This window comes from Paenarthrobacter sp. C1 (assembly GCF_049315185.1).
GTDB classification, from domain to species: domain Bacteria; phylum Actinomycetota; class Actinomycetes; order Actinomycetales; family Micrococcaceae; genus Arthrobacter; species Arthrobacter nicotinovorans.
In genome coordinates this window covers 4114543-4562487 of record NZ_CP186052.1, presented here as the reverse complement: position 1 = coordinate 4562487, position 447945 = coordinate 4114543, and the positions used below count along the sequence as shown (strand labels likewise).

Sequence of the window (447945 nt, the reverse complement as noted above, 5' to 3'; positions counted from 1 at the left end):
GTGCTCCAGTGGTCCTTGCCCGACAGCAGCCGGACCTTGGCTTCCAGGTCCAGGCGCGCAAGACGGGCCATGAGTTCCTGCTCGAGCAAGCGGGAAGGGGGAACGGGAATTGCACGCATGGGCGGCACCTTTCGCAATATGCTGCCGGCCGCTGCACGAGGGATACCAGGGGTGCGCGGCGGCATCAGGCCCGGTGGGGTTCGCGATGCATTGACCGCTGCGAGCAGGCCCACCGGATGGATTGCGTCTGCCTACGTTCGCCCTCAATTTACAACAGCTGCGGGCCGGGGCGCCAGATCGCGGCTACCGCCTGCGTGACACGCGCTTCGTCATGAACGCCAGGAACGCCGACACCAGAAGGACCACGGAACTTGCCAGGAAGGTACTTTCAAAGCCCAGCGAGTCGAACAGCACTCCGCCAACTGTGGAGCCCAAGGCAATGCATGTCTGAACCACGGCCACCATGAGCCCACCGCCCTGTTCGGCGTTGCGCGGCATCGCTTGCGCCACCCAACTCCACCAGCCCACCGGAGCGGACGTTCCCAACAGCCCCCAGAAACCCAACAGAACAACGACGACGGCGAACACGCCACCGAACGGGATCAAGGCAACTGCGACGAGGGCCATGACGACAGGGATCACCATGAGTGTCCGGTACAGGCCAGCACCCAGGAACCGGCCGATGAGCATGGTCCCGACGAATCCGGATACGCCCATGACCAGCAACACGAGGGACACCACTGGACCGTCAATGTGGGTCACGGTTTCCAGGAAGGGCCGCACGTAGGTGAAGAGGATGAACTGGCCCATGAAGAAGCTCCCGCAGGCGGCCATGCCCCATGCGACAGTCCGGTCCTTGAAAGCCGTGAAGATGGTAAGGATGTCGCGGGCCTTGTTCCCGCTGGGCGGCGCTGCGAGGGACGGCAAGGAAATCCAGAGCCACACCACACAAACCGCCGAGACCGGCACCAGGCAGAGAAATGCTCCCCGCCAACCAATGAACGAACCCAGGTAACTGCCAAGCGGCGCAGCCAGAACTGTGGCCAGGGCATTGCCGCCGTTGACGATCGCCAGCGCACGCGGCACCTGCGCCGGGGCGACCAGCCGCATGGCGGTGGCAGCGGACATGGACCAGAAACCGCCGATGACAACACCGATGGATGCCCGGCCCACCATGAATGGCAGGTACCCCGGGGCCAAGGCGATCAGGGCGCCGGAGGCACCCATCAACGCGGCCAGCCCGATCAGCAAGGTGCGCCGGTTCATCCTGCCGGTTACCACGGACACGGAAAGGCTGGTGAGGACGGCGAACAGCCCGGAGATCGCAATGCCCTGGCCCACCAACCCTTCGGAGACCTGAAGATCATTGGCCATGGGAGTCAGGAGACTCACGGGCATGAATTCGGAGGCCACCACGGCGAACGCTCCAAAGGACATTGCGAAGACACCGCCCCAACGGCTCACGGGGTTCGGGCCTTCTTTGTGTGCGCCGGGCGTGGCGGTACGGGTATCTGCTGACATGGATTGGCCTCTCAGGTGAACTGGGATCCATCGGACCATGGCTTGGCGGACAGGTGGGAGGGACCGTTTATACGGGTTCCAACAGAACCTCTCACCGCGGGCAACGGGGGTCGTAACGTGGAGGGCATGGACAATCGGTCGGAAGTGCGGGAGTTCCTGATGTCCCGCCGCGCGCGCATCACCCCGGAGCAGGCAGGCATCGAAGCTTTCGGCATTCGACGGCGGGTCACCGGCCTGCGGCGCGATGAAGTGGCGCGGCTTGCCGGTGTCAGTATCGACTACTACATCCGCTTGGAGCGGGGAAACCTCTCCGGCGTATCGGACAGCGTCCTGGACGCCATCGCCGGAGCGCTGCAACTGGACCGCGCAGAACTCGAGCACCTCTACGACCTCGCCCGGACAGCCAACCGGGGCGGGCGCACAAAGGTCAAGAAGGCGGCCCGCACGATCGATCCCGCGCTCCAGTTTTTCCTGGATTCCATTACGGGAGCACCGGCTCTGATCTCCAACAACCGCATGGACGTGGTGGCTGCTAATGCTCTGGGTTACGCCATGTACTTCGACCTCTTCCGGAGCACGGCCGGCCCCGCGAACCACTCCCGGTTCATCTTCCTGGATCCCCGCGGACGGGATTTTTATCCCGATTGGAACCGTGCCGCGAACACCAACGTGGAGATCCTGCGCCGCCACGCGGGTCGCTTCCCCCATGACAAGGCAATCGCCGAACTCGTGGGCGAGTTGTCCATGCGGAGCGAGGAATTCCGCACCCTTTGGGCCGCGCACAATGTCCGGCGGCACCGCTCGGGAATGAAGACCTTCCAGCACCCGGTGGTCGGATCGCTGGAACTGACCTACCAGCAGCTCGAACTCGACGAGGATACCGGCCTCCACGTCACCGTCTACCCGGCCGTGCCAGGAAGTGCCAGCGAGGAAGGCTTGAAACTCCTGGCGTCCTGGGCGGCTACCGAAAACGTCGTCGAAAAGGCCACGGCAGGCACGCGCTGATTCTTGAGGAGCGAAACATGAAGTACATGAAAAGCGGCAACCCGACAGCAGCCGGCCCGAAGGAATGGTTCACGGGAACCGTGCAGATCGACGGTATCCGGAACCCGGATGGGCAATCAGCCATCGGCTGCGCACACGTCCGGTTCGCTCCCGGTGCACGGACTGCCTGGCACCACCACCCCAAGGGACAAACCCTGTATGTCACCGACGGAATAGGTCTGGTGGCTACGCGGGACGGCGGGATACAGGAGATCCGCCCCGGCGACGTTGTCTACATCGAACCCGGCGAGGAACACTGGCACGGCGCCACCCCGGACCGGTTCATGGCACATATCGCGACGCAGGAGGCCGACGGGAACGGCCAGGTCGTGACCTGGCTGGAACACGTCACGGACGAGGACTACGGGGCCTGAGCAGCTCTTTCGGGGCATAGCCCGCCCTGCAGCTGCGGTCCTTCGCCGCGTCGTGTCCCGCCCATTCTCCTGCCGGCCCTTATGCTGGCCGGTGAATGGGGGATTCGATGTTGGATTTGTTGAGCATGAAACTTGCTCTTGCTGTTGTGACGTTAACACTGTGGGTTCTTTTCCTGGGTTCTTACCGGAGGACCCGATCGCTCTACAGCGCCTATTGGTGTGCTGCCTTGGGGTGCTGGCTTGCGGGCAACGTGGCGTACTGGCTGAAGGAAGCGGACTGGGGCTGGGTAGCCAGCCCCCTGGGCAACGCTCTTACGGTCGCCGGAGCCTTCGGTGTCTGGGCGGGGTTCCGTTCCTTGCGGAACCTTGGCACGCCGTTATGGCTGCTATTTGCTGCTCCGGCAGTAACGGCTTCGGCGACAGTCATTGAAACCGACCCCGACGGCGCGTGGCAGGGCGGGTTGGTGTACTTCGCTTTGATGGCGACCGGGATGGCGCTCGCCGCCCGGGAACTGGCCTTGCTGAAGTCGCGGGCCTCGCAAGCTCATCGGCCGCTGTTGGTTGTCGCTGCTGTCCTGGTGGCCTACTTCGGTTGCCGCATAGTGGTTTATGCCGTGGCAGGGCCGGACAGCGAGGTCCTGCAGTCCTATTTCAGCCCGGCGGTGACGTGCTTGCTGCTGATCATGCTGCTGGTCCTGGTTTCCTTCAGCATGACCGCGCTCAATAGCCACCAGCTCATCACGAGGCTCAATGAGCGGGCATCGCGCGACGGAATGACGGGCTTGTTCAATCGCCAGGCTTTCATGGAATTGGCTGAGCGGGAGCTCGCTGCCCTGCAAACGGCGGGCAGGTCGGCGGCCGTTGTCCTGGCCGACCTTGATCATTTCAAGTCCGTGAACGATACCCACGGGCATGCCGCCGGGGACGCTGCCATCCGGGCGTTTGCCGTGGCGTGCAAGGGTTCGTTGCGCAGGACCGACTTGGTGGGCCGGTACGGCGGGGAGGAATTTGTCATCTTCCTGCCGGGTGCCGACGAGGTCGCGGCGGAAGCCATCACCACCGAGATCAGCCGGCGCCTGGCCGCTGCACCGGCACCTGACGGGCTGGAGTTTCCCACCGTCAGCTACGGGATTTCATCCACTGCAATTTCAGGCTCAACGCTGGCCCAGCTGATCCACACCGCCGATGGGGCCCTTTACCAAGCCAAAGCAGCGGGCAGGAACCGCGCGTTCAAGGCCGATGGTCCTTTGGACGCGGCCTCCTCCACCTGACATCGCAAAACACCGTTCCGGCCGGCGCCGGAGAGGCCGAACCCTAACTCTTACTAGTGAGTTCCCCATTTCCGCACCACCGCCGGGCTCCCTCGCTGCCGCAGGTTTAGTTATCAGGGCGGAACGGATTCGATATGTCGGCACAAGCCTAAGCATCTAAAACGGATTATGTGTGGCCTGCTCGGCATGTCCGTGTACGACGATGCGGATCCAAGACAAATCTCCGTCGAGTATCCGCTCCCGTCCGAACCGCGGATACTCAAAAAAGTCAGACAGGGGTGCCATACTAAGGACACGGGAGAAATGAAGGGACTATCGATGACGGCGCTCGCTGTGGAATTCAAAACCCACCAGGAACTGATGCAGGAGCGGGACTCGCTGTTGCAGAAGTCGGGTTTGACCCTCGCGGAACTGACTGAGCGAGCCGAGGATTACACGCTGAGTGTCAAGCAGTACGCCATATTCGAGGCTATCGCTGATATCAACTACTTGTTGAGTGAGTAGCCCAGCTCAACGCAAGCGGGAACACCGCGCCAACATTGAACAGAAGGCCGGAGAGTTTGCTGCCCGCGTCAACCACACAGTAAAAGCGTTTCTCGGGTGCTACGCGGACGTAATCCACGTTGACGCATCCGGCAGCAGAGTTGTGGTCAAGACGGTCCAGGCCGAAGGTCTGACGCTCACGGTGGGGGGCAGGCCCTTATTCCGCTTGGGTGCCAAATACTACTGTGAAATGAACGAAGCGAATACGTACTTGGCGGTGGAGCAGAGCACTTTTACTGTATTCCATTATGACCGAACCGAGCCTATTCTTCGTTACGATTTCATTCGGAAGCCCAATAGTGATGTGCCGTCCGCACACATCAACATGCACACAGAGTCTGTAGCGTTGATTGCAGCCATGGAGGACGCCGGTAACAACAGGCGTACTCAGCGACGTCGAGCCGCCGGTTCTTCGCCCAGGGCCGCGCAGCTGCATCTGCCGCTCGGGGGACCACGTTTCCGGCCAGCGCTGGAAGATGTACTGGAGATGCTTGTTGTTGAGTTGGCGATTGACTGCGCACCTGGTTGGCGGGATTCTCTCAGGGAAGGGCGCTCCTTGTGGCGGGACACGCAACTTCGCGCTGCCGTCGCGGATAACGCGGGTGCCGCAGTCGAAGCTCTCGAAGAACTTGGGTTCACCGTCAGCTGGCAGAACCAATCAAAGTTGAGGCCAGATCTACGCAAGGACAAGATCGAGCAGTTCTGAATGCCGTTCAGTGTAGATGACCAATGTTGTGCCCTCTGCGATTCTCCACATGGCTCCAAAAACCCATTGCCCTCCCCACCCCACGATGGTTCGATGGGACTCATGGCTACCGCAGAAAGTTATGTCCTGGCGATCGGAACCAAGAAAGGCCTGTGGCTGGCAACCAGCCCGGACCGAAAAGAATGGTCCCTCTCCGGTCCGCACTTCCTGATGAGCGAGATACCCAGCATCGGGATAGACACGCGGGACGGCAAAACACGAATCATGGTGGGGGTAAGGTCTGAGCACTGGGGACCCACTGTGGCCCATTCAGACGACCTCGGCGCCACATGGACCGAGCCCGAGCAAGGTGCCATCAAATTCCCGGACGGCACCGACGCCGCCCTGGAACGGGTTTGGCAGATCTACCCCGACGCCGACTCCCGCCCAGGCGTCGTGTGGGCCGGTTGCGAGCCGATTTCGGTGTGGAAGTCCACCGACGGCGGCGAACACTTCGAGCTGAACCGCGGACTATGGGACCACCCCCACCGCAGTGAATGGGGTGCGGGCTACGGCGGCGCGGCGGCACACTCGATTGTGGTGGATCCATCCGGCGAGAAGGTCCACATCGCCATGAGCACTGGCGGCGTCTACAGATCCCTCGACGGCGGGACCTCCTGGGAGCCCCGCAACAAGGGCATTTCGGCGTACTTCATGCCGGACCCCAATCCCGAGTTCGGCCAGTGCGTCCACAAGATCGCAGCCGATGCCTCCGTGGAAGGCCGTCTGTACGCGCAGAACCACCACGGTGTGTACCGGACGGATGACAACGGCGAGAATTGGGATTCCATCGCCGAAGGGCTGCCGGCCGATTTCGGTTTCGTCATGCTCACCCATCCGCGCCGGGAAGGGACGGCCTGGGTCATCCCGCTCAAGGCTGACGGTGAACGCATCCCGCCTGGCAGCAAGCTCAGCGTCCACCGAACCGACGATGCCGGTAACACATGGAAGGAACTGCACACGGGCCTGCCGGATCACGAATACAACGCGGTGCTCCGCGATGCCGCATCCGTGGATACCGCCGAACCCGTGGGTGTGTACTTCGGAACCCGCGGTGGTTCCGTGTACGCCAGCGCCGACGAGGGCGAGACCTTCAATGAAGTGGTCTCGCACCTGCCGGATGTGCTCTGCGTTCGTGCGGCCGTCGTTGTTGGCAGCGACGCCGGAGCCACCGCCGTCGAGCAATCAGCAGCCAGCGCCCCGGTACCTGGTTAGGTCCGTTGTGGCTGACTTTACGGTCCTGTTGCCTGGTGTCCTGCAGCCGCTCGTCGGCGGACAGTCCTGTCTGACTGCGTCCGCCGACGGTGCTGTGACCGTTGGACAGCTCTTGGACTCGGTGACCGGAGATTATCCGGTCCTGGCCAGGCGTTTGCGTGATGAAACCGGGGCACTGCGCCGTTTCGTGAATATTTACGTTAACGGTGACGAGGTCCGGCGGTTGAATGGTCTTGAAACGGAAGTTGCGGCGGGCCAGGAGGTCTTGATTGTCCAGTCCGTGGCCGGCGGCTGAGGGTGAAGGGCGTCCAGCCTGGTCTCCAGCAGAGACTGTTCAGGCGACGCGCCAAACACTGCATTCGTCGGTATTGATGGCTTTCCTCATCCCGGAGGCGTAATCCATGATCCAGACGACACCGATCCCCGGCGCCGTTTCCTGGACCCGTCCGCGGCGTATGACCACGTCGTCGTAAGCGGGCCCAACTGACAGGCGGGCCTCGATCTCGTCTCCGCGGTGGAGCTGGCTGATCGCGCGTATTCGTGTTGTGTGAGTGGTTACTTCCTTCAGCATGGTGTCCTCCTGGCTGGAGCTGGTGCCTGCACTTGCCGGCTATTCCAGTGTGGAGGGGCAATGTTGCCACGGTATTTCGGCGTGGTTAGGGTCCGGTTAGCATTCCGGGATGGTTGCGTTTCCGCCCGTGCGCGGGCGCCGCCCCGACGGGCGGCGACAAGACGCGCCCGTCTGAAGTCCGGCGCCTCCGCAGGCCAGTGCCGACGCGGTTGTAGCCTGATCTCGGTTACTGAGACTTACAGCAACCACAGGCTCCGTCCTCCCGGGAGAACCAATGGGTGTTTTACGGCGATCGCTCGCGCTGTCCACAGGCTTGGTGGTTTTTGCCGCCGGCCTGTTTTTCGTCCAGGCCCCTGCCACGGCTGTACCACTTCCCGGGCCCGATAATCCGAACGTCCAATTCGTTGAGGGCACACCGCACTCGGAGCATGTTTTCGAGACGCCCCTCCCGCAAACCACCCAACCCACCAAGGGTCAGGCCGACGTCGACTCGCTGCTCCGTGACGGAGCTGCGGCAGCCGGTCCGGGCGGCACCATCAACGTCCGGCTGGTCACCGCGAAACTGGCGGACAACACCAACCCGGTTTCCATGACGGACGCTGAAAAGGCTGTGGTGTCCACCAGCAACTACTGGAAAGCAATGACGGCCAACAAGCTGTCCATGACGGTGGCCAGCAAAGTCGCCGGCCACCAATCCAAGGCCCGCTCCACGGACAGTTACAGCACCATCATCTCCACCATCACGGGGGAGTTGAACTGGTCGGCCAGTCCTTACACAGCGCTGGTCATCTTCATTCCGACGTCCACGTTGTCCGGCAACGCCTTGGGCGCCGGGTACAGCAGCGGCAGTTACAGCGGCCGGGTGCTCCTGCCCCAGATCAGCAGCTTCACCAACAACGTGATGAGCCACGAGTTCGGCCACGTCATAGGCCTGATGCACGCAGATGCCCTGCAGTGCGGCAGCGGAGTGTCCGACGTCGGGGTCAACAGCAACGGCCAGTTCACCGATCCGTCCTGCTACATCCGCGAGTACGGCGACACCACCGACATCATGGGAGCTGCCCAGTACGCGACGCCGGTTGTGAGTTCCACGTTCTGGGACTATGCGGGCCTGGGCCGTGGGGATGAGATCCGGGACGTGGGCATCGCAACGGGTTCCAAGAGCTACACGCTCAAGCCGTGGGGAGGCACCGAAGCCCAGCGGGCGATTAAATTCACCGATCCCGTCAGCAAAGAGGTCTATTACCTGGAGCTGCGGGAACCTGCCGGCTATGACAATTACCTGGGAACAGCCGGCAAACCCGGAAACATGGGCGTGAAGATCGTCCAGCGCGGCGGCGCCACTATCGCTTCTTCCCTGATTCTGATGCCCTCCACCAAGCCTTTCTCCGACCCGTGGTACGCCAGCAACCACGCCTGGCAGGCAGGGAGCACCTTCACCACGTACACCGGTACGCAGGTGACCATGAATTCGGTGTCGTCGACGTCGGCCACCATCACCATCACTGCCGACCCGCGGCTCACCGCCAAGGTCCGCTTTTCTACGGGGGATTTCGACGGCGATGGACTCGCCGATGTCTTCTCCCGCGAGCCCGACGGCTCCCTGATGCTCTATGCCGGGTTGCCCGGCAACAGGCTGGACAACCCTCGCCAGGTGGGCTCCGGGTGGAACATTTTCGATGCCATCACCGGCTTTTCGGATTTCGATGGAGACGGACGAAGCGACATCCTGGCGCGCACCAGCGACGGTGTCCTCTGGCTATACCCGGGCGACGGAAACGGCGGTTTCCTCGCCAAGCGGCAAATCGGATCCGGCTGGCAGGGCTTCACGAACATCATTGGCGTGGGCGATTTCGACGGCGATGCCCGCCTCGACGTCATGGCGACCAAGCCGGATGGCACTCTCTGGCTTTACCCAGGAGATGGCCAGGGCGGCTTCCGTGCCTGGTCGCAGATCGGTTCGGGTTGGAACGGCTTCACCAGCATCACTTCCGATGGCTCCTTCGGGCTTCTGGCGCGGGCAAGCGACGGGACGCTCTACCTGTACCCCGGCAACGGCTGGGGTGGTTTCGTGCCGCGCGTCGCAATCGGCAGCGGTTGGAACGCGGTGGGCGACATCGTGAGCGGACAGGACTTCACGGGTGATAAGAAGTCCGATGTCCTGACGGTGACCTCCGGGGGGTCCATGCGGCTCTACCCGGGCAGCGGTTCGGGCTTTGCCGAACGCTTGGTCATCGGTGCCGGTTGGAACCAGTTCAGCCAGGTCTGGGAGGCGGGAGATTTCGACGGAGATGCCGTCGCCGACATCCTGGCCCGCGGTACTGACGGCGCGTTGTGGCTCTATCCGGGGAACGGTTCCGGCGGCTTCCTGCCCCGCGTCCAGGTGGGGTCGGGGTGGAATGCTTTCAATACTGTCCTGAGTGCCGGAGATTTCGACGGCGATGGCCACCCGGACCTGGTCGCACGGACAGCCGGCGGAGCGCTGTGGTTGTACCCGACAGACGGCCATGGTCAGTTCCTCCCGCGAAAGCAGATCGGTGTGGGCTGGCAGGGCTTCAACGAGCTGCTGGCTCCGGGTGACTTCAACGGTGACGGAAAAGCTGACCTTGTGGCCCGGGCAGCCAACGGCACTTTGTGGCTTTACCCGGGTAACGGTTCGGGCGGCTTCCTCCCGTGGAAGCAGATCGGCACGGGGTGGGACATTTTTGACTCGGTAGTGCAGGGTGGGGACTTCAACGGCGATGGCCGGGAGGACATCATGGCCCGGGGCACTGACGGGGCGTTGTGGCTGTATCCGGGCAATGGCAGCGGCGGATTCCTGGCCCGCGTTGCCCTGGGTTCCGGCTGGAACACTTTCAGCTCGTTCGCGGCCTTGGGGACAGGCTTCACGGGAACGGGAAATCCGTCAGTTGTGGGTGTTGGCGGAAACGGGGAGCTCTTCCTGTACACAGGAACCGGTCAGGGGAGCTTTCAGTCCGTGCTGCTGGATCCACGGTAGGCCTGGGATGTTCCTTGCCGCTTGCCTTGCCTGAACACCAGACCGGGCAGCGGAAAGCCCGGCATGTCAGGAGACATGCCGGGCTTTCCCCGTTCCGAAGCTCCGGCAACAGGGCTGGAGCGTCGGAGAGGTGACGTTCTAGCGCAGGCCGAGTTCCGCCGTCGGGACCTTTGCCGATTCGCGCGCCGTGGAGGCCGAGACGATGGCGATGAGGCAGACGATGGCCGTGAAGATGGACACGGGAACCCATCCACCGGGCTTGGTGCCACCGATGGCGGTCACGATGGTCGGGGCGAAACCTGCGGCGAGGAAGCCGAGCTGCGTGCCGATGGCCAGCCCGGAGAAGCGGACCTTGGTGCTGAACATTTCACCGTAGAACGACGGCCAGACGGCGTTGGCGGCAGCGTAGCCAAGGGAGAAGTACACGACGGCGGCCAGGAACATCAGCGGCGTGGAACCGGACTCGAAGCTCATGAAGAAGACCGGCGTCATGATGGCGCTGGCCACTGCTCCATAGATGAACACGGGCTTGCGGCCGATGCGGTCTGCCAGCGTGCCGAAGAGCGGCTGGGTTCCCAGAGCCACGAGGTTGGCCACAACCACCAGCCATAGGGTGATGGTGCTGTTCACATGCGCAACGTCCTGGGCGTACTTGATGGCCAGGGTGCCGAAGACCGTGCTGACTGCGGCAATGAACGCGCAGCAGATCACGCGGAGGACGTCCTGCCAGTGGTGCTTGAGGAGGTCGGCGATAGGGAGCTTGGCAATCTGGTTGTTCTTCTGTGCCTCAGCGAATGCGGGTGGCTCGTGCAGGGTGCGGCGGATGAAGAAGGCAACCAGCACCACTACTGCGCTGAGCCAGAACGGAATACGCCAGCCGATGCCGTACTTGATGTCATCCGGCAGTGCCACCACGGGAATGAACACGAGCGCTGCCAGGATCTGTCCGCCCTGCGTTCCCGTCAAGGTCCATGAGGTGAAGAAGGAGCGGCGGTTGTCCGGGGCGTGCTCCAAGGTCATGGATGACGCGCCGGCCTGCTCGCCCGCTGCCGACAAACCCTGGCAGAGCCGGGCAAGTACCAGGAGGATCGGGGCACCCCAGCCGATGGTTTTGAAGTCGGGTAGGCAGCCGATCACGAAGGTCGAGGCGCCCATGAGCACCAGGGTGAACATGAGGACCTTCTGCCGGCCGATCCGGTCGCCGAAGTGACCCAGGAACGCAGCGCCGATGGGCCGTGCAAGGTAGGCGAAGCCGAACGTGGCAAAGGACATGACGGCCGCATTGGTGTCTGCGTCCGGGAAGAAGACGTGCGGGAAAATCAAGGCCGCGGCAGATCCGAAGATGAAGAAGTCGTAGTACTCCACGGCGCTGCCCAGGAAGCTGGCGAGGGCAGCCTTCTTGGGAGTCCCGGTGGTTTCGGTGATGCCTGGCGTCGCTGACGGCATTGTTTGGCTCATTGGGTGTTCCTTCTGTGACGACGATGTCGCGAATAGAGCTTCAGCGGGAGACCCAAGCGAGGTGCGGCCGGTCAATCCCTTAGCTAGTAACCACATGGTGAGAGCTACTTGCGTAATACAGCAATGATCCCTGTGAGTATGGTCACTTGTCAAGAGGTGTAATCACCATCTAGAAATAGCTCTCACTATGTGAGAGCATCGGGTTATGAGTGTGAAAGAGGACACAAAGACCGACATGGTCGGCAAAGCCCTGGGCCTGCTGGTCCTGCTGGGAAACGAGCCGAAGGGTGCAAGTGCGGCGGATCTGGCCAGAAGCGCCGGACTGCCTTTCAGTACCACCTACCGGCTGCTGGGCTCGTTGACCCGCGACGGATTCGTTGACTACGAACCCGATGGCCGCCGCTACCACCTGGGCCTGCGCGTCTTCCAGCTCGGACAACGCGTCTCCAACCACCACGGCTTCGCTGCCACAGCGCTGCCGGTCCTGCAGCGGGTCACCGACAGTACGCATGAGGCCACCATCCTCTCGGTCCGCGACGGCGACCATCACCTCACGGTCAACAAGGTGGACGGGCCCAAGACGTTCCGCGTCACCAGTGACCCCGGACATCTGGGAGCGTTGCACACGACGTCGGTGGGCAAGGCCCTGGTCGCGTTCGAGGATGAGCCCGAGCGAAAACGCCTGATCGAGGAACTTCCCCTGGACCCGCTCACTGAGCATTCCATTACTGATCGGGATGCCTTTAGGGCGGAAATTGAACAGGTGCGCCGGCAGGGCTACGCCGTGATGGACGAGGAAAACGAGATCGGCATGCGCGCCGTCGCTGTCCCGGTCCTCAACTCCCAGGGTCACGCGTTCGCTTCGCTGGCCACTGCCGTTCCGGTTTTCCGACTCAGCATGGAGGAACTCATCGCCCATGTGCCCACCCTGCAGGAGGCTGCGGCTGAACTCGCGGCCCGCCTGCCGCAGCGCTGAGCTTCGTTGCGGGGCCCGTTCTGCGCGCTAAACGCGACTCTTGGCGCGCAAAGCAGGCCCCGCAACGCCAAAATCAGCCCGACACAACGCATCTGGCACGTCATTTGTTCGCGATAAGAACAAGCGTGCGGAATATGAACACTTGTAGTAATCTGGATAACACCCGGCCGTCGACGCCCCAGAAAACGTCAATGGCCGCGGTGCTGAAGTCAAAGGAGCTTTAGGATGAGCAACCGAGCCGAGTCCGTTCTGGTGGGCCTCGTTGGCGAAGGGGTCATGCCCTCGCTCACGCCGCCCATGCATGAACGCGAAGCCGATGTGCAGGGCCTTCGCTTGCTGTACCGCCCCATCGACCTGCTGGAGCTGGCCTTGCCGGCCGCCGCCGTCGGGGACCTCCTCACCGCAGCCGCCCGCATGGGCTTCAACGGCCTCAACATCACGCACCCGTGCAAGCAGTTGGTGCTTGGGCACCTTGATGAAATTTCCGACGACGCCGCGCGCCTGGGTGCCGTCAATACGGTCCTGATCCAGGACGGCCGGTTCATCGGACACAACACGGACTTCTCCGGCTTTGGTTCGGCCTTGAGGGATGGACTTCCGGACGCCACCTTGGGCCGCGTCGTTCAGCTTGGCGCCGGCGGGGCCGGTTCTGCCGTCGCCTACGCGCTCCTCAAGGCCGGTGTCACCACCCTGGACCTGGTGGACGTGGATCCCGCCCGGGCCGCGGAACGTGCCGATGAACTCAGCGGACTCTTCCCCGCGGCCACCGTCACCCCGCGCAGCACGGACGAACTCCCGCAGATCATGCCCCTCGCCGACGGCCTGGTGCACTGCACCCCGATCGGCATGGCCGCCCACCCCGGACTGCCGCTGGACCTGGGACTCGTGGAGCCGAGGCACTGGGTGGCGGACATCGTCTACCGCCCCATCGAAACGCAACTGGTCCGCGAAGCACGGGCCAAGGGCTGCAAAGTCCTCGACGGCGGCCGCATGGCAGTCGGTCAGGCGGCCGACGCCTTCAAACTCTTCACCGGACGGGACGCCGACCGCAACCGCATGCGGGAGCACTTCCTGGAGCTGATCGCCCTGGAAGACGCCGCAACCGCGCTCTCCGCCGGCACCCTCGCAAAGGCGGCCCACTGATGCGCACCGGAATCGCCACAGTCTGCCTGTCGGGCACCTTGAAGGAAAAGATGCAGGCCTGCGCCATCGCGGGCTTCGACGGCATCGAGATCTTCGAGCAGGACCTCGTCACGTCCCCGCTGAGTCCCGAGGACATCCGGAAGATGGCCGCCGACCTCGGCCTGGGCCTGGATCTCTACCAGCCGTTCCGGGATTTCGACGGCGTCACTCCGGACCTGCTGAAGGCCAACCTCAAGCGGGCCGAGGCCAAGTTCAAGCTCATGTCGCGTCTGGGCATGGACACCATCCTGGTCTGCTCCAACGTGGCCACGGCCACCATCGATGACGACCAGCTGCGGGCCGAACAGCTGGCAGCGCTCGCCGGACTGGCAGGAGACCACGGGGTCAAGGTTGCCTACGAGGCCTTGGCCTGGGGCAAGTACGTCAACGACTACGAGCACGCCTACCGCCTGGTGGAAATGGTGGACCATCCGAACCTCGGCACCTGCCTGGACTCCTTCCACATCCTTTCCCGCGACTGGGACACCGCCCCGATCGAGGACATTAACGCGGAGAAGATCTTCTTCGTGCAGGTTGCCGACGCCCCCAAGCTCTCCATGGACGTGCTCTCCTGGAGCCGCCACTACCGGGTCTTCCCCGGGGAGGGACAGTTCGAGCTCGCCAAGTTCATGGGCCACGTCGTCCGTGCGGGCTACACCGGGCCGGTATCGCTTGAGGTCTTCAATGACGTCTTCCGCCAGTCGGACGTGGAACGGACCGCAGTGGATGCCATGCGCTCACTCATCTGGCTGGAAGAACAGAGCGCAAAGTGGCTGGCCGGCACCTCCGCGGAAGCCGGAACGGAAGCAGCAGCCTCGTCCCGCCGTCGTTATCCCATGGAACTTGCCACGCTGCCCAAGGTCAACGAACCAGCCGGCTTCAACTTCGCCGAGGTCAAAGCCGACGACACCGCGCAGCTCGAGAAGCTCCTGGGGCAGCTCGGCTTCGGATTCGAGGGACGCCACCGCACCAAGGACGTCCAGCTCTGGACCATGGGCCAGGCGCGCGTCATCATCAACGAGCAGGCGGCCTCGCACTCGGAACCGGCCATCGCGGCCCTGGGGTTCGACGTCGACTCTCCAGTGATTGCCTCCGCTCGCGCCCAGCAACTCAAGGCGCCCGTAGTGGCGCGCAAGGTCCAGGCCGACGAGGAAGTCTTCCAAGGCATCTCCGCCCCGGACTCCACCGAGATCTTCCTGTGCCAAGGCAGCCCTGACGGAACCGCAGCCTGGACGCACGAGTTCGGCGAAGGCCTGGAACACGTTCCCAGCGGGCAGAACGCGGTCATTGACCACGTGAACCTCGCCCAGCCGTGGCAGCACTTTGACGAAGCCGTCCTCTTCTACACCAGCGCATTGGCCCTGGAACCGCTGCCGTTCGCAGAGGTCCCGAGCCCCAGCGGCCTGGTGCGCTCGCAGGTCATGGAAACCAGCACCGGCGCGGTGCGGCTGGTGCTGAACCTGGCGCCGGCCCAGCAAGCGCAGAACGCCCGCAAAACGTACCAGGAACACATCGCCTTCGCCGTGGACGACCTCGTGGCCACGGCGCGGTCCGCCCGGGACCGCGGCCTTGAGTTCCTGCAGATTCCGGCCAACTATTACGAGGACCTGGACGCACGGTTCGATCTTGAACCGGGCTTCCTGGCCACCCTCCAGGAGCTCAACCTCCTGTATGACCGGGACGCCAACGGCGAATTCCTCCACTTCTACACGGCCACAGTAGGCAGTGTGTTTTTTGAAATGGTGGAGCGCCGTGGCAGCTACAACGGCTACGGAGCCCCGAATGCCCCAGTCCGCCATGCCGTCCAATACGACTCACTTCACCGGGCATAGCTGCCCGAACCTCTCAAAGAATCCATAGAAAGGAGCCGGTTGTGCCGCAAGACAACACTGCACAAGCTCTAGAATCCGAGGAACTCGTGCCGCCAGCAGAGCCGCATGCCGCGCACGATGCCAAGAAGGTTGAGACGCAGGCGGACCTCAGTGCTGAGATCAAGGCCATCGGGGATCGTTACGCCCAAGCACTGAAGGACGGCAAAGGACCCGAAACCATGCCGCGGCTGGACTATGCGCCCTACCGCAGCAGCATCCTGCGCCACCCCACCAAGAGCCTGCACCACGCGGACCCGGAGACCATCGAGCTCTACTCGCCGGCCTTCGGACACCAGGACGTGCACGCACTGGAATCGGACCTGACCATCCAGCACAACGGCGAGCCGCAGGGTGAGCGCATCATCGTCGCCGGCCGCGTGCTGGACGGCGACGGCCGCCCGGTGGCCGGCCAGCTCGTGGAGATCTGGCAGGCCAACGCATCGGGCCGCTACATCCACAAGCGCGACCAGCACCCCGCACCGCTCGACCCGAGCTTCACCGGCGTCGGACGCTGCATTACCGGCGCCGACGGCTCGTACTCCTTCACCACCATCAAACCCGGCGCCTACCCGTGGAAGAACCACCTGAATGCCTGGCGTCCGGCGCACATCCATTTCTCCATGTTCGGCTCGGAGTTCACGCAGCGCATCGTCACCCAGATGTACTTCCCGGGTGACCAGTTGTTCCCGTTGGACCCCATCTACCAATCGATCGTGGACCAGGACGCCCGCGACCGCCTGGTGGCACAGTACGACCACGAGCTGACCAGCCCCGAGTGGGCCCTCGGCTACAAGTGGGACATCATCCTGACCGGTTCCAAGCGGACCTGGACGGAAAACGAAGCATACGGCGACGCCGGGGACGAGGAGTAAGCACATGAGCAAGCTGACACCCACACCGGGCCAGACCGTGGGCCCCTTCTACGGCTACGCCCTCCCCTTCACCAAGGACAACGAGCTCCTGGCACCGGGCAGCCCCGGCAGCATCCGCCTTCAAGGCACGGTGTACGACGGCGCGGGCAACCCCATCCCGGACGCCATCCTTGAGATCTGGCAGCCGGATACCGAAGGCAACATCGTCCAGCGCACCGGCTCCCTGGTCCGTGACGGCTACACGTTCACCGGCTGGGGCCGGGGCTCCGTGGGCAACTCCGGCGTGTACACGTTCACCACGGTCAACCCGGGTCCCACCAAGCCCGGAGCGGCAGCGTTCATCTCGGTGGCCGTTTTCGCCCGCGGCCTCATGAACCGCCTCTTCACCCGCGTGTACCTGCCGGAAAACGAGGAAGCACTGGCCAATGATCCTTTGTTGAGCTCCCTTGACCCGGAGCGCCGCAAGACGCTCATCGCCCGTCGCGACCCCGACGGTGGCCTCACCTGGGACATCCGCCTGCAGGGTGGCGACGAGACCGTGTTCCTGGACTTCCAGCAAGACGGTTCGCTCGACAACAGCGTCGGCAACAGCGGGGACTCGCCGGCAAGGGAAAACCTGGCATGATCGACGGCGACTTCGGCCTCCTCAGCCCCGTCTCGGCGTCGCCCTCCGTGGCCGCGCTGACGGGCGACCGTGCCGTGATCGCGGCAATCCTCGACGTCGAAGCTGCCTGGGCGGCTGTCCTTGAGGAAGCCGGGCTTGCCCCGGTGGGATCCGCCGCTGTGGTGGCCGAAGCCGCCAACCCCGCGTCCTACGACGTCGCGGATATCGCTGAACGGGCCCAAGGCGGAGGCAACCCGGTGATTCCGTTGCTCGGCGACCTCCGCGCCCGGGTCCGCGGGCTGGACACCGCCGGCATCGGTGCGGGCAAGGCGGTCCACGCCTCGCTCACCAGCCAGGACGTCCTCGACTCCGCCCTCATGCTGCTCGCCCGCAGGACCATCGCGGCGCTCCTGGCCGAAGTCAAGGGCACGACGACGGCGCTCGCTACCTTGGCGGAACAGCATGCGGAAACGCTGTGCGTGGGCAGGAGCCTGACGCAGCATGCGCTTCCGTACTCGTTCGGGCTCAGGGCTGCGCAGTGGTTCCAGGGCGTGGCCGATGCGGGTGCGCGACTGGAGTCGTTGGAGTTGCCCGTGCAGTTCGGCGGGGCCGGTGGAACCTTGGCCTCCGGGACCAGGCTGGCCGCGGGCTCCGGTTCAACGCCCTTTACACTGGCGGATTCGTGGGCGGCTGCGCTGGGGTTGGCCCCGGCGACGGCTCCCTGGCACACCAACCGCATGGTGGTGACGGCCCTCGGTGACGGGCTTGCGGCACTGGTCGATTCCTTCGGGAAGATCGCAGCGGACCTGTTGTTCCTGAGCCGTCCGGAGGTTGCCGAACTTGGTGAGCCGTTGGCTGCCGGCCGCGGTGTCTCTTCGGCCATGCCGCAGAAGCAGAATCCGGTGCTCTCCGTGCTGATCCGCAGCGCAGCGTTGCAGGCTCCCGGCCTCGCATCTCAGCTGCACCTGGCCGCGGCCACTTTCAATGACGAACGCCCCGACGGCGCCTGGCACAGCGAATGGCCGGCGCTGCGTCGCCTGCTGGGCCTGGCGATGGGTGCTGCCTACCACCTCCGCGAACTCACCGAGGGTCTCCGCGTCTTCCCGGAAGCGATGCGCAGGAACCTGCAGTTGTCGGGCCCGCTGCTCCTCAGCGAAGGTGTGTCGGCCGCCGTCGCCCCTCTGCTGGGCGAGGACGGAAAGCAGAAGCTGCAGGCTGTCGTCGACCGGACCCTTGCGGCTCCGGCAACCGAACAGGGGGACACGTACCGCAAGCTCCTCCGTGAAACCGTTCCATCCAACAAGCTCTCCGACGCCGGGCTTGAGGCACTGCTGGATCCGGCAAGCTACCTGGGCGAGGCACAGGAAATCAGCCGTCGGATCCTCGCCGCCTACCCCGGCTTCACCGGATCCCCTGCGAAAGGAGCCCCTCGTGGCTAAGCCAACCATCAAGGCCGTGTTGCTGTCCCCGAAACGTGAACTCGGCGCGAAACCGCTCCTGGTGGTCGGCCCGTCGCTGGGTACCTCCACCGTTCTGTGGTCCGAAACCGCCGCGCTCCTGGGCGACGAATACGACGTCATCGGCTGGGACCTGCCCGGCCACGGCATCTCGCCGGCCGCCGCCGAAGGTTTCGACGTCGCGGACCTGGCGGACGCCGTCGTCGACCTTGTGGACTCTGTCACCGGAAACACGGCGGCGACGTTCCACTATGCGGGTGTCTCCCTGGGCGGGGCCACCGGCCTGCAGCTCGGCATCAAGCACGGCGACCGCCTCCGCAGCTTGTCCGTCCAGTGCTCCGGGCCGAAGCTCGGCACTCCGGAGGGCTGGCTGGACCGTGCAGAAACCGTGCGCTCGCTGGGTACTCCGGTGATGATCCAGGGTTCCGCTGAGCGCTGGTTCGGCCACGGATTCATGGAGCGCCAGCCGGAGATCAGCAGCCGCCTGCTGCACGCACTCCGCGACGCCGACAGGTTCAGCTATTCGTTCTGCTGCGAAGCCCTGGCCCGTTTGGACGTCCGCGATCAGCTCGGCAGCATCACCGTCCCCACGCAGGTGATTGCCGGTGAAGAGGACCAGGTCGCACCGCCGTCGATGGCTGAAGAGCTCGTCAACAGCATCGTCGCCGGTGGCGGCACTGCTGAGGCCGTGACGCTCGACGGCGTCGGGCACCTCGCGCCCGCAGAGGCACCGAAAGTCGTGGCATCGCTGATGCACACCTTCATGAAGGAGAACGGACGATGAGCCCTACGGCTTCCGAAAGCAACGACGCGGCACGCAATGGTGCCGTACAGGCGGACGCCACCGCGCAGGATATCTACGACGCCGGCATGGTGGTCCGCCGCGAAGTGCTCGGGGACGCGCACGTGGACCGGGCGAATGCCGGCAAGGATTCCTTCACCGAGGACTACCAGGACATGATCACCAGGATTGCCTGGGGTGGCATCTGGACGCGGCCTGGCCTGAGCCGGCAAATGCGTTCCGCCGTAACCCTCACGGCGCTGGTGGCGCACGGTCACTGGGAAGAGCTGGCCATGCACGTCCGGGCAGCCCTCAACAACGGCCTGAGCAGGGACGAAATCAAGGAAATCCTGCTGCAGACCGCCATTTATTGCAGTGTGCCGTCGGCCAACTCGGCCTTCAAGACGGCCCAAAAAGTATTCGCCGAAATCGACGCCACCGAACCCAACTGACCCCAGGTCCCCTGGTTGGTCAGGCAGAAACGAAGGAAACACCATGAACCAGGCTTTTGTGTACGACGCCGTGCGCACGCCCTTTGGCAAGTTCGGCTCCGGCCTTGCCGCTGTCCGTCCCGATGACCTTGCCGCGCACGTGGTCCGCGAGTCCGTGAAGCGGGCACCCGGGCTGGATGTTGAGCGGATCGACGAGGTCGTGTTCGGCAACGCCAACGGCGCCGGCGAGGAAAACCGTAATGTGGCCCGCATGGCCACCCTGTTGGCCGGCCTGCCCGTGTCCATTCCGGGCACCACGGTCAACCGTTTGTGTGGCTCGTCCCTGGACGCGGCCATCATTGCTTCGCGCCAGATCAATGCCGGCGACGCCGACCTCATGCTGGTGGGCGGCGCCGAGTCCATGTCCCGTGCGCCGTGGGTGCTGCCCAAGACGTCCAAGCCCTACCCGGCCGGTGACATGACCCTGGCATCCACCACGCTTGGTTGGCGTTTGGTGAACCCGGCCATGAACAAGGACTGGACCATCTCCCTGGGCGAAGCCACCGAACGACTGCGCGAGAAGTACGGGATCACCCGGGAACGGCAGGACGCTTTTGCGGCGGACTCGCACAACCTGGCCGACGCCGCGTGGAACGAAGGCTTCTACGATTCTTTGGTCACGGCGGTTCCGGGCACTGATCTCGTCCGGGACGAGGGCATCCGTGCCGGTTCTTCCGCTGAGAAGCTTGCGGGTTTGAAGACCGTGTTCCGCCCTGAGTCTGACGGGCCCGACGGCGGTACGGTCACCGCCGGGAATGCCTCGCCTTTGTCCGATGGTGCTTCGGCTGCGTGGATCGGTTCGGAAGCCGCTGCGGGGATTCTTGGTTTGGATCCCTTAGCCCGTATTGCCGGCCGTGGCGCGCATGGCAACGATCCCCAGTTCTTCGGTTTCGCCCCGGTGGAGGCCGCGAACAAGGCCCTGGCGAAGGCGGGCATCGGCTGGGACCAGGTGGGCGCCGTCGAACTTAACGAAGCGTTCGCCGCGCAATCGCTGGCGTGCGTTGACGCGTGGGGGATCGACCCCGGAATCGTGAACCGCCACGGCGGTGCGATCGCGATGGGCCACCCGCTCGGCGCCTCCGGTACCCGCATCCTGGGCACGCTCGCACGGTCCCTGCAGGCTTCCGGTCAGCGCTGGGGCGTCGCGGCGATCTGCATCGGCGTCGGTCAAGGCCTGGCCGTGGTGCTGGAAAACGTAACTGCCGGAGTTTCAGAAGGAGTCTAGGGCGATGTTGAATTTCATTGACACTGTTGGCGAGGCTGTCGCCGGCATCAAGGACGGGTCCACGGTGATGATCGGCGGGTTCGGCAATGCCGGGCAGCCGTTCGAACTCATTGATGCCCTGATGGACTGCGGGGCGAAGGACCTGACCGTGGTGAACAACAACGCCGGCCAGGGCGATCAGGGCCTGGCGTTGCTGATCAAGGAAGGCCGGGTCCGCAAGATGATCTGTTCCTTCCCGCGGCAGTCCGACTCCTGGCACTTCGACGCCAAGTTCCATGCCGGTGAGATCGAGCTGGAGCTCGTGCCGCAGGGCAACCTGGCTGAGCGTATCCGAGCCGCCGGCGCCGGGATTGGCGGGTTCTTCACCCCCACCGGCTACGGCACCACCTTGGCTGAAGGCAAGGAAACCCGGTTGCTGGACGGGAAGTGGCAGGTGTTTGAGACCCCGATCCACGCCGACGTGGCGCTGATCAAGGCACTCAAGGCCGACGGCAAGGGCAACCTCGTCTACCGCAAGACCGCCCGGAACTTCGGCCCGATCATGGCCGCCGCAGCCAAGCACACCATTGTGCAGGTCTCGGAGATCGTCCCCACCGGTTCGCTGGATCCGGAGAACGTGGTGACACCCGGTATTTACGTCAACAGCGTGGTCCGCGTCGGCGGTTCCCGAGCAGAGCAGGTGGCCTGATCATGAGCACCCAGACAAGCATCCAAACCTCCGAAAAGCCGCTGGGCCGCGACGAACTCGCCCAGCTGGTGGCCCGCGACATCGCTCCCGGTTCGTTCGTGAACCTGGGCATTGGCCAGCCGACGCTCGTGTCTAACTACCTCACCGAGGAACAGAACATCACGCTCCACACGGAGAACGGGATGCTCGGCATGGGCCCGGCAGCTGTTGGCGAGGAGATTGACGGCGATTTGATCAATGCCGGCAAAATCCCCGTTACCGAACTTCCCGGTGCTTCGTACTTCCACCACGCCGACTCGTTCGCGATCATGCGCGGCGGTCACCTGGACATCTGCGTCCTCGGGGCCTTCCAAGTCTCCGCCACCGGCGACCTCGCCAACTGGCACACCGGGGCCCCGGACGCTATTCCCGCCGTGGGTGGCGCGATGGACCTCGCCACCGGCGCCAAGGATGTCTTCGTGATGATGACCCTGCTGACCCGCGAGGGCGTGTCCAAGCTCGTGGAGAAGTGCACGTACCCGCTGACCGGCGTCGGCTGCGTGACCCGCGTCTACACGGACAAGGCAGTGTTCCTCACAGGACCCGACGGCGTCACCGTCCGCGAGACCTTCGGCTGCACCTTCGACGAGATCCAGGAACTCGTGCCCCTTCCGCTGAAAAAGGCAGAGTAGGCCCCGCAAATCTGGGCTCCCCCGCGTTGTGAGGCCCGCTCTACGTGCTATCGCCTTGGCATGGCGCGCAGAGTAGGCCCCGCAAGTTTGGGCTCTCCGTTGTGGGGCCCGCTCTGCATCCCCACCGCCTCCCTAACCTCGCAAGCTCGGTCAGGGAACCCGGGCGGCGTGGGCCCTGTCTTGGCATGGCGCGCAGAGTAGGCCCCGCAAGTTTGGGCTCCCCGTTGCGGGGCCCGCTTTGCATGTTATTTTTCCCGCTTAGGGCGCAAAGCGGACCCCGCAACGCCACCTAGGATTGGTAACCATGACCGACTCCGCAGTTACCCCGCAGGCCAGCGACCAGTACGTCCAGTCGCTGGCCCGGGGCCTCGCCGTGATCCGGGCGTTCGACGCAAACAACCCCGTCATGACGTTGAGCGAAGTCGCAGCCCGCACGGACCTGACCCGCGCCACGGCTCGCCGGTTCCTGCATACCCTGGTTGAGCTCGGCTACGTCCGCACCGACGGAAAGACCTTTGCGCTCACGGCCAAAGTGCTGCAGCTCGGCTACTCGTACCTCTCCGCCCTGTCCCTGCCGCAACTCGCCCAGCCTCACTTGGAGCAGCTCAGCCTGAAACTTGGGGAATCCACATCGGCCGCAGTCCTCGACGGGCAGGACATTTTCTACGTGGCGCGGGTCGCCACCAAGCGCATCATGAACGTCGGAATCACGGTCGGCACGCGGTTCCCCGCCTACGCGACATCCATGGGCCGGGTGCTGCTTGCCGGACTTCCGCAGGCCAAGCTCGAGGCATACCTGACGACGGCGGAACTCACCCCGCTCACGCCGCGAACCGTCGCCAGCGTGCCCGACTTGAGGGCCGCCGTCGAGCGTGTCCGTCAGCAGGGCTGGTGCCTGCTTGACCAGGAGCTGGAACTCGGGCTGATGTCCATCGCTGCCCCGGTCTGGAACCACAACAACGGAGACAACGTGGCCGCGATCAACGTGTCCCTGCAGGCCCAGGCCGTTGCGGCGCAGCCGGATCCGGACCAGTACCTGGAGGAAGTGCGGCAGCAGGTGGTGGCGACCGCCGACGCCATTTCCCAGGACGTCTCGGCCAAGCACTGAGTTTTTGTACAGCTAATGCCCGCAAGCTGGCCTCAGAAGGGCATTAGCTGTGCAAAAACTACTTCCGGATCGCCGCGAGCCGCGTTTCCAGAATCCGCCGCACCATGGAGTCGGGCACAGGGTTGTCCGCGGAGAACCTCAATGTTCCCGGCGACCACGAGTACCCGCCAAGCTCCTCTGACATTTCGGGGAGGATCTGGCCGCTGAACGGGTACAGCGCCAAGTGCTTCTTCGTTTCGAGCACGCTCACGAAGCCCCTGCCATCCACCAGCAACGCGGGCATCCCATAACTGGTGCCTTCCTCGGCGTCAGGGGCAAGCTCCCGCGCGATCCCGACGATCCGTTCCAACGGACCCCGGTTGCCCGCGCTGACAGTGTCCAGGTATTCGGTGACAGTTCCCATAGGGACATGCTTCACCACGGGAACCCGCCAGGCCAGAGGCTTAGCGCTCCGGGATGACCGCGATGCCCTGGATCTCGATCAACGCTTCCTTCTGCCACAGGCGCGTGACGCCGATGCCGGCCATGGCCGGGTACTGCGAGCCCGCCATTTCACGCCACAGCCGTCCAATTTCCCGGCCGTTGGCCATGTAGTCGTCAACGTCGGTGAGGTAGATGGTCACGTTGACCAGGTCCTCAGGTTCGCCGCCGGCCTCGCGCAGGGTGGTGAGCACGTTGGTGAACGCCTGTTTGAACTGCTCCACAATCCCGCCGGGAACGATGTTCATGTTCTTGTCCAACGCTGTCTGCCCGCCCAGGAAGACCGTGTTGCCGGCCAGGATTCCGTGCGCGTAGCCGGATGGTTTGGCCAGTGACTCCGGGTTGATTGTTGTGTGGCTCATGCTGTTCCTCCTCGGTTGTGGCAACTGCAAAAACTTTTGAAAAGCCCCTGTGCAGATCATTTCCGCCGTGCTACGTTGAGCATATGTGACGATCGTAAAAAAGTCGACACATCCAGAATCTCGAAGGGAAAAGCAATGAAACTCGCCACTTTGCGCACGGCCAACGGAGGAACGACGGCGGCCATCGCCACCGGCGACGACGCCTGGCTCGCGCTTCCGGCCAGCGACGTCGGCGCCCTCCTGGGCCGGTCGGACTGGCGGGCTCTCGTGGAGGAAACGCAGGCATCCGGAGCTCCGGTCATCACCGGCGCCGACCCTGCCCCGTTGCTTCCCCGCGCCGGCAAAGTCATCTGCTGCGGCCTGAACTACGGCGACCACATCCAGGAAATGGGCAGGGAGCTTCCCGAATATCCCACCTTGTTCGCCAAGTACGCGGACACCCTGGTCGGCGCCAACGACGCCGTGGAAGTCCACGGCAGTGGCCGCGTCGACTGGGAAGCCGAGCTCGCCGTCGTCGTGGGTTCCGAGCTGTACCGGGCGGACGAGGACCAGGCCCGCGAAGCCATCGCCGGGTACACCGTTGCCAACGACGTCTCCATGCGCGACTGGCAGAACCGGACCCTGCAGTGGTTCCAAGGCAAGGCCTGGGACCGCACTACCCCGGTGGGGCCGGTCATGCTGACCGCGGACGAGGCCGGGGAGAGTTTTGACGTCCGCGGCTACGTCAACGGCGAGCTCGTGCAGCAGGGAAACACCAGCACCCTGGTGTTCGGACCGGCACAACTGCTGTCCTACATCTCCCGGTTTACTGTCCTGCGCCCCGGCGACCTGGTACTCACCGGAACGCCCGGGGGAGTGGGCATGGGCATGACTCCGCCCCGCTTCCTGAAGGACGGGGATGTCCTCACCACCGAAATCGACGGGATCGGCCGGCTGGAAAACCTGTTCCGGATCCAGGCCGACGTCGCAGTCCCCGCGTCATAACAAACGTCCCGAAACCCACACAAAGGAGAAACCCCATGAGCCAGACAACCACTGAATACGTCCTCGACGGCGACAACTCCATCTACGCCCAGCCTGACGGCAAGGTTGTCCCGGTTGTTACCCGCGCCGGTGCAGAAGACACCAACACCGCACAGTCCGGCGATTGCATCCGCGTGTCAGGCGTCAGCATCCAGCACACCCCGGCGACCAAGATCTGGTTCGGCCAGGTATCCAACACCCCCGGGTACCGTTCACTGCCGCACCACCACGGTGAGGCCGAAACCGGCGGCTATGTGCTCCGGGGCCACGGCCGGATCTACTTTGGCGAGAACTACTCGGAGTTCCTGGACATGAAGGCCGGCGACTGGGTCTTCGTGCCCCCGTTCATGCCCCACGTCGAGGCCAACATGTCCGTCACGGAAGACCTCGTGTGGCTGACCGCCCGCACCCCGGAAAACCTCGTGGTCAACCTTGAGGACGTTCCGGACGAGACCCTCGCCGACTACCGCAGGGCGTAGGCCATGATCACTGGAACCCTGACCTCGGAGACCTTCCTCCGCGCCGTCCAGCTGACCCCGGCAACGCCGGAGGTTTTCGACGAAGCGTATGAAGCAACCACGCAGTACGTACCGTGGCCAAAAGCCTATGGTGGAGACATGGTGGCCCAAGCCGCAGCAGCCATGATGCGCTCGGTGGACGCTGACAGGACATTGCACTCGATGCACAGCTACTTCATGCGTCCGGTGGATATAGGTTCCAGTGTCCGCTACGAAGTCGAGCGCCTTCGGGACGGCCGCGGATACTCCACGCGGACAGTCCGCGGCTTCCAGAACGGCAAGCCGGTGTACGCCGCGATGGGTTCCTTCCAGGTTCCCGAGAACGGTCCGGACTTCCAGCCTGAGGCGCCTGCCGCCGTCGAGCCTGAATCCCTGCGGTCAGCGGCGGAAGCGCTTGAAGCGGCCGACGGCGCGGCGGCGGAGTACTGGTCGACGGGACGCAGCTTCGACATGCGCCATATTCCCGGCCCGGTATATATCGAACTGGAGGGCGGCATGGTCCCCCAGCAGGCCATCTGGGTCAAAGCCTTCGATGCCTTGCCGGACGACGCCGACCTCCACCGCACAGCCCTTGCCTACGTCTGCGACTACACGATCCTGGAGCCGCTCCTCCGGGTCAACGGGTTGAACTGGTCCAGCCCCGGCCTCGCAACGGCGAGCTTGGACCACTCCATGTGGTTCCACCGCGACGGCCGCGCCGACGAATGGGTGCTGTATGCCCAGGAAGCCGTATCCGGCCAGAGCAACAGGGGCCTGGCCATGGGCCGGTTCTTCGACCGGCAAGGCAGGCTCCTGGCAACAGTCGCCCAGGAAGGCATGATCCGCGCGGGTTCCTGACCGGCCCGCAACCCGCACGCCCCAAAACGCCCATCCCCAGCTTCAACGACGCACCACTGAAAGGAACGGCCATGAGCATGTTGCCATCGGCCCACGTGGACACGTTCACCCGCGACCACCTGCCGCCCGCCGATACCTGGCCGGCGCTCGAATTCACCCTCCCCGAACTCCAATACCCGGACCGGCTCAACGCTGCCGCCGTGCTGATCGACGACGCTGTCGAGCAGTACGGTGCCGACCGTCCCGCCCTCCGCACTCCCGACGGCGTTGTCTGGAGCTACGGCGAGCTGCAAACCCGTTCCAACCAGGTAGCCCAGGTCCTCACCGAAGACCTCGGCGTGGTTCCCGGCAACCGCGTGCTGCTGCGCGGCCCCAACAACCCGTGGATCGTCGCGGCCTGGCTCGGCGTCCTGAAGGCCGGCGCCGTGGTGGTCACCACCATGCCCATGCTGCGCTCCACCGAGGTCGCCACCCTGATCGGACTTACGAAGCCGGTGGTTGCGATTTCCGACCACCGCTTCGTGGACGAGCTGGCGATCGCGGCAGGGGACGATGTCACTGTCCTGGCGTACGGATCGACCACCGGTAACGCGGACGACGACGGCGACCTCACCTCCCGTTGCGGGCGCAAGAGCGGGGAGTTCGCCGCTGTGGACACGGCCGCGGACGACGTTGCCCTGCTGGGACCGACCTCGGGTACAACCGGTGTGCCCAAGGTGACCATGCATTTCCACCGCGACATCCTGGCCAACGCCGACACGTTTGCCCGGTACATCCTGCAACCCACGGCTGACGATGTCTTTGCGGGCTCACCTCCGCTTGCGTTCACGTTCGGACTCGGGGGCTTGGTGGTCTTCCCGCTCCGCTTCGGCGCGTCATCCCTCCTCACCGAGAAAGCCGGACCCGTGGAACTGGCAGAGCACGCAGCCGCAGCCGGCGCCACCATCCTGTTCACCGCACCGACGGCGTACCGGGCCATCCTGAAGGAGAAGCGCGGAGATCTCCTGCGCAGCCTGCGGATTGCCGTCTCTGCCGGAGAGCACCTTTCCAAGGAGACCTGGGAAGCCGTCCGTGAAGCCACAGGCCTGCGCCTGGTCAATGGAATCGGCGCCACGGAGATGCTGCACGTGTTCATCTCCGCTGCCGGGGACGATATCCGCCCAGGAACCACGGGGCGTGCTGTGCCGGGGTTCAGGGCCACCATCCTGGACAACGACGGCAACGAACTCGGCGCGGGCAACATCGGCCGCCTCGCAGTCATCGGGCCCACCGGGTGCCGCTACCTGGATGATCCCCGGCAGGCGAACTACGTGGTGCGAGGCTGGAACGTCACCGGGGATACCTTTGCCATGGATGCCGACGGGTACTTCACCTACCAGGCCCGCTCGGACAACATGATCGTCTCCTCCGGGTACAACATCGGCGGGCCGGAGGTTGAATCGGCCATAGACCAGCACCCGGATGTCGTGGAAAACGCAGTCATCGGCATCCCGGACGAGGAACGCGGCAGCATCGTCTGCGCTTTCGTTGTCCTGCGCGACGGAGTCACCGGCGACGCCGCCAAGCGCAAGGAAATCCAGGACTTCGTGAAGCAGACCATCGCGCCCTACAAGTACCCCCGGGACGTCCGCTTCGTCACCGGACTCCCGCGCAATCCCAGCGGCAAACTCCAGCACTTCAAACTCCGCGAAGGAGTCCTTGCACAGGACGCCGGGAGCACGAGCCAAACCCCGCAACTTACCCCTGCCGGCCAGAGCCAGGCCTGAAAAGGAGCATCACCATGAAGATCGCAATCGTTGGAGGCGGCCCGGGTGGCCTGTACTTCGCAGCACTGATGAAGCAGCTGGACCCGTCCCACAACATCACCCTCTGGGAACGCAACGCTGCCAGCGACACCTTTGGATTCGGCGTCGTGTTTTCCGATGAGACCCTCGGCGGCATCGGCAACGCCGACCCCGTGGTGGCCGAATACATGAGCCGTCGGTTCGCCCGCTGGTCCGACATCGACATCCACTTCCGGGGCGAAATGAAAACGGTGGGTGGGCAGGGGTTTGCGGCTATGAGCCGCAAGGAACTCCTTGAGTTGCTCCAGCGCCGCTGCATCGAACTGAACGTGGATGTCCGGTTCAGCACCCTGGCGCCGCCGGTGGAGGAACTCGAGGCCAATTACGATCTTGTCCTGGCCGCCGACGGAATCAACTCCCAGATCCGCGCCCGGTATGCGGAGTCCTTCAAACCGAACCTGGATCCGCGGACCAACAAGTTCATGTGGCTGGGCACCAACCAGGTCTTTGAAGCCTTCAAGTTCTTCGTGAAGGAAACCGAGTGGGGCGTCATGCAGATCCACGGCTACCCCTACTCGGATGAGGGCTCCACGTTCATTGTGGAAATGCACCAGGACGTGTGGCACGCAGCGGGCTTCGACGAGACCGCCAACGAGGTTTTCCCGCCGGGTGTCTCGGACGAAAAGGCCATTGCCAAAATCCGCGACATCTTCGCCGAGGAACTGGACGGCTACGAGGTCCTGAGCAACAACTCCAAGTGGATCAACTTCACCACGGTCCGCAACGAGAGCTGGCGCCACAACAACGTGGTCCTGCTGGGCGACGCTGCCCACACGGCCCACTTCTCCATCGGCTCCGGCACCAAGCTGGCCATGGAGGACTCCCTGGCCCTGGCTGCGTGCCTGCACGAGCACCCCACGGTGGAGCAAGCACTGGAAGCCTACGAGGCCGAACGCCGGCCCGTGGTTGCGTCGACCCAGCGTGCAGCCCAGGCTTCCCTTGAATGGTTCGAGCGCATCGGCCAGTACAAGGACCAGGATCCCACCCAGTTCGCGTTCAACCTGCTCACCCGCAGCCGCCGCATCACTCAGGAGAACCTGCGCTTGCGGGATCCCGGATTCGCCGAGGCCGTGGAGCGTAACTTCGCTGATTCCCAGGGCCTTGGCGACGTTGCCCCGGCCATGTTCCAGCCGTTCCGCCTCGGAGGGCTGGAGCTCAAGAACCGCATCATCGTCTCCCCGATGGACATGTACTCCGCTATTGACGGGGTCCCGGGCGACTTCCACAAGGTCCACCTGGGGTCCAAGGCGCTGGGCGGCGCGGGGCTGGTCATGACCGAGATGGTGTGCGTTTCCGAAACGGGCCGCATCACCCCCGGCTGCACCGGCCTGTACACCGATGGCCAGCGTGACAGCTGGAAGGAGATCGTGGACTTCGTTCACAGCCGCTCCACCGCCAAGATCGGCGCGCAGCTGGGCCACTCCGGCCGCAAGGGCTCCACCAAGCTCATGTGGGAAGGCATCGACCAGCCGCTTGAGTCGGGAAACTGGACCGCCGTCGGGCCTTCCGCCCTGCCGTACAGCGCCGAAAACCAGACCCCGGTGGAATTGGACCGTGCCGGCATGGATGCCATCAAGGCGGAGTTCGTTGCCTCCACCGTCCGTGCCGAGGAGGCAGGTTTCGACCTTCTGGAGATCCACGCGGCCCACGGCTACCTGCTCTCCTCCTTCCTTTCGCCGGTTTCCAACAAGCGGACCGACGAATACGGCGGCAGCTTGGAGAACCGGCTGCGGTTCCCGTTGGAAGTGTTCGACGCCGTTCGCGCGGCCTGGCCTGCCGGCAAGCCTTTGACGGTACGCATCTCAGCGACCGACTGGATCGAGGGTGGCAACACGTCTGACGATTCCGTGGAGATCGCCCGGGCTTTTGTCGCCCACGGCGCTGCCGGCCTGGACGTCTCCACGGGCCAAGTGGCCAAGGAAGAGAAGCCTGCCTTCGGCCGCAGCTACCAGACGCCGTTCGCTGACCGTATCCGCCAGGAAGTGGCCGCTCCGGCAGGTGTGGCGGTGATCGCCGTCGGCGCTATCTCAAGCTACGACGACGTCAACTCGATCCTCCTTGCCGGCCGGGCGGACCTCATCGCCCTGGGCCGCACGCACCTGTACGATCCGCAGTGGACCCTGCATGCCGCCGCTGAGCAGGAGTACCAGGGGCCCGGCGCCCAGTGGATCCCGCAATTCCGGGCGGGACGCCGCAAGCCACCGAGCTCGCGCACTGACGCCGTCCGTCCCCGCCTTTCGTTGCTGAAGGAAGCGGACATCGACGAGGCCACCACGCACCTCCGGTGGACCCCGGCGTCGGCTGCTGCATCGGTTTTGGTGAAGTAGCCGTGGCTACCGCACCAGTCAACGACTGGAACGTGCCTAAGAAGACCACCGGCTTGGTGTTGTTCTGCTGCTGGCTCGCGATCCTCGCCGAAGGCTATGACGTCGGCGTCCTCGGCGCTGTCCTTCCCGCGCTTGCGGAGTACAAGGAATGGAACCTGTCGCCGCTTGCCCTGGGCGGCCTGGGGTCATATGCCTTGATCGGCATGCTTATTGGCGCCCTGTTCATCGGCACGCTCAGCGACCTCGTAGGCCGCAAGAAGATGCTCCTGGCATCCATGGTGATCTTCACGATCACCCAAGCCGGCGCGGCCTGGGCGCCTACCCCTGAACTGTTCGGGCTGTTCAGGCTTATCGGCGGTCTCGGCATGGGTGGTGTCATCCCGGTGGCGGCTGCACTGACCATCGAGTACTCAGCCCCGAACAAGCGGTCATTCAACTATGGCCTCATGTACTCCGGCTATTCCCTGGGCATTGTCGCAGCTGCCCTGGCTGCATTGTTTGTCCTGCCCCTGGGTGGCTGGCGTGCCGTGATTGCCATTGGAGCGGCACCGATTGTCCTGCTCCCGGTCATCTGGAAATTCCTGCCCGAATCGCTGGAATACCTGGAGACAAAGGGCCGCCGCTCCGAGGCGAAGGCCTTGGCCGCTACTCTTCAGATCGCCGACTACCGGCCTGTTGTCCCGGCGGCCCCGGTTGCCAACGGCGGGCCCGCGGATCCTTGGTGGAAGACCATCACCACCATGTTCTCCAGGAAGTACCTGCGCTCCACGGTGTTCTTCTGGATCTCGCTGTTCTGCGGCCTGGTGCTGGTGTACGGGCTGAATACCTGGTTGCCGAGCATCATGAAGAAGGCCGGCTACGACCTCGGCTCGTCCCTGACGTTCCTGTTGGTCTTCAGCCTCGCCTCTGCCATCGGTGGCCTGCTCCTTGGCCGCGCGGCTGACAAGTACGGCAAGAAGCTCATCCTGATGGTGTTCTACATCCTGGGCAGCCTGGGCATCATGCTGCTGGTCTTCCCCAACACCATGGTGGTGAATCTGCTGTTCGTGGCGTTCGCCGGCGTCGGTTCGATCTCGACGTCGCTGGTCCTCACCGGCTACATTGCCGACTACTACCCTGCCAAGGTCCGTGGAACAGCCACGGGCTGGGCGCTGAGCTTTGCCCGGCTGGGTGCCATTTCCGGGCCCCTGATCGGCGGCTGGATTGCAGGCTCCAAGTTGCCCTTCGAGGCGAATTTCGCGATCTTTGCCGGCATCGCGGTCTTGGCGGCCGGGGCGGTGGCGATGATTCCCAAGCCGCAGCCTGAGGTGCCGGTCGCCGCCGTCGACGTCGATCCCGACGACGTCACCGTCAGCACCGTATAGGAAGCAGCCCCGCGAGGTGGCAGTTAATGACAATTGGGAACCGGCGTCTTCAGGTGGCTAGTGCAACACCCCTGTAGTTGGAGGGGTGTCATGGTCAAGAAGTTGCCGTGGTCGGTTCGTGCGTGTGCGTATGAGCACTTGCTGGCGGGTGAGGACACGGGACGAAGTGCTGCCGCGGCTGGGGTGTCCCGGCAAGCGGTGTCGCATTGGGCGAAACTAGCGGGCATGGAACTTATCTCCGGCCCTGGTGGTGGCGTGCGTCTTCCGATGGCTTCGGAGGTGCTTTCGCGGGATAAGGAGCGAAGGTACCGGCGGCTGACTTTGGAGGACCGGGCTTATATCAAGGCCTGTCTGGGCTTGCCGGAGCCGCGTTCCATGCGACAGATCGCCAAGGAGTTGGGCGTGCATCCATCAACGGTGTCCCGGGAGATCCGCCGACACAGTATCGAGCATTGGGCCCGGCGCTATTACGACGCCGGGGTTGCCCAACACCGGGCACTGGTCCGCCGTAGACGGAACCGGCCCGTGAAGCTCTCTGCGGGAACGGCGGTGTGGAAGGAGGTCGTGGCACGCTTGAACCAGCGTTTCTCACCTCAACAGAGCGCTGCGGACCTGAAGAAGACGTTCCCCGAGCAGCCGGAGATGCACGTGTCCCACGAGTCAATTTACCAAGCCCTTTACGTGCAGGGCCGGGGTGCCTTGCGGCATGAACTTGCCGTGGAGAAGGCCCTACGTTCGGGCCGGACCGGTCGTAAGCCCCAATCAAAGCTGCCTGCCAGGAACGTAAGGCCCTGGCTTGAAGGGGCCCGGCTGAGCGACCGGCCCGCCGAAGTCCAGGACCGGGCCGTGCCCGGCCATTGGGAAGGTGATTTGGTCGTGGGTCCCGGTAACTCCGGGATCGTCACCTTGGTCGAGCGCTCCTCACGGTTCACTTTGCTGGGCCGGCTGCCGGGAGCCAGGGACAGCGCGACGGTCATCGAGGTCATGCAGAAAATGATCCACACCCTGCCCCAGGCGATCCTTAAAACGATCACCTGGGACCAAGGCACGGAAATGGCTCAACACGCCAAGTTCACAGTAGCGACCGGCTGCCAGCTGTTCTTCTGTGACCCGCACTCACCCTGGCAACGCGGCACGAACGAGAACACCAACGGACTGGTCCGCGATATCCACCCCAAAGGCACGAACTTCAACCAGGTCAGCGACGAAGAACTCGCCCACACCCAGCACCTGCTCAACATCCGACCGCGTCAAACACTCCAATGGGACACCCCAACTGAAAGACTGACCAAACTAATCGATGGTGTTGCACTAGCAAGCTGAAACCGCCACCCCGGGACTGTCATTAACTGCCATCCCGACGTGGTTAGCGCAGGCCCTTCAGGATGTTCTTGGGGCGCTGCATCTCTCCGTGCTTGGCACCGAGAATGATGACCCAGGCAGCGAAGGCGGGAATGGCCCACTGGAGGGCCTTGAGCTGGGTCTGTGCCGACTTCAGCTCATCGGAGGCACCTGCGCGCGGTTCCGTGGCTCCTTCGGCGCCTTCGCCGGAGAGCTCGTCTACCTTCTTGCCCACGATGCCGGCGTAAAGTGTCACCGCAGCTCCGGCCAGGGTCACCACGGTCTTGTAGACGGTGTTGGCGGCCACGTTGTCCTGCTTGGCGATGCGCCCCTTGTTCTCCCAGGCGATGGCGAGGTCGGAGGCGAGGTGGCCCGCGAAGGCCGCGGTCTGGATCGGAGCCCATTTGCCCCAGCCCTTGCTGGACAAGCGGGTGCGCTCGGTGGGGTCCTTGGCTTCTGCGGCGGCTCCGTTGAGCCCGATGGCCCCCATCAATGAGCCGCCGAACCATGCCGCAGCGGTGAGGTCGTGGATGGAACGGGCTACAAGATTTCCTGCCATGATGTGCTTCCTATCGTTGATGCGGAAAGTACCTGATGTGGCTGCTTGATCCTGTTGCGGAGTTCAAGTGTTCCTCCATAGTAAGCATCCTTACTATGGGCTTGCCAGTTCGTGGCCTTTCGTTGAGCAGGCGGCGGCGCTCCCACACCTATGATGAAGTGGACTGGCGCCTGAACATTTGGCGCGGAAATGAGGATGTTTTCGATGTTCGCCGTCCCGGCACCCCCGGTGCGCCACCAGCAACTCCTCGTCACGATCTTTGGCCTCTACGGCCGGAACGCGGGCGACGCCTTGCCGGTCTCAGCACTGATTTCCATGCTGGGTTCCCTGGGATATGACGCTCCGGGAGTGCGTTCTTCCGTGTCCAGGCTCAAGGCCAAGGGCGTGCTCAAGAGCGTGCGTGAAGGTGGCATCGCCAAGTACAAGATTTCCGAGTCCGTCAGCGATGTGTTCCGTGAGGGCGACCGGAGGATCTTCGCCCCTGAGCAGGCCGCCCCCGTGGACAAATGGGTACTGGCCGTGTTTTCAGTGCCGGAGTCCATGCGCAACCGCCGGCACCAGCTGCGCTCCGCACTGCTGGGGCTTGGCTTTGGATCCGTAGCCAACGGTGTGTGGATCGCACCGGCGGGCAAGCTTGAGCAGGCCAGGGAGCGGCTGACAAGCAGTGGCTTGATCGAATTCGTGGACCTTTTCCGCAGCGACTACGTGTTTGACGGCCCCATGCGTCCGAAGATCGCCGAATGGTGGGACCTGAACGAACTCGACCAGCAATTCACCGAGTTCCTGGAACTCTATGAGGGGGCCGAAGAGCAGTGGACGCGGCGGGTTGGAGATGATCCCGAGGCCGCGTTGGCCGGTTCCACCGAGGAGTTGCGGCGCGAAGCCTTCCGTTACTACATCCCCATGCTCACCTTGTGGCGTAAGTTTCCGTACAAGGACCCGAACCTGCCCGCGGACTACCTGCCGCCGGAGTGGCATGGGCCCGCTGTCCGCAGGACCTTCCAAGCCGTCCACCGATTGGCGGCTCCACTTGCCGCGGCGCACGCACACGAGGTGATCTCGGAGGCGTTGGATCCCGCCGCGGCCTGATCGTGCAGCCGGACCGCTTAGTTGTTCGTCCGGGGCGCGTCGATGATGCCGAAGGTCTCACCTTGCGGGGCCCGCACGATGGCCGTGCGTCCCAAAGGGCTTTCCGCGGCCGGTCGGAGGAGCGTGGCGCCGAGCTCCACCGCCTTCAGCGCGGTGGCTTGGACGTGGTCGCTGGCGAACCACGTCATCCAACGGTCGGGCAAAGAGGCCTCGGCATCGTGGAACACTCCGCCGACTTCCCTGCCGTCCAGGGGCCTGCAGATGGTGGAGTACACGTAGCCGTCGTCGTGGATGTCCTGGAAACTGACGTCGAAGACGTCCGTGTAGAAGGACCGCGCCGCCTCCTTGTCGCGGGTGTGGAGTTCGTTCCAGCACAGCGCACCGTGTTCATTGACGCGTTCAGCCCCGATGTGGTTCCCGGCCTGCCAGATCCCAAACACCGAACCGAGACTGTCTGAAGCCAGGGCCATCCGGCCGGAGTCCATCACATTGAAAGGCGGCGCGATCAGTTGACCGCCGCTGCCCACGATTCTGCCGGCCGTCTGGTCAACGTCATCTGACGCCAGGTACGTAGTCCACGAGGACGGCGCGTCCTTGTCCTGTTGAGGGCCGATTCCAGCCACCGCGCGGCCCCGGAGTTCCGCCAGGACGTAACCCTCGGACTCCGGGCCGCCGGAAGCGAAGGTCCACCCAAACAGATCCGCGTAGAAGGCCTTGGCCGCGTCCAGGTCATCCACTCCCAAATCCACCCACATGGGCGTCGCGGCGGGCCAAGCGGAGATTTTGGTGGACATGGGGCTCCTTGGTGTAGGGCTGCGCTGAGTGGTGCAGCTGCCTCCCCGGAAGCCCTATGCGCCGAGCATCCGAAGAGGCAGCCACCCATAAAGTGCAGTCACGGCCCGGTTCATGACACGGTTTCGTCCTGCAAATCCTCCAGGACCGCCATGGCGGCGTTGTGCCCGCCCAGTCCACTGACTCCGCCCCCGCGGCGGGCACCTGCCCCGCAAAGGAAGATGTTCGGGTACCCCGTTGCGACGCCCCACCGTTCAGCCGGGGAAGCCCGGGGCTCGTCGTCCTCCAGGAAGGGCCACTGCAGCTTGCCGTGGAAGATATTGCCCCCCGACATGTTCAGGGCATGTTCAAGGTCAAGGGTGGTCTTGGCCTCGACGCACGGGTTTCCGTCGGCGTCCGTGAGCAGGAGGTCCTCGATGGGTTCGGCCAGGACCGAGTTGAGCGATTCGAGGACGGCGGCCTGGAGCTTGGCACGCATCACGTGGTTGTTTTCTTCCGTCACCAGCCGGTCGGGGGTGTGCAGCCCGAACACCGTCAATGTTTGCGCTCCGGCGGCTGCAAGCTCCCCGGAAAGGATGCTCGGATCAGTCAAGGAGTGGCAGTAGATCTCACAGGGGAGTGGGCTGGGTATCTGCCCGTCGGTGGCCGCACGGTGCGCGTCGGCAAGCTGTTGGTACCGCTCGTTGATGTGGAAGGTCCCGCCGAAGGCGGCTTCGGGAGTGACCGTGGCATCCCGGAGCTTCGGAAGGCGCTTCAGGAGCAGGTTCACCTTGATCTGCGCCCCTTCGGGCCGGGCGACCTCCTGCGGTGACGGTGCTCCCAGAAGGTCCTGCAGGACCCATGGCGAAACGTTGGCGAGGATACGCCTGCCCTGGACCACGTGTTCGCTGCCGTCGCGCCGGAACCGGACTTCGCCGTCGTCGGAAATGGCTGTTACCTCCGCCGACGGCAGCAGCGCCGCCCCGGCCTCCCGGGCCGCCCGCTCGAGTTCGCGGGAAACGGACCCCATGCCGCCCAAGGGAATGTCCCACAAGCCGGTCCCGTTGCCGATCACGTGATAGAGGAAGCATCGGTTGGCATCCATGGAGGGGTCGTCGAGCGAAGTGAAGGTGCCGATCAGGGCGTCGGTGGAAACCATGCCCCGGACCAGATCGTGGGTGAGGCGCTCTGTGATGACCTGGTCCAGCGGATTCTCGATGAAGGAGTTCCACAGCTTGTCGTCAGCCACGAGGGCCCGGGCTTCCGATCGGCTGGGCAGTGGTTCGCAAACGGTGGGGAACAAGGCTTGCGCGAGCTTGCCGGTGTCGGCGTAGAAGCCTTCCAGCGCGTCAAAGTCAGCTCCCGCACCCACATTTTCGAAGGATTCCCGGCTGGCGTGGGAGTCGCCGCCATCGATGAGGAGGCCTTTTTCGGGGTTTTCCGGGTCCGGTGTGTAGGAGGAGTACCTGCGGCGGGCCAGCGCTATGTCCAAGTTCAGCTCCTGGATAATCCGCTGGGGAAGCAGGCTGACCAGATAGGAGTAGCGCGAGAGGCGGGCATCGACGCCCTTGAAGGCGGCCGCTGAAACAGCCGCGCCGCCGAAGTGGTCGTCCCGCTCCAGGACGGCTACGCTCTTGCCCGCCCGAGCCAGGTACGCGGCCGCTGTGAGTCCGTTGTGGCCGCCGCCAACAATGACTGTGTCGTAAAGGGTCTTTTCCATAGGGCGAGACTAGACGGCGGGGGCTGTTGCTTACGGATACTGCTTCGAATGGTAAGAGGAACTTGGCCTTAGCTTGGATGCTGCCGTGATGAGCACCACCTCCGCGCGGTGATGCCCGACTGTTCCACGACGTGCGACGGCGGACAGGCGTAAGCCGCCCGTCCGCCGTCGTGCGCTGTGGTTCAGTTGGTGCGGTGCGCCTTGGCGAGGTTCTCCCGAAGTTCATCCGCGTTCTGCCGGATGACATAGGCGGGACGGTCGCGCTCGACCCGCCAGCTGTCTGCAAGGGGCCCGATGTTGACGGTGTCGAAACCGAATTCGTCGTAAAGCCTGGTGACGAGCTCCGCTGCTTCCGGGAAGTCGCTGGCGGTTGCCAGGGCACGACGGTTCGGCGTCCCCGCGGGAGTGCCGTCCGTCGTGATGTCCTTGGCGAAGATGTGGTTGAAGCCCTTTGCCACCTTCGAGGTGGGGAGGTGCTTCTGGAGCAGGCCGGACGTGGTTGCTTCACCGTTGTCCAGCTCCGGAATGCGTCCGTCGCGCTCCCAGTAGTAGTTGTTCGTGTCGATAACCACCTTGCCTTCTAGCGGCTGGGCGGGAACGTCCCGGTAGTTCTTCAGGGGAACGGTCGCGACGGCGAAATCGCCTGCCGCTGCTGCTTCGGCCGCCGTCGCGGCCCGGGCGCGCGGCCCCAGCTCCGCGACGAGGTCGCCGAGCGTCTCGGGTCCGCGTGAGTTGCTGATCACGACGTCGTAGCCGAGTTCGACCGCCTTGCGTGCGACCTGGCTGCCAATGTGTCCTGCACCGATAATTCCGATTGTTGTCATATCCACGCCAACAAGAAGTTGCAGGCGCCTATTTCCAGCGTTACGGATTATTTCCAAGGGCTTATACTAAGTAGTCTTACTAAGCTGTTTTTCATCGAAAACGAGGAGGTAGCGATGGCCGGCCGTTTGGAACTGGTGGAAACGCCCGATGGGGGATATCGGATTTTGATGGTGGATGGCGGGGATTGCCTGATGGGTTTGTCCAAGCGGTTCTCCACGGTGGATGACGCCGTTGAAGGGGTGGCTGCGATCCGGGAAGTGGCCGGCACCGGCCTGCTGCAAACCGGCTCTGCGGAGCGGTACGCCGTATTGATGTTGGAAGAACCCGTGATTGATTCCGCGCTCGCCGCCCAGGGGACGCGGACACAAGCGAAGGTGGTCAACTGTGGCAACTGAGGCGACTTCAAAGAAGCGCGGTGTCCTGTTCGACGTGGACGGCACCCTGATTGATTCGAGCTACTTCCACGCCATGGCGTGGTGGCAGGCGTTCCGGCGGGAAGGGTTGGACGTCGAAATGTCGGCCATCCACCGGCGAGTCGGCATGGGAGGCGACCGGCTCATTCAGAGCTTGGTGCCGGAGCCCTCGGAGGACTTGCAGGAAAACCTCAAGTCCTCGCACAGCGCGGTCTTTTCCACCTTCTGGCCCGCGCTGCGGACCTTCGAATCGGCCCGGGATCTCCTGGCAGCCTGTTCGGAAGCCGGGCTGGCGGTCGGATTGGCGTCCTCGGCGCAGGATCGCGACCTTGAGGTCAGCCGCAGGCTCCTCGACGCGGGATCCTCCATTGATGCGTGGACGAGTTCCAATGACGCGAAGGAGAGCAAGCCCGCGCCCGACATCCTGGAGGCGTGCTTGGAGAAGCTCCACCTGGAACCACAGGACGTGGTTTTCGTGGGCGACGCTGTCTGGGACGTAAAGGCCGGCTCTGCCATTGGCGTTCCGGTGATCGCGCTGACCTGCGGCGGAATCAGCGAGGCCGAATTGCGCGACGCAGGTGCCGCGGAAGTCTATGACAATCCGCGGCACCTGCTCGAAAACCTCGAAGGCAGCCTTATCGGGAAGCTGGCCTAGCTTTCCCGGCTGATTCCCTTGTCCCGGCGGCGCCGGTTCCGCAGGGTCCAAATGATTAGCGCGATGATGATGACGGCGGCAACGCCCGCCAGTACCCATGGCACGGCGTTGGTTCGTGTCTGCTCCTGGGGTTCGGATTCTCCCGTGCCGGGGTTGGCTGGTCCGCTTCCTGCGGGGTTAGGTGTGCTGGGCGCACCCGAGGATGGCCCGGGGTTGGTGGGTGTCTGCGTTGACGGGCCCGAGGGGTTGCTTGCATCCGGCGAAGGCGTTGCCGTGGTGGCGGCTACGCTGCCCTGCGCGTGGACGGTGGTTGCGGCTGCCGCCGGGGCTGCGGCGTTTGCTGCGGCGGTGGTGGATGCCATCGACCCGGCAAAAAGGGCCAAGGCGGCTGTAGTTATGGCTAACTTACGAAGCATTGGTATCTCCTGAGTAGGGGGCGTGTCCTCAAATCCTCATACTCGTAAGCATACTGACTAAATCCTTGCGGGTGGATAGTCCTGCGGGTGCCGATTCGGGAGTTCGCCCGCGAGATCCTCAACGTCGATAGCTTCGTCGATCTTGGGAACAGTTTTGAGGAAACCGGCACTGATTACCTCGACCAAGCGCTCAGAGCCCCAATGTGGCAGCGCCTTGATCACGCTGGGTGAACTATATTCCGGTCGACACCTGAGGCGGACACTGTGGTGTCTCGAAAACCTAATGCTTCCTGAGGCAGTGCTGGTCGGCGCTCTCTTCAGGAGCGGAAGCCGTCGAAAATCCTAAAGGCTGGGGATTCACCGATGACGGAGTCTTGTTTAGTCGCCTCTCCGGGAAGTGTCTCAGCAAAAGCGGAGCACGCAAAGCCAAGGACTCCATTCCCGACGGCATCAGCGACTGGGGTGGGGCTGCGTTTGGCTCCATGAGGCAGGCGGCCGGGCGCATTTCACGGGCCGGTCTATCTCCTAAACAGGTTGTTGCGAAACACAAAAAGAACGGCCACGACGTTACGAGGCTCTCCGACTTGCGTCACCTCGACCTTGAGCAAATCGACGTTGTCCGCGGGAGAGGTATGAGCTGGGGCTACCCTCTTGCTGCAGCTCTTTCGGGGGCCGGTGCAGGACTGGTGATCTCCGGAGGGGAACTCGCTGTCCCCGTCACCGGCGGAGCCGCGGCTGCGCCTTCAGGGGCAGCAATCGCCGGGGCATTCGTTGGTGACGCTGCATTAGTTCTAGGTCTCGCGTCCCGCTCCGTCGGTCACATATCTCTGCTGTACGGCTACGACCCCGAAGAACCAGCGGAGAAACTTTTCGTTATGTCTGTCGTCAACGCTGGCACGGCAATGTCAGCCAGCGCGAAGACTGCCGCGATGGCTGACATTTCACGGCTGACCCAGGCACTCGTGCGTGGCAACAACTGGGCGGTGCTCTTGGATATGTCGCTCGTAGCCCAGGTCTCCAAGAAGTTTGCGGAAAAGTTCGCTTTTCGGCTTACCAAGCAAGGGCTCGGCAAAGTCGTCCCGGCAGCCGGGATCGTCTTGGGTGGCGCTTTCAATTGGGCCACTCTGGAATCGATTGTCGACGTCGCAAATATTGAGTACCGGAAGCGCTTTCTTCTTGAGAAATACCCGCACCTCGCTAATGACGAGGCGGCCGACTCGTTTTCCGATGTCGATCAAGACGCCACCCAATACGGGGACGACGAGGGAATCAGCGTGCTAGGCGAACTCGCCGAGACAGGTGGGCCAGACCTCCGCTAACGGGCTTGGCGAGGACACAATCATCCACCTCGTCAGAAAAGTGGACGTTCCTGAGTGGCACATCGGAGCAGGGCAGCTGGCCGTTGACGCTACTTTGCGAATTCAAAGACGATTTCGGCGTCGGTATCGACGCCTGTGATGATTCCGGAGTAGAACGTCTTGGTCTGCTCCTGAAGCGCGGCCTCGTTTTGGGCTATATATTTCTGCTTGTTCTCGTCGCTGAGAATGTTGTTGATCATGCGGGTTTGAACGGCGGGCGGCGTCAGCCAGCTAAGCGCTTCGCTGCTCTCCATTGGGTCTTCGAACACCGGATCGTCGAAGCCGATGCCGACGAACTGAGGAATGGTCACCCGGAACGATGATGGGCTGTTCTTTTCGATCTTGACCTGTGACCCATCGATGCCTAGTTTTGCGTTGAACTTGTACTGGATCAGTGTCGTTTTCTCGCTGGCAGGTACGGCGACGCCGAGAATTTCCCCTGTGCTTTCATGCCTCGCGACACCCTCGATGTGAAGACTTACCAAGGCAACCTCCTGCACGCGCGTGACCGCCTGGACTACTTGCGTATCTCGTTCGTTGGAGCTGCTGCCGAGCATCGAACTGAGAGCCAGGGCATTAAGTCCGCCAGTTGCAAAGGCCGCGCCCAGTCCCGCAATACCCACACCCATGATCAGCAGGACGGGCCAGAGCCGAACCTGTACCCTAAAAAATTTCATGACGATTCAATCCCCAAGTCGTTCGATGCCGAAATGCCCTTCCGCGCTTGTGGAGTGATCCAAATGGATCACCCGGTCAAGTCTTTCCGAACCTTATACGCAAGCGGAAGCCGTCCGATAATCGCACACCCCAACGACCATTCTTAGGTTCAGGACCTCATTGAGGCCGGCGGTCGGCGTTAATGCGGAAACGCAAACCACCGGGCCGTCGAACGTCCGCGCGGACATCGACCTTTCCTCGTGGTCCCGGGGTGCCGCCCCAGGAAGAGCGGCACCCGCCCCTCGCCAATACAGCTAACGCGTGAGCTTGGCCGAATCCGGTTCCGGGTCGCCGATGTGTCCCGGCGCGTTGGCTGCCAGGACGCGTTGTACGAACGCGCTGTACTCCTCCATATAGTGGCGCAACAGCGCGGCGGTCCCTTCGTCCTTAACGGAACCGTCGTCGTCGTACGCGTCTGCCACGAAGCGGATGTACGCCTCGGGCGCATTCAGCTGCGGCGCGTCCAGGAAGCTCAGAACGCTCCGCATGGATGACTGCATCACTGCAGTGCCGATGCCACCGGGCGAAGCGCCGATGATTCCGGTGGGTTTCCGTGCGAACGAGTTGGTGCCCCAGGGGCGCGAGCCCCAGTCGATGGCGTTCTTCAAGGCGCCAGGGATGGAACGGTTGTATTCGGGGGAGATGAACAGGATCCCGTCCGACGCCGCGATGGCATCCTTCAACTCCCGGCCCGCGGGCGGGAAGTCGGCATCGTAGTCAGAGCTGTAGAGGGGAAGGTCCTTGATCGCGATTTCATGGAATTCGAGTTCCGGGGGTGCGACGCTGATCAGCGCTTTGGAGAGGACCCTGTTGATGGAATTGCTGGCCAGGCTTCCAACGAAATAGCCGATTTTGAAGGTGTCCATAGCGGCGTTCCTTTCCGACGGCGCGGCCGGAACCGGCTCGTCGACGGTGTGGTGGCGGGTTGACCCGACTCAACCGACACTAGTGGACTTGTTCACATAGCGCAGCCCCCTACTCCCGCCCGGACCCTCGCGGTCATAGACTCATGCCAACTGGTTTCTGGAGCGTTCCGGAAGAGGGGTGGCGGGTGAAAGCAGGCATAGCACGCGAAGCGCTCGACGGCGAGCGGCGGGTGGCAGCCACGCCGGAAACAATCAAGCAACTAGTGGGCCTCGGCCTGGCGGTGGACGTTGAATCCGGCGCGGGGCTCGCCTCCGGCCACAGTGACGACGACTACCGCAGCGCAGGAGCGTCCGTGGTGGGGTCGTTGGACCTCGGATCGCTGGACGTCTACTGCCACGTGCGTCCCATGGAACCGTCGACGGCGGGAGCCCTCCGCCGGGGTTGCGTCACCGTGGGCCTGGGGTCGCCGTCGTCGGAGTTGCCTACCGTCAGGGCGCTCGCGGCCGGCGGAATCACCGCTTTTGCCCTGGAACTCGTACCGCGCATTTCACGTGCCCAGTCCATGGACGCACTGACCTCCCAGGCGCTTGTGGCGGGCTACCGCTGTGTGCTGGAGGCCGCTATGCGGCTGCCTCGGTTCTTCCCGCTGTACATGACGGCGGCCGGAACCATCCCTCCGGCCCGCGTTCTGGTGCTGGGGGCAGGGGTGGCCGGGCTGCAGGCCATCGGCACAGCCAAAAGGCTAGGCGCCCGGGTCTCGGCCAACGACATCCGGCCGGCGTCAGCCGACGAGGTTGCCTCCATGGGCGGAACGTTCATCAAGCTGGACCTTGAGACCGCAGAGGCCTCCGGGGGATACGCGCGGGAGCTCAGCGAGGACAGGGGAGCGCTTCAACGGGCGCTTCTGACACCGCATGTGGCACAGGCCGATGTGCTGATTACTACCGCTGCAGTTCCGGGCAGGCGGGCGCCCCTGCTGGTCAGCCGCGACATGGTGCAGGGCATGAGGCCGGGATCCGTGGTGGTGGACCTCGCCGCGGAATCGGGCGGGAACGTGGAGGGAAGCATTCCCGGGCAGGACATTTCCATCCCCACCGGAGACGGCCAAGGCACAGTAACCCTGGTGGGAATGAAGGATGTGGCCTCGGCGATGCCCGCAGATGCCTCCCGCTTGTATGCCAAGAACGTGGCCAACCTGCTGGCGTTGATGACCCGGGATGGGTTGGTTTCCCCGGACTTCGAGGACGAAGTGGTGGCCGGGACCTGCCTCACCCACGAAGGCACGGTCCGGCACGCACCCACGGCGGAAGCACTCACCGCGCTCGCGGGCGGGGAAGCACCCTTTGGAAGTATCCACCCTAGGACTGAAGGAGGGCGCTAATGGACGGCATGAGCCTGTTGACAATCACTGTGCTGGCCGTGTTCGTGGGCTTTGAGGTTGTTTCCAAAGTCTCCAGCACCCTGCACACGCCCCTGATGTCGGGGGCGAACGCGATTCACGGCATCATCCTGGTGGGGGCCATCATCGTGGCAGGCCAAGCGGGCGATCCCTGGGTGTTGGCGGTCGCCCTGCTCGCTGTCGTCCTGGCCACGGCCAACCTCGTAGGCGGTTTCGTGGTGACCGACCGCATGCTGGAGATGTTCCGGGGAAGGCAGCGGCCGCCGTCGAAAGCTGACGCCGCAGCAGGTGCGGCTGAGGAGCGCCGCCCGTGACACTGTTGAATCCCACCTGGACGGCACTCCTGTATCTTGCGGCAGCAGCTTGTTTCATCCTTGCCCTCAAAGGCCTGAACTCGCCGCGCACGGCCCGGCGGGGAAACCTGATCGGGGCAGTCGGAGCCCTCCTGGCCGTGGTGACCGTGTTTGTTTCGGTGAAGCTGGATAACGTGCCCTGGATACTGGGAGCTGTTGCCGTTGGTGCCGGAGTGGCCGCTCCGGTTGCCCGCAAGGTGCAAATGACGCAGATGCCGCAGTTGGTGGCTCTTTTCAACGGCGTGGGCGGTGGCGCTGCGGCCTTGGTTGCCTTGCTGGAGCTTTCCCACACTGGCGACTCCTGGGTCCGCCTGGCGATTGTGTTCACCTTGCTGGTGGGGGCAGTCTCGTTCGCCGGCTCGGGGGTGACCTTTGCGAAACTCCAAGGCCTCATGACCACCCGGCCTGTGACCTTCCCCGGGCTTCCTGCGCTCATGGCCCTGGTGCTGCTGGCGGCAGTGGGTGCTGGCGTTGCAGTGATCCTGAACGGTTCGCTGCTGTTGGCGTTGATCCTCCTGGTTCTTGGCCTCGTTGCCGGCGTCCTTCTGGTGCTCCCGGTAGGTGGGGCCGATGTCCCGATCGTCATCTCCCTGCTGAACGCGTTTACGGGGTTGGCCGTAGCTGCGTCCGGACTGGTGCTGGGGAACGTGCTGCTTTTGGTGGCCGGGACCTTGGTTGGGGCGTCGGGCACCATCCTCACGCGGGCCATGGCGGCGGCGATGGGACGCAGTGTTGCCGGCATTATGTTCGGCGCCTTCAAAGGCGGGTCCACGGCCGGATCCACCGCTGTGAGTGAGCGGCCGGTGCGTTCGTCCAGTGCCGAGGACGTAGCGGTCCTGCTCGGGTACGCGCAAAGGGTGATCATCGTCCCCGGCTACGGCCTCGCGGTGGCTCAGGGGCAGCACACGGCGGCTGAATTGGCCCTGGCCCTGGAATCGCGCGGAATCGAAGTGGACTTCGCCATCCACCCCGTCGCCGGGCGCATGCCCGGACACATGAATGTCCTGCTGGCGGAGGCCAATGTTCCTTATGAGTCCCTCAAGGAAATGAGCGAGATCAACTCCGAATTCAAGACCGCGGACGTCGCCTTGGTAGTAGGCGCCAACGACGTCGTGAACCCCGCCGCGAAGACCACCGCCGGTTCACCGATTTACGGGATGCCCATCCTGGAGGTTGCTGACGCACGGCAGGTGGTGTTCCTCAAACGCTCCATGCGCCCCGGGTTCGCAGGGATTGAGAACGAACTTCTCTACGAACCCCAGACCACGCTGTTGTTTGGTGATGCCAAGGACTCGTTGACCAAGGTACTCGGCGCCGTAAAGGCACTGTAGCGTCATTAAGTTGTGGGCATGGATTAATTTGGCCGGGAATCGCGTCATGGACTGAGCCGTGGCAGCACACCTCCTGTACAGGGTTTGTAGAGGACGCGAGGAGTCGTCGGTTGAAACAGGGTGCGAAAGATTCGCTGTTCGGGGTCAGCTTTGATCGATCAGGGGGCAGACGGGTGTCCGACTGGAGGTCACTCGTGGGTCAAACTGTCCAGGTCCTGAGCGGCAAGGAAGTGGTGGACGAGGGAGTCGTGGATGCGGTGACGTTCGATGGCAGCGTCCTGTGGCTCCGCCAGAAAGGCCCCATTGGCCGGCGGTTGGTGATGAAGGAACGCGGTGTGGCCGTCAAGGTCCGCATTCTCAAATAGGGGTTCGCTTCCTTCCCCAAGGTCCGGGCCCCGGCTTGCTGGCGGCAGGGGGTCTTTTCGACTCGGGGTCCGCGTCCTAAGGTGAACGATAGGAAGTAACCTGTCCTTTCCGATCGCACCATGAACGAGGGTGAGCCATGACCGTGAAACTCAACAAGAAGGCATTCGAGAACGCGAAGCACTTGATCCGCGATGGCAAGGCCGTGAAAGACACCAGGGACGACTGGAGCGAGCATGCCCCTTCCACCGGGGATGAAAACTCGTTCCTGGACAAACACGGACATGCCGAATACTCAAAGTGGTTTCTCGGCGTGGACGACGAGCATCCGGATGACCAAAAGGGACATTACAAGTTCCCGATCGGTGACTTCAAGAAGGTCCACCGCTGTGCAGTGATCTCGGCGGAGAGCAGGGCGGGCCAATACGACTACGACGACATCCGTGATGCTCTGGGCAAATTGCTGGAGAAGATCGACGGCGACTAACCCACCGCGGGGGCCGACCCCGCGTTCCTCCCCGGTTGCTCCATGCCAGACCCAAGGGACACCGCGTGTCGAATGAAAAACGCGGTGACGCCGGAGAAGCAACGGGGAAGGAACGCAGCGGAATCAGCCGCCGCCCGTCCTAGGAGGCCTTGGTTGCGGTAAACATCTGGCGCAGGGTGAAGAAGCATCCAAGGGCACCGAAGAGCAGCGCGAGCAGGAAGTCCTTCATGTATCCGCTGATGAACTCCGGGTTGTATGCGAGGTTGTTGGCCATCAGGGCCCAAGGTTCGGAATTCATGACCATGGCCAGGGGCTCGCGGCCGAGGAACTGGACAACGTCGAGCCACACGCCGCCGACGAATGACGACAGTGCCGTCACCACAGTTACGCCGACGACGATCCACACGCCTTTTCGGCTCAGGGCTCCCGCGCCAGCTACGTAGAATTTGGCGGCCATGACGGCGGCGGCAAATGTCACCAGGGAGGACATCCACCCGAGGCTCCATATGGCCATCCACAAGATAACGCCGATGGGCAGGGCAGCCAGTGCAAACAGGGCTCCGCGTCCCACGTCTTCGCGGGGAGTAACAGAGATGGGTTGGCCGTAGATTGCTTGGATGTGTTGGGCTTCCGGGTGCCATGCCGGAACGTCCGGGCCGGTCCCTTCGGGAAGCCGTACGCCGTACTGCGGTTCGGGTGTGTTGGTGTTGTTCCCGGCAGTTTCGGGCGTGCCGGAGTGAGTGTTTTCAGACAAAGGTCCCCCATGGGAAAGATGCGAATGGTGGACAAATATTCGCACGTTGGAAGTCCAGGAGTGCCTCACGACACGAATCCTGCAGGCGACCGGGATACCGTCAGTCCCTCGCCGGGGTGGGGGCAGGGCCGTAAGCCAGGATTTCGGCCAGTTCAGCCAAGCGATGGGCCCTCGCGGATTCGGCCGGAGTGAACGGCTCGCCCGGGCGGGAGAACACGAGTGGACCATGCCAAGCGGTGGGAACCTTCAGCACATCCGTGGAACCCACGACGGCGGTCGCGGCCCCGGGTGGCCGACGTTCCGGACTGTTGGGCACTACTTTTGCGGACAGCAGCTCAGCCACGGCGTGTGGGAGCTCGGCAGGATTTCCGGCCACCCGGGCGGCCAGGCTCAGGGCCCTGGTTTGTCCGTCGGCCATGGCCAGCGCCGTGGTCGGCCAGACCTGGGACCCACGCCCGCCGCCGTCGTCCAAGGCCTTCAGCAGTTCAACCTCGGTGACCTCGCCCGGGGCCGAGAGGACGAACTCGTCCATGACGCTGCCGTCCGGCCCGGCGCCTCCCATCGGATGAACATGGATGCTCAGGATGTTGGTCTCCAAGCGGGCGAGTGACTGGGTGATCCTCTGTAGGGATCCGGGTTGGTCCAGCACGAGGGTCCGCGCCCGCCACAGGGCAGGCGCCATGTTCAGCTTGTGCCGGTGGCGGAGTGCCGGGGCGTGCAACCAGCGCCTGAGGACCTTCGCGGCGGAGGGCTCGGCAACCCAGATCACCAGGACGGTCGCGGTCACGGTGAGCAGCAGGACCTTGGCCAGGTAGGGAAGATGGGTTTCCACCACCGCTGCATGGACCAGAAGTTCAATGGGAAGCATGACCGCGATGTTGGCCAGGGTCAGCCTGGCCTTGGGCGGTTCGGGCAGTTGGCCGCAGACATCGCACAGCAGGTCCGCGGTAACGGGGGTCCTCGGGTTGCGCTTCATGGTTTCATGCTGCCCCGCGCCTGTTTCGAACCCGTTGCTGGTGCGTCACGTTCCGGCTACTTCCGGGTAGCCGGCTGTTCCTGCCCGGTGAGTGGCCCATGTATCGGGGCGGACAAAAGTAAAGCCCGGCACTCCCTCAGGGGTAGTGCCGGGCTCTACTTGGCCAAACGGGAAAGGCCGCAACAACAGGGATGTGCGGCGGGCTTTCCTAGCGGATGGAGTCGTCGTCCAAGTCCCGGGCATTTCCGCGGGCGGCGGCTGCATCCTTCAAGAGGTCGCGGATCTCGGCAAGCAGCGCGGTGTCGGCCGGAAGCGGCTCTTCCTCGGGCTCCTCGGTGGAGAGGCGGTCCTTGACCAGTGAGTTGATCTTGTTCATGGGTGCCACGAAGATGAAGTAGACCACGGCCGCGGTGATCACGAAGGTCACGAGTGCGGTCAGCACGGCGCCGAAATCGACAAAGGTAGCGGGGTTGTTTTCCCAGATCTTGAAGCCCAGGCCTTCGGCGTTCATGCCGCCGGCGGCGGCGATCACCGGGTTGATGATGTGGTTGGTGAAAGCTCCGACGAGTGCGGTGAATGCACTGCCGATAACGACAGCGATAGCCAGTTCGATCACGTTTCCGCGAAGTATGAAGTCCTTGAAACCCTTAAACATGGATGGTCCTCCGGTTGGGTGCGTTGTCTGCCTCAGCAGGAATCAAACTACCATTCCGGTGTTTCCAGTGGGGGTCAAGTGACCAGGGAGGAAACTTGACCCCCACTCAGTGCGGGACGGCGCCCCTGAGGATCAGGCTGTAGCTTCTTCGAGTTCGAAGCCTGACACGCTGGCGCCCTTTCCCCGGTTGACCATCAGGGCCAAGAGGTCAAACACCACAGTTGCTGCGGCAACACTGGTGATGTCGGCATGGTCATACGCCGGTGCCACTTCTACGACGTCGGCGCCCACGATGTTGATGCCGTTGAGTCCGCGGAGCAGTGCCAGGAGCTCCCGGGAATGCAGACCACCCATCTCCGGGGTGCCGGTGCCGGGTGCGTAGGACGGGTCCAGGACGTCGATGTCGATGGAAACGTAGACGGGGGTGTCGCCCAACCGCTGCCTGACCTGGTCGATCGCCGCCGGGACGCCTATGACATCCAGGTCCGAGCAGCGAATGATCTGGAAACCGAACTCGTGGTCGCGCAGGAAGTCGTTGCGGTCATACACAGGACCACGGATACCCACATGCATCGACTTGTCTTCCAACAGCAAGCCCTCCTCGAACGCCCTCCGGAAGATTGTTCCGTGCGTGACCGGCTGGTCGAAGTACGTGTCCCAGGTGTCCAGGTGGGCATCGAAATGGAGTAGCGCCACTGGTCCGTGCACTTTGTTGAGCGCCTGCAACATGGGGAGCGCGATGGTGTGGTCGCCGCCGATGGAGATGAGTTTCCTGTCCTGGCTGATCAGCGGACGGGCTTGCTCCTCGATCTCGCGGATGGCACGGGCGATGTCATAAGGAGTGCAGGCGATATCCCCTGCATCCACGACCTGGACTTCGTTGACTGGCTCCACATCGAGCTCCGGGTGGTAACCAGGGCGCAGGAGGCGGGAGGCTTCGCGGACTGCGGCCGGACCAAACCGGGCCCCTGGGCGGTAGGAGGTACCGCCGTCGAACGGTACGCCGACAATGGCAATGTCGTAGTCGAGGACGCGGTCAATCTGCGGCAGACGGGCAAAGGTACCCAATCCTGCGAAGCGGGGAACCTTGGTGGCATCGACTGGTCCGACGGGCTGGTGAGTGGTCATGACAGGGATCCTTCGGTTACTTTATTCGGCTCCGGGGTGCCCGGATTCTTACGGGAGGTGAGTTCTGAAAGGGATTTGTTGGCCGTTTCCGGCGCGAGCAGGAAGGTCGCCACCAAACCGACCAGGGAGATCACGGCGCCGATGAGCAGGGAACCGGCGGCGCCGAAGCTCACTATTGCGATGGGCATCAGGTAAGTGCTGGCGGCAGATCCGATGCGGCTGATGGCGGTACCAAAACCCACTGCCGTTGCCCGCACTTCGGTGGGAAAGAGTTCGTTGGGGTAGACGACTTCGAGGAAGCTGGAGGCGCCGGAAGCCAAAGCGAATACGGCCAAGGCAATGAACAACGGCGCGGCCTGGACGTCGGGAATGAAAGCCGGGATGGCCAAGGCCACCACGATGACCCCGAAGCTCCAGAGAAGCAGCCGGCGCCGGCCGATTCTTTCCACCAGCCACAGTCCGGGGATGCCACCGACAACAAACAACATGGAAATCAAGAACGATCCTCCGTAGAGGTTGGCGTCTCCGTGCATTCCGAAGGATGCCAGAAGGTCAGGGGCGAAGGTGTACACAGCAAAGAGCGGGATCACCTGGGCTGTCCAGAAAATGGAAACAAACAACGTCCGCTTCCAGAACTGGCCCCGGAAAATGTCCAGGAACCTGCCCTGCTTCGCCGGTCCCTCGCTGTCGGAAGCGATATCAGCCAGCCCATACTGCTGTCCGTAGACCTTCTTGATGACTGCATCAGCCTCCTCACGGCGACCACGTGACAGCAGCCAGCGTGGCGACTCAGGTGTCCCGAGCCGGCACAGCAGGGTGATGATGGCGAAGATCGCCGGGCTGGCGACCATCCAGCGCCAAGCGTCCGGTCCCATGTCGCGGAGCAGGAATCCGACGGCGTAGGCGACCGCTGCGCCAACAGCCCAGACCACAAAGGTGGCCCCAAGCAGGCGGCCGCGGTGCTTCTTGGGCAGGAACTCTGCCAGGAGCGACGTGGCGATGGGGTAGTCGGCGCCAATGGCCATCCCCAGGAAGAACCTGCACAGGACTACTTGCCAGACCTCAGTGGCAAAGCCGTTCAGCAGCGAGAAGACGGCCAGTGCTATGAGGTCGGCAATATACATTTTGTGGCGGCCGATCTTGTCCGTGAGCCACCCGAAGACGGCGCCGCCGAAGAAGATGCCTACCAGGCTGGCGGCACCGATCAGTCCAATTTCCCCGGTGCTCAGCTGCAGTCCGGGGGTCATTGTGATCAGGGCGATGCCGATGATCGACAACGCGTAGCCATCGATGAACGGACCGCCGGAGGCGAAGAACGTCAGCTTTTTGTGGAACGCGGTCAGTGGGGCATCGTCAATGAGGTTGCTTGTTGCGCTCATTGCAACCCTCTCTCGTGAGTGCTCTTGGGGAGCTGGGAAGTAGTCATTCAATTCTTGGGTGACCGGCGTCACTCCGACTATCCGTAGATCGACTACAAATGATTAAGTTGCATATACATTTGTCTAAACGGTGCCGGCGACCATCCGGCACATCCCGGGAGGCCAAGGCGTGGCAATCACCGTCGCTGAACTCGTTGCTGAGCCACAGCTCGGCCTGGCGCTCCTCGCAGGCGCCGCAGGCCTCGACAACCGCATCACCTGGGCCCACACGTCCGACCTCCCGCGACTCTGGGAGTGGGTCACGGGCGGCGAACTCATGATGACCAACGGCCTCTCCATCCCGGCGGACGCTGAGGGCCAGGTGGCGCTCGCGAAGGCGCTGATGGACAGCGGTGCCAGCGCCCTGGCCATCGGAGAGAAGATGCACGCGCCGGAGCTGTTGCCGGAGTTCCTGGAGGCCTGCGACCACCTGCCGTTGCCGCTCATCAACATCCCCTACCCGCTGCCGTTCATCGCCATCGCCCGCTCCGTCGCCGAGGCGTCCTTGCTGGAAGAGTCGCGCCGCCTGCGCCAAACGGCCAGGGTCTACGACCTTCTCCGGACCGCTGGAGCTTCCGAGGACCACTGGCAGAGCCTCGTACAGCGGCTTGCGACGGAGCTTGACTCCGAGCTCTTCGTGGTGGATCGCCGCTGCCTCCATCCCTGGCACCCCGAAGGCGAGCCGCTTCCGGTCTTCCTCGCCGACGAGTGGGCTCCACTCTCCGGGCAGGTGTCGTTGGCGGGGAAGAACTTCCAGTGGCACCGCGTTCGGGGCAGGCACGTCCTGACCATGGATATCCCCACCCACGCGAATGCGCTCTTGGTGGTGTTGCCCAACGGCGAACCGCACCCGGACGCCGTCGTGCTCCTGCATGCGGCCACCGTGCTGGGACTGCAGCTTTCGCGCATCGTCCTGTCGCTGGAAGGCAGGCACCGCCTAGCGGGTGAGTTCTTGCTCCAGGCCATGGACGGGCGCTTGGGCGCGGCCGAGATAGAGAGCCGGCTCGCAGCTTTTGACGTTCCGCCACAGCGCTTCCTGCTCGCCTCCATGGCTGCGGACGGGTCCTCAGCGGACGACGGCGACAGGCTGGCAAACGTGCACATCGAACTGTGGCGGCACGGGGTTGCGTCGGCGTCGTTGAAGCGGAACAACAGGTTCCATGTGGTGGTCCCGGCGGACACGGCAGAAGAAGTTCTGGTCCATTGCGCCGGTGTGGATGCCGCGATCGGGATAAGTGCGCCGGCAGCCGTTGCGAATATCCAACGCGCGTTGCAGGAATCCCTCTGGGCGCTCGGTTCGGCCCGGGCCAACAAGCTGGGTTTGGCCCGTTATGCCCAGGGCCCGTCCTGGTTGGGCCTGACCGGGGTTGAGGAGGGAACGGCTCTGGTCCGGCGGTTGTTGGGTCCGGTTTTCGACTACGAGCAGAGCCAGGAAGGCGATCTCATTGTCACGTTGCGGACGTATTTGGACTCGCAGCGGTCCTGGCAAAAGACGGCGGCAACCCTGTTCACGCACCGGCAAACCATCATCTACCGGATCCGGAAAATCGGTGAGCTGACGGGCCTGGACATGGGTGAAACCTCCACGGTGGCCCAGCTCTGGTTCGCCCTTCAGATCCACGAGGCCATGCACGGGTAGGGGCCGCTTGCTTGCACTTTTGCGAAACCCCACGCTATGGTGTGAAGCGTGTCACTCGCGTGACGCAACGCTTTTGATCTGCGGCGGGAGAGTCCTGCCGGTACATCCAGTCAGGCGCCGTAGGAGCAAATCCTCCCCAGGAATCTCTCAGGCCCATGTACCGCCGCGGTTAGGCAACTCTGGAAAGCAGTTCGGGCAACCGGGCTCACCGACGGTGCAAGCAGGCAACCATTCCTGCGGAATCTCTCAGGTCCAATACAGAGCGGGGAGGAACCCACATCATCGTGGCGCTCAGTGGGCGCCTGAATCATGGAGTTCCTCTTGACTGTTCAATCAACCCCCACCGCTTTCGCGGACCGGCACATCGGCGCCCGGCGCCAGGCCGACGTTGACACCATGCTCAAGGCCATCGGCTACGACTCTGTCGACGGCCTGGTGGACGTAGCCGTCCCCGATTCCATCCGCCAGGACACGGCCCTGAAACTGCAGGATGCCCTCACCGAGGTGCAGGTCCTCGCCGAACTGCGGAAGCTCGCATCCAAGAACAAGACCGCGGTCCAGATGATCGGCCAGGGCTACTACGACACCGTCACGCCCCCGGTCATCCGCCGCAACATCCTGGAAGCTCCCGCGTGGTACACGGCCTACACGCCGTACCAGCCGGAAATTTCCCAGGGCCGCCTCGAAGCGCTCCTCAACTTCCAGACCATGGTGCAGGATCTCACCGGCCTTCCCGTGGCGAACGCTTCCCTGCTGGATGAAGCCACCGCCGTGGCCGAGGCCGTGCTGCTGATGCGCCGGGCCAACAAGAACAAGACGGCCAAGGATGGCAAGACTGTTTTGGACGCCGACCTCCTTCCGCAGACCATCGCCATCGTGAAGGGCCGTGCTGAGGCGCTGGGCTTCGAGGTGGAGGTCGCGGACCTCTCCGCCGGTCTGCCCGACGGCGACATCAACGGCGTCGTGCTCCAGCAGCCTGGTGCTTCAGGCCGGGTTTTCGACCACTCCGCCGTCATTTCCGATGCGAAGGAACGTGGCGCACTGGTCACCGTGGCCGCGGATTTGCTGGCGCTCACCCTCATCACGCCCCCGGGCGAACAAGGTGCCGACGTCGCCGTCGGAACTGCTCAGCGCTTCGGTGTTCCGCTGTTCTTCGGCGGCCCGCACGCGGCCTACATGGCCGTGCGTGAAGGCATGGAGCGGACGCTCCCGGGCCGTATCGTCGGCGTCTCCAAGGACAACGCCGGCGTCCCCGCCTACCGCTTGGCGTTGCAGACCCGCGAGCAGCACATCCGCCGCGAAAAGGCCACGTCCAACATCTGCACGGCACAGGCCTTGCTCGCCATCGTGGCCTCCATGTACGCGGTCTACCACGGCCCTGAAGGCCTGAAGGCTATCGCCGAAACCGTCCACGGCCACGCCCGCACCCTCGCCACCACACTTGTGAAGGCTGGCCGCGAGCTCGTCTCAGATTCCTTCTTCGACACCCTCACCGTCCGCGTCCCCGGCAAGGCAGACAAGGTCATCGCCGCCGCCGAAGCCCGCGGCATCAACCTGCGGATCATCGACGCCGACACCGTTGGGGTTTCGGTTGATGAAACCACGACGCCGGAAGTCCTCTCCGCGGTAGCCGTCGCCTTTGGTGCCGGTCCGGTGGGGGACGCCTCCGGGTTCGAACTGCCCGAATCCGTAGTCCGCACCTCTGATTTCCTACAGCACCCGGTGTTCAACACGCATCGTTCAGAGACGCAGCTGTTGCGCTATATCCGCAAGCTGTCCGATCGGGACCTCGCGCTGGACCGCACCATGATCCCGCTGGGCTCGTGCACCATGAAGCTCAACGCCACTGCCGAAATGGAAGCCATTTCCTGGCCGGAGTTCGCCTCGATCCACCCGTTCGCTCCGGACCACCAGACGGCCGGTTGGCGCGAACTGATCGAAGACCTGGAAGCCGACCTCACCGAGATCACCGGCTACGACCAGGTCTCCATCCAGCCGAACGCCGGCTCCCAGGGTGAGCTTGCCGGGCTCCTGGCGATCCGCGGCTACCACCTGTCCCGCGGCGATGAGCAGCGCAACGTGTGCCTCATCCCGGCCTCGGCCCACGGCACGAACGCTGCCTCCGCGGTGCTGGCCGGAATGAAGGTTGTCGTCGTGGCGGCGGCATCCGATGGCACGATCGACCACGACGACCTGAAGGCCAAGATCGAGGCCAACAAGGACGCGCTCTCCTGCATCATGATCACGTACCCGTCCACGCACGGTGTGTACGACGCCGACGTCCGCGAAGTCTGCGATGCGGTCCACGCAGCCGGTGGCCAGGTGTACGTTGACGGCGCCAACCTCAACGCGCTGGTTGGCTTGGCCCAGCCGGGCAAGTTCGGTGGCGATGTCTCGCACCTGAACCTGCACAAGACCTTCTGCATCCCGCACGGCGGTGGTGGTCCGGGCGTTGGCCCGGTCGCAGCCAAGGCGCACCTGGCGCCGTTCATGCCCGGTGACGCGAACAGTGATTCTGCCGAAGGCGGCGTCGCGATCTCGGCCTCCCGTTATGGTTCCGCCGGGGTTCTTCCGATCTCCTGGGCGTACGTGAAGCTCATGGGCGGCCAGGGTCTGACCGAGGCCACCAAGTCCGCGCTGCTGGCTGCGAACTATGTTGCCTCCAGGTTGGATGAGCACTTCCCGGTGCTCTACACAGGTGAAGGCGGACTTGTGGCCCACGAGTGCATCCTGGACCTGCGTGAACTGACCGCGAAGACCGGCGTCACGGCCGAGGATGTGGCCAAGCGCCTCATCGACTTCGGCTTCCACGCCCCCACCCTGGCCTTCCCGGTTGCGGGCACACTGATGGTGGAGCCCACCGAGTCCGAGGACCTGGCCGAGATCGACCGCTTCATCGAAGCCATGATCACCATCCGTGCCGAAATCGAGCAGGTGGCCACCGGTGATTTCACTGTTGAGAAGTCGCCGCTGCGCAACGCGCCGCACACGGCCGCCGCCGTCGTCAGTTCCGATTGGGCCCGCGACTACCCGCGTGAGCAGGCCGCGTTCCCGGTCCACCACCTCAAGCAGGACAAGTACTTCCCGCCGGTTGGCCGCATTGACGGTGCCGCGGGCGACCGCAACCTGGTGTGCTCCTGCCCGCCCCTTACGGACTTCGAAAACTAAGGACTCCTGAGATGACTGAGAACTACACAGCCCTGTATGAGCAGCACAAAAAAGCCGGCGCTTCCTTCACGGATTTCGGCGGCTGGCAGATGCCCCTCAAGTACGAGTCCGAACTCGCCGAGCACCACGCGGTCCGCAACGCCGCCGGCCTGTTCGACCTCTCCCATATGGGCGAAGTCTGGGTCACCGGCCCCGACGCCGCAGCGTTCCTGGACTACGCCCTGGCGGGCAAGCTGTCCGCGATTGCGGTGGGCAAGGCCAAGTACTCGCTGATTTGCAACGCCGACGGCGGCATCATCGACGACCTCATCACGTACCGTCGCGCTGACGATAACTTCCTGGTGGTCCCCAATGCGGGCAACGCCAAGGTGGTTGCGGCGGCACTGAAGGAGCGGTCAGCCGGCTTCGACGTGCTGGTTGACGACGCCTCCGCCGAGACGTCCCTGATTGCCGTGCAGGGCCCAAACGCCGAGGCGATCCTGCTGAAACTGGTACCCGCCGAGCAGCGCTCCTTGGTGACGGAACTGAAGTACTACGCGGCGGTGGAGGTTTCCATCACGTTCGACGGCGGCACCCAGGACCTGCTGTTGGCCCGCACGGGTTACACCGGGGAAGATGGCTTCGAGATCTACATCCCGAACGTTGATGCCCCCGGTCTGTGGGAAGCGCTCCTGGAAGCAGGCGAAGGCCACGGACTCATCCCCGCCGGCCTTGCCGCCCGCGACTCCTTGCGCCTCGAAGCCGGAATGCCCCTCTACGGCAACGAACTCTCCCGCCACGTGAACGCCTACGCCGCAGGTCTTGGCCCGGTAGTTTCCCTGGCCAAGGAAAGCGACTTTGTTGGCAAGGAAGCACTCGCCGCGATCAAGGCTGCCGGTGTGGGATCCACCATCGGCCAGAAGCTCGTGGGCCTCAAGGGCACCGGCCGTCGTGCCGCCCGTGCGCACTACTCCGTTCTCAAGGACGGTTCCCTGATCGGTGAGGTGACCTCGGGCCAGCCAAGCCCGACGCTCGGTTACCCGGTGGCGTTGGCCTATGTCGACGTCGAACATTCAGCGGTTGGCACCATCGTGGACGTTGACCTGCGCGGCAAAGCGGAGCCTTTCGAAGTGGTGCCGCTGCCGTTCTACAAGCGCCAAAAATAAGAGCTTTTGTACACATAACGCCCCTATGAGGCCCTTTTGAGGGCATCAACTGTACAAAAACTCGAAGAGAGAGAAGGAATTGGAATGAGCAAGGTAGTAACTGAACTGAAGTACTCGGCCGAGCACGAGTGGGTTGCCGCTGACGGCGACGGGCCGGTGGGGATCGGGATCTCCGCCGTCGCCGCTGACGCCCTGGGCGACATCGTGTACGTGGACCTTCCCGAGGTTGGTTCCACAGTGACCGCGGGGGAGACCTGCGGCGAGGTGGAGTCCACCAAGTCGGTATCGGATCTGTACTCGCCTGTGACGGGTGAGGTGACCGAGATCAACGACGCCGTTGTCGGAGATCCCGCGCTGATCAACAACGACCCCTACGGCCAGGGCTGGCTGTTCAAGGTCGCCGCCACCGAAGAAGGTCCGCTCATGTCGGCCGAAGAGTACGCAGCAGCCAACGGAGGCGAACTGTGAACCCGGCAGCCGTGACCGAATTCGAGCAGGTTGTGTCGGCGTCGTTGGACGCGCAGCTCTCCGAGCTGGACCCCGAGATCGCCGCGAAGATCGACGACGAACTGGGCCGCCAGCGCGACGGCCTGGAAATGATCGCATCCGAGAACCACACTGCCGTGGCTGTCATGCAGGCGCAGGGCTCAGTGCTGACCAACAAGTACGCCGAGGGCTACCCGGGCAAGCGCTACTACGGCGGCTGCGAACACGTTGACGTCATTGAGCAGCTGGCCATTGACCGCATCAAGGCATTGTTCGGAGCCGAGTACGCGAACGTGCAGCCGCACTCCGGCGCACAGGCGAACGCTTCCGTGATGCACGCGCTGATCAAGCCGGGCGACACCATCATGGGCCTGAATCTCGCCCACGGTGGCCACCTGACGCACGGCATGCGGATCAACTTCTCTGGCAAGCTCTACAACGTGGTCCCGTACGGGGTTCGCGAGGACACCCACACTGTGGACATGGCTGAGGTGGAGCGCCTGGCCCAGGAGCACAAACCGGCACTGATCGTGGCCGGCTGGTCCGCGTATGCGCGGCAGCTGGACTTCGCTGAGTTCCGCCGGATCGCTGACTCCGTGGGCGCCTACCTGATGGTGGACATGGCCCACTTCGCCGGCCTGGTGGCTGCCGGCCTGCACCCTTCGCCGGTCCCGCACGCCCACGTCACCACCTCCACCACGCACAAGACCCTCGCCGGTCCGCGCGGCGGAATCATCCTGTCCAACGACGCCGACATCGCCAAGAAGATCAACTCGGCCGTGTTCCCGGGCCAGCAGGGCGGACCGCTGGAGCACGTGATCGCGGGCAAGGCTGTCGCGTTCAAGATTGCCGCTTCGGAGGAGTTCCGTGAGCGCCAGGAACGCGTCCTGGCCGGTTCCCGCATCCTGGCCGAACGCCTGGTCCAGCCCGACGTCGCTGCCAAGGGAATCTCCGTGGTTTCCGGTGGAACAGACGTGCACCTGGTCCTCGTGGATCTGCGCAACTGCGAACTCGACGGGCAGCAGGCCGAGGACCGTCTCGCCGCGATCGACATCACCGTCAACCGCAACGCAGTCCCGTTCGACCCGCGCCCGCCCATGGTCACCTCAGGCCTGCGGATCGGCACCCCTGCGCTGGCAACGCGCGGCTTCGGGGAAGCGGCCTTCCGTGAGGTCGCTGACATCATCGCCGAGGCACTGATTGCCGACGCCGATGCGGACCTTACCGGGTTGCGTCACCGCGTTGAGGCACTCGCTGCCGCGCACCCGCTGTACCCGGGAGTTGCGAACCTCGGGTAGCCACTCGGTTGTGCCGTCCGATTCGTAGGCTCGCTGCGGAATGTGCCGTGCGAACGGCATGTTTCGCAGCGAACCCCCGTTTCCGACGAGGCGCTCCACGGCGTAGGCACATTGATCTCCCGGGTGGGCGGTCGCTTGGGAACGGGCGCCCACATAAAGACCGGGTTGGAGGTCCGCACTGGGACCTCCGGGGGCCGGGCCGCCTTGGCTCGGGATTGGCCCGGCCCCCACATTCTTTATCTTGTTTCACTCTTCCCTGAAAGGGATCCCGGCTATGGCTGTTGGTGTATTCGATCTGTTCTCTGTGGGCATTGGTCCGTCGAGTTCCCACACGGTGGGGCCGATGCGGGCCGGGGCGGTGTTTGCCCGTGAGCTGCGTGAGTCCGGTTTGCTTCCTGCCGTGGCCGGGCTCCGTGTTGATCTTTATGGCTCCTTGGCTGCCACGGGCAAGGGGCATGGCACCTTCACGGCTACCTTGCTGGGCCTGGAAGGTTACGAGCCCGAGGAGATCCTGCCGGACGAGGTGGAGGAGCGGCTGGCCTCGATCGCTGAGACAGGCAAGCTCAACCTCGCCGGTGAAGTCCCCTTGCCGTATGCGGTGGAGGATATGGTGTTGCATCCGTTGACGGTGTTGCCGCGGCATACGAACGGGATGAAGTTCGCCGTGGCTGATGCTGAGGGAAACACTGTGCATGAGGCGACGTTCTTTTCGGTTGGTGGTGGGTTCATTGTCCGTGAGGGTGAGGAGGACGCTGCGCGGCAGGAGTTGGAGGAGTCGAAGAAGGAGTTGCCGTTGCCGTTCAGGACGGCGGCGGAGTTGTTGGGCAGGTGTGCGTCCAAGGGGTTGGGGATTTCGGACATCATGTTCATCAATGAGCGGGCGTCGCGGTCTGAGGAGGAGATCCGGGAGGGTCTTTTGCATATCTGGTCGGTGATGGAGGCCTGTGTTGAAACCAGTTTGAAGCGTGAGGGTGTGTTGCCTGGGGGGTTGCGGGTCCGGCGTCGTGCTCCTGATTGGTTGGAGCGGTTGTTGAAGGAGGACAAGGACCGGAATGATCCGAAGTATTGGCAGGAGTGGGTGAACCTGGTTGCTTTGGCGGTCAATGAGGAGAACGCTTCTGGTGGTCGGGTGGTGACGGCGCCGACCAATGGGGCTGCGGGGATTATTCCGGCGGTGTTGTATTACGCGTTGAATTACGCTCCGGGCATGGATCAGGCCAGTCAGCAGGACAGGGATGATGTGGTGGTGAAGTTCTTGCTCGCTGCTGGTGCGGTGGGTGTGTTGTATAAGGAGCAGGCGTCGATTTCGGGTGCTGAGGTGGGGTGTCAGGGGGAGGTTGGTTCGGCGTCGTCGATGGCTGCTGCGGGGTTGGCTGAGGTGATGGGTGGTTCTCCGGGTCAGGTGGAGAACGCTGCGGAGATCGCGATGGAGCATAATCTGGGGTTGACGTGTGATCCGATCGGGGGGTTGGTTCAGATTCCGTGTATTGAGCGGAACGCGATCGCGGCGGCGAAGGCGATCAACGCGGCGAAGATGGCGTTGTGGGGGGACGGGACGCACCGGGTTTCCCTGGACGAGGTGATCGTGACGATGCGTGAGACGGGCAAGGACATGTCCGATAAGTACAAGGAAACCGCGATGGGCGGCCTCGCCGTCAACGTCGTCGAATGCTGAAGATCAACGTAAAGGAACCCCATGACACTCGCACCTGAAGGCCGTAAGTTGCTGCGCGTTGAGCAGCGTAATTCTGCGGTTCCGGTTGAACGTAAGCCTGAGTGGATCAAGGCCAAGGTCCAGATGGGGCCTGAGTTTGTCCAGCTCAAGAACCTGGTGAAGAAGGAAGGCCTGCACACGGTCTGTGAAGAGGCCGGCTGCCCGAACATTTTCGAGTGTTGGGAAGACAAGGAAGCGACGTTCCTGATCGGCGGGTCCGAGTGCACCCGGCGCTGTGATTTCTGCCAGATCGACACCGGCAAGCCCTCCCCGGTGGACATGTTCGAACCCACCAAGGTGGCCCGGAGTGTCCAGGCGATGCAGTTGCGCTACGCCACCGTGACCGGGGTGGCCCGTGATGACCTGGCCGATGAGGGTGTCTGGTTGTACGCCGAAACAGTCCGGAAGATCCATGAACTGAACCCGGGCACCGGGGTGGAGTTGCTGATCCCGGACTTCTCCGGCAAGCCCGAGCACATCGCGGCGATCTGTGATTCCAAGCCCGAGGTGTTCGCCCACAACGTCGAGACCGTGCCGAGGATTTTCAAGCGGATCCGCCCGGCGTTCCGGTACGAGAGGTCCCTCGATGTCATCACCCAGGGCCGGGATCTGGGCATGGTGACCAAGTCGAACCTGATCCTGGGCATGGGCGAGACCCGGGAGGAAATCTCCGAAGCCCTGCGCGACCTGCACCAGGCCGGTTGCGACCTGATCACCATCACCCAGTACCTTCGCCCGTCCGAACGGCACTTGCCGGTGGACCGGTGGGTCAAGCCGCAGGAATTCGTGGACCTCCAGCACGAAGCCGAAGAAATCGGCTTCCTCGGTGTCATGTCCGGGCCGTTGGTGCGGTCCTCATACCGGGCCGGCCGCTTGTGGGCCACCGCGATGCGGAAGAAGGGCTGGGAAATCCCCGAAGCCCTGGCACACATCGAGTCCTCCGGCACCACCCGCCAGGAAGCCTCCACCATCCTCGCCGCCCACGGCTAGCCCCAAAACAGACGCACGACGGCGGTCGGGCCACCTTCTGAAGGTGACCTGGCCGCCGTCGGGGGTTAAAGGGGCACTTCGGAAGCTTCGAACACCAGCGCATTTTTTGCTCAAGATGGGCACAAGATTGCCGCATCAACGTCGTAGCGCCGTCTTCGGCCGCCGCCAGGGAAGTGTCCATTCCTTGGACAGTGTGGGAGAAGGCGAGTACTTCGGGCCCTGACAGGGCTGGAATGACGACCCGCCCGCCAAGTAGTCCGGGCGGAGAACGCGAGTACTTGCGTCACGCATGCGGGTATTTCCCAGCCTTTGTTCGAAGAAAAAATGGGGTAGCCGGAATCCTAGCCACACGACTGGCCGCGGATGAAGCATTGGCTGCATCGCTTCATCCGCCAGCAAAGGCCGGATGCTGGGGGTTGCGCTGCGGCTCCCCGGACCAGATCAACCAAGGAGTCACATCATGCGCAAGCTTTCCAAGAAGAGCCGGATCACCGCCGCTGTTGCGGGCGTCGCACTGGTAGCAGTCGGCGGCGGTGCCGCCTACGCCTACTGGACCACCACTGGTTCCGGCAGTGGCAATGCCACCAACTCTTCAGGTGGCGGAACCGTCACCCTCCACGCCACCTTCGCCGGTGGCCTTGCTCCGGGCAATTCCGTCCCGGTGAGCTACACGGCCGACAACTCCACCACGTCCGGCACGGTGGTCGGAGCGTTGAGCGCGAACGTGACCACCAATGTGGCCGGCTGCCTGCCGGCTTGGTTCGAAGTCACCGCAGTCACCTCGAACAGCCCGGTGGCAGCCAACAGCACCGGCACGTCCGTTGGCTCCGGAACGCTGAAGTTCAACGACAGCACCACCGTCAACCAGGATGCCTGCAAGGCGGCCATCGTGACGGTCAACGTCGGCAGCCTGTAAGACCTCGACGCCGGGGCCCGCCAGTTAGGCGGGCTCCGGCTCAGCCGTTTCGGCCCCTCCACCACCGCACCCAAGCCGACGTCCGAAAAGAGCTTCCATGGACCACCGCCCAGAGCGCATCGCACCGTTCCTCAGGAGTGGGGTCCTGCCTGCGATTCTGCTGGCCGTATTGGTGGCCATCCTGCCAACCGCGGTCCTTGCTGCGAGCAACGGGCAAGGGAACGCTGCGAAGGCGCCGGTGGGAATCACGGTGGTGTTGTCCCCGTCGAGCCGCACGGTTGACCAGGGCCAGTCCACCACCTTCACCGTGTCGGCGACGTCGACCGGGGGCTTTGCGGGACAGTTGACCTTCACGACCAGCGGGCTGCCGGCTGGCGCAAGTGCCAGCTTCACGCCGTCGTCGGTTAACCTCACTGCCGGCGGCACCGTCCAGACGACCTTGACGGTTGGAACCGCCACCACAACAGCGGCGGCGAAGACCGATTTCTCGGTCAAGGCGGGCAGCGGGACCATCGTGTCGAACGCGGCTCCGGGCCAGTTGCAGGTCCTCGAAGTCAAGCGGTCGTTCGGCGTATCCGGTTCCGTGAATGGCTTGCTCGCACCGGGTGTCTCACGGTCGTTGGAACTGCAGATCTCCAATCCCGGCAACAAGAGCATCTCCGTGACCAACCTTTCCGTATCCATCACCCAGGTGGTCCGGACTCCGGCGGCCATTGCGAAGAACCTCCCCTGCACCGCCGCTGACTACAAACTCACCCAATACTCCGGCGCGTATCCGTTGACCGTGGAGCCCGGCGTCCGGGCATTGTCGGCGCTGGGCGTCCCGGAGTCGGCCTGGCCCCGGATCACGATGCACGACACGGCCCAACTCCAGGACGGCTGCAAAGGCGCCACCCTCCAGCTCACGTACTCCGGCACGGGACAAGGCAACTGACATGAAGACCACAGCCCGGACACCCCGCACCCCCGTCCCAGGCCGGCTGGCAAGAACCGCGGCAGCCACTGTCGCCCTGTGTGTGCTCGGCGGAGCGGGATCGGCCTACGCGTACTGGAGCGCCACAGGCCTCGGGAACGGATCATCGGTAAACGGAACCATGCAGAACGTCACGGTGGACGCACTCGTCCCGGGCGACACCCTGCAAAGCAGCCTGGTTCCCGGGGGAACGGCCGACGTCCTCCTCCGGGCCACGAACCCCAACCCTCACCCCGTCACCATTTACGGAATCGCCGCCAACGGACCCATTTCCGCGGACACTTCCCATAACGGGTGCACAACCACCGGAGTGACTTTCACACCTCCCGCCGCACCACTCAACCCGCCGATCACCATCGCCGCGAACACCTCCATCCTGGTGACGCTGCAAGGGGCAGCCAGCATGGGAGCCACCTCAGTCTCCGCCTGCCAGGGCGCCCAATTCGCCATCCCCGTGACGCTGGAGGTACGGAAGTGAGCCAGGACCGTCAGGTATCGAGCATTAGCATGGGGCGATGGAACCGCATCATGGTTATTGCGTTGGGCATTCTCCTTCTTTCCTGCGCAGGGCCCGCTGCCAGCGCGTTCTGGGGTTCCGTCAGCAGCGGTTTCGGAGCCGCGAAGGCCGATTCCGTAGCCCAGGGCGCCAAGCCGGGCACCAGCGTGTCCGGTACCACCGTTACGGTCAACTGGGCAGCCAGTACGACGGCGGGGGGCCGGCCCGTGACCGGCTACAGCATCGCCCGCTACAGCTCGGCCGCCGGCGGCACGCGCGTGGCCGCAACCGGCACCTGCCAAGGCCCGGTTGCGGGCCTTTCGTGTGCCGAGGCCAACGTCCCGGCAGGAACCTGGTACTACACCGTGACGCCCTTGTTGTCCCTTTGGCAGGGCACCGAAAGCATCCGCAGCAGCGGTACCACTCCGGTCACGGATACCACAGCGCCCAACGCGCCGGTTGTGAACGCACCGGCAGTGGTCAACGCAGCCCTCGCAGACAAGGTGCCGGTCAGCGGCACGGCGGAAGCCAACTCATCGCTCGTCCTCACTGTGACAGGTGCGGGTGCGCAACCGGTAACCCAGTCGATGGTTGTCGACAGCGCCGGGAATTGGACAGCCTTGCCCGTTGATGTCCGGAACTTCACGGACGGCACCATCAGCTACTCCGCCAAGGCTACGGATGCGGCCGGGAACACCAGTGCCGCAGGAACAGCGACCTCATCCAAGGATGCAACGGCTCCGACGGTGACGAATGTACAGCTTGGCAACGGTGGTGTCGCTGGCAAGATCGACAAGGGCGATACCGTCATCGTCACTTTCTCGGAGTCACTGAAGGCCAGCACCATCTGCAACACGTGGACAAGCAACACTGCCACACAGACCCTCGGCGGCAACGGAGTGGTGACGGTCAATGTGAGCGCCGGGAACGTCCTGACGGTCACCAGTTCCGCCTGCACCGTGAATCTCGGCAGCCTGGCGATGACCGGTACCTACGCGGGGTCGGCCATGAGCTTCGGAGGCAACGGCAGCAACGCGTCGTCCCTGACCTGGAACCCGGGCACCGGGGCCAAGACGCTTACCATCACCCTGGGCGGGGCATCGGGCACAGCCAACACATCAGTAGCAGCGGCCGCCGCAACTCTCACCGCCTCGCCGACCCTCACGGACATTGCAGGTAACCCCCTCAACCCGGTGACATTTACGAATGCAGCCCCGGGCGGTTTCTAGACCCGGGCCGTCCCGAACACACTCCCCCTTCCAAGTCGCCAACTTCGTGATGACCACCACTATCCGGTCCAGATCCCGCAGTAGCCCAGCAACCGGAGCGTAACCTTGAGAGCGGACGCCAGTGCCGCCGTCGTACGTTTGATCCTGCGACGAAAGGCGAGCCGCCCCTTGAAGGCTGTAGCGGAAATGTTCACGATGGGTCCTGGCAACAAGGACCACCATCCCGCCCTCCGCTGCGCAGTTGGTGTGTTCGTTCCGCTGATCACGTTGACGTTGATAGGCCGGCTGGATCTGGCGGTGTTTGCTTCGTTTGGAGCCTTCACGGGGATCTACGGACGCAACGAACCCCATAGCGTCCGTTTCAGGAGCCAGTTGCGCGCCGGCGGCTTCATGCTTTTCATCATTCTCCTGGCCACATTGCTAGCCCGTTTCGCCCATGCCTTAGGCATTGAGGGTGCTGAATATTCCTGGCTTTTGACCGCTGCCACTACGGTCGTGGCCGGCGTTTGCTCGGTGGTGGTTGCTGCGTGGCGGCTGCGGCCCGGCGGCTCCTTGTTTCATATTTTTGCTTTTGCTGCCATTGCGTCGATCGCAGCCCAACCGCCCCTGTGGGAAGCCCTCCTGGTGGCTGTCGGGACCACGGTTTTCTGCCTCTTGATCGGCATGTCGGCTCGTGTGCTCAAAAGCCACAGAACGCCGTGGAAACGCCCTCCGCGCATCCGGCACACCCCGGCTGAGCGCCGGGCGATCTGGCTGGAGGGTGGCGGCTACCTGGTCGCTGCCGGCCTGGCGGGAACCATCGCCACGTTGGTGGGGGAGCGGCTTGGCTTCGGGCACACCTACTGGGCGATGGTGGCGGCGGTTGTTCCCCTCGTCGGGCATTCAACGCGCCACAGGGTCAGTCGAGGCATCCAAAGAATCGCCGGAACAGTGCTGGGCCTGGTGCTGCTGGCGGGCATTCTGTGGCTCAACCCCGCACCGTGGGCGATGGTCCTGGTGATCGCTGCGTGCCAGTTCGGTGCTGAGATGTTTATCGCCCGGCAGTACCTGGTGGCGCAGGTTTTCGTGACGCCGCTCGCGTTGATCGCAACGCTTCTTGCAGCGCCTGTCGATCCTGGTTTGCTGCTTCGGGACCGCATCGTCGAGACGGTCATTGGTGCCGCCGTCGGCGTTGCCGTCGTGGTGGCTCCAGCTCTCTGGCGGCGCGTGCGGACGCTTCGGCGGGCAGCCTGAACGTGCCGTCCTGACCGCCTGGTCAGCAAAGGAGCGGCAAATCGCCTAGTATCGATTGGTTAGACAAGCGAGATACATGTCTACCAAAGGACTGGTGATGAGCGACAAAAGTGAACGTCAGGGCTATTGGTACGGGCTGGAGAGCCGCAAGCAGATGGGCGCCGTGGATGTCCTGAATGCACTCAGGGACTACCGTGCCGCCGAAGCGGATATGCGCCGACGTACCCGCGCTTCCATGGGGATGGGCGAAACCGATCTTCTTGCCTTGCGGTACTTGCTTGAAGCCGAACGCGCAGGCCGTGAGGTCGGGCCCAAGGAGTTGGCTGTCCGCCTGGGCGTGACGTCGGCTTCCATGACGTCCCTGGTCGATCGGCTCGTGAGGTCCGGCTATGTCACGAGGGAGCCGCATCCGACTGACCGGCGTGCGCTCATCCTGCGCCCCACCCCCGGCTCGGATCAGGAGGTGCGCAGCACCCTGGGTGATATGCACGCCCGGATGATGGAGGCGGCCGAAACCCTGAGCAGCGAGGACTCCGCTGTGGTGGTCGAGTTCCTTCGGCGCATGCGAAAGGCGATCGACGGGATCGCGGCCTCCTAAAGCCCTGAGTGACCGCATCCTGACTGGACATAATTCATAAGTACACATATAACTAGATAGCCAAGCTACTTACTAGGGAATGTGTGGGAGAGAACGATGACAGTCGCGCTGCGTGAACCAAGCTCCACACCAGTGGCTGAAAATACCGTGGAAGTTCTCACGGAACAGGTAATTCCCATGGGTCCCGTGCACTGCGGGTCACACATGGCCATCTCCGCCGGCCCGGCCTACGACGCCATGAAGTGGGTCTCCGTGGAGCCCATCTGGCCCGAGTGGGCCTGCGGATGCGGATTCCGGATGGACATCGACGCCCTCGATCCCGTGAGCTCCGTCTGGATCGCTGCCCTTCGTAGGCAGAGTCTCCAGCACGAACTGGCGATCTCGCAGAACACCCTGGCGCTCGCCTTCAAAAAAGCTGTTGACGCCGGAGTCAACCCCCATGCCCTCGCCGAAGTGGCCGGAGTGCCTGCGGCCGAGATCGAAACCCTCCTCGGGTGACCACGCTCGACGTTGCGGCTGTCCGCGCTGATCGCGGAGCCGCAAGTGCATGCGGCGTGCCCCGGGACCTTACGTCCCAGGACAGCCTGCGCCAGGACAGCGTGGCCCAAGACAGTGTTCACCGGGACCGGGTTATCGCCGGCCGGTACCGCCTCGCAGGACCCTTGGGCGGCGGCTCGGAAGCCAACGTCCAAAAGGCATTCGACCTCCACAGTGGCGACGCTGTGGCAGTCAAGATTTTCAGGTGTTCCGACGCCGCCAACGACGCCCCCTTCCGCCGGGAAGTGGACATCCACGGCCGGTTGCGGCACAAGAACATCGTCCGGGTCCTCGGTTCCGGAACTACCGGGCATGAGGAAAGCGGAGAAAACCGGAATTTCCTGGTGATGGAGCTGGTGGAGGGAATGGATCTGCGGACCCTCCTTCATCATCAGCCGGCTTCGCCCCGCGAGACGGCCGAGTGGGTGAGTGGAATTGCGCGTGCCTTGACGTACATCCACCGCAGGGGCATCGTCCACAACGACATCAAGCCCGGCAACATCCTGGTCAACCTCGCAGCAGACCCGGGTGGCCCCGGGCTAGCACAATTGACCGACTTTGGAATTGCCCTCACCGGCGGGACCGCCACACCGGGCTCGTCCTCGGGCACTCCGCATTACCTCAGTCCTGAAGAGGTGCGTGGCGAAAATTCCACAGCCGCCAGCGATGTCTACTCGCTCGGTCTCGTTGCTCTTGAGTGCTTGACCGGAACGAAGGCATTTCCTGGCCCTCCCCTCGAGTCCATGGTTGCCAGGACTCTGGGAGAACCCCGAATTCCCGGCACGGTCCGGCGGCGCTGGTCCATGGTGCTTCATGCCATGACAGACCCCGACCCTGCCGGCAGGCCGTCTGCCAGCCAAGTCGTCGGAATGTTCCGACGACTCAGCCGGTAGCCAACAATCAGGTCAATAGCGGCATACGTTCCTATGCCGGACTAGGACCTCTTCACGAAAGAGAGAATGAAAAATGGGATTCATCGGTTGGATTGTTTTGGGTTTGATCGCCGGCGCCATTGCCAAGGCCATTAAGCCCGGCCACCAGGGCGGCGGCTGGATCGCCACCCTGCTGCTCGGCATCGTCGGTGCCGTCCTCGGCGGTTGGATCGGCAGCGCGCTGTTCAACGTCGGTATCAACGAGTTCTGGTCGATTTCCACCTGGCTCCTCGCCATTGGCGGTGCTCTGCTGGTCCTGATCATCTGGGGTCTGCTGACCCGCAAGAAGGCCTAGCGTTTCACGAAGGCCCTGTCCCCGCGGTTAATGCCGGGAGGACAGGGCCTTTTCGCGTCTGTGGGCGGCTTTTTCGGTCACAATTTCCCCGTACGACAGCGACTGCGGGCGGCATCATCAGTTCCGCTACGCTGCTCGGAGCCACCACACTCCGTACGCCAAGGTCACCAATGACGCACTCTTCAGCTGCCACGTCCACCACCACGGCGCCGCCCCAGCCGGCGCTGGGGTCCAGTGCCGCCGGTACGGCATTGGGCGCATTCGGCATGGCGGCTGCGGTAGGGCTGTTGTCCCTCCTCCTGCACGTCGCGGGAGAGGTTTCGCCCAGGGTTGGCCCGTCGTTCGAAGGATGGGCCGGTGATGCCAACGACTCCCCGGTTTCCGGCCTGCGGTGGTTCCTCGGCGACATGACCGAGCCCCTTTTCTACAAAGCGGATCTGGCGGCGCTGGGATTGCTGGCGGGTGCATTCCTGGCCTGGCACGTTGCCCGTGGCGGCAGGGCCTGGGCCGGCTCGCTTGCCTACGGTAGCGGGCTTTGGCCGTGGGTGCTGGCGTCGGCGTCGTTGAGCCTGCTGTTGTCCAACCTGGCGTTCGGATGGATGCTCGACGACGGGTGGCAGCCAACGTTCGTGCCTTTCGTCTGCGCCGCGCCCGCCATGGTTCTGCTCTACGGTGCAGGATGGCGGACATGCGTCACCGGAGCCGTCCTCGGAGCAGCTACCGTGACGCCCTTGGCTCTGCTCTTCATCCCGACAGTTGCTGCCCCCTTGGGCTTGCCGCCCGTCGTCGGAAGCGTCCTGGCGATGGCGGTCGGTTCCGCCCTCACATTCTCTATTGCACGCCGCCTGCCGTGGCTTGTCCTGCGGAAGCCGAACCCGTCCACGCCAAGCCACCACCCGGCGTCGGGGGTTGGGCAGAGCTTCCGACAGGATGCTAACCGGGCCGCACGCCGGGTGCTCAAGGACTTCAGTGAAACGCACTTTTTCGCCAACGAAGCCGCCAGCCTGGGGATGATCCTGGGGGTCTCCGTGGCCTTCGTGATGAACCCCGGCTTGCCGTCATATGGTTCGGCCCTGCTGCCCAAGATCCTGTTCGCCCAGGCCCTGACTTCAGCTGTCGGCGTGGTTCTGTGGCGGCGCTGGTACCGGGAGGAAGGGTGGGCGGCGACGTATGCATCCGTGGTGTCTGTTGCACCCGCCGCCGTCCTGGCCTCCGGAGGTTCCTGGATGGGGATCGTCGGCGGGGCGGTACTCGGCGCCGTTCTGGCACCGCCCCTCGCCCGCGCCATCTCCGGTTGGCTGCCGTCCGGTTTCCATCCGGTGATCGGCAACACTGCCGCCATGGCACTTTCGACGGCGGTTGCCTTGCCTGTGCTGGGACTGCTGGGCCCCTAGCCTCCCACGTGATGGATGGTGAAGGCGCTGAGGAAGCCGACGGCGGCCGTCAGGCCCGTGAGGTTGTGGTGCTCTTCGAAGGCCTCGGGAATCATGGTGTCGGCCAGCATGGCCAGGATCCCTCCGGCGGCAATGGCCGTGATGAAGGCGATGACCGAGTCGGGTGCGTTTTCCAAGGCCGTGAAGCCAACAAGGGCCGCAATTCCGCTGAACACGGCGATGCCCACCCACGTGCCAAAGACGTAGGCAGGGCTGCGTCCTGATTTCTTCATTCCGGCCGTGCTGGAGAGTCCCTCCGGAACGTTCGAGATGAAAACGGCGGCGAGCATGGCCGGGCTGATGGCTCCGCCTGCCAAGAGTCCTACCCCGAGGACCACCGATTCGGGGATGCCGTCGATGAGGGCGCCTATGGCAATGGCCGTGCCGCTTCCGGGAGAGTCCTTTTCCGAGGGCTGGGCGCCGCCGGAGCGCTTGCGGTGTTTTGCCCCGGCCCGTGACAGGAGGACATTGGAGCCCACGAAGATCAGTGCCCCCAGCAGGAAGCCCAGTACGGTGGGCAGCAGTCCGCCGCCTTGCACGGCTTCGTCTACCAGTTCGAACGCCAGTGCCGAGATCAAGACACCGGCGCCAAAGGCCATCACTGTGGAGACGACCTTGGCGGGCACCTTCCACATCCACGCGATCCCCGCGCCGAGAACCAAAGCGCCTCCGGCCAGCGTTCCCCAGAGCAAGGCCTGCAACCACATCGGCATACGTTTTGCCCTTTCATCGGCTGATCAGGTGCACCCAAGAGTGTTTCACATGGTGCTTGGGGTGCTGCGGTTTTCTTGAGGGTTTCCTGAGGAAGTGTTGTGGGTTTGCAGGATTGGTTCTTGATCCAGGCCCGGCAAAGTATTTCTTGTCAGCCACACAGGCTGAAGAAACGGCCGGCCGGTCTCACGGTGGCCACACGAAAGGACACTGATCCCCATGGCCATCAGCCTCAAGACCACCTCCGGCAAAATCCTCGCCTCCGTCGCACTGGTCGGCACCGCAGCCGCCGTCGCCGGCATGGGAACCTACGGCGCGTTCACCTCCTCCACCTCCGCCTCCCAAGCCGTCACCGCAGGCACCGTCACCATCGCCCTGGGCGCCCCCGGACCAGCCAACACCCTCAACGTCCCCATCGCGGGCCTGCTGCCCGGCGACAAAGTCGAAAAACTCGTCACCCTGGCCAACACCGGCAACTCCGACCTGAACAACGTCACCCTCACCACCTCCGCCGGCGCCACCGCCTCCCTCCTCACCACCGACACCACCAACGGGCTGCAACTGACCATCGAAAACTGCTCCACCCCCTGGACCGGCACCGCCGCCCCCTACACCTGCGCCGGCACCAAAACCACCGTCCTGGCCAACGGCCCCGTCATCGCAGCGAACAAAACCCTGAACAGCCTCACCTCCCTGACCTCGGCCAAGACCGACAACCTCAAAGTCACCACCGCGTTCCCCACCACCGCGGACAACACCTTCCAAGGCGCCACCTCCACCATCGCCTTCGCCTTCACCGGCACCCAACGCACCGAAACCACCAAATAGACCACCCCAAACCCCGCCGGGCCTGGTCGGGCGCCCCCCTGCCCGATCAGGTCCGCCGGTGCAGCACCAACTGAACGATCTACCGCACTGAATGATTTGCCCACTGAACGAAAGGAACGTCAGGACATGAGCACCATCGAGACCCTCAACGGACCAGCACTCCATGGCCGGCGTTCCGCTGCGAACATCCCGGCTTCCAGGGCCGCTGCCTCGCAGCCGGCCGCCGTCGCCGTCGTCGAAACTGCCGTCGTCGAAACTGCTGCCGTAGAAACTGTCGTCGAGACCCGGGCTGAAGCCCCTGCCCCCAAAAGTGCCATCCGCCGCGTTGCCGGCACCGTGGCCAAGGTGATTGCCGTGGCCTTGCTGGTTCTTGGCGCGCTGGTGTTCCTGTTCCTCGCGATCGGGCCACGCGTTCTTGGCTACCAGACCTCCACCATGCTGACCGGTTCCATGGCTCCCCTGATCAACCCCGGTGACGTGGTGGTGACCGTGCCGACGCCCATCGAGGACGTCAAAGTGGGCGACATCATCACCTACCACATTCCGGTGGAAGACCAGCGGGTGGAAACCCACCGCATCACCGAAATCACCACCACGGCGGACGGCGGGGTAGCTGTCCAGACGAAGGGCGACGCCAACAACGGCATCGATCCCTGGATCGCCACTCTTCAAGGCAAAACCGTGGACAAGCAGGTCGCCACCATCCCCTATGTCGGCAACGCGATCAGGGCCATCCGGGAACCGATGGTCCTTAACACCCTGATGTACGGCGCACCAGCCATCCTGGTCATCGGGATGCTGGCCTCCATCTGGACGAAAGACCCCAGCAAGTCGGCGCCGGAAGGCGTCGCACAGCCCCAGGCAGCAAGCGGTGAGTGACCGGGCGGCACCCCACCCGGGGTCGAGTCCGCTGGAACCTCGCAAGCTGCAAGCGCTGGCCGAGGAGTTGGGCGACTCCCGGCTGGCGCTGCGTTTCCTCTCCACGTACCTCACCATGCTGCCCGAAAGGATCCTCAGGCTTTCCAATGGACTGTGCGGGCACGACCTCGACGCCAGCATGGACGCGGTCCTTAGCCTCAAGATCTCCTCGGCCATGGTGGGCGCGGTGGAAACTGAAAGCCAGTGCCGGGCCATCGAGATGATGATTCGTGAGGATCATTTCGACTCGGCGGTAGCGGCGCTCCCGGAGCTGAGGAAGTCCAGCGACCGCTGCTTCGACGCCGTGCCCCAGTTGCTGGGTACCACGGAGTCCCTCCACCGGAGTCCTTGGAATCCAGGGATCGCTTAGTGGTCGGCCGTGACGGTTTCCTCGCTGTTTTTGACCTCATGCGGGACCAAGACCAGCGCCACGACAGCTAGCACGCCGGCGGCGGCAAACACGTAGAAGCCCGCTGGGTACGCGATGTTGGCCGCAACCAGGGTTCCTGTCACGGCTGGGCCGACAATGGCACCAAGCCGGCCCACTCCGGCAGCGAAGCCGAGGGCCGTTCCGCGGAGCCGTGGCGGGAACAACTGGCTCACCCAGGCGTAGACCAGCACCTGTGAACTGAACACGAAGATGCCCGTAACGAACACGGCGGCGTTGAGCAGGAATTCGTTCTGGATTTTGACGCTCAGGATGGCCAGGAAGACAGCTGACAGCCCAAACCAGAGCAGCACGATTTTCTTGGTCCCGTGCTTGTCGGCCAGGACCCCGGCCAGGAACAGCCCGGCAACAGCCCCGAGGTTCAGGACGAGCAGCAGCGTCAGGCCCGTGCTGACCGGATATCCGGCGGCAGCCATGAGCTGGGGCAGCCAGGTGTTGAGGCCGTAAACCAGCAGCAATCCCATGAATGACGCCACGCCAATTCCCAGGGCGACTACCGGATACGGCTTTTGGAGCAGGTCCCGGAAACCGTTCTTGGCTGCGGGATTTGCGGAACGCGCGACGCCGGCTGCGGGCTTGGGCGCCCCACCCGCCCGGGCCGGGGCTGCTTCAGGCAGCGACTCGGGAAGCTTCGCCCACAGGAAGGGCAGGAGCACCAGCCCGGCGACTCCACCAATGATGAACATGAGACGCCAGTTCGGAACGATGATGATGGCCAGCAGCGCGGTGGCCACGGCGCCCACGTGGTATCCGGTCATGGTCCTGGTGGTGGATTTTCCTGCCGTACCGGAAGGGGCGTAGTCGTTCATGTACGCCAGGGCTGCAGGCAGGCACGCACCAAGGCCGAGGCCTGCAAGGAGACGCATCGCCGAGAAAACCGCCACATTGGGGGCGAACGCCACGGCGATGGTGAAAACCGAGAAGCCCGCCACGCAGGCGATCAGCAGCCTGCGGCGACCGAACTTGTCCGAGAGCGGTGCAATGAAGAGTGCTCCCAAGCCAACGCCGACCAGGGAGATGGTGGCTGCGAACGTGGCTCCCACGGCGTCAAAACCTAGTTCCCCGGTCTTGATCAGTGTTGGAATAACGGTCCCGAGGACCACAAGGTCGAAACCGTCCAGGACCATGGCCAGCCAGCAAAGCCACACGGGCCATTGGGAGCGGCGGGCAGATGACATCGTTGGCATAGCGTCCTCGTTGCTAGGGTTCCGGTCGCCTGAACGTCCGGTTAGTTACGAGAGTTGTATCACCACTCTTTGTAACGCGGCACACGTCCTACCATTGAATGGAATCGATAATTCCGCTGGGTGGCGTCAGCTTAGTGCCATCGCGCAGTTTCGTGCGTCGTCCCTTACGCGCTTTCAGAAAGGTGGTGAACGGTGGCCAACTCATCATCCGGCGACTCCGTGGTCGAACGCGTCGTGCGGTTGATCGCGGCGTTTCCCGAGGGCGTGACATCGCTGCAGCTGACCGAACTCGCTGAACGGGCGGGCCTTCCGTTGTCCTCCGCCCACCGCCTGGTCCGCCAGCTTTCCCAGCAGGGGCTGCTGGATCTTGGCGCGGGCGGGACGGTGCGCCTCGGGCTGCGCTTATGGGAACTGGTCAACCGCAATTCGCCCACGCTGGCCCTGCGTCAGGCTGCCATGCCGTTCATGGAGGACATTCAGCAGGTCCTCAACCAGAACGTCAACCTGGCCATCCTCGAAGGCTGGGAAGCGCTGTTCGTGGAGCGCCTTTCCCGGCGCGGGTCCGTGGCCAACAGGGCGCGGGTCGCCGGGCGGATGCCCGTCCATATTTCGTCTGCCGGCCTGGCCCTCATGGCCAACCAACCACGGGAGCTGCAGGCGGAGTACCTCAAGCACTTCCGCGACCCGGCGGGAAAGGTTACCGCCGACGTCGTGCGTCATCTCCTGGCCGAAGCCGCGCAGCAAGGCTATGCCCAGCTGGCGGGCGTTGTTGATCCGGATACTTGGGGAATCGCTGTGCCCATACTGGACAGCAAGCGCCGGACGGTGGCGGCCCTCGGGGTGGTGGTTCCCTTGGCCGAGATGCGGCTCCAAGCGCTGGTGCCGGCGTTGCAGACCGCGGCGCGTGGCATCGGACGCCAGCTGGGCGATAACAATCACAACTTCCGTTCAATGGAAGTGGTGTAACGCCAGTCACTCCGTTCGGGCCACACTGATTCCAAGCTCATCCCAGCCATTCGAAGCGCGGGGATCCGCAACGAAGCGAGGAATCATGACACGCACACCCATCAGCACCCAGGTAGCCATCATGGGCGGAGGCCCTGCCGGGCTCATGCTTTCCCATCTGCTGGCCAGGCAGGGAATCGACTCCGTGGTGGTTGAAATCCGCAGCCGCAAGGACATCCAGGAAACAGTTCGCGCCGGAATCCTGGAGCACGGCACGGTGAACCTGCTGGTCGACTCAGGGGTGTCGGACAGAGTGCTCCGCGAGGGCGACCGGCACGACGGCATCGAGCTGCGCTTCAACGGTGAAAGCCACCGCATTAATTTCAAGGAACTCGTTGGCGAGTCCGTGTGGCTGTACCCGCAGACAGACGTTTTCATGGATCTCGCCGCCCGTCGGGAGGCTGACGGCGGCGACGTCAGGTACAGCGTCTCGGATACCACCGTGCATGACCTCGAAGGCAAACCGAAGGTCTGGTTCACTGACTCGGAAGGGCAGGAGTTCGAGATCCAGGCTGACTTCCTCGTCGGTGCCGACGGATCCCGCAGCCACTGCCGCTTCCAGATCCCCGAAGCTGATCGCAAGTGGTATTTCCACGAGTACCCGTTTGCGTGGTTCGGCATCTTGGCAGAAGCCCCCCGCAGCGCCGACGAGCTGATCTACGCCAATTCCAAAGACGGCTTCGCCTTGATCAGCCAGCGCACCGAGACGGTGCAGCGCATGTACTTCCAATGTGATCCCAAGGAAAACGTGGCCGACTGGGACGACGAACGAATCTGGACCGAGTTCCGCAAGCGCGTCAATGGCAACGGGTTCGAGCTCAAGGAAGGCCCGGTCCTGGAGAAGATGGTCCTGCCGTTCCGCAGCTTCGTGCACACGCCCATGCGCCACGGCAACCTCTTCCTCGCAGGCGACGCCGCCCACACGGTCCCGCCGACGGGGGCCAAAGGCCTGAACCTGGCCATCCATGATGTCAAAGTGCTCTTCGAAGGGCTCGACTCCTTCTACGCCAACGGCTCCACGGCCCTCCTGGACTCCTACAGTGATCGCGCCCTGGACCGGGTTTGGAAGGCGCAGCACTTCTCCTATTGGATGACGTCCATGCTGCACACCGTCCCGGGAGCCGACGATTTCGACCGCGCCCGCCAGCTCGGTGAGCTGCACTCGGTGGTTACGTCCGAGCATGCCAAGGCGTACCTGGCGGAGTCGTACACGGGCTGGCCCACCTCGCATTGATTCCGGCTGGACTTGGTCCCGTGGCCTGAGGTGTGAGGCCCGGGTCCTGGAGCTAGCCAGTGGAGGTAGCCCGCCGTCATCCTTCGCCCTGAACGCGACCACCATCGCCGTGACCTTGCACGGCAACCCTGGTTGAGTCCGCTTCAGGGTGCTTGGCGTCGCGTTTCCCACGGGCGCCCCTCATCTGACTTTTGCGGAGCGGTTTGATCAGGCTTATCGCCCGGTGTCATGTTTTGGGTGGTGTGTGGTGGTGGTTGCGTCGGGGTGTTTGGTGGGGGTCGATGTGGGGTGGGGGGATGAACCAGGGGACGCCGTTTTGGATGGTGATGCGCCAGTGTTCTTTGTGGATGAGGTGGTGGTGGTGGGAGCAGAGCAGGGTGGCGTTGTTTGTTCCTGTGGTGCCGCCTTGTGACCAGTAGGTGATGTGGTGGGCTTCGCACCAGGGTGCGGGGAGGGTGCAGTCGGGGAACGCGCAGCCGCCGTCGCGGGCGGTGATGGCTTTGCGGATGTGGGGTGGGAAGATCCGGGTGGTGCGGCCGATGTCGAGTATTTGGGAGTCGGTGCCGAGCAGGACGGGGAGGATGTCGGCGTCGCAGGCGATTTTGCGGATGGTGTTGGGGTGGATCGGGCCGGTGAAGGTCGCGGTGCCGGTACTGACAGTGTTCCGGAGGCCCGGCTGCTTCGGGGTGTTGGTTTCTTTTGTGGCGCTCGTGGTGGTGTGGGTGAGTTGTTGGAAGAGGTCGTGGTGGTCGATGGTGACGGTGAGTTGGGGTCGGAGTCCGCCGTTGCTGGGCAGTTTCCCGGTGGTCATGGCTACGGCGCAGGCTCCGATGAGGCCGTCGAGGAGTTTCTGGGCGCGGGAGCGCCGGTCCAGTCCGGGGCCCGCACGGTTCGAATCACCTGCAGCCGGTGCCGACGCGGTAGCCGTGCCGTGGTCAGCGCCTAGGGCGGTGCCCTGAACCGTGCTTTGAACCGCGCCTTGGTCAGGGCCGGTGGTGTTGGTGAGTCGTGGGTTGGTGGTGGCGTTCATGGCGGTGGTGAGGGTTTCGTATTGTTCGGTGGTGGCGAAGATTTCCAGGTGGTGGAGTCCGTGGCGGCGTTGGCGTCGGAGGAACGCGCCTTGGACGTGGCGGAGGGCTTCTTCGGTGGGTTCGGGGCCGTTGTGGTCGATGTGGTCGATCCAGCGGTTGGCCATTTTGGTGACGAAGTCGGGGTCGGATTGTGTGGCGGTGGTGGTGAGGGCGTGTTCCATGCCGGTGAGGGTGTCCGGGTCGGTGAAGTGTTGGGCTTTGTCCAGGGCGGTGCTGATGATCGTCGCGGACCGGGATGGGACCTGTCCGGTGTGGAGGGCGTCGGCGAGTCTTTGTCGACGGGCCGGGATTTCCTGGCCGGTTATTCCGGCCCCGGGCAGGACCTCGTTCGCGAGGGCGAGCCTGCGCCGTGCTTCGCCGATCCCGATCCTCAACCGGGCCCGCAGGAACTCCGCTGCGTTCCGGTACCCATCATCCAAAACACTGCCACCACCACCATCACCACCACCAGCACCATCAGCAGCAGCAGCCGGGACGGATCCACCGCCACCGCCGCCTTCTGACTCACCGGCGGGCTCGGTCCAGCCCGTCCGCCATTCCTGGGCGCCGGACGCCGGGGACTGTCCGGGCTGCTGTGCCGGCACCGCACGCTGCGCCTCGGTCCGGGTCCGCTCCACAGCCTGCGCCGCGACGACCTGCACGTACTCAAGCTGCCGAGACAGATCCTCTACCCGGCCCGCAAAATCAGCAGCCTCCCCAAAGCCAAACAACCGGGCATCGGCAGCGACCGAACTACCCAGCTCGACCAACGCCTCGGAAGCATCGTCAAGATAAGAACCGAGCGCCGTCTGTGCCAGGAGAAGGGCATCTCTACCGTCGTTCAGGGATGGCCGGGGCAAGTCGCCGGAAGGGCATTGGGCAACGGACGTTGGCACCCTTCCACGAAGCAGGCCTGATGAGGGAGTTCCTTCATGGTCTGAACGCGCTCCATCATGACCGGGAGACGCTGTCCCAGGTCCCACGAGCTGCCCAATCCCATCCATGGATCAAGCCTGTCAGACCCTCAAGAACGCCAGAAGCCCTCAACCACCGTATGTGGACAGCCCCACCGTATGTGGACAAACTTCCAGCACACCGCACGGCAGGCTGCCGCCCCCGGCCTTCCGGGATCGTATTCTGGGGGAATGCTGCTGCTTGTTGACCTCGACAATACCCTCGTGGACAGGGCAGCAGCATTCAACACCTGGGCCTCTTCCTTTGTTGGTGCGCTCGGGGGATCCGCACAGGACACGGCGTGGCTCATTGAATTGGACAGGGACGGCTACGAACCCCGTGATTCCCTGGTGCGTGCCATTGGGGAGCGCTTCGATGCCTCGCCGGAACCGACGTCTCTCATGAAGATGTTGCTCTTTGACCACGTGCCCTTGATGACACTGGATGAGACTGTCGTGGTCGCCCTTCGGAACGCCCGTGAAGCGCGTTGGAAGGTGTGCATCGTTACCAACGGCCCGACGACGCAGCAGGCGCTCAAAGTCCGCAGCCTCGGCCTCGAACCGCACGTTGACGACGTAGTTATTTCCGAGGCCGCAGGAGTAAAGAAGCCGGACCCTGGGATTTTCCGCCTCGCTGCCGACCGCATAGGGGAGTCATTGAGCGGCGGCGTGATGATCGGCGACCACCCGACGGCGGACATCCTGGGCGGCAGCGGAGCAGGCCTGAAAACCGCTTGGGTATCCCGAGGCAAGACCTGGCCTGAGGGGCTTCCCGCACCGGACCTCGCTGCTCCGACGGCTGCAGAAGCCATCAACGCCATCGTTGGCGGGTGCCCTGCCTGACCAGGCACAGGTGACCAGCCCCACGACGGCGGCAGCTCGCCGTCGTCGTCTGCTCGCCAAAAGTGCGGACTAAGGCAGCCGAGGTCACCGTGCCTGCGACGCTGCCGCGGCCGGTTCGAGGTCGGCGAGGCTAAGCGGGTAGGTCGGGGCATCGGGGAAGGCGATAGTGGATGTCACCGTCAGGTCCGGTCCGACGTGAACCAGCTCGCCCGACGCCATGGGTCGCCAGCCGGGGTTTTGATCCATTGGCTCGGTGGCGAGGAGGACGTGCGGGGACCGGGAGAGTTCGGAGCTGTGGGAGCGGATCCGTGCGCTTTGGACGTCGAGGGGGCTGGGTTTGGCAGCCGGGCGGCGTTCAAGCATGTAGAGATCGTGCGTCGCCGGGTACCTGAGTGCCCACATATCCGTGGCCGTTGTCAGGATGAAATTGAGGCTGAATACGGGCAGTTCCTTGGCTACCCAGGCAACGGCGGCCACTATGCCCGCCTGGATGTCCCCGTCGGCGGCCCTGGTCTCGGCGGTAATGAGCGCGAAAAGACGCTCGCTGTCCGACTGGCCCAGCACCAGGTCCATGGCCTCGAGCTCAACAAGGCGACGATCAAGTTTTTCCAGGCCCCGCAGCACCCCGTTATGGGCGAAGAGCCGGCCGTCCTGCTCGAATGGGTGCGTGTTGACCATGGTGAGGGCGCCGGTGCTGGCGTACCGCACGTGAGCCAGGAACGTGGTGCTTTTCAGGTCACGGGCTTCACGGGCGAAGGCGTGGTCCTCCCACGCTGCCATCGGCTGTTTGAAAACGTGTGCCTTGCCGGCCGCGTCGAAGGTTCCGATTCCTGCGCCATCGGGTTCCCGCCGGCTTTGGGCCGAGAGGCTGTCCGGTGCATTCAAGAGCCAAAACGTTGCCCGCACTGCTTGGGCGCCTGCATGCAGCCCGAAAAGACGGCACATGGGAATCCTCTCCTTCGCATGTTTAGTGGTGGAAGCCCTCAGGCTGTTTGTCCATGGGCATGGGTGACGTGAGGCTGTCGAGGTACTCCACTGCCTTGGTGAGGTCGGCCAGAAAACTGGAAGCGAGATCACGGGTGAATCCGTTCCGCACCACGATTCTCTGGACTGTTACCTCACTCAGGCCATCAGGCAAGGGATAGGCGGGCACCAGCCAGCCGTTCATGCGGAGGCGTTCGGACAAGTGCTTGAGGTTCCATTTGTCCGTGTAGCCCTCCGTGAGCTGCCAGGCGAAAACGGGGATATCCGAGCCGTCGCTCCAGAGGGTGAATGCGTCCATGGCTCCAATCTCGCTGGAGAGGTACAGGGCTACATCCCGGGAAGTGGCCTGGACGGACTTGTACCCTGCAAAACCGAGCCGGAGGAACAGGTAGTACTGCAGGAGGACCTGGGCCCCGGGCCGGGAGAAGTTCAGCGCGAACGTGGGCATGTCGCCGCCCAGGTAACTGACGTGGAAGATCAGGTCTTCGGGGAGCGCATCCGCGTCCCGCCACACCACCCAACCCAGGCCCGGGTAGACCAGTCCGTATTTGTGTCCGGAGGTGTTGATCGAGGCGACCCGGGGGAGCCTGAAATCCCACACAGTTTCGGGCTGGAGGAAAGGTGCCACCATCGCACCGGACGCGCCGTCAACGTGGATTGGGATGTCCAGGCCGCGGCTTGCCTGGATCGCATCCAGCGCATCGGAGATCAGCTGGACGGGTTCGTAACGGCCTGTGTAGGTGACACCGAGGATGGCGACGACCCCAATGGTGTTTTCGTCCACGTATTGGTCCAGGTCGTGGCCGTCCAGCATGGGATGTTCGGCAGAGACCGGCACAAAGCGGGGTTCAACTTCCCAGTAGTTGCAGAACTTTTCCCAGCACACCTGGACTGCTGAACTCAGGACGAGGTTGGGTTTGTCGGTTGGCTTGCCGGCCTTGCGGCGTGCGTGTTGCCAGCGCCGTTTCAAGGCCAGTCCGCCCAGCATGCAGGCTTCGGAGGATCCGATGGTGGACGTGCCAATGCTTTTCCCTGGATCCGGTGAGTTCCACAGATCGGCGAGCATCCGCCAGCACCGGGTTTCGATGAGTGCGGTTTGGGGGTACTCGTCCTTGTCGATCATGTTCTTGTCGAACGTCTCGGCGTACAGGGTGGACGCTTCGGTCTCCATCCACGTCCCTACGAACGTTGCGAGGTTCAAACGGGAATTGCCGTCCAGCATCGCCTCGTCGTGGACAACCTGGTATGCGGTGGCGGGGAGGGATTCACCGTCCGGAAGGGTGAACCGGGGAAAGATGGTGGATTCTCCGGGCCTGCTGAACAGGGGATTGAGTTCGACGGCGGTGTCCGGTTCGTGGTGGGACGTGTGGTGGGATCTGCTCACGGGGCAACTCCTTGGATTCGTTCGCTCGCGGTGGGGCAACTCGTCTGCGGCTCACGCTACCCGTGGCCGGCCACGCACCCAAGTATTGGACATGCTCGACGGCGGGAGGTCGCCGTCGGACGTCAGGACCGTTCCGGTCTGGAAACTGCCGCTATCGCAAAAGCCGCGACGATGGGACGATCTTCCTATGGGCGAACAAGAGAAATACCAGCCCGCCGAGCCGGCCGGCATTGCGTCAGAGGATGCGGGAGCTCCAACAACCCAACAGATGCGGACCGTCGGGCAACGCAGGCGCGAAGCCGAGCGCAAGCTTGACCTGCATCTGGAAGAGGCGCGCCACAAGGGTGAGGCTACTGAAGACGGGGATCATTCCGAAGGGTAGAGCCACTGGAACTCCCGGCGCCGCCAAACGGGGTGTCGCTCTTGCGGGCCTCCCCGTGGTGCAGTTGCAATGCACTGTGAATCAGCGGGAAGTGGCTGAACGCCTGGGGAGTGTTGCCCAGTTGCCGTTTGGTGCGGGGATCCCACTCTTCGCTCAGCAGGCCGACGTCGTTGCGCAGGCTGAGCAGCCGCTCGAAGAGTTCTGTGGCTTCGTCTGTGCGCCCGATGCCAAGCAACGCGTCCACCAGCCAGAACGAACAGGCCAGGAAGACCCCTTCGTCGCCAGGTAATCCGTCGTGTCCGGACTGGGTCCGGTACCGAAGAACCAGTCCGTCCTCCGTAAGGCCCTTCCGGACGGCGTCCACGGTCCCGGCCACGCGCGGATGCCGGTGCGGCAGGAAACCCACGCGGGGGACCAGCAGCAGGCTCGCATCCAGTTCCTTGCTCCCGTAGGACTGTACGAAGCTGTTGAGGTCCTCGTCGAAGCCCTTGGTCATGACGTCATTGTGGATTTCGCTGCGTAGCGCCGCCCAGCGGTCATGCGGGCCGGGCAGTCCGGAGGTCCGCACGGCTTTGACCATGCGGTCGGCCGCTACCCACGCCATGACTTTTGAATGGGTGAAGTCCCGGCGGGGTCCGCGCATTTCCCACAGCCCGTTGTCCGGCTGGTTCCAGGCCCCTTCGAGGTATTCCATCAACGCCACCTGGATGTCCCAGGAATTGTCGACGGTGTCCTTGAAAGCGGCCCGGGTCAGTGAAAGTCCGTCCAGGACTTCGCCCCACACATCCAGTTGAAGCTGCGGAGCTGCCGCGTTCCCGGTTCGGACAGGCGCCGAACCTCCATACCCGGACAGCCACGGAATATCGGCCTCCGGAAGCCTGCGCGCGCCGTCGAGTCCGTACACGATCTGAAGTTGCGAGGGGTCGCCGGCGATGGCCCGCAGCAGCCAGTCCCGCCAGGCGGAGGCCTCTTCCGTGTAGCCCGCGGCGAGCAGAGATTGCAGCGTCAGGGTGGCGTCGCGCAGCCAGCAGTACCGGTAGTCCCAGTTCCGCGGGCCGCCTATCTGTTCGGGCAGGGACGTCGTGGCGGCGGCCACGATGCCACCGGTGGGGGCGTAGGTGAGCGCTTTGAGGGTGATGAGGGACCTCTCGACCGGCTCCTTGTACCTCCCAGCTATCTGGCTGCGGCCGATCCACTCGAGCCAGTACGATTCCGTGGCGTCAAGCGCCCGCAGGGGGTCGATGCGCCGGGGTTCACGCTCATGGCTGGGTGCCCACCGCAGAACGAACGGGACCCGGTCACCGGCACGGACGGTGAAGTCGCTGTAGGTCCGGTTTTCCCGACCCATGAGCGGGGCGTGGGTGGTGAGGTAGGCGGAATCCGGCCCGGCAACGGCGCTGATGCCGTGCTTGCTGCGACGCACCCAGGGCACGACGCTGCCGTAGTCGAAGCGGAGGACCAGTTCCATATGCATGTCCACCTCGCCTGACAAGCCTTCGACGATCCGCACGAGGTCCACGGCGTCGTCGCGGACGGGCATGAAGTCGATGACCTTCACCGAACCGCCGTCGACTTCCCAGACAGTCTCCAGGATGAGGGTGTCTTCCCGGTACGCGCGGCGGGTGCTGTTGCCGCCGTCGGGAGTGCCGGCAGGTGCCAGGAGCCAGCGCCCGGCTTCGGGCGTGTGCAGAAGCGCCGCAAAGCAGGCGGGCGAGTCGAACCTCGGCAGGCACATCCAGTCAATGGACCCGTTCCGCCCCACCAGGGCGGCAGTGTTCAGGTCCCCGATGATTGCGTAGTCCTCGATCCTGGCCATGGAACCGATCCTAGTCTGCGTCGCCGGCCTCCTTGGTTGAGGCTCGACGGCGGCAGTCGTCGCCGGGGTTTGGGTCTGGTCTCGCTTTCGAGTGCGTGCTACCACTGTCGTAGGAACAAAACCCTGAGGAGAAGTTGTGGCCGAAGACCTGCCTGTCCTTGTTGTTGGCGCCACGGGTTTCCTGGGCGGCCAAGTGGTTGATGAGCTGTTGCGCCGCGGCAGGAAAGTCCGTGCGCTGGTTCGCCCGGGCTCCAAAGCCGCCAAGCTGGAGGCCAAAGGGGTTGAGGTCGTCCGCGGCGACATGCTGGATACCGCCTCGCTGATCGCGGCCATGACGGGCGTTTCCGCAGCAATTTCGACGGCGGCCGGCTATACCCGGAATGACAGGAATGCCAAGGTGATCGACAGCTACGGCAACAGCAACCTGGCCGTCGCTGCCAAGTACGCCTCCGTGCCGCGCTTCGTGTTGATCAGCATTCTCACCTGCGACGAAACACCCCAGATCCCGCATTTCTGGAACAAGAAACTGGCGGAGGACAAGTTCGAGGAACTCGGCGTACCGTTTGTCGCGCTGCGTCCCGGCGCGTTCTTCGACCAGGCTGTGGGAATGGGCGGGGATCCTTTCGCGAAGGGGCGTTTCGTGTGGCTCGGTTCCAAGGACGCGCGGCTGACGTTCGTTTTGGCAAGCGATCTCGCCGCTTACCTGGCAGCTGCCGTTGACGCTGACATTGTGGACGGCGAGCGCATCGATATCGGGTGGACGCGGCCGCTTAGCATGCAGGAGGCGGCCGGAATCGCAGGTCGTCGGGCGGGGAGGGAGATCAGGGTGCGGTCTGTTCCGGCCGGGGCCATCAACGGGCTCGGCAAGGTCACCGCCAAGGTCCTTCCCCTGGTGGCGGACATGGCCAGCATGGTGGCGTGGTTCGAGACCGGGAAGTATGTTGCGGACACTACCCGCCAGGAGCAGGTCTTCGGTCCTGTGCCGACCCCTGAGGACGCCATCGGCCGGGTGGCTGCGCGGTACGGCCACTAGCAGCCGTGTCTTCTGATGGCTGGCGGGCACGGTAAATCATAAGTATCCTGATGACACGGATCCGGCCACGCCCTGTACATGCGCCGGACATACATGAGGAGCACGTTATGAGAATCGGTTCTTCCATTGCCCTGATTGCCATCGGAGCTATTCTGGCTTTCGCGCTCGCCCCCGGAATCATCCCTTTCCTGGACCAGGTCCTGGTCGGTTACATCCTGATAGTGGTGGGAGTCATCGGCCTCATCATTTCGATCGCCATGTCCAACAGGACCCGCCGCACGGTCGTTGAGCGCCGCGGCGATCCCCACACCGTCGTCGAACGGCGCCCCGAGATCTAGCAGCCACAGCCAACGAAAGAAGCGCACGACGGCGGCCTCCGCCGTCGTGCGCTTTCTGCGTCCGGTGCGGGGCTGGTCCGGCCCTGCCGCCCAGCGGCGTAGGCTGCTGCCATGGAGCAGACATTCGACATCGAATTGGTGAATCAGAACGAGTACCTGGTGCGTTGGGCTTCGGAAGGGCAATCCGGGGAATCCCTGATCCACACCAATCCCGCGTTCCTGGCCGAGGTGGGGCTCGAAGGCATTGATGAGCAGCGGATCGTGGAAGAAACCACCAGCTACCTCGCCGAACGCCAGCCGGTCATCGACTTCCCGCAAACGGTGGACCTGGAAGAAATTGCGGCGGCGTACACGGACTACACCGAACAATTGAAGTCGCGGCTTCAGGCCAAATAGGACTTCCGCGTCACGATCCTGCCTTTTCCGCTACTTAACCTGCGTCCGGTCAGTCGGCGTCCAAGGGAGTAGCGGCCATCAATACCTTCACGCCCGAATCGATCGCTGCATGGGCATCATCCCTCAATTCCAGGACCACGCTTTGCTTCGACATCGCCGGGATTCATCGGGGCAAGGTGACGTTTTATGCGGGGCCAGGGTCAGCCGGGAACCAGGCAATCGCAGTCTTCGATCTTCCCGGAGCCGGAACGTTCCTTGCCCGCCACCTTGGTGGGGCAATGGAAGACTGGGTAGCCGGCCTGCTTGAGGAAGCCAGGAGACTTGCTCCGGAAAGGCCTGTTCAGGCCTGAACGTCTGCCGCGATGCGCTCGCCGTTGAAGTACTCAAGCTGCCAGCCGTCAACAGGGTGATGGTGGGCGAGGTTCAACACAGCGTTCTGGACACTGTCCAGGGTGCGGCCAATCGCGCGGCTCAACGTCAGCCGGATCAGCGTGCCGTGGGCAACCACCAGAACGCGCTTGCCTGCGAACTCCTGGGCCAGGGACTCCAGCGCAGCAATGCCGCGCGCGGCAGCGTCGTCGTCACTTTCGCCACCGCGGAAACCGCCGGGGATGCGCAAGGCCTCCAGTTCCGGTCCGGCCTGCAAACCTTCCGCCGGCCCAAAGCTGCGCTCAGTGAGGTCCGGCACCAGCCGGGCCACGGAGAGTCCCAGTCCGTCGGCGATGATTTCCGCCGTTTCTGCCGCCCGGCTCAGCGGCGAGGACACTACCGTGTCCCATTGCTGGCCGGACAGGAAGGCGACGGCGTCGCGCGCCTGGCCGCGCCCGACGTCGTTCAAGGGGATGTCAGTGGCTCCCTGCAACCGGCGCTCCGCGTTCCAGTCGGTCTGGCCATGGCGGACGAGGGCGAAAGTTGTGAGGGTCATGCTTCCCATTGTGCCCTGCCGGCCAAAGGGGCGCAGTTCCCTGCGTCACGTACGGAAACGCCCGACGGCGGACGGGCGTATCGCCCTGATGAGGCCCTTCGTGAAGCGCCCCATTGTCCTTACCGTGATTTAATCAGTATCCTGATGACTTATCTGGTGAAACCGGATGATGCTGTTTGAGCTGAGTTGCTCAGGCCGCGAGGGCTGAAGCAACCGGCCAAGCGGCTACGTGAAATGTGATTGACGGCATTACTTGGTACCGGCGGGCAGAGATTGGGTCCGTGCCGCGCCAGGTGGTCCCAAAGGACGTGACAACCGTGGGCTACAACGAAATAACCGTGGGCGCTGGCGCCCCCGATTCCGTGAACGGCACGGAAACAAGCGGCGCACTCGGCGGCCGTTACCAACTTGGACCCCTTCTGGGCCGCGGCGCCATGTCCACTGTCCATCAGGCGACTGACCTGGTCCTCGGCCGTGAGGTTGCTGTAAAGATCTTCCTTCCCGGCTCCGGCGACGAATCGTTCCGCACCCGCCAGGAAACCGAAATGCGCCTCCTCGCTGCCTTCGACCATCCCGGACTGGTGGCAGCCTTTGACGCGGGCGTCGATACGCGCAACGACGAAGAACGTGCCTACCTGGTCATGGAACTCGCCCAAGGGCGGGACCTGCGTGCCCTCCTGGCCGACGGGCCGCTCACTGTTCCCGAAACCGCGCGGATCGGGATCCGGATCGCCGGAGCCTTGTCCCAGGTCCACGAACACGGCGTCATCCACCGTGACATCAAGCCGGCCAACATCCTGGTGTCCGACGACGACGGGCTGGCTCAGTCGGTGAAGCTGGCGGACTTTGGGGTCGCCCTGGTGATGAACGATAACCGCCTCACCGCGACCGGATTCACTGTTGGCACGGCGCAGTATCTCAGCCCGGAGCAGGCGCAGGGCCTGCACCTGACGCCAAAAAGCGACATCTACTCGCTGGGCCTGGTGCTCCTGGAATGCCTGACAGGTCATGCGGAGTATCCGGGTACGCCGGTGGAGACAGCCTCGGCGCGCCTTCATAGAGCCCCGCAGATTCCGCTGGAACTGCCTGCTCCGCTGCGCTCCCTCCTGGAGGCGATGACGGACATGGACCCGGAAAAACGACCCGCGGCCCAGGACGTGGAGCAAGCGCTGTCGGAGGAGGGTGTCCAATCAGGGCGCAGGACTGCGATCCTTCCGCCTGTCCCGCAGCGGACTCCGCTTCAGGCGCCGACGGCGTTGACGCCCAATGCGGGTGGCCTTGCCACCCGACCGGCGGCTATCCGGCCGCGGAACAGGAAACCGGCGACGGTTGCTGGAATCCGTGACTTCAGTAAACGGCGGCCCAAGACCGCCCGGGGTGTGGCAGCTGCAGCAGTGGCCATTCCCCTCGCCCTGCTGGTGCTTTCCCAGGGGCTCTCCTCGGCCGGCAATACAGCCGACCCGTCCCAGCCTTCCGATAACGGTGTGTCGCAGGCCGATCCGCAACCTTCCTCGCCGATCCTTCCGGTGCCGGCAGCTCCTTCGCCCTCCGCGGTTGTGCCGGCGGAAGTAGTCAACGTGCCAGTGACATCGGTGCCGGAGCAAGCCCCGGAACCGGTGGTGCAGGGCATCCCCGTTCAGGACCTCCCCGTCCAGGCCCCCTCAGGCCAGTCTCCGGCAGATATGAACGGCGCGGACATTGCCAAGACCAAGAGCGATGGCAAGAGCGACAAGAAGCCTGGGAAAGACAAGGCCGCAAAGTAGCCCGGCTTCTACGTCCCGGCCGGAAAGCTCACCGCAATAGTGGTGCCGCCGCCAGGCGTTTCGGCGATGCTGAGGTCGCCGCCGTGGGCCTTCGCGATGCTGCTGCAGGTTGCCAGGCCCAGCCCGGAGCCCGGACCGTCGCCTTCCCGGCGCAGCCGCACCAAGGGTTCCAGAGCTTTGTCGCGGTCCTCGGGTTTGATGCCCTTGCCGTTGTCCGCGACGTAGACGGTTGCGCCATGGTAATTGGAAACACCGCTGATGCTGACCCTGGGATCCCGCTCGGGGCTGCGGTAGTTCATGGCGTTGGACAGCAGGTTCTGCAGGAGTGTCCGCAGCTGCCCACGGTCCGCGTGCACAGTGATGTCCTGGACGTCGACGATTCCGTCGTTCTCTATTCCAAGATCCCTCACCACCTCTTGGGTGACCTCGAGCAGCGAGACGCGGGCAGGCTGGATGCCGCCACCGACGCGTGAGTAGCTGAGGACGTCTTCCAGCATCCCCAGCATCCGCCGCCCGCTGGCGCCAATGCGGTCCAGGTACCGTGCAGCGGGGCTGTTGGGCTCAATGTCGGGGTCGTCCTCCACCAGTTCGACGTATCCGAGGATGGTGGTCAGGGGGATGCGCAGGTCATGGCTTACCCGTCCGGCGAATCCTGCGAGCTTGGCGTTGCTTGCCCTGAGCTCGGAATAGGTGCGGTCCAGCTGGGCGGTACGGTGCTGAAGTTCCAGGAGCTCAACCACCTGCTTGGCCAGGACCTCCAACATCCCGAGCTGTTCCTGGCTCAGTTCCTTGGTCTCGTCCGAGAAAACACACAAGGTTCCCGGCACGAAGCCCGATTCGGTTTGCAGCGGCACCGACGCGTAGAAGCGGACGTTGCCTATTTCTCCCGTGACAAAAGGGTTGTCGGCAAAGCGTGGATCCCGGGAAGCGTCTGCCACCACCGTCCGCTCCCGGGAGAGGAAGACCTTGGCGCACATCGAGTCCTCCCGGGAACAGACACCGGGCTCCACGCCCCAGGCCCCGATTTGGTGCTGGTATTTGGCGCTGATGATATTGACTACCCCAAACGGGGCACCGCAAAGCTCAGTGGCGAGCCGTACAAGGTTTTGCAGGGCGCTCATGACTGCGGCGTTGGGAAGGAGGACGGAATCCACTGCCGGATCAAGGCCGTATTCCTGGAGTTCCATGTCCCGGCCGAAGTCCGTAGTGAAAGCCAGCCGTCCCTGAATTTCCGTCATTGAAACAACCCCCAGCAGTCTTTTGAATTCCCTGCCGATACTACCGGGAGGTTGGCCCCGGTGGTTTACTGGGACGCATGACCGAGCAGGAACCGGCCGCCGCCGGGTCTACTGGCAATGTCAATCCTCCGGAACGCACGCCCGCGGAGAGAACACGGACCTTCACGGGGATCCTGGTCAACACTGCCCTGGCCAACATCACCACCAGCTACCTGTGGTTTGCGCTGACGTTCTGGGTGTACCTGGAGACCCGCAATGTGATTGCCACGGGGGTGATCGGCGGGGCCTACATGCTGCTCATTGCGCTGTCCAGCATTAGCTTCGGCACCTTCGTGGACCGCTACAGGAAGCTCGCGGTGATGCGCTTCGCCGCCGGATTTACGCTGGTGATGTTCGTGCTGTCCGGGGTGATGTTCCTGCTGACGCCGGAACAGGCGCTGTTGGACCTGTCCCAACCGTGGTTTTGGATCTTCACCTTGATTATCCTTGTCGGCGCGGTGGTGGAGAACATGCGCAACATCGCCCTGTCCACCACGGTCACCATCCTGATCGAACCGGACAAGCGCGCCAACGCCAACGGACTCGTGGGCATGGTCCAGGGACTGATGTTCATCGTCACCTCGGTCCTTTCAGGACTGTCAGTGGGACTCCTGGGAATGGGCTGGACCGTGGTGGTGGCCTTGGTGCTCACAGCCCTGGCCTTCGCGCATCTGCTGACGTTGCGCCTGCCGGAGGAGGTCCGGGCAGCAGCATCCGACGCCCACGGCGGGTTCGATCTTCGCGGCTCCTGGGCAGCCGTCATGGCCATCTCCGGGTTGTTCGCCCTGATTGTTTTCTCCACCTTCAACAATTTCATCGGCGGGGTCTACATGGCATTGATGGACCCTTACGGCCTGGAGATGTTCCCCGTGGAGATCTGGGGCACGGTGTTCGCGGTCGGCGCCACCGGCTTCATCCTGGGCGGGGCGCTGATCGGAAAGTTCGGGCTCGGCTCCAACCCTTTGCGGACCCTCCTCATCGCAGTGGCGGTGATGGGGCTCGTCGGAGCTGTCTTCACCATCCGCGAATGGGCTTGGCTCTACATTGCCGGGATTTGGCTCTACATGGCACTGGTTCCGGTGGTGGAAGCAGCTGAGCAGACGGTCATTCAGAAAGTTGTGCCCCTGTCACGGCAAGGAAGGGTCTTTGGTTTCGCCATGGCCTTCGAATCCGCAGCGGCCCCCATCACTGCGTTCCTGATCGCACCGATTGCCCAGTTCTGGATCATCCCCTACGCCCGCTCCGCGGAAGGTGCCGCGCAGTTGGCGCCGCTTCTGGGGGAAGGAACCTCCCGGGGCATTGCCTTGGTGTTCCTGGTGGCGGGCCTGATCATGATCGTCGTTGCCCTGCTTGCTTTCCTGGCCCCGGTCTACCGCAGGGTCACGGCCTCCTACGCGCAGGCAGCCGAGGAGGAACAGAGCGAGGACGCGGACAGCCCGTCCTCCCGTTGAGCCGCGGTCAGGCGTCGATTTTGGCCACCAAAACCTCGACGACGGCGGGCACGTTGCCCAGGTGCCTGCGGATCGCCGCGGCTACTTCGCGCGCCACCTGCGGAGCCGGCAGGAGGTTTCCGACGCCGATCCGGGCTTTGACGGCCACTACGCCGTCTTCCCCGGTCAGGCTTATCAACGGCAACTGTTCGCCGGTTACTGCCGCCACGGCCGCCCCGGCAATCGACTGCCACAACGGCTGGGCCGGGTATACCGCCGAAACTCCGTCTACTGCCTGGACGATGCCAAGCAGTTCATCGGCCAAGGCGGGGGACTTGGCTTCCACGTGCTCAGTCATGGCTGGTCCTCCGTGTTCGGGGTCATGGCTGGCGCGGGGAGCTCCAGCACATCGGTGACAGTGATGTTGATGGCTTGGATGTTCAGTTCGGTCTGGACCTCCAGTACCTTCGCGAGTTCGTTGCGCAGTGCAGCCGCGCGCTCTTCCATGGCGTGTCCGTAGACCACTGCGATCTCCACCTCCACAGTGATGCCGGCTCCCGGCACGGTAATGTCGCCGAGCAACCTGCATTTACCCGCGGCCGTTCCCGGGAAGGAATCGGCCACCGAACGGATCAGGGCAGACACCGAGCCCTCGGTTTCCCAAAGGGTGTCCTGCGGGTCCGCCGCGCGCAGCGGGATGCTCCGTCCGGGCCGCAGCTCCAGGCGCAGGTTGTCCAGGATGGTCTGCATCCAGTCGTCACTGCCCGAACCGGCGTCGGCTACGTCAGCTGTCAGCAATTCGTTTCCGAGTTCCGAGAGCCGGCGCAGGGAGGCCAGTCCGGCCTGGCACTCAGGGCATGAGTCCAAGTGCGCCGGATCCGCAATCTCGCCCGTGTCCAAATAGGCACTCAGTTCCGCGAGACTGTGTCCGCATTCCAAGGCATCGCCGGGGGTTTTCATCGCCACTCCTCCATTGTGCGTGCAAGGGCAATCCGTGCCCGGGCCAGACGGCCGCGGACGCTGGCGGGGCTGATATTCAAGGTCAGCGCAATCTCCTCATAGCTCAGGTCATTGAATTCCTTGAGTACCCAACAGCGCCGCTGCTCCTCGGGAAGCCGGGCGAGCGCCGACTTCAACGCATCCACCCGGGAGGCATTGACGGCGGTGCTTTCCGGGTCCGGGGTCCGTTGGCCGGACGGGGCATCGACGTGATTTTCGAGATCGTCCAGGGCCAGGTGGTTGCGCCGTTTTCGCAGGTGGTCGATGCTGCGCGTGCCCACAATGCGGAGCAGCCAGCTCTTCACAGCTGCAGGATCACGGAGTTGGTCCAGCTGTTTCCAGGCCTGCATCAGGCTTTCCTGGACGACGTCGTCCGCGTCAGCCAAAGTGCCCGTGAGTCGTCGTGCAGTGGCCCGCATCAATGGACCATGGCGGCGGGCGAGTGCTTCGAAAGCGGCAGTATCACCATCTGCTGCCCTGCCTGCGAGCAACGCGTCCGGCACGAGGTCCAGCTGCTGCTGTGCGGTGGGCGAAACCGCAGGTGAACCAGTCACGTTTCTGCCTTTCAAGTGGTGTGAGTCCGGCTGATCCTCGGATGGGCAGGGACGGTCCCGCCATGAAGCGGAACCGTCCCTGCTCCCGTCCTACTTGTCGGTGAAGCCTTCCTTGAGCTTCCGGGCAGCGTCCTTGATGTTCCCGGTGATGTCGGCAGCAGCGTCCTTGACCTTCTCGCCGGCTTGCTGGAGCTTGGCCTGGGCCTGATCCTGCTGGCCTTCCCGCTTGAGGGTGGAATCGCCGGTGAGCTTACCGGCGCCCTCCTTGGCGGCGCCAAGGTGCTCGGTGGCGGCATTGTTGATCTTGTCGTTGATTCCCATGGTGTTCCCTTTTCTTTTCGGTGCGCGGCCCTGAGTTGCCGTGCAGTTTGTTTAGGCGGAGTACTTTGGGCTGACTGTCACCGGGCGCGCCGTGATGAGGACACTTGTGTCCGGGTGCCGCTGGTGATTCGCACCAGGACGGGCATTGGATGTCCCAGCCAGGCATCAATTTCCTGGAGCAGTTGTTCCACCGTGTCGCCAATATCCCGGGGGGATGCTCCTTTGCGGGCTTCGAGCCGCAGCCGCAGAGCCGTTCCGCGGCGTGATTCCCACGCTGAGACGGAGGTCGCCAGCACGTCGGGGTTTCCGTTGAGGGCTTCTTTGATGGCTGCGGAAACCAGCCCCGCGTCCACGACCGTCCGGCCTGCGTTGCCCTCTGAGCGTTCGGCCAGGCGGGGTGTCTTTCCGCCACCCTGCGACGCCAGCCACGCTGCGCCAAGGACCGCACCGGCCAGCAGCACGGCAATTCCCAGCGCCAGCCACCAGCTCCGAACCGGGTCCGGCAAGGGGGCGGTGCCCGCCAGGTTGCGCACGTGCTCCCGAACAGAGGGGAGGTTTGTTTCCCAGAAACCTGCGGCCCCGGGAAGGGTGCCGGCCGCGATGAGTGCGGCGCCGGCGCCCAGCAGGATGATCCCCAGGATGGTGAGCAGGATCCGGTTAAGGGCCCGGTTCGTGTTTCTCATTGCCCTACCGCTCCTTCGTTCAGAATGTGGACGCTGGACCTGACGGGGCGGTCCAACGCATAGGCGGCCAGTTCGCCGTCGACCGCTGCCTGGATGTCTTCCACCGCGAGTGGTTCGCCCGACGTCGGACGCACCTGGACGCGTACGGAACGTCCGCCGACGGTGGTGGTCACCTGGCCCGGGGCCAGGCCTGCGGCACGTCGGGCCGCCTTGGAAACCGCCGCCGCGATGACTTCGTGGTCCACTACGACGGCGGCGCGTGCGCTGCCGAGGGCCCGGCGTTGCCTGCGGCCGCTGCCGAGGGCAAGTCCAAGGAGCAGCAGTGCCACGATTCCCAGTCCGGCTCCGGCCGCCACCATGCCTGCCTGTGTGGTGTTGGCCGGAAGCTCAATCAGCCACCGGAGCATCTGGGCCGGGCTGGCGAGCACCGGCTGGTCCTTGAGCAGCCACAACACTGATTCCAGTGCCAGCCAGAGGAAGACGGCTATCAGGAGGGACGCGGCCACGATTGACGGGACCGCCCTCGAGGAGTGGGTTTCGCGTCTGATCAGACGGCGGCTTGCCGTGTCCTTGCTGATTCCACTGCTCATTCCACTCTCCTTTCCCTGGGCTGTTCGGCCTTCCCGCCGGTGAGGCGGATGTCTACCCGGCCTATGTCCAGGCCAGTGATTTCCCGCCCCCGCGCCACGATCTGCTCCCGGGCGGATTGGGCCTGTTCGAATACCGTGTCCCCACCGTTCCGTGGCTTCAGGAGCTGGGGGAGGGCCAGCTTGACGGACACACTGACGCCGAGCTTCCCGGCGTCGTCGTCCAGCGTTGCTGACACGTTGCCCGTGGCCACTCGGAACGCGTTGGCGGTAACCGATTCCACGGTCTTGCGGATGGCGGTGTGGGTGAGGCGGTTGTGCCCGGCCCGGTCCCCGGCGTCCATGCCAGGCCGAGGGCCGGTTGGCGCCCGGTTCATGAGGAGGAGCGCTTGCCCCGCAGGGCATCAAGCACCCCGCGAAGGTCAAGCTTTCCCTCGGCGGAACGGCCCAGCACCGCGCCGACCCCCATGAACAGTGCCGTGAGCAGGAGACCCCAGAATCCGAAGGCCAGGCCTGCCAGAGCGAGCACTGCTCCTATTGCCAGGCCGGCGATGGTGGGACTCATGCGACCCTCGGCTCACGCTCGATGTCGTCAGCGTCCGCGTCTTCCGACGGAACGTGGATGTCCGTGATGGTGACGTTGACCTCGGTGACTTCCATGCCCACGAGGTCCTCGATCGCGGTGTAGACGGCATTGCGGGCGTTGTCCGCAACTTCCTGGAGCGGGTGGGGGTATTCGACTACCAGCGTCACGTCGACGGCTACCTGGGTTTGGCCCACTTCCACGTTGACGCCCTGGGTGAGGTCCTTCTGGCCGACCTTCTCCCGCAGGTTGCCGATGGCGCGGGCTGCGCCGCCGCCCAGGGCGTGTACGCCAGGGATTTCCTGGATGGCGATGCCGGCAATCTTGGCGACTACGCCGTCCGCGACCGTGGTTGCGCCTCGGCCGTCCTTGCCCTTGTCCCTTTCCGGAGAGTCCACAGTCGATACAGAGCTGTTTTTGGTGTTCTTGGCCGGAACGTCAGCGGGGGTGTGCGTTTGGATCGTCATGGCGATGGCTCCTTGTCTGTTGTGCGGCGCTTGTTGTGCGCCGTCATGAATAAGACGTGCGTGCCAGGGAATTCCTCACGCTCGAAATCGTGTGATCTGGGTCACTGCCCATGCGAGGCGCTGGCGCATGTAGTTAGTTTGCCATATAACTAGTTTATCGAGACACATTTTCACGGGAGGGGTACCAAATGACTGCAGTGGTTATGACCGGGACGAAGGACGCGACTCTTCCGGAAATCTTGAAGGAAGCCCCTGTTTCCACGCCGTCGAAAAGAACCGGGCTTCTTGACCTGGTGTGGACGGCGGCCGCCCGAGTGGAGGGTCTCCAGTGGGAAATGGATGAGGCCGAGGAGTCCTTGGCCCAGGCCATGCGAAGCGCAGTGACGGCAGGAGCAGGCCTGCCGGACCTGGCGATCGCATCCGGGATGAGCTTCGCGGACATCGAGCAGTTAATGGCACAGCAGGTGGCCGGTCCCAAACCTTGAGCAAATCTTGAGATGACCCGGCGTCGTTCTTGAGGACACTGCCCGATGGTTGAACCATCAGCTATTGGAGCTGATGGGAACTTCCAGGAAGGCGACCGAAATGACTGCTCAAATCACCGCCCCGACCAATGGTGCCGGCGAGGCCAACACCGCCCCGGACGTACGTCCCTTTACTGCGGAGGCCAACCATCAGCCGGCGGATTCCCCGGTCCAGGGCCGAGCAGTCGTGACAGTCCGCGAGCAGTTCAACCCTCTTGGTGCGGGGCTGCGGAGTATCTGGCCCCAGTCGGTCGTCGGGTTCTAGGATCTTTTTGGTTTTTCTACGGGCAGGCACCCAGGTGCCTGCCCGTCGTCGTTAATGCCGTGGCATTCACGGGGTACGGGTGGGACGATGGTGTCCATCGGAAACTAAGGAGGCTTGTCATTAAAGAGGAGATGAGGAAGGCTGCCGATGCGGCCGAAGAGGCCTCAAACTCGCGGACCTTCGAGATCGTTGCGCGTGCCGGCTACGCCGTCAGCGGGCTGCTGCACGTCCTCATCGGAGTCATCGCCCTCCAGCTGGCGTTCGGGCGGGGTGGCGAAGCCGATGTGTCAGGAGCGGTGGCCTCGCTGGCCAGCCAACCTGTGGGTCCGGTGCTCCTCTGGGCCTGCTTCGGTGCCTGCGCGGCGCTGGCGTTGTGGCAACTGGGTAACGCCATCCTTGGGGAGCGGACCTCCAGCAAGAAACTCACCAAAAGACTGTCCGCCGCAGGCCAGGCGCTCGTGTTCGCGGCCTTGGCGGCGACGATCGTCTCGTTCATCATGGGCCAGGGCAAAAACAGCCGCGAGTCAAGCAGCGATTTCACCCTCACCCTCCTGAGTGCTCCCTTCGGGGTGTTCCTGCTGGTCGCGATCGGTGCAGGCATCGCCATCACGGGCATCGTGTTCGCCGTGCGCGGCTTCCGGCAAACGTTCAAACGGGACATCTCGTTGTCCTCGGAGGAGGCCGTCCGCAAGTTCCAGGTCGGCGTGGGCGTGGTGGGCTACATAGCGAAAGGCATTGCCCTGTTCCTGGTCGGCCTGCTGGTGGTCATCGCCGCAATACGTGCCCAACCGGAGCAATCAACCGGCCTGGATGGAAGCCTGAAGGCGCTGCGGGAGCAGCCATATGGGCCGTACTTGCTGGCCGCCGTCGCCGTCGGGCTGATTGCCTACGGGCTCTTCCTGATGGTCAAGGCCAAGTCCCTCCGGACCTAGCGATTTCCGGTGGGTCCTGCCAAGGGAGCCGAGCACGGTTTTAGGGGCCCGGGTGGTGGGTACAGGTCCAACAAACCGTGCGATGAGCCAAACCGTGCGATGGAACACCGTGCGATGGAACACCGGTTCGGTGAATCCTGCGAGCAGGCTACCTGAGAGGGGCAGAATCATGACTCACGACGATCCACACCGGAATAACGACCCGGAAGCAGGCGGTCATCGCCTCGCCTCCGCGCCCTCGGATCCCCGGAGCGGCTATTACGGGGATGAATTTCCCCGCCAGGAGCAGCAACAGCCAGGCCTGACCAAGCCCCTTGACCCGCAGCCCGACCACGGCGAAAAAAGCTACGTTGGGCACGGCCGGCTGCAGGGCAAAACGGCGCTCATAACCGGTGGGGACTCCGGTATCGGTGCCGCAGTGGCCATCGCCTACGCCCGGGAAGGTGCCGATGTAGCCATCAGCTACCTCCCGGAAGAGGAAGAAGACGCGCAATCGACGGCGGAATGGATCCGCGAGTGCGGTGCCCGGGTCCTCCTGCTGCCCGGCGACGCGCGGGACGAAGGCTTTGCCGCCGACATCGTGGAACGCACTGTTCAGGAGCTCGGCGGCCTCAACGTCGTAGTGCTGAACGCGGCCTACCAAAAGAACAGGGAGGGCCTGGAAACGATCCCCACTGAGGAGTTCGACCGCGTCTTCAAGACCAACCTGTACTCCCTCATCTGGACGGCACAAGCGGCCATTCCCCACCTCCGCCCCGGAGCGTCGATCATCGTGACCGCATCCATCCAAGCTTTCAATCCCTCGGCGCAACTGGTGGATTACGCCATGACCAAGGCTGCCCAGGTGGCCTTTACCAAGGCCATGGCCGAGGAACTCGGACCCAAGGGAATCCGCGTCAACGCTGTGGCGCCCGGTCCCATTTGGACTCCGTTGATCCCCGCCACCGAGTGGCCGGACAAGTTGCCCTCATTTGGTCAGGACACGCCCTTGGGCCGTGCCGGACAACCCGCGGAGCTGGCTCCTGCATACGTCCTGCTTGCCTCCGACGAGGGATCCTACATTTCCGGTGCAGTACTGCCCGTGACGGGAGGCAAGGGGCTCTAGGCCGGGGCAGAACCTGCGGTATCCCTTTCCACGGGAATCCACAGTTGGCCACGGCCGTGTGTTCCGCCTGCCTCCACCTGGACACTGAGCATTTCGGGTCCCGGCGCCCATCGGTACGGGTTGGCCGGGAACCACTCAGTGGCGGCGTCCGCCCACATGCTCTGAAGAACCTCGGGGAACTTTCCTTCGGTTTCGAAGACTACCCACTGTCCGGCGGGGACCCTCAAGGAATCAAGGCCTTCCGGAGCTGCCTTGGTGGAGGCCACAGCATGCCAGTAGTCCAGCTCGCTTCCTTCGGTCCGCTGCTCATGGATGTTGTCGGTGACAGACAGTGGACCTGAGGGGTCCGTGTCAGCCAACTCAAGCAACCTGGCCGTCAGCGCAGGGTCCAGGCTTCGCTGGAAGTCGATGATCGCCTGGTTGGGCCCCGAGTGTACGAGCGGTACGCGGGCCTTCAAGCCAATCAAGTGGAAAGCTCCCTTATCCACTATGCGGTGTTTCATATCGGTATTCCCTTCAACGCGGAGATGGAACCTCAGTTGAGGTTGGGAATGGAGTACCGCTCCGGGACGCCGGGCCTCTGAGGGTGTCAGCCCATGCATTGCCTTGAAGGCCCGCGTGAACGCCTCGGCCGACCCGTATCCGTAGCGGACGGCAACTTCCAGCACGGTTGCGCCTTCCAGGATTTCCGCCGTCGCTGCGGTGAGGCGGCGTCGTCGGATGTACTCGGAGATGGGTATCCCTGCCAGTGAGGAGAACATCCTCCTGAAGTGGTATTCGGAGGTCAGTGCGGCCTTGGCCAGCTCGCTGACCTCCGCGGTCGCGGCCAGATCCTGCTCGATGATGGCCATGGCCCGGTTCCACTCCTGCACAGTTGCCTCCATTCCTTGGGAACGACGCTACGCGGCCCTGTCCGCACATGCCCCGACAATCCATGCCTGAAAATATCAGCGCCTTTCGCCAACGCAAGAACCCGGAGGCTGCAATGCAGTCCTCCGGGTTCTTGCGTTGATTCAGTTATTCACGAGGCGGGAGCCACTACGGCCGGCCTGAGCCTGCTTCTTCATCCGGTTCGGACGAGAACGGCCGGTCAGCCGGGGTGTCTTCCGTGTTCTTGGCGTCGAGTTCGGCATCTGCTGAAGGCACAGTCGACTCGGCGTAGTCACCCTCGGTGTAGTCTCCGCCGGCATCTTCCTTCAGGGTTTCCGGCGACGCTCCTGCGTCTCCGTAATCCCCCTCGGTGTACTGCCCGTCGAGTTCTTCACCGTTGGCATCGCGGTTCTGGTTATTAGCCATGGGTAGCCCTGCGGTTGGTAACGAGGCCGTAGATCAGCAGCACGATGATCGAGCCGCCGATGGCCAGGAGCCAGGTTGTCAGGGAGAAGAATTCCTGCAGGCCCGTGTTGAAGATCAGGCCACCGATCCAACCACCCAGGAGGGCGCCGACGACGCCAAGGATGAGGGTGATGAACCAGCCACCACCCTGGCGGCCGGGGAGAATAAGTTTAGCGATAGCGCCGGCCAAAAGGCCGAGCAGAAGAAAACCAAAGAAACCCATTTTTGTTCCTACTTTCATGTCGATGGAAATTCCACGGACGCGATTAAGCGAGTAAGTTCACCGGGGGCCGATGCTGCGGTGCGGGCATCGCAATGGGGCCCCGGAGGCCCTATGGAATGTAAGGAGAGGAATTGCTCATTCGACTCCGATGTATTTGTTATATCCAGCCAATAAAGCACTCCTGCCAATGGGTCGGACTTGGTACTACATATGCAACGCTAGCCGCTCGCGGCACAAGTAGCAAGTAACCTGACTATCTACTTGTCATGGCCGGGAAGCCGGAAGTGCTGCGAATGGTGCTTTGACCAGCCATGCGGGGCAGTCCCGGTGGGGTTCCCGGCGTGGTTGCGTTCTCCGGCTGTGGAAGGTGCGCAATCCAGCTCTTCGCCACCCGGTAAAGTCCTGCTTTTCCCGGTGCTTGCCGGCAATGCCCTTGCGTCACTCCCGGAATATCGAGGCGCCCCTCGATCCCTTTGTTCCAGTAAATGACAATTCGCATGGACCAATCTTTGCTTTTCACCAAGGCGATGGAACCAGCTGAGTGCAGGCCATTACATGGCCCGGTCATTGGGGGGCGGACTATTGGCAGGTGACAGGGCGCGTGGAGCGGGACTAGGGTCGAATAAGAACACCTCTGAAGGAGTGAGTGCCGTGAAAGGTAAAGCATTGTTCGCCGTCGGCGTGGCTGTTGGCTACGTGTGGGGGTCAAAGTCCTGGCCGGAAGTGTACCGGCGGGTCCGCGGAGGCACCGAGAAAGTCCTGAAGAACCCAGAGGTCCAGGAGAACGTCCATCAGGCTGCAGAGACAGTCCAGGAGACCGTTCCGGACATTCTGGAAAATCTGTATGAAGCCGGCAAGAAGCTAATGGAGAAGGCGGAAACCATGTTCCCTGGACACAACTCATCCACGTCCGGTGATCGGGCGGACTCCACTGGCGGCGAGGAGACCAAGGCGGCCACAGTTCCCGTGGCGGCTCCTGCTCCTGCCGTAGCCTCGGACGTCGTGTCCGATCCCGCCCTCGACGACACCACGGGTACGGACTGGACCGATGAGGGCGGCGCGGCGCCGGAAGGCCCGGCAACCAACACGCCACCCCGCCACTAGTAGCTGCAGTCCGTTAACCGCTGTGGTTGACGGCCGTCAGGATGGCCTGGCCCAGTTCGCCGGGTTTGGTGAACTGGGGCCAGTGCCCCGTGGGCAGATCCACGTAGTCAACGTCCCGGATCCGGGCTAGTTCGGCCGTGAACGGATGCCCGGCGTCCATCCACTCCTTGAGCAGTGACGATGGAAACTCGCACGCGATGATCGTTGCGGGGACGTCGTAGCGGGCAGTGTTCGTGAGGTGTTGCTGGTCGAAGGCGACGCCCTTGGGTTCGGGAATCGCCCGGGCGCGGAAGACTGCTTTCAGCTCGTCGGTGAGGTCCACGAGATCCTCATCTTCAAATGCTTCCCACGGCGGGAGGGGTATCCCGTCGCCGTCGTCCGGTAGTTCATCATTGATGACCCCGCCCTCACCCAGCGGCCCGCTGTCCACATAGATGGCCCGGGCTATGCGGTCCGGACGGGCGTCAGCCACGCCATGAATAATGGCGCCCCCGCCCGAGTGACCCACCAGGACCACTTTCCCGTCCAGCGAATCCACCTTGTCCACGACGGCATCGATGTGTGTTCGAAGGCCGATGCCCGCCCGGGGTGCGTCCGCCGATTCCAAGCCTGGCAAAGTGAGCGGATGGACCCGATGCCCTGCTTCCACCAGGGCCGGCGTCACCCCATCCCACGACGATGCGTCCAACCAAAAACCCGGTACGAGGATGATGTCCATGCGGGTACCCTACGGGAGGCCGACGACACTTTGTAGTGTTCATCAGTTCTCACGCCAGGGCTTCGCCGCATCCTTCTCCCCGCAGTGTTCCCCCTCCCGCGGGACTCAGCCTCATGGAGGGGGTTGACGGGCATCACATTAACGCGTCATAGTTTTCGTATACGATTTCGTACTCGATAACTGGGGCGATCAGATAATTATCAGGAGGAGGCGCCGTGACACTGGAGTTCCGGACCGAGGAAGTCAGCCAGGACATGCTGGCCCGGACGCGCAAGGTCATTGCGGTCCACATCAATTACCCCAGCCGTGCCGCGCAGCGTGGACGTACCCCGCAGCAGCCGTCGTACTTCCTGAAGCCTTCCTCGTCCTTGGCGCTCGGTTCGGCTGAGGCCCCCGGCATTGTTGAACGTCCGGCAGGTTGTGAATTGCTGGGCTACGAGGGCGAGATCGCGCTTATCATCGGCAAGTCCGCCCGTCGTGTCGGCCTTGAGGATGCATGGAGCCACGTCGAGTGGGTGACCGCGTCCAACGACCTCGGCGTTTACGACCTCCGCTACGCGGACAAGGGCTCCAATGTCCGGTCCAAGGGCGGCGACGGATTTACCCCCGTTGGCCCGGCGCTGATCCCTGCCGACGCCGTTGATCCCGCTGCCCTAACCATCCGCACCTGGCACAACGGCGAGTTGGTCCAGGACGACACCACCGAGGACCTGCTCTTCCCGTTCGGGCAGCTCGTCGCGGACCTTTCCCAGCTGCTCACGCTCGAAGAGGGCGACATCATCCTCACCGGCACCCCCGCCGGCGCCTCCGTTGCCAAGCCCGGTGACGTCGTCGAAATTGAGGTCACCGGCGGTGGGTTCAGCAGCGGCCGCCTGACCACCAGAGTCACGGAAGGTACGACGCCGTTGGCGGACTTTGGTGCCCGGCCCAAGGCTGATGACATGCAGCGGGAAGAGGCGTACGGATCGCGCGAAGCCGCCGGACTTCAGGCTTCGGAACCGGCGGCTGCCGCGAGTGTGCTGACACCGGAACTGAAATCAAAACTCGAGTCTGTTGCCACCGCCACCCTTTCGTCCCAGCTGCGCAAGCGCGGACTCAACAACGTGAGCATTGACGGACTGCAGGCCACCCGACCCGACCGCAAAGTGGTGGGCCTGGCCCGGACCCTGCGCTACGTGCCCAACCGCGAGGACCTCTTCAAGACCCACGGCGGCGGCTTCAACGCCCAGAAGCGCGCGATCGACTCCGTGAACGAAGGCGAAATCCTGGTGATGGAAGCCCGCGGCGAGAAAGGCACCGGCACAGTCGGGGACATCCTGGCGCTGCGTGCCCAGGTCCGCGGGGCCGCTGCAATCATTACCGACGGCGGCGTCCGCGACTACTCGGCAGTCGCTGACCTGAAGATGCCCACGTACTTCGCCAATCCGCACCCGGCAGTCCTCGGACGCCGGCACATCCCGTGGGACACAGATATCACCATCGCCTGCGGGGGAGCCACCGTCCAGCCCGGTGACATCATCGTGGCCGACTCGGACGGAATCCTGGTGATCCCGCCGGCCATCGCCGAGGAACTCGTGGACGACTGCATCCAGCAGGAAAAGGAAGAGACGTTCATCTTCCAGATGGTCCAGGAAGGCAACAGCGTTGATGGGCTGTATCCGATGAACGCCGAATGGCAGGCCCGCTACCAGGAATGGTCAGCCCACCGGCATGCCGCGGAAGGAGCCCACAGTGACTGAAACCGCCGTCGAAAGTGCTGCCCAAAGCAAGTCCCAGCAGGCCTATACCGCCGTCAAAGCGCGGATCGTCGAGGGGACCTACACGCCGGGTTACCGGCTGGTGCTCGCAAAGATCGCCGAAGACCTGGGCTTCAGCGTGGTCCCGGTCCGGGAGGCGATCCGCCGGTTGGAGGCCGAAGGATTGGTGAAGTTCGAACGGAACGTGGGAGCCACGGTCTCCGGGATCGATCCCACCGAATACCTCTACACGATGCAGACCTTGAGCATCGTGGAAGGTGCCGCCACGGCATTGTCGGCTCCGCTGATCGATTCGGTTGCGATTGCCCGGGCACGTGCTGTGAACGAAGAGATGCGTGAGTGCCTGGAACACTTCGATCCCGTCCGCTTCACGGCTTTGAACCAGGACTTCCACAGTGTCCTCTTTGAACACTGCCCGAACCCGCACATCCTCGACCTGGTCCACCGGGGCTGGAACCGGTTGGCCTCGTTGAGGTCCTCCACGTTCCGGTTCGTCCCCGGCCGCGCCCAGGAATCAGTCCGCGAACACGAAGCACTGCTGCAGCTCATCGAGTCCGGAGCAGACGCGGACACCATCGAAAAAGCAGCCCGCCAGCACCGCGCCGCCACCCTCGACGCATACCTCTCCACCACCACCTAAAAGCAACCCGGGGTCACTTATGGCCCATAAACCCACCTCGAATGGGCCATAAGTGACCCCGCGTTGGAAGAAAAGGAAGACAACGATGACGACCTCGGTAGAAACCAACAAGCATTACATTCCCGAAAACCTGCCCACCCATATCCAGCACTTCATCAACGGCGAGTTCGTTGACTCCGTGTCCGGTAAGACCTTCGACGTCCTGGATCCGGTCTCCAACGGCAATTACGCCACCGCTGCTGCCGGCCAGAAGGAAGACATCGACCTCGCTGTGGCCGCCGCCCGCGAAGCCTTCAAGAACGGCCCGTGGCCGAAGATGAAGCCGCGCGAACGTGCCCGTGTCCTGAACAAGATCGCCGACGCCGTTGAAGCGCAGGAAGCACGCCTCGCCGAGCTGGAGACGTTCGATACCGGCCTGCCGATCACACAGGCAAAGGGCCAAGCGCTCCGGGCTGCCGAGAACTTCCGCTTCTTCGCGGACCTGATCGTGGCCCAGTTCGACGACGCCATGAAGGTTCCGGGCTCGCAGATCAACTACGTGAACCGCAAGCCGATCGGCGTCGCAGGCCTCATCACGCCGTGGAACACGCCCTTCATGCTGGAGTCCTGGAAGCTCGCCCCGGCTTTGGCAACGGGCAACACCGTGGTCCTCAAGCCTGCCGAGTTCACGCCGCTCTCTGCGTCGCTGTGGGCGCAGATTTTCAAGGACGCCGGCCTGCCTGATGGTGTGTTCAACCTGGTCAACGGCCTGGGTGAAGAAGCCGGCGATGCACTGGTGAAGCACCCGGACGTGCCGCTGATCTCCTTCACCGGCGAGACCACCACGGGCCAGACGATCTTCCGCAACGCTGCAGCCAACCTCAAAGGCCTGTCCATGGAACTCGGCGGCAAGTCCCCGTGCGTCGTGTTCGCCGACGCCGACCTGGACGCTGCGATCGACTCGGCACTGTTCGGGGTGTTCTCCCTCAACGGCGAACGCTGCACCGCAGGCTCCCGCATCCTGGTTGAGCGCGCCATCTACGACGAATTCTGCGAAAAGTACGCAGCCCGGGCCAAGAACATCGTGGTGGGCGATCCCCACGACCCCAAGACCCAGGTCGGCGCACTCGTCCACCCGGAGCACTACGACAAGGTGGCATCGTACGTGGAGATCGGCAAGTCCGAAGGCCGGCTCCTGGCCGGTGGCGGCAGGCCCGACCACCTGCCTGAAGGCAACTACATCGCACCCACGGTGTTTGCCGACGTCGCGCCTGACGCGCGGATCTTCCAGGAGGAAATCTTCGGTCCCGTCGTGGCCATCACGCCCTTCGAGAACGACGACGAAGCCCTCGCCTTGGCGAATAACACCAAGTACGGCCTGGCGGCCTACATCTGGACCCAGAACCTGACCCGGGCCCACAACTTCTCCCAGAACGTCGAAGCCGGGATGGTCTGGCTCAACAGCCACAACGTCCGCGACCTCCGCACCCCGTTCGGCGGCGTCAAAGCTTCCGGCCTAGGCCACGAGGGCGGCTACCGTTCCATCGACTTCTACACCGACCAGCAGGCCGTGCACATCACACTCGGCGCTGTTCACACACCCAAGTTCGGCGCCTAAACTCGGAGTTTTTGTACAGATAACGCCCCTAAAACCCGTTCTAAAGGGCCGTACCTGTACAAAAAATCCATCCAAATGACCCCTTTCAACGAAGAGAGAATCCCATGAGCAACCCATTCACCGGCCCCATCCCCACTCCCACAGTCCCGGCTCCGGATATCGTCCGCTGCGCGTACCTGGAACTCGTAGTCACGGACCTGGAGAAGTCCCGCGCGTTCTACGTGGACCTGCTGGGCCTGCACGTCACCGAAGAGGACGAGAACACCATCTACCTGCGCTCCTTCGAGGAGTTCATCCACCACAACCTGGTCCTCCGCAAGGGCCCGGTCGCCGCAGCTGCTGCCTTCGCCTACCGTGTGAAGTCCCCGGCCGAGGTCGACGCCGCCGAGGCCTACTACCGCGAGCTGGGTTGCCGCGTTGAGCGCCGCAAGGAGGGCTTCACAAAAGGCGTGGGCGACTCCGTCCGCGTCGAGGATCCGCTGGGCTTCCCGTACGAGTTCTTCTACGACGTCGAGCACGTCGAACGCCTCACCCAGCGCTACGACCTCTACTCCGCCGGGGAACTGGTCCGCCTGGACCACTTCAACCAGGTAACCCCGGACGTTCCCCGCGGCCGCAAGTACCTGGAGGACCTCGGCTTCCGCGTTTCCGAGGACATCAAGGATTCCGACGGCGTCACTTACGCCGCGTGGATGCACCGCAAGCAGACCGTGCACGATACCGCCCTGACCGGCGGCAACGGACCCCGCCTGCACCACATCGCGTTCTCCACGCACGAGAAGCACAACATCATCCAGATCTGCGACAAGATGGGCGCCCTGCGCATCTCGGACCGGATCGAACGCGGTCCCGGACGCCACGGTGTGTCCAACGCGTTCTACCTCTACATCCTTGACCCGGACGGCCACCGCGTGGAGATCTACACGCAGGACTACTACACCGGCGATCCCGACAACCCCACCGTCACCTGGGACGTCCACGACAACCAGCGCCGCGACTGGTGGGGCAACCCCGTGGTCCCGTCCTGGTACACCGAGGCCTCCCTGGTCCTGGACCTCGACGGCAACCCGCAGCCCATCATCGAGCGCGAAGACAAGTCCGAAATGGCCGTCACAGTCGGCGCCGACGGGTTCTCCTACACCCGTCCCGAGGGCGCTTCAGATACGGCGGAGGGCTTCAAGCTGGGAGCCCAGGTCTAGGGCATGTTGGACGCGAAGACGATCGAAGCCATTGCCGACGAGCTCCTCGAAGCCGGCCGGAACCGTAAACCGGTCCCGCGCCTGACCGCGCGTTACCCCGACATGACGGTGGAGGACTCCTACGCCGTGCAGCAGCTATGGATGCGGCGGAACGAGGAAGCCGGACGCACGTTGGTGGGGCGCAAGATCGGCCTCACGTCCAAAGCCATGCAAGCTGCCACCGGCATCACCGAGCCCGACTACGGCGCCATTTTCGATGACATGGTCCTGGAGACCGGCTGTTCCGTGGAGTGGGACAAGTACACCCATCCACGGGTGGAGGTGGAGCTGGCCTTCGTGCTGAAGTCCGGCCTCAAGGGGCCCGGCTGCACTATTTTCGACGTGCTCAACGCGACTGACTACGTGGTTCCGGCCCTCGAAATCCTGGACTCCAGGATCGAAATGGAGGGCCGGACCATCGTGGACACCATCTCGGACAACGCCGCGATGGGGGCCATGGTGGTGGGCGGACGACCGGTGCGGCCTGACGCCGTCGACCTCCGCTGGGTGTCCGCGATCCTGTACAAGAACCAGACCGTCGAGGAGACCGGAGTCGCGGCCGGCGTGCTCGACCACCCGGCGAATGGAGTGCACTGGCTGGCCAACAAGATCGCCGCGCACGGGGATTCGATGAAGGCCGGAGATATCATCCTGGCGGGCTCGTTTACCCGCCCCCTGTGGGTGTACAAAGGTGATACCGTGCACGCGGATTACGGACCGTTGGGAGTCGTGACATGTCACTTCAGCTGAGCCCCACCTTCTATTCGGCCCTCTCCGAGGTTGGGCGTCCATTGGCCGGGATGTGGGTCTGCTCCGGTAGCCCGCTGGTGGCGGAAATCTGCGCCGGTTCAGGTCTGGACTGGGTGTTGATCGACGCGGAGCACAGTCCCAACGGCCTCGAATCGATCCTTGCCCAGCTCCACGCCGTCAGCGGTTACCCCGTGCAGGCCATGGTCCGGCCCCCGGTCAATGACACCGTGGTCATCAAGCAGTACCTGGACCTCGGCGTGCAGAACCTGCTGATCCCCATGGTGAACTCTGCGTTTGAGGCAGCCTCTGCGGTTGCTGCTGTACGGTACCCGCCGCATGGTGTTCGCGGGGTTGGCTCGGCACTGGCCCGGGCTTCACGGTGGAACCGTGTCCCGGACTACCTGGCTGCTGCTTCCGAGTCCATCAGCCTCACGGTCCAGATCGAATCCGAGGCTGCGGCGTCGGCCGTGCAGGAGATCCTGGCCGTCGACGGCGTGGACGGCATCTTCCTCGGCCCCTCGGACCTCGCCGCGTCCATGGGCCTGCTGGGACAGCAGGAGAATCCCTTGGTGAGGGCCGTCGTCGAGCATTGCCTGGAAGCCGCTAAAGCGGCCGGCAAGCCTGCCGGTGTGAACGCCTTCAACCCTGATACCGCCCGTGCCTATCTCGACGCCGGTGCCTCCTTTGTGCTTGTCGGTGCCGATGTGGCGGTGCTGGCCCGCGAGTCGGAGAGGTTTGCCAAGACGTTCATCCCCGTGCCCGAAGCGGCGGAGCGCGACAGTTACTGACAGCTACTGGACCAGAGGGGGTGGGCTAGGCTGGACGGCACGGGAGCCTGAGGGGGCAGAGCCATGAAACGCCGTGTCGGCGCTGTAGTTGCCGTTGTTGCCGCGTTGGGGCTGGCCGGTTGTTCGTCGCCAACAGGTCCGGACGTCCTGGCCAGGGAAGCGACGGCGGAGGACCAGCTTCCGGAGCCCGTGAGCCTCACCGGAGTGGATCTTGAGGTCGAGCCGGGGTCGGCCCGTTTGTTGGCTACCCATGATGACGTGAAGTACTACGGGGCCAAGAGCAAGACAGGCGGATCCGCTTGCCTGTATGCGGTGCCGGTCGGACTCCCGGAGCGATGGAGGGCAGGCTGCGCGGCGGTTGCCACAGGTGAGGAGATCCTCACCCTCACTGTGTTTGACGGTTCGCAGGCGAAGCTCATCAACGATGACGTCGACGCCGGCCAAGCGAAGTACCAGGGCTGGAGCCAGATCCAAGAGAATGTGCTGATCCGCCCCGCTGACCGATCCTGAGCTACTTGCGCGCCATGTACCACTCGGTGAATTCACGGGCGCGGCCGTCGTCGGCGAAACGGATCACCCAAAGGTTGTCATAGGTGGGCTCACCGTTGAGGTATGTGGTCACGCCTTGGACGAAAGCGGTATCGCCGTCCTGCCCCAGGAGTGTCCATTCGAAGGTCCAGTCCTCGGGCTTGTCGCCGGCCTCGGACCACGCCTTGACGATCTCTTCGTGGCCACTCCACGGTTTCTCCGTGTTGGGCTTGTCGAAGTAGGTGGCGTCCTCGGTGAAGAGGGCCCGGATGTCGTCAGGCTCGTTCGAGGTCCATGCGCGTTCGTAGTTGTCCATCCAGGAGTTCACGTCGTTGGTCATGTACCCGTTCTACCCTCCGCTGGGGTTGGGTTCAACGGGTGCCCAGCCGGGGACGGCAGGCGGGGAGGGCCAGCGGGGAGGGCAGGTGGGGACGGCAGGCGGGGAGGGCCAGGCCCGGGCGTACTAGGCCGGGCGTGCGATTCCTCGGGTTGCCCGGCGGATATGGTCCGGGGTGAGCCCTGTCAGTGACGCGAGTTCCAGATCATCACAAACGTGGTTTCGGAGTGCCATCACAATCAGGGCTTCCCGCCGCTCCGTGATCTGTTCGCGGTGCCTCTCGGCCGCACGAAGCTCACGGCTTTTGGTCTTCAACGCAGCCAACTGGGCTTGCCGGGGAAGTCCGCTCGGATGGAGATCGTCATAAGCCAAAGCGATGGTTCGGACGGTGCGGAGATTCTCGCCAGTCGCTGCGGAAATGGTCGCGAACCCCAACCCGTCTTCTACGGCTTGCGCAATCAGCTCGTTCCTGCCGGCGGTGAGGTTACGGATAGCGCTGGAAGCATGGCTCAGGAGTTGCCGGTGCAGGGCCAGTGCATGCACGAGTTTGGCGCGTTCCACGTGAGTCGGAGCCTCGGTTCGTGGTGCACGGGCGCGGTATGAGTACCGGGCTGTGGTTGACCGGGTATGGGTTGGCATGGGCTACCTTTCGGTCACGGAACGGGCGCTGCGCGGACACTTCCAACCCTTCGAATCTAGGCGGAGTCCAGCAAGCCGCGGAAATACCAAAACCGCGTGAACCCATAAGCAAAGTGCATGGGTGTGGTGCCGCCTTCGGTCATAAGACTCCCTTATAGATCCACGCACATTAGGTCTTATCCAGAGCCCCCTTTCAGTCCTTAGTCTCGAAAAAGGGATCCGCGAATCCGCGCGTCCCGGGTTCCACATTCCTGGAGGAGACATGTCCGAGTTCCTGCCGGCGTCGAGGGTCAGCCGCATCAAGGCCTCAGCCAGCGTCGCCGCTGCCGCCCGCGTCCGCGAACTGAAAGCCGAAGGCGTCCAAATCATCGACCTCACGGTCGGCGAGCCGGATTTCGACACCCCTGACCACATCAAGGCCGCCGCCATCAAGGCAATCAACGCCGGCGAGACGAAGTACACGTCGGTCACTGGCACCCCTGAGCTGCAGGCCGCCATCCTGAACAAGATCGAGCGGGACGCCGGACATCGCTATGACGCCAAGCAGCTCACCATCGGTGGCGGAGCGAAGCAGGTCCTTTACGTGGCACTGATGGCATCGCTCAACCAGGGCGACGAAGTGATCGTCCCCGCGCCGTACTGGGTTTCCTACCCGGACATGGTCCTGGCCAATGACGGCACTCCGGTGATTGTCCCGTGCGGCGAGGATACGGGCTTCAAGCTCACACCGGCCGCACTGGAGGCGGCCATCACACCCAAAACCAAGTGGCTCATCCTCAACGCTCCGTCCAACCCGACCGGGGCCGTCTACACGCGTGAGGAACTGCAGGAGCTCGGGGAGGTCCTCGGGAAGAATCCGCACGTCTTCATCCTCACCGACGAGATCTACGACGAAGTCCACTTCGGCGACGGCCGCGTGACCAGCCTGGTCACAGCCGTCCCGGCGCTCAAGGACCGCGTCCTGTTGGTCAACGGAGTTTCCAAGGCCTATGCCATGACCGGTTGGCGGCTCGGCTACGGAGTGGGTCCAGTACCCCTGATTGCGGCCATGAACAAACTGCAGTCGCAGACGTCGTCGTGCCCGTCGTCCATCAGCCAGGCCGCAGCAGTCGCGGCGCTGAACGGTGACCAGTCCTTCGTCCGTGACTCGGTGGAGGTCTACCGCAAACGCCGGGACGCCGCCGTCGAGGGCCTCAACGCCATCAACGGCCTGTCCGTTGCGCCGGCCGAAGGCGCCTTCTACGCGTACGTGAATTGCTCAGGCGTAATCGGCAAAACCGCGCCCGACGGCCAGGTCATCGGGAACGACCAGGACTTTACGCTCTACCTGTTGGACGCCGCCCGCGTGGCCGTCATCCAGGGCTCGGCCTACGGTTTGGGTCCCTACTTCCGGATCTCCTTCGCTACCTCGCTGGAGACCATCAACGCCGGTGTGGACTCGATCCGCGATGCCGTCAACGCCCTCAACTAGAAAGATCCAGACAATGATCCACGTCAAGACCAAGTTCGAGCGCCCCGACGCCGATGTCGTCAGCCGCCTCGCCAAGTTTTCCTCTGCCACCATCCACGAAGCACAGGGCCGCCGCGGCGCGCTGAGCTCCAGGATCAAGCCGATCGACCGTTCCATGTCCTTCTGCGGCCCGGCCGTCACTGTCGCCTGCGCACCACAGGACAACCTCATGCTCCAGGTCGCCATCCACTATGCCCAGGCCGGCGATGTGGTCCTGGTCGGCGCGCAGGAAATGGCCGAGGCCGGCACGTTCGGCGATGTCCTGGGCAACGCGATGAAAGCCAAGGGAATCGCTGCCATGGTCACCGATTCCGGCGTGCGGGACACCCAAGACTTGATTGAACTCGGCCTTCCCGTGTTCTCCGGCAGCGTCAGTATCAAGGGCACCGTCAAGGAGACCCTCGGCCCGATCAACCACCCCATCGTCTTCGGCGACGAAATCATCTACCCGGGCGACATCCTCCGCGGCGACGCTGACGGCGTTGTGGTGGTCCGCCGCGAAGAGGCCGAGGAAGTCATTGCGCTGTCCCAAGCACGCGATGACCACGAGCGCGAACTCATCAAGCTCTACCATGACGGCGGCAACACCATTGAGCTCTGCGGACTGACGGAGAAGCTCAAGGAGAAGGGCCTCCTGGTAGAGGACTGATCTTCGGCGAAGGGGCCGGTCGCGCGTCTGTGGCGTTGCGGCCGGCCCTTTGGTGTGCCTGTTTACGGCACGAGCGGTTGCGGCAAGTCTGGTTTGTGGCACGATCGGCCGCGGGCATGAAAAAGGCGCCCTTGCCGGGGGCAGGGCGCCTTGGTGCGGTCGAGTTAAGCGGTCCGGTGCAGCGGCGGTGGAAGTACGACGGCGGGTGGCCGGGTCCGGCGGCTGCCCCTGCGGCCGCCGCTCAGTCGAGACTGGAGTGGCCGGGGCGGGTATCCACCAGATGCCACTCGATGCTGTTTCCGGAGTGTGCGGGCATCAGGCTGCCTTCGAAGACAAACAGTGGTTCACCAATGCCACCGATGGGACGCCAAAAACCATTCCGCGGGCAGTGGAATCCGGTTCGTGCGCTGATCGTTCCACGGGTTGGATTCGAAACCCATCCGGTCGTGCTGATCTTTTTCACCGTTTTTTCCTTTGAACGTGCCCGCGGTGTCCGTGAGCTGTTTTCGAATTCCTTGCTGATTCGATATTAGGAAATTAAAACGGTCTTGAATAAGACCAAAGCCGTCTGTCCGGATAAGGCTTTGTTATGGATGGGCCGGCAGTTGCACGGGGTCGGTTCCGTACTTCCTGATCAGTTGCTGGTGCAGCATTTCCTTGACCACCATGAGCACGGCTGAGGCTGCCTCGGACAGCGGCTCGTGGTCGGGAGTGCAGAGGGCGATCTTGCTCTGCAGCCCGGGTTCGACGATCCGCAACACCTTGAAGTCCTGGTCCGGGAAGAGGGCATCCGCGGCCGACTTGGGCAACACAGTGCCACCCAGGTTGGCCCGGATCAGGCGGGTCAGTGACGGTACCGACTCGACTTCGCCCACCAATTTGAGGGGCAGGTCCTGTTCGGCGAGACCCTTCTCGATGATCTGGCGGAGGGTGTGGTTCTTCTCCGGAAGGAAGAGTCCCACCTTGCTGGCTTCCGCAAGCGTGACCGTATCCTCGCCGTGGTTCACGTCCAGGTCCGGATGGACCACCAAGTGCAGGTCTTCCACGATCATGGTGGTGAATTGCACTCCGCGGATCTTTCCGGGCTCGTAGATGAGTGCCATGTCCAGGCGGCCGTTCTTGATGGCTTCGCTCAACACCCCGCCGAAAATCTCGGTCAAGTGCACCACGATATCCGGATAGCGCCGGCTGACTTCGCTGATGATCTGCGGCGTCAGGCTGGAGGCCATGCTGTAGGGCGCAATCGCGATGGAAACCCGGCCGGAGGGTGCTGCGCCGGAGGTGGCGACGTCTTGCCGCGCCTGCTCCACCAGCCGGAGGATCGACTGCGCGTGCCGGTAGAGGGTGTGTCCCGCAGCGGTAGGCTCAACGCCCTGTTTGCTGCGGATCAGGAGGCGCTGCTTGAGGTCGTTTTCCAGTGCCGATACCTGTTGGCTCAGGGCGGGCTGTGCGACGTGGAGCGCCGCAGCAGCCTTGGTAATGCTGCCGGAGTCAACGATCTGCACGAAGTATGAGAGCTTGCGCGTATCCATTGGTCTGCCTTCCTCGAGGGCCACGTCCCCGGGTGGCTTGCGTTAGGGAAATTCTATCCGGGGCCGGTGGGACCCAAGCCACAGTACAGGGTGGTGCAGGTCATAACGGAGAGCTATTACGGGATAACTATTAGGTCTTTGTGCCGCGTGGTTGCCCGGTGCGAGACTTTTGGAAAGAACATCCGGCAACGGAGGGGAATCCTGAAATCACCCGCCGTTTCCTTGGAATTCAATTCCACGGCAAAACCACGAAAAGAGAACCACGTGAACCCGATAATTGATCTTGTAGCGGATCTCGGAGAGGGATTTGGCGCCTACACCATTGGCGACGATTCCGAACTCCTTGAGATCGTCTCAAGCGCCAATATCGCATGCGGGTTCCATGCCGGCGATCCGGACATTATGGCCGCTACTGTTGGCGAATGCGTGCGACGTGGAGTTGGAATCGGGGCCCATCCGGGTTTCCCGGACCTGCGGGGTTTCGGTCGGCGCGACATGGGCCTTTCGGCCGGTGAAGTTCAGAACGACGTCGTGTACCAAGTGGGCGCGCTGAATGGCTTCGCCGCATTCCACGGCACCAAGGTCACGCACTTGGCACCCCACGGCCGGCTCGGCAACCTCGTTGCCGTCCGGGCCGATTACGCCCAGGCCGTGGCCGAGGCAGCGGCCCGCGTGGACAACGAACTCGTGGTGGTGGCCCAGGAAGGCGAACTGGCTGTGGCTGCACGCGCCGCCGGGCTGGACGTGGCAATTGTCGGCATCGTTGACCGCGCCTACCAGGAAGACGGGACACTGGTTCCCCGGAGCCAACCCGGTGCTGTGCTGCATGATCCCGCCGACATCGTGGAGCGGACGCTCCGCATGGTGGTTGACGGCAAGATCCGCTGCGCCAACGGCGCTGACATGGATATCGACGTCGACACAGTCCTCCTCCACGGGGACAACCTCGGCGCTGTCGGACTGGCCCGCCTGATCCGTTCCGAGCTCATCTCCGCCGGTGTTCGCATCGCCCCGCTGGCCGAGGTCATGGACGCCAGGAAGAAGGCGGCCTGACATGACCGTCCTCACAGTGGCCCCCACCGAGATTTACGAGTCAGGTGACTCCGCACTTCGTGTCGTGGCCATCTCGCAAGCAAACGAAGACAACTGGCTCACAGTTCACCGCTTGGCCGACTGGCTGGAAAGCTGCGGCGCCGAAGGTCTCTACGGTGCCGTTCCCACCTACGACTCCGTCCTGGTGGAATTCGATCCCATCCTGGTTTCGGCCCGCCAAGTGCGCGCCTTCGTCAAGCTGGGGCTGCTGGAGCTCGGCCATGCAGCCGAGGGAGCGCAGGCGCCCCGTGAATTCGATGTCCCCGTGGTCTACGGTGGCGAATTCGGTCCGGACCTGGAACTCGTTGCGGAGCATCAAGGCATTTCAACCGGAGAAGTCATTCGGCTCCACACTGAAAAGACCTACACCGTACGATGCCTGGGCGCTCCCGCAGGTTCTCCCATGATGGACGGTCCCGCGTTCCCCAGGCCTGTACCCCGTTTGAAGGATCCCCGGCTCAGCGTCCCGGCAGGTGCGGTGTCCGTTGCCGGACGCCAGGCAGTCATCGCTCCGGCCGCTGCTCCGGGTGGCTGGTGCGTGATTGGCCAGACACCGCTTTCCGTGCTGAACATCCGCAAGGAACCGTTGGTCCCGTACAAGCCCGGCGACATTTTGCGGTTCCGGCAGATCCGCAGCGAAGACTTCAACGACTTCGTTGGCCGGGAATTGGAACCGCTGGAATTGGAACGCCTGCCATGAGCAGCCGGATCCTGATCCAGCAGCCGGGAAACTCCGTGGTGACGGACCTCGGCAGGACCCGGGGCCCCCGCTTCGGACTTCCCGTGAACGGCGCCCTCGACCAGTATTCAGCGCGCGCCGCCAATATCCTGGCCGGAAATCCTGACAACGATCCCCTGGTGGAGATCACGGCCCTCGACTTTCGGATGACCGCGAACACAGATGTCCTGATCGCTGTAACCGGCGCACCCCTTACCCTGACCGTCGGCGGACGAGCATGCAGCCAGTGGGAACCCGTTTCGGTGCGTGCGGGCGAATCCGTGTCCATCCGCGGGATCCACCGCGGACTCCGTGCCTACCTGGCCGTCCACGGCTCCATTGAGGCCGAGACATTGCTTGGTAGCGCCGCCCCGGACACCGTCGTGGGCTTCGGACGCCAGCTCAAGGAAGGAACCGCGCTCGTCACCCGTCGGAGCGTGACACCTGTACGCCAGCCGTACTTCGACCTTCCCCTTTTCCGGCTCGGCCTCGAAAGGCCGGGCATGGATTCAGACTTGTTGGTCGACGTGACCGACGGGCCGGACGTCGCCGAGTTCGGCGAATCCGGTGAACTGCTCTTCACCTCCGAGTACGCCGTCAGCGGCCGCAGCAACCACATAGGCTTGCGGCTTGGCGGAGAACTTCCGGAAAGAACCTCAAGCGGTGAGGTCCTTTCCCGCGGCGTGCCAGTGGGCGCCGTCGAGGTTCCCTCAAGGGAAGAGCTGCTGGTACTGCACCGGGGACGCGGCGTCACCGCCGGATATCCCGTCCTTGCAGTGGTTACCAGCACCGGACTGGATGTCCTGGCCCAAGCGAGGCCAGGGGACAAAGTCCGTTTTCGGAAAACCACAGTGGCAGAAGCAACTGCCGCCCACAGGCGCTCGCGGGCTCAGCTTGAGACCCTCCGCGAATCCGTCCACACCGTCTTCGGACTCCTCGGCATTGGATGCCGTCCCCAGTGGCAGGACCTACCAGTTGCGGCATGCAGCTAAAACCCTGTCGTCAACCAGTAGGCGTTGCTACGCTCATCCCAGTAAGGAAAAGTCATGACCGCAAGCACCAATGCTGCTCCAGTGCAGCATGAGCGGCTCACGGGCCGCCAAACCCGCAAGGTTGTCACCGCAGGGTGCGTTGGCATCTTCGTGGAACTGTACGACAACGGCATTTTCGCCTTCATGGCAGGGACTCTGGCCCTGGTCTTCCTGGCGCCCGGCAACCCGGACAACGCCCTGCTCTTCGTTTTCGCCGGGTACGCGGTCTCCTTCTTTGTCCGTCCCCTCGGCGCAGTGGTCTGCGGCTACCTTGGCGACCGGATCGGCAGGCAGAAACTACTGGTCTTTGTCATCCTCCTGATCAGCGTCGCCACCGCCGGTATCGGCCTGCTTCCCCCTTACGCAGCAATCGGTGTTGCAGCTCCCATCCTGCTGGTTCTCCTGCGGCTCCTGCAGGGCTTCTCCGTTGGTGGCGAAGCTGCCGGCGCCATGACGTTCCTCGCTGAACACGCCCCTGAAGGCAAGCGCGGCGTCATCACTTCCTACGCGCAGATTGCCTCTTTCGCAGCGCTGCTCACCGGTACTTTGGTGGCCTACTCCATGTCGCCGTGGCTCACCCAGGCAGCGATCGACGGCGGCGGCTTCGGTGCGTTCGCCTGGCGCATCCCGTTCCTGGTCGCCATCCCAATGGGCATCATCGGTTGGTACATCCGCAAGGCCATCAGCGACACCCCGAACTTCGAGAAGCTCAAGGAAGAGGGCGGCCTCTCCAAGAACCCCCTCAAGGAAGCCCTCCAGTCCAAAGAACACCGCCGTGCCATGCTCCTGGCCCTCTTCATCCCGCTGATGAACGGCTCCGGCTACTACGTTCTCTTCTCCTACATGCCGACGTTCCTCAAGGGCAAGCAGCTGAACTTCACCATCGGTGAGGCACTCCTCGTCACCGCCTGCAGCCTGGTGGTCATCTGCATCGCCATCCCGTTCATGGGCGCCTTGTCCGACCGCATTGGCCGCAAGAAAGTCATCGCTGGTTCCGCGATCGCCATGGCTGTCCTCGGCATTCCGTCCTACGCCCTCATCGCCACCGGCGAAATGGGCCTGGCCATCCTCGGCGCCTGCATCATGGCCATCGTCTTCGCCGGGCACACCGCAGTCATCCATATCCTGATCGTCGAGCTGTTCCCCACCCGCGTCCGCTACTCGGCTTACGGTCTCGGCTACAACATCTCCTCGGCATTGTTCGGCGGCACCGCCCCGCTGCTCATGACCTGGCTGATCGGCAGCACCGGCAACATCTACATGCCTGCTTTCTACGCAGTCATCACCGCCCTCGGCACGCTCATCGCGGTCAGCACGGTCAAGGACCGAGCCCACGAACCGCTCCGCGACGCCTAGCCACCACCTAGCGGCTGTGCGCCGGGCCTTACCGGTCCGGCGCACAGCGGCCCACCGATTCCCCACCTTCTGGAGGACACCATGTCTTTTTCCGACTACACCACCGCCCTCGTCACCGGAGCGTCAACCGGGATGGGTGCCGCCATCGCGGAGCGCCTCGCCAAGCGCGGCCTGACAGTCCACGCCGTCGCCCGCAACGAGGAACGCCTCGCCGAACTGGCCGACCGCACCGGAGCCATCCCGCACGTAGTCGACCTGACCGACACGGCCGCGCTGGCCGCCGTCGTCGGTGACCTCAAGGTGGATGTCCTGGTGAACTGCGCCGGTGTTTCCCGACCGGGCAACATCCTGGATTCCTCCGAGGAAGACATTGACGAGCTTGTGGACGTGAACCTTCGCGGCCTGCTGCAGCTCACCCGGCTGGTGCTGCCGGGCATGGTGGAGCGCGATCTTGGCCATGTCATCAACATCAGCTCGATCGCTGGTCTGTACAACTTCTACGGGCACACGGTCTATCACGCCACCAAGGCTGCCGTGCACCAGATTTCCCGCCAGCTCCGGAACGACACCGTGGGCAAGCGCATCCGCGTCACCGAAATCTGCCCCGGCCGCGTGGAGACCGAGATCTTCGGCCGCAACCTCGGCGGCACGCCCGAGGCCATGGAAGAAGCCTGGCAGACCTACTACGAGGGCTACGAGTCGCTGACCACGGACGACATCGTCAATGCGCTGGACTACGCCATCGAAACGCCCCGCCACGTCAACGTAGGCATGCTCGAACTCATGCCGACGTTCCAGGTGCCCGGCGGGCTGACGTTCGACCGGCGCTAAAGCGCCCCACAGGTTCCGGCGGCACTCACTCCCGTCGCCGGAAATACAAGCTGGCGGCCGCGTATTCGCGGTCGCCAGCACCCGTTTAACTGCAGTTTGAAGGCTGCACGACGGCGGGTGGTTCAGTCTTCGTCGAGCGTCTCGGTCAGGTGGTGGGTGGGGATCCGGTCGCGGTCGTACGTGATTTCCGTGTAACCGTGGGGCTGGGGACGCCCGTCAGCTCCGAGGTTGACGAACACGATCTCCTCGATGGTCAGGATGGCCTGCCGCGTGATCATGTTCCGGACCTCGGCCCGCATGGTCAAGGACGTGCGGCCGAAGTGCTTGGCCGTCAGCCCCATCTCGATGAGGTCGCCCTGGACTGCGGAGCTCACGAAGTTGATCTCCGAGATGTACTTGGTGACGGCCCTGCCGTTGCCGAGTTGAAGGATGGCGTAGATCGCGGCCTCTTCATCGATCCACTTCAGCAGGCTACCGCCGAAGAGCGTGCCGTTGGCGTTAAGGTCCTCGGGCCGAACCCATTTACGGGTCCGAAAGGTGATGTCTGCTTTTTCCATAATCCGAGATTATCGAACCGGCGCAACTCCATGCTGGATGTTGCGCCGGAGTCCGTCCCGCTTAGGCCATTGCTGTGTGTGAAGCACTGTGGGAGTCCAGGCGCTTGGAATAGCAATATGACTCGTTGACGCCCACATAGGGACCAAAATTGGGCACGGCCGCAAAGCCCGCGCTTTCGTAGAAGCTGCGGCCGTCCGACTGGGCTGAACCTGCCTCGGCTGCGATCACCGTGAATCCGTGTGAATGTGCCTGGGCTTCGAGTGCGGCAAGGATTGAGCTCGCCACTCCCGAGCCACGGGCATAGGGAACCACGTAGAGCCTCTTTACCTCTGCCGTGTTCTCGTCCAGCATCCTCAGGCCTCCACAGCCGAGCGGTTGGCCGGAACACTTTTCGTAAGCCACCACAAAGACTGCGGTATCGGCTTCCGATGGGGGAGGCCCGGGTTCGTGGTCAGTGCTTCCGAAACGTGAATCCAGTTCCGCCTGCTGCGCGGCTCGAAGGTCGGCACCTACGGGGTTGGCCCACGTGACCTGCCGGATGTTGAGCCGTGGGTTGGTCTGCACTTATGCCTCAATTCGCCGGGTTTCGGGGAGGTGTCTATGCGACTTAAGCCTAGGTAGCCGGGGTTACCGTGGTGTTTCCTGCGCGTAAGCGTCGGGAGAAATACTGCCCGTCTCCAGCCTTACAGTGCCTCGCCTGTGGGATCCTCGGAGGTTTGGTCCGTCAGTGCCATACCGCCAACGGGGATCTGGTCCCAGTGCAGGACTCGCCAACCGCTTGCCGGGTCACCTTCGAGGGCCACAATTCCGGTGTTGGGCAACTGGTGCGTTCGGGCGAACACTGCGTCGATGTCTGAAGCCCTGCGGCCGGCCCAGCAACGGATTGCTGCTCCGTGGCTGACAATCACCGCGGTCTGATGCCCGGCGGCCGCCACTTGCTCCACCGAGGCGTCGAAGCGGGCGAAGAAGTCGTGCCCCGCGAACGCCCCGGGCATGCGTACGTCCAAGTCGCCGTCGGTCCAGGCGAATACCGTGCTCATGTAGCGCATGTGCGACTCGTGATCGGTCTTCTTCTCCAGGCTGCCGGCTTCGATCTCGTGGACGCCGTCCAGGATGGTTGGCTGCAGCCCGGTGGCCTTGACCAGCGGCAAAACAGTGCGTTGGGTGCGTAGCAAAGTAGAAGTGTAGAGGGCGTCGATGGCTTCGTCTGCCAGTGCTTCAGGAAGGGCGGCCGCTTGGCGCTCTCCGAGTGCCGTCAGGCCCGGGCCGGGGAAGGCTGTATCCAACTGGCCCGCAACATTGCCCGGGGTTTGTCCGTGCCTGATCAACAGGAGCTTCATGGTGCCCCGCTCCTTACATCGTTTCGTCTGGCCGGCGTTCCATCCGGGCTTTGCGTCCTGCGTACTGTGCCACAGCCCGGTTGGTTCCAGCCAATCAGTCGCGAAGGCCCGGAAAGGACCCGACACGCCGTGTCGACGCCCCAACGGTCAACGGCAGGTTAAACCACGACGGCGGGCCAAGGCTCCCAGCCCCGCCCGCCGCCGTCGAACGCTGTGCGTTGCTTTGGCTACTTCAGGTGGTCCACGAGCTTGTCAGCGATGCCCGTGTACTTGCCCGGCGTCAGGGCGAGCAGACGTGCTTCAGCCTCAGCGGAGAGGCCCAGGCCCTGAACGAACTCCTGCATGCGGGCACCGTCCACCCGCTGGCCGCGCGTGAGGTCCTTGAGCCGTTCGTAGGGGTTTTCCATGCCTTCGACTCCGGCGATGGCTTCGGCGCGCATGACCATCTGGATGGCTTCGCCCAGGACTTCCCAGTTGGTGTCGAGGTCGCCGGCCAGGACTTCCTCGGCTACATCGAGGGCCTTGAGACCCTTGGCGACGTTGGAAATCGCAAGCAGCGAGTGGCCGAACGCGACGCCGATGTTGCGCTGCGAAGAGGAATCCGTGAGGTCACGCTGCCAGCGGGACGTGACCAGCGTTGCGCCCAGGGTGTCCAGGAGACCGTTGGAGATTTCCAGGTTGGCTTCGGCGTTCTCGAAGCGGATCGGGTTTACCTTGTGCGGCATGGTGGATGAACCAGTGGCTCCGGCCACCGGGATCTGGCGGAAGTAGCCGATGGAGATGTAGCTCCAGATGTCCGTGCACACGTTGTGCAGGATGCGGTTGAAGCGTGCGATATCGGCGTACAGCTCGGCCTGCCAGTCGTGGCTTTCGATCTGCGTGGTGAGCGGGTTCCACGTGAGGCCCAGCCCTTCCACGAAAGACTTGGCGACAGCTTCCCAGTCAGCGCCCGGCACAGATGCGACATGGGCGGCGTAAGTGCCGGTGGCGCCGTTGATCTTGCCCAGGAATTCGGTCTTGGCGATGCGTGCGAGCTGGCGGTTGAGGCGATGTGCAATGACCGCCAGTTCCTTGCCGAGAGTGGTGGGCGTGGCCGGTTGGCCGTGCGTGCGGGAGAGCATGGGCACGGAGCGGTTTTCCTCGGCCATGGCCTCGATCTGCTTTACCAAGGCCGTGGCATTGGGAAGCCAGACATCTTCAACAGCACCCTTGATTCCCACAGCGTAGGAGAGGTTGTTGATGTCCTCGGAGGTGCAGCCGAAGTGAACCATGGCGGTCAGGTTTTCGATGCCGATGGCGGGCAGCCGGCGGCCGATATAGTACTCGACAGCCTTCACGTCGTGGACGGTAACGGCTTCGATCTCTGCGAGCTCGGCGACGGACGACGCGTCGAATTCGGTGACGATGGCCCGCAGCTGGGCAATCTGGGAGTCGGAGAGCGGACCGGCGCCCGGAAGAACAGACTGGCTGGTCAGGTGGATGAGCCACTCGACTTCGACGTGCACGCGATCGCGGTTCAGCGCGGCCTCGGACAGGTAGTCCACGAGGGGTGCGACGGCGGCACGGTAGCGGCCGTCAAGGGCGCCAAGAGCCAGAGGTTCGGAAGCGAGGGACACACGAGGGGATTCAGCCATGGTGCCTATTCTTTCATGCCCGGCGCGGAGGCCGACGTCGATGACGGGGCTATGTGGACGACCCGTCAGGTTATCCACATACGCGACGTCGATACTTCCGTCGGCCTCTGCCCGTCCGTAGCGTTTTGGCTACCGATCAGCAGAACGACCACTGGAGTACAACCCACATGAGCCTCGGCGTGATGCCTGCAGCCAATCCACCCGCTTTCGACCCTTCGGAATGTGCTTCCCGGAGCCACGAAGTCCAACGGCTTGCATGGCGAATGAAGACCTGCGTCGACCAGGCAGATACCGTCCTTGCCTCCCTGCGGAAGATTCAGCTGGAGGAATGGCAGTCCCCGGCGGGCCGTGAGTACCGGACCACGATCGCCATCCATGCTTCTGCCCTTATGCGGGCGCGGGAGAACTTGGACGGCGCCGCCGCGGTAGTGCTGAGGCACTCACAGAACGTCTCCCTCCAGAGCGGGAGGGGATACTGATGGCCGATGCGGCTCCGGTGGGTGCCGGCGCGGCGCCCACGCCTTCTCCGCCGAAACCCGACGGAATCCTTGGCATCCGCGGAGGAGTTGGCGGGATCTCTTTCCAACTGGAAGAACTTGTGAGGGGGGCCGACCGGCTCGATGACATTGTTGGGCAGCTAATGAGCATCGAGGAAGAGGCCCGTCGCGTTCAGGATGCACTCACGCCGTATCTCTCCGACTCCTATGACTCGGGCTGTCTTGCCATCGATGCCGTGGCCGAAAGCAGGAAAGACATAGGACGCCTGCGTCAGGACCTGTGCGACGTCAGCGCAAGTGTGCGGGCCAGTCACCGGGACTACGCAACGACAGAGGCAATGAACACCCGGCTCCATCTCCTTGGGCCAGGGGCAATGATGTTCCCGGACCCGGGCCACTTCCTCAGACCGGGACGTGACCTTACTGAGGACATCCTCAACCTGGTGATCACCCCGGGTCTCGAAGCAGAGCCGGTGGTGGGGCTGGTGCTCGGTTCACCGTTGCTGGCAGCGTTCCAACCCCGTCCCGTCAGCGTGGCGAAGGTCAGCGAAAGCGTGGAAGATGTGCAGCCTTCCATGGCCGAAAGTCTCCGGCGTCTCGAGAAGGTCTATGCCAGGAACGACGGCGAGATTGAGGTGATCGAGTTTGATAACGACGGTTCGTCCTCATGGATGGTCCTGATACCCGGCACACAGCCCCATACGCCCTCAACCAACCCTCTGGACATCCAGGGAATCGGCGAAGCAGTCGGCTATGGCTCCGAGGAGGTCATCCCCGCAGTCGCGCAGGCCCTGCACGAAGCAGGGGCTGGGGCCGGGGATCAGGTGGTGGCAGTCGGGCATAGCCAGGGCGGTGTGCACGCCATGAACCTTGGCCGGGACAAGGCGTTCCTCAGTGAGTTCGACCTCAAATTCGTGCTTACTGCCGGCGCTCCTGTTGGAGGCATAGTTCCCGAGCCCGGCATCAACTCCCTGCATCTGGAACACGTGCAGGATTGGGTTCCCGGCACGGACGGGCACATGAACCCTGACACGAAGGAACGCGTGACAGTGACGCTGACGGACCACGTCCAGACTCCCGAAGGGGAAGATCCGGGCCTGGGCCCCGGGCACGATCAGGAGAATTATGCGAAAGGAGCCGAGCTGGTCAGCGCGAGCGGAGATCCTTCGTTGCTTGCATCCACTGCTGCGTTCGCAGGAGTCGTGGGCGTTGGCGGCGCGGCGAAGATTACCCGGTTCAAGCTGACCCGGGATCCGCGGACAGATCGTAGGGGCAGTCTGACGGTACCTGCCCTTCCCGAATCACGGTCCACGGCCGGAGCGCGATGATTCCTACCGCTTACGGGTACCAGGGATGAGCCCGGCCACCATGGAGATGATGCTGATGATGATCGACGCCAGGATGGCTGTCCAGAAGAAGGAATCCAAAGTCAGGTGTACGGGGGTGAAAGTGCTGAGCCACGCAGTGAGGTACAGCATCGCCGCGTTGATGACGATGGTGAACAGGCCCAGGGTCAGGATGGTCACGGGAAGCGAAAGAAGCCTCACCAAGGGACGCACGAAGGCGTTGACCACTCCAAAAATGAGCCCAATGAACAAATACGCCAAAATAATGCCCACCGTGTCAGCGCCCTGCGTTAGTCCCGCATTGGCGGCCGCTGACTCCGTGGCGCTGGTTGTGATGTCCATGCCTTGCAACAGCCAGGTTGCAACCCACAGGGCGAGCCCGTTGATGAGGACGCGGATGATGAATGAACCCATGGCCCCATGCTTTCACACTCACCTGTGCCGTGGCTGGGCGGTTTCTCCATCACTCCGGCCGTGCGAGGGGTGCAAGTAGGCTTGAAGCCATGACTACTACTGACAACGCACCGGAGGGCGTACTCCCTCGACCGGTCGTGGACAGGCTTCCCAAATATGCTGCCGGTAAACCACCAGCAGCAATTGAAGGCCTCACCAGCTATAAATTGTCGTCCAACGAGAATCCGCTGCCTCCGATTCCTGCAGTGTTGCAGGCGATTGCGGACCAGACTGACATCAACCGCTACCCCGATCCGCTGGCAACGAAGCTTCGGACCGCCCTTGCAGGCTTTCTGGACGTCCCGGCTGACGATGTCGTCACAGGTGCCGGCAGCCTCGGAGCGCTGAACCAAATCCTTGCGACGTTCGCCGGGCAAAACGACGACGGCAAGGCAGACGAGGTGATCTACGCGTGGCGTTCCTTCGAGGCGTACCCCATCTGCGTAGGCCTGGCGGGCGCTGTCAGTGTTCAGATTCCTCTTCTGGCGGACGGCCGGCATGATCTCGACATCATGGCTGCGGCAGTTACCGTACGTACCAAGGTGATTCTGTTGTGCACGCCCAACAACCCCACCGGGCCGATTCTGACCGCCGAGGAAACTGAGCGCTTTATTCAGTCAGTACCCCCGAATGTGGTGGTGGTTATCGACGAGGCCTACCAGGAATTCGTCCGCGACCCCCAGGCCGTTGACGGCATCAAGCTCTACCGCAAGTACCCCAATGTGGTGGTTTTGCGAACCTTCTCAAAGGCACATGGGCTCGCTGGCTTGCGTGTTGGATACAGCGTGTCCGGCCCGGCGCTTACCCAACACCTCCGGGTCACCGCAACGCCGTTTGCGGTTTCACAAATTGCGGAAAGGGCAGCCGTAACCTCGATTGAGAATTTCGACCAGGTTGTGGAAAGGGTACAAAGCCTCGTCGATGAACGGGACCGCGTGACGGCCGGACTTCGGGAGTTGGGCTGGTTCATTCCAGAGGCCCAAGGCAACTTCATATGGTTGAATCTGGGCGAGAACAGCGCCGAATTTGCGGCCCTGGCGGCAGAGCAGGCACTGTCCGTTCGCGCCTTCGCCAATGAGGGCGTCCGTGTCAGCATCGGAGAGGTGGAGGCCAACACGCGTTTCCTGAATCTCTGTGCAGGTTATACAAAGGCGCCGCAAGGTTCCTAGCGGTTAACAAATGCGCCAACCGAACTTACTGCCGATAAAGTAAGGGACGAAAGCCAAAAATATGCCCGTTCCGGAATGCATTCCGGAACGGGCATATATCCCAGCGACAGAATTGCCCGGCAACCTGCCACGGCAAAGCAAGGAGACGGAATGGGCTCGACACAACTGCCCCCCGGGACGGAAGAATCTCTCGCGGCGACAACCGCGTTAGCAGCCGCACCAGGCGAACCTACGGAAATGGTGCAGTTGCTCGGACCCGACGGGGCGCTGGGTTCGGACCCGATCTTCTCGGACTACGCCAAGCGGATCGACCCCGAGAAACTCCGGGTGTTCTACACCGACATGGCCAGGATCCGTCGCTTTGACCAGGAAGCCACCGCGCTCCAGCGCCAGGGCGAACTCGCATTGTGGGTTCCTTTGACGGGCCAGGAAGCCGCCCAGATCGGTTCCGGGCACGCAAGCCAGCCGCAGGACTACATCTTCCCCACGTACCGGGAGCACGGAGTTGCGTTGGTCCGGAACGTGGACCTCGCAGAGCTGCTGAAGCAGTTCCGTGGAGTATCGAACGGCGGATGGGATCCCCGCGAGAACAACTTCCACCTGTACACGCTGGTACTCGCTGCCCAGACACTCCACGCTGTCGGCTACGCCATGGGCATCCAGCGGGACCAGAAGGCTGCTGCTGCCACGGAATCGTCTGACCCCAAAGCCGCAGTCATCGCCTACTTCGGAGATGGCGCCAGCTCAGAGGGCGACGTTCACGAGTCCATGGTTTTCGCGGCGTCTTACAATGCGCCCGTGGTGTTCTTCTGCCAGAACAACCACTGGGCCATCTCAGTGCCGACCGAAGTCCAGACCAAGGTTCCGCTGGCCAACCGTGCCAAGGGTTACGGGTTCCCGGGTATCCGTGTGGACGGCAACGACGTCATCGCGGTCCACGCCGTCACGGAGTGGGCCCTGGAACATGCCCGCGAGGGCCGCGGGCCGGTCCTCATCGAGGCTTACACCTACCGGGTTGGTGCCCACACCACGGCTGATGATCCCACCAAGTACAGGGAGTCGGCCGAAGAGGCTGCCTGGCGCGAGAAGGATCCGCTGGACCGCCTGGAAAAGTACCTTCGGGCCGAAGGACTCGCCGACGAGGCGTTCTTCGAGCAGGTCAAGGCCGACGGCGACGAACTTGCCAAGTACGTACGCAGCACCACCCACGGGCTGGAAGTCCCCGACATCCGCGACGCGTTCGCCAGCGTCTACGCCGAGCAACATCCGCTGATTGCAGAGGAATTGGCCTGGTTCGAGGAGTACTCTGCCGGCTTTGAAAGTGACCAGGAGGCAGCCAACTGATGGCAACAATGACCATTGCCAAGGCCATCAACGAAGGTCTCCGTGCAACTCTGACGGGAAACCCCAAATCACTCTTGATGGGTGAAGACATCGGACACCTCGGTGGTGTCTACCGGGTCACTGACGGCCTCATCAAGGAATTCGGTGACGACCGCGTCCTGGATACGCCGCTGGCCGAGTCCGGGATCGTGGGCACTGCGATCGGCTTGGCCCTTCGCGGATATTCGCCCGTTTGCGAGATCCAGTTCGACGGCTTCGTGTACCCGGCCTTCAACCAGATCACCACGCAGCTGGCAAAGATCCATGCCCGGAGCCTGGGCAAGCTCACGGTTCCCGTTGTCATCCGCATTCCCTACGGCGGAGGTATCGGTTCCATTGAGCACCACTCCGAGTCGCCGGAGGCTTTGTTCGCACACACCGCGGGCCTGCGCATCATCACCCCTTCCAACGCCCACGACGCCTACTGGATGATCCAGAAAGCCGTCGAGTGCCAGGATCCCGTGATCTTCTTCGAGCCCAAGCGCCGTTACTGGCTCAAGGGTGAGGTCGATGTCCAGAACCCGGGTCTTTCCGCGGACCCGTTCAAGGCGCACGTTGTCCGGGAGGGCTCCGACGCCACCATCGTCGCGTACGGACCGCTGGTACCGGTGGCGTTGGCAGCTGCAAACGCTGCCGTCGAGGACGGACGGAGTATCGAGGTCATCGATCTGCGTTCCATCTCACCCTTGGACTTTGACACTGTGGAAGCTTCCGTCAAAAAGACCGGCAGGCTGATCGTTGCGCACGAGGCCCCGACCTTTGGCGGCATCGGTGGTGAGATCGCGGCCCGCATCAGCGAGCGGGCGTTCCTGCACCTCGAAGCCCCGGTCATCCGTGTGGGCGGTTTCCACATGCCCTACCCGGTTGCAAAGGTGGAAGAGGATTACCTGCCGGACATCGACAAGATCCTCGAAGCCCTAGACCGCTCCCTGGCCTACTAACCCGTCTGATCCTGCCCGGCTTCGCGGCCTGGTAACCGGAAAATCGAGGACCACTGTGACTGTAAAGAAATTCAACCTGCCGGACGTCGGAGAAGGCCTGACCGAGGCCGAGGTCGTTGCCTGGAAGGTCAAACCGGGCGACACCGTTGCGATCAACGACGTTCTCTGTGAGATCGAGACCGCCAAGTCCCTCGTTGAACTGCCGTCGCCCTTTGCCGGCACGGTCACGGAGTTGTTGGTGGAAGAAGGCATAACCGTGGAGGTGGGAACGGCGATCATCGCTGTCTCGGAAGGTCAGGACGGCGACGCCCAAGCCGCCCCCGACGCCCCGGCCCCTGCGGCGGTCGCCGAGGAAACCTTCACTCCCCTGTACGGCAAGCTCACCGCCGAGGCCGGCGAACAGCCCGCCGGCGGCCCCCTGGTCGGTTCGGGCCCCAAGGCCGACGCCGTCAAGCGCCGTGCCCGCAAACGCCCCGCCGGCGCTGTGGTTGAGGCTGCCGGAGTCGCCGAAAACGCTGAAGGAACCGTGCAGGACAACCAAGCGGTCCTGGCAGCGAAAGCAGCCGAAGCGCCGGTTTCGCAGCGCCCGACGCCGGCCCGCGCCGTCGTCGAACCCCTGCAGCAGGCGCCGGCAGCCCCGTCGGCGCAACCTTCTGCGCAGCAGCCCGCGGCCACCCGAGGCGCGGCTTTCGGCGGCACCATCAGCGGTTTGGTCAACAAAGTTCTGGCCAAGCCGCCGGTACGCAAGTTTGCCCGTGACCTTGGTATCGACCTCGCCGATGTCGTGGCCACGGGGCAACGCGGTGAAGTGACCCGTGAGGACCTGGTGAGTTACCAGGCCCAGCGCGACGCCGAGCTCGATCAGGCAGACACGTTCTGGGGCGCCTCGAGGAAGCCGCAGGAGCAGCGGGTCGAACGCGTGCCGGTCAAGGGCGTACGCAAAGCCACAGCCAAGGCCATGGTGGAATCCGCTTTCTCGGCGCCCCACGTCAGCATCTTTGTGGATGTCGACGCCAGCCGGACCATGGAGTTCGTCAAGCGGCTCAAGGTTTCGCGTGATTTTGAAGGCATTAAGGTCTCTCCGCTGCTCATCCTGGCCAAGGCCGTCATTTGGGCAGCAGCCCGAAACCCCAGCGTCAACGCCACCTGGGTTGAGGACGCTGACGGCAAGGGCGGGGCCGAGATCCAGATCAAGCACTTCATGAATCTGGGAATCGCCGCAGCTACCCCGCGCGGCCTCATGGTCCCGAACATCAAGGACGCCCAGGACCTTTCCCTCAAGGAACTTGCCCTGGCGCTCAATGAGCTGGCCACCAAGGCCCGCGCGGGAAAGACGCAGCCTGCCGAGATGCAGGGCGGTACTTTGACCATCACGAACATCGGTGCACTGGGAATCGATACCGGCACACCGATCATCAACCCGGGCGAAGTGGCGATCATTGCTTTCGGCACCATCAAGCAGAAGCCGTGGGTTCTGGATGGCGAAGTGATTCCGCGGTGGATTACCACCCTTGGCGGTTCCTTCGACCACCGGGTGGTCGACGGCGACTTGTCGGCGCGCTTCATGGCAGATGTTGCTGCCATTCTTGAGGAACCGGCGCTGCTGCTTGACTGAACAGAAGACAGAAGCGGGCCACACGCCGCCCCAGCTGGTGACAGGTCCGTGGCGGACCTTGGCCCGCGTCCTGACGGAGGTTTTCCAGCCACCGGCCGTTGTCCTGGTCCTGCTGCTGATCAGTCCTGCGATCGAGCCTGGATTCCCGGGAACCATGTGGTTCGGGCTGCTGGGAGCGTTTTTTGTTTGCGTGCTGCCACTGGCCTATGTCCTGGTGATGGTCAAGCTGGGCCGGATCACCGACCACCATGTCAGCGACCGGCGGCAGAGGCCGGCGTTGCTTCTGATGGCACTCATATCCGTGGTGCTTGGACTGTTCGTACTGCAGTTGCTGGGTGGGCCGGTCAGTGTGTCCGTGATGATCATCGCCCTGATCGGGGGCATCGCGGTTCTGGCTGTGGTCAGTGCTTTTTGGAAGATGAGCGGGCACGCTTCCGCACTGGCGGCGGCCGTGGTCATCGCTATCCTCATGTTCGGTCCCGCGTGGCTTCCGCTGCTGGTGCTCGTACCTGCCGTGGGCTGGTCGCGGCTCGTCCTTCGCGCCCATACCCTGGGGCAGGTCATAGCGGGATCATTGTTCGGCGGCATTGTGATTGCAGGCCTGTGGTGGCTGCTGCGGGAGCTCATGCTCTAGCAGCGCAGCCGCAGCCGTGGAGGCCGGTCCGCCACGAGCTCTGCGCCGTCGAATGTGGCAGTCCGGAAGCATCTGGCCAACTCCCCACTTGCTCGGCGCTGCCTGGCTGGCCGTGGGGCTAACGGTCTTCCTGGTCCGCCGCAGGCGGCCTGGTGCCCGGGAAGCCCCTGAATTCGGCTAGAACGCCGGGTAGTTCACCAGCAGTGCCTGGAGCTCGGTCGTCGACATGTGGTTGGCCAGCTCAACGCTGATACCCATGGCAACCGCCGCTACGGTGACCATCGCAACGCAGGCCAGGGAGAGGAAGCGCCAATCTTTGCGGAACACGCTGCCGATGGTCTCGGGCATCTCGAGGCCCGGAGTGATCATGTTCGGAGCGCTGTCCCAGGAGCCGTCATCGAGCATTGCGATGACCTGGTTGTTGGCGCGGTCGTAGCGCATGGTGCTGATGGTATTGCCGTGGCGGGCAAGCAGGATGTCGTGGCCCACGCGCTGGCGCGGCTGCAAGGTAAGCAAGAAAGTTCCCCTGAAATCGAGAAGTGGATGGCGGCTCACGCCATTGGGGGCATCTCGATTTTATAACGGTTCGGTTTGCTGACCGGCCTAAAATACGCCAAGCGCCGGGTGAGTCTCCCCACCCGGCGCAGTGATTCAGCTCGCTTTAGGGCTGGTCGGTCTTGGCGATGTACACATCGCAGGGGGCCGTGTGGGCTACCGTGTTGGCCACGCTGCCGAGGACGCGGCCCAGGCCCTGCATGCGTCGGTTGCCCACGACGATCAGGCGGGCGTCCTGCATCTCGGCCTCCTTGACCAAGGCCTCGCCCGGCTTGCCGCGGGCTGCGGAGTAGGTCACTTCGAGGCCTTCGTGAGCGAGGCGCTCGGCTACGGTGCGGGCTACGGTTTCGGCTTCGGCGGCGTCGGACACGATCCACTTGTCGGTGCCGATTTCAACCACCTCGGTCCGGTTGCTGTCGAAGGCGCTGACAACGCGCAGGCTGGCTCCCAGTCCGAGCGCCAGCTGCTGTGCTGCCTGCGCCGCCCTCATCGCCGTCTCGCTGCCGTCGACTCCTACAATCACAACTCCGGTCATTGTGCTGCTCCTTCAGTGGTGGCTTTGATGGCTTCTGCCAGGACAGGTGCCAGGCGTCGCACGCCTTCGGCAATGGTATCCGGCGGCACCGCGCTGAAGGCGAGGCGCAGTTTGTTGGAGGGGCCGTCGGCGGGCGAGAAGGCTGCGCCGGGGATGAAGACGACGCCGGCGTCGATCGCCTTTCCGAGGAGCGGATAGGTGTCCACGCCCTCGGGCAGGGTGACCCACACGAAGAAGCCGCCGGCCGGCCGGGTCCACGAAAGGCCCGCGGGCATGTACTCGTCCAGGGCGGACAGCAGGGCCTCGCAACGCTCGGAGTAGAGCGTCCGGTAGGTGTCGATCTGTCCCTGCCAGTCGTAATCGCGCAGGTAGGCCGAGACGATCATCTGGTTCAGCGGTGGCGGGCAGAGCGTTACGGCCTCGGAAGCTAGGTAGAAGCGCCGCTGCAGATGGGCGGGAACCAGCGCCCAGCCGATCCGCAGTCCGGGGGCGAAAATCTTGGAGAAGGACCCGAGGTAGATGACGTCGTCCGGGTTTGCTGCACGCATGGGGGCGATGGGGTGACCGTCAAAACGCAGGAGTCCGTAGGGGTTGTCCTCGAGGACGATAATATTTGCTTCGCGGCATATGTCGACGATGCGCTGCCGGCGTTCCTGGGCCAGTGTGATTCCGGAGGGGTTGTTGAAGTTGGGAATCGTGTAGAGGAACTTGATGTTCTTGCCCTCTGCCTGGAGCGCCGCGATCCTGGCCTCGAGAAGCTCCGGTACCAGGCCGTCGTCGTCCATTTCGATGGGTTCCACTTGGACCTGGTACGCCTCGAATGTGTTCAGGGCGCCCACGTAGGTGGGGTTTTCAACCAGGACCACATCTCCGGGGTTGCAGAAGACCTTGGTGGCGACATCCTGCGCGGACTGCGATCCGGCCGTGATGACGACGTTTTCGGGCCGGGCGTCGGTGATGCCTTCAGCGGCCATGATGTCGCAGATCTGCGCGCGCAGTTCTTCCGTGCCTTGGCCGCCGCCGTATTGCAGGGCGGTCATTCCTTCTTCGGCGATGATCCGCGCGGCAGTCTGGCCGAGCTTCTCCAAGGGCAGCGACTGCAGGTACGGGTTGCCTCCGGCGAGGGAGACAAGGCCCGGCTGCATGGAGATGTCGAAGACATCGCGGACAGCGGATTGCTTGATGTTGGCGGCCCGCGCGGAGAACAGTTCCTCGTGCGGGTGAGCAGCCGTGGCGGCCCGCTCGATGGCGTCGATGGCTTCAGCGGGCAGCGTTGCGCCGGCATCCAATGTTTCGTGGGTCACAGTCTCAGGATACTCCCCGATGTTGCTAATTAGGCAACACTTGTTTTCGAATCCGACATGCATTTTGAGGCCGAGCTTTACGCCACGGATGTGAGCGGTTGGAATGTAGCTATGACAGCGCACCGGGGATCCGTGACCAAGGCCGAACAGTTCCACAAACTCCACGACGCCGGGCCCACGCCGCTGGTGCTCGTGAATGTGTGGGACGCGGCCTCCGCCCGCGTCGTCCAGGAAGCCGGTGCGACGGCGATCGCCACCTCAAGCTCCGCCGTCTCCTGGAGCCTGGGCTTCCGGGATGGGGACCATGTGCCGTGGGGTTTGGCGATGGCCGCACTGGGCCGGGTGGTGGGCGCGACCACGCTGCCGGTCACGGCGGACATCGAAACGGGCTACGGACGTACCGATGACGAGCTCCGGGCCACGGTCCACGCCGTCCTGGACGCCGGGGCCGTAGGGATCAACATCGAAGACTCGGCTGCTGAGCCGCTCACCGATATCGATGAGCAATCGCGCCGGATCGCATTGATCCGCCTGGTCGCTGACGAGCGCGGGATCCCGTTGTTCATCAATGCCCGCACGGACACCTACCTTTCAGGCCGCTTCGCGGACACCGCCTACGAGGAAACCCTTCGCCGTGCCGAGTCGTACCTCACCGCAGGGGCCAGCGGCATCTTCGTGCCCGGCGTCGTTGATTTGCACGTCCTGCACCAACTTTCCAGCCAAATCCCGGCGCCGCTCAATGCGCTGGCTGGAGTTGGGGCGCCGTCGCCCCTTGAGCTGCATGACGCCGGTGTCCGTCGCGTCAGCATCGGCGGCAACACGGCCAAGGCGGCTTACGCCAAGGTGGCGCGAGTGGCCAAGGAGATTCTGGGGGACGGAAATTGGGCAGGTCTCGCCGGCACCCGCAGCCACGACGAAATGGATGCGTTATTCGAACAGGGTCCCAAATACAGCCTGTGAACCGGCATTAAGCGCACGACGACGGTGCCCGGCTTTAATGTCGGACCCCGCCGATAGCTTGGGAACAGAAAGAAGGCATCGCGGCGAAGGGAGGGGCGCATGGCACGGCGCAGTGTGCAGTTCTGGCGGATCGAGCAACTGAACGGCGCCGATCTCGTCCGTCCGTTCCCAGCGCGCCGCGTGGCCGAAGTCCTGATGAAGGCCCGGGAAGCCGGGACGGACAGACATTTCACCAGTGCGGACGGGACAGTGATGCTTGCCCAGGCGGTAGCAACATCGCCCTATCCGGTGCTGCTTCTCGACCGCGTCCGGGATACCAATCTGCCCAGTGTTGGCGATGCGCTGGGCAGGCGGAAGCCGTTGCCCCTGGGGCCCGGGGATCATTTGCTGGAAACCACCTACTTCGCCTTCCTCAAGCGCAACGTGATGGCTGTGCTCACTACTGGAAACGGACCCAGGGCGTCCAGGATGGGGGAGTACCTGGAGGGGATGCTGGGATTGGAACCCGTTCTGGTTCCCGTGGTGAGGGAAGACATCGAGGAAATCCTTGACCGGCTGGAGGTGAGCCGTTTCGAGTTTGCCCTGCCCGCCGAGCGTCTGTCGGGAAAGCTGATGGAAGGCGAATGGGCTGACGTTCTGGACAGTGCCTCGCGCCTGATGAACCAAGGAACCTTCCGGATCTCCCTGAGCGTCGGCAGGTCAGGAAGTGCCAATGACAAGCGGCGGATACGGGAGCGCATTCAACGGTTGATCGATCTTTTCCGCCAGGCAGGTTCCGTGGAGCATTTCGACTACGTGGTGGCGGAGGGAAAGGACTCCCTGACCGGTGACCGCGAGGTGGTGGACCTGCTGAAGGAGCGGTTCATCTCGCACATCGAAGTGGACCCGGATGTCTTCAACGACCCGCAGAAGTCCACCGCGGAGGCCATTGCGATCCTCAACAAGCAGGCCAGGGACAACGAGCCGTTCTTCGCCAGGACGTTGCCGGACGTCAAGGGAACTGCTGACTCCAGTCTGGTTCCGGACCTGGTCGCAGGCGGGATGGCCACCGTGCGTGCAGCTCTCGCCGCGGCAGTAGTGATAGCCGAAGGAGCCGGGGAGCCCCAGGACGGGTCGGGTCATGAGCTTGTACGAGGTTGATGTTGACCGCCCTGGCCGCCGCAGGCCGTTGTGGCGTTGGTTCCTGCTGCATCCAACAGCCGACTACCTGTGGGCTGCCTTGGCCCTCACCCTCTGGGTGGGCATCGCTGCCATGGCCGGACAACCTCTCTTGCTGGAACGTGTGGACCCCGGTGCGCGGCGGTCCTTGTTTCAAACCCTGGCCACCCTGGCCGGAGCCACGGCCGGGCTCACCCTCACGAGTGTCTCCATGCTGATCAATGTGCTGGGGAAAAAGTCTGCGCCGGGCCAGCGCGAGCTCCCGCTGGAGAGGCTGTCAGCTACCCACCGCCGCCAGATCGGCGAAGTGTTCCTGTTCGCCATTCCCGGGCTGGGACTTCTGGTGGTTGCATCGTTGATCACGGTTGTCCTTGAAGGGGACGCGCCGACGGGCCTGTGGATTCCCGAGGCTGTGGCCCTGCTGTTGACCTTCGCCTCAGTACTGGCTTTGTTGCGCGTTGCCTGGGCCCTCAGGCGGGTTCTGGCGATCGCGACGGCCTAACCGCGCCGCCAGACGCCACGTACGCAACGCAACCCTCAGCGCACGCTCAGTGCCTCCGTGAGGGTGCGTCCGTTGACGTAGATCTCGGCCCGCGACGCCCCCGTGGCCGATACAACGGTGTGGGTCAGCTGGGCCTGGATCCGGGGAATGTCGCAGACTCCGGCGGGTCGGAGTGATCCGCTGAGGTTCACCACAACCGTGGATCCACTCATGTAGCCGGAAAGAAATTTCAGCGAAGAGTCCGCGAGCGAGTCGTAGAGAGCAGCGTCGCTGTCCACGGGCATGCCGGCTTCCAGCAAGCGCCCCAGGGCCACGGACAAAGGATCGCCCGGAACTTCCACTCCACGTACCGGAACCAGGCTGTCGTTGCAGCCGAACCGCACGCCGCGCGCCCCGCCGTCGTCGATAGCGACGTAGTACACCGCCGGGCCGGAACCGCCGGAACCCACCGGGACTACCGTGGCCGTCGCTGATGGTTCGGGGGCGCTGGTGCCGGGTTCAGGCGAAGGCTCGACGGCGGGAAGCGGCGGGTTCGTAGCCGGTGGGCCGCTGGACGGAGCCGAAGAAGGGGCACGAGCAGCAGTCGCAGTGGCGTCAGGGGATGGTGCTGCAGGAGGCGGTGCCGCTGGGACGGCAACCGAGGGAATCCCCGCAGCCGAGGCAACGGCAGCAGGCGGGTCAGTGGACGGGGCAGGAGTCGCGGACAGGCTGGGTGCGGCAGGTGATGGCAGGGTGACCGTGGGGAGGGAGGTGCGCGTGGGTGACGTGACAGCTTCCGGGGCCGGGGTGCAGCCGGCCAACCAGAGCGCCAAACCGAGGCACGCAGCCGTGATCGCCGTCGTACTCCTGGTTCCCCGTCCGGCATGCATGACAGCCCCGCGCTCCTGTCCGTCCACCTGTACCTCCAACGTTAGGACGGGATCCCGGAGCGCGTAATGCCGCTATGGTGACGGTTCGGACAAGAGTTGATCACGCACCCCGGCGTCGACGGCCGGAAAGACGGACGGCCGGAAAGACGAATGCCCCCACCCCGCAAGAAGCGGAGCGGGGGCAGGGCAACCGGAAAACTAGGCTGCTGCTTCTTCGTCTTCTTGGGCGGCGGTCAGCGGCTCGAAGATGCCCTTGATCTGCTCTACGACCTCGGCGTCGTCCTTGGGGTGCAGTTCAGCGAAGCGGATCATGGACCCCGGGACGGCCAGCTTCACGTCTTCGAGGACCTTCGCGCCGGCAATGCCGACAGCCTTGCGGGCTTCGTCCTGTGCCCAGACTCCGCCGTACTGGCCGAAGGCGGTTCCGACGACGGCGGTCGGCTTGCCGGAGAGGGCGCCGGCGCCGAAGGGGCGGGACAGCCAGTCGATTGCATTCTTCAGCGAAGCGGGGACAGTGCCGTTGTGCTCGGGGGTGACCAGCAGGATGGTGTCGGCGTCGTTTGCTGCGGCGCGGAGGGCTGCGGCTTCGGCGGGAACCTGGCCTTCGACGTCGATGTCCTCGTTGTAGAACGGGATGTTGCCCAGGGAGTCGTGGATCTGGACGTCAACGTTCTCGGGCGCGTTCAGCTGGATGGCTTCGGCGAGCTTCTTGTTGTGGGAATCGGCGCGGAGGCTGCCGACGAGGGTCAGAACAGTGCTCTTGGACATGCTGTCTCCTTGTGTTTGGTCGGGTCTGTGGGAACCCGGCCTGCGGTTTCTGGGGCTTGGAGCCTTCACCGATACTAAACGGACTACGGTCCGGTTTCTATTCCCGGGTCTAGAATGTTTCTCGTGAGCTTCATCCCCCTCCAGCCTGACGCGCCCTTGGGGACGCCAGGACTGCCGCACGAACGCAGCGACGCCGCGCGGAACCGCGAGCGCTTGCTGTGCGCTGCCCGTGAGCTGGTGGACGAGTTCGGCGCCGACGCGCTGACCATGGACGCCCTCGCGTGCAAAGCGAAGGTGGGCAAGGGCACCGTCTTCCGGCGGTTTGGCAGCCGGGCCGGGCTCATGATGACCCTGCTCAGTGACGCCGAGTCCGAATTCCAGCGCGGCTTCATGTTCGGGCCTCCGCCGTTGGGCCCGGGCGCGTCGCCTGAAGACCGCTTGGTGGCTTTCGGTGAAGGGCGGATCTATTTCGTCCTGGAAAACGGTGAGCTTCTGAAGGCTGCCGGCGCGGCAACCCGCAACAGATTCGATGTCCCCGCGACGAAGCTTTCGCACCGGCACATGGAGGTCCTGCTGCGGGAGGCGGGCATCGCGGATCCCTGGGTTATGGCCATGTCCCTGACCTACGCCCTGGACCCTGAGCGGATCGTCGACGACGTGCGCGTTCGGGGCATTTCGCCGCGGCGCCTCACGGACTCCTGGCGTGAACTCATCACCCGGCTCCTGAAGACTACCTAGCCCGAAGTTCCCGCTGGGGTCCCGGCTTATGGCTTCCCAAGTGGCGTCTTCGCCGTTTTCGTGACGCAGCCTGCACATAACAATCTGGCTGCAGGCGCGAAACTGGCCGCCCGGAAGCAAAACGTGAAGCAGTTATTGTGGTAGTTTCCTCTTGAATGTGACGCATGCCATACAGGGCTGGTGATCACTGAAGGGGTGTGGGGGACACCAAGAACCCGCTGCATCAATTCGTAGCTGACGCCGGCCACAGCCGGGAACCGCGGAAGGACGAGCTTTGAGTTTTGCCACGATTCGGGGCAGCCACCCGACATGCTGAAATATCTGCTGAAGCGCTCAGGCATCTACCTGATCATGATCTTCCTGACCACCAGCGCCGGGTATTTCCTGGCCGTCTCATCGCTTAAACCGGCCGTCCTGGAACAAGAGAAGATCCCCCGGCCAACCCCTGAGCAGGTAGCTGCGTCTTTCCGTGGACTGGGCTTGGACCCGGACTTGAACCCTTGGGAACGCTACATCCAGTGGCTCGGTGGCATCGTCACCCGCTGGGACTGGGGCCGCAGCCCGAACGGCGCGTACGTCAACGCAGAGTTCGCGGACCGCGTCATGGTCTCCACCCGGTTGTTCATCGCCTCGATCATCCTGACGTTGATCATCGGAGTGGCGCTGGGCGTTTACTCCGCAGCACGGCAATACAAGTTCCAGGACCGCGCCATCACGTCCTACAGCTACTTGGTCCACATCCTTCCCGCGCCCATTGCCTACTTCCTGGTGCAGCTGGGTGCCATCAGCATCAATGAGGCTGTCGGCGAGCGCATCTTCTTCGTGACGGGAATTTCGACGCCGGGAATAGACCCGGGTTGGCCCGCTTTCGTTGACCTTGTGGCCCACTACGCCGTGCCCACCTTCGCGATGACCGTCTTCGGCTGGGCCGGTTACCAGATCGCCCAGCGGCAATACCTCCTGGACAACGTAAACGCAGACTTCGTCCGCACTGCCCGGGCCAAGGGGCTCACCCGCAACCAGGCCATCCGAAAGCATGCGTTGCGTGTCTCGTTCATCCCGGTGGCCCAGAGCATCGCATTCACCATTCCCGCCATCTTCACGGGCGGCTTCTTCGCCGAGGCCATCTTCGCCTGGCCGGGCATCGGCCTGTGGAGCATCCAGTCCATCGGCCTGCAGGACGTCAACGTTGCCACTGCCACGCTGGCCTATGGCTCAGTCATCTTCGCAATCGGCGCCATCCTGGCCGACTTCGCCACCACGCTGGTCGATCCACGAGTGAGGGTCCAGTAATGACAAACATCATTGACCCGATCGCCGAAATCGACGAGTCCCGTGTAGCCGACCAGGACGTGGTCATCGGCAAGTCCCGGATCATCTTCCGTCGCTTCATGCGGAACCGGACCGCCGTCGCCGGTTTGTTCATCTTCCTGGCGCTGTTCCTGTTCTCCCTGTTCGGCGGATTCCTGACTCCATGGGACAAGGACACCATCGATCCTTTGAACATCGGCATGGGTCCGTCGCCGGATCATCTCCTGGGCACCACGCAGGCCGGCATCGACCTCATGGCGCTCATAGTCGAGGGCACCAGGATCTCGATCTTCATCGGCCTGATCGTGGGCGGCGTGTCCGTCGTGATCTCGGCGGTCTACGGCTGCACCATGGCCTTCTTTGGCGGCAAGGTGGACGCCACCATGCTGTTCATCCTGGAGGCGCTCATCATGATGCCCGCCATCCTGGTAGTGGCGGTGGCCACCAGCGGCAGCGGCGGGCTCAAGAACCTTCCCAGCTGGCTGCTGCTGATCGTCGTCCTGCTGTTCTTCAGCTGGATGGGTACCGCCCGTCTGGTGCGCTCGTTGTCGATGTCGCTCATGCAGCGCGACTACGTCAAAGCCGCCAAGTACATGGGGGTCCCCTCCCGCCGCATCGTGTGGCGCCACCTGGTCCCGAACATCGGCTCCTTGCTGGTCCTCGACTTCACCCGAGGCATCACCGGTGCCGTGCTGGCCGAAGTGGCGTTCTCCTTCATCGGCATCGGCATCAAACTCCCTGACGTCAGCCTCGGTGTCCTGATCGGCCAGGCTACGGGCCAGGTGTCCTCCTTCCCGTGGATGTTCTGGGTCCCACTCACCGTCATGTTCCTGCTGACCGGTTCGCTGGCCATGATGAACGACGGACTCCGTGACGCCTTCGACCCCAGCTCCAGCTCCATCGGCCGGGCGAAGCGGACCAAGCCCCAGACTGCGAAGGTGGCCAACTGATGAGCACCAACACCACTCCCGCCGAGCGCCTCCGCGACGCCGGACTCTACGCCCCCGGCGACGCCGTCCTCAGCGTCCGCGACCTGAACGTCCGCTTCAACTCCGAGAACGGCGTGGTCCACGCTGTCCGAGGCGTCGACTTCGACCTCATGCCGGGCAAGACCCTGGGCATCGTGGGCGAATCCGGCTCCGGCAAGTCCGTGACGTCCATGGCCATCATGGGTCTCCTCCCCGAAACTGCTGACATCACAGGCTCCGTCCGCTACAAGGGCAAGGAACTCCTTGGCCTGAGCGACAAAGCAATGTGCAAGCACCGCGGCAGCGACATCGCCATGGTGTTCCAGGATCCGCTGTCCTCGCTGACGCCCGTCTACACAGTGGGCAACCAGATCATCGAGGCGCTGACGGTCCACAACCCGACCATGAGCAAGCAGGCCAAAGAAGCCCGCGCCGTCGACCTCTTGCGCATGGTGGGGATCCCGAGCCCCAAGGACAGGCTGAAGGCCTTCCCGCACGAGTTCTCCGGTGGTATGCGCCAGCGCGTCATGATCGCCATCGCGATCGCCAACGATCCGCGGGTACTCATCGCTGATGAACCCACGACGGCGCTCGACGTCACCATCCAGGCGCAGGTGCTCGAAGTCCTGCACACCGCGCAGGAGGAGACCGGCGCCGCCGTCGTCATGATCACGCACGACCTCGGCGTGGTCGCCGGCATGGCTGACGACATCGTGGTCATGTACGCGGGCAAGCCCGTGGAGACCGGCACTGTGGAGGACATCTACTACAACCCCCGGATGCCGTACACGCTGGGCCTGCTGGGTGCTGTCCCGCGCGTGGATACAGCCACCAAGCAGTCGCTGGTTCCCATCGAGGGGACCCCACCCAACCTCGCGTTGCCGGTGACGGGGTGCTCCTTCGCAGCCCGTTGCCCCATGGTCAGCGACGCCTGCCTGCACGGCGAGCCGGAGCTCATTTCAGTACCCGGATCCGAGACCGGGACGTTGGACCACAGGGCAGCCTGCATCAAGTCCGGCGAGCTTTCCGGCAATGCGGACGCGCACCGGATTTTCCATGCGCCGCCCAAACCGGTTTCCAAGTTCGACGGCGTTGCCCGCACCGAACGCGACAAGGTCCTGGAACTCAAGGACGTCAAGAAGCACTTCCCCCTGCTGAAGGGTGCTCTCATCAAACGGCGGATCGGCACGGTCAAGGCCGTGGACGGGCTCAGCTTCGACATCCGCGAGGGCGAGTGCGTCTCCATTGTGGGCGAGTCAGGCTGCGGCAAGACCACCACGCTGTTGGAAATCATGGAATTCCATCCGGACCAGGTGGGCGAAGTGGTCATCGGCGGTGTCAGCAACAAGGTAGCCACCGACCACAAGACCAAAATGGCCATGCGCAAGGAAATGCAGATGGTCTTCCAGGACCCCACGGGTGCCCTGGACCCACGCTTCACCGTGTACGAGGTCCTGGCCGAGCCCCTGGAGAACCTGGGAATGCCCAAGGCCGCCATCAGGAAACGCATCATGGAACTCATGAAGCTTGTGGGCCTGCAGCCTGACCACGTCAACCGCTTCCCCAACCAGTTCTCCGGCGGCCAGCGGCAACGCATCGGCATAGCCCGGGCGCTCGCAGTCAACCCCAAGCTGGTTGTCCTGGACGAGCCCGTGTCCGCGCTGGATGTGTCCGTCCAGGCCGGGGTCATCAACTTGCTGGACAAGCTCCGCGCCGAACTTGGCCTCAGCTACCTCATGGTCGCCCACGACCTCTCGGTCGTCCGCCATATCTCGGACCGGGTGGCCGTGATGTACCTGGGCAAGATCGTGGAAACCGGGAACGTGGACGACGTCTTCGACAACCCGCGGCACCCCTACACCCGGGCCCTGCTGTCCGCGATACCGGTTCCGGACCCGAACCTGGAACGTACCCGCGAACGCATCATCCTGCAGGGTGACCTGCCCAGCCCGCTTGATGCGCCCAAGGGTTGTAACTTCGCTACACGTTGCCCGGTGTTTGCCGCGCTACCTGCCGCAAAGCAGGAGAAGTGCCTTACTCTGGAGCCGCCACTGACTTCCGAGGCGGAGGGCGCGCAGGACTTTGCCTGCTTCTTCCCGGACGGAGAGCTGGATGCCGAGATGCTGGTGGTGCATGCCTGACGACATATGACGCATTGAATAAATCCCTGGTCTCAACTCGCAAAGATATTTCAGTCGTAAACATGAAGGGCAAACCATGAAGAAGTACACGACGATCGGCGGCGTAGCACTCGCAGCAACGCTCATGCTGACCGCTTGCGGCGGGGGAACGCCGTCGGGTCCTGCCTCCCAGAAGGCAGAAGAGAGTGGCGGCGACATCAGCAAACTGATTAGCGTCAACGCCAAAGAAACAAAGGATCTGGAACAGGGCGGCACGGTCACTTTGGCCGTCGGAAGCATTGGCCCGGACTTCAACGGCTTCTCCAACGTGGGCAACAGCGCTGATACTTCGGCCGTGATGACTCCGGTCAACACCGCTGCGATCAGCAGCGGCGGCATCGGCGGCTGCTGGAAGTTGGACTTCAACGGCAAGGCAGAGCCGAACAAGGACTTCTGCGAATCGGTGACCAGCGAAGTCAAGGACGGCAAGCAGACCATCACCATCAAGGTCAACGACAAGGCGACCTGGAACGATGGCACTCCCATTGATGTGAAGACCTTCGAGAACACGTGGAAGATGCTCCGCGGCGAAGACAAGTCCATCGACATCGTCACCGCTGGTGCCTACGCCTTCGTGGATTCGGTCAAGGCCGGTGCCAACGACAAAGAAGTCATCGTCACCACAACCCAGCCCGTCTTCCCCCTTGAAGGTCTCTTCTTCGGCCTGATCCACCCCGCCATCAATACACCCGAGATTTTCAACAAGGGCTTCGCGGGAGAAATGCACCCTGAATGGATGGCAGGTCCGTTCAAGGTGGAGAACTACGACACCACTGCCAAGACCGTCACGATGGTCCCGAACGACAAATGGTGGGGCCAGAAGCCGGTTCTCGAGAAGGTCATCTGGCGCCAAATGGAGCCGAGCGCGACCATCGCAGCGTTCAAGAATGGTGAGATCGACGCGACGAGCGGCCGTACTCTTGGCCGTTACAAGCAGCTCGAGGGCACCAAGGACGCTGACGTTCGCCGCGGCCAGCGCCTCTTCGCTGGTGGCTTGAACCTGAACGCCAAGCGCCCGGCCTTGACGGACGTTGCCGTTCGTAAGGCAATCTTCACCGCCGTCGACCGCAAGGCCATCCGCGACGTCCGCTTCAACGGCCTGAACTGGTCCGAAGAGAGCTCGGGCTCCATGATGCTCATGCCGTTCTCCGAGTACTACCAGGACAACTACCCCGTGAAGGATACGGGCGCTGAGGCTGCCAAGAAGGTCCTGACTGACGCCGGCTACACGGCCAACGACAAGGGCATCATGGCCAAGGACGGCGTCCCTGTCTCCTTCAAGATCACCAACTTCGGTGACGATCCCACCACGGCTGCAACCTCTCAGACCCTGCAGAAGCAGCTCCAGGCAGCCGGCATGGATGTTGGCATTGACCAGCGCGGTGACGCCGACTTCGGCAAGGTGGTTGGATCCCGCGAGTTCGATGTGACCATCTCCGGTTACACCGTGGGTGCGGACGCAACGGACGCCGTGAAGCAGTACTACGACTCCACCACCAACGAGAACGGCCTGGGCGATGCTGAGCTCGACGCCGAAATCAAGCGCCTTGCCACCATCGCCGACGATACGGAGCGCAACAAAGCGGCCATGGACGTCGAAAAGAAGCACATGGAGAAGTACTTCTCCATGGGAACCGTGCTGAACGGCCCGGAGATCCAGTTCGTGCACAAGGGCCTGGCCAACTATGGCCCGTCCCTGTTCAAGAGCCTCTCCAACGTTCCGGACTGGACCACCCTCGGCTGGGAAAAGGGCGCCAAGAAGTAGCCCCGCAGCCGTAGTTTCCTGAAGGCCGGGAATCTCCCTGAACCTGATCATCGGTTCGCGGAGGTTCCCGGCCTTCGCCGTCCCCATCGCTTGCTCACGTTCCGCGTGCTTGAGCCAATCGCTTGCTCACCCGGTGATGGAGGGTTGCCGGAAAGGGGCTATTACGTGAGCGAGGATCGGTAGCCTAGGGTCATGACTTCCCAGCCGATCCGTACCGCAGTCGCAGGCTTTGGACTTTCAGGCAGTGTCTTCCACTCGCCCTACATCTCCGCCAACCCTGCCTATGAGCTCGCCGTCATCGCCACCTCGGACGCGGAACGGCAGGCCAAGGCCAAGGAACGCTATCCCCGGGCGAAGATCGTCAACACCCCTGCCGACGCCCTGGCCCTCGCCGATGAACTGGACCTCATCGTCCTCGGCACACCGCCCGCAACCCACTACCCGCTTGCTAAAGCCGCGCTGGAAGCCGGGCTCGACGTCGTCGTCGATAAGCCGTTCGTCACCTACAGTGCGCAAGGCGAGGAACTGATCCAGCTGGCAGCCAGGCTGGGCAGGGTCCTCACGGTGTATCAGAACCGGCGCTGGGACGGCGATGCGCTCACCGTGCGGAAACTGCTCGACGCCGGGACGCTGGGTACCGTCACCCGGTTCGAGGTAGGCATGGAGCGGTGGGCGCCGGAAATTGCAAAAGCCTGGAAAGCCGGGGCCACGGTGGAGGACGGCGGCGGAGTCCTGTTCGACCTCGGGACCCACGTCCTGGACCTCGCCCTCCGGTTCTTTGGCCCGGCTACGGTCACCTACTCCGAAATTGCTGCCCGCCGCCCCCAGGAGAACGCCGACGACGACGTCTTCCTTGTCCTCCGGCACGACTCCGGTGTAATCACCCACGTCACCATCAACCTCAATAGCCACCTGCACGGCCCGCGGTTCCGGATCCTGGGCACGCAGGGTGCTTTCGCGAAGTTCGGCACGGACCCCCAGGAGCCGTTTGTCCTGGGTGGCGGGTTGCCCACGGACCCGCAGTACGGCGTCGAGCCTGAAGAGGACTACGGCATCCTGGAGGTGGACGGCCAGCGCTCCACCATCCCCACCGAGCGCGGCGCCTACCCGGAGTTCTATCGCTTCCTCGCGGAAAAGCTCGACGACGGCGGAACCGCCTCCGCGCATCCGGCACCTGTGGATCCGGCGGACTCAGTGGAGGTCCTGAAACTCATTGAGCAGGCCCGGGATCTGGCCCGAAAAAAATAAATCTGCACGAGGCGTAACCTCACCAACGCCCCCAGCGATGTAAAGGGAGTGCGGGCCACGTCCGCACGCTGATCATCCGGCAGCCACCCAACAGCTGCCGGGGCAATCCCAAAATCGTTTGTCGGAGGGTTTCATGTCCTTGTTCACTGTCCTTGCCACCAGCAAAGTCGCCGCAGGCGTCCTGGCTGCCGGAGCTGTTGCTGTCGGCGGAACCGGCGTCGCTGCCTTCAATGGCGCTCTTCCCACCGAAATCCAGCAGACCGCCCACGACGTCGTAGGTGCACCTGCCCCCCTCGCTGCCGGAACTGCCGGTGAAGCAGCCGACGCAGCGGAAACTGCCCAGGCCAAGGCGGCAGACGCCGTCGAGACCGCCAAGGCAACAGCGAGTGACGCCGCAGAAGCCGGCAAGGCAACCGCGAAGGATGCCAAGGGCGAAGTCAGCGGCGCTGCCGGTGACGCAATCAACGACGCCAAGGCAGCCCTCGAAGATGCCACGTCGCCTGAAGCATTCGGACTGTGCACTTCCTTCCTCAACGGCGGCTTGAAGGCCGACACCAAGGTTGCCGGCTTCAAGTCACTGACCATTGCTGCCGGTGGCGAGGCCAACGTCGAGGCGCACTGCGAAGCCGTGGTGGAAGCCGGCAAGGCTGCCGGACTCAAGGCTGACGGCAACGCCAAGGCCGACGCCGACGCCGATGCCGATGCCTCCGTTACGTCCGGACTTCCGGCCACGCCTGCGGTCCCGGCTGTTCCGGCCGCTCCCGCAGTGCCCGCCGTGCCTGCAGTCCCGGCCGTACCGTCGCTGCCTACCCAGGTCCCCACTGAGCTGCCGGCTGTTCACGGAGCACCCGTCGATTCTGTCCGCTAAGCGGAGAACGGCTACGGTTTAAAGGCAGGGCTCCTTGGCTTGATGACAAGGAGCCCTGCCTCATAACGCGGGATGGGAGGCGTCCACGGGTGCTTGAACCCTTGGCTGATGAATATGTGCAGGCGGATCACGACGATCCCGCGCTGCTCTTCACTGCTGCCTACAACGCCTTCTCCGGACCGGTCTTTGGCTATCTCAAAGCACGCGGCGTGGACGATCCCGAGGCCGTAACGCAGGACGTCTTCCTTGCCCTCTACCCCAAACTGGAGACCCTCCACGGCGGGTTGCAGGGAGCCAAGACATTGCTGTTCACCATTGCGCACGCCCGGCTGGTGGATCACTACCGGAAGCGCGAACGAACCCCCGATTCCACGCCGTACGAGGCTGACTTCGACACCCGGCGCTCACCGTCGGCCGAAGAGCAGGCATTCGGAAGGGCGTCCGGTCTGGGGGTTACGGAACTTTTGGAGGACCTGACCGAGGATTATCGGGAGGTCCTGGCACTGCGGGTCGTTGCTGACCTGTCGGTGGAAGAAACTGCGGACATCATGGGCAAATCCCAAGGGTCCGTGAAACAGCTGCAGCGCAGGGCATTGGGCGCATTGAAGAAACGTGCGCTACTAAGGAACGGCACATCATGAGCGAATACACCGCACCCGGTCGCGGCAATGACCAGCAGGCCATCGATTCCCTGCTGGCCGACGCCGGGCTTGAGGACAGCACGGACCTCCGCAGCGAACTTCTCGAGCTGCGCTCCCTGGCCGACACTGCTCCAATTCCGTCCGAGGCCGTCCGTGCTCTGATGGCGGGTGGGGCGATGGTTACCAGACCCGCTGCCGTAACGCCGCAAGTCCCGGCACCCGAGCAAACCCCGGCAACAGATGAGTTGGCTGCGCGGCGGTGGAAGAAGAGGCGCGCAGCCATTGCGGGCCTCGCCGTGGCGGTGTCGCTGGCCGGTGGCGCCACAGCGGCTGCCGCCTCCGAGGGCGGGATTCCCGGAGCTTTCCAGCATCTTGGCGCGGCCATCGGTTCGGTGGTTTCACAACTGGCTCCCGGCGCGGGCAATGCGCCGCAACCCGCCGCCCCTGCGGGATCGACCTCGGAACCCGGCCCTGCACATCAGGACAGCCAACCGGCAGTGGTTCCGGGACAGGCCAACCCCAGCCCGGCGGATCCCGGGAACCCCGACGGGACACCTCACGCTGAACCGCACCCGGCGACGCCCGGAAACCCATCCCAGGATCCCAAGAGCCCGTCGCACCCCGACCCTGGCAAGCGTGTGCTCCCCACGGCTCCCTCGTTGCCGGTCACGCCTCCGGAGATCGACCCCTCAAAGCTTGATCCCTCGAAGCTCGGGCCATCGGACATCCCCGTCCCGGTCCCGTCCCAGCTGATTCCCCCGGTCCCGGAAGCCCCGAAAATCCCAGCGAAGTGACAGTTAATGCCAAATGTTCCTTGGGAACATTGGCATTAACTGAGAACCCGGCAGGCGTTAAACCACGACGGCGGGGTGCGGCTTCACGTGGAAGCTGCACCCCGCCGTCGTGGTTGGCTGCTTAGGCGGAGACCAAGCTGTGCCAGTCGTTGACGAGGGGCAGGTTGTGCGCCTCGGAAACGGAGTGGTGTGCCACGTGGCCTGCGGCGATGTTGAGGCCGGCGGCCAGGGCGGGGTCGCGGTCGAAGGCGGCCTTGACGCCCAGGTTGGCCAGTGCCACGGCGTAGCGCAGGGTGACGTTGGTCAGTGCGTACGTGGAGGTGTTCGGAACGGCGCCAGGCATGTTGGCAACGCAGTAGAAGATCGAGTTGTGGACCTTGTACGTCGGTTCCTGGTGGGTGGTGGGGTGCGTGTCCTCGAAGCAGCCGCCCTGGTCCACAGCGATGTCCACCAGGACCGAGCCCGGCTTCATGCGGGAGACGAGTTCGTTGGTGACCAGCTTGGGAGCCTTGGCGCCCGGGATCAGGACGGAGCCGATCACGAGATCTGCGTCGATGACTGACTTCTCGATCTCGTAGGCGTTGGAGGCAACGGTCTTCAGGCGGCCCTGGTAGAGGGCGTCCAGTTCGCGCAGCCGGTTGATGTTGATGTCCATGATGGTGACATCAGCACCGAGGCCCAGCGCCATGGCAGCGGCGTTGGTTCCCGCAACGCCGGCGCCGAGGACAACAACCTTGGCCGGGCGGACGCCCGGTACGCCGCCCAGGAGGACACCCTTGCCGCCGGCCGGAGCCATCAGCGAGGAAGCGCCGACCACGACGGACAGGCGGCCTGCGACCTCGGACATGGGGGCGAGCAGCGGAAGTGTGCGGCCTTCCTGCACGGTTTCGTAGGCGATGGCCGTGACGCCGGAGTTGATGAGCTCGGCGGTGAGCTCGGGTTCTGCGGCGAGGTGCAGGTAGGTGAAGAGGATCAGGCCCTTGCGGAAGCGGTGGTACTCCGCGGCGATGGGTTCCTTGACCTTCATGACCATGTCCGCGCGGCCCCACACGTCATCGGCTTCGTTGACGATTTCGGCGCCGGCGATCGAGTATTCCTCGTCGGTGATGCCCGAGCCGAGGCCTGCGCCGCGCTCAACCAGAACGGTGTGTCCGTGGGTGCGGAATTCGTGGACGCCGGCGGCCGTGATGGCTACGCGGAACTCGTTGTTCTTGATTTCTTTGGGGACGCCGATGATCATTTGCTGGCTCCATCGTTAGCGGCCTGTTCGGCCGAATATTTGCTGCGGGCTGTGATTCCAGAATAAATCCGGCTGTGAGGCAGGCGACATGGATTCCCGACCGGCCCGGGAGCAAACCCCCGGAAATTCAAGGAACTCCTGCCGTCAAGCTCGACATTTGTCGAGCACCAAGGCGTCAGGTGTCGCCTGCTGTTGGTACGCTTTCCGGATGCAGCAAGACGTGGAACAGATCGTTGAACGCGTAGCACTGAAGCTCGGCCGCGGACTGTCCTTGGAGGACCTCGACGGCGTTCTTCTCGCCTACAGTTCCAACCAATCCCACGCAGACCGCGTCCGGGTGAACTTCCTGCTCAGCAAGCGCGTCCCCAGCGACGTCAGCGCCTGGCAGCTCTCGCACGGCATCTCCACCGCCGTGCGCCCCGTTGTGGTGCCCGCCAACGACGAACTCGGGATGCTCGGCCGCGTCTGTGTCCCCTTGTTGGTCCGCGGTTTCCGTGTGGGGTACTTGTGGGTGCAACAGGACCTTGAGGAGCAAAGCGCGACGGCGATCCTCGCCCAGTTGCCCGGCGTCCGGGACGAACTGGACCTGTTGGCGGGCTTGCTCCTGGACTCGAACACGGCCGAGTCCGAGTTCCGGCGCCGGCGTGAGCAGGAGTTCCTCTCGGCCTGTGGCGGCGAATCGAACGCCGTGGCGGCCGTTGCGGGGTGGAAGGAGATCCAAGGCCGCGGCCCGTGGCAACTGGTGACGATCCTTGACGCCGAAGGTGCCCGGTCCGACGTCGATCCCATCGCGGCAACCCTCACGCACCGCTCAGCCGCGCTGCAGTCCACTATCGGCGTGAACGCGGCTTTGTTCAGCGCGGGCACGGAAACCCACTCGGTGGTCCTGTTCCGGGAATCCGGAGGACGGGCAGACCACGCGCAGGTCCTGGTCCATTACCAGCTTGAGCTCGCCAAGCGTGCCGGCCGGACCGTGGACCGCGTCATCCTGGGGATCAGCGAACCCTTCCAGGTGATCAGGCAGCTCGCGGTGGCGTACCGGCAGTCCAAGGTTGCTGCGCAGGCGGCGGCCGTGGATGCGCAGCTCGGGGAACTGGTGGACAGCCGTTCCGTGGGCGTGTACCAGCTCTTTGACCGCCTGCTGGCACCGGGCGGCTGGGACGATACCGGCTCGGTGCATTTCCGCACGCTTGAGGACCAGGACAAAAACGGCGAGCTCCTGCCGGTCCTGGAGCTTCTCTACGACAACGACAGTGCCGTGCAGGATGTCGCCGAGAAACTTCACCTCCACAGGAGCAGCATCTACAACAGGCTCGGACGCATCCGCCAGCTCATCGGTGCTGATCCCTTGAACGGTGCCATCCGGCTTGAACTGCATGCTGCCTTAAAGGCGCGGCGCTGGGCCGGCAGGCCGCGGATCTGAGCCCGGACCGCGGATTTGAGCCGGACCCGCGGATCTAAGCACCGGCAAGACTCAGCGTAAGAAACAGATAAGGCAGGTACCCGCGCGGGTACCTGCCTTATCTGATGCCAATGCGCTGGCCTGGCCGTTCACGGGGGAACGCGTCAGGAGCGCCTCAGCCGCTGGCAACTCCAGCGGCCCAAACGGCGCCTGAACGTTGCCGTGCGGCTGCTGCTGCAGTACCGCCCGTGCCAGCCGGTGTGCACGTTGGTGCGGGGCAACCGCGTGCTCACTGCAGTGCCTTCTGTGCGGCGTCAAGGAGCGATTCCAAGGTGGACGCCTGCGGCTGAGGCGACGTGCCTGCGGTGGGCTTGCCGGTGGGCCGGGGCTTTGCCGTTTGCGTTCCCGTCGGTGTTGGCGTCGGGGTCGGCGTGGGAGTGGTGGTCGGCGTCGGCGTCGTGGTGGGCGTCGGTGTTGCCGGCGGTGTCGTGATCGTGTCCGAGGGCACGTCGCCGGGCGCCGGCGCAGGTTGGGTCGGAGCCGGAGTGCCGGCTACGGGGGACGGCGCTGCGACTGCCGGGGCGGACGCCGACGGGACCCAGACAGGGGCTGCCAGGGAGACGTGCGGTGAAGGAACCGACGACGGCGAAACCGCCACAGGCGATTCCGGTACCGTCGCCTCCGGTACCGTGGCCGGTTGGCCTGCTTCGGATGACGATTGACCCGACGACGACGGGGAGGACGCTGTGGTGTAGGAAGCCCGGGGCGCAGGGGCTGCCGAGCCCGGTTGGCGGTCCTCGCCACTCTGGCCGCCGTTGGCTTCCTGGGCCGGACTTTCCTGACCGAAGAACGGAAGCTCCAGTGCCTGCCCGACGGTTCCCGCAGTCAGTACCAGGCCCAGCGCTCCGGCAACCACTGCCATGCGCTGGCTCATGTGCTTCACCGACGCGGCTTTCCGCAGAACAGCTTGGGGTTCGCGGCCAAATGAGGAGGTGGTGCCGAGGGTTGATGCCGTTACCGGCGGAGGTGTCTTGCGGGATGCCGCCGGGGCCGGGGCAGCCGCTTCGGCTCCGGCTTCCCCGCGGGTGGCTGCCTTGCGGGCAGCAACCACGGGAATGGCTGACGTGGGAGGCCCTGGTGTGGTGGATGCCGGAGCTGCGGCCCGCGCGGCTTCGACTACCGGAATCGCTGCGGTTGCCGGCTCCGGGCCTGCGGTTGCCGGCTCCGGAAGCGCAGGGGCCGCCTTCGGCTCGGCAGGGGCGATCACAGCCCTTGCCGCACGCTCACGCTCAGCGGCCCGGGCCGCAGCCCGCGTGGTGGGCGCAGCCTTAGCGGGTGATGCCGGAGTGGGTGCCGTTACGGTGGGGATCGCCGTCGTGGCTGGTTCCGGGGATCCGCTGGGTTGGGCCCGACGGCGTCCGGTTGGCTTGGTGCGCTCGCGCTCGAGTTGCGCGCGGCGTGGGTTATCCATGGTTGGGGACATGGTTGTGCCTCTCAACGCCTGCGAGGTTAGCTGTCGGGTTCGGACGAGGCCGTCCGGCCGCGCGTGGCGGCTTCACCCCAAGGGCTTGCGGAGAAAACAAGCCCGGGAAACTGTGGGTCCCCCGTCTCTGCCGCGGGTCTGGCGGATCCTGGATTGCGGCAGAGCCCGGCGTCAATCCAGAAGCGGCCCAGCGGAGATCGGGTCGCCCTATGACCGTACAGGAGGCGGAAAGTAAAGTCACATTAATGTAACGGGCGGTAGTTCTGCCCCCGCGGGAGGGTGCTACCGCTTAGGCTTCGGGGCCGGCGCGGGGGCGGGGAGTTCGTGTTCGATTTTCCGGACCTGGTGGGCCTGATGTGTGGCAGGGCGGAAGACTTCGTCTGCGATCCCCAGCATGCCGCCTGCTGCGGCCCGCCGGACGCCGCGCTTGTTCTCCCGCGCAATCCAGTACCAAAGCGCGCCCGTGAGCGCGGGAACTCCGAGCACTGCTGCCAACACGGCCAAGATGTCCATCCGCCAACACTAGCCTTGGGCACGTACTGGCCGGTAGACATGAGCTATGGACCTACCAGTGATGCCGCCCGTTTCGCCCATGCTCGCCAAGTCCGTCCCGAACATCCCCGACGTTGGGCATTACGAGCCCAAATGGGACGGATTCCGGACCATCGTCTTCAAGGACGGGGACGACATCGTCCTGGGCAGCCGCAACGAGAAGCCCATGACCCGCTACTTCCCGGAGCTGGTGGAAGCGCTGAAGAAGAACCTTCCGGACAAGTGCGTTGTAGACGGCGAGATCATCCTGATCCAGGGCAACAGGCTTGAGTTCGAGGTGCTGCAGCAGCGAATCCATCCCGCGGACAGCCGGGTTCGGATGCTTGCGGAGAAGACGCCGGCGTCCCTGGTGGCGTTCGACCTGCTTGCCCTCGGCGATGAGGATCTGACCGGCCGGCCCTTCGCCGAGCGGCGCGCGGCCTTGGAGAAAGCCCTCGCCGACGCCCGGCCTCCTGTGTACGTAACGCCTGCGGTGACGGACCTGGGGCGCGCCAAGGAATGGTTCGTGCAGCTTGAGGGAGCAGGCCTCGACGGCGTGCTGTCGAAACCGCTCGACGGCACCTACCAGCCGAACAAGCGGGTGATGTTCAAGACGAAGCATGAGCGGACAGCCGATTGCGTGGTGGCCGGGTTCCGTTGGCACAAGACCGCGAAAGTTGTGAGGTCGATGCTCCTGGGGCTCTACGACGACTCAGGCCGGCTTCATCACGTCGGCGTCGTGGCGTCATTCCCCATGGCAAAGCGGGAGGCGTTGGTGGCGGAGCTTGAGCCCTATCAAGTGGAACTCGGCGACCATCCGTGGGGCGAGTGGGCCAAGCAGGACGATTCGCCCGGGGGGTCACGGATGCCCGGGGCGCAGAGCAGGTGGAGCGCTGGAAAGGACTTCTCCTTTGTGCCGCTGCGCCCCGAACTGGTGATCGAGGTGGCCTACGACTACATGGAGGGTGACCGGTTCCGCCACACGACGCAGTTCCGTCGGTGGCGGCCGGACCGGACTCCTGAAAGTTGCACGTACTCGCAGCTGGAAGAGCCTGCGGAGTACGACCTTGGGGAGATCCTGAGCCTGCCGTAGTGGCCCGGCGGGGAACTACTCCTCGTGCCCCTGGTCGCTGCTCATGCTGCCTTCGGCGGGCGCGGTTTCTCCCGGGGGCACGCCGCCGCCTGGCTCGAGGCCTGTGACGTTTCCATCCAGGGGGTCGGGATTGGCCGAGGAAGCGGGGTCGTCGTCCTCGTCCTGGCGCATGTCGGGATCTTCGTGGATGCTGTCCGCGTCGGCGGTAGTGTCGATGGGTCCACTGGCGCCGCTCACGCCGAAGGTACGGGGATCGTCTTCCGGGTCATAGCTGGTCATGGTGAGCCCTTTCGTAAGTAAGCTTACTAATTAGCTTGCTCCGCCAGCCTATCCGGGACGGGCCGCGCCAACAAGGCCGTCCGCAGAGGTGCCCGTGCCAATGCGGCTCCCTGCGCCTCGGCGTCCTGCTTGCTCAGCGGTGCCGGGTGGTGGCGTTGACGAAGCTGCGGATGGCGTCCGCCACGGCTTTGGGGCGCATGTGCTGGGCAACGTGGCCGACGCCGGGAATTTCCACCAGGCGCCCTTGGGCCACCGCCCGCGAAAGCCTCAAGGACCAATCCGGTCCGGCAACATGGTCGCGGCTTCCCCGGAGAACCAGGACCGGGACATCGATGCCGGACAGCCGATCCAGGGTCGGGTACTTCATCATCACGGGCAGTTCGGTGACGTACCAGCGCGGTCCGCACCGGAAGTAGTCCCCCATGACGATCCAGTTGGACGAAGGACTCTCGCGGAGGATGCCATCCAGCGTCAGGGCAATCGACTGCTGCATCACGTTCTTGTGCCGCGAATCGACAACCGGCCCCATGAGCACAAGCTGCCGTGCACTTTCCGGCCGGTGCAGTGCAGCCTCAATGGCGAACTGCACCCCCATGGAGTGGCCTACCAAAATGTAGGAGTCGATGCCGCGGGATGCCAGGGCCCCGGCAATGAAGGCACCGTAGTCCTCGACCTGGAGTTGCCTGCCGGGTCGGGGAGTGCCGCCGAAGCCCGGCAGGTCGAAGGAGTACGTGGGCGCATGCGCCGCCAGCACGGCGTGCAGTCGTGCCAGGTACCGGTGGGAAACCCCGATGCCGTGGATCAGGATGTAGGCAGGCTTCTCTGCCGACCCGGCCCCGGCCCCGGCCGCGGACCCGGGTTCGGGAGACCCCTCGGTCCAGAAGATGCGTCCGGTGAGGCCATGGGCCTCTATGTCGGAGGACAGTAGCGCGCTCATGCGGGACAAATGACGGAAAAGTACCTTGAAGCCATACAGCTATTGAACAGCATGCTGTCGGTTTCGGAGGGCTCGCCGGTGCGAGCTAGTCCCGCGCGGCGTCGTCCGATTCATTGGAGTCGGCCGGCCGCGCATCAGCTGCCTTCGCAGCGTCAGCCGCCTCCCGGCGTCGTGCGATTTTCGATTCGGTCCACATGGTGACCGCCACGAACACCGTGCACGCGAACATGAAGGTGGCCACAAAGTTCAATCCCATGGCTGAGCCCAAGGGTATGGCAAGGGCAAGCGCAGCCAAACCGGCCACGATATGCCACCCTTTGAAATTGCCCACCGATCAAGCGTAACCCCGGGCTTTACAGGTCCCCGCCTGTTGGCTGGGATCGTTGCTTGATCCTTATCACTCGGACGCTTTCAGTCGCTTTCCGCAGCCTCCGCGGCGGCGGTTTCGTCCTGCTTGCGCTTCTGGGTTTCCAGCCACGCAATGATCGCCGCCTGCCGGATCCGACGATGCGTTCCCCGGTACTCCACCGGAATCTCGCCACGGTCGGTCATGTTCCGCAGATAGGTGTGCGAGATCCCGGCAAGCTCCGCAGCCTGCGAAGTCGTCAGCATTTCCTCCACGCTGCTGACGGTCACCGTTTCGCCCCGCCCGAGCCTCGCAAGGAGGTCGACGACGGCGTCCCGCGCCTGATCGGGCAGGCGGTGGACCGTGCCGTCCACGAACACGGTGATGTCGTCGCTGTCGTTGAGGGAGCGCGCCAGGTTCCGGGCGTCGTCGGCGGGGAGGCCCGCTGTGACGCGGGGAGCTATCAATGCCATGGCAGAAGCCTAGCCTGCGGCGTGGAGGAAGAACTTACTCCGCGTCCAGATCCGTTTCCAGGAGTTTCACCAGTGCGTCCAGCGCGGCATCGGCACCGTCCCCCTCGGCCCGAAGCACCACCACGTCACCCTTTGCAGCGCCGAGGGTCATAAGCGAGAGGATGCTGGCCGCGTCCATCGCTTCGTCCTCGGGCTGGCCCTGCATGGCGATGGTGACATCCACCGGCTGCTCGCCGGCTGCCTCAGCGAACAGGGCAGCGGGCCGGGCGTGCAGTCCGGAGCGGCTGGCTACGGTTGCTGTGCGTTCTGGCATGGTTTCTCCTTGCGTTGGTGCGGGAAGGGTTAGAGGCCGAGCTCTTCGAGCACGGGGAGCTTGGCGCGGACCCAGTCGCGTGCCTCGGTGGCGCTGGGGGCGGAAAGAGCCAGGCGTGCAAGTTCCTGCGCCTGCTCCAGCGTGACGGTCTTCAGCACGGTCCCGACCGCGGCCAACGAGCGCGCGGTCATGGACAGTGTGGTGACGCCCAGTCCGGTGAGGACGACGGCAAGGGCGGGGTCCGCGGCGGCCTCGCCACAGACGCCAACGGGCTTGTTGTTGCCCTCCTGTGCCGAGCCTTCCACGGTGAGCTGCACCAGCCGCAGCACCGCGGGCTGCCACGGAGTGTTCAGGTCCGCGAGGGGGCCCAGCTGGCGGTCGGCGGCCATGGCGTACTGGGTGAGGTCGTTCGTGCCCAGGGACGCGAATCCCACTTCACGCAGCACGGTTGCGGCCGTCAGCGCAGCGGAGGGGACCTCCACCATTACGCCTGGCGTCCGGATTCCCGCTGCTGCGCAGAGCGAGGCAAAGCGTCCTGCCTCGGCAGCTGTGGAGATCATGGGAGCCATGACCCACACATCGGCCTCGGATTCCGACGCGGCGCGGGCGATCGCCTCGAGCTGGCGTTCCAGGACGCCCGGGGTGGTGAAGTCGGTGCGGTAGCCGCGAACGCCCAGTGCAGGGTTGGGCTCGGTGGCATCCGTGAGGAAGGGGAGGGGCTTGTCGGCGCCGGCGTCCAGGGTGCGGAGGACCACCTTTTTGCCCGGGAACGCGTCAAACACGGCTTTGTAGGCGGCGGCCTGCTCATCCACGGAGGGCTCGGTGTCGCGCTCCAGGAAGCAGAATTCGGTGCGGAACAGGCCAACGCCCTGGGCGCCCAGCTTCGCAGCTGCCACGGCATCCTTGGCTCCGCCCACGTTGGCGAGGAGCGGGACCAGGTGGCCGTCCGCCGTCGTGCCGTTTCCGTCGAAGGCTGCCAGCGTCGCGGAGGTTTCCGCCCAGGCGGTGGCAAGTGCACGTTGTTCCTCGGTCGGTTCGACGGCGACGAAGCCGGCAGCGCCGTCCACATAAACCTCTGAGCCGTCCGCGATCCCGTCCACGCCGTGGGCCGCAACGACGGCGGGCAGGCCAAGGGAGCGCGCGATGATCGCCGTGTGGGACTGCGGCCCGCCGCCTGAGGTCACCAGCGCCAGGACAACTGCGGGATTCAAGGTCGCAGTGTCGGCGGGAGCGAGATCCTCGGCTACCAGGATGAAGGGTGTTTCGGAGGACGGGATGCCCGGTGCGGGGACACCCCGGAGTTCAGCGACAATGCGTGCGCGGACATCCAGGACGTCGGTGGCGCGCTCGGCCATGTAGCCGCCCAGGTTGTGCAGCATTTCGGAGACCGATGCGCCGGCTTCCCAGATGGCCCGTTCTGCGGAGGTTCCGGCGTTGACGAGTTTGCCCGCCGATTTCAGCAGCATGGTGTCTTTGGCCATGAGGGCCGTGGCCTCAAGGACCGCCTTGCCGTCGCCTGAGGCCGTGTCCGCGCGCGCCTTGAGTTCATCATGGACGGCTTGCGCCGCTGCCTTCAAACGCGCGACGGCGTCTTCCGGAGCGACGTCCGCGGCCAGGCGTTCCCCCGACGGCGGTTCACTCACCGGCTTGGGCATCTGGCGGACGGAACCCGTGATGCGGCCAGGGCTTACCCCAACTCCTTGGAAATTCTGCACTGAATCCTCTGTTCCTGCTTGTTGTTTCAGACCCGTCGGCGACGGCACCGGGAGCCTCTGTAACCAGCCTACAAAATTCCTTTGTGAGCCACTTCATATAGCAACGCTATAGGTGCTAGGGTAGCGGTTATGAGTTTCGATGACCAGCTTCCGCCTAAAATTCGGTTGCTTCGCGCAGCTGCCGAATTGCTGGCGAATTCGGAGGGGTCCGCGGTCTCAACGCGCCAGATCACCAAGCTTGCCGGTGTCACGGCGCCTACGCTCTACCACCACTTTGGTGACAAAGAAGGACTGTTCGACGCCGTCGTATCAGCAGGCTTCGAAGAGTACGTGGCGGGGGAGCGGGACTTTGCGCCGTCCGGGGAGCCCTTGGAAGACGTCCGGCGGATGTGGGACAACCACGTCCAGTTCGGACTGACCCAACCCCATCTGTACTTGGTCATGTTCGGCAACATCAGGCCGGGGAGCCGCCCAGCGATCGTGGCCGATGCTGAAGCGCTCCTGGAAGAGATGTTGAACAAGGCCGCCATCGCAGGTCAGATCAATGTGCCGCCCCGCGAAGCGGCACGGAGCATTCTCGCGGCCAACGTGGGCGTCACGCTCATGCTGATCGCTGAACCGGTGGAAGAACGGAACCTCGAGCTCTCAACGATGACCCGGGATTCCATGATTTTTGCCGTCTCCACGGAAACCGCCCGTGGCGCCGCAGCGGACGACTCCGGTAAGTCGTCGGTAGTTGTTGCGGCAATCGCCCTGAATGCGGCACTGCAGGCCTCGCATTCGGACCAACTTTCCAGCTCTGAACTGAAGCTTTTCCTGGAATGGCTTCACCGCATTTCCAGCAGCTCCTAGCTGCTCTCTCTCGATCTCTATATCGACTGACCCCGCGCCGCCGCGGGAAACACGTTAGGAATTCACATGGCAACAGAGACAGTTGCGAAGCCCCGCACCAGCGCCCGCGTTGGAGTCCAGAAGTTCGGAACATTCCTGTCCGGCATGATCATGCCCAACATCGGCGCCTTCATCGCCTGGGGCCTCATCACGGCCCTGTTCATCGAGAAGGGCTGGATTCCCGTCCCGGAACTCGGGGGCTATGGGACCAACGCCGAGGGTGTTGCCAACGTGGGCCTTGTGGGCCCAATGGTCAACTACCTGCTTCCGCTTCTGATTGCCTACACCGGTGGCCGGATGGTCTATGACGTCCGCGGCGGTGTGGTGGGTGCCATCGCCACCATGGGTGTCATTGTGGGCACGGGTATTCCTATGTTCATCGGGGCCATGATCATGGGGCCGCTGGGCGGCTGGACCATGAAAAAGATCGACAGCATCTGGGACGGCAAGATCCGTCCGGGCTTCGAAATGCTGGTCAACAACTTCTCCGCCGGTATCTGGGGCGGAATTCTGACCCTGCTCGGGTTCTACGGCCTGACCCCCGTAGTCAAGGCCTTCACAGCCGGTGCCGGCTCAGTGGTTCAGTTCCTGGTGGACAACGGCCTGCTGCCCCTCACCAGCATCTTCATCGAGCCTGCCAAGGTCCTCTTCCTGAACAACGCCATCAACCACGGCGTACTGACACCGCTGGGCATCCAGCAGTCGCTGGACCAGGGCAAATCCATCCTGTTCCTGCTCGAAGCCAACCCCGGCCCCGGCCTGGGCATTCTGCTGGCCTACATGTTCTTCGGCCGTGGTGCCGCACGGGCATCTGCTCCCGGTGCTGCGATCATCCACTTCCTGGGCGGAATCCACGAGATCTATTTCCCGTACGTCCTGATGAAGCCCATCCTCATCCTCGCTGCCATCGGCGGCGGCATGACGGGCATCGCTACCCTGGCCATCACCAACTCCGGTCTCGTGGCTCCGGCAGCTCCGGGTTCCATCATTGCCGTCATAGCCCAAACCTCACGTGACAGCTACGTGGGCGTGGTCCTCGCTGTCGTGCTTGCCACCACTGTGTCCTTCCTGATCGCCTCCCTGATCCTGCGCACGTCCAAGAACAAGGGCGACGACGATCTCAGTGAAGCCACGTCCCGCATGGAAGCCATGAAGGGCAAGAAGAGCTCCGTCTCCTCCGCCCTCGTGGGAGACCGGCAAGCAGCTCAGGGTGAAGGCACCGTCCTGACCCGTCCGGTCCGGAACATCGTGTTTGCCTGCGACGCCGGCATGGGCTCGAGCGCCATGGGTGCCTCCGTCCTCCGCAACAAGATCAAGGCGGCCGGCTTCCCGGACGTCAAGGTCACCAACTCGGCCATCGCCAACCTCAGCGACACCTACGACGTCGTGGTCACCCACCAGGACCTCACCGAACGTGCACAACCGCGCACGTCCAGCGCCGTGCACTACTCGGTAGACAACTTCATGAACAGCCCCAGGTACGACGAAATCGTTGACTTGGTACGTTCTAGCAACAGCGAAGGCGCTCCAGCAGCGGCTGCTCCTTCGGGGGCCGTCGAAGAAGCCCCCGCCCATGGTGCCCATGCCGCCGAGCCGGCTGCCGCCGTCGAAGGCAAAGGCGTCCTGCTTCGCGAAAGCGTGATCCTGAACGGCACCTCCCGCGACCGCGACAGTGCGATCGACGAGGCCGGAAAGCTGCTGCTGGACCGTGGCGCCGTGGATGTCAGCTACGTCCATGCCATGCACGAGCGTGAGGAATCCGTGTCCACCTACATGGGCAGCTTCCTGGCGATCCCTCACGGCACCAACGATGCCAAGGAACACATCAACCACTCGGCCGTGTCCATCATCCGGTACCCCGAGGGCATCGACTGGGGCGGCAAGCAAGTGAAGTTCGTAGTCGGCGTGGCCGGCATCAACAACGAACACCTCCACATCCTCTCTTCCATCGCCAAGATCTTCACCAACAAGGCGCAGGTTGCCCAGTTGGAGCAGGCAACCACGGTGGATGAAGTCCTGGAGCTGTTCGGAAAGGTCAACGCATAGTGAAGGCAGTCCATTTTGGGGCAGGCAACATCGGGCGGGGTTTCGTGGGGCTGCTGCTGCACGAATCCGGGTATGAGGTGGTGTTCGCCGACGTCGCGGATGCACTCATCAGCCAGCTCGCGGAGGCCAGCAGCTACGACGTCCATGAGGTAGGCGAAAACCCGGCGGTCAAGACCGTGGAAGGCTTCCGCGCCTTGAACTCGGCTGCACAGGAAGCGGCTGTTGTGGAGGAAATCGCGACGGCGGATGTGGTCACCACCGCGGTGGGGCCCCACATCCTGAAGTTCGTGGCGCCGGTGATCGTCCGCGGGCTGGCCGCCCGGCCCGCGGACCTCCCTCCGCTGCAGGTCATGGCCTGCGAGAACGCCATCAATGCCACGGATCTCCTCCACGTGGAGATCCGGGCTGCCTGGGACGATTCTGCCGGTGACCTGGACGCCGTCGCGGTTTTTGCCAACACCGCAGTGGACCGGATCGTGCCCAACCAGGCACCAGGCCAAGGCCTGGACGTCACGGTGGAAACGTTCTACGAGTGGGTCATCGACCGTACGCCGTTCCGCGGCAATGCGCCGAGCATCCCCGGCGCGACGTTCGTGGACGAGCTGGGACCGTACATCGAGCGCAAGCTGTTCACGGTTAACACCGGCCATGCGTCGGCTGCGTACTTCGGCTACGGTGCAGGGCTTGAGAAGATCTCGGACGCCATGGCCGATCCTTCCGTGGCCGCGAAGGTCCGGGCCGTGCTGGAGGAAACCAAGGAACTCCTGGTTGCCAAGCACGGTTTCGTGGAGGCCGAGCAGGAAGCGTACGTCCAGAAAATCCTGCAACGCTTCAGCAACCCGCACCTGCCGGATACCGTGAACCGCGTTGGCCGTGCGCCGCTGCGGAAGCTTGGCCGGCACGAGCGGTTCGTTGGTCCGGCGGCCGAGCTGGCAGAGCGGGGCGTCACCCCGGTGGCCCTGCTCGAGGCAATGTCGGCAGCACTCCGTTTTGACGACGGTGCCGATGACGAAGCCGTGGAGCTTGCCAGGATGCTTTCCGAACTGAACGCGGCCGCCGTCGTCGAACGCGTTACGGAACTGCCGCCGACGCACCCGCTGTTCCCCGCCGTGCAAAAGCTGGTGGAGGACCGGCAGGCGGAAGCCTGATCCTTTCCAGGATGGCCGGCACCGACGTCCGTTAGGGCCCGTCGCCAAGCGAAAGAGCGTATATGGGGCTGCCGTGCAATTCGCACCGCAGCCCCATATACGCTCTTGGCGCGTCCGGGCTACTTCGTCGCTGCGGAGGTTTCCGCTTCCGACATCGCCTTCCACTCAGCCACGCGGGCCTGGTGGAGCGGAGACTTGCGGACTACTGCGTACGCGACGCCGAGGATTGCGAACCAGATGGGTGTCACCAGCATTGCCGTGAGGGTGTCGGGCTGCGTAGTGAGCGCCCAGACAAGGAATGCGAAGAAGGCGAACACTACCCACACCATCGGAACGCCGCCGGGCATCTTGAACGGCGAAGCCGCGTGCAGCTCGGGGCGGCGCTTGCGGTACACCAGGTAGCTGGCCAGGATGATGGACCACACGAACATGAAGCAGACTGCGGACACGGTGGTCACCATGTCGAACGCCACGCCAACGTCCTTGCCCGCGTAGAGAAGCGCGACGCCGGCCAGCAACAGGACGCAGGAGAGGAACAGTGCGTTCTGGGGTACTTTGCGGCTGGAGAGCCGGCCGAAGAGTTTGGGTGCGTCGCCGTCATTTGCCAGGCCGTAGACCATGCGGGACGTCGAGTAGATGCCCGAATTGGCCGAGGACATGGCAGAGGTGAGCACCACCAGGTTCACCACAGTCGCTGCCATGCCCAGGCCCGCCAGGGAGAACATAGCGATGAACGGGCTCTGGCCTGCCTTGAATTCGGTCCACGGGGTGACCGACATGAGGATGATCAGGGCGCCTACGTAGAAGAGCATGACGCGCAGGGGAATGGCGTTGATGGCGCGGGGCAGGTTGTGCTCCGGGTTCTTGGTTTCTGCAGCGGCAGTGCCCACCAGTTCGATGCCCACGAACGCGAACACGGCGATCTGGAAGCCGGCCACGAAGCCCATGAATTCCTTGGGGAAGAAGCCGCCGTGGCTCCAAAGGTTGGTGAAGCTGGCGGTGCCTGCGTTGGACTGGAAGCCGGTGAAGATCATGACCAAGCCCACGACGATCAGCGCGACGATGGCCACGATCTTGATGAGCGCGAACCAGAACTCGGTCTCGCCGAAGGCTTTGACGGTGGGCAGGTTCAGGAGGAGCAGGATGATGATGGTGGCCAGGCCCGGGATCCACAGCTGGATTCCCGGCCAGAGCTCATTGGCGTAGCCCGCAATGGCGATCACGTCCGCAACGCCGGTGACTACCCAGCAGAACCAGTACGTCCAACCGGTAAAGAAGCCGGCCCACGGGCCCAGGAGGTCGCCCGCGAAATCGCTGAAGGATTTGTAGTTCAGGTTGGACAGCAGGAGCTGGCCCATGGCGCGCATCACGAAGAAGAGCATGAAGCCGATGATCATATAGACGAAGATCACCGAGGGCCCGGCGACCGAGATGGTCTTGCCGGAGCCCATGAAGAGGCCCGTTCCGATGGCGCCGCCGATGGCCAGGAGCTGGATGTGGCGGTTGCTGAGCGAGCGTGAGAGGTGGGGCTCGCTGTCCCTGCTGGAGGCGCGGAGCTGCCCCTGTGTTGTCTGGTCGGACATTAGTTCAAGAACCCTTCGGAGGAACCGTCAGAATAGTGACGGCCGTTACAAATCTGTCCGATAAAGCTATAGCTAATGTCTGACCAATGGCCAATCGGTCTGCATGGCGAAAGCTCCCTTGTGGAAAAGGGAGCTTTGGCCGTTGGTTCGGGCTGGGTTTCAGAACACGGGCCGCTAGGCGTTCCGGCGCTTGTAGGCCGCCGTGGCAAAGGCGTAGGAGACGACGAGGATTCCAAGGCACCAGGCCAGTGCTACCCAAATATCCGTTCCGGCCGGTCGCTGGGCGAACAGGTCCTGGATGGTGTTCACGATGGACGTCACCGGTTGGTTCTCGGCGAACCAGCGGACCGGACCGGGCATGGTTTCCGTCGGAACGAACGCCGAGCTGATGAACGGCAAGAAGATCAGCGGGTAGGAGAAGCCGCCGGCGCCGTCCACGGACTTCGCCGAAAGGCCCGCGATGATGGCGATCCACGTCAGGGCCAGGGTGAACAGTGCCAGGATTCCAGCTACGGCCAGCCAGTCCAGCACGTTCGCCGAAGTCCTGAAGCCCATGAGCAGTGCAACTCCGACGATGATCACCAGGGAAAGTCCGTTGGCCACCAACGATGTCAGGACGTGTGCCCACAGGACCGAGGAGCGCGCGATCGGCATGGATTGGAACCGCTCGAAGATGCCGCCCTGCAGGTCCGTGAAGAGGCGGACCGCCGTGTACGCGATGCCCGAAGCGATGGCTATCAGCATGATGCCCGGGAGCAGGTAGTTGACGTAGTTTTCAGTGTCGGTCCGGATGGCGCCGCCGAAAACATAGACGAACAGCAGCATCAGGGCGATCGGGGTGATCGCGGTGGTGATGATGGTGTCCACGCTGCGGAAGATGTGCCGCATGGAACGGCCCAGCAGGACCGAGGTGTCTGTGAAGAAGTGGGTGTTCATGACCTGTCCTTTGCTGGCTCGCTTGTTCCGGTGCTTCCCACGAGGGCCAGGAAGATGTCCTCCAGGCTTGGTTGCTTTTCCACGTACTCCACCTTGGCGGGCGGCAGCAGCTGCTTCAGCTCCTGGAGCGTGCCGTTGGCGATGATGCGTCCCTCATGAAGGATGGCGATTCGGTCTGCCAACTGTTCGGCCTCGTCAAGGTACTGGGTGGTGAGCAGGACCGTGGTGCCTTTGTTGGCAAGGTTCTTGACGATCTGCCACACCTCCAGGCGGGCTTCCGGGTCGAGTCCGGTGGTGGGCTCGTCCAGGAAGATCACCTTCGGATCGCCGATCAGGCTCATGGCGATGTCCAACCGGCGACGCATGCCGCCGGAGTAGGTTGCCACTTTGCGGGAGCCGGCATCGGTGAGGCTGAACCGGCCCAGCAACTCGTCGGCGATCCCGCCGGGATTCTTCAAGTGCCGCAGCTTCGCCACGAGTACCAGGTTCTCCCTGCCGGTCAACACCTCGTCCACTGCGGCGAACTGACCGGTGAGGCTGATGGACTGCCGCACCTGGAGCGACTCGGTTGCGACGTCGAAACCCTCGACGGCGGCCTGCCCGCCGTCCGCTGTGAGAAGCGTGGACAGGATCTTCACCATGGTGGTCTTGCCGGCCCCGTTGGAGCCGAGAAGGGCGAAGATGCTGCCTGACGTTACCTCGAAATCCACCCCGCGGAGGACGTGGAGATCTTTGTACGACTTCTCTATGCCCTGCACCCGGATTGCCGTGGAAGTCATGATTCCGCTTCTTTCGCTTTGTCGATTGCCTTGTTGAGGCGCTCGCGCTCCTTGTCGATCCAGCGCTTTCCGCCGTACGCCTGGGCAAAGGTCTCTGCGAATTCGATGGGATCGTCGCCGACGATCCCGCTCACGGGCGTACCGTCGACGGCTGCGCGTTCCCAGAGGTCCGCCAGGTCCGTGAACATCTGGACCATGGTGTCGCCTTCGGTCACGCCGCCGTAGTACATCAAGTACCGGTTGAAGGCGGTGGCTACGGTGAGGTACGGCTCGGGCAGGGCATCCAACCGTGCCTTGGCTTGCTTGTACTGCTTCTTCTGTTCGAGCGATCCGGTGACGAGCTCGATCCATTTTGCTGCCATGTTATTTTCCTTCCTTGCGGAGCTGTTCAAGCCGTTCGGACAAGAAGCTCCAGGTGTTCCAGAATTCGTTCAGTTCTTTTTCGCCCTGGGGGTTGAGCGTGTACACCTTGCGGGGTGGCCCCTTTTCGGACGGCCGCTTCTCGACGTCCACCAGCCCCTTTTGTTCGATCCTGACCAGCAGCGCGTAAACGGTGCCCTCAGCGATCTCGGTGAAGCCCTGCTCCCGGAGCAGCGTGGTGATTTCATACCCGTACGCTGCCTTTCCGGTCAGGAGGGCCAAGACGATGCCCTCCAATGTGCCTTTGAGCATCTCTGTCATTTGCTTGCCCATCGGACACCTCCCTCGCTACTCAGTATTACTATCTACCACTACATAGTAGAACTAAGTACCAGTACTTAGCAACACTAGGTTCCGAGAAAGTGGCATGCTGGGGTCGTGACTACGGAACCTGCCGCCGCGCCCGCTTTGATGACTGCCGCCGTCGAGGGTGGAACGTTCTCCCTGCGGCGCGCCCGCAGGGGCGATTTGCCGCGGATTCTCGCGCTGCTCGCCGACGACCAGCTGGGTGCCGTCCGCGAAAGTGCCGACGATCCGGCGCCGTACGAGCGGGCCTTTGACGCGATCGACGCCGACCCGGCCCACCTTTTGGTGGTGGGGGAACTCAATGGCGAAGTGGTGGCCACCTTCCAGGTCAGCTACATTCCAGGCTTGTCCCGCAGGGGCTCCTGGCGCTCGCAGATCGAGGCCGTGCGCGTGTCCGGGGAGCTGCGTGGGCAGGGTGTCGGTGCGCTCATGATCCATTGGGCCATCGACCAGGCCCGGGAGCGCGGCTGCTCGCTGGTCCAGCTCACGACGGACAAATCCCGGGTTGCGGCGCACCGCTTCTACGAGCGGCTGGGGTTTGTTGCGAGTCATGAGGGTATGAAGCTCAAGCTCTAGGTGCAGCTGCCCTCCCACGCGTGGGCAGCTGCACCTTGACTATTAGGGTCCCTAACTATTAGGCTACCTAAATATGAACGGTTCTCCTGATCCCCGCCTCACGGACCTCGCACAGGACTTTCGCGAAGCACTGCGCCTGGGCGTCTACATGTTCCGACGCCTGGACCCGGAGGGCGAGTTGACGGCTGCCCAGCTGAGCCTGCTCTCCATGATCTCCGACGGCGGCCTCCGCGTGGGTGACATCGCCAAGAACCTGGGGATCAAAGTCCCGAGCGCCACAGAGCAGATCATCAAGCTTGAGCGTGCCGGCCTGGTCACCCGTCGACCCGACCCCGACGATTCCCGCGCCGTCCAGGTGGCCATCACCGACGCCGGGACTGCCGCCGTCGAATCGGCCAACCAACGGCGGAATGCCATGGTGGCCGAGCTGCTGCAGGGCCTCAGCGCACAGGAAATCGAGCAGCTGGCCGCGGCACTTCCCGTCATCAGCAAAATCAACAGCTCATTCCAGAACTAACACGAATTAACGCACCGACAAGGAGCAATTGAATGTCACGCCAGTTGGCTGACGCTTCAGCAAGCGCCGAAACAACCATCGAAACCACCCTCGAAGCTGAGAAGGCTTCCCTGCTCAAACAGCCGAAAGCGGTGTGGGCCACGGCCCTCGCGGCTGTTTTCGCCTTCATGGGCATCGGGCTCGTGGACCCCATCCTCCCTGCGATCGCCAAGAACCTGCAGGCCTCCACCAGTGAAGTGTCATTGCTGTTCACCAGCTACTTCCTGGTGACTGCGGTGGCGATGTTGATCAGTGGTTTCGTGTCGTCCCGGATCGGCGGCAAGAAGACGCTTCTCATCGGCCTGGCGATCATCGTGGTGTTTGCGTCGTTGTCCGGCCTGTCCGGCAGTGTTGAGCAGCTGGTTGGCTTCCGCGCGGGGTGGGGACTCGGCAACGCGCTGTTTGTCGCAACTGCCCTGGCCGTGATCGTCGGTGTGGCCAGCGGTGGTACCGGCACAGCGATCATCCTGTACGAGGCCGCCCTGGGCCTGGGCATCTCGCTCGGCCCGCTGCTCGGTGCCCTGCTTGGCGGATGGCAGTGGCGCGCCCCGTTCTTCGGCACAGCGGTCCTGATGGCCGCAGCATTTATCGCACTGTTGGCATTGCTCCCCAAGACACCTTCCCCGGCGAAGAAGTCCCGCCTCCGGGACCCGCTCCTCGCACTTGGCCACAGAGGCCTTCGCACCACCGCAGCCAGCGCGCTGTTCTACAACTACGGCTTCTTCACCATCCTCGCCTTCACTCCCTTCATCCTGGGAATGGATGCCTACGGCATCGGGGGAGTGTTCTTCGGTTGGGGCGTTGCCGTAGCCGTGTTCTCGGTATTCGTGGCTCCCGTCCTGCAAAAGCGCTTCGGTGCCGTCAAGGTCCTGACCGGAACGCTGGCTGTCCTGATGCTCGACCTCGTCGGGCTGGGACTGGCCGCCGGGCACTCGGTGACTGCCGTCGTCGTGCTTGTCATCGTGGCCGGTGCCCTGCTGGGCATCAACAACACGGTCTACACGGAACTGGCCATGGGCGTCTCCGATTCGCCGCGTCCCGTCGCGTCGGCGGGCTACAACTTTGTCCGCTGGATGGGCGGCGCGCTGGCTCCCTTTGCCGCCGCGCAGCTCGGCGAGCACTTCGGGCCGCAGGTGCCGTTCTTCGCTGGCGCAGTTGCCATGGTGATTGCCATCCTGATCGCGTTCAGCGGCCGCAGCTTCCTGTCGTCCCACGAACCGCACCTGGTGTAACAAGCCACCACAGCAAAGAAGCCCGGCGGATATGATCCGCCGGGCTTCTTCGTCTGCTATTTGCCTTCGTCCGAGGTGACCGGCAGCGGCGCTACCGGCGCCCCCTTCGGGACGAACAGGGTTTCCGCCTGTTCCAAGGACATGCCATTGGTCTCGGGCACCTTGAACATCACAAAGAAGAACGACGCCGCGGCGAACGCTGCGTACATGGCGTATGTCAGGGGCAGCGAACCTGCCGCCATGATGGGGAAGCTGAGCGTGATGGCAAAGTTGGCGATCCATTGCGCGGCGGCCGCCAGGCCCAAAGCGCGTGCGCGGATCCGGGAGGGGAAGATCTCGCCCAACAGCACCCACACGAGCGGTCCCCACGAGGCGCCGAAGCTGATGACGAAGATGTTCGCCGCTACCAGGGCGATGGGTCCCCAAGCACCCGGAAGGGTGATCTCGGAGCCAGTGCCGACCGCGGAGGAGAAGGCCAGCGCCATGACCCCCAGCGATACTGCCATGCCGATGGAGCCGGTCAGCAGGATGGGCCGGCGGCCAATCCGGTCCACCAGTGCGATGGCCACGAGCGTCACCAGGATGTTGGTGATGGAGGTGGCCACGGAAATGGTCAGGGAGTCCTTTTCCTGGAATCCAACGGCCTTCCACAGAGTGGTGGAGTAATAGAAGATCACGTTGATGCCGACGAACTGCTGCAGCATGGACAGGATGATGCCGATCCACACCACGGGCAGCAGGCCGAAGCGGTTGCCGCGCAGAGAGCCCTTCTTGGTGGAGAGCTTTTCCTGCTGGATGGATTCGCGGATCTCGCGGATGTGCCGGTCGATGTCGTCGCCCGGAATGAGCTTGTTGAAGATGGTGCGGGCCTGGTCTTCCTTGCCGTTGAGTACCAGGAAGTGCGGCGACTCGGGCAGGCGGAAGGCGATCCAGCCGTAGATGGCGGCAGGCACGGCGCAGGCGATGAACATCCAGCGCCAGGCTTCGATCCCGAACCACAGCGTTCCGTCCGCGCCGCCGGCAGAGTTGGCCAGGACCGCGTCGGAGAGCAGCGCCGCAAAGATACCCGTGGTGATGGCCAGTTGCTGGAGCGAGGCCAAACGGCCGCGGACGTGCCGCGGGGAGATTTCCGAAATGTAGGCGGGGGCAATCACGGATGCGAGCCCGATGCCGAGGCCACCTACCAGCCGCCAGAAGATGAGGTCCCACACGCTGAAGGCGAGGCCGGTTCCGATGGCGCTGACCAGGAAGAGGAGTGCGCCGATCTTCATTGCGGGGATGCGGCCGTACCGGTCGGCAACTTTACCGGCCAGGTAGGCGCCCACGGCACAGCCGAGCAAGGCCACGGCGACAGCGAAGCCGGTGAGAGCCTCGCTCATGGCGAACTCGCCCGCCATGGCATCCACCGCACCGTTGACTACGGACGAATCAAAGCCGAACAGGAAGCCGCCAACTGCGCCGGCGACAGCCAGGCCGATCACCTTCCGGGAAACGTGGGGGGCGCCTGCTTCGGTGCTGGGACTGGACATGGGTCTCCCTTGGGAAAGATGTGTGGGAATGCGGTGCGTGACGTCGTCGGCTGTTCCGACGGGGACGCCGGTGCACTCGCGCTACACAGTGTGGCACGTCATATCCGCCAAGTTCCAGTCAAGTGATGGACGTGACATGCATTCACTTTCTTAACCCATTCAGCCCTGATCACGGGCTGTGTGTTCACTGGTAGTCCGTGAACGGTGCTCGTCCGGACCTCCAGCCCGCCTTTTGAGTCCACAAATTGAACACAAAGCACGACGACGGCCCTTAGGGATGGTGCCATCCTCAAGGGCCGTCGTCGGACGGTATGCTGCTTGGTTTCGCGGGGAACTAGTGGGCCGGAACTGAATCCTTTGCGGCAGCCTTGGGATCCGTGAGCTTCTTGTTCGGCAGCGCGAAGCTGATCAGGAAAGCGATGATCATCAGGCCCGCAGCGGTCAACATGACCACGTCAATTGCCTGCGCAAAGCCCTCCGTGATCGGCCGGGTCAGCGTGCTGTTGGCCGAGTGCAACCAGCTGGTGTCGTTCAACGAATCGTTGTTGGCACCGTTCTTGAAGAAGTCGAACAGCTTGGCGTTCGCAGGATCCGAGGCCACGGCAGGGTCCCGCATGACAGCTTGGTAGTCGGGGCTGGATGCTGCTGTTTTCATGCCGTCTGCGATCTTGTCCGCGGCCGTGCTGAACAGCATGGAGATGAACACTGCCGTGCCGACGGCGCCGCCCATGGAACGGAAGAACGCGGCCGTGGAGGTGCCAACGCCCATGTCCTTGGGCGGGACGGATACCTGCATGGCAAGGGTCAGCGGTTGCATGCAGAAGCCGAGTCCGACACCGAAGAACACTGCGATCAGTCCGGGAACCCACAAGCCGGTGTCGACGCCCAGGACTAGCCCCATGACCGTTGCTGCGCCTGCAAGCACTGCCGTTCCCATGATCGGGAAGATCCGGTATACACCGGAGTTGGAGATCGTGCGGCCGGCGGAGATGGAGCCGAAGAGGATGCCCACGGTGAAGGTGATCATCATCAGGCCTGCCTCAGTGGGAGTAAGGCCCTTCACCAGCTGCAAATACATGGGCAGCATGGCGATGGCACCGAACATGCCGATACCGATGATGAAGTTCAACAGCGAGGACAAGCCGAACGTGGTGTTCTTGAAGAGACGCAACGGAATCAGCGCGTAGTCGCCGGCACGCTTCTCGGCGAGGAGGAACGCCACGATGCCGATGACGCCCAGGCCGTAGCAAAGCCATGATCCCGCAGAGGACCAGCCCCAGGTGCGGCCTTGCTCAGCTACCAGGAGCAGCGGAACAATCGCCAAGGTGATGGCGGCTGCGCCCCAGTAGTCGATCTTCTGCTTCACGTGCCTGACCGGCAGGTGCAGGTACATGAAGACCACCACCAGCGCGGCAAGGCCGATGGGGAGGTTGATGAAGAAGACCCAGCGCCAGCCGTCGAAGCCCAGGATGTTGGCTGAACCGGCAAAGGCACCGCCAATGACAGGGCCAAGGACAGACGAGATGCCGAAAACGGACATGAAGTAGCCCTGGTACTTGGCCCGGTCCTTCAGGGCAACGATGTCGCCGATGATGGTCAGGGCCAGCGCGAGGAGACCGCCGGCGCCCAGGCCCTGGATGCCGCGGGCGATGGCAAGCTCTGTCATGGAGTGGACGGATCCTGCGTACAGGGAGCCGGCGAGGAAGATCAGGATGGCCGTGAGGTACAACGGGCGGCGGCCAAAGATGTCGCTGAGCTTGCCGTACAGCGGGGTGCTCACCGTGGAGGTGATGAGGTACGCCGTAGTGGCCCACGCCTGCAGGGACAAACCGTCGAGGTCGTTGGCGATGGTGTAGATGGACGTGGACACGATGGTCTGGTCCAGCGAGGACAGGAACATGCCGAGCATGAGTCCCACCATGACGGTGAGTGTCTGACGATGGGTCAGGACCTCACCAGCAGCCCGAACGGGCGTGGAATTGGACATATCTTCTCCAGAGATGGCAGAAAAGTGGGATTAAGCAGGATAGTTGCTTTCAGTAACTATCCTAACGCCCCGATCATTCCCAGCGGGAGAATATTTCTTGGCCGACCCTCTTCAAGTCTCCTCCGCTCACCTCAGCGTTCCAGGAGGATTCCGTCCGGATCGCTGAAGATCATCACCCCGGGACGGATGCGGACATCGTCGATCACGAGTTCCACATCGACCTCGCCGGCCCCCGTCTTGGCACTCTTCCGGGGGTTACTTCCGAGGGCTTTGACGCCCAGGGAGAGCCGGGCGATGGCCTCACGGTCGCGGATGGCTCCGTAGATGATCACTCCGGCCCAACCGTTTTCCACGGCGCTTTCAGCGATCATGTCGCCCATGAGGGCAGTCCGCAATGAACCTCGGCCATCGACGACCAGGACTGCTCCGCCGCCGGGCGTGGCCAGGACTGATTTCACCAGCGCGTTGTCCTCATGGCACCGGATAGTACGGACGGGGCCGCTGAAATGCGTGTGGCGTCCAAGGTTCTGGAACTGGACAGCAAGGGACTCGAGTTCCTCACCGCGTTCGTCGTAGAGATCTGCCGTATTTACATGCTGGCTCATGGTGCTTCTCCTCCGTGGGTTTGAGGCCACACTAACGCGCCACACGGGCTGCTTGGGTGCGTATTTCGGGCTATGTGAATAAACGACGCGACGGCGGTTCAGCGTCACTCCGCCACGCTAGGCTGAATTCACACATTCAAATGAGGGGAACCTGCCATGAGCTTGTCCGACCTTCCGGGGCCGGTACCGGATCCCGCTGTCGTCCGTGGCGGCACCACGGCGCTGGCTGAACCGGTTAAACCAGTCCGCCCTGTTTGGGTCACCGGCGTGGTACTGGTCAACCTGGGCATCAACGCAGCGTTCTTCGGTCCCCTTCAGGTTCTCCTGGGCCAGCAGGCTGCCCACTTTGACGAGGGCCAGAAGGAGGCCATCCTGGCCTTGGTCACCGGCTGCGGTGCTGCAGTTTCCATGGTGGCGAATCCCCTGTTCGGCGCCTTCAGCGACCGGACCACATCCAGGTTTGGGCGGCGGGTTCCCTGGGTTCTGATGGGAGCAATCCTCGGCGCCGTTGCCCTTGTTGCCCTGGCGGGCGCGCCCAACGTAGCTGTGATGACTTTGCTGTGGTGCCTGGTGCAGGCGGGAGCCAACGCCATGTATTCGGCCATTACCGCCGCCGTCCCGGACAGGGTTCCCGTGCCGCAGCGCGGAACTGTTGGCGGCTTGGCCGCCATGGGCCAGACGGTAGGTATCCTCGTGGGCGCCGTGATCGCCGCCGTCGTCGCCGGAGACTTCGCCGCAGGTTACTGGGTGTGCGCCGCAGCGCTGTTGGCCGGCGTCGTGCTTTATCTCTTCAAGAGCGATGACCAGCCCCTTCCGCCCCAGGAGCGGCCGCCGTTCAGCCTGTGGCCGTTCCTCAAGGGTTTCTGGGTTTCGCCGAAACGTTACCCCGACTTTGCGTGGGCCTGGCTCACCCGGCTGCTGGTCAGCACGGGCAACCACATGATCACCCTGTATTTGCTTTTCTTCCTCAGCGACATTGTCCGTCTCAAGGAAACGCAAGGGATCGAGCCCGAGTTCGGCGTGCTGGTTTTGACAGGGCTGTACGCCGTCATGGTCATCATCACCAGTGTCCTGGGTGGACGCCTAAGTGATCGGATGGGAAAGCGGAAGCCCTTGGTCATAGCGTCGTCGGTCATCATTGCCGCGGCGTCGTTGATTCTTGCCTTCGCTCCGACGTGGATCGGCGGACTTGCCGGCGCGGCCGTGCTCGGAATCGGCTTTGGGGCCTACCTTGCGGTGGACTTCGCGCTGATCACCCAGGTCCTGCCCACGGCTCTGGATCGCGGGCGGGACCTGGGTGTCATCAACATCGCGAATTCGTTGCCGCAGGTGATCGCACCAGCGATCGCCTTCGTATTTGTTCAATACTGGGGCGGCTACGTCTCGCTGTACGTAGCCGCCGCAGTCATTGGGCTCCTGGGTGCCGTGTTCGTGGTCAAGATCAAGAGCGTCGCGTAGGCCTAGAAGACGTAGTTCATGACGTTCCAGCCGCTGCCGACTACAGGTTGGCCTTTCCACTTGAAACCGTAGATGCCCCAGCTGCTGAAGCCGGAGGGATCAGCGAGGTACATCGTCAGTAGGCCGTTCGGGCTGATGCCGTAAACATCGTTGTAGCCATCGCCGTTGAAGTCTCCGGCAATCCCGAAACGAGTGAGCGCCTCCCAGCCCCTGCCAATGGTGCCGTCATAGGCGGCGGGGCTTCCGTAATCATAGAAGAAACCGTTGCGCGTGGAAGAGCGTGCCTGCAGGTCGCCCCACCAGGTGCGGCTAAGGACCACTGCCTCGGGTGTGCCGTAGAAATGCCCTGCGCCGGCAGCATCAAGTCCCTGCCAGCCTGTAGTGACTTTGCTTGGTGCTAGCCAGCCGCCGCGACCGTTTCCCGGGTAGAGGAATACGTTGCCTGCTGCGTCCTGGGCAAGGATGTCATTGGTGCCATCGCCGTTGAAATCGCCGGGTGCGATGAGGTTGACGAAACCCTGCCAGCCCTGACCGATCTGGAAGGCCTGCTTCCAGGCTCCGGCACCATTGCCTTGGTAGAGGAAGAGCCGTCCGTAGCCGTCGCGGCCCATGACGTCCACAGTTCCGTCGCCGTCGAAGTCACCCGGTGACACGAGCAGGTTGTAGATGTGCCAGCCATTGCCGATGACACGCGGAGCCTGCCAATTGCCTCGGCCGTCGGTGGGGTAGAGCAGGAGCCGGCCAGCGGCGTCGCGGGCGAACAGATCGAAGGTGCCGTCGCCGTCGAAGCCCTTGGAGCGGGGTGCCGCTTCGATCGGCATGGCATCCGCCGTTTCGAGGCCGGAGGTTGTTTGAACGGCGGCGGTTTCGGAGGTCGCTGTTGCTGCGGATGCAGGCAGCGCCGAGGCAAGCAGCCCAGCGGCAACCAGTGGAACAGTGAGAAGCGTGAGCAGTCGTCGAGGACTGCGGCGCGCAGGCGCGCGCAGGGCAGGTTTGAAGCCCAAGGATTCCCCCAAGAAAATAAGGCGGCACGGAGACGGCCGAAAGAGATCAATTGGGATGACACTACCGCCTGCAGCGGCGCCGGGATAGAGGGCCCCGTTTATGACGAAGGCCCCGTCCGGATATCTCCGAACGGGGCCCTCAACGAAGTGAAACTAGAACAGGTCGGTGAACCCGCCCCAACCCCAGCCGACCACAGCGCTTCCGGTCCATCCGGCGGCGCCGTTGCCGTAGTAGGCACGCAATTGACCGGAACTGTCGACGGCGAAGACGTCCAGCTTTCCGTCGGCGTTGATATCGCCTGCGCTTCCGATCTTGCTCATGCCGCCCCAACCCCAGCCGACCACTGCCGTGCCGCTCCAGCCACCCGCGCCGTTCCCGCTGTAGAGCCTGAGGTTCCCGGCGGAGTCGCGGCCCAGGACGTCCACGTTGGTGTCGCCGTCGAAGTCGCCAGGAGTGATGAGTGCATCCAACGCGTTCCAACCCTGGCCGATCACGGTTCGTGGCAGCCAGCCGCCGTGTCCGTCGCCGGGGTAGAGGTAGAGGACGCCGTTGGCATCGCGGGCCATGATGTCGTTGTTGCCATCGCTGTTGAAATCGCCTGGAGCTACGAGGGAGGTGAAGATATTCCACCCCGTCCCTACTTTGCGGGGACCGTTCCAGCCGCCTGAACCATTGCCGCTGTAGAGGTAGAGGCCACCTGACGAGTCCCGGCCCAGGACGTCGTTGTTGCCATCGCCATCGAAGTCACCCGGAGACAACACGGTGGGGAAGATGTTCCATCCCATGCCTACGGTTCGTGCGGGTTCCCAGGTGTTGTTGGTCCGCGGGTACATGAGAAGGGCGCCGTCGGAGCGTCGGGCGAGCAGCTCGAAGGCACCGCGGCTGGTGAAGCCGTTGGGTCGGTTGGAGGCCGAGATCGGTGCGGTCTCCTCGCTCGCTACTTCCATGTCCTCGCACGGGTAGGCGGCCACGAGGTGCGCGGCGATGGTTTTACCGCGGTCCTCTTCGCCCAGTACGTAGTTGGGCCAGGTGGGATGGTCCGTGGCGACCTCGCCGTCCCTGGTCCAGTAGAGCCGGGTGTCGGGGCCGGCTCCGGCACCGCACCCCTTGTAGGCGTAGGGATCCCATGTGACGGTGAGCGTGGAACCGACATAGGGCGCACCGGTGATGACCGGCGGTTCGGGATCCATGGTGGCCATGGCGGGCGCGGGCCCCACAACCATGGCCGCGACGATCGCAGCCACTGTTGCGGCAACCGCTCGACGCACGCCAGACCCCAGGCGTGATGGAGCGTACATTGTGTCCTCCCCAGACTTTATGAAGTTAATGGTACAGCGTCCGGGTTTTTAGAAGATTGCTGTGAACCATCCAAAGCCTGCCCCCACGGCCTCGGAGCCCTTCCAGCCCGCACGACCGTCGCTGTAGTACGTCAGCAGGCGGCCCTGCTGATCCACGCCGTAGACGTCGGGGTACCCGTCGCCGTTGAAGTCGCCGGCAGCGCCAACGTACTTGAGTGCGTTCCAGCCAACGCCGATCATCCATGAGCGCGACCATCCGCCTGCGCCATTGCCCGTGTAGACGAACAGGTATCCGTTGCCGTCGCGCGCCAGCAGATCCACATTGCCGTCGCCGTTGAAGTCTCCCGGCGTCACCAAAGCGTTCATCACGTTCCAGCCGGTTCCGACGGCGGTGCGCGGCAGCCAGCCTCCCGCGCCATTGCCGGGGTACAGATAGAGGGCGCCGCCAGGCTCCCTGGCTAGGACGTCGTTGTTGCCGTCACCGTTGAAATCACCCGGGCCGATGATGGAGTCGAAAATGTTCCAGCCGTTGCCGATGGCACGTGCCGGTTTCCAGCCGCCGGCCCCGTCACCGCTGAAGAGGTAGAGGCCGCCCACGGAATCACGGACGATCATGTCGCTCTTGCCGTCGCCGTCGAAGTCCCCAGGGGAGAAAGCCAGGTTGAAGATGTTGAAGCCGTAGCCCACGGTCCGCGCAGCATCCCACCCTGCGCCGTTGCGGCCATACAGAAGCAGCGATCCGTCAGAGGCCCTGGCAAGCAGCTCGAAGCTCCTGCCGGTGAACCCTGCCGCACGGTTCACGGCGCCGACAGGCCTGGTCTCGGCGCTGTGCAGGGATTCTCCACCGCAAGCGGTCTTGCTGGCAGTAACGTGGACGGCCATCCTGGAGCCGGTGTCGTCCGCCTCCAGGTTGTAGCTCGACGTCGTCTCCCCGGCCACCAGGAATCCGTCCCGGGTCCAGTAGATCGAGTAGTCGGGGCCTTTGCCGCCACCGCAGCCGTAGAAGGTGTAAGGGCCGATATCTGCGGTCAGCTGTTTGCCCACGAAGGCTTGACCGTTGAGCAGGGGATCGGGTCCGTTGCTGGGCGCTGCCGACGCCGATAGGGAACCAAGTGCCATGGCCGCCACTGTGGCGGCCAGCAGCGCCGCTGCCATCCGGCGTCGTATTGTCCCCATGCGTTTCCTCCTGCGGGTTTCAAGTCTGCATGAAAGTGTATGCGGGCGGCCCGCTATTTCCGGGAGCGGCGGCCGCCGGGACTCCGGGGGACTCTCAGGGAACGGTCAAGAAGCTCCCGTATCATTGATGCGATCGGCCAGCCGGTGGTCTTCGCGCCGGCCGGCCGCCTCCTTGTCAGCCTGCCAAGAGATCGCCGGAAATGCCCGTAACCAACTCACTGGAACCGTACTCCCTTGACCTGACCACGGGGCTTCCCCGTATGGCTGCCGCGCCCACCACCCCGCGGCAGCAGTTGCGCTATGCCCGCATCCTGAAAACGGCCGCAGGGTTCGCCCAGCGTCAGTTCGATACCTTGAGCCTCTCCGACGTTGCTGCCCGCGCCGATGTCCCGCTTGGAACCCTTTACCGCTACTTCCCCTCCACCTCCCACCTCATGCTCGCCGTCTACAGGCAGCAGCTCAGGGAGCTAATGGAGGGCGTCCACCAGCGCGGCGCCAAGGGTCACGCACTCGCGGGTTTGATGATGGAAATCTTCCATCTCCGGGTGATGCAACCTGGTGTGGAGCACTGCCTGATCCGCCCGGCGGGCAAGGATGACGACACTGCGCAGTTGTTGCGGGAGATCGATGCCCTCTCGGAAGAGGTGGTGGGTTCGCTCAGCAAGGATGCGGGCAAGGACACTGTGAAGGCCAGGATTCTCCTGCACCTGGTCAGCGGCCTGGTCCAGGCCGTACGTTGCCGGAGGTTGTCCCTGTTTGAGGCGGAGAAGGACCTTAAGCGCGCCTGCTCACTCATGACCGGCGAATAGCCACGGCCGAAAAGGTCAAGCAAAGTCGGCGGCCGAATGACAACAGCCTCCGGTGGTCTAGACCGGGCGGCGGTCAGAATGCGCTTTTTTGTATGTAGTGGGTCACATTTTGGCTAGGTTGAACGTTTTACTCTCGAATCGTCTCTCTTGGTATTGAATCTTGTACCCTCAACGCTTACCTAGGCTGGAACTACCGAAGCGGCTAGCAGCCCCCTATCTGCAGAAGCAACGCCGGACCAGCCACCCTTGGTCCGCCACAGCAGTTCTGTTCCTGCCCGAATCATGCCGTGGGTCCACGGCTAGCCTGAGGAGACAAAGACGTGTCCATCGAGACAATTGCAACTGACAACGACGCCCTGGTACTGACCGAAGAAGAGATCTTCGCAGCCCACGAAGGCGGCAAGCTGACGATTTCCAGCACCGTTCCGCTGAACAACAAGCGTGACCTCTCCATCGCTTACACCCCCGGCGTGGCCCAGGTGAGCCGCGCAATCCACGAGGACCCCAAGCTTGCCCGCACCCACACCTGGGCCGAGCGCCTGGTTGTCGTGGTCAGCGACGGCACCGCAGTGCTGGGCCTTGGCAACATCGGCCCCAGCGCCTCGCTTCCGGTGATGGAGGGCAAGTCCGCCCTCTTCAAGTCCTTCGGCGACCTCGACTCCATCCCTTTGGTACTCAACACCACCAATGTCGACGAAATCATTGAGACCTTGGTCCGTCTCCGCCCCAGCTTCGGCGCCGTGAACCTCGAGGACATTTCCGCTCCGCGCTGCTTCGAACTCGAAGAGCGACTCATCGAAGCCCTCGACTGCCCCGTCATGCACGATGACCAGCACGGCACCGCCGTCGTGGTCCTCGCAGCCCTGACCAACGCAGCCAAGGTGACCCAGCGCGAGCTCAAGGGCCTGAAGGTTGTTGTCTCCGGTGCAGGTGCCGCAGGCATCGCCATCGCCGAGATCCTCCTTGCTGTCGGCATCGAGGACGTGATCCTGCTCGACTCCAAGGGTGTAGTCAACGCCGACCGTGCCGACCTCGTGGCCGATCCCGGCAGCGTCAAGGCCCGCATGGCCCAGCGCACCAACCCCCGCGGTATCAGCGGCGGTCCCGGCGAGGGACTGACGGGCGCCGATGTGTTCGTGGGCGTTTCCTCCTCCAAGCTGGACGAAGAGCACCTGAAGCTGATGAACGACCAGTCGATCGTCTTCGCACTGTCCAACCCGGATCCGGAAGTCCTGCCCGAGGTTGCCCGGAAGTACGCGGCCGTTGTTGCCACGGGCCGCAGCGACTTCCCGAACCAGATCAACAACGTCCTGGCATTCCCCGGCATCTTCCGCGGCGCACTTGATGCCAAGGCCCGCCGGATCACGCCCGCCATGAAGATCGCCGCTGCGAACGCCATCGCTGAGTTGGCAGCCGAGGACCTCTCCGCGGATTACATCGTGCCGAGCCCGCTGGACGCACGCGTGGCACCCGCGGTCACCGCGGCAGTTGCCGCAGCCGTCACCGAATAGCGGCTACTGCGCAAGACCGACGACGGCGACGCCTCCCGCGCCAGGGAGCGTCGCCGTCGTTGTCGTTAAAGGCGCAGGGATCAGCGGCCCATAGACTTGGGCCATGAACGCCGAACTCATCGTGACCATCCTGTGCGGCCTGGCCATTGCAGTCGGCGTGGCCGGCACCATCATTCCTGTTCTGCCCGGCAGCATCCTTATCGGCGCGAGCCTGCTGGCGTGGGCTATCTGGGGAGGTGCGGGTCCGGTTGGCTGGGTGATTTTCGCCGTCGGGATGGTCTTTGTGGTTGCCGGGATGGCAGCCAGTGCCGTGCTCACGGGGCGCAAACTGAAACAACACGGCATTCCGAGCAGGTCGGTACTGATCGGGGTTGTCCTGGGTGTCGTGGGCATGTTCGTCATTCCCGTGGTGGGGCTCTTTGTGGGCTTCGCCGTCGGCCTTCTCCTGAGCGAAGTTCAGCGGACGCGTGATTTCCGGACGGCCGTCCGTTCAAGTGGTGCCGCGCTCAAGGCCACGGGTATCGGCATCCTGGTGGAGTTCGGTCTCGCATGCGCAGCCGCGAGCACGTGGATCATCGGAGTGTGGATCAACGCCGTCAACGGTTAAAACCCCCGCCGAGTTGGCATTAGGTGACAGTTCCAAGCTGGCGTCTTCAGGTGGCTAGTGCAACACCCCTGTAGTTGGAGGGGTGTCATGGTCAAGAAGTTGCCGTGGTCGGTTCGTGCGTGTGCGTATGAGCACTTGCTGGCGGGTGAGGACACGGGACGAAGTGCTGCCGCGGCTGGGGTGTCCCGGCAAGCGGTGTCGCATTGGGCGAAACTAGCGGGCATGGAACTTATCTCCGGCCCTGGTGGTGGCGTGCGTCTTCCGATGGCTTCGGAGGTGCTTTCGCGGGATAAGGAGCGAAGGTACCGGCGGCTGACTTTGGAGGACCGGGCTTATATCAAGGCCTGTCTGGGCTTGCCGGAGCCGCGTTCCATGCGACAGATCGCCAAGGAGTTGGGCGTGCATCCATCAACGGTGTCCCGGGAGATCCGCCGACACAGTATCGAGCATTGGGCCCGGCGCTATTACGACGCCGGGGTTGCCCAACACCGGGCACTGGTCCGCCGTAGACGGAACCGGCCCGTGAAGCTCTCTGCGGGAACGGCGGTGTGGAAGGAGGTCGTGGCACGCTTGAACCAGCGTTTCTCACCTCAACAGAGCGCTGCGGACCTGAAGAAGACGTTCCCCGAGCAGCCGGAGATGCACGTGTCCCACGAGTCAATTTACCAAGCCCTTTACGTGCAGGGCCGGGGTGCCTTGCGGCATGAACTTGCCGTGGAGAAGGCCCTACGTTCGGGCCGGACCGGTCGTAAGCCCCAATCAAAGCTGCCTGCCAGGAACGTAAGGCCCTGGCTTGAAGGGGCCCGGCTGAGCGACCGGCCCGCCGAAGTCCAGGACCGGGCCGTGCCCGGCCATTGGGAAGGTGATTTGGTCGTGGGTCCCGGTAACTCCGGGATCGTCACCTTGGTCGAGCGCTCCTCACGGTTCACTTTGCTGGGCCGGCTGCCGGGAGCCAGGGACAGCGCGACGGTCATCGAGGTCATGCAGAAAATGATCCACACCCTGCCCCAGGCGATCCTTAAAACGATCACCTGGGACCAAGGCACGGAAATGGCTCAACACGCCAAGTTCACAGTAGCGACCGGCTGCCAGCTGTTCTTCTGTGACCCGCACTCACCCTGGCAACGCGGCACGAACGAGAACACCAACGGACTGGTCCGCGATATCCACCCCAAAGGCACGAACTTCAACCAGGTCAGCGACGAAGAACTCGCCCACACCCAGCACCTGCTCAACATCCGACCGCGTCAAACACTCCAATGGGACACCCCAACTGAAAGACTGACCAAACTAATCGATGGTGTTGCACTAGCAAGCTGAAACCGCCGCTTCAACATCGTCATCTTTTGCCAACTCGGCGATGTTTTTAGCGGAGGGCGGGCGCTCCGGTGGGCGCCCCGGTGGGCGCTCCGGTGGGCACTCCGGTGGGCACCTTGATTTCCGCCGGACGGAACGTTGCTCCCGCGCCCGGGAACAGTGGGATATCGATCCGGGCGTGCGAGTGGACTTCCCGGATTGTGTCCTTGGTGTGCCGGGCAATCTCGGCCAAGGTGGTGACCCACATGCCGTCCAGGCCCTTGACCCGTTCGATCAGCCGTTCCAAGGCCACGGCGCGGGATGGCCGGCCGGAGATGAACGGGTGATTGGTGAGGACGAAGCAGCTGCCCTGGGAGTGGTGGGCCTCGGCCTCCAAGGTCCACATCTCAAGTGCCTTGGCCGGGCTCTCAATGACGCCACTGCCTGTGACTCCAGGGTAGAAACCGTATTGCTCCCAGTCGTCCAGTGCCCAATCCACGGGGATTTCCACGATGTCCCGCGGGTCGTCCTCGGCGACGGCCATCCGGTAGGGGGCGTCGCCGTCGAGCAGGCTTGAATCGTAGAGGAAGCCACGGTCCGCGAGCAGGGCCGGTGATTGCCAGTTCAACTCCCACCAAGGTGCCCGGTAGCCCACCGGACGGATGCCGGCCACGTTGGCGAGTGCCTCGAGGCCGCGATCCAGGTAGCTGGCTTCGGTGGCGGCATCAATGCCCTGCATTGGTTCGTGCAGATAGCCGTGATGGGCGATTTCGTGCCCGGCATCAGCGATCCTGCGCACCACGTCAGGGTAGCTCTCTGCCGTGAACCCCGGGATGAAGAACGTACCTTGGATGTCCTGTCGATCCAGGATCTGCAGCAATCGGGGAACAGCTATCTTTGGCCCATAAGACTGGTGGCTCATGAGGGACATGCGCCGCGTGCTGGAGGGGTCATGGGCGATGGTGCAGGACTCGGCATCGACGTCGAAGGTGAAGGACGCCGCGGCCTGGAAGCCCTCGGGCCACATGATCGGGTGGAGCGCATCAGCGAAGGCGGTCTGGTTCATGCTGTGGTCCTTTCGGGAACTGAAGGTGCGGCTGGCTGTGTCACTGATACGTGGTTCGAGTCCGCGAGGAGGTACTTTTTGTGTGCGCGGGGGCCCAGGATCGCGTAGGCAGCGGCGCTGGTGAGCCCGCCGGCCAGCCACGAAAGGTCCCAACCGCCCAAGGCGACGGCGATGGGGCCCTGCATGGCGGGAACCAGGCCGTACATGAACAGCCACGTGGAGAAGATGCCCACCAGGAGGGATACGATTCCGGCCCAGTTGATGACGGGAAGCCGGTGGGTGCCGACGCCGTCGAAGAGCCGATCCACCTTCGCCGGCCAGCGCTTCTCAAGCCAGAAGTAGTGCACCAGCATGACTCCGCCCCAAGCGGCAACCCAGGCGACCAGGCCGATCAGCCAGGCGTCGAGCACTGCTGCGAAGTCCTCCTGGAAGATGAAGAACACGACGGCGATGAGCGAGAAGACGCCCACGAACAAGTTCAGCTTGCGGCGGCTGATGTTGATGTCCAAGGCCTGGGTGGCAACGGAGAAGGTGTAGATGTTCAGGATGTTGGTAGCGATGGGGCCGTGCAGCACCATGAGCAGTACGGGGAGGGCAAGGACTCCGAAGTTTTGGACAATCAGCTTGCCGGGATCGATCTCGCCGCTGTTGGTGGCCAAGCTTGCGCCGAGGATGCCCAGCCAGACGACGGGGATGAACTGGCCGAGGACCGAGGCCAGGTAGAGCTTGCGCTTGGGAACCGAGGTGCTGACGAAGCGGGAGTAGTCGGCGGCGTAGGTGAACCAGGTGATGCCCCAGCCGATACCGATGGCGGTCATGACTGCGCTCATGGCGGCGATCCGCTCTGAGCCTTCGAGGATGTTGCCGGCCGGTCCTGCGTAGCCCCAGTCGATCTTCATGCCGAACCAGGCCACGGCGGACATCACGGCCAGGATGATGATGGTGGGCGGAACCGTCCACTTCTCAAAGGCCGCGATGGCTTTGTAGCCGAACCAGGCGATGGCGACCTGCGCGGCCATGATGGCCGTGGCGACGCCGATCTTCCAAGCGTAGTTCTGTGCGTTGGGATCCACCCAGCCGAGGGTTCCGAAGAGCGCCATGACCAGGTCCAGGATGATCCAGGTGTTGACGGCGCACCACCCGATGACCAGAAGTGCCTGGATCGCTGCCGGCAGGTAGTTGCCACGGCGGCCAAAAGCCGCCCGGGCCAGAACCATTCCTGTGGCGCCGGTCTTTTGTCCAAGGAGGACGAAGCATCCGAATAAGAGCATGCCGATCAGGTTTCCCAGGACCAGGACTATCACGGTGTCTGCGAAGCCGAGGCCCAGATGGATGCCCAGTGCACCCAGCACCCAGTTGATAGGGGCAAGGTTGGCGCCGGCCCAGATCCAGAACTGTCCGGAAACCTTGCGGGTGCGGTCTGATTCGGGGATGGGTTGGAGCCAGGCTTCGCTGTCATGGGCCGGCGCCGTTGCTGGCCCAGACTGCGCTGAAGGTGAAGGCGAAGGGGAGAGGTTGTCTTGCATAGGGAGAGCCTCCGTGTGTGAAAGGGACCCTTTCAGCGTATGTGCGCCATATCACGGCAACAAGATACGATGTGTCTAAACAAATCACCCCAAACCGTACGGAGTGTCATGCCGATTCTGCTGGGCGCGGCTCTGGAGTACCAAAGCCTCAGATCTGCCGAACCGAATCTGCTCAATGACGTGCCGGAGGCGCTGTCCCGGCCTGTCCGATGGGTGCACTCCAGCGAGGTCCTGGACATCGCTCCGCTCCTCAGCGGCGGCGAACTGCTCCTCAGCGGTGGGCAGGCGCTCGCCGGCGTGACGGCAGAACGGCAGGCTGACTATGTCCGCGACCTCGCGGCCCGGGGAGTCGCTGCACTGGCCCTCGAGACGGGTCCGGCCCTGCCCGAAGTGCCTGCGGCCATGTTGGAGGTCGCCGAGGCTGCCGGATTGCCAGTCATCGAGCTCCGTCAGGTAGTCCCGTTCGTCGGCGTGATGCAGGAAATAAATTCGCTGCTGGTGAGTGAATCCGTAGAGCACCTCCAGCGCGGTGACCAGGCAAGCCATGCCATGGCCGCCGAACTTGCCCACGGCGGCGGACTCGATCAACTCCTCGCTGTGTTGGCCGAAAGGACAGGCGCCAGCGCCAGGCTGGTCTCGCCGTCGGGCCTCACGCTCGGGGCGGCCGGCGGCACCTTTTCGTCCGACGACGACGGCAGCGTCACCGTGGTGGACGTGCCGGTGCGGGGCGTCCTTGCCGCTCGGCTCGAGGTGAAAATGCCCGACGGCGGCGATGCCGGCCTCGCGCGCGTGGCCGGCGAACGGTCCGTGGACATCCTTGGCCTGGCGCTGCTGCAGCGCATGCCTCCGGGATTGAAGGAACTGGCAGGCATCGAGCTCATGCGGGCCATCAATTCCGGAAGCCAGGAGTGGCAGCTGCAACAGCTTGGACCGGCGTCAGGCTTCCCCGTGGATGGTGCAGTGGCCGCCGTCGTGATTCGATCCACCAGCGCGGGACATCTGCGTCCGGCCGTTGACGCGCTGCTCCGCGGCTGCGTCCCGCACAGTGCGAGCTACGCCAATAACGCGGAGCTGATCGCGCTCGCCTCCCTGGGCGGGAGTGCCACCCGGCAGGTGTTGCTGGAAGCGCTGCGGGCACTCGACGTGCCATCAGGGTCCGTGGTGGCTGTGGGCCCGACGGGCAGGGGTATTTCCGAAGCGCCGTGGTCATTGGCTGAAGCACGGAGAGCCTTCGACCTCGATACGACTGGACGCGGAGTGGTGGATGCAGACACCCTCGCCGTTGAACTCCTGGCTGGCGAATCCCTGGACCCGGCCACCCGCGAGGGGTTTGTGCAGCGGCAGTTGGGTGCCGTCGTCGAGCATGACCGCCTGAAGAAGTCCGAACTGATGCGGACCTTGGCTGTCTGGTTGGATACGGGCTGCAACACGGCCCAGGCCGCCCGGGAATTGCACCTGGAGCGGCAGTCCTTGCACCACCGTCTTCAGCGGATCTTTGAGCTGTGCGGAGGAGATCCCCGGGGATCGGGGCGGCTTGCAGCGTTGCATTTGGCTACCCGGTTGGAGCGGCTGTAGCTCCTTAAACACCAATTCGCGGGTCCACTGACCACTTCGCCGTTGCGGAACGGCGAACGTGCAGCGGACCCGCGATCTCGGCGCAGCAAGGCTTACTTCAACACAATCGTCCTGTTCCCATTGAGGATGATCCGCCCTTCGCAGTGCCAACGAACGGCGTTGCTGAGGGCCTTGCATTCGGTGTCCCGACCGGCGGCTACGAGATCGTCCGGCCCGAACGTGTGGTCCACCTCCACTACCTGCTGGGCGATGATGGGTCCTTCATCCAGCTCGCCGTTCACGTAATGGGCGGTGGCACCAACAGTTTTCACGCCGCGCGCGTATGCCTGGTGGTAGGGCTTGGCGCCCTTGAAGCTCGGCAGGAACGAGTGGTGGATGTTGATCGCCCGGCCGTCGAGCTTCCGGGCGAGGTCGTCGCTGAGGACCTGCATGTAGCGGGCCAGCACAATGAGTTCCACGTCGAGTTCGTCAATGATTTCCAGCAGGCGCCCCTCGGCAGCGGGCTTGGTGGCAGCGGTGACGGGTACGTGGAAGAACGGGATCCCGTGCCACTCGGCCAGACCCTGGTGGTCGGTGTGGTTTGAAACAACGCCCACCACGTCGATGGGCAGCTCACCGATCCGCGCCCTGAACAGGAGGTCGTTCAGGCAGTGCCCGAATTTGGAGACCATGATCAAAACCCGGCGCTTGGAACCCTGGCGCTCAAGCTGCCAGTTCATGGAGTATTTTTCTCCCACCGGGCAGAAAGCGGTACGCAGGGTGTCCAGCGTGGACTCGTCTCCGGAGGATGCGAAGTGCACCCGCATGAAGAAGTGGCCCTCGGCGCGATCACCGAACTGCTTGTTGTCGATGATGTCGCAGCCATTTTCCAGCAGGAAGCTTGATACCGCGTGGACGATCCCGGGTCCTTCGGGGCAGTCCAAGGTGAGGACGTGTTCAACGGTGGTCTCGGAAGAAACAGCGGCGGTTTCGGTTTGGATGGCAGTCATGGTCAGCACTCCACTACGTTGACGGCGAGGCCTCCACGGGAGGTCTCTTTGTACTTGGATTTCATGTCCGCGCCTGTCTCGCGCATGGTCTTAATGGCCTTGTCCAGCGATACCTTGTGGCTGCCGTCGCCATGCAGGGCAAGGCGGGCGGCGTTGATTGCCTTGACGCTGGCAATCGCGTTGCGTTCGATGCAGGGGATCTGCACCAGTCCGCCCACGGGGTCGCAGGTGAGGCCCAGGTTGTGCTCAATGCCCACTTCAGCGGCGTTTTCAACCTGCTCAGGCGTTCCGCCGAGGACTTCGCAGAGCCCGGCAGCAGCCATGGAGCAGGCAGAACCCACCTCGCCTTGGCAGCCCACTTCGGCGCCGGAAATGGATGCGTTTATTTTGAACAGGATCCCGACGGCGGCCGCCGCGAGCAGGAAGCGCACGACACCGTCGTCGTTCGCTCCCGGAACAAACTTTGTGTAATAGTGCAGCACCGCAGGCACAATACCGGCCGCACCGTTGGTGGGGGCGGTGACAATCCTGCCGCCCGCGGCGTTCTCCTCATTCACGGCCAGAGCGAACAGGTTCACCCATTCCATGGCGAGGAGGGGGTCCGAGGGATTGGATGCAGCCCCGTCGGCCTTGTTTGCGGCGTCGGTGGCCGCGAGCGTCTTGAACAACGACGGCGCCCGTCGCCTGACCTTCAAGCCTCCAGGCAGGATGCCCTCGGCGGAGCAGCCGTTGTCCACGCATTCCTGCATGACGGCCCAGATTCCCAGCAGCTTTTCGCGGAGTTCTTCCTCTGAGCGCCACACGAGCTCGTTGGCCAGCATGATGTCGGAGATGGACTTGCCTTCGCGCACGCAAATGGCCAGCAGTTCATCAGCGGTGGTGAAGGGGTACGGAAGCACGGTGTCGTCCGCTACGACTTTGTCGGCCCCGGAGGCGTCCCCGTCCACCACGAAGCCGCCGCCGATGGAGTAGTAGCTGCGCTCCCGCAACACTGCCCCGGTGTGGTCCAGTGCGCGGAACGTCATGCCGTTGGGGTGGGCCGGAAGCGACTTACGGCGGTGCAGGACCACGTCCTCGTCCCAGTTGAAATCCACCCGGTGGTTCCCGCCCAGGCGCAGTTCGGCGTCGAGCGCGGCGGCGGCAACCTGGTCGTCAGCCGTGGCAGTGTCCACAGTTTCGGGGGAGTGGCCTTGCAGTCCAAGCACCACGGCCTTGTCGGAACCGTGGCCCCGGCCGGTGGCGCCCAGGGAGCCGAAAAGCTCAGCTTGGACGCGCACCGTGGCCGGGAGCTGGCCGGATGATTCAAGACCATCCGTGAACTGCTTCGCCGCACGCATCGGGCCCACCGTGTGTGACGATGACGGCCCGATGCCCACAGAAAACAGATCAAGCACACTCAGTGCCATTACGGGACCTCAGGAGAGGCGTATTCACGCATGGCGTCCAGGAGCCAACGTCCCAGGAAATCGGCAAAGGACGCCCGGGGAAAGATCCGGTAGCTCTCATCCGAGGTCTTCCAGAGCATCACCGGGATGTGGGCAAGTTCGGTGGAGACAGCCGTGCCGGCCTTGAACACCCGGGGGTGCAGGTCCAGCGAGCACGTCTTCTCCAGCACTGCGCGGGCATGGCTGCCGGTGAGCTCAAACGTGGTGCGGTTGGCGGACAGATCCACTACCTGGCCGGCGTCGCTTCCCAGGGCCGTGGTCAGGTCGCTGACCAGGGAACCGCCGAGGGAGTCGTGGGTTTCTTCCGGTGCGACCACCAGGAACTCGGTGGGCCCGAGCCACAAGGTGTTGACGGAGCCCTTGTCCGCAACAGCAGCGCCCGTCACCTCACCGCAAGCGGCAGGCAAGCCGCCGGTCACGGACGCAACGCGGGCACCGGCGTCGGACGTCCGGTCAACCCGGATCCCCACCATGGCCTGGTACGGGATTTCGGTGAGCGTCACCGTGCCCGGCACGGAGCCGGAGGTGAAGGCGTCAGCCAAGTGCTCGGCGGGGCTGCGGCGGGCGCCCCGTACGCGGTTGACGGTTTCTGATGGTGTTGCTGTTTCAGCCATCTTTGCGGGTCCCTTCAGCATCGAAAAGTACGGTTTCGCCAACAACCACGTCCACCAATTGGTCTCCCAGCGAGGCCACGAGGGTCTCGCCGATGCGGTTGCGGCCGTTCTGGATGAGCGCCAGGGCGAAGGAGCGGCCCAGGGCGGCGCTGTGGTAGCTGGAAGTTACGAAGCCCTCCATGGGGACAGGTCCGTTTGCCGGGTTGACCGGGATGCCCTTCTCCACCAGCTGCGTGCCTTCGGGCAACCGCAGCGCGTGGTCCACAGGGAGGACGCTCACCAGGTGCTTGCGGTCCTCGCGGCTGGCGTCTTCCCGGAGGTAGGAACGCTTGCCGATGAAGTCCTTGGCTTTGGAAACGATCCAGTCCATGCCGGCGTCCTGCGGGGTGACCGTGCCGTCGGTGTCCTGCCCGACGATCGGGTAGCCCTTCTCGGCGCGGAGCACGTGCATGGTTTCGGTGCCGTACGGGGTGATGTTGAACTCTGCACCTGCGGCAGCGACTGCTTCCCAGGTGTTGAGTCCGTACCAGGAGGGCACGTTGATTTCGTAGGCCAGTTCGCCGGAGAAGGAGATGCGGCAAACGCGTGCCTGCACTCCCGAGGCCAGCGTGGTCTCGCGGAAGGTCATGAACGGGAAGGCCTCAGCATCGAGGCCGCCATCCGCGGCCAGCTGCGGTGCAACCTTGGCGAGCACGGCGCGGGACTTCGGGCCGACGACGGCGATGGTGCTCCACTGCTCCGTGACGGAGGTGAAAACAACGTCAAGGTCCGGCCATTCAGTCTGGTGCCATTCCTCCAGCCAGTCGAGGACCTTCGCTGCGCCGCCCGTGGTGGTGGTCATGAAGTAGCGGTCATCGTCCAGGCGGAGGGTCACGCCGTCATCGAAGATCATGCCGTCGAGGGTGCACATGACGCCGTAGCGGGCCGAACCCGGGGCCAGCTTCTTGAACGCGTTGGTGTAGACGCGGTTCAGGAATTCGCCCGCGTCCTTGCCGCGGATCTCGATCTTGCCCAGCGTGGTGGCGTCCATGAAACCCACGGAATCGCGGACCGCCGCGCATTCGCGCAGGACTGCCGTATTCATGTCTTCACTGCCCTGCGGGTAGTACCAGGGGCGTTTCCACTGTCCAACGTCTTCGAACAGGGCACCCTGGGCAACGTGCCAGGGGTGGATGGACGTGACCCGGGCGGGGTCGAAGAGCTCGCCGCGCTGGCGTCCGGCCAGGGCTGCGAAAGCCACGGGCGTGAAGGGCGCACGGTAGGCGGTGGTGCCGATTTCGCCGACTCCCGGAACGCTCTCCGCGCCGCCGAACTTCAACGCGGCGGCGATGACGCCGATTGCGTTGACGCCGGAGGTCTTGCCCTGATCGTTGGCGGTGCTGATGGACGTGTACCGCTTCACGTGCTCCACGGACCGCATGCCGGCACCGGTGGAGCGGAGGACGTCCGCCACGGACTGGTCGCGCTGGAAATCGACGAAGTGGTGGTGCCATTCGCCGGGCTCACCGGACTGGCCGGGAACCAGCCACAGCTGGCGGCTCGGTGCGCTTGCCACAGGGGCCTGCAGTTCCACCGGGGTGGTTGCGGATTCGAAACCGGCGGCAATGGATGCTGCTGCTCCGGCCGAGATTCCTTCAGCCAGGCAATCCTGCAATTCGTAGCTGCCACGTCCTGCGCCGACAACCTGCTGGTCACGGACCGGGGCTGCGGGGATGAAGGCGGCAAGTTCGTCGTCCCAGCGCAGCTTGCCCTGGCGCTGGCTGTGGAGGTGGACCACCGGGCTCCAGCCACCGGAAACGGCGAGCAGATCGGCAGCCAGCTGTTCGACGCCCGAGGTGAGTTCGCCGTCGTCGTTGATGCTCCGGACGGTGACGCCGTTCAGGCGGCCGTTCTCATCCGCGGACGTGTCGGCCACGGCACTGCCGATGAGGACCCGGATACCGGACTCGACGGCGGCGGCTGCTTTCGCGCTGATCTGCGGACGGGCGTCGACGACGGCGGCAACCGCCACGCCTGCTGCCTTCAGGTCCGCGGCGAGTGCGTAAGCGGAGTCGTTGGTGGTGCTGATGACGGCGCGCGAACCGGCGGTCACTGCGTAGCGGTTCAGGTAGGTGCGGGCAGCAGAGGCGAGCATGATGCCGGGACGGTCGTTGTTCTCGAAGACCAACGGACGCTCGTGGGCACCGGGGGCCAGGACAACCTGCTTGGCACGGATGTGCCAAATACGCTGGCGGGAGACGCCTGATGCGGCCGGGACGCTCAGGTGGTCCGTGCGGTTCTGGGCCGCGATGAAGTAGTTGGAGTCGTAGGAGCCGAAGGCGGTGGTGCGGTTCAGCACCGTGCACTCTGCTGCCGAAACCAGTTCAGCTTCAACATCGGCAACCCATTCGAGGGCCGGCTTGCCTTCGATCTGCTCGGCAAGCTCTGGCGTGGTGGAACCGGAGAGCAGCGAGCCGCCGAGTTCGGGCTGGTCGTCGATCAGGATGACGCGGGCGCCGGTGCGGACAGCCTCGCGGGCTGCTGCCAATCCGGCGATACCGCCGCCGACCACCAGGACATCCGTGTGGACGTACTTCTTGTCGTACTCGGCCTTGTCCTCGTTGGGGTCAAGTTTGCCCAGGCCGGAAAGGAGTTCGATGCTCATGCCGTCCACCAGCGAAACCGCGGTGGCAGGGAGCATGGATTCGGCAACGTGGCCGGGGAAGCGCGGAGCGATCTTCACCAGGGCGTTGGACTCTTCCACGCCGGCGGCCATGATGCCGCGGGGGCGGTCCTCGTAAAGGGAGTTGCCTGCATTGATGTGGCCGTTGGCCAGCAGCGCGGAGGCGATGGTGTCACCCGGGTGGCCGGTGAATTCCCGGCCGTCCACGGTGAAGCGCCAAGCGATGCTGCGATCGATGCGTCCGCCGGTGGCGAGGCGTGCGTTCTTGCTGGTCACTTTCAGACTCCTTCCGAGGTGGTGGGGGCGGTGGTTGTGCCGGGGGCGAGGCCTGGTTCGCCGGCCTGGCCGTAAGCGCCGCTCTGGGTGAATTCGCCTGGCTTCTCCGGTGCGGCCTTGGGGCTCGACGCGGTGATGTCGGGTCGGGGTTGGCCCATTGCGTAGATGGAGTGGATTTCGTAGCTCACGGTGTCGCGGAGCATGTTGAACCACTGCCGGCAGCCCGTGCTGTGCACCCAGCGTTCAGCGAAAGTGCCCTTGGTGTTCTCGCGGTAGAACAGGTACTCGGCCCATTCGCGGTCGCTGAGGTCGTTCGGGTTTTCGGGGTAGGCGATGTGCGCCTGGCCGCCGTAATGGAATTCGGTTTCATCGCGTGGCCCGCAGTTGGGGCATGAAATGAGGAGCATGTCTTTCCTGTCCTGTCCTGGCTAGTGGGCCACGGCTGCTGCGCCGTGTTCGTCGATGAGTGCACCGGTCTCGAAGCGTTCCAGCGCGAAAGGCTTGTTCAGCTGGTGCGGAGCACCCGTGGCGATGGTGTGGGCGAAAGTCAGGCCGGCAGCAGGGGTTCCCTTGAAGCCACCGGTTCCCCAGCCACAGTTGACGAACATGTTCTCTACCGGGGTGAGCCCGACGATCGGCGAAGCATCCAGTGTGGTGTCCACAATTCCGCCCCAGGTGCGGAGCACATGGGCCCGGGCGAAGATCGGGAAGAGCTCAACAGCTGCTGCCATCTGCTCCTCGATCACGTGGAACGAGCCGCGCTGGCCGTAGCCGTTGTAGGAGTCGACGCCGGCGCCCATCACCAGTTCGCCCTTGTGGGCCTGGGAGACGTAGACGTGGACGTGGTTGGACATGACCACCGTGGGGTGGACAGGCTCGTGCAGTTCCGATACCAGAGCCTGCAACGGGTGCGACTGGATCGGCAGGCGGAAACCGGCCATTTCGGCCAGCACGGAGCTGTGGCCGGCAGCGCAGAGGCCCACCTTTTCGGTGTTGATGGTGCCGCGCGTGGTCTGGACACCGGTGACCTTGTTGCCGTCCTTGATGAAGCCGGTGACCTCGCAGTTCTGGATGATGTCCACACCGAGTTCATCGCACTTCCGGGCGAAGGCCCAGGCGACGTGGTCGTGCTTCGCGATGCCTGCACGCGGCTGGTACGTGGCGCCCATGACCGGGTAGCGGATGTTGTCGCTGGTGTTAAGGATGGGGCAGAGTTCCTTGACCTGGTCCGGTTCAAGCCACTCGGCGTCCACGCCGTTGAGCCGGTTGGCACCCACGCGGCGCATGCTCTCGCGGACATCGCCCAAAGTGTGGGCGAGGTTCATGACGCCGCGCTGGCTGAACAGGAAGTCGTACTCCAGCTCTTCGGGCAGGATTTCCCAGAGCTTGAGGGCGTGCTCGTAGATGGCAGCGCTCTCGTCCCAGAGGTAGTTGGAACGGATGATCGTGGTGTTGCGGGCCATGTTGCCACCGGCCAGCCAGCCCTTTTCCAGGATGGCGATGTTGGTCATGCCGTGGTTCTTGGCCAGGAAGTACGCGGTGGCCAAGCCGTGTCCACCGCCGCCTACGATCACGGCGTCGTAGCTCTTCTTCGGATCCGGGTTGCGCCAGAGGAAGTCCGGGTGCTCGGGGAGGTGGTCTGCACTCACTGGGCTGCTCCAATCAGTTCTGCTTCGGTTCCGGCGCCGTTTCCGGCCGTGGAAAGGTTGGGGTAGAGGGGCAGCTTGTCTGCCAGTGCGGTCACGCGGTTGCGCAGTTCGACGGCGGTCGCGTCGTCCAAAGTGCCTGCGGCCGCTGCGGCGATCAACGCCGTCGCAATAATGTCCGAGACCTCCGTGAATTCTTCGGCTCCGAAGCCGCGGGCCGCGAGTGCCGGGGTGCCGATGCGGAGTCCGGAGGAGACCATCGGCGGGCGGGGGTCGAACGGGACGGCGTTGCGGTTGACCGTGATGCCGATCCGGTGGAGGGTGTCCTCGGCCTGCTGTCCGTTGAGTTCGGAGTTGCGGAGGTCGGCGAGGACCAGGTGAACATCGGTTCCGCCGCTGACGACGGAGATACCGGCCGCGGCGACGTCGTCCTGGAGGAGGCGCTGGGCCAGGATCTTGGAGCCTTCCAGCACGCGGGCCTGGCGCTCCTGGAATTCCGGTTCCGCAGCCATCTTGAAGGCCACAGCCTTGGCGGCGATGACGTGTTCCAGCGGGCCGCCCTGCTGGCCCGGGAAGACAGCCGAGTTGACCTTCTTGGCGATGTCGGCGTCGTTGGTCAGGATCACGCCGCCGCGCGGGCCGCCGAGGGTCTTGTGCGTAGTGCTGGTGACGATGTGCGCGTGCGGCACGGGGCTCGGGTGGAGCCCGGCTGCCACCAGGCCGGCGAAGTGGGCCATGTCCACCATGAGGTACGCGCCCACCAGGTCCGCTATGCGGCGGAACTCGGCGAAGTCTACGTGGCGGGAGTAGGCGGACCAGCCGGCGACGATGAGCTGGGGCTTGTTCTCAAGCGCGAGGCGCTCAACCTCTGCCATGTCGATGGTGTGGGTGTCCTCGCGGACGCCGTACGGGACCACGTTGTAGAGCTTGCCGGAGAAGTTGATGCGCATGCCGTGGGTCAGGTGGCCGCCGTGGGCGAGGTTCAGGCCCATGATGGTGTCGCCTGCGTTGATCAGGGCGTGCATTGCCGAAGCGTTGGCCTGCGCGCCGGAGTGCGGCTGGACATTGGCGAATCCGGCGCCAAAGAGGGACTTCAGGCGGTCGATGGCAAGCTGTTCGATCACATCAACGTGTTCGCAGCCGCCGTAGTAGCGCTTGCCCGGGTAGCCTTCGGCGTACTTGTTGGTCAGCACTGAGCCCTGGGCTTCCATGACAGCCGTAGGGGCGAAGTTTTCAGAGGCGATCATTTCCAGCGTGGACTGCTGGCGGATGAGTTCCTGGGCGATCGCCTGATCAACCTCCGGGTCCGCCTGTGCGAGCGGGCGGATCAGGGGTTCAACCATGGTGTTCTCCTTTGACGATTGTCTAGTGGCCGACTGTTGGGCAACTGATATATTAGAACTGTTGCCATAGTATGTTGAAGATCACATGGTCGTCAACAGGTCTGCGGCAACTCGTCCGACAGACTGGGATTGCGACAACGGGAGAGAGCCATGACCACAGCTTTGGAAGCACTGGAATCAGCTCCGCAGGGTACGTCCCTCGCGGAGAACGCCTACCTGCTGCTGCGTGACAGGCTCATCATGCTGGACATCAAGCCTGGCGATCCCATCAATGACGGCCAGATCGCGGCCGAACTCGGCATCGGCCGCACCCCCGTCCGTGAGGCCATCAAGCGCCTGGAGAGCGACCACCTTGTGGTTTCCTACCCTCGGCGCGGAACGTTCGCCACCGGAGTGGACATCACCCAACTCGCTGAAGTCTCCGAAATACGCGAACTCCTGGAGCCCCTGGCATCCCGCAAGGCCGCACGCATGGCAAGCCCCGCAATGCGCGATGAACTCCGCGCCGTAGCTGCCGCCATCCGGGACCTCGAGGGGCAGGATGCTTCCTCGACCGAACTCATGCGCTACGACATTCAGGTCCACCGGCTCATCTACAAAGCCTCGGCCAATGCGCACCTCGAGGACGTCCTCATCAGGTACGACAACCTCGCAACCCGCATCTGGTGCCACATGCTCGAGAAGATGCCCTCCGTCTCCGGCCACATCTCCGAGCACGCCGACCTCCTCACCGCCATCGCCGACGGCGACGAAAATCTCGCCGCCGAGCTGGCCCTGAATCACGTGGTCAGCTTCGAAGAGACCATCCGCAAGGTCCTCTGACCCTCACCCACATCCCGCGTGCTTGGCGCGGACGCTTGCTCACGTTCCGCGTGCTTGGCGCGGACGCTTGCTCACGTTCCGCGTGATTGAGCTGGTCGCTTCCCCACATCCCACGTGCTTGAGCTGGACGCTTGCTCACGTTCCGCGTGTTTGGTGCGGACGCTTGCTCGCGTTCCGCGTGTTTGGTGCGGACGCTTGCTCGCGTTCCGCGTGTTTGGTGTGGACGCTTCCTTACGTTCCGCGTGCTTCCTTTCCGACGCTTGCTCACGTTCCGCGTGTTTGAGCTGGGTGTGATCTGGGTTTGACCCAAATCGCCGGGAGTCTGATGCTGCCCGCTTGTCCGTGAGTCGCGAGGCCCGACGTCGGCACCCAGGCTGGGTGCCGACGTCGGGCTTTCCCTCTTGTGCGGCTGAGGGAGGGTTTGGTTGAAGGGCGCGGGGTGTGATGAAGCGTTGGGGTGAAGGGCGCGGGGTGTGATGAAGCGTTGGGGTGAAGGGCGCGGGGTGTGATGAAGCGTTGGGGTGAAGGGCGTGGGGTGTGATGAAGCGTTGGGTTGAAGGGCGCGGGATGTGAGGGAGGGTTGGGCGAGCTTCAACGCTCAGTGCAACTTAAAATCACTCAGTGCAACAAGTAGCAAATTCGACCTGGCGTTCACTCTCCGCAGCACTTCGCCAGGGAAGCCGCTCGAAATTTTGCAAATCACCCCTTGACCGTGATCCACAGCACACATACTCTGGTGCAACAGCGTTGCGTTGAATGCAACCCCAATGATTTTGGTGGACACATGAGCAATGAATCCTCTGTGGCATCCGAGCAAGGCACCTCACCCGCCTCCGGCCACAACCACACACCCAGCCCCAAGAACACAGCCAGCAAGAACACAGTCAGCAAAGACACCCGACGGCGGGTTGTCACCGCCAGCTTCATCGGCAACTTTGTCGAATGGTTCGATTACGCCGTCTACGGTTATCTGGCCGGCATCATCTCCTCGGTCTTCTTCCCTGAGTCCGACCGGCAAACCGCCCTGCTCGCGACCTTCGGAGTCTTCGCCATCAGCTTCTTCGTGAGGCCGCTCGGCGGTTTCATTTGGGGCCACATCGGAGACAGGCTCGGCCGCAAGCAAGCACTCAGCCTCTCGATCGTCCTCATGTCGGTGGCGACTTTCTGCATCGCCCTGATCCCGGGATACGCCACGATCGGCGTCATGGCGCCCATCCTTCTCCTCCTGGTCCGGGTAGTCCAAGGCTTCTCGGCCGCCGGCGAGTATGCAGGCGCGTCCGCCTTCCTGGTGGAGTACGCACCGGCCAATCGCCGCGGACTCTATGCCGCCGTCGTGCCTGCAAGTACGGCAGCGGGACTGCTGCTGGGATCCCTGCTGGCCGCCCTGCTGAGTTCGATCCTCACCACAGAGCAGCTGAACGAATGGGGCTGGCGCCTGCCCTTCCTGCTTGCGGCACCCATGGGCCTGATTGGTCGTTACATCCGGACCAAGCTGGAGGACACGCCGGCATTCCGTGAACTGGCCGAGAAGGACACCGCAGTCAAAGCACCTGCCTTCGCCATGTTCAGGACCTACCGGAAGCAGCTCATCATCGCCACCGGTGCGGTGCTGCTCAACGCCGTCGGCTTCTACGTGATCCTCAGCTACATGCCCACCTACCTGTCGGAAGAGCTGGGCTTCGGAGCCACGGAATCGTTCCTGGCCACCACCATTGCCCTGGCCAGCTACATCGGCTTCATCTTCCTGACCGGTATTGCCTCCGACAAATTCGGCCGCAAGCGCATGCTCATGACGGCGTCAGTCCTCTTCATCCTGCTGACCGTCCCGGCCTTCATGCTCCTGGACACCCGCAACTTCCTGGTGATCGTGCTGGTGCAGATCCTGCTGGGCGGGATGCTCACCCTCAACGACGGTACCCTGCCCAGTTTCCTCGCCGAACTCTTCCCCACGAAGGTCCGCTACACCGGCTTTGCTGTCAGCTTCAACCTCTCCAACGCCCTGTTCGGCGGCACCGCACCGTTCATGGCAACACTCCTGATCGGCATGACCCACAGCAAGCTGGCCCCCGGCTGGTACCTCGTGGCCGCCGCCCTCGTTTCCCTCATCGCAGTCCTTTTCGCAGCCGAAACGTCAAAGAAGCCGCTGCAGCAGGACTAGACAAACCAACCCATTGAAAGGAACCACCATGACCATCACCGAAAACGAGTCCGTCAACGATGTCGCAAAACTCGAGCGCACCAAGGTCCTTCACAACGGCGGAAAGGTTTCGCTGACCTTCTCCGACGCTGAGTTCGAACGCCGCCTCGCCGGCCTTCGCAGGATTATGGCCGAGAAGGACCTCGACGCCGTCGTCCTCACCAGCTACCACTCCATCAAGTACTACTCCGATTTCCTCTTCACCTACTTCGGCCGGTCCTACGGCATGGTGGTCACCAAGGATGACACGGTCACCATTACGGCCAATATCGACGCCGGTATGCCTTGGCGCCGCAGCTACGGCGACAACCTCGTGTACACGGACTGGCGCCGCGACAACTACATTCATGCCATCCAGGAAGTCCTGCGGACCCGCGGCATCAACCCGCGCCGCATCGGCGTCGAGGATGACTCGCTGCCCTTGGACAACCGGAACAAGATCCAGGCCGCGTTCTCCGGCGCGACGCTGGTGGACGTTGCGCAGGCGGCCATGCGCCAGCGCATGATCAAGTCCGACGAAGAGATCGCTGTCATCAAACACGGCGCGCGCATCGGTGACCTGGGCGGTGAAGCCATCCGCAACGCGATCACGGCAGGCATCACGGAGTACGAGGTAGCCCTGATCGGCACCGAGGCCATGGTCCACGAGATTGCCCGGACCTTCCCGGACTCGGAAATCCGCGATACCTGGGTGTGGTTCCAGTCGGGCATCAACACCGACGGCGCCCACAACTGGGCCACCACCCGCAAGATCCAGGAACACGACATCCTGTCCCTGAACTGCTTCCCGATGACCAGCGGCTACTACACCGCCCTGGAGCGCACCCTGTTCTACGGCGAACCGGATGCCCGCTCACTGGAACTGTGGAACATCAACGTTGAGGTCCACAAGCGCGGACTGGAACTCATCAAGCCGGGCGCTGTCTGCAAGGACATCGCTGCGGAGCTCAACGAGATCTACATCAGCCACGGCCTCCTGGCGAACCGGACCTTCGGCTACGGCCACTCGTTCGGTGTGCTCAGCCACTACTACGGACGTGAAGCCGGTCTTGAACTGCGCGAGGACATCGACACGGTCCTCGAGCCCGGCATGGTGGTTTCGATGGAGCCCATGATCACTGTGCTGGACGGCCAGCCGGGCGCCGGCGGATACCGGGAACACGACATCCTGGTGGTCGGCGAGGACGGTGCGGAGAACATCACCAAGTTCCCGTTCGGCCCCGAGTACAACATCATCGGAGCCTAGGGTGGAACGGCCGGCGGGCGCAGTGCACGGCGTCCGCCGGCCCCGGTCCGGAACTTCCGGACCGCCGCGGCGAAATATAGTGAACCCATGACTCCCACGGAAACCAGCGAAACTCCTGACGGCAACAACGGTAACGGCGACAGCAAGAGCACGTCCGTCATCGTCAACGCCATCGCGGTGCTGAGGAGCTTTACTGCAGACGAGCCGCTCCTGGGGGTCACCGAAATCGCGGGCCGGATCGGCCTGCACAAGAGTACGGTGTCTCGCATCCTGGCCACGCTTGAGCAGGAAAACCTGGTAGAGCGCGACGTCGATTCGCGCAGGTTCCGCTTGGGATTGGGGATGATCGCGATGGCGGGCCCCCTCCTGGCGGAACTCGAAGAGCGACGCGTGGCCTACCCCGTACTGCGGGAGTTGACCGAACGCACGGGCGAGACGAGCGCCCTCATGGTGTGGAACGGCGTCGAGTCCATGTGCGTGGAGCAGATCCCCAGCCGCCACCAGGTGAAACACCTGGCCCCGCTCGGAGCCCGCTACAACGAGGCATTGAGTTCATCGGTGCAGGTGTTCCTTGCCAACGAAGACAAGGACAGGGTGCGGAACCTGCTGCGCAGTGGTTCCATCACCCTGCCGGGCCTGGACGAAGCTTCTGTCGAAAGTTACCTGGCTCGGCTTGAAGAAGCCGCTAAACGGGGCTGGGCCGCCAACTTCGGCGAAACCTCCATCGAAGAGGTCGGGGTTGCTTCGCCGGTCTACGACCACAGGGGCGACATCGTGGCCTCCGTCTTGATTCCTGCCCCCAAATTCCGGGTCTCACAGGACACCCTGGGCAGCCTCGGCGAAGCCTGCGCCGCAGCGGCGGCCAAGGTCACCTCACGCCTGGGTGGCCGCTCCCCGCGGTAGGAGCCCATCCGCCGTCGAGGTGACATTTGATGACAATCCGCCGCGGGCAAAGTCATAGGGTCGTTGCAACGCTCTGATTGATGGAGCGTTTTATGGTCAAGTTGTTCCCCAAGGCTGCGCGTACTGAGTTTCTTGATTTGGTGTGTGCGGGGATGCCTGTTCGTACTGCTGCCCGGCGTGTCGGGGCGGTGCACGCTACCGGGCACAATTGGTGGGTTCAGTCTGGCCTAATGATGACCGTGAACCGGGGTGCTACCGGAGGTCTTGCCGATCCTGCTCCTTCAGTCGGGGGCCCTGGCCGTGCGTTGGGTCTGGAAGAGCGAGGCATGATCCAGATGGGTGTGCGGATGGGCCTCAGTTACGCGAAGATCGGCGCATTGATCGGGCGGGATAAGTCCGTAGTTTGGCGGGAGGTCAAACGCCACACGAGCGCGGACGGGAAGTACTACGCCTCGGTCGCTCACGCCAAAGCGCATCAGGACAGGCGCCGTCCCAAACCCTTCAGGCTGGCCAAGGACGAGGGTTTGTGCCGGCTGATCGGCGTCTGGATGGATGACGGGTGGAGTCCGAAGCTGATCTCCTCGATGTTGGCGTATTACTTCGGTGACGATCAGACTATGCAGGTGAGCCACGAGACGATCTACCAGGCCCTTTACGTCCAAACCCGCGGGAACCTGCGGGCGGACCTGGCCGAAAAGCTCAGCCTGAAACGCAAACAACGCATCCCCCACGGCACTGACCGGCGCGCCAACAGCCCCTATAAAGAGGCCTTCAAGATCAGCCAACGTCCCGCCGAGGTCCAGGACCGGGCAGTGCCCGGGCATTGGGAAGGTGACCTCATCATCGGCGCCAACGGGACAGCGATCGGAACCTTGGTGGAACGCTCAACCCGGTTCACGATCCTGCTGCACCTGCCAGGGGACCACACCGCGGAAACCGTTGCCGCCGCGATGATCCGGGAGATGGCCTCCCTCCCGGATCACCTGCGCCGGTCGATCACCTGGGACCGCGGCACCGAACTGGCCGACTACGCAAAAATCCAGACCGCTCTCGATACGACGATGTACTTCTGCGACCCGCACTCGCCCTGGCAGCGCGGCACCAACGAAAACACCAACCGGCTCCTGCGGTTCTGGTTCGAGAAAGGCACTGACCTTTCAGTGCACACCCCCGAGGACATCCGCCTGGTCGCAGCGAAACTCAACCGCCGCCCCAGACCAACACTGAACCTCGAGACCCCAGCCAACCGGCTAAACCAGCTGCTACAAGCGGCCTAACCCCCAGCGTTGCTCCCACCAATTGACTTTGCCGCGCGAACATTGTCATCAAATGGCATCTCGGCGCGCAACCAAGTGCTTGACCCCGCCCCCAAACCTTCCTAGGGTGTTCTGAGAAAACGTTTTCTTACTGTTTCCCAAACATTCCCGGAGAGCCCTTAGCCTCCAAGTACTGGGGCACGCCGTTGTGCCCCGGGAAGGATCATCCATGCGATCGACCCGAAGAAAACCGGAAATACGCCAAAGCCTGGGAGGCCTCGCGCTGGCAGCAGTGATGGGGTTGGGCTGTGTTGTGGCCGCAGGCCCGCCGGCCTCTGCGGCTCCAGCCGGCAAAACGGACAGCCCGGCATGTTCCACCTCCAGCATCCACCTTGATTCAGGCAACGGCAGGGCACCACAAAACCTCTGTGTCCCTGCGCAGGCTACCGGTAGTGACAAGACGCTGCTGGTGTGGAACAAGCCGGACCTTTACGACGACGTCGTGGACTACCGCGTCTACTTGAACGGCAGTGCGTTGGGAACCGCGGAGGAGAACGCGCGGATCTTTTCGCCCGCCCAGAAATACGTGGACGCGTTCCGGGCCGCCGACAAGGATGGATTCCACGTCCGGACTGTGGCCCACAACTTCACGGTGACCGGCTTGTCGCCGCGCACCAGCTACCAGTTCAGCGTGGCCGCTGTGAGGAAAGACGGAACCGAGTCTCCGGCGAGTGGGCCAATCACCGTCACCACCACGCCCGAACGGCACCAAGTCACCATCACCAATCCCGCGTACAAGGCTGTGGGCGATGGAAAGACCCTCAACACCAAGGCAATCCAGAAGGCCATCGATACCTGTCGAACACCGGGCTGCACTGTGGTGGTTCCTGCGGGAACCTTCAAAACGGGGGCGCTCTTCCTGCACTCGGACATGACCCTGGAACTCCAGGAGGGCGCACGCCTGCTCGGCTCCGACCAAGCGGAGGACTACCCCTTGGAGAAGGGCTATTACCTCTACCCGGTACCTGAGCCCCTCCCCGCCGAGGCCGAATACCGGAACTACCGCCGGCCGCCGTCGCTCCTTAATGTCCTTCCGGACGACAACGGCCGCTCGACGGCGGGACGCGAACCTGGCGCTGCGGCCAGCAATGTCCGCATCGTCGGTAAAGGCGTGGTGGACGGAAACGGGTGGAAGCGCACTGCCGAGGGGTCGATAGTGGATGAGGCGGGGAACGAACTTCCGCAATACGCGGCAAGCTCCGCCGGCAAGGTCCTGGACGATGGCTTGTTGGCGGCGGACCAGTTCCGCAGGGCCAAGGAGCGCCCGGAATCCCTCACCGGGGTGATCAACAGGCCGGAAACCCTGGACGATTCCGTACTGTACGGCCAATACCGCTCCAGCCTGATGACCTTCATGGGAGTGAAGAACCTGTACATCGAGGGCGTCACAGCGGACAACCCCGCGTTCCACGGTGTGATGATCCTGGACACGGAAAACAGCACGGTGAACGGAATGCGGCACACCACGTTCAACGCCAACAACGGTGACGGTCTGGAGTTCGGCGGTGCAAACAACGGCATTGTCGTGAACAACTTCTTCGACACCGGAGACGACCAAGTCAACTTTGCGGCCGGGCAGGGCAAATACGGGGCGCTGGGCAGGCCGAGCGAGAACGTCTGGATCTTCAACAATTACATGCGCATGGGCCACGGGGGAGTCGCTGTCGGTTCCAACACGGCAGCCTGGGTGCAGCGGGTCCTCGCTGAGGACAACGTCATGTACAAAGTTGAAACCGGCGGCCTCCGGATGAAGAGTACCTCGGACATGGCCGGAGGCGGCCGGGACTTCCTCTTCCGCGACACCGCGATGGCCTGCATGGGCAGCAGTGCTTTCATCATGTCGCTCAGCTATAACCAGTCACCGTCCGGATATGTCGCCGCTGAATCGGCCACGTTCAAGGACGTGGTGATACGGAACATTTCCGTGGACGGCAACAACTCGCCCACCTGCGGCATGGCTGTATCCGACAGCAAACCGGTGATCGATATCCAGGCAGGGCCGTCCCTCGGCGAAGGAACGGCCACCCTCAGCGCCTTCACTTTCCAGGACGTGGTGTTCCGGAACGTCAACCCCGCCAACATCAAAGGCCTGCGGGACTCCGCGTTTGACGGCGTGACGTTCCAGAGCGTGCGGAACAACGCCAATCCCTGGCGCCTGGACCAGTACTCCACGGGAAACACGTTCACGGATGTCCATCCCATGCCGGCGGCCCGGTAGCGCCCGCCGCTGCAGGCGCCCATCCGCCGTCGGGTTGGCAGTTGATGACAATCCGGGCGCGCAAACATTGTCATTAAGTGGCATCTCGGCGGAGGCGGGTGGAGGGGTGCAAAAAGCGGCGGCCGTCCCCGGGAAGGGGGCGGCCGCCGTCGTTGTTCTGCCAAGCGGCGTCGAAGGTTACATCTTCCTTCGCGTAGCGCTGGTTTCGTCCATGACGTCCCTGCCGAGCCATGCACCAAGGCCGATCATGGCAACGCCAAGGATCAGGTGGAGCCAGTTATCGGCCGTGTTGAACGGGACAAAGTTGGCGCCCGTTTCCTGGTTGATGACCAGGCCGTAGATCCAAAGAACGATGTACACAGCGCCGCCGCCCAGGAGGAACAGGCGGGCCATGCGGTCGTTCCTTGCCATGGCCAGTCCGGCCGCGCCGAACAGCAGGTGAACGATGTTGTGGAGTATGGACACTTGGAAGACTCCAAGCAGCATGGCGCCGGATTCATGTCCCGCAAAGGTCATGGCGCCGTAATTGGTGGTGATTCCCGGGATAAAGCCCAGGACGCCTACCAGCAGAAATACAATGCCAACGCCCATGGCGGTGTTGCGAAGTGTCAACCCCATCATGTGGTGGTGTTCGGCGGGGTGCGAAGCGGTGGTCATCAGTCCTCCCTTTCACGCGGTTATCCGGCTCTTCTCCTGGAGAGCCGACCTGCGGCAAGGGGTGTCGCCAAACCTTGCCGACGCCGCCATAATACTCCTGAAATGCTCTGGATAGCAGGGGGATGAGCGCAGTTCAGGCGGCGGTTAGCATGGATTCATGAGCCAAGTGCCGAATGGTCGGGTGCACACGATTTTTCATGATGTCCGGGACCTGACGCCCTTCCGGGAAGGGTACGTACGGACGCCGGTGCGCGGACTCGCCGACGGCGTAAATGGAGTCCTTTCCGGTGTCCTCAGCGGCCGAGACCACGCGCGCTTGTCCCTCGTGGGCAGTGTTCCCAGGCTGAAGATGCTGTCCTCCAAGCCCGCGAAGGCCATGCATGAGGCTGTGTTCTCCTCCACCGATCCGGACCGTCTCCTTGCGTTCGCCCGGATGAACCCGGGCTGGGCGGGCTTGTGCCACATCATGGCAGGCCTGCTTGTCTATAAGCACGGCGGGTTCTTGCGGGCGTCGGAACTGCTGCAGCGAGGGTTGACAACCAGGATCGACGACGACGCCAGCCAGTTCTCGGCCATGTACCTTGGTCAGGTGGTCACCCGGGTTGAGGTCGCCGAACGCATCGAGGTGCCGGTGCTGTTCAGCGAAGAGTCCGTGTTCCTGGCACTGGCCCACTGTCTGCGGGAAATGGGGATGACCGAAGCCGCTCTCGAAGCTGTGGCAGCTTTGCCGCCGTCGTTGCCTTCGGCCTTGGCGCGGTGCACGGCTGCGTTCTCCTTGGAACGCCACCGCGATGTGGTGGTCTGGACGGAGGGACTGCTGAACACGGATGACCTCTCGGCCGCGTTGTTGCTGATCAGGGCGCGTTCCCAGCGGGCGCGGGGCGACTTTGAGTCTGCCCAGGCGGCGTTGAGGGAAGTCCTTCGCCGCAGGAAAACCAACTTGGCATTGAAGAATGATGCCCTCACTGACAGGGCCCTCTTGGCGTTGGACCAGGGACGCCGGACGCTGACGCCGTGGTCCCGACGGGCTGCCCCGCCGGCGGAGCTTGAATCGGTGGAGGTTATCCGCAAGGACGCCGAGATGCGGCGCTTGTGGGAGAACGACTTCAGGCAGCTGGGCGGGGAGTAAAAAACCGTTGCACACGAAGGGGTGCAGGCGTATTCTCTTAATCAACCAATTGATTGATCAAGCGATTGGTTGATTATGGAAGGTTTGCTGGTAAATGACACAGGATGCTCCAGGCCAAGACGCCCTGGACAAGGCCTTTATGGCGCTGGCGGATCCGGTCCGGCGGGCCATCGTTGCCCGGCTTTCCCGGGGAGATGCCACTGTCAACGAGCTCGCGGAACCGTTCGCCATTTCCAAGCAGGCGGTTTCCAAGCACATCCAGGTCCTGGAACATGCAGGACTGGTGACCCGCTCCCGGGATGCCCAGCGCAGGCCCGTCCACCTGGACGCCGCAGCACTGGAACGCCTGACGGCGTGGATTGATCAGTACCGCCTGATCGCCGAGTCCCGCTTCCGGCGGCTCGACCAGCTGCTCGCCACCCACACCTCCCCACAGGAACAAGCAAAGAAAGAGGAACTGCAATGAGCAACGAAACCACCATCACCGCAGACGACGGCGTCCCCTTCGTCGATACCGTTCGGGAATTCGACGCCCCCGTCAGTGCGGTTTTCAAAGCCCACGTTGATCCGGACCTCCTGGCCAAGTGGCTGGGGCCTCGGGATGCCAAGCTGAACGTCACCAAGTACGACGCGACCACCGGCGGTAGTTGGCACTACGAAAGCGGACATGGCGACGAGATGTTTGGCTTCCACGGCATCTTCCACACAGTGGACGCGGATGAGCTGATCATCATGACGTTCGAATTCGATGGAGCCCCCAACCAGGTCGGCATTAGCAGCACCACCTTCGAGGAAATCGACGGCCGCACCCGGATCGTGGCGCACGAGGTCTACCCAACGGTTGAAGCGCGCGACATGGCCTTGGCGACCGGAATGAACTACGGAGTGGTGGAAGGGTACGAGCGCCTGGACGAACTGCTCGCCACCTAGAACGCCTGGAAGCGCAGCACGAGTGGAAGAACCTGCTCCGACAACAGCACCGTCCCCAGCCCGATCATGACGATCCCGCTGGTCAGGGTGACGGCCCGTGCGGCGCCGGGCCGGGAGGCCAGCAGCTTCCTGGAGGTCAGGGCCACGGCGGTGTAGACCATTCCTGCAAGGATCACGAAGGTTAACCCCAGTAAGCCCGACTGCACCGGGACGGGCAGCGCCGCATCCGGGCTGACGAACTGCGGCACCAGGGCCACGAAGAACAGGAGCCCCTTGGGGTTGATGCCGCTGGTGCCCATGCCCTGGAAGAACGTGCGGAGCTGGTTTCCGGAATTCACGACGCCGTCTTCCGCACTGAAGCTTGCGCCTCGCCACGAGCGGATGGTGCCGATGCCAAGCCACAGCAGGTAGGCCGCACCGGCGATGGTCAGCCACCCGAGGAGCCCAGGAACGCCGGCCAGGAGGGCAGCGAGTCCGGCAGCCATCAGGAGCGTGTGGATCACGTAACCGCTGCAGAGGCCGGCGACGGCGGGAACGAAGCTGCGCTGACGCAGGCCCGCCGAAATCGAGTACGCCCAGTCGACTCCCGGTGTGCAGGCCAAGGTGACTGCCACGAGGACGAAGGCGAGGAAAAGCTGCGGGTTCACGATCTCTCCAGAGTTAGTTGGTACGAAAACTCTAGGTAAAAAGCGCCCATAAGTGTTCCCGTTTTTAGCTCTGAAGAGCTGATTCTCGGTAAGATATTTGCGTGATTGACGGTATCGATAGAAGTATTTTGCGCCACCTCAAAGAGGATGGGCGGATGACGGCCACAGCGCTGGCTTCCAAAGTCGGTTTAACCGTCGCTCCTTGCCATCGAAGGCTCCGCGACCTGGAAGCGACAGGGGTCATCCGCGGATACCGCGCGGACATCGACCCCGCCGCCGTGGGGCTTGGTTTCGAAGCGATCGTCTTCGTGACTTTGCGCCAAGTGGACCGGGGAACGATGGCCGCCTTCGAGGCCAGGGTCACCGCCAGCCCCAACATCGTGGAGGCCCAGCGCCTGTTTGGTTCGCCCGATTACCTGTTGAAGGTCATTGCCGCGGACCTGCCCGCTTATCAGCGTTTCTACGACGACGAGCTTGCGGCCCTTCCAGCGGTGGAGCGGCTGACGTCAACGTTGGTCATGAAGAACCTGAAGACCAACATCGGGCCGCCGGTTTAGCCTGCCGGCAGGCCGTTCAGCTGGCCGTTCAGCTGGCCGGGCTCACGTGCACGATGATGACTTGGGTGTCTTTGGAGCCGTCGAAGCGGAGGTCGTAATTGACCTCCAGCCCGGTGCTGGTCCCCGACGTCAATGAGTAGTCGCTCTTGGCGGAAGGGTCCTTGCTGGTGGAGGAAATCCAGCGTTCGGCGTCGTCGGCGTCGATGCCGTACTTGTCCACTCCCTCGCGGATCAGGGCGTTGAATTCCTCTGCGGAAGCTGCAGTGAGGAAGTACGTGACCTCGGTGAAATCAGGGCGTGAATCGGTGGTCTTGAACCGGATCCGGTCCGTTTGTGCGGTGATCTCTCCGCTGGGGCCGACAATGGCCAGGTTGATCTTCCCGGAGTCCTGGGTGTTGATTTCCGGGCCGTAGCTGTCCTCGGATACACGCACAGCCGATTTCTGCAGGCTGCCGCTGCTCATGTCCAGGCGCGCTTGCTTGTCGGTCCTGATCCGGTCGACACCTGCGGCATCAAGCGTGGAGAATTCCGAGGTAATCACTGTGCTCCCTTGGGAAGTTGATGGAGAAGCGGGGACGGATAACTGGCATGCGGTGGTGGTGAGGATTCCCAAGCCAGCCGCCACGGCGATTGCCAGCCGCGAAAGCCACTTGGTCCGGGTCATTGGTGAACCTCGGCATCGAAGCCGTCCAGGAAGCGGTCCATGATTCCCGGAATGTTGTTGGTGGGCCTGTACTGTTCAACGCGGTCGTTGAAATCCGAACCGATGATGTCCCGGGCCTGTTGGGGATTGTTGGCCAGCAGGTCCTGGTAAGCGGGGAGGGTGTCCTGCTTGATGAGGGCCCAGCGTTGCTCGGCGTCGGCGATGTTGCCGTCCGGGAAGCCGGTGGTGAAGTCCGTCCGGAACTGCGTCGGGTTGTCCCAGTTGGTGAAGGGCAGGTTCTCCGGGCCGGGGCTTTCCACGCTGAACTTGTAGGGGAAGACTTCCGGGTAGCTTTTCGCGCCGGGAATCGAAGGCTCGCCGGCGAGGGTGACCATGTACGTCACGGCTTCCCCTCCCGGATGGTTGCGCATGTCAGTGTAATCGTCGGCGATGATCTCGTTCTGCTCCCGGTACAACAGGGCCGTGTTGCCTTCCTTGATCTGTGCGGGATCGCCGGAATCAATCTGGGCCCATGCTTTCGCAGTTTCCGGGTCGATCGCACCGGAGTCCCTGAGGCGGTTGATTTCGTCGATTCCACCGTTCATGTAGGCCTCGTGCTGCCGGGCCTGGTCCAGGAAGATCTCTTTGTTCATGTCCAGCATGGACGTTTCGTAGAACTTGATCTCGGCGTCGGTCATGCCGGCAAGCTGCTCGATCTGGTCGAGAACCGGGATGGGGATGTCCGACGCCGGATTGTCGGCGATCTGCTGTGCCAGATCGCGGAGCATGGCCATGTCCTTGAACCCGCCGGCGAAGGAAGGGCCGATCATATTCGCCATGCCGGCCCACTGAAGGTCCGGGTTGGACAGGAAAGCCTGCCCGTAGAAGTCGTAGACCTTTTTGATGGTTTCCCAGTTGTACTCGGTACCCTTGCTGGTGTCCCACGTGGACGGGTCGATCCCCATCTCCCGCATGGCTTGTTGGTTCCAGTAATCGCTGAGGAACTGGGAGTACTCGGGCGATTTCTTCTCGATCAGGCCCGAGTCGGCTGCGGCATCCATGGCGGCCTTGGCGTCCTGCGGATGTTCGAGCGCCCACTTCTTGAATTCGTCGCTTCGAAGGTACTGTGCCCGCTCTTCGGGCGTCATTCCGTTCAGCAGATCCGTGAGCTCCTGGCCGTTTCCGCCGGAGCCGCCGGTTCCGCCAGCGCCGCCGGAGCCGGAGCCGCCGGCCCCGCCATTGCTCGCGGCGGCCTGTTCGTCGGCGTTCTTCAACAGGCTCCGGGAAGCGGCCTTGATGCCGGAAGCCGCGCTCTGGAGGGCCCGCAAGTGCGAGCTGTTCCATTCGTGACGGAACCGGTCGCCGTCGTTCCCCCGCCAGGGACTGTTGGTGATGGACCCCGACAACTGTTGTCCCAAGGTGGTGAGGCTGTCCGCATTGCGGGACAGTTCCTTGGCCAGCTGACGCAGCTGTGCGACGTCTGAGCCATAGAAGTTACCCGCCACGTCGCCCCCATTGTTGTGTGCTGATGATCTGGCCCCATCCTAGGCCGCCTGCGGAGCATGGCACATGGGGACAACTTCCCTATGTGCAGAACTACTCCAGAAGCAGGCCCGTTGTCCGGTACGGAATCACCTCACGGAGGAACATGCTGGTGGAGGTCCTGACGATGCCGGGGCACAGCCGGATTTCCTCCGACACCCGGTAGAGGTCGTCGGGGCTCTTGGCCACCACCCTGATGATGAGGTCGGTATCGCCGGCGGGTGCGTGGCATTCCAGGACTTCCGGGATTTCGCGCAAGGCCGCGATGGCCTCGTTCAGGTGGCTTTGGTCGAGCTCTGCGCTGACCGCCGCAGCCACGCCACGCCCCAGGGCGGATGGCAGGACGCGGCTGCTGTTGGCACGCAGGGCGCCAGAGGTTGTCATGCGTTCCAGGCGGGATTGGACCGTCCCCCGCGCGAGGTGCAGCTTCTGGGCCAGGACCATGATGGGAACGCGGGGATCGTCGTCGAGCGCAGCGAGGATTCTGCGGTCGGTCGCGTCGAGTTCCTGCAAAATGACCACTTCCTGTCGGATTTTTGTTTCTGGAGTAGTCAGATCGATCAAGAAAATGACTTCCTGTTGCACCTACTGTATGCCCCCTGGTGAAATGATGGCAACGAAGCAGGACGAGGCTACCGCCGAAGCCCGCCGGCAACAGGCACCCGGAACACCACCCGGAGCCCTGTACAGGTTTCCCGCAAGGAAGCAGCCGCTGATTGACTCTTGTTCACAGCATTGTCATTCTGCACTCGTCCGCTGATGCGGACAGCACAGCAAGAGCCCCTGAGCCACCGGATCGTTGCGGTAGCTGAGGGGCTCTTGTGTTGCCCGGCTGTGTTGCCCGGTTGTGCAGGGATGGCACATAGGCTTGGTGCATGACTTCCGCAGGGCGATTTGCCCCCAGCCCGTCCGGCGAGCTGCACGTTGGCAACCTCCGCACGGCCATCCTGGCATGGCTGTTCGCGAAGTCCACTGGCCGTGATTTCCTGCTGCGCGTGGAAGATCTTGACCGTGCCAGGTCCGGCGCGGAAACCGGGCAGCTCCGTGATCTGCGGGCCATCGGCATCACGTGGGATGCGGATGTGGTGCGCCAGACTGAGCGCGCGGCACTTTACGACGCTGCGATCCAGCGCCTGACGTCGGAGGGGCGCACCTACGAGTGTTTCTGCACCCGACGTGAGATCCAGGAAGCGCCTTCCGCCCCGCATGCTCCGCAGGGGGCCTACCCCGGGACGTGCCGGCGGTTGTCCCACGCCGAGCGGGAGATCAGGCGCGCCTCACGCCCGGCGTCGATCCGTCTGCGGTCCGGGGTTGGCGGGTGGCCTGTTGAGGACCAGTTGCACGGCACGTTTGAGGGCGTGGTGGACGACTTTGTGCTGCGTCGCAATGACGGCGTCACTGCCTACAACCTGGCCGTGGTGGTGGACGACGCCGCCCAGGGAATCGACCAGGTGGTTCGCGGGGACGACCTCCTTCCCTCCACCCCGCGGCAGGCGTACTTGGCGACGCTGTTGGGCTTGCCGGTTCCCGTATATGCGCATGTTCCGTTGGTGGTGAACCACGACGGCGTCAGGCTGGCAAAGCGCGACGGTGCCGTAACGCTGGACGACCTCGCCGCCGTCGGGATTCCCGCCGCGCGAGTCCGCGGCCTGATGCTGGAATCGCTCGGCCTGCCCGGTGGATCACTGCAGGACGCCCTGGCGGATTTCGATCCGTCGAGGCTGCCCAAAGAGCCCTGGGTGTGGATAACTCCCCAGGCCTGAAGAGGGCACCACGTAGGCTGGCTGGATGCATTCACAGATGGTCGCCCCCGGTTTCGAATCCGTCGCCGAACTCTTCGGCCGTTTCCTGGCCCAGGATCCGGAGTATTCCGCCCAGGTGGCCGCGTATCATCGCGGCGTCAAAGTCCTGGACCTGAGTGGGGGACCGCATATCCGCCCCGACTCCGTTACGGGAGTGTTCTCCTGTTCCAAGGGTATGGCGGGCCTGGTCATGGCCTTGCTGGTGCAGGACGGCCAGCTGGACCTTGACGCCGAGGTGGTCAAGTACTGGCCCGAATTCGGCATCGAAGGCAAAGCCTCGATCACGGTTGCGCAGCTCCTGTCCCATCAGGCCGGACTGTTGGGGCCCGAGGGAGGCCTGACCCTGGACGAGGTCAACAACTCTGCGCTGGCTGCGGCGAGGCTCGCCGCGTTGCCCCCGCTGTGGAAGCCCGGTGCAGCGTTCGGCTACCACGCGCTCAGCATCGGAATCTTCATGGAGGAGTTGTGTCGTCGGATCACAGGCTCGACGCTCCAGGAGATTTTCGAGCGCCGCATCCGGGCCGTAACCGGTGCGCACTTTTACCTTGGGCTCCCTGAATCCGAGGAGTCCCGCTTTGCGCCCTTCCGATGGGCCGCTGATCCTTCCTGGCCATGGGTGGACCCGGCAAGCCATTTCGGTCTTGCCGCCAATGCCGCCGTTGGCGACATCCTGGACCTGCCCAATATCCGCGAAGTCCGTGCCGCGGGACTGAGCTCGGCGGCAGGCGTGTCCAGTGCCGATGGCATGGCCAGGATTTATGCGGCGGCTTCAACGGGCCTGGCCGGCGAACCCGGGCAGGCCCTGGGCGGGCAGGCCCTGGCCGGGCAGGCCCTGGCCGGCGGGCAAACCGCCGTCGCGCCCTTGCTGGCTGAAGAGACCATCCGCGCCGTGACCGCTGAGCAAGTCTTCGGCATTGACCGGGTTTTCGGCGAGACCGGCTGCTTCGGGACCGTTTTCATGAAGTCGCACAGCCGGATGCCGTTTGGCAGTTACCGGGCGTTCGGGCACGACGGCGCCAGCGCCTCTTTGGGGTTTGCGGACCCTGTGTATGAGCTCGGCTTTGGCTACGTGCCGCAGCAGGCCGAGCCAGGGGGAGTGGGCTGCCGTAACTTCCAGCTAAGCTCCGCGGTGCGGGAAGCCATTGCCGGCCTGACGCCGTAGATCCAGCGCAGGGCTGTTGCGCTGGGCTAGTTGCGCTGCCCTGCGTGGCTTGCCTGCGTGATTTTGGCTGCGGGCACACCCGCAGCCATGCCTGCCCAGAGGGTGTCGGTGGTGGCGGAGACCATGGCATCCACCGTTGTTCCCTCCAGGTGCTTGCCGGCCGCGAGCAGCGCCGCGCCGTGAAGGCTGACGAAGCACACCATGGCCAACGTTTCGGGGTCGCCGGGGGCCAGTTCGCCGGCATCCTGGGCTTCGATGATCATTGCCTGGGCTATTTCGATTCCCTGCCCACCGGTGTTTCGAAGCTCGGCGCTGGAATCCGGGTGATGCTTGGTGGAGTACATGACGGTCAGCAGGGCGGGCCGGGAAACCGCGAATCCGACGTAGGCTTTCGCGACGCTGACAAAGCGCTCCTGGAGGGTGCCGCCGGACTCCGCGGCTGTGCGGATGCGGTGGTTCATCGATTCAAAGCCTGCCATCGCCAAGGCGTCGATCAACGCCTGCTTGTCACGGAAGTGCTTGGCTGGGGCCCCGTGGCTGACGTTTACGTCCCGGGCGAGTTGGCGGAGGGAAAGACCCTCGACGCCGGCCTCCTCGATTGTTTCCATGGCGCGCTCCAAGAGGGCTTCCCGTAGTTTGCCGTGGTGGTATGGCTGTTCGATCATGGGTCAAGTCTAAGCCAATGTAGGCATTGACAACAATGTAGCCACTGCCTACCATGTAGACAGCGACTACATCAGTCCCCGCCCCAGCATTTCCCGCCCCGACGATTGGACCCCTTCATGACCATGACCTACTCCGACACCACCGCGCTCATCACGGGAGCCAGTTCCGGGCTCGGCGCCGAATTCGCGCAGCGCTTCGCCGCCCGGGGTTCCAACCTCGTCCTGGTTGCCCGTCGTGTTGACCGCCTGGAAGATTTGGCGCAGCAACTGCGCAGCGAGCACGGCATCACCGTGACAGTGCTACCCATGGATCTGGGCCGGGCGGGCGTAGGCGCAGAGCTCTTCAAGGAACTGGCCGGACGCGGCATCACCGTGGACACCTTGATCAACAATGCCGGCTTCGGCACCCATGGCCTGTTGGTGGAGGAAGACCCGGCCGTTATTGCCTCCGAGATCTCGCTCAATGTAGCTGCCCTCGTGGATATCACGCGGGCCTTCCTGCCCGGAATGCTTGAGTCGGGCAAGGGCGCGCTGGTGAATGTGGCCAGCACGGCTGCTTTCCAGCCGATTCCCGGCATGGCGGTCTACGGCGCAACCAAGGCCTTCGTGCTGAGCTTCACGGAAGCCGTCGCCCATGAAACCAAGGATTCGGGGCTCAATGTCCTGGCCCTCTGCCCGGGGGCCACACGCACGGAGTTCTTCGATGTCCTGGGCAGCCAGTCCGCGGCGGTGGGCAGGATGCAGACCTCCGCCCAGGTGGTGGAGACGGCCATCAAGGCGCTGGACCGCAAGGTCACTCCCGGCAGCGTTGTCTCCGGGTGGATGAACCGGGTAGGCGCTGCCTTCGCCCAGCGGTTGCCCAGGGCTGTGACCGTTGCGATCGCCGCGCGGGCCGTCCAGGACTCCTAGGCCGGTACTTCCGGCGCGGCAACAGCGGATAGCCTGAGTAAAAGGACCTGTCCCCGCAGGTCCGTTGCCAAGCCGGAGGCCAGCATGACCGAACCACGCTTCACCGTAGAGACAGCCAAGGTCCTGGCGGAGGTGGCCCACAACCGCCAGAAGGACAAACTGAAGCGCCCGTACCGGGAGCATGTCCTGGCTGTCGGCGATGCCCTTGCCGATTTTGACGAGGATATCCGGATTGCGGGGTACCTTCACGACATCGCCGAGGACACGCCCATCACCCGGCAAGCGCTGCTGGAGATGGGCGTGTCAGAGCGGGCACTGGCCATTATCGAGCGCGTCACCCGCCGCTTCCACGACGATCCCGATGATTACGACGCCGGCATCCGTTACGTTGCGGAGGACCACGACGCCACGTTGGTAAAGATCGCGGACAACGCCCATAACTCCTTGCCGGAACGGGTCCGGGCCCTCGCGGAGAAGTGGCCGGACAAACCCCCGGTAACCCGCTACGCCGATGCCCGCCCGGTGCTGTATTCGGCAGTTCCGCGCGAGGAAGTCCAGCAGATCCTTGAGCGGATCAACCCGCACCTGCTTGCGGAACTGGACGAGATCGTTCCTGAGTAGCTGAGTAGCTGCGTGGCGGGGCGGGCCGGGGGCGCACCCGTGCCCGCCCTAAGCCCCCCCGGGTAGCTTGCCCTAGCCGGCCGCAGCTTCCAGCCGGCGAAGTGCCGCGGCACGGCCCTTGTGCCCACGCCGTTCGTCGTATGCGATGGACAGGCCCAGCACCAGCATCATTTCCAGCATGCACAGAGGCACGGATGCGCCCGCTGCGGCCATGGCGATACTTCCCGCCAGGCCAAGAACCACCACAGCTGTGCTCCAGAGCAGCTCCCGATCCGGATTGAGCATGATGCCGTAGAGCGTGGTCAGGGAAACCTTGAACAAAATAATAGGAATGGCTATCGAGGCCACGGCCGCTGCCCCGCTGATGTTGGCCTCGTGGTCGATGAAGTAGGCAGCGATGTGCAGCCCGGCACCCGTGGCGGCAATCGCAGCGAAAATGAACATGTGCCCGTAGCCGAACACCCAGGAGCGGTGCCTTTGGAAATGGAGCGCGGGGCCTGACGGCAGGATGAAGTAGATCCACCACATGGCGAACGCCAGCCCAGTGCCGCTGAAGCCGACCAGCGCGGCATCCAGCGTCCAGCCGTGCAGGGCAACGATGGCCCGGAGCGTCTCAATGGCGCCCACCAGGCATTCGCCCAGGGCGATGATCGCGAGCAGGCCATACCTTTCGGCAATGTGGTGCGCGTGCCAAGGCGTGCGGGCTTTGCGTTCGGCAAGCCCAGGGACGGACATCTCCAGGACGAACAAGGGTGCGGCCAAAAGGAACGTGGTGAGCACATCGGTTTCGATCACCAACGCTACGACCCAACCCACCTGCACCAGCGCCAGGTACTTGGCGTAGCGGAGGCAGGTCTCACGGCGTTCGGGGTCCTGGCGGGCCGCACGCAGCCATTGGAAGATCAGGGCAACGCGCATGATGATGTAGCCGATGAGGATGGCCACGTTATTGACGTGGTCACCCTCCACCAGTGAATGGAACATCGGTTCGATGCCCATGGCGAGGATGAGGACCCCCACCATCTGGACCATCGTGACCACCCTGAAGACCCAGTCGTCGGTGTCATAGGCGCTGGCAAACCACGTGAAGTTCACCCATGCCCAGATCACCGCGAACATGGCGTAGCAGAATCCGAGCAAACCCGGCCCAACATGGGCTTCAGCCACGGCATGCGCGAACTGGTTACCGGCGACGCCGAAAGCGATGACAAACGTCAGGTCGAAGAACAGCTCAAGCGGTGTGGCAGTTCGGTGCTTCTCGTGGGGATCACGGCCGCCCATCCGGGAGAGGGCATGGCGAAGGGGATTCGTGGACATGGCTCAAAGATTACCGGCGGATCGCCGGATTGCGTCCAGATCGCCGGTTCGCGTCCAGATCGCTGGACGGCTCCGGCGTTCCCGCACGGCTCCGGCGTTCCTGCGGCCAAAGCCTACACGCGGCCCAGGACGTCGATGTCTTCCAGGAAGTCCTGGTGCACTTCGGCGCTCACGGTCGTCCGGGTATCGGCGATCGCGTCGAGGTAGTCCTGCGTGACCGGACCCTTCCGTCCGTTGGGGGCGGCAGCACCGTCGTCGTACACGGCTTTCTCCAGGGCACGCTGGGAGGCGCTGCGCGCCGCGAACTCAATGTCCGCCGGCGAGAAGCCTTCCGTCCGCTCCACCAACTGGGGGATGTCCACGGCATCCACCACCGACGCCGGAATGAAGCGCTGCCACATGGCCTCACGGGCGTGGACGTCCGGCAGCCCGATGGGAATGACGTAGTCGAAGCGCCCGTGGCGAAGGAACGCGGTATCGAGTGCGCGGATGAAGTTGGTGGCGCAGACCAGCAAACGGCCGGGCTGTTCGCGGAAGGCGGGGATGATCTTGAGGAGTTCATTGGTGACGCCCTGCAGCGGCGACGGCGGATCTCCGGCACGCTGGGAGGCGATCTCCTCCACCTCGTCGATGAACACCACAGCGTGCTCCAATTCGGCGATTTCCAGGAAGGTCTCCCGCAGTGCACCGGCCAGGCCCTTGGGATCCGAGGCCAGCCGGGATGGGAACACTTCCACGAACGGCCATTCCAAACGCGATGCGATGGCCTTGGCAAAGGTGGTCTTGCCCGTGCCCGGAGGACCGAACAGCACCACTGCCCGCGGAGGAACCACGCCGTATTCGTCCGCGAGGTCGGCCTCGGCCAATGGGAGGACCAAGCGGCGCTCCAGCAGTTCCTTCTCGCGGCGCATGCCCGCCACGTTCTCCCACAAATCACGCGCCAGGATCCGCCCGCCGAGCAGTCCCAGCGCGCCGAGCTCTTGGCGCTGCACGGGAATGGTCCGCTCGAAGTAGCGCAGGTTCTTCTTCACCACGAAGCCGCGGCCCAGGAACGCTTCCACGCGCGTTTCGGTTTCCGGCATCAGTGCGGACAGCTTGTTCAGGCCGTGCGGGGCCATGCGGTTCTCGACGGCGGACAGCAGTGAGGTGCCGATGCCCCGCCCGCGGAACTCGGTGAGGGTGGCGAGGAAAACGATCCAGCCTTGGTCGTGCGCGGCACGTCCGACGGCGGCGCCCACCACCTGCTCGCCCTGCACCGCCACCACCGCGTGGTCCTTCTCGCAGGATGCGAGGACTTCCGATAACGCATAGACGGGCTCCACGCCGTCGGCCTTGAGCGACTCCCAGAGGTGCAGGATCCCGTCTAGATCGGACGAGTGAAAGTCCCGGATGCGCCAATTGGTCATGAGTTCTTCTCCTGGGCAGTAAGTGAGTCGCCGTTGATTCCTTGGAGTTGAGCATAGGCGAAGCAGTGCTGCCGAACGTTGCGGCCCCGTTGCGTTACGGCGTCGGAGGGCGAACCTAAGATGGGCGCAGGAAACTGTCAGCATGTTCAAGGGAGCAACGTGGGTTCTGCATTGGGCGTCATAACCTCGCCGCAGCGGGCAGTAGCCGCAGCGGCCGCAATCCTGGCCGCGATCCTGGCCTCCACCGTCCCGGTTCCGGCTGCGAATGCCGTGGAACCGGACGATTTCAGCATCAGTGGCCCCGCCTATGTCGGGAGCGGCTTGTCAGTCAGTGGCGCCTACGAGTACTTCTCCTCCTGTGACCCGGACCCGCAGCACGGCTACTCCATCCAGTGGCTTCGCGACGGAGAGCCGGTGACGCCGGAGCCGGCATACTCGCAGTTCTATGACCTGGACATCGAGGACGTCGGAACCCGGATCTCTGCCGTGGTCACGGGCTCGCAGGTGTGCCACCCGGCGGAGGTGGTGGTGAAGGAATCCGAAGTGGTCAAAAGCCAGCCCATGCGCGCGGAAGGATTCACGGACAGGGGAGTCTTCGATCTTCTGGGACGTCGGCAAGATGGCGCGCTCATGCTCTATGCGGGCCAGGACACAACGCAAGGATGGAAACCGCCCCAGCTGATAGGCCCCGGCTGGGGCGCCTACACGAGGATCATTGGCGCCGGCGACCTCACCAGCGACGGCAAAACCGAGCTCCTCGCTACTGACGCAGTGGGGAGGCTCTGGATGTTCTGGGGCAGGGGAGACGGAACTTTCCCGGCGAACGCCTATCCGTCGGAGATCGGCTGGGGCTGGAACGCCATGGACAAGGTTGTGGGCCCCGGGGACTTCGACGGCGACGGGTACAACGACCTCCTGGCCGCTGAACCCAATGGCAATCTCTACCTCTATCCCAAAGCCGCCCGTGGTTGGACACCCCGGGTCCATGTTGGCCAGGGCTGGGGCGTCATGGACCTGCTCATTACGCCAGGCGATTTCAATGGCGACGGCACGGTAGACGTCCTCGCCAAGGACAAGGCGGGACGTCTGTTCCTCTACGGCGGTAACGGGAGCGGCGGATGGTTGGCGCCACGGCAAGTAGGCCAAGGGTGGAACGTGCTGGGCAAGATCGGCAGTGCCGGGGACTTCAACCGTGACGGCTTCGCTGATATCCACGGGGTCAACAGCGCCGGCGAACTGCTGATGTACTACGGCGATGGGCGCGGCGGTTGGAAGGGCGTGGAGACTGTTGGCTGGGGGTGGAACATCTTCAACGGGCTCTACTGAAACAACCCCGGCCCGTTACTGAACCGGACGCAGCCGCAGACCCTGCATGCCGCCGTCGACCGCCAGCGAGGTGCCCGACGTCGAACCTGACAGCGGGCTCGCCAGATACGCGACGGCGCCGGCCACTTCAGCGGGGTCCACCATCCGGCCGTGCGGCTGGCGGGCATTGAGTGCGGCGCGCTCGCCGGCGGGGTCAGCGGCCGAATCCAACAGGCGGCCCACCCAGGGGGTATCAACGGTGCCCGGGTTGACGCAGTTCACGCGGATTCCTTCCCGGACGTGGTCCGCGGCCATGGCGAGGGTCAGCGACAGGACCGCGCCCTTTGACGCCGAGTACAGTGCACGTTGCGGCAGGCCGGCGGTCGCTGCGATGGAGCACGTGTTCACGATCGCCGCGGCCGGTGATTGGCGCAGGTGCGGCAAGGCCGCGCGGCTGACGCGGGCAATGCCCACGACGTTGACATTGAGGACACGCAGCCATTCCTCGTCGTCGTTCGCGGCGATGTCACCCTGCGCACCGATCCCGGCGTTGTTGATCACGATATCCAGGCGACCGAACTGTTGGGCGACACTCTCGACGGCGGTGCGCACCGAGGCGTCGTCGGCCACGTTGCAGTGCACGCCGAAGTGCGGGCTGGTTTCCGGAGCGAGGTCCAGGACCGCCACTTGGGCGCCGCCTGCGGCGAGGCGGTCCGCAATGGCCGCCCCGATACCGGAGGCACCGCCTGTGACGAGGGCTGCGAGGCCGTCGAATTCCTTGCCGGTCATGGCGCGGCCCTCAGGCGTTGGTGCCGGCGAAGGAAACAGGGCGGGCCGATCCTGCTTGTGCCCGGTAGAACTCCTGGCGCTGCCGGCCCAAGCCTTCAATCTCGAGTTCCACAACGTCACCCGGCTGGATGAAGGGGAAACGGCCGGACAGGGCGACGCCTTCGGGAGTGCCGGTGATGATCACATCGCCCGGTTCAAGGATCATGTACTGGCTGAGGTGGTGGACGATCGTGGCGGGGTCGAAGATCATGTCCGAGGTGGTTGAGTCCTGGCGGTCTTCGCCGTTGACCAGGGTGCGGAGCCGGAGGTTGGCGGCGTCGATGTCCGCAGCGGGTACCAGCCAGGGTCCCAGGGGAGTGGAGCCGGGGAGGGTCTTGCCCTTGGTCCACTGTCCGGCAGCGCCGGGAATCTGGTATTCGCGCTCCGAGAGGTCGTTGGCCACGGCGTAGCCGGCGATGCACATCTCCGCCTCTTCAACGGAGGAAAGGTATGACGCTTCCCGGCCGATCACGATGGCTAGCTCCACTTCCCAGTCGTATTTTTCGGACGACGGCGGGATGGGGGCGGCGTCGAACGGTCCCGCGATGGTGTTGCTCGGCTTCAGGAACACCACGGGAACTTCGGGCGGCGTGGCACCGGATTCGGCAGCGTGCGCGGTGTAGTTCAGGCCGATGGCAACCACCGCGCCGGGGCGGGCGACGGGTGCGCCGATGCGCAGCCCCTCGGTCGAAATTTCCGCGAGTTCACCGTTTTCCAGGGCTGCACGGGTGCGTTCGATGCCGTCGGAGGCGAGGAACTTGCCGTCGATGTCCTGGGTGAGGGTGGTGAGGCTGAAGTATTTTTCGAGGCCGTGGGCGTCCTGGGCGATGACGGCCGGTTGTTCGTTTCCGGCCGTACCCAGCCTGGCGAATTTCAAGGTCATGGCTTCCTCCGTGCGTTCGGGGCTAACATCCGAACTCTAGTGTGATGTTTTCCCCCATAATACGGAAATGTGACCCATTGACAAGGCATACATCCGATGTTTAGCTGTCATCGAAGAATACGACGTAGCCAGGAGCCCAATGAGCATCATCACCGAGATCGAAACATTCGATATTCGCTTCCCGACGTCCCGGGACCTGGATGGTTCCGATGCCATGAACCCGGATCCGGATTACTCAGCCGCCTACCTGGTCATCCGGACCGATGCCACCGACGGGCATGAGGGCCACGGTTTCGTCTTCACCATCGGGCGCGGCAATGAGGTGGAAACGGCGGCCATCAACGCCCTGCGCGGACACATCCTCGGCGCCGATGTTGAAACCTTGCTGGAGGACATGGGTGCGACGTGGAAGCTCCTGGCCCACGACTCCCAACTCCGCTGGCTTGGACCCGAAAAAGGCGTCATGCACATGGCCATCGGCGCGGTGGTCAATGCCCTTTGGGACCTGAAAGCCAAACGTGCGGGACTTCCCCTGTGGGAACTGCTTGCCGACATGGCCCCGGAAGAAATCGTGGCACTGGTCGACTTCAGATACCTCACGGACGCGCTCACCCCGGACGAAGCCCTGGCCATCCTCCACGCCGCCGAACCGGGAAAGGAACAGCGGAAGGCCGCCCTTCGCGCTGAAGGCTACCCCGCGTACACCACGACGCCGGGATGGCTGGGTTACAGCGACGCGAAACTGACCCGGCTGGCCAAGGAAGCCGTGGCGGACGGATTCACACAGATCAAGCTGAAGGTGGGGGCGTCCTTGGACGACGACATCCGCCGCGTCCGGACAGCCCGCGCCGCCGTCGGCCCGGACATCAGGATCGCTGTTGATGCCAACCAGCGCTGGGATGTCCAGGACGCCATCGACTGGATGGCCCACCTTGCCCCGTACGACATCGCCTGGATCGAAGAACCCACCAGCCCGGACGACATCCTCGGGCACGCCGCCATCGCCCGCGCAGTGGCACCCATTCCGGTGGCAACGGGGGAGCACGTCCAGAACCGGGTGGTGTTCAAACAGATGCTCCAGGCGGGCTCGCTGCAGGTCCTGCAGATCGACGCCGCCCGCGTAGCCGGGGTCAACGAGAACATCGCCATCCTGCTGCTGGCCGCGAAGTTCGGGGTCCCGGTATGCCCGCACGCAGGCGGAGTGGGGCTCTGTGAAGCCGTGCAGCATTTGTCCATGTTCGATTTCGTGGCGGTCACCGGGACCAAAGAGGGCAGGACCATAGAGTTCGTGGACCACCTCCACGAACACTTCGTCACACCCGTGGACGTCCACAGCGGCGCGTACTGGCCGCCGTCGTCCCCTGGTGCCGGCAACGAAATGCTCCGTGAAACACTGGCCGCATACAGCTTTCCGGACGGCCCGGTATGGAAGGAAACCCATTGATCCAGCACGCCCCCTGGTTCGAAGAAGCAAGGTTCGGCATGTTCGTGCACTGGGGCATCTACGCCCTGCCCGCACGACACGAATGGGTGATGAACCGGGAAGAGATCACGGTGGAGGAGTACTCAAAGTACTTCCGCCGCTTCGACCCGGACCTCTACGATCCCCGCGAGTGGGCCCGGGCCGCCCGGGAGGCAGGGATGAAGTACGTGGTCCTCACGACCAAACACCACGACGGTTTCTGCCTTTGGGACTCGGCCCTGACCGATTACAAGGCCACCAACACGCCCGCCGGCAGGGACCTGATCACGCCCTACGTCGAAGCACTCCGCGCCGAGGGGCTGAAGGTGGGCTTCTATCACTCGCTCGTTGACTGGCACCACCCCGACTTCACCATTGACGGGGTACATCCCCAACGCAACGCCGCCGACGTCGAAAGCCTCAACGCCGGTCGCGACATGGCCCGCTACCGTGACTACCTCCATGGCCAGGTGCGCGAGCTCCTGAGCAACTACGGCACCATCGACTATCTGTTCTTCGACTTCTCCTACGCCGGCCTCGGCCACGCAGAGTTCTGGGGCGGCAAGGGTCGTAACGACTGGGGCTCGGAGGCACTGCTCGCCATGGTCCGTGAACTGCAGCCCGGGATCGTGGTCAACGACCGCCTGGACATCCCGGGAGACTTTGTCACGCCGGAGCAGTACCAGCCCGCCGGCCCCATGATGCTCGACGGCGAACCCGTCACCTGGGAGGCCTGCCAAACCCTGAACGGCAGCTGGGGGTACGACCGGGACAACCAGAACTACAAGTCCGTGGACCTGCTGATCCGGATGCTGGTGGATGGCGTCTCCAAAGGTGGCAACCTGCTGCTCAACGTTGGCCCCACCGGCAGGGGGTCCCTTGATCCGCGGGCGCTGGAGTCGTTGGAGGGAATCGGGAAGTGGATGCAGCTGCACTCCCGTTCCATCTACGGGGCGGGGACTTCGCCGTTCACCGCGCCCTCCGACGTCCGCTACACGCAGCGCGGGGACAGGCTGTACGTTCACCTGTTCAGCTGGCCCTTCGAATACGTGCACCTGCCGGACCTGGCAGGCAAAGTGGAGTACGCCCAGCTGCTCAACGATGCCTCGGAGGTGTTCCTGCAGGAAGTGGACCCCGGGCAGCAACCAGCCAACATGACCCCCGGAGGCCAGCCGCCGGGCACGCTGACCATCAAGCTGCCGGTGCAGCGACCCGATGCCGCTGTTCCCGTGCTGGAACTGTTCCTCAAGCCCGGTTCCACAGGGGCAGGCTCCACAGAGCCCGGCTCCGCAGAGCCCGGCTCCACAGGGGCCGGTGAACGCGATGACTGAGAGCATCGCCCTGCACACCCGCCTCAAGCCCGGTGCCGAGGAGGAATACTCTGACGCCCATGCGAACATCCCTCCGGAACTCGTGGCGGCATTGAAGGAAGCGGGGGTGCGGAACTGGCGTATCTGGCGCAGCGGGCTCGACCTCTTCCACGTGGTGGACGTGGACGACTACCAGGCAATGCGGCATGCGCTCGCCGATCACCCCGCCAACGTCCCGTGGCAAGCCCGCATGGCTGAACTTTTGGAGGTCCAGGACGATTACTCCGGGGCTGATAGGGGTATCGGTAGAGTATGGGAACTGCCATGAATGCACCTGATCTGGGCAAGCTCGGTTTCGGCGGAGCGGGCATAGGGAATCTCTACCGGGCCCTTCCTGATGGGGAAGCCCTCGCCACGGCACTTGCGGCGTGGGACGCCGGGATCCGCTACTTCGATACCGCGCCGCATTACGGACTGGGCCTGTCCGAACAAAGGCTCGGTGCTGTCCTGAGGGACAAACCGCGGGAGGAATTCGTCATCTCCACCAAGGTGGGGCGCCTGCTGGAACCCAACGGGCCCGGAGGCCGGGATTCCGAAGGCTTCGACGTTCCTGCCACCAGCCGTCGTGTTTGGGACTTCTCCGAGGCAGGCATCCGTCGCAGTATCGTGGAGTCCTTGGAGCGGCTCGGCCTTAGCCATGTGGACATCGCGTACCTGCACGACCCCGACGTCCACGACCTGCAGGCCGGAATCGAACAAGGCTTGCCGGCCCTGGAAAAGCTGCGTTCCGAAGGCCTGGTCACGGCGATTGGCGTGGGCACCAACTCCGCCGAAGCCGCGCTGGAATGCGTCGAAGCCGCCGACCTGGACCTCCTGATGCTTGCCGGCCGCTACACCCTGCTGGAGCAGCCAGACGTTCAGCTGCTTGACCGCTGTGTGGAGCGCCGCACCGGCGTCGTGAATGTGGGCGTTTTCAACTCGGGCCTCCTGGCCCGCCCGGACGTCCCCGACGACGCCCACTACAACTACGATCAAGCGCCGCCGGAAATGCTGGAGCGGGCCCGGGCGCTAGCGTACGTCTGCCGCGACTTCGGCGTCGAACTCCCGACGGCGGCACTCCAGTTCCCGCTGCGGCATCCGGCCGTGGTGAACGTGACAGCAGGAGCGACTTCTCCTGAACAGGTCACCACCAACGCCGCCCGCATGGACGAGCCACTCCCCGAAGAGCTGTGGGAGGCTTTGGAGGGCTTGCGGAAAGGCGCCGGGCAGTGATTGATTCACACCTGCACCTGTGGACGCTGGACACTTTCGTCACCGGCGGTGAACGTCCCTACCCGTGGCTCGGTCCGCAGCACGGTGCGCTCTTCCGCAGCTTTGGCGAAGAAGAGGCGGGGGAGACCCTGGAGGCCGCGGGTGTCCGGGCTGCGGTGCTGGTCCAGGCCGACGACACCATAGCCGATACGGACAGCATGCTGGCCGTCGCAGCGCGGAATCCGTGGGTGCTGGGCGTGGTGGGCTGGGTGCGGTTGGACTCGCCGGCTGAGTGCGCTTCCCAGCTGGACAGCTTCAGTGCACAGCCTGTCTTCAAGGGCGTGCGCCACTTGGTGCACGACGATCCCCGGGCGGACTTCCTGGAGTTCCCTACCGTGCGCGAGTCCCTCGCTTTGGTGGCGCTACGTGGCCTGGTCTTTGATATTCCGGACGCATTCCCCCGTCATTTGGGCGCGGCCGTCCGGCTTGCCCGGGACCTCCCGGAGCTGACCGTGGTCCTTGACCATTTGGGGAAGCCGCCGCGGTCCGATGCCTCGCTCATGGACTCGTGGCGCACTGATTTCCTTGCCTTGGGCCGCGAGCCTAACACCGTAGCCAAGCTATCCGGGCTCCACGCTCCGGGGCTGCCGTACACCAGCGCGGCACTGCGGCCGCTGTTCGAAACCGCGCTGGAAGCTTTCGGCGCCGGCCGCCTGATGATCGGTGGCGACTGGCCGGTCAGCATCCTCGGGGCGCCTTACGGCCGGACCCTCGACGTCCTGCTGGAACTGGTGTCCTCCCTGAGCCCCGCGGAGCAGGATTCCATCCTGGAGGGGACTGCGATCCGTACCTATGGGCTGGCGGCCAACCCGTTGGTGGATGCCTAGAGGGCCTGGCGCAGCCAGTTCTCCACGCCACTGATGTGCACCGTCACCAGCGCCCGCACCAGCTCCGCATCACCGCGCTCCAGCGCATCCGCGATGGCACGATGCTCCGCCAAAGTGTGGGACACGGCCTTTTCCTGCGTCAATCCACGCCAGATCCGGGCCCGCACCGTGCTGCTGGAAAGGGCCTCCAAGAGGCTGCCGAGGTAGTCGTTTCCCGCGGCTGCGGTGATGATGCTGTGGAACTCGAGGTCATGGGCCACGAGTTCTTCGACGTCGGTGTTTTCGTCGATCCCGTCCATGGTGGCCCGCAGGGACTGGAGCTCGTCCGCGGTAATCTTGCCCGCTGCCAGCTGGGCCGTGGCGGGTTCCAGGATTCGTCGGACCTCGAAGAGTTCAAGGATGGAACGGTCCTGGTGCAGGTCCACCACGAACGCCACGGCCTCGTTGAGCAGTTTCGCATCGAGGCTGGTCACGTACGTGCCGTCGCCGCGGCGCACGTCCAGCACCCGGATCAGCTCCAGGGCCTTCACTGCTTCACGCAGCGAACTCCTGGAAAGGCCAAGACGTTCGCTCAGTTCCTTTTCAGGGGGAAGCCGATCGCCCGCCTTGAGTTCGCCGCGGATCAGCATGTCCTTGATCTTGCTGATCGCTTCGTCTGTGACAGCCATGGACCAATAGTAGCCACGAATGATCGGATGTCTGCCCGCGCCGCGACCTCACCCAATTGGGGGGCGTTAACCAACGACGGCGGCACCCGGGTTCCGCTGTTACGGAACCCGGGCGCCGCCGTCGGGCGCTAACGGGTGCTGCTGTTACTTATCGCCGCCAGGCAGCGGGCGGTTGGCGATCACCGGGGCGCTGCCCGTGTAACCGTCACGCGTGGCGGCGAGCTCGTGGATCTGCTTGCGGCACAGGAACCAGCCCCAGACCATCAGCCCGCAAGCGATCGCGGTGACCAGCATGGTGAGCGGGGACTCGATGAACACCATCACCAGGACGCCGGCAAGGAAGACCAAGGACAACCAGCCTGTGTAGGGTGCGCCGAACAAACGGAAGGATGGACGCTTCACCCAGCCCTTGTCGGACCAGCGCTTGAGCTGCATCTGGCACAGCACAATGGTTGCCCAGGTGACGATGATGCCCACGGAAGCCACGTTCAAAACGATCTCGAAGGCATCGGACGGGACGAGGTAGTTCAGCGGAACACCGAGCAGGGAAACACCTGCGGTGATCGCGATGCCGCCGTAAGGGACGCCGGCCTTGTTCATGCGCTGCGCGAACTTCGGAGCGGAACCCGCCACGGACATGGAACGGAGGATACGGCCCGTGGAGTAGAGCCCGGCGTTCAGCGAGGACAGCGCTGCCGTGAGGACCACGAGGTTCATGATCACGTCAACGCCCTGGACACCGATGGATCCGAAGAACGTCACGAACGGGCTGACACCCTTTTCGTAAGAGGTGTAGGGGAGCAGCAGGGCGAGCAGGATAACCGAGCCGACGTAGAAGACCGCGATGCGGAAGACCACGGAGTTGATGGCCTTGGGCATGATCTTCTCGGGGTTCGGAGTTTCGCCGGCCGCCGTGCCCACGAGTTCGATCGAGGCGTAGGCGAACAGCACACCCTGCATGAGGATGATCATGGGCAGGATGCCGTTCGGGAACACGCCGCCGTTGTCCGAGATCAGGCTGAAGCCGACTTCCTGGCCATCAACCGGGGTGCCGAAGATGACGAAGTACGTGCCAACCAGGAGGAAGGCCACCAGGGCAGCAACCTTGATCAGGGCGAACCAGAATTCCATCTCGCCAAAGACCTTCACGGAGACGAGGTTCAGGCTCAGCACCACCACCAGGGCGATGAGGGCCCACGCCCACTGCGGAACGGCGCCCATCCAGGGGATGTACTTGCCGAAGAAGTTCATGTAGAGGGCAGCCGCCGTGATGTCCACGATGGTGGTGGTGGCCCAGTTGATCCAGTAGAACCAGCCGGAGACGAACGCCGCCTTCTCGCCGTAGAACTCACGGGCGTAGGAGACGAACGAACCCGAGGACGGGCGGTGCAGCACCAGTTCACCCAGTGCGCGGAGGATCAGGAAGGCAAAAAAGCCGCAGACGGCGTACGCGATCACCAGGGACGGGCCGGCGGCGTTAAGACGGCCACCTGCACCCAGGAACAGGCCGGTGCCGATTGCGCCACCGATCGCGATCATCTGGATCTGGCGGGGCTTGAGGTCCTTGTGGTAGCCGGAGTCCTCTTTGTGCAGGGCCTTCTCACTGGCGTGCGCTTGGGCCGGAACCGTGTGGTCAGTGATGGGATTGGTCATTGGAATCCTTAGGAGTGTCCTGTTGGGGTTGTCCTGGGTGGATCCGGTCGGGGATCCGGGCACACAGGACAGCGCCTCGTTGGGGGTATGCCTCATCGGGCGGGACGGCTGACTACAGCCGCTGGGATTTCTCTGGCCTGATCTGGCCTATTTGCTCAGGTTGGCCAGACGTTCCGGGCTGAGCAATTCCTCGAGCTGGGCAGCGGTCAGGAGACCGTGCTCCAACACGAGTTCTGCCACACCCTTGCCCGTCGCCAGCGCCTCCTGGGCGATAGCGGTGGCGGAGGCGTAACCGATGTGGGGGTTCAATGCCGTGACGAGACCGATCGACTGCTCCACGGTAAGCCGTAGCCGCTCGGTGTTTGCGGTGATGCCCCGGACGCAGCGTGCCGTAAGGGTGCGGCACGCTGCTTCCAGGTGGGAGATGCTCTTGTGCAGGCTGTGCACAATGATCGGTTCGAAGGCATTCAGCTGGAGCTGGCCTGCCTCCGCGGCCATGGTGACGGTGACATCGTTGCCGATGACTTCGTACGCCACCTGGCTGACCACTTCCGGGATCACCGGATTGATCTTGCCGGGCATGATCGACGAACCGGACTGCACAGCCGGAAGGTTGATCTCGCCCAATCCCGCACGCGGCCCGGAGGACAGCAGGCGGAGGTCGTTGCAAATCTTGGAGAGCTTCACTGCCACGCGCTTCAGCACACCGGACAGGTGGACAAACGCTCCCACATCCTGGGTGGCCTCAATGAGGTCCGCGGCGGTCAGCAGGGGAAGGCCGGTGATTTCGGCCAGGTGGCGGCAGGCTGCGTCCGCGTAGCCAACCGGGGCATTCAGGCCCGTACCGATGGCCGTGGCACCCAGGTTGATCTCATGGATGAGCATGTGGGACTCATCCAGGCGGGCTCGGTCCTCGCCGATGGTCACGGCGTAACCGCCGAATTCCTGGCCCAGCGTCATGGGGACAGCGTCCTGGAGCTGGGTGCGGCCCATCTTCACGACGGTCCGGAACTCAAGACCCTTTTCGGCGAACGCCTGTTCAAGCTCTTCGAGGGCCAGGAGGAGTTCCTTGACCGAGAAGATCGTCGCCAGGTTCACGGCCGTCGGGTAGACGTCGTTGGTGGACTGGCTCAGGTTCACGTGGTCATTCGGGTGCAGCTTTGCGTAGTCACCCTTGGGGTGCCCCAGGATTTCCAAGGCACGGTTGGCGATGACCTCGTTGGCGTTCATGTTGGAACTGGTTCCTGCGCCGCCCTGGATCACGTCCACCATGAACTGTTCCTGCAGCTTCCCGTCCAGGATGTCCTGGCAGGCCTGGTCGATGGCGTTCGCATGTTCAGCGTCCAGGAGGCCCAGCTCGTGGTTGGTGCGGGCGGCGGCCTGCTTGACCGCAGCCAGTCCACGGACCAGGTGCTTGTTGGTGGACAGCGGCTGCCCGGTGATGGGGAAGTTCTCGATAGCGCGGAGGGTGTGGACGCCCCAGTAGGCGTCCGCGGGTACATCGCGATCGCCCAGGAGGTCGTGTTCGGAACGGAGGGGGATCGCCTGATCGACGGTGGTCATAGCTGTCCTTGGTTTAGTTGCTGAGAATTCGGGCTGCACGGAGCTCGCCGACCGGAAGGCCGCCGCCCAGCACAGGTGGGCTTTGAAGCGTGTCCAGGCTGCCGCCGTCGACGCCCAAGCGGCGAAGCACCTCAACGGTGACGGGCATGCGGGCGCGATCGCCGCCGTCGGAAATCTTCACCGCCAGGCCGGTGCCGTCCGGAAGACCAACCAACTGGAGGCCTTCGAAGCCGTCCTTGGCGAGCAAGCCCGGGATCGCACGCATGAGGGCGGTGACGTCGCGGCCTTCGCCGGCCACCATCTCCGGGAAGCGGCGCATGGCGTGCGCAACTCTGCCTTCGAGAGTGTCCTGGTCTGCGGTGGCCAGGCGGCCATAGGCGCGGGCCATGCCATGCAGCGAGTGGGCGAACAGCGGAGTCCCGCAACCATCTGTGCTGACTGCGGCCGCTTCCTCGCCGGTCAGTTCGGTGATGGTGTCGCGGACCAGGACCTGCAGCGGGTGCTCCGGGTGCAGGTATCCCTCTACAGGCCAGCCGTTGATGACGCAGACGGCGGTCATGGACGCGTGCTTGCCGGAGCAGTTCTGCGCGATCCGGGTGGGGCCGTTTCCGGCGCGGAGCCAGTCCTCGCGTTCGGCGACGCCGTACGGAAGGTCCGTGCTGTTGGCCAGGGCTTGGTCGTTGAGGCCGTGCAGCCTCAGGATCTCAGTGGCGCCGTCGCGGTGCATCTTTGCGCCGGAGTGGCTGGCAGCCGTGAGCGCCAGGAGGTTTTCGGGGATGTCCAGGCCGGCCTTCAGGAGCGCGACAGCCTGCAGTGGCTTCAGGCTCGAACGCGGGTACATGGGGGCGTCCGGCTGGCCGGCCTCGATGAGGCTGCTGTCCTCTGCCGAGAGTGCGATCAGCGAGCCGTAGTGGATGCTCTCCACCAGTCCGTCGCGGGTCACTTCGACAAGCGGGACGTGGTTTGGCGCCTTGGTGTTCTGCGCCGCGGCCTGATGGGCCGGTGCTGTGGGGACGGGCATGGTGTCCTTTGGGTGGGTCATTTGTTGAGGATTGTGTCCAGCGCAACGCTGACGGCCTGGAGGTGGTCGGCCATCGCCCTGCTTGCGGCTTCGGAATCGCCGGCTTCAATCGCGTTCAGCACTGCGACGTGTTCCTCGTCCGAGCGGTGTTGCCTGTCAGCAACGAGGTTGAGGGTTTCCGACTGGTGGGCCAAGGCCTCGCGGATGTCAGAGACAACGCTGGCGAACACGCGGTTTCCGCTGGCCCGGGCCACGGCAGAGTGGAACGTGGCGTCCAGGTTCACCCATGATTCGGGGTCGGTCTCGTTGAGCATCTCCTGGACGATGTCCTTGAGGTGTTCGAGCTCTTCCTCTGTCCTTCTTTGCGCCGCGAGTCCCGCTGCCGGGATCTCGATGTGCGGACGTGCCTCGTTGAGATCGCGTGCACTGTACTGACCCAAGGTAAGGTCATTAGCAACCTTGTTGGCCACAATGAATGTGCCCTTGCCGGTTTTGGTGACAGTGAGGCCCAAGGTGTTGCACGACCGCAGCGCTTCCCGGATGACTGAGCGGCTGACACCGTACTGGGCAGCCAGCGTCGCTTCGGAACTCAGCTTGGTGCCGATATCGAACTGGCCACCCTCGATGGCCCGCCGGAGCGCAGCAAAGACGGCCTCAGCTGCGGAAATGCGCGAAATAGGCATATGCGCTGATTGGCCGCTCACGGGCTCTTGCTGTCCGGCTGTCCGGCTGTCTGACAGGTTCACGCTTCGAATATGGCACGGGTCACAAGAGGCTGTCAACGCTGAAAGGCTTGCTTCACGGTTTGGGGACTGGTCAAACTTGGCTTAATTTCTGTTCAGGCCGAATTTTCGGGTCATGAGTGCCGCCTTGTAGTGGGACTCGGCTGTGTTCACTTCGGACGAGGGCGTGCTGGGGCCGAACACGCGGAGGAGGCTGAAAACGAAGTGCCGCGCGTGGTCTGTTTTGATGCTCGTTGTTTCGCCCACACTGTCATACGCCAGCTCACGGAGCGCCACGTTACCGCCATGGCCGTCGCGGGCGTAGCACGTCCATCGGCCTAGGATCCGCTCTGAGCCGTCGGCCTTGCCGACATATTGCTTCCCGTTGCTGGAGTCAGTAATCAGGTAAATCCCCTGGACCTCGGAAAGTGCTGCGCGCCAGTCCCCGTAGCGTGGGTCATCCACCAAGTCCTGCAGTTGGGGGTAGCTAAGCAGCACACCGTCGAAGCCAGGAAAAGGAACCTTGTCCCGGTCAGCGATCTCGACTACCTGCATCCGCGCTGCGCTGGCGGAGCTGGCGCCACGGTGCCAGCTGCGGGGATTGTCCCAGTCAATTACGAGCCGATCCTTGAGGGGTGCAAGGAAATCCGTTGAATGGAGGTCGAAATACCGGCACGATCCACTGCGTTCAGTCGCCAATTCTCCACGATTTTCGAAGGTTCCCCAGAGGCGAGAGCGGTTCTTGCCGTCGGCTATGAGTATCACCCAAAAGCGAGGAGGGGCTGCCGGGAAGCGACGAGGCGAAATGTCCTGCTCCCGGGTGTACGCCAAGACTCGTTCCTCGGTCAGGTCTTCAGGTCCACGGAGCGCGGCAACGTCATTCGGCCTGAATGAGTGGCGTATTACGTGGATATCGTCCAGGGAAACCGGCGGGACCTGCTCAGCCCCCACGCCGGCCAGGACATGGGCGAGGGTGAGGGACATCAGCCAACCTTCGCGTGGTTCTCAATGGAGCGGAGGATGCTGATCAGCTGCCCGATTTTTTCATCGCCGAACAGCACATCCGGCCCGGACGGGGCCAGCTCGTTGTACGGGGAATTGAACAACGCCTTCGGGCTGACCTTTCCGTTTTCCATCAGGTGATTGGTCAGAACGTTGAGGAAGTTGAGCTGCTGGGCTGTGAGCGTAGTACCAGCCACAAACTCTGACAACGCTTCCTCGACGGCCTCGCGGTCCAAACCAACCAGGGAACGGACAAAGAGGCCGAGGCCATCGTTGGCGGCACGATTCAAGTCTTCAAGCGAACCCAAACCGCTTTCAAGAAGAATGCGTTCAAGCTCGGCAAGGTCCAACGCCGTCAGTTGCTTGTTACGCCGGAGCCGTTGAATGGTTGCATGCTCCTCGTATTGCGCCAGGTACGAACGCATTTTTTCTTTGTACCGAGGGAGGTCGACGAAGCCATTGGTTGTCCCCACCAGTTCGACTTCCTCAAGCACGCCGAGCTCGTCCTGGAAGTTTGTGTAGACCACTTTGCGCTTCCGCTTCTCGATCAGATGGACCAACCCGCGGAGCCGCTTGCGGATGTCCTCAAGCCATTCCAACGAAACGGATTCCCATTCGTCGTCGTGGAGAATGGTTTCCAGCAGGGGCAACTGAGCGGCGATGGCCGGGATGCTCTGCTGGTCCTGCAAGGCCGAGGCGATGGCTTGGATCTTTATCCGGAACGGCCCAACCGCCGATCCCTGCAGCGACGCCAACTCTGCCTGAAGCATCAGGTAGTCGAACCGCCTGGCCTCTTCCGTGTCCGCAGGCGCGCCGATGGTAGCGAGCCTGGCGATCTGGGTTTGCAAAGCTTGGAAGTCCTCGGCTGCCAACGATTTCCAGGCTGCTTCTTCGGCGAACCTGTCCACCCATTTGCGTGCCGGTTTAACGAGGAAGTTGTCCAGCGGAAGCCGGTCAACTGCGTGTTTCAGGGTTTGCCGGAGGTCGGCAACAACGGGCGCTTGGGGGTCCCATTGAAGGTCAGTGAAAGTTTGCAGGAGCTGGACGCGCGCAGCGAACGTAGTCTCCGCGAGTGACTTACCCACAGAGCCTTCATTGCTGGGCATTCCCGCATTGAAGAACTCGGCATTGCGGCAGAGGTCGAAGATAAAGAAGTCCTTCTTGTCCTCGCCCGGCCCATACAGTTCCGGCCGGAGTCGCGTTCCGCGGCCCACCATCTGCCAGAATTTGGTCTTGGACCTGACCATCTTGAAGAAGACGAGGTTGACGACGTCCGGCACGTCAACGCCGGTGTCCAGCATGTCTACCGAAATAGCGATGCGGGGATCACTCTCGGTGGTCGAGAATTGGTCGATGAGAATCTGGGCGTAGTTCACCTGATAGGTGATGACGCGAGCAAACTGACCCTTGTAAGCCGGGTAGTTCTTGTCAAAGCGTTCAGCAATGTACTCCGCGTGTCTGTTGTTCTTCGCGAAGATGATGGTCTTGCCCAGGCGATCCCCGCCGGCGACTTTGTGGCCGCGGGTCATAAGGACTTCCAGTGCCTTATCCACTGTGTCGGCGTTAAACAGCCAGGTATTGATAACGCTTGAATCGACCGAGTCCGGGATCTCGCCGTCTTCGTCCCATTCGAGCTCGTCCCACTGCTCTTTTTCAGCCGCTGGGAGGTCCTCGTACGAGATGCCTTGGTCAGGAAACTTCAGCGGAACCGGAACGACCCGCGGTGGCACAAGATATCCGGCCTCGATGGCCTCGCTGAGCTCATAGGCAAACGTTGGAACGTTGTCCTCGATGCCGAAAAGGCTGTAGGTGTTGCGGTCCACCTCTGACTGTGGCGTGGCTGTCAGCCCGATGAGGAGTGAATCGAAGTACTGGAAAATCGCCCTGTACTTTTGGTAGACCGACCGGTGGGCTTCATCGACGATGATGAGGTCATAGTGGCCAATGCCAAAGGTCCGCTGGCCAAGCTTTCCCTCGGTCCGGTTGATGAGGTTCATCATCGTCGGATATGTAGCCACATGGATGCGGCTGTCTGCTTCATCGTCCGAGCCCAGAATGACAGGGCCGGAACCGGGAAGGTGGGCCTTGAACGCGTTGGCCGCTTGCTTGACCAACGCAACCCGATCCGCGAGGAACAGAACGCGTTTGGCCCAGTTGGCTTCCTGCAGGAGCTTGGCGAGTGCGACGACGGTGCGCGTCTTGCCCGTGCCTGTCGCCATGACTACAAGCGCCTTGCGCTCGAAGTCCTTTTCGTAGGCCTCCGTGACGGCCCGGATGGCGTTGTGCTGGTAGGGGCGTTCGACGATGGAGTTGTCGATTGCCTGTTCAGCCAGAGGCTTTCGGCTCTGACGGCGGTTGATCAGCAGTTGAAGTTGATCTCTGGTGTGGAAGCCCTGCAACGAGCGCTCCGGGTACATGGTGTCGTCCCAGATCCATGTCTCGTAACCGGAGGTGTAGTAGATGATCGGTCGTCGACCATAGCGACGTTCCAGGCAGTCGGCGTACAGCTTGGCTTGTTGCTTCCCTACATGGGGATCCTTTGTTGTCCTTTTCGCCTCGACCACTGCGAGGGGCAGCCCGTCAGCGCCCCACAGCACGTAGTCCACGTAGCCCACTCCGCTGAGCGTGCCGCTCGCCGTGGGCATGGTGTCTACCTTGAACTCGCGGTCTTCTGTATTGGTGAGCGGCCAGCCTGCCTCGTTCAGCTCAAGATCGATGAGGTGCCTGCGGGTCAGGGCTTCGTCATAGTCGTGGTGGTCAGGGACGGTCTGGTTCTGTTTTTTGGCCTCCGCGACTTCAGCCTGCAGAATCTCCAGCTGGGCCTTAAGGTCCGCCGAATCCGCTGCTGCTTGTGCAAGGGCCTCGTTTTGGGCTTTGAGTTGGCTCTCGAGTGCCTGGAGTTCTTCGGGCGACTGCTGCTGTGCCGGCGTCTTCGGCTTTGGGGCCAGGATACTGGCGTCGAAGACCAACGACGGCGGCAGCTGGCTACCGGTTTTGGCGTAGTTCCTCGCGAGCCAATAGCAAACGTGGTGCAGCTCGCGGAGCACGAGCTCAGCGCCTTGGATGGTGGGGCCAACGGAATTGTGGACCGCATTATTGCCGGCTTTGCGAATGATCGTGAGCTTGTTGGCAATAGGACCGCCCACAAGATTCTTAAAGGTGGGCTCGTTCAGTAACGCGTTGAGGTCATCTTTGTAGGGGGTCACCAACCCGGGCTCCACTTGGTAAAGCCACTCAACAATACGTTCGATGGTGTAACGGGCGTAGAACACGGAAGCGCGTGGATCGACCCGGGCGAATTGTTCGGCCCGGCGTGCTTGCTGGGCCAACTCGGGCCACTCGCCCAGCATGAACCCAAAGTTGCTGGTAACTGCCCCCATGCAGCCGTCTCCGATCCGTTGCTCCGATGTCCTGAAGGTAGTCAATCACGGGACTGCGACCGTTTATGCCTTATTTCAGACCCGTGGCCTCGACGAGTGGCAGCAGTCGTACCTTCGCAATAGTGTCATCGGTGATTTTCGGCAGGGGTCCCAGCTGGGATTTCAGCTCTTCCCTGGCAGCTTCGAATGCTTCCACAATTCCGCCAGAATAGTGTTCGACCATTTCCCGGGCTGCTTCAGCATCAACGCCAAACTGAGTGCTTGTCGAGACCAGCATTTGCTTGCTGATCTTCTGAAGCCTGTATTCGGCTTTCACACTCATGGCCAAGTCGATACCTGAGTCCGCGTCCCAATACGGGGCATAGGTGGCGAGGTCGTAGAGGGGCGATAGCTGCGCTCTACTGCCATGGAGGAGGAGGGAGTAGTTTTTGGCGTGCGCGTCGGTGCAACCGGCCACGGTGTTGAAAACAAGGGCCCGGTACAGCCCTGCTCCTGCCGCCCGGCGGTCCGCTTCAAAAGGAAGCGATCGGATAAGGGCGGCCATATCGCTCGCGCCCGGCCCGCCGTCACGGTGCTGGTATTTCTTGGCTGGAGAAACGCTCAATGCCTGGCAAAAGTCTTCTTGATGGATGCGGCGCCAGGTTCCACCCACTTCCTGGCGGTCATAGCGACGTGTCACAAAGACGTCCCAGTTGCCGATGCGGCGGAGTTCGGACTTGGCCACCTCGAGCCCCAGAAAAGATGCTGCCCTCATGGTCAGCTGTTCCACAATATCCAAGCGACTGAATGTGCCGGCTGCCGGTTTTAGGATGTGCGTCGTGGGGGTAGCGTCTTCCGGTACCGCCCAGTCGCCGTTGGGAAGTTGGTGCAGGGCGATCTTTGGCTGAGCCCCGGCGAGGCTGAAGCGTCCTGCGGAGTCGTCGTAGGGCGTGCCGTCTTTGTACTCAGTCACGACGTGGTCCAGCATCTCGGCCACATCCCTGTCCGAAACTGGCTTCACCGCCGTTCTTGCGAGGGTGCCATCCGAAGATCCGGTGCCCGGCCGCATGAACTGGAGCGCACCCGCGACATCGGCACCGATATGTTCAAGGATGGCGAAGGGGTTGGACGGGGACACCCGGAACCGTCGGGCAATCGTCTGGAGGGCCCCTTCACTGTCGGGCAAGAGGCCCTGGAGAAAGGGCAGGACGTTGCGCTTCTTGTGGAGGGTGGCGGCCAAGGGCATGGACAGTGACAGCGGGGTCGCGTTGGGGGCTGCCTGGTATTCGGGGTAATAGCGGAACGTCAGATTCCCCGACGACGACTGTTCAACCCGGCCGCAAAGTGTCCCGTCCATGAACACTTCAAGAGCGCGCGCACTCACCACCGAACTGCGCCCGTCTCGCTGTCGCGTATGGCGATCTCGAAACCAAGGGCTTGAAAGACATCCATGAACTTGGACGTTTCCACCGATGCTTTACCGGATTCAAGATCGATGACAAAGGTGCGTGAGACGCTGGCGCGCCGGGCCAACTCTGCCTGTGACCAGGCTCGCTCTTCCCTGAGTTCCCGGACCAAGGGCCCTGCCTCTCGGACCGTACGCAATAGCTGCTCCTGTCGCCGTACGGCAACTTTGATGAATGTCGCCGTACGCCGACTTTAGCATTTGTTGCCGTACGGCGACAGTGGTCGAGTTATTCGAAGAAGTCCTCGTCCAGTTCTACGACGTCGTAGCTCTGCTTCACCTGCACTCCGACCCGGTATTTAATCATGAGGCTCACTAGACGAGCGCCGTCAATCAGGATTGTGCGGGTGCCGACACTGCCTGCATAATCTCTCGCACCTTGTGAAAACCTACTGGTGGTGATGAAAACGCCCTTGGAGGCAGAGAAGCCATGCAGCGCTCCTACGAATGCTTGGATGGCTTCGCGGCCAACGGCGTTGTCCGGGCTGTAACGTTTTGCCTGGATGTAGACCCGATCCAACCCAAGCGCGTCTTGGTCTATAACCCCGTCAACGCCACCGTCACCGGTGCCACCGATACGTCGCCCCCGTTGCTCAGCACCTCCGTAGCCCATCTTCAGCAGCAGCTTCACCACAGCGTCTTCGAAAAAGTCCGGATGTCCTTCGTGAAGCCGTTTAAGGAGCGATGCTCCTACTTCGCCTTGGATGCGGTTTATCGCGTCCTCGATCTGCTCCACTGGCTCCAGTTCTTCTGTAGCTGAGAGGCCGGTCTCTCGCGCAGCCTGAGTGGGTGCGGCTTGACCGTCGGCTTTCGGCCAGTACTGCGCAAAGATTGTGTGTGCCTGGCTGTAGTTGATCCCCTGAGGATTGTCCAGAAGCCACTGCCTGCCGGTATCGGTGATGCAGTAGTACCCCTTTACGGGACGGTCGATCCAGCCCGCCCGTGTCAGGTGGCTTAGGACCCAGCCCATGCGCTGCTCGTAACGCAGTCCGCCCGAGTTCAGGGTCTCCTCGCGAGCGCCGGCCGACAGTCCGGCTTGATCCGCCGCTTGATGGAAGAGCTCCTTCCGGTGGAGCGTCTGTCCATCAGACAGAGCTTGGAGAACCGGCACGATGAGGGCTGGCCAAATCGGTACCTCGGTCGAAGGTGCCTGAGCCGCTGATTCGGTCACTAGAGTTCTCCTTTGAACGCGCGGTTTTGGAGAGACGCGAAGAGCGCGTCCAGTTCCGCCAAGTGCTTGCGGTGGGTTTCCTTCAAGCGCTCGACGGCGGCAACTCGGTTTGCGAAGGTCTGCTGCATTTCGAGTGAGGGAACGGCTATGTCAAGATTCCCAACTATTTTCGTGTTCAAGTTCAGCATAGTTGCGCCCTGCGCAAGCTCCTCAAGTCTGCGACGCGTCGACGTGCTGGAGAGGACTGCGCTTAAATACGTAGGCGAAACATTTTGACGGGAGGGACGAATTATCAGCGACCCTGTTCCGCAAAGTAATGGTCCATCAGCATCGACTACTTCGGCGCATCTTCCTAGTTCGCCTCGTCTGCCTAGGACGATGTCGCCAGGAAGAAGCTGGTAATTTTTGAGTTCATCGAACTTGCTTTCGGTAACTGAGAATGAGGTGTCGGTCGCCACTTTCCCATCTCGAATGTGCATGGGGTTTACAAGTGGGATCCCACCGACGATGTAGTCTTCCTTGTGCAAAAGAGAACCAAAGGGGCCGGTCTGAATTTGAGAGCAGACGTTAGAAAGCTTGGTTTTTGACGAATTGCTTGCCAGTGACTCCGCGTTATGGAAGATCGACTGAGTCAGGGTGTCCAGGTGGGCGATGGCTTGGCGGCGCTTGGCGCGGAGCTCATCGGCCTTGTCCAAGATCGCCGCAATCCGCCGCTGCTCTTCGAGGGAGGGAAGGGGAACCTCCCACGCGCGAAGCATGGCCATATTGATGTTGTTTTGAGCGATCCCACGGCCTGTTGCTTCCATCGCCTGTGCGGAAGCATCCAGGAAGTGTTTGAGATAGTTGAGCTCGGCCTGTTCCGTATCTACCTGCAGACCGGCTATCGCCTGATTGCTAGCCGCGGGTACCCCCAGCACTGCAGTTCGACCTATGGTTGCGAATATGGACACAAGCAACGTTCCTACTGGCCACAGTTTCGCAGCGCTGTTTTTCAAACCCTGTGCGCTGATATTTTCGCCAGTTTGAGTAACAGTTCCTTGGAGCATGTCGCCGATCTTTACCCACGGAATATCGCCACCGAAGTTTTCAGCGGACTTCCTACTCGGGGTCCCGCCGGACTCGACTTTACAAATCGCGCCGAGCTTTACGAGCTTCACTTCAGCAACCCCCGCAGCTCAGCCATCCCCTGAGCAATCTCGGCTTCGAGCCCGTCGAGCGCAGCCAGGATTTCCTCAGGGGCAGCATGCTCGACTTCTTCGTACTCGATCTCCTTGTACCGGTTCAGCGACAGGTCGTAGTCGTTCGCCACGATCTCTGAAAGCGGAACACAGAAGGACTGTTCCGTGCGCGCCCGCTCAAGTTCCGCCGTCGTGCGCTGATTCCAACGTGAGAGGACGTCCTCAAGGTCGGAAGAGGCAAGCGGCGTGCGCTTGTCGTCGAGGCTGAACCCGTCCGACTTTACGTCGTAGAACCAGACGTTATCCGTGCCGCCGGAGTTGGTTTTCGTGAAGAAGAGGATGGCGGTGGAGACACCGGCGTAGGGCTTGAAGACGCCGGACGGGAGTTTTACGACGGCGTCGAGCTTGTGGCCTTCGACCAGTGTCTTGCGGAGGGACTTGTGTGCGCCGGTGGAGCCGAAGAGGACGCCGTCGGGAACGATAACCGCAGCGCGTCCGCCTGGCTTAAGCAGCTTGATGAAAAGTGCCAGGAAGAGGAGTTCGGTCTTCTTCGTCTTGACGACGTTCAGCAACTCTTTCGACACATTCTCGTAGTCCAAGCTGCCAGCGAACGGCGGGTTGGCGAGGATGACGTTGTACTTTTCTTCCTCGACGGAGTGCAGGTCGGCAAGTGAATCGCGGTAGGAAACATCCGGGTTCTCGACCCCGTGGAGCAGCATGTTCATTGAACCGATGCGGAGCATGGTGGAGTCGAAGTCGAAGCCATGGAACTGCTCGTGATGGAAGAACTTACTGGTCTCGTCATTGGTGAGGAGATTGCTGTTGTTCTTTCGGAGGTATTCGCCGGCCTGAACCAGGAAGCCGCAGGTGCCAGCGGCCGGATCGCAGATGGCTTCGAGTGGCTGGGGTGCTGTCATCGCGACCATGAGGTCGATGATGTGCCGTGGGGTTCGGAACTGTCCGTTGGTACCCGCCGATGCCAGCTTCGACAACATGTACTCGTAGAGATCGCCCTTGGTGTCGCGGCCCTCCATGTTGATGGAGTCGATGACATCCACCACCTGCTTCAAGACACCCGCGTTCGGGATCTTGAACTGCGCATCCTTCATGTGGTGGCTATAAGTGGAGTCTTCGCCGTTGGACTGCTTGGTCAGCTCAGTTCGGAGGAACGGGAAGATGTTCTGCTGGAAGACCGTGAACATCTCAATCTGACCAAAGTCCTTGAAGTTCGACCAGCGGAGGTCCGAATAGGGGCGGCCCTGGGGGTCAACACCCTCGGGAAACACCGCGTTCTCGATCGGCTCGCCCAAGATGTTGGCCTGCTTCTCCGCCCGAGTCTGGTTCTCGTCCAGGCGCTTGAGGAACAGAAGGTACGTGATCTGCTCGATGACTTCCAGCGGGTTCGAGATACCGCCGCTCCAGAACGTATTCCAGACTTTGTCTACTTGGGACTTGATTTCACCTGTGATCACTCATGCGAGTTTAGTGCGTTCTCATGTGAGCCACGCCCATCGGTGAGAAGGCCTGGCGTCCCTAAGGGACACCAGGCCTTCAGCCAAGCCGGTTGTCAGCAGGGACGCCAGGACTTGCCGCCGGGAGCGTAACAGCGGGGGCCCGTGTACCCCGGGTAGGGATTCGATTGGGCCGGTGGCGCCGGCGGTACGTAATTCTGAGCTGGCGGAACATACGGCTGGACTGGCGGAACATAGGGAGCTGGTACGGGTAAGTTGCGTATCCGTTCAGCCTCGGCAGCCGCTGCTGCTGCCCGAGCCTGTTCTGCCGCGGCGGCCTCATCGGCAGCCTTCTTTGCTGCCGCCTCTGCTTCCGCAGCAGCCTTTCGTTCTGCCTCCGCTCGCGCCACAGCGGCTACTCGTTCTTCCTCTGCCTTCTTCTCGGCCGCGGCAAGTGTCTTCTCTTGTTCCTTGAGCTGATTGTGTGCAGACTCAGCCCGGGTTATTACTGCGGTCAGGGCGGTCAACTTGGCGGTTGATTCGCTGGCAGAGTATGCCGCCCAAAGGATGGAGTTCTCTGTTTCTCTCGCTGCGGACAGGAGGTCTTTCGCTGCCTTGGCAGCAACGATGGCTGTCGCCAGCCCAGTAGCCGATGCTCCCGCTCCGGCCGACGTCGTTGCCGGCGCCGCACTCTGTGCCGCTGTCAGTGCTTCGTTGGCAGCTGCCAGTTGCGCAGGGAGGGTGCATTCGATGCCCTCTGCGAAGAGCCCGGACTTGGCAGTACGCGCTTCCTCAAAGGCGGCTTCGACAGGAGGCAGGAACTTTCGGTTTTCTCCGACGACCATTGGAACCCCCAGTCCCCGGCGTGCGATCTCTGCGTTGACCAGCTGGTTGCTGGCATTGAAGACCCCCGCCAAGGTTCTGCCGTATTTGTCATGGCGTTCGACGTCGAACTCCAACCTGACCTTGCTGCCCACCGGCAGTACTCCCTCAAGATGATCTGTCGCCTCCGGCCCAAGGCATTCGGTGGGCTTGTTCGGATCCTTAGTTTCCGGAGTATTGATGTTCAGCAGGCGAACTGTCTGATCGATGTTGTTGATGGATACAACTACCGTGTCGCCGTCGACCACCCTGACGACGGTCCCGCTGTCGGCGTTTGCGGCAGCCGCCGCTACCAGGGAGCCAGTCACGATCGCGACTGCTGCCGTAGCTCCAATGATTAGCTTCCGCATGATGTATGGCCTCCCACAACTGGGGCTTGAAGTGGAGGGTGGCTGTGGGACAGCCGGTTCTGGGTGCGCAAATAGTCCCCCTATTTATGCGAATGGAGTGATGAGTCGGCTGCTCAGCAGCCGTGAACACTTTAAGCTACAAGTGGTCATGAGGAGGCTTCGGGCCGGTGGCAGCGGGATGTGTGACGGGTGCTTGACACAATGGATCATGCTCTTCACCAAAAAGACCCTCACCGAGGACGGATTCACCGGATTCCGACCACTCGACGAACTCGATCCCATGCGGATCCCACAAGGACCCGGGATATTCGTGGTCCTTCGCCCGGCCGGATTTGAACCGGTCTTTCTGAACAAGAGCACCGCCGGGACCTTCAAGAAGAAGGACCCATCATTGAAGCGCGAAGCACTCGCGTCCGAGTGGCTTACAGACGCCTCAGTGCTCTACATCGGCAAAGCCAGCGCGGGCAGTCAAGGCAACCGGGGGCTACGCAAGCAAATCCAGGAGTTCATGGATTACGGCCGCGGGCGACCAACCGTCGTGTGGGATGCGCGCCTCATTTGGCAGCTGCGCGACGCCCTGGACCTGGTCATCGCTTGGAAGGAACTGCCGCCGGAGGGGCTGAGTGCAGCCGAAGCCGATTATCACGCCGCGTTCGTTGCCGCTCACGGACGCCTCCCGTTCGCCAATCTGGTCCAGGCGCGCGCCAGGAAATAGCCCAAGGAGGCCGACGGCGGCAGGTGCCTTTCGCCGTCGGCCTCCCGCTGCGTGGGTGATCGGCGGATAATGGCGTCCATGACGGCCGGCAGCCCCACTGGAAGCACCGCGGGTCAACCCCGCATCACGGTAGAGGTTCCTGTCCTTCGGATCGGTGGCGGGCAGGCCGATTACGAGGGCCTCAAGCGATTCGTTGATTCGCTGCGCAAGCCGCAAGGGCTGCACATGACGCTGCTGCACGTGGGGATCCTCCACGAACTCGCAGATGATATTGCCGCGTGGACCAAAGGAAGGGCGACGCCGGAGAGGGTTCTGCCCGAGATTACGAGCTGGTTGACGGAACTGCCGGTGCTGCAGGGGTTTCTGGGTAAGTCGGACAAAGTGGTCCCGCTGGGTGGCGGTCGGCTGATGGGGCTTGAGGTGGACGTTCCCCAGGAAGTTCACGACTACCAAGCGCTTCTGGTGCAGGGCTTGCACGTGCTTCTTGATGATCTTGGCCTCGACAACATTGACGACTTCATTCTTAGCTCACCCGCTTTGGGCTACAGGTCTCCGCGCTGGTTGCCGCACATTGCCGTGGGACGTGCCCGGTCGCGACACGAACCGCCCGTGGAGATCGCTCCGGTGGCCATTGAATTCGGCGACTCGCGCATCCGGAACAGGCTGGCGCTCCCTGGGCAGGGGTGATTCAGACGGAGCCCGGCCGCCACGGTAAATTGGACGTGACTCCAGATCTCAACCAGAGGACTTCCATGCAGCCCCGTGCCCTGTTCCGTACCGTCGCTTTTGCCGAGGCCGTGACATGGACGCTGCTGCTGATCGGGCTGTTCCTTAAATACGTCACGAAGACCACTGACCTCGGCGTGAGTATCGCCGGAGGCATCCACGGCTTCGTGTTCCTTTGCTACGCAGCGACGGCCGCCTTCACCTGGATCAACCAGAAGTGGACGACGCGGACCGGACTGCTCGCCATCGGCTCCGCTGTGATTCCCTATGCCACCATCCCGATGGAGAGGTCGCTGGATCGCCGGGGTCTCCTGGCCGGTGGTTGGCGTTTGGCCGCTGGTGGAGATACGCCGCGTGGGGGCTTTGAAAAGGCTCAAGCCTGGGTCCTTCGAAACCCGATCCTCGCTGTTGTGGTGACCCTGGTGGCTGTGGGTGCAGTGTTCAGCTTCCTTCTGTTCATGGGCCCTCCGGGTACCTGGTTCTCCTAGGATCCAGCCGACGGGAAGCATCGGTTCTTCGGGACCGGTGCTTTTCTTGCTTTAACACCTGGTTCTCGCCCTTTGCGTGTGCCGCCCCGACCTACTTTGGATCTGTGTTGGGTCTGACACGCCGTCTGTGGGGTGTGTAGCCCGGGGTTTGGCGGTCAAAGTGGGTGGTGGCGGCACGGGTCTTTCCCAAAACTTCGACGTCGGCACCTGGGTGGTGTGGCTTTGTGACCTTGTTTGAGGCCGTTGAGCGCGCTTTTCCCGCGGTTTCGAGCTGTTTCGGGTTCAAAACGGGTCAGGAAGCTACTGTTCCGAGGCCTTAGTGCGTTGGTTCGGTGGTGGGGCAGCCCCAGGAGTTGGGGTTTTGTTGGCAGGTGTCGGCGACGAGTGCTCTTTGTGTTTTCCAGACCTGGATGGTTGTGGCTGGTGTGGTCAGGTCCAGGGTTCCGTTGATGGGTAGTGGTGGGCCGTTGTTGACGGAGTAGGTGCCGGTGAAGCTGGTGGTGATGGTGGCGGGGTAGTTGCCGGTTTGGGTGTAGCTGTGGCTGGTGCGGGTTTCGGTGGTGAGCCATTCGGCTTCGGGGATGGGGTAGCCGGCGGCGGGGGTGGGGCCCAGGGTGGTGCCGTCTCCGAAGGTGTAGGTGTGGTTGGCGGGGGTGGCGGTGAGGTGGATGGCTTGGCCGAGGATGGTGACGTCGAAGGTTTGTTCGGTGGCGGTGGTGTAGAAGTTGGTGGGTCCGCCTTTGAGGGTGTGGGGGAAGGGTTGGGCTTGGAGGTTTCCTGGGTTGATGGGGAGTTGGCGGAAGTCGTTGAGGATGCGGGCGGCGATGTCGGCCAGGACGTTTTGCGGCTCTGCGTCATAGAGGCAGGTGGGTCCGGTGATGGGGATCCAGTTGGTCCAGCCGGGGTTGGTGATGGCTTTGGGGGCTTCTTTCCAGATGACGGGGGTGCTTTCTGGGCCGCCGGGTGTGGTGGCGGGGCAGTCGAGGGCGTCGCAGCCGGGGTCTTTGGTGTCGGGTCCGTCGGCACGGCAGTGGGTATCGGCCATGTACTGGTTGGGGTCCTCGTCGGTGGAGGAACTGGCGGGGCCACTGAGGCTAGGGCTTGATGTTCCGGTGGAAGGATCGAACACCCAGCGAGACCCGACTTCCATAGTTCCCGCTGCCCTATTGGTCGATGCCCAGTCGTCAGCTGCTTGAGCTACTTGAACTGGCATCGCGAAGATGAACGCGGCTGCGGTTAGGCCAGCGGTCAGAATATGGCGACGGGCCTTGTTAACGAACGACACCAGTGTCCACAACTTTCCACGTCGAATCGAAACGAGCGACGATTACAAACGCGTCATTTGTCGCCGCGTCTGCAGGGCGCCCTTCCGTGCCGTCTGCGTTGTAGTAAGTGATCGCCTGTTGAATAACCTGAACTTTGGCTTGATGAGTGGTCCCCGCGGAGTTCCAGGCAACCTCAATCCTCGGGGTGCTAATCTTGCCGCCCACAATCCACCGGCCATCTTTGGAGCTGTCCAAGGCGGCTTTCTGAAATTGAGCGCAGGCCTTGCATTCAGGGGTGCTGAGAGCGATGGTGCCGGAAATGTCGCCGGTCTCGTCGGCATAATTCCCGATCGCGTACCAGTACCGAATAAACGCTTCCAGTCCCGCCTTGGAGTTTTCCTTCGCCAGCTCGGGCATCACAGGCACCGGTACGTTCTGGGCTTTCCCCTTCGCATCCGCGGGTTTGTAGGCCCCGGAAGAAGACGGAGTAGCCGAAGCAGCGGGTGACGAAGCGCTTGAGGTGGGCGACGCCGTCGTCGTGTGTGTTTCCGAAGAGCCCGTACCTGGCGACCCGTCCTGGCAACCGCTCAGAAGCACCGCCGCCAGGGTGGACGACAACATGGCAGACGAAAGGCGTGACATGACAAGCTCCCCAACAGCTGTTCGACGGTGTGGCGGCCAGTCTAAGCAGCGTGCGCGGGGGGATTCACGTCAGAAAAATGGTGCTGTGGATAAGTGCCAGGTAATTTCTGCTGGATGATCGGGACGTCGATTTCGCAAAAGGCTTGGAAATCCACGGTTTCTGGCCGGTGCCCAGCCCGATGATCCAGCAAAATTTGCGTGATGCACCGCAAGGTCAGCCCCGTAGCTTCTCCATGTCCCTGCGGTCCTTCTTGGTGGGCCGGCCGGCTCCGCGGTCGCGCTGGGGGAGTCCAAGCTTCGGAGCGACGGGCCTCGGCGGAGTGTGGTCGGTGAAACAATGCGACGCGGCCTCGGCTCCTACGCGTTTGGCGATGAGTCGTCGCACTTCAAGGATCCGTTCCCAACCCGATTCCCGCACACGGATGGTGTCGCCGATGATCACGCTTTGCGATGCCTTGACCGGGTTCCCGTTGATCCGGATGTGCCCGGCACGGCAGGCGGCTGTGGCGGCGGAGCGGGTTTTGTAGGCTCGGATCGCCCACAACCAGGCATCAACGCGGACGTTTGCTGGGGATGACGACGGAATACTCATGATCTGAACGAGTCTAACCGGGCGTCACGTGCACGACGAGAACGCTGGAAGAAGTCCGGAACGCGGGAAAGGTACCGGGTTCGCTGGAACGCTCCAGCGAACTCGCACCGTCGCGGCGTTCTCGGGGGCGCCAGGGAACCGAAAGCAACTACCGCACCGTCACCTCAACCCGCTGCGCCATGTTGTTCCCGATGCCCTGATAGTTCCACACCTGCTCGGTAGGCTGCAGCGCGCCTGAGGTATCCATGGCCCGGCACCGCAGTACATGCTCGCCCGGACTGGCCACCCACACCATGGACCACGACCGCCACGCGAAGTCCCCCAGCGCCGGATCCAAGTGCGCAGGCATCCATTCGCCGTCGATCCCCACTTCCACCCGCTCCACTTCACCGTGTCCGGACCATGCACGGCCGTGCAGCATTACCGGGCCGGCGTTTACGATCCGTCGCCGGGTGAAGAATTCCGGGATCCCCGGCGGCACCATCAGGGAGCGCACGCGGATATGGGTAACAGGAATGCCGGGCCCATCCGGACCCTGCAGATAGTGATAGGCCACGGACTGCTGCCATCCCATGAACCGCGACGTCACTGCTTCGATCGACGTCAACCACTTCACACTCGCCATCCCGTACCAACCAGGGACCAGGAGCCTCAACGGGAATCCATGCTGCAGCGGCAAAGGCTGGCCATTCATGGCATAGACCAGCATCACTTCGGGGTGCATGGCCTCGGCGACGGAAAGACTGCGGGCATACGGCTCTTCGACGCCGCCTTGGACACCGTTGTCGGCACCGGTAAAAACAAGTTCGACGACGTCACCCGCCAACCCTGCCTCCTCCAGCAGGGGCGCCAAGGGAGTTCCGGTCCACTCGGCTGTGCCCACCGCGCCAAGCACCCAGGGCTGGCTCAAGGGGCGGGGTTCCAGAAGCGAGCGGCCGTTTCCCGCGCATTCGAGAGTGACGGGCATGGTGACAGCCGGCCGCGCTTTGATGTCCTCGAGGCTGAGTTCAAGCGTGTGGTCGACAGCCCCGCCCAGTCGCAACCGCCACGTCTCAGGTGACAGATGCGGGATGTCGAAGTGGATCAGCAGGTAGTGCAGGCCGGCCGGAGTGATGTCGTCGTGCAGGGCCTCCAGCGGCATCGAATGGTTCCGCCCGGAAAGCTGCAACTCTTCGTGGGTCAGGGGTCCATCGGTGGGCTGCCCGGTGACGACGGCTTTCGTGGCCCGTTGTTTGAGGTGATCGTTGGACATGGGACGGCGGCGTTCTACTGGAAGCTAAACGCTGCGGAGTGCCGCAGCAGCTAGGACAAGGATCACGCCGGGGCGAACCTGCGTCAATACCTCGTTGCGAGGCCCGCTCTGCGCGCTAAAACAGGCGCAAAGAACGCAGAGCAGGCCCCACAACGGAAGGTGGCTACCGGCGTCGTAGTTCCGGGTACTCAAGGTGCGGGGCCACGGTGCCGGCGTCGCGTTCGAGGAAGTTGACCGCGGGCGCCACGATGTCGTCGATTTCATCCAGAACGGACTCGCTCAGCACCACGTCCGCGGCTTTCAGGTAATCGGTCAGGTGCTCCTCGGTTCGTGGGCCGATGATCACGCTGGTCACTGCCGGGTGGTTCAGGGCAAAGGCGACTGCCAACTGGATGAGCGTCAATCCGTGGCGTGCCGCGAGTTGGGCCAGGGCGTCGGCTGCATGCAGTTTGCCTTGGTTGAACGGCGCGTTCACATCGAAGCGGCCGGGAAGTGCGGAAAAACGCGAACTCTCGGGCTGCCCGGCCCCGACCCGGTAACCGCCTGCCAGCCACCCGCCGTCGAGCGGTCCGTAGCTCAAGACCCCGACGCCGTACTGCTGGGTGATGGGGAAGACGTCGCGTTCGTTGGCACGCACCAGAAGCGAATAGGGCACTTGGTCCACGACCGGCGGGGTCAAGTGGTTGGTGTTGGCGATCCACTGGGCCTCAACGAGTTGGGCCGGGCTGAACACGGACGTGCCGTAGTAGAGGATCTTGCCCTGGCGGATGAGGTCGTTGAGGGCAGTGATGGTTTCCAGGAGGTCGGTGTTGTAGTCCGGGCGGTGTGCCTGATAGAGGTCGATCCTGTCCGTGTTCAGACGCCGCAAGCTGTCCTCGACAGCCCGGACAATCCAGCGGCGGGAGTTGCCGGCGTGCGCGGGATTGGATCCCATTTGCCCGTGGAACTTGGTGGCGAGGAAGACGTCGTCGCGCCGGCTGTGGATCGCCTGGCCCACCACGGTTTCGGATTCCCCTTGGGAGTAGATGTCTGCAGTGTCGATGCTGGTGATACCGGCGTCGAGCGCGGCCTTGATGATCCGGATGCTCTCTGCGGGACCTGTGGGCGCGGCGCCGGTGCCGAAGTTCAGGGTGCCCAGGGTGAGCGGGCTGATCAGGGCGCCAGTGCGTCCAAGCGTTCGTAGCTCGTTGAGGCTCATGTCGGCTTCCTGTGGATGGATAGTGCTGGGTCGACGCCCGGGTCAGCGGCGTGGACGGGATGTTCAATCGAGGCTACACACGGCCGCCGGAGGCATAAACGCAAATGGTAGAAGTTCTTCGTTTTTCGTCTTGCGGGGTAATGGAAGAGGCCTTACTTCGCGACATTTCTTGACACACGGCAACACAAATGTCTTGCGGATCAACAAATATTGCCGTTCTTCCAAGCGGGTGAATTATGGGAAAGGAACTTAGGAAACGCACGAAAGGGACAGCGGGATGACACAGACCACAGTGGAAGAAACGGCGGCCATCAAGGCGGCTTTTGCGCAGTTCCCCTCCGGAGTTGCCGCCTTCAGCGCGATGGTGGATTTCACGCCGGAAGCGCTGGTGGCGTCGTCCTTCACCGTGGGCGTTTCACTGGAGCCGCCGCTGGTCATGTTCGCAGTGCAGAACTCGTCCACAACGTGGCCCAAACTGCGCCAGGCCCAGCGGCTTGGCGTCTCGGTCCTGGCTGAGGGGCAGGAAGCTGCCTGCCTCCAGCTCTCGTCCAAAACGAGGGACCGCTTCGCCGGGCTGGACACGAGTGTCAGCGACTCGGGCGCGGTGCTGATCGATGGGGCCGTGTTGGGTTTCGAATGCGAAATAGTTTCAGAAACGCCCGCCGGGGATCACGCGATCGTGGTTCTTGAGGTCAAGGCAACCACCGTCAACCTCGAGTCCAAGCCGCTGATCTACCATGGCGCAGCGTTCCGTCAGTTGGCCGCTTAGCCCGGCACGCCGAGCTAGGAGTTTCGGGCAGCGCCGCTGAGGGATCCCTTTTTGGTGGGGCCTTGGGATTTCCCCTTCGGGGGCGTCCCGGGGCCCTGCTTCTTTGGCGGGTTGACCGGTGCCGGGCTCTTTGACGACGGCGTGGGCTCGTCGAGGTCGCGGACCGTCACTTTGATGGGCGGTGGCTGCTGGGCCTTGGCCCGTTCGGCCTCGCGTCGGTCGGCTTCAGCAACCGCATCCGCCCAGTCCTTCGACAGGACCGGCGGTTCCTTGGCAGCGGCCACGACGATCGGGTGGTGCGCAGTTTGGTGCTCGACGGCGGACTTGACCTCGGCCGGTTTGGGCAGCTTCCGGGGGTCCACTTTTGATTTCCATGCGCCGTCCTTGACGGCGGCCGACGCACCTGAGATCCGGCGTCGGGTCACTCCGAGCAAGTCCCGCTTGGGCGCGGCAGGCGATGGCGCGGCAGGCGCCGCGGCAACCGGCGTCGCGATCGGCGCCGCAACAGGGGCCGATTCCTCAGCTGCGCCGTCAACAGCGTCCGCGCCGACGACCGGGTCCGGCACGTATCCGGGCCGAGCGGGAAGGTGCACGATGGGAGTGGTGTCCTTCTTGGGGAAGACGCCAATCAACGCCAGGAGGATGACAGACACCAGCCGTCCCACTCCGGCAACCACCAGAGTGATGATGACAATCAACCCGAGGCCGAGGAACATCAGCAGAGCCAGGCCCAGCGTCCCCAAATACGTCAGGTTGATGGCGAGTGTTGTCGGATCCTCCACGTAGCCTCCCCTGGCTGTCGTTTTGTGATGCGCGCATTGCCCACCCAGCTTGCTTATCTAGCGTAAGGTCCCGCACCGACGGAATCACGCGCCGCAGCCCACTCTGGCAGGGTTGTTTCGAACCTGTTATCTCGCATGCGAAAATATGTTGCCCAGCTCTCATTTACAGCCCAGATTGGCGCGTCGTGACCCCTGACCACACCCGGCTCCGCAACGGTGCCTGCCCCTGCCTTTCCTGCGAGCAGTACGACGAATGCTGCGGCCGGTTCCATCGCGGGGAGGCCGAGGCGCCCACCGCAGAGCAACTTATGCGATCCCGGTATTCGGCCTTCGTGGTCCTTGAGCCCGGGTATCTGTTGCGGACGTGGCATTCCTCCACCCGCCCGGATTCCATGGACCTGGACCCGGACCTGCAGTGGCGCAGGTTGGACATCCTTTCCACGAGCAACGGCGGCCCGCTCGACTCGGCGGGCACCGTTGAGTTCGCGGCGCACTACAGGTCCGACGGCGAACGCGGCGTCCAGCGCGAACTCTCCCGGTTCGTGCGGGAAGGCAAGCGTTGGTACTACGTGGACGGGGACGTGCTCCAATAGCTCACCGGTACTTGCGGTGGAGGGTTTCCTTGGTCGAGGGGCCGGGGGAGGCGTCGCCGATCCAGGGGCCTGTTCCTTCGGATTGGTCCAGGATTCCGGCCTCCAGCCAGGCGTAGTCGCCGTCGAGGACTTTCCGCGAGAGGTCGTGGTCGCCGTCGTCGGTGTTGCGCCATAGCTGGTCGAAGTACTCATCCACCCGAACACGGGCCTGTTCGCAGAATGCTTCAGCCAGCTCGAAGGCAGCCGCGCCTTGTTCCGGGCGGGTCCGCAACAGCGACTCGGCGCGTGAACAGCACGCGGCCATGGCGAACAGCTCGGCCCCGATGTCCACGATCCTGCCCAGGAACGCCTGCTTGTGCTCAAGCTTGGCCTGCCAGCGTCCCATCCCGTAGAAGGTCTGCCGGGCGAGGCGGCGCGAGGAGCGTTCAACAAAGCGCAACTGCTTGGCGAGCCGCCCGAATTCGGCGTACGACCGAGGGTCCATCCCGGCGCCCGCAACCAGTTTGGGCAACCAGCGGGCGTAGAAGCCGGAGGCCCCGACGGCGGCCTTCGCCTTGTCCTGCAGGCTTGCGTCCGCCGATGCGAGGTCGCCGGCGGCGGCGAGGTGTGCGTCCACTGCCTCGCGCGCTATCAGGAGTTTCATGATTTCGCTGGAACCCTCGAAGATCCTGTTGATGCGAAGATCCCGGAGGAGTTGTTCGGCCGGCACTGCCCGTTCCCCGCGGGCTTCCAAGGAATCGGCGGTTTCGAAGCCGCGGCCGCCACGGATCTGCACCAGTTCATCGGCGATCCTGCAGCTCAGTTCGGTGGACCACAGTTTGGCCAGCGCGGCCTCGATGCGGACGTCTTTCTGGCCGGCGTCGGCCATCTCGGCGGAGAGCTCAAACACGGCCTCCAGCGCAAAAGTGGTGGCTGCGATGAAGGCGATCTTCTTGCCCACGGCCTCGTGCTTGCCCACTGGGCGGCCCCACTGCGTCCGGGCGTTGGACCACTCCCGGGAAATCTTCAGGCTCCACTTTCCAGCAGCGACGCAGAGGCCGGGGATGGAAAGCCGCCCCGTGTTGAGGGTGGTGAGGGCGATCTTGAGCCCCTGCCCCTCCCGCCCGAGCCGGTTTGCGGCAGGCACCCGCACCTGGTGGAAGCGCGTCACGCCATTCTCGATGCCACGCAGGCCCATGAAGGCATTCCGGTTCTCCACCGTGATGCCGGGCGAGTCCATCTCCACCACAAAAGCGGAAATGCCGCCCTTGTGCTCGGTTCCATCAGGATCGGTGTGGGCCGGGACCCTGGCCATGACCACAACGAGTTCAGCGATCACGCCGTTGGTGGTCCAGAGTTTCACGCCGTCCAGAAGGTAAGAACCGCCGTCGTCGGAAAGTACGGCAGTGGCGCCCATGCGGGCGGGGTCGCTGCCGACGTCGGGTTCTGTCAGGAGGAACGCCGTGATGGCGCCGGCGGCGCAGCGCGGCAGGTATTCCTTCTTCTGCTCCGGCGTGCCGAACTCCTTGACGGGCTCGGGGACGCCGATTGATTGGTGGGCGGAAATCAGCGCACCCAGGCTCGGATGGACTGAACCCAGGAGGGCGAGGGCCCGGCCGTAGTACACCAGGGAAAGGCCCAGTCCGCCGTATTCGCGTGGGATCTTCATGCCGAACACGCCAAGCTCAGCGAGCCCGGCCAGATACTCGTCCGGAATCCTGGCGTCGCGTTCGATCTGCCGGCCGGACATTGTTTTGGCAAACGCCAGCAGCCGGGCCATGAACTCCTCGCCCCGTTCCACGTCGTCCGCTTTGGCTTGTGGCCAGGGGTGGATCAGGCTGAGGTCGAAGCTGCCCAGATACAGGCCTTTGGCGAAGCTTGGCCGGTTCCATTCAGTTTCGCGGGCAGCCTCGGCGACGGCGCGGGCTTCCTCTGCTGTGGCATTGACGCTTGCGGCGGTGAGACTGCTGTCTGTAGCGGACGTCATGGGAAAACTCCTCTAGCCGGTTGTGCCGGATGGAGCCAGGGTCCGCCGTGGGTGGGAACCCTTCAGCTGTCCCTCAATGCTACCCGCGGGTAGCTACCCGTGCCAGAGGAAACCTGGGGCTGGAATTCCGCCGGAATTTCCACCTGTCCGGCGTGGTGGACCAGGCTGTCCCAGGCAAAATTAATGCCGTGGACAAGGCCACCAAGGACGGCTTTGACGATGTACCAGGCCGTCCCCATGGCTCCGATCAGGACGATCGTTGCCATTGCTGCGGCCGCAATGAATGCGGCCAGGATTACAGCGAAGAACAGCGTTCCAATAACTACGTATGTGCCTGTTTCCAGCGCAGTGAAATCGAAATCCATGGTTCCCCCCGGAGCGACATTGCGTGAGTCGACGCGGCGTGGCGGCGTCGATGATCTGACATTAGGGGCGGGGGTGCTTTCCGGCCAGTGCTGACGCGCGTCATTGCGGCGTTGATATGCGATCGAAACCGTACCGGCGCGTAAGTCACGGAATGATTGCGGCCGGCCTGCGTTGAAGCCCCCGACGGCGGTACTTCCGGCCCGCTCGACGCCTCCGCGACGCTCTGCGTTAACCTTGTACGGGGCAGTTTCCGCTGCCAGCCAGGTTTCGCAGCAGCTGAAGGAGAGTAGTTGTCCCGTTCAGCCATGTCCTCCGCCGACGCAATCGGCGCGAGGCTCCGCGACCTCGAACAGCTGACCAAGGGTCCCGCGTGGGCCCTGACGCGCTCGGCGCCGTGGGTCATCGCTGTCCTCCAGGCCTCCTTTACCCGCACCAGGCCGCAGCTTCCGCTAGAAGAGTTCCACGCCGACGTCGACGCTTTCCTTGAGCAGCTCCGGCGCCAGGATCCTGCGCTTGGCGGCCAGCAGAACGGCAAGTTGTTCGGTGACGAATGGACGCGCAAGCAGTTCCTGACGCGACGCAACCAGTCGGGCCGGATCGTGTACGAGGTCACCGAGCCCGCAGCGCGTGTGCTCGCTTTCCTCGACAGCCTCTCCAGCGAACGTTCCACACTGAACGGTTCGAGGCTCGGCACGCTGCTCGGCGATGTGGAGAAGCTGGCCAACGAAACAAACCCGGACCAGAGCGCGCGCCTGGAGGCCCTGGAAGAGGAAATCCACGAGCGCCAGCAGCTGGTGGAGGACATCAGTTCCGGCGAATTCGACGGCCTCCTTGACGACGAAGAAGCCGTTGAAGCTGCCGGTAACATCCTTGACCTCGCCGCAAGCCTGCCCGCGGACTACAAGAAAATGCGTGACCGTATCGAGGAACTGGTGGGGGAGCTCCGCAACCAGATCATCGAAGAGTCGTTGAGCAAGGGCGCAACCATGGCCCAGGTTCTGGAGGCCGACAAACGGCTTCGGCAAAGCCCCGAAGGACGTACTTTCCGCTCCTTCACCGCCTTCCTTGAGGATCCGCAACAGCAGCTGCGTTTCCGCTCGGCCATCGGCGAGGTGCTGAGCAGGCAGTTTGCGGACGATCTCTCCCACGAGGACCGCGAAACGCTGAAAAACCTCGTCGCGGAACTGCGGTACCAGCACAGCCAGATCCAGCGGATTTACGGAAAGCTCTCGGAAAGCCTCAACACCTATATCCAGAGCGACGACGTCCGGCAGTCGGTTAGTCTCCGCAAAGTGCTGGCCGAAGCCGAACAGGCCATCCGTTCCCTGCCTTACGAACGCGACCGGCCCGGCCTGGTGCCTGGACCTGTGCTCTTCAACGCCGGTTTCGAGTCCTTGGCCATGGTCAAGCTGTTCGACCCGGACGAGTTCGCCACGCCCCCGCGCCTGGCCGACCCCATAGCGTTCAGCGACTCGGACAGGGTCCGTTCGGCCCGCACCGGCAAAGCGCGCCCCGATGTTGTGCGGGCGGCCATGGCGGGCTCGGCCACGTTGGGTGAGGCCTGGGAAAACCTGCCCGCGGAGGAACGGCACATCAACAGCGTCCGGACCCTCCTGTCCATGGCATTGCAGACCGGCGCGGCTTTCGACCGCGCCGCTTGGGAACACATCGACTTCGAACAAATCGACGGCAGCATCCGCACCGCGTACCTGCCTGTCGTCACGCTGAATGAGGATTCCAATGACTGAGGACATCACGACGACGGACATCACCGAAGCGGAGGACGTCACCGAAACGGAGCGGGACACCGAAACGGAGCGGGACACCGAAGCTGAGCAGGACACCGTTGCGGTGCCCGATGAGACCGCCCAGCACCCGGACCCGTTCCGGATCACGCCGCGGGACACTTTCGTGGACGGCGCCGCGCTCTTCCCCGGCGACACCGGCGTGCTCCCGATGAAAGTCCGCCATGCCCTGGTGAAGCTCCTTAAAGGTCCCTACGTTGACGGTGCCCGCGACGAGAAGCTGTGGACGACCCTCCTGGACAACCAGCTGATTCTCCGAAGCCGCCTCTCGGAACTCTTCCTGACGCTCCAGTTGGACCACGACCGCAAGATCGCTGTCCTGCGACCCGTTGATCCGGAAATCATCGGGGCGAGCTCCCGCTCCAGCATCCTCCGCCAGCAGCGTGCTTTGAGCCGCGTCGAAACCATCGTGCTGCTCCGGCTGCGCCTCCTCCTGGACCGCCACGTCACAGCCCAGACCGACCCCACGATCACCCGCGAAGAGATCTCCGACCTCGTAGCGAACTACACCCCCGCCGGCCAACAGGATGCCCTGCGCGACTCCGACGTGGTCACCCGCACCATCACCAAACTCCTCGCCCGGCAACTTCTCCTCCCCACCCCGCTGGATGACACGTACACCATCAGCAATGCCCTCCCATTGGCCCTCCCCTTCGAAAACATCGGCGACATCCCGGCCCACATAGAGGCCCTCGTGGCAGTAGCAGCGGACGAATCCGGCACGGAGCCTTTGCTGGATATGGAAGCTGACTCCAGCCCCACTTCCGAAGACGGGGACGACGACGCCGGTACCGCCGCGGACAGTGACCCAGCAGCAGAGGAGGCAGCCAAGTGACCATCGCAAGCATGCTCCCGCTCGGCGAGCTCACGAATCCGGGCCAGATGCGTTTGGCCCTCGTCCAGGTGGTCAACTGGGGCACCTTCCATGGCGCCCATACCATGCACGTGGACCGCAAGGGCACACTGCTGACCGGCAATTCCGGTGTCGGCAAGTCCACGCTCTTTGATGCCATGCTCCGCGTTTTCGATGCCCGCCCGCGGTCGAACGAGGCTGCTGCCCAGCGGTCCGGCGGGGCTGTGGAGGACAAGAGGACCACGTTCACCTACATGCGCGGCAAGGTCGGTGACAAGGCGGTCGGGGATAGTTCGGCCAGTGCCTTCCAGCGCCCCGGTGCCACCTGGTCCGCCGTCGCGCTGACGTTTGATAACGCAGCCGGCACCAAAGTGACGGTGTCGGCGCTGTTCGACCTGCCGAAAAACGGCACGGAGTCGAGCGTTGGGCGTTTCTATGTGATCGACAGCAAGCCCCTGGACCTCGAAGCGATCGAGGGGATCGCACAGAAGCGGTTTACCAGGAGTGCCTTGGAATCGATCTTCCCGGACGGTCAGGTGTTCGACGTCCACAAGGCGTTCGCCGAGCGGTTCCGGCGGCTCCTGGGTATCAACTCGGACCAGGCGCTTCCGCTGCTGCGCGTTATCCAGGCCGGCAAGGGCTTGGGCGGCAGCGTCAACACGTTCTTCCGGGACCAGGTGCTGGATGCCCCGGCCACGCTGGCTGCGGCGGACGACGTCGTGGAGGAATTCAGCAACCTGATGTCGATCCGGCAGCGGCTGGAGGATGTCCGGCTGCAGCGCGACCAATTGGCTCCGGTGCCGGGCCTGAACAAGGAATACGCCCAGGCCTTGCTGGACGCCAACCGCCTCCGTGAGTTGGCCGGCGAAGAGTTTGAAGCTTACAAGCAGCAGCTCGCTGTCACGGTGCACGCCAAGACGTTGGCCCGTTTCAAGGAGTTGGCGCAGTCCAAGGCGCAGGAACTCGCCGCCGAGCGTGTGGTCCGCGATGCCCTGGCCAAGGAGTTGCGGGACCTTGAGCTGGACTACAACAACCGCGGTGGCAACGCCATTTCGGCCATTGAGCAGTCGTTGGAGAACGCCAAGGTTGGCCTGAAGCTGCGCCAGCAGGTTGAGGACTCGGCCAGGAAGGCGCTGGCCGACGCCGGGCTGAACCTGGAATGGTCCGCCGAGGGCTGGGACCAGGCGCACGAGCAGGCCGCCGCCCGTTCGATCGAGTTGAAAGACGATTCGGAGGCCTTGAAGGAACTCCGTTTCGAGGCGTTCGATGGCCACGCGACCAAGAAGCGTGAGCTGGCTGCGGCCCAGCAGGAACTGTTGTCGCTGCGGTCGCGCAAGTCCCTGCTGCCGCCGTCGAGCATTGAAAACCGGGCCGCCATCGCGGCCGCGACGGGCGTTCCGGAAGAACGGATGCCTTTTGGCGGCGAGCTGATCGACCTCGCGGAGGGGCAGGACCAGTGGCGGCCCGCGGCGGAGCGGGCCCTGCGCAACCTGGCCACCACCTTGCTGGTTCCGGGGGAGCACTTTGCTGCCGTCACGCGATACCTGAACGACAACACTGTTCGGGGCGCGCTGCGCGCGGTGGACGTCTCCAAGCCGCTTGCCGGTGGGGCGCTGGCTGTGGAGGACGTGTCCGACGGCGACCTCTTGACGAAGTTGAGCATCCTCACCTCGGGCGCAAACGCCGACGCCGGGGAATGGATCCGTGAGCGGATCGCCTTGGACTTTGCGTATCCGTGTGTCGAGGACCCGGACGAGCTTGCCTCGATGGACAAGGGCCTGAGCCTGGGCGGCGTGGTGAAGCGGAACCGGCACACCGTTGAGAAGGACGACCGGTTCACCAGCCGGCAGGATTACGTCCTCGGCTTCGATAACGCTTCCAAGCTTGAACTCGTCGCTGCCCGCGTGGGCGAGCTGGAGAATGAGCTGGCCAAGGCTGCCGAACTGGCCCAAAGCCGTGAGGATTCGCACCAAGGCATGGCCCGCCAACTGGAAGCCCTGCGGCGTGTGGCTGAAGACGAGCGGCCGTGGGAGCAGGTTTCGGCTGCCGTTGCCGCGGACGAGCTGGCACGGATAGAGCAACGGCTGGTGGATGCTTTGGCCGCCCAGGCGGACCTCGAGCCGTTGCGTGCCAACATCGAAGCCGTCAGGGAAAAGCACCAGTCCTCCACAGGGGTGGCGGCTGTGCTGCAGAGCGAATACAAAGCGCTCGACCACAAGATGACCACGGCTGACGGGCTGCTGGATGCGGCGAGGCTCAAGCTTGAGCAGTCACCGCCGTCGGCCTCTACCGTCACCGCGCTGGAACCGTACTTCGACGGCGTCGCGGACGTCTCCGAACTGTATGAGCTGGACAACCTGGCCAACAGCGTCCGGAACAAACTCCTGGACGAGTTGCACGCGGCCGAATCCCGGAGCCAGGCGACTGCCGAACGCCTGACGCGCATGTTCGAAGCGTTCGTCCGCGACTGGGGGAGCGCCATCAGCGCCGACCACGGCACCTCAATTGGAGCCGCAGGCGACTTCGAAGCCCGCTACCACGCGATCGTGAGCGACGGCCTGCCCGCACAGGAAGCCGAGTTCAGGCTGTTCTTCAACCAACGCACGCACGAGTCGTTCAGTACGCTCCTGCACCTTCTCGATGAGGAACGGCGCAGCATCACCAGCCGCATCCTCCCTCTCAACGGCATCTTGTCCGAGGTCAATTTCCACGAGGGAAGCTTCCTGGAACTGGATATCAAGCAGACGCTGCCGGCAACGGCCAAGGTCTTCAAGGACGCCATCCAGAACGCTTTGAAAACCAAACACACACGGCCCTCGCGCGGCGCTTCGGCCGCTGGTTCCGCCGAAACGGACGACGACGCCGAGCTCACCGCCCGGTATAAATCGCTGGAGACGCTGGTGAAGCGGCTCGGATCGCAAACGCCGGAGGATCGACGTTGGCGTGCCGAAGTGCTGGACGTCCGCGGACACGTCTTCATCCAGTGCAAGGAACACCGCGAGGTGGCAAAGCAAGGGAAGGCCGGCGCCTCCAAAACCGGCAAGAAGAAAACCGAAGTCTTCATGCACGCCGACACCGGCTCCATGTCAGGCGGTGAGCGCCAACGGTTCACGGCCTTCATCATGGCTGCTGCATTGAGCTACCAGTTGGGCATCGCCGAGCAGGGCTTCACCACCTACGGCACCGTGATGATGGACGAAGCGTTCGTGCTGGCCTCGGAGGAGTTCGCGGGTGCGGGCATCAAGGCACTCCACGAATTCGGCTTCCAGCTGTTGCTGGCCGCGCCCGAAAACGTCATTGACCTGTCACGGCACCTCGGCTCCGTCACGGAGATCCTGCGGGACAAGCGGACCAACCGCTCGGGCGTCCTCACGGCTCCTGTTATCGCAGGGCCGGGCGAACCCGGCGCATGGCGATCCGAAGCCAACCCGGTGGACATCGTCCTGCGCTAGAAAGCAACGCGGGGTCACTTATGGCCCTTTGGGAGGCCCTTTATGGGCCAAAAGTGACCCCGCGTTGCTCCAGGGCGCTACTTTGACACGTCGCGGACCCGGTCCAGGAATTGTTCCGTCCTGGACTCCAGGCCTGCGATTTGCCGAACCACGACGACGGCCGGGTCCGGGTTGATCTCATTGACCGGTGGTTCCTTGCGCACGTTGGCGCTGCAACCGAACTCGGCGCAGATCAGGGTGCCCACGGTGTTCCCGTCCTTGCCGGACTGTCCGGCCTTCTTGGCAACCCAGAGGTAGACGTCGTCCTTGGAGAAGACGTCCCGGCACAGTTCGCACAGCACCACCCGCTTCTTGCCGGAGCCTCCCTCCGGGGCGCGGAGCATGACCCCCGTGAGTTTGCCCCGGTGGGGGACCACCAGGTACCCGCGCTGGGGCATCTTCTCGTCGCGCCATCCCAGGAATTCAAGGTTGTCCCAGTCGATGGTGTCGAAATCGCGGGGAAGATTGGCCTTCGCTGCCTCGGAGCGGCTGGCGTTGATGAAGGATGAACGGATCTGTTGGGCAGTGATTTTCTGCATGGCAAAGCTTCTTTCGAAAAGTGGTCGACGTCCGCGTGCCTGGGCGTGCCTCTGCCGGCACGGCCACGGGCAGTGTTGCGGGATGGCAGGAGTCGTCGGTCACCAAACGAGGAAATGGCAAGGCAAGGAAAGTGCCCTGCGGCCGGGTTTTTGCTGTGCCCGGAAACCTAGAGAGATGCCGACGTGCAGGGGAGTGACAAGCAGGCCAAAACGGCCACCTCGCCAACCATGGCTGCAGCAACTGAAACAGTGCGCACGCTCATCCCCTCGTCGTTTCCAGGAAGCGGTGTTCCGCCATCGACCATCCTAAACCCAACCAACAGCAACCCGGGGTCAGTTGTGGCCCGTAAAAGCCCCCGAAAACGGGCAATTCCGTCCCGCATTGCCCAGGCCTGGAGATTAGGTGACGCAAACGTTTCGTAATTATCGGGAGGGTAGGCTAGCCTTACTTAGGTTCGCATCACTTACCTAAGGAGTACCGTGGCATCCCTTCTCCCACGCCGCGCCCTGCTGAAAACCGCAGGTACCGCGACGGCCGTCCTGGCCGCCGTCGCCCTTTCCCTCACTGGCTGCTCCACAGGACCGGCCACGTCGACGCCGGCAACCGAGCAGGCCGAGTCCGCCGCGTTCCCCGTGACCATCAAGAACGTCTTCGGTGAGACCACCATCAAGGAACAGCCCAAGCGCGTAGTCACCGTCTCGTGGGTCAACGACGACGTCGCACTCGCCCTGGGTGTTGTTCCGGTTGGCGTTCCCAAGAACGAGTGGGGCAACAACGACAAGGGCTCCACCCCGTGGAAGGACGCAGCGCTGGAGAAGCTCGGCGCCGGCTTCGGCACCGACAAGGCTCCCGTGCAGTACTCCGAGGCAGACGGCATCAACTTCACCGAGATCGCCAAGCTCAACCCGGACGTCATCCTGGCTGCCTACTCGGGCCTGGAAGAGGCTGACTACAAGAAGCTCAGCGAAATCGCCCCCGTCGTGGCGCAGCCGGAACTGGCCTACGGTACGCCGTGGCAGGAAAGCACCACCATCATCGGCAAGGCGCTGGGCAAGGAAGCCGAAGCCAAGAAGCTGGTCGAAGACACCGAAGCCACCATCAAGGACAAGGTTTCCAAGTACCCGCAGATCAAGGACAAGACCTTCATTTACGGCAACCTCGAGCCCGCCAAGGGTGACGGCGCCAACGTCTACACCGCCATCGACAACCGCCCCCGGTTCCTCTCCGAAATCGGCATGAAGCTGGCCCCCGTCGTTACGGAAAACACCAAGTCGAACACGGAATTCTTCATCCCGTGGTCCGCGGAAAAGGCCAACGAGCTTGATTCCGACATCTTCGTGACCTGGGTTCCCGAGGCTGCAACGGCCGACGCCATCAAGGCCGACCCGCTGCTGGGCCAGATCCCGGCCATCAAGAAGGGCGCACTGGTTGCCGATTCGGACCAGACCCTGACGCTCTCCATCTCCGCTTCCTCGCCGCTGAGCCTGCCGTGGGCACTGGATACGTTCCTGCCGCAGCTGGGTAAGGCCGCAGAAGCCGCAGGCAAGTAACTGCAATGAAACTGAGTACGACGACGGCCGTCCAGGGGCGGGGCAGCGGCAGCATGGTGCCGGCTGGCCCGGGAGGCATCTCCCCTGACGCTTCGGCATCCGGTAGGGGAACCGGGGCCCGGAGCGCAGCAGGCAAGCGCACCGCCTGGCTGCTGCTGGCCGTCGTCGTACTCGCCGCAGTAAGTGCCGCATCGTTGGCGATCGGCGCGCGCGGCCTTCCCCTCACCACGGTGTGGGAGGCCCTCACCAACTTCAATCCGGCTGACGGCAACCACGCTGTGGTGATCGCCCGGATTCCCCGCACCGTCCTGGGCCTCCTGGCTGGCGCTGCACTTGGCCTCGCCGGGGCTGCCATGCAGGGCGTCGCCCGCAACCCGCTGGCCGACCCGGGGATCCTTGGTCTCAACGCCGGCGCGGCCTTGTCCGTGGTTGTTGGCATCTACGTCTTCGGCATCGGCTCACTGACCGGCTACATCTGGTTCGCTTTCATCGGAGCCGCGGCAGCCGCCGTCGTCGTTTATGCCATAGCGTCCCGGGGGCGCGACGGTGCGACGCCGGTCAAGCTCGCCTTGGCGGGGGCGGCGTTGAGCGCGGGTCTGTTCTCCCTGATGAACGTCATTCTTGTCTCCAGCCAGGACACCCTGGACCGTTTCCGTTTCTGGCAGGTGGGCAGCATCGGCGGGCGGGACTGGTCCGTCCTGCTGCCTGCGCTGCCATTCCTGGCTGTTGGCGCGGTCATCGTCCTGGGCGGCGGGCGCGTCCTGAACAGCCTGGCCCTGGGCGATGACATTGCCCGCGGCCTGGGCCAGAACGTCGGACTGGCACGCGGGATCACGGCACTGGGCATCGTGCTGTTGTGTGGTTCGGCGACTGCGTTGGCCGGCCCCATCGGCTTCCTTGGCCTGGTGATCCCCCACGCCGTCCGGTTGCTGACCGGCCCGGATTACCGGTGGATCCTGCCGTTTTCCCTGGTCTCGGCTCCCATCCTGCTCATCACCGCCGACATCATCGGCCGCGTGATCCTCCTCCCGGGCGAAGTTCCGGCAGGCATCATGACCGCGATCGTTGGAGCGCCGGTGTTCGTTTGGCTGATTCGCCGTGGGAAGGGGGCCGGACTGTGACGGTCCTTAAATCCGCGCCCGAGACGGCACTTAATGCCAATAATTCCCCCAAACACCCTCATCATCTGCCACTTCGGCGCGTGCTGAGCCCCACCTTCTTCCTGGGCCTCGCGCTGCTGGTGATGTTCGCCGTGTACGTGCTCCTGGGCAGCTACACCGTGACCATCCCCGACTTCTTCACCATCGTCATCAACCATCTGACCGGCGGCGAGAAGATCCCGGGCGCCAGCTTCATCGTGATGGAACACAAGCTGCCCCGCGCTGTGGTGGGAACGATGATCGGCCTCGCTTTCGGGCTCGCCGGCGCGCTTTTCCAGACCATGCTGCGCAACCCGCTGGCCAGCCCGGACATCATCGGCATCAGCTACGGTGCCAGCGCCGCGGCAGTGACCGCCATCGTGATCTTCGGCGCATCCGGGGCTGTCGTTTCCGGGGCGGCCCTCGGCGGCGCACTGGGTGTCGCGGCCATCATCTACGCGATCTCCCGCGGCACCGGCTCCGGCGCGGGCGGGGGCAGCCGGGGCAACGCTGCAGGCAACCGCCTCATCCTGGCCGGCGTGGGCATCGCCGCAGCACTCCACGCGGTGGTCAACTTCCTCATGACCCGTGCGGATATCCGGACTGCCGCCGACGCCCTCATCTGGCTCAACGGCTCGCTGAACTCAGCCACCTGGGACCGGGCCGGTGTTCTGGGGGTCTCCTTGCTTGTCTTGCTGCCGGCCGTCGTGGTCCTCGCCGGACCGTTGCGCATCCTCGAACTCGGCGACGACGCTGCCGCCGGCCTGGGAATCAGGGTCAACGCCGCCCGGCTGGGACTCGTGCTGACCGCCGTCGGACTTGCCGCCGTCGCCACTGCCGCCGCCGGACCGGTAGCCTTCGTCGCCTTCCTCGCCGGGCCGATCGCCCGCCGCATCGTGCGCAAACCCAGCCTTCCGGCGTCGGCCCTCACTGGCGCGCTGATCGTGCTGGTTGCCGACTTCTTCGCCTCCAACATTGCTCCGGTCGTCCTGGACGGAACCGTCCTCCCGGTCGGCGTCATCACCGGTGCGCTCGGTGCACCCTTCCTGCTGTGGCTTCTGGTCACGTCCAACCGAAAGGAAGCCTGACATGGCCATCCTTAATGCCAAGGACCTCACGCTCCAGTACGAGCAGCGCAAGGTGGTGGAGGGGCTCTCCACCGAGATTCCCGAGGGCAAAGTGACCATGATCGTCGGCGCCAACGCCTGCGGCAAATCCACGCTCCTGCGCGGCTTGTCGCGGTTGCTCAAGCCGGCCGGCGGTGCAGTGACGCTGGACGGAAAGGACATCCACTCCCGTCCGGCCCGCGAACTGGCCCGCACGCTGGGTCTCCTGCCGCAGCACCCTGCCGCGCCGGACGGCATCACCGTGCGTGACCTCGTGGGCCGCGGCCGCTACCCGCACCAAGGCTTCTTCCGCAGCTGGAGCGCCGCCGACGACGCCGCGGTGCAGCGCGCGCTCGAAGCCACCGATACCCTTGGACTCGCTGAGCGGAGCATCGACGAACTGTCCGGCGGCCAGCGCCAGAGGGTCTGGATTGCCATGGCCTTGGCACAGGAAACCGACGTCCTGCTGCTGGACGAGCCCACCACCTACCTGGACCTCGCGCATCAGGTGGAAGTCCTCGACCTCATCACGGACCTCAACCGCCGTCGCGGGACCACTGTGGCGATCGTGCTCCACGACTTGAACCTGGCAGCGCGCTACGCAGACCACGTCATCGCCATGAAGGGCGGGTGCATCGTGGCTGAAGGGCCCGCCATCGACGTGGTCACGGAAGAACTCGTCTTCAACGTTTTCGGCCTGGAGTCCCGGGTGGTTCCGGACCCCATCTCAGGCACACCACTGATCGTTCCCATTGGACGGCACCACGCAAGCCCCGCTGTAAGCAACGAACTGGAGATCGCCTCATGAGTGCACAACCGACACAGGCCAAAGCAAGCGCCGCCGTGGAGCCCATGACCCTCGCCTTCGACGTCACCGTGACGGCAGTGCAGGAACTGAGCCCCAATTTCCGCCGGATCACGTTCGGCGGTTACTCGCTGCGCGACTTCGGCGTCGCGGGCGACACCCTGGACCTGCGCGTGAAGCTGATGATTCCGTCCTTCGACGCAGACGGCAACGTCATTCCGCTGCCCCCCTTCAAAATGGAAGAGGCCGGCTGGTACCAGGAATGGCTGGCGATGGACCCGTCCGTCCGTGGGGACATGCGGACTTACACCGTCCGCTCCGAACGGCTCGACGCCGTGTACCCCGAAATCGACATCGACTTCGTCATGCACTTCGACGACGCCGGGCACGGCGGACCTGCGGCCAACTGGGCGCTTGCTGCGAAACCGGGCGACGCGCTGACCATCATCGGTCCCAACAACAGGGCTGCACAGTGCGCCACTGCCGGCGCCTACGGTGGCATTGAATGGCGGCCGGGGCTGGCGCAGCGCGTACTCCTGGCCGGCGACGAAACCGCAGTGCCCGCCATCAGCGCCATCCTGGAAAGCCTGCCCGCCGACATGACCGGACATGCCTTCCTCGAGGTGCCCGAAGCCGGCGATTTCCAGGACATCAGCACCGCCGCCGACATCGAAATCACCTGGCTTGCCCGCGGCGCAGCCATCGGACGCTCCCGTCCCCACGGTGAACTCCTCAAGGAAGCCGTGGCCAAGGCAGTTCCCGTCCCGGGGTGGGTGGGCATCAAGGGTTCCGGAACCGCAGCAGGTCCTGAGCCCGAAGACGTCAACGTAGACCAGGACATTCTTTGGGAAACCCCGCAGCGCATGGACGCGGCAGCCATCGAAGCCACCAAGAACCCGACACTGCCCGCAGGTGCCCTGCCGTTCTACGCCTGGATTGCCGGCGAAGCGTTCGTGATCAAGGAAATGCGGCGCTACCTGGTGCGGGACGTTGGCATTGACCGCAAGCAGGTTGCGTTCATGGGCTACTGGCGTCGCGGCAAGGCGGAAGGCTAAGCCCCTGCTGCATCGTTGAGTCCGCCGAAGCGCCGGTTTTGCCGTCGCTTAGACACAACCCATAGGTGGCGTTCCGGTCGCTAAGCGACCTCCTCGCCACGATGGGCCGCGATGCGCTCCTTCGCAAAACCGCCGCTGCGGCTCGTGCCCGCGTCACCTCCGGACGCTTGTTCACATCCCGCGTGCTTGGGTCGGACGCTTGTTCACTTGGGGTTGGCTCGGCCTTAACCGGGGGCGGGTAGCTTCGGTGGGGTGCGGGACGACTTCGGTGACGGAAACAGCGCTCGACGGCGGTATGTCGCCATCGGGGATTCCTTCACCGAGGGCGTGGGGGACCCGAGCAAGATCCTGCCGAACGGGGTGCGCGGCTGGGCCGACCGGGTGGCCGAAAGGCTGGCGAAGGCGCAACCGGGGTGGGAGTACGCCAATCTGGCAGTTCGCAGCAAAAGGCTCCGGCACATCATCGATGAACAGCTCGAACCCGCGCTCGCCATGGAGCCCACGCTCATCACGCTGTACGCCGGCGGCAATGACATCCTGGACTTCGGCACGGACATGGACGCCCTTCTTGCCGACTACGAACTCCTGGTTGCGCGGCTGAGTGGAACCGGGGCCACGGTGGTGCTCTTCACGGGGTTCGACGTCAAGGTTTCCGCGGTCCTGGAGCCGTTCAAGAAACGAAATACCCTGTACAACCACAGAGTCCGGGAGATAGCGGCCAAGTACGGCGCCGTTCTGGTGGATTATTGGTGCTTCGATGCTTACAAGGACCCGCGGATGTGGTCCCCGGACCGGCTTCACATGTCCAAGGCCGGCCACAAGTACTTGGCCGGACAGGTCCTGGACCATCTCAATGTCCCGCACAAGATCCCGGCCAAGGAATGGGAACCGCCTACCCGTTTGACCTTGCGTGAATGGGAGCGCCGCCAACGCCGCTGGGTCAACGACTGGGTGGTGCCGTTGTTCGGGCGCAAACTGCGCGGTGTCACCCTGGGCGATTCGCTGCAACCCCGCTGGCCGCATCCGGTCAAAGTCCCCCGCAAGGGTGGTTTGAAGAAGCTCATGGAAAACCGGGAGGCAGCACAATGACCATGCCGCGGAGATTCGTCGCGTTGGGAGACTCCTTCACTGAGGGCGTGGGAGACGTTGACCGCAGGCTACCCAACAACTGCCGTGGCTGGGCTGACCGTGTGGCCGAGGAGTTCGCCCGGCACGATGACCGCACGCTCTACGCCAACCTGGCCGTTCGGGGCCGCCGCCTCCAAAGGATCGTCGACGAGCAGCTCGAACCCGCACTGGCCCTGAATCCCACACTCATCAGCTTCTACGCCGGCGGCAACGACCTCCTCATGGCCCGGCTAAACCTGGGCCGGCTCATGAGGGATTACGAAAATGCCGTGATGCGCCTCAAAGCCAGCGGTGCCACCATCGTGCTCTTCACCGGCTACAACGTCCCGCTGTCTCCCTTGCTGGAGCCCTTGAAGGTCCGTACTGCCATTTACAACCGCCACATCCGGCGGATTGCCGCGAAGTACCAGACGCTCCTGGTGGATTATTGGTGCTTTGAAAAGTTCCAGGACCCTCGCATGTGGGCTCCCGACCGGCTGCACATGTCCACGCCGGGCCACAGGTACATGGCCAGGAAAGTCCTGGAGGTCCTGGGAGCGCCGCATTCGCTCTCTGAGCCGGTCATGGCGCCGTGGCGTTCGAAGTCCCTCACCGAAAACATCGCCGACGACGTCGCCTGGCTGAGGCGCGACGTCGGACCTTGGTTTTCACGCCGGGTCCGCGGCGTTTCGAGCGGTGACCACCTGGGTGCCCGCTGGCCGGAACTCATGCCGGTGGTGCTGCCCGAACGGCTCGGAACCAGCGCGGCGAAAACCGTGAAAACTCAACTGTCCAGCAGGTTTTCGTAGCCTTCGGCCACGCTGGTGGCGGTGAATTCGATGATTTCGAAGTCGGCCACCCCGTTGCTGTAGAACGGATCCTCGGCCAGCGAGGCATCCAACGTTGGCCTGTCCACTTTGGACAGCAGCACGCCTCCCGTGGCCGGGACGCGACGTCCGGACGCAAGGAAGATCCCGCCGTCGAACGCGTCCTTGAGCCAGGCCATATGGCCCGGGCGGTGAAAGTCGACGATTTCGTCCGGAACTTTGTAGGTCAAAGAGACTACGAACATGCAGCCAGCCTATCGCCAGGGCAGCAGGCCTTGACCCGGGAAGCCGACGGATTCTCATAAGATGGACCCATGAATCAACCCCGGTGGCTGAACGCCGACGAACGCCGTGCCTGGCTTGCCCTGCTGAGCATCAATACTTTGCTCCCCTCGGCGTTGGACACCCAGCTTCAGGCGGCCGGGAAACTGTCCCTGTTCGATTACAACGTGCTCGCCATGCTCTCCGAAACGGAGGGCCGGTACCTGCCTATGAGCGAGCTCGCTGCCCGGACAAGCGCCTCCCTGTCACGGCTTTCGCACGTGGTCACCAAACTGCAGAAACGTGGCTGGGTGGAACGGCAGGCCCACCCCGGCGACGCCCGCGTCACGGTGGCGCACCTGACCGACGCCGGCATGTCCACCATTGTTTCCCTGGCGCCAGCCCATGTGGAGTCGGTGCGGACGCTGATGCTCGACTCGCTCAGCCCCGACGACGTCGCCGACCTCGCACGGATCGGCGAGAAAATCGTTGCCCGGTTGGACAACAACCACTGGATTCTCCGCGATTCCTAGTGCTTTCTCCGGCGCAGACCAGCGGCTTTGTGGCTGTGAGCGCTGAAGTGGCAGACTGGCGGCATGGATTTTTCTGCCCGATATGTTGCCCTGGGGGATTCGTTCACTGAGGGTGTCGGCGACGACGATCCCACCCGCCCCAACGGGGTGCGCGGCTGGGCTGACATCGTGGCAGAGCAATTGGCCCAAAGCAACCCCGGTTTCGGCTACGCCAACCTGGCCATCCGTGGCCGGAAACTCCGCCAGATCATGGCCGAGCAGGTGGATGCCGCCGTCGCCATGAAACCCACCCTGGTGACCCTTTACGCCGGGGCGAACGACATCCTGCGGCCCAAGATCGACATCGACTCGCTGTTGGAGGAGTACGACGCCGGCATCGCCAAGTTGAGTGCGACCGGTGCCACGGTCCTCCTCTTCACTGGCTTCGATGCGAAGGGCTCGAAAGTGTTCAGCGCGATGCGTGGCCGCACTGCGATCTACAACGAACTCGTGCGGGAGATCGCGGAGGACCACGGCGCCTTGTTGGTGGATTACTGGCGCTTCGACGAATACGACGACTGGCGGCTGTGGGGCGAGGACCGGATGCACATGTCCACAGCCGGCCACATCAACATGGCCAAGCGCGTCCTGGACGTCCTGGAACACGAGCATGTGATCGACGTTCCCGAGCTCGCGCCCGCGCGGCTTTTGGGGAGGGTGGAGGCCCTGAAGGCAAACGCGCGCTGGCTCCGGGAGTCGGCAGCGCCGTGGGTGTCCCGTCGTCTCCGGGGCGTGTCTTCCGGCGATGGCCTCAGTCCCAAGTACGCAGAACTGATCAGGCCGGTTTCCTGAACCCGGCGGTAGCCAGCAGCGTCCCGTCGCGACGTACCGCGAGGACTTCCACCTTCCATTTTTCAACAGCCTGATCGAGGGTCCTTGTCCCGCCGGCGACGATGGCGGTTGCAAGGACGTCGGCGGTAACGATGTCGGCGGCGGCCACGGAAACCTGGTCGAACTCCGTTGCCGCACCTCCAATGGCCCAAATATGCTGGCCGCGTTCAGCCGTGCCCGACGTCGCGAGTGCCCGCAGGGCCGACATCGGATACGCGCCCAGCAAGGCTTGCCGGTCCTGCGGATCAACGATGCCGGCGAGCCACGGCTCCTCCGTCCCCGGTTCGGGGGACCCGCTCACCAGGACATCGCCGCCGGCGTTCAAGCACCAGTCCCGCAAACCCAGGGCTTCGAGGGACAACGCCGCCTCACGCACCGCGTGTGCTTTCACGATCCCGGAAAGATCCAACGTGCCATCCGGCCGCTCAGCCGTGAAAGCCCCGCCGGTTGCCAACCGCCATTCGGACGCTTCTGCGTACAGGGCCTGCATGGACTCGGAGGCGTAGGCCAGGGTCAGCTCACCGCGGGCCAGCCTGCTCGCTTCGGAGCCGTTCCGGTACAGGCTGAAGCTAAGGTCCAGTTCAGAGAACTTATCCTCGACGACGGCGGCTGCTGACTCGAGCTCGTCAACGGCTGTTTGGGCGTAGTGGCCGCTCGCCACCGTCAGGCTCACTACGGTGCCCATGGTGCGGAATGTCCGGGCCCGCAGCTGCGTGGTGCTAGAAGTGTGCGGCATCGAGGGCTGCCTGGAGTGAGGTGAGGTAGGCGTCGCTGGTGACCGTTGCGCCGCCGACGGTTTGCACGTCCGCGGATTGCGCCTGGAGGACTTCTGACCGCAACACGGGTGCTGCCCGGCTGCTTATCTGGGCCGACTTGCGTTCGGCGTCAGTGAGCTGGAGGGCCGTGACTTCGGTGATCTTGCCGCCCTGGATGGTTACACGGACCTGGACTGTACCGAAGCGGGTCTGGACGGCCGTGCCGTCGTACGTTGCCGCCGTCGTTGTTGTCTTGGTTCCGCTGCTGGTGGCGCTGCTGCTTCCGCTGGTGCCCGTGGTGGTGCCGCCGGCGGCACTGGCGCTGCTGCCCAGGCTTGTGGTGGTTGCCGTGCCGGTGTCGGCGATGTGCGCGCCCGACTGCCAGCCCGCCAACAGGATGCCCGCCGACGCCAGCGCGGTTGCCATGGCTGCTCGAATTCTCACCAGTCAAACCTTTCGTAGTGGACTTGTTCCGAGGGGACACCCGCTGCACGGACTTCCCTGATCACGGAGGCGGCCCAGGGGGTGGGGCCGCAAACGTAAACGTCGGCGTCTGCGATGCCGGGTGCGTAGGAGGCGATGGTGAACCCGGCCGTCGTCGCGGATTGGGGGAGCCAGGAGCGGACGCCGGCTGAGCGGGGCCCCGTGAGGTGGAAGAGGGTGGCGCCCCGTGCCTGGCACAACGCCATGATTTCCTTGCCGAGGAAAAGCTCCGACTCATCGTGTCCCCGCAGCAGGACCGTGGCCTGGCCGGGTTCGAAAGGGGTGGATTCCAGGAGCGACCGCAACGGCGTGATGCCGATTCCCGCGCCGATCATCACCACGTTGTTCCGGGTGCGTGCCGCCGTGCTGAACATGCCGTAGGGGCCCTCAAGGGCGACCTTGGTGCCGGGCTTGATCCGGGCAAGCCGGGCAGAGCCTTCACCCAGGTTCCGCACCGTGATGCGCAAGCTCCCTGGTTTGCTTCCGACGCCGGACACGGGCTCCGCCGACAAGCTGAACGGGTGCGGCTGCCACCAGTGTCCCGGAGCGAGGAACCGCCAGAAGAAGAAGCGGCCCCCGGCACCGGCCAGGCGTTCCAGCTGAAGGCCCGTCATTTCGATGCTGAAAACGTCCGGCGCAACCCGGACCACGCGGCTGACGGTGAGCTGGTGCCGGAATGTCGCTGCCAACGGCAGGTACACCCTGTAGAGGAGAAGTGCGGCGCCGGTCGCAATGCAAATAGCCAGCCAGTACCAGCGTTGCCACGTACCTTCCGCGAACAACCCGCCCACACTGAACTGGTGCGGGATGGCGGTGCCAACGGCCACATAGGTCAGCAAGTGGATCGCGTACCAGAATTCGTACGGGAACTTCCGGCGGACGGCCACCAGCGACGTCACCACCACGGCAACGAACAGTGCCATGGAGACGAACGCGAGCCACATGTCCGGGACGTTGACCCAGAGCGAGACCGACTCACTGACCGGATCCAGGCCCTCCGCCGCTCCGTAGCCGATCGCGAGCATGAGACCATGCGCCAGCAGCAGGTAAAGAGCCGGTTTGCCCAGCTTCTTGTGCACTTCCAGGGCGCGGTCATGGCCGATTGTGTTGTCCACGAACGGGATCCTGGCCGCGAGCAACAGCATCAACAACACCAGGTCCATGCCGATCAAGCCGGCTACGATCCCCAGCGATGTCATGGTGGCCGCGAACGACGAGAACCCGCTGGCGCCGCCGTCAGCAAGCCACAGCGTCACCGCCGCAACCGGCGACAACCACCCGACGAAAGCCAGGACATCGGCCCGGGCCAGCCGCCGTCGGGCTTGCGGACGGAAGCGCTCGACGGCGGCAGGTGCTGTCCGCCGGCCGGGCGCCGACGGGTTGTCCACCGGAGAATCAGGGGCCAGTAACGAGGTCATGTCCCAAGACTCGCCCGGCTTCCTTTCATTCTGCTGTGAAAGAGCTTTTGAGGGCGTATGATGCCGGATTGGTCTTAATTTGGCCTGGCCCGTAGAATAGTTAGGCGCTAGGTAGTGCGGATCGTGTGCAATTGCTCCGGTTGGTGGTGAAGTCAGTCTGACTGACATCCCGTTGGCCGGTAGTTAGGGGCTCAAGTTGCGTGCATTCCTGTATTCGCCCGGTATCCCAGGACCTGAATCATTGCGGTCCTGAGGTCAGCCTTCTTCGCCGCACTTGCTGCGGAAACTACCGAAATGGTGTGGACCCGGATGCGAACACTGCCTGTCGCACGGCAACGCAGGAACATCTGCACGCCGTTACATTCAATCTTTGGAGGAGAGTCATGGCAGCACACTGCCAAGTGACCGGAGCCGAGCCGGGCTTTGGACACAGCATTTCGCACTCGCACCGTCGCAACAAGCGACGGTTCGACCCGAACATTCAGAAGAAGCGCTACTGGGTTCCGTCCCTGCGCCGTAATGTCACGCTGACCCTGTCAGCCCGTGGCATCAAGACCATCGACGTACGCGGCATCGACTCAGTCGTCGCCGACATCCTGGCACGAGGAGTAAAGCTCTAATGGCAAAGGACAAGGACGTACGTCCGATCATCAAGCTGAAGTCCACTGCGGGCACCGGTTACACCTACGTAACCCGCAAGAACCGTCGTAACGACCCGGACCGCCTGGTCCTGAAGAAGTACGACCCCAAGATCCGCCAGCACGTCGAATTCCGAGAGGAGCGCTAAACACATGGCAAAGAAGTCCAAGATTGCTCGCAACGAGCAGCGCAAGGTCATTGTTGAGCGTTACGCTGCCAAGCGTCTCGAACTGAAGAAGACCCTGGTTGACCCCAACGCGACTGACGAAGCACGCGAAGCTGCACGCCTCGGCCTGCAGAAGCTGCCCCGCAACGCCTCCCCGATCCGTCTGCGTAACCGCGACCAGATCGACGGCCGTCCCCGCGGCACGCTCCAGAAGTTCGGTATCTCCCGTGTTCGCTTCCGCGACATGGCTCACCGCGGTGAGCTCCCGGGCATCACCAAGTCTTCCTGGTAATCACGAAGCTCTGAAAGGGCCGGCGACCGTTATGGTTGCCGGCCCTTTTTGTGTTTAAGCGCGGGTTGTTCAGTTCCTCAGGCCGGTGGGCTCGTCGCGGAGAGGTGGCCGGCGCGGAGGCGGCGGTCCCGGAGGGGTGGCTGTCGGGGAGGGGTGGCCGGCGCGGAGGGGGCGGTCATCCTCTGCGCGCTCGGTCGTTCCTCCCTTAGACGCGCGCTGCCGGATAACCGCCCCCTCTTTCCGACGCTCGCTCACGTTCCTAGGGCTTGAATCGGACGCTTGCTCACATCCCGCGGGTTTGGGCCGGTCGCTTGGTCGCGTTCCGCTGGGATGGGGTTCGACGGCGGTTGTTGGGTTGGGTGCGAGGGTGTCCGGGGGTTGTGATGGGGTTCACGGTGGTTGTTTTGTTGGGTTTGGGGGTGGTTTGTTGGGTTGGTGGGGTTGTTTGGGTTGTGTTTGCGGGGTTTTTGGGTGGTGTTGGGGTGGATTTGTGTGGGGGCTTGTGGGCGTGTAATGTCTTCTGAGTCGCCGCGAGTGAGACAGCCTGGAGCTGAGAACTGCGGGGGCCGACCCCCTTGATAACAGCCTGAGAAATGGTTCGCTTTTGAGCGTGCTGTGTGGGTGGGGCCGGATGCTTGATCGGAGAATCGCGGGAACGTTGATTTGCCAAGATCGGGTGGTTCGGGTAAGTTTGGAAAGTTGCTCCGGAGCGATCCTGGACCCTGTGGGGTGTGGGTGGTGCCGGTTGTGTCTGTTGTTTGAGAACTCAATAGTGTGCCAAGTTTGTTGATACCGATTGTTTTATTGATTGGTTGAAATTTTGCCAGGTTGCTGCGCACCCCCGTGTGTGGTGGTCTGGTTTTCAGCTGGTTTCGAATTTTGTGCAGCCGTGTTTGCCGTTATTTCCGGTGGGTGTGGTTGTGTCTGTTTGATTTTGTTTTACTTCAACGGAGAGTTTGATCCTGGCTCAGGATGAACGCTGGCGGCGTGCTTAACACATGCAAGTCGAACGATGATCCCAGCTTGCTGGGGGATTAGTGGCGAACGGGTGAGTAACACGTGAGTAACCTGCCCTTGACTCTGGGATAAGCCTGGGAAACTGGGTCTAATACCGGATATGACTCCTCATCGCATGGTGGGGGGTGGAAAGCTTTTGTGGTTTTGGATGGACTCGCGGCCTATCAGCTTGTTGGTGGGGTAATGGCCTACCAAGGCGACGACGGGTAGCCGGCCTGAGAGGGTGACCGGCCACACTGGGACTGAGACACGGCCCAGACTCCTACGGGAGGCAGCAGTGGGGAATATTGCACAATGGGCGCAAGCCTGATGCAGCGACGCCGCGTGAGGGATGACGGCCTTCGGGTTGTAAACCTCTTTCAGTAGGGAAGAAGCGTAAGTGACGGTACCTGCAGAAGAAGCGCCGGCTAACTACGTGCCAGCAGCCGCGGTAATACGTAGGGCGCAAGCGTTATCCGGAATTATTGGGCGTAAAGAGCTCGTAGGCGGTTTGTCGCGTCTGCTGTGAAAGACCGGGGCTCAACTCCGGTTCTGCAGTGGGTACGGGCAGACTAGAGTGCAGTAGGGGAGACTGGAATTCCTGGTGTAGCGGTGAAATGCGCAGATATCAGGAGGAACACCGATGGCGAAGGCAGGTCTCTGGGCTGTAACTGACGCTGAGGAGCGAAAGCATGGGGAGCGAACAGGATTAGATACCCTGGTAGTCCATGCCGTAAACGTTGGGCACTAGGTGTGGGGGACATTCCACGTTTTCCGCGCCGTAGCTAACGCATTAAGTGCCCCGCCTGGGGAGTACGGCCGCAAGGCTAAAACTCAAAGGAATTGACGGGGGCCCGCACAAGCGGCGGAGCATGCGGATTAATTCGATGCAACGCGAAGAACCTTACCAAGGCTTGACATGAACCGGAAAGACCTGGAAACAGGTGCCCCGCTTGCGGTCGGTTTACAGGTGGTGCATGGTTGTCGTCAGCTCGTGTCGTGAGATGTTGGGTTAAGTCCCGCAACGAGCGCAACCCTCGTTCTATGTTGCCAGCGGTTCGGCCGGGGACTCATAGGAGACTGCCGGGGTCAACTCGGAGGAAGGTGGGGACGACGTCAAATCATCATGCCCCTTATGTCTTGGGCTTCACGCATGCTACAATGGCCGGTACAAAGGGTTGCGATACTGTGAGGTGGAGCTAATCCCAAAAAGCCGGTCTCAGTTCGGATTGGGGTCTGCAACTCGACCCCATGAAGTCGGAGTCGCTAGTAATCGCAGATCAGCAACGCTGCGGTGAATACGTTCCCGGGCCTTGTACACACCGCCCGTCAAGTCACGAAAGTTGGTAACACCCGAAGCCGGTGGCCTAACCCTTGTGGGGGGAGCCGTCGAAGGTGGGACCGGCGATTGGGACTAAGTCGTAACAAGGTAGCCGTACCGGAAGGTGCGGCTGGATCACCTCCTTTCTAAGGAGCTGCTTGCAATGATTGGTGCCCTGCATGGGGTGTCTGGTTGTTGTCAGTGTTGCCCATTGCGCAGGCGTTTGTTCTGCGGTGGGTGCTCATGGGTGGAATATCAACGAATCATTTTTTTGGCATGGCTTTCGTGGTTGTGTCCTGGTGCTAGTACGGCGGTTCGTGCTCCTGCTTTGTGTGGGGGTGTGGGTTGTTGGGAACGTGTCCGGGGTGTGGCTGGTGGGGGTTGTGTTTGGCGCACTGTTGGGTCCTGAGGCAACAGGACCTTTTTGCAGCAATGCAGGGGGGCACTTCTGGTGTTTCTTTTGTTCCTGCAGCCGGTTCCTCCGGTCTTTGTGTTGCGGCCTGCGTGTGTGGGTTGTGGCGGGTTGGGGGGTTGGTTGATGGGGTTGTTGTTTGAGAACTACATAGTGGACGCGAGCATCTGGGACATACACGCTTTGGTGTGTGTGTTCCATACAGCAATTTCTTATGAATGAACCTTGGGCCGTAGTGGCTCGTGGTTCTCTCGAGTAAGTTTTTGATCATGTTTGTGTGGTCAAGTTTTTAAGGGCACACGGTGGATGCCTTGGCATTAGGAGCCGAAGAAGGACGTAGGAATCTGCGATAAGCCTGGGGGAGTTGATAACCGAGCGTTGATCCCAGGATGTCCGAATGGGGAAACCCCGCACAACGCTGTCATGGTGATTGTGTGACCCGCATCTGAACACATAGGGTGCGTGGGGGGAACGCGGGGAAGTGAAACATCTCAGTACCCGCAGGAAGAGAAAACAAGAGTGATTCCGTTAGTAGTGGCGAGCGAACGCGGATCAGGCTAAACCGTTTCCATGTGTGATAGCCGGCGGGCGTTGCATGGGCGGGGTTGTGGGACTTTCCGTTCTGGTTCTGCCGGGCCAGTGAGGTGAGAGTGCGTGCATAGGTGAACGGTCTTGAAAGGCCGGCCAGAGAGGGTGTGAGCCCCGTAACCGTAATGTTGTGTGCCGCCTGGAGAGTATCCCAAGTAGCACGGGGCCCGAGAAATCCCGTGCGAATCTGTCAGGACCACCTGATAAGCCTAAATACTTCCTAATGACCGATAGCGGACCAGTACCGTGAGGGAAAGGTGAAAAGTACCCCGGGAGGGGAGTGAAACAGTACCTGAAACCGTGTGCTTACAATCCGTCGGAGCAGTCTTGTTACTGTGACGGCGTGCCTTTTGAAGAATGAGCCTGCGAGTTAGTGTTACGTCGCGAGGTTAACCCGTGTGGGGTAGCCGTAGCGAAAGCGAGTCTGAATAGGGCGAGTGTAGTGGCGTGATCTAGACCCGAAGCGGAGTGATCTACCCATGGCCAGGTTGAAGCGACGGTAAGACGTCGTGGAGGACCGAACCCACTTCAGTTGAAAATGGAGGGGATGAGCTGTGGGTAGGGGTGAAAGGCCAATCAAACTCCGTGATAGCTGGTTCTCCCCGAAATGCATTTAGGTGCAGCGTTGCGTGTTTCTTGCCGGAGGTAGAGCTACTGGATGGCCGATGGGCCCTACAAGGTTACTGACGTCAGCCAAACTCCGAATGCCGGTAAGTCAGAGCGCAGCAGTGAGACTGTGGGGGATAAGCTTCATAGTCGAGAGGGAAACAGCCCAGACCACCAACTAAGGCCCCTAAGCGTGTGCTAAGTGGGAAAGGATGTGGAGTTGCGAAGACAACCAGGAGGTTGGCTTAGAAGCAGCCATCCTTGAAAGAGTGCGTAATAGCTCACTGGTCAAGTGATTCCGCGCCGACAATGTAGCGGGGCTCAAGTACACCGCCGAAGTTGTGGATTTCACACAGTACCCTAGCCTTCGTGGTTCAGGGGTGTGGAGTGGTAGGGGAGCGTCGTGTGGGCAGTGAAGTCGCGGTGGAAACCAGCGGTGGAGCCTACACGAGTGAGAATGCAGGCATGAGTAGCGAAAGACGGGTGAGAAACCCGTCCGCCGAATGATCAAGGGTTCCAGGGTCAAGCTAATCTGCCCTGGGTAAGTCGGGACCTAAGGCGAGGCCGACAGGCGTAGTCGATGGACAACGGGTTGATATTCCCGTACCGGCGAAAAACCGCCCATGCCAAGCGGGGGATACTAACCGCCCGGAGCCTGCCCGCTCACCCTTGTGGTGTTGTGGGTTTTGGCCGAGCGCGGGACCTGATCCCGGGAGGTAAGCGTATTAACAGGTGTGACGCAGGAAGGTAGCCGGGCCGGGCGATGGTTGCCCCGGTCTAAGGATGTAGGGTCAGGGATAGGCAAATCCGTTCCTGTGTGCTTCGAGCACGTTCCTGAGATCTGATGGGACTCCCGTAAGGGGGGATCCGGTGATCCTATGCTGCCAAGAAAAGCATCGACGCGAGGTTTTAGCCGCCCGTACCCCAAACCGACACAGGTGATCAGGTAGAGAATACCAAGGCGATCGAGAGAATTATGGTTAAGGAACTCGGCAAAATGCCCCCGTAACTTCGGGAGAAGGGGGGCCTGCCCCGTGATGGAGACTTGCTCTCCGTGAGCGGGTGTGGGCCGCAGAGACCAGGGGGAAGCGACTGTTTACTAAAAACACAGGTCCGTGCGAAGTCGCAAGACGATGTATACGGACTGACTCCTGCCCGGTGCTGGAAGGTTAAGAGGACCGGTTAGCCACTTGTGGCGAAGCTGAGAATTTAAGCCCCAGTAAACGGCGGTGGTAACTATAACCATCCTAAGGTAGCGAAATTCCTTGTCGGGTAAGTTCCGACCTGCACGAATGGAGTAACGACTTCCCCGCTGTCTCAACCATAAACTCGGCGAAATTGCAGTACGAGTAAAGATGCTCGTTACGCGCAGCAGGACGGAAAGACCCCGAGACCTTTACTATAGTTTGGTATTGGTGTTCGGAGTGGCTTGTGTAGGATAGGTGGGAGACGTTGAAACCCGGACGCCAGTTCGGGTGGAGTCATCGTTGAAATACCACTCTGGTCACTTTGGACATCTAACTTCGGCCCGTGATCCGGGTCAGGGACAGTGCCTGATGGGTAGTTTAACTGGGGCGGTTGCCTCCTAAAAAGTAACGGAGGCGCCCAAAGGTTCCCTCAGCCTGGTTGGCAATCAGGTGTCGAGTGTAAGTGCACAAGGGAGCTTGACTGTGAGAGAGACATCTCGAGCAGGGACGAAAGTCGGGACTAGTGATCCGGCGGTACATTGTGGAATGGCCGTCGCTCAACGGATAAAAGGTACCTCGGGGATAACAGGCTGATCTTGCCCAAGAGTCCATATCGACGGCATGGTTTGGCACCTCGATGTCGGCTCGTCGCATCCTGGGGCTGGAGTAGGTCCCAAGGGTTGGGCTGTTCGCCCATTAAAGCGGTACGCGAGCTGGGTTTAGAACGTCGTGAGACAGTTCGGTCCCTATCCGCTGCGCGCGCAGGAAATTTGAGAAGGGCTGTCCTTAGTACGAGAGGACCGGGACGGACGAACCTCTGGTGTGTCAGTTGTACTGCCAAGTGCATCGCTGATTAGCTACGTTCGGATGGGATAACCGCTGAAAGCATCTAAGCGGGAAGCTCGCTTCAAGATGAGATTTCCATACACATTATGTGTGAGAGGCCCCCAGCCAGACCACTGGGTTGATAGGCCGGATGTGGAAGCGAGGACTAAAGACTCGTGAAGCTGACCGGTACTAATAGGCCAACAACTTACACCACACACAAAACACTGCACGCGTCCACTATGTGGTTCCCGAACAACAACCGTTCCAGGAACCAACAACAACTACATAACACCACAGTTGTAACCACAAGCTTCCCACCCACCCCCACACCAACGCGGGGTTGGGACGGGTAACAGAGTTACGGCGGTCATAGCGTGGGGGAAACGCCCGGTCCCATTCCGAACCCGGAAGCTAAGACCCACAGCGCCGATGGTACTGCACCCGGGAGGGTGTGGGAGAGTAGGACACCGCCGGACAACCATTAACGAAGAGCCCCAACCACGGTTGGGGCTCTTCCATTTAAGCAAGCCAGCCACGTAACGCTAACGCGCGGCTCTATGGCAGCACGATTCATCGGTCCAGCTGAAGCCGCGACCAAGCCCAGAGGGTAAGCGCGCCGAAGGTGAGCGGTATCCCAAGTGTGAGAGCTAGGGCTGCCGGCGGTACGGTATCGGGCGCTATCGCCCAGAGTGCGGGGGCTGCGATAGGAAACCAGGGGCCTGCGCCCACGAGGACCGCCACCTGCGTGCCTGCCATGACACCCACGGTTAGGCCAATTCCGCTGAGCACACCACGTCCCAAAGTCGCCGACCAGGCTGCGGGCGTAGCGACCAAGGCGGAAAGGACGATGAGAGGGTGAATTCGACCCAGCCCTGCTAGTTCAGTGGAGTTGGGCCATCCGAAGCCCAGGATCAGTCCAAGTGCCACTAACGTGGCGGTCAGAAGGACAGCGACGGCGAACGACCAGCCAGCGAAGACGATGAGCTTGGCTAGTGCGACCGTAGGTCGGCGCACGGGCAAGGCAAAGAGGCCGGAGATCGTACCGTCGGTGAATTCCCGACCATACATCCAGGCCAAGACAATGCCGAAGGCCAGTACGCTGCCTGCGGCGGTGATTTGCTGTGCCGAGGCAAGGTACCCGGTCCAGCCACCCTGGGAGGCGAGCGGTCCGAGCTTGGCGAGTGCAGCCTGGTTGCCGGACCGCGCAGCCAGTGCGAATCCGGAAGCAAGTGCGTTGACACCGAGGATCAGGATGGATCCGGCCCCGAGGACCGTACGGGACAGTCGCATCTTGCGGGCTTCGACGACGACTGCGGCCGTAAGTCCTTCGAATGGTTTGCTCATGTCGGTACCTCCGGTGTTTCCAGCTCTTGGCCGCTGTCGTCGCTGTGGACAAGGGCAAAGAATTCACGTTCTATATCCGTGCCCTTCGGATCGATGGTTCCAATAACGCGGCCGGCGTTGATTACCGTCACCCTGCTTGCCACTCGCGCTACCTCATCCAGGTGGTGACTGGAGACAAGTACACCGGCCCCATGCGCTGCGCGCCGCAAGAGACTCTCGCGCAGAAGGATGACTCCGGCGGGATCCAAGGCGTTTGTGGGCTCGTCGAGCACTATCAACTCTGGATGGTGCTGGAGCGCGGACGCGAGTCCCAATCGTTGGCGGTTACCGAGCGAAAGCGACCGAGCCGAAATGGGCGCGTATCGGCGCAGAGCCAGCTCGTCGAGCACGGCCTCTACGGCGGCGCTGATGTCCCCGTATGGAACACCGTGGAGGAGAGCGCCAATCTCAAGATTGGCCTGGCCGGTCAACTCACCGTAGGCGAGTGGGCATTCGATAAGGTGCCCTACCCGACGCCATATGTCCGGCCCGGCTGCGTTCAACCCTTGCCCGAAAATAGTCACGTCGCCTGAGTCGGGTCTGATCTGCCCCAGCAGCAGTCTCATGAGTGTTGATTTTCCTGCACCATTCAATCCGACCAAGGCATGAATCTCGCCTGCAGAGACGCTGAGGTCAATGCAATGCACACCCTCGCCGGATCCGTAGGACCGCGAAACGGAGCGGGCTGCTAAGAGAATCTCAGGCATGCGATGCCTCCAGAACGTCCAGGGCGCTCTCGATGGTGCCACTCAGGGTCGCCTCCTCCTGCAGCGACCACTCGATGAGGGCCACGGACATTGCGGCGATGACGGCTGCGGCCGCAACCCGCGACTCGAGGGGATCGGCGCCTTCCGCGATCAGGGCATCGGCAATGACTTTTTCCGTCCGGGCGTTGCTTCTGGCCACGGCGGCACGAAGCCCGGGCGTTGCCGCCACTATGCGGATGCGTCTCCTTGTGAAGTCGCTCGCGGGCTCGGGAAGATCACGCCAGACTGCGCGGATTCCATTGATGATGCGGCGGAGACTGCGTTCCTCCGGCTGTTCCAGAACAGCAGTTGCGAGTAGCGGATCGTAGGGATCATCAAGAAGCAGCTGATCCTTGGTGCTGAAATGCCGGAAGAAGGTCATCTCAGTGACCCCGGCCGCGGCAGCGATCTCAGCCGCAGTGGTCTGGTCGTAGCCGTTGCGTTCGAAAAGTTCCAGTGCAGCGTCAATAAGGCGCGCCCGAGTGCGCGAAGCCCGAGCACTTGATTGGCGTTGTAGGTCCATAGCCGAATGTTAGTGACTAACAATTGACTCGCGCAAGAGCCAGTTTCACACCGCACCCCCGCTTCGCGGACTGACTGCCTCCAGGGTCCTGATAGGGGCTGACTCGAGCAATGAAGACTCGCCTGGCCCCGCTCCACGCGGAGTCCTTGTAGGTGGTGTTCGACGGGGGTTTGGGGGTTGGTGTGGGGGTGTTGGGTGGTGGATTTGCGTTGGGGTTGTGGGGCGTGTATTGTTTTCTGAGTCGCCGGGTGCGAAACGGAAAGCTGGAAGGTGTGTACGGTTCGGTAGGCGGCCAAAAATAACTCTTCTTTTCCAATGGCCCTGTTGTGGTGCGCTGCTTTGTGTGGTGTTCCGGTGGGGTGATGTTTTGGGGGGTCTGTTGTTTGAGAACTCAATAGTGTGCCAAGTTTGTTGATACCGATTGTTTTATTGATTGGTTGAAATTTTGCCAGGTTGCTGCGCACCCCCGTGTGTGGTGGTCTGGTTTTCAGCTGGTTTCGAATTTTGTGCAGCCGTGTTTGCCGTTATTTCCGGTGGGTGTGGTTGTGTCTGTTTGATTTTGTTTTACTTCAACGGAGAGTTTGATCCTGGCTCAGGATGAACGCTGGCGGCGTGCTTAACACATGCAAGTCGAACGATGATCCCAGCTTGCTGGGGGATTAGTGGCGAACGGGTGAGTAACACGTGAGTAACCTGCCCTTGACTCTGGGATAAGCCTGGGAAACTGGGTCTAATACCGGATATGACTCCTCATCGCATGGTGGGGGGTGGAAAGCTTTTGTGGTTTTGGATGGACTCGCGGCCTATCAGCTTGTTGGTGGGGTAATGGCCTACCAAGGCGACGACGGGTAGCCGGCCTGAGAGGGTGACCGGCCACACTGGGACTGAGACACGGCCCAGACTCCTACGGGAGGCAGCAGTGGGGAATATTGCACAATGGGCGCAAGCCTGATGCAGCGACGCCGCGTGAGGGATGACGGCCTTCGGGTTGTAAACCTCTTTCAGTAGGGAAGAAGCGTAAGTGACGGTACCTGCAGAAGAAGCGCCGGCTAACTACGTGCCAGCAGCCGCGGTAATACGTAGGGCGCAAGCGTTATCCGGAATTATTGGGCGTAAAGAGCTCGTAGGCGGTTTGTCGCGTCTGCTGTGAAAGACCGGGGCTCAACTCCGGTTCTGCAGTGGGTACGGGCAGACTAGAGTGCAGTAGGGGAGACTGGAATTCCTGGTGTAGCGGTGAAATGCGCAGATATCAGGAGGAACACCGATGGCGAAGGCAGGTCTCTGGGCTGTAACTGACGCTGAGGAGCGAAAGCATGGGGAGCGAACAGGATTAGATACCCTGGTAGTCCATGCCGTAAACGTTGGGCACTAGGTGTGGGGGACATTCCACGTTTTCCGCGCCGTAGCTAACGCATTAAGTGCCCCGCCTGGGGAGTACGGCCGCAAGGCTAAAACTCAAAGGAATTGACGGGGGCCCGCACAAGCGGCGGAGCATGCGGATTAATTCGATGCAACGCGAAGAACCTTACCAAGGCTTGACATGAACCGGAAAGACCTGGAAACAGGTGCCCCGCTTGCGGTCGGTTTACAGGTGGTGCATGGTTGTCGTCAGCTCGTGTCGTGAGATGTTGGGTTAAGTCCCGCAACGAGCGCAACCCTCGTTCTATGTTGCCAGCGGTTCGGCCGGGGACTCATAGGAGACTGCCGGGGTCAACTCGGAGGAAGGTGGGGACGACGTCAAATCATCATGCCCCTTATGTCTTGGGCTTCACGCATGCTACAATGGCCGGTACAAAGGGTTGCGATACTGTGAGGTGGAGCTAATCCCAAAAAGCCGGTCTCAGTTCGGATTGGGGTCTGCAACTCGACCCCATGAAGTCGGAGTCGCTAGTAATCGCAGATCAGCAACGCTGCGGTGAATACGTTCCCGGGCCTTGTACACACCGCCCGTCAAGTCACGAAAGTTGGTAACACCCGAAGCCGGTGGCCTAACCCTTGTGGGGGGAGCCGTCGAAGGTGGGACCGGCGATTGGGACTAAGTCGTAACAAGGTAGCCGTACCGGAAGGTGCGGCTGGATCACCTCCTTTCTAAGGAGCTGCTTGCAATGATTGGTGCCCTGCATGGGGTGTCTGGTTGTTGTCAGTGTTGCCCATTGCGCAGGCGTTTGTTCTGCGGTGGGTGCTCATGGGTGGAATATCAACGAATCATTTTTTTGGCATGGCTTTCGTGGTTGTGTCCTGGTGCTAGTACGGCGGTTCGTGCTCCTGCTTTGTGTGGGGGTGTGGGTTGTTGGGAACGTGTCCGGGGTGTGGCTGGTGGGGGTTGTGTTTGGCGCACTGTTGGGTCCTGAGGCAACAGGACCTTTTTGCAGCAATGCAGGGGGGCACTTCTGGTGTTTCTTTTGTTCCTGCAGCCGGTTCCTCCGGTCTTTGTGTTGCGGCCTGCGTGTGTGGGTTGTGGCGGGTTGGGGGGTTGGTTGATGGGGTTGTTGTTTGAGAACTACATAGTGGACGCGAGCATCTGGGACATACACGCTTTGGTGTGTGTGTTCCATACAGCAATTTCTTATGAATGAACCTTGGGCCGTAGTGGCTCGTGGTTCTCTCGAGTAAGTTTTTGATCATGTTTGTGTGGTCAAGTTTTTAAGGGCACACGGTGGATGCCTTGGCATTAGGAGCCGAAGAAGGACGTAGGAATCTGCGATAAGCCTGGGGGAGTTGATAACCGAGCGTTGATCCCAGGATGTCCGAATGGGGAAACCCCGCACAACGCTGTCATGGTGATTGTGTGACCCGCATCTGAACACATAGGGTGCGTGGGGGGAACGCGGGGAAGTGAAACATCTCAGTACCCGCAGGAAGAGAAAACAAGAGTGATTCCGTTAGTAGTGGCGAGCGAACGCGGATCAGGCTAAACCGTTTCCATGTGTGATAGCCGGCGGGCGTTGCATGGGCGGGGTTGTGGGACTTTCCGTTCTGGTTCTGCCGGGCCAGTGAGGTGAGAGTGCGTGCATAGGTGAACGGTCTTGAAAGGCCGGCCAGAGAGGGTGTGAGCCCCGTAACCGTAATGTTGTGTGCCGCCTGGAGAGTATCCCAAGTAGCACGGGGCCCGAGAAATCCCGTGCGAATCTGTCAGGACCACCTGATAAGCCTAAATACTTCCTAATGACCGATAGCGGACCAGTACCGTGAGGGAAAGGTGAAAAGTACCCCGGGAGGGGAGTGAAACAGTACCTGAAACCGTGTGCTTACAATCCGTCGGAGCAGTCTTGTTACTGTGACGGCGTGCCTTTTGAAGAATGAGCCTGCGAGTTAGTGTTACGTCGCGAGGTTAACCCGTGTGGGGTAGCCGTAGCGAAAGCGAGTCTGAATAGGGCGAGTGTAGTGGCGTGATCTAGACCCGAAGCGGAGTGATCTACCCATGGCCAGGTTGAAGCGACGGTAAGACGTCGTGGAGGACCGAACCCACTTCAGTTGAAAATGGAGGGGATGAGCTGTGGGTAGGGGTGAAAGGCCAATCAAACTCCGTGATAGCTGGTTCTCCCCGAAATGCATTTAGGTGCAGCGTTGCGTGTTTCTTGCCGGAGGTAGAGCTACTGGATGGCCGATGGGCCCTACAAGGTTACTGACGTCAGCCAAACTCCGAATGCCGGTAAGTCAGAGCGCAGCAGTGAGACTGTGGGGGATAAGCTTCATAGTCGAGAGGGAAACAGCCCAGACCACCAACTAAGGCCCCTAAGCGTGTGCTAAGTGGGAAAGGATGTGGAGTTGCGAAGACAACCAGGAGGTTGGCTTAGAAGCAGCCATCCTTGAAAGAGTGCGTAATAGCTCACTGGTCAAGTGATTCCGCGCCGACAATGTAGCGGGGCTCAAGTACACCGCCGAAGTTGTGGATTTCACACAGTACCCTAGCCTTCGTGGTTCAGGGGTGTGGAGTGGTAGGGGAGCGTCGTGTGGGCAGTGAAGTCGCGGTGGAAACCAGCGGTGGAGCCTACACGAGTGAGAATGCAGGCATGAGTAGCGAAAGACGGGTGAGAAACCCGTCCGCCGAATGATCAAGGGTTCCAGGGTCAAGCTAATCTGCCCTGGGTAAGTCGGGACCTAAGGCGAGGCCGACAGGCGTAGTCGATGGACAACGGGTTGATATTCCCGTACCGGCGAAAAACCGCCCATGCCAAGCGGGGGATACTAACCGCCCGGAGCCTGCCCGCTCACCCTTGTGGTGTTGTGGGTTTTGGCCGAGCGCGGGACCTGATCCCGGGAGGTAAGCGTATTAACAGGTGTGACGCAGGAAGGTAGCCGGGCCGGGCGATGGTTGCCCCGGTCTAAGGATGTAGGGTCAGGGATAGGCAAATCCGTTCCTGTGTGCTTCGAGCACGTTCCTGAGATCTGATGGGACTCCCGTAAGGGGGGATCCGGTGATCCTATGCTGCCAAGAAAAGCATCGACGCGAGGTTTTAGCCGCCCGTACCCCAAACCGACACAGGTGATCAGGTAGAGAATACCAAGGCGATCGAGAGAATTATGGTTAAGGAACTCGGCAAAATGCCCCCGTAACTTCGGGAGAAGGGGGGCCTGCCCCGTGATGGAGACTTGCTCTCCGTGAGCGGGTGTGGGCCGCAGAGACCAGGGGGAAGCGACTGTTTACTAAAAACACAGGTCCGTGCGAAGTCGCAAGACGATGTATACGGACTGACTCCTGCCCGGTGCTGGAAGGTTAAGAGGACCGGTTAGCCACTTGTGGCGAAGCTGAGAATTTAAGCCCCAGTAAACGGCGGTGGTAACTATAACCATCCTAAGGTAGCGAAATTCCTTGTCGGGTAAGTTCCGACCTGCACGAATGGAGTAACGACTTCCCCGCTGTCTCAACCATAAACTCGGCGAAATTGCAGTACGAGTAAAGATGCTCGTTACGCGCAGCAGGACGGAAAGACCCCGAGACCTTTACTATAGTTTGGTATTGGTGTTCGGAGTGGCTTGTGTAGGATAGGTGGGAGACGTTGAAACCCGGACGCCAGTTCGGGTGGAGTCATCGTTGAAATACCACTCTGGTCACTTTGGACATCTAACTTCGGCCCGTGATCCGGGTCAGGGACAGTGCCTGATGGGTAGTTTAACTGGGGCGGTTGCCTCCTAAAAAGTAACGGAGGCGCCCAAAGGTTCCCTCAGCCTGGTTGGCAATCAGGTGTCGAGTGTAAGTGCACAAGGGAGCTTGACTGTGAGAGAGACATCTCGAGCAGGGACGAAAGTCGGGACTAGTGATCCGGCGGTACATTGTGGAATGGCCGTCGCTCAACGGATAAAAGGTACCTCGGGGATAACAGGCTGATCTTGCCCAAGAGTCCATATCGACGGCATGGTTTGGCACCTCGATGTCGGCTCGTCGCATCCTGGGGCTGGAGTAGGTCCCAAGGGTTGGGCTGTTCGCCCATTAAAGCGGTACGCGAGCTGGGTTTAGAACGTCGTGAGACAGTTCGGTCCCTATCCGCTGCGCGCGCAGGAAATTTGAGAAGGGCTGTCCTTAGTACGAGAGGACCGGGACGGACGAACCTCTGGTGTGTCAGTTGTACTGCCAAGTGCATCGCTGATTAGCTACGTTCGGATGGGATAACCGCTGAAAGCATCTAAGCGGGAAGCTCGCTTCAAGATGAGATTTCCATACACATTATGTGTGAGAGGCCCCCAGCCAGACCACTGGGTTGATAGGCCGGATGTGGAAGCGAGGACTAAAGACTCGTGAAGCTGACCGGTACTAATAGGCCAACAACTTACACCACACACAAAACACTGCACGCGTCCACTATGTGGTTCCCGAACAACAACCGTTCCAGGAACCAACAACAACTACATAACACCACAGTTGTAACCACAAGCTTCCCACCCACCCCCACACCAACGCGGGGTTGGGACGGGTAACAGAGTTACGGCGGTCATAGCGTGGGGGAAACGCCCGGTCCCATTCCGAACCCGGAAGCTAAGACCCACAGCGCCGATGGTACTGCACCCGGGAGGGTGTGGGAGAGTAGGACACCGCCGGACAACCATTAACGAAGAGCCCCAACCACGGTTGGGGCTCTTCCATTTAACACACCACGTAACGCTAACGCGCAGCCCAGAAGCCGGCCAACCGGGAAGCCAGGACCCGGCCCTGTTCAAAGCCGACACGAGCGGCGGCCGGCCTTAGGGAAAAGTCCATCGCATTGACGCCGAACATATGCTCGGCTTCGCTGTCCGGGATGACTGTTTCCACCTGGCTGCCGCCGGCGCGCAGGGCGTCCACTTGGCAAGCGAGATGCATGCCCCATTCAGCAGGAGTCCGGGTTCGCCCACCGAAGGGTGACAACACCAGCACGCTTCCGTATCCGGCCGCCAGGTCCGCATTCTCGGCGTTGGTACGGTAGCCGCCGTCGATGTATTGCTCGTCGCCGATGCTGTAGGCAAAACCGCTGGCGCAGCTGGCAGCCACTGCGTCCACGAGATCCACGCCGCTCTCCCGGTCGAACACCACCGGTTCACCCGTCCGGGCATTGACGGCTGTCAGGAGAATCGCTCTTTCCGGCCACTGGGCTTGCGGCAAGCGGGTTGCCACTGTGTCCCGCCAGCGCGCGCTGGCACCTTCCATGGAAGCGGCGATCTCTACGGCGGCCGCTCCAAGCCGCCGGCGCATGTCCGCCATGTCGGAGGAGGCCTTCATGATATTGCCGGTTCGCTCCATGTGATCCACCACGGGTCTTGTGGCAGTGCGTCCCGTTTCCATATTTGGTCCGGGCACGGAACGAACGGGCACGGCGGCAGCTTGGCGGGGTGCGGACTTATGAGCGCCTGCGGGTTTCTGTGGGACCGAATTGAGCATGGCTTCAAAGAGCTCGACAGGGCTGGCTCCGGCCAGTTGGGCCGCCGCGGTGGACCCCGCTGATGTGCCGATGGTGAGCTCGGGGGTGGCGACATCCAGTCCGGCGTCGAAAAGGCCAGCGACGACGCCGATGAGCCATGCGTTGCCTGTGGAGCCGCCGCCGCCAAGGACCAATGCCCGCTGCCTGTTGGACGGTTGCTGGACGGCGGAGCCGGACTCAACCTGGGACTGGACGGTGCCCGCGCGGCCGGATGCCGCCGTCGAACTGTTGCTAAAAGGTGAAGAAGAGGAAGTGTTCAAGTGAACGCCTTTCGCGATGTGCGTGACGGGCGCTCCTGATAGCGACCAGCTTAGTCGCGGGATCGTGGAATGCAGGGAGCGCCCACGGTGGATACTGCGTACATGGGTCTCACCTCCTGCCGATTGTTCACGATCACCCGAAAGCTATCACTCTGCGGCCACCTGCGCAATTGGCCAAGGAGCCGGCGGTAGAGTCTGGGGATGAATCTCGTGCGAAGTGTGCCCATCGGCCAAGGCCATAGTGGTGACCAGTTGCTTCTTCGTCCACTTGAGCTTTCAGACGCCGCGGATTTGGCTGGCGCGTACCTGCGTAATCGCGGACATCTGGCGCCCTGGGAGCCCACCCGCGACGACGGATTCTTCACCGAGCATGGCCAGGAAGCCGTCATTCGCGCCAAGATCGACCAGTACGCGGCCGGCAGCGAAGTGCCCTGGGTCATCACCGGCGACCGGGGCGTTTACGGGATGATTACATTGACCGGCATCGTCCGAGGTCCCTTCCGGAATGCCAACCTTGGCTATTGGATCGACCAGAACTGTACAGGCAGGGGCGCCGCGTCAGGTGCGGTAGCCGCCGTCGTCGATATGGCCACACAGGAACTGGACCTCCACAGGATCCAGGCCGCAACCCTGCTCCACAACGCCCCGTCGCAGGCTGTCCTGGGGCGCTGCGGCTTTGACAGGATCGGCGTAGCGCCGTCCTACCTTCAGATCGCTGGCGAGTGGCAGGACCACGTTTTGTTCCAGCGCATCCTGTTCTGACCGGCACGGCGCAGGAGCAGCGGCAAGGACGCAGGGTACGCCAAGGGCTTAAATGGCTCCAAAAACCCCGAAATTCCGGTGATTTTGGTCAAAAAGGCGCGGAAACACGCGGAATTTGCTGGCCATGGCATCGCAAGCTGGTAAGTTTTCGAACAGTGGCTTGCTCGCATTCCGCTTGAAAGCTCAAAAACGTATGAGTCCAGGAGGACGTAAATGGCTAAGAACCGTAGTGAACTCGTTGCAGAGGTAGCAGGCAAGGCTGGCACCAGCCAGGCAGCAGTCAACTCCGTGCTCGATGCACTGTTCGAAGTTTTCGAGACATCTGTCGCCGCCGGCGAGAAGATCACCATCCCGGGCTGGCTCGCCGTTGAGCGCACCGACCGTGCAGCTCGCACCGGCCGCAACCCGCAGACCGGCGAAACCATCCAGATCGCAGCCGGCCACAGCGTCAAGCTGACCGCTGGCTCCAAGCTGAAGGCAGCTGTCGCCAAGAAGAAGTAACTTCTTCGGCATAGGCCTTGAAGGGGCGGCAACCTGATGGTTGCCGCCCCTTCTTCTTTGGGTTAATGCACATAGCGCACTGTCGATTCGCAGCCCGGCGACAGGTAGCGGACAATGGATAAGTGCCATCAGCAAGAAATTCCGCAACTGTCCCTTCGACTCCTCCCAAGCCGGGAGCGCGTGGAGGGTCCACAGTCGCGGGGATTTCCCTTCCTTGGCAATTGGCGGGCCTGGCGGTCCTGATCGTCGCCCTTGCGGGGGCATTGATCTTCTCCGGCGCGTCGGCGGCCCGCCAGGTTTCAGATCCCGGCGCCCTGGTCAGGTGGGGCCTTCCGTTTGCCAAAGCCATCCACAACGTGTCGGTGGCCACGGTGATTGGCGGCCTGATCTTTGCCGTGGGCATCCTGCCGAAGAACCTCGGCGGCTCCCGGTCCCGCGAGAAAGACGCCGACGCCGTCGAGCATCCGGCATTTGCCCGGGCCCTCGCGGTTGCCGCCGCCGCTGGCGCTGCGTGGACACTGTCCGCAGTCGCCGTCCTGGTCCTGACCTATTCGGACGTCGCCGGACAGCCGCTTTCCGGGGACGCGGAGTTCACCCGTTCGCTGGTCTACTTCATGACGGACATCGAAACCGGCAAGGCCTGGCTGGCCGTTACCATTATTGCCGCCGTGGTCACTACAGCCCTGTTCGGGGTCCGGTCCCTGACGCACCTGGCGTTCACGCTTGTGCTCGCGCTGATCGGGCTGATTCCAACGGCGCTCATCGGCCACTCCTCCAGTTCAAGCGATCACGAGGGCGCCATCAACTCCCTTGGCCTCCACCTGGTGGGCGTCTCCACCTGGGTTGGCGGCATCATCATGCTGGCGGTCCTGTCCGGAATCCTCACCGGTTCCCGGACGAAGGGGACCCCGGACATTACGGAGCAGACCCTTCGGCGATTCTCGTCCCTGGCAGGTTTCGCTTTCGTCCTGGTGTTCGCTTCCGGTGTCATCAACGCTGCCATCCGGGTCACCAACCCGGCCGACCTCTTCGGCTCCTCTTACGGTCAACTCATTGTGGCCAAGGCCCTCGCAACGTTGGTGCTGGGCGGTATCGGCTTCATGCACCGCCAATGGGTTATCCCGCAGCTCGGCAAGAACGGCTCCATGTCTGCGCGCCGGGTGCTGTGGCAGCTGGTTCTGGTTGAGCTGCTGGTGATGGGCGCGACGTCGGGACTCGCCGTCGCGTTGGGTCGCTCGGCTCCGCCGCAGCCCACCACCTACGCCCCGGACGCGTCGCCGTCGTTCATCCTTTCCGGATACGAGCTGCCACCGGAACTCACCCCTTCGCGCTGGCTGACCGAATGGCGCTTTGACTGGCTGTGGGTAGGCGTGGCGTTGTTTGGAGCCGTCTCCTACATCATGGGCATCGTCAAGGTCCGGCGCCGTGGCGACCAGTGGTCCGTTTTCCGGACGGTGAACTGGATGATCGGCCTGGTGGTCCTGACCTACATCACGTCCGGCCCGCCCGCTGTCTACGGCCGGGTGTTGTTCTCTGCGCACATGGTGGACCATATGGCCCTCACTATGGTGGCTCCCATCTTCCTGGTTCTCGGCGCTCCGGTGACGCTGGCCCTTCGGGCCCTGCCGTCCCGGGGTGAAGGTACCCATGGCTCCCGTGGCCTGCGGGAATGGCTGCTCCTGTTTGTACACTCCAGGTTCTCCCAAGTGGTCACGCACCCCCTGTTCGCGGCGGCAAACTTCGCGGGCTCCATCGTCTTGTTCTACTACTCGGACCTCTTTGGTCTGGCCATGCGTGAGCACGTGGGCCATGAGTTGATGAACCTCCACTTCCTGCTGACCGGGTACATCTTTGTCCTGAGCATGATCGGCAGCGATCCTTTGCCACGCCGTGCACCGTATCCGATGCGGCTGCTGCTCCTTCTGGCAACCATGGGCTTCCACGCGTTCTTTGGCGTATCCATCATGGGTGGCACCGGCCTGCTCGCTGCGGACTACTTCGGCAACCTCGGACGCGCCTGGGGCCCCTCGGCCCTGGGAGACCAACAATTGGGCGGCGCCGTTGCCTGGGGCATCGGCGAAATCCCCACGCTGCTGGTGGCCATCGGCGTGGCAGTAATGTGGTCCCGGTCCGACGAACGGGAGAAGCGCCGGGTGGATCGTGCGGCCGACAGGAATAACGACGCCGATCTCAGTGCTTACAACGATATGTTTGCCCGGCTGGCTGAGCGTGATGCCAAGCTTGCAAGCCGCACTGCCAGGGCAACCACAACAGCCCCGGCCGAGCGCCCCACGAACGACAATTCCGGGCACACCGACCCGAACACCAAGCTGGAAGGACGCTGATGAGCGAAACCGTACGTACCCAACACCGGGTCCGGGCCTCCGAACTCGAGGGCCGCGGCTGGCTCAACACCGGTGGGAAGTCCTTGGACCTCGAGTCCCTGCGCGGCAAGATCGTGCTTCTCGACTTCTGGACCTTCTGCTGCATCAACTGCCTGCACGTTCTCGACGAGCTGCGTCCGTTGGAAGAAAAGTACTCGGACGTCCTGGTAACCGTTGGCGTTCATTCGCCCAAGTTCGAGCACGAGGCAGATCCTGTCGCTTTGGCATCAGCCGTCGAACGCTACGAAATCCACCACCCTGTGCTGGATGACCCCGAACTGGCCACCTGGAAGGCGTACACCGCCCGTGCCTGGCCCACGCTGGTGGTAGTGGACCCCGAGGGCTACATTGTGGCCCACCTTTCCGGCGAGGGCCACGCAGACGGCCTCGCCGTCCTGCTCGAAGAACTCGTCGCTGAACATGAAGCCAAGGGGACCCTCCACCGCGGTGACGGTCCGTACGTAGCCCCTGTGCCGACGTCGGGCACTCTGCGGTTCCCCGGTAAGGCGACCCAGCTCGCCAACGGAAACTACCTGGTGGTGGATTCCGGCCATCACCGTTTGGTGGAGTTGCGCCCGGATCTGGAGACCGTGGAGCGGATCATCGGGTCCGGCACCAAGGGCTACCTGGACGGGCAATCGGAAATTGCCCGGTTCAACGAACCCCAGGGCGTCACCCTTTTGCCGTCGGAGCTGGCCTGGAAGCTCGGCTACGACGCCGTGGTGGCCGACACCGTCAACCACCGCCTCCGCGGCGTCACCCTCAGCTCGGGATACGTCCAGACGATCGCAGGCAACGGAGTGCAGCGGCTCCTGGACACCGGCCCCGCCCGTGTCACCGACTCCGGCGCCGGTACTTGGTCTGAACACCACGACGACGGTCCGGCTGACTTCGCCGGGGACGCCCTGGATGTTGGTGCTCTCGGGCGCGGCACGGAAGTGTCCCTTTCCTCGCCCTGGGATGTGGTCTGGAGCGAAAAGCTGCAGAAGGTGGTCATCGCCATGGCCGGCACACACCAGATTTTCGCTTTCGACCCCCTGGCCAATGAGGTCTCCATCCTGGCCGGCTCCGGTCTTGAAGGTTTGCTGGACGGCAAAGCCGAGGAAGCCTGGTTCGCACAATCCTCCGGCCTGGCAATCGACGGCGAAGACAACATCTGGGTAGCTGACTCGGAGACATCGTCCTTGCGCCGCCTGGTGGTCAGCGATTCCGGCGTGACCGTGGAAACCGCAGTGGGCAAGGGCCTGTTCGATTTCGGCTTCCGTGATGGGGAAGCCGCCGAAGCCCGCTTGCAGCACCCTTTGGGCGTAACTGTGCTGCCGGACAATTCCGTGGCCATCGCCGATACCTACAACGGGGCTGTGCGCCGCTACGACCCCGCCACCAAGTCCGTCTCCACCCTGGCCCGGGGCCTCGCTGAGCCGAGCGACGTCGTGGTGGTCCAGGTGGAAGGCAGCGATCCGTTGCTGGTAGTGGTGGAATCGAACAAGCACCAGCTGGTCCTGGTACCGATCCCCAAGGAAGCCCAACAGGTGGACGAGGGCGCATCGCAGACGCACCGCCCCAAGAGCCCGGTCACGCCCGGTACCCTTGAACTGGCCGTGCGCTTCAAGGCTCCCACCGGTCAAAAGCTTGATGACCGCTGGGGCGATCCCACCCAGATGAAGATTTCCTCCACACCGCCCGAGCTCCTGGTTTCCGGAGGCGGGACCTCGGTGGGTCTCCTGCGCACGCTTGAATTGTCGGCGGATGTCCCCGAAGGAATCCTGCACATCACGGCCCGCGCGGCCGCCTGTGATGGACCGGAAACCGAAGACGGCGAAATCCCGGACCACGCCGCTTGCCACCTGTACCAGCAGGATTGGGGCATTCCGGTGGTCCTGCAGGCCGACGGGGAGTCTGAGCTCGTGCTGGACCTCCGCGGCATGGACTAAACCCCACGCAGCTGGCCCGTCTCCTCCCACACCGGGCAGGAGGCGGGCCGTTCTGTTTTCACCGGGGCCTGATCCCCAAAGGCCGCGTGCCACTACGCTGGCGGCGCCAGCCCTGCAGTACCAAAAACCAGCCCTGCAGTACCAAAAACCAGTACAAAAGGGTTTTTCCCGCAGGCTAGAACGTCAGCAGGGGTGTAACCGTCACAGTGTCGCCGCTGACATCCAACTGGGTGGTGAAACTGAAGTCGTGCTCCACGTTGAGGTCGTTCACGAGTCCCGTGAACAGGTTGACCTCCCGGGCGGTCAGCGTAGCCTTGCCGTTCAACGGAGCAACAACCCATTTGCCGCTGAACGGTTCAATGGTGATCTTGGGATACTCCGTGATGGCCCACTTGATGGTGCCGTCCACTACCCGGGCATTGCTGACGTGGTAGAACGGGCAGTCGGGCTGCAGGCGCTGCTGTTCGGTGGCCTGGGCTGCGCAGGTGTCCAGGAATTCGCGCACTTTGCCGGCCACGGCATCGTTCATGGCTTTGGTGGACCGGGTCTGCAGGTTCAGGGGGGCCTGTCCGCCGTCGCGCGTTGTGACGAGCGCGGAGGTTGCGGGAGCTTCGAAATAAGTACCGTTAAGGCTGGCCTCGTACTTGCCCGGGAAGAACACGGCAAACGTGTTGCGGCCGTTGGGCATGTTGACGGGAACGCCGTTGAGGGTGGCTTCGCTGGAGTTCACCACGGTCACATCAATGGTGGGCAGGGTGGTGGGCACGAACGCCCACTTCCCGAAGAACAGCCACTGCGTACCGGTTCGTTCCATGAGGAATTCCGTGTGGAGCCGGCTGCCGTCCAAGGTGTAGTCCACGGGAACGGCTACCCGGTTTGCACTGCGGGATTCGGGATTCCCCACATGGACGTCCGACAACTTGGAAGCGGCGGTTTGGAGGGCCGTGCCGTCGAGCATGGCCGCGTTGGCGCTGGGCACTTTGGCCCGCAGGAGGCCCAGGGCTTCTTCGCCTTTGCCGTCCTGGAGCGCTTGCAGATACTCCTTGACGGGCTGCTGCGGACTGGCCACGGAAGAGCCCACCAGGTTGATGCAGACGATCGCGCCGACGACAGCAAGCATCAGACCGAGCAGCCATCCGGCTGCGGTCTTGACGAACGCTTGACTCAACTGCACGCCCTTTACGTTACCTGCCGCAACAGCCCACGCCGTGCAGGAGGTACCCGTTATGACGTTTTATCAGCCGTCTGGAGAAGCCCGACGGCGGGCGGCAGCAGGCGTCGCTGCCACCCGGCGTCGTGGTTCAACCAGGCTGGCGAAGCTAGCGCCGGCGACGTGAGGACGTGCCAAAAACTCCGCGCATGAGGTCCCGGCCCAGCTGCGTTCCCATGGATCGGACCATGCTCTTGAGGCCACCGCCCAGTGCGCCGCCAAGGGCTCCGGCGATGTCGCCGAACATGCCGCTGTCCTGTGGTGGTGCTTGCTGGGGGACAGGCTGGGGAGCGGGTGGCGCCGGGTAGGAGTCGGTGGTTGAAGTGGACGGCCGTGAACTGGGCCGTCCCAGGATCTCTTCCTCGATGCGGCGGGCTTCGGCGTCTATGTCCGCTTGGGATGTTCCAACGGGCGTGCCGGAAGATGGCACGGGCGGCAGCCCCGGTGCGGCATCGCCTGTCGGTGCGGCTGCCCGGCCATTGAGTTTCTCGTAGGCCGAGAGGTTGTCTACGGCTGTCCCGTACTTCGCCAGGAGCGGGGACGCGGCGACGGTGCTCTTGATGAGATCGTCGGCGCTGGGGCCCATGACCGACTCGGGGGCACGGAGCCGGGTCAGCGCCACAGGCGTGGGGGCGCCCTTTTCGTTCATGACGGTGATGACGGCCTCGCCAATGCCGGCTGACGTCAGGGTCTCTTCGAGATCGTAGTCACTGACAGGGAAGGTGGACACGGTGGCCTTCAAGGCTTTGGCGTCCTCGGGGGTGAAGGCGCGCAGGGCGTGCTGCACGCGGTTGGCCAGCTGGCCCAGGACATCGGCCGGGACATCCTTGGGGGTCTGGGTGACGAAGAAGATACCCACGCCCTTGGAACGGATCAGCCGCACGGTGGTGGTGATGGCGTCGAGGAAGGCTTTGGAGGCGTCGTTGAACAGCAGGTGGGCCTCGTCCAGGAAGAACACGAGCTTGGGTTTGTCGAGGTCTCCGGCTTCGGGGAGGTCCTCGAACAGGTCCGCCAAGAGCCACATGAGGAACGTGGAAAACAGGAGGGGCTTGGTCTGGAGCGTGGGCAGTTCCAGGCAGCTGATGACACCGCGGCCGTCCGGTGCTGTGCGGAGCAGTTCGGCGGTGTCGAACTCGGGTTCGCCGAAGAACTTCTCCATGCCCTGCGCTTCCAAGCCGACCAGCTCGCGGAGGATGACACCGGCGGTGGCCTTCGACAACCCGCCCAGTTCGGCGAGTTCGGCCTTTCCTTCGTCCGAGGTCAGGAACTGGATCACGGCGCGGAGGTCCTTGAGGTCGATCAGTTCAAGGTTCTTCTGGTCCGCGAAGTGGAAGATCAGCTGGAGGCTGGACTCCTGGGTGTCGTTGAGGTCCATGATGCGGGAAAGCAGGATGGGCCCGAACGAGGTAATGGTGGCCCGGACCGGAATGCCGTTGCCGTCTCCGCCGAGCGAAAGGAACTCGACCGGGAAGTTTTTGGCCTGCCAGTCCTGGCCGAGCGAGGACGTACGTGCCGTCAGCTTTTCACTGCCGGTGGCCGGCGTCGCCAATCCGGACAGATCACCCTTGATGTCCGCGAGGAAAACCGGGACGCCCGCCGTCGAGAGTTGTTCGGCGATCATGTGCAGCGTCACCGTCTTGCCGGTGCCGGTAGCGCCTGCCACAAGGCCGTGGCGGTTCATCATGGCGAGGGGCAGGCGGACCTGGGCTTCCTTGTGGACTTCACCGTCCACGATCGCGGCACCCAGCTCGATGGTGGCACCTTGCAGGGTGTACCCCTGCTGGATGGTGGCGAGTTTTTCAGCAGTTGTTGCTTTGGGTTCGTTGGCCATGCGCATAGCTTAGCTGGGCTTGGCAAGATCCTTGCTGAAGGCCAAATGCTTGATGTCTTCGGGGTCCGCGGCGAGGTCGAACAGGGCTTTGTACCCCGTGGCGAGGTACAGATTCTTCGCCTCGGGCTGGCGTGGACCGGTGGTCAGGTACAGCTTCCGGTAGCCGCGCCGACGGGCTTCGTTTTCGAGTTCGGCCAGGACCAGGCGAGCCAGTCCGCGCCTGCGGTGGGCGGAGTGGGTCCAGATCCGCTTGAGCTCGGCCGTGTGCTCGTCGTAGCGGCGGAAGGCGCCACCGGCCACGGATTCACCGTTTTCCTGGATGATGATGAGCGCTCCGTGCGGCGGCGCGAATTCCTCGGCGGGGTAGCGGTTCAATTCTTCGGCCGCGCCCTCGCTGCTGAACAGGTCACCGTATCGGGTGTTGTATTCGACGGCGAGCTCGTCCAGGAGCGGGCGGACGCGGGGATCGCGCATGGGCAGGCTGAGGACGGTAAGGCCCGACGTCGGCAGGGTTGGCGTTGTTGTCATGTCTGGCCTTTCGTAGGTGGAACCCGAGTGGGGGACAGCAACTGCTGTCATGGCGGTTCAGTGCGACGCTTGCTGTCCCCTAGTTGGGATGGGGCGCTGGAACCGAGGCCGGGGCACTCGCGCCGGCTCCCTCCAACGTGGCAGCAACCGTGGCCAGGATCCTGCGCGCGAGGGCGTCGTTCTCCCGGAACGGGGCTGCGTTGGTGTTGGGGCGTGCGAAGGCTCCGGCACCCCAGCCCGAGGTCCACGGCCCCACGGCAAACAAACCATTCTGTGGTGTACCAACAGGGGACAATACCTCGTAATTCCCGGAGATCAGGAGTTTCCCGGTGGAGTGTGGGCCCTCGGAAGTGAGCAGCCGCTGCTCGGTGCCCCATCCGGCGTCGTGCAGGTCCGCCAAAGCGGGATTCGCCGAACGTTCCACGGAAGCGGAAGGCAGGCGCGCCTCGATGTAGGCGGATGCATCCACCACCACGGGCGACTGGAAGGACCCCGCCACGAAGCGGCCCACGGAATCATCGGCTCGTACCCACATGCCGGGGCCCAGGAATTTCAAGAACCCGGCCCTGTGCAGCGCGAGCATCTCCCGGAGCCGGTGCGACGGCGGCCCTGAGTCCACGAAGCTGAAGAAGCCGTGCCACCACCCATGGATGGACTGCTGGGACCGTGCGTTCAGCCGCTCCTGCGGGACCAGCCGGCCAAGGTCCATGTAGACGAACAATAATGCGGTGAACAGGGCCAGGGTCTCGGAATGGTCCGGGCCGGTCCGAAGGTCCAGGTCCCGCTGGATATAGGCGGCGACTGAACGCTGTACCGAGTCGTGATCGGCGAACGCGCAGCCACTGAGCGGGTGGTCCAGTTTTTCGAAGTCGAGGTGCAGGGCAGCGTCCCGCACGGAGACCGCCACCAGTTCTTCGCGCTGCGGGCTGTACCAGTCGAGAGCATCGAACCGGGCTTCAAACGCGGCCCAGGTGCCCAGGACCCGCTCAGGGTAGCCGGTGAAGAGCTCGCGGTAGTAGGCGTAACCTGCGTCCTTGGCGATCAGCGGCCACAGCTGGGTACGGAAATCCAGCTCGTGATGCCCGGCCAGCAGGGCGCCGACGGCTTCGGCGGTGAAGTACCGCGGACGCTCCACAGGACTGCGCAGGGTCGAGGAGATCTTGGAGTGGTAGGGCACGCCGCGTCGCGACCCCGCCCAGAGACGCGGTTCGGCGCCGGAAGGCACGTAGTCGAGTTCGCCGTCGGGCCGTTCTTCAAAGCGGCCCCCGCGGCCCTCGAACAGCAGCACCAGCAAGTCCACGAACGCCAGTCCCATGCCGGAGACGATCACGTCCTGACCGGCCTCGATCCCGGAGTAGTCGACATCCGTGGTGTACGACGGCGGGGCGTGGAAGCCGCCGTACCGGGCAGCGAAGTCGCTGTGGCGGGCGGACTCGCGGTCAACAAGGGAATCCGTGTGGCCCAGCGAGTACACCACGACGTCGGCAACAACCTCGCCGCCGGAGGCCAGCCGCACGCTGTGCCTGTCAGCGCCGGAACGTTCGACGCCGGTGGCTGTGTCGCGGTGCACCGTCACCGTTGTTTCGGGGCCCAGTGCGCTGACGGCGCGGCCGAAGAACCACTCCAGATATTTGCTCTGTAGCTGCCGGGTGGGGAAAGACGCCGGGGTCAGCGAGCGCAGCTGGGCGAGCAGGTGCGGTTCCAAAGGAGGAACATCACGGATGCTGCCATCGAGTACTCCGGCGGCCCAGGCGGACAGTCCCGGTCCTTGTACGGACGGCCCCTCGCACGTCACGGACTCGTCAGTGAACATGGTGACATCGGCTGCGGTGGAGTTCAGCAGCAACCCCGGACTCTGGTCATAGCGCCAGATCCGCCCGGAGCCTGGCTGGTAGGGCTCAATGACGTGGATGTGAAGGGGACCCTCGAACAGGCCGGGCCGGTTGGCGGCCAACCGTTCCAGGACGCCGGCCGTGCGCGGGCCGCCGCCAATGAAGGCGATGGCGGGAACTCGTGACGGCATGGGATCTCCTGGAATGCAGTGGTTGGTGATGCCCAATCTAGGGAGCTTTGGGTGCATGGGTCGAGGCGCCGGTAACCGCCGTTCACCATGCGTCACGCACCGTCAACCCACGCAACGAAGCGACTCATATGGCCCTGCATGACGATGATTGTGACGCTGTGAGAACCCCGGCGAAGCCCCGCGAAGTCCAGTGAAGAAGTGCAAATTCCCGCCTTGCTGCGGGGTTTCGCACGCCCATAGATTGGCAGCCATCCGATAGACAACAACCGATCTGAAATGAGGTGGCGCATGAGTGCAATCGCACCGCCTGCCACGGCGGACACTGCACCGCCCACCCCGGATTATTCCGAGTACAAGCTGGTTCCTGCCCGTCATCCCTGGCGTTGGGTGGGCACAGTGGTGGTGGCTGCCGGCGTGGCCGCCATCGCATGGTCCCTTGTGACCAACCCCCGCTGGGAGTGGGGGGTGGTGGCCGAATGGTTCACGGCACAATCCGTTGTCAACGGCCTGGTGGAAACCCTCAAGCTCACGGCCATCTCAGGCGTCCTGGGATTCGTCCTAGGGTTCATCCTGGCCCTGATGCGGTTGTCGGCGTCCCCGCTGTTGGTTTCTGTCTCGTGGACCTTTTCGTGGATCTTCAGATCGACTCCGCTGCTGGTCCAACTGCTGCTCTGGTACAACCTTGGCTACCTTTACGAGAAGATCAGCCTGGGCATCCCGTTCACGGACGTCCGCTTCTTCGAGGCCCAGACCACTACGCTGATCAGCCAGTTCGCTGCAGCAGTCCTGGGGCTCACCTTGAACCAGGCTGCCTACTCCGCGGAGATCATCCGCGGCGGCATCCTCTCCGTGGACCAGGGCCAGCTGGAAGCGGCCTCCGCGCTGGGCATTCCCGCGTGGCAGCGGAACACCAGGATCGTGCTGCCGCAAGCCATGCGTGCCATCCTGCCCAACGCCTTCAACGAGATCATCGGCCTGGTCAAGGGCACGTCGATCGTTTACGTCCTGGCCTACTCCGAGCTGTTCTACACAGTCCAGGTCATCTACAACCGGACCCAGCAGGTGCTGCCGCTGCTCCTCGTGGCGACGCTCTGGTACGTCGTGATCACCTCGGTGCTGAGCGTTTTCCAGTACTACATCGAACGCCACTTCTCCAAGGGTGCCGTCCGGAACCTGCCGCTTACCCCACTGCAGAAAGCGCGGAAATTCTTCGCTACCCATGTTGCTGCCTCTCCCACGAAGGACGCCCGATGAGCACCATCGCCGCACGCAAAGAGTCCAAGACGACAGCACAGGCCGCGGACGAGGCTCCGGCTGAAACTTCGGCTGCCGCGTCAGCTGGCACGACGGCGGCCCGGCCCGCCTCTGCTGACCGGCAAGCGACCCGCGGACAGGTGGATATCACCAACGTCCGTAAGTCCTTCGGCGCCACCGAGGTCCTCAAAGGCGTGTCGCTGTCGGTTCCGCCGGGCGGCGTCGCGGTGATCGTGGGCCCCTCCGGTTCGGGCAAGTCCACCCTGCTCCGGACCATCAACCACCTGGAAAAGGTGGACGGCGGCTACATCACCATCGATGGCGAACTGGTGGGTTATGAGGTCCGCGGCAACAAGCTCCATGAGCTCCGTGAGAAGGACATCCTCAAGCAGCGCACCAACATCGGCATGGTGTTCCAGAGCTTCAACCTCTTCCCGCACCTCACGGCATTGGAGAACGTCATCGAAGCGCCGATCGTGGCCCAGAAGCGTTCCAAGGCCGAGGCCCGGAAGCGCGGTTTGGAGCTCCTGGACCGGGTGGGCTTGAAAGACCGCGCCGACGCCTACCCCCGCCAGCTCTCCGGCGGCCAGCAGCAGCGCGTTGCGATCGCCCGGGCGTTGGCACTCGATCCCAAGATCCTGCTCTTCGACGAGCCGACGTCCGCGTTGGACCCGGAGCTGGTCAACGAGGTCCTCGACGTTATCCGGGAACTCGCCACGTCCGGAACCACGCTCATCGTCGTGACCCACGAGATGGGCTTTGCCCGGGACGTCGCGGACACCGTGGTGTTCATGGACGACGGCCTGATCGTCGAGTCCGGCACGCCCCAGGACATCTTCGCCAACCCCCGCGAGGAACGTACCCGGAGCTTCTTCTCCAAAGTCATCGAACCAGCTTTCAACATCTAGGACACCCTCCATGCTTCGCACCGCCCACGGCTTCGCCGCTCATGAAACAAAACCGCGCTCAACCAAAAGCCGGCTCCTGGCACTTGCTGTACTTCCCGCCGTCGTGCTTCCTGCGCTGGCGGGGTGCTCCGATCCTGGAGCGTCGGCAGCAAAGCCCGAATCCGAAGCCGCCAGGAACGGAATCGTCTACAACACCTCCGTGGACCAGAACCGGATCCGGGGTGAGAAGGACACGACGGCGGCCGCAGCGGTTCCCGCAGCCATCGCGAAGGACGGCAAGCTGACCGTTGCCACCACAGCCGGCTCCATACCGCTGTCCTTCCACGCCACCGACGACAAAACGCCGATCGGCGTGGAAGTGGATATCGCCCAGCTTGTCGCCGACAAGCTCGGCCTGGACCTGGACCTGCAGGTGACGTCGTGGGAGAACTGGCCGCTCAAGACCCAGTCCGGTGACTTCGAGGCCGTCTTCTCCAACGTGGGCATCAACGCCGCCCGCGTGAAGCTGTTCGACTTCTCCACGTACCGTGCCGCGTTCATGGGCTTCGAAGCGAAGAAGAGCTCCAGCTACGACATTAAGGGCTCGGATGACATCTCCGGCCTGAAGATCTCCGTGGGCTCCGGCACCAACCAGGAGAAGATCCTGCTGGCTTGGAACAAGGAGCTCGAAGCGAAGGGCAAGGCTCCCGCCACCCTTCAGTACTACTCCTCCGACGCCGACACCATCCTGGCGTTGTCATCCGGCCGCACCGACCTGAACCTCGCTCCGTACCCCTCGGTGACCTATCGCGAGAACACCCGCGACGACCTCAAGGTAGTTGGCAAGGTCAACGCCGGATGGCCCTCCGAAACGTTGGTGGCAGCCACCACCCTCAAGGGCAACGGCCTGGCTCCGGCCATCACCGAAGCCCTGAACTCCACCATCAAGGACGGCTCGTACGGCAAGGTCCTGGAACGCTGGGGACTTTCCGAAGAAGCCGTGCCGGAGTCCAAGACCGTCACGGAAGCCACTTCTGGGACGGGAAAGTGAAGTTCCAAGTCCTCGACATCATCCCGCACCTGAAGAATCCGGTGACGGGGGAGATCGTCTCCACTGCTGATCGGCTCAACCAGGTGGTGGAGACGGCTCGCCGCGCGGAGGAACTCGGTTTCGACAGCTTCTCCGTGGGAGAGCGCCACGCCGGCGAGTTCGTCTCGTCATCCCCGACGACGGTCCTCGCCGCGATTGCCGCCGTCACCACCCGGATCCGCCTCCAGACCGGCGTCACCGTACTCTCCGTGCTGGATCCCGTGCGGGTGGCGGAAGACTACGCCACCATCGACCAACTGAGCCGCGGACGCCTGGAGCTTGTGATCGGCAAGGGCAACGAGGTCCTGCAGTACCCGCTGTTCGGGCTGTCCCTCGATGACCAGTGGGACCTGCTCGCGGAAAAGTACGCGCTGCTGCGTACGCTGTGGCGCAAGGAAAGCGTCACGTGGTCTGGCCGCTTCCGGCCCGCGCTGACCGAGCCAACCACGACGACGCCCCGCCCCTTCGCGGGGTCGCCCCGGATTTGGCACGGCTCGGCTACAACCCTCACGTCCGCTGCGCTCGCCGCCAAATGGGGCGATCCCCTGTTCACGGCCAACGCCATCCAGCCGCGCGGTAACTACAAAGTCCTGATCGACCATTACCGCGAAGAGTACGAGCGCCACGGGCACGATCCCCGGCATCAGTACCTCGGCTCGGGCAGCGGTGCCGGCGGTGTGTTCATCGCGGACACCACCCAGGAAGCCATCCGGCAATACGGCCCGGTTTACGAAGGACTCACTGCCGGGCGCAACGTTCCGGGCAACAACACACCGTTCCGGGATATCCACCACGCTGTGGCAGAGGGACCGGCCCTGGTAGGCAGCCCGGAGCAGGTAATCGACAAGATCCTCAGCTACCACTCGCTGTACAACCACGATCTCCAGTCGATCTCCCTGCCCACCACACTGCCGTTGGAACAGCAGCTGGAGATACTGGAACGCTTCGCCCTGGACGTCATTCCCGCAGTCCGGGCGTCCGCACCGACAACCCTGTGGGAATCCGACGATCCCTTCGGCGGCCGCCCGGAATTCGCCGGCGCCACCGAACCGGACGCCGCAGCAACCGTAACCGCAGACCACGCCTTCAACAGGACGGACAACGCCCATGTCTACGCAAACTGACAGCGCCACGAACACCGCCTCCGGCCTCGAAGCCTTTGACGAGGAATGGCAGGAATGGCACGACGCCCATGAGCGTCACCGTGCCCACCCGCACGGCTTCCTCGCCGTGACCCACCTGCACTGGCTGACCGGCGACGCGACCCGGCTGGAAGGTGCCCCCGGCACCTGGAGTGTGGACGCCGACGTCGTGCGTGTCGTCCTGGAACCGGGCGAAAGCCTGCAGCAGGACGGTGTCGAGCTGAACAACGGGACCGTCCTCGAGCTGGGACCCATTGAGGAACGCGGCGGCATCAACCGGGTATCAGGAGACACCGTGATCGAGGTTGCCAAGCGCGGCGGCGAGTACATCGTGCGTCCCCGAAACCCGGAAAACGCGCTCCTGCGTCAGTACCAGGGCACTCCGGCGTACACGCCCAATGCTGCCTTCGCCGTGGCCGGTACCTTTGTCCCGTTCGAGGTCCCGCGGCCCACCACGGTGGGCGCCGCCGTCGAAGGCATCCAGCACGTGTACGAAGCCCCGGGCGAGATCCGCTTCAAGCTGGCCGGCGAGGAACTCGCGCTGACAGCCTTCAACGGGCATGCCCCGGGTTCCCTGTCCGTGCTGTTCACCGACCAGACCTCCGGCAAGACCACGTACGCGGCCAACCGCTCGCTGTCCGTGGTTCCGGCCGCCGATGGCTCGGTGCGGCTCGATTTCAACCGGGCCGTGAACCTGCCGTGCGCCTACACAGACCTTGCGACCTGCCCGCTGCCTCCCGCCGAAAACCGGCTCCCGGTGGCCATTGAAGCCGGCGAGAAGATTCCCTACGAACGTCAGGACCAGAAGTGAGCATTGCCAAGAAGGCCGGGTTCCTGGCCATTGAACTCGATGGTGCCGGGTACGCAAACCTTGCCCGCGCCGTCCTCGACGCCGAGTCCGCGGGCTTCCACGCGGCAACCTTCAAGGACACCCCGGAAGCCGGTCGCGCGAACGCCCTGCAACGGGCGGCCTTTGCCGGACCGATCACACGGACCATCGCCGTGGTCCCCGAGGTGGACACCGTATATACGGAGCCGTTCCACATTTCCACACAGCTTGCCAGCCTGGACTACGTGTCCGGCGGCAGGGCCGGGTGGATTGCCACGGCGGCGGAGTCGCCCGAGGCCGCTGCCGCCGTCGGACGGTCCTTTGTCACGGGTAACGCTCTTGCACAGGAAGCTGCCGCCTCGATCGAAACGGGCCGCCGGCTCTGGGATTCCTGGGAAGACGACGCCGTGATCCGCGATGTCGCCACCGGGCGCTATCTGGACGTCGACAAGCTTCACTACGTGGATTTTGAAACCCCGGCTGACTTCAGTGGCACGCCGTATTCCGTGAAGGGACCGTCCATCATCCCCAGGCCCCTGCAAGGCCAGTTGCCCGTGCTGGCAGCTGCGAAGCTGGTGGGCGAAGGCCAGGTTCCGGTTGAGGCGGTGGACGCTGTCCTGGTGTCCGCGCAGACGCCCGAGCTGTTGACTGCCGAAATCCGGGATGTCCGCGCACGGCTCGGCGGCTCGGTGGCGATTGTGGCGGAGCTCGACGTCCTCCTGGACGCACGCGGGCAAAGCGCGGCCTCACGCCCGGTGGCCTCACCCGAGGCGGCCCTGTCCGACAGCGAACGGGCGCGTTACACCGGCCCCGCCGATGGACTCATCGAGCTCCTTGAGGTGCTGCTCGCCGAGGCCGACGGAGTCCGCCTCCACCCTGCGGCCCTGGAGGTGGAGCTGGAGGAACTGTCACGGCTGGTCCTCCCGGAGCTCCGGCGCCGCGGTTCATTGCGGCGGCCCGTCCTGGATGGGACGTTCCGCGATGTACTCGGCCTGGAGCGCCCCCAAAGCCGCTATTCGACATCTGCCGCGGCCGTCGCCGCAGGAAAGCAGGGACCAGCATGACACGCGATATCTTCCAGCCGAGCGGCCGGATCCAGTTCGGTATCTTCTTCCAGGGCGTCAACTCCGGCACCATCTGGAAAGCGGCCGAATCCGGTTCGCAGACCGACTTCGAATCGTTCCGCCACATTGTGCAAACGGCTGAGCGTGGCAAGTTCGCCGCGTTCTTCCTGGGGGAAGGGCTGCGGCTCCGCGAACACCTCGGGCGCCCGCATGCCCTGGATGTCGCCGGACGGCCCGATGCCCAGACCATGCTCGCTGCTTTGGCGTCCGTGACGAAGAACATCGGCCTGGTGGCTACGCAGAACACCACCTACAACGACCCCGCAGACCTTGCACACCGCTTGTCCTCGCTGGACCTCATCTCCGGCGGGCGGGCAGCCTGGAACGTGGTGACGACGGACAACGCCTGGACCGGGGCCAACTTCCGCCGCGGCGGCTACCTTGACCACGCCGATCGCTACAAGCACGCCGAGGCTTTCGTCGAAACCGCCAAGCGGATCTGGGACTCCTGGGAAACGCCCACCGGCCCCGCGCGCCGGGTGGTGCACCAAGGGCAGCACTACACCGTGGATGTCACCCCGCGCTTGCCCCGCGGTGCCCAGTACCGGCCCGTGCTGTTCCAGGCCGGCGACTCACCCGAGGGCCGCGACTTCGCTGCCCGGCAAGCGGACGTCATCTTCTCCGCGCACCCCAAGTTCGACGACGCCGTCGAGTTCCGGCGCGACATCGTTTCCCGTTCCGTAGCCGCTGGACGGGGTGCGAACGCGGTGCAGATCATGCCTGCCAGCGAATTCATCCTTGCCGCAACGGACCAGGAAGCCCAGGAGAAAAAGGCCTGGGTCCGGAGCCTGCAGATCGGACCCCAGCAGGCGATTGCCTACCTGGAACAGTTCTGGGGCCGCGAGCTTTCCTCCTACGATCCCGATGGCCCCCTCCCGGAGATCGATCCCGTGGTGGAGGAAACGTCCGAAACCCGCGGCAGCGGATTCCACGGTGCCAAAGCACGGCAGCTTGCCGATCAGTGGAGGGCCGAGGCCAAGGACAAGGGCTTGAGCATCCGGCAGTTCGTCACCTCAAAGACGGCACGCATCGATGCCACCTTTACCGGTTCCTACACCGCCGTCGCAGACCACCTCGCCGAATACGCCAGGGTTGGTGCCGTGGACGGCTTCAACATTTCGCCATGGCTCATCCCCACCGGCCTGGACGAGATCGTGAACCACCTCGTGCCCGAACTCCAGGACCGGGGCGTGTACCCCACGGAGTACCGGGGCGCCACGCTCCGCGAAAACCTGGGCCTGGAAACGCCCGTGCGTTCCTGATGAAGCGTGCATATTCTGCTGGATCATTCCGTTGGCGCCGGCGAAAAACCCCGGAAACGCGGGGGCCGTTCCGCCTGCTCCTGGCAATGATCCAGCAGAATTCCGCATCGGAGGGCGGGGATGATGCCCGCGCGACGGTGAAGCTCCAGCTGACGGTGTGGGGGCAGTCCCTCTAATGGACCGCTAGAGCAGTTCCCGGAACACGTCCCAGCCGTTGCCGACCGGGCCGTACGGACCATAAAGCCCTGTGGTGGCAGCGCCTGTGGAGTACAGGACAAGATCGCCGTTCTGGTTGATGGCAACCAGGTTGTTGTACTTCTGATGAGCGAAGCTGCCCAGGCCCGACACATCCCGGAACGTGTTCCAGCCGCTGCCCATGAACGCGGGAACACCCCAGCCGCCCTGGCCGTCGGTGGGGTACAGCTGGAGGCCGCCGCTGTGGTCGCGGCCGAAGATCTCCACTGTGCCGTCGCCGTTCATGTCGCCGCTGGTGATGATCTTGTTCATGACCTGCCAGCCCCAGCCCACCTTGCCGGGCGCTAGCCACCCGCCCTCGCCATCTCCGGGGTACAGGAACAGATCGCCCGCGGGATTCCGGGCAAGGACATCGTTGTGGCCGTCGCCGTTGAAGTCCCCGGGACCCACGATCGAGTCGAAAATGTTCCAACCGGCGCCCACCTGGCGGGCCGGAAGCCAGCCGCCGTCGCCGTCACCCGGGTAGAGGAACAGCTGGCCCGCTGAGTTCCTGGCAAGGAGGTCATTGAATCCGTCGCCGTCAAAGTCGCCGGGCGAGAAGACAATGTTGAACATGTTCCAGCCCGCCCCTACCTGCCGGGGTTCGTCCCATGTTCCCCAGTACGCGGGGCAGGGTCCCTCGCAGGCGCCCTTGTAATACGTGTAGGTCCGCGGGTACAGGATCAGCCGGCCGTCGGGGGTCCGGGCCAGGGGTTCGAAGTTGCCCCTGCCTGTCCAGCCCATTGCCCGGTTGGAAGCTTTGATCGGCGCGGTTTCCGCACTCAATTGCGTGCCTGTGGGGCAGCCGGGCTCACCGGGAGTCAACGGATGGACACGCAACGAGATCCTGGAGCCCTGGTCTTCGGGCAGGACCTTCAGGGTTTCGCCCTGGCGTTCCTGGGGTAGGGTCTCACCGTCGCGCAGCCACTCCAGGGTGATGCCGTCGCTGGAACCGTCGGGGTTCCTGCAACCCCAGTAGTCGTAGTTGTACTGGCGGCGCATCTCGGACCCAACGTACGGAACGCCGTCGATGTACGGAGTTGGCTGGTAGTCGGCAAGGGCAGGTCCGGCGCCCACCAGCCCGGATGCCAGAAGGCCCGTTGCCATTGCAGTAGTGGTTGCACGTCTTAGCAGACGCGATCGAATCAACAAGCGCGCTCGAAAGTTCCCCATTTTTCCCCCCGGAAAGTATCGCGTCATGGCCGCGTGGTGTGTGCTGAGGTTACCGCATTCCGGGGAGGCGTGGTCAGCTGTTGCCCGGGGCCACCATGAACACGTCGACGGGGTCCTCGGATTCCAGGACGAAGCCGTGCCGCTCGTAAAGACGCCGGGCCGGGCTTCCCTGGAGCACGTCCAGGCGGAAGGGGCGTTCGTCCACCGATGCGGCCATCACATGCCGGAGCACGGCCCCGCCAAGGCCCTTGCCCTGATGTGCCGGGGCGATGAAGAAATGTTCTATCCACCGGGCGTCCGCTTCGGGCCTGACCGCGATCACTCCGGCGTCGACGCCGTCGCTATGGATGACGTAGGTTTGCTCCGGCTCGAAGGCGGCAAGGAAGCGCTCGCGGACGCGCACGGGGTCGAAGCGTCCGAGGCGTTCCAGGTCCGGCCGCATCACCACGGCGCGAAGCTCGGCAATCCAGGCGGCATCGGTGGCAACGGCGGGGCGGAGGACAAAGTCAGGCATGGATCAAGCCTATGCGGGACGGCCGAACCATAGGATGAAAGCTGACGAAAGGTGCAGCCACAATGGTCACACGCGAAGAAGTAGAAGCAGCATACGCCCGGACATCGGGCTGGGTGCGGCACACGCCCCTTGCTGAAAGCGGGAACCAGGAGCCGTACCACTTGTGGTTCAAGTGCGAGTACATGCAGCACACGGGCTCGTTCAAGGCCCGCGGTGCCTTCAACCGGCTGCTCACCGCCAGGGAGAACGGTGAATTGGATCCCGGCGTCGGCATCGTGGTGGCTTCCGGTGGAAACGCCGGCCTGGCGAATGCATTTGCCGCAGCGAAGCTCGGCGTTCCCGCCACAGTGTTCGTCCCCGAATCGGCTCCGGCGAACAAGGTCCACAAGCTGTACGCCGTTGGGGCCACCGTAGTCCAAGGCGGTGCCGAGTACGCCGAGGCCTACGCCGCCGCCGTGAAGTTCGCGGAGGAAAAAGGCGCTGTCTATTGCCACGCGTACGACCAGCCGGAGATCGTGGCGGGTGCCGGTGGCGTCGGCCTTGAACTGCTGGATGAACTGCCCGACGTCGATACCATCCTGGTTGCCGTAGGTGGCGGCGGGTTGATCGGCGGCATTGCCGCAGCCGTTGAGGGGAGGGCCCATGTGGTGGGCGTCGAACCGGAGACGGTTCCCACGCTGCACACCGCGCTGGCCCAGGGCGAGCCGGTAGATGTGGCTGTCTCCGGCATTGCCGCCGATTCCCTGGGTGCCCGGCGGATCGGCGAGATCGGTTTCGGGGTCGCCCGCCGGACCGGGGTAGAGAGCGTCCTGGTCACGGACCAGGACATCGTCGACGCCCGGCGCGCCTTGTGGGAGAAGCACAGGATCGTGGTGGAACACGGCGCTGCCGCGGCGTACTCGGCCCTGCTTTCAGGGGCGTACACACCGAACGACGGCGAGACCGTGGCGGTCGTTCTCTGCGGCGCCAACACGGATCCCGCCCACTTCTAGGCGCACCAAAGCAGGGGACAGCAAACGCTCCATCGAGCGGTCATCGCGACATATGCTGTCCCCTGCTTGGGTGGGGTACTACTTCTTGGGCAGGCCTGCCGGGTTCAGCTCGGACGCCGGGATGGCCTCGGAGGACAGTCCCCAGCGGTCCAGGATCTTGCCGTAGTTGCCGTCCTTGATGAGGGTATTGAGGGCTGCCTGCGCGGCGACGGCCAAGCCGTTGCCCTTCTGGGTGGTGAAAGCAATTTCGGCCTTCAGGGGCCAGCCTCCCTCAAGGGTGCCCACCTCCTTGGTTTTGCCGTCCTTGGCAGCCTTGTATGCGGCGGAGGCGTTGGGTCCGAACGTCAGGTCCGCACGTCCGGACTGGAGGGCGAGCTGGGAGGCGGAGTCGTCGTCGTAATACTGGAACTCAACCGGCTTCAGCCCGTTCTTCTTGTTCTCCTCGTCCCAGCGCACCAGGATTGCTTCCTGGTTGGTGCCCGAGCCGACGATGATGCGCTTGCCTGCGACGTCCTTGGGTTCCTTCACTGTTGAGATGTCGGAGTCGGCCTTGGCGTAGAAGCCCAGGAGGTCGTTGCGGTAGGTGGCGAAGTCGAACTTTTCCTTACGGGCCTCGGTGACCGTGACGTTGGAGAGGACGGCCTCGTACTTTCCGGATTCGACACCCAGCGGCCAGTCGGCCCACGCAACCGGCAGCACCTCGACCTGCAATCCCAGGGTCTCGCCCACTGCGTAGGCGATATCCACTTCGCTGCCGATCAGCGTCTTGTTGTCAGTGGCGAACGTGCTCAATGGGGGAGTGCCGCCTGTGGTCACCACGGTCAGTTTGCCGTCGGCTTTGATGGCGTCGGGGACCAAGGCTGCCGCAGCGGAATCCACGGCCACTTTGATGCGGTCCTGCTGCGGGGTCAGGTTGAATTGTTTGGTTGCGCTGGATGAAGCGTTCGACGCCGGCGCTGACGCGGCTGCCGTGGCTCCTGGATCCGAGCATGCCGTCAACCCCAGCAGTGCGGTGGCGGCCAGCGCCGCGGTGATGCCGGATGCGGCGGTAAAACGTGCCATGGGTTCTCCTCGAAGGGCTTTGATGCGTAGTCGTGGCTGCAACTATCCGGCAGGCCCGCGAGGGTGGTCAAAGCGCTCCGAAACCCTGGGATACAGGGGTTCACGGCAGTTAATCAGGCGTCGAACAGGGTCACAAAGGCCGGGCCCGAACAGCACGCGACGCAACTCACAGAAATAAGCCGGGTGCCGCCGTCGTTGTCGCTAGAGTGCCCGGAAAGCAGAAGCGGGCGCCGCGAAACGTACCGAAAGGCTTCACCGTGACTGTTCCTCTTTCCATCCTCGACCTGGCAACCATCGGGAAGGGCCAGACGGTGGCGGAGAGCCTCGCGGGCAGTGTCGCCATGGCGCAGAAAGCCGAAGAGCTTGGCTACCGTCGGGTCTGGTACGCCGAGCACCACAACATGTCCGCCATCGCGTCGTCGGCCACGAGCGTGCTGATCGCCCACGTCGCCGCGCACACCAACACCATCCGCCTGGGCGCCGGCGGTGTGATGCTGCCCAACCACTCGCCGTTGACCATCGCCGAACAGTTCGGCACCTTGGAGACGCTCCACCCGGGACGCATCGACCTCGGTTTGGGACGTGCCCCCGGCAGCGACCAGAACACCATGCGTGCGCTGCGCCGTGACCACACATCCTCCGACAGGTTCCCGCAGGACGTCCTGGAACTGCAGGGCTACCTCACAGGCCCCACCCGCATCCAGGGTGTCGAAGCGACGCCAGGCAAGGGCACCAACGTGCCGCTGTACATTCTGGGTTCCTCGCTCTTCGGCGCGCAGCTGGCCGCCCAGCTGGGTTTGCCGTACGCCTTCGCTTCACACTTCGCCCCGGCCGCGCTGCAGGACGCCGTGGCTGTTTACCGGCGTGAGTTCAAGCCCTCGGAACAGTTGTCTGAGCCGTACGTGATCGCGGGAGTAAACGTCACCGCGGCGGACACCAATGCCGAGGCACAGGCCATCAACCTGGCAGTGAAGCGTGCACGGGTCTCCCTGTTCTTCGGTGGCGGACGCGAGTTCACGGATGACGAAGCGGATATGGTCCTCGACTCCCCGCAGGGCCAGCACATCGCCCAGATGATGAAGTTCTCGGCCGTCGGCACCAAGGACGTTGTCCGCGAGTACTTGGACGAGTTCGCCCGGTTCGCAGACGCCGACGAATTGATCGTGGCCCACCAGAGCATCGGCACTGCGGAGCGTTTGCGGTCCGTGGAGCTGCTTGCCGAGGTAGCTGGCCTGGTACCGGCGTAAACACCCGCATAAATCCAAGGAAAAGCTTTACTCGTTTGCAATCTACTAGGTAGTCAAGCGAAACCGTCCGGGCGGAGACTGTAGTTATCCGCTTCGGAAGGATCCGCCATGCCCACGCACTTGAATCAATCAGTCGCCGACTCCGCGCTGCTGATGAAATCGCTCCCGCTTGGCCTCCTCCGGACGGTCCTTCAATCCGACGCGCACAACGGCATCACCCCTGAGCTGTTCGCGGAGCTTAAGGTCCTGGCCAGGGTTCCCGGCCTCCTGGTGGCCTGCAACTACGGCGGGACGCTCTGCTCGGCGGAGGGAGTATCCACCGAGACGCTGCCCTTGGACAGCGCGGCGGTGGCGCTCCGTGCTCTCGCAGCCCTCCCCAACACCCACGCAGCCATCATTTCCGGCAGGTCTTTGCGGGACCTGGCAGCAGTGTCCCGGCTTCCGGCCGAGGTCCATTTGGTGGGTTCCCACGGGGTGGAGTTCGACATGGGCTACGCCTACACGCTTTCCCTCGCCACGGAGCAGTTGCTCCAACAGGTAGCTACGGCGTTGACCGAAGCCGTGGGATTCGAGAAGGGCATCAGCGTTGTCCGAAAGCCCGTAGGCGTTGCTGTCCACACCCGGCCGGCCACGCCCGAGGTTGTGGACCGGGCGGTGTACGCCTCGCAGAAGATCGCGATCGAATTCGGCCTCTACTTCATCATCGACGGAACGGTGCTGGACCTCACGGTGGAGGAGCCGGCGAAGGGCCAAGCCCTGGAGCAGCTCCGCGCCCGGTTGGGCGTCAGCGCGGCACTGTATGCGGGCGATGCCGAGAGCGACGAAAAAGCGCTGGCCACTTTGCGGGGGCCGGACCTCGGTTTGCATGTGGGGCCCGGAAGCACGACGGCGGCACACACCCTTCCGGATCCGGAAGCCTTTGCGCACGTGCTGGCCTTGCTGTTCGAGCTGCGGCGGGCATGGCTCTTCGGCGAAGACGCGGTGGGCCTGGAACGACACTCGATGATCGGCAACGGAAGCTCCACGGCCTTGCTTACGCCGGATGCCAAGGTCTGCTGGATGAGCCACCCGTTGCCCGATTCGGGCTCTCTGTTCGCCCATATCCTCGGCGGCGACCCTGCCGGCCACTTCAGTATCGAACCGGCGAAACCGTCACAGGTGCTGGCCCAGCGCTACGTGGACAACACCAGGATCGTGGAAACCCGTTGGGCCGACGTTACCGTGACGGACTACCTGGAACCCGCCCCGGAGGGGATCACCAGCCTGGTCCGGGTGTTGTCCGGCACGGGGTCGGCCCGGGTGGTCTTCGCTCCGCGGCCCGACTACGCCAACGCACCGTTCAGCATGGAAATCCGCGGCGACGAGGTCCATATCCTTGGCACCTCGGATCCGATCATCCTGTCCGCTCCCGGGGTCGCCTTCTCCATCACCAGCGACGGCCGCTACGCCACTGCCACAGCTGAAGTCGCCCTCAGCGACGGGCCTGTGGTCCTCAATATGCGCTGTGGGGATACCGAGCCGCCGCCCCCGGACCCGGCCGGCGAGCCCCACCGTCGTGCCGCCGTCGGGCAGGTTGCGCGTGAGTGGGTAAAAGCGCTGCAGCTGCCCACCATCAAAACGTCACTGGTGCGGCGCTCCGCGCTGGTCCTCAAGTCGCTGGTCCACGAGCCCACCGGTGCCGTGCTGGCTGCGCCCACCACGTCCCTGCCGGAAGGAATCGGCGGAACCCGGAACTGGGATTACCGGTACTGCTGGCTGCGCGACGGATCCATGACCGTGAACTCGCTGGTGTCCTTGGGATCCACGGAGGAAGCGGACGGGTTCCTGCGGTGGCTGGGCCGTATCCTGGACAACGCCCCCGGCCCGGAATGGCTGCACCCCCTTTACTCGGTGACGGGCTCACCGTTGTCTACGGAGGCCATCGTGGAGAGCCTGCCGGGGTACGCGGGGTCCAGGCCTGTACGGATCGGGAACGCAGCGGACCACCAGGTGCAACTGGACGTGTTCGGCCCCATCGCCGAGCTGATCCATGATCTGTCGGAGCGGCGCGGATTCCTGCCGGACGAGCACTGGTTCTTGATGGAGCAAATGGCGCATGCGGTGCTGGCCCGCTGGCATGAGCCCGACCACGGGATCTGGGAAGCGCGCCGCCCGCCTCGCCACCACGTCTATACCAAGGTCATGTGCTGGGTCACGCTGGACCGGGCGCTGCGTGCTGCTGCCCTGCACGGCCGGACGCCGCACGCGGACTGGGCACCTACGGCCGCGACGATTCGTGAAGAAGTCCTTCGCGAGGGCTGGGATTCGTCGGCGCGGTCCTACACCGTGGCCTACGACAGCCCGGACCTCGACGCCGCAGTTCTCCACGTCGGACTGTCCGGCCTCTTGGACGTCCAGGACCAGCGGTTCCTGGATACCGTGACTGCGGTGGAGCGGGAGCTGCGCGTCGGCCCTACCGTCTTCCGGTACAGGTACGACGACGGCCTGCCGGGTCTGGAGGGCGGCTTCCACATTTGCACCACCTGGCTGATTGAGGCGTACCTCGCGGTGGGGCGACTGGACGATGCGCTGGAACTGTTCAACCAGTTGGTGGCCCTGTTCGGTCCCACCGGGCTGCTGCCCGAGGAGTACGATCCGGGCACGGAAACGCACCTCGGCAACCATCCCCAGGCCTACTCACACCTCGGCTTCATCCGCTGCGCGCAGCTCCTGGACCACTACCTGGCCAGCGCCGACGTGGAGTAACGCTGGTTGGGTCAGGTAAGCAGCAGTGCGACGGCGATCATCGCCGGCACTGCCACGATCGTGGTGATGAGCACGGTGTCCTTGGCGACGGTAATTCCCGCCTGGTAGCGGTTGGCGGCCACGAACACGTTCTGGGCTGTGGGCAGCGCGGCGGTCACCACCACCGCGAACAGCGCATGGCCGTCCATCCCGAGGGCGAAGCGGGCGAAAAGATAAGCCACCAACGGGTGCACGACGAGTTTGAAGCCGCTGGCCAACAGGGTTTCGAGCCGGCGTCCTGCGGACTTCTGAAGGGGCCTGGAACCGTTCAGGCTCATCCCGAACGCCATCAGCATCGCAGGAATCGCGGCCCCGCCAATGAGGTGGATCGGCTCGAGAATAAGCGTTGGCACCTGGAAACCGGTGCCCGCCACCAGAAGGCCCAACGCTGAGCCCACGATCATGGGGTTCCGCACGATCATCAGGACGAAGCGCAGGGGAGTGGTCCGATGTGAACTGGTACTGGCATCGAGGGCCATCAGGTACATGGGGGTGAAAAACGCCAACTGGAAGATCAACAGCGGTGCCACATAGCTCGCATCGCCCAGGACGAACACGGCGATGGGGATCCCCAGGTTGGCTGAATTGGCCAGCGACGCACTCATGGAAGACATGAGCGCTTCGGGCATGCTGCGCTTCAACCAGAGCTTCACGATCAGGAAGAACAGCAGGCCGGTGATGACGGCGCCGACGGCCGTGACCAACAACGGAGCGGCGAAAACATCATGCAGTTTCGCCTTGCTCAAGGTCTCGAAGAGGAGCGCGGGACTGGCCACGAAGAACGTCAGGGAACTTAACACGGAGCGGGCGTTGTCACCGAGGATGCCGCGACGGCCAACGAACATGCCCACCAGGATGATGGCCCAGACAACGAAAAACCCGGACAGGACGCCGATCATGACGGCGTGCGGTCGGGGATTTGTTGGATCACGAACTACAGCCTAGCCAGAACAGCCGCGTGAGTAAGCGTTTTCAGGCGACCGTCCCGATATTTGGACCCTGAACGCGCCCGACGCCGGCACCCTGGTGAGTGCCGGCGTCGGGCGTTGCTGTGGGAACCTAGCTGAGGTGGGCTGCGTTGCTGAGCGCGTGCGGCGGGCGCATGAGCCCGGGGGTGTGGCCCTCGGCGGGGTCGTTGCCAAGCTGCAGGATCTTGTTGTCCTTGCCGACATGGACCACCCTGGGTTCGTAGGCCCGGGCCTCTTCCGTGGTCATTTCCGCATAGGTGATGAGGATGACGGTATCGCCGACGTGGACCATGTGCGCGGCCGCGCCGTTGATGCCGATCACGCCGGACCCGCGCTCGCCGGCGATGGTGTAAGTCTCCAGCCGGGCGCCGTTGGTGACGTCAACAATGGACACGAGTTCGCCGGGAAGGATGTCGGCCGCATCCAGCAGGTCCAGGTCGACAGTGACCGAACCGACGTAGTGGAGGTCGGCATGGGTCACCGTTGCACGGTGGATCTTGGACTTGAACATTGTGCGGATCATAGTGGGACCAGTTTAGCGCGGGACCCTCACCCGGCGCTGTGACGTACCAGACTCGGGAGCCTGCCGTGGAGTGGGAGATTCACAAGCACGAGACCGGGGGCCTGTTGCTTCCTGACCTTGTTCAAATGCAGGATGGCCGCGGATCAACCTCACTTGGTTGATCCGCGGCCGCATCCGGTTCAAAGAGGGTCAGGACCGGCTGGACTGCAAGGCGCCGGCCGGCTCGTATCGCAGCAGTTCCGTCCCTGCGGCCACGAGTACGCGCAGCTCAGCCAAGCCACCCTTGACCAAGCCTGCGGCCCTCGCCTGCACCAGCACATTGCCCAGCGCTGTTGCTTCGACCGGCCCCGCGACCACCTGTTTGCCCGTTGCGTCAGCAGTGAGCCGGCACAGGAGCCGGTTCTGCGAGCCGCCGCCCACAATGTGCACCACGCTGGTGCTTCGCCCCGTGAGCCGCTCTGCGTCGGCCAGCGTGCGGGCGTAACCGGCAGCGAGGCTTTCCATGATGCAACGCACGACGGCGGCAGGCCGGTCCGGGAGTACCGCACCGGTGTTGCGCACGGCTGCGCGGATCCGGTCCGGCATGTTGTCCGGTGCCGTGAAGCGGGGGTCGTCGGCGTTGATCCGGGGCCCACCGGCAGGCAGTGCCGCCGCGGAATCCAGCAAGGCGGTGAGCGCTTGCGTGTGGCCCTCGGCGGCCCATGCCCTTTGGCATTCGCTGAGCAGCCACAGGCCACCGACGTTGCGGAGGTACCGGATGGTGCCGTCCACGCCGCGTTCGTTGGTGAAGTTGGCTTTCCGGCTGGTTTCGTTGAGGACCGGCCGGGGAAGCTCGACGCCTACCAAGGACCACGTGCCCGAGGAGATGTAGGCGAAATCCTGGTCCGCAGCGGGAACTGCGGCGACGGCGGATGCGGTGTCGTGCGAACCGACGGCCACCACTTTCGTGTCCGCCGGAAGGCCCGTCCGGTCAAGGATCTCCGGCAAGAGCGTTCCCACCGTTTCGCCGGGTTGGATCAGCGGCGGGAAGACGTTGCGGGGCAGGCGGAGGGCGTCCAGGAATTCCGTGGCCCACTCTCCGGCGACGGCGTCGAAGAGCCCGGTGGTGGAGGCATTGGTGGCTTCCGTCCGGCGCTCACCCGTCAGCAGGAAAGCAATCAGATCGGGGATCAGGAGAGCTTGCAGCCCTTCAAGGTTCGGCTCCGCGGCCAGTTGATACAGGGTGTTGAACTGCAAGTACTGCAATCCCGTGGCGGCATAGAGCTTTTCCGGGGAAACGGCCGCATGGACGCGCTCCACAGCGGCCCGGCTGCGTTCGTCGCGGTAGCTGTAGGGCTGCGCGGTCAGTTCGCCGGCTTTGTTCACCAAGCCGTAGTCAACGGCCCAGGTGTCGATGCCGATGCTCACAATGCGCTCGCTGTTACCCCGGGCAGTCGCGGCGGCGGCCGTCAGGCCTTTGAGCACCTCAGCGAAGAGGGCGTCGAAATCCCAGCGGAGGCCGCCGTCGAGCTCTATGACTCCGTTGGGGAAGCGGTGGATCGTCTCAAGGGAGACTCCTGTAGCGGGGGAGACGCGGCCCAGCATGACGCGGCCGGAGGAAGCGCCGATGTCGATGGCTGCGAAAACCTGGTCTGTCTGCGGTGAGGACACCGCCCCGGCGTGTGCCGGGGCGGTGTCCGTGGTGGTTCCGGTGGTCACTGGTGCTCCTAGCGGAGGAAGGCTGCTGCCACGCCGGCGTCCACGGGAATGTGCAGGCCGGTGGTGTGGGAGAGCTCGTTGCTGGTGAGCACGGACGCGGCGTTGGCGACGTGTTCGGGCAGGACTTCGCGCTTGAGGAGCGTGCGTTGGGCGTAGTACTTGCCCAGTTCCTGCTCGTCCACGCCGTACACGGCTGCTCGCTTTGCGCCCCAGCCGCCGGCGAAGATGCCGGAGCCGCGGACCACGCCGTCGGGGTTGATGCCGTTGACGCGGATACCGTGATCGCCCAGTTCGGCGGCGAGCAGGCGGACCTGGTGGGCTTGGTCTGCCTTGGTGGCGGAGTACGCGATGTTGTTCGGGCCGGCGAACACGGAGTTCTTGGAGGAGATGTAGATGATGTCCCCGCCCATGCCTTGGTCGATCATGACCTTTGCCGCGGCCTTGGACACCAGGAACGAGCCCTTGGCCATGACGTTGTGCTGGAGGTCCCAGTCCTTCTCGGTGGTTTCCAGCAGCGGCTTGGAAATGGAAAGGCCGGCGTTGTTGACCACCAGGTCCAGGCCGCCGAACGCGAGCACGGCCTCCTGAATCGCGGCGGCGATCTGGGCTTCGTCGGTCACGTCGGCCTGGACGCCGATGGCGACGTCCGGACCGCCCAGTTCCTCGGCGACCTTTTGCGCGTTCTCAAGGTTCAGGTCGGCAATCACCACGCACGCGCCGTCGGACGCCAGACGGGTGGCGATCGCCTTGCCGATACCCGACGCCGCACCGGTCACCAGCGCGATGCGGGTGGCGTGGGACTTGGGCTTGGGCATCCTGGCGAGCTTGGCTTCCTCCAGGGCCCAGTACTCGATGCGGAATTTCTCGGATTCCTCGATCGGGGCGTAGGTGGAGATGGCCTCGGCGCCGCGCATCACGTTGATGGCGTTGATGTAGAACTCGCCGGCGACGCGTGCGGTCTGCTTGTCCTTGCCGAAGGAGAACATACCCACGCCCGGGACCAACACGATCGCCGGGTCCGCGCCACGGAGCGCCGGTGAATCAGCGTCAGCGTGCCGGTCGTAGTAAGCCTGGTAGTCCTCGCGGTAGGCGGCGTGCAGTTCCTTGAGCCGCGCCACGGAGTTTTCGATCGAGGCATCGGCCGGCAGGTCCAGCACCAGCGGCTTGACCTTGGTGCGCAGGAAGTGGTCCGGGCAGGACGTGCCCAGCGCGCCCAGGCGCGGGTGCTCTTCCGAGGCAAGGAATTCAAGCACGACGGCGTCATCGCTGAAGTGCCCCAGCTGCGGTTTGTCAGTGGAGGCCAGGCCGCGGATCACCGGAGCGAGGGCCGCAGCCTTGGCCCTGCGCTCAGCTTCGGGGAGGGCGCCGTAGCCGAGGAGCGGGGCACCGAAGGGCTCGGCCTTGCCGTTGTCCTTGATGTAGTTCTCTGCCTGGTCGATGATCCACAACGAGTTGGCCTCGGCCTCTTCGCTGGTGGCACCCCAGGCGGTGATGCCGTGGCCGCCCAGGATGGTGCCGATGGCCTGCGGGTTGGCTTCCTTGATCGCGGCAATGTCCAGGCCCAGCTGGAAACCGGGACGACGCCACGGCACCCACACCACCTTGTCGCCAAAGACCTTGGAGGTCAGGGCTTCGCCGTCAACGGCGGTTGCGATCGCGATGCCCGAGTCCGGGTGAAGGTGGTCAACGTGGGCGGCGTCCACCAGGCCGTGCATGGCCGTATCGATCGACGGCGCCGCGCCGCCCTTGCCGTGGAGGCAGTAATCGAAGGCGGCCACCATTTCGTCTTCGCGCTCGACGCCGGGGTAAACGGACTTCAGTGCCTGCAGCCGGTCCAGCCGGAGTACTGCGAGGTTCTCCGCTTTCAGGGTGCCGAGGTCGCCGCCGGAGCCCTTGACCCAAAGAAGCTCTACGTCCTGACCCGTGACGGGGTCCTTCTCTGTGCCCTTGGCGGAGGTGTTGCCCCCGGCGAAGTTGGTGTTCCGCTTGTCCGCGCCGAGGCGGTTGGAACGGGAAATCAGTTCTTCAACAGTGGTGTTGGTAGTCATGCTTAGGCGCCCCATCCGGCTTGCTGGCCGCCTGCGCGGTCCTCGTTGATCTTCTTCTGGTATCCGCTGGCCTTGTAAGCGGCCATTGGGTCGGCGGGCAGGCCGCGGGATTCGCGCCACTCGGCCAGGACCGGGCGGACATCGGTGTAGAAGGCATCGTTGAAGATGCCGTTTGCCGCCAGGACGTCCCCGGCGCGCTGGGCTTCGCTGAGTGCGGCGGTGTCCACCAGCAGGGCGCGGGCCGTCATTTCCTGGACGTTCAGCACCGAGCGGATCTGGCCCGGGATCTTCTCTTCCAGGTTGTGGCACTGGTCCAACATCAGGGCGACGCCGGATTCTTTTCCGAAACCGCCGCCACGAATGACCTCGTGCATGATACGGAACAGCTGGAACGGATCCGCCGCGCCCACAATCAGGTCGTCATCGGCGTAGAAGCGGGAGTTGAAGTCGAAGGAACCCAGCTTGCCCAGGCGAAGGAGCTGCATCACGATGAACTCGATGTTGGTGCCCGGGGCGTGGTGGCCGGTGTCCAGGCAGACAAAGGCCTTCTCGCCCAGGGCAAGGGTCTGCGCGTAGGACGTGCCCCAGTCCGGAACATCGGTGTGATAGAAAGCCGGCTCGAAGAACTTGTACTCAAGGACCAGGCGCTGCTCATCGCCCAGGCCCGCGTAGATTTCCTGGAGGGACTCAGCCAGGCGGTCCTGGCGGCCGCGGATATCGTCCTGGCCCGGGTAGTTGGTGCCATCGGCGAGCCAGATCTTCAGATCGCGCGAACCCGTGGCGTGCATGATCTCGATGCACTCCAGATGGTGGTCAATCGCGCGGCGGCGGACGGACTCGTTGGACGAGGTCAGGGAGCCGAACTTGTACTCGTCATCCTGGAACGTGTTGGAGTTGATGGTGTCCAGCCCCACCCCGAGGCCCTCGGCGTACCCGCGCAGGGCAGCGTAGTCGTCAACCTTGTCCCACGGAATGTGCAGCGCCACGGTGGGGGCCAGGCCGGTGAGCTCGTGGACCTTCGCGGCGTCGGCGATCTTTTCCTGCACGGTGCGCGGCGTGCCCGGGGTGCCGAAGACCTTGAACCGGGTCCCGGAATTGCCGTAAGCCCAGGACGGCACTTCAATGGCCAGTTCTCCCAGGCGGCCCAGGGCCGATTCTGTGGTGTTCATGATTGTTCCTTCTGGTGTCCGATGGTGGTGTCTGTATGTACTGGCGTGGCCCCGTTTGTGACGTTGCCGGCGTCGGCCAGTTGGTCTTCAAGGTTGAAAACTTCTTCGATGACTTCGAAACCCTGGTCCGGAGGGAGGTTGCTGTTCGCGAACAGGGCGGCCATTTCCGCTTGCCAGCGGTTATTGACGTCCGTGAGGGCCATACGGGCCTGTGCTGCCGCGTAGTCTTCGCATTCCAGGTAACCGATCAATTGACCGTCGGGTGCCAGGAACAGCGAGTAGTTGTTCCACCCTGCGTCCTTCAAGGCCGTCAACATCTCAGGCCAGACGGCGGCGTGGCGGCGCTTGTATTCGTCCATCAGTTCCGCTTGGACGGAAGAGCGGAAACATACCCTCATGCGGTTCTCCGGGTTACTCGTCTTTGAATCGTTTCATTTGTTACGATTCAAATTACCCTCGGCAAGCAGGGGGTGTCAAGGCGTTTCCAGCGTCCTTGATTTTCGACCAGCGAGAACGGAAAGCATGTCCCAAACAGCGAGCATCAAGGACGTCGCCAACCACGCACAAGTTGCCGTGGGAACTGTCTCCAATGTGCTGAATTATCCGGACAGGGTTTCCCAAAAGACCAAAGAACGAGTCCTCAAATCCATCGCCGAACTTGGCTTCGTGCGCAACGACGCCGCCCGCCAACTCCGCGCCGGTCAAAGCCGGACCATCGGGCTTATCGTCCTCGACGTCGGAAACCCCTTCTTCTCTTCCGTGGCCCGTGCCGCCGAAGATGCCGCAACCGCGCTGGGCAGCGTGGTGCTGGTGGGCGACAGTGGCCAGGACGCTACCCGCGAAGCGCATTACATGGATCTCTTCCAGGAGCAGCGTGTCCAGGGCCTGCTCCTGTCACCTGTCGGGGACGTCGAAGCGCGGATCGATACCCTCAGGGAGCGCGGAGTCCCCACGGTCCTGGTGGATCAGCTCGCCGACACGGAACGCTGCAGCTCAGTCTCCGTGGACGACCAGGAAGGCGGCTATCTCGCGGCCCGGCACTTGCTGGACCTGGGTCGCCGTCGTCTGGCCTTCGTTGGAAGCCCCTCCATCCGCCAGGTATCCAGCAGGCTTGAGGGCGCGCAGCGTGCTGTGGCGGAAGTCCCGGAGGCGACCATGGAGGTACTCGACTCCGCGGGGCAAACTGTCCTGGCCGGCCGGCAAGTGGGAAACGCGTTGGTGGAGCGCGATCCCGCTGGCAGGCCCGAGGCCGTCTTCTGCTCCAACGATCTCCTGGCCCTCGGCGTCATGCAGTCGTTGACCATGCTCCGCACCGTCCGCATCCCGGATGACATTGCCCTGATCGGGTACGACGACATCGATTTCGCCATTTCCGCCGTCGTTCCTTTGTCCTCCATCCGACAGCCCACCGAAGCCCTGGGGCGGACAGCGATCGAGCTCCTCGCCGAAGAGCAGGAAAACGGTGGAACCAAGCATCGCGCCGTCGTGTTCACCCCTGAGCTCGTAGTGCGCCAGAGTACGGCCGGCTCGCCCAACTAGGGTTCAGCTGGCAGGATTACGACGCGCGGAGCCCGGCAAGGTAGCCCATCGGCGCCACCGCGTCGGGCTGCTTCGTCTGACGGACGATGCCGCTATGGGACGCGGCCAGCTTGTCCGCAGCACGGCCCAGGCACTGCAGGAAACTCGTGATGGAAACGCCGGCCTGCGACTTCTGCCTGAGTGCTGAGATGTGGCGCCGGGCCGTACAGCCGGAGATGCCCGTCGCCACGATCCGGTCCGTGGGTACGTGGTCCATGGCCGGAACCAGCGCTATGCCCAGCCCGGAGCGGACCATGCCGCGGAGGGCGTCGTAGTTGTTGCTGCGCACCGGAATGCGCGGTGTGAATCCGCCGCTTGCGCACAGGTGCCTGAGGCAGGCGTCGCCGGATGAGTCCTCTTTTGTCGAGACCCAAAGTTCCCGCTCAAGGTCCTGCAGGGTGATGTTCTCCGCGCCGGCCAGGCGATGGGACTCAGGGAGCAGAAGCAGCAGTTCCTCCGCAAGGAGTGGTGTTGCCGCCACGTTCGACGGCCATTGCTGGGGGACGAGGTCGTAATGGAACACCACGGCGACATCGAGCGTGGAGTCCCGGACCATGCCCGCGAGCTCGGCGGGACCGCCCTCTTCCAGGTCCACGCTGGAGTTGGGATGCCTGCGCAGGTACGAGGCCAGGCCGTCGGGGAGGAGCCGTTGGCTTGCTGTGCTGAAGCTGCCCAGGCGCATGAGGCCGTAGTCGCCCTTGCTGAAACCCTTCATGTCGTCTTCCAGGTTGCCCAGGGCGTTGATGATGTCATGTGCCCGGGCTGCCAGGAACTTTGCCGCCTCGGTGGGTCGGATGCTTTGGGCGTCACGCTCCACCAAGGGTGCCTGCACTGCGCGTTCCAAAGCCGCCACCTGCTGCGAAACGGCTGACCCGGTGTAGCCGATCTCGCGCGCGGCGTCAGCGAAGGAGCCTGTTCTGAGCACCACAGTGAGGGTGCGCAAATGGACGGGATTCAGCATGGCCGTGCTACTTCCCTGCAGGCGGCGTGAGCAGCCGCTCCACGTCCACGGCGCCGCCGGCCGCTTCGAAGTCCAGGCGGACCTGCTCCCGGAGCCGCGCGTCGGCCAGATAGTCGGCCGCAGTCAGCGCCAGCCCCACTGCGCCGTCCACGACGGCCGCATCACCGGCGGGGCTGATGGAATGCTGGCCGAACTCCACCGTGTGCATGACCGCAGTTTCGCGGGAAATGCTCACCGTGGGATGGATCGAGGGGATCCGCAGGCTCAGGTTCCCCAGGTCGGTGGACCAGCCGCCGCCCACCAGTTCGGTCTCAAGGGTGATGGCCCGGCCGCGCGCAGCCATGTGCCCGTGGTAGCGCGCGGCCAAGGCGTCATTGCTGCGGACGGGGAGGTAGGCGGGGAACGGGTCCCAGGTGGTCTCCAGCCGCGTGCCGGTCATCTGTGCTGCGCCCTCCAGGATGTCCTGCACTTTCCGCGAAATGTCCACAAGCCCGGCCGGGTCCAGGGAGCGGATTTCGACGACGGCGCCCGCCAGGTGGGGGACGACGTTCACCGCTGATCCGCCCTCCGTGATGATGCAGTGGAGGCGGTCCGTGGCGGGGATGTGTTGCCTGAGTGCTGCGATGCCTTGGTAGGCGGCCACGACGGCATCGAGGGCATTGCGGCCCATGTGCGGAGCCGACGAAGCGTGGGCCGCAACGCCATGGAAGGTGACCTCCACGTCGCGGACCGCCAGGGAGGCAAACGAGGCGACCTCGTACTCGCCGGTGAACGGGTGCAGCATCACCACCGCGTCAATGTCGTCGAAGGCGCCCGCCCGGGCCATGAGTTCCTTGCCGTTTCCGTTTTCTTCGGCAGGCGTGCCGAGGAGCACCACTGAGCCGCCGAGCTTTTCCACCTGGGCGGCAACTCCGAGGAACGCTCCGACAGCGGCAGCGCAGATGACGTTGTGTCCGCAGCCATGGCCAACGCCGGGAAGGGCATCGTATTCGGCCAGGACAGCCACTTTCGGGGATCCGGATCCCGCCTCGGCCCGAAGTGAGGTGCGGAGGCCGTATCGGCCCACCTGTACGGGATAGCCCCGATACCTGAGGAATTCGGCGGCGAAAGCGACCGAGAGGCGCTCTTCGAAGCCCACCTCTGCGATGCCGTGGATTCCGTGGCTGAGCTCGCGAAGGTCCGTGCCAAGGTCCTCGATGGTGTTGGTGATGCTTCGTGCAACGGATTCGGGGGCGCCGAGTATGCCGGTAAGCGTGAGTTTGGACGGGTACGTCTCCATGATGTCCACGTGGCGTCCTTTCAGGGGATGGGGGCCTGCTGCGGACGTCGTCGTCCACTCGGCGGCTCGTGGTTTAACTTAAGATACATCCAGATCTGCCTTAAGAATAGCTAATCGTGCAAGAATGTTTCATGACCGAAAAACCTCTTCCGGACGTGCCCCGGCTGCGCCTTCTCAACGAGGTGGCCCGGCAAGGGTCCCTGGCCGGTGCGGCACGTGTCCTGGGCATTACGTCTTCGGCCGTTTCGCAGCAGATCAGCATTCTCGAACGGGAAACCGGGGTCCAGCTCCTCGACCGTTCATCGCGGGGCGTCGGGCTGACCGGTGCCGGCGAAATCCTGGTGGAGCACGCCCGGGCCGTGGTTCGCCTTCTGGAAGCAACCCGCGCCGAAATGGACCAGCTCAGCGGCGATCTTTCGGGCAGAGTCCGCATCGGTTCCATTCCCTCCCTCGCCCGGACAGTGCTCCTGCCGGTCGCCGAGAAACTCGAGGTGACCGTTCCCGACGTCGAACTGACCGTCAACGTGGTTGAACCGGTCGACAGCATCGAGCAGTTGCTGAACGGCGCCCTGGACATCGCGATTGTCGACCTCTACGACAACGTGCCCATGGCATTTCCGGACTATCTGGTCACCAGGGAAGTGCTCAGCGAGCCGCTGGTACTGGTCACGCCGCCGGACTACGAGGTCCCGCCCAGGCTCAAGTTGTCGGACCTCAGGAATGAGGCCTGGGTGCTGACCCCGGACGCGGGAGCATGCGGCCAGGCAGTCCGCTACGCCTGCCGGAATGAGGGCTTCGAGCCCAACATCCGCTGGGTAGTGGACGATCTGCTGCTGCTGGTGGAGTCCATTTCCCGGGGCCGGGGCATCTCCCTGCTCCCTCCGCTCTCCGTGGACAGCACTGTGGCGCCCGTGGGAATCCATGCGTTCGACAAGCCGCACATCCAAAGGCGCGTCCTGACAGTGACGCGCAGCAGTGATGCCAGGCGGCCCATCGTCAAGGCTGTCCTGGACGAAATCCACAGCCTCCTGGGTGCCGCAGCCGCCTGAGCCGCGTACCGCCGTCGGGCCCTGGACGGCAGTCCAAGAATCTCTTGGGCCAGCGCCAGCAAACGTCGTTCTGCGGGCCGTCCCGACCCCTGTTTTTCGTTCCATGCTTGAAGTGATCAGTGACGATCACCACAAAGGAGAACGAAAAAATGACCACCCTCGAACGACGCTTCGCAGAGGTTCCCGGACACTGGCAGGTGCCGGGCCACTTCAAGATCAACCACAGCCACGGCATCCGCGTGGGTGACATGATTTACGTGGGCGGCCAGGAAGACCTCGACGCGGACGGAAACGTCAACAACCCCGGCGACATCGTTGCCCAGTGCAAGAACGTCATGGAGTCCCTGAAGCGGGTCATCGAAAGCCTCGGCGGCACCATGGGCGACGTCGTCCAGTTCAATACCTTCTACGCCGGCGAGCTCAGCTACGAAGAATGGCAGCGGACCTACGACATCCGTTTCAGCTACTTCCCGGCCCCCGGCCCCACGGCAACGGGCATCCTCATCGGCGAGGAACTGAACCTGCCCGGCATCCGCGTGGAGGTCAACGCCGTCGCCATTGTCGGCAGTGCCGCCACCCGCGTGGAAGCGTTCGACGACGGCACCCAGGCAACGCTCGACGTTCCGGTTGCGGGGGAGTCACCCAATGCCTGACATCAAGCCCCAACTTGGCGTCATCCTGTGCGACCTCGATTCCTACCCCGTGGACTACATCGAATGCCTCACCCCGGATGCGCCAGGCATCAGCAACAACCCCGTGGGTTTCTTCGAGAATCCCACCAGCTGGCAGGGCCTCCCCGTGGCCTACGCCGTGGCGCGCGGAGCCCGGGTTGAGCCCTTGGTTGCCGGAGAGCCGGAAGCCATCGACGCTTTTTGGGCCGCCAGCGAAAAGCTGGCCCACTGTCCGCTGGTCATCACCGACTGCGGCTTCTTCTTCTACGCCCGCAAGGACACGCGCCGGACGGCCAACGTGATCACCAGCGGCCTGGACCTGCTGCCCATCGCCTCGGTGCTCAGCAGCAAAGACATCGGTGTGCTGACTGTCTCGGAAACTCTGGCCGCCAAGTTGCTGGCCGACCACGCGTTGTCCCCACAGATTGTCATTGCCGGCATGGAAAGCGAACCGGGCTGGGCAACCATGCTGACCAACGACCACGCACTGGGCAATGGCTGGGACCAGGAGATGCTCAAGGAAGGCGTTGCGTCCGTAGTGAAGCGGGAGTTCGGGCCGGGAGGGCGCTTGGAGAACATCGGCGTGCTGGTCCTTGAATGCACCCTGCTGCCCGAATTCCGCCAGGAAATCCGCAAATACACCAGTGTGCCCATCCTCGATATTGCCTCCTTCGCGCTGAACGCCCTTGGCAAGGGTTTCGACGTCGGCGAGGCTCCGGCGCCTGTCGGCCCGGCTTTGAGCCGATGACACAAGTCAGGAACGAGTCAGTCATGCAAGAAGCCACCCGGCAGGACCCGATCGCCATATCGCTTGAGTCCGTCACCAAGCGGTATGGGGACCATACGGTGATCAACGACGTGTCACTGTCCGTGCGGGAGGGCGAGGTGATCGCCATCATCGGACCCAGCGGAGCCGGCAAGAGCACGCTGCTGCGATGCATCAACCTGCTGGAGGTTCCGGACAGCGGCAGGATCACGGTGGAAGGAAACCACGTGGACGCCGGACACCAGATCAGCCACAAGGACCTGGTCCGCCTGCGCCGCAATGTGGGCATGGTGTTCCAGTCGTTCAACCTGTTCCCGCACATGACCGTGCTGCGGAACATCTCGCTTCCACAGGAACGCGTCCTCGGCCGCAACACCAAGGACGCCGACGCGCGCTCGCTGGCACTGCTTGAGCGGGTGGGGCTCGCGGACAAAGCCCGGCAGTATCCCAGCCGGTGCTCGGGCGGACAGCAGCAGCGGATCGCCATTGCACGGGCATTGGCCCTGGACCCCCGGGTGATGCTCTTCGACGAGCCCACGTCGGCACTGGACCCCGAGGTGGGGCTCGAAGTCCTTGCCGTCATGCGTGAGCTTGCTGCCGAAGGGATGACCATGGTGGTGGTCACCCACGAGATGCAGTTCGCCAAGGATGTCTCCGACAGGGTGGTGGTCATGGCCGAAGGCGCCATCCTCGAGGAAGGCGATCCCGCCGTCGTCTTCACGGCCCCCACCATGGACCGAACGCGGAAGTTCCTCCGCGCCGTCCTGGAGCGCTGAGGTGGAGGCCTTGGCAGTGGTTTCGCAGGGCGTCACCATGACCCTCCTGCTGACCCTCTCATCATTCCTGCTGGGAGCCATCGGAGGAATTCCCTTGGCGCTTGCCCGCCGGTCCCGGATACCAGCGGTCCGGTTCATTTCCCGCGCCGTCATCGAGTTGCTGAGGGGCATCCCTCCGCTGGCGTGGTTGTTCATCATCTACTTCGGCATCGGAACCGGTGTGATCGAACTGAGCTCCTTCGCCGCTGCCGTCATAGGTTTCGGGCTGGTGGCTTCGGCCTACATGGCGGAGATCTACCGCGGCGGCCTGACCGCCATCCATGAAGGCCAGTGGGAAGCCAGTGACGCATTGGGACTCTCCCGGGGCGCGACATTGGCCACCGTTATCGGGCCGCAGGTCCTTCGCGTTTCGATCCCGGCGGCTGCCACCTTCGCCATTGGTTTGTTGAAGGACTCCTCCGTGGCATCAGTCATCGGGGTGCAGGACACCATCTACTGGGCCAGCCATGAGTCCACGGTCAGTGGTGACGCCATTGTTCCGTTCCTCTACGCGGCCGGACTGTATGTCGCCATGACCATTCCCTGCGCTTGGGCCACCCGGCAGCTGGACAGCAGGCTCCGGAAGCGGGTTGCGCGATGACATTCTTCAACGATTGGGTGGACTATTTCCCGGACCTGCTTGGCGGGCTGGGCGTCAGCCTCCAACTCACACTCGTCACTTTGCTGATCGGACTGCCCGCCGGATTGCTCCTGGCCCTGGGTGCCGGTTCCCGGAACAAAGTCCTACGGATGATCACCATCACTGTGATCGAAATAGGCCGTGGAACACCCGCCCTGGTGGTGCTGCAGTTGTTCTACTTCGGCCTTCCCAGTGCCGGCATGACGCTGACGTCCTTCGTGGCTGCATCGTTGGCGCTGGCATTCACTACGGCCGCTTACACCAGCGAGATCCTTCGCGGGGGCCTGCAGGCTGTTCCCGGCGGCGAGGTGGAAGCAGCGCATGCACTGGGAATGGCCCGGCGCGACATCCTGCGTTTTGTTGTGATTCCACAAGGAGTCAGAATCGCCATCCCGCCGCTCATGGGATTCGCGATCATGGTGTTCCAGGCAACCTCCCTGGCCTACACCATTGCCATGCCGGAATTGATGAGCCAGGCCTACTCCATCGGCTCCATCACTTTCCGCTACCTGAGCATCCTTACCCTCGCGGGCCTGATGTACGCCCTGATCACCATTCCCGCGAGTTCCCTGAGCAATTTCGTTGAGCATCGTTTGGCGCGTCACCGTTGACGCGCCGATTAGGCAAAGGAACCACCATGAAACTACGTATGATCGCGTCGGCCGTGGCCGCCGTGACGCTGGCCGCTGCTCTCAGCGGCTGTGGCGGCGGCAGCGAAGCCGCAGGATCCAAGACCGCCGCCGACTGCAAGCCGGCCTCCCAGTTCAACACCATGAAGAAGGGAACCCTGACGGTGGCCGTGTATGAGGCGCCGCCGTATGTGACTTTCAAGGGCAATGAACTCGGCGGGGTAGACGGCGATATCCTCATGGGCTTCGCCAAGAAGGAGTGCCTGGACATCGCCACGGTTTCTGCTGCCGCGGCAGCCGTCATTCCGACGGTCCAGGGCGGACGCGCCGACATCGCAACCGGTGGTTGGTGGCGTTCGGCGGCACGCGCGGAAATCCTGGCTCTGACGGACCCCATCTACACCGACCAGATGGTCCTGATTTCCAAGGATGGCCTGACAAAGGCCTCTGACCTGAAGGGCAAGAAGGTCGGCACGGTCAATGGCAATGTCTGGGTGGACGATGCCAAGAACTACCTGGGTGGCGACCTCCAGCTCTACAAGGCCCCTGTGGACCTGTTCCAGGACCTGAAGTCCGGCCGGATCGATGTTGGGATTGATGGATTCGGTGAGGCCCACAACAACAGCAATGGCCTGAAGGTCGAGGTCATGGAGCCGGACAGTGCCATCAAGGCCTCCCTCGAACCTCCCCAGACCTGCCTCCCGGTCACCAAGGACAACGCAGGACTACTGGCAGCCCTGAACGCTTATGTTGACGGGCTGCGGAAGGACGGCAGCCTGGAGAAGATCGTGGTCAACAACGGCTTCCCCGCATCTTCCATCAACACCGGGGCGGCACGGCTGATCGCCTGACCACCCAGGCAGGTCGCAGCAGATGCCGTTTTGAACGTTCAGGGCGGCATCTGTTGCCAGCCGATTGTGCCGGGCGGAGCTTGCCGTTCGTGTGACAGGCTAGCGTCATGGTCAACCACGTACGTGGCTCCGGGGCGCCGGGGCTTGAATCCGCCAGTTCGCTCGTCAGCGGTGACGTGCGCCGACATAACCTCGAACTGGTGGCTGGACACCTCGTGGAGCACGGTCCCAGTTCCCGCAGCCAGATTGCCGACGGCACGGGGTTGACGCGTGGCGCAGTGACAGCGTTGACCAGGTTGCTGGTGGAGGCCGGGACTATCCGGGAAGTTGAACCGGTCTCTGCGGGCGGAAAAGGCCGGCCGCAGACACTCCTGGAATTGGCCGCCGATGACGTAGCCCTGGTGGCCCTTCAACTGGACGCCGATGAGGCCACCGCAGTGCTTGCCTCCTTGGCCGGAGACGTCTTGTTCCGCCATTCGGAACATCACGGACGGCCCATGGGGGACCCGGAGCCTGTGTTGGACGTCTTGGCGGCAGTGCTGGAGCGTGCTGTGGCAGCGGCCGGGGGAATGGGCCGCCGCGTGGTGGATGTGACGGTGGTGGTCTTTGCACCGGTGCTTGGTAATCCGCCCATGGTCTTCGGCGATTCGGACATGGGCTGGGGCGAAGTGGATGTCCTTGATGGGCTTCGAAAGCGGGTCCCTGGATTACCGGAGAGCCTCTCCCTGCATTCGGACGCCGGATTCGCGGCCATGGCTGAATTCGATCTGCTCCCCGGCGTCAAGGACATGGTCTATCTGAAGAGCAATTCAGGAATCGGAGGGGCGGTCATTCTCGACGGCCGGCTCCTCACGGGAGCCCATAGCCTGGCGGGCGGCTTCGGACACCTTCCCATGGACCATCAAGGGGAACGCTGTGTCTGCGGGCAACGCGGTTGCCTGGTCCTGGTCGCCGGACCTGACGTTGTCCTGAAATCTGCCGGGCTGGGCGAAGAACTGGAATCCTTGGGCCTGGGCAGTGCCTTAGGGGAGCTGACCGAACGGATTGCACGCGGCGACGCGCGCGCAGTCGAGGCTTTCGACGCCGCGGCGGACTGGGTTGCCTGGGCCCTTCACGTCATCAGCCGTACCCTCGACCCCCAGACGGTGGTGCTGGGCGGATATTGGTCCGTGCTGGCTGACCGGATAGCCCGCTCCTTCGCCGAGCACGCACCGATCTCTCCTTCGCCGGACAGCTACCTGCCCACTATCCGGGCCGGGCAACTGGAGAACGAGGCGACGCTCCTCGGAGCCATCCGGGAATCGAGAAAACGGTTGCTCCGGGAGCCGCTCGAGGTGCGTTTAATTTAACCCTTGAATTATTTATGGATGCGGCGCATACTCAATCCCAAGTGATCATCGGTTTTCGATGATCCCGCCGTAACTTTCTCGATGAGGAGAGCCGTGTCCACACCCCTGCCTGAGATCAATTCCATGCCCCCGTCTGCGCAGGTTGCAGAGCCTGCGCAGGTCACCGGGTCCGCGCAGGTCACCGGCTCCGCGCAGCTCTCCCCGTTCGCTCAGATCAGCGAAGAACCTTCGCCCGCAACAGCAACAAGCCGGCCGGCCGGCAGGGGCCTGTTGCCGTCGCTGGCCATCACCTCCATGGTCCTGTTCGCCACCTACTCCGGACTCATCGCAGTGCTTCTGCCAAACCAGGTGGCCGCCATCGACGAGGCCAACAAGGTAGCCAACTTCGCCACCATTTCCACGGTCTCGTTCTTCTTCACGCTATTCGCCCAACCCGTTGTGGGGGCGCTGAGTGACCGGACACGGAGCAGGCTCGGCAGGCGGGCGCCCTGGATGCTTATTGGAGCCGCGATTGGCGCGGTGTTCCTCATGGGACTCGGCGGCCTCGAATCGATCTTCTGGATAGTGTGCTTTTGGGTGATCATCCAGGTGTCGCTGAATGCTTTGCAGGGCCCGTTCTCTGCGATTGTCCCGGACAGGTTTCCCCGGGAACGCCGGGGGATCGCCTCGTCCATGGTCGGTGTGGGCACGATGGCCGGCTCCACTGCCGGTGTGATCCTGGCAGGCAACCTCGCCGGCAATGTAGGCCTGGGCTATACGGTGTTCGGCATTGCAGTCCTCGTGGCCGCGCTGCTGTTTGTCCTGCTGCACCGCGACTTCCCCAGCAGGAACGTGACGCATCCCCCATTCCAGTGGAAGCAGTTCCTCGCAGGATTCGTCATCAGCCCCCGGCAGCACCCCGACTTCGCGTGGGCCTTCGCGGCCCGCTTCCTCTTCACCCTTGGCTACTTCGTGGTCTTCACTTTCCAGCTGTACATCCTGACGGACTACGTCGGCCTGGCGCTTGCAGAAGCCAACGCCAGCATTGGCCTGCTGAGCCTGGCCGGCCTCGGCAGCACCCTGATCTCCGTTTCGCTGGGTGGCTGGTGGAGTGACCGCATCGGCAAGCGCAAGGTGTTCGTCTACGTAGCGTCCGCATTGATGGTGCTGGGGCTGTTGATGCCGGTGATCATGCCGGACATCACCGGCATGATCGCCATGGGCGTCGTCAACGGATTCGGCTTCGGACTCTACATGGCCTGCGACACGGCCCTGATGACCGAAGTCCTCCCCGGTGGCGGTACTGCCGCCGGAAAGGATCTCGGAATTCTCAACATCGCCACCAACATCCCGCAGGCAATGAGCCCGGTCGTTGCCAGCGTGCTGATCAGTTCTTTTGGCGGATACCCCGCCCTCTTCATTTTCGGCATGGCAGCGGTGGCGATCGCCGCCGTCGTGCTTGTCCCCATCAAAAGCGTCCGATAGGAGCCCCACCGCATGACCCAGTCACTTTCCCAAGAGTTCGCAGAAGTCCCGACGACGGCAGGAGCCGTACGTGGCCGCTGGCGGGAAGGCTCCGCAGCCTTCCTCGGAATACCGTATGCCGAACCACCCATTGGCGACCTTCGTTTCGCTGAGCCCGTGCCGCACCGCCCGTGGGAGGGCGTCAGGGACGCCCTCGACTATGGAGCCACGCCGCAGCGGAAACTTCCGGACTCGGAGCTGATCATCACTCCGGAGCCCTCCATTCCCGGCGACTCCATCCTCAACCTGAACGTCTTCACCCCAAGCCCTTCCAGGAACCCGGACGATGGCCTCCCTGTGCTGGTCTGGATCCATGGTGGCGGCTTCATCGCCGGCTCGCCGGCGAGCCCCTGGTACGACGGTGTTTCGTTCAACCGGAACGGTGTGGTGACCGTCAGCATCTCCTATCGCCTGGGGTTCGACGGATTTGGCTGGATTCCGGACGCACCCAACAACAGGGGCGTTCTGGACTGGATCCTCGCCCTTGAGTGGGTCCGCGACAACATTGAAGCTTTCGGTGGGGACCCCTCCCGCGTGACGATTGCGGGTCAGTCCGCTGGAGGGGGAGCAGTGATGACCTTGCTCACGGTGTCTCGTGCCCGGGCACTGTTTGAGAGGGTCATTTCACTCTCCGGAGTCCCCACCGAGAGGACGCTGGGCCAGGCGGAGGCCGCCGGCCGCCGCCTGGCCCAGTTGGGGGCAGTCGAAGCGACGCGCGCCGGCTTGTCGGCACTTTCCGAGGAACGCGTCCTTGAACTGCAGGCTGAAGTAGCGGGGATGGGTGGGACGCCCCAAAATGCAGACCCCATCGGGTCGCTCGCTGACCTCATGCGGGACGGCCTGGTATTTGGGCCGGTGGTTGACGGCGTTCTGATCCCGGGGCCAACGGTTGAGGCCATGCGCCTGGGGAACGGTTCGGACAAGGCTCTTTTGGTGGGCTGCACTGACCATGAGTTCAACATGTCGACGGCGGGTGCCGGCCCGTTGTTGCCCAAGGAGCCGGACGCGGCCCTGCTGGAAAGATTGGGTGCCTCGCCGGAGATAGCCGAAGCCTACTTGGCAAGCCACGGGGGGCTTCCGAGCGAGGTCCTGGCGGGCCAATATGTTTCCGACAGGATTTTCCGCACGCCTACCCTGAACGTTGCCGAGGCCCGTGCCGGCTCGGCGGCACCCACGTGGGTTTACCGCTTTGCTTGGCGGTCACCGGTCACCGGGGATGCCGGCCATTGCTTCGACATCCCGTTCTTCTTTGATGTGACCTCTGCCGAACGTGTGGCCGCGATAGCCGGCGACGAACCGCCCGCGGCTTTGGCTGCGGACGTGCACGGAGCGGCGGTGGCCTTCATCCGGGATGGCCAGCCGGGGTGGACACCCTGGGACGCTGGTGACCATCAGGTGCGGGTCTTCGACGAGCCAAGCATCGACGTCGAGGACGGTTACGCGGACGTGCGGCTCCTGCAACACGTCCCCTCGGTCCGGTAGCGAAGCCGGAGTCCTTCCCGGTTGGTCGACGAAAGAGCCCGGCCCGGCACGGAGTGTTTCCGTGCGGGGCCGGGCTCGTTGCAGCTATAGCGCGTAGATGCTCCAGGACGCCGTGTGTTCGGCGCCGGGTTCAAGCCGGACCAGGTCCGTGCCGCTGTTGAAGGCATCGGGTGGACACGTCATGGGCTCCGCCGCCAGGCCCAGCCGGTTGGGCAGGGGGTCGGGCTTGTCGGCGGTATGGATCTGCAGCCACTTGCAGCTTTCGTCCCATGACATACCAACACCGGACATACCGACTCCGGTGCCCGCCGGGTCGCGCAGTGACAGCCGCGCCAGCCCGCCGTCGAACGAGAGGTCCGTGAAGGCATGATCGATCTCTGTGCTGCCGATGGCCCGGGCGGTGCGGAAATCGAAAGCGTGGCCCTCCGTGGGGGCAAGACCCACCGGCAGGAGCCTGTCAGGTGTCACCTCGAGGAACGAGTCTGCGGCGAACTCGAGCACCCATTCATCCAGTGGCGACGGACCTGCCACCAGGTACGGGTGGGGGCAGACGCCGTAGGGTGCAGCGACGTCGGCCACGTTGCGTGCGTTCACGGTGGTGCGCAGGCCCTCCCCGTCCAGCTCATATCGTGCCGAGAGTTCCAGTACGAACGGGTAGCCCTCGCTTGGTCCCACGGTGCAGGTGAGGGTGAGCGAAGCGGCGTCGGACTCCAACAGGGCCCAATCGAGCACAAAGGCGAGGCCATGCAGCGCTGTTTCCCGCTCAGGTTCGTTAACCGGCACCTGATGCTCGACGCCGTCGAAACTGTACTTGCCATCAGCGATCCTGTTGGGCCACGGCGCGGCGATGATGCCACGGTAGTCCGGGATCGGGCCGCCTTCCGGGAAGGGAACCACCAGGTCCCGGCCCTCGAACTGCAGGACACGCAATGCTGCGGCGCGGGCGGCCACAACAGCCGTGTAACCGCCGGCGGTCAGCGTGTATTCAGCGCTCACAGGCCGCCGGCCAGTTTGTAGTAGGCGGCGTTCCAGGCGAGTTCCTTCTTGAACTGCTTGATGGTGGTGTCCTCGTCAATGGTGAGAAGTTCGGTCTTTGCGATTTCGGCGAAGTCCTCGAACACGTCCAGGCCCACCTGCGTGGACAATACCGTGTGGTGCGCAGCGCCGGCAGTCAGCCACGCGGCGGCCGAGGTAGCGAAGTCGGGCTTCGGCTCCCAGAGCGCGCGGGCCACCGGAAGGTTGGGCAGCGGCTGGTCAAGGTCGACGACGTCCACCACGTTCGCGACCAAGCGGAACCGGTCGCGCATATCGGACAGCGCTACCACGACGCCGGGTCCGGCGTCGGTGTCGAAGACCATGCGGACGGGATCTTCCTTGCCGCCGATGCCCAGCGGGTGGATCTCGACGCGCGGCTTCCTGGCGGTCAGTGAAGGGCAAACCTCCAGCATGTGGGCGCCCAGGATCTTCTCCGAGCCGGGTTCCAGGTGGTAGGTGTAGTCCTCCATGAGCGAGGCGCCGCCGGGCAGCTCGCCGCCCATGACTTTGGCAGCCCGCACCAGGATGGCGGTCTTCCAGTCGCCCTCTGCGCCGAAGCCGTAGCCGTCAGCCATGAGGCGCTGGACAGCCATGCCGGGGAGCTGGCGCAGCTCGCCGAGGTCCTCGAACGAGGTGGTGAACGCTGCGGAACCGTTGGCTTCGAGGAAGCTGCGCAACCCCAGTTCGATGCGGGCGCTGTACCGCAGGGACTCGTGGCGGGCGCCGCCTGCCTTCAGCTCGTCAACCACCTCGTAAAGGCGCTCATACTCCGCAACCAGGGCGTCGACGTCGGACTCTTCAGCGCCGTGGACGGCATCGGCGAGCTCGTTGACGGACCAGGTGTTGACCGAGACGCCGAAGCGCAGCTCGGCTTCGGTCTTGTCGCCTTCGGTGACGGCGACATTGCGCATGTTGTCGCCAAAGCGGGTCAGCTTCAGCGTGCGGACAGCGGCCCAGCCCGCCGAGGCGCGCTGCCAGGCGCCCACCTGACGGGCGACCTCGGGGTTGCTGACATGCCCGACGACGGTCTTCCGCGGCACGCCGAGGCGCGACTGGATGTACCCGAACTCGCGGTCGCCGTGGGCTGCCTGGTTGAGGTTCATGAAGTCGAAATCGATGTCCGCCCAGGGGAGGTCGCGGTTGGCCTGGGTGTGCAGGTGCAGCAACGGCTTGCGGAGCGCGTCCAGGCCCTGGATCCACATCTTGGCAGGGCTGAAGGTGTGCATCCAGGCGGTCACGCCGATCACGGAGTCATTCGAGTTTGCTTCCAGTGCGGTGCGGCGAATGGCGTCGCTGTCCGTGAGGACCGGCTTCCAGACGAGCTTCACGGGGACATCGCCGGCAGCGTTCAGGACGTTGGCAATCTCCTGTGACTGCGCGGCGACCTGCTTGAGGACGTCCTCACCGTAGAGGTGCTGGCTGCCGGTGAGGAACCAGACTTCGTACCGGTCAAGCGATGTGGAGTTGGCGGAGGCGTTGTTGGCGGTGGGCATTTTCGTGGACTCCTGGGTGGCTTTGACGTAAGCGTGGGCTTGTTGGCTGGGCCGCCTCAGCGGCCGTAAACGTTCTGGTAGCGGTCGTACAGGGACTCGATCTTGGCCTGGTCAATGGGCAGCGGCTCCCCGAGCTGGCGCGAAATGTGGACGGTCCTGGCCACTTCCTCGCACATCACAGCGGCTTTGACGGCCTCGCGGGCGGATTTGCCGATGGTGAACGGGCCATGGTTCTGCATCAGCACTGCCGGTGAGTTGGAGTTCTTCAGCGTCTCAACGATGCCCTGGCCGATGGAGTCGTCGCCGATCAGCGCGAACGGTCCGACAGGGATCGGTCCGCCGAATTCATCGCCCATCATGGTGAGCACGCAAGGGATTTCCTCACCCCTGGCGGCCCAGGCCGTGGCATAGGTGGAGTGGGTGTGCACCACGCCGCCGACCTCGGGCATGTGCCGGTAAACGTAGGCGTGCGCAGCGGTATCCGAGGACGGTGAGAGGTCCGGGTTGCCCCAGTCAACTGTCCCGCCGCTGCCGGTGTTCATGCCCCGGACGGGCGTGCCGAAAAGATCGGTGACCACCATGAGCTCCGGCCTGAGGTCATCGTAGGAAACGCCCGACGGCTTGATGACCATCAGGTCGTGCCCGGGGATGCGGCCGGAGACGTTGCCGGCGGTCCAGACCACCAGTTCGTAGCGGGTCAGTTCGGCATGGAGCCCGCAGACTTCCTCGCGGACTTTGGCGATGGTGTCAAGGAGGTTGCTCATGCGGACACCCGCTCTGCAGCGTCGGAGGAGGAGTTCGACGCCGGTTCGGCCACCTCACCGGTGCCCTGCGCCTGGCGTTGGATCGCCTTGAGACGGTGCATGACGTTGTTGCTTCCCCGGCCGAAGTAGTCGTGGAGGGTCTTGTACTCCTGGAAGAGCACCTCGTACGCCGCGACGTTCTCCGGGATGGGCGTGTAGACAGCGCCGGGAGCGGCGGCCATGGAAGCGGCTGCTTCGCGGATGTCCTTGTACTTGCCGGCTGCCACTGCCGCGTGGATTGCTGAGCCAAGCGCGGGACCCTGTTCGGATCCGATGGTGGAGAGCTGCAGGCCAGTGATGTCGGCGTAGACCTGCATCAGGAATTTGTTCTTCAAGAGGCCGCCGGCCACGATGAACTCCTTGACCGGCACACCGGAATCGCGGAAGGCGTCCACGATGGTCCTTGTGCCGAAAGCTGTGGCCTCCAGCAAGGCCCGGTAGCTGTCCTCCGGCTTGGTGGCCAGGGTCTGGCCCACCACCACGCCGGAAAGCTCATGGTCCACCAGCACGGAGCGGTTTCCCGAGTGCCAGTCCAGGGCGATCAGGCCGTGCTCGCCGATGGCCTGCTTCTCTGCCAACTCAGTGAGGTACTCGTGGATCCCCAGGCCTTTCTCTGCTGCAGCCTGGTGGTACTCGGGGGGAACACCGTTCTTGGTGAACCAGCCAAAGATGTCGCCGACTCCGGATTGGCCTGCCTCGTATCCCCACAGTCCGTCCACGATGCCGCCGTCAACCACGCCACACATGCCGGGGACCTCGCGCAGCACGTCGCCGTTCATCACGTGGCAGGTCGAGGTGCCCATGATGGCGACGAGCTGGCCGGGTTCAACGGCGTTGGCAGCCGGGGCGCTGACGTGGGCGTCCACATTGCCCACGGCCACCGCGATTCCTGCCGGCAGCCCGGTCCATCCCGCGGCTTCTTCGGTGAGGTAGCCCGCGGCATCTCCCAAGCGACCGATGGTGTGCTCCAGTTTGCTGCTGACAAAGTCCTTGAAGTCGGGGTTCAGCGCTGCCAGGAAATCTTCGGAGGGGTACTTGCCGTCCTGGAAGATGCCCTTGTATCCGGCGGTGCAGGCGTTACGGACGTAGTTGCCGCAGAGCTGCCAGACGATCCAGTCGGCCGCCTCCACCCAGTGGTCCATGGCGCCGTAGACATCGGGGTCTTCCTCAAGGAGCTGCAGGCCCTTGGCGAATTCCCACTCGGAGGAGATCAGGCCGCCGTAACGCGGAAGCCAGGCCTCGCCACGCTCTTCGGCGAGTTCGTTGATGCGGTCCGCTTGCGGCTGCGCGGCGTGGTGCCGCCACAATTTCACGAACGCGTGGGGGCGGTCCGCGAAGCGTTCCAGTTCGTTCAGCGGGGTGCCGTCCGTCGTCGTCGGAACCATGGTGCAGGCGGTGAAGTCAGTGGCTATGCCCACCACGTTGTCCGGGTTGATGCCGGCATCGGCGACGGCGGCCGGTACGGCGTTGCGCAGGACGTCGCGGTAGTCGTTGGGGACCTGGAGAGCCCAGTCGGCGGGCAGGCGGCGGCCGCTGCCGGGGAGCTTTTCCGTCACGACGGCGTGCGGGTATTCGAACACGCCGTTTCCGAGCTCGGCGCCATCCGATACGCGCACCACAACGGCGCGGCCGGACAGGGTGCCGTAGTCCACGCCGATGACGAACTGCTCATCGAGCGGACGGTTTTCAGAGGTATTCATGGGGGTCTCCATCCGGCTGGCCAGGGCCTCATTGCCGGGGGTCGGGGTGGAAAGTGAAGAAGGTCTGATGCAATTGTTAGCGCTCACAACATTGATGTCAAGAGCAAGCCAAAGCGGGGACCGTTAAGTGCGCTTTGGGTCTTCAGGAGAGGGGCCGGCTGGCCCTGTCTGCGCTAGTTGCGGAGTGCAGCCGTGGTGGACCGGACCACGAGGCGGGGAGCTACCGTAGCTGCCATTCCGGTGGATCCGCCTTCGATGCGATCCAGCAGCAGATCAATGCATCGTTGGCCGAGCTCTTCGAAATCCTGGGCAACGGTGGTCAGCGGCGGGATGAAATAGGCCGACTCCGGTTGGTCATCAAAGCCCACCACGCTGATGTCATCCGGTACCCGTACGCCGGTTTCGTTGAAGGCGCGGAGCACGCCGAGCGCCATCTGGTCATTGGCTACGAAGAGGGCCGTCATGGAACGGTCGGCGGAGATCTTCAGGCCTTCCCTGTACCCGCATTCGGCGCTCCAATCGCCCTCGATCAGTGCGGCGGGCTCAAGTCCTGCCTGGGCCAGTGCATCCTGCCAGCCCTCGATGCGCGCTGCAGCGTCAATCCAGTCCACCGGCCCGGACAAGTGGCCGATCTCCTGGTGTCCAAGTTCCAGCAGGTGTTGAACGGCCAGCTGTGCCCCTTGGCGCTGGTCAACGGTTGCCCCACTGAGGTGCTCGTCCCCGATCGACCCCACGGCCACCAGTGGGACTTGGGCGGTGATGTCCCGGAGGACGTCGAACGTGCCGGGGTGGGGGACCGTCACCACGATGCCATCCACGCCTTGGTCCATGAAATGCGCAATGGCGTCCTTGATGGTCTCCGGTGTGACTTCCCGCAAACCGGCCACGCTGACGAAATAGCCGGCGTCCCTTGCCGCCTGCTGCACGCCTAGGAGGGTGTGGGACGGCCCGTACTGCGCCAGCTCGCTGCCCAGTACTCCAATGGTTTGGGACCGCCGGGTCACCAGGCTGCGGGCTGCCGTGTTGCGCCGGTAGCCGAGCTCGGTGATGGCTTGCTCCACGCGTTCGCGCGTCTTGGAACTCACATTCGGGTGGTTGTTCAGGACGCGGGAGACGGTCTGGTGGGAAACCCCGGCCACGCGGGCGACGTCCTCCATGACAGGCGGGCGGGCTGATGCAGATTGTTCAGAGCTCACCCTGTCACGATAGAGCACCGGCAACCGTGATCAGCCGATGGCAGCCTTGGTGGCGTAATGGCGGTACCTTTCCAGGAAGGGGGCCACGCCAGCACTATCGCCGCGGTTCACGGTCAGGCCGTCCAAGGGCCATTCGGGCAGCTGGCCCGTGAGGACACCCGCGGCTTGCCGCGCAGCGCCGTCGGCCACGTATTCACCGGGCCGGGGAACGAACACGGGCAGGCCGAAGGCCGAGGCCGCAACCTGTTGGACGGCTTCGGATTGGGCGCCGCCGCCTACAAGGATGATGCGCCGGGCCTCAACGCCCTGGGCCTGAAGTGCGGACAGGCCGTCAGCCAATGAACCGATAACGCCTTCCACCGCAGCCCGGGCAAGGTTGGCGGGCTTGTAATTGGACAGGGTGAGGCCGTGGAGCGAACCGGTGGCGTCAGGAAGGTTTGGGGTCCGTTCGCCCTCGAAATAGGGGATGAGCGTCAATCCGTCGGCGCCCTCCGGGGCGGACAGTGCAAGTTCGCCGAGCTCTGTCAGGCTCACACCCAGCAGCGCCGCTGTGGCATCGAAGATCCGCGTGGCATTGAGCGTGCAGGCCAGCGGAAGGAAGTTCCCTGTGGCATCGGCGAAGCCGGCCACCAATCCGCTGGCATCCTGGGACGGAACATCCGAAACCGCGAAGACAGTGCCGGATGTTCCTATCGAAATGACAACATCCCCGACGGCGGCGCTCACGCCGAGTCCCGCCGCCGCGTTGTCGCCGGCTCCAGGACCGATGAGGGCGCCGGACGGGGTCTTGCCGGCCGCCTCCAACGGGCCGACTACCCCTGGCAGGATTGGCAGATGCCCCAGGGTGCTCTCCAGGACCTCCGGAAGATACCCGCCGTTGGTTGCGGAGTAATACCCGGTGCCCGATGCATCGGAGCGATCGGTGCGCAGGAGTTCCAAGGATTCCGGTCCCGTTCCCGGACCATGACCGGCCAGGCGCCAGGACAGCCAGTCATGGGGAAGGCACACCGCAGCCGTCCGCCGGGCATTTTCGGGTTCGTTCCGTGCCAGCCAACGCAGCTTCGTAGCGGTCAGGGATGCCACCGGAACTGTCCCCGTGCTGCTGGCCCAGTACGCGGATCCGGCAGCCGGATCGCCCTGTCCGGCGTCGAGAATCAGCTCCTCGGCATCCTGCGCGGAGCGGGTATCGTTCCACAACAGTGCGGGACGGACCACCTCTCCGGTTTCGTCCAGGCACACCATGCCGTGCTGCTGTCCGCCAATGGAGACGGCATCGACGTCGTCCAGGCCGCCCGCCGCCGCGATGGCTTCCTGCAGGGCAGTCCACCAATGATCCGGGTGGACCTCGGTGCCGTCAGGGTGGGAAGCCCGGCCCTGGCGGACCAGGGCGCCGGTGGCTGAGTCCCGGATGACCACTTTGCAGGACTGGGTGGAGCTGTCGATCCCGGCTACGAGAGGCATGCGTTGTTCCTTTGGCGAACCGCGCCGGGCTTGCCCAGGAAATCCTGGAACAAGCCCGGCGGCGGGGTTGCGGTGGGTTGGAGAGGTTTAGCGGGCGCCGAGGAGGTGCTCGATGGCCAGCTGGTTGAGGCGGACGAAAGCGAACGAGCGTTCGGCGGCTTTGTCGGCGTCGAACGTGTCGAATGCGCTGGCGTCAGCAAGCAGGTCCGCAGTGCTTTCGCCGGCGCCCAGCGTGCTTTCGCCGAGTTCGAACACGCCCGAGGTTGTCAGTGCTTCCTGGACTTCGGGATCTGCGCGGAAGGCCAGTGCGCGTTCCTTCAGCAGCAGGTACATGGACATGTTGGACTTGGCCGATTCCCAGACACCGTCGTAGCCGTCGGTGCGGGAGGGCTTGTAGTCGAAGTGGCGGGGGCCGGTGTACTTCGGTCCGCCGTTGGGGAAGCCGTTCTCCAGGAGATCGACGGTGAAGAACGCGCTGGTGAGATCGCCGTGTCCGAAGACGAGGTCCTGGTCGTACTTGATGCCGCGCTGGCCGTTGAGGTCGATGTGGAAGAGCTTGTCAGCCCACAGTGCCTGGGCGATGCCGTGGGTGAAGTTCAGCCCGGCCATCTGCTCGTGGCCCGTTTCCGGGTTGAGGCCCACGATGTCGCCGTGTTCCAGCTGCGCGATGAACGCCAGGCCGTGGCCGACGGTGGGGAGGAAGATGTCACCGCGGGGTTCGTTCGGCTTCGGTTCCAGGGCGATCCGCAGGCCGTAACCCTTCTCCTTGATGTACCCGGCGGCGGTATCCACGCCTTCCTTCATGCGGTCCAGCGCTGCGGAGAGGTCCTTGGAACCGTCATATTCGCTGCCTTCGCGGCCGCCCCACATCACGAAGGTCTCTGCGCCAAGTTCAGCGGCGAGGTCGATGTTGCGGAGGATCTTGCTCAGGGCGAAGCGACGGATGGAGCGGTCGTTGGAGGTGAAGCCGCCGTCCTTGAAGACCGGGTGGCTGAAGAGGTTGGTGGTAACCATGGGCGTCTTCAGGCCGGTCTCGGCCAGTGCTGCCTTGAAGTTCTTAAGGATGAGATCGCGCTCGGAGGCGCTCGCATCGAAAGGAATGAGGTCGTTGTCGTGGAAAGTGATGCCGTAGGCGCCGAGTTCGCTGAGCTTGTGAACGGCTTCCACGGGATCCAGAGCCTGGCGGGTTGCCACGCCGAAGGGATCGGCGCCGGTCCAACCGACGGTCCAGAGGCCGAAGGTGAACTTGTCTGCAGGGGTGGGCTGCGGGGTCATGATTGCTCCTTTGCAAGGCAATGGGAATGAGGTGGAAAAAGACATTCCAATTAGTTTTCAATCTGAACTATATGGGCCATGATGGATCATGGTCAATGGAAGTCCACAAGAATTTTTGAATCTGCGAGGAGGTCCCTGCTGATGAATGAGCCAACCGCGCCCGGACGCGTGGGTGACGTCCGCCGTCGAAACCTCTCATTGGTGCTGGATTCGATCGCCAAAACCGTCGACGCCAAGCCCAGTCGCGCGCAGCTCGCCGCCGGCACCGGGCTCACCAAGGCCGCGGTATCCAGCCTGGTGGCCGACCTTGTGGAGTCCGGCTTGGTATCCGAGGTAGGTCTGTACCGCGACGGGGAGCGGGGGCGGCCCGGCCAGGGCCTGGAGCTTAACTCCCGACGCGGCGTTGTGGGCATGGAGATCAACGTTGATTACCTTGCTGTGGGCCTGGTGGACCTTGCCGGAAACCTGCGTTTCCATTCGGCCGTCGAGTCCCGGAACCGCGGGATGCCGCCAGCGCAGGTCATGAAACAGCTTGCAGGCTTGGCTGCCGAAGCGAAGGCCGCGGCGGCGGCAGAGGACATTGCCATCCTGGGCGGTGGCCTGGCCGTGCCCGGGCTGGTGAACGGGAAGGGCGATACAGTGCTGTCCGCCCCCAACCTTCATTGGGAGGACGAGCAGCTGCATCCGCAATCGCTGCTGGAGGGTGCGCCGCTTGGCGTCAAGCTGTCCAACGAGGCCAACAGTGCTGCCCTCGGTGAGCTTTGGTATGGCGGCGGGCGGCCCGACTTCCTCTACGTTTCAGGTGAGGTGGGCGTCGGTGGCGGCATCATCATCGGATCTGAGCTGTATACGGGCCCAGGTGGGTCTGCCGGCGAGCTGGGCCATATCGTGGTGCATCCGGAAGGCCCTCGCTGCTCCTGTGGCGGGTGGGGTTGTCTGGAGACGTTCGCGGGCCAGGAGGCCATATTCGAGGCCGCGGGCGTCGCCGAAGGCACACTGGGCGAGCGGACCGGGCTGCTGCTGGCGGCTCTGGCTGCGCAGGAACCCGCGGCCGAAAAGGCGGTTCACGACGCCGGTCGCTCCCTGGGCGTCGCCCTCGCCTCGGCCTCGAGGTTGATGGACATTGAAGCTGTGGTCCTTGGCGGGCATTTCGCCGTACTGGGGGAGTGGATCCGGCCGTCACTGCTGGAAAGCCTGGAGCGCTACGCGCCGGGGTTGCTGGCTCCGGAGAACCTGACGGTCTCCCGTTTGGAGCACTCCGGGACACTCCTTGGGGCCGCGGGCCAAGTTATCCGCTCTGTCATAGAGTCACCTTTCGAGTTCCTGCTGGCGAGCAAACTGGCCTGAATCGCCGGTAAGTCCGGCGGGGTTCTTCCATAGTAATCATCAGTATGCTTACTATTGATGGGTTAGCTGTTCGCGCAAACTACCCACGGACGAGTGCCCCATGACCACACAAGACTCAGCCCACACCAGCACCAGCAAAGCGAGGACCGCGCCCTCTCCGGAAGACTCGCGGAAGCCGGACAGTCCCAACGACCTCGCCAAGCCCACGTGGACCTACATCGCCAAGCGCACTCTGCGTGAGTTCAGCAAGGACCAGTGCCCGGACGCGGCTGCCGGCCTGACCTACTACGCTGTGCTCTCCCTCTTCCCCGCGCTCCTGGCGTTGGTTTCCCTGCTGGGGCTCTTTGGCGATGCCGGCAAGACCACCTCGGCCATCCTTGATATCGTCCAGCAATTCGCGCCGGGTCCGGGTGCCGACGCCATGCGCCAGCCCATTGAGGAGCTCACCCGCTCCAACGCAGCAGGTTTCGCCCTGGTCTTCGGCATCCTGGTGGCCCTCTGGTCCGCCTCCGGATACACCACGGCCTTCAGCCGGGCAATGAACCGCGTCTATGAAGTGGACGAAGGCCGCGGTTTCGTGAAGTTGCGCGGCACCATGCTCGCCGTCACCATCGTGGCTGTGTTGGGCGCTGCGCTGGTGGCTGCCATGCTCGTCCTCAGCGGCCCGGTGGCGGAGGCCATCGGGGGGGCAATCGGCTTGTCCGAGGCTTTCCTGACCGTGTGGAACATTGCCAAGTGGCCGGTACTCATCGTGATCGTGGTGGCCATCATTGCTGTCCTCTACTACTTCACCCCCAACGTCAAGCAACCCAAGTTCCGCTGGATGAGCATGGGTTCGCTCATCGCGCTGGTCATTTTCGCCCTGGCATCGCTGGGCTTCGGTTTCTACGTGGCCAACTTCAGCAACTACAACAAGACCTACGGCGCCTTGGCCGGCGTCATCATCATGCTGCTGTGGCTGTGGATCCTGAACATGTCGTTGTTGTTCGGCGCCGAGTTCGATGCCGAAATGGAACGCGGGCGCCAACTCCAAGGCGGCATTGAAGCAGAGGAAAGCCTCCAGTTGCCTCCGCGTGATACCAAGCGCAGCGACAAGCAGCAGGAAAAGGAAGAGGAAGTGGTGCGCCGCGGCGAGGAGCTCCGCGAAACCCACGGCGATGACGCCAGGAAAGACAAATAGTGGGAGCGGCCATGACCCCGGGCAAGGACAAGAAGCTCAAGGCCGTCAAGAGCGGCGACCGCTTGCGGATCGGCGGTGAAGTCTTCCAGGTCAGCACAGTGGAACCGCAGGAGGATTCGCCGAACATCAGGCTCGAACTGCAGGGGCACGACGGCGGTTCGGTCACCTTGATCGGGTTGCGGAAGACCCGCGTGGAAACCGGTTGAGGGATCGGGCTTTTTCCGCCTGCCCTCACCACCCTGCCGTGCGAAAAAGCGGGCCCCTGCCGTGACCTTGGCAGGAGCCCGCTCGTTTTTGGAGTGGTCCTCCCGCGGAGCTTAGGGCATCCGCGGGAGGATCACGTGGTTACGCGTAGGGGAGGACGAGCTCCGCGTAGCGCTGCTTCATGGTTTCCAGGGTGATGTCCCCATCGGCATCCCAGATTTCCTGGTTGAAGATCTCAACTTCGATGTCGCCCTTGTAGCCGGCGTCCCTGACCCAGGTGCCGATGGTGGCGAAGTCGATGACGCCGTCGCCCATCATGCCGCGGGACAACAGCGCATCCGCAGCGATCGGCAGGTTGAAGTCGCACACCTGGTAAGAGGCGATGCGGCTTTCGCGCCCGGCGCGGTCGATCTGCGCCTTCAGTTCCGGATCCCACCAGACGTGGAAGGTGTCGACGGCGACGCCGACCGCTTTCGCGTCGTACGGCGCGGCAAGGTCCAGTGCCTGGCCAAGGGTGGAGATGAGTGCGCGGTCAGCGGCGTACATCGGGTGCAGGGGTTCCAGCACCAAACGGACACCGTTTTCGGAGGCGAAAGGAACCAGTTCCTCAAGGCGGTCGGCGACGCGCTGGCGGGCAGCGACGACGTCCTTCTCGCCGGGAGCGAGTCCGCCAACCACCAGGAACAACTCCTGGGTGTCCAGGGCAACGGCCTCCCGGACGGCCTCGAAGTTGTCAGCGAGTGCGGCTGCCTGGCCCTCGGGGTCGGCGGCGGTCAGGAAACCACCCCGGCACAACGAGGACACCCGGAGGCCGGCGTCCTTGATGAGCTTGGCAGCCTTGTCCAAGCCAGCCTCGGCCACGCGGTCACGCCACGGACCGATCGCGGGGATGCCGGCGCGGGCGCAACCATCCACAGCTTCGGCCAGGGTCCACTTCTTGGTGGTTGCACTGTTCAGGGATAGCCGTGAGAAGTCGCTCATGCGCCCACCCCGTTGATCCGCAGGAAGTCGGACATCCGGAATGCCGCCAGCGAGGGGTCCTTCAACAGCCCCGCCTGGTCGGCCAGTTCGAAGGTCTTGGCCAGATGCAGGACCGAACGGCCCGAGTGCAGGCCGCCGACCATCTGGAAGCCGGGCTGCTTGCCGTTGAGCCACGACATGAAGGCGATGCCTGTCTTGTAGTAGAACGTCGGTGCGCTGAAGATGTGCTTCCCGAGCTCACGGGTGGAGTCCAGGATCGCGCGCCCTTCAGCACCTTCGCCGGCGTCGTACTTCTGCAAGGCGACTGAAGCGGCAGGGTAGATGGCCGCGAAGATGCCCAGCAGTGCGTCCGAATGGTGCGTCTGGTCGCCGTCGATCAGTTCCGGGTAGTTGAAGTCGTCGCCGGTGTACAAGCGCACACCGGAAGGCAGGGCGGCGCGGAGGGCGACTTCGTGGGAAGCGTCCAGCAGCGAAACCTTGACGCCGTCAACCTTGTCCGAGTGCTCGCGGATCAGGCTGAGGAACGTCTCGGTGGCAACAGAGACGTCGTCGGAACCCCAGTAACCGGCCAATGCGGGATCGAACATGGTGCCGAGCCAGTGCAGGATGACCGGCTGATCGACTTCCTGGAGCAGCGTCGAGTAGACGTGCAGGTAGTCGTCGGCGCCGTTGGCGACCTTGGCCAGCGCGCGGGACGCCATGAGGATGACCTTGGGGCCGGCTTCACTGACGACGGCGATCTGCTCGCGGTAGGCGTCGATGACGGCCTGGATTCCTGCTGCGCCTTCGGGGAGTGCAGCGATGTCCAGCTGGTCGGTGCCCGCACCGCAGGAGACGAGGTCGCGGACGGACTTGCCGGCGATGGCTGCGTCACCGGCTGCCACCACGGAAGCGGCCTCGGCGCCCGTGCGCTTGATGAGCTGCTGGGTTGCGGCCCAGTCGAGGCCCATGCCGCGCTGCGCGGTGTCCATGGCATCGGCGACGCCCAGGCCGTAGCTCCACAGCTCGTGGCGGTAAGCCAGGGTGGCATCCCAGTCGAGCTGCGCCGGAGCGCCGGGGGTGTTGTCTGCAGCTACCTCGGGGATGACGTGCGCTGCGGCGTAGGCGCGGCGGGCAGTCAACGGCGCGGTCGGCTTGACCCACGCCGTGGCGGGCTGGAGGCGGTACTCGCGGGTTCCGCCGTCGTTAGTAGGAAGAATCAGTGACGTCATTAGAGGGTGATCTCCGGGATGTCGATGGTGCGGCGCTCAGCCGAGGACTGCAGGCCGAGCTCGGCGAGCTGCACGCCGCGGGCGGCGGAGAGCAATCCGAAACGGTGCTCGCGGCCTGCGACGACGTCGCGCAGGAATTCTTCCCACTGCAGCTTGAAGCCGTTGTCCAGCTCAGCGTTGGCGGGGACTTCCTGCCATTGGCTGCGGAACGATTCGGTGACGGGAAGGTCCGGGTTCCAGACGGGCTTGGGGGTGTGGGCGCGCTGCTGCGCAACGCACTTGTTCAAACCGGCGACGGCGGAACCGTGCGTACCGTCGATCTGGAACTCCACCAGTTCGTCGCGGTAGACGCGGACGGCCCAGGAGGAGTTGATCTGTCCGATGACGTCGTCGCCACCCGGGGTTTCGAGCTCGAAGATGCCGTAGGAAGCGTCGTCAGCGGTTGCCTTGTATTCCTTGCCGGCTTCGTCCCAGCGGGCGGGGATGTGCGTGGCGGTCTTGGCGTTGACGCTCTTGACCTTGCCGATGATGCCTTCAAGGACGTAGTTCCAGTGGCAGAACATGTCCGTGGTCATTCCACCGCCGTCCTCCTTGCGGTAGTTCCAGGACGGACGCTGGGCAGCCTGCACGTCGCCTTCGAAGACCCAGTAGCCGAATTCGCCACGGATGGAGAGGATACGGCCGAAGAAGCCTTCATCGACCAAGCGGCGGAGCTTCACCAGGCCGGGGAGGTACAGCTTGTCGTGAACGACGCCGGCGGTGACTCCGGCTTCCTTGCCGATCTGTGCAAGTTCGATGGCTTCCTGGAGGGTCTCCGCTGTGGGCTTCTCGGTGAAGATGTGCTTGCCGGCGCGCATGGCCTTCTTCAGGGTGGCGGCGCGGAGGCTGGTCATGGAGGCGTCAAAGATGATGTCAACGGTGGGATCGGCGATGACTGAGTCCAGGTCCGTGGTCCATTCGGAAACCTTGTGGAGTTCGGCCAGCTCGCGGATCTTGGCCTCGTTGCGGCCGACCAGAATGGGCTCGACCTGGACTTTGGTGCCGTCCTCCAGGGTGAAGCCGCCTGCGTCACGGATGGGGAGGATGGAGCGCAGCAGGTGCTGGCGGTAGCCCATGCGTCCAGTGATGCCGTTCATGGCGATGCGGATCGTCTTTGTTTCGAAACCCATGTTTTCTCCAGTGCCTTGTGTGCCGGTCGCTGTGTGGAAGCCGGTGCTTGCTCGATATGATGGGAAAGCGCATTCCCGTTGCCATCGATCATGCACCAATGCACGGAGGTTTGGCAAGCGCTTTCCCGCTTTCTGTGAAGAACTGCCATAATTTCCTTAGTGCCAGTCCGGCGCTTGACGAAGAGGAGTCTCCCCGTGGCCGCCAGCACACTCAGCGAAGTCGCCCGATTGGCCGGGGTTTCCCTGGCAACGGCCTCCCGGGTCCTCAACGGGTCCTCGCGCAAGCCTGCCGAGGATATTGCGGAGCGTGTGAGGGAAGCCGCTGACAAACTCGGTTATGTTCCCAACGCCCAGGCTCAGGGCCTCGCCAAGTCGAGCTCAGGGTTGATCGGCCTGGTGGTGCACGATATTGCCGATCCCTACTTCTCGGCCATCGCGCGCGGCGTCCAGGAAGCTGCGCGCAGGCAGAACCGTATGGTGTTGCTGGCCAGCACCTCGGGGACTCCCGCGGAGGAAAAGGAAGCGGTGGCCGCATTTGCCGCCCGCCGCGCCGACTCAATCGTGATTGCCGGTTCACGCTCGGAGCGTGCGGAAGACAAACAGGGCAATGCCGAACTCGCCGCTGAGCTGGACCGGTACTGCCGCAACGGTGGGCACGTTGGGGTAGTGGGCCATCCTGTGGTCGGAGCCAGTGCGGCCGAGGGGTACCACGTGGTGGAAGTTCCCAACGAGGAACTCGCTGCCGGCCTGGCCGGGCAACTGGCCGCCACCCATGACGGCGGTTTCGTGATCATTGCGGGTCCTGCGGGGCTCTACACCTCCGATGACCGTGTGCGCGGATTCCAGCGCGGACTGGCCGACGCCGGACGGCCGGCTGCCGAGGTCATCCGCACCGGCTTCAACCGTGCCGGCGGGTTCGAGGCCGGGCAGGCGCTTGCGGAACGAATCAAAGGGTCCCCGGAGAGGCTCTGCATCTTCGCCGTGAATGACGTCATGGCCATTGGGGTTACCGCGGCCCTGCGCCCTGAAGGGGTATGGATTCCCCGAGATGCCACGGTTGCCGGTTTCGATGACATTGAAACGCTGCGGGACTTCCGGCCCGCCTTGTCCACGGTCCATCTTCCGCTGGAGGATATTGGCCGCCTCGCCGCCGGAGATCCCGATACAGCTCCCATCTCCGGCACGGTGAAACTTCGCCGGAGTACGGAAACCCCGGTGGAATCCCAACCATGACGGTTCCAGCGGAACAGGTGCCCGCCGCGCTGACGGTGATTCCCGCCGTCGGGCGTTCCGGAGTTGCCGGGCATTCCGGCGCGCCTGCGCCTGCCGTTCTGGTGCTGCCGGGAGGCGGCTACGCGAGGCAAGCCGACCATGAAGCCGAACCCGTGGCCGAATGGCTGGCCTCCCTGGGGATCCATGCCTTTGTGCTGCGCTATCCGGTCGCGCCGCATCGGCATCCGGCCCCGCTCTTGGCCGCCAAACAGGCCATGACGTGGATTCGTGAGGGGGCGCATGGGCTGGAGGTGGATCCTGGCCGGGTGGGGGTTCTGGGTTTTTCGGCCGGCGGCCACCTTGCTGCCACTCTGTCGGTGCAGGTGGCTACCGGCGATCCTGCGGTGGACGCTTCCGCTGCTGTGCCTGACCTCAGCATTCTCTGCTATCCCGTGATTTCCTTTGTGGACGCGGCGCACCAAGGGTCTGTGGACAACCTCGCCGGAACGGGCGCGGACGTCGATGCCCGGCGTGCGTTGTCAGCGGAACTGAGCGTCGACGCCGCCACTCCGCCCGCTTTCCTTTGGCACACTGCCGACGACGACGTCGTACCGCTCAGTCACAGCCTCTCCTACGCGGCTGCGCTTGGACGTGCCGGTGTTCCGGTGGAACTCCACGTATTCCCCAGTGGCGCCCATGGGCTGGGCCTGGCGGATGGGGCGCCCGGCGCCGGGCAATGGACCGGGCTCTGCGCTGACTGGCTCCGGCGTCTGGAATGGCTTGCCTAGCGACGGCTAGTCTTCGGCCAGGGTGATGGTGTGCAGGGTCGCGGCGTCGCTGAGCACGTTGTCAGGCAGATCGTCGACGACGAACTCAAGCATGATGTCCAGGTCTTTGCCGTTGCCGCGCAGGATGTCGGCGACCGATCGCCAGAGCAGCGACCGGTTCCGCAACGGAAAGCGTTCGGCCGCCGGGCCCCAGGAGAAGCAATGCACGCCCACGACGTGGGGGAGGACTTCGTGGAGGGACTCCAGCGCCTGCTCGTCGGAAAGTCCGACGGCGGGTTGCCAGTAGGTGCCGACGTTGGCGTGGTCTACGCGCTTCAGCAGCTCCAAGGTGGTGGCGGGAGAGTCCGTGAGGGTGTTGCCGTGGTATTCGAAAGCGATGGTGACACCGCGTTTCGCGGCGAGGTCGGCAATGCGCTGCGTGTCGCGGACTACCGAGTCCCAGTGCTCCCGGCCGGCACCAGCAGAGCCGATCTCCCCGGCCCAGACCCGCACCCGCGGAGCGCCTGCGGCCTCGGCGAGGTCGAGAATGGACCCGAAATCCCCAAAGGCGCCGCATCGATAATAAGAGCCAAGCGACAGGACCGTCATGCCTGCGGTTTCTGTTGCGGCCTTGGCGTACAGTGCCGACCCGGTGTCGCTGACATGTACGTCAGTGCCCCACTCGATCCCGGCCAAGCCCGCCTTTGCGGAAATCCGGACTACCTCGTCGATCCCGAGGGATCGCAGGGTCACGGAACAGATGCCAGGCGTGAGGTCAGCCAGTATGGGGTGGTTGGTCATGGCTCCACGATACCGGGAATGCGCTTACCCGGTAAGCATTGTCGCGTGTTGAGAGCCGGGCCGTCCCTCACAAATGCAGCCAATAACGCCGGATCGGTTCCGTAACAGCAAGTTCGGGGGCGAAGCTCTCGGGAGGTCGGACACTCTCCAAAACTCCGCCGCATGCCTCGATGGTGCGCGCCGAGGCCACGTTGGGTTGCTTGCAGGTCGCCAGCACCCGCTCAAGTCCGAGGGTTCGACCCTCGTCCATGGCTCCGGCAAGGGCAATCCTGGCCAAGCCACGCCCCCTTGCGCTTGGCCTGATGCCATACCCAATGTGCCCGCCGACTTCTGTCAGGTATTCGCTGGCCAGGGAATGCCTCAGGCTGGCAGCGCCCAAATATTCCGTATTGTCGGTGACCCAAATGGTGGTCTGGTTTGCCAGCCCTTCGGGCGGTGAAAAATCCGCCCTGGGCATTTGATGGAGCAGGTCCACCCACTGCGAGAAATGGCCCTCTTCGCGGAGGTCGAGGTCGTACCGTGCGGCCAGGAATGCTGCAGAACCGTCCTGGTCGAGGGTTCCCCACTCGTCGTAACTTTCCAGCCAGGAGGCGTGGAAGCTTGATGACGGCTGAGTGAGCTTGGCGTGGGTCATTGGGTGAGCGTACTACGGCCGGAGTTCAGGCCTCGGAGGTCGTGGCCCCTTTCGGCGTCCTGGTCGAGGGGCGGGCAGGGTTCCGTTTCCGGACCTCCCGCAGCACGATCTGCTCGGGGCAGACCGTGGAAAGGAAGTCTCCCACTGACAGTGCGAGGCGTTCGCCCACGAGCGAGTAGAGAATGCGGTTGGCATCCCGCCGTTCCGTGACCAGTCCGGCCTGGCGCAGCACGCTCAAGTGCCGGGAGATGGTGGGTCCTGTGGCGTTGAACCGCGCAGCGATCTCGCCGGCGGCCAACTCGCCGTCCTTGAGGTCTTGAAGGATCTGCCGCCTGGTGGGGTGTGCCAAGGCTGCGAAGATATCCGATGCTGCATCTGCCATGTTTGCAATATAGCACAATAGCTATATACAGTTTAGCTTCATTGCTAATAAGCGAAGGAGCGAGAATATGCGTGTGGCCATTACCGGCGGTACCGGCTTTGTGGGGCGTCACCTCGCGGAGCGGCTCGACAGGCCGGACACCGTCATCATTTCGCGGCGGAAGGGGACCGCAATTACTGACGTCGATGCTTTGGCAGAGGCCTTCGCGGGGTGCGACGTCGTGGCCCACTGCGCGGGGATCAACCGGGAAATAGGTGACCAGACCTTTCAGCGTGTCCACATTGAAGGAACCAAGGCAGTCATTGAAGCCGCCCGGAGGACGGGCGTCCAAAGAATCGTCATGCTGAGCTTCCTCCGGGCCCGTCCGGATTGTGGGTCGGCCTACCACGAGACCAAATGGGCTGCCGAGGAGCTCCTGCGGCAGTCGGGCATCGAGTACACGATCATCAAGGCAGGGATGATCTACGGCAACGGCGACCACATGGTTGACCATGTAACTCGTGCTGTACGCAGCTTTCCTGTCTTCGCAACGGTCGGCTTCCGGGAGCGGACTGTCCGGCCCCTCCCTGTGGAAGAGGCTGTCGATACCCTGATCGCGGCGCTTGAAGGTCGCGTGCCCACCCCGACCGTCGCCGTCGTCGGAGCCGAAGAGCTTGAGCTTGGCACAGCTGTCCGCAGGATCGCCCGGGTGGCCGGTGGCTACCCCGTCTACGTCCGCGCCCCGATCTGGTCGATCCGCGCCCTGGCGCAACTGACCGAGTGGATCATGGTGGTACCACTCGTCGCAAAAGCCCAGGCGCAGATGCTCGCCGAGGGGGTCAGCGAGCCTTCACCGTACGCACCGTGGCTTCCGGTGGAGCTGCGTCCCAGGCTTCCCTTCGACGACGAACGCATCCGGGCTGCCGTGCCGGAGGGCCGCTTCGGACTGGACGACCTGAGGGTAGTGGGGTGGTGGAACGGGCGCCGGGGCCGGAGCCGGGCGAACCGGTCCGGCCACTAGTTCGATTTGCTCAACGTCCGCCCCATGATCGCCTGGGTGAGGGCGTCGATGACCTCCGCGTTGGCGAGCGGGTTGCGGATCAGGGTGAAGTCGACGTCGCCAACCTGTGGCAGGCCGAAGCGTTGGGTGATGACTTTCAGGTCTTCCGGAACCAGCGACGCCGGCATCACGGCAACGCCGATGCCTGCCCTGACTGCCGCCAGTACGCCACTGATCTGCTTGGTGCTGCACGTGATCCGCCAGGTACGGCCTTCGGCCTCCAGGGCGTCGATGGCAAGTTTCCGGCTGAGGCTCGGTGCCGGATAGGCGATGAGGGGGACCGGCGCGCCCGGTTCAAGGACAGTCTGCTCCACGCCGACCCAGGCGAAGTTGTCATGCCGGACGACGGTGCCTTCCTTCGCCCCGGCCACCCATTTGACGAACACCAGGTCCAGTTGCCCGGCGTTGAGGCGTTTATAGAGCTGATCGCTTTGGCTGACAGTGAGTTCGAGGTTGATCTGCGGGTACAGCTGCCGGAATTCGCGAAGGATCCGGGGCAGGCCGGTGATGGCGAGGTCGTCGGCCGTGCCGAAGCGGAGACGCCCACGCATGGCCGAGCCGGAAAAGTAGCGCGCGGCGGAATCGTGGGCCGCAAGGATGCTGCGGGCAAACCCGGCCATCGCGTCACCGTTGTCAGTGAGTCTCACTTCGCGGGTGTCGCGGGCTACGAGGACACGCTTGGCGGCGGCTTCCAGCTTGCGCACGTGCTGGCTCACCGTCGGTTGGGCAAGCCCAAGCCGTTCTGCGGCCTTGGTGAAACTCAGGGTCTCTGCGACAGCCAAAAAGGAGCGGAGCTGGACGGGATCGAACACGGAACTCCTCTAAGCGCAGGTCAGCGCCGGGGCCGGAGTATCGCGCCGTTTTCGCTGGCACTGCAAGCAGCTCATTGCGTTCCGCAATGCTAGTTATAGGCGCAATACGCTTCCATAATTGCTGCTGGCAACCATAGCGTTAAACGCATCCCACCGAAACTCCCATCCGAGGACTACTTTTGGCACCCCCACCGCCTTCAGCGGCAAATGTCAGCCAGCCCGTCATCGATTCCCTGTCCGCTCGTCCCTCGCCGGACGCAGACCAGCCGGACACCGTCACCCAGCCACTCGCCGTCGTGAGTGAGAAGCTGCCCTGGCGGCATACCTTCATCTCCTTGAAGGTCCCAAACTTCAGGATCTTCGCGATCGGCCACTTCATCGCGGTCATCGCCATCTGGATGCAACGCATCGCGCAGGACTGGATGGTGCTGCAGCTTTCCGGATCCGTCACCGCCGTCGGTATCACTGTGGCCCTGCAGTTCATGCCTTCACTTTTCCTTGGCCCGTGGGGCGGCATGATTGCCGACCGCTTCGCCAAGCGAAAGATCCTCATCATCTGCCAGTCGGCAGCAGCGGTCCTGGCGGCCCTGCTGGCCGTACTTTCCCTGAGCCAGCGCGTCGAGGTCTGGCACGTCTACGTCATCGCACTGGCGCTTGGCTTCGTCACGGTCCTTGACCAGCCGGCCCGGCAGGTGTTCGTCAACGAACTCGTCGGACCCAAGTACCTGCGGAACGCCATCAGCGTGAACTCCACGACCTTCCAGCTCGGCGGCTTGATCGGCCCGGCGCTGGCGGGAGTGCTGCTCACTGCCGTGGGCGCCGGTTGGGCCTTCGCTGCCAATGCTGTGGCCTGCTGCTCCACCGTGACCATGTTGCTGCTGCTGCGCAAGGACCAGCTGCATCTGAGCCGGCCCACGCCGCGCAAGAAGGGCATGCTGCGCGAAGGCCTCAACTATGCGCTCAGCAAGCCCACCATCTACTGGCCGTGGTTGATGGCCGGTTTCGTAGCGGTTTTCGCCATGAGCCTGCCAGTGCTTCTGGCCGCCTTCGCGGACCACGTGTACGACGCCGGTGCCGGAGGCTACGGCTTGCTGAACGCCATGGTTGCGCTTGGTGCACTGACAGGTGCGGTGGCATCCACCCGTCGGAGGCAGCTGCGGTTGCGCTCGGTGGTGACCTCCGCCGGGTTGTACGGACTGATGCTTTGCGTGTCCTCGCTCATGCCGTCCATGGTGTGGTTCAGCGTCACCATGGTCTTCGCAGGATTCTGGTGCCTCATGTTCCTCACCGCTGCCAACCAAATGGTGCAGACCAGCTCCAACATGAGCATCCGGGGCCGCGTCATGAGCCTCTACCTTGTGGTACTCATCGGCGGGCAGGCCATCGGTGGTCCCATGATGGGCTGGCTCGCCGAGCACCTCGGCCCGCATCTGGCCATCCTCGTCTCCGGCGGGGTTCCGGCCATCGCAGCGGCTGTGGTCGCCGTCGTACTTGCCAGGAAGTCCTCCCTGCACATCAAGGTGGACCTGCGCGACAGGCGGCGGGTCCTGCGGATCGTGCAGGAACCGCAGACGGCCTAAGAAGACGGCTTAAGTAGATGAAGCGCCCCCGGCAACCGGGGGCGCTTCATCTGCGTGGGGCTATCGTGCCAGAAGCTGCGCCACCGCCAGGTGCGGGTACTCCGGGGAGCGGCCCTGGAACTCAAGGATGTCCGGATTGCGGATGACGCCGTCGCGGATTTCGATGGCACGCGAGATGGTCTCGTTGGCATCCCACCCGTCCGGGCCCGCCACCACAGTGTCCAGGAAGGGCAGCAGGGCCTCGCTGATTTCCCAGCTGGCCGAGTTCCAAAGATAGGACGGGCTGTGGTCCACCGCGTAGTAGTTGACGTGACCGCCGACGCGGAACATCGGCTCGTCGAACGTGGTGGTCCGCGCCCAGCTGAATCCCATGCCTTCATCGCAGGAAACGTCGACGATCAGACTGTCCGGCTGGAACTCCGTCAGGTCTTCGGTCCGCAAGTACGTCAGTGGAGCGTTCGGGTCCTGCAGGGTGCAATTGACCACGATGTCCGCCGCGGCCAGGAACGGAGCCAAGGGCTTGCGCCCGTTGTCCGTGATGACCTCGCTGAGGAACGGAGCCTTGCTGTCGTGGTCGAACTGCACGATCCGCACCGAATGGATGGGGGACCCGACGGCGGCAACGCCCCGGTTGGTCAGAACCTGGACGTCATGGACGCCGTGGGCATTCAGGGCCGTGACGGCACCGCGGGCAGTGGCACCGAAACCGATCACCACAGCACTGAGCCGGCGGCCATAGTCACCGGTTGAACCGGTCAAAGCCAATGCATGCAGTACCGAGCAGTACCCGGCGAGCTCGTTGTTCTTGTGGAAAACGTGCAGGCCAAAACCGCCATCGCCGGCCCAATGGTTCATGGCCTCGAAGGCGATGAGTGTGAGCTTCTTGTCGATGGCCAATTGAGTGATGGCCCGGTCCTGCACGCAGTGGGGCCAACCCCAGAGCGTCTGACCGTCGCGGAGTTCAGCGAGATCCTGGGCCTGCGGCTTGGGCAGGAGGATGACGTCGCTGTTGGCGAGCAGTTCCTGGCGAGTGCCGAGTCCGCCCACCAACGATTCGAGCTTGCTGTCCGGGACACCGAAACGCTCGCCGTATCCATGTTCGAAACGGAGTTGCCGGCGCACTTCCGGGGCTATGCGCTCCAAATGCTGCGGGTGGATGGGGAGGCGCCGCTCGTTCGGCTTCAGCGAGGTAGCGAGGACGCCTATGCTCAGCTGGCCGTTGGCCGCGGTCACTTCTTGTTGCCGGTGGAAGGCTTTGCGGCCTCAGTGGCGGAGGACTCGGAAGCCCTCTTGTCCGCACGTTTTTCCTTGATGGATTTACTGGATTTCTTTGATGCGGTTTGGCGCGGTGATTTGTCGCCCATGATTGCTCCCTAGAGCGGAACCGAAATGGCTCCTGACTCCTGACGATACACCTACCCGGGTTCCGGTGCCCCGGCGCCGCCCGCACGGGCGCGCTGCGGCGGGAGCCACCGTCGGGCTTTATTGTCACGAAAAAAGAACCCCGGATCCAGAAGGATCCGGGGTTCGCTGAGCGGGCGACGGGAATCGAACCCGCGTATCGAGCTTGGGAAGCTAGCGCTCTACCATTGAGCTACGCCCGCGCTGCCCGACGGAAATCAATCGGGCGAGTCCTAGCTTAGCGCAGTTGCGGCGCCGCCCAGGACAGCCACTCCGTCCGGCCGAACGTGCCCCGGCAGGTCCTCATTTGAATAGCTTCATTGAGCCCCAGCCGTTGCCCACTTGGCGTTGCGGACCCCAGACTCCGAGTCCCAATCCGTAGTCCACCAAGTACCCGTCCACGGTCTGGGCGGTAATGCTGCGTGTACCTGGACCTGACAAGCCGAAGCCAGGCACCAAGGCCTTCATGGTTCCCCACCCCGAGCCGATGATGCTTGGCTGACCTTTGAAGCCGCCAACTCCATTGCCTGGGTAACTGAGCAGAAGTCCGGAGGATGTGGTGGCCAGGATGTCGGTGGCGCCGTCCGCGTCCCAATCGGCCATGGTCAGGCCCAGTCCCGCCCAGCCGGTTCCGATGTCCACCCGGTAAGTCAACGCCCGGCCGGAGGTGTTGGGGTAGTAGCGCAGGCCGCCGTCGGGGAAATACCCCACGACGCCCGGGTAACCCTGGTCGCTGGACCACTTGCCCACAGTGATGGTCATAGCGTCCCAGTCTCCCGTGCCCACCACGATCTGGGTCGAGAAAGCGCCGCCGGGCCATCCCTTGAACAGGCCCAGGGTGCCGTTGTTCCATTGCGCCAGAAGGTCATAGACGCCGTCCGAATCCCAATCCACCACGAACGCCTGCTTCAGCCCCGTCCAGTTGGAGCCAATCTGTACAGGAACGCCGTAGCCACCGCTCGGCAGCGCGGGGTAGCGAAGCAGCCGCCCGGCAGCGTCCGCGGCCACCAGGTCCGCGCCCGAGGTGATGCTGGCATGGACGCTGGGGTTTCCGGAGAAATACTGTTCCAAAGTGGCAAAGCCACGGCGCTTCATATCCGTTGCCAGATCCACTCCGACGTAGCGCAGGTGCCACGGTTCGTAGCTGTACCCGGTGATGTTGGTGTAGCCGTTGGGGTACCGGACGATGAAACCGTATTTGTATGCGTTCGCTGCCACCCACATGCCGGCGGCAGTGTCACCAAAGCAGGTGCTGAGCCCACAGGAACCGTTGGCATTTCCGACATCGACGGCAAGGCCGGTTTGGTGCTCACTGTAGCCCGGCCTTGCCGAGATCAGGTCCGCCTGCGCCTGGCCGTAAAGGTTCACATAGGAGGAGTACACCTGTTGTTGCTGGGCGTAAGAACGATAGCCACTCACGACAGCCAGCCCGCCGGTCCCGGCATCCGCCGCACCCTGGAAAAGCCCGTTGAGCCACGCTGCAGCTTCGGCCCGGAGATACTGTCCCGAGCCACGGGCATTCACCAGATCTGCCGGGGCATAGGTGGCAGGGTTCAGGGGGCGGGACTTGTTCACAAGGACGGACAAGTTGGCAGGATCACCCGCGGGATCGAGGCCAGGCAGCGGATTGGCGGTCGAAGGCACCTGCGCTTTTACGGCGGCGGCGTTGACGACGGCGGCGCGGTGGGCCGTGACTCCGGCCTCGGAAACGTACCGGGTCGCCTGAGCCGTGGGTGCCGCGCTGGCCGGGGCTGCCGCGGCGGCTGCGGGAGCGAGGGCGGCCGCCAGCACCAGGGCGAGGAATGCAGCGCAAGCCGCCACCCGGCGTCGGGCGTTTCTTGGTGTTCCCGGTCGGTCTTGAACCTGCATGACGCCCCCCAGTGGAATTGTCCAGCGGCTGGCACTCTACCCGGCCATGGAAGGCGTGTCAGCAGTGCGCGGGAAAAAATCGGCAGGTAACCATTCGGTCAAGGCTCGGAAGTCGTGTGTCGTCACCGCACCGGGCTGACTATTCTGAACTTGTTAGCTGCTGCGTATGGGGAACCCGGCTACGACATTTGAACCGTAGGCCGAGAGAGGTTTTCCGTGGCATTCGCAGCCAATGAAGTGGTGATCAGTCGGGACGCCATGACCGTTTACGGTTTCCTAATGGACGGGATGAACAACTCACTCTGGCGTTCAGACGTTCGAAGCATCGCGCTTCGATCAGGCGTTCGCGGCCAAAAGGGTGCGTTGTACCAGCAGACCGTCGCCGGACCTGGTGGCCGGCCCATCGCAGCCGATTTCACCATCACCGAGGCCCGCCCCGGCGCGGAAGTCCGGTACGCCGTCGTAGCGGGACCCGCCCGGCCAACCGGCGGCTACTACCTCAGCACCGAAGGCGATACCACCCGGCTGCGCTTTGCCCTTGAATACCATCCCAAGGGTCTTCGCAAGCTCATGAACGGGATGATCCAGAAGGCCCTGGAGGTTGAAGTCGGCCAGTTGGAACGGCTGAAGGCCGCGATCGAATCCAGCTCCTAGCTGGCGAACCTCAGCCCGGCCCAACCATTGCCAATCGTCACAGGGGTAGTGAGGCGTCCCGAGGTCAGGTCCCAGTACTCCACCATGCCATTGCGGTCCAGGCCCGCCACGCCCACTGAGCCCGGTCCCATGAGGCCACTCAAAGCCCGCAACCCTGTGTAGTCCGTCCACGCGCTGCCCACTACGGGGCGTGATTCCTGCTTCGGTGTACCCAGACCGCTGCCCCGGTACAGGCGCAAGGTGCCGTTCGGCTCGGTGCTGAGCAGGTCCTGGAAGCCATCGGCGTTGTAATCCACCATGGTCACCCGGACAGACGGGTTGCCGGTGCCAATCGCAGACTGGCTGCGGATGTAGGCCAAGCCCGTGTTCTTGTACAGATACAGGTTGCCGCCCTGGTCCATGGCGACGATCTGTGGAAGCCGGTTGTTGGCGCACCACGTGCCCACCGAAATGTTCAAGGTTCCCCAGCCCTGGCCCAAGACCACCGGATCCTTGAAACCGCCCGTTTGAAGGCCCGGATACACCAGGAGCGCCCCGTCCAGCCGTTGATAGAGCAGGTCGAAGACCCCATCGCGGTCCCAGTCCACCACAAACAGCTCCTTGAGGCCCACGAATCCGGCACCAATCCGCTTGCCCAGGCCAAATCTGCCGTTACCCCAGGACGGGTACGCAACGACGGAACCGTCGGCGGCGATGGACACCAGGTCGGCAGCACTGCTGATTGCCGCGGCACTCAAATCGACCGTTGGGGGTTGGTGCTTGGACCCTGGTTCGCACACCGCCACAGGGTCAGTGGGTGGTGTCACCGTTCCACCCGGGCTGGTGGTGGTTCCGGCGGGCAACGTTGTGTAGCCGAAGAAGTTGACCACGCCCCACAGCGTGTACCGGTTGGGCGTCGTCTGCCAGTTGCCGTCCGTGTAGGTGATGCCGATACCCATCACATTGAACCTGGGGTCCCGCAGCAAAGCATCGTGGCCCGGGGAGCCCTTCCACCACTCCACAAGTTGCGCCGCGTCGCGGTCCCAGCGGACTGCAATGACCTCCCCCGCTCCATTGTTCGGATTCATCGCCCGCGGGTCCGTCCAGAAATTGGGCCGGTGCTGGATCACCTCACGGGTAGCGATGTTGTTTGACCACTCCTGCGCCAGGTTGGCAACCGTGGCGTGGTACTTCACCGGAGCGAGGCCTAGCGATGCGCGGTAGCTGTTGATCGCATTGAACACCGTGAGGATCGCTGCGCTGTTGTTGTCGGGGAGGAGCGCCAAAGCGCCGTCTTGGAGATTGGGGTCGTGGCCCGGAGCCTTGCCGGGGAACGGGCTGGGGGAGTCGGTGACGGGGGTCGCGCCCGGATCGGCCGAGGGGGTTTGCGTTGGCGTTGACGATGGTGTTGGCGTTGGCGTGGCTGTTGGTGTCGGCGCGGCTGTTGGTGCCGGCGCGGCTGTTGGCGAGGGCGTGGCTGTTGGCGAGGGCCCTGCGGCCTCGGCCGTCGGCGTCGTTGCGGCGGCGCCACTGTCTGCCGTCTCTTCCGACGTCGGCTGCGTTTCGACCGGCGGGGTCGTTGTACCGGAGGCGCTCGGGCTGGGATCCGAAGGATTGTCCGGTCCCCATGACGGTCCGATTTCCGGCACGGGAGGCGGTGTTTCGAAAACCGGATCGACGGCGATCGGCCCGCCATCCGAGGCAGGATCCCGCGCGGGAGGAGGTGTCAGCGCTGCTGGCGCTGCAGGCGTTGCGGAACTGGAGGACCCATCGACGGCGGGGGTCGCCACTGCATGTGCGGGAGCCGCCGTCGGGCTTTCCTCAGGTGCCGACAACCCGGATGGGACACTGGACGATGCTGTGGTGCTTGCGCCGGGAACCGCCTCCGTTGCCGGCAGGATCTGGCTTGATGCGGCCATGCAAAGCGCCAGCGCGCCAGCCAGCACAATGGCGGCAGGCGCTGCCAGTTTGTTCACAATTACCCCGCGGATGCTCGTTGCCCCCAAGTACGGGCGCGGCTTTACCTGTCCGGGAACTATAGTCCCATGAGGCTGTCCGGACAATGCGTTCGGTATTTGGGGTATTTTTGATGACGTGCTGATCTCTGACCGCGACATACGTGCCGAAATAGACTCCCAACGGATTGTTCTTGAGCCGTACGATCCCGCGATGGTGCAGCCGTCTTCGGTGGACGTGCGTATCGACCGGTTCTTCCGGCTCTTCGACAACCACAAATACGCGCACATCGATCCCGCCGAGGAGCAGCCCGAGCTGACCAGGCTCGTGGAGGTGGAAGGTGACGAACCCTTCATCCTGCACCCTGGAGAATTCGTCCTGGGTTCCACCTACGAGACCGTCAGCCTGGCCGATGACATTGCCGCACGCCTGGAAGGCAAGTCCTCCCTCGGGCGCCTCGGCTTGCTGACGCACTCGACGGCAGGGTTCATCGATCCGGGATTCTCCGGACACGTGACGCTGGAGCTCTCCAACGTGGCCACGCTCCCCATCAAGCTCTGGCCGGGCATGAAGATTGGCCAGCTGTGCTTCTTCCGCCTCACTTCCTCGGCTGAGCACCCTTACGGCTCCGGCGAATACGGCAACCGCTACCAAGGACAGCGCGGCCCGACCGCCAGCCGCAGCCACCAGAACTTCCACCGGACGTCCATCTAGCCCCCCTGTTGCGCTGAGGGGTGAGCTTTCGGCTCTTTGGGTGGCTCCCTTTTTGCGCCGAGGGGTGAGCTTTCGGCTCTTTGTGGGGGGCGTTTTCGGTTGAGATCTTGCTCCTCGGCGGGCGCTGAGTGCGGCACTATTCCTCCACACTGTGGGTAACCGCCCAAGGGAAGACCAAGGCATCCCAAGGCGTGCAAACAATGGCTGATGAGGTTGTCTCCGCCGCTTCCGCCCCATCTCCAAGGTCGCTCGTTCACCCTGGCCGAGCAACGTGCGGCCGGCCTTCCGGATCATCGTGCCTGGAACAGCGATCTCCAGGTCGCCAGCAGGGGCATCCGTGTTCCCTGGGGCGAGGAGCAAGACCCCGCACACACCGCGCGGCTCCTGACAGCAGTGAGCGATGGCGCGATTTGCTGCCATGAAACGGCCGCGATGCTGTGGGGGTGCCCGCTGCCGTGGGATCGGCAGCAGGATTTCCTGATTCATCTGACCCGGACGGACGGCGCTTTCAGGCCGCAGCGAAAGGGGGTTCGCGGACATCGGATCGTGCTCGGCGAGTTCGATGTCGCCTTCAAGGACGGCATTCCGCTGACGAGTCCTTCCCGGACATGGCTGGATCTCGCCGCTGTGTTGCCGTTCGAAGACCTGGTGGCAGCGGCCGACCATTTCATCTGCAGCCAGACCAGAAGCTTTGGACACAATCGGCTTCCATTCTGCTCAATACAGGATCTGAGGAATCAAGTAGGCAGACATGCGGGCGCACGAGGCATCCGGAAGGCCCGGGCCGCGCTGGAACTCGCGCGCGTTGGCGCAGATTCAGCCCCGGAGACGCGTCTCCGCCTGGCCATCGGCCGCAATTTCCTGCCGGAACCGACGTTGAGTTACGTGGTTTTGGATGCGTGGGGCCGCGAGGTTGCGTGGCCGGATCTCGCCTTTCCGGAATACAAGGTTGCGGTGAATTACGACGGCGTGCATCACCTCAGCGCCGCCCAACAGGAATCCGACTTACGGAGGGAGGCGGCACTCGCTGCAAACGGATGGATCTCTGTCGTCATTACTGCCAGTCATGTCCAAGAGCACGGCTATGACGGAGTTGCCCGTCTTATTCGGGAGGCTCTCATAAAGGGTGGGTGGGCATCGAGGAGGTAGCTCTCGAGGCTTTCCCAGAGGGTTTGGGGTGGGATGTCGCGCCTCGGTGAGGGGTTTGGGGTGGGATGTCGCCCCTCGGTGGGGTCGAGGGGGTGGCGACGTTACGCCGGTGCGCGGTCCGTGGTCCGGGGTGGAGCTTTCGGGGTTCTGCGGATGGCCTTGACTACGGGTTCCACGAAGCGGGCGGCCAACGGACCTACGATGGCCATGATGAGGACGTAGGCCGTGGCCAGTGCGGCGAGTTCTCCAGGAACCGCCCCGGAGGCGACGGCCAAGCCGGCGATGACGATGGAGAACTCACCACGGGCAATAAGCGCAGCGCCCGCACGGAACCGGCCGGGCATCGCGATACCGGCCCTTTTGGCGGCCCAGATCCCCGTGAGCATCTTGGTGGCGGCAGTCAGCACCGCCAGGAGGAGGGCCCAGCCCAGCACAGGGGGAATTGAGGTGGGGTCGGTGTTGAGGCCGAACGCCACAAAGAAGATCGCAGCGAAAAGGTCGCGCAATGGTTCAAGGATGCGGGTGGCATTGTGGGCGGTAGCGCCGGATATGGCGATGCCCAACATGAACGCTCCCACGGCTGCGGATACCTGAAGGGCCGATGCGATTCCGGCCACCAACAGGGCGAGTCCCAGGACATTGAGCAGGAAGACCTCGGAGTTTTCGCTGTGGATAGCCTGCGAGACCCGATGCCCGTGCTTGAGGGCGATCACCAGCACTACCGTGACCACTGCCAGTGCAATCCCCACCGTCTGCAGTCCGCCCAGGAACCCGACGCCGGCAAGGATGGCGGTGAGAATGGGCAGGTAGATGGCCATCGCGAGGTCTTCGAAAACCAGGATGGAAAGCACCACAGGCGTTTCGCGGTTACCGATTCGGCCCAGGTCGGTAATGACCTTCGCGGCGATGCCGGAAGACGAAATGTAGGTGACACCGCCCATGACGATGGCCCCTACAAGACCCCACCCCAGCAGGACGGCAAGGCCTGCGCCCGGTAAGAAGTTGAGCACGAAGTCCATGACCCCTGCTTGCCAGGACCGGCGAAGGCCGGTCACCAGCTCTGAGGCGGTGTATTCCAAGCCGAGCATAAGCAGCAGCAGGATGACGCCCATCTCGCCTGAGAGATGCGCGAACTCGTGCATGCCATCCAGCTTGACCAAGCCCCCGGCACCGAAGGCCAGGCCACCCACGAGATAGAGGGGAATGGGGGACATGCCGATTTTGCCCGCTAACCGAGCCAGGAGGCCGAGGCAGAACACGACGGCCCCCAGTTCAATGAGGGCTAGTGCGAGCGGATCCATACCCGTCAGCCGTTGCGGAGGATGTCGGCTGCCGAGTCAAGTCCTTCCTGGGTGCCGACCGCTACGAGCAGATCACCGGTGTGAAGTACGACGTCGGGCGCCGGCGAGGGGACGACCTCACCTTCGCGCATGATCGCCACGATGGAGACGCCACTGCGTGTGCGGATTTGGGCCTTGCCCATGGCCTGGTTCACGAATGGAGAATCAGCCGTAATGGAAAACTGTCGTGTGACGATACCGGGGACCTCGCGGTGCGCCTCGGCCAGGCGCATGGCGATGTGCTGTCCGCCCAGGAGGTTCCCCAAGGTCGAGGCTTCATCCGCCGTCAACGGGATGGAGGCCTGGCACGTATCCGGGTCATCCCACGTCGAGACGAAAAGCTCGGTTTCGCCCTCGCGCAGTTCCACCACGCCAATACGGCGGCCGGAGGCCGTCACGAAGTCCTTCCGGATGCCAAGGCCCGGAAGTTCGGTCTCATCCACGTTCATAGCTCCACCCTAAACTCTGTTGAACCGGTCCGGTACGTTGTTGACGCCCAACCGGCCCTATGTAGTTAACGCTCTGGTACTACGGCTATTTCCACTTTGGCCGGTGGCTTCACGGGCAGGATCACCAGGAGACCGGCCAGGAGCACGACCATGATCCCGAGGATGCCCCAACGTTGTGCCTCCCCGGCGGCAACGAGGGGCGAGGCGATGGTGATGCACAGCGTGAACAGGGTGGGGGCGAGGAAACTGACGGCCCTTCCCGTTGTGGCGTACAGGCCGAACAATTCGCCCGATTCTCCAGCCGGGGCAAGCCTGGCAAGGTAGGCCCTGGAAGAGGACTGGGCGGGACCTACGAAAAGGCAGAGCAGAAGCCCGAAGACCCAGAACGTTGCAGAACCGGGCCACGCGTTGCCGAAGAAGACATAGTCTTCGTTGCCGAGGACCAGGATGAAGGTTCCCGCGGTCAGCAGCCCTATCAGGGACAGGATGATGACAGCCTTGGGGCCGATCCTGTCGTCCAGGAAGCCGCCGATCACAGCGCCAACAGCCGCCACTACGTTGCCAAAGATGGCGAAGAAGATGACTTCTTTGAGCTCGAAACCAAAGGTTCCCGCCGCGATGACGCCGCCAAAGGTGAACACGGCGGCCAGCCCGTCGCGGAAGATGGCGCTGGACAGAAGGAAGTAGATGGTGTGCGGACTGGTCTTGTAGATGGCCCCGATACGCCGGATCAGCAATCTGTAGGAGGCGAAGAAGCCCAAGGATGAGGTGTCCTTCTTCACGGATACCTCAGGGACGGCAAACATCACGGGCAGGGCGAAGATAAAGAACCACAGGGCTGAGAAAACGGCGACCAACCGTATGTTGAGCGAGTCCTGGGTGGAGGCTCCGAACCAGTCGAAGGAAGGCTGGACAAAGAGCTGCAGGACCAGCAGAAGCGCCACGATTCCGCCGAGGTAACCCATGCCCCAGCCGAAGCCGCTGACCTTGCCAATGTTCCGGGGTGTTGAGATCTGGGCCAACATGGCGTTGTAGTTCACGCCGGCAAACTCGAAGAACACATTGCCCAGGGCGATCAGGCAGACACCCAGGAGCAGGAATTCCGGCCGCGGGAAGACGAAGAAGCACAGTCCCGTGAGCAGCGCCGTCGCGGCAGTGTTGACTCCAAGCCAGAGTTTCCGCCTGCCCCCGGCGTCGGAACGCTGCCCGGTGACCGGTGCCAGTAACGCGATGGCCAGGCCGGCAATGGCCAGCGCGGCACCCAAAGCGGCAGATGCGGCGTCTTCTCCGCCGAACGCATTGGACGTGAGGTAAACCGTGAAAACAAACGTCGTCATGACCGCGTTAAAGGCAGCCGAACCCCAGTCCCAGGAAGCCCACGCCAGGATTTGCCCCTTTTTTGAGGCGACGGGACCCGTGGCGAGCTCGGATGTCGGGTGGGAGGCTTCGGGAACTGCGGCCGCGTTCATAGTGTGAATGCTATAGGTGCAGGGAACGCTGCGCGCGGATGACAGACCGCGTTGTGAACAACCCCGGGTGAACAGCGGGCGGAGCGGGAAAGTGGCCAAAAACTGTCCTGGCCCCTTGATAAACTAGGTAAACCGAACCCAACGTATGACCGCCTGCTCCAACTTTTGACAATTCGTTCCTGACTTTGCGGAGAAAACAGTGATCACAGTTCTCGCCATCACCTTTGCAGCGGCAACTGTGGCGCCCTTGATCTTCCGCTCACTTGGACGAAATGCGTTCTACGTGCTGGCCGCCGTCCCCGCAGCCGCTTTCGTCTGGTTGGTCCTCCAGTACGGCCCCGTATATTCCGGTGGCGGCATAGAGGAAATCCTGCCGTGGATTCCGAGTCTGCAGCTTGAGCTCGCCTTCCGCATGGATCCCTTGGCGTGGGTCATGTCCCTGCTGATTCTGGGTGTCGGTTCGCTGGTGCTGGTTTACTGTGCCCGGTATTTCAAGAACAAGGATCCTGGACTGGGCGGTTTTGGTGCCCAGCTCCTGGCCTTTGCCGGAGCCATGTTTGGCCTTGTGACCTCCGATGACCTGCTGATGCTGTTCATCTTCTGGGAACTCACCACCATCCTGTCCTACCTGCTCATCGGCTACGCCCGCACCCGTTTGGCAGCCCGCCGGTCAGCCCTTCAAGCGCTGATGGTCACCACCGCTGGTGGCCTGGCGATGCTCGTAGGCCTGATCATCGTGGGCCAGGCCGCAGGCACCTACCGCATTTCCGCCATTCTGGACCAAGCCGGGACGCTCATAAGCGGACCCATGCAGGGCGCCGTGACCACCGCCGTCGTACTGATCCTGGTGGGTGCCATCACCAAATCCGCACTGGTCCCGTTCCACTTCTGGCTCCCCGGCGCGATGGCGGCTCCGACGCCGGTCAGCGCCTACCTGCATGCGGCGGCCATGGTGAAGGCCGGTATCTACATCGTCGCGAGGCTCGCTCCGGGTTTTGCTGCCTCGGAATTCTGGCTGCCGGTGGTGCTGGGACTTGGTTTGGCTACCATGCTTGTTGGCGGCTACCGCGCGCTGCGGCAGACCGACATCAAACTCATCCTTGCTTACGGCACCGTCAGCCAGCTCGGTTTCCTGACCATGGTGGTGGGGCTGGGCCGGCCCGACGCCGCGCTGGCCGGTTTGGGGCTGCTGCTGGCCCACGGCCTGTTCAAAGCTGCGTTGTTCCTGGTGGTGGGCATCATCGACCACCAATCCGGAACGCGCGACATCCGCAAGCTCTCCGGCGTCTTCCGCTCGTCCCGCGCCCTGGGCGTGGTTGCAGCGATTGCCGCCGCATCCATGGCCGGTGTTCCTCCGCTGGCAGGTTTCGTCGCGAAAGAGTCGGTCTTCGAAGCGTTCGTTCACTACGGAACCGGCCACGACGCCCCTGCCTGGGGGATCTGGATCCTGGTGGGCCTTGTCATCGGCTCGATCCTCACCTTCGCCTACAGCGCCCGGTTCATGTGGGGAGCCTTCGCCGTCAAGCCCGGCGTGGAGCCCACCCCGTTCAAACCGATCAAGCCCGCCTTCCTCGCCGCCCCCGCCATCCTGAGCCTGCTCACCATCGTGTACGGGCTGTGGCCCGCGCCGGTGGACACCTGGGTCCAGCCTTACGCCGCGCTGTTCGCCGGCGGACCGGACGCCGTCGACGCCGGACACCTGGCTTTGTGGCACGGGTTGACGCCTGCTTTGGGCCTGACCGCGGTCACTTTCGTGCTGGGTGCGGCCATGTTCTACGGACGGAACCTCGTTGCCCGCGCCCAGGGCCTGGTGCCCGACTGGGTGGATGGCGATCGCGCGTACCAAAACACCATTGGTGCCTTGGACGATGTGGCCGTCTGGGTCACGGGCCGCACGCAACGTGGTTCGCTGTACTTCTACCTGGCGGTAATCCTGACTGTCGCCTTCGCGGTTCCCTTGACTGCCATGCTCATGGCCAACAAACCGCTGCCTGACGGCATCTACTTCATCGACCCCAACTCACCCCTGCAGCTGGTGGCAGGAGCCGGAATCGTAGTGGGGGCGCTGGCCGCAGTTCGGGCCAACAAGCGCTTCCTCGCCGTGCTCATGGTGTCGGTCACCGGTTACGGCATCGCCCTCATGTTTGCCCTTCAGGGTGCCCCCGATCTGGCTTTGACGCAGATGCTGGTGGAGACCATCGTGCTGGTGGCCTTCGTGCTCGCGATGCGGAGCCTTCCTGCGGAATTGCGTGACAGGACAGGCGGCCGGCTCAGGGTGATCCGCGTGATCATCGGTGCGGCTTTCGGCATCACCATGATCTTCGTTGCCATCTACGCGATGGGGGCCCGCGTTGCTACTCCGGTTTCCCTGGACTTCCCGCGCCTGGCCTACGAAGGCGGCGGCGGGCTGAACGTGGTCAACGTGACCCTCGTGGACATCCGCGCCTGGGATACCTTCGGCGAAATCTCGGTCTTGGCGATCGCCGCCACGGGTGTGGCGAGCTTGATCTTTGTCCGGAGCCGCGGTGACCGCATCAAGACCTCCGAGGCCGTACCGGAAGGCAGCGTGGGGCGCCGTACCGGCGTCGAACGTGATTCCCGGGCCGGCGCCACGCTCACCGTCGCCAAGAAGTTCACGGATGTTACCCGCGACGCCTGGCTCGTGGCGGGCCGTACCCTGGCCCCCGAGCGGCGTTCGATCATTTTCGAAGTCGTCACCAGGCTCATCTTCCACTCGATGATTGTCTTCTCGATCTACCTCCTCCTCGCAGGACACAACCTGCCGGGCGGCGGGTTCGCCGGCGGCCTGACCGCCGGGCTCGCACTGACCATCCGCTACCTGGCCGGCGGACGGTTCGAGTTGAGCGAAGCTGCGACAGTCAGCGCCGGAACACTTTTGGGAACGGGACTTGCGACGGCGGCAGCGTCCGGTTTTGTCCCGTTGTTCCTGGGCGGACAGGTCTTCCAGAGCGCGATCATCGAGTTCTGGCTGCCCGTCTTCGGAGACGTCAAGTTCGTCACGTCCACCATTTTCGATATCGGCGTGTACATCGTGGTGGTGGGATTGGCGTTGGACGTCCTCCGCAGCCTTGGTGCCGAGATCGACGAACATTTTGAAGGCAAGGGCGCGCCCCTCACCGAGGAAGAGGCAGCCGAGCAGGCCGGGGTGTCGCAGGAAGCCGGGCTGGCCCAGGAAGCTGCCCAATCCGTCGCGTCCGGGAAAGGTACGGCATGAGCATCAACCTGACCCTGCTGATCGTCATGGGCGTCTTGTACGCCTGCGGAATCTACCTGATCCTGGAACGCAGCCTCACCCGCGTGCTGCTCGGGCTGATGCTGTTGGCCAACGCCACCAACATCCTGATCCTGAGCACCGGAGGGTATGCCGGCCTGGCGCCCTTCTTCACCAAGGAAACCAATCCGGATTCCTACAGTGATCCGCTTCCGCAGGCACTGATCCTGACCTCGATTGTCATTTCGTTCGCGGTCACGGCATTCATGCTCGGCATCATCTACCGCACCTGGGTCCTGGCCCGCCAGGACGAAATCCAGGACGACCTTGAAGACGTCCGCGTGGCAAAGACCCCCAGCTTCGACGCCGAGGACGACGCAATCGTGCCCTTGGAAACCTCGGAGTTCGCGGTCACCCCGTCCAGCACCTCGGACAGGAACCACCCGGAAGCCACAGAAACCCCCAACACTTCATCAACGCAGGAAGGAGGCAGCGCGTGAACCTCGCAAACCTGTCGCCGCTGGCTGTCCTCCTCCCCATCCTGGGCGCCGCGCTGGCGTTCCTCCTGATCCGGCACCAGAGCGCCCAACGGTTGGTCAGCATCGGCATCCTCAGCACCACGTTGCTGCTGGAATGCCTCCTGCTCTTCTCTGTCTGGTCCGGGGGCACAACCTCCGTCACCCTGGGCGGTTGGCTGCCGCCATGGGGTGTGGTCCTGGTGGTGGACCAGTTCTCCTCGCTCATGCTGGTGGTGTCCACAGTGGTGAGCCTGGCGGTTCTGGTCTACGCCACCGGCCAGGGCATGGCCGACGGCGACCACGAAGCTCCCGTGTCGATCTTCCACCCCACGTACCTGATCCTGGTGGCGGGAGTCTCCAACGCCTTCCTTACCGGGGACCTTTTCAACCTCTACGTCGGCTTCGAGATCCTGCTGACAGCAAGCTACGTGCTCATGACCCTCGGCGGGACGGGTCCGCGTATCCGTGCCGGCGTCACGTATGTGGTGGTCTCCGTAGTGTCATCTGTCCTGTTCCTTATCGCCATCGCCATGATTTACGGGGCCACCGGCACCATCACCATGGCGGATCTGGCCATCAAGCTGGCAGAGCTGGACCAAGGTACGCAGAACCTGCTGCATGTGATGCTCCTGGTCGCCTTTGGGATCAAGGCCGCCGTGTTCCCCCTGTCCTTCTGGCTTCCTGACTCCTATCCCACGGCACCGGCCCCGGTCACTGCGGTGTTCGCCGGGTTGCTGACCAAAGTGGGCGTCTACGCCATGGTGCGGACGGAGACCCTTTTGTTCCCCGGGGATACCCTCAACGTTCCCCTGATGGTGGTGGCGCTACTAACCATGGTTGTCGGTATTCTGGGTGCCCTTGCCCAGAGCGACATCAAACGTCTGCTGTCCTTCACGCTGGTCAGCCACATCGGGTACATGGTGTTCGGGCTGGCCATGAGCTCCGTAGCGGGCCTGGGTGCGGCAGTGTTCTACGTTGCCCACCACATCACCGTGCAGACCAGCTTGTTCCTGGTCACCGGACTCATAGAACGCCGGGGTGGCAGCTCCTCCATTGACCGCTTGGGCGGCCTGGCCAAGCTGTCGCCGTTGCTGGCGTTGCTGTTCTTCGTACCGGCCATGAACCTGGCGGGCATTCCTCCGTTCTCAGGCTTCCTTGGGAAGCTGGGTCTTCTGCAGGCCGGCGTGGAGCTCGGAACCCCACTGGCGATCGTGCTGGTAGTGGGCGGCGTGGTCACCAGCCTGCTGACGTTGCTGGCAATAGCCCGTGTGTGGAACAGGGCGTTCTGGCGCAAACCCGAGGATGCCGAATATCCGGATCCCGTGTTGATGACCCCCGGCAACGTCGGAGTGCTGCCGCGGACCATGGTGGGTTCCACTGCGGCACTGGTGGTGTTCGGGGTGGCGCTGACGGTGTTCGCCGGTCCGCTCTTCCAGGTCGCGGACGGTTCCGCGGAGATCATGCTGGACCGCTCGGCCTACATCCACTCGGTACTGGGTGACTCTGTCGAGGTGCCCCCGCTGGCGCAGAATGGCGGTACGAAATGAGCCGCAAGCCGATCTCGTTCCGCACGGAACTGCCGCTGCTCATCTGGCTGGTCATCGTATGGGGTGCGCTGTGGCGTGACTTCAGTCCGGGCAACCTGCTTTTTGGCGCGTTGATCGCCGTGCTGGTGGCCAAAGTCTTCTACCTCCCGCCTGTGGAGCTCAGCGGCAGGTTCAATGTCCTGCGTGCTGTTCCGTTCGCCCTGATGTTCGTCGCGAAAGTGGTGGCAGCGAGCTTCCTGGTGCTGTACCTGGCGGTGGTCAAGGGACCCAAGGTGCGCAGCGCCGTCGTCGCTGTTCCGTTGCGAAGCCACTCGGACCTCATGGTGACGGCTACAGGGCATGTCATCTCGCTGATCCCCGGCTCGCTGGTGGTGGAGGTGGACCGCTCCACCTCCACGCTCTATTTGCACGCGCTGAACATCTACGAAGAAGCGGACATCGACAAGATCCGCCGGGAGACGCAGAACATTGAGGCAGGGCTGATCCGCATCATGGGAACGCGGGAAGAAGTCGAGGCCCTGAAGGCAGAAGCCCGGCCCGGCATGGAAGGGGCAACGCTGTGAAGGAATTTGTTCTGGTGGCCACGGCGGTGATCCTCAGCCTCGCCGCTGCAGGTGCGATCGTGCGCATCGCGATTGGCCCATCTTTGCTTGACCGCGTCCTTGCTTCCGATGTCCTGCTGGCCATCCTTGGTGCTGCCCTCGCCATCGACATGGCCGTGAACCAACACCTCAACAACCTGATGCTGCTGGTGGCCCTCGCGGTGATCGGTTTCATCGGCTCCGTGACGGTTGCCCGGTTCGTGGCCGAGCGAAGGGAGCAAAGCAATGAGTCCTGACGCCACCGGAGTGGACTTGGTCATCGACATGGTGACCGCAGTGTTCCTCATAGTGGGCGCGCTGATGTCCCTGGGTGCCGCGATCGGCTTGCTGAGGTTCCCGGACCTCATGAGCCGCATGCACGCAGCCACCAAGCCGCAGGTGTTGGGCTTGTTCCTGATGCTCGCAGCGATCGGCCTGCAGATGCGTACTTGGTGGGTGTGGCCCGTCCTGCTGGTGGCGTGGATTTTCCAACTTCTCACCGCGCCGGTGTCCGCCCACATGGTGGGGCGCTCCGCGTACCGGACCAAACACGGGCACCGCGAGAAGCTCACCAAGGACGAACTCGAAGCCGTGGTCCAAAGGGCCGCCGCCGGCCAGGAGCCCTCCGAACCTTAAAGCAACGCGGAACCTTAAAGCAACGCGGGGTCACTTATGGCCCATTACCCCCATGGGGATGGGCCATAAGTGACCCCGCGTTGCTTGTTGGGTGATGCTTAGACGATGTCCTGCGACTTCGCGAAGCGGGCAATCGCCCGCTGGGTGCCGCGGCTGGCAAGGACCTGGATCAGCGTGCTCACGAAAGCGGAAATCAGCGCGAAGGTCAGAGCCGAGCGGAGGCTCGTCTCCATGTCATCGTTGCCTGTGGGCGGCTTGTTGCCCGTGGCCTTTTCCCAGCCTTTGTTGACGAGTTTGGTACCGACAAAGCCTGCACCGAGGCTTACCCCGGCGCCCAGCAGCTTGAAAAAGAGGTTCATGCCACCAGCCTAGCTGCACGGCACGGCTACCCGCGGTTTTCCCGCTCCTTGAGAAACGCTGCCAAGGACCCGACCGGAGCCAGAACCGGGACGACCGGGTGCTCGGCGGACCACACTGCCCCTACGGAATCGAGGACAGCGATTTCCTTCAGCAGATAGTAGGTGGGTGGCATCAGGTTCAACTGCCCTGCGGCTTCCGCTTCCAGGATTCCGGACACCGGCATCCACAGCGACTGCCAAGCCTCCGTGGTTTGATGCCGGGGCTGCGCTTCCGGTGCCGGCTTGGCCACATAGAAGTAGGTGTCGAAGCGCTTGGGCATGTCTATGGGCGTGATCCAGTTGGCCCAGGGGCGCAGGTCTCCGGGCTCGATGCCCAGCCCGGCTTCTTCCTGGACTTCGCGGATTGCTGCCGTGAGCACCATTCCCGCGTTCCTCTCCGCCAACGCTGTGTCCGCGGAAATCGAACTCTGCGCCCAGGACAACGCGTGGCTGCGCAGCAGTTCCCCGGGGTAGTCCCAGCCGGACTGATCCACAGCGTCCACCCGGCCGCCCGGAAAGACCACCATTCCTGCCGCGAAGTCCATGGTGCTGACTCTGTGCTGGACAAATGTCTCAAGCCCCGAGGGGGCGTCGCGGAGCAGAATCACGCTGGCAGCGAGGCGTGGCTCGGCCACGGGTGCGTGGGAGCCTGGAAGATCCGTCATCAGGCCATTCTTGCAGGTGCGTTGTGGGGCCTGCTGTGCGTGTTTAGGTGCGGGGATGGGGTGCAGAGTGGGCCTCGCAACGCACCCTCGTTTGTTGTGGGGCCTGGTGTGCGTGTTTAGGCGCGGGGATAGGGCGCAGAGTGGGCCTCGCAACGCACCCTCGTTTGTTGTGGGGCCTGGTGTGCGTGTTTAGGCGCGGGGATGGGGTGCAGAGTGGGCCTCGCAACAGGATTGTGACCGCGGCCCAGAGCCGGCCGTACGCGGAGGTGTAAACTGAACCCGCCCATCAGGGCAGATTTGATAACGACAGGGGAGCGCCGCCGTCGGACCTTGCAGCGATGCAGGAGACGCGAGGGCGCTGAGAGTGCGGACAGCCGCAGACCCTCGAACCTGATCCGGTTAGTACCGGCGCAAGGGAGTCGAGCTTCTCAGAGTGTCCGGAGCCGGACGGCGCAAGCCAGGCGGATTCCGGGGAGCACTTTCCCCTCCTGTAACCTCAGGAGGCAGAAAAATGACCACGGTAAACGTGAAGAAGACCAGTTATAGCTGGCGTGTTGTAGACATCGTGGTGGCGGCCCTCATCGCCATCGCCGGCGGCGTGATCTTCTGGGCCTGGTCCCAGGGCGCGGCACTGGTATCCATCCCCATGAATGCGGCGTACCCGCCCCTTACCGGCCTGATCGCCGGTGGCTGGATGATCCCCGCAGTCCTGGGCATGCTCATTATCCGAAAGCCGGGTGCGGCTCTTTTCTGCGAGGCCGTCGCAGCCACGGGTGAGCTCATCATGGGTTCGCAGTACGGCACCACGGTGCTCATCTCCGGCATCCTCCAAGGCCTTGGCGCCGAGCTCATCTTCGCCGCGTTCCGCTACAAGAAGTTCAACCTGCCCACGGCACTCCTTGCGGGCGCAGGCGCGGGCCTCTTCTGCGGTCTGAACGACTCCTTCCTGCCCTGGGGCTGGAATATCGCCTACGAGGCCATCGACAAACTGACGTACATCACCTTCACCACCATCTCCGGTGCAGTGATCGCCGGCGGCCTGTCCTGGATCGCCACCCGCGGTCTGGCCACGACGGGTGTCCTGAGTTCCTTCGCGTCGCGGAAGGCCGCTTCGGAGCCAGTCTTCAACTGATGTCTGCCACACACAGCGGCACGGTCCGGCCTGCCGCCATCTCCGCCGAGGGGTGGGGATGGCGGCATGCCGGCCGGGCCCAGCCTGCCATCCAGGGCCTTGACCTCCGCATTGAACCGGGGGAACGCGTCCTGTTGCTGGGCCCTTCGGGGGCCGGCAAGTCCACGCTCCTGCACGCCCTCGCCGGGGTGCTGGGTGACGAGGAAGACGACTCTGATGAGACCGGTTCGCTGCTGATCGACGGAGTCACTTCCCGCGAGCAGCGTGGCCGCGCCGGGCTGATGCAGCAGGATCCCGAAACGCAGGTGGTTCTCTCCCGGGTGGGCGACGACGTTGCCTTCGGCGCGGAGAACCTTGCCGTGCCGCGCGAGGAGATCTGGTCCCGGGTGCATGAAGCGCTCGACGACGTCGGCTTGCGTACCGCATCAGGCGGCGGTTTGGCATTGGACCACCCGACGGCGGCACTTTCCGGGGGACAGAAGCAGCGCCTCGCGCTGGCCGGCATTTTGGCGATGCGGCCAGGCTTGATCCTGCTGGACGAACCCACGGCCAACCTCGATCCTGCAGGGGTCCTCGAGGTCCGTGACGCCGTGGCCCGCTGCCTGGACAAGACCGGCGCCACGCTGGTGGTGGTGGAGCACAGGGTGTCCGTGTGGAAGGACCTGGTGGACAGGATCGTGGTCCTGCAGCCCGGTACCGCAGGCCCGCAATCAGGCACCCCGGGAGTCCTCCTGGATGGTCCGCCGGAGCAGGTCCTCACCCAGGCGCGCTCCATGCTGATGACGGCGGGCGTATGGGTTCCCGGCTACGTTCCCGCCACAAGGGCGCGTGCCCGGACGTCCGGGACAAACGAACTCCTCCTCGCAGCGCAGGACCTGGCCGTGTCCCGGGAAAAGCCCAGGCGGAAGCGCTTCCGAACCATCCCTCCGGTTCCGGTGCAGAGGGACATCACCGCCCAGGTCCGTGCTGGCCAGGCGTTGACCATTACCGGGCCCAATGGTGCCGGTAAGTCCACTTTTGCGCTGACGTTGGCCGGCCTTCTGGCGCCGGTGGACGGCATGGTGAGCGCCGGCGTCGGGCTTTCGGAGGGAGCGGGCATCGACCCGTACAAATGGAAGGCCGATCAGCTCATCTCCAGGATCGGCACGGTCTTCCAGGAGCCGGAGCACCAGTTCGTCACGGGCAAGGTCCTGGATGAGCTCATGTTCGGCCCCAGGCACCTGGGCCACGGCGGGGAACGCGTGGACGAATTGGTGGAGCGGCTGAGGCTCTCACATCTGGTGGATGCCAATCCCTATACACTGTCCGGCGGTGAGAAACGCAGGCTTTCAGTGGCTACGGTGTTGGCGGCGCACCCGAAGGTACTCGTCCTCGATGAGCCCACCTTCGGACAGGACGCCAACACCTGGGCCGAGCTGGCCTCGTTCCTCTCGGAGTTGCTGGACGCCGGTACCGCCGTGGTTTCCGTGACCCACGACCAGGAATTCAGTGCCGTACTGGGCGGGACGGAACTGCGGCTCGGGCCGGTGTCCCAAGGTGAGACGGCGCCTCAGGAAGCGGGTGCGGCATGAGGGACACATTGAACCTGCGCGGCAACCACGCGCTCCTGACCAGGGCAAACCCGTTGGCGAAGTTCGTGGCCGTCTTCCTTATCTCCCTGGTGCTGGCCCTGTCCATCGACTGGGTTTCCGCGTCCACGGCTCTCATCGCGGAATTGGCACTCTTCCCCTTGGCCGGCCTCACACTCCGCCTTCTCTGGCAGCGCGCCTGGCCGCTGATCATTGCGGCGGCGATCGGCGGCTGGAGTACCGCGATTGTCGCCGCCGACAGCGGCGCAGTACTGCTCGACGTCGGACTCTGGTCCATCAGCGAAGGTTCCCTTGAGCTGGGGCTCGGCTTCATGCTGCGCGGTTTGGCGATCGCCCTCCCCGCGATCCTGCTGATGTCCTGCACCGACCCGACGGACCTGGCGGATGCACTTGCGCAGAAGGCAAAGCTGCCGCACCGATTTGTCCTCGGTTCCCTTGCCGCCATGCGGCTGGTGGGCCTCATGGCGGAGGAGTGGCAGACCATCGGCATGGCCCGGCGCGCCCGCGGTGTCGGCTCGCAGGGAAGCCCGATCCAGCGCCTCAAGGCCACGCTCGGACAGAGTTTCGGGCTACTGGTCCAAGCCGTCCGGCGGGCTTCGCGGTTGGCCGTGACCATGGAAGCCCGCGGTTTCGGCGGGGGACAACGGACGTGGGCGCGTGAGTCCACGTACTCGCTGATGGACGTCTGGGTGGTACTTGGCGGCGTGGCCATAGCCGGAGGCGCCGTCCTCACGGCTTTGGGCGCCGGAACGTGGAGCTTCGTGTGGCGTTAGCGGGCCGGTAGCTCCTGGATTTCGTCGAAATCTGCGCGGGTGAGGAAGCCGAGCTGGGCCTCCTTCTCCTCGAGCTGGATGATCGGGCCGAGTTCGAAGCACGTCGCTTCAAGCCGGCGCAGGGCTTTGGCGTTGCGTGAGTCTGGCTCCACGATGATCCGGTCCTTGCCCGGGAGCGAGAACATGTACCTGATAAGGGAGGTGCCGAGCCTGGGGGTGAAGTGCGGAATGGGGCGCGTTGCCGGTGCCAGCAGCAGATGCATCCCGATGTCCGCCTCGCGGGCGGGGTAGGCCTCGCCCACGGGATCGTGCAGTGGTTCGTATGTCTGGAACAGGGCCAGCGGCTCGCCGTCGAGGAGGGCCAGGAAAGCGTGGTGCGTGTCCAGTGAGTCAAGGAACCCGTAGATTTCCAGCACTTCCTCTTGGGACTTCTCCGTCATGCCCCAGAACCTGGCGCGGGGTTGCTTGACCCATTCGAAGATGAGCCCGATGTCTTCGCCAGGGATCAAGGGGACAAGGCGCAATTCACCCCAGCCTTCGAGGTTCTCGGAGTAGACGGTGGTGCGGACGGAGAAGTCCTGGGTGGCGGTGCTCATGTGTTCCTTCGGTAGGCGGGTGTCTGGTGTCAGTTCGGGTCTTTGGCCAGGGCGGACCAGTCCGTGGTTACAGGGACCATCCGGCCTTCGCTCCAGAGCGGGAGCTGGTCCGCGAAGTGGCTGTGGCCGGGCGACCCGGCGGCGCCGAAAGGCACAATCCACCGGCTGTTCTCCCGGCAGTCCAGGTCCCAGACGTAACGGGCCACAGGTCCGCGGAAGCTTCGGTCGTCCACTCCAGGGAGGCTTTCGGTGCTCAGCACGCAGCCGGTGTCTCCACTGAGGGCGGCCGTGGGCGCCGCAGCGGCAAGGGTTTCGGGGAGCACATGGATTGCCAGCAGCGTGTGCCGGTCACCCCAGGACCCGCCGTCCAGCAATGCTTCTTCCAATGCCGTGGCTTCCAACGCCGCCGCTGCCTCCACGGAGACGGCGATGCCACGTTCGGAGCCGCGGGCCAGCAGGGTCTCCAGTGCGAAGCCGATGCGCGATGCCACGGACAACCACGGGCCAAACAAGGGGGAATAGCCGCTCGGGGTGTTCAGGGGAGCAAGAGCGGCGTGCCGTCCGAGGCGCTGGACCAATGCACCGCGCCAGGCAGCGAAAACGGCCGCGGGATGGCTGCCGGCGTCCATCCGGCCATCCCACGCCAACAACTGTGATCGTAGTTTCCTGGCCTCGTCGGACAGCCCGGTTGTCTCCAGTGCAGCCAGGATCTTCCGGAAGAACGGCCACGGACCGAGCAACGTGTCGGTATGGATTCCCTGCATGTAGTCGCCGGACAGCGTCCCTGCCGGCGCGGACTCCAGCAATTGTTGGATGCGCAGCGCCCGGTATGAGGGGGCGAATTCCATAGCCACGGCGTCCCCACCACCGGCTGCCCGGTCGTTCGCGCTGACGGCAAACTGCCGCACCTCGGTGCGGGGCAGCGCAACATAAGGTCCTTCCCAGGCATGGCGTGGTGACAAGGCCGGTGTGGGCAGCCGACGGTTCGCCGGGTTGCGCTGCGGAACCAGTCCGGCGACGAAATGCCTCACGGCCCCGGATGAATCCGCCGCCACCACACTGTTGACGGGCTCCACCCAGGCATCGAATGCAGCTTCAACGTCAGCGACGCTCCGGCTCCTCAACAGCGGCAGGAGGGCCTCAAAACCCAGCCGCCCCTCAACCCGCGCGGGAAAACGCAGGCTCAGCGCACCGCCGTCGGGCATTTCCGAAATGACGGGGCCGCGGGCAGTCTCGATCACCTCAACGGTCACCGCGTCGCCACCGCGGACGCTTATGGTCTCGGTACTGACGACGGCGGGTTCCCAACCTTCCGCTCCGTGCGCCTCGATGCGTTCGCCATTGCTGTCGGTGATCCGGCGGAGTTCCTCCACGTAGAGGTCCTGGTAGTCGGCCATGGCATTCGTGACGGCCCAGGCGGTGTGGCCTGTGTGGGCGAAGTGGGGCAGGCCCGGAACTCCGGGGAATGCGAAGCCCACGACGTCGAATTCGGGGCAGGCCAGCCGCACCTGCTGGTACACGCCGGGCAGTTCCATAAGGCGGTGCGGGTCTCCGGCGATCAAGGGCAGGCCGCTCGCAGTCGTGGAACCGTGGGCGGCCCAGGCGTTGCTGCCGGACCAGACTGGAGCTTCGATGCTGAACAGGTCCACTGCATCTTCCCCGAGCGTCCGCGCGACGTGGGCGCGGAACAACTTGTTGGGAAAGGTGGAGAAGAGGATGTGGTGCACCAGGAAGACTCCCAGCGGTGTCCACGGAAGCCAAGGCTCAGGGGCGCAGCGGGCTTCGTCGAACTCGGGACCGCCACGAAGGCCGTCGGCGAGGGCCTGGTTGATGCCGGCAACGTACTGTCCGCACCAGCGTTGCGTTTCGTGGGGGAGTTTGTCGAAGCAGCGGCGCGCGGTGTCATTGAGCCGGGCCTGCCGGGCGAACCGGTCCCAGACCACGGCGTCGGGCCCCAGCACTTCGGCGACTCGGCCTTCTGAACGCCAGCGCTCCAGTTCGATCTGCCAGGACCGGTCCGTCGCGGCGTTCCGGCCTTGGAGGAAGGCGAGTTCGTCCGCGGAGTCAGCCCACAGGTGCGGGATTCCCCAGGTGTCGCGGTAGGTTCCGGTGCCGCCTGCCGGGGCGGATTGTTGCGTCGGGGCAGGCGTCATGATGTCAGGCCGCTTTCGAGCTTAGGTTAGGCTTACTTAAGTTCAAGATAAATGGCTTTGGCCCCGGGCACAAATCGTGGGCCATTCGTGAAGGAGTGCTGCTTGAAGCGCAATTGGGAAGGTGTCGTCTTGAAAGTCATGGGCGCCAAGGATTTCACCCTGCAGGTCACCGCCCGGGAAGAAATCACCCCCGACTTCCTTCGCGTGCACGTGCGCGACGGCGGGCTCCTCAAGGCCAGCGGCCTGCACCCGACCATGTGGATCCGCCTCTGGTTCAAGGACTCCGGCAAGGCCCACCAGCGCGCCTACACCCTGGTCAATGCGGATCCGGAGGCTGGCACGTTCAGCATGGACTTCGCCATGCACCGCGGGGTGGCAGCTGATTGGGCCCGCACCGTCCAGGCCGGCGACACCATCGACGCCACAGTCCAAGGCAGCTCCTTCGCGTTCCCGCAGCCCGCGCCGCGCCGCATCTGGGTGGTCGGCGATCCTGCCTCACTTCCGGCCATCAACTCGCTCCTGGACGCGCGGGGACCGCACGGCACGCCTGTCACCGCCTGGCTCGAATACCAGCACGACGCCGACACCACGCTTGCCGTACGGACGTCCGGCGACGACGTCGTCACCTGGATTCCGCGCAAACGCGACGGCGCCTCACTGGTTGAGGAAGTCTGCGCGGGGCTGGCGCCACAGGCCGTGTCAGCGACGGATGACTTCTTCTGGGTCGCATGCGAGGCATCCAGCACCCGTGCCATCGTGAAGCACCTGAAGAAGGAACTCGGGGTGGATAAGCATCGGATTGACGCTTTGGGGTACTGGCGGGCATAGGGAACTGAACCCACCGCCGCAGTGAGCGGCCCCGATGAGGCGAGTGCCGCCGTCGGGCTATATATCGCACAATACGGGTAGGGTGTGACGTTTGCCGCCAAAACGGTGTTTTGCTAGCTACTTCTAACTCACTTGTGATATTTCTTGGTTATGACGCAACCGACCGCAGAACACGTAGGCCTCCTGCTCCGCAACGCCCGCGGCGAAAAGGGCTGGACGCAGGGGCAGCTGGCTACTGAGCTGGGAACCAGCCAGAGCGCCATTGCCCGGATGGAACAGGGCAAGCAGAACCTGAGCCTCCGAATGATTGAACGCCTCGAAGCGATCTTCGGCCGTTCCATCGTCAAGGTGGGCAAACCCCAAATGACCCACCTGCGGGTGGAAGGCGGCCGTACGCTCTCCGGAGAGGTGGACGTCAACAGCAGCAAGAACGCCGGTGTGGCCCTGCTGTGCGCGAGCCTGATCAACCGCGGCACCACCACGCTGCGCCGCCTGGCACGTATCGAAGAGGTCAACAGGATCGTCGAAGTGCTGACGTCCATCGGCGTGGAATGCACCTGGCTTAACGGAAGCGATCTGCGCATCCGCAGGCCCGAGGTCCTTGACCTCGAATCAATGGATGTGGACGCCGCCCGCCGGACCCGCAGCGTGATCATGCTGCTGGGACCGCTCCTTGACGAGACCAGTGAATACCTTCTTCCCTACGCCGGCGGATGCGATCTCGGAACCCGCACCGTTGAGCCCCACATGCAGGCGCTGCGCCAGTTCGGCCTCGAGGTTGAGGCGAAGTCCGGTTTCTACTCCGTCACGGCGCCCGCCGCCGACGGACACCACCGTTCGTTCGTGCTGACCGAACGCGGCGACACCGTCACGGAGAACGCCATCATGGCAGCCGCGCACCGCGAAGGCACCACGGTCATCCGCAACGCCAGCCCCAACTACATGGTCCAGGACCTCTGCTTCTATCTGCAGGGCCTTGGCGTGGATATCCAGGGTGTGGGCACCACCACGTTGAAGATCACCGGGCGGCCGGCCATCGACGTGGACATTGAATACTTCCCGTCCGAAGATCCCATCGAAGCCATGAGCCTGATCACTGCCGGAATCGTGACCAACTCGGAAGTCACCATCCGCCGGGTTCCCATCGAGTTCATGGAGATCGAACTAGCTACGCTGGAGCAGATGGGCCAGAAGCTCGAGATCTCCGGCGAATACATGGCCCGCAACGGCCGCACTCGCCTGGTGGACGTGACAACCAAGCCCTCGGAGCTGCATGCGCCGCAGGACAAGATCCACCCCATGCCGTTCCCGGGCCTGAACATCGACAACCTGCCCTTCTTCGCCGTGATTGCCGGCAACGCCGAAGGACAGACCATGATCCATGACTGGGTCTACGAAAACCGGGCCATCTACCTGACAGAACTCAACAAACTCGGCGCCCAGGTTCAGCTCCTGGACCCGCACCGGATCTACGTCAACGGACCAACGAAGTGGCGTGCGGCAGAAGTTGGTTGCCCTCCGGCCCTGCGCCCCGCCGCCTGCCTTCTCCTGGCGATGCTTGCGGCCAGGGGTACTTCCGAGCTGCGCAACATCTACGTGATTGAGCGAGGTTACGAGGACCTGGCCGAGCGGCTGAACACCATCGGCGCGAAGGTGGAGTACTTCCAGGACTGATGCTGACGTATTTTTGCTGGATCATCGGAGCTCGCAGCAACGGAAAAGCCCGGAACTTCGGGCCTTCCGGCTGCTGCTTCGGGCGATGATCCAGCAAATACTCTGTCATCGCCCATCCCGCGGCCTTCCGAGCCCAAGGCACGCCCGGATCTGGCCCAAGACCAGCTCCGGCGAGTTCCAGATTTGCTCGGGGGAGAAGCTCAGGACGCGGTAACCCATTGCCTGCGCCGCGTTCAACCTGCCCATGTCCTTTCTCCAGGCCTCCCGTGAACTGTGGAACTGATAGCCATTGACCTCCACAATCAGCCAGCCGTCAATCAGGGTGTCCACCCGGCCCACTCCTGGGATTTGGACCTGCCGTTCAAAGGAGAGTCCCGCCGCCTCAAAAAGCAGGCGGGCACTGATCTCCGGGACGGATTCAGACAAACCGTCGGCCTGGCGCAGTCGTTTCCTCGCATTCCCGAAGTAGTTGGCCCGCAGCTCGCCCTCCAGGACGTCACGGGGAACTCCACGGTTTTTCATAGCGGACTGGGCCACGGCAATGGCGTCAACGTCCGGCAGGCACGTGAGAGCGTGAATGACAGTGTCTTCCACCGAGGCAACTGGAACGTAGGACTCCGAGCCCAGCCTGAGACCTCCGTGCCGGATAAACCCCCGGCCTCTGTTGTGCTTGGTTGCCAGATGCAGTCTTCCCGGTTTGTCTTTAAGCCAGAGGCCATAGCGGACAGCTGCGCTTGCGCATGTCAGAAGTCCGTTGTTTACGAGGGCAGAGACAAACTCCGTATCTGCGGAGGGCAGAGCCCATATGCCGTGCCGCGGTTGATAGGCCCCCTCGAGCTTCCTTAGGTCCGCCGGGGTGTGCCCGTGGGCCTTAAGCAGCCCTACCTTGGCTACTCCACCTACTGACGACAAGAATTCGAATGCGTTCATGCCTTCAGTCAGCCACGGACTGGTCCCTCCCCAGCCCGGAAACTTCGCCTATGTGGACAAATCTGCTGGATCATCGGCCCCGGCCAGCTTGCTTGGCCGGCTAATCCGCGGGTCCTCTCCGTTTCCAAGGGCGATGATCCAGCAGAATCTGTTTGCCGCAGGCCAAACTGCCAGTCCCACCCTGTGTTCTGAAGGCCACCCGTGACGCAGAATGGAGCATGCGGACTTTCGGGGTCGAGGAAGAACTGCTCATCGTTGATCCGGTGACGGGCATGCCCTTGGCTCTCGCGGACGCGCTTCTGGCCGGCTACGAGGAACCTGCCACGGAGACCGGACTGAGCCAGGAGCTCAAGCTGGAGCAAATCGAAACCCAAACGCGGCCGTGTCACAGCTATGCCGAACTCCTGCAGCAGATTCGCCGGGGCCGCGCCATGGCCGATGAAGCTGCCCGGCGGCACGGTGCAAGGGTTGCAGCGATCGCCACTTCACCATTGGCCTCGAACACGCACACCACCCCGGATCCCCGGTACGCCGCGATGCTGGACCACTTCGGCATCATCGCCACCGAGCAGTTGACGTGCGGGTTCCACGTTCACACTTCAGTGGAGTCCCCGGAGGAAGGCGTGGTGGTGCTGGACCACATCCGGGACAAACTCGCGGTACTCACCGCGCTCTCGGCCAATTCGCCCTACTGGCGCGGGCTTCCGACCGGGTTCGACAGCTACCGCACGCAGGCATGGAACCGGTGGCCCACGTCCGGGCCGTCATCGCTTTTTGGCTCGCTCACGGCTTATCGACGCGTGGTGCAGCGCTTGCTTGATACCGGTGTAGTCCTGGATGAGGGGATGATCTACTTCGATGCCCGGATCGCCAGGAACCAGCCCACCGTAGAGGTCCGGGTCGCCGACGTCTGCCTCCGCGCAGAGGACGCGGCGCTGATCGCGGTGCTGGTGCGGGCTTTGGTGGAGACGGCCTCCTTGGAAATGCTCGACGGCGTTGATCCCACCCCGGTGCCGACCGCCCTGCTGCGGATGGCGGGTTGGCGGGCCAGTAATTCCGGTTTGCGGGGAGACCTCCTGGACTTCGGCGATTTCCGGCCCCAGCCTGCCGCTGATGTCGTGTGGGCGTTGGTTGACTATCTCAGCCCGGTACTGGATGACCAAGGTGAATTGGCGCTGGTCAAGGCGGGCATTGCCGAAATTCTGGGACGCGGCAACGGAGCGCTCGAACAACGGGACTCAGCGGCACGGTACAGCGCCAGGCATCGTGACGGCGGGAACCCGCCCGGCTCCGAAGCCCTTGCCGCCGTGGTCTCGCACGCTGCGAAGGTGACTGTTCGTGGCACCGCGACAGGCGCGTTCAAGGACCCGGGCGCGTTCAAGGACCCTGTCCCGCTGCTGACCAGAGTGCGGCGGCCTTAGCCCTCGATGTCTCGGATGTTCTCGCTATCCCCGATGTCCCCGGGTTCCGGGCACGCCATCAGGTACGCTCCGACGGCTCCTTCGGTGAGGTAGAAAACCAGGGGCGGGATGTCCTTGGTGGTCGCCAGGACGGTCCCGGAAACCACGGCCATCCCTGCTGCCGTCATCCCCGCCCATCGTTTGGCGGGGGACTTCAGCAGGCTGCCGCCCAAGGCAGCCAAGCCCAGCACATGCAGCCATGAGTAGGCGAGGAACGGTGCATTGGATCCCCGAAAATAAGCGAAACGCTCAAGGTCCGAGGCCCGCCGCGACAAGCTGTAGATGAAGAATGGTGCGCCCGCGAGCAGCGCTGTTGCTGCCGCGGACGCCCACGCTTTGGAGGTCCCTGCCGGTTGTGCTTTCGAGAACGCCATGAAGCCCACCGGGACTGCGGCGGTTCCTGCAGCGGCCGCGTGGTGGCCGATCACCCATCCGCGCTCGCTGGCAAGCAGCAAACGCAGGCGCTCTGCGGGGTCGTGCATGAGGTACACGCGGGATCCCGGTGAAATCCCGGCCAACCACACCACCGATCCCGCAACGATGACAGCCCCCGCCCGGCGGTATGGATGCCTCATGCCAGCAAGGTTAGACCTGTTTGAGGGCCTTCTCCAGATCCAGGATGAGATCGTCCACGTCCTCCAGCCCCACCGACAAGCGCACCACGCCATCGGACAGCCCGATCGCCGCCCGGCCCTCCGGACCCATGGCCCGGTGGGTGGTGGTGGCAGGGTGGGTGATCAACGACTTGGAGTCACCAAGGTTGTTGGAGATGTCGATGACACGCAATCCATCAAGCAGCGCGAACGCGGCTTCTTTCGCGGAGCGGCCAGCGGACGGCGAGAGCTCGAACGTGAGCACTGTGCCTCCGGCTTTCATCTGCTTCGCGGCGAGCTCGTACTGCGGGTGCGACTTCAGCAAGGGGTACTTGACCCAGCTGATGGCGGGTTGCTGCTCCAACCATTCCGCGATCTTCAGGGCCGATGCCGAGCTGTGGTTGACTCGGAGCCCGATGGTTTCCAGGCCCTTGGTCAACACCCAGGCGTTGAAAGCCGAAAGCGATGGCCCCGTGTGGCGCATGAGCTGCTTCACCGGTCCATCGATGAACTCCTTGGTGCCCAGGATCGCGCCACCGAGGACGCGTCCCTGGCCGTCGATGTGCTTGGTGCCTGAGTACACAATCACGTCGGCGCCCAGCTCGCCACAGCGCTGCAGCAGGGGAGTGGCAAAGACGTTATCGACGACGACAGTCGCCCCAGCGGCATGCGCCAGTTCGCTGACGGCTTGGATGTCCACGATTTCCTGCATCGGGTTGGACGGTGACTCGAAGAAGACGGCGGTGGTCGGCTCGGAGAGAGCCTCACGCCACTGGTCAAGGTCCGGTCCGTCCACAAACACCGTCTCCACGCCCCAGCGCGGAAGGATCTCGTTGAGGATCACGAAGCAGGAGCCGAAGAGGGAACGGGCAGCAACCACGCGGTCCCCGGCAGCCAGCAGGGCACCCAGTGCGGTGAACACGGCGGACATGCCGGACGCCGTCGCGAAGCAAGCCTCGGTACCTTCGAGGAGGCGCAGCCGCTCCTGGAAGGTGGCCACGGACGGGTTGCCGTAGCGGGAGTAGACGAAGCGTTCGTCCTCGCCGGTGAACGCGCGTTCTGCCGCGGCGGCGGATTCGTAAACGAAGCCGGAGTTCAGGAAGACGGGTTCGGCCGTTTCCTGGAAGTTGGTACGGTCAAGTCCACCGCGAACGGCCTGGGTGTCGGGGCTCCAGCCGGCGGCGTCAGGATTGAAAGTCACTTACTCGGTCCCCAGATTCGTTGGCAGGCCACGGTTCTTCCAACCATTGACGGTGCGTTCGCCGTAACGGTCGGGTTCGCCCTCAAAGCCTTCAAGGACGTTGTAGGCGGTGAATCCTGCCTGCGTGGCGGCGATGGCGGCGGCGATGGAGCGCTGGCCGGAGCGGCAGATGAAGACGAGCTCCACGCCGTCGTCCTCGGGTGCCTGTTGTTGCAGGTCCTCGATGAAGCGGGAGTTCGGGATGCCGCCGGCGAGGTTCCACTGGATGAACAGGGGATCGTTCTCGGTGGCTTTCGTGTCGGGGATTCCGATGTGGGCCCATTCGCCCTCGGTGCGGACGTCCACCAGGATGGCGCCCTGTTCAAGCTTGGCCCACGCGTCCTGCGGGGTCAGGTCACCTGCGTAGCTCATGCGTGGCCCTCGAATGCTTCTTCGTCGTCGGTATCCAGTTCATCAACGGCGTTGGCGACTGCGGCATCGGCGCTGGCAATCGCGGCGGGCAGGACAACGGCCTGCGCGACGATCACGTCGGTTCCGTTGAACGTGGCTGCGGGGCTGCCGTGCAGTACGTACCCATCCGTCAGGGCGTTGGTGATCCGCTCACAAAAGTCGCGGGTATCCGGGCCTGTTATCAGGCGGTAAGAGAGTTTTTCTTCAGTGGGTTCAGGCATTGCTGGTGCTCCTCAGTCACGCTTGCAGTTCGAGTTGTCGATACGCCGAGTAGTCACCTGAGGCACCCCGCCGGAGAGAGGGTTGCCGACCAGCAAGTCAGGGCTTTGCGCTGGTTCTCATTACTCAAGAAAAACGTAGCATTCACGACGACGGCCCGCACGGCGGCCGTCGTCATGTTGCGTAACCGGGCGGTACTGGAGTACGGGTCCAATTAAGACGTCCCGGGAGCATAATTGACGCAGTACGACCCCCTGTAACTTCGTATGAAATCAGGTCGCGGTGAACGGACAGAGCAGTTCTACACTCAAGCCCATGCTGCATTTTGGTTGGTTCGTGGGGCACGGTTTCGGGGTGCAGGGCTGGGGCACTCCGGGCTACAGCCTGGGGTACGACTGGAAGAAACCGGCCCTGTACCAGGAGGCCGTGCGCGCGTTCGAGCTGTCCGGGCTGGACCTGTTCATCATCGAGGATTCCCTGACCGTCCCGGACACCTATGGCGGTACTGCCGAGGTTTCGCTGGCCCATGCTTCCTTTGCGCCGAAACACGATCCTCTGGCGTTGGTCCCGTACTTGCTTTCCGCCACGGAGCACCTGGGGATCGTTCCCACGGTCAGCGCTTCCTTCTACCCGCCCTTCACCGCGGCCCGGCTCCTCGCTACCCTGCAGCACTTCTCCGAGGGGCAGCTCGGATGGAATGTGGTCACCTCGGGCAGCGATCTCGCCGCGCAGAACTACGGCTTGGACCAGCAGATCGAACACGACCTCCGGTACGAAAAAGCGGAGGAATTCGTCGACGTCGTCAGGCGGCTTTGGCGTAGCTGGGAGGCCGACGCTGTACTTGAGGACGTTTCAGCCGGGGTGTTTGCGGACCATACCAAAGTGCACCCGATCAACCACGACGGGGACTTCTTCAAGGTCCGTGGGCCGTTGAACACGGCACCGTTGCCCGAGGAACCCGTGCTTGTCCAAGCGGGCGCCTCTCCGCGGGGCAAAGCGTTTGCCGGCGGTCACGCGGATGTGGCAATTGCGCTCGCCCGCGGCGTTGACGATATGAAGGCCTACCGGGATTCGATCCGGGCCGAGGCGGCGAAAGCCGGCCGGAATCCCGACGACGTGAAGGTGCTTTTCGTGCTGAAGCCCACCGTGGTGGGTTCCACAGCCGAGGCCGAGGAGTTGCGGGCGCAGCGCCGGGAATTGACGCAGCGTGACATCGACAGCCAGCTCAACTCCATCTCCTACCTGTCCGTGATCGACTTCAAAAAGTTCGACCTCGATGCCCCGCTTCCGGAGTTGAGCACCAACAGCAACCAGGGCACCTTGGAGCACTTCGCCAAGGCTGCCCCTCCCGGGTCCACTCTGCGTGAAATCCTGCAGGCACGCAGCGGTGGTGCCGGGGATTCGATCATCGGCACGGTGGGAGAAATTGCGGATTATCTGGAGGAGACCGGCGCGGCCGTAGGGGGCGACGGCTTCCTGTTCTCCGGCTTCGTTGATCCGGTGACCGTGCACGGTGTGCTGGACAAGCTGACCCCGGAACTCCGCCGCCGCGGCCTGTTGAGGAAGAGTTACGGCAACGGCGGATTCCGCCAAAACCTGCTGGATTTCTAATGGGCATTTTCACCATCGGGACGGGCCCCGTTTCCGCGTTGGCTGTGGCGGAAGCGGCTGCGGATCCGACATTTCACGTGGAACTCAACCAAGAAGCGTTGAATTTGATCGGACGGGGAAGGGACATCGTGGAGGAGGCGGCCGCCTCCGGCCAACGGATCTACGGTTTGAATACCCTTCTAGGGTCAGGCCGGGACACTGCTGTGGAGGAGAAGTCCCTCCTCGCCTACCAGGTGCAGGTCATCAGGTATCACAACAGCGGCGTAGGCCCGTATCTGGATCGTGCCGCAGCGCGCGCAGTGATCCTGGCCCGGCTTGTCGGGTTCAGCCGGGGCGGCTCCGGAGTGCGTGTCGGGACCGCAGGGTTCTACGCCGAACTGCTCAACCGCGGCGTCTACCCCGCCATCCCGCGCGAAGGGTCCGTGGGTTCCTCCGACCTGACCCAGCTGGCCGCCGTCGCTGCCGTAGCCCTGGGCGAGGGGGAAGCGTTCGATGCCTCCGGCATGCTGGTGCCCGGCGCCAAAGCCCTCGCGGACGCCGGCCTGCAAGCCCTGCAACCTGCTGCCGGAGAGGCCTTGGCCCTGGTGAGCGCCAATGCCTACTCCGTGGGCGCGGGAGCCCTCGCCTTGGTGCGCCTGCAGCACCTGGCCCGGCTCGCCGACGTCGCGCTTTCATTGTCGCTGGAGGCGATCGCAAGGTACGACGGCGGCGGAAACCTCAGTCCCTTTTCGCCGGCCATCCAGAGGGCCAAGGCGGTTGACGGCCAGCGGGACTCGGCCGCAGCTGTTCGACGGCTTCTCAGCGGTGGCTGGCTGGAGGATGTCCGCAGGGAAGTGTCGGTACAGGACGCGTTGTCCTTCCGGGCTGCACCGCAGACCCACGGGGCGTTCCGGTTCTTGGTGGCGCAGTTGCGTTCGGCCCTGGAAGTGGAGCTGAACGGCCGGGGAGACAACCCGTTGGTCGATGTGGAGTCGGGAACGATGGTGTCCGGCGGGAACTTCCAACCCATGCAGCTGGCGTTGTCCTTCGAAAGCCTGCGGTTGGGATTGGCGCACGTGGGGATCTCCAGCGAGCGGCGGATCGCCAAGCTGTATCCACCGCAGCGGGCCATCCGGGCGAGGCACCTGGCAGCGGCGTCCTCCGCGCCCGGTGCGGCGTCTGCCTTGATCCAGGAGGAGCTGCCCGGGCTGCTCTGGTATTCCGCGGCCGGACTGTTGGCCGAACTCAAATTCCTGGCGGCTCCGGCGACCCTCGGCGCGCCAACGCTCTCAGCCGACATCGAGGACCACTCGACGCTTGCTCCGCTGGCCTTGCAACAGCTGGAGAAGTCGATTGAGGCCGCGGAGAAGCTCCTGGCCATCGAGTCCCCCACGGCTTCCTACCTCCTGCTGGAAGCCGAAGCTGCGCAGCCGCTCGGCAACGGGACCGGGCTGGTGGCGGGCCGGCTTGCTGATGTGTTGGCGGACCGGCCGTCGGCGCCGGACCTGGTGGAGCGCTCGCGGACGGTGCTGCGCGAAGCCGTGGATCAGCTTTTCACTGAAACAGAGGAGGCGACGCCATGAGCACGGCCACCCGTAAGCATGGGTTGCATGCACTGCCCGGGGGTCTTGATGGTCTCGACGCCTCGGTCCTGGAAAAGGTGGGGAACACTCCGCTGGTCAAGCTGGAGAATTTCAGCCGCGGGCTCGGCAGTGTCATCCACGTCAAGCTGGAGTCCGAGAACCCCGGTGGTTCCATCAAGGACCGCACGGCACTAAGTATGGTGCGGGCGGCCGAGCGCTCGGGGGAGCTGAGGCCGGGGGCCACCATTGTGGAGAGCACGTCCGGCAACACCGGGATAGGGCTGGCGCTGATCGGGCACCTCACGGGCCACCCGGTGGTGGTGGTCACGGGCGACACCATTTCCGAGGAAAAACTCGCTGCGCTGCACAACTATGGCGCGCGGGTGATCCTGACGGATTGGAACGCGCCGTCCGAGTCTCCGGAGAACGCGCGAGCCGTGGCCGCCCGGATTACCGCGGAAACACCCGGCGCCTGGCGGCCCATGCAGTTCGACAATCCGGCCAATCCTTTGGCACATTACGAGACCACGGGGCCGGAGATCTGGGAACAGACGGGTGGGCTGGTGACGCATTTCGTGGCCGGCATCGGTACGGGCGGGACCATCAGCGGCAACGGGCGGTACTTGAAGGAACAGGTGGCAGCCTCAAGGCCGGGCGGGCACGTTGAAGTGGTAGGTGCAGACCCCTACGGATCCGCGTACAGCGGGGGTCATCCCGGCGAAATCCTGGTGGACGGCGTCGGCAACTCCTGGCCGCAGTCAGAGTGGCCCAAGATCTTCGACCGCTCCATCGTTGACCGCTTCCTCCGGATCCCCAACGACGAGGTCTACAGCACGGTCCATCGGCTTCTTGACGAAGAAGGGCTTGCGCTGGGGCCGTCGTCCGGTCTCGCTGTCGCGGCAGCAGTGCGCGTGGCCCGCGCCGCGCCTCACGGTTCGGTGGTGGTGGCCATAGCGCCCGACGCCGGCACCAACTACCTGAGCAAGGCCTTCAATCCCGTATGGCTGGCCGAGAACGGCATCCGCCTGGCCGCCGACACCCCGGAGTGACCCTCCCTCACATCCCGCGTGCTTGGCTGTGACGCTTGCTCACTTAAGCTCTCCGAGCGCGGTGCGTTAAGCTCCAAACATGCCTGAACAGGAAACAAAACCGCGGCTGGCCGGTTATCTCGATAAGCAGCAACCGGACCTCTACGCGACGCTCAGCCACTATTCGCAGCAACTCGTTGACGAAGCTGACCGGCTGGGGATCCCGCGCCGGACCCTCGAACTGATCAATTACCTGTGTTCGCAGATCAACGGGTGCGCGTTCTGTTTGGATCTCCACCACCGTCGGGCACTGAAGTACGGCGAGACGGAGCAGCGCCTGTCATTGGTGGCTGTGTACAAGGAAGTGCAGTTGTTCGAACCCAGCGAGGTGGTCGCCATGGAGATCGCGGAGCAGATTACCCGCATGAGTACCTCCCGTCCCAGCCCGGAACTGTTTGCCGTGGCGCGTCAGCACTACAGTGACGAACAGATCAGTGTCCTCTGCATGGCGGCGATTGGAATCAACGCTTTCAACAGGCTGTCAATTCTGAGCGAGCACCCGGTGCGGGCAAACAAGAAGTAGACCCAAGGCCATCAGCCGCGGAGAGTGATTGTGCGCAGGCGGGGTGAGGTCCGCCGTCGACCTTCCACAACAGATCAGCCCCTGGGCAACCGAAAAAGTTGTCCAAGGGCTGATCTGCATCCCAACAGGGTCAGGAATCCGCGGCGCTAGGAGTTGACGGCCTTTTTGAGCGAGCGGCGGCGTCCGTACTTGAAGTAGAAGAACGCGTAGCAGGCACCCACGAAGGGCACTCCGAACAGGAGGGCCGCCACTTGGTTGGGATCGAACGCGATGCCGATCAACGACACAACGCACAAGGCGAATGCGAGGATCGGCACCAGCGGGAACAGCGGCGCTTTGTACGGCAGAGTGTTGACGTCGCCACCGTTCCTCACGAACGTCCTCCGGTAGATGAAGTGTGAAGCCACGATCGACATCCACACACCTACCGTCGCAAAGCCGGCCACGGAAACGAGCACCAGGTAAACGGTAGCCGGCGCAACGACGCTGCTGATCAGCGAGGCGAGACCGCCGAGCATGCTCACGCAGAGGGCAACCAGCGGGATGCCGCGCTTGGTGAGCTTCTTGAAGACCTGGGGTGCGTGGCCTTCGTCGGCCAGCGAGAACAGCATGCGGGCACAGGAGAAGAGGCCGCAGTTTCCGGCCGAAAGCAACGCCGTGATGATCACGAAGTTCATGATGTCCGCCGCGTACGGGATGCCGAGCATGGAGAAGACGGTAACGAACGGGCTCTCGTCCACGCTGACTTTTTCGTACGGGATGGTTGCCGCAATCACCGTGATGGCACCAACGAAGAAGATCATTAGGCGGATCACCGTGGTACGCATTGCCTTGGGGATGTTCGCGCCGGGGTTGGCGGTCTCACCAGCGGCAACACCGATCAGTTCGGAACCGGAGAAGGCATAGAAGACGGCCAGGCACGTGACAAAGACTCCCGTGAAGCCGTTCGGGAAGAGCCCGTCAGGGGTGCTGAAGTTCTCGCCAAACGTGGGGTAGTCGCCCGTTGCAAGGGGGTGGAAACCGGTAAGCGCGGCGCCGCCCAGGATGATGAGGCCGACGACGGCGGCGACCTTGATGAGCGCGAACCAGAACTCCGATTCCCCAAAGACGCGCGATGAAATGGCGTTCAGGGTGAAGAGGACAGTTGCGAAAACGAAACACCAGATCCAGACATCCACGCCCGGGAACCACCGTTGCATGAGCAGCCCGGCCGCGGTGAATTCCGAACCAAGGGCCACAGCCCAGCAGAGCCAGTACAACCACGCCGTGGCGAAGCCCGTGGGGGGTCCGATGGTGCGGGCGGCATAGATGTGGAATGCGCCCGAAACGGGAAACGCAACAGCGAGTTCCCCGAGGCAGGCCATCACGAGATACACCACGACAGCGCCGATCAGGAAGGCAAGCACCGCGCCCAGGGGGCCGGCGGTGGCGATGGTGTAGCCGGAACTGACGAAGAGGCCTGAACCGATGACACCGCCCATGGCGATCATGACCAGGTGCCGGGCCTCCATGGACCGGCGGAGTCCTGATGGTGAGGCGGCAGTTGCGGACTGCGCCTCGGTTGCCGATGCTTCGGCTTTTGTGGGGGAGCTGAGTCCCATATTCCCTCCGGGAAGTTAGCCAGCAAAGTCTGAAGTAGTGGCAGTCGGACGTGATCCAACTAACACGAGAACAAGATTCATCACATGACGAATGACCATTTCAAGGAGGATAAGAAATGCGATTGGACGCACAATTTGCTCATGGGTGAGGCCAAGAGTTCCTTATCATTGAGTCATGCGAGCAATTACTCTACTTGCGACCTGCTAGGTTCCAAGCGGAGCATCCTTGGCAGACGCCCCAGGGCGGACCTCTATTCGATACCCGCGAACAATTCGTTCAGCTCGGCTGTGAGCTGCTTTCGGATGGCGGGTGTGCCGACTTCCTTGCCGTTGATGTGGTTCACCGGAGCGATCAAGCGAATACTCGAGATGAGCCACACGGCGTCGGCGTCGAACAAGTCTTGCGGCTCCAGTGGACCGTAGCCAAGTTCCCAGCCGGCGGCCTTGGCTGCCGCGAACAGCGCACCCTGCGAGGTTCCCGGAAGGATGCCGCTGTCCAGCTGCGGTGTAATCAGGCGGCGAACAGTCCTGACGGAACCAGCGCCGTCGTCCACTTCTTCAAGGTGCGCCAGCAGCACGGTGGACGTCGGCCCTTCCAGGACGCGGCCGTCGGTCGAGGTGAAGATCGCGTCGTCGGCGCCTTGCTTATGCGCGTAGCGCAGTGCGGCCATGTTGACGGCATAGGAAAGTGTTTTGGCACCGAGCAACAGCCATGGTGCGCGCTCGCCGGCTTCGGTGTCGAAGCCGCGGTCCAGAAGCACGACGTCGATGCCCGTCTCGCGCTGCCGGCGACTGCCCGCAGGTGAGGGCGAAGCCTGTACCCAGCATGTGGGGCTCGCCGCACCTTCAACACCGCGGGTGACGATGAGTTTGACCACAACCTCGTCCTCCTCAGGCGTGGGCGCAGGGTGGGTGCTGCGGAATTCCGTGATGGCCGTTTCGATGGCCCGCCGCCAGGCGTCCTGATCGGGCAGCGTCAGGTCCAAAGCTGCTGCAGAACCGGCCAGCCTGTTCAGGTGTGCCTGGACTTTCCGGGGCCGGCCCTGGACAGCCAGGAGTGATTCGAACACGCCATCTCCGCGTGTAGCTCCCAGGTCCGTGGCCATGAGCTGCGGTTGGCTGGAATCGGCAATTCGGCCGTTTTCGAAGGCGGGGTCCAGGAAAACGAGGACCGTGGGGGCTGCTGAAGTCATGGTCCCAGCTTAGTGCGGGGCCACCGCTGATGACTTTGCCGGATAGGCTGTGGTCACTGTTGTCCATGAACCGTGGGGGTTTGTCAGGTGCTCTTTCCTTTTCCGTTTGGCCAGGAGTGGACCTGGTTGCTGGGTGCGTGGGCCATCGCGGAAGTCATCATGCGGATCGTCCTGCTGGGTATCATTCCCGGCAATCGCCGTCCCACGACGGCCATGGCATGGCTTTTGGCTGTGTTCCTCATCCCATCCGTGGGCTTCGTCCTGTTCCTGTTGTTTGGCAATTTCAAACTTTCCAAGCGCAGGCGGGAGCAGCAGGAAGAAGTCAACCGCCGCGTCCGTGCCGTGACCTCCGATCTTTCGGATCCGGTGAGCGTCTACTCCGGACCCGAGTGGGTGAAGTCGGCCGGGGAGCTTAACCACAGGCTGGGCTCGCTGCCCATGGTGGATGGCAACAAGGTGGAGCTGATCCCCGGCTACCACGAGTCCATTAAGGCCATGGCCGAGGCCGTCAGGGACGCCAAGAATTACATCAACGCCGAGTTCTACATCATGAGCAGTGACTCCGTGACTGATGAGCTCCTGACTGAGCTGGAGAAAGCGGCTGAGCGGGGCGTCACTGTGCGGCTCCTCTTCGACCACATTGGAACGTTGCGCGTCAAGGGCTACCGCCGCCTGATCCGCAGGCTCAAAGCGGGCAAGATCCAGTGGAAGCGCATGCTGCCCCTGCTGCCCATCCACGGCCAATGGCGGCGTCCGGACTTGAGGAACCACCGCAAGATCATGGTGATCGACGGACAGGTGGCATTCACCGGTTCGCAGAACCTCATTGAGCCGTCCTACAACAACCCCAAGCACCACAAGGTGGGACGCAAATGGGTTGAGCTCATGTCCAGGCTTGAAGGCCCGATCGTCCCCACCCTCAACGTGGTCTTCGCGACGGACTGGCTCAGCGAAACGGACGAGTCCCTGGAGGACCAGCTGCGCCTGCCGGCGTTGCCGTCCCCCGGCCAGGTCACCGCACAGGTTGTGCCCAGCGGCCCGGGGTTCGCGACAGAGAACAACCTGCGGCTCTTCAACACGTTGATCTACTCGGCGCAGCACCGGATTTCAATCTGCAGCCCGTACTTCGTCCCCGATGATTCCTTGCTGTACGCCATCACCACTGCCGCCCAGCGGGGGGTGGACGTGGAGTTGTTCGTCTCGGAGAAGGGCGACCAGTTCCTGGTGCACCACGCCCAGCGCTCCTACTACGAGGCACTGCTGAATGCAGGGGTGCGCATCTATCTCTACCGCGCGCCATACGTCCTCCACGCCAAGCATTTCACCATTGATGACGAGGTGGCGGTTCTTGGTTCCAGCAACATGGACATGCGCTCCTTCTCCCTCAACATGGAGGTCTCGGTGATGCTGCTGGGCGCCGAGACCGTGAACCTCATGCGGGCCGTGGAATCCACGTACCGCGAGGTATCCCGTGAGCTTATGCTGGACGACTGGATGGACCGGCCCCCGTTGGCCAAGTATGTGGATAACGTGGCCAGATTGACGGCAACGCTCCAGTAGTCCTCACCGGGGATTCAGTCGGGGAAGCCGGCGCCGAGGGTTGAGAGCACCCCGAAGGCCTTGGTCCTTATTTCCTCGTACTCGTCGTCGGCCACGGAATCCGAGGTGATGGCGCCGCCCACGCCGAGCGTGAGACTACGCCCCCTGCCGCCGTCGGGATTGGCCACCAAGGTGCGGATGACCACCGCGAGGTCGGTGGCGGCGTTCAGGGAGAAGTAGCCGATGGCGCCGGAGTAGATGCCGCGCGGCCCTGCTTCGAGTTGGTCGAGGATGTCCATGGTGCTGATCTTGGGCGCCCCGGTCATGGATCCTGCCGGGAACGCGGCGGCTACTGCTTCTGCCCGGGGAGCGCCTGGCCGCAGGTGTGCGTCCACGGTGCTCACCATCTGGTGGACGGTCGCGTAGCTTTCGATGGCGCACAGCCTGCTCACCGTCACCGAACCGGGGATGGCGAAGTGGCTGAGATCGTTGCGGAGCAGGTCCACGATCATGATGTTCTCGGCGCGGTCCTTCAGAGAGGTCTCAAGGTCCTGCCGCAGGGCTGCGTCCGCGTCAGGGTCGGCAGACCGGCCCCGGGTGCCCTTGATCGGCTCGGCGCGCATGCCGCCGTCGGACAGGATCCGCAGGAACCGCTCAGGTGAGGTGCTGGCGACCTCCAGCTCCCCGAACCGCAGGTAACTGGCGAACGGGGCCGGGTTCCGGCGTCGCAGTGCAAGGTAGCTGGTCCACGCGTCGAAGTTCCCCGCGGGTGCTTCCAGCGTGGTGGTCAGGCAGATTTCGTAGGAGTTGCCCTCGCCGATTTGGTGCTGGGAGTCGGCGATTTTGCGTTTGTAGTCGGTGGCGGAATCGCGGCTGACGAACTCGGGGACGGTTGCCGTGGGGGCGGCATCCGCGCCTGGAGAAGCGGCACCGGAAGACCCGACGACGGCGGCCCGCGCCTCGCGCAGCCACTGGTCCGCGTCGGGGGCGTCCAGGGCCAGCAGCCATGCTGTCTGTTCGCGGTGGTCCAGGACCACGGCCCGGCCCGCGAAGAGGAGTGCTGCGTCCGGGGTGTCGGAACGGACATCGTTGCCGCCGGTTTCGCGCTTGAGTTCGTACCCCAGGTATCCAAGCCAGCCGAGCGTGAATTGGCCGTCGTATCCGCGGGGCGCGCGGACCGCCCGTCTGCCCCAGACCGAGTCCAGCCACCGGAAGAAGGGGCCGGATGTGGTCACGGAGGCTGACCCTGCCGTGACGGTGGTGACCCCGGAACGGTGCGATACCGTCTGGCCGAAAGTGCCGCCGTCGTCGGCCAGGATGCTGAAGCGGCTGCGGGCCGCGGCTTGGGAGCGGCCGGCCACTGCGGCCGCGTTGGACGAGTCGAGCCACACGGCGTTCCGCGACTGCCCGTAGAGGGTTTCGAAAAGGCGTGCGGCGTCCGGCGTCGCCTCCAGGCGCTCGGACCGCAACTGCAGCCCGCGCCGTGCGCTCAGTTCGGGGGAGAGGATGGCTGCCAGCGCAGGCAGGTACATGAGTGCCTGGAGAACGTGGTCCGGCGCGCTGCCGTTGGCGGGATTTTGGACGTGGATGTCGGCTTCGGCGATGACGGAGTCGTCCGAGAGCCACTCTTCTTCCTGCGCAGCCCAGGTGTCCCAGTAGGGTTCGTAGGTGCTTCCGTCGCGCGTCAGGGCTCGACGACGGCGATCGTCACCCGGCGCTTCCACCCACACCACGGCGTCCAGCATGGGACGGGCGGCGTCGGCGGCGGATCCCACGCCCTCCACGATGACGATTTCCGCGGGCAGCGTGACGTTCAGCCCGCCGTCGTAGTGCCGTTCCCAGTCCCAGCTGACCCATTCTGCGGCCGTTCCCTGGCTGAGCGGGGTGAGCACGGTGGCCACGTAACGCTCGACGCCGGTACGCAGGCCGTTCCACCCCGGATAGATGTCCTCGAGGTGGAAGAGCGAAACTTTATGGTGTTGCCGAAGCCGGGCCGCCAGCTCGACGGCCAGTGTGGTTTTGCCTGCGCCGGACCTGCCGTCAACAGCGATGATCACGGGTGCAGGGGTCATGTCATAGAGGTTACCTGCTGGTGCTCCTGGCCTGCTTCGGTGTCTCCGGAGGCGATGGCTGCTTTGACGTGTTCCACGATTCCCGGGATAGCCGATTTGATGAGCGTCCAGGTGTTGTCGAAGTCCGTGTGCCCGCCGTACCAGGGGTCCTCGATACCAAGGTCCAGGGAGCTGCGGTCGGCCACTTGGGGGTCGAAGCTTCGCAGCATGCGGACCTTTTCCAGTGAGGCGCGGTCAGGGGCGCCTTCCTGGAGCCAGCCGAAGTGGTCGACGTCCAGGGCCAGGATCAGGTCCCGCCCGGCGAACCATTCGTGCCGCCATTCCCGGGCCACGTGGTCCTCGGAGGCGATGTGCTGGGCTGTCAGGACGCGGGCGGCGCGTGGGTCGATGGGGTGGCCGACCTCGTAGCCCGTAGTGCCCGCTGAATCCACCACTACAAGCTTGCCGAGCCCTTCCGCAGTGAAGGCTTCGGCCAGCATGAGCGCTGCCATGGGCGAGCGGCAGATGTTTCCGGTGCAGACCGTGATGATGCGGTATGGGCTCGTCGTTGAGTACATGGAGCAAGCATGGTTGATGGCACCCCCTCTTGGCTAGGGGCAACTTCACAAGTGAGTCACTTTTGCTGTCAAAGCTGTCACAGGGGGAGGTTCTGCACCGCTTCGATCAGGCGGTGGCGGCTGCTGTGGCTTCGGCGGCCAGCGCTGCTGCGGCCAGGTAGACGGTGCGCACGACGGCGGCGCGTCGCCTTTGGATGCGGCCGGGGTCATTGCCGGCCATGAGTCCGTCCAAGGCCGGCAACACCGGTGCGGAATCGCAGAGGCTCACGATGGTGATGAGGAGGTCTCCCGCGTCTTCCCGGGAGATTCCGGGCAGGGCTGCGATGGTGCTGTTGACCTTCGATGCGCAGTTGGCCATGCGTTTGGGCAGGCCAACCACGTCGGACCCCCGTTCCAGGCCTTCCCAGAACAGCAAACGGGGGGCCGTTGCGTCTTCCTGGTGATGGTCGAAGAGCCGGCCCGCATAGTCCGCCATGGCTTCGGGGCCGTTGCCCTCGATGGGTACTTCGTCCATGAGGGAGCTGAGCGCCGCGACAATCACGGCGTCGAACAGCCCGTTCTTGTTCCCGAAGTACTGGTAGATCCGCTCTTTGTTGACGCCGGCCTCGGACGCGATCCTGTCGATACGGGCGCCCGCCAGTCCACGTGTGCAGTACTCGGTGGTTGCCGCTTCCAGCAGCAGTGCCTTGGTTCGTTCCGTGTCCCATGCCATAGGGTCATATTAGCAGTTTCCAACTAAGTAGTTGTAATTGTTCCAAGGTCGGGTTATTGTGATCTCAAGTCAATTGCAACTATCTGGTTGGAGAATCTGATGACGACCGAAGTCGCCGCCGAAACAACTGCCCCCGTGGCCCCGGCCGCCGCCCGCCCGCAGGGGCCCTCCGTTCACATGCGGGCGCTCATTACCTGGATCGCCATATTTCCGCTTGTATCTGCAGGAATGCTGCTGCTCGGCCCGATCATGGAGCCTTGGCATCCCGTTCTGCGCGCGCTCGTGCTGACCGCATTCGTTGTCCCCACGGCCGTCTATCTCGTGGTGCCGCGCCTCATGGCCGGCCACGGAGCGCTGTCCCGCAAAGCCGTGGAGCGCGCAGCCCAGCGCGCAGCCCGCAAGTCCGCTTAACCCAAGGCAGCCCGTAAGTCCCCTTAACCCAAAGAGGGGACAGTGCACGCTCCAATGAAGGCTCATGAGAGCGCGTGCTGTCCCCTGGTTGGGTGCCGTGCCGCTTAGGACGCCCGTGCAGCCTCGACTTCTTCGCGGCTCGCATACGCGGCCTGCGTGCCCTTCTTCGTTGCGGCCAGGGCGGCGGCCACCGAGGCAAACGCGGCCGCGTCGGCCAGCGAATCACCTGCGGCCAGCCGGGCAGCAACAGCACCCGTGAACGCATCTCCGGCGCCCGTCGTGTCCACGGCGTCCACCCTGGTGGGGGAGATGCGCGTGATCTGGTCCTCCGCTCCACGGGCGAGCGAGTCCAAGACCACGGAGCCCTGCGCGCCCAGCGTCACGAGCACACGCTGCAGTCCACGGTCCGCGAATTGGGCCCGGACCGGCTCCCATGCCTCAGCTTCGGCGTCGGCATCGGGAATGTCAGCCTCCGAGCCAAGGAACATCGCGGCCTCGTGCGCATTCACCAACAGAACGTCGCTCAGGCCGGCCAGAACCTCGGGCACCTCAGCGTACGGTGAGAGGTTCAGCAGAACCGTGGCTCCGGCGTCGTGCCCTGCCTGCGCGGCGGCCACCACGGTATCCATCCCCACTTCCAGGCACAGGCAGACGACGGCAGCGTCGGCGAAAGCAGCAGCCTCCACGTCCGCTGGCCGCAGCGTGCCGTTCGCTCCGGCGGAGATGATGATGCTGTTCTCGCCGCGCGCGTCGACGGAAATGACCGCGACGCCGGTAGCTGCATCGGAGCGTCGGACGCGGGACACGTCCACTCCGGCGCTGGCGGTCGAGTCCAGGAGCATGGTGCCGTTGGGGTCCTCGCCCACCGCGCCAATCAGGCTGACCTTGCCGCCGAGCTTGCTGGCAGCCACCGCCTGGTTGGCGCTCTTGCCCCCAGGGTTCACCGCGAACCCGTTGCCATGGACCGTCTCGCCGGGGTCGGGGAGGCGGTCGGTGTAGATGGTGAGGTCGGCGTTGAGGGAGCCGACGACGACGATCCCCGCCTTGGGCGCGTTGCTGCCGTTGCTCATGCGGCCACCTTCCCGGCCTCGGCCACTTCTGCGTCCACCGGCTTGGGGATCAGCAGCGAAGCGGCAAACGCGGCGAACGTGATCGCGAGGCCCACCACCACAACGGTCAGGTACGACGCCTTGGCATCATTCAGGGAGGCCGTTGCGACGAGGACGGCGGGAAGGACCAGGAAGCTCAACCCGGCACCGAGGTTGAAAGCGCCGGCGTTCATGCCCGGGAGGAAGCCGGGGTTGCCCTGCGGCGAAAGGACCACGCCAAGTCCGTTCAGCATGATGTTGACGGTGCCGGCGTACATGATGCCCAGCAGGGCCGTGCCCAGGATCATCATGGGCAGGTTGTTGAGGCCGAAGAACGCAATGATGGCCAGTGCCACGAGGCTGCCGACCAGGCCGATGCGCAGGACCTTGGTGTAGCCCAGAATCGGTGCGAGGCGGCCACTGATCGGGCCGAAGATCCAACCGAGCAGCGCGTACGGCGTCAGGATGATCAGCGACATCTCCGTGGGGCCGACGCCGAAGCCCGGATCGGCAGCCTGGACGTAGGCCGGGACGATGCCGTTGATGACCGCGAAGATACCGGTCATGGTGAGGGTGGTGGTCAGCAGTGGTGCCCACGTGGAGCGCTGGCGCAGATGCACGGTTTCCACCATGGGCTGCTTGGCGCGCTTCTCGACAGTCCAGAACGCAAAGAAGGCGACGGCGGCAATCACCGTCAGGCTGATGGCAAGGGTCAACGTGCCGGAATCGAAGGCGGTGGCCAGTTTGGAGCCTTCGTTCAGTGCCGTCAGCAGTGCGCCCACGGCGATCACGATGAAGAAGACGCCCAGCCAGTCCATGGTGGTGCCGGCGGCAGGCTTGCTCTCGCCGGCCAGGACGGCGATAAGGACCGTGGCCACCACGGCGAGGGCCACCATGAGCCAGAAGATGCTGCGGAAGCCGAAGTTCTCAGCGAAGTAGCCTCCGACAAAAGAGTCGACGCCGGCCACGCCGCCGTTGACGGCCGTGATGAGGCCCATGAGCGTGCCGTACTTGCGCGGGTTGCTGACGGCGGAGCGAAGCATGATCAGGCACAGCGGGACGGTCGGTCCGCTGACGCCCTGGATGATGCGGCCCACGAAGAGCCACGTCACGTCAGGGGCCATCGCGGCGATGACGGATCCGACGGCCATGAGGAGCATCATGCCCACCAGGATCTTCTTGCGGCCAACGATGTCGCTCAGGCGCGGAAGGAAGAGCGAGAACAGGGCGGCAGCGGTGAAGAACCAGGTCTGGGACAGGCCGATGGTGGCTTGATCCGTGTTGAGTTCGTTGCCCATGGTGACCAGGGCAGGGCTGAGCATGGAGGCGTTGAGCTGGAAGGCTACGCAGGCTGCCAGCAGGGCAACCATGAGCGCGGTGACGTTGCCGCGCGCGGACTTTGTTTCGGTGAGCGTGGACATTAGTTGGACTCTCCTGCCAGGACCGTTTCGGCAATCACGGTGGCGTCAGCGCCGCCGTCGTGCGTTGGTTCGCCGATCCGTTGGATCGCATCGGTGACCAGGTCCCAGAACTTCTTGTGGTCGAGGTCAACAGCCACCGAGGTGTGGCAGTCCTCCGGCGCGGGCGCGCGGAAGTCGGCCACGGTCATGCCGAGGGTGAGCTTGCCCTGGAGTTCGATGTCCACGGGCACCTTGCGGGTGGTCATGACGCTGGGATCGATGACGTAGGCCACGGCGCACGGATCGTGGACCGGCGGGAAGTCGAAGCCCTGGGCGTCCTTGTAGGTCTTCTTGAAGAATTCCATGAGTTCCAGGACGAACTTGGCCGGCTTGGTGCCGATGGCCGCGATGTTGTTGACCACCTCGTCCGTGGCCAGTGCCTGGTGCGTGAGGTCGAGGCCGACCATCACCACGGGCCACTTTTCGTTGAAGACGATGTGTGCGGCCTCGGGGTCGATGATGATGTTGAACTCGGCCACCGCGCTCCAGTTGCCCACGTGGTAGCCGCCGCCCATGAGGACGACTTCCTTCACACGCTCCACGATGCGCGGTTCCTTGCGCGCGGCCATCGCGATGTTGGTGAGTCCGGCGGTGGGAACCAGTGTGACGGTGCCCGGCTCGTGCGCCATGACGGTTTCAATGATGAGGTCGACGGCGTGGCGCGGGTCGAGCTCGATGGCGGACTCGGGCTGCTCCGGGCCGTCCATGCCGGAGTCGCCGTGGATGCTGGGGGCCGTTTCGATGGTGCGGACCAAGGGGCGGTCGCAGCCGGCGGCGAACGGAACTCCGGTGATGCCTGCGATGGTGGCTACCGAGAGGGCGTTACGGGTGACTTTCTCAAGGGTCTGGTTGCCCACCACGGTGGTCACAGCGAGCAATTCGATGTCCGGGTTGCCGTGCGCCAGCAGCATTGCCACTGCGTCGTCATGGCCGGGGTCGCAGTCAAGAATGATCTTCTTGCGTGTGTTGGGGTCCACGTTTGTCTCCACGTCATTGGGGCCTGCCGGGAACTTGCCCGGGCAGGGCGATAAGCATTCAGGGCGATTCTGGCATCCGACCGGCCAGAACGTCAAACGCTTAACGTAGAGTGCGTCAAGCGCTTGATGCCTTGGCGCAGGTCAGAGCAGCGGAACAACGCTACGATCGATGCATGGAATCCCTGGATCGGCGCAGCAGCCGTGCTCATCGCACGCCCAGGGTGACGGCTGCCATGGTGGCCGCCCGGGCCGGTGTTTCCACAGCCACGGTCTCCCTGGTGGCCAACGGCAAAACCCAGGGCCGGGTATCTGACGACAATATCTCCCGCGTCCGTACTGCGATCGCCGAACTGGGCTACGTGGTGGACAGTATCGGCAGCTCGTTGGCCCGCGGAGTCAGCTCCATCGTCATCCTGGTCACCCCTGACGTGTCCAACCCGTTCTTCGCCAACGTGATCGCCGGGGTGCGGGAATCCTTGGGTGCGGAGTACCAGCTGCTCCTCTCAGTGACCGACGCCGGCGAATCGCCGCAGGCTTCCGACGTGCGTAAGTTGTTGGCCCTCCGCCCGGCGGGGTTGCTGGTGGGTGCTCCGAGCGCTGAGTTCCTGGAAGACCTTTCCGCGGCCGGTCCACTGGTGCTGTTGGACGCCCCGGGGCTGGAAGCTTACGCACCCTCCGTGAATCTCGATGTTGCCCAAGGCGCCCGCGAACTGGCCCGGCACCTGGCTGCATCCGGACACACCCGTGCCGCCTACGTCGACGGCATCACCGGAACCGCGACGTTCCAGCTGCGCCGTGAAGCCTTCCTGGAAGAAGCCGCTGCCTGCGGGCTGGTGGTCGACGCCGGGCATGTCATCAGTACAGCGATCGACGTCGGTGCTGCCGCCGCTGCTTTCGCCGACGCCTGGCCCGCGTGGGAGCGCGAGGGGGTGACCGCCGTCGTCTGCGGTACGGATACGCACGCCTACGGCGTACTGCAGGAAGCGCGGGTGGAGGGCGTCGCCATTCCGCAGGAGTTGGCTGTTGCGGGCTTCGATGATCTGCCCTACTCGGCCACCAGCAATCCCAGCCTCACCACTGTGCACCTGCCCGCGAGACCGCTGGGCCGCAGAGCTGGGGAGCAGCTCCGCGGGCTGATGGAGGGTGTGGCTCTCAAGGAGCCGCATGTGACGCTGGAGAGCTCCCTGGTGGTGCGCGGATCTACGGCGTAGAACCGGTCTTCATAGCTCCGGCCGGCTATCGCTTCAACGGGCGGAGCTGTTCCTCTGTGACAGGCAGCGAAACTGTGAAGTAGATCTGCGGAGCGGTCATGTCGCCCCAGTCGTCCTTCTTCACCCGAACTGCGGAGGGCGTGACCTCCGCGATCCGCACGCGCAGCCAGCCGCCGTCGTCGAGCCGTAATTCATGGGGGTCGGCCAGGTACCGCAGGCCGAGGTCATTGAGCGTTTCCTCGGCGGTGAACCAATCCACAACGTCCGTGCGCGGGCGTCCCAGCATGTCGATGGCGACGAATCCGTCATCCACGGGCTTCATCCACCCCACATGCTCGCCGTCATCCGCGCGCCGGTGCTCGATCCAGTCAGCTTCCATGCCTCCGACCGTAGCATTCGGCCATGACGTACCGGGGTTAGTGAATGACCGCCAGCAGGATGCCGACCAGCACAAACAGGCAACCGAACACGCGGTTGAGGACCTTTTGGCCCTTCTGGTCATGGGTAAAGCGTTGGAATGAACGTGCTGCCAAGGCGAAGAAGAACCACATGACAATGATGTCGATGGCGAGGACTGTTGCGGTCAGCACTACATATTGCTGTACCAGGGGCTGGTCCGGGCGGATGAACTGCGGCATGAAGGCCAGGAAGAAGACAATTGCCTTTGGGTTCAGCAGGTTGACCCAGACACCCCGCTGGAACATGGACAGTGCGGGCTCGTTCTTCTTGTCATCGACCTGCTCTTTGTCCAAGTCAGGCTTGCGCAGGAATTGGCGGATGCCAAGGTAGACCAGGTACGCGGCGCCAGCGTATCGGATGACGTTGAAGATGACCGGCGAATTGGAAACCAGGACACCCACACCGAGAGCGACGATCAGGATGTGGATGATCAACGCCACCTGTTGGCCGAGGATGCCCCAGATGGAGCGTCGGAAGCCTGAGTTCAGCGAGTTGCTCATGGTGAAGATCGCGCCGGCGCCGGGAGTGAAACTGATGAGGGTGCCGGCGCCTACCAGGGCCAGCCAAAGTGAAAACTGCACCATCTCAGCTTATGCGGGGGCGGCGGGTGGCCGGGACGCGTACCGCGACGACCACCTTTGCCGGACTTGTGACAGTGGCCGCCAACCTGGGGCTGGCGGCCACTGCCCCCGCTTAGGGGATGTTGTGCCAGAACCAGCGGGCAACATCAACGGCTAGCCGGATGATGTTGACCACGAGGTTCCAGGCGCCCCATGATTCCTCGCGTTTCCGTTTGGACTTCATACCGGGCACCTCCTCCCGAGGGAACAGGACGCGGCCACACCATGGGAGCTACAAGCGTTGCGCCCATGGTGTCGGGGGCCATAGACTCAAGAGGTGATGTTTGAGGTTCTAAGGCCCTCCAACCGCACCAAATGAGCGCACCGCGCCGAACAGGGACCCGATTGCCGTCGGGTCCATTGTTCTTTAACGGCACCACAGGACTTCTTCCTGGTCCTCCAACCCTAAGGGAACGGAGGCTTCTTTCCCCCGAGGGGTTTTGAGCTGTGGATCGCTTCCCTGCTGCTTTGTTGAGAAGGCTCAGGCCGGGTGGCCGGGACGCGTTGCTTCCTGACCTTGTTTAGCCGCTGCAGCCACGGAATGCACCCGGAATAGGTTGATTTAGCGCTGCTGTGAGTTGAAAGAGGGTCGTGAAGGTACAGCCAAGGCCCCCGGCAATGAGGCAGACTGATCCCGTGAGCGGAACTCCCTGGGTGCTGCACGTTGATCTCGACCAGTTCATAGCGGCGGTCGAGGTACTGAGGCGGCCCGAGCTGGCCGGTAAGCCGATCATTGTCGGCGGCCGCGGAGACCCCACGGAACGGGCAGTCGTTTCGACGGCGTCCTACGAGGCCAGGGCGTTCGGCGTGGGCTCGGGCATGCCGCTGCGCATCGCAGCGCGGAAAGTGCCGGACGCCATCATCCTGCCGGTCGACCAGGAAGCCTATCTGGCGGCCTCGGAAACCGTGATGGCCACCCTGCGTGAGCAACCCGGCGCAACGGTGCAAGTGCTGGGCTGGGACGAAGCCTTTGTCGGAGTGGAAACCGAGGACCCGGTAGCTTACGCACAGCAGATCCAGGAAGCCGTGCTCGAAAACACCCGGCTCCATTGCAGCGTGGGTATCGGTGACACGCTGGTCCGCGCCAAGAACGCAACTGATTTCGGCAAACCCGCCGGCATCTTCCGCCTGACGAAGGACAACTGGCTGGAGGTCATGGGGGACAAGCCCACCATTGAGCTGTGGGGCGTCGGGCCGAAGATTTCCAAGCGGCTGGCCACCCACGGGATCACCACAGTCAACGACCTGGCTGCCGCTGATCCCCAGGACCTGGTCCCGGAATTCGGCCCGAAAATGGGCCCGTGGTACGCGCAACTGGGCCGTGGCGAGGGTGCCGCGGAAGTGGACGACACCCCTTGGGTTGCCCGGGCCCACGGCCGCGAAACCACGTTCCAACAGGACCTGACGGAACCTGGCCAGATCGAGGACGCCCTCAAGGAGCTGACGGCCCGGGTCCTGGAAGACGTCGCCGCCGAAGGCCGGCCCGTGGTTGGGCTGACGCTCAAGGTCAGGTACAAGCCGTTCTTCACCAAGACCTATGCCAGGAAAATTCCCGAGACCTACGACCGCGACGAAGTCCTGGCCCAGGCCCTCGGCCTCACCGCCAAGATCGAGCCCGACCGCCCCATCCGATTACTCGGATTGCGGGCAGAAATGGCCATGCCCGAGGAAGCCAGGAAGGGCCACACGCCAACACGCAGCGGTTGGTAACGCCCGACGCCGGCCTGCCGCCTATCGGCGCGGACCTGACAGCTAAGATTCAATAAATAGTTTCACAATTCGCGTCACGAATTGATGGTTCACGTTCTAAGTGCATCTCCATGTTTGTCCAGCATGTCTTGGGCTTCGAAAATTGCCGGTGACTATAGTTGATCGCTTTGCGCATCGGTATTATTCTCTAACCGGGGGTCCCGTAATGGGGATGGAGAGAAATGCAAATTGCATCATCAAGAATGAATATTGCCGTTGATGCCGTCAGTGGTCGAGTTTTGGATAAGGACGCAAACGCCAGGTGTGGCGGCCGCTCCGTCGCCATTTACCTGCTGCCCTCGGATGTGGATGCAACGCCTGTCAAATTTACTTTTTCCAATTTGCCCTTTGCTTTGAAGCAGTCGTTCACATGAAAAAACCTAAACTCGCAGCAGTGGTGATGCCCATCGGCTCAGTGTTGGTGGTACTGGTGGCCGGTTATCTCGCTCTTCAAACGGAGGGCATGCTCAATGGATACTTGTTCGATCTCTCCGGCACACCGACCACCTCTATCGCCAAACGGTTTCCGTGGGAACTTCGGGTCGCTACCGTACTGGTGTGCTTCGCTGCCTCTGTTGGCTATCGAAGACTTGCAGTCGACAGGGGTCTAAAGATGCTCGTGTTTGGCACCTTGGTATTGGCGTCGGTTTTGTCTCTGCTGTTTTATGAAACCGTTCACACGACAAGGACGAGTCTCTTGGCCATGGCATTTGTTGATGGGGGCATTTCCCCACTGATATTGGGGTTTATCGCGGTAATCGCAGCGGACACGATTCACAGCAAGCGAGGCCTGGAGCCTGCCGCCTACCAGCGTGGGTGAATCGCTTCGCGGAAGTAACGGTCGTAGATATCCCGAACCCCATCGCCGAGACCCGCACCGACAACCTTCATCTCTCCGGCTTCCGCGTTGGCAGCAGCCTGCTGGGCGGAGCGGGCTCCCGGAATCACTGACGTGACGCCGTCCTGGGCTACGACCCACGCGAGGGCCGCTTGGGGGGTGGTGACGCCGTCGGGAACCAGTGCGCTGAACTCCTGCGCGGCCTTGACGCCGGTGGCGAAGTCGACGCCGGAGAACGTTTCGCCGACATCGAACGAGGACCCGTCCCGGTTGTAGTTCCGGTGGTCATTGGCGGGGAACTCCGTTTCGGGCGTGTACTTTCCGGAGAGCAGGCCGGAGGCGAGCGGTACGCGGGCGATGATGCCGACGCCGGCTTCCTTGGCTGCGGGCAGGACCTCGTCGAGGGGCTTCAGACGGAACGCGTTGAGGATGATCTGCACGGAGGCAGTGTTTCCGCGTTTGATGGCTTCGAGGGCCTCGTCCGTCCGCTCCACGCTGACGCCGTAGTTGCGGATGGCACCCTCACTGACCAAGGTATCCAGGGCGTCGTACACTTCATCGTTGCTGTAAACAGAGGTGGGCGGGCAGTGCAACTGGACGAGGTCCAGGGTGTCCTGCTGCAGGTTGCGGCGCGAACGGTCGGTCCATTCGCGGAAGTTCTTGAGGGTGTAATTTTCGGGGACCTGATCCACCCTGCGCCCCATTTTGGTGGCTACGGTGACATTCAGCTCCGGGTGGGCACTGAGGAAGCGTCCAATGAACTGCTCGCTGCGCCCATCGCCGTAGACGTCCGCGGTGTCGAAGAACGTGACGCCATGCTCCACTGAGGCTTCCAGCACGGCAAAGGCGTCCGCATCAGTGACGGAACCCCAGTCGGCTCCGAGTTGCCATGTTCCCAGCCCGACGGTTGAAACGGATCGGCCGGTCCTGCCAAGTATGCGCTGTTCCATGGTTCCGACTATATGGGGTCAGGGCCCGGTGGAGTCCAGCTTTGCGGCTTTGCCCAGCAGGTATCGCCGCTCCTGGAGGCTGCGGGTTTTCCTTGCTGCGTCCAGGAACGCTGCGCGGGCCTCGGGGAAGGAGCCAGCCATCTCGTGCAGATGGGCCCTGACCGCGTCCAGGCGGTGTGACCGGCCGAGTGCATCATCCAAGCCGGCGAGCAACTCCAAACCGGCGGCCGGCCCGTTCACCATCGCCATCGCTACCGCACGGTTCAGCGTCACGACGGGGCTGGGAGCCACGGCCTCCAGCACCGTGTAGAGGGCCAGGATCTGAGGCCAGTCGGTTTGGTCATGGGAGGACGCTTCGGAGTGCACAGCAGCAATCGCCGCCTGCAGTTGGTACGGCCCGGCGGCGCGCCGTCCCAGCACTGAAGACAACAACGCAATGCCCTCATCGATCTGCCCGCGGTTCCACAGGCTCCGGTCCTGCTCAGCCAGCGGAACCGGTGTTCCATCGGCCATGGCACGTGCCGCGCGACGGGAATCGGTCAGCAGCATGAGCGCCAGCAGCCCGGTCGCCTCAGGCTCCGACGGCACAGCGGCCACCAGCAACCGGGTCAGCCGGATGGCCTCCGTGGTGAGGTCCTCGCGCTGCAGCCACGAACCCGAACTCGCTGCGTAGCCTTCGTTGAAGATCAAGTACAGGACGTGAAGTACGACGCCGAGCCTCGCCTTCCGCTCGGCAGGCGGCGGCATGCTGAACGTCGCTCCCGCCTTTTGGATCCCCTGTTTCGCACGGCTGATGCGTTGTCCCATGGTCGCTTCGGGGACCAGGAAAGCCGAGGCGATTTCCGCCGTCGTGAGTCCTCCAACTGCCCGCAGAGTAAGGGCGAGTTGCGACGGTGCCGATAAGGCGGGGTGGCAGCAAAGGAACATGAGGGTAAGGGTGTCGTCTGCTTCCGGAGCTGGCTGGTAGGAGTGATCGGCGTCCATGGCCGACACGCGTTCTTCGCGGGCACGCCGGGCGCTTTCGCTCCGCCACATATCCACAAGCCTTCGGTTTGCGACGGCCGTCAGCCAGGCCTTCGGATCACGTGGCATGTCATGGGGCCACTGAAGTGCGGCCTCCAGCAGGGCTTCCTGGACGGCGTCTTCGCATGCATCGAACTGGCCGTTCTTGCGTGCCAGCACGCCGAGGACCTGCGGCGCGAGGGTGCGCAGCAGGTCCTCGATGTGCATGCCCCGGTCAGAGTCCAGCTAGACCTCCGGTGGTCCGTCCGGGATGGCACGAAGCTCCACGACCTGCGCGTATTTCACAATGCTGGAGCAGATCTCCACGGCGCGTTCCTCGCTGGCAACATCCACCACCCAGTAGCCCACCAAGGACTCCTTGGCCTCGGCGTAGGGTCCGTCGGTGGTGATCACGCCATCCGGGGTTTGTTTGACGAGCTTGGCCGTGCTGCCGTCGGCCAAGCCGGCGTTGAAGACGAGTTCGCCGGATTCGGTCAGGTCCTTGTCGATCTGGATCATGAAGCCGATCATTTCCCGGATCCATTCCGGATCGGCGGTCTCCATCATGCCCTCGGCCGATCCGAACATCATGATCATGTATTTCATCTCAAACTCCTTTGACGTGGCGCCCTGTGTGGGCGCTTCACCCATGGGTCGGAACAGCGGCGGACTTTTCTACATGGGTCCCAAAACTTTCTAGGCCCGGGCGATGACCTCTCCGTTGGGAATGAGGAAAAAGCCGTCTTCTGTAGCGCCCCAGCGGTGCCATCCGGCTGCGATCCGGGCGAGGTCGGCCTCGTTTGCGAAGCCGTACTCCAAGGCCTGCTCGGCGAAAGCCGAGTGCAGTACCCGTTCACTCCACACCCGGGATTGCCAGGCGCGCTGTTGGGCCGTGGCGTAGAGCCAGTTGCTGCTGGTGGGCGCCACCTGTGTGAAACCTGCCTGCTGCGCCCACGAGACCAGGCGTCGGCCGGCGTCGGGTTCTGCTCCGTTGCGGCGCGCGATCTTCTGGTAGAGCTCCATCCAGTGATCAAGTTCAGGGACTTCCGGGTACCAGCTCATGCCATGGAAATCGGCGTCCCGCACGGCAACGATAGCGCCGGGCTTGGCCACCCGGCGCATCTCGCGCAGCGCGGCGACGGGGTCGGTGAGGTGCTGGAGGACCTGGTGGGCGTGGACGAGGTCGAAGGATTCGTCTTCGAAGTCGAGATCGTAGATGTTGCCCGTCTGGAAGGTCACGTTGTCCACGCCGCGCTCGGCGGCGAGTGCGGTTGCCTGAGCCACAATATCGGCAGACCGGTCCAGGCCTATTACTTGCCCGGGCGCAACCAGCCCCGCGAAATCGCACGTTATGCTGCCAGGTCCGCAACCGACGTCGAGGACCGATATCCCGGTGGTGAGATGCGGGATGACAAACGCGGCCGAATTTTCGACCGTCCGTGAGGCGTGGGCCCGGACAACCGACTCGTGGTGTCCGTGGGTATAGACATCTTCAGGCTGCTGCGCGTTCATAGGGAAACGCTACAACCACGCATGCCGGTTTTGGTGGAACGGCCTGAACTGCCGCTACTTCGGTTCCGGGTGCGTTGCCTGTTGGCGGGCTTCGACGGTTGCCTCCACCATGTCGGTCATGAAGCGCTGGACCAGCTCCAGTTCTTCGGTGCTGTACGCGGCCATCGCCTTGCCCATCCGGATGGCGAGCGGCATGAACATTGCGCTGCCGTCGCGGTACGCCTTGGGTGTCATGTGGAGTTGGACCTGGCGGCGGTCTGTTCCCAGGCGTTCACGGACAACGTGCCCGGAGGCGTGCAGGCGATCGATCAAGGCGGTGGTGGCGGGGGAACTGAGCCGGAGTTCGGCACGGAGCACGCCGGGCGTGACCACCTTGCCGGCCGCGGAGTGGCGCATGATGACGGCCAGCGCATTCATGTCGGTCCGGTGCATGTCGTTCTGCCCGCCGGCTGCGTCCACGTAATGGTTGGCCTCCAGGGTGAAGTCCTGGAGGATCCGCACCAGTTCCTGTGGCGCCGCGGTTTGGGAATCCGCTCCTGGGCGTGCGTCGGGGCGCGGGACTGATGAGTCCGACATGTCCGCCCTCCTGCCAGCGTCGTCTCGTGTTTGCTGCCTTCCGGATATTACTCCTCGCAGTCCCCGAATCCGGCATTCCTTCCCTTGAGGCCTTGGAATAGTTCCATCATAGAGATAATCTATGGTGGAATAAAGACCCGCACGGCATCCCCACAGAAGAAGGACTCATGAACCCGAAGAAAGTACCGTTCTGGCTACGCTGGCTGGTGCCCGTGGTGCTGGTCATCACCTGGCTGGGCATTGCAGGAGTCGGCGGCCCTACCTTCGGGCGTTTGGACGAGGTCTCATCGAACGACCAGGCTTCCTTCCTCCCGGCCGGGGCCGAAGCTACCGAAGCCGGCGACTGGCAGGCCAAGTTCCGCGACTCCGAAGAGATCCCCGCGGTGGTCATCCTCGAAAACGATGCAGCGTTCACCCCGGCCCAACTGGGCGAAGCAGCCAAACTGAAAACCGATATCGAGGCACTCAAGCTGGGGAGCGCCGTCGTCGGGCCTATTCCGTCTGAAGACGGAAAAGCCGTCCAGTATATCGTTCCGATCGCTTCCACCGATGAAATACGGGACGTGGTGAAGGAACTGCGCGACGTCGTGCAGCCGGGCGCCCCGGATGGCATGAAGGCCTTCGTTACAGGCCCCGCGGGATTGACCGCTGACCTGGTCAACGCATTCGGCGGCATTGACGGCATCCTGCTGTTGGTCGCTTTGGGCGCCGTGTTCGTGATCCTGCTTTTGGTCTACCGCTCGGTGGTGCTCCCGCTGGCGGTACTCTTCACCTCGGTGTTCGCCCTGTGCGCCGCAATACTGCTGGTCTTCGCCATGGCCAAGATGGGCTGGATCCAGCTCAACGGGCAAAGCCAGGGCATCCTGTCCATCCTGGTGATCGGCGCGGCCACCGACTACGCGCTGCTGTTCGTGGCCCGCTTCCGTGAGGCCCTGACCCACACCAGCAACCGGACGCAGGCAGTCCTGACAGCTTGGAAGGCGTCCTTCGAGCCGATCCTCGCCTCGGGTGCCACAGTGATCATCGCCCTGCTCTGCCTGCTCTTCTCAGACCTGAATTCCAACAAGGCACTCGGTCCCGTAGCGGCGGCAGGCATTCTCTGCTCATTGTTCGCCGCGCTCACGCTCCTGCCCGCCTTGATGGCGCTGCTGGGCCGTGCCGCCTTCTGGCCCTTCCGCCCCAAGCTCCTGCCCGACGACGAACGCGAACCTGAGATTGTCACCGGACTTGAGGGGCAAAAGGGTCTGTGGCGCGCCACGGGCCGTCTGGTTTCACGACGTCCCCGCGTTGTCTGGGTGGCGTCGGTGTTGCTGCTCCTGGTCGCTGCCACAGGTGTGTTGCAGCTGAAGGCAAACGGTGTGCCGCAGACTGACGTCATTTTGGCCAAGTCCGACGCCGTCGACGGCCAGGAAGCTTTGGCGCGCCATTTCGACGCCGGCAGCGGCAGCCCCGCCGTCGTCGTCGCCTCGCAAAGTTCCGCGCAGCAGGTCCTGGACAAAGTCAAAGCAGCCAACGGAGTTGGTGACGCCTACCTTTTGGCCGAAGGAAACGTCCCCATTACCGGAGCGCCGGGAACTCCTTCCGATCCCGCCGTCCGCGACGGCCGGGTCCTCATCAACGCCACCCTGGACTCAGCGGCGGACTCCATCGAAGCCGAAAACGCCGTGAAGGAATTGCGGTCATCAGTACGCGAGGTTGACTCCGGGGCATTGGTGGGCGGGGTGACAGCCACAGCGCTGGACACCAACACCACTGCCCAGCGCGACCTCGTGGTCATCATTCCGATCGTCCTGGTGGTCATCCTCTTCATCCTGATGCTCCTCCTGCGCTCCGTGGTAGCACCTGTGCTGCTGGTGCTCTCCGTAGTGCTCTCCTACGGTGCCGCGATGGGTGTCTCGGCATGGGTGTTCAACGGGTTCTTCGGATTCTCCGGAGCCGATGCCACCGTGCCGTTGTTCGGCTTCGTGTTCCTTGTTGCCTTGGGTGTGGACTACAACATCTTCCTGATGAGCCGGGTCCGCGAAGAGTCGCTGAAGCACGGAACCCGCCCAGGCATCCTCCGCGGCTTGGGCGTTACTGGCGGGGTCATCACTTCCGCCGGTGTGGTTCTGGCAGCTACGTTCGCGGCATTGGGCGTCATCCCCATCATGTTCCTGGTGCAGCTGGCATTCATCGTGGCCTTCGGCGTGCTGCTGGATACCGTGCTGGTCCGCTCGCTGCTGGTCCCCGCGCTCGCCTATGACATCGGCAGCAGGATCTGGTGGCCGGGCAAGCTGGCCCGTGAATCTTCGGCACCTTCGGCCGGGACCCGTGAAGAGGAAGAAGCGCCGGTGGGGAGGTAGTTACACCTGCCGCGACCGGCGCTCAATCAGGACGGTGTCACGCCACTGACCGGCGCGGGGACCTCCAGGCATGCGGGCGATGCGCTCCCGGCGTCCGACAACGACGAAGCCTTCGGCTGTGTGGAGCCGAAGGCTGGCTTCGTTCTCGGGGAACACGCTGGCTTGGATGGTCCAGATGCCGGCACTCTCCGTGGAGGCGATCAGTGCCCGGAGGAGGTTCTTCCCAACGCCCAAGCCCCTGGCTTCCCGGGCAACGTAAATGGAATGCTCCACGACGCCGGCGTAAGCGGCCCGGGACGACACCGCCGAAACCGCGGCCCAGCCCAGCACCACGCCGTCCACATCAGCAACCAGCCGGTGTTCCTGCAGGCGCGAAGCGTCGAATTGCTCCCATTCCGGTGCATTGGCTTCGAAAGTGGCGTGCCCGGACTCGATTCCGGCTGTGAAGATCTCCCTCACTCCGGGCCAGTCCTGTCCCGTCATCGGACGTATAACTTGCCGTGCGCCGTCCAGCGGGCGTGGGCTGGTGGCGGCTGGGAAAGTCACAGGCTTTCCAGGAGGCTGCTGGTCCGTTCCATCGCGCCGGGGACCATGGAGTAATAAGCCCAGGTGCCGCGCTTCTCGCGGTGGAGGAGGCCCGCATCCACGAGGATTCTAAGGTGGTGGGACACTGTGGGCTGGCCGAGGCTCAGGGGCCCGGTGAGGTCGCAAACGCAGGCTTCGCCTCCTTCTGAACCCTTGACGATGGACAAAAGGCGCAGGCGGTTGGGGTCCGCAAGGGCTTTGAATACCGATGCCCGGAGCTGAGCCTCGTATTCGTCGATGGACGACGGCCCCGACGGCTCGCAGCACTCTTCCGCTTCTAATTGTGTCAACTCAAGAACAGGCCCGGACTTCATACACCCATGGTGCCATACATTGACAAGCATCGATATAGTTGGACATACTCAATATCGAAGTTCATCAATATTCTGCCCCGTCGATAGCGGGCATCGAGATCAGGAGCCACGTGAGCACCCCGACGAAAACCGCAGCCCGTGAGGTGAACCAGGGCGCCGCCGTCGTGGGAAAGCTTTCGGCCGTTGACCGTTTCCTCCCCCTCTGGATCATCGCCGCCATGGTCCTGGGCTTGCTCCTGGGCGGTCTCATTCCGGGGCTGAATACCGCCCTGGAGGGCGTGAAGATCGGCGAAGTCTCGTTGCCTATCGCCCTGGGCCTGCTGGCGATGATGTACCCGGTTCTCGCCAAAGTCCGCTACGACCAGGCACGCCGGGTGCTGGCCGACCGCAAGTTGATGGTCACCTCGCTGGTGATCAACTGGGTTCTGGCCCCTGCCTTCATGTTTGCGCTCGCGTGGTTGTTCATCCCCGATCTGCCGGAATACCGGACGGGCTTGATCATTGTGGGTTTGGCACGCTGCATCGCCATGGTGATGATCTGGAACGACCTCGCGTGCGGAGACCGTGAATCCGCGGCCGTTCTTGTCTTCATCAACTCAGTCTTCCAGGTGGTCGCATTCGGGGGCCTTGGCTGGTTCTACCTCCAGTGGCTGCCCTCCCTTCTTGGTCTTCCCACCACCGCTGCCGATTTCTCCTTCTGGGCCATCACGCTCTCAGTTCTCGTCTTCCTTGGTATCCCGCTGCTCGCCGGCTTCCTCACCCGGGTCATTGGCGAGAAGGCCAAAGGACGCATCTGGTACGAAGACGTCCTCTTGCCCAGGATTGGTCCGTGGGCGCTCTACGGCCTCCTTTTCACCATCACACTTCTGTTCGCGCTCCAGGGCGGCACCATCATGTCCCGGCCGATGGATGTTCTCCGCATTGCTTTGCCGTTGCTGGTCTACTTCCTGGTGGTGTTCGGCGCCGGGATGCTGACAGGCCGCCTGCTGAATCTCGGCTACGCCAAAACCACCACCCTCGCTTTCACGGCCGCCGGCAACAACTTCGAACTCGCCATCGCCGTAGCGATCGGAACCTTTGGCGTAACCTCGGGCCAAGCCCTCGCCGGCGTCGTCGGGCCCTTGATTGAAGTACCCGTCCTTGTTGCACTTGTGTATGTAGCCCTCTGGGCGCGCGAGCGCTATTTTCCTTCCACCACCATCGCTGCCTGACCTTCGAGGAAACCATGACCACCGAAAACGCCAAGAAGCCTTCAGTCCTGTTCGTCTGCGTCCATAACGCGGGACGCTCCCAGATGGCCGCAGCATTCCTCACGACGCTCTCCGACGGAGCCATCGAAGTCCGCTCCGCCGGTTCGCAGCCCGCGGACAAAGTCAACCCTGCTGCCGTCGAAGCCATGTCTGAACTTGGCATCGATATGTCCGCCGAGATACCAAAGGTCCTCACCACGGAGGCGGTCAAGGAGTCCGACGTCGTCATCACCATGGGATGCGGCGACGAGTGCCCGTACTTTCCAGGCAAGCGCTACGAGGACTGGGTTTTGGAAGACCCCGCAGGCCAAGGCCTGGACGCAGTCCGCCCGATCCGCGACGAAATCAAGACACGTATCGAGGACCTGATTGCCTCATTGATCCCTGCAGCCAAGTAAACCCCGAGAAACAGGAGAGACACCCGTGAGCAACGAACAATTGATCATCATCGGGTCCGGCCCCGCGGGGTACACGGCCGCCATTTATGCCGCCCGGGCAGGCCTGAACCCCCTGGTCCTGGCAGGTTCAGTCACGGCCGGCGGCGCCCTGATGAACACCACCGAAGTGGAGAACTTCCCCGGTTTCCCGGCAGGCATCCAAGGTCCCGAGCTCATGGACGGTCTCCAGGAACAGGCCGAAAAGTTCGGCGCCCGCATAGTGTTCGACGACGTCACGGAAGTTGAACTCAAAGGTCACCTCAAGCGGGTGGTCACCGGGGCGGGTGAGACCCACGAGGCTCCGGCCGTCATCCTCGCCACCGGTTCCGCGTACAAGGAGCTGGGCCTCCCGGAGGAGAAGAAGCTCAGCGGGCACGGTGTGTCCTGGTGTGCCACCTGTGACGGCTTCTTCTTCCGGGAGCAGGACATCATCGTGGTTGGTGGCGGGGACTCAGCCATGGAGGAGGCCACGTTCCTCACACGCTTTGGCAAGTCCGTGACAGTGGTGGTCCGGAAGGGTGAATTGCGGGCATCCCGCATCATGGCCCAGCGCGCCAAGGACAATCCGAAAATCACGTTCGCCTGGAACTCGGCCATCACCAAGATCCACGGCGACAGCAAAGTAACTGGCGTGACCCTCACGGACACCCGTACCGGCGAAACCCGGGAGCAGGGAGCTACAGGCATCTTCGTTGCCATTGGCCACCTGCCACGCACGGAGCTAGTTGCGGGCCAGGTGGACCTCGACGACGAGGGCTACATCAAGGTGGAGTCGCCCACCACGCTGACCAACTTGTCGGGTGTCTTCGCATGCGGCGACGCGGTGGATCACCGCTATCGGCAAGCCATCACAGCGGCCGGCACGGGCTGCGCGGCTGCCTTGGACGCCGAACGGTACCTGGCCGCCCTGGATGATGCGGACAGCATCGCAACAGCACTGGTCGAAGAGCCAACCCACTTCTGAGCAATACCAATGGAGGTATGAGTCACTCATGGTTGAAAACCTTCCCGTCGCCATAATCGGTGCGGGTCCCGTCGGATTGGCTGCAGCAGCCCACCTGCTCGAGCGCGGCCTGGACCCGCTGATCTTCGAAGCCGGAGCAACGGCAGGTGCCGCCATTGAACAATGGCGCCACATCCGGTTGTTCTCGCCATGGCGATTCAACCTCGACGCCGCGGCCGTCCGCCTGCTTGAACCCACGGGTTGGGAATCACCGCGGCTGACTGCGCTTCCCTACGGCGGCGAACTCATCGACAACTACCTTGCCCCGTTGTCCGCCATCCCGGCGATCGCTTCCCGGCTCCGGACGGGAGCCCGGGTTCTCGCCGTCACCCGTAGCGGCCTGGACAAGACCCAAGGGCGCAACCGCGACAAGACCCCCTTTGTTGTGCGCGTTCAAGATACCGCGGGGGAGGTACGCGACTACGCCGTTTCGGCGGTCATCGATGCCTCAGGCACATGGTCAAGGCGTAACCCGCTGGGGATGTCGGGCCTGCCTGCCATCGGTGAGGACCGCGCCTCTGACAGGATCTCATCATCCCTTCCCGACGTCTCAGGGCGGGACCGGCATACCTTCGCTGGACGCCGGGTCCTGGTGGTCGGTGCGGGGCACTCCGCGGCGAATACTTTGATCAACCTTGCGGAACTGGCCAAGGAAGAACCGGGGACACGTATTCTTTGGGCTGTCCGGGGAGCCTCGGCAGAGAAAGCCTACGGTGGCGGAGATGCCGATGGACTGCCCGCGCGCGGACAACTAGGCTCCCGTCTTCGCCGCTTGGCCGACGCCGGAACGATAGAACTCCACACGGGCTTTGGCATCAGCTCGCTGACCTATGCCGAGCACGGCGTGACCGTAAAGTCCGGCGACGGACGCGACCTGGTGGCAGACGTCGTCGTGCCTTGTACTGGATTCCGCCCGGACCTGGATATGCTCCGTGAGCTGCGCCTGGACCTGGACCCGGCTGTTGAGGCGCCTACCGAACTGGGGCCGCTCATCGATCCCGAGTTCCATTCCTGCGGCACTGTTCCGCCGCACGGCGCCAAGGTTCTTTCGCACCCGGAGAAGGACTTCTACATTGTGGGCATGAAGTCCTACGGCCGTGCTCCCACATTCCTGTTGGCTACGGGCTACGAGCAGGTCCGCTCGGTGGCGGCGGCGCTGGCAGGGGATCGAGTGGCGGCTGACGCCGTGCACTTGGAACTACCGGAAACCGGCGTGTGTTCGTCCGATGCCGGCACCAGTTGTGACGTTCCTGCTGTTGCCGCTGCGTCTGCGGAGGATGATTCCAACAGTTGCTGCTCCGCTCCGGAGCCGGTGCTCATCGGCATTCCGACCGGGCTGGCCCACGGTCGTTCCGGAGCCTAGACGCTCTGGCTATCAACCGGGTCAGGCGCTGACCGTGTTCCGTTCCCTGTAGGCATCTGCTGCGTAGACGCCGAGGACGCGCACTTCCGTGGTGAAGAACTCCAATTCCTCCAGCGCACGGCGCAGGCGGGCGTCCTCGGGGTGCCCCTCCACGTCGGACAGGAACATGGTTGCCGCGAACTCGTCGCCCACCATATAGCTTTCCAAACGGGTCATGTTGAGGCCGTTGGTCGCGAATCCACCCAGTGCCTTGTAGAGGGCTGAGGGAACGTTGCGGACCCGGAAGACGAAGCTGGTGATTGCGGGACCGGGGAGTTCTTCCTTGGTGGGAAGTTCGCGTTCCCGGGCCAGGACAACAAAGCGGGTGGTGTTGCTTGGGTTGTCTTCGACGCCGGAGGCAAGCACGTCCAGTCCGTACAGTTTGGCGGCAAGCGGCGGAGCCAGCGACAGTTTGCGCGGATCATTCCACTCGCTGACTTCGCGGGCTGATCCCGCTGTGTCCCCGGCAATGACAGGCTTGAGCCCGGCTTCGCGGATAATCCTGCGGCACTGACCCAGCGCATGGATGTGGCTGTGGACCTCGGTGGCGTCCTCAATGGTGCTGCCTGGGATTCCCATCAGGTCAAAGTGGATCGGCAGGAAGTACTCGCCGACGATCTGGAGTTTCGACTGGGGGAGCAGCACGTGGATGTCGGCCACTCGTCCAGCGATGGAGTTCTCGATGGGGATCATGGCCAGATCGACGTCTCCATTGGAGACCAGTTCAAACGCGTCCTCAAAGCTGGCGCATGGGACGCTTTCAAGCTCGGGGAACATTTCCTTACATGCGAGATCCGAATTGGCTCCGGGCTCGCCTTGGTACGCAATCTTTTGGGCCATGCTGCTCATGGTTACACGGTGAGCGTCCGGCGACCCAACCGCGTCCAACCTGTGACTGGACAAGCGGGGGCGAGGAACAGCTTTCGTGGCCTGTAGGGTTCGACAGGTGAACTTCCACGCCTTTGAGCGCTTCGTAGCCCGGCAGCCGGTTCCTGATGATTCCAGCGGCATTGTCCACGCGGAAGAGCAGAACAGCGACTATGAATCCGGAGTTGCGTTGATCGCCGGACAGCAGTGGCGCATACGGACTGCGCGGATCACGCCGACGAAACCGGGTGCTTTTGTGGCGGTGTGGAAGCGGGACGTCAGTGGTTCAACCCGCCCGTTCACCGCGGCGGAGTCGTTGTCAGGCCTGCTCGTCTTCGTGGAGGACGGTGAGCGTTTCGGAGTATTCCGGTTCACCCCTGAACAGTTGATCTCACTGGGCTATGTCAGTTCCGGCCCGAGTCAGGGCAAACGCGGCTTCCGGGTCTATCCACCGTGGTGCACTCAACTGAATCCCCAGGCGCTGCGCACCCAGCGCGGGCAGGCCGCTGCGTTCGTCGAGCTACCGTCGACATGCGCAGCGGGGCCTGCCCCGGCCGGTGGAGTCAGCCGTTGATGATCTGGGGCACTCCCAGGGCCTTGAGGCCTTCGGCGCCGAATTCCAGGCCGTAGCCGGACTGCTTCGCACCGCCGAACGGGATGCGTGGGTCTACGGCGCCGTGCTTGTTGATCCATACAGTGCCGGCCTGGATCCGTGAGGCGACTTCCCGGGCGGCACCCAAGTCGGATGACCAGACGGAGGCGCCCAGTCCGACGTCGAGCGCGTTCGCCTTGGCGACGGCCTCGTCAACGGTGCTGTACTTGATGATCGGCAGCGCGGGTCCGAACTGTTCTTCAGCCACCAGCGGGTTGTCGTTATCGATGTCCGCCACCAGGGTGGTCGGGTAGAAGTTGCCGGGCTGGTCGGCGTCGGGGTTGCCGCCGATCAACACGCGCGCACCGGAATCGCGGGCGGCTTCAACCAGGCGGGCCACGATGTCGTACTGCTGCCGGTTCTGCAGCGGGCCCAGGACGTTGTTCTCATCCAGACCGTTGCCCATCGGCATGGCAGCAGCAACAGCTGCAAGCTCTGAGCAGACGGCTTCGTACTGGGACTCGTGCACGTACAGGCGCTTCAGGGCGGCGCAGGTCTGGCCGGTGTTGATGAAAGCCCCCCAGAACAGCCCTTCAGCGATGGCCTTGGGGTCGGAGTCCGGCAGGACGATACCGGCGTCGTTGCCGCCGAGTTCCAGCGTGAGCCGCTTGACGGTATCGGCCGACGAACGGATGATCGCCTTGCCCGTGGCGGTGGAGCCGGTGAACATGACCTTGCCGATGGCGTCGTGCGAGGCCAGCGCTTCGCCGACGTCGCGGCCGCCGGAGACCACGGACAGCAGTCCTTCAGGCAGTTCCTGATTGATGATGGAGGCCAACGCCAGCACAGACAGCGGAGTGTATTCGGAAGGCTTGACCACCACGGCATTGCCCATGCGCAGGGCCGGGGCGATCTGCCACACGGTGATCATCATGGGCCAGTTCCACGGGCCAATGGCACCCACGACGCCGATGGGACGGTAGTGCAGCTCGGCGCGGGTCTCGCCGTCGTCCACTACTGTCTCGGGATCCAGCGGCGTCGCGGCCGTGGCGCGGAGCCAAGCGGCGCAGGCACCGACTTCGAAGCGGGCGTTCGGGCCGTTCAGCGGCTTGCCCTGCTCGCGGGAGAGCAGCTGGGCGAGTTCTTCAGCGGAACGCTCGACGGCGTCGGCTGCCTTCATGAGCGCAGCTGACCTGGCGTCGTGGCCCAAGGCAGCCCAGGCAGGTTGGGCGGCAGCGGCGGCATCAACCGCATGCTGGAGGTCCTCGACGGTGTGAACGGGCGCATCGCCGACAGCCTCGCCCGTCGCAGGGTCGAAAATGGTGCGGCGGTCTTGGCCGGGGGCCGGGGTAATCGAGGCCAGCAGGGCGTCGTAAGTCTCCATTGGTACTCCGCTCGGGTAGTAAGTCTTGGCGGCCAGTGAGGCACGCGGCGATGTTTCCAGTGTGGTTGGCATCACGCGACGCGGCCTTGTCTTTGCACGAACAGCCCTTGACGGGAAGTGAACGCTTTGCCCGTGCTGCCGAGTGGCTGATAATCGTGCTTGTGACTCTTGCTTCCCTCGCAGCCTTCGCCGGTCTCTGCCTGGTCCTGTCCGTAACGCCCGGCCCGGACACCTTCCTTGTCCTGCGCATCGCATTGAACAGACCCAGCGCAGGCATTGCCGCAGCGGCTGGATCCGCCATGGGCGCGATTGCCTGGGCTGCATTGGTGGGCGTGGGTTTGGCCGCCATCCTGGAGCAGTCGGCGGAACTGTTCCGCTGGGTCAAGATCGCCGGCGGCTTGTACTTGCTGTACCTGGGGGTGTCGTCGTTCATCAAGTCGCGGAAGGCCGCCAAATCAGCTGCCGCCGGGGAGGGTGCCAACGAGCCACTCCCGTACAGTCGTCTCTCGGCTTTGGGCGCCGGAGCCTTGTCCACCCTCCTCAATCCGAAGGTTGGCCTCTTCTACCTGGCGGTAGTTCCTCAGTTCATCCCGCATGGCGGCGACACCATGGGCACGTCGCTCATTTTGGGCGTGGTGGTGGCCGTCATCGCCTTCGCGTATCTCTCGATGATCGCCGTGGTGGCGTTCAAAGCGATGCGGTGGCTCAAGCGGCCCAAGGTGAGCGCCGTCGTCGAGCGTGTCAGCAGCGGCGTGATCGCCGGGCTGGGAGTCGGCGTGGTGGCGTCGGGCGCCACGAGCTAGCGGCACCGCCTGCTGCCTACGCGGCAAGCAGCGCCAGGTAATTGTCCAACTGCCCCTCAAGGTCCTGCGAGAAGTGTTCGTCCGGCGATAACGCCGCCACGATCTGTGCGCCCAGCATCATGTTGAGCAGGTGATCGGCGACGGCGGCGTCGCCGATGGGGGTGGCGATCTCTCCGGCCGCCCGGGCTGCTGCACAGTGGGCCGTGATGGTGGTGTGCCACTGGCTCATGGACTCGCTGTGGAGGGCGGCCATGTCGCCGTCGTTGAGTGCCTTCTGCCAAAACGGGATGACGATGCGGGCCTCGTTGACGCGTTCCTCGTCCAGGGGCAGGACTTCGGCGCAGAATGCGCGGAGGGCCGCCACCCCTGAGAGTCCGTCGGTCATCGTGGCGATGCGTTGGTTGGTGCGGTTGAAAACGTGTCCGAAAGCGGATGTCAGCAGCAGGTCCTTGGTGGGGAAGTAGGGCTTGAGGGCACCGTTGGCGAAGCCTGCTTCCTCTGCTATTTCCCGCATGGTGGCGCCTTCCATGCCGAGCCTTGCGATGATCCGCCATGTTGCATCCACCAGTTCGAGGCGTCGTTGATCGTGGTCCACAATCTTTGGCACTGGCTGGGCTCCCGGAAAAATAATTGGCGGAAAGGTCTTGTGACCCATCTTACGTTTTGGTTATTCTCTACACCTATAGAAAATAAATCCCGACCCAATCATAGGTCCCGGACAAGAGGCAGCCATGACGCCCACAGCAACTGAGACAGCCACCCAGTACCGCCTGGCCACGGGTGCCGAGATCTCCGAGGTCCAGGCAATCCTGCGGGCCGCCGGACACCTTGGTTCCGAAAAGCGGATCGCCTACCTGGGACTGGTGGATCCTTCCCGTGGGCAGGCAGAGGCAGACCGCCGGTTCCGCGTGTTCATCCACGACATCTCCGGCGGAGCACCCACGGACGTCCTGGTTTCGGTGACCCGCGGCGAAATCCTCATTGCCAAGGAACTGGACACCAAGGTCTCCGGCGAACTTCCCGTGCTGGAAGAAGAGTTCGAGGTGGTTGAAACGCTCCTCGCCACAGATGAGCGCTGGCTGGCAGCCCTTGCCGCCCGGGACCTGGACGTGGAAAAGGTTCGCGTCGCTCCGTTGTCCGCGGGTGTTTTTGAGTACGCGGAAGAGAAAGGCCGCCGCATCCTCCGCGGCCTGGCCTTCGTACAGGACTTCCCCGAGGACAGCGCCTGGGCCCACCCCGTCGATGGGCTGGTTGCGTACGTCGATGTCGTGAACAAGGAAGTCACCCAGGTCATCGACCTCGGAGCCATGCCCATCCCGGCAGAACACGGAAACTACACGGATCCTGAACTGACAGGCCCGCTGAGGGAAACGCAGAAACCCATCAGCATCACCCAGCCCGAAGGCCCGAGCTTCACGGTCACCGGCGGTAACCATGTCGAGTGGGAAAAGTGGAGCGTGGACGTCGGCTTCGATGTCCGCGAAGGAGTGGTCCTCCACAACCTTGCCTTCCAGGACGGCGAGAAGAAGCGCCCCATCATCAATCGCGCTTCCATCGCCGAGATGGTGGTTCCCTACGGTGACCCTTCGCCTATCCGGTCGTGGCAGAACTACTTCGACACCGGCGAATACCTGGTGGGCCAGTACGCCAACTCGCTGGAACTTGGCTGCGACTGCCTGGGTGACATTACCTATCTCAGCCCGGTCATCAGTGACGCCTTCGGCAACCCCCGCGAGATCCGCAACGGCATCTGCATGCACGAGGAAGACTGGGGCATCCTGTCCAAGCACTCCGACCTCTGGACCGGCATCAACTACACCCGCCGCAACCGGCGCTTGGTGATCTCCTTCTTCACCACCATCGGCAACTACGACTACGGCTTCTACTGGTACCTCTACCTGGACGGCACCATCGAGTTCGAGGCGAAGGCGACCGGCGTCGTGTTCACCAGTGCCTTCCCGGAAGGTGGCTCTGACAACATCTCGCAACTGGCCCCCGGCCTCGGCGCACCGTTCCACCAGCACCTCTTCAGCGCCCGCCTGGACATGGCCATCGACGGCTTCACCAACCGTGTGGAAGAAGAAGACGTGGTCCGCCAGACCATGGGCGAAGGCAACGAGCGCGGCAACGCGTTCTCCCGCAAGCGCACGCTCCTCACCAAAGAGTCGGAGGCCGTCCGCGAAGCCGATGCCCGCAGTGGCCGTACCTGGATCATCTCCAACCCGGAGTCCAAGAACCGTCTCGGTGAACCGGTCGGCTACAAGCTCCACTCCGAGAACCAGCCCACGCTGCTGGCCGATCCCGGCTCCTCCATCGCCAAACGGGCAGCCTTCGCCACCAAGGACGTATGGGTCACCCGCTACGCCGACGAGGAGCGCTACCCCACGGGCGATTTCGTGAACCAGCACTCCGGCGGCGCCGGCCTCCCGGCCTACGTCGCCCAGGACCGTGACATCGACGGCCAGGACATCGTCCTCTGGCACACCTTCGGCCTCACGCACTTCCCGCGCGTGGAGGACTGGCCGATCATGCCCGTGGACACCGTTGGCTTCAAGCTTCGGCCCGAGGGCTTCTTCGACCGCAGCCCAGTCCTGGACGTGCCGGCCAACACCTCAGGCTCAAGCTGCCACAGCGCAGCCGGTGATTCCGGCGAGCCTGCCGGTCACTGCCACTAAAGGGCCGCGAAGCCATGACAACGACGGCAGGACGGGTCCGTTCACGCGGGCCCGTCCTCCATCCCCGCTTCTGTGCGGCACTGACAGCTGTTTCCTGCGCCGTGCATCTCTGGCTCGCGGCTTCGGGACACCACGACGCCTGGCTGGGCATCCTCATGATCGCCCTGGCCGCTGTCTGCATTCCGTGCACTGTCCACATCTGGCGGCACAGCAGGGTGGGCGCGCTCCATCAAGTGACCATCTCCGCCCTCGCCATGGTGGGACTGCACGCCGTCCTGCTGCTGGGAGCGGGCGGTGCCGGACACGCCCACGGCGGCAGGCCGTCGTCGAACGTTGTTGATACGTCCGGCGCAGCGCAACTGCTGCTGGTCATCGGACTGGAAATCACGACGGCGTTGCTCGCCGCCACGCTGGTGGCGCGCCTGAGGCGTCGAGCGGCTGTAGCGTCCTGACCCTCTTTGCCGCCAGAAGCACGGAACCCCAACCCTAAAAGGCTGATTTTCCGTCGCTCCAGGGCAAAAGAAGGTCAGGAAGCAACAGGCTCACGAAAATTCGGCAGGATATTAGTCCTAGCAGGCAGTTTCCCTGCTTCCTGCATCCACCCCGAACACGGTTCAGTGAACAGGTGAGCAGAGCTGTGAGTAATTCGGGCCTTGGGCTGTTCAGGGCGACCGGGATTTATGTAGGTGCCATCTTGGGATCGGGAGTCCTGGTTCTGCCGGCCATCGCCGCCCAGGTGGCGGGCCCGGCGTCGATCCTGGCGTGGGTCTTGCTCCTGGTGTTCTGCACGCCGGTGGCGTTGAGCTTCGCCGAAATGTCCAGGCAGCAGCCCGACGCCGGGGGCATCGCAACGTTCGTCACGAGGGCTTTCGGACAGCGGGCCTCAGTAGTAGCCGGCTACCTGTTCTACTTCGCAATTCCGTTCGGGGCGCCGGCTACCGCGGTGATAGGCGGGGAGTACATTGCCCATGCCATGGGAGGCGGCAGGGGGACTGCGCTGATCGCAGCTGGGGTGATCCTGGCTGCGGGCTTCCTGAGCAACGCAGTGGGGATCCGGGTCTCGAGCAAGCTGCAACTCCTCCTGATGGTTCTGCTCGTTGCGTTGCTCGCCTTTGCAGTTGCCGTGGCCGCGCCCTTTGCCCGTGTGGAGAACTTCACTCCCTTTGCTCCGCATGGCTTCTGGGCTGTGGGCGGGGCGGCCAGTCTGCTGTTCTTCTGCTTCGCGGGATGGGAAGCAGTGACGCACCTGGCTGGGGAGTTCCGCAACCCCGAACGGGACCTCAAACGCGCCACCTGGCTGACCTTGGTGGTGGTTGGAGTGGTGTACATCGGACTGGTGGCTGCATGCGTCGCCGTTCTGGGGCCCGCGCTCGCGGACAGCAGCGTCCCGGTGGCCGAACTGCTGGCGAAAGGACTCGGTCCCGCGGCGGCACCCTTGACCGCTGTCGCGGCTGCGGTCCTCACGTTTGGTCCGCTCAGTACTTTCGTGGCAGGCGCCAGTAAGCTCGGTGCCAGATTGGCGTCCGACGGCGTGCTGCCGCGGGCTCTTGCGCGCGGCGTCGACCCGGGCCAAGTGCCGGCAGCGAGCCTGTGCTCGCTGGCGGTGATGTCGTCGATCTCCTTCGCCCTGGCTGCTCTTGGATGGCTCAGCATTGAGTTCCAGATCGGAGCAGCATCCGCGTGCTTCACCGCTGTCACCGCGTTCGGGCTGGCGGCGGGCGTACGGCTGTTGCCGCGACGGACCGCAGCCTGGTACGGCGTGGTGGTGGCCGCCGTCGTGATGCTTGTGGTTCTGCTCTTCAGCGGATGGGCGCTGCTGGTACTGGCAGGGCTGGGGGCCGCGGCGTTCCTGGCCGGGCGAAGGCCGTCGAGGCGCCTCCTGCCGCAGCCGGTGGACGGCCGCAGCATGGTGAAATCGTGAGCCGGGCTACGTAAGCTGCGAAAGCCGGGTCAGCTTGTCCGGGTTGGACAGTTGCCGCAGCCCGCGGATGCTCCCGTCGGGACCCGCGTCAACTTCGACGACGTCGGAACGGCCGTGGTGCCTGAGCACCAAAGCCGCTCCGCCGTTGATCCCAATGACCCATGCCCGGACAGGCTCCACGGGATCGAAAGCAATCGCTTTGCCCAGGATGCCCGCAAAAAAGCGTGCGATCCTCGCCGACCCGAACAAGGGGTTCATGGCGCTCTTGACCTTGCCGCCGCCGTCGGCCCACAGCACCGCGTCCTGGTGGAGCATCGCTACAACCGTGTTGATCTCGCCCTGTTCGATGGCTTCCACGAGCTTCTCCAGGACGGCACGGTCCTTGGCGCGGGGAGCGGGTGCATTGGGGTCGATGTCCAGGCGGCGTTCTGCACGCGAGATCATCTGGCGCACTGCAGCGGGTGTCTTGTCCAGGATGGCCGCGATTTCCGGAGCGGGCATCCCGAAGGCTCGGTGCAGTACCAACGCTGCCCGGGCCTCCGGTGCCAGCTGCTCCGCCAGATGCAACAGGGTCAAGGACAACAATTCCCTGTTGGCCACCGTCTCCTCGGGCAGTTGAGCGTTGTCCACGGGCTCGGGCAACCAGGGCCCGGTGTAGTCCTCCCGCACCGCGGCGAGCTGGCGCACCCGGTCGATGGAGCGGCGCACGCACACCGTCGTCAGCCACGCCGGCCAGGAGTCCACGCGGCCCGAGGCGGTGTTCCGTTCCTGGCGCACCGCCTCGATCGCCACCTCGGAGACCACGTCTTCGGCGTGGCCGAAGTCGCCCAGCATCCGGTACGCAATCCCCAACAGGCGGTTCCGTTCGCTTTGCCACGCCGCCGTGGCGGAGACTGCAAGGGTCATGCTGCCCACGTTACCTTTCAGACCAGCGGATTCTTCTCATCCACCGGCGGCTCCATCTGTGTGCTGATGGCAATCCGGTTCCACACGTTGATGGTGGAGATCGCCAGGATCAGGCCACCCATCTGGCTGTCGTCGAAATGGGTGGCGGCCGCGTTCCAGATCTCGTCCGTCACTGTGTCCGGCCCCAGTTGAGTCAAGGCGTCGGTCAGGGCGAGCACAGCTTGCTCACGGGCATCGAAGAACACCTTGGAGTGCTGCCAGGCTGCCACCGCGTGCAGTTTCCGGTCCGGGATGCCGCGCTTCCTGCCGTCCGTTGCGTGCATGTCCACGCAGAAACCGCAGCCGTTGAGGATGGAGGCGCGGAGCTTGATCAGCTCGTACAGATCGGGATCGACCGACGTGCGGGCGTAACCTTCCAGGCCAATGACGGCAGCGTAGCCGAGTTTGTTGCTGCGGCCGATGTTTATGCGGGTCATGCTGACTTCCCTTCAGAGTTGATGCCTTACATGAGGGATGTCGGAAGCGGCGCCGGAAGTGTGACAGTTGTTAGAGTCAATCCGTGCGCGCAGTAGTTTTCGACGAAGTCCGGACCCAGCCCGATGTCAGGGAGGTCGCCAAGCCAGTAGCCCCGATTGGGGGTGTGGTGGTGAAAGTCCTGGCCACAGGAATGTGCCGCAGCGACTGGCACGCCTGGGCCGGCCACGATGACATTGAGATGCCCCACGTTCCGGGCCACGAGCTCGCCGGCGTGATCGACTCTGTCGGGGAAGGCGTCCAGCGCTGGAAGGTCGGCGATCGCGTCACCGTCCCCTTCGTTTGCGGTTGCGGCGCCTGTGAATGGTGCCTGGCCGGCGACGCGCAGGTCTGCCCCGAGCAGCAGCAGCCCGGCTTCACCCACTGGGGATCATTCGCTGAATACGTGGCCCTGCACGCCGCCGACAGCAACCTGGTTGCCATCCCGGAAAGCATCGAATTTACGACGGCGGCAAGCCTCGGCTGCCGCTTCGCCACGGCATACCGTGCTCTGGCAGCCCGTGCCAACGTGAAGGCCGGCGAATGGGTGACCGTGGTAGGGGCGGGAGGCGTCGGACTGAGTGCCGTGATGATCGCCAAGGCCATGGGAGCCAAGGTCATTGCCGTGGATCGGAACCCTGAGGCCCTGTCCGTGGCCGCACGCTTGGGCGCCGACCACACCGTCCTTGCCGACGGCGCGGACATCCCCGCTGCGGTCAACGTCCTCTCCGGCGGAGGCAGCCACGTGGCGGTAGACGCCGTCGGAAGTGAACAAACCTGCGCCGACGCAATCCTCAGCCTTCGCAGGCGGGGACGGCACGTCCAGATCGGACTGTTGCCTTCCATCGACGGCAACCCGCAGGTGCCCATGGCCCGCGTGATCGGCTGGGAACTTGATCTCTTGGGCAGCCACGGCATGGCCGCGGTGGACTATCCAGGAATGATGGCGCTCATTGAACAGGGTGCGCTCCAGCCGCAGTTGCTGATCGAACGCACTATCGGGCTGGAAGATGCTGCGGCACTGTTGCCCGGCTTCGACAAGGCCAACCCGGCAGGCATGACCATGGTGGACCCGGCGCTGTAAGTACGCCCCTAGTTTGATTCCTCTGCCGGGCGGTTCCGGTACGCGGCCAGAAAATGCGAGATCCGGCGGACGGCTTCCTCGATGTCCTCCACGGACGGCAGGATCACGAACCGGAAGTGGTCCGGCGTGGGCCAGTTGAAGGCGGTGCCGTGCGAAACCAGGATCTTCTGTTCCTGCAGGAGTTGAAGGACGAACTTCTCGTCCGAGGCAATGGGGTAGATATCCGGGTCCAGTCGCGGGAACAGATACATCGCACCAGCTGCGGGGACACAGGAAACACCGGGGATGGCCGTCAACAGCTTCCACGCCAGGTCCCGTTGCTCGCGGAGCCGGCCGCCGGGACGAATGAGGGCTTCGATGCTCTGGTAACCGCCAAGGCAGGTTTGGATGGCGTGCTGCGCCGGGACATTGGCGCACAGGCGGAGCGATGCCAGCAATTCCAGGGACTCCCGGTACGCGGCGGTCGCCGTCAAAGGCCCGGTCACGGCAACCCAGCCGGCCCGGTAACCCGGCATGCGGTACGCCTTTGACAGCCCACTGAAGGTCAGCACGCAGATGTCCTCGGCGACGGCAGCTGTGTGGATGTGAGGGGCGTCAACGTAGCGGATTTTCTCGTAGATCTCGTCGGAGAACAGGACAAGATCGTGCTTCCTGGCCAGTGCCGCGAACTGTTCCAGGATGTGCCGCGGGTAGACGGCCCCGGTGGGGTTGTTCGGGTTGATGATCACGATGCCTTTGGTGCGGGGGGTGATCTTCGCTTCGACGTCGGCCATGTCCGGCCACCAGTTTTCGTCCTCGTCACATAGATAGTGGACCGGGTTGCCGCCTGTAAGCGTCACGGCAGCGGTCCACAACGGGTAGTCCGGTGCCGGGATGAGGATCTCGTCCCCGTTTTCCATGAATGCCTGGAGTGTCATGGAGATCAGCTCGCTGACGCCGTTGCCGATGAAGACATCCTCGACGCCGATGTTCATGAGCCCGCGCGTTTGGTAATACTGCGAGATCGCTGTGCGGGCAGAGAAGATGCCCTTGGAGTCGCTGTAGCCTTGCGCACCGCGCAGATGGTGGATCATGTCCACCACCACGGACTCGGGAGCTTCCAGTCCGAACGGCGCGGTGTCCCCAAGATTCATCTTGAGGATACGGTGCCCTTCGGCCTCCATGGCCTTGGCTGCCTGAAGGATGGGACCGCGGAGTTCGTAGCGGACGTTCTGGAGTTTGCTGGAGTGCTGCATCGGACGCATGGTTGATCTTTTCATGGCGCAGGCCATGGTGGGCAAACAGGTCCGGTATCAGGACCAGCGGATGGTGACGGGAAGACGCTTGGTGCTTGCCGAAACTTCCCTTTCGGTCCCGTCCACCGCTACGGCAAAGTGCTGAAGTTCATCGGCGGAGGTCAGGACTTCGAAATGCCCGGTTGCGTCACTGACCACTGCTGTGGCAGATGAATGGGCATGGATATAGGCGTCGGGGATGCCCTTGTTATGGGCGTCCACCAGTCGTCCCCGGATTCTGCGGACCGCCTCCCCGTTGCCCGTGACAGGTTGCTTGGGCGGGTCGGAAGGCTCCTCGAAGCGAAGGGACACCGGAACACGCACCAGGAACCCCAGCCCCTCTTCGATGGCATCGGAATACTCTTCCGCCCGGAGTTCGTCGCGGGACACCACGGAGAACTCGCTGTGGACTTCCACCGCCAGGAGCAGCTGCTCCATGATGTCCAGCTGTTCCGGCCCGTGGCATTCAACAGCCACCCTCAGTTCAAGGTCCAGGGCGGGGCTTTCATGATGGGACCTGCCCACCCGGGTGAGTGTTACCGCCCGGACGGTGACCGGAGCCTCCGGCGGCGGGACAACGGCAACGGGGGACCCGTCGTCGAACCTGACATGGTGAGGAGCGACGGCTTCCGAGAGCACCCCTAGAAGCTCAGACAACGACGAACGAACAAGGCCCACGGCAGAATCCCAGCCGGACAGAAATCCAGAATTGCAACTGGAACTAGGCTACTCCCGCAAATCCCCGTAGTCACTGGGAATAAGGGGTAGCACGAGGATTCAGGCCAGGCCGGGCACGCCGTCGTTGATGGTGAAGGACTTCATGGTGCGGACCGGGGCGCCCGGCGTGGTCACGTAGTCGAGCACCCGGAAGTCGGCGGTCATCGAGTCCTTCGTGATCCGCGTGTTCACGTACCCGCGGTTGTCGTTGTAGAACTTCAGGTGCGGGTTCCAGGCCATGGTGGGGTCGGTGGTGGAGCCCGTGCCGTTGCCTGTGGACGTGATGGACGAGCACACCAGTTCGGAGCCCACCACCGCTGCGGCCGGATCCTTGTAGTCCACCTTGAGGTCTGTCGCCCAGTGGCGGTGGACGTCGCCGGTCAGCACGACGGCGTTGCGCACCTTCGCGTCCACCCAGCCCTGGGTGATGCGGCGGCGGGAGGCGGCGTACCCGTCCCAGCCGTCCATGGAGACGTCGTCGATCGCGGGAGACTTATCGCGGTCCCGTTCGGAGAAGAACACCTGCTGGCCGAGGATGTCCCAGCGCTGGGTGGAGTTCCGGAAGCCATCCAGGAGCCACTTTTCCTGCTCCGCTCCGGTGATGGTGCGGTTCTCCTCCAGCCGTCCGGCCACGTTCTTCTGCCAACCGTCGCCTGCCAGCTGGTCATCACGGTATTGCCGGGTATCCATCATGTGGAAGTTGGCCAGCCGGCCCCACTCGATGGTGCGGTAGATCTTCATGTCGAAACCTGCCGGAACGGAGGATGCACGCAGCGGCATGTTCTCGTAGTAGGCCTGGAATGCTGCGGCGCGGCGCTGCCGGAAGTGCTCGGTGGTGTCGTTGAGCTGGCCCGCGTCCGTGTTCTCCGGAATGTCATCGGCCCAGTTGTTGTCTACCTCGTGGTCATCCCAAACCACCAGCCACGGCGCGATCGCGTGCGCGGCCTGCAGATCGGCGTCGGCCTTGTACTGGGCGTGGCGCTGGCGGTAGCCGGCGAGGCCGACCGTCTCCGGCCCCTCATGATCACGGGGATTGCCGCCACCGATCACGTAACTGTCCTTCTTGTATTCGTAGACGTAGTCGCCGAGGTGCAGCACCAGGTCCGGGTGGTCTTCAGCCAGCCGCTTGTAGGCGGTGAAGTAACCGTGTTCGTACTGGGCACAGCTGGCGAACGCCATGGCCAGTGCGGCGGGAGTCTCACCGGGGGCGGGACTGGTCAGGGTGCGGCCCACTTGGCTGAGGTGCCGGCCGGAGCGGAAGCGGTAGAAGTACTCACGGCCGGGCTTGAGGCCCTTCACCTCGACGTGCACCGAGTGCGCGGTTTCAATCCGAGCATGTTCGACGCCGCGGGCTACTGTCCGGCGCATGGCAGGATCTTCTGCAACCTCCCAGGCGACGGCGACGTTGCGGGAGGGCATGCCGCCCAGGCCGTCCTCTGCCACGGGGTTCACTGCCAGCCGCGTCCATAACACGAAACCGTCCGGCCACGGCTCGCCGGAGGCGATACCCAGCGTGAACGGGTCGGTGCGGAGACCGGCGTCGTCCGCCGTCGAAACCGCGACGGCGGCCTGCGGCAACGCTGCCGACACGCCGGCGACGAGCCCGGCTCCAAGGCCGGCTGAGATGAGGGACCTGCGAGAGATGCTTTCCATGCCACCGACCCTAGGAAGACCGGGTGGACTGGGTTCAAGGACAGCGTGAATGCGTGGTTAATTGTTGTTCCTGCCCCGGTGCTGGCTCGTCTATGCTCAAATCATGATGACGGGGGAGCGCCCTAGACGGCCCGGTGTGGTGACTTTCTCTGTGGTGCTGATGTACATCGGCGGCATCGCGCAGATTGTCCTGGGAGTGCTGACGATCTTCCTGCGGTATACGCCGGAAGCCCAGTCCGGCGGTGTTGCCCTGCCTGTGACCTTGCTCGGGGCAGGAATGGTCCTGTTCGGTTTGCTGGTGATCGGGCTCGCCTCAGGCGTGGCCCGCGGAAGCTCGGCGGCCCGAAGCGGGGCAACGGCGGTGATGTTCCTTGGCTTGGCCTTCGCTGTGGTCGACCTGATTGTGGCCGCTGACGGGGACTGGTCCGCCGTCATTTCGCAGTCCATCGCAACTGTGCTGGTGGTTGTGCCGCTGTGGGTAGGTCGGGGACGCCGTTACTTCGAGAGCCGCTGACGGGACTCTTCAGCGTCCCGGTAGGCAACGCGGCGGTGCACGAACCTCACGATTTCAATCAGCCCGATGCAGGCAACCGACGTTGCAAGAACCAGCAGTGCCGTGGGGAGCGTGGGGTCGGTGAACTGCAGGAAATCGCGGGCGAACCGGACGGAGTACACCAGGACGAGCCCGACCATCATGGCCCCGATGACAAGCCCTTTGAAACGGGTGACGGGCCTCGAAAGCACCACCAGGATCCAGATACCGATGATCGCCAGGATGAGGGTCGATCCCGTCCTGATTTCAGCTTCCGGTATGGACAGGTTGGCCGCGAGCTTGGCGTACGCTGCGAGCCCCAGTGTCACGGATACTCCCGCCGGCACGGCGAAAGTGAGCGATCGCCGCAGGAAACCCGGGATGTAGCGCTGGGCGTTGGGCAGCAATGCCAGGAAGAACGCAGGAATGCCGATGGTCAGCCCGTCAGTGACCGAGAGTTGGCGTGGCAGGAACGGGAACGGCAACAGGAGGATGCCGAACGCGATCGCCAGGAAGGTGGCATAAGCGGTCTTGGTGAGGAAGAGCATGGAGACCCGCTCGATGTTGGCAATCACCTGACGGCCTTCAGCCACCACGCTGGGCACGTGCGAGAACTTACCGTCCAGCAGGACCAGCCGCGCCACTGCTTTGGTGGCGGCCGCACCGGAGTTCATGGCCACGCCGATGTCGGCTTCTTTGATGGCCAGGGCATCATTGACCCCGTCGCCGGTCATCGCCACTGTGCGTCCCGCGGCTTTCAACGCCAGGACGATCCGTTTCTTCTGGTCAGGGGAAACACGCCCGAACACCACATTGTTGTTGATGACTTCCAGGAACTCCTGGTCATCGTCCGGCAGCTCACGGGCATCAAAACCGTGGGGCGCATCCAATCCGACTTCCCGTGCGATGGCCGCCACCGTCCTTGGGTTGTCACCGGAAATGATCCTCACGTCCACGTCCTGCGCCGCGAAGTAAGTGAGGGTCTCGGCAGCATCGGGTCGGATATTTTCCTTGAATGTCAGCAGGGCCACGGGAACGGCATCGGCCGGCACGGTTTCATCATGCGTGGGCGTCCCGTGCGCCAGGACCAGTGTGCGGCGTCCCGTCGCGGCCAGCTCAGCAGCCTGGGAGGCCAGCTGCTGTTGCCCGGCGTCGTCGGAACCGCGCTCCGGGAAGACCATCTCGGGGCCGCCCAGGATCCACATGCCGTCGTCGAAAATAACCGCACTCCACTTCCGCGCAGAGGAGAACGGCACACGGTCGCTTGGCTGATCGGCGGGCAGTTCGGTGAAGTGGCCGGCGAGACTGCGGGCCGTGGCGTTGGCGTCTTTCTGGACGCCGTACCAGGCCAGGACGCTCTCCCAGCCGGGCACCGCGGCCAGCGGCCTCGCGGCATCGAAAACGATGTCACCTTGCGTGAGCGTGCCGGTTTTGTCGAGGCAGATGATGTCGACGCGAGCCAGCCCCTCGACGGCGGGCAGCTCCTGCACCAGCACCTGCTGCCTTGCCAGCTTCACAGCCCCTACCGCGAAGGTGATGCTGGTCATCAGCACCAGACCCAGAGGGACCATGGCGACGACGGCGGCAATGGTCGCCGTCGCCGCGTCCCGCCACGCTCCACTCGCCGAGGCGGCGGCCCACCCGCCCTGGGCAAGCATTTGCGCGTTCAGAACCAACAACGCCACCGGTCCGACAAACCAGGTGACCCATTTGAGGACCCGGTCAATGGAGGACCGCAGCTCCGAAGCCACCAGGGAGAACCTCTTGGCCTCGGCAGCCAGAGAGTTGGCGAAGGAATCGGCGCCCACCCGGTCCACGACGGCGGTCCCTTCTCCGGCAACAACGACGGATCCGGACAACACGCGGTCATCCTCCGTCTTTTCCACTGCATCGGATTCGCCGGTCAGCATAGATTCGTCCACCTGAAGCCCGCGGGAAGCTGCGACTACCCCGTCCGCGGGCACTTGGTCGCCGGCCCGGAGGACGAGGGTGTCGTCCAGGACCACGTCGTCCAAGGCTATTTCTGCTTCAGATCCGTCCCGCATCACCCGGGCGTGCGGGGCGTTCAACAGGGCCAGCCGGTCCAAAGCGCGTTTTGCCCGGTACTCCTGGACGCTTCCGATCACCGCGTTGGCGATAGCACTGAAACCGAACAGGGCATCCTGCCAGCGGCCGATCGCGAAAAGGACAATGAAGCAGGCCAGGATAATGCCGTTGAACAAGGTGAGCACGTTGGCGCGGACGATACTCCACACGCTGCGGCTGGTGTCCTGCACGAAGGCGTTGGTTTGCCCGGCGGCGACCCTCTCGGCAACCTCCGCAGTGCTTAGTCCCTGAACGGCAGATCCGACGAGCCGGACGGCCGCCCCTGGTTCAGCCTTCTCGTTTTCCGGCACTCATGCCCCCGTTGTTGAGTCGGTCCAAGGATTTGAGACAGTCCGTGGATGGGATTGAGTATGCCAGTCGTCAGGCGGTGAAGGCGAGGTCCCGCGCGTTTGCCGCCGCCCTGATGCACCAACCACTCCTGCCATGGCTTTTCCGGCCGGGACCAAAGCCCCTTTGCGGGTCGCAATATCGCGGCGATGCTGAGCGCATGCAGGCAGAAGGTGTCCCTTCGCGACGTCGTACCAGTGCCGCACGGGGGTTCGCGTTCGCGGGGACCGTGCTCGTAGGAATTCCCTTGTCAAGACACCGAGCCCGTGACAATCCATGATTCGAACATTTTCAGACATTGGGTGGTGCCCGTCCTTGCCGGTGTTCAACTGTCGGGGCACCGTCATGGCAGAGGCGTATCCCTGTGGTGTAAACGGCGGAACTGGATCGGAGAGTGGCCGGTCTTCTTGGTGAAGAGCCGGCTGAAGTAGGCGGGGTCGTCGTAGCCGGTGAGCGTAGCGATCCGTTGAACGGACAGGGCCGTATCGGCAAGGAGCGACTGGGCACGGGATATGCGCAGCTGCAGAACGAGCTCCTTGGGGCCTGTCCCGGTAGCAGCCCGGACTGTACGCCTGAGGTCGGGGACGGAAACCTCCATTGATGCGGCCAGTTGGGACAGGCTGAGTGGCAGATGGGCCAGTTCGTGCAGCGCGGTGAGGAGCTTGTCGTCCCGGCCGGGAAGGCCGGGGTCCGTGGTGCGTCGGCCGGTTTCGATGAGGATTCTTTGGCAGAGCACTGAGGCCTCAAGGTCTCCATGCCGCCCAGCGGTTGAGAGGGCGGCCCGCAGCTGGGGAAAAAGTCCAAGTCCCGCCTTATCTGCGTGGCCGTCAATTCGGACCAAGGGCCGGGTGCGGGCGAAGCACCCCAGCTCCTCCATCGCCCGCGCCGTGGGCCCGGTAAAGAGGAGCCAGTGCTCTTTCCACCCAAGGGGGCCTGGCCCGTAGCCGTGGCTTACCCCCGGAAAGAGCCAGATGACAGCGGGAGCCTGGACTTCGAACCGGGCGCCATCCATCGTGAAATGACCGGACCCCTCAGAGACCAGCACCATGGCGTGGCTGCTCAATGTCCTCTCGGAAAAGGAGGGCAGAACACCGCTTTGCTCACCGGCGCCGAGGCACGCCAAGCCCAGGTCCCGTAGCGGGTGGGCGGGTTGCCGATAGCTCGACCAATTGTCCATGGCCTCCAATGTTGCCCTTGCTTGAACAAGAAAGACAAGGCTCGCAAAAGTCCAAGTGATCGCCAAGGGGAGTCCATTCACTTCCTTGGGCGCCGATGCCAAGGTGGTGACTATGTTGACCTCGAATGGCTACGTCCTGGACGAATCGGAAACCCGCTTGGCCGAGCTTGAACCGGTGCCCTCCTCCGAACGTGGTGATCGCGACGCGTTGTGGGCACGGCTTCGCCGGGACGGATACCTCTACTTGAAGGGTCAGTTGAAACCGGACAAGCTCCTGGATTTCAGGGAGTTCTACTTTGCTTCATTGGCCGAGGCGAATGTCTTCGCACCCGGCACCGATCCCCGTGACGGTATCGCCTCTGAGGGCGACGCGGACAGGGCCGCCTTGCGCCGGGGCCTGTTTGATCGCATTGTCCCGGGCCCGGAGTACCAGGCGCTGTGCACGGCGGAGGGAATTGCCGATTGGTTTGCCTGGTTTCTCGCCGATGACGTCCATCTGCACCGGCGCAAGATCATTCGCCACACCAAGCCCGGTGAGAGCGGCATCGGCACGGCAACCCAGGCACACTACGATCTCGTCTACCTCCGCGAGGGCAGCGATCGCGTGCTCTCCATGTGGATTCCGCTGGGCGATTGCCCTCGTGAGCGCGGCGGTTTGACCTACCTTGAGGGCAGCCACCACTGGGTGATGGCAGACGAGCGCGAGGGGACCCTGAAACTTCCCGCTGCATCCATTACCGCCGACCTTCCGGGGTTGGCGGACGAACGTAACGCACGATGGCTGGTGGCCGATTACGAGGTTGGGGACGTCGTGGTCCACTCGGCTCACATTGTGCACGCTGCTTTGGACAACATGGACCGCGGAGGCACCATGCGGCTGTCCACGGATATCCGTTATCAGCGGTTGAGCGAACCTATCGACTGGCGCTGGCAGGAGCACTGGAATTACGACGACGGCCTCTGAGCCGCAGCCGTGCGGCACCTCTACTTGGGCTGCTGGACCGCGCCGCGCCACCATGCAACCGTGGCCGCCGTGGCTTCGGCCAGGGGAGTCGGTTCCAGCCCCAGGAGCCGCTGGCTTTTCGAGGAATCCATCACGAACGGCCGCTCGAACTGGTACAGCAACTCGGCCAGTTCGCGCATGTCCGTAGAGAAAAGGCCCGCCACCCGCAGCACCCATCCGGGCACGGCGCTCACTTTGGGTGCAGCAACACCGGCGGCAGCCGCATGCGCTTCGGCTATTTCCCGCTGGGTCACGGCGGCGCCGGTGGGGGCATGCAGCACACGGTTCCAGAGTTCCGGCTTATGCGCCGCAGCGATCATGGCGGCTGCGAGGTCCGGTACATAGGTAAAGGAGTGCGGCTGGCGGGTACTCCCTATGACCTGCACTGCCTTGCCTGCCAGGATGGGCTTCACCATGCGCTCGCCGGCGTGGGCCATCTTCACGCGCGGCCCAAAGAAGTCGCCCGCCACGACGCTGACGGTATTGGCCGCATGTGCCTGCCGTGCCTTCAGCAGCGCGGTGCGGATGCCGCGTTTGCCGCCGTCCGCCGCACGAGGCCCGGCTTCGGTCATGATCCGGTCGGGCTCGCTGTAGGAGTACAGGCTTTCAGGGAACACGACGACGGCGCCCACGGCTGCCGCTGCATCCATCACGGTCTGCTCGGCCTGGGGAAGTTCGGCTGCCCAGGCCGCGGCGCGGTAGGCGCTTCCGTGGATGCAGTGGAACACCGCATGGGCGCCTTGAAATGCATGGGAGACCTGACCGGGGTCGGAGGCATCTACCCGCATCCTTTCCACCAGCGGGTGCTCCGGGCCGCTGCCTGATCGGGTCAGGATGCGGACTTGGTGGCCTTGCTCCGCGAGCTGTTCGGCGACGGTGTATCCAACGGGTCCTGCTCCGGTCACAACGTACATGGGGTTCTTCTTTCGGGACAGCGGCAGATGGCCTGGTCAAAAGCGAGAGCACTGCTCTCTGAACCCAGAATGACGGCCCTTTCAATCAATGTCAAGAGCAGTGCTCTCATTTGTTGGCGACGCTCTCTCTTATGGCAAGCTGGACTCATGCCGTCCACCGGAACGCCCAAAAGCAAACCAGCTACTCCGCGCGAACGTGCCCGTGCCCAAACCCTGGTCGACATCGTGCGCATCGGACGCCAGCACCTTGCGGTCCATGGGGCCGCTGCCCTTTCCCTGCGTGCCGTGGCCCGGGACCTCGGTGTCGTATCCTCTGCGGTCTACCGCTACGTCCAGAACCGGGACGAACTCCTTACACTCCTGCTCATCGACGGCTACAACGAGCTCGGCGACGAAGTGGACGCGGCCGTGGCAGCAGTTCCGGACGGTGACTTTGCCGGGCAATTCAAGGCCCTGGGCCGCGCGGTCCGGCACTGGGCTCTCCGGGAACCCGCCAGCTACGCCCTCCTCTTTGGCAGTCCGGTGCCCGGATACCAAGCTCCGGGGGGGCGCACCACCGTCCCGGGAACCCGCGTCATCTTCCGCTTGGTGGGCATCTTCGATTCCGCCCAGCGGGCGGGCGTCCTGGACGCCCGGGTGGGTCCCGCCGTCGTGATTCCTCCGGCGTTGGCGGCTGATCTGGAAGCCATCCGCTCGGAACTGAAGCTCTCCGTGTCGGATCCGTCCCTGGCGCGCGGTGTGCTGGTGTGGACGTCCGTTTTCGGGGCGATCAGTTTTGAGGTTTTCGGTCAGTACGGCCAGGACACCTTCAAGGCACGCGACGAGTTGTTCGAGCACCAGTTGTCCGTCCTTCAGGGCGTGGCCGGGCTCTAAGGTTGGGGCGCTAGAGTATTCGGATGGCTCGAGGACTGGCGGATATCGGTGCGGAGGGCGTCCTGCTGGCCGGTGCCGGCCGCGCCATTCTCCTGCAGATCGCCAATCCGCGTGTGGGCCACGGCGTAGCCGAGCACAGCAACTTCGCGGAGCGCCCCATGGACAGGCTCCGGGCCACCATGACCTACGTGTACGCGGTGATCTATGGTTCCGAGGAACAGCTCAAAGCCGTCCGACGCGCCGTCAACCGGGCGCACGCGCCGGTCCGGCGGAGCCCCGATGCCACCTCCGCGGGCTACAGCGCGTTCGACGCCGAGTCCCAGCTCTGGGTGGTCGCCACCCTCTACGACACCGCCGTCACCGTGTACGAAAAGGTCCACGGACAGCTCGACGACGAGACCGCCGACAGCATCTACCGCGACTATGCCCGGATCGGAACGGCGCTCCAGCTTCCACCCGGAAGGTGGCCACGCGACCGGTCCGCCTTCGCCGAGTACTGGCAGGCTCAGGTTGAGGCGTTGCGGCCGGACGCAAAGGCGCTCAAAGTCGCCAGGGAACTGCTCTATCCATCCGGCGGTCCGCGCTTGCTGCGCCTGGCCATGCCGCTGGCCCGTTTCCTCACGGCCGGGCTCCTGCCCGCGCCTGTCCGGGAAGCTTTTGGTTTCCCATGGAGCCCCGGCCACGCCCGACGGTTCGACCGGACCATGAAGGGCCTGGGCCGGGTCTACCCCAGGCTGCCGGAGCGGATCCGGCACTGGCCGCGGGACTACTACTTGAAGCAACTCGCCGTCGACGCCAAGGCACCACGTGCGTAATCCCACTTCCGTTGAAGAGTCCATTGACCGGGCTGCCCACCGTTACCTGGATCGTGCGGACGGCGGACGGCTGCGTGGCCGGCTCACGGAGTTTGTGGTTTTCGGGCTGAAGCAGGCGTGGGCGTGTGTGTTCGGGGCCGCGCTGCTTGCGGTGATCATCGCGGCCCGCCTCTGGTATCCCGCCGACGCCGGACTGGCCCGCAACGACTTCCTCACCATTGCCGCGATCGTCATCCAAGTGCTCATGATCAGCTTCAAGCTGGAGACGTTGCGGGAGTTGCGGGTGATCCTGCTTTTCCATGTGGTGGGGACGGTGATGGAACTGTTCAAGACGGACGTGGGCTCCTGGGCGTATGAGGCCGAGGGTGTCCTGCGGATCGGCGCGGTGCCGCTGTTCAGCGGGTTTATGTATGCGGCCGTGGGTTCCTACATGGTGCGGGTTTTCCGGCTGTTCGACCTCCGCTTCGACCGCTACCCGCGGCGGTGGATCACGGCCCTTGTTGCGGCGGGGATTTACGTCAACTTCTTCTCGCACCACTACATCCTTGACCTTCGCTGGGTGCTGCTTGCCGCCGTCGTGCTTGTCTACGGGAGGTGCGTGATGCACTTCCGGGTGTTCCGCCGCCGCTTCAAGATGCCGATTCTGGTGTCGTTCCTGCTGGTGGCGCTGTTCATCTGGTTCGCCGAGAACATCGGCACGTGGTCGCGTGCGTGGCTGTATCCGAACCAGCTGAACGGATGGCAGGCGGTTTCCATCGACAAACTCCTGGCGTGGTTCCTGCTGATGATCATTTCCGTGGTGCTGGTGGCGTGGGTCTACAAACCGGAACCGCTCGACGCCGCTGACGCCACCCAAACGGCTGACGCCACCCAAATTCTCTAATGACACCCGGATGTGGGTGTCCCCGCTCCGGGTGAGTGGCGCTGTGCATTGTGCGCGTCGTGAGGCTTCACCGCCAGTTCACCGTAGGCGAAACAACCCCTTTTTGCCGCGTGATTCCGGGGGTCTCCGGGTCATCTTCCAGAAAGTTGAGCGCACTAGACTCAACTTTGGATTGACTTAAATCCAGGGCTGAGTACAGTTGAGTGCAGAACGCTCAACTAGCCGATTGTTGAGCAGGCTCCCGACAGGTCAACCGCCCAGCGGACCACTGCCAGGTGCAATCTCCAACATCGGCCATTGAAAGGAAACAAGATATGTCACGTGCAGTAGGTATCGACCTCGGAACCACCAACTCCGTGGTCTCTGTTCTCGAAGGTGGCGAGCCCACCGTCATCGCCAACGCAGAAGGCGGCCGCACCACGCCGTCCGTCGTTGCGTTCTCCAAGTCCGGCGAAGTCCTGGTCGGCGAAATCGCCAAGCGCCAGGCCGTCAACAACATCGACCGCACCATCGCCTCCGTCAAGCGCCACATGGGCACCGACTGGAGCGTCGCAATCGATGACAAGAAGTACACGCCGCAGGAAATTTCCGCGCGTATCCTCATGAAGCTCAAGAACGACGCCGAGAGCTACTTGGGCGAAAAGGTCACCGACGCTGTGATCACCGTTCCGGCATACTTCAACGATGCCGAGCGCCAGTCCACCAAGGAAGCCGGCGAAATCGCAGGCCTCAACGTCCTCCGTATTGTCAACGAGCCCACCGCGGCTGCACTGGCCTACGGCCTGGACAAGGGCAAGGAAGACGAACTCATCCTGGTCTTCGACCTCGGTGGCGGTACCTTCGACGTCTCCCTCCTCGAGGTTGGCAAGGACGAAGACAACTTCTCCACCATCCAGGTCCGCGCAACTGCCGGTGACAACCGCCTCGGTGGCGACGACTGGGACAACCGCGTCGTCGAGTGGCTCCTGAGCCAGCTCAAGGTCAAGGGCATCGACCTCTCCAAGGACAAGATCGCCCTCCAGCGTCTCCGCGAAGCTGCAGAGCAGGCCAAGAAGGAACTGTCCTCCTCCACCAGCACCAACATCTCCCTCCAGTACCTCTCCGTCACCCCTGACGGCCCGGTCCACCTGGATGAGCAGCTGACCCGTGCCAAGTTCCAGGACCTCACCAAGGACCTGCTGGACCGCACCAAGAAGCCGTTCCACGACGTCATCGCCGAAGCCGGCATCAAGGTTTCCGACATCGACCACATTGTCCTCGTCGGTGGCTCCACCCGTATGCCTGCTGTCTCCGAGCTCGTCAAGGAACTCGCCGGCGGCAAGGAGCCCAACAAGGGTGTCAACCCGGACGAAGTCGTGGCCGTTGGTGCCGCACTGCAGGCCGGTGTCCTGAAGGGCGAGCGCAAGGACGTCCTCCTCATCGACGTCACCCCGCTGTCCCTCGGCATCGAAACCAAGGGTGGTGTCATGACGCACCTCATCGAGCGCAACACGGCCATTCCCACCAAGCGTTCCGAGACCTTCACCACCGCTGACGACAACCAGCCGTCCGTGGCCATCCAGGTCTTCCAGGGCGAGCGTGAATTCACCCGCGACAACAAGCCGCTGGGCACGTTCGAACTGACCGGCATCGCTCCGGCACCGCGTGGCGTCCCGCAGGTCGAGGTCACCTTCGACATCGACGCCAACGGCATCGTCCACGTCTCCGCCAAGGACAAGGGCACGGGCAAGGAACAGTCCATGACCATCACCGGTGGCACCGCGCTCTCCAAGGACGACATCGACCGCATGGTCCGTGAAGCCGAAGAGCACGCTGCAGAGGACAAGGCACGCCGCGAAGCTACGGACACCCGTAACTCCGCAGAGCAGCTCGCCTACTCGGTGGACAAGCTGATCGCCGACAACGACGACAAGCTGCCGGAAGAGGTCAAGACCGAGGTCAAGGCCGACGTCGACGCCCTCAAGTCCGCACTGGAAGGCACCGACGACGCCGCCGTCAAGACCGCGTTCGAGAAGCTCCAGGCCTCCCAGACCAAGCTCGGCGAAGCCATCTACTCGCAGGCCGCCGCAGCTGATGCTCCGGGAGCCGGCGCTGAAGGTGCACCTGCCGGTGACAAGGCCGCCAACGACGAAGACATCGTTGACGCCGAAATCATCGACGAAGACGAAGCGAAGAAGTAGCCATGCCTCATCACGGCAACGAAGCAGAGCACTCAGAAGGCAACGAGCCGCGCAAGCCGGTTATTCGGGACAACCGCAAGGTTGACCCGGAAACCGGGGCAGCCCGCCACCCTGAAGGCGAAGCCACGGCTCACAGCGAAGGCAACGCCGCTCCCTCGGACGGCGATGC

At 63.6% G+C, this 447945-nt stretch carries 427 protein-coding genes, 1 tRNA gene, 6 rRNA genes and 4 riboswitches (2 of these 438 cut by a window edge); of the genes, 238 read left to right on the top strand and 196 right to left on the bottom strand.

The window, feature by feature from the left end:
• On the bottom strand, window positions 1-71 hold the start of the coding sequence (locus ACNAOU_RS21390) for a glycoside hydrolase family 3 protein (protein WP_422758701.1). It extends 1144 nt beyond the left edge of the window; the window shows 71 of its 1215 coding nt (coding positions 1-71); its start codon is at window positions 69-71; its stop codon lies beyond the left edge, outside the window.
• A 232-nt stretch (window positions 72-303) separates the two neighbouring features.
• Window positions 304-1521, bottom strand: coding sequence for an MFS transporter (locus ACNAOU_RS21385; protein WP_422757703.1), 1218 nt, complete (start codon window positions 1519-1521; stop codon window positions 304-306).
• 126 nt (window positions 1522-1647) lie between these two features.
• Between ACNAOU_RS21385 and ACNAOU_RS21380 the strand changes: the two genes are divergently transcribed.
• From ACNAOU_RS21380 to ACNAOU_RS21350, 7 genes are all read left to right on the top strand, one after another.
• Complete coding sequence (locus ACNAOU_RS21380; protein ID WP_018779361.1) at window positions 1648-2526, top strand: helix-turn-helix transcriptional regulator; 879 nt, start codon at window positions 1648-1650, stop codon at window positions 2524-2526.
• A gap of 17 nt (window positions 2527-2543) precedes the next feature.
• Window positions 2544-2939: a (R)-mandelonitrile lyase gene (locus ACNAOU_RS21375; protein WP_422757702.1), complete on the top strand. Its 396-nt coding sequence runs from the start codon at window positions 2544-2546 to the stop codon at window positions 2937-2939.
• Window positions 2940-3064: 125 nt separating this feature from the next.
• Window positions 3065-4210 (top strand): GGDEF domain-containing protein, encoded by a 1146-nt coding sequence (locus ACNAOU_RS21370; RefSeq protein ID WP_422757701.1) that lies wholly within the window; start codon window positions 3065-3067, stop codon window positions 4208-4210.
• A 303-nt stretch (window positions 4211-4513) separates the two neighbouring features.
• Window positions 4514-4714, top strand: coding sequence for a hypothetical protein (locus tag ACNAOU_RS21365; RefSeq protein WP_144027684.1), 201 nt, complete (start codon window positions 4514-4516; stop codon window positions 4712-4714).
• The gene (locus ACNAOU_RS21360) at window positions 4707-5459 is read left to right on the top strand and encodes a hypothetical protein (RefSeq protein WP_079582307.1); all 753 of its coding nucleotides are present in this window, start codon (window positions 4707-4709) and stop codon (window positions 5457-5459) included. The genes ACNAOU_RS21365 and ACNAOU_RS21360 overlap by 8 nt, the downstream gene beginning before the upstream one ends.
• A gap of 93 nt (window positions 5460-5552) precedes the next feature.
• Window positions 5553-6713, top strand: coding sequence for a WD40/YVTN/BNR-like repeat-containing protein (locus ACNAOU_RS21355; protein ID WP_039243451.1), 1161 nt, complete (start codon window positions 5553-5555; stop codon window positions 6711-6713).
• A gap of 7 nt (window positions 6714-6720) precedes the next feature.
• Window positions 6721-7008: a MoaD/ThiS family protein gene (locus ACNAOU_RS21350; RefSeq protein ID WP_018779357.1), complete on the top strand. Its 288-nt coding sequence runs from the start codon at window positions 6721-6723 to the stop codon at window positions 7006-7008.
• Between the two features lie 39 nt (window positions 7009-7047).
• Here the strand turns inward: ACNAOU_RS21350 and ACNAOU_RS21345 are convergent, their stop codons facing one another.
• Window positions 7048-7284, bottom strand: coding sequence for a hypothetical protein (locus ACNAOU_RS21345; protein WP_210078294.1), 237 nt, complete (start codon window positions 7282-7284; stop codon window positions 7048-7050).
• Window positions 7285-7558: 274 nt separating this feature from the next.
• Between ACNAOU_RS21345 and ACNAOU_RS21340 the strand changes: the two genes are divergently transcribed.
• Window positions 7559-10282, top strand: coding sequence for an FG-GAP-like repeat-containing protein (locus tag ACNAOU_RS21340; protein ID WP_422757699.1), 2724 nt, complete (start codon window positions 7559-7561; stop codon window positions 10280-10282).
• A gap of 138 nt (window positions 10283-10420) precedes the next feature.
• Here ACNAOU_RS21340 and ACNAOU_RS21335 read toward each other — a convergent pair whose 3' ends face one another.
• Window positions 10421-11740, bottom strand: a complete 1320-nt coding sequence (locus ACNAOU_RS21335; RefSeq protein ID WP_422757698.1) for an MFS transporter — start codon at window positions 11738-11740, stop codon at window positions 10421-10423.
• Between the two features lie 205 nt (window positions 11741-11945).
• On the opposite strand from ACNAOU_RS21335, the gene ACNAOU_RS21330 reads away from it, so the two are divergent.
• The 12 genes from ACNAOU_RS21330 (at window position 11946) to ACNAOU_RS21275 (ending at window position 23666) form a co-directional block, all read left to right on the top strand.
• Window positions 11946-12716: an IclR family transcriptional regulator gene (locus ACNAOU_RS21330; RefSeq protein WP_193590248.1), complete on the top strand. Its 771-nt coding sequence runs from the start codon at window positions 11946-11948 to the stop codon at window positions 12714-12716.
• Window positions 12717-12941: 225 nt separating this feature from the next.
• Window positions 12942-13859: a shikimate dehydrogenase gene (locus tag ACNAOU_RS21325; protein WP_018779353.1), complete on the top strand. Its 918-nt coding sequence runs from the start codon at window positions 12942-12944 to the stop codon at window positions 13857-13859.
• Entirely contained in the window at window positions 13859-15730 is a 1872-nt protein-coding gene (locus ACNAOU_RS21320; protein WP_079582310.1) for a bifunctional sugar phosphate isomerase/epimerase/4-hydroxyphenylpyruvate dioxygenase family protein, read from the top strand. The genes ACNAOU_RS21325 and ACNAOU_RS21320 overlap by 1 nt, the downstream gene beginning before the upstream one ends.
• Before the next feature lie 86 nt (window positions 15731-15816).
• Window positions 15817-16641 carry a protocatechuate 3,4-dioxygenase subunit beta gene (pcaH, locus tag ACNAOU_RS21315; RefSeq protein WP_422757697.1) on the top strand — a complete coding sequence of 275 codons (825 nt, stop codon included), beginning with the start codon at window positions 15817-15819 and terminating at the stop codon, window positions 16639-16641.
• Window positions 16642-16645: 4 nt separating this feature from the next.
• Window positions 16646-17266: a protocatechuate 3,4-dioxygenase subunit alpha gene (pcaG, locus tag ACNAOU_RS21310; protein ID WP_189076572.1), complete on the top strand. Its 621-nt coding sequence runs from the start codon at window positions 16646-16648 to the stop codon at window positions 17264-17266.
• Window positions 17263-18684: a class-II fumarase/aspartase family protein gene (locus ACNAOU_RS21305; protein ID WP_422757696.1), complete on the top strand. Its 1422-nt coding sequence runs from the start codon at window positions 17263-17265 to the stop codon at window positions 18682-18684. Before pcaG ends, ACNAOU_RS21305 begins: the two co-directional genes overlap by 4 nt.
• Entirely contained in the window at window positions 18677-19486 is an 810-nt protein-coding gene (locus ACNAOU_RS21300; RefSeq protein WP_413305206.1) for an alpha/beta fold hydrolase, read from the top strand. The genes ACNAOU_RS21305 and ACNAOU_RS21300 overlap by 8 nt, the downstream gene beginning before the upstream one ends.
• Window positions 19483-19935, top strand: a complete 453-nt coding sequence (gene pcaC, locus ACNAOU_RS21295; RefSeq protein WP_413305204.1) for a 4-carboxymuconolactone decarboxylase — start codon at window positions 19483-19485, stop codon at window positions 19933-19935. Before ACNAOU_RS21300 ends, pcaC begins: the two co-directional genes overlap by 4 nt.
• 43 nt (window positions 19936-19978) lie before the next feature.
• A complete protein-coding gene (locus ACNAOU_RS21290; protein ID WP_018779346.1) occupies window positions 19979-21199 on the top strand; it encodes a thiolase family protein in 1221 nt (406 codons plus the stop codon).
• 4 nt (window positions 21200-21203) lie between these two features.
• On the top strand, window positions 21204-21887 hold the full coding sequence (locus ACNAOU_RS21285; RefSeq protein WP_018779345.1) for a 3-oxoacid CoA-transferase subunit A: 684 nt from the start codon (window positions 21204-21206) through the stop codon (window positions 21885-21887).
• A gap of 2 nt (window positions 21888-21889) precedes the next feature.
• The gene (locus ACNAOU_RS21280; RefSeq protein ID WP_018779344.1) at window positions 21890-22558 is read left to right on the top strand and encodes a 3-oxoacid CoA-transferase subunit B; all 669 of its coding nucleotides are present in this window, start codon (window positions 21890-21892) and stop codon (window positions 22556-22558) included.
• A gap of 304 nt (window positions 22559-22862) precedes the next feature.
• Complete coding sequence (locus tag ACNAOU_RS21275) at window positions 22863-23666, top strand: IclR family transcriptional regulator domain-containing protein (RefSeq protein ID WP_018779343.1); 804 nt, start codon at window positions 22863-22865, stop codon at window positions 23664-23666.
• Between the two features lie 58 nt (window positions 23667-23724).
• On the opposite strand, the gene ACNAOU_RS21270 is transcribed toward ACNAOU_RS21275, so the two are convergent.
• Window positions 23725-24069, bottom strand: a complete 345-nt coding sequence (locus tag ACNAOU_RS21270; protein WP_422757695.1) for an iron chaperone — start codon at window positions 24067-24069, stop codon at window positions 23725-23727.
• 40 nt (window positions 24070-24109) lie between these two features.
• Complete coding sequence (locus tag ACNAOU_RS21265; RefSeq protein ID WP_018779341.1) at window positions 24110-24508, bottom strand: RidA family protein; 399 nt, start codon at window positions 24506-24508, stop codon at window positions 24110-24112.
• Between the two features lie 135 nt (window positions 24509-24643).
• On the opposite strand from ACNAOU_RS21265, the gene ACNAOU_RS21260 reads away from it, so the two are divergent.
• The 7 genes from ACNAOU_RS21260 to ACNAOU_RS21230 all read left to right on the top strand — a co-directional run bounded on the left by ACNAOU_RS21260 (window position 24644) and on the right by ACNAOU_RS21230 (window position 33744).
• Window positions 24644-25492 (top strand): fumarylacetoacetate hydrolase family protein, encoded by an 849-nt coding sequence (locus ACNAOU_RS21260; protein ID WP_422757694.1) that lies wholly within the window; start codon window positions 24644-24646, stop codon window positions 25490-25492.
• A 35-nt stretch (window positions 25493-25527) separates the two neighbouring features.
• Window positions 25528-26010: a cupin domain-containing protein gene (locus ACNAOU_RS21255; protein WP_055973957.1), complete on the top strand. Its 483-nt coding sequence runs from the start codon at window positions 25528-25530 to the stop codon at window positions 26008-26010.
• A 3-nt stretch (window positions 26011-26013) separates the two neighbouring features.
• Window positions 26014-26886: an acyl-CoA thioesterase gene (locus ACNAOU_RS21250; protein ID WP_110504729.1), complete on the top strand. Its 873-nt coding sequence runs from the start codon at window positions 26014-26016 to the stop codon at window positions 26884-26886.
• Between the two features lie 71 nt (window positions 26887-26957).
• Complete coding sequence (locus ACNAOU_RS21245; RefSeq protein WP_422757693.1) at window positions 26958-28652, top strand: AMP-binding protein; 1695 nt, start codon at window positions 26958-26960, stop codon at window positions 28650-28652.
• 14 nt (window positions 28653-28666) lie between these two features.
• A complete protein-coding gene (locus ACNAOU_RS21240; protein WP_110504727.1) occupies window positions 28667-31057 on the top strand; it encodes a bifunctional salicylyl-CoA 5-hydroxylase/oxidoreductase in 2391 nt (796 codons plus the stop codon).
• 2 nt (window positions 31058-31059) lie between these two features.
• Window positions 31060-32421, top strand: a complete 1362-nt coding sequence (locus tag ACNAOU_RS21235) for an MFS transporter (RefSeq protein WP_422757692.1) — start codon at window positions 31060-31062, stop codon at window positions 32419-32421.
• A 90-nt stretch (window positions 32422-32511) separates the two neighbouring features.
• Window positions 32512-33744 carry an IS30 family transposase gene (locus tag ACNAOU_RS21230; protein WP_422757627.1) on the top strand — a complete coding sequence of 411 codons (1233 nt, stop codon included), beginning with the start codon at window positions 32512-32514 and terminating at the stop codon, window positions 33742-33744.
• Window positions 33745-33787: 43 nt separating this feature from the next.
• Here ACNAOU_RS21230 and ACNAOU_RS21225 read toward each other — a convergent pair whose 3' ends face one another.
• On the bottom strand, window positions 33788-34321 hold the full coding sequence (locus ACNAOU_RS21225; protein WP_039243426.1) for a hypothetical protein: 534 nt from the start codon (window positions 34319-34321) through the stop codon (window positions 33788-33790).
• 189 nt (window positions 34322-34510) lie between these two features.
• Here ACNAOU_RS21225 and ACNAOU_RS21220 point away from each other — a divergent pair, with 189 nt between their 5' ends.
• A complete protein-coding gene (locus tag ACNAOU_RS21220; protein ID WP_229778685.1) occupies window positions 34511-35410 on the top strand; it encodes a PaaX family transcriptional regulator C-terminal domain-containing protein in 900 nt (299 codons plus the stop codon).
• Between the two features lie 17 nt (window positions 35411-35427).
• On the opposite strand, the gene ACNAOU_RS21215 is transcribed toward ACNAOU_RS21220, so the two are convergent.
• The 3 genes from ACNAOU_RS21215 to ACNAOU_RS21205 form a co-directional block, all read right to left on the bottom strand.
• Window positions 35428-36204: a VOC family protein gene (locus ACNAOU_RS21215; RefSeq protein ID WP_422757691.1), complete on the bottom strand. Its 777-nt coding sequence runs from the start codon at window positions 36202-36204 to the stop codon at window positions 35428-35430.
• Between the two features lie 110 nt (window positions 36205-36314).
• Window positions 36315-37901, bottom strand: a complete 1587-nt coding sequence (locus ACNAOU_RS21210; protein WP_422757690.1) for a phytoene desaturase family protein — start codon at window positions 37899-37901, stop codon at window positions 36315-36317.
• 182 nt (window positions 37902-38083) lie between these two features.
• Complete coding sequence (locus tag ACNAOU_RS21205; RefSeq protein ID WP_422757689.1) at window positions 38084-38725, bottom strand: NADPH-dependent F420 reductase; 642 nt, start codon at window positions 38723-38725, stop codon at window positions 38084-38086.
• A 114-nt stretch (window positions 38726-38839) separates the two neighbouring features.
• On the opposite strand from ACNAOU_RS21205, the gene ACNAOU_RS21200 reads away from it, so the two are divergent.
• Together ACNAOU_RS21200 and ACNAOU_RS21195 are read left to right on the top strand one after the other, a co-directional pair.
• A complete protein-coding gene (locus ACNAOU_RS21200; protein WP_018780347.1) occupies window positions 38840-39121 on the top strand; it encodes a hypothetical protein in 282 nt (93 codons plus the stop codon).
• Window positions 39111-39794, top strand: a complete 684-nt coding sequence (locus ACNAOU_RS21195; RefSeq protein ID WP_275776916.1) for an HAD family hydrolase — start codon at window positions 39111-39113, stop codon at window positions 39792-39794. The genes ACNAOU_RS21200 and ACNAOU_RS21195 overlap by 11 nt, the downstream gene beginning before the upstream one ends.
• Here the strand turns inward: ACNAOU_RS21195 and ACNAOU_RS21190 are convergent.
• A complete protein-coding gene (locus ACNAOU_RS21190) occupies window positions 39791-40210 on the bottom strand; it encodes a hypothetical protein (protein ID WP_275776914.1) in 420 nt (139 codons plus the stop codon). The two genes, ACNAOU_RS21195 and ACNAOU_RS21190, sit on opposite strands and share 4 nt — an antisense overlap.
• Before the next feature lie 374 nt (window positions 40211-40584).
• Here ACNAOU_RS21190 and ACNAOU_RS21185 point away from each other — a divergent pair, with 374 nt between their 5' ends.
• Entirely contained in the window at window positions 40585-41529 is a 945-nt protein-coding gene (locus tag ACNAOU_RS21185; RefSeq protein ID WP_422757687.1) for an EcsC family protein, read from the top strand.
• Between the two features lie 89 nt (window positions 41530-41618).
• On the opposite strand, the gene ACNAOU_RS21180 is transcribed toward ACNAOU_RS21185, so the two are convergent.
• Both ACNAOU_RS21180 and ACNAOU_RS21175 read right to left on the bottom strand, forming a co-directional pair.
• Window positions 41619-42245, bottom strand: coding sequence for a DUF4230 domain-containing protein (locus ACNAOU_RS21180; protein ID WP_079582931.1), 627 nt, complete (start codon window positions 42243-42245; stop codon window positions 41619-41621).
• A gap of 294 nt (window positions 42246-42539) precedes the next feature.
• Window positions 42540-43151, bottom strand: a complete 612-nt coding sequence (locus ACNAOU_RS21175) for an NADPH-dependent FMN reductase (protein WP_018780342.1) — start codon at window positions 43149-43151, stop codon at window positions 42540-42542.
• A 185-nt stretch (window positions 43152-43336) separates the two neighbouring features.
• On the opposite strand from ACNAOU_RS21175, the gene ACNAOU_RS21170 reads away from it, so the two are divergent.
• The 5 genes from ACNAOU_RS21170 to ACNAOU_RS21150 all read left to right on the top strand — a co-directional run bounded on the left by ACNAOU_RS21170 (window position 43337) and on the right by ACNAOU_RS21150 (window position 47085).
• Window positions 43337-44533, top strand: a complete 1197-nt coding sequence (locus ACNAOU_RS21170) for a Re/Si-specific NAD(P)(+) transhydrogenase subunit alpha (protein ID WP_422757686.1) — start codon at window positions 43337-43339, stop codon at window positions 44531-44533.
• Window positions 44533-44865 carry an NAD(P) transhydrogenase subunit alpha gene (locus ACNAOU_RS21165; protein ID WP_055973351.1) on the top strand — a complete coding sequence of 111 codons (333 nt, stop codon included), beginning with the start codon at window positions 44533-44535 and terminating at the stop codon, window positions 44863-44865. Before ACNAOU_RS21170 ends, ACNAOU_RS21165 begins: the two co-directional genes overlap by 1 nt.
• Entirely contained in the window at window positions 44862-46235 is a 1374-nt protein-coding gene (locus ACNAOU_RS21160) for an NAD(P)(+) transhydrogenase (Re/Si-specific) subunit beta (RefSeq protein ID WP_039243396.1), read from the top strand. Before ACNAOU_RS21165 ends, ACNAOU_RS21160 begins: the two co-directional genes overlap by 4 nt.
• Before the next feature lie 194 nt (window positions 46236-46429).
• Window positions 46430-46600 (top strand): hypothetical protein, encoded by a 171-nt coding sequence (locus ACNAOU_RS21155; protein ID WP_018780338.1) that lies wholly within the window; start codon window positions 46430-46432, stop codon window positions 46598-46600.
• A gap of 137 nt (window positions 46601-46737) precedes the next feature.
• The gene (locus ACNAOU_RS21150) at window positions 46738-47085 is read left to right on the top strand and encodes a hypothetical protein (RefSeq protein WP_018780337.1); all 348 of its coding nucleotides are present in this window, start codon (window positions 46738-46740) and stop codon (window positions 47083-47085) included.
• 139 nt (window positions 47086-47224) lie between these two features.
• On the opposite strand, the gene ACNAOU_RS21145 is transcribed toward ACNAOU_RS21150, so the two are convergent.
• From ACNAOU_RS21145 to ACNAOU_RS21125, 5 genes are all read right to left on the bottom strand, one after another.
• Entirely contained in the window at window positions 47225-47839 is a 615-nt protein-coding gene (locus ACNAOU_RS21145) for a hypothetical protein (protein ID WP_422757685.1), read from the bottom strand.
• Window positions 47840-47939: 100 nt separating this feature from the next.
• The gene (locus ACNAOU_RS21140) at window positions 47940-48815 is read right to left on the bottom strand and encodes an amino acid-binding protein (RefSeq protein ID WP_354628599.1); all 876 of its coding nucleotides are present in this window, start codon (window positions 48813-48815) and stop codon (window positions 47940-47942) included.
• Window positions 48816-49023: 208 nt separating this feature from the next.
• Entirely contained in the window at window positions 49024-49470 is a 447-nt protein-coding gene (mscL, locus tag ACNAOU_RS21135) for a large conductance mechanosensitive channel protein MscL (protein WP_055973364.1), read from the bottom strand.
• Window positions 49471-49602: 132 nt separating this feature from the next.
• Window positions 49603-50598 carry an agmatinase gene (gene speB, locus ACNAOU_RS21130; protein WP_422757683.1) on the bottom strand — a complete coding sequence of 332 codons (996 nt, stop codon included), beginning with the start codon at window positions 50596-50598 and terminating at the stop codon, window positions 49603-49605.
• Window positions 50595-51977 (bottom strand): MFS transporter, encoded by a 1383-nt coding sequence (locus ACNAOU_RS21125; RefSeq protein WP_039243388.1) that lies wholly within the window; start codon window positions 51975-51977, stop codon window positions 50595-50597. Before ACNAOU_RS21125 ends, speB begins: the two co-directional genes overlap by 4 nt.
• Window positions 51978-52146: 169 nt before the next feature.
• On the opposite strand from ACNAOU_RS21125, the gene ACNAOU_RS21120 reads away from it, so the two are divergent.
• The 17 genes from ACNAOU_RS21120 (at window position 52147) to ACNAOU_RS21040 (ending at window position 71059) form a co-directional block, all read left to right on the top strand.
• The gene (locus tag ACNAOU_RS21120) at window positions 52147-53655 is read left to right on the top strand and encodes a PucR family transcriptional regulator (RefSeq protein WP_422757682.1); all 1509 of its coding nucleotides are present in this window, start codon (window positions 52147-52149) and stop codon (window positions 53653-53655) included.
• Window positions 53656-53729: 74 nt separating this feature from the next.
• Window positions 53730-53828: riboswitch (glycine riboswitch) on the top strand.
• A gap of 148 nt (window positions 53829-53976) precedes the next feature.
• Window positions 53977-56823, top strand: coding sequence for an aminomethyl-transferring glycine dehydrogenase (gene gcvP, locus ACNAOU_RS21115; protein WP_422757681.1), 2847 nt, complete (start codon window positions 53977-53979; stop codon window positions 56821-56823).
• 11 nt (window positions 56824-56834) lie between these two features.
• Window positions 56835-57968 carry a glycine cleavage system aminomethyltransferase GcvT gene (gene gcvT, locus ACNAOU_RS21110; RefSeq protein WP_189076556.1) on the top strand — a complete coding sequence of 378 codons (1134 nt, stop codon included), beginning with the start codon at window positions 56835-56837 and terminating at the stop codon, window positions 57966-57968.
• An 84-nt stretch (window positions 57969-58052) separates the two neighbouring features.
• The gene (gcvH, locus tag ACNAOU_RS21105) at window positions 58053-58436 is read left to right on the top strand and encodes a glycine cleavage system protein GcvH (protein WP_064723819.1); all 384 of its coding nucleotides are present in this window, start codon (window positions 58053-58055) and stop codon (window positions 58434-58436) included.
• The gene (gene glyA / locus ACNAOU_RS21100) at window positions 58433-59752 is read left to right on the top strand and encodes a serine hydroxymethyltransferase (protein WP_018780327.1); all 1320 of its coding nucleotides are present in this window, start codon (window positions 58433-58435) and stop codon (window positions 59750-59752) included. Before gcvH ends, glyA (ACNAOU_RS21100) begins: the two co-directional genes overlap by 4 nt.
• 274 nt (window positions 59753-60026) lie before the next feature.
• A complete protein-coding gene (locus tag ACNAOU_RS21095; RefSeq protein ID WP_422757680.1) occupies window positions 60027-61427 on the top strand; it encodes an L-serine ammonia-lyase in 1401 nt (466 codons plus the stop codon).
• Window positions 61428-61448: 21 nt separating this feature from the next.
• On the top strand, window positions 61449-62456 hold the full coding sequence (gene lipA, locus ACNAOU_RS21090) for a lipoyl synthase (RefSeq protein WP_064722886.1): 1008 nt from the start codon (window positions 61449-61451) through the stop codon (window positions 62454-62456).
• 460 nt (window positions 62457-62916) lie between these two features.
• Entirely contained in the window at window positions 62917-63372 is a 456-nt protein-coding gene (locus tag ACNAOU_RS21085) for a hypothetical protein (RefSeq protein WP_018779333.1), read from the top strand.
• Between the two features lie 97 nt (window positions 63373-63469).
• The gene (locus ACNAOU_RS21080; RefSeq protein WP_422757679.1) at window positions 63470-64306 is read left to right on the top strand and encodes a hypothetical protein; all 837 of its coding nucleotides are present in this window, start codon (window positions 63470-63472) and stop codon (window positions 64304-64306) included.
• Between the two features lies 1 nt (window position 64307).
• Complete coding sequence (locus tag ACNAOU_RS21075) at window positions 64308-64823, top strand: hypothetical protein (protein WP_422757678.1); 516 nt, start codon at window positions 64308-64310, stop codon at window positions 64821-64823.
• 50 nt (window positions 64824-64873) lie between these two features.
• Window positions 64874-66070, top strand: a complete 1197-nt coding sequence (locus tag ACNAOU_RS21070; protein ID WP_422757677.1) for a hypothetical protein — start codon at window positions 64874-64876, stop codon at window positions 66068-66070.
• Between the two features lie 168 nt (window positions 66071-66238).
• On the top strand, window positions 66239-67303 hold the full coding sequence (locus tag ACNAOU_RS21065; RefSeq protein ID WP_064723910.1) for an FUSC family protein: 1065 nt from the start codon (window positions 66239-66241) through the stop codon (window positions 67301-67303).
• 76 nt (window positions 67304-67379) lie between these two features.
• Entirely contained in the window at window positions 67380-67901 is a 522-nt protein-coding gene (locus ACNAOU_RS21060; protein ID WP_035734163.1) for a MarR family winged helix-turn-helix transcriptional regulator, read from the top strand.
• Between the two features lie 132 nt (window positions 67902-68033).
• Window positions 68034-68399: a hypothetical protein gene (locus ACNAOU_RS21055; protein WP_229778682.1), complete on the top strand. Its 366-nt coding sequence runs from the start codon at window positions 68034-68036 to the stop codon at window positions 68397-68399.
• The gene (locus ACNAOU_RS21050) at window positions 68396-69331 is read left to right on the top strand and encodes a serine/threonine-protein kinase (protein WP_210078152.1); all 936 of its coding nucleotides are present in this window, start codon (window positions 68396-68398) and stop codon (window positions 69329-69331) included. Before ACNAOU_RS21055 ends, ACNAOU_RS21050 begins: the two co-directional genes overlap by 4 nt.
• 73 nt (window positions 69332-69404) lie before the next feature.
• Entirely contained in the window at window positions 69405-69665 is a 261-nt protein-coding gene (locus ACNAOU_RS21045) for a GlsB/YeaQ/YmgE family stress response membrane protein (protein ID WP_018779325.1), read from the top strand.
• 170 nt (window positions 69666-69835) lie between these two features.
• A complete protein-coding gene (locus ACNAOU_RS21040) occupies window positions 69836-71059 on the top strand; it encodes a hypothetical protein (RefSeq protein WP_422757676.1) in 1224 nt (407 codons plus the stop codon).
• On the opposite strand, the gene ACNAOU_RS21035 is transcribed toward ACNAOU_RS21040, so the two are convergent.
• Window positions 71056-71811 carry a ZIP family metal transporter gene (locus ACNAOU_RS21035; protein WP_039243375.1) on the bottom strand — a complete coding sequence of 252 codons (756 nt, stop codon included), beginning with the start codon at window positions 71809-71811 and terminating at the stop codon, window positions 71056-71058. The two genes, ACNAOU_RS21040 and ACNAOU_RS21035, sit on opposite strands and share 4 nt — an antisense overlap.
• A gap of 217 nt (window positions 71812-72028) precedes the next feature.
• On the opposite strand from ACNAOU_RS21035, the gene ACNAOU_RS21030 reads away from it, so the two are divergent.
• The 3 genes from ACNAOU_RS21030 to ACNAOU_RS21020 all read left to right on the top strand — a co-directional run bounded on the left by ACNAOU_RS21030 (window position 72029) and on the right by ACNAOU_RS21020 (window position 73925).
• Window positions 72029-72637, top strand: coding sequence for a TasA family protein (locus ACNAOU_RS21030; protein WP_422757675.1), 609 nt, complete (start codon window positions 72029-72031; stop codon window positions 72635-72637).
• A gap of 126 nt (window positions 72638-72763) precedes the next feature.
• On the top strand, window positions 72764-73516 hold the full coding sequence (locus ACNAOU_RS21025) for a signal peptidase I (protein ID WP_422757674.1): 753 nt from the start codon (window positions 72764-72766) through the stop codon (window positions 73514-73516).
• Complete coding sequence (locus ACNAOU_RS21020) at window positions 73509-73925, top strand: Hpt domain-containing protein (protein WP_422757673.1); 417 nt, start codon at window positions 73509-73511, stop codon at window positions 73923-73925. Before ACNAOU_RS21025 ends, ACNAOU_RS21020 begins: the two co-directional genes overlap by 8 nt.
• Here the strand turns inward: ACNAOU_RS21020 and ACNAOU_RS21015 are convergent.
• A complete protein-coding gene (locus ACNAOU_RS21015) occupies window positions 73922-75190 on the bottom strand; it encodes an MFS transporter (protein WP_422757672.1) in 1269 nt (422 codons plus the stop codon). The genes ACNAOU_RS21020 and ACNAOU_RS21015 overlap by 4 nt on opposite strands.
• Window positions 75191-75382: 192 nt before the next feature.
• On the opposite strand from ACNAOU_RS21015, the gene ACNAOU_RS21010 reads away from it, so the two are divergent.
• Both ACNAOU_RS21010 and ACNAOU_RS21005 read left to right on the top strand, forming a co-directional pair.
• Window positions 75383-76156 (top strand): IclR family transcriptional regulator, encoded by a 774-nt coding sequence (locus ACNAOU_RS21010; protein WP_018780355.1) that lies wholly within the window; start codon window positions 75383-75385, stop codon window positions 76154-76156.
• A gap of 85 nt (window positions 76157-76241) precedes the next feature.
• Window positions 76242-77429, top strand: coding sequence for a 4-hydroxybenzoate 3-monooxygenase (locus tag ACNAOU_RS21005; RefSeq protein ID WP_064723928.1), 1188 nt, complete (start codon window positions 76242-76244; stop codon window positions 77427-77429).
• A 226-nt stretch (window positions 77430-77655) separates the two neighbouring features.
• Here ACNAOU_RS21005 and ACNAOU_RS21000 read toward each other — a convergent pair whose 3' ends face one another.
• Window positions 77656-79395 (bottom strand): DUF222 domain-containing protein, encoded by a 1740-nt coding sequence (locus ACNAOU_RS21000; protein WP_422757671.1) that lies wholly within the window; start codon window positions 79393-79395, stop codon window positions 77656-77658.
• 249 nt (window positions 79396-79644) lie between these two features.
• On the opposite strand from ACNAOU_RS21000, the gene ACNAOU_RS20995 reads away from it, so the two are divergent.
• Complete coding sequence (locus ACNAOU_RS20995) at window positions 79645-80295, top strand: HAD family hydrolase (RefSeq protein ID WP_422757670.1); 651 nt, start codon at window positions 79645-79647, stop codon at window positions 80293-80295.
• A gap of 84 nt (window positions 80296-80379) precedes the next feature.
• Here ACNAOU_RS20995 and ACNAOU_RS20990 read toward each other — a convergent pair whose 3' ends face one another.
• Both ACNAOU_RS20990 and ACNAOU_RS20985 read right to left on the bottom strand, forming a co-directional pair.
• The gene (locus tag ACNAOU_RS20990; protein ID WP_018779779.1) at window positions 80380-81240 is read right to left on the bottom strand and encodes a class II glutamine amidotransferase; all 861 of its coding nucleotides are present in this window, start codon (window positions 81238-81240) and stop codon (window positions 80380-80382) included.
• 22 nt (window positions 81241-81262) lie between these two features.
• On the bottom strand, window positions 81263-82663 hold the full coding sequence (locus ACNAOU_RS20985) for a glutamate decarboxylase (RefSeq protein WP_422757669.1): 1401 nt from the start codon (window positions 82661-82663) through the stop codon (window positions 81263-81265).
• Between the two features lie 187 nt (window positions 82664-82850).
• Here ACNAOU_RS20985 and ACNAOU_RS20980 point away from each other — a divergent pair, with 187 nt between their 5' ends.
• Window positions 82851-83045, top strand: coding sequence for a hypothetical protein (locus tag ACNAOU_RS20980; RefSeq protein WP_026267446.1), 195 nt, complete (start codon window positions 82851-82853; stop codon window positions 83043-83045).
• Here ACNAOU_RS20980 and ACNAOU_RS20975 read toward each other — a convergent pair.
• Complete coding sequence (locus ACNAOU_RS20975; RefSeq protein WP_422757668.1) at window positions 83014-84861, bottom strand: glycoside hydrolase family 15 protein; 1848 nt, start codon at window positions 84859-84861, stop codon at window positions 83014-83016. The genes ACNAOU_RS20980 and ACNAOU_RS20975 overlap by 32 nt on opposite strands.
• A 136-nt stretch (window positions 84862-84997) precedes the next feature.
• Here ACNAOU_RS20975 and ACNAOU_RS20970 point away from each other — a divergent pair, with 136 nt between their 5' ends.
• The 3 genes from ACNAOU_RS20970 to ACNAOU_RS20960 all read left to right on the top strand — a co-directional run bounded on the left by ACNAOU_RS20970 (window position 84998) and on the right by ACNAOU_RS20960 (window position 86628).
• Window positions 84998-85894, top strand: coding sequence for an SDR family oxidoreductase (locus ACNAOU_RS20970; protein ID WP_422757667.1), 897 nt, complete (start codon window positions 84998-85000; stop codon window positions 85892-85894).
• A gap of 107 nt (window positions 85895-86001) precedes the next feature.
• A complete protein-coding gene (locus ACNAOU_RS20965; RefSeq protein WP_018779783.1) occupies window positions 86002-86232 on the top strand; it encodes a DUF6458 family protein in 231 nt (76 codons plus the stop codon).
• A gap of 111 nt (window positions 86233-86343) precedes the next feature.
• Complete coding sequence (locus ACNAOU_RS20960; protein WP_018779784.1) at window positions 86344-86628, top strand: hypothetical protein; 285 nt, start codon at window positions 86344-86346, stop codon at window positions 86626-86628.
• Between the two features lie 340 nt (window positions 86629-86968).
• On the opposite strand, the gene ACNAOU_RS20955 is transcribed toward ACNAOU_RS20960, so the two are convergent.
• Entirely contained in the window at window positions 86969-87562 is a 594-nt protein-coding gene (locus ACNAOU_RS20955; protein ID WP_018779785.1) for a histidine phosphatase family protein, read from the bottom strand.
• 308 nt (window positions 87563-87870) lie between these two features.
• On the opposite strand from ACNAOU_RS20955, the gene ACNAOU_RS20950 reads away from it, so the two are divergent.
• Window positions 87871-89316 (top strand): protein kinase domain-containing protein, encoded by a 1446-nt coding sequence (locus ACNAOU_RS20950; protein WP_422757666.1) that lies wholly within the window; start codon window positions 87871-87873, stop codon window positions 89314-89316.
• Between the two features lie 8 nt (window positions 89317-89324).
• On the opposite strand, the gene ACNAOU_RS20945 is transcribed toward ACNAOU_RS20950, so the two are convergent.
• Window positions 89325-90554: a GAF domain-containing sensor histidine kinase gene (locus tag ACNAOU_RS20945; protein WP_039243357.1), complete on the bottom strand. Its 1230-nt coding sequence runs from the start codon at window positions 90552-90554 to the stop codon at window positions 89325-89327.
• A 77-nt stretch (window positions 90555-90631) separates the two neighbouring features.
• On the opposite strand from ACNAOU_RS20945, the gene ACNAOU_RS20940 reads away from it, so the two are divergent.
• Entirely contained in the window at window positions 90632-92044 is a 1413-nt protein-coding gene (locus tag ACNAOU_RS20940) for an MFS transporter (RefSeq protein WP_079582413.1), read from the top strand.
• A 7-nt stretch (window positions 92045-92051) separates the two neighbouring features.
• Here the strand turns inward: ACNAOU_RS20940 and ACNAOU_RS20935 are convergent, their stop codons facing one another.
• The 9 genes from ACNAOU_RS20935 to ACNAOU_RS20895 form a co-directional block, all read right to left on the bottom strand.
• Entirely contained in the window at window positions 92052-92381 is a 330-nt protein-coding gene (locus ACNAOU_RS20935; protein ID WP_416430185.1) for a hypothetical protein, read from the bottom strand.
• Window positions 92378-92983, bottom strand: coding sequence for an Asp23/Gls24 family envelope stress response protein (locus ACNAOU_RS20930; protein ID WP_422758700.1), 606 nt, complete (start codon window positions 92981-92983; stop codon window positions 92378-92380). The genes ACNAOU_RS20935 and ACNAOU_RS20930 overlap by 4 nt, the downstream gene beginning before the upstream one ends.
• Window positions 92980-93576, bottom strand: a complete 597-nt coding sequence (locus tag ACNAOU_RS20925) for an RNA polymerase sigma factor (RefSeq protein ID WP_018779791.1) — start codon at window positions 93574-93576, stop codon at window positions 92980-92982. Before ACNAOU_RS20925 ends, ACNAOU_RS20930 begins: the two co-directional genes overlap by 4 nt.
• Before the next feature lie 90 nt (window positions 93577-93666).
• Window positions 93667-93897 (bottom strand): CsbD family protein, encoded by a 231-nt coding sequence (locus ACNAOU_RS20920; RefSeq protein ID WP_422757665.1) that lies wholly within the window; start codon window positions 93895-93897, stop codon window positions 93667-93669.
• Between the two features lie 77 nt (window positions 93898-93974).
• Window positions 93975-94580, bottom strand: a complete 606-nt coding sequence (locus ACNAOU_RS20915; protein WP_422757664.1) for a hypothetical protein — start codon at window positions 94578-94580, stop codon at window positions 93975-93977.
• A complete protein-coding gene (locus ACNAOU_RS20910; protein WP_018779794.1) occupies window positions 94577-95170 on the bottom strand; it encodes a DUF6286 domain-containing protein in 594 nt (197 codons plus the stop codon). The genes ACNAOU_RS20915 and ACNAOU_RS20910 overlap by 4 nt, the downstream gene beginning before the upstream one ends.
• Window positions 95167-95544 (bottom strand): hypothetical protein, encoded by a 378-nt coding sequence (locus ACNAOU_RS20905; RefSeq protein WP_064723433.1) that lies wholly within the window; start codon window positions 95542-95544, stop codon window positions 95167-95169. Before ACNAOU_RS20905 ends, ACNAOU_RS20910 begins: the two co-directional genes overlap by 4 nt.
• Window positions 95541-95732, bottom strand: a complete 192-nt coding sequence (locus ACNAOU_RS20900; RefSeq protein WP_018779796.1) for a DUF2273 domain-containing protein — start codon at window positions 95730-95732, stop codon at window positions 95541-95543. Before ACNAOU_RS20900 ends, ACNAOU_RS20905 begins: the two co-directional genes overlap by 4 nt.
• Window positions 95729-96217 (bottom strand): Asp23/Gls24 family envelope stress response protein, encoded by a 489-nt coding sequence (locus ACNAOU_RS20895; RefSeq protein ID WP_422757663.1) that lies wholly within the window; start codon window positions 96215-96217, stop codon window positions 95729-95731. The genes ACNAOU_RS20900 and ACNAOU_RS20895 overlap by 4 nt, the downstream gene beginning before the upstream one ends.
• A gap of 188 nt (window positions 96218-96405) precedes the next feature.
• On the opposite strand from ACNAOU_RS20895, the gene ACNAOU_RS20890 reads away from it, so the two are divergent.
• The 4 genes from ACNAOU_RS20890 (at window position 96406) to ACNAOU_RS20875 (ending at window position 99043) form a co-directional block, all read left to right on the top strand.
• On the top strand, window positions 96406-96702 hold the full coding sequence (locus ACNAOU_RS20890) for a hypothetical protein (RefSeq protein ID WP_110506052.1): 297 nt from the start codon (window positions 96406-96408) through the stop codon (window positions 96700-96702).
• A gap of 100 nt (window positions 96703-96802) precedes the next feature.
• The gene (locus tag ACNAOU_RS20885; protein ID WP_026267449.1) at window positions 96803-97006 is read left to right on the top strand and encodes a hypothetical protein; all 204 of its coding nucleotides are present in this window, start codon (window positions 96803-96805) and stop codon (window positions 97004-97006) included.
• Window positions 97007-97137: 131 nt separating this feature from the next.
• Complete coding sequence (locus ACNAOU_RS20880; protein WP_018779800.1) at window positions 97138-97938, top strand: DUF1206 domain-containing protein; 801 nt, start codon at window positions 97138-97140, stop codon at window positions 97936-97938.
• A 169-nt stretch (window positions 97939-98107) separates the two neighbouring features.
• Complete coding sequence (locus tag ACNAOU_RS20875) at window positions 98108-99043, top strand: SDR family oxidoreductase (RefSeq protein WP_039243347.1); 936 nt, start codon at window positions 98108-98110, stop codon at window positions 99041-99043.
• Here ACNAOU_RS20875 and ACNAOU_RS20870 read toward each other — a convergent pair.
• From ACNAOU_RS20870 to ACNAOU_RS20860, 3 genes are all read right to left on the bottom strand, one after another.
• Entirely contained in the window at window positions 99040-99915 is an 876-nt protein-coding gene (locus ACNAOU_RS20870; protein ID WP_064723437.1) for an AraC family transcriptional regulator, read from the bottom strand. The genes ACNAOU_RS20875 and ACNAOU_RS20870 overlap by 4 nt on opposite strands.
• 166 nt (window positions 99916-100081) lie before the next feature.
• Window positions 100082-100339, bottom strand: a complete 258-nt coding sequence (locus ACNAOU_RS20865) for a hypothetical protein (protein WP_064723438.1) — start codon at window positions 100337-100339, stop codon at window positions 100082-100084.
• Window positions 100332-100601: a GlsB/YeaQ/YmgE family stress response membrane protein gene (locus ACNAOU_RS20860; RefSeq protein WP_018779804.1), complete on the bottom strand. Its 270-nt coding sequence runs from the start codon at window positions 100599-100601 to the stop codon at window positions 100332-100334. The genes ACNAOU_RS20865 and ACNAOU_RS20860 overlap by 8 nt, the downstream gene beginning before the upstream one ends.
• A gap of 651 nt (window positions 100602-101252) precedes the next feature.
• Between ACNAOU_RS20860 and ACNAOU_RS20855 the strand changes: the two genes are divergently transcribed.
• Window positions 101253-101705, top strand: a complete 453-nt coding sequence (locus ACNAOU_RS20855; RefSeq protein WP_018779805.1) for a hypothetical protein — start codon at window positions 101253-101255, stop codon at window positions 101703-101705.
• A 13-nt stretch (window positions 101706-101718) separates the two neighbouring features.
• Here ACNAOU_RS20855 and ACNAOU_RS20850 read toward each other — a convergent pair whose 3' ends face one another.
• Window positions 101719-102423, bottom strand: coding sequence for an alpha/beta fold hydrolase (locus ACNAOU_RS20850; RefSeq protein ID WP_079582404.1), 705 nt, complete (start codon window positions 102421-102423; stop codon window positions 101719-101721).
• 254 nt (window positions 102424-102677) lie between these two features.
• Here ACNAOU_RS20850 and ACNAOU_RS20845 point away from each other — a divergent pair, with 254 nt between their 5' ends.
• From ACNAOU_RS20845 to ACNAOU_RS20815, 7 genes are all read left to right on the top strand, one after another.
• Entirely contained in the window at window positions 102678-104162 is a 1485-nt protein-coding gene (locus ACNAOU_RS20845) for a fumarylacetoacetate hydrolase family protein (protein WP_422758699.1), read from the top strand.
• Window positions 104155-104820 carry a GntR family transcriptional regulator gene (locus tag ACNAOU_RS20840; RefSeq protein WP_018779808.1) on the top strand — a complete coding sequence of 222 codons (666 nt, stop codon included), beginning with the start codon at window positions 104155-104157 and terminating at the stop codon, window positions 104818-104820. Before ACNAOU_RS20845 ends, ACNAOU_RS20840 begins: the two co-directional genes overlap by 8 nt.
• An 85-nt stretch (window positions 104821-104905) precedes the next feature.
• Window positions 104906-106417: a 5-carboxymethyl-2-hydroxymuconate semialdehyde dehydrogenase gene (gene hpaE, locus ACNAOU_RS20835; RefSeq protein ID WP_422757662.1), complete on the top strand. Its 1512-nt coding sequence runs from the start codon at window positions 104906-104908 to the stop codon at window positions 106415-106417.
• 104 nt (window positions 106418-106521) lie between these two features.
• A complete protein-coding gene (gene hpaD / locus ACNAOU_RS20830) occupies window positions 106522-107616 on the top strand; it encodes a 3,4-dihydroxyphenylacetate 2,3-dioxygenase (RefSeq protein ID WP_018779810.1) in 1095 nt (364 codons plus the stop codon).
• 3 nt (window positions 107617-107619) lie between these two features.
• The gene (hpaH, locus tag ACNAOU_RS20825) at window positions 107620-108405 is read left to right on the top strand and encodes a 2-oxo-hept-4-ene-1,7-dioate hydratase (protein ID WP_018779811.1); all 786 of its coding nucleotides are present in this window, start codon (window positions 107620-107622) and stop codon (window positions 108403-108405) included.
• Entirely contained in the window at window positions 108390-109193 is an 804-nt protein-coding gene (locus ACNAOU_RS20820) for an aldolase/citrate lyase family protein (RefSeq protein WP_422757661.1), read from the top strand. Before hpaH ends, ACNAOU_RS20820 begins: the two co-directional genes overlap by 16 nt.
• Before the next feature lie 63 nt (window positions 109194-109256).
• On the top strand, window positions 109257-109703 hold the full coding sequence (locus tag ACNAOU_RS20815) for a hypothetical protein (protein WP_422757660.1): 447 nt from the start codon (window positions 109257-109259) through the stop codon (window positions 109701-109703).
• A gap of 1 nt (window position 109704) precedes the next feature.
• On the opposite strand, the gene ACNAOU_RS20810 is transcribed toward ACNAOU_RS20815, so the two are convergent.
• Together ACNAOU_RS20810 and ACNAOU_RS20805 are read right to left on the bottom strand one after the other, a co-directional pair.
• On the bottom strand, window positions 109705-110061 hold the full coding sequence (locus ACNAOU_RS20810) for a nuclear transport factor 2 family protein (RefSeq protein WP_422757659.1): 357 nt from the start codon (window positions 110059-110061) through the stop codon (window positions 109705-109707).
• A gap of 123 nt (window positions 110062-110184) precedes the next feature.
• The gene (locus ACNAOU_RS20805; RefSeq protein WP_422757658.1) at window positions 110185-110697 is read right to left on the bottom strand and encodes a hypothetical protein; all 513 of its coding nucleotides are present in this window, start codon (window positions 110695-110697) and stop codon (window positions 110185-110187) included.
• 262 nt (window positions 110698-110959) lie between these two features.
• Between ACNAOU_RS20805 and ACNAOU_RS20800 the strand changes: the two genes are divergently transcribed.
• Together ACNAOU_RS20800 and ACNAOU_RS20795 are read left to right on the top strand one after the other, a co-directional pair.
• Entirely contained in the window at window positions 110960-112168 is a 1209-nt protein-coding gene (locus ACNAOU_RS20800; RefSeq protein ID WP_422757657.1) for an aspartate transaminase, read from the top strand.
• Between the two features lie 13 nt (window positions 112169-112181).
• The gene (locus tag ACNAOU_RS20795; RefSeq protein ID WP_018779817.1) at window positions 112182-112856 is read left to right on the top strand and encodes a 4-carboxy-4-hydroxy-2-oxoadipate aldolase/oxaloacetate decarboxylase; all 675 of its coding nucleotides are present in this window, start codon (window positions 112182-112184) and stop codon (window positions 112854-112856) included.
• Between the two features lie 241 nt (window positions 112857-113097).
• Here ACNAOU_RS20795 and ACNAOU_RS20790 read toward each other — a convergent pair whose 3' ends face one another.
• Window positions 113098-113319: a hypothetical protein gene (locus tag ACNAOU_RS20790; RefSeq protein ID WP_422757656.1), complete on the bottom strand. Its 222-nt coding sequence runs from the start codon at window positions 113317-113319 to the stop codon at window positions 113098-113100.
• Between the two features lie 124 nt (window positions 113320-113443).
• Window positions 113444-114388 carry a LysR substrate-binding domain-containing protein gene (locus tag ACNAOU_RS20785; RefSeq protein ID WP_039243331.1) on the bottom strand — a complete coding sequence of 315 codons (945 nt, stop codon included), beginning with the start codon at window positions 114386-114388 and terminating at the stop codon, window positions 113444-113446.
• 264 nt (window positions 114389-114652) lie between these two features.
• On the opposite strand from ACNAOU_RS20785, the gene ACNAOU_RS20780 reads away from it, so the two are divergent.
• The 5 genes from ACNAOU_RS20780 to ACNAOU_RS20760 all read left to right on the top strand — a co-directional run bounded on the left by ACNAOU_RS20780 (window position 114653) and on the right by ACNAOU_RS20760 (window position 119416).
• Window positions 114653-115441 (top strand): LamB/YcsF family protein, encoded by a 789-nt coding sequence (locus ACNAOU_RS20780; protein WP_422757655.1) that lies wholly within the window; start codon window positions 114653-114655, stop codon window positions 115439-115441.
• Between the two features lies 1 nt (window position 115442).
• Complete coding sequence (locus tag ACNAOU_RS20775) at window positions 115443-116180, top strand: 5-oxoprolinase subunit B family protein (RefSeq protein ID WP_422757654.1); 738 nt, start codon at window positions 115443-115445, stop codon at window positions 116178-116180.
• Window positions 116177-117190: a biotin-dependent carboxyltransferase family protein gene (locus ACNAOU_RS20770; protein ID WP_422757653.1), complete on the top strand. Its 1014-nt coding sequence runs from the start codon at window positions 116177-116179 to the stop codon at window positions 117188-117190. Before ACNAOU_RS20775 ends, ACNAOU_RS20770 begins: the two co-directional genes overlap by 4 nt.
• Before the next feature lie 54 nt (window positions 117191-117244).
• Window positions 117245-118585, top strand: a complete 1341-nt coding sequence (locus ACNAOU_RS20765; protein WP_422757652.1) for an MFS transporter — start codon at window positions 117245-117247, stop codon at window positions 118583-118585.
• A gap of 81 nt (window positions 118586-118666) precedes the next feature.
• Window positions 118667-119416, top strand: coding sequence for an SDR family oxidoreductase (locus ACNAOU_RS20760; RefSeq protein WP_039243328.1), 750 nt, complete (start codon window positions 118667-118669; stop codon window positions 119414-119416).
• A 122-nt stretch (window positions 119417-119538) separates the two neighbouring features.
• On the opposite strand, the gene ACNAOU_RS20755 is transcribed toward ACNAOU_RS20760, so the two are convergent.
• The 4 genes from ACNAOU_RS20755 to purB all read right to left on the bottom strand — a co-directional run bounded on the left by ACNAOU_RS20755 (window position 119539) and on the right by purB (window position 122948).
• A complete protein-coding gene (locus ACNAOU_RS20755; protein ID WP_018779825.1) occupies window positions 119539-119973 on the bottom strand; it encodes an acyl-CoA thioesterase in 435 nt (144 codons plus the stop codon).
• A gap of 61 nt (window positions 119974-120034) precedes the next feature.
• Window positions 120035-120538: a GNAT family N-acetyltransferase gene (locus ACNAOU_RS20750; protein WP_018779826.1), complete on the bottom strand. Its 504-nt coding sequence runs from the start codon at window positions 120536-120538 to the stop codon at window positions 120035-120037.
• Window positions 120539-120657: 119 nt separating this feature from the next.
• Window positions 120658-121314 carry a histidine phosphatase family protein gene (locus ACNAOU_RS20745; RefSeq protein WP_110506041.1) on the bottom strand — a complete coding sequence of 219 codons (657 nt, stop codon included), beginning with the start codon at window positions 121312-121314 and terminating at the stop codon, window positions 120658-120660.
• A gap of 227 nt (window positions 121315-121541) precedes the next feature.
• Window positions 121542-122948, bottom strand: a complete 1407-nt coding sequence (gene purB, locus ACNAOU_RS20740) for an adenylosuccinate lyase (RefSeq protein WP_079582396.1) — start codon at window positions 122946-122948, stop codon at window positions 121542-121544.
• Window positions 122949-123115: 167 nt separating this feature from the next.
• Between purB and ACNAOU_RS20735 the strand changes: the two genes are divergently transcribed.
• Together ACNAOU_RS20735 and ACNAOU_RS20730 are read left to right on the top strand one after the other, a co-directional pair.
• Window positions 123116-123427: a hypothetical protein gene (locus tag ACNAOU_RS20735; RefSeq protein ID WP_018779829.1), complete on the top strand. Its 312-nt coding sequence runs from the start codon at window positions 123116-123118 to the stop codon at window positions 123425-123427.
• Window positions 123427-124773 (top strand): hypothetical protein, encoded by a 1347-nt coding sequence (locus ACNAOU_RS20730; RefSeq protein ID WP_422757651.1) that lies wholly within the window; start codon window positions 123427-123429, stop codon window positions 124771-124773. Before ACNAOU_RS20735 ends, ACNAOU_RS20730 begins: the two co-directional genes overlap by 1 nt.
• Window positions 124774-124776: 3 nt before the next feature.
• On the opposite strand, the gene ACNAOU_RS20725 is transcribed toward ACNAOU_RS20730, so the two are convergent.
• Window positions 124777-125205, bottom strand: coding sequence for a phage holin family protein (locus ACNAOU_RS20725; protein ID WP_018779831.1), 429 nt, complete (start codon window positions 125203-125205; stop codon window positions 124777-124779).
• Window positions 125206-125294: 89 nt separating this feature from the next.
• Here ACNAOU_RS20725 and ACNAOU_RS20720 point away from each other — a divergent pair, with 89 nt between their 5' ends.
• The 5 genes from ACNAOU_RS20720 to ACNAOU_RS20700 all read left to right on the top strand — a co-directional run bounded on the left by ACNAOU_RS20720 (window position 125295) and on the right by ACNAOU_RS20700 (window position 130986).
• Window positions 125295-126413, top strand: coding sequence for a histidinol-phosphate transaminase (locus tag ACNAOU_RS20720; protein WP_422757650.1), 1119 nt, complete (start codon window positions 125295-125297; stop codon window positions 126411-126413).
• Between the two features lie 150 nt (window positions 126414-126563).
• A complete protein-coding gene (pdhA, locus tag ACNAOU_RS20715) occupies window positions 126564-127757 on the top strand; it encodes a pyruvate dehydrogenase (acetyl-transferring) E1 component subunit alpha (protein WP_026267455.1) in 1194 nt (397 codons plus the stop codon).
• Complete coding sequence (locus tag ACNAOU_RS20710; RefSeq protein WP_018779834.1) at window positions 127757-128737, top strand: alpha-ketoacid dehydrogenase subunit beta; 981 nt, start codon at window positions 127757-127759, stop codon at window positions 128735-128737. Before pdhA ends, ACNAOU_RS20710 begins: the two co-directional genes overlap by 1 nt.
• Before the next feature lie 55 nt (window positions 128738-128792).
• Window positions 128793-130352 (top strand): dihydrolipoamide acetyltransferase family protein, encoded by a 1560-nt coding sequence (locus ACNAOU_RS20705; protein WP_189076796.1) that lies wholly within the window; start codon window positions 128793-128795, stop codon window positions 130350-130352.
• 37 nt (window positions 130353-130389) lie between these two features.
• Entirely contained in the window at window positions 130390-130986 is a 597-nt protein-coding gene (locus tag ACNAOU_RS20700) for a phosphatase PAP2 family protein (RefSeq protein WP_026267456.1), read from the top strand.
• A 177-nt stretch (window positions 130987-131163) separates the two neighbouring features.
• Here the strand turns inward: ACNAOU_RS20700 and ACNAOU_RS20695 are convergent, their stop codons facing one another.
• The 3 genes from ACNAOU_RS20695 to ACNAOU_RS20685 all read right to left on the bottom strand — a co-directional run bounded on the left by ACNAOU_RS20695 (window position 131164) and on the right by ACNAOU_RS20685 (window position 133380).
• A complete protein-coding gene (locus ACNAOU_RS20695; protein ID WP_018779837.1) occupies window positions 131164-131475 on the bottom strand; it encodes a hypothetical protein in 312 nt (103 codons plus the stop codon).
• A gap of 172 nt (window positions 131476-131647) precedes the next feature.
• Window positions 131648-132076 carry a universal stress protein gene (locus ACNAOU_RS20690; RefSeq protein WP_018779839.1) on the bottom strand — a complete coding sequence of 143 codons (429 nt, stop codon included), beginning with the start codon at window positions 132074-132076 and terminating at the stop codon, window positions 131648-131650.
• A complete protein-coding gene (locus ACNAOU_RS20685) occupies window positions 132073-133380 on the bottom strand; it encodes a PLP-dependent aminotransferase family protein (RefSeq protein ID WP_422757649.1) in 1308 nt (435 codons plus the stop codon). Before ACNAOU_RS20685 ends, ACNAOU_RS20690 begins: the two co-directional genes overlap by 4 nt.
• Window positions 133381-133491: 111 nt before the next feature.
• Here ACNAOU_RS20685 and ACNAOU_RS20680 point away from each other — a divergent pair, with 111 nt between their 5' ends.
• The 3 genes from ACNAOU_RS20680 (at window position 133492) to ACNAOU_RS20670 (ending at window position 136000) form a co-directional block, all read left to right on the top strand.
• Complete coding sequence (locus ACNAOU_RS20680; protein WP_055973546.1) at window positions 133492-134340, top strand: isocitrate lyase/PEP mutase family protein; 849 nt, start codon at window positions 133492-133494, stop codon at window positions 134338-134340.
• A 99-nt stretch (window positions 134341-134439) separates the two neighbouring features.
• A complete protein-coding gene (locus ACNAOU_RS20675; RefSeq protein ID WP_422757648.1) occupies window positions 134440-135480 on the top strand; it encodes a hypothetical protein in 1041 nt (346 codons plus the stop codon).
• Window positions 135461-136000, top strand: a complete 540-nt coding sequence (locus tag ACNAOU_RS20670; protein ID WP_422757647.1) for a hypothetical protein — start codon at window positions 135461-135463, stop codon at window positions 135998-136000. Before ACNAOU_RS20675 ends, ACNAOU_RS20670 begins: the two co-directional genes overlap by 20 nt.
• 35 nt (window positions 136001-136035) lie before the next feature.
• Here the strand turns inward: ACNAOU_RS20670 and ACNAOU_RS20665 are convergent, their stop codons facing one another.
• Complete coding sequence (locus ACNAOU_RS20665; protein WP_422757646.1) at window positions 136036-136896, bottom strand: GerMN domain-containing protein; 861 nt, start codon at window positions 136894-136896, stop codon at window positions 136036-136038.
• A gap of 171 nt (window positions 136897-137067) precedes the next feature.
• A complete protein-coding gene (locus ACNAOU_RS20660; RefSeq protein ID WP_018779846.1) occupies window positions 137068-137637 on the bottom strand; it encodes an NAD(P)H-dependent oxidoreductase in 570 nt (189 codons plus the stop codon).
• A gap of 123 nt (window positions 137638-137760) precedes the next feature.
• Between ACNAOU_RS20660 and ACNAOU_RS20655 the strand changes: the two genes are divergently transcribed.
• From ACNAOU_RS20655 to ACNAOU_RS20615, 9 genes are all read left to right on the top strand, one after another.
• Window positions 137761-138375 carry a TetR/AcrR family transcriptional regulator gene (locus ACNAOU_RS20655; RefSeq protein WP_055973619.1) on the top strand — a complete coding sequence of 205 codons (615 nt, stop codon included), beginning with the start codon at window positions 137761-137763 and terminating at the stop codon, window positions 138373-138375.
• A 309-nt stretch (window positions 138376-138684) separates the two neighbouring features.
• On the top strand, window positions 138685-139668 hold the full coding sequence (locus ACNAOU_RS20650; protein WP_018779848.1) for an ABC transporter permease: 984 nt from the start codon (window positions 138685-138687) through the stop codon (window positions 139666-139668).
• The gene (locus tag ACNAOU_RS20645; protein ID WP_018779849.1) at window positions 139668-140636 is read left to right on the top strand and encodes an ABC transporter permease; all 969 of its coding nucleotides are present in this window, start codon (window positions 139668-139670) and stop codon (window positions 140634-140636) included. Before ACNAOU_RS20650 ends, ACNAOU_RS20645 begins: the two co-directional genes overlap by 1 nt.
• Entirely contained in the window at window positions 140636-142795 is a 2160-nt protein-coding gene (locus ACNAOU_RS20640) for a dipeptide ABC transporter ATP-binding protein (protein WP_422757645.1), read from the top strand. The genes ACNAOU_RS20645 and ACNAOU_RS20640 overlap by 1 nt, the downstream gene beginning before the upstream one ends.
• A gap of 76 nt (window positions 142796-142871) precedes the next feature.
• Complete coding sequence (locus ACNAOU_RS20635) at window positions 142872-144599, top strand: ABC transporter family substrate-binding protein (protein ID WP_422757644.1); 1728 nt, start codon at window positions 142872-142874, stop codon at window positions 144597-144599.
• A 192-nt stretch (window positions 144600-144791) separates the two neighbouring features.
• Window positions 144792-145847, top strand: coding sequence for a Gfo/Idh/MocA family protein (locus ACNAOU_RS20630; protein WP_275776792.1), 1056 nt, complete (start codon window positions 144792-144794; stop codon window positions 145845-145847).
• A gap of 133 nt (window positions 145848-145980) precedes the next feature.
• Window positions 145981-146715: a hypothetical protein gene (locus tag ACNAOU_RS20625; protein WP_055973528.1), complete on the top strand. Its 735-nt coding sequence runs from the start codon at window positions 145981-145983 to the stop codon at window positions 146713-146715.
• Window positions 146716-146804: 89 nt separating this feature from the next.
• Entirely contained in the window at window positions 146805-147356 is a 552-nt protein-coding gene (locus tag ACNAOU_RS20620) for an RNA polymerase sigma factor (protein WP_018779854.1), read from the top strand.
• Window positions 147353-148150: a hypothetical protein gene (locus ACNAOU_RS20615; RefSeq protein WP_422757643.1), complete on the top strand. Its 798-nt coding sequence runs from the start codon at window positions 147353-147355 to the stop codon at window positions 148148-148150. The genes ACNAOU_RS20620 and ACNAOU_RS20615 overlap by 4 nt, the downstream gene beginning before the upstream one ends.
• A 121-nt stretch (window positions 148151-148271) precedes the next feature.
• Here the strand turns inward: ACNAOU_RS20615 and ald are convergent, their stop codons facing one another.
• On the bottom strand, window positions 148272-149390 hold the full coding sequence (gene ald / locus ACNAOU_RS20610) for an alanine dehydrogenase (RefSeq protein ID WP_018780201.1): 1119 nt from the start codon (window positions 149388-149390) through the stop codon (window positions 148272-148274).
• A 208-nt stretch (window positions 149391-149598) separates the two neighbouring features.
• On the opposite strand from ald, the gene ACNAOU_RS20605 reads away from it, so the two are divergent.
• Window positions 149599-150813, top strand: coding sequence for a PucR family transcriptional regulator (locus ACNAOU_RS20605; protein WP_413306426.1), 1215 nt, complete (start codon window positions 149599-149601; stop codon window positions 150811-150813).
• Between the two features lie 268 nt (window positions 150814-151081).
• Here ACNAOU_RS20605 and ACNAOU_RS20600 read toward each other — a convergent pair whose 3' ends face one another.
• Window positions 151082-152263, bottom strand: coding sequence for a hypothetical protein (locus tag ACNAOU_RS20600; protein WP_413306423.1), 1182 nt, complete (start codon window positions 152261-152263; stop codon window positions 151082-151084).
• A 15-nt stretch (window positions 152264-152278) separates the two neighbouring features.
• A riboswitch (cyclic di-AMP (ydaO/yuaA leader) is annotated at window positions 152279-152429 on the bottom strand.
• A gap of 128 nt (window positions 152430-152557) precedes the next feature.
• Complete coding sequence (locus ACNAOU_RS20595) at window positions 152558-152788, bottom strand: hypothetical protein (RefSeq protein WP_413306420.1); 231 nt, start codon at window positions 152786-152788, stop codon at window positions 152558-152560.
• A gap of 46 nt (window positions 152789-152834) precedes the next feature.
• On the opposite strand from ACNAOU_RS20595, the gene ACNAOU_RS20590 reads away from it, so the two are divergent.
• A complete protein-coding gene (locus ACNAOU_RS20590; RefSeq protein ID WP_422757642.1) occupies window positions 152835-153899 on the top strand; it encodes an ATP-dependent DNA ligase in 1065 nt (354 codons plus the stop codon).
• A 15-nt stretch (window positions 153900-153914) separates the two neighbouring features.
• On the opposite strand, the gene ACNAOU_RS20585 is transcribed toward ACNAOU_RS20590, so the two are convergent.
• From ACNAOU_RS20585 to ptsP, 6 genes are all read right to left on the bottom strand, one after another.
• Window positions 153915-154178, bottom strand: a complete 264-nt coding sequence (locus ACNAOU_RS20585; protein ID WP_422757641.1) for a DUF6480 family protein — start codon at window positions 154176-154178, stop codon at window positions 153915-153917.
• Window positions 154179-154311: 133 nt separating this feature from the next.
• Window positions 154312-155115 carry an alpha/beta fold hydrolase gene (locus tag ACNAOU_RS20580; protein ID WP_422757640.1) on the bottom strand — a complete coding sequence of 268 codons (804 nt, stop codon included), beginning with the start codon at window positions 155113-155115 and terminating at the stop codon, window positions 154312-154314.
• Window positions 155116-155200: 85 nt separating this feature from the next.
• Window positions 155201-155446: a hypothetical protein gene (locus ACNAOU_RS20575; RefSeq protein ID WP_018780193.1), complete on the bottom strand. Its 246-nt coding sequence runs from the start codon at window positions 155444-155446 to the stop codon at window positions 155201-155203.
• An 80-nt stretch (window positions 155447-155526) separates the two neighbouring features.
• A complete protein-coding gene (locus tag ACNAOU_RS20570; RefSeq protein WP_064723662.1) occupies window positions 155527-155934 on the bottom strand; it encodes a helix-turn-helix domain-containing protein in 408 nt (135 codons plus the stop codon).
• Window positions 155935-155968: 34 nt separating this feature from the next.
• Entirely contained in the window at window positions 155969-156247 is a 279-nt protein-coding gene (locus ACNAOU_RS20565) for an HPr family phosphocarrier protein (RefSeq protein ID WP_018780191.1), read from the bottom strand.
• A gap of 29 nt (window positions 156248-156276) precedes the next feature.
• Window positions 156277-157962, bottom strand: a complete 1686-nt coding sequence (gene ptsP / locus ACNAOU_RS20560) for a phosphoenolpyruvate--protein phosphotransferase (protein WP_039243295.1) — start codon at window positions 157960-157962, stop codon at window positions 156277-156279.
• Between the two features lie 129 nt (window positions 157963-158091).
• Here ptsP and ACNAOU_RS20555 point away from each other — a divergent pair, with 129 nt between their 5' ends.
• From ACNAOU_RS20555 to ACNAOU_RS20545, 3 genes are all read left to right on the top strand, one after another.
• Window positions 158092-158814 (top strand): TetR/AcrR family transcriptional regulator, encoded by a 723-nt coding sequence (locus tag ACNAOU_RS20555; RefSeq protein WP_422757639.1) that lies wholly within the window; start codon window positions 158092-158094, stop codon window positions 158812-158814.
• A gap of 66 nt (window positions 158815-158880) precedes the next feature.
• Window positions 158881-160899 carry a PTS mannitol transporter subunit IICBA gene (locus tag ACNAOU_RS20550; RefSeq protein WP_064723661.1) on the top strand — a complete coding sequence of 673 codons (2019 nt, stop codon included), beginning with the start codon at window positions 158881-158883 and terminating at the stop codon, window positions 160897-160899.
• A complete protein-coding gene (locus ACNAOU_RS20545; protein WP_422757638.1) occupies window positions 160899-162047 on the top strand; it encodes a mannitol-1-phosphate 5-dehydrogenase in 1149 nt (382 codons plus the stop codon). Before ACNAOU_RS20550 ends, ACNAOU_RS20545 begins: the two co-directional genes overlap by 1 nt.
• A gap of 119 nt (window positions 162048-162166) precedes the next feature.
• Here the strand turns inward: ACNAOU_RS20545 and cycA are convergent, their stop codons facing one another.
• The 5 genes from cycA to ACNAOU_RS20520 form a co-directional block, all read right to left on the bottom strand.
• Window positions 162167-163630 carry a D-serine/D-alanine/glycine transporter gene (gene cycA / locus ACNAOU_RS20540; protein ID WP_422757637.1) on the bottom strand — a complete coding sequence of 488 codons (1464 nt, stop codon included), beginning with the start codon at window positions 163628-163630 and terminating at the stop codon, window positions 162167-162169.
• A 174-nt stretch (window positions 163631-163804) separates the two neighbouring features.
• Window positions 163805-164566: an ABC transporter permease gene (locus ACNAOU_RS20535; protein ID WP_018780185.1), complete on the bottom strand. Its 762-nt coding sequence runs from the start codon at window positions 164564-164566 to the stop codon at window positions 163805-163807.
• Window positions 164563-165345: an ABC transporter ATP-binding protein gene (locus ACNAOU_RS20530; RefSeq protein WP_422757636.1), complete on the bottom strand. Its 783-nt coding sequence runs from the start codon at window positions 165343-165345 to the stop codon at window positions 164563-164565. The genes ACNAOU_RS20535 and ACNAOU_RS20530 overlap by 4 nt, the downstream gene beginning before the upstream one ends.
• Window positions 165342-165707 carry a DUF1048 domain-containing protein gene (locus tag ACNAOU_RS20525; protein ID WP_064723657.1) on the bottom strand — a complete coding sequence of 122 codons (366 nt, stop codon included), beginning with the start codon at window positions 165705-165707 and terminating at the stop codon, window positions 165342-165344. The genes ACNAOU_RS20530 and ACNAOU_RS20525 overlap by 4 nt, the downstream gene beginning before the upstream one ends.
• A gap of 1 nt (window position 165708) precedes the next feature.
• Window positions 165709-166038: a PadR family transcriptional regulator gene (locus tag ACNAOU_RS20520; RefSeq protein WP_039243288.1), complete on the bottom strand. Its 330-nt coding sequence runs from the start codon at window positions 166036-166038 to the stop codon at window positions 165709-165711.
• 138 nt (window positions 166039-166176) lie between these two features.
• On the opposite strand from ACNAOU_RS20520, the gene ACNAOU_RS20515 reads away from it, so the two are divergent.
• From ACNAOU_RS20515 to ACNAOU_RS20505, 3 genes are all read left to right on the top strand, one after another.
• Window positions 166177-166647: a GNAT family N-acetyltransferase gene (locus tag ACNAOU_RS20515; RefSeq protein ID WP_422758698.1), complete on the top strand. Its 471-nt coding sequence runs from the start codon at window positions 166177-166179 to the stop codon at window positions 166645-166647.
• 73 nt (window positions 166648-166720) lie between these two features.
• Complete coding sequence (locus ACNAOU_RS20510) at window positions 166721-167164, top strand: MarR family winged helix-turn-helix transcriptional regulator (protein WP_018780180.1); 444 nt, start codon at window positions 166721-166723, stop codon at window positions 167162-167164.
• Window positions 167165-167196: 32 nt separating this feature from the next.
• Entirely contained in the window at window positions 167197-168435 is a 1239-nt protein-coding gene (locus ACNAOU_RS20505) for an MFS transporter (protein ID WP_422757634.1), read from the top strand.
• Window positions 168436-168491: 56 nt separating this feature from the next.
• On the opposite strand, the gene ACNAOU_RS20500 is transcribed toward ACNAOU_RS20505, so the two are convergent.
• The 3 genes from ACNAOU_RS20500 to rraA all read right to left on the bottom strand — a co-directional run bounded on the left by ACNAOU_RS20500 (window position 168492) and on the right by rraA (window position 172556).
• Window positions 168492-169964 carry a sugar porter family MFS transporter gene (locus ACNAOU_RS20500; RefSeq protein ID WP_422757633.1) on the bottom strand — a complete coding sequence of 491 codons (1473 nt, stop codon included), beginning with the start codon at window positions 169962-169964 and terminating at the stop codon, window positions 168492-168494.
• Window positions 169965-170298: 334 nt separating this feature from the next.
• On the bottom strand, window positions 170299-171951 hold the full coding sequence (locus ACNAOU_RS20495; RefSeq protein ID WP_018780177.1) for an MDR family MFS transporter: 1653 nt from the start codon (window positions 171949-171951) through the stop codon (window positions 170299-170301).
• Between the two features lie 131 nt (window positions 171952-172082).
• The gene (gene rraA, locus ACNAOU_RS20490) at window positions 172083-172556 is read right to left on the bottom strand and encodes a ribonuclease E activity regulator RraA (protein WP_422757632.1); all 474 of its coding nucleotides are present in this window, start codon (window positions 172554-172556) and stop codon (window positions 172083-172085) included.
• A 156-nt stretch (window positions 172557-172712) separates the two neighbouring features.
• On the opposite strand from rraA, the gene ACNAOU_RS20485 reads away from it, so the two are divergent.
• Window positions 172713-174014, top strand: coding sequence for an MFS transporter (locus ACNAOU_RS20485; protein ID WP_079582866.1), 1302 nt, complete (start codon window positions 172713-172715; stop codon window positions 174012-174014).
• A 2-nt stretch (window positions 174015-174016) separates the two neighbouring features.
• On the opposite strand, the gene ACNAOU_RS20480 is transcribed toward ACNAOU_RS20485, so the two are convergent.
• From ACNAOU_RS20480 to ACNAOU_RS20470, 3 genes are all read right to left on the bottom strand, one after another.
• Window positions 174017-175018: an FG-GAP repeat domain-containing protein gene (locus tag ACNAOU_RS20480; protein WP_422757631.1), complete on the bottom strand. Its 1002-nt coding sequence runs from the start codon at window positions 175016-175018 to the stop codon at window positions 174017-174019.
• A 153-nt stretch (window positions 175019-175171) separates the two neighbouring features.
• Window positions 175172-176317 (bottom strand): FG-GAP repeat domain-containing protein, encoded by a 1146-nt coding sequence (locus tag ACNAOU_RS20475; RefSeq protein ID WP_422757630.1) that lies wholly within the window; start codon window positions 176315-176317, stop codon window positions 175172-175174.
• 48 nt (window positions 176318-176365) lie between these two features.
• Window positions 176366-177493: an FG-GAP repeat domain-containing protein gene (locus tag ACNAOU_RS20470; protein ID WP_422757629.1), complete on the bottom strand. Its 1128-nt coding sequence runs from the start codon at window positions 177491-177493 to the stop codon at window positions 176366-176368.
• A 200-nt stretch (window positions 177494-177693) separates the two neighbouring features.
• Between ACNAOU_RS20470 and ACNAOU_RS20465 the strand changes: the two genes are divergently transcribed.
• The 4 genes from ACNAOU_RS20465 (at window position 177694) to ACNAOU_RS20450 (ending at window position 181740) form a co-directional block, all read left to right on the top strand.
• Entirely contained in the window at window positions 177694-178302 is a 609-nt protein-coding gene (locus tag ACNAOU_RS20465) for a TetR/AcrR family transcriptional regulator (protein WP_018780171.1), read from the top strand.
• A 320-nt stretch (window positions 178303-178622) separates the two neighbouring features.
• Window positions 178623-179813: an NAD(P)-dependent malic enzyme gene (locus ACNAOU_RS20460; RefSeq protein WP_039243276.1), complete on the top strand. Its 1191-nt coding sequence runs from the start codon at window positions 178623-178625 to the stop codon at window positions 179811-179813.
• 103 nt (window positions 179814-179916) lie between these two features.
• Window positions 179917-180420: a DUF456 domain-containing protein gene (locus ACNAOU_RS20455; RefSeq protein WP_039243275.1), complete on the top strand. Its 504-nt coding sequence runs from the start codon at window positions 179917-179919 to the stop codon at window positions 180418-180420.
• 87 nt (window positions 180421-180507) lie between these two features.
• Window positions 180508-181740 carry an IS30 family transposase gene (locus tag ACNAOU_RS20450; protein WP_422757627.1) on the top strand — a complete coding sequence of 411 codons (1233 nt, stop codon included), beginning with the start codon at window positions 180508-180510 and terminating at the stop codon, window positions 181738-181740.
• 46 nt (window positions 181741-181786) lie between these two features.
• Here the strand turns inward: ACNAOU_RS20450 and ACNAOU_RS20445 are convergent, their stop codons facing one another.
• Together ACNAOU_RS20445 and ACNAOU_RS20440 are read right to left on the bottom strand one after the other, a co-directional pair.
• The gene (locus ACNAOU_RS20445) at window positions 181787-182782 is read right to left on the bottom strand and encodes a polysaccharide deacetylase family protein (protein ID WP_422757626.1); all 996 of its coding nucleotides are present in this window, start codon (window positions 182780-182782) and stop codon (window positions 181787-181789) included.
• Window positions 182779-184308, bottom strand: a complete 1530-nt coding sequence (locus ACNAOU_RS20440; protein WP_018780325.1) for a purine-cytosine permease family protein — start codon at window positions 184306-184308, stop codon at window positions 182779-182781. Before ACNAOU_RS20440 ends, ACNAOU_RS20445 begins: the two co-directional genes overlap by 4 nt.
• A gap of 108 nt (window positions 184309-184416) precedes the next feature.
• Here ACNAOU_RS20440 and ACNAOU_RS20435 point away from each other — a divergent pair, with 108 nt between their 5' ends.
• Window positions 184417-185883, top strand: a complete 1467-nt coding sequence (locus ACNAOU_RS20435) for a PucR family transcriptional regulator (protein ID WP_422757625.1) — start codon at window positions 184417-184419, stop codon at window positions 185881-185883.
• 92 nt (window positions 185884-185975) lie between these two features.
• On the opposite strand, the gene purU is transcribed toward ACNAOU_RS20435, so the two are convergent.
• The 7 genes from purU to glyA (ACNAOU_RS20400) are packed head-to-tail and all read right to left on the bottom strand — an operon-like array spanning window position 185976 to window position 194858.
• The gene (gene purU, locus ACNAOU_RS20430) at window positions 185976-186872 is read right to left on the bottom strand and encodes a formyltetrahydrofolate deformylase (protein ID WP_026267513.1); all 897 of its coding nucleotides are present in this window, start codon (window positions 186870-186872) and stop codon (window positions 185976-185978) included.
• A 2-nt stretch (window positions 186873-186874) separates the two neighbouring features.
• Window positions 186875-188278 carry an L-serine ammonia-lyase gene (locus ACNAOU_RS20425; protein ID WP_018780322.1) on the bottom strand — a complete coding sequence of 468 codons (1404 nt, stop codon included), beginning with the start codon at window positions 188276-188278 and terminating at the stop codon, window positions 186875-186877.
• Entirely contained in the window at window positions 188278-188931 is a 654-nt protein-coding gene (locus ACNAOU_RS20420) for a sarcosine oxidase subunit gamma (protein WP_422757623.1), read from the bottom strand. Before ACNAOU_RS20420 ends, ACNAOU_RS20425 begins: the two co-directional genes overlap by 1 nt.
• The gene (locus tag ACNAOU_RS20415) at window positions 188924-191869 is read right to left on the bottom strand and encodes a sarcosine oxidase subunit alpha family protein (RefSeq protein WP_422757622.1); all 2946 of its coding nucleotides are present in this window, start codon (window positions 191867-191869) and stop codon (window positions 188924-188926) included. Before ACNAOU_RS20415 ends, ACNAOU_RS20420 begins: the two co-directional genes overlap by 8 nt.
• A gap of 2 nt (window positions 191870-191871) precedes the next feature.
• On the bottom strand, window positions 191872-192276 hold the full coding sequence (locus ACNAOU_RS20410; RefSeq protein ID WP_422757621.1) for a sarcosine oxidase subunit delta: 405 nt from the start codon (window positions 192274-192276) through the stop codon (window positions 191872-191874).
• Between the two features lie 21 nt (window positions 192277-192297).
• Window positions 192298-193518: a sarcosine oxidase subunit beta family protein gene (locus ACNAOU_RS20405; protein ID WP_039243264.1), complete on the bottom strand. Its 1221-nt coding sequence runs from the start codon at window positions 193516-193518 to the stop codon at window positions 192298-192300.
• The gene (gene glyA, locus ACNAOU_RS20400) at window positions 193515-194858 is read right to left on the bottom strand and encodes a serine hydroxymethyltransferase (RefSeq protein WP_422757620.1); all 1344 of its coding nucleotides are present in this window, start codon (window positions 194856-194858) and stop codon (window positions 193515-193517) included. The genes ACNAOU_RS20405 and glyA (ACNAOU_RS20400) overlap by 4 nt, the downstream gene beginning before the upstream one ends.
• Window positions 194859-195008: 150 nt before the next feature.
• Here glyA (ACNAOU_RS20400) and ACNAOU_RS20395 point away from each other — a divergent pair, with 150 nt between their 5' ends.
• The 6 genes from ACNAOU_RS20395 to ACNAOU_RS20370 all read left to right on the top strand — a co-directional run bounded on the left by ACNAOU_RS20395 (window position 195009) and on the right by ACNAOU_RS20370 (window position 203560).
• Window positions 195009-195680 carry a GntR family transcriptional regulator gene (locus tag ACNAOU_RS20395; protein ID WP_018780316.1) on the top strand — a complete coding sequence of 224 codons (672 nt, stop codon included), beginning with the start codon at window positions 195009-195011 and terminating at the stop codon, window positions 195678-195680.
• A gap of 784 nt (window positions 195681-196464) precedes the next feature.
• The gene (locus ACNAOU_RS20390; protein ID WP_422757619.1) at window positions 196465-197838 is read left to right on the top strand and encodes an MFS transporter; all 1374 of its coding nucleotides are present in this window, start codon (window positions 196465-196467) and stop codon (window positions 197836-197838) included.
• 28 nt (window positions 197839-197866) lie between these two features.
• Window positions 197867-199123: an aminopeptidase P family protein gene (locus ACNAOU_RS20385; protein WP_018780314.1), complete on the top strand. Its 1257-nt coding sequence runs from the start codon at window positions 197867-197869 to the stop codon at window positions 199121-199123.
• A gap of 87 nt (window positions 199124-199210) precedes the next feature.
• Window positions 199211-200026, top strand: a complete 816-nt coding sequence (locus ACNAOU_RS20380; protein ID WP_064723642.1) for an IclR family transcriptional regulator — start codon at window positions 199211-199213, stop codon at window positions 200024-200026.
• A gap of 92 nt (window positions 200027-200118) precedes the next feature.
• The gene (locus ACNAOU_RS20375; protein ID WP_039243563.1) at window positions 200119-201303 is read left to right on the top strand and encodes an IS30 family transposase; all 1185 of its coding nucleotides are present in this window, start codon (window positions 200119-200121) and stop codon (window positions 201301-201303) included.
• 208 nt (window positions 201304-201511) lie between these two features.
• Complete coding sequence (locus ACNAOU_RS20370; protein WP_422757618.1) at window positions 201512-203560, top strand: glycosyl hydrolase family 28 protein; 2049 nt, start codon at window positions 201512-201514, stop codon at window positions 203558-203560.
• Between the two features lie 177 nt (window positions 203561-203737).
• Here ACNAOU_RS20370 and ACNAOU_RS20365 read toward each other — a convergent pair whose 3' ends face one another.
• The gene (locus ACNAOU_RS20365) at window positions 203738-204217 is read right to left on the bottom strand and encodes a DUF4383 domain-containing protein (RefSeq protein ID WP_018779978.1); all 480 of its coding nucleotides are present in this window, start codon (window positions 204215-204217) and stop codon (window positions 203738-203740) included.
• A gap of 157 nt (window positions 204218-204374) precedes the next feature.
• Between ACNAOU_RS20365 and ACNAOU_RS20360 the strand changes: the two genes are divergently transcribed.
• From ACNAOU_RS20360 to ACNAOU_RS20350, 3 genes are all read left to right on the top strand, one after another.
• Window positions 204375-205346, top strand: coding sequence for a hypothetical protein (locus ACNAOU_RS20360; RefSeq protein ID WP_026267478.1), 972 nt, complete (start codon window positions 204375-204377; stop codon window positions 205344-205346).
• Window positions 205347-205440: 94 nt separating this feature from the next.
• On the top strand, window positions 205441-205812 hold the full coding sequence (locus ACNAOU_RS20355; RefSeq protein ID WP_018779976.1) for an ArsR/SmtB family transcription factor: 372 nt from the start codon (window positions 205441-205443) through the stop codon (window positions 205810-205812).
• On the top strand, window positions 205809-206276 hold the full coding sequence (locus ACNAOU_RS20350) for an SRPBCC family protein (protein ID WP_018779975.1): 468 nt from the start codon (window positions 205809-205811) through the stop codon (window positions 206274-206276). Before ACNAOU_RS20355 ends, ACNAOU_RS20350 begins: the two co-directional genes overlap by 4 nt.
• Here the strand turns inward: ACNAOU_RS20350 and ACNAOU_RS20345 are convergent.
• The gene (locus tag ACNAOU_RS20345; RefSeq protein ID WP_039243252.1) at window positions 206273-206923 is read right to left on the bottom strand and encodes a LysE family translocator; all 651 of its coding nucleotides are present in this window, start codon (window positions 206921-206923) and stop codon (window positions 206273-206275) included. The genes ACNAOU_RS20350 and ACNAOU_RS20345 overlap by 4 nt on opposite strands.
• A 101-nt stretch (window positions 206924-207024) precedes the next feature.
• On the opposite strand from ACNAOU_RS20345, the gene ACNAOU_RS20340 reads away from it, so the two are divergent.
• Window positions 207025-207480, top strand: a complete 456-nt coding sequence (locus ACNAOU_RS20340) for an Lrp/AsnC family transcriptional regulator (protein WP_082010247.1) — start codon at window positions 207025-207027, stop codon at window positions 207478-207480.
• Window positions 207481-207508: 28 nt separating this feature from the next.
• On the opposite strand, the gene ACNAOU_RS20335 is transcribed toward ACNAOU_RS20340, so the two are convergent.
• The 3 genes from ACNAOU_RS20335 to ACNAOU_RS20325 all read right to left on the bottom strand — a co-directional run bounded on the left by ACNAOU_RS20335 (window position 207509) and on the right by ACNAOU_RS20325 (window position 210178).
• A complete protein-coding gene (locus tag ACNAOU_RS20335; protein ID WP_189076767.1) occupies window positions 207509-208144 on the bottom strand; it encodes a hypothetical protein in 636 nt (211 codons plus the stop codon).
• Window positions 208141-209628: a WXG100 family type VII secretion target gene (locus ACNAOU_RS20330; protein ID WP_422757617.1), complete on the bottom strand. Its 1488-nt coding sequence runs from the start codon at window positions 209626-209628 to the stop codon at window positions 208141-208143. The genes ACNAOU_RS20335 and ACNAOU_RS20330 overlap by 4 nt, the downstream gene beginning before the upstream one ends.
• Window positions 209629-209719: 91 nt before the next feature.
• A complete protein-coding gene (locus ACNAOU_RS20325) occupies window positions 209720-210178 on the bottom strand; it encodes an Lrp/AsnC family transcriptional regulator (protein ID WP_026267476.1) in 459 nt (152 codons plus the stop codon).
• 362 nt (window positions 210179-210540) lie between these two features.
• Between ACNAOU_RS20325 and gluQRS the strand changes: the two genes are divergently transcribed.
• On the top strand, window positions 210541-211428 hold the full coding sequence (gene gluQRS, locus ACNAOU_RS20320; protein ID WP_422757616.1) for a tRNA glutamyl-Q(34) synthetase GluQRS: 888 nt from the start codon (window positions 210541-210543) through the stop codon (window positions 211426-211428).
• A gap of 25 nt (window positions 211429-211453) precedes the next feature.
• Entirely contained in the window at window positions 211454-212629 is a 1176-nt protein-coding gene (locus ACNAOU_RS20315) for a serine hydrolase domain-containing protein (RefSeq protein ID WP_422757615.1), read from the top strand.
• Between the two features lie 26 nt (window positions 212630-212655).
• Here ACNAOU_RS20315 and ACNAOU_RS20310 read toward each other — a convergent pair whose 3' ends face one another.
• Complete coding sequence (locus ACNAOU_RS20310) at window positions 212656-213294, bottom strand: TetR/AcrR family transcriptional regulator (RefSeq protein ID WP_422757614.1); 639 nt, start codon at window positions 213292-213294, stop codon at window positions 212656-212658.
• A gap of 117 nt (window positions 213295-213411) precedes the next feature.
• On the opposite strand from ACNAOU_RS20310, the gene ACNAOU_RS20305 reads away from it, so the two are divergent.
• Both ACNAOU_RS20305 and ACNAOU_RS20300 read left to right on the top strand, forming a co-directional pair.
• On the top strand, window positions 213412-214203 hold the full coding sequence (locus ACNAOU_RS20305; RefSeq protein ID WP_039243241.1) for an SDR family NAD(P)-dependent oxidoreductase: 792 nt from the start codon (window positions 213412-213414) through the stop codon (window positions 214201-214203).
• Between the two features lie 84 nt (window positions 214204-214287).
• Complete coding sequence (locus ACNAOU_RS20300) at window positions 214288-214824, top strand: HD domain-containing protein (RefSeq protein WP_018779965.1); 537 nt, start codon at window positions 214288-214290, stop codon at window positions 214822-214824.
• Between the two features lie 72 nt (window positions 214825-214896).
• Here ACNAOU_RS20300 and ACNAOU_RS20295 read toward each other — a convergent pair whose 3' ends face one another.
• Both ACNAOU_RS20295 and ACNAOU_RS20290 read right to left on the bottom strand, forming a co-directional pair.
• A complete protein-coding gene (locus ACNAOU_RS20295) occupies window positions 214897-216141 on the bottom strand; it encodes a low temperature requirement protein A (protein WP_110506076.1) in 1245 nt (414 codons plus the stop codon).
• 113 nt (window positions 216142-216254) lie between these two features.
• A complete protein-coding gene (locus ACNAOU_RS20290; RefSeq protein ID WP_018779963.1) occupies window positions 216255-217547 on the bottom strand; it encodes an ATP-binding protein in 1293 nt (430 codons plus the stop codon).
• A 159-nt stretch (window positions 217548-217706) separates the two neighbouring features.
• Between ACNAOU_RS20290 and ACNAOU_RS20285 the strand changes: the two genes are divergently transcribed.
• Complete coding sequence (locus tag ACNAOU_RS20285) at window positions 217707-218873, top strand: FG-GAP repeat domain-containing protein (RefSeq protein WP_064723832.1); 1167 nt, start codon at window positions 217707-217709, stop codon at window positions 218871-218873.
• Between the two features lie 15 nt (window positions 218874-218888).
• Here ACNAOU_RS20285 and ACNAOU_RS20280 read toward each other — a convergent pair whose 3' ends face one another.
• Together ACNAOU_RS20280 and ACNAOU_RS20275 are read right to left on the bottom strand one after the other, a co-directional pair.
• A complete protein-coding gene (locus ACNAOU_RS20280; protein WP_055975373.1) occupies window positions 218889-219641 on the bottom strand; it encodes an SDR family NAD(P)-dependent oxidoreductase in 753 nt (250 codons plus the stop codon).
• A gap of 10 nt (window positions 219642-219651) precedes the next feature.
• Complete coding sequence (locus ACNAOU_RS20275) at window positions 219652-220563, bottom strand: fumarylacetoacetate hydrolase family protein (protein WP_422757613.1); 912 nt, start codon at window positions 220561-220563, stop codon at window positions 219652-219654.
• 139 nt (window positions 220564-220702) lie between these two features.
• Here ACNAOU_RS20275 and ACNAOU_RS20270 point away from each other — a divergent pair, with 139 nt between their 5' ends.
• From ACNAOU_RS20270 to ACNAOU_RS20250, 5 genes are read left to right on the top strand one after another with little or no spacing between them, the layout of a single operon-like run.
• A complete protein-coding gene (locus tag ACNAOU_RS20270; protein WP_039243236.1) occupies window positions 220703-222007 on the top strand; it encodes an L-fuconate dehydratase in 1305 nt (434 codons plus the stop codon).
• Window positions 222004-223356 (top strand): alpha-L-fucosidase, encoded by a 1353-nt coding sequence (locus tag ACNAOU_RS20265; RefSeq protein WP_422757612.1) that lies wholly within the window; start codon window positions 222004-222006, stop codon window positions 223354-223356. Before ACNAOU_RS20270 ends, ACNAOU_RS20265 begins: the two co-directional genes overlap by 4 nt.
• Window positions 223349-223663 (top strand): L-rhamnose mutarotase, encoded by a 315-nt coding sequence (locus ACNAOU_RS20260; RefSeq protein ID WP_039243256.1) that lies wholly within the window; start codon window positions 223349-223351, stop codon window positions 223661-223663. Before ACNAOU_RS20265 ends, ACNAOU_RS20260 begins: the two co-directional genes overlap by 8 nt.
• Window positions 223660-224607, top strand: a complete 948-nt coding sequence (locus ACNAOU_RS20255) for an aldo/keto reductase (RefSeq protein WP_422757611.1) — start codon at window positions 223660-223662, stop codon at window positions 224605-224607. Before ACNAOU_RS20260 ends, ACNAOU_RS20255 begins: the two co-directional genes overlap by 4 nt.
• Window positions 224604-225473 carry an amidohydrolase family protein gene (locus ACNAOU_RS20250; protein ID WP_422757610.1) on the top strand — a complete coding sequence of 290 codons (870 nt, stop codon included), beginning with the start codon at window positions 224604-224606 and terminating at the stop codon, window positions 225471-225473. Before ACNAOU_RS20255 ends, ACNAOU_RS20250 begins: the two co-directional genes overlap by 4 nt.
• On the opposite strand, the gene ACNAOU_RS20245 is transcribed toward ACNAOU_RS20250, so the two are convergent.
• The 13 genes from ACNAOU_RS20245 to ACNAOU_RS20185 form a co-directional block, all read right to left on the bottom strand.
• The gene (locus ACNAOU_RS20245) at window positions 225470-226141 is read right to left on the bottom strand and encodes a FadR/GntR family transcriptional regulator (RefSeq protein ID WP_079582886.1); all 672 of its coding nucleotides are present in this window, start codon (window positions 226139-226141) and stop codon (window positions 225470-225472) included. The genes ACNAOU_RS20250 and ACNAOU_RS20245 overlap by 4 nt on opposite strands.
• A gap of 144 nt (window positions 226142-226285) precedes the next feature.
• Window positions 226286-227794 (bottom strand): amino acid permease, encoded by a 1509-nt coding sequence (locus ACNAOU_RS20240; protein ID WP_018779954.1) that lies wholly within the window; start codon window positions 227792-227794, stop codon window positions 226286-226288.
• 147 nt (window positions 227795-227941) lie between these two features.
• Entirely contained in the window at window positions 227942-229357 is a 1416-nt protein-coding gene (gene aspA / locus ACNAOU_RS20235; protein ID WP_422757608.1) for an aspartate ammonia-lyase, read from the bottom strand.
• A 13-nt stretch (window positions 229358-229370) separates the two neighbouring features.
• The gene (locus ACNAOU_RS20230) at window positions 229371-230399 is read right to left on the bottom strand and encodes an asparaginase (protein ID WP_422757607.1); all 1029 of its coding nucleotides are present in this window, start codon (window positions 230397-230399) and stop codon (window positions 229371-229373) included.
• Window positions 230396-231124: a FadR/GntR family transcriptional regulator gene (locus tag ACNAOU_RS20225; protein ID WP_275776683.1), complete on the bottom strand. Its 729-nt coding sequence runs from the start codon at window positions 231122-231124 to the stop codon at window positions 230396-230398. The genes ACNAOU_RS20230 and ACNAOU_RS20225 overlap by 4 nt, the downstream gene beginning before the upstream one ends.
• Before the next feature lie 81 nt (window positions 231125-231205).
• On the bottom strand, window positions 231206-232084 hold the full coding sequence (locus ACNAOU_RS20220) for a GIY-YIG nuclease family protein (protein ID WP_422757606.1): 879 nt from the start codon (window positions 232082-232084) through the stop codon (window positions 231206-231208).
• Window positions 232084-235482, bottom strand: a complete 3399-nt coding sequence (locus ACNAOU_RS20215) for a DEAD/DEAH box helicase family protein (RefSeq protein WP_422757604.1) — start codon at window positions 235480-235482, stop codon at window positions 232084-232086. Before ACNAOU_RS20215 ends, ACNAOU_RS20220 begins: the two co-directional genes overlap by 1 nt.
• 70 nt (window positions 235483-235552) lie before the next feature.
• The gene (locus ACNAOU_RS20210) at window positions 235553-236818 is read right to left on the bottom strand and encodes a HipA domain-containing protein (protein ID WP_422757603.1); all 1266 of its coding nucleotides are present in this window, start codon (window positions 236816-236818) and stop codon (window positions 235553-235555) included.
• 23 nt (window positions 236819-236841) lie between these two features.
• Window positions 236842-237066, bottom strand: a complete 225-nt coding sequence (locus tag ACNAOU_RS20205; protein WP_167510528.1) for a helix-turn-helix domain-containing protein — start codon at window positions 237064-237066, stop codon at window positions 236842-236844.
• A gap of 89 nt (window positions 237067-237155) precedes the next feature.
• A complete protein-coding gene (locus tag ACNAOU_RS20200) occupies window positions 237156-238097 on the bottom strand; it encodes a restriction endonuclease (RefSeq protein WP_189076751.1) in 942 nt (313 codons plus the stop codon).
• Window positions 238097-239254, bottom strand: coding sequence for a restriction endonuclease subunit S (locus ACNAOU_RS20195; protein ID WP_422757601.1), 1158 nt, complete (start codon window positions 239252-239254; stop codon window positions 238097-238099). Before ACNAOU_RS20195 ends, ACNAOU_RS20200 begins: the two co-directional genes overlap by 1 nt.
• A complete protein-coding gene (locus ACNAOU_RS20190) occupies window positions 239251-240747 on the bottom strand; it encodes a type I restriction-modification system subunit M (protein ID WP_422757599.1) in 1497 nt (498 codons plus the stop codon). Before ACNAOU_RS20190 ends, ACNAOU_RS20195 begins: the two co-directional genes overlap by 4 nt.
• Before the next feature lie 95 nt (window positions 240748-240842).
• Window positions 240843-241958 carry a thermonuclease family protein gene (locus ACNAOU_RS20185; protein WP_189076748.1) on the bottom strand — a complete coding sequence of 372 codons (1116 nt, stop codon included), beginning with the start codon at window positions 241956-241958 and terminating at the stop codon, window positions 240843-240845.
• A gap of 208 nt (window positions 241959-242166) precedes the next feature.
• Between ACNAOU_RS20185 and ACNAOU_RS20180 the strand changes: the two genes are divergently transcribed.
• The 3 genes from ACNAOU_RS20180 to ACNAOU_RS20170 all read left to right on the top strand — a co-directional run bounded on the left by ACNAOU_RS20180 (window position 242167) and on the right by ACNAOU_RS20170 (window position 243887).
• On the top strand, window positions 242167-242673 hold the full coding sequence (locus ACNAOU_RS20180; RefSeq protein WP_079582882.1) for a hypothetical protein: 507 nt from the start codon (window positions 242167-242169) through the stop codon (window positions 242671-242673).
• A 69-nt stretch (window positions 242674-242742) separates the two neighbouring features.
• Entirely contained in the window at window positions 242743-243360 is a 618-nt protein-coding gene (locus tag ACNAOU_RS20175; protein WP_422757598.1) for a hypothetical protein, read from the top strand.
• A 65-nt stretch (window positions 243361-243425) separates the two neighbouring features.
• Complete coding sequence (locus ACNAOU_RS20170; RefSeq protein WP_422757597.1) at window positions 243426-243887, top strand: DUF3817 domain-containing protein; 462 nt, start codon at window positions 243426-243428, stop codon at window positions 243885-243887.
• A gap of 316 nt (window positions 243888-244203) precedes the next feature.
• Here the strand turns inward: ACNAOU_RS20170 and ACNAOU_RS20165 are convergent, their stop codons facing one another.
• The 5 genes from ACNAOU_RS20165 to ACNAOU_RS20145 form a co-directional block, all read right to left on the bottom strand.
• On the bottom strand, window positions 244204-245037 hold the full coding sequence (locus tag ACNAOU_RS20165) for a hypothetical protein (protein WP_422757596.1): 834 nt from the start codon (window positions 245035-245037) through the stop codon (window positions 244204-244206).
• Between the two features lie 121 nt (window positions 245038-245158).
• A complete protein-coding gene (locus tag ACNAOU_RS20160) occupies window positions 245159-245794 on the bottom strand; it encodes a DUF6318 family protein (RefSeq protein WP_422757595.1) in 636 nt (211 codons plus the stop codon).
• 214 nt (window positions 245795-246008) lie between these two features.
• A complete protein-coding gene (locus ACNAOU_RS20155) occupies window positions 246009-246386 on the bottom strand; it encodes an RNA-binding S4 domain-containing protein (RefSeq protein WP_018779945.1) in 378 nt (125 codons plus the stop codon).
• Window positions 246387-246534: 148 nt separating this feature from the next.
• On the bottom strand, window positions 246535-247638 hold the full coding sequence (locus ACNAOU_RS20150; protein ID WP_422757594.1) for a sulfite oxidase: 1104 nt from the start codon (window positions 247636-247638) through the stop codon (window positions 246535-246537).
• 163 nt (window positions 247639-247801) lie between these two features.
• Window positions 247802-248836: an aldo/keto reductase gene (locus ACNAOU_RS20145; RefSeq protein WP_018779943.1), complete on the bottom strand. Its 1035-nt coding sequence runs from the start codon at window positions 248834-248836 to the stop codon at window positions 247802-247804.
• A gap of 277 nt (window positions 248837-249113) precedes the next feature.
• Here ACNAOU_RS20145 and ACNAOU_RS20140 point away from each other — a divergent pair, with 277 nt between their 5' ends.
• On the top strand, window positions 249114-249605 hold the full coding sequence (locus ACNAOU_RS20140; protein WP_018779942.1) for a flavin reductase family protein: 492 nt from the start codon (window positions 249114-249116) through the stop codon (window positions 249603-249605).
• Window positions 249606-249619: 14 nt separating this feature from the next.
• Here the strand turns inward: ACNAOU_RS20140 and ACNAOU_RS20135 are convergent, their stop codons facing one another.
• Window positions 249620-250387, bottom strand: coding sequence for a hypothetical protein (locus tag ACNAOU_RS20135; RefSeq protein WP_422757593.1), 768 nt, complete (start codon window positions 250385-250387; stop codon window positions 249620-249622).
• A 185-nt stretch (window positions 250388-250572) separates the two neighbouring features.
• Here ACNAOU_RS20135 and ACNAOU_RS20130 point away from each other — a divergent pair, with 185 nt between their 5' ends.
• Window positions 250573-250980 (top strand): YchJ family protein, encoded by a 408-nt coding sequence (locus ACNAOU_RS20130; RefSeq protein ID WP_422757592.1) that lies wholly within the window; start codon window positions 250573-250575, stop codon window positions 250978-250980.
• Between the two features lies 1 nt (window position 250981).
• Here the strand turns inward: ACNAOU_RS20130 and ACNAOU_RS20125 are convergent, their stop codons facing one another.
• Window positions 250982-252946, bottom strand: a complete 1965-nt coding sequence (locus ACNAOU_RS20125) for an acyl-CoA dehydrogenase family protein (protein ID WP_055975316.1) — start codon at window positions 252944-252946, stop codon at window positions 250982-250984.
• Window positions 252947-253008: 62 nt separating this feature from the next.
• Window positions 253009-253311, bottom strand: a complete 303-nt coding sequence (locus ACNAOU_RS20120) for a hypothetical protein (protein WP_018779938.1) — start codon at window positions 253309-253311, stop codon at window positions 253009-253011.
• 291 nt (window positions 253312-253602) lie between these two features.
• On the opposite strand from ACNAOU_RS20120, the gene ACNAOU_RS20115 reads away from it, so the two are divergent.
• From ACNAOU_RS20115 to ACNAOU_RS20105, 3 genes are read left to right on the top strand one after another with little or no spacing between them, the layout of a single operon-like run.
• Window positions 253603-255060, top strand: a complete 1458-nt coding sequence (locus ACNAOU_RS20115; protein WP_026267467.1) for a DUF3375 family protein — start codon at window positions 253603-253605, stop codon at window positions 255058-255060.
• Window positions 255053-255952, top strand: coding sequence for a DUF4194 domain-containing protein (locus ACNAOU_RS20110; RefSeq protein WP_281445047.1), 900 nt, complete (start codon window positions 255053-255055; stop codon window positions 255950-255952). The genes ACNAOU_RS20115 and ACNAOU_RS20110 overlap by 8 nt, the downstream gene beginning before the upstream one ends.
• Window positions 255949-259422: an ATP-binding protein gene (locus tag ACNAOU_RS20105; RefSeq protein WP_189076741.1), complete on the top strand. Its 3474-nt coding sequence runs from the start codon at window positions 255949-255951 to the stop codon at window positions 259420-259422. The genes ACNAOU_RS20110 and ACNAOU_RS20105 overlap by 4 nt, the downstream gene beginning before the upstream one ends.
• Window positions 259423-259499: 77 nt before the next feature.
• Here the strand turns inward: ACNAOU_RS20105 and ACNAOU_RS20100 are convergent, their stop codons facing one another.
• Window positions 259500-260000, bottom strand: a complete 501-nt coding sequence (locus ACNAOU_RS20100; RefSeq protein WP_422757590.1) for an FBP domain-containing protein — start codon at window positions 259998-260000, stop codon at window positions 259500-259502.
• Window positions 260001-260480: 480 nt separating this feature from the next.
• Here ACNAOU_RS20100 and ACNAOU_RS20095 point away from each other — a divergent pair, with 480 nt between their 5' ends.
• The 7 genes from ACNAOU_RS20095 (at window position 260481) to ACNAOU_RS20065 (ending at window position 267572) form a co-directional block, all read left to right on the top strand.
• Window positions 260481-261551, top strand: coding sequence for an iron-siderophore ABC transporter substrate-binding protein (locus tag ACNAOU_RS20095; RefSeq protein ID WP_018779932.1), 1071 nt, complete (start codon window positions 260481-260483; stop codon window positions 261549-261551).
• 5 nt (window positions 261552-261556) lie between these two features.
• A complete protein-coding gene (locus ACNAOU_RS20090; RefSeq protein WP_082499789.1) occupies window positions 261557-262672 on the top strand; it encodes a FecCD family ABC transporter permease in 1116 nt (371 codons plus the stop codon).
• 122 nt (window positions 262673-262794) lie between these two features.
• Window positions 262795-263778, top strand: a complete 984-nt coding sequence (locus tag ACNAOU_RS20085; RefSeq protein WP_229778703.1) for a FecCD family ABC transporter permease — start codon at window positions 262795-262797, stop codon at window positions 263776-263778.
• A 1-nt stretch (window position 263779) separates the two neighbouring features.
• Complete coding sequence (locus ACNAOU_RS20080) at window positions 263780-264604, top strand: ABC transporter ATP-binding protein (protein WP_422757589.1); 825 nt, start codon at window positions 263780-263782, stop codon at window positions 264602-264604.
• A complete protein-coding gene (locus ACNAOU_RS20075; RefSeq protein ID WP_018779928.1) occupies window positions 264601-265656 on the top strand; it encodes a siderophore-interacting protein in 1056 nt (351 codons plus the stop codon). Before ACNAOU_RS20080 ends, ACNAOU_RS20075 begins: the two co-directional genes overlap by 4 nt.
• 252 nt (window positions 265657-265908) lie before the next feature.
• Window positions 265909-266745, top strand: coding sequence for an SGNH/GDSL hydrolase family protein (locus ACNAOU_RS20070; protein ID WP_018779927.1), 837 nt, complete (start codon window positions 265909-265911; stop codon window positions 266743-266745).
• Window positions 266742-267572 carry an SGNH/GDSL hydrolase family protein gene (locus ACNAOU_RS20065; RefSeq protein ID WP_416430264.1) on the top strand — a complete coding sequence of 277 codons (831 nt, stop codon included), beginning with the start codon at window positions 266742-266744 and terminating at the stop codon, window positions 267570-267572. Before ACNAOU_RS20070 ends, ACNAOU_RS20065 begins: the two co-directional genes overlap by 4 nt.
• Here ACNAOU_RS20065 and ACNAOU_RS20060 read toward each other — a convergent pair.
• The gene (locus ACNAOU_RS20060; protein WP_416430265.1) at window positions 267548-267835 is read right to left on the bottom strand and encodes a YciI family protein; all 288 of its coding nucleotides are present in this window, start codon (window positions 267833-267835) and stop codon (window positions 267548-267550) included. The two genes, ACNAOU_RS20065 and ACNAOU_RS20060, sit on opposite strands and share 25 nt — an antisense overlap.
• A 69-nt stretch (window positions 267836-267904) precedes the next feature.
• On the opposite strand from ACNAOU_RS20060, the gene ACNAOU_RS20055 reads away from it, so the two are divergent.
• Complete coding sequence (locus tag ACNAOU_RS20055) at window positions 267905-268384, top strand: MarR family winged helix-turn-helix transcriptional regulator (RefSeq protein ID WP_018779924.1); 480 nt, start codon at window positions 267905-267907, stop codon at window positions 268382-268384.
• Between the two features lie 63 nt (window positions 268385-268447).
• Window positions 268448-269215, top strand: a complete 768-nt coding sequence (locus tag ACNAOU_RS20050; protein ID WP_422757588.1) for an SGNH/GDSL hydrolase family protein — start codon at window positions 268448-268450, stop codon at window positions 269213-269215.
• On the opposite strand, the gene ACNAOU_RS20045 is transcribed toward ACNAOU_RS20050, so the two are convergent.
• The 3 genes from ACNAOU_RS20045 to ACNAOU_RS20035 are packed head-to-tail and all read right to left on the bottom strand — an operon-like array spanning window position 269199 to window position 271910.
• On the bottom strand, window positions 269199-269990 hold the full coding sequence (locus ACNAOU_RS20045; protein ID WP_413306653.1) for an FAD:protein FMN transferase: 792 nt from the start codon (window positions 269988-269990) through the stop codon (window positions 269199-269201). The genes ACNAOU_RS20050 and ACNAOU_RS20045 overlap by 17 nt on opposite strands.
• Complete coding sequence (locus ACNAOU_RS20040; protein ID WP_055975281.1) at window positions 269974-270453, bottom strand: FMN-binding protein; 480 nt, start codon at window positions 270451-270453, stop codon at window positions 269974-269976. Before ACNAOU_RS20040 ends, ACNAOU_RS20045 begins: the two co-directional genes overlap by 17 nt.
• Entirely contained in the window at window positions 270450-271910 is a 1461-nt protein-coding gene (locus ACNAOU_RS20035; RefSeq protein ID WP_422757587.1) for a ferredoxin reductase family protein, read from the bottom strand. Before ACNAOU_RS20035 ends, ACNAOU_RS20040 begins: the two co-directional genes overlap by 4 nt.
• A 383-nt stretch (window positions 271911-272293) precedes the next feature.
• Between ACNAOU_RS20035 and rpmB the strand changes: the two genes are divergently transcribed.
• From rpmB to rrf (ACNAOU_RS20005), 6 genes are all read left to right on the top strand, one after another.
• Complete coding sequence (rpmB, locus tag ACNAOU_RS20030; protein WP_011776361.1) at window positions 272294-272530, top strand: 50S ribosomal protein L28; 237 nt, start codon at window positions 272294-272296, stop codon at window positions 272528-272530.
• Window positions 272530-272697, top strand: coding sequence for a 50S ribosomal protein L33 (rpmG, locus tag ACNAOU_RS20025; protein WP_003798558.1), 168 nt, complete (start codon window positions 272530-272532; stop codon window positions 272695-272697). The genes rpmB and rpmG overlap by 1 nt, the downstream gene beginning before the upstream one ends.
• Window positions 272698-272701: 4 nt before the next feature.
• Window positions 272702-273007, top strand: coding sequence for a 30S ribosomal protein S14 (rpsN, locus tag ACNAOU_RS20020; protein ID WP_011776360.1), 306 nt, complete (start codon window positions 272702-272704; stop codon window positions 273005-273007).
• A gap of 944 nt (window positions 273008-273951) precedes the next feature.
• Window positions 273952-275470: ribosomal RNA gene (locus ACNAOU_RS20015) — 16S ribosomal RNA — on the top strand.
• A 545-nt stretch (window positions 275471-276015) separates the two neighbouring features.
• A 23S ribosomal RNA gene (locus tag ACNAOU_RS20010) occupies window positions 276016-279159 on the top strand.
• Window positions 279160-279304: 145 nt separating this feature from the next.
• A 5S ribosomal RNA gene (rrf, locus tag ACNAOU_RS20005) occupies window positions 279305-279421 on the top strand.
• The 16S, 23S and 5S rRNA genes sit together here, the layout of an rRNA operon.
• 94 nt (window positions 279422-279515) lie before the next feature.
• Here the strand turns inward: rrf (ACNAOU_RS20005) and ACNAOU_RS20000 are convergent.
• The 3 genes from ACNAOU_RS20000 to ACNAOU_RS19990 are packed head-to-tail and all read right to left on the bottom strand — an operon-like array spanning window position 279516 to window position 281597.
• Window positions 279516-280289: an ABC transporter permease gene (locus ACNAOU_RS20000; RefSeq protein WP_064723917.1), complete on the bottom strand. Its 774-nt coding sequence runs from the start codon at window positions 280287-280289 to the stop codon at window positions 279516-279518.
• The gene (locus tag ACNAOU_RS19995) at window positions 280286-281035 is read right to left on the bottom strand and encodes an ABC transporter ATP-binding protein (protein WP_422757586.1); all 750 of its coding nucleotides are present in this window, start codon (window positions 281033-281035) and stop codon (window positions 280286-280288) included. The genes ACNAOU_RS20000 and ACNAOU_RS19995 overlap by 4 nt, the downstream gene beginning before the upstream one ends.
• A complete protein-coding gene (locus ACNAOU_RS19990) occupies window positions 281028-281597 on the bottom strand; it encodes a TetR/AcrR family transcriptional regulator (RefSeq protein WP_422757585.1) in 570 nt (189 codons plus the stop codon). Before ACNAOU_RS19990 ends, ACNAOU_RS19995 begins: the two co-directional genes overlap by 8 nt.
• A gap of 569 nt (window positions 281598-282166) precedes the next feature.
• Between ACNAOU_RS19990 and ACNAOU_RS19985 the strand changes: the two genes are divergently transcribed.
• The 3 genes from ACNAOU_RS19985 to rrf (ACNAOU_RS19975) all read left to right on the top strand — a co-directional run bounded on the left by ACNAOU_RS19985 (window position 282167) and on the right by rrf (ACNAOU_RS19975) (window position 287636).
• Window positions 282167-283685: ribosomal RNA gene (locus tag ACNAOU_RS19985) — 16S ribosomal RNA — on the top strand.
• Between the two features lie 545 nt (window positions 283686-284230).
• Window positions 284231-287374: ribosomal RNA gene (locus ACNAOU_RS19980) — 23S ribosomal RNA — on the top strand.
• A gap of 145 nt (window positions 287375-287519) precedes the next feature.
• Window positions 287520-287636: ribosomal RNA gene (rrf, locus tag ACNAOU_RS19975) — 5S ribosomal RNA — on the top strand.
• A 61-nt stretch (window positions 287637-287697) separates the two neighbouring features.
• Here rrf (ACNAOU_RS19975) and ACNAOU_RS19970 read toward each other — a convergent pair.
• Window positions 287698-288750, bottom strand: coding sequence for a patatin-like phospholipase family protein (locus ACNAOU_RS19970; protein WP_422757584.1), 1053 nt, complete (start codon window positions 288748-288750; stop codon window positions 287698-287700).
• A 201-nt stretch (window positions 288751-288951) separates the two neighbouring features.
• On the opposite strand from ACNAOU_RS19970, the gene ACNAOU_RS19965 reads away from it, so the two are divergent.
• From ACNAOU_RS19965 to ACNAOU_RS19950, 4 genes are all read left to right on the top strand, one after another.
• Complete coding sequence (locus ACNAOU_RS19965; RefSeq protein WP_055972987.1) at window positions 288952-289512, top strand: GNAT family N-acetyltransferase; 561 nt, start codon at window positions 288952-288954, stop codon at window positions 289510-289512.
• 213 nt (window positions 289513-289725) lie between these two features.
• Window positions 289726-290013 carry an HU family DNA-binding protein gene (locus ACNAOU_RS19960; RefSeq protein ID WP_011776355.1) on the top strand — a complete coding sequence of 96 codons (288 nt, stop codon included), beginning with the start codon at window positions 289726-289728 and terminating at the stop codon, window positions 290011-290013.
• 122 nt (window positions 290014-290135) lie between these two features.
• Window positions 290136-292358: a cytochrome c oxidase assembly protein gene (locus ACNAOU_RS19955; RefSeq protein ID WP_422757583.1), complete on the top strand. Its 2223-nt coding sequence runs from the start codon at window positions 290136-290138 to the stop codon at window positions 292356-292358.
• On the top strand, window positions 292358-294331 hold the full coding sequence (locus ACNAOU_RS19950) for an NHL domain-containing thioredoxin family protein (protein ID WP_018778111.1): 1974 nt from the start codon (window positions 292358-292360) through the stop codon (window positions 294329-294331). Before ACNAOU_RS19955 ends, ACNAOU_RS19950 begins: the two co-directional genes overlap by 1 nt.
• A gap of 175 nt (window positions 294332-294506) precedes the next feature.
• Here the strand turns inward: ACNAOU_RS19950 and ACNAOU_RS19945 are convergent, their stop codons facing one another.
• The 4 genes from ACNAOU_RS19945 to ACNAOU_RS19930 all read right to left on the bottom strand — a co-directional run bounded on the left by ACNAOU_RS19945 (window position 294507) and on the right by ACNAOU_RS19930 (window position 299923).
• Window positions 294507-295499 carry a hypothetical protein gene (locus ACNAOU_RS19945; protein ID WP_179128412.1) on the bottom strand — a complete coding sequence of 331 codons (993 nt, stop codon included), beginning with the start codon at window positions 295497-295499 and terminating at the stop codon, window positions 294507-294509.
• A 151-nt stretch (window positions 295500-295650) separates the two neighbouring features.
• Window positions 295651-297378: a helicase HerA-like domain-containing protein gene (locus ACNAOU_RS19940; protein ID WP_354627581.1), complete on the bottom strand. Its 1728-nt coding sequence runs from the start codon at window positions 297376-297378 to the stop codon at window positions 295651-295653.
• Between the two features lie 3 nt (window positions 297379-297381).
• Complete coding sequence (locus ACNAOU_RS19935; protein WP_026267222.1) at window positions 297382-297900, bottom strand: GNAT family N-acetyltransferase; 519 nt, start codon at window positions 297898-297900, stop codon at window positions 297382-297384.
• Window positions 297901-297979: 79 nt separating this feature from the next.
• Window positions 297980-299923, bottom strand: coding sequence for an FAD/NAD(P)-binding protein (locus tag ACNAOU_RS19930; protein WP_422757582.1), 1944 nt, complete (start codon window positions 299921-299923; stop codon window positions 297980-297982).
• A gap of 288 nt (window positions 299924-300211) precedes the next feature.
• Here ACNAOU_RS19930 and ACNAOU_RS19925 point away from each other — a divergent pair, with 288 nt between their 5' ends.
• From ACNAOU_RS19925 to ACNAOU_RS19895, 7 genes are read left to right on the top strand one after another with little or no spacing between them, the layout of a single operon-like run.
• A complete protein-coding gene (locus tag ACNAOU_RS19925; protein WP_018778116.1) occupies window positions 300212-301177 on the top strand; it encodes an amino acid ABC transporter permease in 966 nt (321 codons plus the stop codon).
• On the top strand, window positions 301174-302085 hold the full coding sequence (locus ACNAOU_RS19920; RefSeq protein WP_227453587.1) for an amino acid ABC transporter ATP-binding protein: 912 nt from the start codon (window positions 301174-301176) through the stop codon (window positions 302083-302085). Before ACNAOU_RS19925 ends, ACNAOU_RS19920 begins: the two co-directional genes overlap by 4 nt.
• A gap of 10 nt (window positions 302086-302095) precedes the next feature.
• On the top strand, window positions 302096-303115 hold the full coding sequence (locus ACNAOU_RS19915) for an ABC transporter substrate-binding protein (protein ID WP_422757581.1): 1020 nt from the start codon (window positions 302096-302098) through the stop codon (window positions 303113-303115).
• Window positions 303112-304278, top strand: a complete 1167-nt coding sequence (locus ACNAOU_RS19910; protein WP_422757580.1) for an LLM class flavin-dependent oxidoreductase — start codon at window positions 303112-303114, stop codon at window positions 304276-304278. Before ACNAOU_RS19915 ends, ACNAOU_RS19910 begins: the two co-directional genes overlap by 4 nt.
• The gene (locus ACNAOU_RS19905) at window positions 304262-305107 is read left to right on the top strand and encodes a DUF1684 domain-containing protein (protein WP_422757579.1); all 846 of its coding nucleotides are present in this window, start codon (window positions 304262-304264) and stop codon (window positions 305105-305107) included. Before ACNAOU_RS19910 ends, ACNAOU_RS19905 begins: the two co-directional genes overlap by 17 nt.
• Complete coding sequence (locus tag ACNAOU_RS19900; RefSeq protein WP_422757578.1) at window positions 305104-306189, top strand: LLM class flavin-dependent oxidoreductase; 1086 nt, start codon at window positions 305104-305106, stop codon at window positions 306187-306189. Before ACNAOU_RS19905 ends, ACNAOU_RS19900 begins: the two co-directional genes overlap by 4 nt.
• Entirely contained in the window at window positions 306186-307511 is a 1326-nt protein-coding gene (locus ACNAOU_RS19895) for an NtaA/DmoA family FMN-dependent monooxygenase (RefSeq protein ID WP_422757577.1), read from the top strand. Before ACNAOU_RS19900 ends, ACNAOU_RS19895 begins: the two co-directional genes overlap by 4 nt.
• Before the next feature lie 183 nt (window positions 307512-307694).
• On the opposite strand, the gene ACNAOU_RS19890 is transcribed toward ACNAOU_RS19895, so the two are convergent.
• Together ACNAOU_RS19890 and ACNAOU_RS19885 are read right to left on the bottom strand one after the other, a co-directional pair.
• On the bottom strand, window positions 307695-308852 hold the full coding sequence (locus ACNAOU_RS19890; protein WP_179128407.1) for an FG-GAP repeat domain-containing protein: 1158 nt from the start codon (window positions 308850-308852) through the stop codon (window positions 307695-307697).
• 139 nt (window positions 308853-308991) lie between these two features.
• On the bottom strand, window positions 308992-309432 hold the full coding sequence (locus ACNAOU_RS19885) for a GNAT family N-acetyltransferase (protein ID WP_039243146.1): 441 nt from the start codon (window positions 309430-309432) through the stop codon (window positions 308992-308994).
• A gap of 62 nt (window positions 309433-309494) precedes the next feature.
• Between ACNAOU_RS19885 and ACNAOU_RS19880 the strand changes: the two genes are divergently transcribed.
• Entirely contained in the window at window positions 309495-310424 is a 930-nt protein-coding gene (locus ACNAOU_RS19880; protein ID WP_055972955.1) for a threonine/serine dehydratase, read from the top strand.
• A gap of 78 nt (window positions 310425-310502) precedes the next feature.
• On the opposite strand, the gene ACNAOU_RS19875 is transcribed toward ACNAOU_RS19880, so the two are convergent.
• Window positions 310503-311486 (bottom strand): ABC transporter substrate-binding protein, encoded by a 984-nt coding sequence (locus ACNAOU_RS19875; protein ID WP_018778127.1) that lies wholly within the window; start codon window positions 311484-311486, stop codon window positions 310503-310505.
• A 257-nt stretch (window positions 311487-311743) separates the two neighbouring features.
• Between ACNAOU_RS19875 and ACNAOU_RS19870 the strand changes: the two genes are divergently transcribed.
• Together ACNAOU_RS19870 and ACNAOU_RS19865 are read left to right on the top strand one after the other, a co-directional pair.
• Window positions 311744-312733: an LLM class flavin-dependent oxidoreductase gene (locus ACNAOU_RS19870; protein WP_026267225.1), complete on the top strand. Its 990-nt coding sequence runs from the start codon at window positions 311744-311746 to the stop codon at window positions 312731-312733.
• A 108-nt stretch (window positions 312734-312841) separates the two neighbouring features.
• Entirely contained in the window at window positions 312842-315478 is a 2637-nt protein-coding gene (locus ACNAOU_RS19865; protein WP_422757576.1) for a trehalase-like domain-containing protein, read from the top strand.
• An 11-nt stretch (window positions 315479-315489) separates the two neighbouring features.
• On the opposite strand, the gene ACNAOU_RS19860 is transcribed toward ACNAOU_RS19865, so the two are convergent.
• The 6 genes from ACNAOU_RS19860 to ACNAOU_RS19835 all read right to left on the bottom strand — a co-directional run bounded on the left by ACNAOU_RS19860 (window position 315490) and on the right by ACNAOU_RS19835 (window position 322321).
• Window positions 315490-316416, bottom strand: coding sequence for an AEC family transporter (locus ACNAOU_RS19860; protein WP_422757575.1), 927 nt, complete (start codon window positions 316414-316416; stop codon window positions 315490-315492).
• Between the two features lie 160 nt (window positions 316417-316576).
• Window positions 316577-317008 carry an aspartate 1-decarboxylase gene (gene panD / locus ACNAOU_RS19855; protein WP_026267226.1) on the bottom strand — a complete coding sequence of 144 codons (432 nt, stop codon included), beginning with the start codon at window positions 317006-317008 and terminating at the stop codon, window positions 316577-316579.
• 189 nt (window positions 317009-317197) lie between these two features.
• Window positions 317198-318706, bottom strand: coding sequence for a rhamnulokinase (locus ACNAOU_RS19850; RefSeq protein ID WP_422757574.1), 1509 nt, complete (start codon window positions 318704-318706; stop codon window positions 317198-317200).
• A gap of 8 nt (window positions 318707-318714) precedes the next feature.
• The gene (locus tag ACNAOU_RS19845) at window positions 318715-320754 is read right to left on the bottom strand and encodes a bifunctional aldolase/short-chain dehydrogenase (RefSeq protein WP_422757573.1); all 2040 of its coding nucleotides are present in this window, start codon (window positions 320752-320754) and stop codon (window positions 318715-318717) included.
• Window positions 320755-320756: 2 nt separating this feature from the next.
• A complete protein-coding gene (gene rhaI, locus ACNAOU_RS19840; protein ID WP_422757572.1) occupies window positions 320757-321923 on the bottom strand; it encodes an L-rhamnose isomerase in 1167 nt (388 codons plus the stop codon).
• A complete protein-coding gene (locus tag ACNAOU_RS19835) occupies window positions 321920-322321 on the bottom strand; it encodes an L-rhamnose mutarotase (RefSeq protein WP_210077536.1) in 402 nt (133 codons plus the stop codon). The genes rhaI and ACNAOU_RS19835 overlap by 4 nt, the downstream gene beginning before the upstream one ends.
• Window positions 322322-322445: 124 nt before the next feature.
• Here ACNAOU_RS19835 and ACNAOU_RS19830 point away from each other — a divergent pair, with 124 nt between their 5' ends.
• Complete coding sequence (locus ACNAOU_RS19830; RefSeq protein WP_018778136.1) at window positions 322446-323462, top strand: LacI family DNA-binding transcriptional regulator; 1017 nt, start codon at window positions 322446-322448, stop codon at window positions 323460-323462.
• Window positions 323463-323478: 16 nt separating this feature from the next.
• Here ACNAOU_RS19830 and ACNAOU_RS19825 read toward each other — a convergent pair whose 3' ends face one another.
• Both ACNAOU_RS19825 and ACNAOU_RS19820 read right to left on the bottom strand, forming a co-directional pair.
• A complete protein-coding gene (locus ACNAOU_RS19825; protein WP_275776568.1) occupies window positions 323479-324462 on the bottom strand; it encodes a LysR family transcriptional regulator in 984 nt (327 codons plus the stop codon).
• A 7-nt stretch (window positions 324463-324469) separates the two neighbouring features.
• Window positions 324470-325741: an amidohydrolase gene (locus ACNAOU_RS19820; RefSeq protein ID WP_079581968.1), complete on the bottom strand. Its 1272-nt coding sequence runs from the start codon at window positions 325739-325741 to the stop codon at window positions 324470-324472.
• A gap of 131 nt (window positions 325742-325872) precedes the next feature.
• Between ACNAOU_RS19820 and ACNAOU_RS19815 the strand changes: the two genes are divergently transcribed.
• The 10 genes from ACNAOU_RS19815 to ACNAOU_RS19770 all read left to right on the top strand — a co-directional run bounded on the left by ACNAOU_RS19815 (window position 325873) and on the right by ACNAOU_RS19770 (window position 335496).
• Window positions 325873-326790 (top strand): LysR family transcriptional regulator, encoded by a 918-nt coding sequence (locus ACNAOU_RS19815; protein WP_039243135.1) that lies wholly within the window; start codon window positions 325873-325875, stop codon window positions 326788-326790.
• A gap of 149 nt (window positions 326791-326939) precedes the next feature.
• Entirely contained in the window at window positions 326940-327443 is a 504-nt protein-coding gene (locus ACNAOU_RS19810; RefSeq protein WP_144027654.1) for a RidA family protein, read from the top strand.
• A complete protein-coding gene (locus tag ACNAOU_RS19805; protein ID WP_416429637.1) occupies window positions 327436-328209 on the top strand; it encodes a hypothetical protein in 774 nt (257 codons plus the stop codon). The genes ACNAOU_RS19810 and ACNAOU_RS19805 overlap by 8 nt, the downstream gene beginning before the upstream one ends.
• Window positions 328210-328232: 23 nt before the next feature.
• Window positions 328233-329003, top strand: coding sequence for an amino acid ABC transporter ATP-binding protein (locus tag ACNAOU_RS19800; protein ID WP_018778142.1), 771 nt, complete (start codon window positions 328233-328235; stop codon window positions 329001-329003).
• A gap of 16 nt (window positions 329004-329019) precedes the next feature.
• Window positions 329020-329643 (top strand): amino acid ABC transporter permease, encoded by a 624-nt coding sequence (locus tag ACNAOU_RS19795; RefSeq protein WP_156524760.1) that lies wholly within the window; start codon window positions 329020-329022, stop codon window positions 329641-329643.
• Window positions 329640-330293, top strand: coding sequence for an amino acid ABC transporter permease (locus ACNAOU_RS19790; protein WP_039243131.1), 654 nt, complete (start codon window positions 329640-329642; stop codon window positions 330291-330293). Before ACNAOU_RS19795 ends, ACNAOU_RS19790 begins: the two co-directional genes overlap by 4 nt.
• 26 nt (window positions 330294-330319) lie before the next feature.
• Entirely contained in the window at window positions 330320-331162 is an 843-nt protein-coding gene (locus tag ACNAOU_RS19785; RefSeq protein ID WP_082499733.1) for a substrate-binding periplasmic protein, read from the top strand.
• Window positions 331163-331269: 107 nt separating this feature from the next.
• Window positions 331270-332511, top strand: a complete 1242-nt coding sequence (locus ACNAOU_RS19780) for an ROK family protein (RefSeq protein ID WP_275776558.1) — start codon at window positions 331270-331272, stop codon at window positions 332509-332511.
• A 93-nt stretch (window positions 332512-332604) separates the two neighbouring features.
• Window positions 332605-333975 carry an MFS transporter gene (locus tag ACNAOU_RS19775; protein WP_422757569.1) on the top strand — a complete coding sequence of 457 codons (1371 nt, stop codon included), beginning with the start codon at window positions 332605-332607 and terminating at the stop codon, window positions 333973-333975.
• A 12-nt stretch (window positions 333976-333987) separates the two neighbouring features.
• Complete coding sequence (locus ACNAOU_RS19770) at window positions 333988-335496, top strand: carboxylesterase/lipase family protein (protein WP_422757568.1); 1509 nt, start codon at window positions 333988-333990, stop codon at window positions 335494-335496.
• Window positions 335497-335580: 84 nt separating this feature from the next.
• Here ACNAOU_RS19770 and ACNAOU_RS19765 read toward each other — a convergent pair whose 3' ends face one another.
• The 7 genes from ACNAOU_RS19765 to xylA all read right to left on the bottom strand — a co-directional run bounded on the left by ACNAOU_RS19765 (window position 335581) and on the right by xylA (window position 344459).
• Entirely contained in the window at window positions 335581-336492 is a 912-nt protein-coding gene (locus tag ACNAOU_RS19765; RefSeq protein WP_422757567.1) for an aldose 1-epimerase family protein, read from the bottom strand.
• Window positions 336489-338024 (bottom strand): L-arabinose isomerase, encoded by a 1536-nt coding sequence (gene araA, locus ACNAOU_RS19760; protein WP_039243124.1) that lies wholly within the window; start codon window positions 338022-338024, stop codon window positions 336489-336491. The genes ACNAOU_RS19765 and araA overlap by 4 nt, the downstream gene beginning before the upstream one ends.
• A gap of 56 nt (window positions 338025-338080) precedes the next feature.
• Complete coding sequence (locus ACNAOU_RS19755) at window positions 338081-338788, bottom strand: L-ribulose-5-phosphate 4-epimerase (protein ID WP_018778151.1); 708 nt, start codon at window positions 338786-338788, stop codon at window positions 338081-338083.
• Window positions 338785-340527: a ribulokinase gene (gene araB / locus ACNAOU_RS19750; RefSeq protein WP_422757566.1), complete on the bottom strand. Its 1743-nt coding sequence runs from the start codon at window positions 340525-340527 to the stop codon at window positions 338785-338787. The genes ACNAOU_RS19755 and araB overlap by 4 nt, the downstream gene beginning before the upstream one ends.
• 173 nt (window positions 340528-340700) lie before the next feature.
• Window positions 340701-341684: a LacI family DNA-binding transcriptional regulator gene (locus ACNAOU_RS19745; protein WP_189076342.1), complete on the bottom strand. Its 984-nt coding sequence runs from the start codon at window positions 341682-341684 to the stop codon at window positions 340701-340703.
• 69 nt (window positions 341685-341753) lie between these two features.
• Window positions 341754-343184 (bottom strand): xylulokinase, encoded by a 1431-nt coding sequence (locus ACNAOU_RS19740; RefSeq protein ID WP_422757565.1) that lies wholly within the window; start codon window positions 343182-343184, stop codon window positions 341754-341756.
• Window positions 343185-343271: 87 nt separating this feature from the next.
• On the bottom strand, window positions 343272-344459 hold the full coding sequence (gene xylA / locus ACNAOU_RS19735; RefSeq protein ID WP_018778155.1) for a xylose isomerase: 1188 nt from the start codon (window positions 344457-344459) through the stop codon (window positions 343272-343274).
• Window positions 344460-344600: 141 nt separating this feature from the next.
• Between xylA and ACNAOU_RS19730 the strand changes: the two genes are divergently transcribed.
• From ACNAOU_RS19730 to ACNAOU_RS19720, 3 genes are all read left to right on the top strand, one after another.
• Window positions 344601-345806: an ROK family transcriptional regulator gene (locus ACNAOU_RS19730; protein ID WP_416429635.1), complete on the top strand. Its 1206-nt coding sequence runs from the start codon at window positions 344601-344603 to the stop codon at window positions 345804-345806.
• A gap of 100 nt (window positions 345807-345906) precedes the next feature.
• Window positions 345907-346986, top strand: a complete 1080-nt coding sequence (locus ACNAOU_RS19725) for a YihY/virulence factor BrkB family protein (RefSeq protein WP_416429634.1) — start codon at window positions 345907-345909, stop codon at window positions 346984-346986.
• An 11-nt stretch (window positions 346987-346997) separates the two neighbouring features.
• Window positions 346998-347192 (top strand): hypothetical protein, encoded by a 195-nt coding sequence (locus ACNAOU_RS19720; protein ID WP_035733800.1) that lies wholly within the window; start codon window positions 346998-347000, stop codon window positions 347190-347192.
• 139 nt (window positions 347193-347331) lie between these two features.
• Here the strand turns inward: ACNAOU_RS19720 and ACNAOU_RS19715 are convergent, their stop codons facing one another.
• The 3 genes from ACNAOU_RS19715 to ACNAOU_RS19705 are packed head-to-tail and all read right to left on the bottom strand — an operon-like array spanning window position 347332 to window position 350551.
• On the bottom strand, window positions 347332-348171 hold the full coding sequence (locus tag ACNAOU_RS19715) for a sugar phosphate isomerase/epimerase family protein (RefSeq protein ID WP_064722472.1): 840 nt from the start codon (window positions 348169-348171) through the stop codon (window positions 347332-347334).
• Window positions 348168-349382: a dihydrodipicolinate synthase family protein gene (locus ACNAOU_RS19710; RefSeq protein ID WP_079581873.1), complete on the bottom strand. Its 1215-nt coding sequence runs from the start codon at window positions 349380-349382 to the stop codon at window positions 348168-348170. The genes ACNAOU_RS19715 and ACNAOU_RS19710 overlap by 4 nt, the downstream gene beginning before the upstream one ends.
• Entirely contained in the window at window positions 349382-350551 is a 1170-nt protein-coding gene (locus ACNAOU_RS19705) for a Gfo/Idh/MocA family protein (protein ID WP_018778161.1), read from the bottom strand. Before ACNAOU_RS19705 ends, ACNAOU_RS19710 begins: the two co-directional genes overlap by 1 nt.
• A gap of 195 nt (window positions 350552-350746) precedes the next feature.
• On the opposite strand from ACNAOU_RS19705, the gene ACNAOU_RS19700 reads away from it, so the two are divergent.
• Both ACNAOU_RS19700 and ACNAOU_RS19695 read left to right on the top strand, forming a co-directional pair.
• Window positions 350747-351784, top strand: a complete 1038-nt coding sequence (locus tag ACNAOU_RS19700; RefSeq protein ID WP_018778162.1) for a LacI family DNA-binding transcriptional regulator — start codon at window positions 350747-350749, stop codon at window positions 351782-351784.
• Window positions 351781-352551: an alpha/beta hydrolase gene (locus tag ACNAOU_RS19695; RefSeq protein ID WP_422757563.1), complete on the top strand. Its 771-nt coding sequence runs from the start codon at window positions 351781-351783 to the stop codon at window positions 352549-352551. Before ACNAOU_RS19700 ends, ACNAOU_RS19695 begins: the two co-directional genes overlap by 4 nt.
• 6 nt (window positions 352552-352557) lie before the next feature.
• Here the strand turns inward: ACNAOU_RS19695 and ACNAOU_RS19690 are convergent, their stop codons facing one another.
• The 3 genes from ACNAOU_RS19690 to ACNAOU_RS19680 all read right to left on the bottom strand — a co-directional run bounded on the left by ACNAOU_RS19690 (window position 352558) and on the right by ACNAOU_RS19680 (window position 354347).
• Window positions 352558-353331, bottom strand: coding sequence for a sugar phosphate isomerase/epimerase family protein (locus ACNAOU_RS19690; protein WP_422757562.1), 774 nt, complete (start codon window positions 353329-353331; stop codon window positions 352558-352560).
• A 67-nt stretch (window positions 353332-353398) separates the two neighbouring features.
• Window positions 353399-353965, bottom strand: coding sequence for a GNAT family N-acetyltransferase (locus tag ACNAOU_RS19685; protein ID WP_422757560.1), 567 nt, complete (start codon window positions 353963-353965; stop codon window positions 353399-353401).
• A 25-nt stretch (window positions 353966-353990) separates the two neighbouring features.
• Window positions 353991-354347 (bottom strand): metalloregulator ArsR/SmtB family transcription factor, encoded by a 357-nt coding sequence (locus ACNAOU_RS19680; protein WP_018778166.1) that lies wholly within the window; start codon window positions 354345-354347, stop codon window positions 353991-353993.
• A gap of 67 nt (window positions 354348-354414) precedes the next feature.
• Here ACNAOU_RS19680 and ACNAOU_RS19675 point away from each other — a divergent pair, with 67 nt between their 5' ends.
• Window positions 354415-355347 (top strand): SDR family oxidoreductase, encoded by a 933-nt coding sequence (locus tag ACNAOU_RS19675; RefSeq protein ID WP_422757558.1) that lies wholly within the window; start codon window positions 354415-354417, stop codon window positions 355345-355347.
• Here ACNAOU_RS19675 and ACNAOU_RS19670 read toward each other — a convergent pair.
• On the bottom strand, window positions 355344-356198 hold the full coding sequence (locus tag ACNAOU_RS19670; protein WP_018778168.1) for a LysR substrate-binding domain-containing protein: 855 nt from the start codon (window positions 356196-356198) through the stop codon (window positions 355344-355346). The two genes, ACNAOU_RS19675 and ACNAOU_RS19670, sit on opposite strands and share 4 nt — an antisense overlap.
• A gap of 179 nt (window positions 356199-356377) precedes the next feature.
• On the opposite strand from ACNAOU_RS19670, the gene ACNAOU_RS19665 reads away from it, so the two are divergent.
• A complete protein-coding gene (locus ACNAOU_RS19665) occupies window positions 356378-357778 on the top strand; it encodes an MFS transporter (RefSeq protein WP_422757557.1) in 1401 nt (466 codons plus the stop codon).
• A 60-nt stretch (window positions 357779-357838) separates the two neighbouring features.
• Here the strand turns inward: ACNAOU_RS19665 and ACNAOU_RS19660 are convergent, their stop codons facing one another.
• The 4 genes from ACNAOU_RS19660 to ACNAOU_RS19645 form a co-directional block, all read right to left on the bottom strand.
• Window positions 357839-359011, bottom strand: coding sequence for a N(5)-(carboxyethyl)ornithine synthase (locus ACNAOU_RS19660; protein WP_422757556.1), 1173 nt, complete (start codon window positions 359009-359011; stop codon window positions 357839-357841).
• On the bottom strand, window positions 359008-359142 hold the full coding sequence (locus ACNAOU_RS19655; protein ID WP_011776304.1) for a hypothetical protein: 135 nt from the start codon (window positions 359140-359142) through the stop codon (window positions 359008-359010). Before ACNAOU_RS19655 ends, ACNAOU_RS19660 begins: the two co-directional genes overlap by 4 nt.
• A gap of 169 nt (window positions 359143-359311) precedes the next feature.
• Window positions 359312-359382, bottom strand: a tRNA-Gly gene (locus ACNAOU_RS19650).
• Window positions 359383-359482: 100 nt separating this feature from the next.
• Complete coding sequence (locus ACNAOU_RS19645; RefSeq protein ID WP_422757555.1) at window positions 359483-361048, bottom strand: M15 family metallopeptidase; 1566 nt, start codon at window positions 361046-361048, stop codon at window positions 359483-359485.
• Between the two features lie 216 nt (window positions 361049-361264).
• Here ACNAOU_RS19645 and ACNAOU_RS19640 point away from each other — a divergent pair, with 216 nt between their 5' ends.
• Complete coding sequence (locus ACNAOU_RS19640) at window positions 361265-361702, top strand: SRPBCC family protein (RefSeq protein ID WP_018778172.1); 438 nt, start codon at window positions 361265-361267, stop codon at window positions 361700-361702.
• On the opposite strand, the gene ACNAOU_RS19635 is transcribed toward ACNAOU_RS19640, so the two are convergent.
• The gene (locus tag ACNAOU_RS19635) at window positions 361699-363657 is read right to left on the bottom strand and encodes a CAP domain-containing protein (protein WP_422757554.1); all 1959 of its coding nucleotides are present in this window, start codon (window positions 363655-363657) and stop codon (window positions 361699-361701) included. The genes ACNAOU_RS19640 and ACNAOU_RS19635 overlap by 4 nt on opposite strands.
• 118 nt (window positions 363658-363775) lie before the next feature.
• Between ACNAOU_RS19635 and dcd the strand changes: the two genes are divergently transcribed.
• Both dcd and ACNAOU_RS19625 read left to right on the top strand, forming a co-directional pair.
• Entirely contained in the window at window positions 363776-364351 is a 576-nt protein-coding gene (dcd, locus tag ACNAOU_RS19630) for a dCTP deaminase (RefSeq protein ID WP_011776299.1), read from the top strand.
• A 393-nt stretch (window positions 364352-364744) separates the two neighbouring features.
• Window positions 364745-365500: an endonuclease domain-containing protein gene (locus ACNAOU_RS19625; protein WP_422757553.1), complete on the top strand. Its 756-nt coding sequence runs from the start codon at window positions 364745-364747 to the stop codon at window positions 365498-365500.
• 101 nt (window positions 365501-365601) lie between these two features.
• Here ACNAOU_RS19625 and ACNAOU_RS19620 read toward each other — a convergent pair whose 3' ends face one another.
• From ACNAOU_RS19620 to ACNAOU_RS19610, 3 genes are all read right to left on the bottom strand, one after another.
• The gene (locus tag ACNAOU_RS19620; RefSeq protein WP_039243100.1) at window positions 365602-366801 is read right to left on the bottom strand and encodes a cation:proton antiporter; all 1200 of its coding nucleotides are present in this window, start codon (window positions 366799-366801) and stop codon (window positions 365602-365604) included.
• Between the two features lie 5 nt (window positions 366802-366806).
• Window positions 366807-367289: a cation:proton antiporter regulatory subunit gene (locus ACNAOU_RS19615; RefSeq protein ID WP_018778177.1), complete on the bottom strand. Its 483-nt coding sequence runs from the start codon at window positions 367287-367289 to the stop codon at window positions 366807-366809.
• 65 nt (window positions 367290-367354) lie between these two features.
• Entirely contained in the window at window positions 367355-368758 is a 1404-nt protein-coding gene (locus ACNAOU_RS19610; RefSeq protein WP_018778178.1) for an MFS transporter, read from the bottom strand.
• 199 nt (window positions 368759-368957) lie between these two features.
• Between ACNAOU_RS19610 and ACNAOU_RS19605 the strand changes: the two genes are divergently transcribed.
• Genes ACNAOU_RS19605 through mnhG form a run of 6 tightly spaced genes read left to right on the top strand, consistent with a single transcriptional unit; the run spans window position 368958 to window position 375272 of the window.
• Window positions 368958-371993 (top strand): Na+/H+ antiporter subunit A, encoded by a 3036-nt coding sequence (locus ACNAOU_RS19605; protein ID WP_422757552.1) that lies wholly within the window; start codon window positions 368958-368960, stop codon window positions 371991-371993.
• Window positions 371990-372490, top strand: a complete 501-nt coding sequence (locus tag ACNAOU_RS19600; protein ID WP_018778180.1) for a Na(+)/H(+) antiporter subunit C — start codon at window positions 371990-371992, stop codon at window positions 372488-372490. The genes ACNAOU_RS19605 and ACNAOU_RS19600 overlap by 4 nt, the downstream gene beginning before the upstream one ends.
• Entirely contained in the window at window positions 372487-374055 is a 1569-nt protein-coding gene (locus ACNAOU_RS19595) for a Na+/H+ antiporter subunit D (protein WP_039243098.1), read from the top strand. Before ACNAOU_RS19600 ends, ACNAOU_RS19595 begins: the two co-directional genes overlap by 4 nt.
• Window positions 374052-374618, top strand: coding sequence for a Na+/H+ antiporter subunit E (locus ACNAOU_RS19590; RefSeq protein ID WP_422757551.1), 567 nt, complete (start codon window positions 374052-374054; stop codon window positions 374616-374618). The genes ACNAOU_RS19595 and ACNAOU_RS19590 overlap by 4 nt, the downstream gene beginning before the upstream one ends.
• A complete protein-coding gene (locus tag ACNAOU_RS19585) occupies window positions 374615-374893 on the top strand; it encodes a monovalent cation/H+ antiporter complex subunit F (RefSeq protein ID WP_018778183.1) in 279 nt (92 codons plus the stop codon). Before ACNAOU_RS19590 ends, ACNAOU_RS19585 begins: the two co-directional genes overlap by 4 nt.
• Entirely contained in the window at window positions 374883-375272 is a 390-nt protein-coding gene (gene mnhG, locus ACNAOU_RS19580; RefSeq protein ID WP_018778184.1) for a monovalent cation/H(+) antiporter subunit G, read from the top strand. The genes ACNAOU_RS19585 and mnhG overlap by 11 nt, the downstream gene beginning before the upstream one ends.
• 98 nt (window positions 375273-375370) lie before the next feature.
• Here the strand turns inward: mnhG and ACNAOU_RS19575 are convergent, their stop codons facing one another.
• Window positions 375371-375631: a DUF4235 domain-containing protein gene (locus ACNAOU_RS19575; RefSeq protein ID WP_018778185.1), complete on the bottom strand. Its 261-nt coding sequence runs from the start codon at window positions 375629-375631 to the stop codon at window positions 375371-375373.
• Between the two features lie 26 nt (window positions 375632-375657).
• Window positions 375658-376335 (bottom strand): NUDIX hydrolase, encoded by a 678-nt coding sequence (locus ACNAOU_RS19570; RefSeq protein WP_422757550.1) that lies wholly within the window; start codon window positions 376333-376335, stop codon window positions 375658-375660.
• A 298-nt stretch (window positions 376336-376633) separates the two neighbouring features.
• Window positions 376634-376770, top strand: a riboswitch (TPP riboswitch).
• A 76-nt stretch (window positions 376771-376846) separates the two neighbouring features.
• Here ACNAOU_RS19570 and ACNAOU_RS19565 point away from each other — a divergent pair.
• The 3 genes from ACNAOU_RS19565 to ACNAOU_RS19555 are packed head-to-tail and all read left to right on the top strand — an operon-like array spanning window position 376847 to window position 379829.
• Window positions 376847-377467: an ECF transporter S component gene (locus ACNAOU_RS19565; protein WP_018778187.1), complete on the top strand. Its 621-nt coding sequence runs from the start codon at window positions 376847-376849 to the stop codon at window positions 377465-377467.
• Window positions 377467-379038: an ABC transporter ATP-binding protein gene (locus ACNAOU_RS19560; RefSeq protein ID WP_422757549.1), complete on the top strand. Its 1572-nt coding sequence runs from the start codon at window positions 377467-377469 to the stop codon at window positions 379036-379038. Before ACNAOU_RS19565 ends, ACNAOU_RS19560 begins: the two co-directional genes overlap by 1 nt.
• Window positions 379035-379829: an energy-coupling factor transporter transmembrane component T family protein gene (locus tag ACNAOU_RS19555; protein ID WP_422757548.1), complete on the top strand. Its 795-nt coding sequence runs from the start codon at window positions 379035-379037 to the stop codon at window positions 379827-379829. The genes ACNAOU_RS19560 and ACNAOU_RS19555 overlap by 4 nt, the downstream gene beginning before the upstream one ends.
• Here ACNAOU_RS19555 and ACNAOU_RS19550 read toward each other — a convergent pair.
• Both ACNAOU_RS19550 and ACNAOU_RS19545 read right to left on the bottom strand, forming a co-directional pair.
• Window positions 379826-380425, bottom strand: a complete 600-nt coding sequence (locus tag ACNAOU_RS19550; RefSeq protein WP_039243093.1) for a GNAT family N-acetyltransferase — start codon at window positions 380423-380425, stop codon at window positions 379826-379828. The genes ACNAOU_RS19555 and ACNAOU_RS19550 overlap by 4 nt on opposite strands.
• Window positions 380426-380454: 29 nt before the next feature.
• Window positions 380455-382578, bottom strand: coding sequence for a penicillin acylase family protein (locus ACNAOU_RS19545; RefSeq protein ID WP_422757547.1), 2124 nt, complete (start codon window positions 382576-382578; stop codon window positions 380455-380457).
• Window positions 382579-382680: 102 nt separating this feature from the next.
• Here ACNAOU_RS19545 and ACNAOU_RS19540 point away from each other — a divergent pair, with 102 nt between their 5' ends.
• Together ACNAOU_RS19540 and ACNAOU_RS19535 are read left to right on the top strand one after the other, a co-directional pair.
• The gene (locus tag ACNAOU_RS19540) at window positions 382681-383406 is read left to right on the top strand and encodes a siderophore-interacting protein (protein WP_422757546.1); all 726 of its coding nucleotides are present in this window, start codon (window positions 382681-382683) and stop codon (window positions 383404-383406) included.
• Between the two features lie 150 nt (window positions 383407-383556).
• Window positions 383557-385080 (top strand): UDP-N-acetylglucosamine 1-carboxyvinyltransferase, encoded by a 1524-nt coding sequence (locus ACNAOU_RS19535; protein WP_018778193.1) that lies wholly within the window; start codon window positions 383557-383559, stop codon window positions 385078-385080.
• A gap of 105 nt (window positions 385081-385185) precedes the next feature.
• On the opposite strand, the gene ACNAOU_RS19530 is transcribed toward ACNAOU_RS19535, so the two are convergent.
• Window positions 385186-385674: an endonuclease domain-containing protein gene (locus ACNAOU_RS19530; protein ID WP_422757545.1), complete on the bottom strand. Its 489-nt coding sequence runs from the start codon at window positions 385672-385674 to the stop codon at window positions 385186-385188.
• A 554-nt stretch (window positions 385675-386228) separates the two neighbouring features.
• Between ACNAOU_RS19530 and ACNAOU_RS19525 the strand changes: the two genes are divergently transcribed.
• Window positions 386229-387431, top strand: a complete 1203-nt coding sequence (locus tag ACNAOU_RS19525; RefSeq protein ID WP_422757544.1) for a glutamate--cysteine ligase 2 — start codon at window positions 386229-386231, stop codon at window positions 387429-387431.
• Here the strand turns inward: ACNAOU_RS19525 and ACNAOU_RS19520 are convergent.
• From ACNAOU_RS19520 to ACNAOU_RS19505, 4 genes are read right to left on the bottom strand one after another with little or no spacing between them, the layout of a single operon-like run.
• On the bottom strand, window positions 387428-388045 hold the full coding sequence (locus ACNAOU_RS19520; RefSeq protein WP_210077576.1) for a hypothetical protein: 618 nt from the start codon (window positions 388043-388045) through the stop codon (window positions 387428-387430). The two genes, ACNAOU_RS19525 and ACNAOU_RS19520, sit on opposite strands and share 4 nt — an antisense overlap.
• 10 nt (window positions 388046-388055) lie before the next feature.
• Entirely contained in the window at window positions 388056-389264 is a 1209-nt protein-coding gene (locus tag ACNAOU_RS19515; RefSeq protein ID WP_079581891.1) for an O-succinylhomoserine sulfhydrylase, read from the bottom strand.
• Window positions 389265-389675, bottom strand: a complete 411-nt coding sequence (locus ACNAOU_RS19510) for a rhodanese-like domain-containing protein (protein WP_039243084.1) — start codon at window positions 389673-389675, stop codon at window positions 389265-389267.
• Window positions 389672-389935, bottom strand: a complete 264-nt coding sequence (locus tag ACNAOU_RS19505; protein WP_210077578.1) for a DUF1737 domain-containing protein — start codon at window positions 389933-389935, stop codon at window positions 389672-389674. The genes ACNAOU_RS19510 and ACNAOU_RS19505 overlap by 4 nt, the downstream gene beginning before the upstream one ends.
• Window positions 389936-389948: 13 nt before the next feature.
• Window positions 389949-390060, bottom strand: a riboswitch (SAM riboswitch).
• A gap of 155 nt (window positions 390061-390215) precedes the next feature.
• Between ACNAOU_RS19505 and ACNAOU_RS19500 the strand changes: the two genes are divergently transcribed.
• The 4 genes from ACNAOU_RS19500 to ACNAOU_RS19485 all read left to right on the top strand — a co-directional run bounded on the left by ACNAOU_RS19500 (window position 390216) and on the right by ACNAOU_RS19485 (window position 394717).
• The gene (locus tag ACNAOU_RS19500; protein WP_422757543.1) at window positions 390216-391544 is read left to right on the top strand and encodes an NtaA/DmoA family FMN-dependent monooxygenase; all 1329 of its coding nucleotides are present in this window, start codon (window positions 390216-390218) and stop codon (window positions 391542-391544) included.
• Window positions 391544-393106, top strand: coding sequence for an aromatic amino acid ammonia-lyase (locus tag ACNAOU_RS19495; RefSeq protein WP_422757542.1), 1563 nt, complete (start codon window positions 391544-391546; stop codon window positions 393104-393106). Before ACNAOU_RS19500 ends, ACNAOU_RS19495 begins: the two co-directional genes overlap by 1 nt.
• Entirely contained in the window at window positions 393103-394155 is a 1053-nt protein-coding gene (locus ACNAOU_RS19490; protein WP_018778202.1) for a PLP-dependent cysteine synthase family protein, read from the top strand. Before ACNAOU_RS19495 ends, ACNAOU_RS19490 begins: the two co-directional genes overlap by 4 nt.
• Window positions 394156-394234: 79 nt before the next feature.
• Window positions 394235-394717 carry a carboxymuconolactone decarboxylase family protein gene (locus ACNAOU_RS19485; protein ID WP_018778203.1) on the top strand — a complete coding sequence of 161 codons (483 nt, stop codon included), beginning with the start codon at window positions 394235-394237 and terminating at the stop codon, window positions 394715-394717.
• 146 nt (window positions 394718-394863) lie between these two features.
• On the opposite strand, the gene ACNAOU_RS19480 is transcribed toward ACNAOU_RS19485, so the two are convergent.
• Both ACNAOU_RS19480 and ACNAOU_RS19475 read right to left on the bottom strand, forming a co-directional pair.
• On the bottom strand, window positions 394864-396318 hold the full coding sequence (locus ACNAOU_RS19480; RefSeq protein ID WP_422757541.1) for an amino acid permease: 1455 nt from the start codon (window positions 396316-396318) through the stop codon (window positions 394864-394866).
• Window positions 396319-396569: 251 nt separating this feature from the next.
• Complete coding sequence (locus ACNAOU_RS19475) at window positions 396570-397511, bottom strand: aminodeoxychorismate lyase (protein ID WP_018778205.1); 942 nt, start codon at window positions 397509-397511, stop codon at window positions 396570-396572.
• 87 nt (window positions 397512-397598) lie between these two features.
• On the opposite strand from ACNAOU_RS19475, the gene cls reads away from it, so the two are divergent.
• Window positions 397599-399071 carry a cardiolipin synthase gene (gene cls / locus ACNAOU_RS19470; RefSeq protein WP_422757540.1) on the top strand — a complete coding sequence of 491 codons (1473 nt, stop codon included), beginning with the start codon at window positions 397599-397601 and terminating at the stop codon, window positions 399069-399071.
• Between the two features lie 14 nt (window positions 399072-399085).
• On the opposite strand, the gene pabB is transcribed toward cls, so the two are convergent.
• The 3 genes from pabB to ACNAOU_RS19455 form a co-directional block, all read right to left on the bottom strand.
• Complete coding sequence (gene pabB, locus ACNAOU_RS19465; protein ID WP_422757539.1) at window positions 399086-401122, bottom strand: aminodeoxychorismate synthase component I; 2037 nt, start codon at window positions 401120-401122, stop codon at window positions 399086-399088.
• On the bottom strand, window positions 401119-401679 hold the full coding sequence (locus ACNAOU_RS19460) for a low molecular weight protein-tyrosine-phosphatase (protein WP_026267233.1): 561 nt from the start codon (window positions 401677-401679) through the stop codon (window positions 401119-401121). Before ACNAOU_RS19460 ends, pabB begins: the two co-directional genes overlap by 4 nt.
• A gap of 106 nt (window positions 401680-401785) precedes the next feature.
• Window positions 401786-402391, bottom strand: a complete 606-nt coding sequence (locus tag ACNAOU_RS19455) for a TetR/AcrR family transcriptional regulator (protein ID WP_422757538.1) — start codon at window positions 402389-402391, stop codon at window positions 401786-401788.
• Window positions 402392-402490: 99 nt separating this feature from the next.
• Here ACNAOU_RS19455 and ACNAOU_RS19450 point away from each other — a divergent pair, with 99 nt between their 5' ends.
• Window positions 402491-402802, top strand: a complete 312-nt coding sequence (locus ACNAOU_RS19450; RefSeq protein ID WP_422757537.1) for a hypothetical protein — start codon at window positions 402491-402493, stop codon at window positions 402800-402802.
• 104 nt (window positions 402803-402906) lie between these two features.
• Here the strand turns inward: ACNAOU_RS19450 and ACNAOU_RS19445 are convergent, their stop codons facing one another.
• Genes ACNAOU_RS19445 through ACNAOU_RS19435 form a run of 3 tightly spaced genes read right to left on the bottom strand, consistent with a single transcriptional unit; the run spans window position 402907 to window position 406327 of the window.
• Window positions 402907-403872 carry a ribokinase gene (locus ACNAOU_RS19445; RefSeq protein WP_422757536.1) on the bottom strand — a complete coding sequence of 322 codons (966 nt, stop codon included), beginning with the start codon at window positions 403870-403872 and terminating at the stop codon, window positions 402907-402909.
• Window positions 403869-405311, bottom strand: coding sequence for an MFS transporter (locus ACNAOU_RS19440; protein ID WP_018778213.1), 1443 nt, complete (start codon window positions 405309-405311; stop codon window positions 403869-403871). Before ACNAOU_RS19440 ends, ACNAOU_RS19445 begins: the two co-directional genes overlap by 4 nt.
• Window positions 405311-406327 (bottom strand): nucleoside hydrolase, encoded by a 1017-nt coding sequence (locus tag ACNAOU_RS19435; RefSeq protein ID WP_422757535.1) that lies wholly within the window; start codon window positions 406325-406327, stop codon window positions 405311-405313. The genes ACNAOU_RS19440 and ACNAOU_RS19435 overlap by 1 nt, the downstream gene beginning before the upstream one ends.
• A gap of 173 nt (window positions 406328-406500) precedes the next feature.
• Here ACNAOU_RS19435 and ACNAOU_RS19430 point away from each other — a divergent pair, with 173 nt between their 5' ends.
• On the top strand, window positions 406501-407538 hold the full coding sequence (locus ACNAOU_RS19430) for a LacI family DNA-binding transcriptional regulator (RefSeq protein ID WP_422757534.1): 1038 nt from the start codon (window positions 406501-406503) through the stop codon (window positions 407536-407538).
• Between the two features lie 25 nt (window positions 407539-407563).
• Here the strand turns inward: ACNAOU_RS19430 and ACNAOU_RS19425 are convergent, their stop codons facing one another.
• The gene (locus tag ACNAOU_RS19425; RefSeq protein WP_055972799.1) at window positions 407564-407917 is read right to left on the bottom strand and encodes a hypothetical protein; all 354 of its coding nucleotides are present in this window, start codon (window positions 407915-407917) and stop codon (window positions 407564-407566) included.
• Window positions 407918-407954: 37 nt separating this feature from the next.
• On the bottom strand, window positions 407955-408581 hold the full coding sequence (locus ACNAOU_RS19420; RefSeq protein WP_018778217.1) for a LysE family transporter: 627 nt from the start codon (window positions 408579-408581) through the stop codon (window positions 407955-407957).
• Window positions 408582-409235: 654 nt separating this feature from the next.
• On the opposite strand from ACNAOU_RS19420, the gene ACNAOU_RS19415 reads away from it, so the two are divergent.
• The 3 genes from ACNAOU_RS19415 (at window position 409236) to ACNAOU_RS19405 (ending at window position 411186) form a co-directional block, all read left to right on the top strand.
• Window positions 409236-410327 (top strand): DNA polymerase IV, encoded by a 1092-nt coding sequence (locus tag ACNAOU_RS19415; RefSeq protein ID WP_422757533.1) that lies wholly within the window; start codon window positions 409236-409238, stop codon window positions 410325-410327.
• Window positions 410328-410548: 221 nt separating this feature from the next.
• On the top strand, window positions 410549-410740 hold the full coding sequence (locus tag ACNAOU_RS19410) for a hypothetical protein (protein ID WP_146230300.1): 192 nt from the start codon (window positions 410549-410551) through the stop codon (window positions 410738-410740).
• The gene (locus ACNAOU_RS19405) at window positions 410737-411186 is read left to right on the top strand and encodes a hypothetical protein (protein ID WP_422757532.1); all 450 of its coding nucleotides are present in this window, start codon (window positions 410737-410739) and stop codon (window positions 411184-411186) included. The genes ACNAOU_RS19410 and ACNAOU_RS19405 overlap by 4 nt, the downstream gene beginning before the upstream one ends.
• On the opposite strand, the gene ACNAOU_RS19400 is transcribed toward ACNAOU_RS19405, so the two are convergent.
• The 5 genes from ACNAOU_RS19400 to ACNAOU_RS19380 form a co-directional block, all read right to left on the bottom strand.
• Window positions 411171-412154 carry an aldo/keto reductase gene (locus tag ACNAOU_RS19400; RefSeq protein ID WP_422757531.1) on the bottom strand — a complete coding sequence of 328 codons (984 nt, stop codon included), beginning with the start codon at window positions 412152-412154 and terminating at the stop codon, window positions 411171-411173. The two genes, ACNAOU_RS19405 and ACNAOU_RS19400, sit on opposite strands and share 16 nt — an antisense overlap.
• A gap of 18 nt (window positions 412155-412172) precedes the next feature.
• Complete coding sequence (locus tag ACNAOU_RS19395; RefSeq protein WP_422757530.1) at window positions 412173-413384, bottom strand: RNA polymerase sigma factor; 1212 nt, start codon at window positions 413382-413384, stop codon at window positions 412173-412175.
• Between the two features lie 18 nt (window positions 413385-413402).
• Window positions 413403-413762 (bottom strand): YciI family protein, encoded by a 360-nt coding sequence (locus ACNAOU_RS19390; RefSeq protein ID WP_018778223.1) that lies wholly within the window; start codon window positions 413760-413762, stop codon window positions 413403-413405.
• 90 nt (window positions 413763-413852) lie between these two features.
• Window positions 413853-414668: a methyltransferase domain-containing protein gene (locus ACNAOU_RS19385; protein ID WP_018778224.1), complete on the bottom strand. Its 816-nt coding sequence runs from the start codon at window positions 414666-414668 to the stop codon at window positions 413853-413855.
• A gap of 54 nt (window positions 414669-414722) precedes the next feature.
• Window positions 414723-415244, bottom strand: coding sequence for a MarR family winged helix-turn-helix transcriptional regulator (locus ACNAOU_RS19380; protein WP_018778225.1), 522 nt, complete (start codon window positions 415242-415244; stop codon window positions 414723-414725).
• 167 nt (window positions 415245-415411) lie between these two features.
• On the opposite strand from ACNAOU_RS19380, the gene ACNAOU_RS19375 reads away from it, so the two are divergent.
• A complete protein-coding gene (locus ACNAOU_RS19375; protein ID WP_422757529.1) occupies window positions 415412-417586 on the top strand; it encodes an MMPL family transporter in 2175 nt (724 codons plus the stop codon).
• On the opposite strand, the gene ACNAOU_RS19370 is transcribed toward ACNAOU_RS19375, so the two are convergent.
• Both ACNAOU_RS19370 and ACNAOU_RS19365 read right to left on the bottom strand, forming a co-directional pair.
• Complete coding sequence (locus ACNAOU_RS19370; protein WP_422758697.1) at window positions 417587-418069, bottom strand: GNAT family N-acetyltransferase; 483 nt, start codon at window positions 418067-418069, stop codon at window positions 417587-417589.
• 59 nt (window positions 418070-418128) lie between these two features.
• Entirely contained in the window at window positions 418129-418485 is a 357-nt protein-coding gene (locus ACNAOU_RS19365; protein ID WP_422757528.1) for an ArsR/SmtB family transcription factor, read from the bottom strand.
• 110 nt (window positions 418486-418595) lie between these two features.
• Here ACNAOU_RS19365 and arsB point away from each other — a divergent pair, with 110 nt between their 5' ends.
• Genes arsB through ACNAOU_RS19345 form a run of 4 tightly spaced genes read left to right on the top strand, consistent with a single transcriptional unit; the run spans window position 418596 to window position 422538 of the window.
• Window positions 418596-419696, top strand: a complete 1101-nt coding sequence (gene arsB, locus ACNAOU_RS19360; RefSeq protein WP_422757527.1) for an ACR3 family arsenite efflux transporter — start codon at window positions 418596-418598, stop codon at window positions 419694-419696.
• 14 nt (window positions 419697-419710) lie between these two features.
• Complete coding sequence (locus tag ACNAOU_RS19355; protein WP_039243062.1) at window positions 419711-420133, top strand: arsenate reductase ArsC; 423 nt, start codon at window positions 419711-419713, stop codon at window positions 420131-420133.
• 25 nt (window positions 420134-420158) lie between these two features.
• Window positions 420159-421136, top strand: a complete 978-nt coding sequence (gene trxB, locus ACNAOU_RS19350) for a thioredoxin-disulfide reductase (protein ID WP_018778231.1) — start codon at window positions 420159-420161, stop codon at window positions 421134-421136.
• A gap of 28 nt (window positions 421137-421164) precedes the next feature.
• Window positions 421165-422538 (top strand): NAD(P)-binding domain-containing protein, encoded by a 1374-nt coding sequence (locus ACNAOU_RS19345; protein ID WP_422757526.1) that lies wholly within the window; start codon window positions 421165-421167, stop codon window positions 422536-422538.
• A 21-nt stretch (window positions 422539-422559) separates the two neighbouring features.
• On the opposite strand, the gene ACNAOU_RS19340 is transcribed toward ACNAOU_RS19345, so the two are convergent.
• On the bottom strand, window positions 422560-423417 hold the full coding sequence (locus ACNAOU_RS19340) for a prephenate dehydratase (RefSeq protein ID WP_018778233.1): 858 nt from the start codon (window positions 423415-423417) through the stop codon (window positions 422560-422562).
• Between the two features lie 106 nt (window positions 423418-423523).
• On the opposite strand from ACNAOU_RS19340, the gene ACNAOU_RS19335 reads away from it, so the two are divergent.
• Window positions 423524-424018 (top strand): MepB family protein, encoded by a 495-nt coding sequence (locus ACNAOU_RS19335; RefSeq protein ID WP_064722507.1) that lies wholly within the window; start codon window positions 423524-423526, stop codon window positions 424016-424018.
• On the opposite strand, the gene ACNAOU_RS19330 is transcribed toward ACNAOU_RS19335, so the two are convergent.
• Entirely contained in the window at window positions 424008-425420 is a 1413-nt protein-coding gene (locus ACNAOU_RS19330) for an aldehyde dehydrogenase family protein (protein WP_018778235.1), read from the bottom strand. The genes ACNAOU_RS19335 and ACNAOU_RS19330 overlap by 11 nt on opposite strands.
• Before the next feature lie 161 nt (window positions 425421-425581).
• Here ACNAOU_RS19330 and ACNAOU_RS19325 point away from each other — a divergent pair, with 161 nt between their 5' ends.
• Window positions 425582-426223, top strand: coding sequence for a LysE family translocator (locus tag ACNAOU_RS19325; RefSeq protein ID WP_055973146.1), 642 nt, complete (start codon window positions 425582-425584; stop codon window positions 426221-426223).
• Window positions 426224-426239: 16 nt separating this feature from the next.
• On the opposite strand, the gene ACNAOU_RS19320 is transcribed toward ACNAOU_RS19325, so the two are convergent.
• On the bottom strand, window positions 426240-426830 hold the full coding sequence (locus tag ACNAOU_RS19320) for a TetR/AcrR family transcriptional regulator (protein WP_422757525.1): 591 nt from the start codon (window positions 426828-426830) through the stop codon (window positions 426240-426242).
• Window positions 426831-426954: 124 nt separating this feature from the next.
• Here ACNAOU_RS19320 and ACNAOU_RS19315 point away from each other — a divergent pair, with 124 nt between their 5' ends.
• The 3 genes from ACNAOU_RS19315 to ACNAOU_RS19305 all read left to right on the top strand — a co-directional run bounded on the left by ACNAOU_RS19315 (window position 426955) and on the right by ACNAOU_RS19305 (window position 430819).
• On the top strand, window positions 426955-428898 hold the full coding sequence (locus ACNAOU_RS19315; protein ID WP_189076275.1) for a primary-amine oxidase: 1944 nt from the start codon (window positions 426955-426957) through the stop codon (window positions 428896-428898).
• A 14-nt stretch (window positions 428899-428912) separates the two neighbouring features.
• Window positions 428913-429350, top strand: coding sequence for a hypothetical protein (locus tag ACNAOU_RS19310; protein ID WP_039243054.1), 438 nt, complete (start codon window positions 428913-428915; stop codon window positions 429348-429350).
• A 185-nt stretch (window positions 429351-429535) separates the two neighbouring features.
• Window positions 429536-430819, top strand: coding sequence for an APC family permease (locus ACNAOU_RS19305; RefSeq protein ID WP_422757524.1), 1284 nt, complete (start codon window positions 429536-429538; stop codon window positions 430817-430819).
• Window positions 430820-430825: 6 nt separating this feature from the next.
• Here ACNAOU_RS19305 and ACNAOU_RS19300 read toward each other — a convergent pair whose 3' ends face one another.
• Together ACNAOU_RS19300 and ACNAOU_RS19295 are read right to left on the bottom strand one after the other, a co-directional pair.
• On the bottom strand, window positions 430826-431725 hold the full coding sequence (locus ACNAOU_RS19300; protein WP_035733814.1) for a sigma-70 family RNA polymerase sigma factor: 900 nt from the start codon (window positions 431723-431725) through the stop codon (window positions 430826-430828).
• Window positions 431726-431742: 17 nt separating this feature from the next.
• On the bottom strand, window positions 431743-432201 hold the full coding sequence (locus ACNAOU_RS19295) for a carboxymuconolactone decarboxylase family protein (protein WP_018778242.1): 459 nt from the start codon (window positions 432199-432201) through the stop codon (window positions 431743-431745).
• An 83-nt stretch (window positions 432202-432284) separates the two neighbouring features.
• Here ACNAOU_RS19295 and ACNAOU_RS19290 point away from each other — a divergent pair, with 83 nt between their 5' ends.
• Complete coding sequence (locus ACNAOU_RS19290) at window positions 432285-433322, top strand: zinc-dependent alcohol dehydrogenase family protein (protein ID WP_018778243.1); 1038 nt, start codon at window positions 432285-432287, stop codon at window positions 433320-433322.
• Between the two features lie 8 nt (window positions 433323-433330).
• Here ACNAOU_RS19290 and ACNAOU_RS19285 read toward each other — a convergent pair whose 3' ends face one another.
• The 3 genes from ACNAOU_RS19285 to ACNAOU_RS19275 form a co-directional block, all read right to left on the bottom strand.
• Window positions 433331-434566 (bottom strand): pyridoxal phosphate-dependent aminotransferase, encoded by a 1236-nt coding sequence (locus tag ACNAOU_RS19285; RefSeq protein WP_422758696.1) that lies wholly within the window; start codon window positions 434564-434566, stop codon window positions 433331-433333.
• A gap of 48 nt (window positions 434567-434614) precedes the next feature.
• Window positions 434615-435274, bottom strand: coding sequence for a hypothetical protein (locus ACNAOU_RS19280; protein ID WP_422757523.1), 660 nt, complete (start codon window positions 435272-435274; stop codon window positions 434615-434617).
• A 99-nt stretch (window positions 435275-435373) separates the two neighbouring features.
• On the bottom strand, window positions 435374-436966 hold the full coding sequence (locus tag ACNAOU_RS19275) for an alkaline phosphatase D family protein (protein WP_422757522.1): 1593 nt from the start codon (window positions 436964-436966) through the stop codon (window positions 435374-435376).
• A gap of 136 nt (window positions 436967-437102) precedes the next feature.
• Here ACNAOU_RS19275 and ACNAOU_RS19270 point away from each other — a divergent pair, with 136 nt between their 5' ends.
• A complete protein-coding gene (locus ACNAOU_RS19270; protein WP_018778250.1) occupies window positions 437103-437480 on the top strand; it encodes a hypothetical protein in 378 nt (125 codons plus the stop codon).
• Here the strand turns inward: ACNAOU_RS19270 and ACNAOU_RS19265 are convergent.
• Window positions 437462-439894, bottom strand: a complete 2433-nt coding sequence (locus tag ACNAOU_RS19265; RefSeq protein WP_422757521.1) for an HAD-IC family P-type ATPase — start codon at window positions 439892-439894, stop codon at window positions 437462-437464. The genes ACNAOU_RS19270 and ACNAOU_RS19265 overlap by 19 nt on opposite strands.
• A gap of 380 nt (window positions 439895-440274) precedes the next feature.
• Entirely contained in the window at window positions 440275-441108 is an 834-nt protein-coding gene (locus ACNAOU_RS19260) for a helix-turn-helix transcriptional regulator (protein WP_281444561.1), read from the bottom strand.
• A 112-nt stretch (window positions 441109-441220) separates the two neighbouring features.
• Here ACNAOU_RS19260 and ACNAOU_RS19255 point away from each other — a divergent pair, with 112 nt between their 5' ends.
• On the top strand, window positions 441221-442072 hold the full coding sequence (locus tag ACNAOU_RS19255) for a phytanoyl-CoA dioxygenase family protein (RefSeq protein ID WP_039243172.1): 852 nt from the start codon (window positions 441221-441223) through the stop codon (window positions 442070-442072).
• A 20-nt stretch (window positions 442073-442092) separates the two neighbouring features.
• On the opposite strand, the gene ACNAOU_RS19250 is transcribed toward ACNAOU_RS19255, so the two are convergent.
• Window positions 442093-443025 carry an NAD-dependent epimerase/dehydratase family protein gene (locus ACNAOU_RS19250; protein WP_079581927.1) on the bottom strand — a complete coding sequence of 311 codons (933 nt, stop codon included), beginning with the start codon at window positions 443023-443025 and terminating at the stop codon, window positions 442093-442095.
• A gap of 147 nt (window positions 443026-443172) precedes the next feature.
• Here ACNAOU_RS19250 and ACNAOU_RS19245 point away from each other — a divergent pair, with 147 nt between their 5' ends.
• The 5 genes from ACNAOU_RS19245 to ACNAOU_RS19225 all read left to right on the top strand — a co-directional run.
• On the top strand, window positions 443173-443898 hold the full coding sequence (locus ACNAOU_RS19245) for a TetR/AcrR family transcriptional regulator (protein WP_422757520.1): 726 nt from the start codon (window positions 443173-443175) through the stop codon (window positions 443896-443898).
• Between the two features lie 23 nt (window positions 443899-443921).
• A complete protein-coding gene (locus tag ACNAOU_RS19240) occupies window positions 443922-444713 on the top strand; it encodes an oxygenase MpaB family protein (protein ID WP_422757519.1) in 792 nt (263 codons plus the stop codon).
• The gene (locus ACNAOU_RS19235; protein WP_306878149.1) at window positions 444706-445596 is read left to right on the top strand and encodes a DUF817 domain-containing protein; all 891 of its coding nucleotides are present in this window, start codon (window positions 444706-444708) and stop codon (window positions 445594-445596) included. The genes ACNAOU_RS19240 and ACNAOU_RS19235 overlap by 8 nt, the downstream gene beginning before the upstream one ends.
• Window positions 445597-445910: 314 nt before the next feature.
• Window positions 445911-447776, top strand: a complete 1866-nt coding sequence (gene dnaK, locus ACNAOU_RS19230) for a molecular chaperone DnaK (RefSeq protein ID WP_018778257.1) — start codon at window positions 445911-445913, stop codon at window positions 447774-447776.
• A gap of 2 nt (window positions 447777-447778) precedes the next feature.
• Window positions 447779-447945, top strand: the start of a protein-coding gene (locus ACNAOU_RS19225; RefSeq protein ID WP_018778258.1) for a nucleotide exchange factor GrpE. 493 nt of this gene lie beyond the right edge of the window; 167 of the gene's 660 nt are visible here — the first part of the coding sequence; it begins with the start codon at window positions 447779-447781; its stop codon lies off the right edge, out of view.

What these genes read in the sequence shown, in the direction of transcription:
- ACNAOU_RS21385 (WP_422757703.1), bottom strand. Translation starts at nt 1,521, where the DNA reads ATGTCAGCAGATACCCGTACCGCCACGCCCGGCGCACACAAAGAAGGC.
- ACNAOU_RS21380 (WP_018779361.1), top strand. Translation starts at nt 1,648, where the DNA reads ATGGACAATCGGTCGGAAGTGCGGGAGTTCCTGATGTCCCGCCGCGCG.
- ACNAOU_RS21375 (WP_422757702.1), top strand. Translation starts at nt 2,544, where the DNA reads ATGAAGTACATGAAAAGCGGCAACCCGACAGCAGCCGGCCCGAAGGAA.
- ACNAOU_RS21370 (WP_422757701.1), top strand. Translation starts at nt 3,065, where the DNA reads ATGAAACTTGCTCTTGCTGTTGTGACGTTAACACTGTGGGTTCTTTTC.
- ACNAOU_RS21365 (WP_144027684.1), top strand. Translation starts at nt 4,514, where the DNA reads ATGAAGGGACTATCGATGACGGCGCTCGCTGTGGAATTCAAAACCCAC.
- ACNAOU_RS21355 (WP_039243451.1), top strand. Translation starts at nt 5,553, where the DNA reads ATGGGACTCATGGCTACCGCAGAAAGTTATGTCCTGGCGATCGGAACC.
- ACNAOU_RS21345 (WP_210078294.1), bottom strand. Translation starts at nt 7,284, where the DNA reads ATGCTGAAGGAAGTAACCACTCACACAACACGAATACGCGCGATCAGC.
- ACNAOU_RS21340 (WP_422757699.1), top strand. Translation starts at nt 7,559, where the DNA reads ATGGGTGTTTTACGGCGATCGCTCGCGCTGTCCACAGGCTTGGTGGTT.
- ACNAOU_RS21335 (WP_422757698.1), bottom strand. Translation starts at nt 11,740, where the DNA reads ATGAGCCAAACAATGCCGTCAGCGACGCCAGGCATCACCGAAACCACC.
- ACNAOU_RS21330 (WP_193590248.1), top strand. Translation starts at nt 11,946, where the DNA reads ATGAGTGTGAAAGAGGACACAAAGACCGACATGGTCGGCAAAGCCCTG.
- ACNAOU_RS21325 (WP_018779353.1), top strand. Translation starts at nt 12,942, where the DNA reads ATGAGCAACCGAGCCGAGTCCGTTCTGGTGGGCCTCGTTGGCGAAGGG.
- ACNAOU_RS21320 (WP_079582310.1), top strand. Translation starts at nt 13,859, where the DNA reads ATGCGCACCGGAATCGCCACAGTCTGCCTGTCGGGCACCTTGAAGGAA.
- pcaG (WP_189076572.1), top strand. Translation starts at nt 16,646, where the DNA reads ATGAGCAAGCTGACACCCACACCGGGCCAGACCGTGGGCCCCTTCTAC.
- ACNAOU_RS21305 (WP_422757696.1), top strand. Translation starts at nt 17,263, where the DNA reads ATGATCGACGGCGACTTCGGCCTCCTCAGCCCCGTCTCGGCGTCGCCC.
- pcaC (WP_413305204.1), top strand. Translation starts at nt 19,483, where the DNA reads ATGAGCCCTACGGCTTCCGAAAGCAACGACGCGGCACGCAATGGTGCC.
- ACNAOU_RS21290 (WP_018779346.1), top strand. Translation starts at nt 19,979, where the DNA reads ATGAACCAGGCTTTTGTGTACGACGCCGTGCGCACGCCCTTTGGCAAG.
- ACNAOU_RS21285 (WP_018779345.1), top strand. Translation starts at nt 21,204, where the DNA reads ATGTTGAATTTCATTGACACTGTTGGCGAGGCTGTCGCCGGCATCAAG.
- ACNAOU_RS21280 (WP_018779344.1), top strand. Translation starts at nt 21,890, where the DNA reads ATGAGCACCCAGACAAGCATCCAAACCTCCGAAAAGCCGCTGGGCCGC.
- ACNAOU_RS21275 (WP_018779343.1), top strand. Translation starts at nt 22,863, where the DNA reads ATGACCGACTCCGCAGTTACCCCGCAGGCCAGCGACCAGTACGTCCAG.
- ACNAOU_RS21270 (WP_422757695.1), bottom strand. Translation starts at nt 24,069, where the DNA reads ATGGGAACTGTCACCGAATACCTGGACACTGTCAGCGCGGGCAACCGG.
- ACNAOU_RS21265 (WP_018779341.1), bottom strand. Translation starts at nt 24,508, where the DNA reads ATGAGCCACACAACAATCAACCCGGAGTCACTGGCCAAACCATCCGGC.
- ACNAOU_RS21260 (WP_422757694.1), top strand. Translation starts at nt 24,644, where the DNA reads ATGAAACTCGCCACTTTGCGCACGGCCAACGGAGGAACGACGGCGGCC.
- ACNAOU_RS21255 (WP_055973957.1), top strand. Translation starts at nt 25,528, where the DNA reads ATGAGCCAGACAACCACTGAATACGTCCTCGACGGCGACAACTCCATC.
- ACNAOU_RS21250 (WP_110504729.1), top strand. Translation starts at nt 26,014, where the DNA reads ATGATCACTGGAACCCTGACCTCGGAGACCTTCCTCCGCGCCGTCCAG.
- ACNAOU_RS21245 (WP_422757693.1), top strand. Translation starts at nt 26,958, where the DNA reads ATGAGCATGTTGCCATCGGCCCACGTGGACACGTTCACCCGCGACCAC.
- ACNAOU_RS21240 (WP_110504727.1), top strand. Translation starts at nt 28,667, where the DNA reads ATGAAGATCGCAATCGTTGGAGGCGGCCCGGGTGGCCTGTACTTCGCA.
- ACNAOU_RS21230 (WP_422757627.1), top strand. Translation starts at nt 32,512, where the DNA reads ATGGTCAAGAAGTTGCCGTGGTCGGTTCGTGCGTGTGCGTATGAGCAC.
- ACNAOU_RS21225 (WP_039243426.1), bottom strand. Translation starts at nt 34,321, where the DNA reads ATGGCAGGAAATCTTGTAGCCCGTTCCATCCACGACCTCACCGCTGCG.
- ACNAOU_RS21220 (WP_229778685.1), top strand. Translation starts at nt 34,511, where the DNA reads ATGAGGATGTTTTCGATGTTCGCCGTCCCGGCACCCCCGGTGCGCCAC.
- ACNAOU_RS21215 (WP_422757691.1), bottom strand. Translation starts at nt 36,204, where the DNA reads ATGTCCACCAAAATCTCCGCTTGGCCCGCCGCGACGCCCATGTGGGTG.
- ACNAOU_RS21210 (WP_422757690.1), bottom strand. Translation starts at nt 37,901, where the DNA reads ATGGAAAAGACCCTTTACGACACAGTCATTGTTGGCGGCGGCCACAAC.
- ACNAOU_RS21205 (WP_422757689.1), bottom strand. Translation starts at nt 38,725, where the DNA reads ATGACAACAATCGGAATTATCGGTGCAGGACACATTGGCAGCCAGGTC.
- ACNAOU_RS21200 (WP_018780347.1), top strand. Translation starts at nt 38,840, where the DNA reads ATGGCCGGCCGTTTGGAACTGGTGGAAACGCCCGATGGGGGATATCGG.
- ACNAOU_RS21190 (WP_275776914.1), bottom strand. Translation starts at nt 40,210, where the DNA reads ATGCTTCGTAAGTTAGCCATAACTACAGCCGCCTTGGCCCTTTTTGCC.
- ACNAOU_RS21180 (WP_079582931.1), bottom strand. Translation starts at nt 42,245, where the DNA reads ATGAAATTTTTTAGGGTACAGGTTCGGCTCTGGCCCGTCCTGCTGATC.
- ACNAOU_RS21175 (WP_018780342.1), bottom strand. Translation starts at nt 43,151, where the DNA reads ATGGACACCTTCAAAATCGGCTATTTCGTTGGAAGCCTGGCCAGCAAT.
- ACNAOU_RS21165 (WP_055973351.1), top strand. Translation starts at nt 44,533, where the DNA reads ATGGACGGCATGAGCCTGTTGACAATCACTGTGCTGGCCGTGTTCGTG.
- ACNAOU_RS21150 (WP_018780337.1), top strand. Translation starts at nt 46,738, where the DNA reads ATGACCGTGAAACTCAACAAGAAGGCATTCGAGAACGCGAAGCACTTG.
- ACNAOU_RS21140 (WP_354628599.1), bottom strand. Translation starts at nt 48,815, where the DNA reads ATGAAGCGCAACCCGAGGACCCCCGTTACCGCGGACCTGCTGTGCGAT.
- mscL (WP_055973364.1), bottom strand. Translation starts at nt 49,470, where the DNA reads ATGTTTAAGGGTTTCAAGGACTTCATACTTCGCGGAAACGTGATCGAA.
- speB (WP_422757683.1), bottom strand. Translation starts at nt 50,598, where the DNA reads ATGACCACTCACCAGCCCGTCGGACCAGTCGATGCCACCAAGGTTCCC.
- ACNAOU_RS21125 (WP_039243388.1), bottom strand. Translation starts at nt 51,977, where the DNA reads ATGAGCGCAACAAGCAACCTCATTGACGATGCCCCACTGACCGCGTTC.
- gcvT (WP_189076556.1), top strand. Translation starts at nt 56,835, where the DNA reads ATGACTGAGAACTACACAGCCCTGTATGAGCAGCACAAAAAAGCCGGC.
- gcvH (WP_064723819.1), top strand. Translation starts at nt 58,053, where the DNA reads ATGAGCAAGGTAGTAACTGAACTGAAGTACTCGGCCGAGCACGAGTGG.
- ACNAOU_RS21095 (WP_422757680.1), top strand. Translation starts at nt 60,027, where the DNA reads ATGGCTGTTGGTGTATTCGATCTGTTCTCTGTGGGCATTGGTCCGTCG.
- lipA (WP_064722886.1), top strand. Translation starts at nt 61,449, where the DNA reads ATGACACTCGCACCTGAAGGCCGTAAGTTGCTGCGCGTTGAGCAGCGT.
- ACNAOU_RS21085 (WP_018779333.1), top strand. Translation starts at nt 62,917, where the DNA reads ATGCGCAAGCTTTCCAAGAAGAGCCGGATCACCGCCGCTGTTGCGGGC.
- ACNAOU_RS21080 (WP_422757679.1), top strand. Translation starts at nt 63,470, where the DNA reads ATGGACCACCGCCCAGAGCGCATCGCACCGTTCCTCAGGAGTGGGGTC.
- ACNAOU_RS21075 (WP_422757678.1), top strand. Translation starts at nt 64,308, where the DNA reads ATGAAGACCACAGCCCGGACACCCCGCACCCCCGTCCCAGGCCGGCTG.
- ACNAOU_RS21070 (WP_422757677.1), top strand. Translation starts at nt 64,874, where the DNA reads ATGGTTATTGCGTTGGGCATTCTCCTTCTTTCCTGCGCAGGGCCCGCT.
- ACNAOU_RS21060 (WP_035734163.1), top strand. Translation starts at nt 67,380, where the DNA reads ATGTCTACCAAAGGACTGGTGATGAGCGACAAAAGTGAACGTCAGGGC.
- ACNAOU_RS21045 (WP_018779325.1), top strand. Translation starts at nt 69,405, where the DNA reads ATGGGATTCATCGGTTGGATTGTTTTGGGTTTGATCGCCGGCGCCATT.
- ACNAOU_RS21040 (WP_422757676.1), top strand. Translation starts at nt 69,836, where the DNA reads ATGACGCACTCTTCAGCTGCCACGTCCACCACCACGGCGCCGCCCCAG.
- ACNAOU_RS21035 (WP_039243375.1), bottom strand. Translation starts at nt 71,811, where the DNA reads ATGCCGATGTGGTTGCAGGCCTTGCTCTGGGGAACGCTGGCCGGAGGC.
- ACNAOU_RS21030 (WP_422757675.1), top strand. Translation starts at nt 72,029, where the DNA reads ATGGCCATCAGCCTCAAGACCACCTCCGGCAAAATCCTCGCCTCCGTC.
- ACNAOU_RS21025 (WP_422757674.1), top strand. Translation starts at nt 72,764, where the DNA reads ATGAGCACCATCGAGACCCTCAACGGACCAGCACTCCATGGCCGGCGT.
- ACNAOU_RS21015 (WP_422757672.1), bottom strand. Translation starts at nt 75,190, where the DNA reads ATGCCAACGATGTCATCTGCCCGCCGCTCCCAATGGCCCGTGTGGCTT.
- ACNAOU_RS21005 (WP_064723928.1), top strand. Translation starts at nt 76,242, where the DNA reads ATGACACGCACACCCATCAGCACCCAGGTAGCCATCATGGGCGGAGGC.
- ACNAOU_RS20995 (WP_422757670.1), top strand. Translation starts at nt 79,645, where the DNA reads ATGCTGCTGCTTGTTGACCTCGACAATACCCTCGTGGACAGGGCAGCA.
- ACNAOU_RS20990 (WP_018779779.1), bottom strand. Translation starts at nt 81,240, where the DNA reads ATGTGCCGTCTTTTCGGGCTGCATGCAGGCGCCCAAGCAGTGCGGGCA.
- ACNAOU_RS20980 (WP_026267446.1), top strand. Translation starts at nt 82,851, where the DNA reads ATGGGCGAACAAGAGAAATACCAGCCCGCCGAGCCGGCCGGCATTGCG.
- ACNAOU_RS20975 (WP_422757668.1), bottom strand. Translation starts at nt 84,861, where the DNA reads ATGGCCAGGATCGAGGACTACGCAATCATCGGGGACCTGAACACTGCC.
- ACNAOU_RS20965 (WP_018779783.1), top strand. Translation starts at nt 86,002, where the DNA reads ATGAGAATCGGTTCTTCCATTGCCCTGATTGCCATCGGAGCTATTCTG.
- ACNAOU_RS20960 (WP_018779784.1), top strand. Translation starts at nt 86,344, where the DNA reads ATGGAGCAGACATTCGACATCGAATTGGTGAATCAGAACGAGTACCTG.
- ACNAOU_RS20955 (WP_018779785.1), bottom strand. Translation starts at nt 87,562, where the DNA reads ATGGGAAGCATGACCCTCACAACTTTCGCCCTCGTCCGCCATGGCCAG.
- ACNAOU_RS20945 (WP_039243357.1), bottom strand. Translation starts at nt 90,554, where the DNA reads ATGACGGAAATTCAGGGACGGCTGGCTTTCACTACGGACTTCGGCCGG.
- ACNAOU_RS20940 (WP_079582413.1), top strand. Translation starts at nt 90,632, where the DNA reads ATGACCGAGCAGGAACCGGCCGCCGCCGGGTCTACTGGCAATGTCAAT.
- ACNAOU_RS20935 (WP_416430185.1), bottom strand. Translation starts at nt 92,381, where the DNA reads ATGACTGAGCACGTGGAAGCCAAGTCCCCCGCCTTGGCCGATGAACTG.
- ACNAOU_RS20930 (WP_422758700.1), bottom strand. Translation starts at nt 92,983, where the DNA reads ATGAAAACCCCCGGCGATGCCTTGGAATGCGGACACAGTCTCGCGGAA.
- ACNAOU_RS20920 (WP_422757665.1), bottom strand. Translation starts at nt 93,897, where the DNA reads ATGGGAATCAACGACAAGATCAACAATGCCGCCACCGAGCACCTTGGC.
- ACNAOU_RS20915 (WP_422757664.1), bottom strand. Translation starts at nt 94,580, where the DNA reads ATGAGAAACACGAACCGGGCCCTTAACCGGATCCTGCTCACCATCCTG.
- ACNAOU_RS20910 (WP_018779794.1), bottom strand. Translation starts at nt 95,170, where the DNA reads ATGAGCAGTGGAATCAGCAAGGACACGGCAAGCCGCCGTCTGATCAGA.
- ACNAOU_RS20905 (WP_064723433.1), bottom strand. Translation starts at nt 95,544, where the DNA reads ATGAACCGGGCGCCAACCGGCCCTCGGCCTGGCATGGACGCCGGGGAC.
- ACNAOU_RS20900 (WP_018779796.1), bottom strand. Translation starts at nt 95,732, where the DNA reads ATGAGTCCCACCATCGCCGGCCTGGCAATAGGAGCAGTGCTCGCTCTG.
- ACNAOU_RS20895 (WP_422757663.1), bottom strand. Translation starts at nt 96,217, where the DNA reads ATGACGATCCAAACGCACACCCCCGCTGACGTTCCGGCCAAGAACACC.
- ACNAOU_RS20890 (WP_110506052.1), top strand. Translation starts at nt 96,406, where the DNA reads ATGACTGCAGTGGTTATGACCGGGACGAAGGACGCGACTCTTCCGGAA.
- ACNAOU_RS20885 (WP_026267449.1), top strand. Translation starts at nt 96,803, where the DNA reads ATGACTGCTCAAATCACCGCCCCGACCAATGGTGCCGGCGAGGCCAAC.
- ACNAOU_RS20880 (WP_018779800.1), top strand. Translation starts at nt 97,138, where the DNA reads ATGAGGAAGGCTGCCGATGCGGCCGAAGAGGCCTCAAACTCGCGGACC.
- ACNAOU_RS20875 (WP_039243347.1), top strand. Translation starts at nt 98,108, where the DNA reads ATGACTCACGACGATCCACACCGGAATAACGACCCGGAAGCAGGCGGT.
- ACNAOU_RS20865 (WP_064723438.1), bottom strand. Translation starts at nt 100,339, where the DNA reads ATGGCTAATAACCAGAACCGCGATGCCAACGGTGAAGAACTCGACGGG.
- ACNAOU_RS20860 (WP_018779804.1), bottom strand. Translation starts at nt 100,601, where the DNA reads ATGGGTTTCTTTGGTTTTCTTCTGCTCGGCCTTTTGGCCGGCGCTATC.
- ACNAOU_RS20850 (WP_079582404.1), bottom strand. Translation starts at nt 102,423, where the DNA reads ATGGACATCATCCTCGTACCGGGTTTTTGGTTGGACGCATCGTCGTGG.
- ACNAOU_RS20845 (WP_422758699.1), top strand. Translation starts at nt 102,678, where the DNA reads ATGCTGGCCCGGACGCGCAAGGTCATTGCGGTCCACATCAATTACCCC.
- hpaE (WP_422757662.1), top strand. Translation starts at nt 104,906, where the DNA reads ATGACGACCTCGGTAGAAACCAACAAGCATTACATTCCCGAAAACCTG.
- hpaD (WP_018779810.1), top strand. Translation starts at nt 106,522, where the DNA reads ATGAGCAACCCATTCACCGGCCCCATCCCCACTCCCACAGTCCCGGCT.
- hpaH (WP_018779811.1), top strand. Translation starts at nt 107,620, where the DNA reads ATGTTGGACGCGAAGACGATCGAAGCCATTGCCGACGAGCTCCTCGAA.
- ACNAOU_RS20820 (WP_422757661.1), top strand. Translation starts at nt 108,390, where the DNA reads ATGTCACTTCAGCTGAGCCCCACCTTCTATTCGGCCCTCTCCGAGGTT.
- ACNAOU_RS20815 (WP_422757660.1), top strand. Translation starts at nt 109,257, where the DNA reads ATGAAACGCCGTGTCGGCGCTGTAGTTGCCGTTGTTGCCGCGTTGGGG.
- ACNAOU_RS20810 (WP_422757659.1), bottom strand. Translation starts at nt 110,061, where the DNA reads ATGACCAACGACGTGAACTCCTGGATGGACAACTACGAACGCGCATGG.
- ACNAOU_RS20805 (WP_422757658.1), bottom strand. Translation starts at nt 110,697, where the DNA reads ATGCCAACCCATACCCGGTCAACCACAGCCCGGTACTCATACCGCGCC.
- ACNAOU_RS20800 (WP_422757657.1), top strand. Translation starts at nt 110,960, where the DNA reads ATGTCCGAGTTCCTGCCGGCGTCGAGGGTCAGCCGCATCAAGGCCTCA.
- ACNAOU_RS20795 (WP_018779817.1), top strand. Translation starts at nt 112,182, where the DNA reads ATGATCCACGTCAAGACCAAGTTCGAGCGCCCCGACGCCGATGTCGTC.
- ACNAOU_RS20785 (WP_039243331.1), bottom strand. Translation starts at nt 114,388, where the DNA reads ATGGATACGCGCAAGCTCTCATACTTCGTGCAGATCGTTGACTCCGGC.
- ACNAOU_RS20775 (WP_422757654.1), top strand. Translation starts at nt 115,443, where the DNA reads ATGACCGTCCTCACAGTGGCCCCCACCGAGATTTACGAGTCAGGTGAC.
- ACNAOU_RS20770 (WP_422757653.1), top strand. Translation starts at nt 116,177, where the DNA reads ATGAGCAGCCGGATCCTGATCCAGCAGCCGGGAAACTCCGTGGTGACG.
- ACNAOU_RS20765 (WP_422757652.1), top strand. Translation starts at nt 117,245, where the DNA reads ATGACCGCAAGCACCAATGCTGCTCCAGTGCAGCATGAGCGGCTCACG.
- ACNAOU_RS20760 (WP_039243328.1), top strand. Translation starts at nt 118,667, where the DNA reads ATGTCTTTTTCCGACTACACCACCGCCCTCGTCACCGGAGCGTCAACC.
- ACNAOU_RS20755 (WP_018779825.1), bottom strand. Translation starts at nt 119,973, where the DNA reads ATGGAAAAAGCAGACATCACCTTTCGGACCCGTAAATGGGTTCGGCCC.
- ACNAOU_RS20745 (WP_110506041.1), bottom strand. Translation starts at nt 121,314, where the DNA reads ATGAAGCTCCTGTTGATCAGGCACGGACAAACCCCGGGCAATGTTGCG.
- purB (WP_079582396.1), bottom strand. Translation starts at nt 122,948, where the DNA reads ATGGCTGAATCCCCTCGTGTGTCCCTCGCTTCCGAACCTCTGGCTCTT.
- ACNAOU_RS20735 (WP_018779829.1), top strand. Translation starts at nt 123,116, where the DNA reads ATGAGCCTCGGCGTGATGCCTGCAGCCAATCCACCCGCTTTCGACCCT.
- ACNAOU_RS20730 (WP_422757651.1), top strand. Translation starts at nt 123,427, where the DNA reads ATGGCCGATGCGGCTCCGGTGGGTGCCGGCGCGGCGCCCACGCCTTCT.
- ACNAOU_RS20725 (WP_018779831.1), bottom strand. Translation starts at nt 125,205, where the DNA reads ATGGGTTCATTCATCATCCGCGTCCTCATCAACGGGCTCGCCCTGTGG.
- ACNAOU_RS20720 (WP_422757650.1), top strand. Translation starts at nt 125,295, where the DNA reads ATGACTACTACTGACAACGCACCGGAGGGCGTACTCCCTCGACCGGTC.
- pdhA (WP_026267455.1), top strand. Translation starts at nt 126,564, where the DNA reads ATGGGCTCGACACAACTGCCCCCCGGGACGGAAGAATCTCTCGCGGCG.
- ACNAOU_RS20710 (WP_018779834.1), top strand. Translation starts at nt 127,757, where the DNA reads ATGGCAACAATGACCATTGCCAAGGCCATCAACGAAGGTCTCCGTGCA.
- ACNAOU_RS20690 (WP_018779839.1), bottom strand. Translation starts at nt 132,076, where the DNA reads ATGACCGGAGTTGTGATTGTAGGAGTCGACGGCAGCGAGACGGCGATG.
- ACNAOU_RS20680 (WP_055973546.1), top strand. Translation starts at nt 133,492, where the DNA reads ATGACAGCGCACCGGGGATCCGTGACCAAGGCCGAACAGTTCCACAAA.
- ACNAOU_RS20675 (WP_422757648.1), top strand. Translation starts at nt 134,440, where the DNA reads ATGGCACGGCGCAGTGTGCAGTTCTGGCGGATCGAGCAACTGAACGGC.
- ACNAOU_RS20670 (WP_422757647.1), top strand. Translation starts at nt 135,461, where the DNA reads ATGAGCTTGTACGAGGTTGATGTTGACCGCCCTGGCCGCCGCAGGCCG.
- ACNAOU_RS20660 (WP_018779846.1), bottom strand. Translation starts at nt 137,637, where the DNA reads ATGTCCAAGAGCACTGTTCTGACCCTCGTCGGCAGCCTCCGCGCCGAT.
- ACNAOU_RS20650 (WP_018779848.1), top strand. Translation starts at nt 138,685, where the DNA reads ATGCTGAAATATCTGCTGAAGCGCTCAGGCATCTACCTGATCATGATC.
- ACNAOU_RS20645 (WP_018779849.1), top strand. Translation starts at nt 139,668, where the DNA reads ATGACAAACATCATTGACCCGATCGCCGAAATCGACGAGTCCCGTGTA.
- ACNAOU_RS20640 (WP_422757645.1), top strand. Translation starts at nt 140,636, where the DNA reads ATGAGCACCAACACCACTCCCGCCGAGCGCCTCCGCGACGCCGGACTC.
- ACNAOU_RS20635 (WP_422757644.1), top strand. Translation starts at nt 142,872, where the DNA reads ATGAAGAAGTACACGACGATCGGCGGCGTAGCACTCGCAGCAACGCTC.
- ACNAOU_RS20630 (WP_275776792.1), top strand. Translation starts at nt 144,792, where the DNA reads ATGACTTCCCAGCCGATCCGTACCGCAGTCGCAGGCTTTGGACTTTCA.
- ACNAOU_RS20625 (WP_055973528.1), top strand. Translation starts at nt 145,981, where the DNA reads ATGTCCTTGTTCACTGTCCTTGCCACCAGCAAAGTCGCCGCAGGCGTC.
- ACNAOU_RS20615 (WP_422757643.1), top strand. Translation starts at nt 147,353, where the DNA reads ATGAGCGAATACACCGCACCCGGTCGCGGCAATGACCAGCAGGCCATC.
- ald (WP_018780201.1), bottom strand. Translation starts at nt 149,390, where the DNA reads ATGATCATCGGCGTCCCCAAAGAAATCAAGAACAACGAGTTCCGCGTA.
- ACNAOU_RS20605 (WP_413306426.1), top strand. Translation starts at nt 149,599, where the DNA reads ATGCAGCAAGACGTGGAACAGATCGTTGAACGCGTAGCACTGAAGCTC.
- ACNAOU_RS20600 (WP_413306423.1), bottom strand. Translation starts at nt 152,263, where the DNA reads ATGGATAACCCACGCCGCGCGCAACTCGAGCGCGAGCGCACCAAGCCA.
- ACNAOU_RS20595 (WP_413306420.1), bottom strand. Translation starts at nt 152,788, where the DNA reads ATGGACATCTTGGCCGTGTTGGCAGCAGTGCTCGGAGTTCCCGCGCTC.
- ACNAOU_RS20590 (WP_422757642.1), top strand. Translation starts at nt 152,835, where the DNA reads ATGGACCTACCAGTGATGCCGCCCGTTTCGCCCATGCTCGCCAAGTCC.
- ACNAOU_RS20585 (WP_422757641.1), bottom strand. Translation starts at nt 154,178, where the DNA reads ATGACCAGCTATGACCCGGAAGACGATCCCCGTACCTTCGGCGTGAGC.
- ACNAOU_RS20580 (WP_422757640.1), bottom strand. Translation starts at nt 155,115, where the DNA reads ATGAGCGCGCTACTGTCCTCCGACATAGAGGCCCATGGCCTCACCGGA.
- ACNAOU_RS20570 (WP_064723662.1), bottom strand. Translation starts at nt 155,934, where the DNA reads ATGGCATTGATAGCTCCCCGCGTCACAGCGGGCCTCCCCGCCGACGAC.
- ACNAOU_RS20565 (WP_018780191.1), bottom strand. Translation starts at nt 156,247, where the DNA reads ATGCCAGAACGCACAGCAACCGTAGCCAGCCGCTCCGGACTGCACGCC.
- ACNAOU_RS20555 (WP_422757639.1), top strand. Translation starts at nt 158,092, where the DNA reads ATGAGTTTCGATGACCAGCTTCCGCCTAAAATTCGGTTGCTTCGCGCA.
- ACNAOU_RS20550 (WP_064723661.1), top strand. Translation starts at nt 158,881, where the DNA reads ATGGCAACAGAGACAGTTGCGAAGCCCCGCACCAGCGCCCGCGTTGGA.
- cycA (WP_422757637.1), bottom strand. Translation starts at nt 163,630, where the DNA reads ATGTCCGACCAGACAACACAGGGGCAGCTCCGCGCCTCCAGCAGGGAC.
- ACNAOU_RS20535 (WP_018780185.1), bottom strand. Translation starts at nt 164,566, where the DNA reads ATGAACACCCACTTCTTCACAGACACCTCGGTCCTGCTGGGCCGTTCC.
- ACNAOU_RS20530 (WP_422757636.1), bottom strand. Translation starts at nt 165,345, where the DNA reads ATGACTTCCACGGCAATCCGGGTGCAGGGCATAGAGAAGTCGTACAAA.
- ACNAOU_RS20525 (WP_064723657.1), bottom strand. Translation starts at nt 165,707, where the DNA reads ATGGCAGCAAAATGGATCGAGCTCGTCACCGGATCGCTCGAACAGAAG.
- ACNAOU_RS20520 (WP_039243288.1), bottom strand. Translation starts at nt 166,038, where the DNA reads ATGGGCAAGCAAATGACAGAGATGCTCAAAGGCACATTGGAGGGCATC.
- ACNAOU_RS20515 (WP_422758698.1), top strand. Translation starts at nt 166,177, where the DNA reads ATGACTGCCGCCGTCGAGGGTGGAACGTTCTCCCTGCGGCGCGCCCGC.
- ACNAOU_RS20510 (WP_018780180.1), top strand. Translation starts at nt 166,721, where the DNA reads ATGAACGGTTCTCCTGATCCCCGCCTCACGGACCTCGCACAGGACTTT.
- ACNAOU_RS20505 (WP_422757634.1), top strand. Translation starts at nt 167,197, where the DNA reads ATGTCACGCCAGTTGGCTGACGCTTCAGCAAGCGCCGAAACAACCATC.
- ACNAOU_RS20500 (WP_422757633.1), bottom strand. Translation starts at nt 169,964, where the DNA reads ATGTCCAGTCCCAGCACCGAAGCAGGCGCCCCCCACGTTTCCCGGAAG.
- ACNAOU_RS20495 (WP_018780177.1), bottom strand. Translation starts at nt 171,951, where the DNA reads ATGTCCAATTCCACGCCCGTTCGGGCTGCTGGTGAGGTCCTGACCCAT.
- rraA (WP_422757632.1), bottom strand. Translation starts at nt 172,556, where the DNA reads ATGAGCCAGCATGTAAATACGGCAGATCTCTACGACGAACGCGGTGAG.
- ACNAOU_RS20485 (WP_079582866.1), top strand. Translation starts at nt 172,713, where the DNA reads ATGAGCTTGTCCGACCTTCCGGGGCCGGTACCGGATCCCGCTGTCGTC.
- ACNAOU_RS20475 (WP_422757630.1), bottom strand. Translation starts at nt 176,317, where the DNA reads ATGTACGCTCCATCACGCCTGGGGTCTGGCGTGCGTCGAGCGGTTGCC.
- ACNAOU_RS20470 (WP_422757629.1), bottom strand. Translation starts at nt 177,493, where the DNA reads ATGGGGACAATACGACGCCGGATGGCAGCGGCGCTGCTGGCCGCCACA.
- ACNAOU_RS20465 (WP_018780171.1), top strand. Translation starts at nt 177,694, where the DNA reads ATGCCCGTAACCAACTCACTGGAACCGTACTCCCTTGACCTGACCACG.
- ACNAOU_RS20455 (WP_039243275.1), top strand. Translation starts at nt 179,917, where the DNA reads ATGAACGCCGAACTCATCGTGACCATCCTGTGCGGCCTGGCCATTGCA.
- ACNAOU_RS20450 (WP_422757627.1), top strand. Translation starts at nt 180,508, where the DNA reads ATGGTCAAGAAGTTGCCGTGGTCGGTTCGTGCGTGTGCGTATGAGCAC.
- ACNAOU_RS20445 (WP_422757626.1), bottom strand. Translation starts at nt 182,782, where the DNA reads ATGAACCAGACCGCCTTCGCTGATGCGCTCCACCCGATCATGTGGCCC.
- ACNAOU_RS20440 (WP_018780325.1), bottom strand. Translation starts at nt 184,308, where the DNA reads ATGCAAGACAACCTCTCCCCTTCGCCTTCACCTTCAGCGCAGTCTGGG.
- ACNAOU_RS20435 (WP_422757625.1), top strand. Translation starts at nt 184,417, where the DNA reads ATGCCGATTCTGCTGGGCGCGGCTCTGGAGTACCAAAGCCTCAGATCT.
- purU (WP_026267513.1), bottom strand. Translation starts at nt 186,872, where the DNA reads ATGACTGCCATCCAAACCGAAACCGCCGCTGTTTCTTCCGAGACCACC.
- ACNAOU_RS20425 (WP_018780322.1), bottom strand. Translation starts at nt 188,278, where the DNA reads ATGGCACTGAGTGTGCTTGATCTGTTTTCTGTGGGCATCGGGCCGTCA.
- ACNAOU_RS20420 (WP_422757623.1), bottom strand. Translation starts at nt 188,931, where the DNA reads ATGGCTGAAACAGCAACACCATCAGAAACCGTCAACCGCGTACGGGGC.
- ACNAOU_RS20410 (WP_422757621.1), bottom strand. Translation starts at nt 192,276, where the DNA reads ATGCTCCTCATTTCATGCCCCAACTGCGGGCCACGCGATGAAACCGAA.
- glyA (WP_422757620.1), bottom strand. Translation starts at nt 194,858, where the DNA reads ATGGTTGAACCCCTGATCCGCCCGCTCGCACAGGCGGACCCGGAGGTT.
- ACNAOU_RS20395 (WP_018780316.1), top strand. Translation starts at nt 195,009, where the DNA reads ATGACCACAGCTTTGGAAGCACTGGAATCAGCTCCGCAGGGTACGTCC.
- ACNAOU_RS20390 (WP_422757619.1), top strand. Translation starts at nt 196,465, where the DNA reads ATGAGCAATGAATCCTCTGTGGCATCCGAGCAAGGCACCTCACCCGCC.
- ACNAOU_RS20385 (WP_018780314.1), top strand. Translation starts at nt 197,867, where the DNA reads ATGACCATCACCGAAAACGAGTCCGTCAACGATGTCGCAAAACTCGAG.
- ACNAOU_RS20380 (WP_064723642.1), top strand. Translation starts at nt 199,211, where the DNA reads ATGACTCCCACGGAAACCAGCGAAACTCCTGACGGCAACAACGGTAAC.
- ACNAOU_RS20375 (WP_039243563.1), top strand. Translation starts at nt 200,119, where the DNA reads ATGGTCAAGTTGTTCCCCAAGGCTGCGCGTACTGAGTTTCTTGATTTG.
- ACNAOU_RS20370 (WP_422757618.1), top strand. Translation starts at nt 201,512, where the DNA reads ATGCGATCGACCCGAAGAAAACCGGAAATACGCCAAAGCCTGGGAGGC.
- ACNAOU_RS20365 (WP_018779978.1), bottom strand. Translation starts at nt 204,217, where the DNA reads ATGACCACCGCTTCGCACCCCGCCGAACACCACCACATGATGGGGTTG.
- ACNAOU_RS20360 (WP_026267478.1), top strand. Translation starts at nt 204,375, where the DNA reads ATGAGCCAAGTGCCGAATGGTCGGGTGCACACGATTTTTCATGATGTC.
- ACNAOU_RS20355 (WP_018779976.1), top strand. Translation starts at nt 205,441, where the DNA reads ATGACACAGGATGCTCCAGGCCAAGACGCCCTGGACAAGGCCTTTATG.
- ACNAOU_RS20350 (WP_018779975.1), top strand. Translation starts at nt 205,809, where the DNA reads ATGAGCAACGAAACCACCATCACCGCAGACGACGGCGTCCCCTTCGTC.
- ACNAOU_RS20335 (WP_189076767.1), bottom strand. Translation starts at nt 208,144, where the DNA reads ATGACCCGGACCAAGTGGCTTTCGCGGCTGGCAATCGCCGTGGCGGCT.
- gluQRS (WP_422757616.1), top strand. Translation starts at nt 210,541, where the DNA reads ATGACTTCCGCAGGGCGATTTGCCCCCAGCCCGTCCGGCGAGCTGCAC.
- ACNAOU_RS20315 (WP_422757615.1), top strand. Translation starts at nt 211,454, where the DNA reads ATGCATTCACAGATGGTCGCCCCCGGTTTCGAATCCGTCGCCGAACTC.
- ACNAOU_RS20310 (WP_422757614.1), bottom strand. Translation starts at nt 213,294, where the DNA reads ATGATCGAACAGCCATACCACCACGGCAAACTACGGGAAGCCCTCTTG.
- ACNAOU_RS20305 (WP_039243241.1), top strand. Translation starts at nt 213,412, where the DNA reads ATGACCATGACCTACTCCGACACCACCGCGCTCATCACGGGAGCCAGT.
- ACNAOU_RS20300 (WP_018779965.1), top strand. Translation starts at nt 214,288, where the DNA reads ATGACCGAACCACGCTTCACCGTAGAGACAGCCAAGGTCCTGGCGGAG.
- ACNAOU_RS20295 (WP_110506076.1), bottom strand. Translation starts at nt 216,141, where the DNA reads ATGTCCACGAATCCCCTTCGCCATGCCCTCTCCCGGATGGGCGGCCGT.
- ACNAOU_RS20290 (WP_018779963.1), bottom strand. Translation starts at nt 217,547, where the DNA reads ATGACCAATTGGCGCATCCGGGACTTTCACTCGTCCGATCTAGACGGG.
- ACNAOU_RS20280 (WP_055975373.1), bottom strand. Translation starts at nt 219,641, where the DNA reads ATGACCGGCAAGGAATTCGACGGCCTCGCAGCCCTCGTCACAGGCGGT.
- ACNAOU_RS20275 (WP_422757613.1), bottom strand. Translation starts at nt 220,563, where the DNA reads ATGACCTTGAAATTCGCCAGGCTGGGTACGGCCGGAAACGAACAACCG.
- ACNAOU_RS20270 (WP_039243236.1), top strand. Translation starts at nt 220,703, where the DNA reads ATGAGCATCATCACCGAGATCGAAACATTCGATATTCGCTTCCCGACG.
- ACNAOU_RS20260 (WP_039243256.1), top strand. Translation starts at nt 223,349, where the DNA reads ATGACTGAGAGCATCGCCCTGCACACCCGCCTCAAGCCCGGTGCCGAG.
- ACNAOU_RS20255 (WP_422757611.1), top strand. Translation starts at nt 223,660, where the DNA reads ATGAATGCACCTGATCTGGGCAAGCTCGGTTTCGGCGGAGCGGGCATA.
- ACNAOU_RS20245 (WP_079582886.1), bottom strand. Translation starts at nt 226,141, where the DNA reads ATGGCTGTCACAGACGAAGCGATCAGCAAGATCAAGGACATGCTGATC.
- ACNAOU_RS20240 (WP_018779954.1), bottom strand. Translation starts at nt 227,794, where the DNA reads ATGACCAATCCCATCACTGACCACACGGTTCCGGCCCAAGCGCACGCC.
- aspA (WP_422757608.1), bottom strand. Translation starts at nt 229,357, where the DNA reads ATGACCACCGTCGATCAGGCGATCCCCCTCCGTTCCGAACACGACCTC.
- ACNAOU_RS20230 (WP_422757607.1), bottom strand. Translation starts at nt 230,399, where the DNA reads ATGACCCACCCAAAGGACACCATGCCCGTCCCCACAGCACCGGCCCAT.
- ACNAOU_RS20220 (WP_422757606.1), bottom strand. Translation starts at nt 232,084, where the DNA reads ATGTCCCTCACCCTCGCCCATGTCCTGGCCGGCGTGGGGGCTGAGCAG.
- ACNAOU_RS20215 (WP_422757604.1), bottom strand. Translation starts at nt 235,482, where the DNA reads ATGGGGGCAGTTACCAGCAACTTTGGGTTCATGCTGGGCGAGTGGCCC.
- ACNAOU_RS20210 (WP_422757603.1), bottom strand. Translation starts at nt 236,818, where the DNA reads ATGGACGGGACACTTTGCGGCCGGGTTGAACAGTCGTCGTCGGGGAAT.
- ACNAOU_RS20185 (WP_189076748.1), bottom strand. Translation starts at nt 241,958, where the DNA reads ATGCGGAAGCTAATCATTGGAGCTACGGCAGCAGTCGCGATCGTGACT.
- ACNAOU_RS20180 (WP_079582882.1), top strand. Translation starts at nt 242,167, where the DNA reads ATGCTCTTCACCAAAAAGACCCTCACCGAGGACGGATTCACCGGATTC.
- ACNAOU_RS20175 (WP_422757598.1), top strand. Translation starts at nt 242,743, where the DNA reads ATGGCGTCCATGACGGCCGGCAGCCCCACTGGAAGCACCGCGGGTCAA.
- ACNAOU_RS20170 (WP_422757597.1), top strand. Translation starts at nt 243,426, where the DNA reads ATGCAGCCCCGTGCCCTGTTCCGTACCGTCGCTTTTGCCGAGGCCGTG.
- ACNAOU_RS20165 (WP_422757596.1), bottom strand. Translation starts at nt 245,037, where the DNA reads ATGGAAGTCGGGTCTCGCTGGGTGTTCGATCCTTCCACCGGAACATCA.
- ACNAOU_RS20160 (WP_422757595.1), bottom strand. Translation starts at nt 245,794, where the DNA reads ATGTCACGCCTTTCGTCTGCCATGTTGTCGTCCACCCTGGCGGCGGTG.
- ACNAOU_RS20155 (WP_018779945.1), bottom strand. Translation starts at nt 246,386, where the DNA reads ATGAGTATTCCGTCGTCATCCCCAGCAAACGTCCGCGTTGATGCCTGG.
- ACNAOU_RS20150 (WP_422757594.1), bottom strand. Translation starts at nt 247,638, where the DNA reads ATGTCCAACGATCACCTCAAACAACGGGCCACGAAAGCCGTCGTCACC.
- ACNAOU_RS20145 (WP_018779943.1), bottom strand. Translation starts at nt 248,836, where the DNA reads ATGAGCCTCAACGAGCTACGAACGCTTGGACGCACTGGCGCCCTGATC.
- ACNAOU_RS20140 (WP_018779942.1), top strand. Translation starts at nt 249,114, where the DNA reads ATGACACAGACCACAGTGGAAGAAACGGCGGCCATCAAGGCGGCTTTT.
- ACNAOU_RS20125 (WP_055975316.1), bottom strand. Translation starts at nt 252,946, where the DNA reads ATGACGTCCGCTACAGACAGCAGTCTCACCGCCGCAAGCGTCAATGCC.
- ACNAOU_RS20120 (WP_018779938.1), bottom strand. Translation starts at nt 253,311, where the DNA reads ATGGATTTCGATTTCACTGCGCTGGAAACAGGCACATACGTAGTTATT.
- ACNAOU_RS20110 (WP_281445047.1), top strand. Translation starts at nt 255,053, where the DNA reads ATGACTGAGGACATCACGACGACGGACATCACCGAAGCGGAGGACGTC.
- ACNAOU_RS20100 (WP_422757590.1), bottom strand. Translation starts at nt 260,000, where the DNA reads ATGCAGAAAATCACTGCCCAACAGATCCGTTCATCCTTCATCAACGCC.
- ACNAOU_RS20090 (WP_082499789.1), top strand. Translation starts at nt 261,557, where the DNA reads ATGAAACTGAGTACGACGACGGCCGTCCAGGGGCGGGGCAGCGGCAGC.
- ACNAOU_RS20085 (WP_229778703.1), top strand. Translation starts at nt 262,795, where the DNA reads ATGTTCGCCGTGTACGTGCTCCTGGGCAGCTACACCGTGACCATCCCC.
- ACNAOU_RS20080 (WP_422757589.1), top strand. Translation starts at nt 263,780, where the DNA reads ATGGCCATCCTTAATGCCAAGGACCTCACGCTCCAGTACGAGCAGCGC.
- ACNAOU_RS20075 (WP_018779928.1), top strand. Translation starts at nt 264,601, where the DNA reads ATGAGTGCACAACCGACACAGGCCAAAGCAAGCGCCGCCGTGGAGCCC.
- ACNAOU_RS20065 (WP_416430264.1), top strand. Translation starts at nt 266,742, where the DNA reads ATGACCATGCCGCGGAGATTCGTCGCGTTGGGAGACTCCTTCACTGAG.
- ACNAOU_RS20060 (WP_416430265.1), bottom strand. Translation starts at nt 267,835, where the DNA reads ATGTTCGTAGTCTCTTTGACCTACAAAGTTCCGGACGAAATCGTCGAC.
- ACNAOU_RS20055 (WP_018779924.1), top strand. Translation starts at nt 267,905, where the DNA reads ATGAATCAACCCCGGTGGCTGAACGCCGACGAACGCCGTGCCTGGCTT.
- ACNAOU_RS20050 (WP_422757588.1), top strand. Translation starts at nt 268,448, where the DNA reads ATGGATTTTTCTGCCCGATATGTTGCCCTGGGGGATTCGTTCACTGAG.
- ACNAOU_RS20045 (WP_413306653.1), bottom strand. Translation starts at nt 269,990, where the DNA reads ATGCCGCACACTTCTAGCACCACGCAGCTGCGGGCCCGGACATTCCGC.
- ACNAOU_RS20035 (WP_422757587.1), bottom strand. Translation starts at nt 271,910, where the DNA reads ATGACCTCGTTACTGGCCCCTGATTCTCCGGTGGACAACCCGTCGGCG.
- rpmB (WP_011776361.1), top strand. Translation starts at nt 272,294, where the DNA reads ATGGCAGCACACTGCCAAGTGACCGGAGCCGAGCCGGGCTTTGGACAC.
- rpmG (WP_003798558.1), top strand. Translation starts at nt 272,530, where the DNA reads ATGGCAAAGGACAAGGACGTACGTCCGATCATCAAGCTGAAGTCCACT.
- rpsN (WP_011776360.1), top strand. Translation starts at nt 272,702, where the DNA reads ATGGCAAAGAAGTCCAAGATTGCTCGCAACGAGCAGCGCAAGGTCATT.
- ACNAOU_RS20000 (WP_064723917.1), bottom strand. Translation starts at nt 280,289, where the DNA reads ATGAGCAAACCATTCGAAGGACTTACGGCCGCAGTCGTCGTCGAAGCC.
- ACNAOU_RS19995 (WP_422757586.1), bottom strand. Translation starts at nt 281,035, where the DNA reads ATGCCTGAGATTCTCTTAGCAGCCCGCTCCGTTTCGCGGTCCTACGGA.
- ACNAOU_RS19990 (WP_422757585.1), bottom strand. Translation starts at nt 281,597, where the DNA reads ATGGACCTACAACGCCAATCAAGTGCTCGGGCTTCGCGCACTCGGGCG.
- ACNAOU_RS19965 (WP_055972987.1), top strand. Translation starts at nt 288,952, where the DNA reads ATGAATCTCGTGCGAAGTGTGCCCATCGGCCAAGGCCATAGTGGTGAC.
- ACNAOU_RS19960 (WP_011776355.1), top strand. Translation starts at nt 289,726, where the DNA reads ATGGCTAAGAACCGTAGTGAACTCGTTGCAGAGGTAGCAGGCAAGGCT.
- ACNAOU_RS19950 (WP_018778111.1), top strand. Translation starts at nt 292,358, where the DNA reads ATGAGCGAAACCGTACGTACCCAACACCGGGTCCGGGCCTCCGAACTC.
- ACNAOU_RS19940 (WP_354627581.1), bottom strand. Translation starts at nt 297,378, where the DNA reads ATGCGCATGGCCAACGAACCCAAAGCAACAACTGCTGAAAAACTCGCC.
- ACNAOU_RS19935 (WP_026267222.1), bottom strand. Translation starts at nt 297,900, where the DNA reads ATGACAACAACGCCAACCCTGCCGACGTCGGGCCTTACCGTCCTCAGC.
- ACNAOU_RS19930 (WP_422757582.1), bottom strand. Translation starts at nt 299,923, where the DNA reads ATGCCGTCACGAGTTCCCGCCATCGCCTTCATTGGCGGCGGCCCGCGC.
- ACNAOU_RS19925 (WP_018778116.1), top strand. Translation starts at nt 300,212, where the DNA reads ATGAGTGCAATCGCACCGCCTGCCACGGCGGACACTGCACCGCCCACC.
- ACNAOU_RS19920 (WP_227453587.1), top strand. Translation starts at nt 301,174, where the DNA reads ATGAGCACCATCGCCGCACGCAAAGAGTCCAAGACGACAGCACAGGCC.
- ACNAOU_RS19915 (WP_422757581.1), top strand. Translation starts at nt 302,096, where the DNA reads ATGCTTCGCACCGCCCACGGCTTCGCCGCTCATGAAACAAAACCGCGC.
- ACNAOU_RS19905 (WP_422757579.1), top strand. Translation starts at nt 304,262, where the DNA reads ATGTCTACGCAAACTGACAGCGCCACGAACACCGCCTCCGGCCTCGAA.
- ACNAOU_RS19895 (WP_422757577.1), top strand. Translation starts at nt 306,186, where the DNA reads ATGACACGCGATATCTTCCAGCCGAGCGGCCGGATCCAGTTCGGTATC.
- ACNAOU_RS19890 (WP_179128407.1), bottom strand. Translation starts at nt 308,852, where the DNA reads ATGGCAACGGGCCTTCTGGCATCCGGGCTGGTGGGCGCCGGACCTGCC.
- ACNAOU_RS19885 (WP_039243146.1), bottom strand. Translation starts at nt 309,432, where the DNA reads ATGCCTGACTTTGTCCTCCGCCCCGCCGTTGCCACCGATGCCGCCTGG.
- ACNAOU_RS19880 (WP_055972955.1), top strand. Translation starts at nt 309,495, where the DNA reads ATGGTCACACGCGAAGAAGTAGAAGCAGCATACGCCCGGACATCGGGC.
- ACNAOU_RS19875 (WP_018778127.1), bottom strand. Translation starts at nt 311,486, where the DNA reads ATGGCACGTTTTACCGCCGCATCCGGCATCACCGCGGCGCTGGCCGCC.
- ACNAOU_RS19865 (WP_422757576.1), top strand. Translation starts at nt 312,842, where the DNA reads ATGCCCACGCACTTGAATCAATCAGTCGCCGACTCCGCGCTGCTGATG.
- ACNAOU_RS19860 (WP_422757575.1), bottom strand. Translation starts at nt 316,416, where the DNA reads ATGATCGGCGTCCTGTCCGGGTTTTTCGTTGTCTGGGCCATCATCCTG.
- panD (WP_026267226.1), bottom strand. Translation starts at nt 317,008, where the DNA reads ATGATCCGCACAATGTTCAAGTCCAAGATCCACCGTGCAACGGTGACC.
- ACNAOU_RS19845 (WP_422757573.1), bottom strand. Translation starts at nt 320,754, where the DNA reads ATGACTACCAACACCACTGTTGAAGAACTGATTTCCCGTTCCAACCGC.
- rhaI (WP_422757572.1), bottom strand. Translation starts at nt 321,923, where the DNA reads ATGAACACCACAGAATCGGCCCTGGGCCGCCTGGGAGAACTGGCCATT.
- ACNAOU_RS19835 (WP_210077536.1), bottom strand. Translation starts at nt 322,321, where the DNA reads ATGAGGGTATGTTTCCGCTCTTCCGTCCAAGCGGAACTGATGGACGAA.
- ACNAOU_RS19830 (WP_018778136.1), top strand. Translation starts at nt 322,446, where the DNA reads ATGTCCCAAACAGCGAGCATCAAGGACGTCGCCAACCACGCACAAGTT.
- ACNAOU_RS19825 (WP_275776568.1), bottom strand. Translation starts at nt 324,462, where the DNA reads ATGCTGAATCCCGTCCATTTGCGCACCCTCACTGTGGTGCTCAGAACA.
- ACNAOU_RS19820 (WP_079581968.1), bottom strand. Translation starts at nt 325,741, where the DNA reads ATGGAGACGTACCCGTCCAAACTCACGCTTACCGGCATACTCGGCGCC.
- ACNAOU_RS19815 (WP_039243135.1), top strand. Translation starts at nt 325,873, where the DNA reads ATGACCGAAAAACCTCTTCCGGACGTGCCCCGGCTGCGCCTTCTCAAC.
- ACNAOU_RS19810 (WP_144027654.1), top strand. Translation starts at nt 326,940, where the DNA reads ATGACCACCCTCGAACGACGCTTCGCAGAGGTTCCCGGACACTGGCAG.
- ACNAOU_RS19805 (WP_416429637.1), top strand. Translation starts at nt 327,436, where the DNA reads ATGCCTGACATCAAGCCCCAACTTGGCGTCATCCTGTGCGACCTCGAT.
- ACNAOU_RS19800 (WP_018778142.1), top strand. Translation starts at nt 328,233, where the DNA reads ATGCAAGAAGCCACCCGGCAGGACCCGATCGCCATATCGCTTGAGTCC.
- ACNAOU_RS19790 (WP_039243131.1), top strand. Translation starts at nt 329,640, where the DNA reads ATGACATTCTTCAACGATTGGGTGGACTATTTCCCGGACCTGCTTGGC.
- ACNAOU_RS19785 (WP_082499733.1), top strand. Translation starts at nt 330,320, where the DNA reads ATGAAACTACGTATGATCGCGTCGGCCGTGGCCGCCGTGACGCTGGCC.
- ACNAOU_RS19780 (WP_275776558.1), top strand. Translation starts at nt 331,270, where the DNA reads ATGGTCAACCACGTACGTGGCTCCGGGGCGCCGGGGCTTGAATCCGCC.
- ACNAOU_RS19770 (WP_422757568.1), top strand. Translation starts at nt 333,988, where the DNA reads ATGACCCAGTCACTTTCCCAAGAGTTCGCAGAAGTCCCGACGACGGCA.
- araA (WP_039243124.1), bottom strand. Translation starts at nt 338,024, where the DNA reads ATGCCCACCGCCAACAACGCCTCCGCCAACTCCACATCGCTTGACCGG.
- ACNAOU_RS19755 (WP_018778151.1), bottom strand. Translation starts at nt 338,788, where the DNA reads ATGAGCAACCTCCTTGACACCATCGCCAAAGTCCGCGAGGAAGTCTGC.
- araB (WP_422757566.1), bottom strand. Translation starts at nt 340,527, where the DNA reads ATGAATACCTCTGAAAACCGTCCGCTCGATGAGCAGTTCGTCATCGGC.
- ACNAOU_RS19745 (WP_189076342.1), bottom strand. Translation starts at nt 341,684, where the DNA reads ATGGAGGACGTCGCCCGCGTGGCCGGGGTTTCCCACCAGACCGTCTCC.
- ACNAOU_RS19740 (WP_422757565.1), bottom strand. Translation starts at nt 343,184, where the DNA reads ATGCCTCTCGTAGCCGGGATCGACAGCTCCACCCAGTCCTGCAAAGTG.
- xylA (WP_018778155.1), bottom strand. Translation starts at nt 344,459, where the DNA reads ATGACCCCGCAGCCCACCCCTGCAGACAAGTTCACCTTCGGCCTCTGG.
- ACNAOU_RS19730 (WP_416429635.1), top strand. Translation starts at nt 344,601, where the DNA reads ATGAATGAGCCAACCGCGCCCGGACGCGTGGGTGACGTCCGCCGTCGA.
- ACNAOU_RS19725 (WP_416429634.1), top strand. Translation starts at nt 345,907, where the DNA reads ATGACCACACAAGACTCAGCCCACACCAGCACCAGCAAAGCGAGGACC.
- ACNAOU_RS19720 (WP_035733800.1), top strand. Translation starts at nt 346,998, where the DNA reads ATGACCCCGGGCAAGGACAAGAAGCTCAAGGCCGTCAAGAGCGGCGAC.
- ACNAOU_RS19715 (WP_064722472.1), bottom strand. Translation starts at nt 348,171, where the DNA reads ATGAGCGACTTCTCACGGCTATCCCTGAACAGTGCAACCACCAAGAAG.
- ACNAOU_RS19710 (WP_079581873.1), bottom strand. Translation starts at nt 349,382, where the DNA reads ATGACGTCACTGATTCTTCCTACTAACGACGGCGGAACCCGCGAGTAC.
- ACNAOU_RS19705 (WP_018778161.1), bottom strand. Translation starts at nt 350,551, where the DNA reads ATGGGTTTCGAAACAAAGACGATCCGCATCGCCATGAACGGCATCACT.
- ACNAOU_RS19695 (WP_422757563.1), top strand. Translation starts at nt 351,781, where the DNA reads ATGACGGTTCCAGCGGAACAGGTGCCCGCCGCGCTGACGGTGATTCCC.
- ACNAOU_RS19690 (WP_422757562.1), bottom strand. Translation starts at nt 353,331, where the DNA reads ATGACCAACCACCCCATACTGGCTGACCTCACGCCTGGCATCTGTTCC.
- ACNAOU_RS19685 (WP_422757560.1), bottom strand. Translation starts at nt 353,965, where the DNA reads ATGACCCACGCCAAGCTCACTCAGCCGTCATCAAGCTTCCACGCCTCC.
- ACNAOU_RS19680 (WP_018778166.1), bottom strand. Translation starts at nt 354,347, where the DNA reads ATGGCAGATGCAGCATCGGATATCTTCGCAGCCTTGGCACACCCCACC.
- ACNAOU_RS19675 (WP_422757558.1), top strand. Translation starts at nt 354,415, where the DNA reads ATGCGTGTGGCCATTACCGGCGGTACCGGCTTTGTGGGGCGTCACCTC.
- ACNAOU_RS19655 (WP_011776304.1), bottom strand. Translation starts at nt 359,142, where the DNA reads ATGGGCGACAAATCACCGCGCCAAACCGCATCAAAGAAATCCAGTAAA.
- ACNAOU_RS19645 (WP_422757555.1), bottom strand. Translation starts at nt 361,048, where the DNA reads ATGCAGGTTCAAGACCGACCGGGAACACCAAGAAACGCCCGACGCCGG.
- ACNAOU_RS19620 (WP_039243100.1), bottom strand. Translation starts at nt 366,801, where the DNA reads ATGGATCCGCTCGCACTAGCCCTCATTGAACTGGGGGCCGTCGTGTTC.
- ACNAOU_RS19615 (WP_018778177.1), bottom strand. Translation starts at nt 367,289, where the DNA reads ATGAACGTGGATGAGACCGAACTTCCGGGCCTTGGCATCCGGAAGGAC.
- ACNAOU_RS19610 (WP_018778178.1), bottom strand. Translation starts at nt 368,758, where the DNA reads ATGAACGCGGCCGCAGTTCCCGAAGCCTCCCACCCGACATCCGAGCTC.
- ACNAOU_RS19600 (WP_018778180.1), top strand. Translation starts at nt 371,990, where the DNA reads ATGAGCATCAACCTGACCCTGCTGATCGTCATGGGCGTCTTGTACGCC.
- ACNAOU_RS19590 (WP_422757551.1), top strand. Translation starts at nt 374,052, where the DNA reads ATGAGCCGCAAGCCGATCTCGTTCCGCACGGAACTGCCGCTGCTCATC.
- mnhG (WP_018778184.1), top strand. Translation starts at nt 374,883, where the DNA reads ATGAGTCCTGACGCCACCGGAGTGGACTTGGTCATCGACATGGTGACC.
- ACNAOU_RS19575 (WP_018778185.1), bottom strand. Translation starts at nt 375,631, where the DNA reads ATGAACCTCTTTTTCAAGCTGCTGGGCGCCGGGGTAAGCCTCGGTGCA.
- ACNAOU_RS19570 (WP_422757550.1), bottom strand. Translation starts at nt 376,335, where the DNA reads ATGACGGATCTTCCAGGCTCCCACGCACCCGTGGCCGAGCCACGCCTC.
- ACNAOU_RS19565 (WP_018778187.1), top strand. Translation starts at nt 376,847, where the DNA reads ATGACCACGGTAAACGTGAAGAAGACCAGTTATAGCTGGCGTGTTGTA.
- ACNAOU_RS19560 (WP_422757549.1), top strand. Translation starts at nt 377,467, where the DNA reads ATGTCTGCCACACACAGCGGCACGGTCCGGCCTGCCGCCATCTCCGCC.
- ACNAOU_RS19555 (WP_422757548.1), top strand. Translation starts at nt 379,035, where the DNA reads ATGAGGGACACATTGAACCTGCGCGGCAACCACGCGCTCCTGACCAGG.
- ACNAOU_RS19550 (WP_039243093.1), bottom strand. Translation starts at nt 380,425, where the DNA reads ATGAGCACCGCCACCCAGGACTTCTCCGTCCGCACCACCGTCTACTCC.
- ACNAOU_RS19545 (WP_422757547.1), bottom strand. Translation starts at nt 382,578, where the DNA reads ATGACGCCTGCCCCGACGCAACAATCCGCCCCGGCAGGCGGCACCGGA.
- ACNAOU_RS19535 (WP_018778193.1), top strand. Translation starts at nt 383,557, where the DNA reads ATGACGCAACCGACCGCAGAACACGTAGGCCTCCTGCTCCGCAACGCC.
- ACNAOU_RS19525 (WP_422757544.1), top strand. Translation starts at nt 386,229, where the DNA reads ATGCGGACTTTCGGGGTCGAGGAAGAACTGCTCATCGTTGATCCGGTG.
- ACNAOU_RS19520 (WP_210077576.1), bottom strand. Translation starts at nt 388,045, where the DNA reads ATGAGGCATCCATACCGCCGGGCGGGGGCTGTCATCGTTGCGGGATCG.
- ACNAOU_RS19510 (WP_039243084.1), bottom strand. Translation starts at nt 389,675, where the DNA reads ATGAGCTACGCAGGTGACCTGACCCCGCAGGACGCGTGGGCCAAGCTT.
- ACNAOU_RS19505 (WP_210077578.1), bottom strand. Translation starts at nt 389,935, where the DNA reads ATGCCTGAACCCACTGAAGAAAAACTCTCTTACCGCCTGATAACAGGC.
- ACNAOU_RS19495 (WP_422757542.1), top strand. Translation starts at nt 391,544, where the DNA reads ATGGGCATTTTCACCATCGGGACGGGCCCCGTTTCCGCGTTGGCTGTG.
- ACNAOU_RS19490 (WP_018778202.1), top strand. Translation starts at nt 393,103, where the DNA reads ATGAGCACGGCCACCCGTAAGCATGGGTTGCATGCACTGCCCGGGGGT.
- ACNAOU_RS19485 (WP_018778203.1), top strand. Translation starts at nt 394,235, where the DNA reads ATGCCTGAACAGGAAACAAAACCGCGGCTGGCCGGTTATCTCGATAAG.
- ACNAOU_RS19480 (WP_422757541.1), bottom strand. Translation starts at nt 396,318, where the DNA reads ATGGGACTCAGCTCCCCCACAAAAGCCGAAGCATCGGCAACCGAGGCG.
- ACNAOU_RS19475 (WP_018778205.1), bottom strand. Translation starts at nt 397,511, where the DNA reads ATGACTTCAGCAGCCCCCACGGTCCTCGTTTTCCTGGACCCCGCCTTC.
- pabB (WP_422757539.1), bottom strand. Translation starts at nt 401,122, where the DNA reads ATGACCCCTGCACCCGTGATCATCGCTGTTGACGGCAGGTCCGGCGCA.
- ACNAOU_RS19460 (WP_026267233.1), bottom strand. Translation starts at nt 401,679, where the DNA reads ATGTACTCAACGACGAGCCCATACCGCATCATCACGGTCTGCACCGGA.
- ACNAOU_RS19455 (WP_422757538.1), bottom strand. Translation starts at nt 402,391, where the DNA reads ATGGCATGGGACACGGAACGAACCAAGGCACTGCTGCTGGAAGCGGCA.
- ACNAOU_RS19450 (WP_422757537.1), top strand. Translation starts at nt 402,491, where the DNA reads ATGACGACCGAAGTCGCCGCCGAAACAACTGCCCCCGTGGCCCCGGCC.
- ACNAOU_RS19445 (WP_422757536.1), bottom strand. Translation starts at nt 403,872, where the DNA reads ATGAGCAACGGCAGCAACGCGCCCAAGGCGGGGATCGTCGTCGTCGGC.
- ACNAOU_RS19440 (WP_018778213.1), bottom strand. Translation starts at nt 405,311, where the DNA reads ATGTCCACGCTCACCGAAACAAAGTCCGCGCGCGGCAACGTCACCGCG.
- ACNAOU_RS19430 (WP_422757534.1), top strand. Translation starts at nt 406,501, where the DNA reads ATGGAATCCCTGGATCGGCGCAGCAGCCGTGCTCATCGCACGCCCAGG.
- ACNAOU_RS19425 (WP_055972799.1), bottom strand. Translation starts at nt 407,917, where the DNA reads ATGGAAGCTGACTGGATCGAGCACCGGCGCGCGGATGACGGCGAGCAT.
- ACNAOU_RS19420 (WP_018778217.1), bottom strand. Translation starts at nt 408,581, where the DNA reads ATGGTGCAGTTTTCACTTTGGCTGGCCCTGGTAGGCGCCGGCACCCTC.
- ACNAOU_RS19415 (WP_422757533.1), top strand. Translation starts at nt 409,236, where the DNA reads ATGAGGCAGACTGATCCCGTGAGCGGAACTCCCTGGGTGCTGCACGTT.
- ACNAOU_RS19410 (WP_146230300.1), top strand. Translation starts at nt 410,549, where the DNA reads ATGCAAATTGCATCATCAAGAATGAATATTGCCGTTGATGCCGTCAGT.
- ACNAOU_RS19405 (WP_422757532.1), top strand. Translation starts at nt 410,737, where the DNA reads ATGAAAAAACCTAAACTCGCAGCAGTGGTGATGCCCATCGGCTCAGTG.
- ACNAOU_RS19400 (WP_422757531.1), bottom strand. Translation starts at nt 412,154, where the DNA reads ATGGAACAGCGCATACTTGGCAGGACCGGCCGATCCGTTTCAACCGTC.
- ACNAOU_RS19395 (WP_422757530.1), bottom strand. Translation starts at nt 413,384, where the DNA reads ATGCACATCGAGGACCTGCTGCGCACCCTCGCGCCGCAGGTCCTCGGC.
- ACNAOU_RS19390 (WP_018778223.1), bottom strand. Translation starts at nt 413,762, where the DNA reads ATGAAATACATGATCATGATGTTCGGATCGGCCGAGGGCATGATGGAG.
- ACNAOU_RS19385 (WP_018778224.1), bottom strand. Translation starts at nt 414,668, where the DNA reads ATGAACGCGCAGCAGCCTGAAGATGTCTATACCCACGGACACCACGAG.
- ACNAOU_RS19380 (WP_018778225.1), bottom strand. Translation starts at nt 415,244, where the DNA reads ATGTCGGACTCATCAGTCCCGCGCCCCGACGCACGCCCAGGAGCGGAT.
- ACNAOU_RS19375 (WP_422757529.1), top strand. Translation starts at nt 415,412, where the DNA reads ATGAACCCGAAGAAAGTACCGTTCTGGCTACGCTGGCTGGTGCCCGTG.
- ACNAOU_RS19370 (WP_422758697.1), bottom strand. Translation starts at nt 418,069, where the DNA reads ATGACGGGACAGGACTGGCCCGGAGTGAGGGAGATCTTCACAGCCGGA.
- ACNAOU_RS19365 (WP_422757528.1), bottom strand. Translation starts at nt 418,485, where the DNA reads ATGAAGTCCGGGCCTGTTCTTGAGTTGACACAATTAGAAGCGGAAGAG.
- ACNAOU_RS19355 (WP_039243062.1), top strand. Translation starts at nt 419,711, where the DNA reads ATGACCACCGAAAACGCCAAGAAGCCTTCAGTCCTGTTCGTCTGCGTC.
- ACNAOU_RS19345 (WP_422757526.1), top strand. Translation starts at nt 421,165, where the DNA reads ATGGTTGAAAACCTTCCCGTCGCCATAATCGGTGCGGGTCCCGTCGGA.
- ACNAOU_RS19340 (WP_018778233.1), bottom strand. Translation starts at nt 423,417, where the DNA reads ATGGCCCAAAAGATTGCGTACCAAGGCGAGCCCGGAGCCAATTCGGAT.
- ACNAOU_RS19330 (WP_018778235.1), bottom strand. Translation starts at nt 425,420, where the DNA reads ATGGAGACTTACGACGCCCTGCTGGCCTCGATTACCCCGGCCCCCGGC.
- ACNAOU_RS19315 (WP_189076275.1), top strand. Translation starts at nt 426,955, where the DNA reads ATGACGCCCACAGCAACTGAGACAGCCACCCAGTACCGCCTGGCCACG.
- ACNAOU_RS19310 (WP_039243054.1), top strand. Translation starts at nt 428,913, where the DNA reads ATGACAACGACGGCAGGACGGGTCCGTTCACGCGGGCCCGTCCTCCAT.
- ACNAOU_RS19300 (WP_035733814.1), bottom strand. Translation starts at nt 431,725, where the DNA reads ATGACCCTTGCAGTCTCCGCCACGGCGGCGTGGCAAAGCGAACGGAAC.
- ACNAOU_RS19295 (WP_018778242.1), bottom strand. Translation starts at nt 432,201, where the DNA reads ATGACCCGCATAAACATCGGCCGCAGCAACAAACTCGGCTACGCTGCC.
- ACNAOU_RS19285 (WP_422758696.1), bottom strand. Translation starts at nt 434,566, where the DNA reads ATGCGTCCGATGCAGCACTCCAGCAAACTCCAGAACGTCCGCTACGAA.
- ACNAOU_RS19275 (WP_422757522.1), bottom strand. Translation starts at nt 436,966, where the DNA reads ATGGAAAGCATCTCTCGCAGGTCCCTCATCTCAGCCGGCCTTGGAGCC.
- ACNAOU_RS19260 (WP_281444561.1), bottom strand. Translation starts at nt 441,108, where the DNA reads ATGGACAATTGGTCGAGCTATCGGCAACCCGCCCACCCGCTACGGGAC.
- ACNAOU_RS19255 (WP_039243172.1), top strand. Translation starts at nt 441,221, where the DNA reads ATGTTGACCTCGAATGGCTACGTCCTGGACGAATCGGAAACCCGCTTG.
- ACNAOU_RS19250 (WP_079581927.1), bottom strand. Translation starts at nt 443,025, where the DNA reads ATGTACGTTGTGACCGGAGCAGGACCCGTTGGATACACCGTCGCCGAA.
- ACNAOU_RS19245 (WP_422757520.1), top strand. Translation starts at nt 443,173, where the DNA reads ATGCCGTCCACCGGAACGCCCAAAAGCAAACCAGCTACTCCGCGCGAA.
- ACNAOU_RS19240 (WP_422757519.1), top strand. Translation starts at nt 443,922, where the DNA reads ATGGCTCGAGGACTGGCGGATATCGGTGCGGAGGGCGTCCTGCTGGCC.
- dnaK (WP_018778257.1), top strand. Translation starts at nt 445,911, where the DNA reads ATGTCACGTGCAGTAGGTATCGACCTCGGAACCACCAACTCCGTGGTC.